Genomic DNA, 449138 nt, shown 5'->3' on the forward strand with positions numbered 1-449138 from the left:
GACGTCGATGTCGCGCTGCTGCGATGTCGAGCAGCGAAAGGACGCGACGATGCGTGCTCTGACCCGTTCCCGTGCTCTGACCCGATCCGTCGCCCTCGCCACGGGCGCTCTCCTCCTCGCAGGCCTGGCCGGCTGCTCCGCGAGCGGCGGCGACTCCGGCGGCAAGACCGAGATCACCTGGTTCAAGCTCACCGAGTCGGCCGACTCCGCGAACGCGACGATCAACGAGATCGTCAGCGACTTCGAGGAGGCGAACCCCGACATCACCGTCAAGGTCGAGCAGCGGGCGGTGGACGCGCACAAGGACGCGCTGCGCACCACGCTCGGCACGAGCGGCGCCCCCGACCTCTTCTTCTCCTGGGCCGGCCCCGGTCTCGGCGGCGAGTTCATCGACGCCGGCGCGAGCCTGGACCTGAAGGAGTACTACGACGAGTACGGCTGGGCCGACCGCTTCTCCGACACCACGATGTCCACCGTCACCCAGTACGGCGGCTACGACGGCGTGCCCTACACCCAGCGCACCGAGGCGGTCTTCTACAACAAGGACCTCTTCGAGCAGGCCGGCATCGACGCCGCGCCCACCTCCTACGACGAGCTCGTCGAGGACGCCGGGAAGCTCAAGGACGCGGGCATCACCCCGTTCGAGTTCGGCGGCACCGTCAACTGGCACGTGATGCGCCTGCTCGACAGCCTGCTCGAGACCGAGTGCGGCGCCGACGGCTACCAGGCCCTCGTCACCGGCGAGGCGAGCTGGGCCGACGAGTCCTGCGTCACCGACACCTTCACCGAGTTCGCCACCTGGACGTCGGACTACGTGAACGACGGCTTCATCTCGATCAACAACGACGAGTCGAGCTCGCTCTTCTTCGCCGGCAAGGCGGCCATGGCGATCGAGGGCGACTGGTTCAACCAGCAGATCCGCGACGCCGGGATGTCCGAGGACTCGGTCGGCATCTTCGCCTTCCCCACGGGCACCGACCGCATCTACGGCTTCAACGAGAACAACTACATCTCCGCGAACTCGGAGCACGCCGACGAGGCCGCGAAGTTCCTCGACTACCTGACCTCGCCCGAGGCGCAGGCGAAGTTCATCGCCACCTTCGGCAGCCGCTCGGTCAACGTCGACGTCACCCCCGAGGACCAGAGCGCCTTCGACGCCCTCTGGAACCCGATCACCGAGGCGGCGACCGGCGTCTACATGAACAACGACCAGAACCTCTCGCAGTCGCAGACCACCGAGTACTGGCGCATCCAGAACCTGGTCGCGACCGGCGACCTCGACCCGGCCGACGCCGGCGCCGAGTTCCAGAAGTTCATCGACCAGCAGTGACGCCCGGGGCGGAGGGGGCCGCGCGTCCCCTCCGCCCGAGCGCCGCCGTGCCCGAGCACCCCGTGTCCGAGACGTCCGAGAGGTCCGCCATGACGACATCCACCCCCGCCCGCCCGCGGCAGTCCGCGCCGGAGCAGCCGCGGAGGAAGCATCCGCGCCGCCGGGCCCTCGCCCGCTTCGGCGGCACCGGCTTCGTCGCGGCCCTGCCGTTCCTCGCGCCGGCGCTCGCCGCCTACCTCGTCTTCGTGGTCGGCCCCTCGCTCGAGTCGGTGCGGCTCAGCTTCTTCGAGTGGTCCGGCTTCCAGGGCGCCCCGCAGGTCTTCGTCGGACTGCAGAACTACGTCCGCATCTTCACCCAGGACCCGGTGTTCTGGACCGCGTTCTCGAACACCCTGATCTGGGTGGTGCTCTCGCTCTTCATCCCGGTCGGCCTCGGGCTGGTGATGGCGCTGGCGCTGAACCGCCCGCTGTTCGGCCGCAACGCCTTCCGCTCGCTCTTCTACATCCCGGGCGTGCTCGCCCCGATCGCCATCGCGAACATGTGGCGCTGGATGTACAACCCCAACTACGGCGTGGGCGTGAACCTCGCCCAGCTGTTCGACCTGCCGTGGCTGGCCGAGGTGCAGTGGCTCGGGGACAAGAACCTCGCGCTCTACTCGATCTTCGCGGCCTTCGTCTGGCAGATCGCGGGCACGAACATGGTGCTCTTCCTCGCGGGTCTGCAGAGCGTCTCGCCCGACCACGTCGAGGCGGCGCGGCTCGACGGCGCGAACGCCTGGCAGGTCTTCCGCAACGTGACGATCCCGGCGCTGCGGCCGACCACGGTCATCGTCGTCGTCCTCACGATCATCAACTCGATCAAGGTGTTCGACCTGATCGTCGGCATGACCGGCGGCGGCCCGGCGCAGCAGACGCAGGTGCTCGCGCTGTGGTCGTTCCAGCAGTCCTTCAACAACCACGAGTACGGCCAGGGCAACGCGATCGCCACGGTCCTGCTCGTGATCACCCTCGTCATCGTCGTCCCGTACATGGTGTGGACGGCTCGTCAGGAGAAGAACTCATGAGCGTCACGAGCATCCCGACCAGCGCACCCGGCCTGGTCGCGCCGCCCAAGCGCCCCCGCCGCCCGGTCGGCGGCCGCGACTACATCCGGATCGGCCTCTGGATCGCGCTGGTCTTCGCCGTCCTGATCTGGGCCGTCCCGCTGATCTTCATGGTCTTCACCTCGCTGAAGAGCGAGGCCGACATCTTCAGCACTCCGGCCTTCGTGCCGCCGTGGTCGCCCGACTTCGGCAACTACGTCGAGGCGCTCGACCGCGGCAACCTGCTCACCGCGGGCGGCAACAGCCTGATCATCGCGCTGTTCAAGGTGCCGATCGGCCTCTTCATCTCGGCGGCCGCCGCCTTCGCGCTGGCGCGGATGCGGTTCCGCCGGCAGCGCCTGCTGATGGGCGTGATCGCGCTCGGGGCGATGGTGCCGATCCAGGTCGCGATCGCGCCGCTCTTCCAGGTCATCAACGGGCTCGGCCTGTTGAGCAGCAATTTCGGCATCATCCTGCCGTACATCGCGTTCGGCCTGCCGTACCAGACCTTCATCCTCTACGGCTTCTTCCGGCAGATCCCCGAGGAGATCGACGAGAGCGCGCGGATCGACGGCGCCGGCAACTGGCGGCTGTTCCTGACGATCATCCTGCCGCTGGCCCGCCCGGCCCTCGCCGCGCTGTTCATCCTCGACTTCGTCTCCACCTGGAACGAGTACTCCATCGCGCTCGCCCTGCTGCAGAGCCAGGACTCCTGGACGATCCCGCTCGCGCTGCAGGGCTTCCAGTCGCAGTTCACCAGCTCGTACGGGCCGCTGAACGCCTTCACCATCATGTCCGTGTTCCCCGTGCTGATCGTCTACCTGATGTTCCAGCGCTACTTCGTCGAGGGCGCCTTCGCCGGCGCCGTGAAGGGCTGACCGTGCCGCACACCACCGACACCGCCGAGCGGTTCTCGCGAGAGACGCGCCTGTTCGAGGTCCTCCGCGACCCGCGCGGGCACGCCGTCGTCGAGCGCCGCCTCCCCGGGCTGGTGCACTCCTCGATCCTGCACACCCTGCACAGCTATCCGCTGGGGCTCGTCGTCGACACCGAGGAGTCGCTCGACGCGGCCGAGCGCGAGGCGCTGCTGGCCGAGGTCGCCGCGATCCCGACGGAGGAGCCGGCGCCGGTCCGCGAGCAGGAGCGGTACGTCGAGCCCTCCGGGGACTACGAGACCGCGGACGTCCCGCTGGCGTCGGCCGGCGTGTCCGCGCCGGCCGACGCCTCCGTCTTCGGGCGGTTCGAGATCGAGCTGCGCGGGCCCGCGCACGGCAACCCGTTCGTCGACGTCGCGCTGTCGGCGATCGTCGACGGGCCCGACGGGTCGGTGCGCGTGCCCGGCTTCTACGACGGCGACGGCGTGTACCGGCTGCGCTGGATGCCCGAGGCACCCGGCGAGTACGCCTGGACCACCTCGAGCAGTGCCCGCTCGCTCGACGGCGTCACCGGCTCCGTCTCGGTGACCGCGGCGGTGGCGGGGCAGCACGGCCCGGTACGGGTGGCCGACACCTTCCACTTCGCGCACGCTGACGGCACGCGGCACCGCCCGCTGGGCACCACCTCCTACGCCTGGACGCACCAGGGCGACGAGCTGGAGGAGCGGACGCTCGCCGCGCTCGCCACCGCTCCCTTCACCAAGATGCGGATGTGCGTCTTCCCGAAGTCGTACCTCTTCAACGAGAACGAGCCGGAGCTCTACCCGTTCGAGGGCTCGCCGGCGACGGGGTTCGACTGGCAGCGCTACGATCCGGCGTTCTGGGCGCACCTCGAGCGGCGGATCGAGCAGCTCGGCGAGCTCGGCATCGAGGCGGACTTGATCCTCTTCCACGCCTACGACCGCTGGGGCTTCTCGACGATGGACTCCGTCGCCGACGACCGCTACGTGCGCTACGCCGTGGCGCGGCTCGCCTCGTTCGCGAACGTCTGGTGGTCGCTTGCGAACGAGTACGACCTGCTGTTCGAGAAGACCGAGGAGGACTGGGAGCGCTTCGCCGGGATCGTGGGGGAGGACGACCCGTCGCGGCACCTGCTCTCGATCCACAACTGCCGCGAGTTCTACGACCACTCCCGGCCGTGGATCACGCACGCCAGCATCCAGCGGCAGGACGTCTACAAGACGGCCGAGATGACGACCGAGTGGCGCCGCTGGGGCAAGCCGGTCGTGATCGACGAGTGCGCCTACGAGGGCGACATCGACCAGGGCTGGGGCAACATCACCGGCGAGGAGCTGGTGCGGCGGTTCTGGGAGGGCGCGCTGCGCGGCGGCTACGTCGGGCACGGCGAGACCTACGTGCACCCGGACGACGTGCTCTGGTGGTCGAAGGGCGGCGAGCTGCGCGGGACGAGCCCGGCGCGGATCGCGTTCCTGGAGTCGGTGCTGGCCGAGGGTCCCGCTCGCGGCCTCGAGCCGATCCCGCTCGACTGGGACGTGCCGCGCGCCGGCGTCGAGGGCGAGTACTACCTCTACTACTTCGGCTTCGACCGCCCCACCTACCGCCGCTTCCTGCTCGAGCCCGACGTCTCGTACACGGTCGACGTCCTCGACACGTGGGCGATGACGATCGAGCGCCTGCCCGGCACCTACTCGGGCCGCTTCCGCATCGACCTGCCGGGCCGCGAGTACATCGCGGTGCGCCTGCAGCGCGCGGACTGACGCCAGGGCGTCCTGCTGATCGAGCAGCCCGCGAGGCGGGCCCCCGCATGCTGATCGAGTAGCCCGCGGAGCGGGCGTATCGAGATCCACCCTGCTCATGACGGTGGGTCTCGATACGCCCCTGCGGGGCTACTCGACCAGCATGGACGCGGGTCTATCCGAAGCGCGGACCCCTGTTTATCGAGCGCTCGAATCAATTCGACTAGGCTCGACGGCATGACCGAGAACACAGGCACGACCGAGATCCCGGGGGAGCTGCGCGTCGGCGTCGTCGGCCTCGGCTTCGCCGGCACCACCCACCTCGACGCCTTCCAGGCCCTCCCCGGTGCGCGCGTCGTCGCGCTCGCCGGCCAGGAGGAGGAGCGCCTGCGCGAGCTCGGCGCCACCCGCGGCGTCCCCGACCTCTACGCCGACTGGGAGGAGCTCGTCGCCCGCGACGACCTCGACGTCGTCTCGATCGGCGTGCCCAACCACCTGCACCACCCGATCGCCGTCGCCGCGCTCGCCTCCGGCAAGCACGTCTTCTGCGAGAAGCCGCTGGCCACCACCGCCGAGCTCGCCGCCGAGATGGTCGAGGCGGCCCGCGCGAACGACCGCGTCCTCGAGATCGCCTACAACCACCGCCGCCGCGCCGACGTCGCCTACCTGCGCACCTACCTCGACGACGCCCCGCTCGGCGAGATCTACCACGCCCGCGCGAGCTGGCAGCGGCGCACCGGCATCCCGGGCATCGGCTCCTGGTTCACCAGCAAGGAGCTCGCCGGCGGCGGACCGCTGATCGACCTCGGCTCGCACGTCCTCGACATCGCGCTGCACCTGCTCGGCGAACCGCGGGTGACCAGCGTCTCCGCCGTCGCCTACGGCGAGATCGGCCGCTCCGGTCGCGGCGGGCGCCCGCACGGCGTCGCCGCCACCGGCACGCACGCCTTCGAGGTCGAGGACTTCTCCAGCGCGCTGCTCCGCCTCGACAACGGCCGCAGCCTGCAGCTCGACGCCTCCTGGGCCAGCTACTCCAAGGTGCACGAGGACATCGAGGTCGAGCTGCTCGGCGCGGCCGGCGGCGCCCGCCTGCACGTCGCCGACTACGCGACGGAGGGGACGCTCACGTTCTACTCCGAGGTCGCCGGCGCGCCCACCGTCTCCCGCCCCGACGTCCCGGTGCCCGCCGGGCACCACCGCTCGGTGATCGCGGAGTTCCTGGCCGCCATCGCCTCGGGTGCCGACGCGCCCGCCGGCGGACCCCGCTACGCCGGCCACTACGGCGAGTACGCGCTGCACCGCAGCCGGGTGGTCGACGCGATCTACCGCTCCGCCGCCGAGAAGAAGGAGGTGGCGGTCGCATGAGCGCACCCCTCGAGGTCCTGGTCTGGAACGAGTTCCGCCACGAGACGCGCGGCGACGAGACCGTGATGCGGCACTACCCCGACGGCATCCACCGGGTGATCGCCGACGGCCTGACCGAGTCGCTCGGCGACGCCGTCTCGGTGCGCACCGCGACCCTCCCCGAGCCCGAGCACGGGCTGACCGAGGAGGCGCTGGCGAGGACCGACGTGCTGCTCTGGTGGGCGCACATCGCGCACCCGGAGGTGTCGGACGAGGTCGTGCAGCGGGTGCTGCGGCACGTGCAGGAGGGGATGGGCATCCTGATCCTGCACTCCGGCCACTACTCGAAGATCTTCCAGGCGCTGATGGGCACGACCTGCTCGCTGAAGTGGCGGAACGACCACGACCGCGAGCTGGTCTGGACGATCGCGCCGACCCATCCGATCGCCGAGGGCGTCCCGAGCCCGATCGTCATCCCCGAGCAGGAGATGTACGGCGAGTACTTCGACATCCCGGTGCCCGAGGAGACGGTGTTCCTCTCGACGTTCTCGGGCGGCGAGGTCTTCCGCTCCGGAGTGACCTACACCCGGGGCCTGGGCAAGGTGTTCTACTTCTCGCCCGGCGACCAGGACTACCCCGTCTACCACCACCCCGACATCAAGCGGGTGCTGGCCAACGCCGTGCAGTGGGCGCGCCCCACGCGCGAGCGCACCCCGCTGACGGCCGACCACCACCCCCGAGGCTGGTTCGAGTCCTGACCCCTCCCGCGAGATGCCACTTGTGCACGCCTTTCACGGCGTGTCGCGTGCACAAGTGGCATCTCGCGGAGGAGATCACGCCCGGCGGGCGTGCCAGGCGCGCAGGGCCGCGACGCCGAGGGCGGCGACGACGAGGGCCGTCGCGGGCGTGCGGAGCGAGACGGCCGGGAGCATCAGCGCGCTGGTGAAGACGGCCTGGGCGTAGTCGAGCATCTCGAGCGGATGGCGGGCCAGCACCCGCGAGCCGGCGGCGGCCGAGACGGCGGTGACCAGCACCGGCCCGACCCAGAGCACGGCGAGGCTCACGATCCACGCGATCACCCGGCCGACGGAGAGCACCCCGCACCAGGCGAGGGCGAGACCGGCCAGGATCCCCGGCAGCCACTGCACCGCGTTCAGCAGCGCGACTCCGGCGGCCGAGCCGTCGCGGCTGAGCGGCGCCACCACTCCGGTCAGCCACCCGCCGACGGCGACCGCCGCGAGCGAGATCGCCACGGCCGCCCCCGCCCGCGGTGCCCGGGCGATCACGAGCAGGAGCAGCGCTCCGACCGCGATCGCAGCGACGGTGCCGCCGACGATCGCGGCGAGGTAGAGGTCGGAGTCGCGGTCCGCCCGCAGCCCGGCGGACACGGTCAGCGCCGACTGCACCAGCGCGACGACCTGCACGCCGACCGCGCCGAGCGCCGCGCCGAGCGGGCCGATGCCGCGGCGCCGGCCGACGCGGGCCGCGAGTCCCGCGAGGGCCGACCCGATCACGATCACCGAGACGATCAGCGTCAGGAAGTACTGGCTGAACGGCAGCAGCGCGAGTGGCATCTCCTCGGGCAGCACGTCGGTCGCCCAGAGGTTCTGCAGCGGCAGCCGCAGCCCGGTGAGCAGCCACGGCAGCAGTCCGAGCACGCCGGCCGCGACGCCGACCCCGAGGCTCGGGAGCAGGCGCGGGCGACGGTGGACGGGCGCTGCGGAGGAGGTCACCCGACCATCCTCGCGCGAGTGCTGTCCCGCGGGGGCCCGCTCGTGCGACTGTGAGGAGTCCCCGCTCCTCCCCGCACCCGCGCCCCATACGAGAGGAGGGCCGCCGTGGCCCTCGACCAGACCGTCCGCTCCTCCGCGGCCGAGCTCGACCGCCTCGACCCGCTCGCCGGCTACCGCTCCCGCTTCGTCGGCGCGGACGACCCGGCGCTGCCCGCCTACGTCGACGGCAACTCGCTCGGCCGCCCGCTGAAGGTCCTGACCGAGCGCTACGCCGCGTTCGTCGAGCAGGAGTGGGGGACCCGCCTCATCCGCGGCTGGGACGACAGCTGGTTCCAGCTCCCGCTGACGCTCGGCGACCGCCTCGGCGCGTCGGTGCTCGGCGCGGCTGCCGGCCAGGTCGTCGTCGGCGACTCGACCACCGTCTCGCTCTACAAGCTGATCCGCACCGCGCTGACCGCCCGGCCCGGCCGCTCCGAGATCGTCATCGACCGCGGCAACTTCCCGACCGACCGCTTCGTCGTCGAGGGGATCGCCGCCGAGACCGGCGCGAGCATCCGCTGGATCGAGACCGAGTCGGGCTCCGGGGTCACGCCGGACGACGTCCGCGCGGTCGTCGGCTCCGACACGGCCGTGGTCGTGCTGAGCCAGGTCGCCTACCGCTCCGGCTACGCCGCCGACGTCCCGGCGATCACCGAGATCGTGCACGAGCACGGCGCGCTGGTGCTCTGGGACGTCTGCCACTCCGTCGGCGTGCTGCCGATCGAGCTCGATGCCTGGGGCGTGGACCTCGCGGCGGGCTGCACCTACAAGTACCTCAACGGCGGACCGGGCGCCCCCGCCTTCCTCTACGTCCGCCGCGAGCTGATCGCCGGCGCTCGGCAGCCGATCCAGGGCTGGATGGGCGTCAAGGACTCGTTCCGGATGGGCGAGGACTACGACCCCGCCGACGGCATCCGCCGCTTCCTCAGCGGGACGCCGCCGATTGTCGGGATGCTGGCGATGCAGGCGATGCTCGACTTGATCGAGGAGGCGGGCCTGCCCGCGATAAACGCGAAGTCGATCGCGCTGACCGCCTTCGCCGTCGAGCTGTTCGACGAGCACCTCGCCCCGCTCGGCGTCGAGCTGTCGACCACCCGCGAGCCCGCCCGCCGCGGCGGCCACATCACCGTCGACCACCCGGACTTCGCCGCGATGGTCCCCGTGCTCTGGGAGCGCGGGATCATCCCGGACTTCCGCACGCCCAGCGGCATCCGGCTCGGGCTCTCCCCGCTCTCCACGTCCTTCGCGGAGGTCGAGACCGTGGTGCTGGCGGTGCGCGACCTGCTCCTCGAGGGGGCGCGCGAGTCCCGAGAGGTGCACGGCGGCGCGTGAGCGGGGTCCTCGACCTCGCGGCGCGCGAGCCGGACGAGTTGCTGCGCTACGGGACCGCGCCTGAGCAGATCGCCGAGCTCTACCGCGGCTCGGGGCGGGGTCTCGTGCTGTTCGTGCACGGAGGCTTCTGGCGGGCGCGCTGGGACCGGAGCCACGCGCGTCCCCTGGCCGCCGCGCTCGCCGATGCCGGCTGGTCGGTGCTGCTGCTCGAGTACCGGCGCGTCGGCGACGCGGGCGGCGGATGGCCGGGAACCTTCGACGACGTCCTCGCGGCCGTCGAGGCGCTCCCTCCTCTGGTCCCCGTCGCGGAGCGGTCGCGCACCGTGCTGGTCGGCCACTCGGCCGGCGGCCACCTGGCGCTCTGGTCGCAGGCCGCGCACCCCTCACCGCACGTCGACGCCGTCGTCTCGCTGGCCGGAGTGACCGACCTGCGTGCCGCCGCGGACGAACGACTGGGCGACGGCGCCGTGGCGCAGCTGCTCGGCCCGGACGGCCCGCTCGACGACCTCGACCCGGTGCGGCTCCCCGCCCCGCCGATGCCGACCGTCCTGCTGCACGGCGCCCTCGACGACGAGGTCCCGATCGCGCACAGCCGCCGCTACTGCGTCGCGCACCCCTCCGCGCACTTCGTCGAACTTCCCGACGCCGACCACTACGCCCCGATCGACCCGCGCACTCCGGCGTTCGCCGCCCTCCTGGCCGTCCTCTCGACAGTGCCCCTGCACAACTGAGGCGGGATCTCCCGAATCGATCTGCTCTCCCGCCGATCGCGCTTCCCGGCCTTCGTTGTGCACCCGTTCGAGAGTCGACCCTCTCGTTAGACAGACCTCGCACGGCGTCGGTGCTGTCGCTCGGCGACACGGAGGCACGGCGGAGGGCTGGGCCGCCCCGTGCGATGCAGGCTGGTCGAGTAGCCCCGCAGGGGCGTATCGAGACCCGCCCAGCTTCAGCAGGGCGGCCTGCAGACTCGTCCTGCTGGGCGGGTGGATCTCGATACGCCCGCCCCGCGGGCTACTCGATCAGCATGGAAGGGGCCGCGCAAAGGCGGTGAGCGATCCGCGAGGCGGCCGCGCTCCGCCGCTACAGGGCGGGCGGGTAGAGGAAGAGGGGGACCTGCGCCGTGGGGAAGGTGCGGGTGACGTAGCTGTGGCGGCCGCCGTAGTTGTACTCCTCGAGGAGGACGGTGCCGTCGTCGTTGACCTGCTGCACGTAGGAGACGTGGTTGTAGGTCCACCAGGCGACGCAGCCGACGATCGGGACGGAGCTGGTGGCCCAGCCCTTCGCGGCCCAGTTGTCCGGCCACTCCCAGGCGCTGCCGCCCATCGGCGTGATGTTGCCCCAGGTGTACTTCCACGGGGCGGCGGTGGCGCCGGCGTCGCGGTTGAGGCGCCAGGCGACGAAGTCGACGCACTCGCGGTAGTAGTAGCCGAGCGGGGAGAGCCCGCCGCCGTTGTCGTCGATCGTCTCGTAGGGCCACGGGTAGTCGTCGCCGACGGCGCGGGTCTGCACGGTGCTGAAGCCGCCGCCGTTCGCGTTCTGCAGCACGGCCGCCTGGCGGCTGGCCTCGTCGAGCTGCGCCTGCGTCGGCGCGGCGAACGCGTCGCGGACGGCGGTCTGCCCGGCCGCCTCCGACGAGACGGTGAGGTTCTGCAGGCCCGCGCGGTTCGCGGCGGTGCCGGCCGCGGTGGCCGCAGTGCTGCGGGCGCCGTACGCGGGCAGCGCGGCGGTGGCGAAGAGGCCGCCGACGATCGAGAACGTGGCGAAGCCGAGGGTGCGCCGGCTGAGCCCACCGGAGCGAGCGGGCTGCGGTGCGGCGGGACTGCGCGGGGCGACCGTGGCGCGAGGAGTCGCGACGGGCACGGAGGCGACGGGCACAGAAGCGACGGCCGCGGCAGCGACGGGCGCAGAGGCGACGGCCGCGGCAGCGACAGGCACAGCGGCACCGGCCACCCGTGAAGCGGCGGCGGCCTCAGCGGCGCGGGCCTCGCGGCGGGTGCGGTGCACCGGCGCGGAGGGAGAGGTGTCGTGACACTCCTGCGGATCGGGAATGCCAGTGGTCGACACGCGTGCGCTCTCCTCGGGTGGGCGGACTGGGGTGGTGCAGGGGGGCCTGCGGGGTGGTGCGGGGCGCCGGCAGGGCCCGGCGACTCGTCACTCTAGCCCGCCGCCGTGCGGTAACGGAATGATCACGACGGAACTCGTCGCGCAGCGTCTCCTCCCGCTCCGGCCCCGGTGGGAGGATGGAAGGACCAGGGAAGGAGCCGTCCATGACCGAATCCACTCCCTCCGGACCCGTGCTCGTCGGCGTCGTCGACGGGCAGCGTCCCGAGGTCGTCCGCACCGCCGCGCAGCTCGCCTCCGGGCTCGGCGCGCCGCTGCTGCTGCTCACCGTGGTCGCCGATCCGTACCTCGTCGGCGAGTACGTCGACCCGATGACCGGCGGCATCCCGGTCGGCCTCGTGCCGCGCTCCGGCGGCACCGGCGCCGGCCCGACCGAGCCGCCCGGGCTCCGCGAGGAGATCGGCGCGGCCCTCGCCGGGACGGACGTCGACTGGACGCTGCGCACAGTCCAGGGCGAGCCGGCGCTGGTCCTGACCGACGTCGCCGAGGAGGTCGATGCGCGGATGATCGTGGTCGGCACCCGCGACGCCGGAGTGCTCGCGAGCATCGCCGAGTTCCTCAGCGGCAGCGTCGCGGTGCACCTCGCGCACCGTCAGCGCCGCCCCGTCCTCGTCGTGCCCCGCGCCGACGAGGGCACCCGCCGCCGCGTCCCGTGGGACACGGGGGAGTGACGCCGCCGCAGGCTTCGTCTCAGGATTCCGGGCCGTCCGCTGAGGGACCGCGCTCGCCCTGCCGCCGCTCGGCACCGTCCCGGTGGCGACGATCACGGTCGACCTCGTCGGCGGCCTCCTGCTCGGGCTGCTGCTCGCCGGCCTCGCCCGCCGCGGATGCTGCTCGAGCGGCGCTGGGCCGCCGGCCTCGGGATGTGGGCGGGGGCGCTCGCCGCGGCGGCCGGTGGGCTGGCGCTGACGGGGGCTCTGCTCGCGCGCTGAGACCGGATGTCTCATCGACCGGCCCGCAGGGCGCTCCGACAGTGGGACCGTGCCCCCCATTGACGGGGGTCAAGCGGCTCTGAGCACGATCTCCGCCGATCCCGCCCCCGGCGCCGGGACAAGATATGCGGTGTGACGTTCGGGGGCGGTCTGCGGGAGCTGCGGCTCGCCGTCGTCGACGACCAGCCGCTCTACCGGCAGATGCTCGCGTCGCTGCTGCGCGCGGTGCCCGGAGTCCGGAGCGTCGTCGAGGCGTCCTCGGCCGCCGAGGCGCGCGAGCGGCTGCGACCCGCCGAGCTCGACGTCGCCGTGATCGACATCGAGCTGGGCGACGGCGACGGGATCGAGCTCGGCCGCGAGCTGCGCGCCGGCGACCCCGAGCTCGCCGTCGTGCTGCTCTCGGCGGTCGACTCGATGCACCGCTTCCTCCGGCTCGGCCGCGACGAGGTGCGCGGCTGGAGCTACCTCTCGAAGAGCTCGTCGCTCTCGTCCCCCGCGCTGATGACCGCGATCCGGGCGACGCTCGACGGCCGGACCGTGCTCGACCCCGCCCTGGTCGCCGCGCGCACCGCCCGCCGGAGCTCGCCCGTCGACGCGCTCAGCCGCCGGCAGTACGAGGTGCTCGGCGCCCTCGCCTCGGGCCTCACCAACGCCGCGATCGCGGAGCGGCTCGGCATCGCGGTGCGCTCGGTCGACAATCACGTGAACGCCCTCTACGGAGCGCTCGGCCTGCGCTCCGACGGCTCGCGCAACCCCCGCGTGGAGGCGACCCTGCTGTTCCTGGAGCACACCCGGTGACCCTCCCCGACGACTCCCGGCCGCGCCGCGCGGACGACGCCGAGGACAACCGGATCCTGCGCGGGACCGTCGCGATCCTCGGCGGGGTGCTGGCCGTCCTCGCGGCGCTGCAGGCGGTCTTCGCGCTGGGCATGCTGTCGCAGACCGTGCGGGGGGTCGAGAGCGGGCCGGTCGTCGACGTCGTCGTGCGCGTGGTCGTCAACATCGCGTCGATCGGCCTCGCGGTCGCGCTCGTCGCGCTGCTGCGTCCCGAGCGCCGCGCGCGCACCGGGCGGCTGCTGGTCTCGGCGGGGATCGCGGCGGTCGTCGCCGTCGTCCGGGTCGGGCTGCAGCTCATCGTCGGGGTCTACCTGCCGACCGCGCTCGACGCACTCGTGGTCGAGCTCGTGGTGGGCGCGGTGGTCGTCGGCCTGATCGTCTCGTTCGGGTTCCTGCTCGTCGATGCGACCCGACGGGTGCGCGAGAAGGAGCGGGAGCGCGCCCGCGTGCTGCTCCAGGCCGTCGACGCGGTGCAGGCGCTCCAGCAGGAGGAGCTGCGCGTGCGCCGTGAGGTCGCGCAGGGCCTGCACGGCCGGCTGCAGAACACGCTCGTGGTGCTGGCCGCGGAGCTGCGCGGGCTGGCCGCGACTCCTCCCTCCGCCGCGACCGCCGAGCGCCTGAGCGGCATCGCGAGCCGGCTCGACGAGCTGCGGGAGCAGGAGGTCCGCGCGGTCAGCGGGGCGCTCTACCCGGTCGACATCGAGCACGGGCTGGTCGCCGCCGCCCGCGATCTGCTCTCGCGCCTGCCGCCGGAGATCGCCGTCGACCTGGACGTCCACGACGACTACCCGGGCCTCGAGGAGCGCGGTGTCCCGATCGAGCAGCGGGTGCTGCTGGTGCGGCTGATCGAGGAGGCGCTGACCAACGCGCTCAAGCACGGCGGCGCGCGGGCCGTGCGGCTGCAGCTCGACGTGGCGCGCGGGGAGAGGGAGCACGCCGTGGTGATCGGTCTCGACGACGACGGCGGCGGGCTCGCGGCCCCGCCGGTGCTCTCCGGGCTCGAGCGCCTCTCGCGCCAGTTCGCGGTCTACGGAGGCTCGATCGAGCTGGCCCCGTCGGCCGCCCTCGGCGGTGCGCGGCTCGCCGGCCGGCTGCCGCTGCGGCTGTCCTGAGCGGCCGAGCAGTCCTGAGCCGACGAGCCGTCCTGATACGACGAGCCGTCCTGACACGACGAGGGGGAGGCGGTTCCGTCCGCCTCCCCCTCGCTCCGCGCCGTCTCTCCGGCGCTCAGCCCGCCGTCAGCTCTGCGGCGGCGTGTAGAACTGGAGGTCGTTGCCCTCGGAGTCCTTGAAGGGGAGGATGCGACCCCACTCGTGGTCGCTGATCTCGCCCTCGATCGACGCGCCGCGCGCCTCCAGCCGCTCCAGCTCGTCCTCGATGCTGCCGTCGGGCTGGAACGAGATGACCGCTCCGCCGCTCTCCGCGACCGAGGCCGACTCGCGGGCGTTCAGCCCGATCATCAATCCGCCCGCGTCGAGCTCCGACCAGTCGCCCGAGGTGCTCTTCACGTCGAGGCCGAGGGTGTCGCGGTAGAACGCGACCGCCCGCTCCATGTCCTCGACCGGCACCCATACCGTCGCCACTCCTGCTGCCGCCATGATCCGGTCTCCTTCGATCGATGTTGCCGTCCGCTCACGGTAGGGCGGGGCCCGAGGTGCCGAGGGGCGTCCTCACCGTTCGTCCAGCCGGCGGCCCGGTGACTGACGGCCGGCGACGCGGAGATCCACAGCAACGCGGGCGGCCAAGGGGTTGCTTCTTCGCCGGGCGTATCGAGACCCACCTCCCTGCGAACGTCGGCCTCCTCCCCGCCCTGCGCCCGAACCTGACGCGCCCCCTCCGCTCGATACGCTGAGGGAGACCGCGGTCGATCGCGTCGGTGCCCGCCGCGCCGCTCGCCTCTCGCCGCTCGAAGGGACTCCCGTGACGACGCCCGCTCCGACTCCGCCCCGATCGACCGAGTCCCGCCCGGACCGCACCGAGCGCCTGCGCGTCGTGGCCGCCACGCCGATCAGCGACGAGCTGATCGCACGGGTGGTGGAGCTGGAGCCGCGGATCGACTTCGTCGCCGACCAGAGTCTGCTGCCGCCGATGCGGCACCCGGGCGATCACGGCGGCGATCCCGCGTTCGAGCGCACCGCGGAGCAGCAGGCCGCGTTCGAGGAGCTGGTCGACTCGGCCGAGGTGCTCTACGGGATCCCCGGCGAGGACCCGTCTGCGCTGGCTCGCACGGTCGCCGCGAACCCGGCGCTGCGCTGGGTGCAGACCATGCCCGCGGGCGGCGGCGCGCAGGTGAAGAAGGCCGGCCTGAGCGAGGAGCAGCTCGCGCGGGTCGCGTTCTCCACCTCCGCGGGCGTGCACTCCGATCCGCTGGCCGAGTTCTCCCTGTTCGGGCTGCTGGCGGGCGCGAAGACGCTGCCGAAGCTGCAGGCACTGCAGGGCGCCCGCGAGTGGGGCTCGCGCTGGACGATGAGCCTGCTCTCGGAGCAGACGATCCTGATCGTCGGGCTCGGCACCATCGGCCGGGCGACCGCGCAGAAGCTGTCGGCCCTCGGCGCCCGGGTGATCGGCACCAGCCGGCACGCCGACTCCGTGGAGCACGTGGACGAGATCGTGCCGCCGTCGGCGATCGCCGAGGTCGCCGGGCGGATCGACGGCGTCGTCGTCACCCTCCCCGGCACCGAGCAGACCGAGAAGCTCGTCGGCGCCGACTTCTTCGCCGCGCTGCGCCCCGGAGCGACGCTGGTCAGCGTCGGCCGCGGCACCGTCATCGACGAGGACGCGCTGCTCGCCGCGCTCGAGGACGGCCGGGTCGGCTTCGCCGCCCTCGACGTCGTCGCGGAGGAGCCGCTCGCCCAGGACAGCCCGCTCTGGAACCACCCGAGCGTCCTGCTCAGCCCGCACACCGCCGCACTGAACGCGGCCGAGGACCGCCTGATCGCCGAGCTCTTCGCCCGCAACGCCACCCGCTACCTCGACGGCGAAGAGCTGATCAACCGGGTCGACACCGTCGAGTTCTACTGACGCGAGGGCCCGCGCGGCCCCGCGAGACCCCTCCACAGCCGCCGATCCGGCGCGAATGCCCGCTCAGAGGCCGGATCTGCGCTCGCGCGCGCCTCCGACGGCCTACCGTTGCACTATGGCGTCCACCGATACACCCGAACCCGCCCCCCAGGCCGACGGCGCGACCGCGCCCGCCGCCGACAGCACCGCCCCGGCCGCGCCGGCAGACGAGACCGCCCCCTCGCTGGTCTTCTCGGACCTGGGTCTCAGCGACCCCGTCCTCAAGGCCCTCAAGGAGGTCGGCTACGAGACGCCCTCGGCGATCCAGGCCGCGACGATCCCCTCCCTCCTGTCCGGCCGCGACGTCCTCGGCGTCGCGCAGACCGGCACCGGCAAGACCGCGGCGTTCGCGCTGCCGATCCTCTCCCGCCTCGACGTCTCGCAGAAGACCCCGCAGGCGCTCGTCCTCGCGCCGACCCGCGAGCTCGCGCTCCAGGTCTGCGAGGCGTTCGAGCGCTACGCGTCCGGCCTGCGCGGCGTGCACGTGCTCCCCGTCTACGGCGGCCAGGGCTACGGCACCCAGCTCTCCGCGCTCCGCCGCGGCGTCCACGTCGTCGTCGGCACGCCCGGCCGCATCATGGACCACCTCGAGAAGGGCACCCTCGACCTCACGCACCTGAGGTACCTGGTGCTCGACGAGGCCGACGAGATGCTCAAGATGGGCTTCGCCGAGGACGTCGAGACGATCCTCGCCGACACCCCGGTCGAGAAGCAGATCGCGCTGTTCTCGGCGACCATGCCGTCGCAGATCCGCCGCATCTCGCAGAAGTACCTGAAGGACCCGGAGGAGATCACGGTCAAGGCGAAGACCACGACCTCCGCCAACACCACCCAGCGCTACCTGATGGTGTCGTACCCGCAGAAGGTCGATGCGCTGACCCGCATCCTCGAGGTCGAGAACTTCGAGGGCATGATCGTCTTCGTCCGCACCAAGAGCGAGACCGAGACGCTCGCCGAGAAGCTGCGCGCCCGCGGCTACACGGCCGCCGCGATCAGCGGCGACGTCGCGCAGGCTCAGCGCGAGCGCACCGTCGAGCAGCTGAAGTCGGGCAAGCTCGACATCCTCGTCGCGACCGACGTCGCGGCCCGCGGTCTCGACGTCGACCGGATCAGCCACGTCGTCAACTACGACATCCCGATCGACACCGAGTCCTACGTGCACCGCATCGGCCGCACCGGCCGGGCCGGCCGCAGCGGTGCCGCGATCAGCTTCGTGACCCCGCGCGAGCGCCGCCTCCTCTCCGCCATCGAGAAGGCGACCCGCCAGCCGCTGACCGAGATGCGCCTCCCGAGCGTCGAGGACGTCAACGTCACGCGCCTCTCCCGCTTCGACGACGCCATCACCACGGCGCTGGCCGACCGCGAGCGGCTCGACCGGTTCCGCGACATCATCGGCCACTACGTCGAGCACCACGACGTGGTCGAGTCCGACGTCGCCGCCGCGCTGGCGATCGTCGCCCAGGGCGACGAGCCGCTGCTGCTCTCGCCGGACGACCCTCGCTTCCGCCGCGAGGACAGCCGCGGCGACCGCCCCGAGCGCTCCGACCGGTCCTCGTACGACAACGACCGCGAGCGTCCCGAGCGCCGCCAGCGCTCGTCGAACAGCAACCTCGCGTCCTACCGGATCGAGGTGGGCCGCCGTCAGCGCGTCGAGCCCCGCCAGATCGTCGGCGCGCTCGCGAACGAGGGCGGTCTCAACCGCGGTGACTTCGGGCACATCGACATCCGCCCGGACTTCTCGATCGTGGAGCTGCCGGCCGACCTGCCCCAGGACGTGCTGGACCGCCTCGCCGGCACCCGCATCAGCGGCCAGCTGATCGAGCTCAAGCCGGACCGCCGCCCGAGCCGCGCCGGCGCCGACCGCGGCGCCCGCCCCTCGGGCCCGTCCCGCTCCTCGGAGCGTCCGGAGCGCAAGCCCCGCTACTGAGCCCAGCCCCCTCCCCTCCGCGAGATGCCACTTGTGCACGCCTTTCACGGCGTGTCGCGTACACAAGTGGCATCTCGCGGAGGTGGTTAAGGCGTCAGAGGATGTCGGCGTCGGCCAGGGCCTCGGGGCGGAGCAGCTTCCGCGCGCCGAGGATCTCGACGCCGATGAGGTGACCGGCGGCGTCGAAGTCGAGGATGATCTCGCCGAACCCGTGCGGGTCGGCGATGTCGCACACCTGCTCGACCGACTCGCCGGCCTCGGGCTCACGCCCGACGGGCAGGTAGGCGGCGTTCGCTTGCGGGTCGTATCGGATCCTCATGACACCCACCGTGCTGATCTCGCGGAGGGGGAGGGGACGCGCGGGTCAGCGGCGGAGGACTCGGCGGGCCAGGACGTTGCCGAGCAGCTGGACGAGCTGGACGATCACGATGATGACGAGCACGGCCGCCCAGGTGACAACGGGCTCGAACTGGCGGTAGCCGTACTGGATCGCGAAGGTGCCCAGGCCGCCGGCGCCGATGTAGCCGGCGACGGCCGACATGTCGATGATCGCGACGAAGACGAAGGTGTAGCCGAGAATCAGCGGTCCGAGCGCCTCGGGCAGCAGGACCGTGCGGACGATCCGGAAGCGGCTCGCGCCGACCGAGCGGGCGGCCTCGATCACGCCGGGCTGCACGGTCAGCAGATTCTGCTCGACGATGCGGCCGATGCCGAAGGCTGCGGCGAGCGAGAGTGTGAAGACGATCGCGTCGGTGCCGATGCCCGTGCCGACCACCAGGCGCGCGAGCGGCTGGGCCGCGGCGATGAAGATGATGAACGGGATCGGCCGGAAGACGTTGACGATCACGTTCAAGAGACCGAAGACGAAGCGGTTGGCGTAGAGCGCGCCGCCGCGGGTGACGGCGAGTCCGAGCCCGATCAGCAGGCCGCCGATCCCGCCGAAGAGCAGGCTGAGGGCCACGATGTAGAGGGTCTCGCCGGTCGCCTCGGCGAGCTGGGGCAGCAGGGGGATGAGCTCGTTCATCGGGGCACCTCCGTGAGGGCGACGCGGGCGCCGAGGCGGGCCAGCAGGGGGTCGATCACGGCGTCGGACGCGTCGAGGGCGACGGTGAGGTGGCCGAAGGCGCGGCCGCGGACGTCGGTGATGCCGCCGTAGACGAGCTCCAGCGGGACGCCGGCCTGCGCGATCTCGGCGAAGACGTCGCCCTGCGAGGCGGAGCCGTCCGAGAAGGACAGCGTGACGAGGCGGCCGGGGTGGCGCGCGCGCAGCACCGCCGCCTCCTCCCGCGAGGGCACCGTGCGCACGACCGTGGAGACGAAGCGGCGGGTGACCGCCTCCCGCGGGGCCGAGAAGACGTCGAAGACGGGGCCGCGCTCGACGATGCGGCCCGCCTCCATCACGGCGACCTTCGTCGCGAGCTGCTGGACGACGTCCATCTCGTGCGTGATGACGACGATGGTGACGCCGAGCTCCTCGTTGATCCGGCGCAGGAGCGCGAGCACCTCGCCGGTGGTGTCCGGGTCGAGGGCGCTGGTGGCCTCGTCGGCGAGGAGGATGCGCGGCGAGGCGGCGAGGGCGCGGGCGATGCCGACCCGCTGCTTCTGGCCGCCGGAGAGCTGCTCCGGGTGGCTGCGGGCCTTGTCCGAGAGGCCGACGAAGCGGAGCATCTCGTCGACGCGGGCGCGCAGCTCGGCACGCGGCGTGCCGGCGACCTGCAGCGGGTAGGCGACGTTCTGCTCGACGGTCTTGGAGCCGAAGAGGTTGAACTGCTGGAAGATCATGCCGATTCCGAGCCGCAGCCGGCGCAGCTCCCGCTCGGGCAGGCCGACGATCTCGCGGCCGTCGATCTCGATGCTGCCGCCGGTGGCGGGCTCGAGGGCGTTGATCAGGCGCGCGAGCGTGCTCTTGCCGGCGCCGGAGTAGCCGATCACGCCGTAGACGTCGCCGGCCTCGATGTCGAGGCTGAGGCCGTCCACGGCGGTCAGGGCGGACGCGCCGCGCGCGAGCGGCGGGTAGACCTTGCTCACGTCGGCGAGGCGGATGAGCGGCACGGCGCTTCCTTCACTGCTGGGGTCGGGCACTGCTGGGGTCGGGCACTGCCGGGTCGGGCGCTGCCGGGACGGGCGCCGCGAGGTCGTAGCGGGGGAGGGGCGGGTCAGCCCTGGGCGGCGGCGTCGGCCTCGACGGTGGCGAGCGTCGTCTGCAGCTCGGCGGCGGGGGTCGTCGCGAAGACGGCGGTGCCGCCCGACTGCTCGGAGACGCCGTCGAGCACGTCCTGCGAGGTCTGGTAGACGTCGACGAGCTTCAGGTAGGTCTCGTTCTCGGCGTCGTCCGCGCGGGCGGCGAACACGTTGACGTAGGGCACCGCGGTCGGGTCGCTCGGGTCGTCCTGGGCGAGGGCGTCGGTGGCCTCGAGGCCCGCGCCCGCGAGGTAGTCGTTGTTGACGACGGCGGCGGCGACGTCGGGGAGCGAGGTCGGCACGAGCGCCGCGTCGAGCGCGGTGACGGTGACCTTCGAGGCGCCGGTGTCGATGTCGTCGAGGCCGGAGAAGGCGGTGCCGCCGTCCGTCAGCTCGATCAGGCCGGCCGACTGGAGGACGAGGAGCGCGCGGGCCTGGTTGGTCACGTCGTTCGGGACGGCGACGCTCTCGCCCTCGGGGATGTCCTCGACGCTGTCGTACTGGGTCGAGTAGAGGCCGAGCGGGTAGATCGCGGTCGCGCCGATCGGCACGAGGTCGGCGCCGGCGGAGGTGTTGTACTGCGCCAGGTAGACGAGGTGCTGGAACTGGTTGAGGTCGATCTCGCCCTCGGTCAGCGCGGGGTTGAGCTGGTTGTAGTCGGTGAAGTCGACGATCTCGACGTCGATGCCCGCGTCCTCGGCGGCCTGCTCGTAGGTCGCCCAGTAGGGGTCGCCGGCGCCGACCACGCCGATGCGGACGGTGTCGTCGCTCGCGCCGGCGGCGGACGAGCAGCCGGCGAGGAGGAGGGCGGAGGCGGCGATCGCGGTGGTCGCGAGGAGAGTGCGGCGCAGGGACATGCGGTGGATCCTTCCGTGGAGAGGATCCGGGCGGCGTCCACGGGCGGTGCTGGTCACCGCCGGCGCTGCGACCGGCCTCCGGTCGCACGACGCCGCGACTGCGCGGATCCCGGAGACCACCGTACGCAGGGCGCCACCGGGCGCGCGAAACACGCCCGTAACACGGCGACTTCCGCGGGGGAGGGAGAGCGGGGGAGGAGGGTCAGCCGGCGAGGGCTTGGTCGCCCGACTCCGCCGCGAGGGCCTCGTGCTTGGCCAGGCGGGCGGCGATCGCGTCGCGCTCGGCCCGGAGGGAGGCGATGGTCGGCTGGTCCAGGCGCGGGTCGGCGAGGTCTGCGAACGGGCTCGAGGTGCCGGTGCGGGCCGAGACGAGCGCCGAGTAGGCCTTCGTCGCGGCGCGGAGCTCGGACGCGGCACGCGCGACCTTGCTCGGCTTCGACGACTTGTCGCCGACGAGGCCGGCGTGCTTGTCGAGGGCTGCTACCAGGGCGCGATGCGCCGCGTCAATCTTCTTGCTCATCCAGGAAGTATGGCGCAGGATCGCCTCACGAGGCGAAGCCCCCGAAGCGCCCCCGCCGACCCCCTCCGCGAGATGCCACTTGTGCGCGGATTCTGCGGCGTGTCGTGCTCACAAGTGGCATCTCGCGGAGGGCGACCGGGGGACCCGGCGCGCACGTCATGGGATCGGGGTCAGGGTCCAGGCGCCGTCGGTGCGGATCGCGACGACGCCGGGGAGGGTGGCGTCGACGACGCGGGCGAACGCGGTGGTGTCGCCGAAGGTCTGCCGGGTGCCGCCGGTGCCGAGGACGCGGCCGGAGAGCGAGTCCTCGCTGCTCGCCGGGCCGTAGGCGACGTCGAGGCTGTCGACGTCGTCCGAGAACGCGAGCACCGCGGATCCGCTGCCCGACTGCTCGCCGGAGACCTCGGGCAGGTCGTTCCAGCTCTGCAGAGTGAGCGTCCAGTGACCGGCGGTCCGCACGAGGAGCGACTGGTCGACGGGGTCGGTCGCGACGGTCTCGAGGAGCCACGACGACTCGGTTCCGGCCTCGGCCTCGCCCACCGGAGTGCTGCGCCCGGGCGCCGACACGGTGACGGTCCCGGAGCAGGCCGAGCAGTCGAGCGCGACGACCACCGCGAAGTCGCCCTGCCGCTGATAGGAGACGTCGACGGTCCCCGCGGCGGAGACGCTCGCCGAGGTGCCGTCCGCCACGCCACCGGCACCGACCGCCGCCGACCCGGACTCCGCCTCGACGCAGCCGCCGAGCAGCAGCGCGACGACCGCGACGGCCGCCGCAGAACTCCCTCGTCGGCGCATCGCCCCAGCCTGGCACTGCGCGGTGACTTCCGGCGTCAGACCGGGCCGGTGCCGCGCTGCACGGGGGTGGACTCGGAGCGGTTCGCGGCGCTCGTCGAGACGGCGGCGAGGACGCGCTGGACCTCGAGGGCGTCGGCGAAGGTCGGGGTGGCGGGGGTGCCGGCGGCGATCGCCTCGACGAGGTCGACGACCTGGTGGCTGAAGAGGTGCTCGTAGCCGATGCCGTGGCCGGCGGGCCACCAGGCCGACATGTACGGGTGCGAGGGCTCGGTGACCTGGATGGTGCGGAAGCCCTGGGCGTCCTCGGGGTCGCGGGCGTCGTAGTACTCGAGCTCGTTCATCCGCTCGAAGTCGAAGGCGATGCTGCCGGTCTCGCCGTTGATCTCGATGCGGTTGGCGTTCTTGCGGCCGGTGGCGACGCGGGTCGCCTCGAAGACGCCGAGGGCGCCGCCCTCGAAGGAGGCGGTGAAGGCGGCGGCATCGTCGACCGTGACCGGGCCGCGCTCGGCGCCCTCCTCCGCGCGGCCGCCGAGGCCCGACTGCGTCGCGAGCACGGGGCGCTCGGTGGTGAAGGTGCGCAGGACGGCAGAGACCGAGGCGATCGGAGTGCCGGTCAGCCACTGCGCGCTGTCGATGATGTGCGCGCCGATGTCGCCGAGCGCGCCCGAGCCGGCCTTCGCGGCGTCGAGGCGCCAGGTCAGCGGGGCCTCGGAGTCGCTGAGCCAGTCCTGCAGGTACTGGGCGCGGACGTGCCGGATCGCGCCGAGCCGACCTTCGTCGACGAAGCGCTTGGCCAGGGCCAGCGCGGGGGTGCGGCGGTAGCTGAAGCCGCACATCGCGACGCGGCCCGAGGCGGCGGCCGCGGCGACCATCCGCTCGGCCTCCTCGACGGAGTTGGCCAGCGGCTTCTCGCAGAGGACGTGCTTGCCGGCCTCGAGGGCGGCGATCGCGATCTCGGCGTGGGTGTCGCCGGGGGTGCAGATGTCGACGAGGTCGATGTCGTCGCGCGCGATCACCGCGCGCCAGTCGGTCGACGACTCGCTCCAGCCCAGGGTCTCGGCGCGCTCGGCGGTCCGCTGCGGGTCGGTGCCCACCAGGACGGCCAGCTCGGGGTGCAGCGGCAGCGGGAAGAAGCGGGGGGCGGTGCGCCAGGCGTGCGAGTGGGTGCGGCCCATGAAGGCGGTCCCCACCATCGCGACGCGCAGTGCTCGGTCGTTCGACATCGTCGTCCTTTCGTCGGCGGGTCGACCCTCCCATGCCCGCGCTCGGCTCCGCCAGCTCTTTCTGCTGAGCGGGAGGGCGGCGACGGCGGGCTCGGGAGGCCGCAGGTCACGATCCGGTTGCGGCCCGGGCCGGATTCATAGGGTCGGAGAGCGCTCTATGACGAGACTTCATGTCCAGACGCGCCGCACAACGCGCCGTCAGATGTCGCCTAAACCCGCGGATCCCAGGACTGGCGCGGGTGACGGAAGCGTTTCGACGCGCTGGGCGAAGGCCCGGATCTCCTTCGAAACGACTCAGAACTTTTGGTTGACCCGCGACTTAAGTCGCTGTAGCTTCGTCCGCATGGTCAACGCAGACCCCGGCGACACCGCCGCCCAGCCTCTTTCCCGCACCCAGGACACCGCGTCAGAACTGCTTCTGCAGATGCGCGGCATCGTCAAGATCTTCCCCGGAGCACGAGCCCTCGACGGCGTCGACCTCGACGTCCGCCCGGGCGAGGTGCACTGCCTCCTCGGCCAGAACGGGGCCGGCAAGTCGACGCTCATCAAGACGCTCGCCGGGGCCCACCAGCCCACCGAGGGCGAGATCCTCGTGGACGGGAAGGTCGTCACGATCCCCTCGCCGACGGCCGCGCTCGCGCTCGGCATCGCCACGATGTACCAGGAGCTGGACGTCGTCGACGGCCTCTCCGTCGCCGAGAACATCTACCTCGGCCACGAGCTCTCCCGCGGCGGCTTCACCGCCCGCTCCAAGGCCGCGAGGATCACCCGCGAGCTGATGCAGCGCCTCGGCCACCCCGAGATCGCCCCGCACCGCGAGGTCGGCAGCCTCTCCGCCGCCGGCAAGCAGATCGTGCAGATGGCGCGGGCCCTCTCGCACGATGCGCGGGTCATCATCATGGACGAGCCCTCCGCGGTGCTCGACTCCGAGGAGGTGGAGAACCTCTTCCACGTGGTCCGCCAGCTCACCGCCGACGGCGTCGCCATCGTCTACATCTCGCACCGCCTCGAGGAGATCCGCGCCATCGGCGATCGGATCACGGTCATCAAGGACGGCGCGACGGTCGCGAAGAACCTCGCCGTCGCCGACACCCCGACCTCGAAGCTGATCACGCTGATGACCGGCCGCGCGGTGGAGTACGTCTTCCCGGATCGCACCGAGCTCCCGACCGAGGCCGAGACGCTGCTGAAGGTGGAGAACCTGGGGCTGCGCGGCTCGTTCGCCGACGTCTCGCTCGAGATCCGCGCCGGCGAGGTCGTCGGCCTCGCGGGGCTGGTCGGCTCCGGCCGCTCCGAGATCCTGGAGACCATCTACGGGGCCCGCCGCGCCAGCACCGGCACGGTCAGCGTCGCGGGCAAGCGGCTGCGGGCCGGCTCGGTCACCTCCGCGGTCGACGCCGGCATCGGCCTCTGCCCGGAGGAGCGCAAGAGCCAGGGCCTGCTCCTGGACGAGCCGGTCTACCGCAACATCACCCTCTCGACCTTCGACCGCTTCGCCAAGCGCGGCTTCCTCGACGAGCGCTCCGAGCGCGCGGCGGCGGCCGAGCAGGCGGTGGCGCTCGACCTCCGCCCGCACGGCGTCGACCGCGACGCCCGCACGCTCTCCGGCGGCAACCAGCAGAAGGCGCTCCTCGCCCGCTGGCTGGTGCGCGGCTGCCGCGTGCTGCTGCTCGACGAGCCGACCCGCGGGGTCGACGTCGGAGCGCGGGCCGAGATCTACACCCTGATCCGGGACCTCGCGACCGACGGCGCCGCCGTGCTCGTGGTCTCCAGCGAGATCGGCGAGGTCCTCGGGCTCTCGGACCGAGTGCTCGTGATCTCCGACGGCGCCGTGGTCCACGAGGGCCCCGCCGATTCGATCGACGAGCACCGCGTGCTCGATCTCGTCATGGAAGGAAGTGCAGCGTGAGCGGACAGCTCGACACCGCGTCACCGTCGATCGGCGGTCCGCAGGAGGACGCCGGACGTCACGCCTCGGCCGCGACCGGAGGGCCGAGCGGCGGGACCCCGTCGAAGGACGCCCGCTCCGGGCTCGCCGGGATGATGGGCGGCTCGCTCGGCCGCAACATCGGCCTGGTGCTCGCGCTGGTCATCCTCTGCATCGTCGGGTTCGCCACCGCGGGGGAGCGCTTCGCCAGCGTCGACAACGTGCTGACGATCCTCCGCCTGGCCGCCGTGATCGGCGTGCTCAGCATCGGCATGACCTTCGTCATCACCTCGGGCGGCATCGACCTCTCGGTCGGCTCGGTGATGGGGCTCGCGACGGTCTGGGCGAGCACCGTGTCCACGCAGTACTACGCGGCGAACACCTCCTGGCTGGTCATCGTGCTGACCGCGGTGCTCGTGGGCCTGGTCTGCGGGCTGATCAACGGGGCGCTGATCGCCTACGGCCGCGTGGTCGCCTTCATGGCGACGCTGGCGATGCTCGTCGCGGCCCGCGGCTTCGCGGAGCTGATCTCCAACCGGCAGACGCAGATCGTCACCGTCGACCCGTTCCTCGACTTCTTCCGCGCCGACGTGCTCGGCATCCCGGTCCTCGTGCTGATCTTCGCGCTCGTCGCGGTGGCCGGCTGGATCCTGCTCAACCGCACCACCTTCGGCCGCCGCACCGTCGCGGTCGGCGGCAACCCGGAGGCGGCCCGCCTCGCCGGCATCAAGGTCCGCCGGCACACCATGTACGTCTACGGCCTCGCCGGCCTGACCGCGGGCATCGCCGCGGTGATGATGCTCGCCCGCACCACCGCCGGCTCGTCGACCAACGGAACGCTCTACGAGCTCGACGCCATCGCGGCGGTCGTGGTCGGCGGCACGCTGCTCGCCGGCGGCCGCGGCACGATCGTCGGCACCGTGTTCGGCGTCCTGATCTTCACGACCCTCACCAACGTCTTCACGCAGAACAACATGTCCACCTCGGCCCAGGCCGTGGCGAAGGGCGCGATCATCGTCGCCGCCGTCCTGCTGCAGCAGCGCTTCGCCGCCCGCGGCAAGTCCTGACCCGAGGGGCCGCCGGCCCCACCTCTTCCCGGGGCGCTCGCCCCGCTTCCCAGCACCAGCAGCATCCACCTCGACCACTCCGGTCACCCTCCGCAGGCACCGCTGTGCCCTGCGGCCCCTCATGGATCCATCGAAGGAGATCACTTCCATGTCCGTTCGCCACCCCTCCGGCACCCGCCTCGGCCGCACCGCCCGCCTGGGCACCGCCGGCTTCGCCTTCGGCGCCGTCGCGCTGATGCTCACCGGCTGCATCTCCAACGCCCCCGTCGAGACCGGGAACGCCTCCGGCGGCGGCACCACCGCCGCGGTCGCCGCCTCCGACAACGACGCTTCGGGCGACACCGTGGTGATCGGCTTCACCGCTCCCGCCGCCGACCACGGCTGGATGGGCGCCGTCAGCCGCGCGGCCATCGCCGAGGCCGAGAAGTACGACGACGTGGAGCTGCGCACCGCGGAGGGCACCAACGACGTCAACCTGCAGATCAGCCAGGTCGAGACCTTCATCAACGACGGCGTCGACGCGATCGTGCTGCTGCCGATCGACGGCGCGGCGCTGACCGAGGTCGCGACCGAGGCGATGGAGGCGGGCATCACCGTCATCAACGTCGACCGCGAGTTCTCCAGCCCGTTCGCCGCCCGCTCGACGGTGCTCGGCGACAACTACGGCATGGGCGTCAGCGCCGGCACCTACCTCTGCGAGCAGCTCGGCGACAACCCGGACGCGGTCGTGGCCGAGATCGCCGGCATCGACTCGCTGCCGCTGACCCAGGACCGCAGCCAGGGCTTCGCCGACGCGCTCTCGGGCTGCGGGCTCGACGTGGACAACCGCGTCGCCGCCGACTTCACCGTCCAGGGCGGCGAGCAGGCCGCGGCCAACCTCCTCCAGGCGGCGCCGCAGATCGACGCGATCTGGAACCACGACGACGACCAGGGCGTCGGCGTCCTCGCGGCGATCGACACCGCGGGCCGCGACGAGTTCATCCTCGTCGGCGGCGCCGGCTCGGCGAACGTGATGCGCTCGATCGAGGCCGACGACTCCGTGGTCAAGGCCACGGTCGTCTACCCCTCGACCCAGGCCGCGGACGGCATCAAGCTCGCCCGCCTCATCGAGCAGAACAAGTCGATGAGCGACACCACCTCGCTCGGCGTCCCGCGCCAGATCCAGCTCTTCGCGCCGGTCGTCACCAAGGACAACGTCGCCGAGTACCTGCCCTCGGCCTTCGAGTCCTGATCCGCTGATCCGGCCGGACCACTGATCCGACCGGACCACTGATCCGACCGGCCCACTGACCCGCCGGCGCGGGGGAGACCCCGCGCCGGCCCGGACCAGCCGGAACCGCTCCCTCTTATTAAGAGGAGCGACCGGCGCCACGACAGCATCCCGCGAGAGGAGGCGACGACGAAGACATCGGCCCGCGGGCCGACCAGAGGAGACCGGATCCGCACGTCGTGCGGACAGAGACGGATCCGGCCTCTGCGATGAACACCTCGTTGAAGGAATCACATCACGCATGAATGGTAAGCGATCCACGAAGAGAAGCATCAGGTCTCTCTTCGCCCTCGGCATCGCCGGGATGGTGACGGTCTCCGGACTCACCGCCCTCGGCCTGCCCGCCTCGGCCCACGACGGAGTGGACCACGGCTCGGAGCCGGGCGCGGAGTCCGCGCTCGACTGGAGCAACTACGAGAAGGTGCTGCTGACGAAGAACGTCGGCGAACCGATCGACCTCGCCGTCCTCCCGGACAAGTCGGTCCTCCACACGGCACGGAACGGCGAGATCCGCCACACCGATCCGAAGACCGGCACCACGCGCGTCGTGGCCACGATCCCCGTCTACCAGAACTCGGAGGACGGACTCCAGGGCGTCGGCGTCGACCCCGACTTCGCCGAGAACCAGTGGGTCTACCTGGTCTACGCGCCCCAGAGCGGCACGCCGACCGGTGCGGCCCCGAACATGCTCCCCGCGGGTGAGGACGAGAGCTACTGGGACCAGTGGAAGGGCGTCAACCGCCTCTCCCGGTTCAAGTGGACCGGCTCCGGACTCGACCTGGCGAGCGAGCAGAAGATCATCGAGGTCGAGGCGCAGCGCGGGCAGTGCTGCCACGTGGGCGCCGACTTCGACTGGGACGCCGACGGCAACCTGTACCTCTCGACCGGCGACAACACGCCGGCGAGCGCTCCGGGGGCCGCGGGCTTCGCGCCGAACAACGATGCGCCCGGCATGAACCCCGGCTTCGACTCGCGCCGCGGTGCGGGCAACACGAACGACCTGCGCGGCAAGATCCTCCGGATCACGGTCCAGGAGGACGGCTCGTACACGATCCCCGAGGGCAACCTCTTCCCGGAGGGCACCGAGAAGACCCGCCCCGAGATCTTCGTGATGGGCGTGCGCAACCCGTTCAAGATCGACGTCGACGCGGAGACGAACACCCTCTCCTGGGGCGACTACGGTCCCGACGCGACGAAGGCCGCCGCGGCCGACGGCGTGCGCGGCCCGATGGGTCTCGTCGAGTGGAACGCGACCGGTCTCGACCAGCCGCAGAACTCGGGCTGGCCCTACGTGCACGGCCCGAACCTGCCGTACAACGAGTGGAACTTCGAGACGGCGACGCCCCGCGGCTTCTTCGACCCGCAGAACCTGAAGAACAACTCGCGCTGGAACACCGGCCTCGTGGACATCCCGGCGGCCACGCCGGCGACCGTCTACTACGGCGACAACCCGGGCGACCAGCCGTTCGACGAGCTCGTGAACTTCGGGACGAGCACCGGCCAGGGCCCGATGGGCGGACCGGTGTACCACTTCGACGAGGAGAACACCTCGACGTCGAAGTTCCCGGCCTACTGGAACGAGAAGACCTTCTTCGGCGAGTTCTCGCAGGACTACATCGCGGCGTTCACGCTCGATGACGACCGCGCGGTCACGCACATCGAGGACTTCCTCCCCAACACGGCGCTGAGCTCGCGCAACCAGCCGATCCACGACAACCCCATGGACATGGAGTTCGGCCCCGACGGGTCGATGTACGTGCTCGAGTACGGCGACGGCTTCTTCCGCGCCAACCCCGACGCCGGCCTGTACCGGATCGACTACGCCGAGGGCAACAAGGCCCCCCAGGCGCGCTTCACCGCGACGCCGCTGTCCGCCTCCGAGACGCCGCTCGAGGTGACGTTCGACGCCACGGGATCCTCCGACCCCGAGGGCGACGCGCTCACCTACGACTGGGACTTCGACGGCAACGGCACCTTCGACGCCTCGGGCGTCACCGTGAAGAACACCTACACCGAGCTCGGCCAGTTCACGGCCCGCCTGCGCGTCACCGACGCCAAGGGCAAGTTCAGCCTCACCTCCCGGGTCATCTCGGTGGGCAACCAGGCGCCGCAGATCGAGATCACGACGCCCGGCAACGGCTCGTTCTTCGAGTGGGGCGACGCGATCCCCTACCGGGTGACCGGCCGTGACGCGGAGGACGGCGACCAGATCGTCGGCAGCCGCGTGGCGTGGACCTACGGTCTCGGCCACGACGAGCACGCCCACCCCGAGGTCACCGGCACCGGTGCCACGGGAGCGTTCCCGACGTCCGCCGACTCGCCCGAGCACGGCCCCGGCGCGCTGCTCTACGGCACCGTCGTCGTGACCTACACGGACGCCGGCTACAACGGACTGCCCCCGGCCGCGGCCGAGGCGACGCTGCGGCTGAACCCGAAGACGCAGGAGGCGGAGCACGCCGCCCGCGAGGGCGTCCTGCCCTACGCGGACACCACCGCCAGCGGCGGCAACGCGGTCAGCGGACTCGGTGCGGGATCCTTCCTGCGCTGGGACCCGGTGAACCTCGCGAACCTGACCGGCGTCGTGGTCCGCGCCACCGGTGAGGGCACCGTCGACCTCCGCTGGAACGCCGCCGACGCGGCGCCCTTCGGGACGGCGACCATCCCGGCCGGCGCCGGCTGGCAGGACGTCCTCGTGCCGTTCTCCGGCCAGCCCACCGGCACCGGCTCGCTCTACGTGACCTCGCCCTCCGGTCTGTCGCTGGACTCCCTCACCTTCCAGGGTGCCGGTGCTGGCGACACGACGGCGCCGACCGTCAGCGCGACCCTCGACCCCGCAGCGCCCACCGGCGTCGGCGGCGTCTACAACCGCGCGGTGAACCTGAACCTGGCGGCGACCGACAACGGCGCGCTCGCCAGCGTGCAGTACTCGGTCGACAACGGGACGACGTGGACCACGGTCCGCGCCGCGAACGGCGCCTACTCGGTGCCCTTCACCACCAACGGCGTCCGCACCGTGCAGTACCGTGCCACCGACACCGGCGGCAACGTCTCCGCGGTCGGCTCGGTGTCGTTCACGATCGACCTCGCCGCGGCGAACGCGCCGACCGTCGACTCGACCACGACCGTGGCGCTCGGTGCCCCTCGCGTGACCTTCGGCGCTCCCGGATCGGCGACGGTCACCGTCTCCGGCCAGGGCGGCACCCCCGGCGGCGAGGTCGTCCTCTACGAGGGCGACACCGAGATCGGCCGGAGCGCCCTCGAGGGCGGGAAGGCGACCATCGCCCTGCCGCAGACCCTCGGGGCCGGGACGCACACCTTCCGCGCGGCGTACGGAGCGGACGGGACCTTCAAGGCCTCGGCCGGCACCGCCCGCCTGATCGTGTCGAAGGCCGACTCCGTGCTCACCGCGACCGTCTCGCCGAACCCGGTCAAGCCGGGCGCCAGCGCGCAGGTCTCGGTCGAGTCGAAGACGTCCACCGGCGTCGCCGGGACCGGCCAGGTCACGGTGATGGTGAAGAGGAACCTCTCCACCGTCGCGATGCTCACCGGCACCCTCGACGAGAACGGGAAGGTCGTCGTGACCCTGCCGAAGCTCGCCGCGGGCAGCTACAAGCTGACCGTCACCCACACCGCCACGGCGAACACCAACGCCGCGTCCAGCCTGCTGAACCTCACCGTCCAGCAGTAGCCGCGGCGGGACCGGCCGGCTCGCGCACAGAGCCCGGGCCGGCCGGTCCCCCCCCCTGATCCATCTGCATGTTCCGTTTCGAAGGAGAGACAATGCACCACCACCACGGATCCATCACGGCGAAGCCGATGAGCCGACGCGCGCTGATGACGGCGCTCGCCGCCTCCACGGTCGCCGTCGGAGTCGGGGCCGGCGCGCTGGCGCCCGGCGCCCTCGCCGCTCCCGCCCCCTCGTCCGGCGCCAACCGGCTCGTCCCGATCAACCGGATCGGGATCCAGCTCTACAGCGTCCGCGACAAGGTCTCGTCGATCGGCTTCCGGGCCGTCTTCGAGGAGCTGGGCCGCATCGGCTACAGCGAGATCGAGTTCGCCGGCTACACCCAGGGCAACGTCGGCGCGATCACCCCCCAGGAGATCCGCCAGCTGCTCGACGACAACGGCCTGCGGGCCGTCGGCTCGCACGTCGGCACCAACCTGCTCCGCTCGGAGCTGGGGAAGCAGATCGAGATCGCGCAGATCCTCGGCACCCCGCACCTCGGCACCGGCAACGCGCCGACCAACGTCAACACCGTCGCGGGCTACCGTGCGGCCGCGGACGAGTGGAACGCCTGGGGCGCCCAGGTCACGGCCGCGGGCATGAAGCTCTACCAGCACAACCACGCGGGCGAGTTCGCCTTCGGCTCGGACGACCCGAAGACGCGCCTCTACGACGTGTTCTACGACAACACCGACCCCAAGCACGTCTACCTCGAGATGGACGTCTACTGGGCCTACGTGGGCAAGAAGCTCTACCCGGGCTTCGAGCCGCTCGACTACATCAAGCGCAATCCGCGCCGCTACCCGATCCTGCACCTCAAGGACGGCAAGACGAACAACGCGAACACCAACGGCTACGACATCGTCGAGTTCGGCGCGGGCAACCTGCCGTACCAGGCGTTCCTGTCGGAGCTGCGCGACCGAGGCCAGCGCTACGGCGTCTGGGAGCAGGACACGGCGCCCACCCAGGCCACGCCGCCGAACCCGGCGAACTCGCTGGGCAGCGCGGCCCGCAGCTACGACGCGATCGCGGCCCTCCGTGGCTGAGCGCGGGCGCACCGCCCCCTCCCTTCCCCGCACCACCACGCGCACCGGCGCACCGAGGAGAACCCCCATGAAGTGGAAGACGACCACGGCGGTCCTCGCGGCCGCCTCCCTCGCGATGGTCGCCGCGCCGTCCGCCTTCGCGGCGACGACCGACTGCACGACCGAGCTCGGCAACACCACGATCGCGGGCGACCTCACCGTCGGCGCCGGCGAGACCTGCGTGCTGGGCAACGTCGTCGTGCAGGGCTCGATCACCGTCGGCGACGATGCCTGGCTCGACGCCACTTCGGCGACGATCGAGGGCGACGTCATCGGCACGGACGCGTACGGCATCTCGATCGACGGCACCAGCGTCGGCGGCGACGTCGTGTCCTTCTCCGAGGGCTCGCGCGCCGGCTTCCTCTACCTCCGCGACCTCACCGTCGCGGGCATGGTCGAGGCGGGCGGCATCGACGTCGAGCTCAGCGACGTCTCGGTCGACGGCTCGGTCAGCACCGATGCGGCGAACTACGTCGACGTGGCGCGCACCAGCGTCGGCGGCGACGCGACCTTCGCCGGCAGCGACTTCGGCGTGAGCGTCGGCGGCGCGATCGTCGGCGGCTCGCTGACGGTCAGCGGTTCCTCTCGCGGCGTGCTCCTCGGCGCGAACGAGGACGGCTCCGCGGCCGCACTCGGCAACACCGTCGGCGGGAACCTCGTGCTCTCGGGCAACTCCGGCAACGTCCAGCTCGCGGGCTCGACGGTCGGCGGGCGGATCACGCTCGCGGAGAACGCTCCGGCGGTCAACTTCGGCGCAGGCAACACCGCCGCCGGAGTGGACGGGGACTTCACCGGCACGGCCGCCGGCGCTGCGGCGCAGGGCGACCAGGCCGTCGCGGTCATCGTGCCGGACGCGCGCGAGGGCGAGCTGACCTGGAGCCTCGAGGGCACCAGCAACCTGGTGAACCTCGGTGTCGCCGAGGAGCAGGGCGACCACTTCGCCGCGTCGGGCGAGCTCGTGCCGGTCCGCGTGACCGACTCGCGCCTGTCCGGACCGGAGTGGTCGGTGACCGCTCAGATCAGCGACTTCCGTGCCGGCGACCAGACGGTCTCGGGCAAGTACCTCGGCTGGACCCCGAAGGTCCTGGAGAACGAGGGCGGTGCCGTCGCCGGTGCCCCCGTCGTCTCCGGGTTCGTCTCGGGTGAGGGTCTCGCCACCGCCCGCGTCCTCGGCTCCGCCGCGGCCGGGCACCCGACCGGATCCTCGGTCCTCGGCGCCGACCTCGACCTGCAGCTCCCGCTGTCGGTCGGAACCGGCACCTACACGGCGACGCTGACGCTCACCGCGCTCGGCTAGCCCCCCTCGGCCGGCCGCCGGAGCCCCGGCGGCCGGCCCCCTCCTTCCTCCCCTCCGCGAGATGCCACTTGTGCACGCTTTTCACGGCGTGTCGCGTGCACAAGTGGCATCTCGCGGGGGGACCCACCCCCCTCGAAAGGCTGGACGATGATGTTCCGCTCCACACTCCGCTCGCTCGGTGTCCTGCTCGTCTTCGGGGTCGCGGGTGCCGTGCTGCCGGCGCAGGCCCTCGCGGAGCAGGCGAGCTCGGCCGTCACCTGGGGGGTGCGGCCCGCCGACACCGAGCAGGGCAGCGACCGGCCGAACTACGCCTACGCGCTCGAGCCGGGCGGGCAGCTGAGCGACGCGCTGATCGTCTCCAACTACGACGACGAGGAGCAGACCTTCCGCGTCTACGGCTCCGACGGCTTCATCACGGAGGCGGGGCAGCTGGATCTGCTGCCGGCCGCCGAGCCGTCCACCCAGCTGGGCAGCTGGATCTCCTTCGAGGCCCCGGACGTCGTCGTCCCCGCGGGCGAGAGCGTGCAGATCCCGTTCCAGCTCGAGGTGCCGGCCGACGCCGTGCCGGGCGACTACGCCGCCGGGGTCGTCTCCTCGATCCTCGTCCAGGGCGAGACCGGGGTCTCGGTCGACCGCCGCCTCGGCTCGCGGATGTACCTCCGCGTCGGCGGCGACCTCGCCCCGCGCCTCTCGGTCGACGGCCTCGCCGTCTCGTACCAGGGCGAGTGGAACCCCTTCGCCCCCGGCACGACCACCATCGACTACACCGTCACCAACGCGGGCAACACCCGCCTCGCCCCGGGCGCCGAGCTCGCGGTCTCCGGTCTCCTCGGCCTCGGCAGCGTCGCCGCGACCGATCCGGAGCCGCTGCCCGAGCTGCTCCCGGGCAGCTCGACCAGCCGGAGCGTCACCGTCGCCGGGGTCTGGCCGCTCTTCGTCGCGACCGCCCGGATCGCGCTGACCGGCACCGTCGTCACCGCCGACTTCGCGGGGCAGGCCGCCGATCCGGCCGCCGTGCCCGAGGTCGCCGCCGTCTCCTCCGAGGCCTCGACCGCGGCCGTGCCGTGGAGCGCGCTGCTGCTGCTGGCGCTGCTGATCGGGCTGATCGTGCTGGCGGTCGTGCGCCGCCGCCGCCGCGCCGCGGGCGAGCAGCAGCGGATCGACGCCGCCGTCGCCGTCGCGGTGGCCGGCGCCTCGACGACTCGGCGAGATGCCACTTATGACGAGGAATCGCGGCGTGTCGAGCTCACAAGTGGCATCTCGCGGGAGACGACCGACCCGTCCGCGACCGACCCGGCAGCGACCGACCCTTCCGCGACCGGCCGTGCGGGGGTGCGCTCCTGACCTCCGTCGTCGCCGGGGCGCCAGTGCTCGGCGAGGGCTCAGCGCTCGGCGAGGGCTCAGCGCTCGGCGAGGCTCTGCTCGCGGAGCTGCTCGAGGAACGCGTCGACGTTGCTCGGGCCGAGGAGGTGCTGCCGGAGCATCAGCGCCGCGCCGCGGACGCCGCCGCTGCCGCCGAGCTCGGCGGTCACCACGTGCAGGCGCTGGGTCGCCAGTGGCAGGGAGCGCCGGTCGACGACCTCGCGCACCCCGGCCAGGATCTCCGGGGCGGCGAGCGCGACGCTCCCGCCGAGCACGATCACCGACGGGTTCAGCAGGCTCACGCAGGTGGCGAGGACCTCGCCGATCTGCAGGCCCGCGAGGCGCGCCGCCTCGATCGCCTCCGGGTCGCGGTCGCGCAGGAGCGCCAGCAGATCGCGGACCGAGTGCACGTCGCGGCCCGCCTCGGCCAGTGCGCGCACCAGGGCCCCGCCGCTCGCGAGCGCCTCGAGGTCGCCGTCGCGGCCGTCCGCCGCCTCCGGAGCGGTGCGCGGCACCTGGACGTGACCGAGATCGCCGGCCGCGCCGAGCGCGCCGCGCTGCAGGACGCCGCCGGAGACGATGCCCGAGCCGATGCCGGTGCTGATCTTCACGAAGATCAGGTCCTGCGCGTGCGGGAAGCGCGAGGCGCGCTCGCCGAGGGCGAGCAGGTTCACGTCGTTGTCGACGAGCACGGTGGTGTCGACGCGGCGGCGGATGTAGCCCGGGATGTCGAAGCCGTCCCAGCCGGGCATGATCGGCGGGCGCACCGGGCGGCCGCTCGCGTGCTCGACCGGGCCGGGCACGCCGAGGCCGAAGCCGGCCAGCGCCTCGGGCGCCAGGTGCGCATCGGCGAGGATCTCGTCGCAGACGTCGAGCGCGTGGTCGAGCACCCGGATCGGGCCCTGCGCGATGTCGAGCTCCTCGCGCCGCTCGACCACGATGCGGCCGTCGAAGTCGGTCAGCGCGATCGTCGAGTGCGTCGCGCCGAGGTCGATGGTCAGGAACGCGCGGACCGACGGATCGAACACCAGCCGGGCCGACGGGCGGCCGCCGGTCGACGGCGCCCGGTCGAGGTGCGTGATCAGGCCGAGCTCGAAGAACAGGTCGAGCCGCGTCATCACCGCCGTCCGGGCGAGTCCCGTCTCCTCGACCAGCTCCGCGCGGGTGCGCGGACGGCCGTCGGCGAAGAGCCGCAGCAGGTCGCCGGTCTGCGAGCCGGCCCGCCCGCTCACGCTGAGCGCCCGCCCGCTCGGATGTCGCAGGCGACTGCTCGGGAGGACGGGTGGCGGCTCGGCACACCTGAGGAAAGCAGTCGCCGCGAGGTGACGCAATCTCGACGCGCAGGGAGACCCCGAATGACGTCCCCCCGAACGGCCTCCCCCCCGAACGACATGCCCCGAACGACCTCCCCACGAATGAAGTCCACAGACAGGAGAGAACGATGACCTCGTCCGACACCACCACCGGTACCATCCGCACCACCAGCGCCGACCGCGCCCCGCAGCAGGAGCGCATCGGCCTCTGGCTGATCGGAGCCCGGGGCAGCGTCGCCACCACGGCCGCCGTCGGCCTGCACGCCATCGCCTCGGGCGCGGCGCCCAGCAACGGCTGCGCCACCGCGACGCCCGCCTTCGAGGATGTGCCCCTCGCCGGCTTCGACGCGATCGTGATCGGCGGGCACGACGTCTCGTCGACCCCGCTGCTCGAGAAGGCGATGGGCCTGGCGGCCGGCGGGATGTTCCCGACCTCGGTCGTCGCCGAGGTCGCCGACCGGCTCGACGCGACCGACGGCGAGATCCGGCGCTCCTTCGGCGTGGAGGGCGGCTCGCAGCAGGACGAGATCGACCGTCAGGCGGCCGACATCGTCGAGTTCCGCGAGCGGCACGCGCTCGCCCGGGTCGTCGTGATCGACGTCGCCTCCACCGAGGTGCTGCCGCAGGACCGCCCCGAGTTCCACGACCTCGCCGCCCTGCGCGCCGCGCTCGCCCGGCCGGGCGAGACCGTGCTGCCGCCGAGCTCGATCAGCGCGCTCGCCGCGGTGACCGCCGGCTCGCCCTACGTCTGCTTCACCCCCTCCGCGGCGCTGGCGCTGCCCGCGCTCGAGGAGTGGGCCGCGGAGGCGGGGATCCCGATCGCGGGACAGGACGGCAAGACCGGCGAGACCCTGCTCCGCAGCGTGCTCGCGCCGATGTTCACGGCGCGCGGGATGCGCGTGCTGTCCTGGGCGGGCGCGAACCTGCTCGGCGGCGGCGACGGCCAGACCCTCGCCGACCCGGAGGCGGTGCGCTCGAAGCTGGTCTCGAAGAACCGCGGGCTGCGGAGCCTGCTCGGCGACGAGGTCGTCACTCCGCTGCACATCGACAACGTGCCGGACCTCGGCGACGTGAAGACGGCCTGGGACCACGTGCACGCGGAGGGGTTCCTCGGCTCGCGGATCACGGTGCAGACCATCTGGTCGGCCTACGACTCCGCGCTCGCCGCACCGCTGATCCTGGACCTGGCGCGCCTGATGTCGCTCGCCGACGCGGCCGGGATCGCGGGCCCGGTCGCCGAGCTGGGCTTCTTCTTCAAGGACCCGTGGGGGAGCGACGTGCACGGCTTCGCGGAGCAGACCGCCGAGCTGGTCGCCTGGTCGGCGCGCACCGGGGCGGCCGTCGTCCAGCGCTCGCTCGTGGCGGGCGGCGCGATCCGCCATGGCTGAGCTGCGCGACTGGCTCGAGCTCGTGCGCGCCAAGGCGGCGCTCTCGGTGCTCGGCGACACGGTGGCCGGAGCGGCGTGGGCCGGACGGGCGCCCGGGGTGCGCACGGTCGCGCTGCCGCTGGCGTCCGCGCTCCTCTACTCCGCGGGCATGGCGCTGAACGACTGCGCCGACGCGGAGCTCGACGCGGTGGAGCGGCCGGAGCGGCCGATCCCCTCGGGCCGGATCCGGCGCGGCGCCGCGCTCGGGCTGGCGGCCGGGCTGACCGGGGCGGGGATCGCGGTCGCGGCGCTCGTCGACGGGCGCCGCTCGCTCCTGCTGAGCGTGCCGCTCGCGGCGAGCGTCTGGTCGTACGACCTGCTGGCCAAGCCGACTCCGCTCGGGCCGGTCGTGATGGCGGCCTGCCGCGGGCTCGACGTGCTGCTCGGCGCCGGAGCGGGCGGCGTGCGCGCGGCGGCTCCCGCCTCCGCCGCCGTCGCGGCGCACACCCTCGGCGTCACCGTGCTCTCGCGCGGCGAGGTGCACGGTACCCGCCCGGCGGTCGCGGGAGCGGCGGCGACCGGCACGGCCGCGCTCGCGCTCGCGCTGGGGATCGGGGCGGTCCGGGCGAAAGGCGGCCCGGCGATCGGAGCGGTCGTCGCCGTCGCGATCGCGCGCTGGATCGCGCTCGTGCTGGTCCCGCAGCTGCGGGCCGCGCGGACGCCCGACGCGGCCTCGGCCCGGACGGCCACCCGCTCGGGCATCGCGGGGATGGTCCCGCTGCAGGCGGCGCTCGCCGGGCTGCGGCGGCCGGAGCTCGGCGCGGCCCTGCTGGGACTCGACGCGCTCGGCGCCGTCGTGCTGCGGCGCCCGAGGGTCTCGGCGGACATCACATGAGCGACCTGCACGCGACTGACGGCCCCGTCCTGGGCTACGGCACCAACGGCTTCGCGGACCACACCCTCGACGACGCCCTGACCGTGCTGCACGCCGCCGGCTACCGGGCGGTGGCGCTGACCCTCGGGACCCCGCACCTCGACCCGTTCGCCGACGACGTCCGCGAGCGCACCCTCGCCCTGCGCGCACGGCTCGACGAGCTGGGCTTCCGCGTGGTGATCGAGACCGGGGCGCGCTACCTCCTCGACCCGTTCGCCAAGCACCGGCCGACCCTGGTCGACGAGGAGGCCGGACCGCGCCTGGCCTTCCTGCACCGCGCGATCGAGATCGCCGCTCTGCTCGGCGCCGACGCCGTCTCGCTCTGGTCGGGCGTGCTGCCCGAGGGGATGGAGCGCGCCCGCGGCTGGCGGCTCCTGGTCGAGCGGATGCGCGGCGTCGTTGCCGAGGCGGAGCGCTACGGCGTCCGGCTGGGCTTCGAGCCGGAGCCCGGCATGCTCGTCGAGACGGTCGCGGACGCGCTGCTGCTGCGGCGCGAGCTCGGCGACCCGGAGGCGTTCGGTCTCACCGTGGACCTCGGCCACTGCGTGGTCGTCGAGCCGGACGGCGTCGTCGGCGCCCTCCGCAGCGCGGCCGGCCTGCTGGTGAACGTGCAGGTCGACGACATGCTGCCCGAGCGGCACGAGCACCTCGAGCTCGGCACCGGCGTGCTCGATCTCGCGGCCGCCTTCGCGACGCTCGAGGAGATCGGCTACCGCGGGATCGCCGCGGTCGAGCTGCCGCGGCACTCGCACGACGCGCCGCGCCTGGCCGTCGCGAGTCTCGCGGCGATGCGGGCGGCGATCCGGACCCGGGGGACCGGGGCGGAGTCGCCGCAGCACCCCTGGACCGCCGGCGCCTGCGCCGTCCTGCGCGAGCAGCCGCGGCGGATCGAGCGCTTCTTCCCGGCCGCCGGTCGGGAGGCCGGCCGCGCGCCGCTCCGCCCGGACACGGATCCGCAGGGCCTCGTGCACGGCACCGAGGACGACGCGGCGCGCTCGGCGCTGATCGCGGCCGCCGCCTCCGCCCTCGACGACGAGGACCTGGCCGCGCTGCTCCTCCGCCTCTACCGCGGCGGCGACGACGCCGAGCGCCGCGGCGTGCTGGTCGGGCTGCACGCGCTCACCGCCGCCGGCCGCGCGGGGGAGCCGGTTGCCGCGGCCGGCCGCGAGCTGGTCGCGGACGCCCTGCGCGCCAACGACACCCGGCTGGTCGCCGCGGCGATGGGCCGCTTCGCCGAGGAGCACCTCGACGCCCACGCCTGGCGGCACGGCGTGCTCAAACTCGTCTTCTGCGGCGTCCCGCTCGCGGCCGTCTCCGGTCTCGAGCGGCGGAGCGACCCGGAGCTCGCCGCGATGGCCGGCCGCTTCGCCGACGAGCGCCGCGCCGCCGGCCGCACGGTGCCGGACGACCTGGCGGTGCTCCTGCCGAGCTGAGACTCCGCCGCTCCGACGACACGACGCCGGTTCTGGCCAGAACCCCACGACCCCTCACGAGAAAGGCGCGACAATGCGCATCTTCGACCCGCACATCCACATGACCTCCCGCACCACCGACGACTACCAGGCGATGCACGACGCGGGAGTCCGCGCCGTCGTCGAGCCGTCGTTCTGGCTCGGCCAGCCGCGCACCAGCGTCGGCTCCTTCACCGACTACTTCGACGCCCTGATCGGCTGGGAGCGCTTCCGCGCCGCGCAGTACGGCATCCGCCACCACTGCACCATCGGGCTGAACCCCAAGGAGGCGAACGATCCGCGCTGCCGCGAGGTGCTGCCCGAGCTCGACCGCTACCTCGCCAAGGACGGCGTCGTCGCGGTCGGCGAGACCGGCTACGACTCGCTGACCGCGGAGGAGGACGCGGTGTTCCGCCACCAGCTCGAGCTGGCGAAGGACCACGGCCTGCCCGTGCTCGTGCACACCCCGCACCGCGACAAGGCGGCGGGCACGCAGCAGACGCTCGACGTCGTCGCCGAGTCCGGGATCGACGCCGGGCTCGTCGTCGTCGACCACCTCAACGAGACGACCGTCGACCTCGTCCTCGGCTCCGGCTGCTGGCTGGGCTTCTCGATCTACCCGGACACCAAGATGGACGAGACCCGGCTGGTGACCCTCGTCGAGCGGATCGGCCTGGACCGCGTGCTGGTCAACTCCGCCGCCGACTGGGGCCGCTCCGATCCGCTGACCACCGCGAAGACCGGGCACCTGCTGCTCGTCGCCGGCTTCAGCGCCGCCGAGGTCGACCGGCTGCTCTGGCAGAACCCGATCGACTTCTACGGGCAGAGCGGGCGGCTGAACCTCGACCCGATCCCGGGCTTCGACGCGGTCGACGCCATGGGGCGCAGCTTCGAGGGCAACTCGATCCTCCGGGGCGCGCCGCGCGTGGCGGAGGTCGTCTGATGCATCTCTCCTACTGCACCAACGTCCACCCGGCCGAGGACCTCGAGGGCGTCGTGCGCCAACTCGACGTCTACGCCGGTCCCGCCCGCGCCGCCGCGGGGCTCGACACCGTCGGCGTGGGGCTGTGGATCCCGCGCGACCTCGCCGCCCGGCTGGTCGCGAGCCGCGAGGACCGCGCCGTGCTGCGCGCCGCGCTCGAGCGCAACGGCCTCGAGGTGCGGACGCTCAACGCGTTCCCCTACGCCGCCTTCCACGCCGAGGTGGTGAAGCTCGACGTCTACCGGCCCGACTGGACCACCCCCGAGCGCCTCGCCTACACGATCGACTGCGCGCGGATCCTCGCGGATCTGCTGCCCGCGGGCGCCGACGGCAGCATCTCGACGCTGCCGCTCGGCTGGCGCGAGGGCTGGGGTGCCGAGCAGGACGCGGCGGCCGTCCGGCAGCTCGCGCTGCTGGTCGACGAGCTGCGCGAGCTGCGGCGCTCGACCGGGCACGCGATCCGCCTGGCGATCGAGCCCGAGCCGGGCTGCATCCTGGACACGGTCGAGGACGTCGTCGCCTGGCTGCACCCGCGGATCGGCCTGGTCGACCCGGCCTACGTCGGCGTCTGCCTCGACACCTGCCACCTCGCGGTGTCGTTCGCCGACCCCGCGGCGGCGGTCCGGCGGATCCGGGACGCGGGGCTCCGGGTCGTGAAGGTGCAGGCCTCGGCCGCGCTGCACGTCGCGGACCCGGCGGACCCGGCCGCGCGCGCCGCCGTCGGGGCGTTCGTGGAGAAGCGCTACCTGCACCAGACCCGCGAGAACGGCGCGGGCGGGGTGCTCCGCGTCGACGACCTGCCGGAGGCGCTCGACACGCTGCCCGGCGCCGGACCCTGGCGCGTGCACTTCCACGTGCCACTGCACCACCGGCCGGCCGCGCCGCTGTCGGCGACCACCGCGGTGCTCGCCGAGGCGGTCTCCGCGGTCGACGCCGCCTGGCCGTACGACGAGATCCACCTCGACGTCGAGACCTACACCTGGGCGGTGCTCGCGGACGCGCCGAGCGACCTCTCGGTCGGCATCGGGGCCGAACTGGCCTGGGCGGCGGAGCACCTGCTGACGCCCGCCGCGCGTGCCGCGGTGCTGGAGGCGGGTGCCGCAGTGCCGCCGGTCGCCGCAGTCCCGGTCGCCGCCCTCGTCGCCGAGGAGGTCGCGCTGTGACGCCGGTGCTGCTGCTCGACGTGGTCGGCCTCACCGCGACGGCGCTCGCCGACATGCCGCGGCTGTCCCGGCTCGCCCGCGCCGGCGGGCAGCTGCCGCTGGACACGATCCTGCCGGCCGTCACCTGCAGCGTGCAGTCCTCCATGCTCACCGGCACGATGCCCGCGCAGCACGGGATCGTCGGCAACGGCTGGTACTTCCGCGACCTCGGCGAGGTGCACCTCTGGCGCCAGCACAACCGCCTGGTGACGGGGGAGAAGGTCTGGGAGACGGCCCGCCGGCTGTCCGACGGCGAGCCCTACCGCGCCGCGAACATTGGCTGGTGGTACGCGATGGGAGCGACGACCGACGTCACGGTCACGCCGCGGCCGATCTACCACGCCGACGGCCGCAAGTCGCCGGACGCCTACGTCCGCCCGCCGGCGCTGCACGACGAGCTGGTCGGGAAGCTGGGCGCCTTCCCGCTGTTCCAGTACTGGGGGCCGACCGCGTCGCTGCGCTCCACGCAGTGGATGGTGGACGCGACCCGGCACGTGCTCGCCGGCGACGGGTCCGGCCCGCCGCAGCTGACCACGGCGTACCTGCCGCACCTCGACTACGACCTGCAGCGCTTCGGGCCGGACTCGCCCGAGGCGCGGCGGGCGGCGTCCGAGCTGGACGTGGTGCTCGCGCCGCTGCTCGACGACGCGGAGGCGCTCGGTGCGTCGGTCGTCGTGGTCGCGGAGTACGGGATCGCGGCGGCGGACACCCCCGTGGACGTCAACCGGGCGCTGCGGCGCGCGGGCCTGCTCGAGGTGTACGTGCAGGACGGCCGCGAGCAGCTGGACCCGTGGACCTCGCGGGCCTTCGCGGTGGCGGACCACCAGATCGCGCACGTCTACGTGCCGGATGCGGCGGACCTGCCGCGGGTGCGCTCGCTGCTCGAGGCGCTGGACGGGGTGGACGAGGTGCTCGACCGCGAGGGGCAGGCGCGGTACGGCCTCGACCACGAGCGCTCCGGCGAGCTCGTCGTGGTGGCGCGGCCGGGCGCGTGGTTCACCTACTACTACTGGCTCGACGACGACCGCGCGCCGGACTTCGCGCGCGGCGTCGACATCCACCGCAAGCCCGGCTACGACCCGGCGGAGCTGTTCTTCGACCCCGCCGACAAGCTCGTGAAGGCGAAGGCGGCCGGCAACCTCGCGAAGAAGGCCCTGGGCCTGCGCTACGCGATGAACCTCGTGCCGCTGGACGCGTCGCTGGTGCGCGGCACGCACGGCCGCCTGCCGGTGTCGGCGGCGGACACCCCGCTGGTGCTCACGTCGGACGCGGACCTGCTGCCGACCGGCGCCGTGTCGCTGCCGGTGACCTCGGTCCGTGACCTGGTGCTGGCGGCGCACGGCCCGGCGCTGGCGCGCGCGGCGGCGGCAGCTCGCGCCTGACGCGGGGCCGGGCCCGGGGCGGCTCCGAATGGACGCGAAACGGGCACTGGAGCCGCGACGCCGGTCGAGGAAGCGGATCGCGTTGCGGACCTGATCGCCTTCATTCGCCCGCAGCGGCGCGACGTCCCACCACGACTCCCGCCCCCGGTGCGCCATGAGTGCTCGGTGCATCGCATTGCGCACACCGACGTCGAGGGCGGAGCTCGCTCCGAGGATCGCAGCGCTCGCCTCGATGTTCCAGCTGTAGAGCCGGAGCGCGGCGGCCCGGTCGCCGGTGGAGGCGAGGTACGGGCCCAGGCGATCGCTCCCGATGACTGCGGGGAGGTTCGGCAGAGTCGCCGGGTCGACGGGCGTCAACCGGCGTCCGGGGCCGGAGTGGATCTCGGGATCCTGATACCGTTCTCCACGTATGCCCCGGACGGGACGCGAGAGCGTCGGCGCGCCGGGGCGATCACCGTTAACGGGGTGCGGGCGCTGCGCGTGCGATGACCGAGGGGCATCCGCCGATCCTCGAGGGCTGAGTTCGTCTCCTCAAGAAGATGGCGCTTCCGGGGTCGTTCGGCGGGTGGCGGTCAGTCGGCGCCGTCGAGGTCCGCGAGGTCGAGGACGAAGCGGTAGCGGACGTCGTTCGCGGCGAGACGCTCCAGTGCGGTGCCCACCTGCGCGGAGGGCAGCACCTCGACGTCGGCGGTGATGCCGTGCTCGCCGCAGAAGGCGAGCAGCTCGCGGGTGCTGCGGGTGCCGCCGCTGCCGCCGGAGGTGAGGCTCTTGCGGCCGATCAGCAGGTCGGTGACGTCGACGGTGACCGGCGCGAGCATGCCGAGCACGCTCAGTACGCCGTCGAGCGCGAGGACGTGCAGGTACGGCGCGAGGTCGTGCGCGGCCGAGACGGTGTCGAGGACGAGGTCGAGGCGTCCGCGCTGCGCGGCCATCGCCTCCTCGTCGCGGGAGACGACGACCCGCGTGGCGCCGAGCGCGAGGGCGTCGTTGGTCTTCGCCTCGGAGGTCGTGAAGACGGTCACCTCGGCGCCGAGGGCGCGGGCCAGCTTCACCGCGAGGTGGCCGAGACCGCCCAGGCCGACGACGCCGACGCGCGAGCCGCGGCCGACGGAGTGCGCGCGCAGCGGCTCCCAGACGGTGACCCCCGCGCAGAGGAGGGGAGCGACGGCCGCCGGGTCGAGGCCGGCCGGCAGGGGGTAGGCGAAGCGGTCGCGGACGACGCACTCGCGCGAGAACGCGCCGAGTGTGGTGCTGCCGTCGTGCCGGTCGGTGCCGCCGTAGGTGAGGGTCGGCAACTCGCGGCAGAAGTTCTCCTGCTCGGCCGTGCACATGTCGCACGCGCCGCAGGAGTCGACGATGTTGCCGACCGCGACGGGGTCGCCGGGGGAGAACGCCGTGACGGCGGCGCCGACGGCGAGCACCGTGCCGACGAACTCGTGACCCGGAACGAGCGGGCCGGCGTCGGCGGCGGAGTCGGCGGCGTGCGCGGCGTGGGTTCGGAGGGCGTGCAGATCGCTGTGGCAGACGCCGCAGAAGTCCACGCGGACGGCGAGGTCGTCGGGGCGGAGGGCGCGCCGCTCGACGGCGGCCGGCGCGAGGCCGCCCTCGGCGGTGGCCGCGTAGGCGGGGGTGCTGGTCATGGCGCGCTCGTTTCTACTAACTGGTTTGTTTTATCGACGCTAGCACTCGCGGGCGGCGGAGAACAGACCGGTCGGTAGTCTCGAGGGATGGGAGCGACACCGGCCACCGGCAAGGGCGAGGCGACGCGTGCGCGGATCATGGCGGCGGCCACCGCCGAGTTCGCCCGCTACGGCATCGCCGGCGCGCGGGTGGACCGGATCGCGGCCGAGGCCCGCAGCAACAAGGCGCAGCTGTACTCCTACTTCACCAGCAAGGAGCTGCTCTTCGATGCGGTCTTCGAGGCGTCGCTCGACCGGATCGTCGACGTCGTGCCGATCGACCCGTCCGACCTCGGCGACTGGGCGGTGCGGCTCTACGACGAGTACCTGCGCCGCCCCGACCTCATCCGCCTCGCGACCTGGGCGCGCCTCGAGCGCCGCCCGGCCGGACACCTCGTCGCCGACGACGAGGCGCGCGTGCGCGAGGAGGGCAAGCTCGAGGCGATCCGCGCCGCTCAGGCCGACGGCACGGTGGGCGTCGCGGCTGACCCGTTCGACGTGATGGCGCTCGTCATCGCGATGTCGATGGCGTGGTCGCCGGTGAGCAACGTCTACGCCGCTACGGCGGAGGAGGCCGCGTCGGAGCACGAGCGCCGGCGCACGCTGCTCCGCGCGGCGGTCGGGCGCGCGTTCCCGGCGGCCTGAGCGACGCGTGCGGTGTCAGGCCGCGGCGACGCGCGCGGTGCCGGTGCGACGGGCGGCGGTGAGGCGGAGCAGGAGCGTCGCCACGAGCACGACGGCCGCGGCGATCAGCGCGGCGGTGCCGGCGGGGATCGACACGAGCTCGCCGGAGAAGCGGCCGACCGCGACCCAGGCCAGGCCCCAGCAGAGCGACAGCATCGGAGCGATCCGGCCGCGACCGGTGGCGGCGATCAGCAGTCCGACCGCCGCGGCGACGAGCAGGACGACGATCGCCCAGGGTGCGGCGCCGGGTCCGTCGGCGCTGCCGATGCCCGCGCCGACGAGGCCGGCCGTCACGTTGGCGACCGTTGCGACGCAGACCCAGCCGAGGTAGAGGCCGAAGGTGCCGTCGGTGAGGACAGCGTCGACGACGCCGCCGGTGCGGGTGCTGCGCAGGAGCACGAAGATCCGCGCGAGCACAGCGAGGAGCAGCGCGATCACCAGGACGCTGAGCGCGAGCAGTCCGGCCTGCACGACCAGGATCCACGCGGCGTTCAGCAGCAGGCTGGCGGCGGCCCAGTAGCCGAGCCGGCGGTGGCGGGTGCGGGTGGTCTGCGACGGCAGGAACTGCCAGATCGCGTAGCCGAGGAGGCCGGCGTAGATGACGCTCCAGATCGCGAAGGCGGGTCCGTCGGGCGCGACCGGCGTCGAGGAGGCGGACAGCGCGCCGCCGGCGGCGTCCTGGATCTGCGTGCCGCCTGCTGCTCCCGAGCCGATGAACGAGCCGACCACCGCGAGCACGGCGCTGACGGCGACGGCCGACTGCCGGAGGCGGTCCGCGCGGGTGGGGGATGTCGTGGCGGTCATGTCGCTCCTCGATTAGTCAGCTGGCTGAGTAATGAGCGTAGCGTGCCGGACGGCGCCGGCGCACGCGGTTTCCGGGCGCCGGCCGAGCCGCTCGGTGAGTGGGCGCATCGAGGTCCACTGTCTGGAGGGGTCGGGTCTCGATACGCGCTGCGCGCTACTCGACCAGCATGAGGGGCGCATACCGACGCGCGCTGCAGGCGCTGCGGGCGCTGCAGGCTGATGCGCCATGTAGGCGCTGCATGCTGATCGAGTAGCCCGCCTCGCGGGCGTATCGAGATCCACCCACCGTCAGAACGGCGCGGGCACGGTGTCGAACCGAGGCCGCGGCGGCGGGTCCGGCGGCCGCCCGGGCAGTGGGGGCGGCCGATTGCTGATCCGTCGGCCGGTCGGGCTCGTCCAGACGATCGTCCCGTCGCCGCTCCCGATGTACGTCCACTGGTCGCCGTGCCGCAGATGGTGATGCGAGGTGCAGAGCGAGACGAGGTTCTCGAGGGAGGTCTCCCCGCCGTTGCGCCACTCGAGGGTGTGGTCGGCCTCGCTGGTGCTGGCGGGCCGGGTGCAGCCGGCGAAGCGGCAGGTCTGGTCCCGCAGCTGCAGGTGCAGGCGCATCTGCGGCGGCGGGACACGGTGGGTGCGGCCCACGGAGACGACGGCGCCGGTGTCCGGATCGGTCAGGACCCGGGTGAACGAAGGAGCCGTGCGGATCAGCTCGCGGGCGATCTCGGCGGGGATCGGGCCGTAGCCGTCGAGATCCGCGGGCGCGTCGTCCAGGCCCACGGCGGTGGAGGCGGCGAGGGTCAGCCGGATCTCGGCGCGGATGCCGGGGACGAAGGTCGGGTCGGGTCGGTGCTCGGCGTTCGGCGTCGTGCCGGTGATGTCGCCGTCGCAGAGGAGATCGACCGCCGCGTCCGCGCTCAACTGCTGGAGGGTGAGGGGGTCGCCGTCGTCGCGGAGGGTGCGGGCGATGCGGCGCAGCCGGTCGTAGGCACCGGAGACGACCGGTGCAGGAGCGTGGACGCAGAGCGTCGCCATCCCGTCGACATCTGGTGTGACCCAGACGGCGCGGTCCTGGCGGGCGCGGGCGTAACGCTCGGCGAGGGGCTGCTCGTGCAGCTCTTCCCGCCAGCGGCTCAGGGCGCGGCGCAGCTGCGTGGTCGTTGTCGTGAGCGCGGCGTCGGCCGCGCGCTCGTCGAGTGCCGCGCGGGAGGCCTCCGGGAGGGTGCTCGCGGTTCTGCAGATCGCCTCGCCGGCCTCCCAGAGGATCCGCGCGTCGCGGAGCAGGGCGCGGGTAAGGGGGAGGTGCTCCATCAGCATCTGCGCGGTCTCGAGCCGGCGGGAGACCTCCCGCTCGGACACGCCGAGCGTCACCGCGAGCTCGGCGCGGATCGAGCGCTCGACGAGATCTCGCGTCTCGCTGCGCGTCGCGCCGCGGGCGAACGCCTTTGGGACGGTGAGCGCGATGCGGTGGCCGCGGTGCATCCGTTCCGCGGCTCTGAGGCGCGTCGGCGAGGCGGCGCGCTCGGCGGCCGCGGAGTCGGTGAAGCAGTCGCGCACCTCCGCGAGTGCTGCCGCGTTCTCATCTTCTGACATACGCGTATTGAAGCAGGGGGCACCGACAGCCGGGTCGGAACCAGGGGCTGATCGGGGACAACGCCGTCGGATCGACGAGTGTGGAGGAGGCTTGCTCCCGGATCTCTCGGCGATGGTGGGTCTCGATACGCCGCCGGAGGCGGCTACTCGACCAGCATGCATGGGCCGCCGGAGGCGGCTACTCGGCCGGCATGGAGGGGCCACTGCTCGACCGGCGTGAACGCGCCCTGTCGAGCGCTCGGCCGGCACCACGCGCCGAGCCTCTAGCGTTGGCGTGTGCCCCTCCGTCCGCCGTGCCCCCGCCCGTGAGCGCGCTCGTCGCGCGGCTCGAGCGGCGGCAGGTCGCCGTGTACCTCGGCGCGATCGCCGCCGGCGCCGTGCTCGGGCTGCTGCTGCCCGCCGCGCGGCACCTGGAGGGCGCGATCGAGCCGGTGCTCGGGCTGCTGCTGTTCGCGACGTTCCTCGGCGTCCCGTTCGCGGCGCTCGGCCGCGCGCTGCGCGATGTCCGCTTCCTCGCCGCGGTCGGCGTCCTGAACTTCGTCGTCGTCCCGGTCGTCGCGTACGGGCTGTCCCGCTTCGTCGCCGAGAGCCCGGCGCTGCTCTTCGGGGTGCTGCTCGTGCTGCTGACGCCCTGCATCGACTACGTGATCGTCTTCGCCGGCCTCGCAGGCGGCGCGTCCGACCGGCTGCTCGCGGCGGCACCGCTGCTGATGCTCGCGCAGCTCCTGCTCCTCCCTCTCTACCTCCTCCTGTTCCTCGGGCCGGAGGGCGTCGCCGTGGTCGAGGTGGCCCCGTTCGCGCGGGCGCTCCTGCTGCTGATCGTGCTGCCGCTCACCGCCGCCGCGCTCGTGCAGGCGCTCGGCCGCCGGCATCGCGCGGGGCGGATCGTCGAATCGACGATGCTCGGCCTGATGGTGCCGCTGATGGCGGCGACCCTCCTCGTCGTCGTCGCCTCGCAGATCGGCGCCGTCGGTGCCGCCGCGGGCAGACTGCTCGTCCTCGTCCCCCTCTACGCCGCGTTCCTCGCGGTGATGGTCGCGGCCGGACTCGGCGTCGCCCGGCTCGTCCGCCTCGACGTCCCCTCGTCCCGCGCGCTGGTGTTCAGCGGCGCCACCCGCAACTCCCTCGTGGTGCTGCCGCTCGCACTCGCGCTCCCGGCGCCGCTGGCACTCGCGCCCGTGGTCGTCGTGACGCAGACGCTGGTCGAGCTGATCGGCATGGTCGTGCTGGTGCGGCTGGTCCCGCGCCTCGTCCCTCACCCCTCCACCCTCGACGCGCCCACCCCCGAGTAGGGCCCGGCGCCCGGATCCGCTTCCCCGGCGGCGCCGCACCGACTTACGCTCGGTCCTGCCCACCCGTGCCGAGAGGACCCGCCGTGCCCGACCTGACCGCTCCCCCCGCGCCGCTCGCGCGCCGCACCCTCGTCGGAGCGGCCTGGGCCGCTCCCGTGATCGCGCTCGCCGTCTCCGCACCGTCCGCCGCGGCGAGCGGCACGCTCCCTCCGCTCGGCGCTCGCGCCGAAGGTCCCGCGGAGGACGTCGCGTCGGCCTCGACGGCGTATCGCGTCTACGCGACCAACACCGGCTCCGCACCGCTCGAGGGCGGATCCGTGATCGTCGTCCTCCAGGATCCGGGAAGCGGCTACTCGTTCGCCGGCTTCAACGGACAGCAGTGGAGCTACGCCGACGGCTTCCCGGAGGGACGCATCGCCCTCCGCTACGACCCCGCGCTCGCGGCGGGCGAGGAGTCCGGCATCCTGCTGCTGCTGATCGCCAGCGACGATCGCACGCAGAGTCCGGTCCCCGTGGCGGACCTGGTCATCACCGCGCCGGGTTTCGACGTCGCGGTGCTGTCGCTCACGGTCCCGTACTGATCGGCCGCCGCACGTCCGACGTGTGAGCGCCCCGGGGCGACGATTGCCATCGATTGCACAAAATTAGGATTTTCTAATTCGGGGCTATCATTCCCTACGTGCAGCCCGATCAGAATCCCTACAGCCCGGGGTCGGGCCGTCGTCCTCCCGAACTCGTCGGCCGCGGCGGTGAGCTGGAAGCCTTCGAGACGCTCCATGCCCGCGTCGGCCACGGGCTCGGAGATCGAGGCATCGTCCTCACCGGGCTCCGCGGGGTCGGCAAGACGGTGCTCCTCAACGAGATGCACCGGCTGGCGGAGCAGTCCGAGTGGCTGACGGTCCGCATCGAGGCCCGACGGGACGAGGCGGGAGTGCATGCGGTACGTCGAGCGCTGGCTCGCGGCCTGGTGATGTCCGCCCGCAAGCTCTCCCGCACGAAGCTGTCGTCGCTGATGCGCGAGGCGCTCGGAACGATCTCCTCGTTCAACGCGAAGGTCGGCGCGACGGGAATCGAGCTGGGCGTCTCCCTGAGCCAGGGCCGCGCCGATTCCGGCGACGCCGAGGTCGACCTCCTCGAACTCGTCGAGGACGTCTCGACCGCGCTCGGCGAGCAGCGACGCGCCTTCGCTGTCTTCATCGATGAGATGCAGGATCTCGATGCCGAGACGATGGGGGCTCTCCTCGCGGCCCAGCACACCGCGAACCAGAGGGAGTGGCCCTTCTACGTCATCGCCGCCGGCCTCCCGGACCTGCCGCGCGTCCTCACCGAGACGCGGTCGTACGCCGAGCGGCTGTTCAACTACCGGCGGATCGGCACGCTCGCTCCGAGCGATGCGGCGCAGGCGCTCCGCGAACCCGCCGAGCGTCTCGGCGCCGAGTACGCGGCGGACGCCTTGGCGACGCTCCTCGAGGCGGCGGGCGGCTACCCGTACTTCCTCCAGGAGTACGGGCAGGCGGCGTGGAATCTCGCCGCGGACCGCCTGATCGACCGGTCCGACGCGACGGCCGCCGTCCAGTACGGGACGGAGCAGCTCGACGCCGGATTCTTCCGCTCCCGGTGGCAGCGAGCGACCAGATCGGAGCGGCGGATGCTGCTCGCCATGGCCGTCGACGGAGAGGGCCCGTGCTCGACGGCGCTCGTCGCCCAGCGGATGGGCGTGCAGACCAGCAGTGTCGGGCCCTATCGGGCCGCTCTGATCAGCAAGGGTCTGATCTACTCGCCCGAGCACGGACAGATCGCGTTCACCGTCCCCGGCATGGCGGGCTACGTCGAACGGCACCGCGACGAGCTCGACGACAGCCGCACGGCCGGGAACTGACGCGCCGGAGCCGCCGCTCGAAGCTCCGCATCCGTCAGTCGCCCGTGCCGTCAGTTGCCCGTGCAGAACACCCGGTCGGACCTGACCGACGCCGTGCTCTTCGCTCCGGTGCCGACGGTGCCCTCGGGGAGGGTCGTCGTCGCGTTCAGGGTGAAGGCGCTGGTGATCGAGAGGGTGGTGCGCAGGCCCATGGTGGAGCCCGCGGGCAGCGGACCGGTGAGGGTGACGAAGCGGGTGGTGCTGCTCGGGGAAGTGATCGTCGCGATGCTCGGGGTGGCCGTGAACACGCCGATGTTCGCGACGCCGCTGCCGACGATGGTGATCGTGGTCCCGACCGGCAGGTCGGCGGAGCCTGCGGTGAGCGTGAAGCCGGGGCCGAGGATCCCGGGACTGCCGCAGGTGCCGTTCAGGACGAAGGCTCCGACGTCGAGGCCGGACGCTGCGGCGGCGGGCGTGCCGACGGCGACGGCCACGACGGGCACGGTCCAGGCGGCGGCGGTGGTGACCGCCCGGCGGGAGACGCCGCGGGAGACGCCGCGGGGGGCGGGGCGGCCGGCGGGGCGGCTGGCGGGGGTGCGGACGTCGATCATGGCGGCCTCTCGTGCGGCGGGGGAGGGGCTTCCGGGGGAAGAAGGCCCACGAGGGATCCTGGCAGGCGGCACGCCCCGCTGCGCAGTGCCGGCGCGCCCCCCGAGTGGGGCGGCGACGACTCCGGCCCGGACTAGCGCGGCTCGGTCGTCGCGGACTCCGCGCCGAGAAGGACGCGGAACATCCGGTCCAGCGGCTCGCGGAGATCCTCGTCGGCGGCGGAGGCGATCGGCTCCACGGCGGCGGAGGTGCGCATCACGGTGACGCCCATCATCGTGGCGATGGCGAGCTGGGCTCGGACCAGCACCGGGGCGGTCCGCGGGTCGTCCGGGCGCCAGCCGGCGGCGACGGCGAGCCGGCGGGTGAACTCCTCGAGGGTCTCCCGGCGGATCCGGTCCGCGGTCGCGTCGCCCGAGGAGCGCAGCAGGAGGAGGAGCTGCAGCGGGTCGTCGTTGTTCGGCGCGCGGAGGACGTGGCCGATCAGCCGCTGGACGATCGCGTCGAGATCCGCGGGTCCGTCAGGGGTCTCGGACTCCAGCTCGTCCGAGGTGCGGCGCATGCATGCCTCGAAGAGACCGTCCTTGGAGACGAAGTAGCGGTTGATCAGGGCCACGTTCACTCCGGCGTCGGCGGCGATGTGCCGCACCGTGGTCGCGCGGTAGCCGTCGGTCGCGAACCGGCGCCGCGCGGCCCGGATCAGCGCGCGCTTCGTCGCCTCCGCGTCCCGGCCCGGGCGGACGAGCTCGTCGTCGGCGTCGCAGCCGGAGACCCCTGCGCCGATGTCCTCGCTGTCAGTGCTCATGTCCCACTCCCGTCGACCAACCTAGCCGAGGACAAGTAAACACGTGTTGACAGGCGTGCCGCGCTGGCTACACTCGACAAGTAAGCACCTGTTTACACGCCGCTCACACGCCGCACACCAGCCGAGGAGACGCATGTCCACCACCAGCCAGCCCGCCGCGACGGGCTCGGTGCCGACCGGAGTCCCGCGCGAGAGCGCTGCGCCGCAGCGGAAGCCGCGCGGCACCGCGATCGTGCTCTACCTCTCGCTCGGCGGTCTCTCGTTCGCCGTCCTGCAGTCGCTGGTCGCCCCCGCCCTGGGCACGATCGGGCAGGACCTCGGCGTGGCCACGAGCGACGCGAGCTGGGTGCTGACGGCCTATCTGCTCTCCGCCTCGGTGCTCACGCCGATCCTCGGTCGCCTCGGCGACATGGTCGGCAAGCGCAAGGTGCTGATCGTGGTGCTGTCGCTGCTGCTGGTCGGCACGGTCGTCGCCGCGATCGCGCCGAACCTCGGCGTCCTCATCGTCGGACGCGTCCTGCAGGGCGCGGCCGGTGCGGTGATGCCGCTGTCGATCGGCATCGTCCGCGACGAGCTTCCCCGGGAGCGCGTCAGCGTCACCATCGGGCTGCTGTCCGCCATCTTCGGCATCGGCGCCGGAGTCGGCATCGTCGCCGCCGGCCCGATCGTCGAGGCGCTCTCCTGGCACTGGCTGTTCTGGCTGCCCGCCGTGCTGGTCGCCGTCGCCCTCCTCGGAGCGGTCTTCGGGATGCCGGAGTCGCCCGTGCGCACGCCGGGCAAGCTGGACCTCGTCGGCACGACGATCCTCTCGATCGGCCTCGTCGCGCTCCTCCTCGCCATCAGCGAGGGCCAGAACTGGGGCTGGGGCGACGCGAAGACGATCGGTCTGCTCGTGCTCGGCGCGGTCGCCCTCGTCGCCTTCGTGCTGGTCGAGCTGCGCGTCTCCGAGCCGCTGATCGACGTCCGCCTCTTCCGGCACCGTGGGGTGTGGACCGCGCACATCGTCGCGCTCGCCTTCGGCTTCGCGATGTTCGGCACCTTCATCCTCGTGCCGACGCTGCTGCAGCTGCCCACGGTGCTGGGCTACGGCTTCGGCAAGTCGGTCAGCGAAGCGGGTCTGTTCCTGCTGCCGACGGTCGTCGCCATGGTCGTCTCCGGCGTCGTCGCGGGGGCGATGATCCGCCGCGTCGGACCGAAGATCCCGATGATCACCGGCGGCGTCGCCGTCGCGATCGCGTTCGTCCTCCCCGCGCTCGGCCACGGCGAGGAGTGGCAGATCCTCGTCTCAGGCGTTCTCACCGGCATCGGCATCGGCATGGCCCTCGCGGCCACCTCGAACGCGATCGTCGAGAGCGTGCCCGCTGCCCAGACCGGCGAGGCCATCAGTGCGAACACCGTCCTGCGCACCATCGGCAGCAGCATCGGCACCGCGGTCATCGCCGCGCTGATCTCCTCCAGCGTCACTCCGCAGGGTGCCCCGACGGACGAGGCGTTCACCGTCGGCTTCTGGGCCTCGGCCGGAGTCGGAGCGCTCGCGATCGTCGCCGCGCTGCTCGCGCCGTCCCTGCGCGCGCGACGCCGCGAGGCCGCGGCCGCCGGTGTGGACGACATCGAGGAGCTCGGGACCGCTTCCTGACCGGACCGCGGCCGCTCGGCGCGTCCGCCGGTGCTCGCTCGGGACGCCGGCGGCTGTCGCTGCCGTCCGGGATCTGCGAGGCTGCCCGGATGGCATCGGAGCAGAGCGGCCCGCCGGTCTTCGCGGACCCGCGACGGCTCGGCGCGGTCGTCGGCCTGGCCGGCGCCGTCGTCTTCGCGTTCTCGTACTCGCCCGCGGAGCCCGTCGCGATCATCGCACGGGTCCTGGTCGGCGCGACGGTCGCCGCCGCGCTCTGGCTCCTCTTCGTCCGTCCGCGCTCACTCGGGCCCTTCGCACCGCCGAGGCCCGCGCGGCTCGCCGTCTACGGCGCCTGCGTGGTCGCCGAGTTCGCGCTCATCGCGGTCGGCAGCCGGGTCCTCGAGTCGGCGGGCCGCGGCGAGCTGCGCCCGGCGCTCATCGCGCTCGTGGTCGGGCTGCACTTCCTCCCGTTCGCGTGGGCGTTCTCCGAGCGGATGTTCGCGCTGCTCGGCGGCGCGCTGGTCGTGCTCGGCGGGCTCGGCCTGCTCCTCGGCAGTGGCGCGGCGGCCGTGCTGGCGGCGGTGGCGTCCGGAGCCGTGATGGCGCTGCTCCTGCTCGCGTACGCCCTCGGCGCGTTCGCGCCGCCGAGCCGAGCGCCGCGGAGCTGAGCGCGCCGGAGCTGAGAGGGCCCTTGCCCTGCTGTCTGAGATCCTTCTCATAGACTCGACCGCAGTGCCCGGATGAACGTCTCGCTCCTCCGCTCCGTACCCCCTGTGACGGGCCGCCCGGCCGGTCGGGACAGGAGGCGCCGATGGCACTCGCGGCGCTGACGATGCCGGCGACGATCGGGCCGGCGACGGTAGGGCCGGCGACGATCGGCCCGACCGCTACCGGGCCGACGACGACGAGGCGACGAGGGGACCGCACCGCGATGACGCAGCCCGACCCTCGCCCGGCGCCCGTGCCCGCCGCCGGACCCGCCGCCCCGCCGCTCGATCCCACGCCCGGCGACCCCGCGCCCCTCGACCTCACCGCGGCGTTCGACGAGCACGGATCCGCCCTGCTCGGCTTCGCCGTCAACGCGCTGCGCGACCGCGGTCTCGCCGAGGACTGCGTGCAGGAGACGTTCCTCCGGGCCTGGCGCTCGCGCGAGCGCTACGTCGCGGAGCGCGCGAGCCCGCGCACCTGGCTGTTCGCGATCGCCCGCAACGTGATCGTCGACGCGCACCGCTCCCTGCATCGGCTGCCGCGGATCGTGCCGGCCGAGGTGCTCGACGACGTCCCCGGTGACGACGTCGATCCGCTCGAGCCGCTGATGATGGTCGAGGCGCTGGCCCGGCTCTCCCCCGAGCACCGGCAGGTGGTCGTCGCGATCCACCTCCGCGGCGAGAGCTACGCCGAGGTCTCCGCGGCGACCGGAGTCGCGGTCGCGACGCTCCGGACCCGCACGTTCTACGCTCTCAAGGCGCTCCGCACGCATCTCGCGGGGCCCGACCCGACTCCGGAGGACCGATCGTGACCAGCAGTGGCGGACCCGGCGACGGCGGCTCCGGCGACGGCGGCCCGGACGAGGGCGGGCGCCGGGAGGAGCTGATCGCCGCGGCCCTCGCCGGCGAGCTGTCCGCCGAGGAGGCCGCCGAGCTCGACCGGCTGCGGGGGGAGGATCCGAGCGTGGACGAGGAGCTGGCCTCCTTCGGCGCCGTGCTGTCCGGGCTGGGCGGCGTCGGCCGCTGGGAGGAGCCGGAGCCCTCGGTGGACCTGCGCACGCGGGTGGCGGCGCTCGCCGGCCCGGCGCTGACGGCGGTCCCGAGGGCCCGTGGCGAGGAGGCGCGGGGTGCGTCGGACCCGCGTGCGTCGGTGCGGCGTGGGTCGGCCCGTCCCGCGCGCGGTCGCCGGACGGCGCTCGCGGTGACCGCCGCGGCCGCCTGCGTCGCGCTCGGCGCCGTCGGCGGGCTCGCCCTGCAGGCGCTCGGCGACCGTCCCCCCGAGGGCGGACCGGGCACGCTCGGCGCCGTCGAGCCGATCGCGTTCGCCGAGGACCCGGCCCTCGACATCGACGCCGAGCTCGTCGCGCACACCTGGGGCACCGAGACGATCCTGCGCGGCAGCGGCTTCGCCGTCGGCGAGAGCTACGAGGTCGTCCTGGTCACAGCGACGGGCGTGCGGTTGCCCTCCGGCTCGTTCCTCGGCAGCACCGCCGAGCTCGACTGCGCCATGAACGCGGCCGTCCTGCGCGCCTCCGTCGCCTCGATCGAGATCACCGACGAGAGCGGCGGAGCCGTCGCGGTCGCCGAGCTGCCGGTCGTCGAGAGCTGACGATCCGCCCGAGCGTCCCGATGCCCACGGAGGCACGATCAGGCAGGCAGTGCCGCTCCCCGGTCAGCGGATGGAAGAGTTGACGCATCCAGAAGACGACGCCTCACGTGCGCCGGTTCTGCAGAGCGAGTGGAGACGACATGGTCGATGGGGCAGAGCCGATCACGGACCCGTACGAGACCTTCCCGAGCTTCCTGGAGTGGGAGGGACGCACCGCCGACGTCCACCTGGTGAGCGACTTCGGCGAGATGCTGGCGGCCGACCGTGCGGAGAGCTCTCCCGAGCTCTGGAGCCGGATGCTCGACATCACCAACAAGTGGGCGGCCGTGGACACCGGCGCGATCGAGAACCTCTACGAGGTGGACCGCGGATTCACCTACACCGTCGCCGCGACGACCGTGGCGTGGGCGAGGATCCCGCAGGAGAAGGGCGAGGCGGTCGCGCGGGTCATCGCTGACCAGCTCGCCGGCTACGAGCACGTCCTCGATGCCGCCACGGCGAACGTCCCGATCAGCGAGTACTGGATCCGAGGGCTGCACGAGGTGCTCTGCCGTTCGCAGGACACCTACCGGGTCCTCACCTCGGTCGGCTGGCAGGAGCGCCCACTGCAGACCGGCGCATACAAGAAGGATCCGAACAATCCGCTGAACCTCGCGTCGAACCGCATCCACAGCTACGCCTCGCCGGCGGACGTCGTCCCGGAGATGGAGCGATTCGTCGCCGAGTTGCGATCGGCGGAGTTCCTCGACGCTCCGGCTGTGATTCAGGCGGCCTACGCGCATTACGCCTTCGTCTGCATCCACCCCTTCCCGGACGGGAACGGGCGGGTGTCCCGCGCTCTCGCCTCCGTCTTCCTCTACCGGGCCTACGGGGTGCCGATCGTGATCTTCGCCGACCAGAAGGCGCGCTACCTCGACGCTCTCGAGGCGGCGGACGCGAAGCGCGGAGAGCAGTTCACCGCTTTCTTCCGCGACTGCGTCATCGACACGATCAACCTCATCCGAGCCGAGCTGGAGACGGCGCGCACCCCCGAGCTCGCGGATCAGCTCTCCGCCTTCGAGGTCCTGCTCACGGGGCGCGGCGGGCTGGAGCACGAGGTCCTCGACGAGGTGGCGGACCGGCTCACAGGCCTGGTGTCCGACGAGGTGCAGTCTGCGCGGGACTCGACAGTTCTGCGGTCGTCGCTCACGCTCTCCGCGGTCAATGGGACGCCATCCAGGCACGTGCGTGACGGCTACCGACAGAGCAGGCCGCAACTCACGCCGTCTCTGCGCCTCGAAAGCGCCCGGCCTGCGCTGGCACAGGCGGAGCGCGGCTTCTCCGTGCAGATCGCACGCCCCGACACCGACGGCGCCGACTTCATCGTCGTCGACGAGCGGGGCGGCCTCCTCCTGCACGTCTTCCTCCGCGAGGTCTACCCGGTCATCTCCGAAGGACTGAGGATCCGGGTGCGGGCGATGGTCGAGGCCGCACTCAGAAGACTGCTGGCGGAGGTCGCAGCCGCAGCGGAGCAGGCACTCCGGGACGCAGGATACGGCCGCTGAGAGAGGGAGGAGTGACGCGGCTCGGGATGACGTCGGCGGCTCAGCGCCGCGGCCCCGGCACCAGGCGGGTCAGTCGGCCGATCAGCCACTCCAGCGGTCCGATGCCGACGAAGCGCCACCACAGCACCGCGACCGCCCAGACTCCCAGCACCAGGAGGAGGGCGGCGCCGGGGGTGTCGGCGACGTAGCCGAGGCCCCGGGTCGCGAAGGCGGCGACGACCGCCACCTGCAGCACGTACACCGAGAGCGCGAGCGAGCCGACCGCCCGGAACGGCGTGAGCACCGCCGCGATCACCGTGCTCGCCGGCCGCCGCCGGACCGTCGCGAGCAGCACCACGACGACGTAGGCGGCGAGCACCAGGCCCAGGTCGTGCAGCGTGTCCGGGTGGCTGCCCGACACGGACTCGAGGCCGATCAGCCGCTCGAGCGCCGGCCGCACCGGGTACGCCAGCACGGCGACGACGGCCAGCACGGCCAGCAGCCGGTCGCGCCGGAAGCCGTGCCGCAGCAGCAGCCCGCCGAGCAGGAGGAAGGGGAGCAGATTCGTCAGCCGGTAGTGCGGATCGACGAAGCTCCACTGCAGCAGGAAGCCGACGGGCGTCCGCGCGTAGAGCACCGCCGGATCCACCGACGCCGCGACCAGCGCGTTCAGCGGAGCACCAGCCACGAGCACGACGGCGGCGACGACCGCGACCAGGCGGCTGCGCAGGAGCAGGATCGGCGTCCCGAGCGCGAGCGTGAGCCCGAGGTGCGGCAGCACGATCGCGATCCAGCTGCCCCAGCCGCCCAGCCAGACGCCGAGCGCGACCAGCACGGCACCGCGGATCAGGTTCTGCACGACGACCCGCCCGCCGGAGGCTCCGGGCCGCGCGAGGACCAGGGCCGCCGACATCCCCATCACCAGGGCGAACAGCGGCGACGCGAGGTCGTTGACGTTGCCCGCCGCGAAGCCGATCGCCCCGCCGCGCAGGCTCGGGACGAGCGGCATCGCGTGCGCGATCAGCATCGCCACGATGGCGACCCCGCGCAGGACGTCGGGCACGAGGACCCGGTCCGGCTGCAGCCGGGGGGCGGTCGGGGCGGCGCGCGAGACGGTCGTGGTCGCATCCATGGGGGAGAGGCTACGGCGTGGCCGCCCGCGCCCGCGCGCCGTCGCGCGCCGGGGCGCCCCCACCTCGCGCCACACGAAGCTCGCCGCGCGTCCCCGCCCGCGTCCGCGGCACCTCCGGCTCGTGAAACGCGGTCCGGCTCGCGGATCTCGGCGGTTACCGCGTGCCGAGAATGTTCTCGCGTGCCGGAGACGTCCGGCGGGCGCCGACTTCCGCGTCGGTCGCACCTCGGGCTCGCGAAACGCGGTGCGGCTCGTCGGATTCGGCGGTTTCCGCGTGCCGAGGATGTTCTCGCGTGCCGGAGCCGTCTGTCGGCCGAGCGTGTCCGCTCCCCGCACACCTTCGGCACGCGAATCGCGGCTCGGCTCGTCGGATCCGACGGTTCTCGCGTGCCGGAGACGGTTCCGCGTGCCGGAGGCGCCCCGGCCGGCCGGCACTGCGGCCGGGTCATGAGGTTCCTGCGAGCCCGGGCCGATCGCGCGCGCCCCGCGGGCGCGGGCGGCATGCTGGAGGGATGACCGACGCCACCACGCCCGCCGCGCCGTCCGAGCGCCGCGCCCGTCCGCCCCGCCCGCAGCTCGTGCTGACCGTGCTGCGCACCGAGCGGCTCACCGAGCACTTCGTGCGCGTGCACCTCGGCGGCGAGGGCTTCGACGCCTTCGTCGAGGCCGCGGATCCCGAGAGGCTCGCCGCCACCGACCGCTACGTCAAGCTGCTGCTCGCCCCGCCCGGCGTCGCGCTCGAGCCGCCGCACGACCTCGACGCCCTGCGCGCCCGCCTCGCCCCCGAGGAGCTCCCGGTGCGCCGGACCTACACGATCCGCTCCGTCGACCTCGAGGCGCGCAGCCTCGCGATCGACTTCGTCCTGCACGGCGACGAGGGAGTGGCCGGACCCTGGGCCGCCTCCGCGCGCCCCGGCGACCGCCTCGAGATGTCGGCCCCCGGCGGCGCCTGGGCGCCCCGCGCCGACGCCGCGAACCTCCTGCTCGGCGACGAGTCGGCGCTGCCGGCGATCGCGGCGGCCCTGGAGGCGATGCCCGCCCAGGCCCGCGGAACCGCGCTCATCGAGGTGCACGGCGCCGAGGACGAGCTGCCGCTGACCGTCCCCGCGGGCGTCGAGGTGCGCTGGCTGCACCGCGGCGACGAGGAGGCGGGGCACGCGCTGACCGCTGCCGTCGCGGAGCTGACCCGCCCGGACGGCGCCGTCGAGGTCTTCGCCCACGGCGAGCGGACGGCGATGAAGCGGCTCCGCGCGATCCTCCAGGACGACTGGGGCGTCGAGCGCGCGGCGCTCTCGCTCTCGGCCTACTGGGCGCTCGGCCGCGCCGAGGACCGCTTCCAGGCCGAGAAGCGCGAGCCGGTGGGCGCGATCTTCACCGACTGACGGCGAGTCCGACTGACGGCGACTCCGTCACCTGCGGACGACGAAGGGCCCCTGCACGGCGCAGGGGCCCTTCGACGTTCAGGCGGTCCTCACTCCGGGCGTCAGACCCGCTTCAGGAGGATCGGGGCGCTCGTCGTGGCGTTGCCCGCCGCGTCGACGGCCTTCGCCGTCACCGAGTAGGTGCCCTTCGGGAACACCGCGGTGTTGACCGTGAGGTACCAGTTGCCGTCCGACGCCTGCACGGCGTCGCCCAGCTTGGTGGTTCCGACCCAGTACGTGACTCCGGTCACGGCGGTGTCGTCCGCGGCGGTCGCCATCAGGCTGACGACTCCGGTGACCGACGAGCCGGAGCCCGGCGAGACGATCGCGACGGTCGGCGCCGTGCGGTCGACCGGGGCGGGCGTGGCCGTCGGGGTGGGAGTCGCGGTCGGCGTCGGCGTCGCGGTCGGCGTCGGCGTCGCGGTCGGCGTCGGCGTGGCGGTCGGCGTCGCGGTCGCGGTCGGGGTGGCCGTCGGGGTGGCTGTCGCCGTCGGCGTCGCCGTCGCGGTCGCGGTCGGCGTGGCCGTCGGAGTCGCGGTCGGCGTCGGAGCGGTCACCCCGCCGAACTGGTCGGCGCCGGCGGTGCGGGAGCCCATGACCTGGCCGTCGATGTCGGTGCGGGCCGACGTGGTCGACCCCCAGCCGGCGATCTGGGTCCCGGTCGCGGACAGCACGTGCAGGTCGCCGGTGGCCACCGAGGCGAGCGCCGGAGCGCCCTGGATGTTGCCCTGCTGGTTGAGCAGCGACGGCGTCTTGCAGAGCTTGGTGTTCCAGTTCTCGACGATGGTGTTCGTCATCGGGCTGGTGCAGGAGGAGAGATAGCTGACGATGTTGCGGTCGAAGACCGTGTTCTTCGCCCCGCCGACCCGCAGCGCGCCCGACTCGAAGGTGTTGTTGCGGATGTAGATGCCGTCGGCCGAGGCCTCGCGGAAGTCCGCGGACGAGCCGCCGCGGCAGTCGCTGGTGATCACGATGCAGCCGGAGACGAAGTTCGACTCCACGGTGATGTCGCTCATGCCGTCGCCGCCGCCGGGGGAGAAGATGATGCCCGCGTTGTAGCAGTTCATCAGCGTGTTCCCGCGGAGGGTGACGTCGTTGCTCTCGAACACCTGGATGCAGTCGGCGTGCAGGCCGTTGTCGATGTTCTGGTCGAAGTTGCGGACCAGGTTGTTCTCGATCAGCCCGTTGTCGGTGCCGCCGACCTGGATGCCGTCGATCGACGAGCCGTTCTCGAAGAGCGAGTCGCGGACGACGACGTTCGCGCTGCGCACGAAGATGCCGGCGCCGTCGATGTGCATCCGGTTCACCGTGATGCCGGAGCCGTAGGTGTAGAAGGTGCTCTTGGAGAAGATGTCGTTCCACACGGTGTTGGGCGTGTAGACCTTCGTCGAGCCGAGCACGGGCGAGGCGCCCGGGGCCGGCTGGACGACGACGGGAGCGGCGACGGTCGCCTTCCCGCCCTTGAGGGTGGTCGTCGGGTAGGTGCCGGCGGTGAGCAGCACGGTGTCGCCGGCGGCGGCGTTCTGGACAGCGGTGGTCAGGGCGCAGGGAGCGGCTGCGGAGCAGGCCGTTCCCGTGCCGTTGGGCGAGGCGTAGCGGTTCGCCGCCGCGAAGCTGGGCGCGGCCGCGAAGAACGCGGCGATCACGACCAGCAGAGCGGCGAGAGTCGCGCTGAGCGTTCGAGTCATGGGCGTGGTGTCCAATCGGGGAAGGTGTGAGCGGGGACTCGGGGCAGGGAGAGGAGGAGGGAGAAGACGAGGGGAGGCCGCACCGGGCCTCGGCGGTGCGCGCCGGGCGAACGGGGGACGACTCCGTACACTGGGCGCGGCGGGAGCGTCCCCGGCGGACGGGCAGCACCGCTGCCTCTGCCGCCGAGATCCCGCCCGGACGGACGGATGCGGCGACGGGCCGCCTCCGCCATCGATGAGCACGGCTCCGCGACGGGGCCGGGAACGGAATCGCTGTGAGCGGAGTAGGTTCGCGAGTCCGGACGGTGCTGGGCGGGCTGCGCAAGCGCACCGCCCCGCTGCTGAAGAGCCCGGCGGTGCTCTCGCTCGGCGCGCGCGGCGTCTTCCTCGACGCTCCGCGCCTGCGCAGCGCCCGCCGCTCCGGCGGGGCCCGCGGAGCCAGTGGTGCTCAGGGCCGCGCGATCCTGATCGCGCCCCCCGGCGCCGGCAACATCGGCGACGCCGCGCTGGTCGGCGCGTTCCTGGAGAACGTGGCCGGGCCGATCACCGTGATCACCCGCTACAAGGGCGACTTCCGCATCCCGGCCGAGCAGGCCGACCGCGTCGAGATCGTCTCGCTGGGCACCCTGCTCTACGGCGGACTGCCGAGCTTCGTCCGCGACCTGCGCCGCTTCCGGGCCATGCTGCCCGGTGCCGCGTCGGTCTCGATCGTCGGCGCCGACATCATGGACGGCGCCTACAACTTCCGCGCCTCGACGAGCCGCGCGCTCGTCGCCCGCAGTGCCGCGTCGGCCGGAGTGGACACCCGCGTCCTCGGCTTCAGCTGGAACGGCAAGGCGCACCCCGGTGCCCTCGCGCAGCTCCGCGACGCGGACCGCGCCGGCACGACCCTCTTCCTCCGCGACCCGCTCTCCGTCGAGCGCGCCCGCCGCGACGGCCTGGACGCGAAGGCCTCGGCGGACATCGTCTTCTCGGCGCGCTCCGTCGACCAGGGCCGCGCGAGCACCGAGCTCGCCGCGCTGGACACGACCGGCGGCATCGCGATCGTCAACGTCTCCGGCCTGATCGACACCGACCAGACCGGCGCCTACGTGGAGATCATCGGCGGCCTGCGCGCCCGCGGCCTCGCGGTCGTGCTGCTCCCGCACGTCATCAAGCACGGACCGGACGACCTCGCGGCCTGCCGCAAGGTCTACGCGGCCCTGCCGGACACCACGGGCGTCGCCTTCGTCGAGGACGTCCTCACCCCGGCGGAGGTGCGCGGCTTCACCGAGCGCGCGACCGTCACCGTCACCGGCCGGATGCACCTGGCGATCATGTCCCTGATGAAGGGCGTCCCGGCGATCACGCTCGCCACCCAGGGCAAGGTCGAGGGCCTGATGGCGATGTTCGAGCTGCCCTACCTCTGCGTCGAGCCGGGTGCCGGTCTCGCCGGCCGCGTGGGCGACGCCCTCGAGCGCGTCCTCTCCGACCGCGAGAGCGTCTCGGCCGCCATCCTCGCGAAGCTGCCCGCCGTGCAGGAGCTCAGCGCCGCGAACTTCGCCGGCCTGCCGCGCGCCTGAGCGGCGCGGGCGGGCTGTCGCGGGGGTCGTCGGCACGGGCGTCCTTCCGGGCGTCGAGGGCGGAGGAGCGGCTCATGCCCTGACCGCGGCACTGCGGTGGGGGGAGTCGCTCGAGAGGTCGGCCGGAGGAGTCCGGCGCGTCTGCTGCGACCCTAGGCGGGGCGTTCGAACGCCCGTTCGCAATGAACCTTCCTCCGGACGGGGGTTCCCGTTCAGGGGGCGCACTCCGGCTCGACGCGCCGCCGGTCCGTCCGATCCCGCCCCGGACGGGTGCCACGGGCCCCCGGTGCTGCCCCGAGCGCGAAGACGCGTTCGGCTCGCGGAACCGCATCGGGCTCGCGGAACTGTCCGGATCCGGCGTGCCGAGGCGGGTTCTGCGTGCCGGAGGGGGTTCCACGAGCCGGGGACGAGCGCCGTCGGTCCCGCCGCCGTCAGACCGAGCGCCGTCAGACCAGGCGCCTGCCGCTGAAGCGGTCGATCGGGGCGTCGCGGCGCATCGCCCGCTCGTACATCCGGTGGAACGGCTCGGTCAGTACGCCGTTGGAGCGGTCGAGGGCGTCCTGCCGGGCGACGATGTCGCCGAGCTGCGCCGCCAGGTCGGCCCGCAGCGCCGCCTCGTCCACGGTCGTCGACTCGCCGCCCGCGACGACGACCCGCCCGGCGACGATCACGGTGTCGATCGACGAGCCGTTCTCGGAGTAGACGAGCTGGTTCTCCAGGCGCTGGCGCGGGGTGAACGCGAGCGTCTCGAGGTCGAAGAGCACGAGGTCGGCCTGCTTGCCCACCTCGATGCTGCCGGTGACGTCGCCGAGCACAGCGCTGCGCGCACCGCCGATCGTGCCCGCGGTCAGCACCTCCGCCACCGTCGGCCACGTCGACAGGTCCGGATCGGTCACCTTGTGCAGCAGCGCCGCGGCCTTGATCACGTCGAGCATCCGCGGGGAGTCGCTGCTCGAGCAGCCGTCGGTGCCGAGCCCGAGGTTCACCCCCGCGTCGTGCAGCGCCCGCCACGGCGCGATGCCCGAGCCGAGCTTGAGGTTCGAGATCGGGTTGTGCGAGACGGAGGTGCCCGCCGCCGCGATCGACGCCATGTCGGAGTCGGTCAGCCAGATCCCGTGCGCGAAGGTCGTGTTCGCGGAGAGCGCGCAGATCCCGGCCATGTACTCGACCAGCGTCGAGCCGTGGAACTCCTCCCCGGTCACCAGCTGCGTCTTGGTCTCGAGGACGTGGATGTGGCACTCCGCGTCGTGCTCGAGCGCCAGCTCCGTCGCGCCGACCAGCAGGTCGGCGCCCACGCGCTGCGGGGCCGAGGGCGCGACCATGTAGCGCAGCCGTCCGCCGCCCCGCCCGTGCTGGGTGGCGAAGGCGGTGCGACTGAAGTCGAGGTAGCCCTCGGTGGTCGGCCGCGCCGCCCCGCGGGCCGAGTCGAGCAGCTCGGCCGGCAGGTGCTCCTCGAGGAACGGCATGGTCTCGAAGAAGGGCTTGCTGATCACGTGCCCGGAGATGTTCGCCCGGATGCCGATCTCGTCGTAGGCGTCGAACACCGCCGCCAGCTGTGCCGCGTCCTGGTCCGGGTTCTCGAGCACGTCGTCGACGAGCGTCGTGACGCCCGCCTTCAGCGACTCGAGTGCGAACAGCGACGAGCGCAGCCGGATCAGGTCCGGAGCGACGCGGCTGTCGCCGAGGATCGGATAGGACAGCAGCATCCACAGCTCGAGCGGCAGGTTGTCGTAGCGCCCCTTGTAGAGGTACTCCCACGAGTGGGTGTGCGCGTTGACGAAGCCCGGTGTCACGAGGCGGTCGCGCCCGTCGAGGATCTCGTCGCCCGGCTCGGGCTCGAGCCCCGGGCCGATCGCCGTGATCACGTCGTCGACGATCCGGATGCTCGCCGTGATCGGGACGGCGCCCGAGACGGCGTCCATGGTGATGACGGCGGCGTCGGTGATGAGGAGGGGCATGGCGGTTCCGTTCGTGATGCGGTGGTGCAGGAGCAGGGTGGTGCGGGAGCGGGTGGTGCGCGAGAAAGAGGAGCGGGCGGAGTGACGGGGCCGGCTACCCGAGGACGGGCTCGGACGCGCGCGCGGCCGGCTCCAGGGCCTCGCGCTTCCGCACCCAGGACGCGGCGTCGCCGCGGCCGAGCAGCAGATAGGCGAGCCCCGCCGAGACGCCGCCGGCGAGCCAGGAGACGTCGACGCCGCCGAGCGCGGTCGCGGCCGGTCCCTGCAGCGCGGGCACGGAGCCGTTCATGAACAGCCAGGTCAGGGTCGCGCCGATCGCGAAGGAGAGCAGCGCGCGCCAGCGCACGTCCGGCAGCAGCGGCGAGCCGACCGGAGCGAAGAGGTGCCCGAACGAGCGCACCCGCGGCTCGAACACCGTGTAGTGCACCAGCACGATCGCGCCCCACGGCGCGACCCAGCCGACGAGGCCCACCAGCCAGGCGTCCAGCGTCGTCGCCAGGTCGTCCTGGAAGACGAAGAAGACGGAGGCCGCGAAGGCGAGCACGCCGACGATCAGGCTGAGCGCGCGGCGGCCCAGGCGGATGTCGAGCGCCTGGGTGGCCATCCCGAACGAGTAGATGTTGAGCACGTTCGTCGCGATCGGCCCGTGCACCACGAGCAGCAGCACCGGGATCGCGAGGGCGCCGAAGTTCTCCACGATCAGCTGGCCGGGGTCGACCGAGCCGTTCTTCGTGGCGAGCGTCGCGCCGAGCACGCCCAGCCAGACGACGGGGACGAACTGGCCGAGCACGCTGGCGAAGTAGAGCTTCCTGCGCGAGGCGCGGGGGCTGACGAAGCGGGAGTAGTCGCCCGCGTAGGCGAGCCAGGTGAGGCCCCAGCCGATGCCGATCGCGGTCATCACGATCGACATGGCCGCGATCCGGTCGCCGCCGGTGAGGGCGCCCTCGGCCGGGCCGGCGTAGGACCAGTCGATGTCGAGGAAGAACCAGGCGACGATCGACATCACGGCCAGCACCAGGAGCGTCGGCGGCACGGTCCAGCGCTCGAACGCGGCGATGGCCCGGTAGCCGAGGAACGAGATCGCGACCTGGATCGCCATGATCACCGCGGCGACCGCGACCTTCCAGCCGATGTTGGCCGCCTCCGGGTCGACGAGGCCGACGGAGCCGAGCAGCGCGATCACCAGGTCGAGCACGATCCAGGTGTTGATCGCGCACCAGCCGATCACGACGACGGCCTGGATCACGGCGGGCGCGTAGTTGCCGCGCCGGCCGAAGACCGCACGGCCGACGAGCATCCCGGTCGCGCCGGTGCGCTGGCCGAGCAGTACGAAGAAGCCGAAGACGGCCATGCCGACGACGTTGCCGAGCACGAGGACGGTGATCGTGTCCCAGAGGCCGAGGCCCATGTTCACGCCCAGCGCGCCGAGGACCCAGTTGATCGGCGCGATGTTGGCGCCCGCCCAGATCCAGAACTGGCCGTCGAGTCGCGCGTTGCGACGGCTCTCGGGGAGCGGGGTCAGCGCGTCCTCGGTGTCGGTCGTGCCGTGCAGGGTGTCGGAGCTCATGGGTGGATCCTCTCGAAGCGTGAGGTGGAGCGGGGAGTCGGAGCGGGGAACGGTGGACGGCGCCGCGGCAGCGTGGGCTGTGGAGGAGCGCGGCGGGTCGGGCTCCACCCTCCCGGCGGGCGGTTTCGGCGGCCGCCTCGCCGTGTAAATTCGCCGTGACGCGAGAGGACGTTCTGCATGGTGATCCCGCTGTCCGAGGCGCTCCTCGACCCGCTGCTCGCGGCCGCCGGACCGGTCGTGGTCGCCGGCGGGGAGGCCGCCGCGCGGGTGCCGATCCGCTGGGCGCACGCCAGCGAGCAGCTCGACGTCGCGCCGCTGCTCCTGGGCGGCGAGCTGCTGCTGATGGAGGGCGTGAACCTCTCCTCGGACCAGGATCCCGAGGAGTGCCGTCGCTATGTGGAGTCCCTGGTCACGGCGGGGATCGGCGCCCTGGCCGTCGAGCTGTCCGAGCGGCTGCCGAGCGTCCCGGCCCCGCTCGTCGCCGCGGCCGACGATCTCGGGCTCGCCGTGCTCGCGCTGCCCCGGCGGGTGCCGTTCGTGCAGGTCTGCGAGAGCATCAACACCCGGCTCACCGAGCAGAAGTTCCGGAGCCTGCGGGTGGCGGACAGAGTGTCCGGACTTCTCGGCGAGGCGGCGGCCGCGGACGCCGGGATCGACGAGCTGCTAAAGGTCGTCGCGAGCGCCACGGGCGCCAGTGCCGCGCTCGTCTCGCCGGCGGGCGAGGAGATCGTGCGCGCCCATCCCGGCCGCGGCGTCGACACCGCGCGCACCGCGGGCGCCTCATCCGGGGTGCTGCGGGCCGGCGACTCCCTCCTGGGCACGCTCTACCTCCGCGCCCACGACGAGGCCGACCTGCACGGCGTGGCCGTCGCGCTCGACCGCGCGCCGGACGTGCTGGCGATCGCCCTGCTCCGGCGGCGGCCGCCGACCGCGCGCGAGCGGCTCACCGCCCAGCTCTTCGCGGTCGCGACGGCGCCGTCCGCGCGCCCCGACCCGAGCGCGGAGCTGCAGATCGACGCGCTCCTCGGCCGGCTCGGCGTCGGCGGGCGGGAGTGCTTCCTGGGCGTCTGGGCGGACGTCGGCGACGACGAGCGCACCCTCCGTGCGGTCCGCGCCGCGCTCGACCGTGCGGTGCGGGGGTCAGCGGACTCCGCGAGCGTGATCTGCGTCGCGGGCGGCGAGCTGCTCGCGCTGCTGGCCCTCCCGGACGCCGTAGCGCGGGAGCGGGCGAGGGCGCTGCTGCTCGGCGAGTGGCCGCCCGCGGCCGGGGCGTCCGCGCTGGTCTGCGTGGGCAGCGGCGCCGACGCGGTGGCGCGGGTGCCGCGCGAGCTCGCGGAGGTGCGCGGCGTGCGGGAGTGGACCCGCGCCGAGAGCGGCGTCGTCGACGCTCGGCTGCACCGGCTCGAGCGCTTCGCCAGCACGCTCCGCGACGACGCCGAGGCGGATGCTCTGGTGGAGGAGGTGCTCGGCCCGCTGCGCCGCGGCCGCCCGGAGCTGCTCGCGACCCTCGAGTCGTTCGCGTCGCACTGGGGGAGCAAGACCGCCACCGCCGCAGCCCTCGGCATCGGCCGGCAGACCCTCTACGACCGCCTCGCCCGCATCGAGTCCCTGATCGGCCCCCTCGACGCCTCCCCGGCCCGCACCCGCGTGCTGCTGACGGCCGTCTCCCTGCACCGCGCCCGCGCGGCCCTGCCCCCGGCCGCCCCGCGCTCGACCCGCCCGTTCCCGCCCCCGCCGGACCGCTGACGCGCCGCGGACGCCCGTCGCGGCGCCTTCTGAGACGCTGGACTGGAGGAGAGGGGGGAAGATGCGCACCAGCTCCGTGGATCCCCGTGATGTGGACGCCGAAGTGACCACGCCGGTGTACCGCGTCTACTTCGCCGAGACGGAGACGATGGTCGACGAGATCCGGATCACCGGCGCGCGGGACGTCCTCGAGGTCGTCGACTGGGCGGAGAGCGACGCCCGCGGAGTCCCGTTCACGGTCTACTGCGAGCACCCCAGCCCCTTCAACCCGGGCAGGGTGACTCTGCAGCTCCTCCTGTCGCGCTGAGCGAGGTCCTGTCGACCGAGGTCTCAGCGCGGCGGCAGCGCGGCGCCAGCGACGGCCGAGCTGCCGAGGTCGCTCTGAGGGAGGGGCTCGCGGGAGGCGAGGGCGTCGATCCAGGCCTCCGTGTCGGCGACGGCCGCGAAGTTCGAGTTCAGCAGGGCGAGCAGCGTGGTGTGCACGGTCTCGGCGTCCACGGAGCCCGCCGCGTTCGAGATCGCGATGGCGCCGGTCGCGTCGGAGAGCACCTCCGCCGTCAGTCCGTGCGTCTCGGCCTCGGCGGCCGAGGCGAGGATGCAGTTGTTGGTCATGTAGCCGACCAGGGTGATCGTGTTGACGTCGCGCTCGCGCAGCCAGGCGAGCAGGTCGGTGCCGGCGAAGACGGTGCCGAACCGCTTGGTGATCGACTTCCACTCATCACTGCGGCGGCCTTCGATCTCCGGGTGCAGCTCGAAGCCGGGGGTGCCCGGTGCGAAGACGGGGGCTCCCTCGCCGCTGCTGTGCTGGACGGCGGCGATCGGCAGACCGGCGGCCGTGGCGGCGTCGAGCGCGGCGGTGATGGCGGTCAGCGAGGTCGCGTGCGGCGGGTAGCGGATCTCGAGCGGCCCGGCGAAGTACTCCAGCTGGACGTCGACGAGGATCAGGGCGCGGCGGGGTGCGGTCATGGTGTCTCTCCTGGATCGGGGTGGTGCTGACCAGCCTGCCGTCTTCCGGGAGTCGAGGGACTCGCGGATCGACGGCGCGGCCGTCACGTCGTCGCGAGGGCGATCCCGAGCAGGAGGAGCGAACCACCTGAGGCGAGCACGCGCGCCGTGTTGGCGCGGACCCAGGCGCGCTCGAAGCCGCGCCGGGCGTCGGAGAGCGGACCGCCGGCGGCGCGGTCCAGTCGCAGGTTGAGCGGGATGCTGCGCCCGAAGGTGACGACGTACTGGAGGAGGGCGAGGGCGAGGGCCCCCGCGACCGCGCTGGTCGTCGCGGCACCGGCGCTGCCGACGAGCGCGGCGACCAGCGCGGCGGCGGAGGAGAGACCGCTGCCGACGAACGACACGGCGAACAGCGGGTTCTGCACGGCGGTGTTGATCGCGGTCATCGCGCTGACGAAAGCGTCGTCGTCGGTCCGGCTCAGGCCCGGCATCACCGCGCAGGCGAAGGCGTAGAAGAAGCCCGCCGCCAGGCCGTTGGTGACGAGCGCGGCGAGCAGGAGCGGCACGAGGAGAGCATCGGGCACGGCTGCCTCTCGGAGGGATTGGGCGGGTGAGCGGTGCGCGGCGGACGGCGGAATCGGCCCGCGCGACCGAGATCCCGGGTGATCGGGACGCCGCACCCAGCGGCCGCCCGGTCGGCGGCACCGCCTCCATGCTCGCCGAGCGTACCGCCGAGCGGGTGTCCGGCGATCCACCAGCGTCGGAACGGCGCGGGTGCATCGTCGACGCAGCGCTGCGGCGGCGGGACGGACGGGCGGCCGGGGAGTGCGGGCACTCGGGTGCCGACCGGCCTTCCGGTGCGGTCGTCCAGGTGATCGTTCCGTGGCCGTCGACGGGGGGCGAAGAGGAGGCTTGCCGGCAGGTGTCCCGGCGAAGGTGGGTCTCGATACGCCCTTCGGGCTACTCGACCAGCATGCAAGGACTGCCGGACGCGGCTGCTCGGCCAGCGTGCAAGGGCCGCCGGAGGCTGCTGCTCGAGGGGCAGGCGACATCATGCTGATCGAGTAGCCCGCGGAGTGGGCGTATCGAGATCCACCGGCGTCAGAGCAGGAGTCTGCAGACCGACCGAGCTGGTGACGTCGGGTCTCGATACGCCCCTCCGGGGCTACTCGACCAGCATGCAGTGCCCCGCGGGCTACTCAGCCTGCATGCAGTGCCCCGCGGGCTGCTCGACCGGCATCGCCGGCGCCGCCGTCACTCCGTCTCGGTGCGGGTCTCCGTCTCGTCGGAGGAGGTGATCTCGGTGTCGGTCTCGTCGGCGCGGTCGCGGAGCGCGTCGGCCATGGCGCCCGCGCCCTCGTCGCCGTGGTCGTGGTCGACCTGCTCGATCAGGCCGCCCAGCTTGTCGTCGTTGCTCGCGTCCTCGGCGCCGTCCATGACGGGGCCGTTCTGGGTGTCGCTCATGGCTGCCTCTCCGCGCGGACGGAGGTCGACCGCGCGCCTCCGACGCTACGGACCGCGCCACCGGAGCGCCCGCCCTTGACGTCGCGACCGCCCCGTGGGAAACGCGAACGGCCCGGCCCCTCCGAGGAGGGAGCCGGGCCGGTCAGGCGGAGCGGGTCAGTTCTTGATCACCAGGGTGATCGAGGCGCTGGAGCCCACGTTGCCCGCGGCGTCGGTGGCCCGGGCGACCACGGCGTAGGTCGCGTTCGGCCAGTTCTTGCTGTTCGCGGTGAGCGACCAGCTGCCGTCGGCCTGCTTGACGCCGTCGCCGAGCTTGGTCGAGCCGGACCAGAAGGCGAGGCTCGTGACCGCGACGTTGTCGCTCGCATTGGCGACGAGGGTCACGGTGCCGGTCACGGTCGTCTGGCTGGCGGGCGAGACGATCTTCGCCTGCGGCTTCACCGTGTCGGCGCCGGAGGTCGGCGTCGGGGTCGGCGTGGCGGTCGCGGTGGGCGTGGCGGTCGGCTTCGGCGTGGCGGTCGCGGTGGGCGTCGCGGTCGGGGTCGGCGTCGCGGTCGGAGTGGCCGTCGGCTTCGGCGTCGCGGTCGCCGTGGGCGTCGCGGTCGGCGTCGGCGTGGCGGTCGGAGTGGCGGTGGCCGTCGGCGTCGCGGTCGGCGTCGGGGTGACGACCGTGCCCACGGGGATCGTGCTCACGCCGTAGCCGTAGTAGCGGCCGGAGACGGGACGCGTCGGGTCGCCGGCGAAGGTGCGGCCGCGGTCGACGGTGGCCGACTTGGCCTGGGCGATCACCTGGGCGATGACCTGCGCGGGGCTCTTGCCCACGCAGGATCCGCCGGCCGCGAGGCAGTCGAGGACGACGCCGGACGCGGCGGCCGTCGACATGCTGGTGCCGGTCTGGATGTACGCGTAGGTGTTGCCCTTCTTCGTCGTGTAGGGGCAGGTGCCGGGCGCGGCGATGGTGTGACCGGCGTCCACGGGCGAGGCGAAGTTGCTGTTCAGCGTGTAGTTGTCGTCCTTGGTGGTCACGTTCGTGCACGGGACGGCGGCGAGCGAGCCCGGCTTGCCGTCGTAGTTCGCGAAGTTGGTGACGGCGAGGACCTCGTCGTAGGCGGCGGGGATGTACTTCGACAGGTCGGCGGCGGAGTTGCCGGCGGCCGAGACCACGGTCACGCCCTTCGCGACGAGGTCGCAGACCGCCTGGTGGATGGTGTCGCCGTCGGTGCGGCCGCAGTTGCCGTCGTCGGCGCCGTTCGTGGCGAGCGACATGTTGACGACCTTGATGTTGTAGGTCGCGGCGTTCTGCGACACCCAGTCGAGCGCGCACATCAGGGTCGAGATGTTGCCCTTGTTGTTCGCGTCGAGCGCGCGGACCGAGTAGATCGGCGCGCCGGGGGCGATGCCGACGGTGCCGGAGCCGTTGTCGAGCGCGGTCATGTAGCCGGAGACGCCGGTGCCGTGGCCGTTGGCGTCCTCGGCGGTGCCGGAGCCGAAGCAGTTGACCTGCTTGGCCAGGTTGTAGTCGGGGTGCGCGCTCACGCCGGAGTCGATGACCGCGACGGCGGGCCCGGTCCAGTTGGTGACGCCGTCGCCGGCGCTGACCGGGGCCTTGTCAGCCTCCGCGGTCAGGACGTGCGAGGGCATGGTCTGCGCCTGGCCCTCGACCACCTGGTCGGCGGGCGAGAGGCCGAGGACGCGGCTGTCCGCGGCGAGGATCGCGTGCTGACGCGCGGTCAGGGTCGCGGTGAAGCCGGAGACGCCTCCGCCGTAGGACGCGTCGAGCGAGAGGCCGAGGGCGCTCGCGAGCGTCGTCGAGACGGCCTTCGAGTCGACGGTGACGACGTAGCGGCCGGCACCGGTCTGCGTGGCATCGGCGGCCTGCGCCGGGAGCGCGGAGGCGCCGACGAGACCGGCGGTGACGACGGCAGCGGCGGCGGTGGCCGCGAGGAAGCGGCGCAGGCGGCCGGCGGGGCGGCGCGACGGGATGGAGCGAGGGATCACGAAGGTCCTGTGTTTCTGTGCGGCGGGCGGGGCGGGGGAACCGGAGGGCTCGCCGGGCAGCGGTGACCGACGACCGTCGGACGCTGGGAACGGCCGACGGAGGAGTGCAAGGGGGATCAGGAGCCAAAGCTAGCGGTCCCAGGTTCGGGATGCACTACTCTTCGTGATTTCTCAGTGCGCTGTTTCTGCGGGCGGGGCTGTGGAGGAGGGTGGATCTCGATACGCCCGCTGCGCGGGCTACTCGATCAGCATGCGTCGCCCGCTCTGCCGAAGTGCGGCTTGCTGACGGAGCATGTTGGTCGAGTAGCCCCGGAGGGGCGTATCGAGACCCGCCCCGCCCCGCTCAGCGGGGGCGCGGGGCCCGCAGCACGCGGCGGTAGACGTCGATGGTCGCGCGGGCGATCGCGTCCCACTCCAGCGCGGAGAGGTCGGCCGAGGCGTCGTCCGCCACCGTGCGCTCGTCGAGCCAGGCCAGCGCGCCGTCGAGGGCCGCGGAGTCGAAGGCGCCGTCGTAGAGCCGCACCCAGTCGGGGCCGACCAGCGCGGCCAGCTCGTGCATCGCACCGAGGTCGGGCACCAGCACCGGGCGGTCGGCCGAGACGGCGAGGATCGCCGAGCCGGAGTTCTGGATCGCCGAGTAGGGCAGCACGACCAGGTCGCTCGCGCGCAGCCAGAGCGCCATCCGCTCGTCGCTGAGGAAGGACAGCTCGAGCCGGATGCGCGCATCGCCCGCCGCCGCCTCCTCGATCACGCCGCGCAGCGGTCCGCGGGCCGGGTTGCCGGCGACCGCGAGCAGCGTGCCGTCGTCCTCGCGGTCGCGGAAGCGCTCGATCAGCGTCGGCACGTTCTTGTACGGCCGGATCTGGCCGACCGACACGACGAGCCGCGCGTCCGGGTCCAGACCGAGCTCCGCGCGCGCCTCGGCGCGACTCGCGGAGAAGTCGTAGTCCTGCCGGTAGTGCCCGTGCGGGGTGACGAAGGCGGGCACCGCCGCGAGCTCGGGGTAGGAGCGCCGCATCGCGGTCACGCCCTCCTCCGAGAGGCAGACGATCGCGTCGAGGTTCTCGGTCAGCAGCCGCCGGTACCAGTTGCGCAGGAACGGGGTGCCGCGCTCCTCATGCGAGGTGACGTTGTGCGCAGTCCAGATCAGCCGGGTGCCGCGCAGCCGCGCGACGCGCAGGAAGGCGAAGAAGAAGACCAGCCGAGCGACGATCCGGTAGCGGCGGACGCCGCTGAGGAAGGTCAGGTCCGGCCAGTGCAGGTGCACCACGTCGACCTTCGCGACGAGCAGGCGCAGCCAGGAGAGGTCGCGCACGAGCACGCCCTCCGCGGTCATCGCCGTGTAGAGCCGCGCGTTGTAGGGGTTCGCGTAGCGGGTGCGGAAGGCCGGCTCGGCCTCGACCCGCAGCCGGCGGCTCCGGGCGTCCTCGCCGGAGAGCAGTCCGCGCAGGCGCGTGCGCAGGCGGCCGCGCAGGGTGCGGGTCCCGCCGGCGATCATCGGGCGACCTCCGCCGCGCCGGTGCCGGGCACCCGGCCGAACAGCGTGCGCTCGGCCTCCGGGTAGCCCACACGCCAGTCGGCCCGGCGCTGCCAGACCTCGGTCCAGGCGCGGCGCTTGCGGCGGGTCGCGGTCTCGAGCACGGTGCGCACGAGCGCGCCGGCCTGGAGCAGCGCGATGCCGATCCGCGCGGGCAGCGGCTTCCACGAGAGACGGATCATCGTGGCCTTGCCGGCCATCACCATGCACATCTTGCGGCCGGAGTTCCCGGCGGTCGCCGCGTCGCGGGTGGAGGCGCCGACGTCGTGCACGATCACGGCGGTCGGCACGATCACCGGGCGCAGACCCGCGCGGCGGGCGCGGATCGAGAACTCGGCGTCCTCGCCGTAGAGGAAGAAGCGCTCGTCGAGCCGGCCGACCCGCTCGTACTCCTCGCGCGGCATCAGCAGCAGGCAGCCGGTGATGATCGGCACCTCGCGGACGCTGTCGCGCTGCCAGCCGCCGAGCGACTCCGGGTCGAGCAGCGGGTTGCCGCGGAAGGCGGTGGAGAGCATGGTCGCGTAGGTCAGCAGCGACCACAGGCTCGGGGCGCCCCAGCAGGACGAGGGGTCGACGGAGCCGTCCGGGCGCAGGGTGCGCCCGCCGTAGACGCCGTAGCGCGGGTTCGCTACGGCGAACTCCATCAGCGCGCGGAAGGAGCCCTCGAGCACCAGGGTGTCGGGGTTCAGCAGCAGCACGAAGCGCTCGGTCGCCACTGCGACGCCGCGGTTCACGCCGCGGGCGAAGCCGAGGTTGTCGCCCGCCTCGATCACGGTCGCCTCGGGGTGCGCGGCGCGGATCGCCTCGGCGCTGCCGTCCTCGGAGCCGTTGTCGACCACGATCACGTGCGGCGGGGTCGGCGCGTCCCCGAGCGGGATCGACGCTAGGCAGGCCAGCGTCTTCTCCCGGGTGTTGTAGCTGACGACGACGATCGCCAGGCTGGTGTCCACCGACTCAGGCACGATCGGCCTCCGGTCGCTGGCCGATGACCTTGGCGGGCACGCCGCCCGCGATGCAGTTCGCGGGCAGGTCCTTGGTGACCACGGCCCCCGCGCCGACGATCGCGCCGTCGCCGATGGTGACGCCGGCGACGACGACCACGTTCGCGCCGAGCCAGACGTCCCGGCCGATCACAATGTCCTTCTCGATCTTCGGCTGGTCCATCACGGGCGTGCCCTGGACGATGCCGTAGTTCGAGGCGGTGATCGTGACGTTCGGCGCCAGCAGGCACTTCGCGCCGAGGGTGATCCGGCCGGTGCTGTTGCCGGCCCAGAGCAGCGAGTTCTCGCCGATGTGGGTGCCGGCGCCGAGGGTGATCCGCTCGGCGTTCCGGAACGACACGTTCGGCGCGAACGAGACGTCGGCGCCGCGGGTGAGGCGCGGCACCTGGTCGGCGTGGCTGTACGCGTGGAAGTGCAGCAGGCGCACGGCCTGCAGGTAGGTGCGCACCTTCGTGAGGGTGCGCAGCGGTCCGCCGCCCTGGCTCATCGGCCGGCTCCGTTCGATTCGAGGTCGTCCGGCGATCCGGCGGGGGTCTGCTCGGCGAGCGGGTCGATGACCGGCGCGCCGATCTCGGTCAGCGAGGCCGCGATGGAGCCGATGAAGAGGTCCGCGTCGAGGTCCGAGCGCACCGAGATCGCGATGTCGAGCCGCTTGGTGAAGGAGCTCGCGAAGACCGCGGCCTCGTCGTCCGGCTCGGTCACCGGCCAGAGGGTCATCGAGGCCAGCTCGGCCCCGCCGAACCAGCGCGGGCGCAGGAAGACGGGGAGGTAGGACGCGTAGCCCTGCCAGTCCTTCCGGCCGCGGGTGATGCCGCTCTCGCCGGTCTCGACGGCGAGCTGCACCTGCTCGCGCACGCTCGCCACCGTCTCCGCGAGACCGAGCGACACCGGGACGGCGACCCGCACCATCGACACGTGGTTGCGCTTGACCTCGTTCTTGTCCCGGCGCGGCGACACGGGCACGAGCGTCGCGATCTCCGCGCGCTCGGGGTGCAGCGCGGCGAAGGCGTGCAGGGCCAGCGCGACGGTCAGGTCGGCGACCGAGCCGCCGGCCGCGCGGGCCGCCGCCTTCGCGGTCTTGAGGTCCGCGGTGAGGATCGCGGCGTCGCGCGGCTTGATGCTGCGCTCGAGCAGTCCCGAGCGGCGGATCCACCAGTCGCGGGCGGCGCGGATGTTGCGGCCGCCGACCCGGGTGATCCGCTTCTTCAGCGGCTTGCGCTTCCACTCGGTCCACTCGTCCGCGAGCGACGCGTGGGTCGACGCGATCTGCCGGCGGGCGGCGAGCGTGAGCGCGATCGGGCCGCGGGGCGGCCGCGGGTCGTCCGGGAAGCGCATCGGCGCGCGGCTGAACGGCGCGAACTCGATCGGCTCGCCCGAGGTGAACGCCTGGATCAGCACCAGCCCGAACATCCCGTCGCCGAGCGCGTGGTGGATGCGCACCGCGAAGCCCAGCTGCCCGGTCGAGAGCTCGATGACGAGGATGTCCCAGAGCGGGCCCTTCGGGTCCATCGGCCCGTTGAAGGCGCCGGTGAGCAGCTCGACGTGTCGCGGGTCCCACTCGACGACGCCCGGGTGGAAGCGCACGTGGTCGCGGACGTCGATCTCGTCGACCGACACCCAGGACGGCGTGAACAGCCCGAGCGGGGCGCGGGCGAGCCGCTGCCGCACCGAGGGGGAGGAGCGGATGAACGCCTCCCAGGCGGAGTAGACGAGGTCGCGGTCGAGCGAGCCGTCCGCGCGGCGGAACGGGGCGCCGTCGACGATCATCGAGCCGGTCGGCCGGGCGACCTCGTAGACGACGGCGTTCGAGACGAACTTCTCGTCGAGGGTGCGCAGAGGCTCGGCGTGCGGTCGCCCGGTGCGGCGAGGGGGTCGGGTCATGGCGGTGCTCCCTGGTCGGAGGCGGCGGAGGGGAGCGGTCAGCTCGGGGTGCCGGCGGGCCGCTGGTCGGCGGCCGGCAGGCGGATCGGCGTCGGCGGGTACTCGTCGACGAAGGTCGAGCCGGAGAGGCGGAGGTGGCGCGAGCGCAGGTAGCCGCGCAGGATCCCCTCGACCATCGCGAGCTCGTCCTTCGCACCGCGGCCGCGCCGCTTGGCCGAGCGCACCAGGCGCCGGCCGCTGCGGACGGCGAGGGTCGCGGTCAGCCGCGCGCCGACCTTGGGCGACAGCCGCCACCACTTGCCGACGAGCGCGCCGAGCCCGAGTCCGTAGCCGCGCATCAGGCGGCGGTAGGCGACGGGGTTGCGGGTGTTGACGTGCAGCACGACGCTGTCGGGCACGAAGACGGCGGTGCCGCCCGCGGCGAGGGCGCGGCAGAAGATGTCGAGGTCCTCGGCGCCGGCGAGGTAGCGGCCGGCCCCCAGGGTGTCGTCGAAGCCGCCCAGTGTCTGCAGCACGTCGCGGCGGAAGGCCATCACGGCGCCGTGACCCGCGTCGAGGCCGCGGACGGCGGAGCGGTAGACGATGCGGTCGGTCGGCGGCACGTCGGTGTCGACCAGGGTGTGATCGAGCATCCGCCCGGTCGCCACGGTGACCCGCTCCTCCTCGAAGGCGCGCAGCAGCGCCTCGATCCAGCCGGGCGTCGGCGAGCAGTCGTCGTCCGTGTAGACCACGATCGGCCGGTCGCTCGAGTCGAGCCCGAGGTTCCGCGCGATCGAGAGGCCCTTGGTGTCGGTGCGGACGTAGCGCACGCCCGCGGCGAGGGCGACCTCGCCAGTGCGGGAGTCGGTCGACGCGGAGTCGACGACGATCACCTCGACCTCGGGGTCGGTGCCGGCGGCGATCGCCGCGAGCGCCTCCCGGAGCATGTCGGGCCGCTCGCGGGTGCACAGGATGATCGAGACGTCACCCGGGGTGAGGACGGAGGGGTTCACGGCGTGTCTGTCCTCGGCTGGTCGGAGCGGTCGTCGGAGTCGGCGGCTGAGCCCGTGCCGGCTGAGCCCGTGCCCGCTGAGCCCGTTCCCGCCAGGTCCTCGCGGACGAGCACGATCGCGGCGCGGTAGGCGGCGACGAGGTCGATGCTCGCGCGCTCCCAGGTCAGGTTCGCCCGGTTGTCGAGTGCGGCCCGGCGCATCCGAGCGAGCAGGGCGCGGTCGGAGGAGACCAGGTCGATCTGCGCGGTCAGCGTCTCGACGTCGCGCGGCTCGTGCACGAGCCCCTGCACGCCGTCCTCGAGGTTGGCGCCGGCGGCGGAGGAGACCAGCGGCACGCAGCCGGCGGCCTGCGCCTCCGAGGTCACCAGGGCGCTGCCCTCCTCGATGGTCGGCAGGATCAGCACGTCGGCGCTCGCGAAGACCCCGGCGACGTCGCCCGTGAAGCCGCGCAGCTCGACGCTCGGCTGCTCGAGCAGTCCGGCGAGGCGCTCCTGGTAGCCCGGGGTGAAGTCGCCGTAGACCAGGAAGCGCCCGGTGCTGCTCGCCTTCGACTGCTGCCAGGCCTGCAGCGCGTAGAGCAGGCCCTTGCGCGGCTCGATCCGGCCGACGAAGACCGCGGTGAAGACGTGGTCCGGCTCGTCGCGCGGGTCGGGATCGAAGCTGCGGGTCGTGTCGACCAGGGCGCCGTAGCGGTGGCGGAGGAGCTTGCGCGGCGAGAAGCCCTTCTCGAGGAAGGTCTGCTCCACCGAGGCGGACGGCACGAGGATCGCGGTCGCGGACGCCCACTCGCGCTCCTCGCGGCGCAGGCGCACCGCGTTGTAGGTGTGCGGCGAGCCGACCGGGGGCGTGATGCCCAGGCGCTCGTACTCCTCGGCGACGACCTCGAAGGCGTGCGCGGTGTGCGTGTTCGGGGCCTCGCGGACCGCGGGCACGCCCTGGCGGGCGGCCTCGTCGAAGGTGCGGGCCGAGCCCCACGGCCAGCCGTGCACGACGTCGTAGTCGCCCTCGGCGAGGATCCGCGCGGTGACGCGGTCGTGGTGCGCGATCGAGCGGCTGCGGCCGAAGAGGCGGTGCGGGAGGCGGACGCCGCCGACCGTGAGGGTCGTCACGGCGCGGGCGACCGGGCCGAGCGGCTCGGTGATCGAGGCGGCGACGACGGTGACGCGGTGCCCCGCGGCGACGAGCGAGCGGACCTGCTGCAGCGCGGTCCAGCCGATTCCCGGCGAGCCGATGCCGTGCGGGAACGAGTACAGGATCGACAGCGGAGCTCCGGCGGGCGCGCCGGAGGCGACGCTCGTCAGCGGACGGGCGTCGCGGTCGGTGCGGTCGTGCTCGGGGTCGTCTCGGTGGTCGGGTGGGCCTGCGGCAGTGGTGGAGCACTGGTGCTCATCATCCATGCGTCTCCTGTCGTGAGGGCGGCGCGCTCAGGAATGAACGATAGCCACCATCCTCGACCACCTGAGAGGAACGCAAGTCCACTCCCGGCTCGGCGAGTCGTCGGTCCCGCAGACTTAACACAGCCGCAATACTTCCGGCATCCGCATGCCGTGGGTTATGGTCACAATGAGTGTGTCGGGGCACCGCACTCGCGGGGTCCCGGTTCTGTGCTCGTTCCGGCCCCATCGAGGCATGCCCGAAGGCCGGTGCGAAAGCAGCACCGCACCGCTCCGAAACCGCCCTTCGCACCAGGCTCCGTCGACACCTCGACAGCCGCAAAACCCGTTCCGCCATCACCGCCGTGATGGACGGAGGCGTTGCTCCAACGATTGCAGCAGCAATGCGACCTCCGAGCACGCGGCGCGTCGCCCCGAGGTCCCACACCTCGCCGTCTGGAAGTCGAGACCGAGATGTCCGTCCCCCTTTACCTTCGAGTGCTCTGGAGCTACAAATGGCTCCTCGCGGTCGGCCTCGTGGTCGCCGTCCTGGCCGCCATGGTCGCCGGCTACACCGTGAAGGACGGTGAGATCGTCTCGCGCGCCGAGTCGGCCTACCGCTCCGACACCACGATCCTTCTCGGCGGTGGCTCGCGGAACCCCCTCCAGGCCGTCGAGCCCGGTCAGGCCCTCACCGAGGGCACGTCCGAGGCCCAGCAGAACGACCTGACGAACACCGCGGTCATCTACGCGTACCTCGTCAGCGGCTCCGAGATCCGCACCCAGGTCGAGGCCGCCATCGGCGGATTCTCGCCGACCGAGGCCCTCAGCGCCGTGCGCCGCACGACCCAGCCGGCCGGCACCGAGCAGAACCCGGGCCGCTTCAGCCTCCCGATCCTCTCGATCGTCGGCGAGTCGACCGATCCGGCCCGCGCGGTCCTGATCTCGCAGACCGCGACCCAGATCTTCCAGACCTACATCACCTCGCAGCAGGAGGCCCAGGGCGTCGCCCCCGAGCTCCGCGTCACCCTCCAGGTCACCGACCAGGGTGCGGCCGTCGAGCAGGAGGGGTCGAACCCGATCATCCCGATCGCGATCACCGGTCTCGGCGTCTTCCTCGCGTTCATCGCGCTCGCCTTCATCCTCTACAACATCCGCATCTCGCGGGAGCGGGTCACCGCCAACCGCGGCAACCAGCGCCGCGGCGAGTCCTTCCGGCGCGGCCCGGCCCTGACCGGCACCGCGTCCGAGAACGGCCAGCGCCCCGCCGCCCTCGGCACCGCCCCCGAGAACACCGCCGGGCCGGGTGAGCTGGCCTCCTCCGGGAAGCGCAGCGCCACCTGAGGCGGTCGCAGCAGATGAGCACGCCGACGCTGAAGGGGACCCCGCTCGGGGTCCCCGGGAACGACGACCCCTACGCGGGTGAGATCCTCGTCCGCCGGACCTTCACGGTCCGCGCTGTCCTGTCGACCGTCCTGCTGGCGGCCGTGGCCGTCGCAGCGGTCTACTACCTCAATCCGCTGTACGCGGGGGCGATCCTCTTCGGGATCTCGTTCCTGTACCTGACGCGCAAGCTGGTCTTCAACTGGACCGGCGCGTTCATCGTCCTGCTCGGCGTGATCATGTTCATCCCGGTGCGCTACTACGCGCTGCCGATCCCGCTCGGCTTCGCTCTGGAGCCGTACCGGCTCGTCATCGTGCTGATGGTCGTCGCGGCGATCGTCGCGCTGATGATCGACCCGACCTTCGTCTGGCGTCCGGCCGCGTTCGGCTGGCCGCTGGGCATCTGGGTGGCCTCGAGCCTGCTCTCGATCGCCGCGAACGTGCAGTTCATCTCCGAGGGCGCCCTCGGCTCCGGTGTCGCCGGCGCGATCGTCAACGACCTGCTGATGCTCTCGGTCTACTTCGTCGCCCGGCTCGTGATGCGCAACGAGAAGCTCGTCGAGGCCTTCCTGACCTTCCTGGTCTGGTCGGCCGTCGTCGTCGCCTTCTTCGCGGTGATCGAGCGTGCGACGCAGCAGAACGTCTTCACGATGCTCGACAAGTTCCTGCCGCTCGAGCGCCTCGGCGCCGAGCAGGAGGCCTACCGGGCCGGCGGCTACCGCTCGTTCGGCTCGTCGCAGCACCCGATCGCGCTGGCCGTCATGTTCACCATGATGATCCCGATCGCGATCTACCTCTCGAAGTACGCCCGCTGGCCCTTCAACGAGATCAACCGCCGGATCATCTACTACGGCACGATCCTCGCCCTGCTGCTCGGCGTCGTCACCGCGGTCTCGCGCACGGCGATCGTCACGCTCGGCGTGATGTTCCTGCTGACCGTCATCCTGCGCCCGAAGATCGGCGGCTACCTGCTCCTGGGCATGGTCCCGGTGCTCGGCCTCGGCTTCGTGCTGATCCCGAAGATCCTCACGGACATGATCGGGTCGTTCCTCGACCCGGACGCGCTCATCGCCTCGCAGTACACCTCCGCGGGCATGGCGGGCGCGGGCCGCCTGGCCGACCTCGAGCCGGCCATGGCGATCGTGCGCGAGCACCCCTTCTTCGGAACGGGAGTCGGCAGCCGCATCGTGGTGGGCGAGGACAAGAACGCGTTCATCCTCGACAACCAGTGGCTGGGCACTCTGCTCGACGGCGGCGCCGTGGGCGTCATCGGCCTGGCCGTGCTGTTCCTCGTCCCGATCGTGATGCTGCTGCGCTACTCGTTCAAGAGCACCACGACACCGCAGTACGCGAGCCTCGCGTTCGCGATCGCGGTCCTGCTGCTCGGCTACACGATCGCCGCGTACTTCTACGACGCCTTCGGTTTCTTCCAGTCCTTCATGCTCTTCTGGATCCTCCTTGCCGTCGGGGCCTGGGTGCTCACGGAGGCACCACGGAAGTCGACCCGCCGGCGCCTGTCGCCGGAGGAGGCGGGGCACGTCTCCGCCTTCACCCGCGGGGGCCCCCACATCCCGGTCGGGCAGCCCGCCCTCGGCTCGCACGTCGGCGCTCACGTCGTCCGCAAGCCGACGCAGATCGAGTCGTGAGCGCACGCGTCAGCGTCGTCATCCCCGCGCACGACGAGGGGGCGGTGATCGCCCGGCTCCTCGGCGCCCTGGTGGCCGGGGACCCGGAGGGCCGGCTCGAGATCGTCGTCGGCGCGAACGGCTGCACCGACGACACCGCCGCGGTGGCGCGGGCCGTCGATCCGCGGATCCTGGTGGCGGAGACGCCCCGGGCCTCGAAGATCGCCGGCCTCAACGCGGCCGACGAGCTCGCCACGGTCCTCCCGAGGATCTACGTGGACGCGGACGTCTCGGTCTCGGCCGAGACGCTCCTGGCGCTCGGCGACGAGCTGGCCCGCCCCGGCGGACCGCTCGCCGCGGCGCCGGAGTTCCGCGTCGACACCCGCGGGGCCTCCTGGCCGGTCCGGGCGCACTACTCGATCTGGGAGCTCTCCGACTACCGGGCCCCGGGCCTGGTCGGCTCCGGGATCTACGGCCTGTCGGCCGAGGGACGGAGCCGGTTCGGCGCCTTCCCCGAGATCATCGCGGACGACCGCTTCGTCCAGCAGCTCTTCACCCCCGAGGAGCGGCTGACGCTCCCCGGCCGGTCCTTCTCCGTGAAGGCGCCGCGCCGGATGCGCAACCAGATCAAGCGCACCGTCCGCATCGCGATCGGCAACGCCCAGCTGGCGGCCTCCGGGCTCGTGCCCGAGCAGACCGGCGCCGGCGGCGGCGGCCCGGTCGCGCTGCTGAAGCGCGTCCTGCGCCGGCCCGCCCTGTGGCCGGCCTTCCCGATCTACTGCTACGGCTATCTGCGACCCCGCCTCGAGGCGCGGTCGATCATCGCTCGAGGAGGCGTACCCGAATGGAACCGCGACGAGACGACGCGCGCGTGACGGGGTCGACCCCCGCGGGCGGCTCCTCCACCCGCCACGGCACCACGGCGAGCGACGCCCAGATCGAGGCGGCGATCGACGACACCGCGCACACCACCGAGACGCTGGCGACCGACGCGATCGCGCAGTCGCCGACCGTGGGGGACGGGCCGAACCTGCCGCCGACGCGTCCCGGGTCCGATCTCGGGCACAAAGCCAGTCGCGGTGTCATCCAGACCCTGGGTGGGCTGTGGGGCAAGACCGGCATCCAGCTCATCTCCACTGTGGTGCTCGCACGACTGCTGTCGCCCAGCGACTTCGGTCTGCTCGCGGCCGTCACGGCCATCGTCGGCGTGGCCGACCTGGTCCGCGACTTCGGCCTCACCGGCGCGATCATCCAGTCGAAGAAGCTGAGCGAGACCGTCTGGCGGTCGGTGCTCTGGCTGTCGGTCGCCCTCGGCGTCGTCGGCACGATCGTCATCGCCGCCTCGGCCTGGCTCATCGCCGGGATCTACCAGAACGACGCACTGATCGTCCTCACGATCGCCGTCGCCCCCACGCTCCTCGTCAACAGCCTCTGCATGCCGCTCCAGGCGCGCGTGCAGAAGGAAATGAAGTTCGGCCTGATGGCGCAGATCGACGTGGTCTCGATGCTCGTCGGCGTCGTCGGCTCGATCATCGCCGGCCTGCTCGGCTGGGGCGTCTGGTCGCTCGTCGTGCTGCAGGGTGGCGCGCTGATCTACCGACTGATCGCCCTCTGGGTCGCGGCACGGCCGAAGTTCGGCCGCCCGCGGATCTCGCGCGAGGTCGTCCCGCTCGTCACGACCGGCGGCAGCATCTTCGGCGTCCAGCTGCTCAACTACCTCGCCCGCAACGTCGACAACGTGCTCGTCGGCTCGCAGCTCGGCGCGAACGCGCTCGGTCAGTACTCGAAGGCGTACTCGCTCTTCCTGCTGCCGCTCCAGCAGCTCAACGGCCCGCTCGGCCGCGTCGCGCTGCCGGTGCTCTCCTCGCTCCAGGACGACGGCGAGCGCTACCGCCGCTACGTCCGCGGGGCGCTGCTCGTGATCGGCTACCTCACGCTGCCGACCTTCGGTGTCCTCGCCGCCCTCTCCGGACCTCTGGTGGAGCTCCTGCTGGGCTCGCAGTGGACGTCGTCCGCGGTCATCCTGTCGCTGCTGTCCATCGCGGGCATCGCTCAGGGCATCGGCAACGTGCAGGGCTGGATCTACATCTCGCTCGGCCGCGTGCACCGCCAGCTGATCTACTACGTCGTCACCCGCCCGCTCGTCATCGGCTCGTTCTTCGTGGGCCTGTGGTGGAACGGCGTCGAGGGCCTCGCGCTGCTCTACGGCCTCACCACCCTGGCGCTGCTGGTGCCCGGCTTCTGGCTGGCGATCCGCGGCACCTTCGTGCGCGGCTCCGACGTGATCGTGCCCGTCCTGCGCCCCGCGCTCGTCGTGCCGTTCATGTTCGGCGCGGCCTGGGCCGTCGGCGCGTACACCGACCTGCCCGCGATCGTCCACCTGCTCGTCGGCGGACTCGCCTCGCTGGTGCCGCTGGCGCTCGCGATGGCGATCCCGGCCTACCGCCGCGACATGAACCAGATCCTCGCGTTCGTGAAGCAGGTCCGGAAGCCCAAGCCCAAGGGCCCGGCGACCCCCGCCGCGCCTGCGTCGCAGACCACTCCGGCCGCCGAGGGAGGCACCGCATGATCCGCTCCACCCGCTCCCGCCGCGCCGGCGTCCTCGCCGTCGTGGCCGTCGCCGCCGCGCTGCTGGCCGGCTGCACCTCCGCCCCGGCTCCCGCCGAGACGACCGAGCCCGCCGCCTCGGGCGAGCTGCCCTTCGCGGCCGGCTCGATCGCCGCGATGGGCGACTCGATCTCGGTCGGCGTGGCCGCCTGCGGGCAGAACAAGCCCTGCCCCAGCGCGTCGTGGACCACCGGCGAGGACGAGACGGTCGACTCGGTCGCCCGCCGCGCCGGCGAGTCGGTCGGCGCCGTGCCCGAGATCGAGAACGTCGCCTCCAAGGGCGCGACCTCGGCCGAGCTCCCGCGCCAGGCCGAGAAGGCGGTCGCCGCCGCGCCCGACCTGGTCACGATCCTGATCGGCGCGAACGACGTCTGCCGCAAGAACAGCGCCGACATCACCACGCCGGACGCCTTCCGCAGCAACATCACGACCGCGCTCTCGACGCTCTCCACCGGCGCTCCGGAGGCGACGATCTTCGTCTCCTCCGTGCCGAACCTGCTCGACTTCTTCGAGACGGAGCGCGGCGACGCCGAGGCCGTCTCGCGCTGGGCCGGCAGCTCCAACTGCAACTCGCTGCTCTACCAGCCCACCTCGGACGACGCGGACGCGCAGGCCCGCCGCGACAACGTCTCGACGACGATCGACGCCTACAACGACGTCCTCGCCGACGTCTGCGGCGCCACCGCGAACTGCGTCTACGACCAGGGCGCCCTGCACGACTTCGACGTCACCTCGGACGACATCTCCGACGTCGATCACTTCCACCCGTCGCTGGCGGGTCAGGCGAAGCTCGCGGACATCGCCTGGACGGCGCTGCTCGCGAACGCCTCCTGAGGCGCTGAGAGCGCCGCCTGCGCCCGCTGAGGGGGCAGGACGAGGGCGGGGGAGCTGCGGCTCCTCCGCCCTTCTGCGTGCGCGGGCGGCTTCTCGCGCGCGCCGGCGGCGGCGAGCTCGTCCGGCTCGCGATTCCTCCTCCGGCTCGCTGGAACCCGTGGATCAGGCGTGCCGAGCCGGTTCCCGCGTGCCGGAGGTCTCGACGGAGCCGGTTCGGCTCGCGATCCGGTGCCCGGCTCGCTGGACCGGGTGCTTCTGACGTGCCGGGGGTCTTCCCGCGTGCCGGAGGTGCCGGGGGTGAGGTCCGGCACGTGATTCCGGCTCGGGCTCGCGGGGTCCTGCGATCCCGGCGCGTGCCGGGCCGGCTTCCGCGTGCCGGAGGTCCCGGCGGCACCGGTTCGGCGCGCGATCTCGCGTCCGGCTCGCGCGAGCCGGTGCTTCTGACGTGCCGGGGGTCGTCCCGCGTGCCGGAGGTGCCGGGGGTGAGGTCCGGCACGTGATTCCGGCTCGGGCTCTCGGGCTCGCGGGGTCCGGCGATTCCGGCGTGCCGGGCCGGCTTCCGCGTGCCGGAGGTCCCGGCGGCTCCGGTTCGGCTCGCGATCTCGCGTCCGGCTCGCGCGAGCCGGTGCTTCTGACGTGCCGGGGGTCGTTCCGCGTGCCGGAGGCCGCCGAGGCGACGCTCGGCTCGTGGAGACGACTCCGGCTCGCGGAATCCCGGGGATCCGGCGTGCCGGAGGTCTTTCCGCGTGCCGGAGGTCGCCGAGGCGGCGCTCGGCACGTGGAGACGGCTCCGGCTCGCGGAATCGTGGGGATTCGGCGAGCCGGAGGTGGTGCGGCGTGCCGGAGGTGCTCCGGCGCGCGGAGGGCGCAGCGGCCCCCGCGTCAGGCGGTCTCGAAGCGGGTGTCGCCGCGCTCGGGGCGCCAGGAGGGGACGCTCGCGGAGGTGCGGCGGCGCGAGCGCGCGCGGGACGGGCTGAAGCGGAACGGCGGCACGGTGGGGGCCAGCGCGGCGGTGCGGCTCGCGGCGCGCAGCAGCAGCTCCTCCGTCAGCTCCTCCGGCGCGGCCGCGATGGCCAGGCCGCGCTGGTCGAGCTCGCGGGCGATCTGGATCTGGTGGTCGTCGATGTGCTCGCCGCGGGCGACGAGACGCGGGACCAGGATCGGGACCTTGCCGTTCTCGATGGCCGTGATGGCGGCGCCGGTGCCCGCGTGGGCGATGACGACGTCCGCCTCCTTCACGGCCTCCTGCAGCTCGTGGTGCGGCACGCTCGCGCGGCCCTCGATGCCGTAGGGGGAGACGTCGGCGAGGCCGGTCTGCCAGAGCACCTCGGCGTCCTTCAGCAGCGGCACCGACGCGGCGATCAGCCGGTCGAAGGGGTAGAGGTCCTGGGTGCCCACGGAGATCACCGCGCGGCGGATCGCGGAGACCGGCTCGTCGGGACCGGTCGTGTACGCGTCGAAGATCGAGCCGCCGAAGAGCCAGCGCTCGTCCGCCCACACCGGGTACTGCGTGTAAGTGTTCACGCCCGGGAGGCGGGCCATGATCTTGCCGGTGATCGAGGGGCCGTCGGCGCGCGCGGCGCTCTCGATGTAGTGGCACTCGATGCCGCGCAGCGAGGCCTCGGGCATGAACGACACGGCGGGGCTCGAGCCGGTGCTGAAGACGGCGGAGTAGTCGCCCTTGGCCAGGATCCGGTGCGCGATCAGCGCGTTCTCGGCGATCGGGCGGGCGTCGCGCGGAGCGGCGAAGCGGCTGTAGGTCACGCGGCGGCCCTCGAGGAGGGAGCGGCTGAGGCCGTTGTCGAAGGTCACCCAGTGCTGGTCGGCGGGGTCGATCCCGAAGCGGGAGGACAGGGTGAAGAGCTGTTTGAGATGCCCTCCACCGGAGCAGACGAACAGGAACTGTGACATGGCGACCCTTCTTGCGTCCGGGGGAGCTCTCGGGCTCTCCTCCGGCGGAAGCTGACTGAGGCGGTAGTGCAGGGCTGGGTGTTGTGGGGGGTGGGTGGTGCTGGTGGTGCTGGGGCGGCGCGGAGCCGGGTGGGAGCCCCGCTCTGCACTGGAGCGGCCCGGTGGGAGGGAGATCCGGCGGCGTCGTGACCGCGCTCTCCCCGGAGTGCGTCAGGACGTGGGGGCGTCCCGGGCATCGGCGGGTCGACGCCCAGGGGGACGCGCGCGGGGTGGGGCGGGGAGCCTGCGCTGCATCGTGGTCCTGGTCGGTCGGGTGGTTCTCGGGCGGGTGAGGATCGTGACGTCGGGTGCGACGCGGTGCCGGCGCGGCGTGATCCGCTCCTGCGCCTGGGCGAGTGCTCGCCGTCCGAGGACGAGGGCACAGCGGAACGGGCCGCGGTGCCACCCCCACGATAGTGAGGCGCCCGTTCCCTGGCTACTTCGGAGTCGGACCCCTGGGTGGATTGACCTAGCCCGCCTGCAGCGCCGACGCGGCGGGTCCGCCCGCGCGGGCGCGGCCGTCGTTCCGGTCGAGCAGGATGTCGAGCACCGTCTCGTGCCGGGCGGCCCAGGAGTTCGCGTGGATCCAGCCGAGGCGCTCGTCCTCGGTGGCCGGGCCGTCGGCGAGCGCGTCGTCGACGACCGCGGCGAACTCCGCCATGGTCGGCACGATGCGGATCCGGTCGCTGATGCCGTGGATCGGCGGCAGATCGACGGAGATCACCGGGCAGCCGCTCGCCACGTACTCGTAGAGCTTGAGCGGGCTCATCGCCTCGGTCAGCGGGGTGCGGCGGTGCGCGAGGAGGCAGAGCTCGACGTTGCGCATCGTCGCCACCAGCTCGCGGCGGCCGACGGAGTGGTGCAGGTGCACGTTCGCGAACGGGGCGAGCGGGGCGAGGTAGCCGGGGTCGGGCTGCGGGCCCATCAGCACGATCTGCAGCTCGGGGTGCGCGGTGGCGACCGCGACGATCCCCTCGACGTCGAGCCGGTCGTCGAGCGTGCCGACGTGCAGGGCGCGCGGGCCGGGGATGCGGCTGAGCCACTCGGGGGCGTCGGGCACGGGGCCGGCCCACTCCTCCGGGCTGACGCCGTTGGGGACGACGGCGTGCGGGCCGGTCGGCGCGATGCGGTCGATGATCTCCTGCGAGACGGCGGTGACGGAGCGGCCGCTGGTCGCGACGCGGCGGTAGGCCTCCTGGAAGGCGGGCCAGTGGCCCTTCCAGCGGGTCGAGGTCGTCCAGTCGTCGCGGGCGAAGAACATCACGTGCTCGGCCCACTCGAACGGCGAGAAGCCGGCCACGACGGGACTGGTCGTGACGACGACGGGGCGCACGAGCTCCATCTCGTCGGCGAGCTTCGCGATCCCCTGGTCGTAGGCGCGGTACTCCTTCTCCAGGCCGGCGATGTCGGTCGGGTCGGAGCGGCGCAGGCGCAGCGGGGTGTGCAGGACGCGCTGCGGTGTCGACGGGAACTCGACCTCGCGGCCCAGGGCCCCGCGCACGAGCGTCGTCGGCAGGAAGCGGAAGGGGTTCGCCACGATCAGGCGCCCGACCTGCGGGCTCTCCATCAGCGAGTGCAGGATCCGGTCCGGCGGGCGCATCATCCCGCGGCGGGCCGCGTCCGTGTAGGTCTCGTAGGAGAAGGTGAAGACGACGTCGCGGACGACGCCGTCCGCGGTCGGCTCGGGCGCCGTCCGGTCGGGCGCCGTCCGGTCGGGAACGGTCTGGTCGGGCACGGTCTGGTCGGGCACGGCGCTCCTCACGCGAAGGTCCGGATGACGCGCGCGGGCACGCCGACGGCGACGGAGTAGTCCGGCACGTCCTCGCGGACGACGGCGTTCGCGCCGATCACCGCGCCGCGGCCGACCGTCACACCGGGCATGATGACGGCGTTCTCGCCGAGCCACGCTCCGCGGCCGATGCGGACCGGGGCGATCCGGTCGACGCCCTGGTCGCGGATGAAGCGCGTCGGGTCCTTGAAGCCGTGCGAGTGGTCCGAGATGTAGACGCCGCGGGCGATGCCGACGCCCTCCTCGATGACCACGCTCTGCACAGCGCTGATCGCGGTCATGTTCATCCGCACGCGGTCGCCGATGATCAGGGCGGGCGTGGGCGCGTCGTCGGTCGGGACCATCAGCATGCAGTTCGCGCTGATCAGCACGTTCTCGCCGATGGAGATCCGCTTGCCCTGCCCGGGTCCGATCCGGAAGGGCAGGCAGATGCGGGAACCCTTGCCGAAGCGGTGGAAACCGCCGGCGACCAGCTTGCTGAAGGCCAGATCGCGTGCTCGCTGCGCGAGGATCGCGAGATCCAGTCCGTTCAAGGCATCAACTCCAGGGGATAGCGGCGGGCCGGACGGCGGGGGTGGTCGTCCTGGGCCTGGGGGGGTGTGGTGATCGCGCCCGGGTGAGGCGCGCGGGTCTGACCCACGATAGCGAGCGCCTCCTGTGCGCCACGAGTCCGTGCGGATCGGACCCCGGGTGTTTACGACTCGGAAACACGCTGTGCTCTCCGTGGCGCGCGCGGTGCGTGCTCAGAACGGGGGTGCTCACCTGCACGGTGGCCGAGCATCCCGGCGCTCGGGAGGCTCCCGGCGCCGGGAGCGCCCCGGGGAGCGTAAAATCGCAGGGTCCGCGGAGGCGGCCGCCCGCTCCCGGGCCGGCGCGTCCTCCGGATCGTGCGGGACACCGCACCGACGGACCCGGCGACGCCGCTCGGTCCCCGCCCTCGCGCGACCCCGACCCGCCCGCACCACCAGAGAGGCTCGACCGTGGCCGAAGCCGACACCGCCAGCCGACTGTGGACCCTCCACCTCGCGCGAGCCGCCGTCGCGGCCGTCGCCGGTGTGGTGATCACCTTCTCGCCCGACCACGGCCCCGCCTTCGGCTTCGCCGTCTTCGCCGGCTTCGCGCTCCTCAGCGGCGCCGTCGCCCTCGTGATCGGCCTGCGCGCCCTCGCCGGTCGCGGCCGCACGCTCGCCCTCGCCTCCGCCGGGGTCACCCTCGCCGCCGGCGTGCTCGCGCTGGTCGCGCTGCCGGTCGCGGCCCTCCTGCCCTTCATCGCGCTGATCGCCGGCTGGGCGCTCGTCTCCGGCTCCCTCGAGTTCTCCAGCGGCCGCCGCGGCACCGGCCTCGCCGCCCGCGACGCGGTGATCGTCGGCCTCGGCACGGCCCTGCTCGGAGCGGTCTTCGCCCTCCTCCCGCCGCACCCCGTCGTCTCGGTCGGACTCCTCGGCGCGTACGCCGTGATGCTCGCCGTGTTCCTCGCGATCGCCGCGTTCTCGCTCAAGTGGGCCGCCGGCGCCGATGCCGCCGCACCCTCCACCCCCACCACCGGAGGAGACCGATGACCGCCCCCGACCCCGCCTCCTCCGAGCCGTCGCCCTCCGACGACGACTTCGCGCCGCGCACCTTCCGCCCCACCCGCAAGGACCGCCTGCGTCCGCTCGAGCTCGTCGGCCTCTCCGCCGTGATGGCGGCCTTCGTCGGCGTCGTCGTGCTGATGTCGACCCGCGAGTTCGTCGTCGCCCTGATCGGCTTCGGCGTCGCCTTCATCGTCGTCCTCGTCGCCATCGCGATGTTCTCGCTGACCTTCAAGCCCGACGAGGCCGAGATCGCCGACCTCGACGAGCAGGACGGTGCTCATTAGGTCGGTGCGACTGCGTCGCTCCTCCCCGCGGTCGGCTTCCTGAGGCGGCCTGGTCCCGCAGAGCGTGTCGCGTCCGCTGCGCGGAATCGCTTGGGCTGTGGTTCTGGGGTCGGTGCGACTGCGTCGCCCCTTCCCGCGGTCGGCCGACAGGCTGGTCGGGTTCTGCAGAGCGTCCTGCTTCCGCTGCGCGGAATCGCTTGGCACGCGATTCCGCGGTGCGCTCGCACCTGCGGTGGAGCACTGCGGACGCGTCCGCGCCCATGCTGGTCGAGTAGCCCCGCAGGGGCGTATCGAGACCCGCCCTCGCCGGCAGTGCGGTTGCATGCCTCGGTCGCGAGGGGGAGGCAGGTGCATTGCACCGCCCCCGCCTCATGCTGGTCGAGTAGCCCCGGAGGGGCGTATCGAGACCCGCCGTCGTCAGCGGCGCGGCAGCACGCTCGCCTCGTCACCAGGCCGGTCTACGAGGAGACCTCGTCGCGGGCGGTCTCGCCGAGTGCGTACGCCAGGCTGCGGGCGTAGATCTCCTCGAGGCGGGACGCGACGATGCGGTACTGGACCGAGCGGCCGCGGCGCTGCTCGCGCGGGAGGTTGCCGAGGACCACTCCGGCGTCCTCCAGCTCGATGAGGTGCCGGTAGAGGCTCGTCGTCGTGGCGCGGCCGGTCGGCAGCTCCGGGCCGATCGCCTCCACCAGCTCGCCGAAGAGCAGGCCCTGCTCGGGACGCGCCGCGCGGGAGAGCGACCGCAGGATCCCCCGGTTGATCTCGCTGCCGACCACCCGCACGGCCAGGTCGGCCTCCTCCGGGGTCGCTCGGCTCCTCGTGGACGACGCGGATGAAGGCATGACGCCCATCCTCCCGCACGGGGCCCTTTCGGGATTCCACAGGCGTGTATTGCCACACCGTCTGGGTACCGGATGATTCGCGCCAGCGGAATCATGATTCCACGGAACGGTTACCTTGGTCTCCGTCGGCACGCCTCTCGCGTGCCGGTACGCGACCGCATCCGGCGCTCGCGTGAGGCGCGAGCCTCGACGTACGCAGGGGAGAGAGCGGCATGGATCGACGACGACGGGCGGGGGAGCCCGCGAGACGCACGGTGGGCGCGCAGCGTGACCGGAACCGAGCGGTGGTGTCGCCGAGCGGCGCCCACCGCGGCCGGATGCGGGTGGGGCGCCGACTGGCCGCAGGCCTCCTGGCGGCGGGACTGGTCGGCGGGGCGGGCACGTCACTGGCGGTGACCTCGTCGTTCCTCGCGCCGCTCTCGGCATCGGCGGCCACGCACGGCGCGGGCTACGACCTGGGGAGCGGGTTCCTCGGCGCGTACCGTCACCCGGACGGCACGCTGGCCTACTGCCTGCAGATCAGGGCGTCGATCCCGTACAGCCCGACGGCCGGTCCGTCGCTGAACAGCGACTGGAACTCCCTGTCGCCAGATCAGCTCGCACGGCTGAGCTACGTCATGGACGTCCACGGGAACACGGAGGACGCGAACACCGCGGCCGCCGTCGCGCTGTACGTGTGGGACGTGGCGGACAACGCGGCGTACAACGGCAACGGCATGCCGGGCGACCTCTACTACAGCGCCCGCGCCGGCGGGAATCGCGATGCCGTGCTCGGGCTGCTGAGGCAGTACCGGGCGGAGGCCGCCGGCGTGACGGCGGTGCGGCCGGGACGGACGTCCGGCTCGGCGTCGCTGAGTCTCGACATGCAGTCGAGCGCGAGCACCGGCCGGGTCACGGCTCGGACCGATCCGCCCGGGCAGACGGGGACGGTGCATCTGACGAACGCGGTGTTCGACGACACCGGATCCGGGCAGTCGACGATGAAGGACGGGGAGTCGCGGACGTTCCGCGTCGTCCCGGCCGCCGGCCCCGCCTTCGCCGTCGAGGCGCGGTCCGACGAGATCCGGGTGCCGGGTGCCTCCGGCTACGTCGGGAACATCCTGACCTGGGCTCCCGGCGTGACCTCCGAGCAGTGGACGGCGTCGAAGGGGCAGAAGATCGACGGCTCGTTCACGATCGCCGCCGCCACGGCCGCCTCCGCGCCGATCCCGACCCTGTTCTCGCCGATCGGATCGACGCAGGTCTCGACGCGGCGCGTGGAGGCCGGGACGCAGGCGACCGACACCGTCACGGCAGGCGTCGCGCCCGGGTCGGGGGAGTGGCGCACCCTCGACGGCGCGCCCGTGCCGGTGGTCTACCGCGGCACGCTCCACGGTCCGTACGCCGAGCAGCCGGTGCAGTCCGACGCGGTGCCGCCGGGCGCGCCCGTCGCCGGAAGCGTCGAGCTGACCGCGACCGGCCCGGGAACCTACACGTCCCCGGGAGTGACGGTCCCCTCGGCCGGCTTCTACACCTGGGTCTGGCGCGTCGAGGAGGCGTCGCAGCCGGACCGCGTGAAGCCGTTCCTGCCCGACGGCTACGCCTGGTCGGACGGGTTCGGGCTCGTCGCGGAGACGCACCTCTCGCCGACCAGGGTCGCCGCCGAGACGCAGGTCGCGGACGAGGAGATCCCCGTCACCGCGACCTCCACGGACACCCTCACGGTGAAGGACACCGGAGCGTGGCTGAAGAAGGACGGGACGAGCGTCCCCGTCACTTTCACGGGAACCGCGTACTGGGTGCCCGGCACGGGAGAGGTCCCGGCGACGAGGCCGGAGAACGCGACGGTCCTGACGATCTCGAGCGTCGTCGCCACGGGGCCCGGGACGTACACCTCGGACGCCGCGACCGCGCCGGCGGACTCGGCCGGCCACATCGTCTGGGTCTGGTCCGCCTCCGAGACGCTCTTCAGCACGGGCTGGGCGGACGGGTGGAACACGAAGGGCGAGGTCGTGCGCGTGACGACCCCGCAGGTCCGCACGAAGGCGACGCCCTCCGTGGCGCTGTCGGACACCGCGAAGGACGAGGCGGTCGTCGACGGCGAGGTGCCGGAGGGCGCCGTGATCACCTTCGAGGCGTACCGGCAGACCGGCGACCGGGCCTCTTGCACCGTCGAGTCCCGGGTCTACGACGGCTCGACGTCGCCCGTCGCGGTCGCCGCGGGGCGGAACGAGAAGAGGTCGTACTGGTCGAGTGAGGTCCGCTTCACGGAGCCCGGCGTCCATCACTGGGTGGAGACGCTGCGGACGAAGGACGGCCGGGTCCTGCACCGCGGTGAGTGCGGAGTGCCGGGGGAGACCACGAAGGTGACCGTGCCCGATGTGACGTCGAAGGCGCAGGCCGACAGCGCGGTGCACGACGGTGCGACCGACGACGCGATCGTCACCGGGGAGACGCCGAAGGGCGCCTACCTGGTGTGGAAGGCCTACCGGGCGGCGGCCGGCACGAGGTCCGCCGCTGACAGCGTGCCGCCGGTCTGCGACGCGTCCACGCTGGTGGCGGACACGACCGGCACCCCGGTCGTCGTCGAGAAGGCGGGCACCTACACCTCGCCCCCGGTCGTCTTCACCACCGCGGGCGCCGTGCACTGGGTGGAGGAGCTGCACTCCTACGACGGGAGGATCCTCGCCCAGGGTGCGTGCGGAGCGCCCGGCGAGACGACCACGGTGCACACCCCCGACGTCCACACCCGGGCCACCCCGGCAGTGCAGGTGGGCGATCCGGTGCGGGACGAGGCCGTCGTGAACGGCTGGGTCCCGGCCGACGCGGTGATCACGTTCGAGGCGTTCAGGAGGAGCGGCGACCAGGACACGTGCACGCCGGCGAACCGCGTCTTCGACGGATCGGGCAGCCCCGTCGCCACGACCCCCGGTCTGAACGAGAACGTCTCCTACTGGTCCGGTGAGACCCGGTTCACCGAGCCCGGCGACTACTACTGGGTCGAGACGCTCGCCACGGCGGACGGGACGGTCGTCCATCGCGGGGAGTGCGGCGCACCGGGCGAGACGACCGTCGTCTCGCCGACGCCGGTCGTCCCGAAGGTGAGCACGACCCTGGCCGACTCCGGAGCCGATCCCGGCCCGTGGTTCGCCGGCGGCCTGACCGCCCTCGTCCTCGGTCTCGCCGCCGCCCTGCTCGTCCGCCGACGCCGCCCCTCACCCGACGAGTAGCCCCGTGTGCCCGTCGAGCGGCGAAGCCGCTTCGCGTCGCGCGCCATGCCGGTCGAGTAGCCCCGCAGGCCCCTTCATGCTGGTCGAGTAGCCCCGCAGGGGCGTATCGAGACCCACCGTCCTCAGCACGACCGGTCTGCAGACTCCTGGCCCACGCCGCGGCGTCGGTGGTCCGGGTTAGCGTGCGGGGGTGGCGGAGGCGATCGGGCGGTGGTGGGAGCGGCGGCGGTTCTCGCGAGGGGTCGACGTCCCGTACCCGGTGGGGACCTACCGGGAGGCATGGGCGTCGTTCCCGGTGCTCGTGCTCCAGTACCGGCCCGAGTACAACGGGGGGATCGTCCTCAGCCAGATCCCGCCGGCGGCCGACGTCTATCTGTGCTGGCTGTGCGACGCGGGACACGTGTTCGTCGCGACTCCCGAGGAGCAGCGGCACCGTCCGGGCCGGGAGCGGCGGCGCTCGTCCTGGTGTCCCGACTGCGCGGCGCTCGCGAAGCCCCGGACGCCGCGGCCCGCGGTGGAGCCGGTGATCGAGCGCCCGTCGGCCCCGGTCCCCGAGTCCGCTGCTGCTCGGTCACCCCGTCCCGCCCGCACTCCGACGAGGTCGCGCCCGCCGCGGATCTGCTCGAAGACCCCGCAGCTCCCACCGGGAGAGCCCTTCGTCAGCGCCTGCGCGCCTCCGCCCGCGTCAGCGGTCGAGGCGCGGCTCCGCGCGCTGCTCGCCGAGCGGCTCGAGTTCGAGCCGGGTTTCACGGCGGTGCGGCTGAGCCGGCCGTTCTTCGAGCACCTGGAGGCGTGGCCGGACATCGTGCTGAGCGAGCTGCGGGTGGCGATCGAGTACGACTCCACGGGGCGGCACGGGCTCGAGCACGTGGGGCATCGCGAGGAGGCGGACCGACGGAAGGACCGCGCGCTGCGGGCCGTCGGCTGGGAGGTGGTGCGGGTGCGGACCGGGCGCCTGCCTCCGCTCGGGCCGCACGACGTCCTCGCGTCGGGCGTCTCGGCGAGGCTCGTGGACCGGCTGCTCGACGAGCTGCGCGAGATCCGCGGGTCGTTGCTCGTCGACGCCTGGACGCGCTGACCGGGCGCCTGGACGCGCTGACCGGTCGAAGGGGCGTGCCGGCCGACCGCGCGACCCCGCGGCGTCTCAGGTCCGCAGCGCGAGCGCCTCGCTGCACCAGCGTCGGTACAGGGCCCACGGGTCGGGCTCGCCCGCCCGCACCGTCTCGACGTGCCGGTCGAGCGCGGCGCTGCGGGTGAACCACTCCGTCCGCTCCAGCCGCTCGACGGCGAACTGCGCGTGGCGGTGCTGCTCCAGCGTCCGCCCGCCGCGCTCGAAGGCGAGCAGCTCCTCGTGCCGAAGCCGGTGCAGGCGCTGCCGGGGGTTCCCGCTGGTGCCGATCTTGATCCGCCCGGCGAAGCGGATGTAGTAGACGACCTCGACCCGCGGTGGCGGCAGCTCGCCGTCGGGCGCGTCGCCGAGCCGCCACTCGCAGGCCGCGCAGAGCCAGCCCGACGCGTGCCGGACGCCCAGCCGCGAGCCGCAGACGAGGCACGGCGAGGGGAGGACGTCGACGACGCCGTCCTCGCGCGCCACCCAGTCGTGCGCCAGCCCGAGGTGCGCGCTGCAGAGCGCCACCGGCGCGCCCGACTCGGCGGCCGTGCGGCAGCCGTCGAGGGCGCAGTCCGGGGGGACCGCATCGGGGGACATGCTCCGACCCTAGGCACGACCCCCGACATCCGCGCCGGAGCCCGTTGCCGTCGAGCTCGCTCGCGGTCGGGCTCGGTCGCGTCTCAGCTCAGGCGGTCGACCAGCTCGGAGGCCAGCCCGGTGTAGCCGGCGGGCGTCAGCGCGAGCAGACGGACCTTCGCGGCAGCGCCGATGTCGAGGCCGTCGACGAAGACCGCGAGGTCCTCGGCGCCGAGGCGCTTGCCGCGGGTGAGGTCCTTGAGCATCGCGTACGGGTCCGTGATCGAGGAGCGTCCCGCGACGACTTCGGCGCGGATGACGGTCTGGATCGCCTCCGCGAGCACCTCCCAGTTGGTGTCGAGGTCGGCGGCGAGGGCGCGCGGGTCGAGGTCGATCTCGAGCAGCCCGCGGGCGATGTTGTCGAGCGCGAGCAGCGAGTGGCCGAACGCGACGCCGATGTTGCGCTGGGTCGTCGAGTCGGTGAGGTCGCGCTGCAGCCGCGAGGTGACCAGGGTCTGCGCGAGCGAGTCGAGCAGCGCGCTGGAGAGCTCGAGGTTCGCCTCGGCGTTCTCGAACCGGATCGGGTTGATCTTGTGCGGCATCGTCGACGAGCCGGTCGCGCCGGCCTGCGGGATCTGCCGGAAGTAGCCGAGCGAGATGTAGGTCCAGACGTCGGTGCAGATGTTGTGCAGGATCCGGTTCGCGTGCGCGGCCTTGCCGTAGAGCTCGGCCTGCCAGTCGTGCGACTCGATCTGGGTGGTCAGCGGATTGAAGACGAGGCCGAGGGAGCCGACGAACTCCGCCGCGAGGGCCGCCCAGTCGGTGTCCGGATCCGCGGCGAGGTGCGCCGCGAAGGTGCCGGTCGCTCCGCTGAACTTGCCGAGGTACTCCGTGGCCTCGAGCTGCACGACGACCCGCTCGAGGCGGAACGCGTAGACGGCGAACTCCTTGCCCATCGTGGTCGGCGTGGCGGGCTGGCCGTGGGTGCGGCTGAGCATCGACTCGTCGCGGTAGCGGACGGCGAGCTCGCGCAGGGAGGCGACGACCGAGCGCAGCTTCGGCAGCCAGACGTCCTCGACCGCCCGGCGGACGACGAGCGCGTAGGAGAGGTTGTTGATGTCCTCGCTGGTCGCGGCGAAGTGGGTGAGCTCGGCGATGCGGTCCAGGCCCAGCTCGGCGAGCCACTGGCGCACGAGGTACTCGACGGCCTTCACGTCGTGGCGGGTGACGGCCTCGAGCTCGGCCAGGCGGTCGATCTCGGGCTGGCCGAAGTCGCGGGCGCGGCGGCGGAGCTCCTCGGCGGCGGCGGCCTCGACCGGTTCGGAGCCGAAGAGGCGGCGGTCGGTGAGGGCGAGCAGCCACTCCACCTCCACGTGCACGCGGGCGCGATTCAGCCCGGCCTCCGACAGGTGCTCGCCGAGGGCGGAGACGGCGGCGCTGTAGCGGCCGTCGAGCGGGCTGAGCGGCTGGGGAGGGAGCGAGGTCATGCGGTGGTGCCTTCCGGTTCTCGGGGGTCCCGCGTGCTCTGGAGGCTCGATCGCGGGTCGGTGCGGACCGTGCGGTTGCCGCGCAGTCCCGGTTCGATCTGGGCGAAGAGCGCCCGGCACGCGCGCTCGATCAGCGCGAGCACCGAGTCGAACGCCGCCGCATCGGAATAGTAGGGGTCGGGGACGTCGCCCTGCGCCGAGAGGCCCGGCTCGAAGGCGAGCAGGCGCCGGATCTTCTGCCGGTCGACGTCGGTGCGCGCCCAGGAGCGCAGTGCCCGCTCATGGCCGTGATCGAGGGCGACGACGAGGTCGAACTCCTCGAAGAGCGCGGGGTCGAAGAGCCGCGCGCGGTGCGGGGCGCCGTCGAGCCCGCGGCGATCGAGCGCCTCGAGGGCACGGTGGTCGGCGTGCTCGCCGAGGTGCCACTCGCCGGTGCCGGCGGAGGTGATCGTGATGACCGAGCCGAGCCCTGCCTGCTCGGCGAGGGAGCGCAGCACCACCTCCGCCATCGGCGACCGGCAGATGTTGCCGGTGCAGACGAAGCACACGGCGAACGCCGACGGCGCGGAAGAGGGGGTCACCCGCCCATCATGGCGCACCGGCGGTCCTCCACAGCGGGCGGATTCTCAACCTCTCCACCGTTCCGGGGAGCGCCCGCCCGCGGCCGACCGCGGTGCCCGAGGCTGGCCGCGGGCATCGAGAGAAGGGAGGTGGCGGATGGGCGTCGAGGCGGCTGCAGGGGCAGCGACGGGTGCGGCGGCGCCGTGGCCGAGCGCGGCGGTGGCGGCGCTCGCCGAGCGGATCGGGGTGCTCCGCGGGGAGGCGGGCGGACTCCTGCCCGACGCCGACTGGGAGGGGGCGGCGGCGCGGGAGTACGCCGAGCGGACGGCCGAGCTGCTGGCCGGGCTCGCGACGGCGGAGGCGGCGGCCCACGGGCTGGCCGTGGGGGCGGGCGGATGAGGGCGCCGTCCCCGGTGCGGGTGGAGACGGCCGAGCTCGACGAGCGCCGGCGGACGCTCGAGGGGCTCGCGGCGGGGCTGGCCGAGTGCGCGGTGCTCGGCGACGGGCTCGTCCCCGCGGTGATGCTCGCGGCGCCGGCCCGGGCGGGTGAGCCGGCGGCGCTCGGCGATCGGCTCCGCCTGCTCGAGGCCGACGCGGTGGCGCTCAGGGAGGCGCTCGCCGCGGCGGCGGCGGAGTACGAGCGGGCGGAGGAGGACGCGGTGCCGGGGATGCCGGGGATCCTCGGGCCTCAGACCGCCGTCGCGCTCTTCGAGCGACGTGCGGGCGAGTCCCTCGCGCGGCGGCTTCCCGGCGCCGTCGAGGACGCCGCGGTGCTGGTCCGGGCGGTGGCCGACGCGGCGTTCGGGTCGGTCTCGGCGGCGGCGCGAGCCCTCGCGGGGGACGAGGGTGCCGAGGCCGACCTGAAGGAGGAGGGGGAGGACCTCGTCCGGGCGCTGCTGGGCGACCCGCTCCTGATCGAGGGCCTGCGCGGGGTGATCTCCTCGATCGGCCTCGGCACCGAGATCGGGGTGCTGCTGCTCCCGCCGCCGCTGGCCGACGCGGTGGGGCGACCGACGTCCGAGCAGGTGATCGGGAACGGGGTGCAGTCGGCGGCGGGGGCGCTCGTCATTCTGGGGACGGTGTTCGGCGTGCTGCCGGCGCCGGGTGAGCGGGAGCCGCGGGTGGAGCGGGTGCCGCCGCCGGTGGACCCGCTCGCCGCGCCGGCGGGCTGGGGGGAGCTCGCGGCGCGGATCCCGCCGAGCGATCCCGACGGTCCGCAGGTGGTGATCGAGCGCTACGGCGGGGAGTGGCTCGTCACGCTCTCCGGCACCACCGACTGGAGCGCCGACCCGGAGCAGGCCTTCGGGGCTCCGTCGAACCTGCAGGCGATGGCGGGCGGGCGCGCCGCCTCCGTCGAGGGAGCGCTCGCGGCGATGGCGGCGGCCGGGATCCCCGCCGGGGCTCCCGTCACGATCGCCGCGCACTCGCAGGGCGGGCTGGTCGCCCTCCGGGTGGCGCAGTCGGGGCGCTACGACGTGCACGACGTCGTCACCTTCGGCAGTCCGGTGCGCGGGCTGGACCTGCCGGAGGGGACGCGCTCGCTCTCGATCGAGCACTCCGACGACCTGGTGCCGGCGCTCAGCGGCTTCAGCCGGACGGCGGCGGAGGAGCCGGGGGTCGTGCTGGTCGAGCGCGACTCCCCGGCGGGGATCGTGCGGGACACCCCGGTGCCCGCGCACGCCCTCGACGCCTACGTCGCGACCGGGCGCGCCCTCGATGCGGCGGCCGACCCCCGGCTCGCGGCGACAGGGGCCGCGCTGTTCCCGCTCTGGCGGGGAGCGCCGGACTCGCGCGTCGCCGCCCGGCTGACGACCGTGCCGGTCAGTCCCGGCGGCGGTCGCGAGCGAAGGGGCGAAGGAGCAGCCCGATGAACCAGTTGACGATCGCGAGCACCAGGGCGCCGAGGACGCCCCACCAGAAGCCGTCCACGACCAGGCCGAAGCCGAAGAGGCCGCTGATCCAGGCCGTCAGCAGCAGGAGCAGGCCGTTCACCAGGAAGGAGACGAGACCGAGCGTCAGCACGTACAGCGGGAAGGCCACGACGCGGACCACCCCGCCGACCACGGAGTTGACGACGCCGAAGATCACTGCGACGAGGAGGTACGTGAGCACCGCGGCGGTCGGCCCCTGCTCGTACGGATCGACGCGGACGCCCGCGACGACGAGCGTGGTCAGCCAGAGGGCGACGGCGTTGGTGGCGAGGCCGAGGAGGAGTCTGCGCATGCCTCCACTCTGGCGCAGCCCGCCTCCACCCGGGCGCACCGGCGGCGGGGAAGGGTGCCTCGCGCGGCTCGCCCGGCCGCCGCCCGAATAGCATGGTCCGGGTGACCGACCAGCAGGAGCCACCCGTCCGCCTCCGCCCCGAGATCCTCGCTCTGCCGGCCTACCGCCAGGGCCGCGCCGCCTCCGCGGACGCGTTCAAGCTCTCCTCCAACGAGAACCCGTTCGATCCGCTGCCCTCGGTGCTCGAGCGGGTGCAGGCGATCACCGACTTCAACCGCTACCCGGACGCCGCGGCCACGGCGCTCCGGACGGCGCTCGCCGAGAGCTACGGCGTCGGGATCGACGAGGTGATCGTCGGAGCGGGCTCCGTCGCCGTCATCGCCCAGCTGATCACCGCCGCCGCAGGGCCGGGCGACGAGGTCGTGCACGCCTGGCGCTCCTTCGAGGCCTACCCCTCCCTCATCACCACCGCCGGCGCCACCGGCGTGCGCATCCCCCTGCGCGCCGACGACACGCACGACCTCGACGCGATGGCGCAGGCGATCACCGAGCGCACCCGTCTGGTGATCGTCTGCAGCCCCAACAACCCCACCGGGACCGTCGCCACCGCGGACGACGTGGCGGCCTTCCTCGAGCAGGTGCCGGCCGACGTCCTCGTCCTGCTCGACGAGGCCTACGCCGAGTTCGTCGGCGACGAGCGCGCGGTGGACGGCGCGACCCTCCTCGGCCGCCACCCCAACCTCGTCGTCGCCCGCACCTTCTCCAAGGCCTACGGACTGGCGGGGCTGCGCGTCGGCTACGCGATCGGGCACCCGCGGATCCTCGACGCCGCCCGCTCGACCGCCATCCCCCTCTCGGTCACCCGCTTCGCGGAGACCGCGGCGGTCGCCTCGCTCGAGCACCGCGAGGAGCTGCTCGAGCGCGTCGGCCGCATCGCCCAGCTCCGCGACCACCTCTGGCAGGCGCTGCTCGACCAGGGCTGGACCATCCCGAAGTCCGAGGCGAACTTCCTCTGGTTCGACACCCGCGAGCAGACGGAGGCGGCCGCGGCGGTCTTCGAGCGGGCCGGCGTGGTCGTCCGCGCCTTCCCGCCCGAGGGCATCCGGGTGTCCGTCGGCGAGGCGAGTTCTGTCGACAAGCTCCTCACGGCAGCGGCGGAGATTGTCGGGACCCTCCCGAAGGGGCATCCCGCGAGGCGGATAGGTTAGTCGGGTGGCAGCCACCAGCGAGACGCCGACGGTCCAGTTCCTCACCGCGGACGGCCGGTTCGCACCGACCCCCGCGGCCGAGCAGTACGCCCCCCTCCTCGACGGGATCGACGAGGCGCAGCACCGCTCCTTCTACCGCGAGATGGCGGTCGTCCGCCGGTTCGACATCGAGGCGGCGAACCTGCAGCGTCAGGGTCAGCTCGGTCTCTGGGTGCCCAGCCACGGGCAGGAGGCGGCGCAGGTCGGCTCCGCGTTCGCGCTGCGCCCGCAGGACCACGTCTTCCCCTCCTACCGCGAGCACGTCGTCGCCAAGGTCCGCGGCGTCGACCTGCTCCGCGTCCTCGCGCTGCTGCGCGGCGTGACGCACGGCGGCTGGGACCCGGCCGACCCCGCGCACGGCAACTTCCACCTCTACACGCTGGTCCTCGGCTCGCAGGCCCTGCACGCGACCGGCTACGCGATGGGCCTCACCTTCGACGGCGCCACCGGAACGGGCGACCCCGAGAAGGACGCGGCGGTCATCGTCTACTTCGGCGACGGCGCCTCCAGCCAGGGCGACGTCAGCGAGGCCATGGTCTTCGCCGCGAGCTACCAGACGCCCGAGGTGTTCTTCCTGCAGAACAACCACTACGCGATCTCGGTCCCCGTCGCCACGCAGTCGCGCAGCCCGCTGTACCTCCGCTCCTCCGGCTTCGGCATCCCGGGCGTGCAGATCGACGGCAACGACGTGCTCGCCAGCTACGCCGTCACCGCGAAGCACCTCGCCGACGCCCGCTCCGGCGGCGGCCCCCAGTTCATCGAGGCGCTCACCTACCGCATCGGCGCGCACACCTCGAGCGACGACCCCACGAAGTACCGGACCGACGACGAGCTCGCCTCGTGGGTCGCGAAGGACCCGATCACCCGCTTCGCCGCGTACCTGCGCGGTCTCGGCGCCCCGCAGTCGTTCTTCGACGAGGTGGACGAGGAGGCGAAGGACTTCGCCGCCGACATCCGGCAGCGCCTGCTCGCGCTCGAGGCGCCGCCCGTCGACGTGATGTTCGACCACGTGTACTCGGAGCCGCACCAGCAGGTGGCGGAGCAGAAGGCGTGGCTCCAGGGCTACGAGGACGCGCTGGGAGGCGACCCGCGATGACGATCGACACGAGCACCACCGTCCAGCCGCCGCTGAGCGACACGCAGCTGGAGTCCATGTCGATGGCGAAGGCGCTGAACGCCGGGCTCCGCCGCGCCATGACCGAGAACGACCGCGTCCTGCTGATGGGCGAGGACATCGGCCCGCTCGGCGGCGTCTTCCGCATCACCGAGGGCCTGCACGCCGAGTTCGGGCCGCAGCGCGTGCTCGACACCCCGCTCGCCGAGTCCGGCATCGTCGGCACCGCGATCGGCCTCGCGATGCGCGGCTTCCGCCCGGTCTGCGAGATCCAGTTCGACGGCTTCATCTACCCGGCCTTCGACCAGATCACCTCGCAGCTCGCGAAGATGACCAACCGGCACGAGGGCTCGCTCACGATGCCCGTCGTCATCCGCGTGCCCTACGGCGGGCACATCGGAGCGGTGGAGCACCACCAGGAGAGCAACGAGGCCTACTTCGCGCACACCGCGGGCCTCCGCGCGGTCAGCCCGTCGACCCCGAACGACGCCTACTGGATGATCCAGGAGGCCATCGCCTCGGACGACCCGGTGATGTTCTTCGAGCCCAAGAGCCGCTACTGGCCCAAGGGCGACGTCGACCTCCGCGCGTCCGCCGCCCCGCTGCACGCGACCCGCGTCGTGCGCCAGGGCGACGAGGTCACGGTCGTGGGCTGGGGGCCGATGGTCTCCGTGCTGCTCCAGGCCGCCGAGCTCGCCGGCGAGGAGGGGACCAGCGTCGAGGTCGTCGACCTGCGCTCGCTCTCGCCGATCGACTGGGAGCCGCTGCTCGCCTCGGTCCGCAAGACCGGCCGGCTCGTGGTCGCCCAGGAGGCGTCCGCGAACGTGAGCCTCGGCTCCGAGATCGCCGCGACCGTCACCGAGAAGGCGTTCTACTCGCTCGAGGCGCCGGTGCTCCGCGTCGCGGGCTTCGACACGCCCTTCCCGCCCGCCAAGGTCGAGAAGCTCTTCCTCCCCGACGTCGACCGCGTGCTCGAGGCCGTCGACCGCTCGCTCGCGTACTGACGCACCGGCCGACGCCCCGGCGTCCCGACGCGCCCCCTTCCCTCATGCAGAACCGGCACAGCCAGGAGTCCCGACGATGACAGAGCACTTCCTCCTCCCCGACGTCGGCGAGGGCCTCACCGAGGCCGAGATCGTCTCCTGGCGGGTCAAGGTCGGCGACGAGGTGAGCGTCAACCAGGTCCTCGTCGAGATCGAGACCGCCAAGTCGCTCGTCGAGCTGCCCTCGCCGTTCAGCGGCACCGTCGTCGACGTGCTCGTCGACGAGGGCCAGACGGTCGACGTCGGCACGCCGATCATCACCGTGCAGGGCGCAGGCTCGGCCGGCTCCGAGATCCCGGCGATGCCCGCGCAGGCCGCGCCGCCCGCCGCCCCGCCCGCCCCCTCGACCACCGAGCCCGGCGAGGGCTCCGGCGCCGCGCTCGTCGGCTACGGCACCGCTGGCGGCCACGTCGCCACCCGCCGTCGCCGTCCGGCCGCGGGCGCCGCTCCGGAGAAGCCGGCCCGCCCGGCGTCGCCGCCGCGACCGACCTCGGTGCCCGCCTCGTCGGCGCTGCCCGTCATCGCGAAGCCGCCGATCCGCAAGCTCGCCAAGGACCTCGACGTCGACCTGCTCGAGGTGCAGGCCACCGGCCTCGCCGGCGAGGTCACCCGCGACGACGTCATCCGCCACGCCTCCCAGGCCAGCGTCTTCCGCAACATCCAGACCCCCGCCTGGGGCGACTCCCGCGAGGACCGCATCCCCGTCCGCGGCGTCCGCAAGGCCATCGCCTCGGCGATGTCGCGCAGCGCCTTCACCGCGCCGCACGTCAGCGTCTTCGTGGACGTCGACGCGACCCGCACGATGGAGTTCGTCAAGCGCCTGAAGAACTCGCCCGACTTCGCCGGCGTCAAGGTCTCGCCGCTGCTGATCATGGCCAAGGCCATCATCTGGGCGGTGCGTCGGAACCCGACGGTCAATTCCGCCTGGACCGACACGGACATCCTCGTCCGCCACTACGTCAACCTCGGCATCGCCGCGGCGACCCCGCGCGGCCTGCTCGTGCCCAACGTCAAGGACGCCCAGTCGATGAGCCTCCTCGAGCTCGCCCAGGCCCTCGAAAAGCTCACCCTCGACGCCCGCGACGGCAAGACCTCCGCCGCCGACATGCAGAACGGCACCATCACCATCACCAACATCGGCGTGTTCGGCATGGACACCGGCACCCCGATCCTCAACCCCGGCGAGGTCGCGATCATCGCCCTCGGCACCATCAAGCAGAAGCCCTGGGTCGTCGACGGCGAGGTCCGCCCCCGCTTCGTCACCACCGTCGGCGGCTCCTTCGACCACCGCGTCGTCGACGGCGACGTCGTCAGTCGGTTCGTCGCCGACGTCGCCAGCGTGCTGGAGGAGCCCGCGCTGCTGCTCGACTAGAGCGGATTCCTCCTTTGTCGTCATCCGCTCCGCGGTCGGCTCGGGTGGGTGGTCGCGTTCCGCAGAGCGTCCTGCGTACCGGTACGACGAATCGCTCGCACGCGATTCGCCGCGGTGCTGGTTCGAGCGGATTCCTCCTTCGTCGTCATCCGCTCCGCGGTCGGCTTGGGTGGGTGGTCGCGTTCCGCAGAGCGTCTCGCGGACCGGTACGACGAATCGCTGGCACGCGATTCGCCGGTGACCTCGGCCTTGCGCCGGGAGTGGCGGGGCTCGGACTTGTGGGCTCCGCTTCGCGGTCGCGGTTCTCGCGGAGCGGCCCACCCATGCTGGTCGAGTAGCCGCGGAGTGGCCCTTCCATACTGGTCGAGTAGCCGCGCAGCGGCCCTTCCATGCTGGTCGAGTAGCCGCGGAGCGGCGTATCGAGACCCGCGTGCTCCGTGCGGGCGGATCTCGATACGCGCCCTAGGGGCGCTACTCGATCAGCATGAAGGGCGTGCTCGTTCGGAGGGGGCTCCGCTTCGCGGTCGCGGGTCTTGCGGGGAGGACCGCCCCGCTGGTCTCGACCCACCGGAGCGGCTCCCCCTCATGCTGGTCGAGTAGCCGCGGAGCGGCGTATCGAGACCCACGCGATCTGCGCTGGCGGATACCGACCTGCGCCATCCGGGCGCTACTCGGTCAGCATCAGTGCGGGGGCGGGTCGAAGGAGTGCAGGGACAGGGCGGCGGACAGGAGGGTGCTGGCGGCGGCGCCGCGGACGCTGGTGCCCTGGGAGTCGAGGGGCGGGCTGACGACGGCGGCACCGAGGCGGCCGGGGGCGGAGAGGACGATGGCGCCGGAGACGCTGGACTTGGCGGGGACGCCGACGGCGCGCATCCAGCGGCCGGAGCCGTCGTAGACGCCGCAGGTGGCCATCACGGAGACGACGTCGCGGGCGACGCGGGCGGGCACCACGCGCTCGCCGGACACGGGATTCACGCCGCCGAGGGCGAGGGTCGCGCCCATCACCGCGAGGGCCTCCGCGTCGACGAGCACGGCGCAGGCGCGGGCGTAGGCGGCGACCGCGTCGTCGGCGCCGAGCTGCAGCGTCCCCTCCGCGCGCATGAGGTGCGCGAGGGCGTGGTTGCGGTCGCCGAGCAGGTGCTCGTTCGAGGCGACGCTCTCGTCGACCTCCAGCGAGCGGCCGGCGAAGGCGGAGAGGCCGCGGAGGATGCGCTCGCCGCGGCCCTCTGCATCGCCGCCGTCGACGAGGGCGGCGGTCAGCAGGGCGCCCGCGTTGACCATCGGGTTCGGCGGGCGGCCGGTGCCGCTCTCGAGCTTGAGGGCGTCGAACGCCTCGCCGGTCGGCTCGATGCCGACGCGGTCGAGCGCGTCACCGTCGGTGTCGAGCAGCGCGAGTGCGAAGAGGAACGGCTTCACCGCCGACTGGATGCTGAACGCGACGTCCGCCTGCGCGCTCGAGCGCACGGTGCCGTCCGGCAGCGCCAGCGCGATCCCGCAGAGCGCCGGGTCGGCCGCGGCCAGCTCGGGGATGCTGTCGTCCACCTCACCGCCGTCCTCCTCGAGGACGCGCACCCGCAGCTCGTCGAGGTCGAAGTCCCGGGGAGAAGTCATCCCTCCACCCTGCCACTCCGCCTGCCACCCCGCCTGGCCCCTCCGCGAGATGCCACTTGTGCACGCGACACGCCGTGAGAAGCGTGCACAAGTGGCATCTCGCGGAGGGGGAGAGGAGGGGAGGGTCAGCAGAGGATGCGGCGGACGGCCTCGCGGACGACGGCGTCGTCGGCGGGCTCCTCGTCGAGGGCGCGGTGGATGGTCAGGCCCTCCATCAGGGCGTCGAGCATGCGGGCGGTCATCGGGTCGACGTGGCGCTCGAGGGCGGCGCGGGAGCGGGCCATCCAGGTGTGCGTGATGCTGCGGTACTCCGGGCGTCGGGCGGCGAGGGCGTAGAGCTCGTGGGTGATCACGAGTTCGCGGCGGCTGCCGAAGATGTCGTGCAGGACGACGTCGACGACGGCCTCGCGCGCCTCGTCGGGGGTGCGGGCGTCGGTCATCCGCCGCAGGGTCTGCTCGGCGACGGAGTCGGCGAAGCGGGTGAACGCCTCGTGCAGCAGGTCGTCCATCCCGGCGAAGTGGTAGCTCATCGAGCCCAGCGGCACGTCGGCGGCGGCGGCGACGCGGCGGTGCGAGGTGCCGGCGACCCCCTCCTCCGCGATCACGTCGAGGCAGGCGTCGATGATGCGGTCGCGCCGGTGCGGGTCGGTGCGGCGCGGTGCCCGCGGGGCGGGCTCGTTCTCAGCGGTCCCGGTCACTCGGTGACGCTCCGGATCACGCGCGCCGGAGTGCCGACGGCGACGACGCCGGCCGGGATGTCGCGGGTGACGACGGCGCCCGCTCCGATCACGCTGTCGTCGCCGATGCTCACGCCGGGGCAGACGATCACGCCGCCGCCGAGCCAGACGTTGTCGCCGATCGTGATCGGCCGCGCGGCCTCGAGCTTGTCGCGGCGCGGACCGGGCTCCACCGGGTGCGTCGGGGTGAGCAGCTGGACGTTCGGGCCGATCTGGCAGTCGGCGCCGATGGTGATCGCCGCGACGTCGAGCGCGGTGAGGTGGTAGTTGACGAAGGTGCGCGGGCCGATCGTGATGTTCTCGCCGTAGTCGACGAACAGCGGCGGCTTCACGAACGCGCCCTCGCCGAGGGAGCCGAGCAGCTCCTCGAGCAGCGGGCGGGCGGCCGCCTCGTCGGCGAGCGCGGCGCGGTGGTAGGCGTCGGCGAGTCGCGCGGCGCGCTGCGCGAGGCGCGTGCTCTCCGGGTCGTCGGCGATGTAGAGGTCGCCGGCGAGCATCCGCTCGCGGTTGCTGCGCTCGTCCCCGGCGAAGTGGTCGGCGGCGACATGCTCGGCGGCGACGTGGTCGGTGCTGTCCATGTGCACGATCGTACACACTGCGTGTACGGTCGTACGCATGTCCACCGCCCTCGCGCCGCCGTCCACCGAGTCGCGCCGCGCCCGCACCGCCGTCGCCGCGCTCTTCCTCACCAACGGCGCGCTCTTCGCCAACCTCGTCCCGCGCTTCCCCGAGATCAAGGCCGACCTGGCGCTCGACAACGCGGCCTACGGAGTCGCGATCGCCGCGTTCCCGGCCGGCGCGGTCGTCGCCGGGCTCGCCGCGGCCGTCGTGATCCGGCGGCTCGGCAGTGGCCGGGCCGCGGTGCTCGGCACGATCCTCACCGCGGTCGGGACGGTGCTGGCCGGCTTCTCGCCCTCGCTGCTGGTCTTCGCCGGTGCGCTCGCCTTCGCCGGCGCGACCGATGCGATCACCGACGTCGCGCAGAACAGCCACGGTCTGCGGGTCCAGCGCCGCTACGGGCGCTCGATCATCAACTCCTTCCACGCGATCTGGTCGATCGGCGCGGTCCTCGGCGGCTCGATGGCGGCCGGGGCGATCGCGCTCGGCCTGCCCCGCGCGGTGCACCTGAGCATCTCGGGGGTGCTCTTCGCGGCGGTCGCGCTGACCGCGCTGCGCTTCCTCCTGCGGGGCCGCGACGACGAGACGGCCGCCGAGCCGGGGGCCGCGCCGGTGGTGCGGGCTCGCGTCCGCCCGCGGGTGGTGCTGCTGCTCGCGGCCCTGGTCGCGGTGGCGATCGCGGGCACCCTCGTCGAGGACGCGGCGTCGACCTGGGCCGCCGTCTACCTGGGCGGCTCGCTCGGGGCGACCGCGGCGGTGGCGGCGTACGGCTTCGTCGCGCTGGTCGGCGCGCAGTTCGTCGGGCGGATCCTCGGCGACCGGCTGGTCGACCGCTTCGGCCAGCGCACCGTGCTCCGGGTCGGCGGGGCGATCGCGGCGCTCGGGATGGGGGCGGCGCTGGCGTTCCCGTCCGTTCCGGGCACGATCGCCGGATTCGCGGCCGCCGGCTTCGGGCTCGCGACGACGGTCCCCGCGGCGATGCACGAGGCCGACGAGATCCGGGGGCTGCGCGCGGGCACCGGAGTCACGATCGTCTCGTGGCTGATGCGGCTCGGCTTCCTGCTCTCGCCGCCGATCGTCGGGCTGGTCGCCGACGGCGCGGGGCTGCGGGTGGGGCTCCTGGTGGTGCCGATCGCGGGGGTCGTGGCGGTGCTGCTCGCCGGGGTCCTCGGTCGGATCCGCACGGCGGGGGCCGCGTCGTGACCGGGCTCGAGGCAGTGCCCGGCCCGGAGAGCACGACCGGCCTGGAGGCGGTGCTCTGGGACATGGACGGCACGATCGTCGACTCGGAGCCCGCGTGGGTGCGGGCGCAGGAGGTGCTCGCCGGGCGCTTCGGCCGCGAGTGGACGCGTGCCGATGCGCTCGCACTGATCGGCAGCACGACGGAGCAGACGGTGCGGGCGCTGCAGGCCGCCGGGGTCGAGCTGCCGGACGCCGAGGTGGAGGCGGCGCTCGAGCGCGACGTGCTCGCGGAGATGCACCGCGGGCTGGTGTGGCGGCCGGGGGCGCGCGAGCTGCTTCGCGATGTGCACCGGACGGGAGTGCGGCAGGCGATCGTGACCACGTCCTCGCGCGTGATGGCGCAGGTCGTCGTCGACGCGCTGGCGGCGGAGGTGCCGCTCGCCGCGCTCGTCACCGGCGACGACGTGTCGCGGGGCAAGCCGGATCCGGAGCCGTACCTGCTGGCGGCCGCGACGCTCGGCGTCGACATCGCGCACTGCGTCGCGATCGAGGACTCGCCGACCGGGCTCGCGGCGGCCGTGGCGTCCGGGGCGTGCGCGGTCGGGGTGCCGCACGATGCGGAGCTCGCGCCGGGCGCGGACCGCACGCTCTGGCCGACGCTCGCCGGGCGCAGTGTCGCGGACCTCGAGGCGCTGCTGGGCTGAGGGCGTCGGCGGTGGGGGATCTCGATACGCCCGCGGTGCGGGCTACTCGATCAGCATGGAACGGTCCGCGTCCGCGGGCTGCGCCATCAGTGGCGAACATGCTGGTCGAGTAGCCGCGGAGCGGCGTATCGAGACCCGCCGTGCTCAGCAGGCCGGGTCTGCAGGCCTCCGTGCTGACGTGGGTGGATCTCGATACGCCCGCTGCGCGGCTACTCGATCAGCATGGAGCGCCCGCGCCCGCGCGTGGCCCCCGCTCTCCGCGTCCGCGAATGCACGGCCGCGGAGAGCGCAGCTCGCCTTCCATGCTGGTCGAGTAGCGGGCTGCAGGCCCGCGTATCGAGACCCACCCGGTCCGTCCGCTACGCAGTCAGGGAGACGGCGGTCCAGGAGACCGGGGGCAGCGTCAGCGTCAGCACGCCGTCCGCCAGGTCGGCGTCGACGGGCTTGAGGCCGACGCGGTTCTGGTCGTCCTTGGTGTTCTTCGCGTAGACGTCCTCGTCGAAGATCCCGACGGCCTCAGCGACGGTCGTGACGCCGAGGCCGCTGACGTCGACGGTCACCTCGAGCGCCTCCGTCGTCGAGCGGTTCACCAGGAACACGGCCGCGCGGCCGTCGTCGAGGGTGGCGACGGAGTCGACCAGCGGCGCGTCGCCGTGGCGCGCGGTGGAGTACGAGCCGACCTCGATCCGGGGCCGCAGCACCGAGCCCGAGGCGAGGCGCGCGGTGGTGGAGAACGGGAAGAACGTGGTCTGGCGCCACGCGGCTCCGCCCGGCTCGGTCATGATCGGCGCGATGACGTTGACGAGCTGCGCGAGCGACGCCGAGGTGACCCGGTCGGAGTTCTTCAGCAGCGTGATCATCAGGTTGCCGAGCACGACGGCGTCGGCGACGGAGTAGACGTCCTCGAGCAGGCGCGGCGCGTAGGCCCACTCGCGGGTGCTCTGGTCGCCCTCGGCGTCCGCCTTCTCCTTCTCGGTCCATTCCTGGAGGTACCAGACGTTCCACTCGTCGAAGGAGAGCTTGATGTCCTTGGTCTTGCGGAGCTTGTGCTTGACGTGGTCGACGGTGGCCGCGACGGTCGCGATGAAGTACTCCATCTCGACGGAGGAGGCGAGGAAAGACCCGAGGTCGCCGTCGTACTCCTGGTAGTAGGCGTGGCAGGAGACGTACTCGACGTCGTCGTACGCGTGCTCGAGGACCACCCGCTCCCATTCGCCGAAGGTCGGCATCGACGAGCCGGACGAGCCGCAGATCACGAGCTCGAGGGACGGGTCGGCGATCTTGAGGGCCTTGGCGGTGCGGGAGGCGAGCTTGCCGTAGTCGTCGGCGTTCATGTGGCCGACCTGCCAGGGGCCGTCCATCTCGTTGCCCAGGCACCACATGCGGATATCGTGCGGCTCCGGCGACCCGTTCGCGATCCGCTGGTCCGCGAGGAACGTGCCGGCCTTCCCGTTGGCGTACTCGAGGACGTCCAGGGCCTCGAGGACCCCGCGGGTGCCGAGGTTGACGGCGTACATGATCTCGCTGCCGGTGAGCTTGGCCCACTTCGCGAAATCGTCCAGGCCCACCTCGTTGGTCTCGAGGGAGTGCCAGGCCAGGTCGCGGCGACGCGGGCGGTCCTCGCGGGGTCCGACGCCGTCCTCCCAGCGGTAGCCGGAGACGAAGTTCCCGCCCGGGTAGCGGACCGTGGTCGAGCCGAGCTCCTTGACCAGCTCGACGACGTCCAGGCGGAAGCCGTCCTCGTTCGCGGTCGGGTGCCCGGGCTCGTAGATCCCGTCGTACACGCAGCGGCCCAGGTGCTCGACGAACGAGCCGAACAGCCGCGGATTCACGGGAGCGACGACCGCGGCCGGGTCGAGGAAGACGCGCGCGGTCGCGGCGGCGGGGGAGGAGGTGGCGGAGGAGTCGGTCATTCGGGGCCCTTCCGAGGCGTCGGCGGGCTCCGGCCGGGCCGGACGGGGTGATCGTCGGCGATCGCCGCCCGCTGTTTCTAACGTTGTACCGTCGATGGTGCTGGCGCGAGCCGCGGGTGTCAAGGCCGCTGCTCCCCGCCGCCGCCCAGTCGTGCTGTGCTCCACTAGGCGGGTGCCCGCCTCCGACGCCTGCTCCGCCCTCGCCGACCGCGTCGACGCCCTCGCCGCCACCTCGCCCCGCCCCCGCGTCCTGATCGCCGCGGTCGCGCGCGAGGTCGCCGGAATCCGGCCCTGGCCGCTCGGGCTGATCGACCTCGCCTCCGGCGGCAGCAACCGGATCCGCGGCCGCGGCTTCGCCCAGCCCTACGACGACGACACCCGCGGCCAGGCCCGGCACTTCGCCGGGGTGGCCGGCGCGACGCTGCGCCTCGGCGGCCCGATCGCGCACCTCCTGATGCGCACGGCCGGCGGCGATCACCGCGGCACCGCGGACGACCGCCTGACCGGGCGCGCGGTCGAGTGGAGCCGGCTGCTGCGGCGCGGCGAGCTGCCGGTCGCCGAGGCCGGCGACTGGATCCGTCGGGAGATCTGCGCCTGCTGACGCGGCGCGGGCGACCTCGCGCCTCGTGAGCGCCCCCGTTCCTCCCTGCATCCCCCGTCCCTCCTCCCAGCGCCGCGCACCCGGGGCCGTCGGCGCCCCCGTGCCAGGCTGGTGACGACGAGAGGGGACGCGATGGACGCGCGCGAGCACGAGGTCCGCCGGCGGATGGACGCCCACGAGCTGTACGTCGACGCCGGCGAGGGCCTCGAGGCGCTCGAGGAGGAGCGGATCCGCGGCAAGGAGCTCGCCCACGCCTACAACGCGACCGGCCCCCGCGAGGTCGACGAGCGCCGGCGCCTGCTGCACGAGCTGTTCGAGGCGGTCGGCGAGGGCGCCTGGGTCGAGCCGCCGCTGCACGTCGCCTACGGCAACCGGGTCCGCCTGGGTGCGGACGTCTACGTGAACTTCGGGCTGACGCTGGTCGACGACGTCGAGGTCGTCATCGGCGACCGGGTGATGATCGCGCCGAACGTCACGATCAGCACCACCGGGCACCCCGTGCATCCGGAGCTGCGCCGCGACGGCACGCAGTTCTCGGCGCCGGTCGTGATCGAGGACGACGTCTGGATCGGCGCGGGCGCGATCCTGCTGCCCGGCGTGGTGATCGGCGCGGGCTCCGTGGTGGCGGCCGGCGCGGTCGTCACGGCGAGCGTGCCGCCCATGGTGGTCGCGGGCGGCGTCCCGGCGCGGGTGCTGCGGCCGATCGGCGACGAGGACCGCTCCTGGGAGTGGCGGGCGCCGCGCACGCTCGGCTGATCCCGGGACGCGGGCCGACCGGCGAGGGCGTCGGACCCGGCCGGTAGGCTCCGCGGGTGACACGCACCCGACTGGTCCTGCTCGACGTCGACGGCACGCTCCTGGACGAGGGGGTCGTCGCGCCGTCGGTGCGCGAGGCGATCACCGGCGCCCGGAGCAACGGCCATCTCGTCCTCGTCGCGACCGGCCGCTCGCGCCCCGAGATCCCGCAGCAGGTCCTCGACCTCGGCTTCGACGGGGTCGTCTCGGCGGCCGGCGGCTTCGTCGAGCTCGACGGCGTCCTGCTCGAGTCGCGGACGATGGCGCCCGAGGACGTCGAGGCGATCGCCGGCTTCTTCGAGGCGCACCGGATCGCCTACTCGCTGCAGTCGTACGACGACGTCTTCACGAGCGGCGGGGTGGGCGGCGGCTACGGCACCGTCCCGACCGAGGGCATCGCCAAGGCGACCTTCTTCGGCGAGGACGGCACCGCCTTCGCCCTCGTCCGCGAGGGCCTCGGCGACCGCTTCCACGTGATCACCGGGACGATCCCGTCCCTCGGCGACGCCGGCGGCGAGGTCAGCGTCCGCGGCGTCGACAAGGGCAGTGCGCTGGTGCGCCTGGCCGAGCGCCTCGGCCACCCGCTGGCCGACACGATGGCGATCGGCGACAGCTCGAACGACGTCGAGATGCTGGCCGCAGCGGGCCTGGGCATCGCGATGGGGAACGCCTCCGCCGCGGCCCTCGCCGCCGCCGACGAGGTCACCGCCTCCGTGCGCGAGGACGGCGTCCTGGCGGCGTTCCGGCGGCACGGCCTGCTCTGACGCCGTCCGCGCCGCCGCCGCGGATCAGGTGTACCAGCTCGGCTCCGGCACCTCGTTGAGCAGCGTGTAGACGCCGACCTCGCGGCGCTTGTACGGCAGCGGATCGTGCAGCGAGTGCGTCCGCAGATTGCGCCAGTAGAGGTCGAGGCCGACCGAGCTCGAGGAGGCCCGTGCGCCGGTCAGCTCGAAGACGCGGGTGGCCGCGGCGAGGCCGTCCTCGACGATCCGCGCCTTCGCCGCCGCGATCCGCACGGCGATCTCGCCGCGGCGGCGCGGGGTCAGCTCCTCGCGCGGCGCGTGCAGCGCGGCCGAGAGGGCGGCGCCGGTCGCGTCGATCAGCGCCTCGTCGGCCCAGAGGCGCGACTGCAGGTCGCCGTAGCCCTCGAGGATGTACCACTCCTCGCTCGCGCGGGCCTTGTCGTCGCCGCCGTACGGCCACGCCCGCGTCGACTCGCGGGTGTACTGCGCCGCCCGCTCGAGTGCGCCCTGCGCGATGCCGAGGTAGAACTCGGCGAACACCTGCTGGATCGTCGGCACGTTGAGGGTGTTGTAGACCAGCGGCTGGAACACCCGGTCGACGAAGCCCGCCGCCGCGGCCCACGGCACCCGCACGCCGCGGATCTCGACCGAGCCCGACTCGGTGAGGCGCTGCCCGAGGCTGTTCCAGTCGCGGCCGAAGACGATGCCGTCCTGCGCGGTCGGCACGATCGCGAAGACGTGGGTGTCCGTCCCCTCGAGGACGCCCTCGAGCACGGTCAGGTCGCTGACGACTCCGCCGGTCGAGAACGACTTCCGGCCGGTGAAGACCAGCTCGTCGCCCTCCTCGCGGACCGTGAGATCGGAGTCGCGCGGGTTCACCGCGCCGCCGTAGAGGAGGTTCCCCTCGGTCGCCTGCTGCTCGACGGCCGCGATCTGCTCGGGCGTGCCGACCAGCCGGGCCGCCCAGGCCCAGAGGTAGTGGTAGCCGAGCAGCTGGCCGATCGAGCCGTCGGCGCGAGCGATCGTGCGGATCACGCGGAGGGCGACGCTCCACTCCTGGCCGCCGCCGCCGTGCTCGAGCGGGCCGAGCAGGGTGACCAGGCCCGCGCTCTTCAGCAGGGCGACCTCGGCGACGGGCGCGGCGCCGGCGCGGTCGCGCTCGAGCGCGTCGACGGCGAGGACCGCGGCGGTCTCCTCGGCGCGGGCGAGCCACTCACCAGGAGTGGCGGGGCGCGGGGAGCGGGCCCAGCGATCGGTCGGGGGCGGGCTGTCGAGCGGGAGTCGGCTGTCGAGCGTCGGGGTCGAGACGGTGCTGCTCACGGTGGTTCCTTCCGGTGCGGGCGATCGCGGCGGAGGCGGCGATCGCGGGGTGCTGCGGCGACTGTGGCACCCGCAGCGGGTGCCCTGCCGGAATGCGACGACCCGTGACCGCGTGTGACTCCGCGCGACGCGACCCGGGCGACTCCTCGCGACGCAGGTACTCCGCAGTGACTTTGACAATCGTTATCAATAGTCGCTACCGTGTCAGCATCCCGACCGCCCCGCTCCAGACCCAGATCGGCTCACCCGTGAAGACCCGCTCCCTCGCCCTCGTCGCGCTGCTCGGCAGCACCGCGCTCGCCCTCTCGGCGTGCTCCGGCACGGCCTCCTCGACCGGCGCCTCCGCCGACAGCGGGAAGGTCGCCGTCGTCGCGTCGACCGACGTCTACGGCGACCTGGTCCGCAGCATCGGCGGCGACCTGGTCGATGTCACGAGCATCATCGACAGCCCGGACAAGGACCCGCACGAGTACGAGGCGACGGCCCGCGACCAGCTCGCCCTCTCGAACGCGGCGCTCGTGATCGAGAACGGCGGCGGCTACGACTCCTTCGTCGACACCATGATCGACGCGTCCGGCTCCACCGCCCCCGTGATCACCGCCACCGTCGTCGCCGGGCTCGAGGAGGAGCACGACCACGAGGACGAGGCCGCCGACGCCGGTCACGACGAGGCCGGGCACGAGCACGCCGAGTACAACGAGCACGTCTGGTACGACCTGTCCGCGGTCCGGGAGACGGTCACGTCGATCGCCGACGAGCTGTCCACGATCGACGCGGACAACGCCGCGACCTACGCCGCGAACGCCGAGACCCTCGGCGGCTCCCTCGACGCCCTGATCGACCGCGAGGCGGAGCTGAAGGGCACGCTCAGCGGCCGCTCGATCGCCATCACCGAGCCCGTCCCGCTCTACCTGACCGACGCGCTCGGGCTCGTCAACGCGACTCCGGAGGCGTTCAGCGAGGCGGTCGAGGAGGGCACCGACGTCCCCGCGACCACCCTGCAGGAGACGCTCGCCCTCTTCTCCGACGGCACCGTCGACGCGCTCGTCTTCAACGAGCAGACCGAGAGCTCGCAGACCCAGGCCGTGCTCGACGCGGCGGAGGCGGCCGGCGTCGCGACCGTCGGCGTCACCGAGACGCTGCCCGAGGGCGACGATTACGTCGGCTGGATGACCGCCAACCTCGACGCCCTCGAGGGAGCTCTCTCGTCGTGACGCCACCCTCCTCGACCCCACCCGGTCCGTCGTCAGCGCCCGCCTCCTCGGAGGCGGGCCTTTCGGCGTCCGTGCTGCAGCTGCGCGGCGCCGGTCTGCGCTTCGGCGACCGCGAGCTCTGGGGCGGCGTCGACCTCGACGTGCGGGCCGGCGAGTTCGTCGCGGTGCTCGGCGCCAACGGCTCCGGCAAGACCAGCCTCCTCCGCGCGGTCCTCGGCCAGCAGCCGCTCAGCAGCGGCGAGCTGCGCGTCCTCGGCGAGCCGGTGCACCGCGGCAACCGCCGCATCGGCTACATCCCGCAGCAGAAGCTCGCCGACGAGGGGACCCCGCTGCGCGCCCGCGACCTGATCGGCCTCGGCATCGACGGCCACCGCTTCGGCCTGCCGCTGCCCTCGCGCTCGCGTCGCGCGCAGGTCGACGCCCTGCTCGCCTCCGTCGGCGCCACCGACTACGCCGACGCGCCGATCGGCAGCCTCTCCGGCGGCGAGCAGCAGCGCGCCCGGGTCGGCCAGGCCCTCGCCGGCGACCCGGCCCTGCTGCTCTGCGACGAGCCGCTGATCGCCCTCGACCTCGCGCACCAGCGCGCCGTGAGCGAGCTGATCGACCGGCACCGGCGCGAGCGGAACCTCGGAGTGCTCTTCGTCACCCACGACGTGAACCCGGTGCTCGGGATGGTCGACCGGGTGCTCTACCTGGCCGGCGGCCGCTTCCGGATCGGCACCCCCGACGAGGTGCTGCGCTCCGAGGTGCTCAGCGAGCTCTACGACGCGCCGGTCGACGTGATCCGCGCGCGCGGCCGCGTCATCGTGGTCGGCGCCCCCGACCACTCGCACGTGCACGAGCACGAGGAGGAGCGCGCATGACCGACGACGTCTGGTCGCAGATCTTCGACTTCTCCGACTACGGCGCGCTGCTCGCGCTGCTGCTGAACTCCGTGATCGCGGGCGCCGTGCTCGGCGTCGTCGGCGGGCTGATCGGCGTCTTCGTGATGTCGCGGGACATGGCCTTCGCCGTGCACGGGATCAGCGAGCTGTCCTTCGCGGGCGCCTCGGCCGGGCTGCTGCTCGGCGTCGGCGTCGTGCAGGGCTCGATCGTCGGCTCGCTGGTCGCGGCGCTCCTGATCGGGCTGCTCGGCTCGCGCGCGCGCGACCGCAACTCGATCATCGCCGTGCTGATGCCGTTCGGCCTGGGCCTCGGGATCCTCTGCCTCGCGCTCTACCCGGGACGCAGCGCCAACAAGTTCGGCCTGCTCACCGGGCAGATCGTCGCGGTCGACGACCCGCAGCTGGGCTGGCTGATCGCCATCTCGATCGTCGTCGTGATCGGGCTCGCGCTGATCTGGCGCCCGCTGACCTTCGCGAGCGTCGACGCCGACGTGGCGGCCGCGCGCGGCATCCCGACCCGGGCGCTCTCGATCGTGTTCATGCTGCTGCTCGGCCTCGCCGTGGCGGTGTCGGTGCAGATCGTCGGCTCGCTGCTGGTGCTCGCGATCCTGGTCACCCCCGCGGCGGCAGCGCTGCGGATCTCCGCGTCGCCGGTGCTCGTGCCGCTGCTCAGTGTGCTCTTCGCGGTCGGTGCGCTGGTGGGCGGGATCCTGCTCGCGCTCGGCGGATCGGTGCCGATCAGCCCGTATGTGACCACGATCTCGTTCACGATCTACGTCGTCTGCCGGATCATCGGCCGCAAGGGCGTGCGGCGGCCCTCGCGCCGGCACGCGCCGGCCGCGGTCGGGGCGGGGGTATAGCGTGGCGCGGGTCGTGAAACGGGAAGGCGGACCGGTGGTCAAGCGGAACACGTGGCAGCGCGAGGCCGTGCGCGAGGCGCTCACCCAGCGCGAGGACTTCGTCAGCGCCCAGGGGCTGCACAGCGCCCTGCACGCCTCGGGCTCGCCGATCGGCCTGGCGACGGTCTACCGCGCCCTGTCCGACCTCGCGGTCGAGGGCGAGGCCGACTCGCTGCAGTCGCCGGACGGCGAGAGCCTCTACCGCGCCTGCACGCCGGGCACGCACCACCACCACCTGATCTGCCGGCGCTGCGGGCTGACCGTCGAGATCGCGGCTGACGCGGTGGAGACCTGGGCGCACAGCGTCGCGGCGCAGAACGGCTTCACCGATGCGCACCACGTCGTGGACGTCTTCGGGCTGTGCGCGGAATGCACGCGGGCGGTCGCGGCGGCGGAGTGACGGCCGCGGGCCGCGTGCTCGAAGGCTCGGGTGCGGCTCAGGCCGGCAGGAAGATCCCGGCCGCCCGGTCCTTGACGACGGCGCCGGCCGGCAGCACCCGCCCGCTCATCGCGAGGTAGACGCCCGGCGGCAGCAGCTGCACCGCCGCGACGGCCGCGCCGAGGTTGAAGGCGGCGTCGCTGTCGCGCATCCGCGCGGGCTGCATCGCGCCGGTCAGCACGACGACCCGGTCGCGGACGGCGCCGAGCGCCTCGGCCGTCAGGGTCATCGTGTCGGTGCCGTGGGTGAGGACGATGCGGTCCTCCTCGGCCGAGAGCACGCGCTCGCGGATCAGCGCGCGATCGGCGTCGTCGAGGTCGAGGCTGTCCTTCCGCAGGACCTCCTCGACACGGAACTCGAGCGTCGACAGCACGGGCTCGAGCAGGCGCGGGATCGTCGGCGCCCCGATCTCGAGCTCGCCCGCGAGCGAGTACTCCTTGTCGATGGTTCCGCCGGTGGTGAGGACGAGGATGCGGTCTGACACCCGATCAGACTAGGCCGGGCCTCCGACACGGCACATCCGTGCGGTTCGGGCGCTGCCGGGCACTCCGGCCCGCTCGATCGGGAACGATGGGGGGATGGCCTCCTCCACCCCGTCCCTGATCCGCACCGGCGCCAAGGTCCTCCTCGGCTCCGCCCTCGTCTTCGCCGGCGTCAGCCACCTGACCCGCGCGCGCGAGGAGTTCCAGGCGCAGGTGCCGGAGTGGGTGCCGCTGGACAAGGACACGGTCGTGCTCGCGTCCGGTGTCGTGGAGATCGGCCTCGGGGCCTCGCTGGTGCTCGCGCGCCGCCGGTCGCCGCTGGTCGGCGCGGCGGCGGCCGCCTTCTTCACCGCGATCTTCCCGGGCAACGTCTCGCAGTACGTCACGAAGACCAGCGCGTTCGGCCTCGATACCGACCGCAAGCGCGCCGTCCGGCTGGTCTTCCAGCCGCTGCTGGTGGCCTGGGCGCTCTGGTCCACGCGCCGGCCGCAGCGCTGATCGGCGCTGATCCTGCAGAACATCGGCTGAGAGCACGTCTCATCGCCGATGGCCGATGACGCGGCCTCTCAGCTGATGTTCTGCTCGCCGTCCGGCTCCAGCAGCGGCGCCAGCAGCTCCTCGATCGCTCGCCGGGCCCCGTCCGCGTCGCCCGCGGCGATCGACTCGACCAGCAGCGCGTGCTCGCGGGCGTGCCGGTCCTCCTCGCCCACGACGTCGTCCTGCAGCACCGTCTCGAAGAGGCCCGTCAGCCCGTCGTAGAGCTCGAGGAAGAGCGCGTTGTGGGTGGCGGCGACGACCGCGCGGTGGAGCGCGGTGTCGGTCGCGGTCCGCTCGGCGAGGTCGCCGCCCGTCCAGGAGCGGGTGCGGGCGGCGAGCAGCGCCTGCAGCGCCTCGACGTCCTCCGCGGTCCGCCGCTCGGCCGCGAGGGCCGCGGTCGCCCCGTCGATCGCGAAGCGCAGCTCCAGGCCGTCCCGCCGTTCGGCGCTGGGCAGTCGCCTCCGGAGCGACGTGGTGAGCTGCGAGCGCGCGATCACGAAGGTGCCGCGCCCCTGCTCCCGCCGCACCAGCCCCGACTGCACGAGCGTCTGCACGGCCTCGCGCACGGAGTTCCGCCCCGCGCCGCTCCAGCGCACCAGCTCCGGCTCCGTCGGGATCCGCGCGCCGACGGCCCAGCGGCCGGAGCGGATCTCCTCGTGGAAGAGCGCCGTGACGTGGTCGATGACGCTCTCGCGGCGGAACGGCTCCGGTGCGCGGAGGTCGACCGATCGGGGCTCCGGCGCGCTAGGCTCGGCGGGATTCATCCCATCATCCTACCCAGGGCAGGCCGCCATGACGTCCACCGTCGTCACCCCGCAGAGGACCGCGCTCCTCGCACTCGCCGCGATCGTGATGACGGCGCTCAACCTCCGGACGGCCGTCACCGGCTTCAGCCCGCTGCTCGAGACGATCGGCGCCGACCTCGGCTTCGGCCCCTCGCTCTACGGCGCGTTCGGCACCGTCGTCACCGCCTCCTTCGCGGTCTTCGGAGTCGTCGCCGCCGGGGCCGCGCGCCGCTTCGGCCTCGAGCGCACCCTCGCCGTCGCCACGCTGGTGACCACCGCGGGCGTCGTGCTCCGTGCGCTCAGCCCGAGCCCGCTCGCGCTGGTGCTCTCCTCCGTCGTCGCCTTCGCCGGAGTGGGCACCTCGAACGTCCTGATCGTCCCGATCGTGAAGCGCTACTTCGCCGACCGGCTGAAGACCATCAGCTCGCTCTACCTCGCGCTGCTCCAGACCGGCCAGTTCGTCGCCCCGCTGGTCGCCGTCCCGCTCGCCTCGGCCCTCGACTGGCGCTTCGCCGTCGGCGTCTGGGCGGCGCTGACCGCCGTCGCCTGCCTGCTCTGGGCGGCGCTCGCCCGGCGCGGCGAGGCCGGCGCCGCCGCGGCCGCCGCGCCCACCCGGCTCGCCGGCGCCTGGCGCACCCGCCTGCTCTGGGCGATGGTGCTGATGCTCGGGATGACTGCGCTGAACACCTACGCGATCATCACCTGGCTCCCGACGATCCTCGTCGACGCCGGCGCGGACCCGGCCCAGGGCGGAGCGCTGCTCGCCCTCTTCTCGATCTTCGGCCTCGGCGCGGCCTTCGTCGTCCCGCCGCTGACCCTCGGGATGCGGAACCCCTCGATCGTGGTCGTCGTCTGCGTCGCGCTGCTCGCCGTCGGCTACGTCGGCCTGATGATCGCGCCGCTGGCCGGCGCCGTCGCCTGGGTGGTCTGCCTGGGCCTGGGTGTCAGCACCTTCCCGATGACGCTCACCCTCGTGAACGCCAGGACCCGCAGCACGGCCGGCTCCTCGGTGCTCTCCGGAGCCACGCAGGGCCTCGGCTACGCGCTCGCCTGCGCCGGGCCACTGCTGATCGGCCTGCTCTACGAGGCCCAGGGGAGCTGGACCGGCTCGTACGTCTTCCTGCTGGCGAGCCTCGTGGTGCTGCTGCTCAGCGGACTCGCGGCGAGCCGGCCGCGCTTCCTCGAGGACGAGGCCGCGGCGCGCTGACCTCCGCGAGCTCCACCTCCGCCGGCTCGACCTCCACCAGCTCCAGCGCCGTGATCACCCGGCTCAGCCCGAAGCGCCAGGCGCTCTCGACGTCCCCGCCGAGGGTGAACGCCCCGTTGATCTCCATCCCGATGAAGCCGGTGCTCCATGCGGTGAGGGTGCGCGCGGCCTCGAGCGCGTGCTTCTCGCCCGCGAGCCGGGCGGCGACGCGGAGGACGGAGGCGCTCGCCGCGTCCCGGAACTCCTGCCGGGCCACCGGCGTCCCGGGTGCCGGCGCCATCACCAGGAGGAAGGCGGCGGGCCGCTCGCGGCCGAACGCGCGGAAGGCGCCGGCGAGCTCGGCGGCGTCCTCGATCGGCTCGACGCGCGCGGCGAGCTCGCCCAGCGTCGCCTCGGCGACCAGGCGCAGCAGGGGGTCGCGGCCCTCGACCCGCTTGTAGAGGGAGGGGGCGCGCACGCCGACGCGCTGCGCGACGGCCTGCATCGTCACGCCGGCGAGCCCCTCCTCCTCCAGGATCTCGGCGGCGGCGCGGACGATCGCGTCGAGAGAGGTGCGCTCGGGAGTAGGCATGCCTCCACTATAGCTATTGACAGTAGCCATGATGGCTAGCTACCGTAGCCATCATGGAACTCGCCCCCCACCTCCGCCGCATCGGCTCGGACATCGTCGCCGCCTACCTCGTCCACACGCCCGAGGGCGTGACCCTCATCGACGCCGGCCTGCCCCGGCTCTGGCCCGAGCTGCTCGCCGAGCTGGCGGCGATCGGCTGCTCCGTCGACGACGTCAAGGGAGTCGTGCTCACCCACGGCGACTCCGACCACATCGGCTTCGCCGAGCGGCTCCGGCGCAAGCACGGCGTGCCCGTCTTCGTGCACGAGGCCGACGCCGAGCGTGCGAAGGGCGGGAAGAAGCCCGCGAACGGGAAGCAGTCGATGAAGTTCGGTGCTCTCGTCGGCTTCCTCGGCTACTTCCTGCGCAAGGGCGGCGCGCGCGTGCCCCCGCTGACCGAGGTCGTGACGGTGCGGGACGGCGAGACGCTCGACCTCCCGGGTGCTCCGCGGATCATCGGGCTGCCCGGCCATTCCGCCGGCAGCATCGCGGTGCACGTGCCGATCGCGGACGCCGTGTTCGTCGGCGACGGCCTCACGACGCGCCACGTGCTGACCGGCGCGACCGGGCCGGCTCCCGCGCCCTTCACCGACGAGCCGGAGCAGGCGCTCGCCTCGCTGCAGCGCCTGCTGCCGACCGGCGCCACCTGGGTGCTGCCCGGCCACGGCGCGCCGTGGGGCGGGGGAGTGGCGGCCGCGGTCGCGGCCGCGACCCGCGCCTAAGCGGAGCGCGCGGGGGAGTCCTGCGCCTCCTGCGGCTCCTGCGCCTCGCGGTCGAAGCGGCTCCGGCTGAAGACCTGGTCCGCGGTGGTGAGCGCGAGGCCGATGACGCCGGCGAGCTCGCCGAGGTCGGAGGTGTGGATGGTGAGGGAGCGCGTCGCCAGCGGGTGCGTGCGCAGGTAGACGCGCTCGCGCAGGCCCGACATCAGCACCTCGCCGCAGTCGCCGAGCTGGCCGGACACGACGATGGTGCGCGGGTTGAGGATGTTGACGAGGTCGGCGACCGCCTCGCCGAGGACCCGTCCGGCCCGGTGCACCGCCTGGGTCGCCCGCATGTCGCCGCGGAGGACGCGCGCGGTCACGTCGGCGACGTGGGTGATCGACGGGTCGTGCACCGAGAGGTCGCGCACGAGCGCCCAGCCGCTCGCGTAGGCCTCCACGCAGCCGGAGTTGCCGCACCGGCAGGGCAGCGGGTCGTCGTCGACGGTGTCGGCGACCGCGCGGGTGTGGCCGATGTCCCCGGCCGCGCCGACGGCGCCGCGGATCGTCGCGCCGTTGAAGACGAGACCCGCCCCGATGCCGGTGCCGAGCTTGAGGCTGATCAGATTGTCGGAGCCGTGGTGCCGGGACTCGGCCAGCGCACGCGCGTTCGCGTCGTTCTCGATGACGACCTGGACCCCGCCGTAGGGCTGGGCGAAGAAGCCGGCGATGTCGAAGTCGTCCCAGCCGGTCATGATCGGCGGGTTGCGCACCCGCCCGGCGGCGAACTCCACCGGCCCGGGGACCCCGATGCCGATGCCGGCGACCGCGTCGCCGAGGCGGAGGCGCTCGAAGGCCTCGAGGACCTGTGCGAGGACCTTCTCGGGCCCCTCCCACACGTCGATGACCGCGCTCTCGTGCCGCAGCGGCGTCCCGCGCAGGTCGCACGCGGCGACGACGAAGCCGCTCGCGCCGATGTCGGCGGTGAGGAGGACGGTGCCGCGCAGATTCACCGCGAACATGCTCGAGGGCCGACCGCCCGTCGACTCCCCGCCCGAGGTCGGGACGATCAGGCCGAGCTCGACGAGGGTGGCGAGACGCTGGTTGACGGTCGACCGGGAGAGGCCGGTCTGCTCCATCACCGCGTTGCGCGAGATCTCGCCCTGCTCGCGGAACAGGGCGAGGACGTCCGCCACGTGCGATCCCGTCTCACCGGTCGGATATGCCGTCATCCCGCCCCCATCGTCAGGGTCAGCGTACATCGCCGTCGATGGAAAGCAGGAAGTCGGCTGACTTTCGTGTTGCGGTAAAGCGAAAGGGGCGCTAGTTTTCACACATCGGCACGCAGTGGTGCCCTGATCTTCAAGGATGACGATGTCTTCAAAGATGAACCGCTCGACGGCCGCCCGCCGACTCCTCCCCGTCCTCGCACCGGTCGGCGCCCTCGCTCTCCTGCTCACCGGCTGCGCCTCCTCCGGCTCCGGGGACGCCGCCTCCGGCGGCGGCTCGGCCAAGGTCGCCGCAGTGATCAAGGGCCTCGACAACCCCTTCTTCCAGGCGATGGAGAACGGGATCGAGGCCACCGCGAAGGACGACGGCGTGGACGTCTCGGTCCAGGCCGCCGCCGACATCGGCGACACCACCGGTCAGGCGGACAAGCTGACCACCGTGGCCGGCCAGGACTTCGGCTGCATCATCGTCAACCCGATCAGCGGCACCAACCTCGTGCAGGCCCTCGCCTCGGCGACCGGCAAGACGATCGTCAACATCGACAGCCCGCTCGACCCGGACGCCGTGAAGGCGGCGAACCTCGACGTCACCACCTACATCGGCACCGACAACGAGGCCGCGGGCGGCAAGGCCGGCGACCTCCTCGTCGACCAGCTGCCGGCCGGCTCGAAGGTCGCCGTCATCGGCGGCATCTCCGGCGACGTCACCAGCGCCGCCCGCGTCGACGGCTTCACCGCCGCCATCGGCTCGGACCTCACCGTCGTGCAGGAGGCCGCCGCCGACTGGAAGCGCGAGATCGCGCTGACCAAGGCGACCGACATCCTCGCCGCGAACCCCGACGTCACGGCGTTCTTCGCCGCGAACGACGACATGGGCCTCGGCATCGTCAAGGCCGTGGAGAACGCGGGCCTCACCGGCACCGTGAAGGTCGTCAGCGTCGACGGGAACGAGGACGCCCTGCAGTCCGTGAAGGACGGCGGGCTGACCGCGACGGTGGCGCAGTACCCCTACGCGATCGGCCAGCTCGGCGTGCAGGCGTGCGAGGCGGTGCAGGGCGGCGAGAGCATCCCCGCCGAGATCGAGTCGCCCACCGCGCTCGTCACCTCCGACACCGCCGACCAGGCGCTCGCGGCGTTCCCCGCCCCGTTCGAGGAGTTCGACAACCCGCTGGCCGACCTCGTCCCCAGCGACTAGCCCGACGCGCACCAGCCCGACGCCACCCAGCCCGACGCCACCCGGCCCGACGCGCCCTCCGCGACCCAGGAAGCGACCATGACCACAGTCCCCGCCCGTTCCCCCAGCCCGATCAGCGCTGCGCCGCTGCTCGCGAACCTCCGCCAGCTCAGCTTCTGGGCCGAGAACGCCGCTCCCATCGGGCTCGTCGCCCTGGTGATCGTGTTCTCGATCGCGACGCCGACCTTCCTCAGCCTCGGCAACATCAAGGCGATGCTCGTCGCCGCGGCGATCCTGGTGATCCTGTCGATCGGCCAGTCGTTCGTCATCACGACCGGCGGCATCGACCTGTCGATCTCGGCGACGATGACGGTCGGCGCGGTCGGCTTCGGCCTCGCCTGGAGCGGGGGCTGGGGCTTCTGGCTCTCGGCGCTGGCGGCCCTGCTCTTCGCCGGCGTGATCGGCGTGATCAACGGCCTCCTCATCGCCCGTGGCAAGGTCACCGACTTCATCGCGACCCTCGGCACGCTGTCGGTGGCGACGGGACTCGCGCTCATCGCCTCCGACGGCAAGCCGATCACCGTCGGCAGCCCCGAGCTGCTGACGCTGACCACCGGCTCGATCGGGATCATCGGCTACCCGATCATCCTCGCCGCGGTCATCGGAGTCGTGGCCTGGGTGGTCATGTTCCGCACCCGCTTCGGCCTGCACGTGCAGGCGGTCGGCGGCAACGAGGAGAGCGCTGTCGCGAACGGCATCAAGGCCGGCCGGGTGCGCATCGCGGTGTACATCATCGCGGCGGTCCTCGCCGGCATCGGCTCGCTGCTCCTGGTCGCCCGCGTCGGCGCCGCGGAGCCCGCGATCAACACGCAGTACCTGCTCAACTCGATCGCGGCCGTCGTGCTCGGCGGCGTGAGCCTCACCGGAGGCAAGGCCAAGATCGTCGGCCCGATCATCGGTGCGTTCCTGCTCACCGCGCTGACGAACGGCCTGACCCTGCTCGGCGTCTCGCAGTTCTACCAGCCCCTCGCCGTCGGCCTGGTCGTCGTGCTCGCCGCCCTCATCACCCGCTACCAGAAGAAGTGAGCCCCGCCATGACCAGCGACCTCCTGCTCGAGGCGACCGACATCAAGAAGTCCTTCGGCGGCGTCCACGCGCTCAAGGGCGCGTCGATCTCGATGCGCCGCGGCGAGATCACCGCCCTGATCGGCGACAACGGCGCCGGCAAGTCGACGCTCGTCCGCTGCCTCTCCGGCGTGCACCCCGCCGACTCCGGCACCATCGTGCTCGACGGCGACGTCGTCCACTTCACCTCGCCGCTCGGCGCTCGCGACGGCGGGATCGAGACGGTGCACCAGACCCTCGCGCTCGTGGAGGACCTGGCCGTCTGGCAGAACTTCTTCCTCGGCCGCGAGCTCACCAAGGGCGTGCCCGGCCTGCGGTTCCTCGATCGGGCGCAGATGAAGCGGACCGCCCAGGAGCTGCTCGGCGATCTGGCCGTCAACGTCCCGCCGGTGACCAGCAAGGTCCGCCGCCTCTCCGGCGGCCAGCGCCAGGCCGTCGCCATCGCCCGCGCCGCCGGGTGGGGCAGCAAGATCGTGATCATGGACGAGCCGACCGCGGCGCTCGGCGTGCAGGAGACGGCCCGGGTCGAGAAGATCATCCTCAAGCTCCGCGACGCCGGCGTCGCCGTGCTGCTCATCAGCCACAACTTCGACCAGGTCATGCGGCTCAGCGACCAGGTCTGGGTGATGCGCGCGGGTCTGGCGGTCGCCGGGCGCCGCACCGCCGAGACCAGCGGCGACGAGCTCGTCTCGCTGATCACCGGCGCGAAGGCCGCCTGATGCGGCCCTCGCTCGTGCACCGCGGGAGCCCGGCGCACTCCTCGCCGCTGGGCGTGCACGCCGGCCTGCTGACCGGTGACTGGACCAGGGAGTCGGGCCGGCGCGCGATCGCCGCGGCCGCCGCGATCGGCTTCGACCTGATCGAGATCCCCGCGCCCGGCGACCCCGCCGCCGCCGCGTGGACCGAGGCTCTGCTCGACGAGCACGGGATCGACGCCGTCGTCTCGCTGGCGCTCGACGCCGACTCCGACATCACCGCCGCCGACGCGGCGGTCTCCGCCCGCGGCGAGGAGCGCCTCCTCGACGCCGTGCGCTTCGCGGAGGCGATCGGCGCCCGGTACGTCGGCGGCGTCACGTACTCGGCCATGCGCAAGTACGAGCACGCGGCCGACGCCGCGGCGCGGGAGCGCTCGCTCGCGGTGCTGCGGAGGGTCGCCGCGGCGGCCGCGCCGTCGGGCATCGCGCTCGGAGCGGAGTACGTGAACCGCTACGAGAGCAATCTGCTGAACACGGCGGCGCAGACGGTCGCCTTCCTCGACGAGCTCGGCGCTCCGAACGTGCTGCTGCACCTCGACACCTTCCACGCGCACGTCGAGGAGGTCGACCTGGCGAGCGCGGTCCGGGACGCGGGCGGCGCCCTCGGCTACTTGCACGCCTCCGAGAACCACCGCGGCGAGCTGGGCACCGGCAGCACCGACTGGACCGGACTCGTCGCCGCGCTCACCGCCTCCGGGTACCGCGGCCCGCTCACGCTCGAGAGCTTCTCGCCGCGGATCCAGCCGACCGCGTCCGCCGAGGCGATGGGCCTCTGGCGCGAGCTCTGGCACGACCCGGTCGCCCTCGCGACCTCGGGCCACGCGTTCCTCGCTGGCCTGCTCGACACCTCGCGGTCCGCCGCGGCCTGACGCCGCGACCCGACCCCCCGACCTCTCGATCCCGACCTCTCGATCTCGACCTCTCGATCTCGACCTCTCGACCCTTCGACCGAACCAGGAGTACCACCATGCCCACGAACCCCCTCGGAGTGCACGCCCTCGTCTTCGCCGGCGGCACCACGCCCGCCGAAGTGACGAGCACGATCGAGCAGACGAAGGCCGCCGGATTCGACCTGCTGGAGCTCTCGCTGCACGACGTCGAGAACCTCGACACCGCCTCCGCCCGCGCCGCCCTCGAGGCGAACGACCTCGGCATCGTCTGCTCGCGCGGCCTCGCGTTCTCGGCCGACGTCTCCAGCGACGACCCGGAGGTGGTGGCCCGCGGCGCGAAGCTGCTCGCCGACTCTCTCGAGACCACCCACGCGCTCGGGGGCACGCACTTCACCGGCGCGCTCTACAGTGCGCTCGGCAAGTACAGCGCGCCGCTGTCGACCGCGGGCCGCGCCAATGTGGTCTCGGTGCTGACGGACCTCGCCGCGGAGGCCGCAGGCAAGGGCATGACCCTCGGTCTCGAGATCTGCAACCGCTACGAGACCAACGTCATCAACACCGCCGCCGAGGCGCTGCGGCTCGCCGACGACATCGGCGCCGACAACGTCCTGATCCACCTCGACACGTACCACATGAACATCGAGGAGGACGACTTCTTCCGCCCGGTGCTGCTCGTCGGCGACCGCCTCGGCTACGTGCACATCGGCGAGAACCACCGCGGCTACCTCGGCAGCGGGCACCTCGACTTCACCAGCTTCTTCCACGCCCTGGCGGCCATCGACTACCGCGGGCCGATCACCTTCGAGTCCTTCTCCTCGGCCGTCGTCTCGCCGACGCTCTCGAACGACCTCGCCGTCTGGCGGAACCTCTGGAACGACGGCCCCGCCCTCGCCCGGCACGCGCACGCGTTCCTCGTCAACGCGCTCGAGGGCACCCGTGGCGACGCCTGACCTCGACGAGCTGGCCCGCCGGGCGCTCGCGCTCCGCAGGTCCGGCCGGCGAGCGGTCCTCGCCCTCGCGGGCAGCCCTGGCGCGGGCAAGACCACTCTCGCCCGGGCCGTGGTCGCCCGCGCGAACGAGCTGGCGGGGGAGGGGACCGCGGCCTTCGTGCCGATGGACGGCTTCCACCTGGCGAACGCGATGCTCGACCAGCTGGGCCGGCACGGGCGCAAGGGTGCCGTCGACACCTTCGACGGCTGGGGCTTCCTCGCCCTGGTGCGGCGGCTGCGCGCCGAGACCGACCACGTGGTCTACGCGCCGGCGTTCGAGCGCACGGTCGACGAGGGCGTGGCGGGCTCGCTCGCCGTCCGGCCCGAGGCGACGCTGGTGGTGGTCGAGGGCAACTACCTGCTGGTGGACGACGGGCCCTGGGCGCTGCTGCGCGCGGAGTTCGACGAGGCCTGGTTCTGCGCGACCCCCGAGTCGGAGCGCTTCGAGCGGCTGGTCGACCGGCACGTGTCCTTCGGCCGCGCTCCGGAGGCGGCGTCGGCCTGGGCGGCGGACGTCGACGGCGCGAACGCCGTCCTGATCGAGGCGACCCGCGATCGGGCGGATCTCGTCGTCTCGGGCACGGCGGCGGGGGTGCTGCCGGCGGTCCCGAGCGCCTAGGACGCCGGCACCAGGTTCCAGCGCGCCGTCAGCAGCTCGACGCCCTTGTCGAACGTCGTCGACCACGCCGTCGCGTCGTGCGCGCTGTCCGGCACCTCGAGGTAGGTGGTGTCCATCCCGGCGGCCTGCGCGGCGGCGTGCAGGGTCTGCACTCCGGCGAGGAACGAGGTGTCGTTCGCGCCGACGCCGAAGACCGCGAACGAGTCCTTGTAGGGCGCGTTCTTCGCGAGGATCGCCGCGGGCTTGGCCGCCTCGTACGCCGCCGCGTCGCCGCCGAAGCCCTGCTGGATGGTGGTCGCGTCGTCGCCGAGCGTCGGGGCGAGCTCGCCGGACGCGTCGACGATGTTGCCGAAGAGCTGCGGGTAGCCGGCGCCGAGCTGGATCGCGCAGGTGCCGCCCTGCGAGAGGCCGCCGATCGCCCAGTCGTGCGCGTCGCCGAGGACCGGCAGGTTGGCGCGGATCCAGTTCGGCACGTCGACGGTGAGGTAGGTCGCGGACTTCCCGAGCGGCGAGTCGACGCACATCGGGTTCGCCGTCGGGTCGCCGAGCTGGTCGGGCGAGACCACGATCGGCGCGAGCCCGGCGTGCGCGGCCGCGTAGGTGTCCAGGGTCTGCTGCAGGTGCTCGACGGCGAGCGGGTCGGACGGCGAGCCCGGCTGGCCGGAGAGCATCACCATCACGGGCAGCAGCGGCGGGTTCTCGGTCAGCGCGGCCGGCGGGAGGTAGACGACGGCGTCGCGAGCGGGGAAGCCGGACTGCGTCGCGGGGATCGCCACGTTCGTGACGCTGCCCGCGGTCGGCATGCCCGCCGGGGCGGTCCAGGTGTCGAGCGAGGCGTGGTCGCCGGCGGGTGTCGCGATCGGCTCGGCCACCGTCGGGTAGGCGCTGATGCCGAGGAGGCTGCGGACGGTGGGGTACTGGCCGAAGTCGATGTTGACGGTCATCGCCGCGGTCGCCACGACGAGGACCCCGACGAGCGCCGAGGCCAGCACCCGCCGTCTGCGCCGGTGCGCGAGGGCGTGGCCGAGGGCGAGCAGCGCCACGGCGAGTCCGCCCAGGCCGAGCCCGATCCAGACGCGGGTGACGGGCGTGAAGTCGACGCCGAAGGGGCCGCCGGTGCCGCCGAGCAGACCGCCGAGCGCCCAGCCGACCAGCAGGCCGAGGAGCAGGACGGCCGCTGCGAGCGCCAGGCGGCGGCGGCGGCCGCGGCGGGCCGAGCGCGCGAAGGCGAGGACCAGCAGGAGCAGCGCGAGACCCGAGACCGCGTAGACGGCGATCACCACCGGACCGGAGACGAGGCTGAGCCCGAGGAGTGTGTTCATGGGGTCGATCCGGTCGTCGAGGGGCGGGGTCGCGCGGGGCGCGGCGGCGGTCAGTCTGGCGCCGACGTCTGGGTGCGGTCTGGATGATCGCTGGACGGATCGAGAGGCGGGCGGGGCTCCTCCCCAGGCGCTCGTTCTGCGATGCTCCCACCGACCGGGCGCAACCCCGCGCGGCGCGCCTCCGCTGCCGCCTACCGTGGAGTTGCAGCAAGCCGCCTCCGGCGCCCTCACGAAGGAGCTCGACCATGACGCAGAACCCCCGCACCCCCGCCTCCGGAGCCCGCGCATGAGCCGCGGCGTCGCCGTCGTCACCGGTGGCACCGCCGGTCTCGGCCGCGCCACCGTCCGCGAGCTGGCCTCGCGCGGCTGGGACGTCGCCGTGCTCGCCCGCGGCGAGGACGGACTCGCGGCCACGCTGGCCGAGATCGAGCAGGCCGGCCGCCGCGGTCTGACCATCCCGACCGACGTCGCCGACCGCGAGGCGGTCGAGTCGGCGGCCGACCGCATCGAGGCCGAGCTCGGGCCGATCGAGCTCTGGGTCAACGACGCGATGGTCGGCGTCTTCGGCGAATTCCTCTCGACCGACCCGGCCGACTTCGAGCGCGCCGTCGCGGTCAACTTCTTCGGCTTCGTCAACGGCACCCGCGCGGCGCTCTCGCGGATGACCCCGCGCGGCCGCGGCCACGTCATCCAGGTCGGCTCCGCGCTCGCGCACCGCGGCATTCCGCTCCAGGCCGCGTACTGCGCCTCGAAGTTCGGCGCCCGCGGCTTCACCGAGGCGGTCACCGCCGAGCTCCTGCACTCCAAGAGCAGGATCAAGCTGTCCGAGGTCGACATGCCCGCGCTCAACACCATCCAGTTCAACTGGGTGAAGTCGCAGCTGCCGCACCACCCGCAGCCGGTGCCGCCGATCTACGAGCCCGAGGTCGGCGCGATCGCGATCGCCGACGTCGCCGACAAGCCGCGCCGCCGCACCTGGGTCGGCGAGCCGACGGCCGGCACCATCCTTGGCGACCGCTTCGCCGGCGCCTTCATGGACTGGTACCTGGCCCGCAGCGCCTTCGACGGACAGCAGGCGCCGGACAAGAAGGAGCCGATGCTGCCGAACAACGTCTACGAGCCGGTCCCCGGCGACCACGGCGCCCGCGGCCTCTTCAGCGACCGCGCGCACACGATGACGCCGCAGATCTGGATGATCCGCCACCGCGCGGCGAGCTACGCCGGTGCGGCCGTGCTCGGCGCGGCCGGCCTGGTCGGCGCGGTCGCGGCCCTGCGGAGGAAGTGACGTGGTCGACGTCGTCGTCGTCGGGTCCGGCCCCAACGGGCTCTCCGCCGCGGTCACCCTCGCCCGTGCCGGGCTCTCTGTCGCGGTCTACGAGCGCAACGAGACCCTGGGCGGCGGCGCCCGGACCGCCGAGCTGACGCTGCCCGGCTTCCACCACGACATCGGCTCGGCCGTGCACCCGATGGCGCTCGCCTCCGGGTTCTTCCGCCGGTTCCAGCTCGACCGGCGGATCGACCTGCGGCTGCCCGAGATCTCCTACGCGCACCCGCTCGACGGCGGCCGCTCGGGCATCGCCTACCGCGACCTCGAGCGGACCGCCGCGGCGCTGGGGCGCGACGGTGCGGCGTGGCGCTCCCTGATGGGTCCGCTCGCGGAGCGCGCCGACCGCGTCGCGGGCTTCACGAACGACGCCCTGCTGAAGATCCCGACCGACCCCTCGGTGCTGCTCCGCTTCGGCCTGCGCGTGCTCGAGCAGGGGTCGCCGCTCTGGAACGCGCGGTTCCGCGAGGAGGTCGCGCCCGCCATGTTCGCGGGGGTCGCCGCGCACGCCATCCGGCCGATGCCGAGTCTGTCCACGGCCGCCGCGGCGCTCGCGCTCGGCTCCTACGCGCACGCGCGCGGCTGGCCGGTGCCGGTCGGCGGCAGCCAGGCGATCGTCGACGCGATGGCGGACGACCTGCGCGCCCACGGCGGCACGATCGAGACCGGAGTGGAGATCACCTCGCTCTCGCAGCTGCCGAGCGCACGCGCCGTGCTGCTCGATCTCACGCCGAGGGCGCTCCTCGCGCTCGCCGGCGACCGCCTGCCCGGCCCGTACGCGTCGGCGCTGGCGATGTTCCGCTACGGCAACGGCGTCGCCAAGGTCGACTTCGCGCTCGACGGACCCGTGCCCTGGACGGACCCGGAGCTCGCCGGGGCCGGCACCCTGCACGTCGGCGGCACCCGCGCCGAGATCGCCGCGGCCGAGCGCGACGTCGTCCAGGGCCGGCACAGCGAGAACCCGTACGTGCTGGTCTCGCAGCCCTCCGTGCTGGACCCGACCCGCGCGCCGGAGGGCAAGCAGGTCCTCTGGGCGTACACGCACGTGCCGCGCGACTCGCCGGCGCACCAGCGCGAGGCGATCACCGCGCAGATCGAGCGCTTCGCCCCGGGCTTCCGCGACCGCGTCCTCGCCGTGTCCTCGATGACGGCCCGCGACATGCAGGCCTGGAATCCCAACTACATCGGCGGCGACATCGCGGCCGGAGCGGCGAGCGTCGCGCAGCTGCTCTCGCGGCCGATCCCCTCCTCCGACCCGTGGCGCACGCCCGCGAAGGGGCTCTACCTCTGCTCGTCCTCGACGCCGCCCGGCCCGGGCGTGCACGGGATGGCCGGCTGGCACGCCGCCCGCAGCGCGCTCCGGCACGAGTTCGGGATCCGGCGGGCGCCCGATCTGTCGCCCTCACCCGATCGGACCCGCTCGTCCGATCTGGCACCCTGAGGGTCGGGCGGCACGACCCGCCCGACCCCGCCCTCACGACTAGGAGCCCGCGATGTCCCGCAACACCCGCGTCTTCCACTGCCCGCCCGAGTCCGTCTTCGCCGTCTTCGCGTCCGGCTGTCTCTTCCCCTCGTGGGTCGTCGGCTCGTCCCGGATGCGCCGGGTCGGCCGCGACTGGCCGCACGTCGGCTCGAAGCTGCACCACTCCTTCGGCGTCTGGCCGCTGGTGATCGACGACGAGACGACGGTCCTGGAGTGGGACCCGTCGAGCCGCTTCATCATCCAGGCGGCCGGCTGGCCGATGGGCGAGGCGCGCGTCCGCCTCGAGGTGGAGCCGCACCGCGACGGCTGCAGGGTCCGCATCCACGAGACGGCGGTGAAGGGCCCGGGCACGCTCATCCCGAAGCCGCTGCTGCACTCGTTCCTCTGGGTGCGCAACATCGAGACCCTGCGCCGGCTCGCGCACATGGCGGAGGCGGGCGCCAACGGCCGCACCCTGCCGCCGGCGGCGCTGGCCTCGCCGAAGGACCGCGCGGGGCTCGACTCGCCGAAGCACGTCCTGCCGCGGCTGCTCGGAACCGTCGCCTCGATCGCCGTCGGCTCCCTCGCCCTGCGGGCTGCCCTGGCCGTCGCGCGCCGCGCCCGGAGCTAGCGAGAGGCACCGGCATCATGATTCTCCGACCTTCGCGGAGTGCCGCTCCACCGCCGGACCTCCGAGCCGCTCAGCCGCGCTCACCGTGTCGAAGGCTCACTGCGCACGGTGGTATTCCGGTGGTTTTCAGGGGGCCTCATGAGTAGGCTTGCCTGCATGGAGATCCTCACCCCCGCTGCTCAGCACGGTCGCACCCTGCGCATGGACATCCATGACATCGCACGCGAGCTCACTGCGGCCCTGGGCCCGACGCTCGTGGCAGGCCTGGCGGGAACGAAGGATCGCAAGCTGCCCCTCCGCTGGGCCAAGGCCGACGGACCGGAGCCGCGCTCGGAGGCCGCCAACCGGCTGATCTTCGCGCATCGTCAGTGGACGCTTCTCTCCGCTGCCGACGGCGACCACGTCGCACGGCAGTGGTTCATCGGAGGGAACCCGCACCTCGGTGAGAGCACGCCGATCACCGCGATCCGCGAGGGGCGCCACAGCGATGTCGCCGCGGCCGTCGAGTCCTTCATCGCCGGAACCGCCGACGCGTGACGGTCGCTCGTACCTGCTCGGTCACCGGACTCCGACTCGTCTCGGACCCGGGAGCCCAGGGGTGCCACGTCGGCAAGAGGGTCCACCCGCCGCTGTCGGGGGCTCCTCGTGACGCCGCGGCGCGATCCCGTCACGAGTGGGGACGCTACGACGTACTCGGCCAGACGTTCTACCTCGCCGAGACTCGGACGGCGGCGTACGCCGAGGTGCTCTCCGGTTTCAAGCGGGCCAACGGCATCGACGACGCACTCGCTCGAGACGCCGACTACGCCGGGGTCACGCTCGAGGAGTACGTCGAGGAGATCGCGCGCGAGTGGTCCGAGCGAGACTTCATGGGCCTCGGAGCGGTCCCCGCGGGTTGGCGCTACGACCGGGCGATGGTCCTCGCCGCGCTCCCGGACTCGGGATGGCTCGTCGACGTCGAGCACCCCGACTCGCTCGCGTCGATCGAGCGCGCGATCGGCACACTCCTCGCCCAACTGCAGGTCCCGCACCTCACCACCGGCACACTGCGCTGCGAGGATCGCGCCGTCACGACCCGGATCGCCGAGCATCTGCATGGACTGACACTCGACACCGGCGGGACACCGCTCGGCGTCCACTTCGGCAGCAAGCACGGCGCCGCATGGTGCAGAGCGCTCTGGCTCGACCACCCCGACGCGCACCGTGTGCTCGTGCGTGCCGTCGAGCCCGTCCTCGTCACCGATGACGACCTCAGGACAGTTGCGGATCGCTTCCGCATCCGGATCTTCTGACGAGGAGCCGCCCCGCCCCGCTCAGACGATGCGCTCGACGAGCCGGACGTGGTGGACGGCCACGCGGGTCGGCTCGCAGGCGAAGGCGGCCTCGCGCTCGGGGGAGGCGAGGTAGGCCTTCTCGATCTCGGCGAACGCCTCCGCGTCGCCCGGGGTGCTGACGGCCCAGACGAACTCGTTCACCTCGCGGTCGGCGTAGGCGAACTCGATCGTGAAGCCGTGCGCGGCGCGGGCGGGGACGATCTTCGCGCGGTACCAGGCCAGGAAGTCGTCCATCACCCCGTCGACGAGCTCGTAGCGGCGGAGCTGGACGGTGCGGTTCTCGGAGGCGCTCATGCCCTCGACGGTACCGGGCCGAGTCGTGCCGGGCCGCGCGCTACGCTCGCCCTTGTCGTCCCGGCGCCCGCCCCGCCGCACCCGTCCCCGCAGGAGGCCGCCCTGGATCCCCGCCGTCAGCGCGCGATCGCCCTCCTCGTCGCGGGCTGCTTCTTCATGGAGAACCTGGACGCGACGATCGTCACCACCGCGGCGCCCGCGATCGGCGCCGACCTGGGCGTCGACTCCGCCGCCGTCGCGATCACCGTCACCGCGTTCCTGCTCACCGTCGCGGTGCTGATCCCCGCCTCCGGCTGGCTGAGCGAGCGCTTCGGCGTGCGCCGGGTCTTCACGACCGCGATCGCGGTGTTCACGCTCGCGTCGCTGCTCTGCGCGCTCAGCCCGACCCTGCCGCTGCTCGTGGCGGCCCGCGTGCTGCAGGGCGTCGGCGGCGCGCTGATGGTGCCGGTCGGCCGGCTCGCGGTGCTGCGGGTCACGCCGCGGGAGGGGATCATCCGCGCCATCGCGATCCTGGTCTGGCCGGGCCTGGTCGCGCCTATCCTCGCGCCGTTCCTCGGCGGGCTGCTGACGACCTACGCCTCCTGGCACTGGATCTTCCTGATCAACCTGCCGCTGGGCGTCGTCGCCTTCGTGATCGCGCGGCGGATCATCCCGGCCGGCGTCGAGGCCTCACCGCCTCCGCTGGACGTCGTCGGCCTGCTCCTGGTCGCGGTCGGACTCGGCGCGCTGGTCGGCGCGACCGGCTTCGTGACCGGCAGCGGCTCAAACACCGTCGCGCTCGGCCTGGCCGTGACCGGCGCCCTCGTCACCGCCGTCGCGGTCCGGCACCTGCGCCGCACGCCGCACCCGCTCGTGCCGCTGGACGCCTTCCGCTTCTCGACGTTCCGGGTCGCGAACGCGAGCGGCTCGCTCTACCGGGCGACGATCAACGCGGTGCCGTTCCTGCTGCCGCTGCTCTTCCAGGACGCCTTCGGCTGGAACGCGGTGCAGGCCGGCTCGATCGTGCTCGCGCTCTTCGTCGGCAATCTGGCGATCAAGCCGGCAACGACCTGGCTCCTGCACACGGTCGGCTTCCGCGGGGTGCTCGTCGCGGCGAACGTCGTCGGCATCGCCTGCATGGTCGCGATGGCGTTCCTCGATCCTGGTGTGCCCGTCCCGCTGATCGTGGCGCTGCTGGTGCTCAGCGGTGTCGCGCGCTCGGCCGGCTTCACCGCCTACAACACGGTCACCTTCGCCGAGGTGGCGCCCGAGGGGATGTCGGGCGCGAACACCCTCAGCGCGACGACCCAGCAGATCGCCGCGGGCTTCGGCGTCGCCGCCGGCGGCATCGCGCTGGCCGCGGGTGCCGCGTTCGGCCCCGGCCTCGTCCCCTACCGCTTCGCCTTCCTGACGCTCGCCGTCCTGACCCTCGTCCCCCTGATCGCCGCCGCCCGCCTCCCCCACGACTCCGGCAGCACCCTCACGCGCTGACCCCTCCCGCGAGATGCCACTTGTGTGCTCGTTCTGCGGCGTGTCGCGCTCATAAGTGGCATCTCGCGGAGGGGATCAGAGGTGCAGAGGGGTCAGAGGTGCAGGGCCAGGCCGTCGAGGATGTCGTGGGCCGTCGTCGTGACCGACGTCACGGCGGGGGAGGCCTCCTGGACGGCGCGGAGGACCTCGGACCAGATCGCGGCGCCGGCGCCGAGGACGTCCTCGCGGCCGGCGCGGACGTAGGGGAGGGCGGCGGTCGCGGCAGGGGAGAGCGCGGCGAGCTCGTCGCAGGCGGCCAGGACGTCGCGGATCGGCAGGGTCGCCTCGAGCGCGTCGCGGTCGTAGGCCTCGAGGCGGAGGACGTGCGCGGTCACCGTCAGGACCGTCGCCGCGACGCCGACGACACTGCGCGCGGCCGAGAGGTCGACGGGGGAGGCGGCCAGCGCCCGGCGGACGTCGGCGCGGATCGCGCTTCGCTGCTCCGCGGTCGGTGCACCCCCGCCGGCGCGGTGGCGCTCGGTGAGCCGGACGCTGCCGACGTCCATCGAGTGCGCCTGCTCCGGAACCGTGCTCCCGACGACCAGCTCCGTCGAGCCGCCCCCGAGGTCCACGACGAGGACGGGCCGGGGCGCGTCGACGGCCGAGAGCGCGCCGCGGAAGGAGAGGGCCGCCTCCTCCTCGCCGCTGATCGTCTCGGGGCGGACGCCGATGATCCGCTCGACCGCGCCGAGGAAGTCCTCGCGGTCCGCCGCGTCGCGGGTCGCGGAGGTGGCGACGAAGCGCACGCGCTCGGCCCCGGCCTCGCGGACCAGCTCGGCGTACTCGCGGGTCACGGCGAGGGTCCGCTCGAGCGCCTCGGGGTCGAAGCGGCCGGTGCGGTCCACGCCGTGGCCGAGCCGGACGAGCTCGGTGCGGCGGAGGACGTCGACGAGGCGGCCGTCCTCGACGTCCGCGATCAGGAGCCGGAGGGAGTTGGTGCCGCAGTCGAACGCGGCCACGCGGGTGGCGGTCATGCCGACAGTCTGCCCGGCGGCCCCGCCGCTAGATTGGCAGGGACGAGCCGAAGGAGCCCCCGTGCACGAACACCACGTCCGCGTCCACCGCAGCGACGAGGACCTCCCGCGCCACGGGCAGCTCGCCCACGCCCTGGCCCAGGTCGCCGCCGATCCCGTCGAGGTCGAGGCCGAGGTCGCCGAGATGGTCGTCAACCGCGTCATCGACAACGCGGCCGTCGCCGCCGCGTCGCTGGTGCGCCGCCCCGTGGTCGCCGCGCGCTCGCAGGCGCTCGCCCACCCCGCCTCCATCGGCGGCGAGGGCGCGACGGTGTTCGGCGTCGACCCGGGCCGCCGCGTCTCGCCCGAGTGGGCCGCGTGGGCGAACGGCGTCGCCGTCCGCGAGCTCGACTACCACGACACCTTCCTCGCGGCCGAGTACTCGCATCCCGGGGACAACATCCCGCCGCTGGTCGCCGTCGCCCAGCACGCGGGCATCGACGGCGCCCGGCTGGTCCGCGGCATCGTCACCGGCTACGAGGTCCAGGTCGACCTCGTCCGCGCGATCAGCCTGCACCGGCACAAGATCGACCACGTCGCGCACCTCGGCCCCTCGGCTGCGGCCGGACTCGGCACGATGCTCGGCCTCGACGTCGCCGTCATCGAGCAGGCGATCGCTCAGGCGCTGCACACAACGACCGCCACCCGCCAGTCGCGCAAGGGCGAGATCTCGAGCTGGAAGGCGTACGCCCCCGCCTTCGCCGGCAAGGCCGCCATCGAGGCCGTCGACCGGGCGATGCGCGGCGAGACCAGCCCGTCGCCGATCTACGAGGGCGAGGACGGCGTGATCGCCTGGCTGCTCGACGGCCCCGACGCCTCCTACGACGTGCCGCTGCCCGACGCGGGCGAAGCCAAGCGCGCCATCCTCGACACCTACACGAAGGAGCACTCGGCCGAGTACCAGGCGCAGGCGCTGATCGACCTGGCCCGCCGCCTGCATCACGCGCACCCCGAGGCCGCCGATCCCGAGCGCGTCGAGCGGATCGTCCTGCACACCTCGCACCACACCCACTACGTGATCGGCTCGGGCGCGAACGACCCGCAGAAGTACGACCCGACGGCGTCGCGCGAGACGCTCGACCACTCCGTGCCGTACATCTTCGCGGTCGCGCTGCAGGACGGCGCCTGGCACCACGAGCGCAGCTACGCCCCCGAGCGCGCCGCCCGCCCCGACACCGTCGCGCTCTGGCAGCGCACGACGACGGAGGAGGACGCGGAGTGGACGCGCCGCTACCACTCGACGGACCCGGCCGAGAAGGCGTTCGGCGCCCGCGTCGAGATCCTGCTCACCGACGGCACGACGATCGTGGACGAGATCGCGGTGGCGGACGCGCACCCGCTCGGCGCGCACCCGTTCACCCGGGAGCAGTACGTCGCGAAGTTCCGCACCCTCGCCGCCGACGTCCTCGAGGAGCCCGAGATCGAGCGCTTCCTCGACCTCGCGCAGCGCCTGCCTGAGCTGACCGCCGACGAGGTCGCCCGCCTGACGATCGTCGCGGCCCCCGGCGTCCTCGCCTCCGTGGAGTCCCCCCGCGGCCTCTTCTGACGCAGCTCGACCATCCGCGAGATGCCACTTGTGCGCGCGACACGCCGTGAAAAGCGTGCACAAGTGGCATCTCGCGGAAGAGGTCAGAGCAGGGCGTCCGTCAGGTGGTCCGGGGTGCCGAAGCGGTGGGCGGTGATCGAGACGGCCTGCTCGCGGAGGAACGGGAGCAGCTCGAGGCGGCCGGACTCGGTCGCCTCGTTCGCGTAGACCGCGAGGTCGGGGCGGCCGCCGGTGATGGGCGTCACCGAGGAGGCGTCGGCGCCCAGCAGGCGCACCCGGCCGGCGCCGTGCTCGCGGACGCGCGCTGCGAAGGCGGCCTCGTCCTCGACGGCGACCGCCGAGGCTCCCGACGCGATGGCGGAGACGAGCTGCGGCGGCAGCTCCGTCGCGCTCGAGACCGCCACCCGGGTGCCCGCGGTCGCCGCGGCGACGACGACCTGCGCGAGCGAGCCGACCGGCTCGCCGTCCGCGAGGCGGATCAGCACCGGGGCGTCGTACGGCAGGTGCCGGAACACGTTGCGCTCGGCGGCCAGCCCGGTGACGTCGCGGGCGGCACCCGCTGCCAGAGCCTGCGCCGCACTGCGGGCCATCCGCTCGACGGCGTCCGCCTCCGCGGGCGACAGCTCCGCGCGGGCGGCGGCCACGAGCCGGCCGACGCGCGGGTCCTCGACCGCGGCGGTGGCCGTCGACGGTGCCGAGGTCCACGACCCCAGCCCGAGCAGGTAGTCCGGTCCGCCGGCCTTGGTGCCCGGTCCGACCGCCGACTTCTTCCAGCCGCCGAACGGCTGGCGCTCGACGATCGCGCCGGTGATGCCGCGGTTGACGTAGAGGTTGCCGGCCTGGATCCCGCCCAGCCAGGTGCCGATCTCGGCCGGGTCGAGCGCGTGCAGCCCGGAGGTGAGGCCGTAGTCGACCTCGTTGACGAGCGCGATCGCGTCCTCGAGCGTCGCCGCGGTCATGATGCCGAGGATCGGGCCGAAGTACTCGGTGCGGTGGTACTCGGAGCCGCGGCGCACGCCGTCGCGGACGCCCGGGCTCCACAGCAGCCCGCTGTCGTCGAGCGCGCGCGGCTGCAGCAGCCAGCGCTCGCCCTCACCGAGGGTCGTGAGGCCGCGCAGCAGCTTGCCCGCGGCGGGCTCGATCACCGGCCCCATCCGGGTCGCGGGATCGGTCGGCAGGCCGACGGTGAGCGAGTCGACCGCGTCGAGCAGCTGCGCGCGGAAGCGCTTGGAGCGCGCGACCGAGCCGACCAGCACGACGAGCGACGCGGCCGAGCACTTCTGGCCGGCGTGGCCGAAGGCGCTCGCGACGACGTCCTTCACGGCGAGATCGAGGTCGGCGGAGGGCGTGACGATGATCGCGTTCTTGCCACTGGTCTCGGCGAGCAGCGGCAGGTCGTGCCGGAAGGAGCGGAACAGCTCGGCGGTCTCGTATGCGCCGGTGAGGATCACCCGGTCCACCGAGCGATGCGCGACGAGGTCGGCGCCCAGCTCCTCCTCCGGCAGACGGAGCAGCAGGAGTGCCTCGCGGGGCACACCCGCGGCCCAGAGCGCCTCGGCCAGCACGGCGCCGCAGCGCGCGGTCGGCCCGGCGGGCTTCAGCACCGCGGCCGAGCCGGCGGCCAGCGCGGCGAGCGCACCGCCCGCGGGGATCGCGACCGGGAAGTTCCACGGCGGAGCGACGAGCGTCAGCTGCGCGGGGTGGAAGACCGCGCCGTCCACCGAGTCGAGCTCACGGGCCTGCTCGGCGTAGTAGTGCGCGAAGTCGATCGCCTCGGACACCTCCGGATCGCCCTGGTCGATCGTCTTGCCGGCCTCGGCGGCCATCACCTCGAGCAGCTCGCCGCGGCGCGCCTCGAGCTCGTCGCCGGCGCGGTGCAGGATGCGCGCCCGCTCGTCGGCGGGCAGGGCCCCCCACGCGGAGCCGGCGGCGCGGGTCGCGGCGAGGGCCGCCTCCAGCTCCTCGCGGGTGGCGATCGTCGCGGCCTCGATCGCGTCGATCCCGGCGCGGGAGGAGGGCACGCGGGCGAGGATCTCCTCGGCCCAGGCGCGGTTCGCCGCGACGGACGGGTCGGTGTCCGGGGTGCTGCGGAAGTCGCCGAAGCCGGGGCGGCCGGTCGCGGCGAAGCGGTCGGCGACCCGGTGCGCGGGCGGCACCGCTCCGTCGAGCGCGCTGACGGAGGCGCGGAAGCGGGCCTCCTCACGGGCGAACAGCGCGGGCTGCGCCTCGAGCTCGAAGACGGCCGACATGAAGTTGTCGCTCGACGCGCCCTCCTCGAGCCGGCGGATCAGGTAGGCGATCGCGACGTCGAACTCGGCGGGCGAGACGACCGGCGTGTAGAGCAGCAGCGAGCCGACCGTGCGGCGCACCGCCTCCGCCTGGCCCTGCGCCATGCCGAGCAGCATCTCGTACTCGATCCCCTCGCGGACACCGCGCTCGCCGGCCAGCAGCCAGGAGTACGCGACGTCGAAGAGGTTGTGGCCGGCGACGCCGACCCGCACGTTCCGGATCCGGTCAGGGTGCAGCGCGTAGTCGATCACGCGCTTGTAGTGGGTGTCCGAGTCCTGCTTCGTCGACCAGGTCGCCAGCGGCCAGCCGTGCACCGACGCCTCGACCTGCTCCATCGGCAGGTTCGCGCCCTTGACCAGGCGCACCTTGATGCCGGCGCCGCCGCGGGACCGGCGCGCGGCACTCCACTCCTGCAGCCGGATCATCGCGGAGAGCGCGTCGGGCAGGTAGGCCTGCAGCACGATGCCCGCCTCGAGGCCGAGGAACTCGGGCCGGTCGAGCAGGCGGGTGAAGACCGCGATGGTGAGATCGAGGTCCTTGTACTCCTCCATGTCGAGGTTCACGAACTTCTGCGGCGTCGCGGCCGCGGCGCGGGTGAAGAGCGGAGCGAGCTCCTCGACGATGTCGTCGACCGCGGCGTCGAACGCCCACGGGTTGTGCGGGGCGACGGTGGAGGAGACCTTGATCGAGACGTAGTCGACGTCGTCGCGCGCGAGCAGGCGGTGGGTGCCCTCGAGGCGGCGCTGCGCCTCCTTGCGGCCGAGGACCGCCTCGCCGAGCAGATTCATGTTCAGCCGGACGCCGTCGCGGCGGATCTTCGCGATCGCCGGGCCGAGGCGCGAGTCGGTCGCGTCGATGATGAGGTGGCCGACCATCTGCCGCAGCACCCGGCGCGCGATCGGCACGACGACGTCCGGGAGCAGCGGGGCCACCGCGCCGCCGAGGGCGACCGCACCGCGCATCGGGGCGGGCAGGAAGCGCGGGACGCCGCCGGCGATGGAGCGCAGCGCCGCGGCGGCGACCTTCGTGTCCTCGGGGCGGACGACGCCGTCGACGAAGCCGACGGTGAAGTCGAGGCCGGTCGGGTCCTTCAGCACGCCGGCGAGCTGGGCGCCGGAGGCGTCGACCGGGATGTCGGCGGCGTCGCGCAGCCACTGGCGCACCAGCGCGACGCTCGCGTCGACGAGGCCGGGGTCGACGCTGTCCGCGGCGGGACCGGCGTGGCCGGCGTGACCGGCGGCGGGCCCGGCGGCGTCGTCGGAGGAGGGACCGGTGGAGCGGGCAGGAGCGGCGAGATCCGTCATGACGTCAGTATCCGACCGGGGTACCGTTGAGCAGAAGCGACCGTTCCTTACCGGTACCGGTCACTCCTCCTTACTGATTCGCTCTGCCGTAGAGAGGTCGCCCGTGCTCGACGTCCGTCGCCTGGTGCTGCTGCGCGAGGTCGCCATCCGTGGCACCCTGGCCGCCGCCGCGGAGGCCCTCGCCTACAGTCCCTCCGCGGTGTCGCAGCAGCTCACCGTGCTGGAGCGCGAGACCGGTGTCGAGCTGCTGCGCAAGGTCGGGCGGCGGGTGCAGCTCACCCCGCAGGCCGAGATCCTGGTCGCGGCGGCCGGCGAGGTGCTGGCGCTGCTCGAGCGGGCAGAGGCGGCGCTCGCCGCGTCGGGGGAGTCGGTCACCGGGCGGGTGCGGGTCGCGGTGTTCCAGTCCGCGGCCCTGGCGCTGATGCCGGGCGCGCTGCACTCGATCGCCGAGCGGGCGCCCGAGGTGCGGGTCGAGATGGTGCAGCGCGAGCCGGAGGGGGCGCTGCACGAGACCTCCTGGGCGCGCGAGTTCGACCTGGTCGTCGCCGAGCAGTACCCGGGCCACTCGGTGTCCTGGCTGCCGGGCCTGGTGCGCAGCGACCTCACGACCGATGCGATCCGGCTCGCGGTCCGCCACGACTCCGCGGTTCGCGACCTGCAGAGCGCGCGCGACGCCGCCTGGGTGATGGAGCCGCGCGGCACCGCGAGCCGGCACTTCGCCGAGCAGACCTGCCGGGTCGCCGGCTTCGAGCCCGACGTGCGCTTCGAGACCGCCGACCTGCAGGCGCAGATCCGTCTCGCCGCGTCGGGCAACGCGGTCGCGCTGATGCCCGACCTGGTCTGGGCCGGCGGCGAGCCCGACTGCCGCCTGCTCGAGCTGCCCGGCCGCCCGCGCCGCACCATCTTCACGGCCCAGCGCGAGGCTCAGCTCGCCTCGCCCGCCGTCCGCGTCTTCCGCGAGTGCCTCGCCGAGGTCGCCGCCCACTACGCCTGACCCACTTGCGGCAAGTCGTTGGGTAACCGAAGCTGTTCGAGTCAACTTTCAAATAAATCCTTTGGTGCAAGATTTGATCGGGTGGTAATCGAATGAAGAACCTTTTCCGTGGCTACTACCAACCAAATATAGAAGAATTAGATCAGATTTGGAATGAGGGCCTGATTGTCCTAGACACGAACGCTCTGCTTAATCTGTTTCGGTACACCCGGCGGACACGAGACGAGTTCATCGAGGTCTTGCAGCGAGTGGCACTTAGTCTTTGGATTCCGCATCAAGTCGGTTTAGAGTTTCAGAAACGCAGACTTGACGTTATCCAGGATCAGGGTAGAGCTTACGCGGACCTCGAGAAGGCTGTTGATTCTGCGGATTCTCAGGTACACAAAGCGCTCGACGGCTTTCGGCTTCATCCGTTTATTAGCAAGGTCCAAATAGTAGACACGCTTACTCAAGGCCTCGATGAAGTCCGCTCGATCATTACAAATTCGAAAAATGAGTACGAAAAAACACTTCTCGGCCAAGATGAGAATGACAGAATATTCTCGATTATCTCGACGCTTTACGAGTCAAGAGTAGGAGCGCAACTGTCAGAAGAGGACTTGGCGCAAGTCTTTAGTGATGGGGAGAAACGATATTCAGCCAAGGTGCCACCGGGGTACCGTGACAAGGATAAGCCGGAGCCGGACCGCTATGGGGATTTGGTGCTATGGATTCAATTGCTGCGGGAAGCCGCGGTTCGTAAAAGTCCAGCTCTATTTATCACGGACGACGAGAAGGAGGACTGGTGGTGGCGAGTTAATGGTAGAACTCAAGGAGCCCGCGTCGAACTCGTTGACGAGTATTTTGCCGCGAGCGGGTCGCGCGTCCATTTCTACACACCAGAACGATTCCTTGCCTTCGCGAAAAAGAAATTCGACATCGCCGTTAGCGAGGATGCTCTATCGGAGGTGGAGGAGGTGTCCCGCGAGCATCTGTCCCGCGATACGAACCTGCTCTTCGCACAACGCGCAAACCTGCAGGAGCAGCGGGTAAGCCTGCAACTGCAGATTGACAGCTTATTGTCCTATGGAGTCAATTCGCCGCGATCCTTAGCGCTGATGCAATTCGTGACACGTTCAAACGAAAGAATAGGAATTCTCGACAGAGAGCTTCACGACTTGCGTCGACGGATGATTGATTCAAGTGATCCAATCGCGCAAACAATAATGATAAGTGAAATCCAGTTGCTGAGCGAAGAAAGGGATCGTCTCGAGGATGCGTCGAAGAGTGCATTCGACGACGCTGAAGTGGCGTCACGATTAGGTGTTACAGAACAAGCTGATCCTTCTCGATTAGCGCACCTTCGTGAGCAATTGAAGAGTGCCGAAAAGTTCATCAGAAATATCGACGAGCAAATTGATGAAGGCCGGTCATGGCCCTCGGGCCCTCGCTGAATTATCCTTCTTCGATCGGCTGTTTTGATTCAGCGTATACCTGAGTTGCAGGCTGGGCTGATCGCGCAATTTCAATGGTGGAGACAAAAGCGGCTCGCGTCATTTTTCGACAAGGTCTCGACGGGGTTCGAAAGTCACCGATTTTGGCACACAGAACGAAGAATACCCGGTTGCATGGTTGGAACTGGTCGACGTGGGTATGGTTCCGTCATGCCAGCAAGCGGGTCCATGCGGCGTCGTTTATCGCGCGAAGTACATCTGTGCTCAAGTTGTATTTTCGAGGATCGCGGTTGGCCGTGTTTTGCGGAGTGGTGAAGATTTCTGTGCTCGCCGAACCGCGTATCGCTTCGAGCCCGACGTGCGCTTCGAGACCGCGGACCTCCAGGCGCAGATCCGCCTCGCCGCCTCGGGCAACGCGGTCGCGCTGATGCCCGACCTGGTCTGGGCCGGCGGCGAGCCCGACTGCCGCCTGCTCGAGCTGCCCGGCCGCCCCCGCCGCACCATCTTCACGGCGCAGCGCGAGGCTCAGCTCGCCTCGCCCGCCGTCCGCGTCGTCCGCGAGTGCCTCGCCGAGGTCGCCGCCCACTACGCCTGACCCGCGCCCCCTCCCTCCCTCCCGCGAGATGCCACTTGTGCACGCTTCTCACGGCGTGTCGCGTGCACAAGTGGCATCTCGCGGAGGTGCTCACCGGGGGGTGTGGCGCGGACGGGGGACTGCTCGCGGCGGAGGGGGTGCGCTTGGCTGGCCGCACAGCGCCATGACAGCGCTACCACTCCGCCGGATCGAGGCGCACTCCGCCTCCTGATCGAAAGGACCGCCGTGTCCTCGTCCTCCACCCCCACGCCCGGACCGTCCCGCCGAACCGTGAGCGCAGCGGCGGTGTGGAGCGCTCCGGTCGCCGCCGCGGTGATCGCGGCGCCTCTCGCTGCCGCCTCCACCGCCGCCCTCTGCGACAGCGCGGTCGCCTTCAGGCGGACCAGCAACACCGGCGGCGACACCGCGGTGCTCCTGGCGCCCAGCTCCTCCGGTGCGGTGTCCACCGTGCGGATCACCTCGGTGCTCGCTCCCGGCACCACGACGACGACGCAGGGTCAGAGCTTCAACCTGACTCAGAGCGGAACCGGATGGGGCGCGGTGACCGGGGAGACCGACCTCGAGAGCACCGAGGTGCAGTACTCGGGCACCGCGCCGAGAAGAGCGCTGGTCCTGAATCAGCGGCGCGAGGGTCCGGCCACGACCCTCCCCAGTCCGGGATCCGACTCGCAGACCCTGACCTTCCAGTTCTTCGATCCGCAGGGGCGGCTGTTCGATCCAGTCGACCTCCGGTTCGAGTTCTACGACTTCACCTCGCAGGACCGGCAGGCCTGGCAGCCGGATCACTGGGACGCGATGGGCTTCAGTGTCACGCCGACGACGATCGTCCAGGACGGCCTCTTCGCGGGGACCGGTGCCGGCACGCTCGCCGACCCGTACCGTCGCGTCGAGGGAGACGTCTCGACCATCGCGTACTTCAAGAACGACGTCTTCGTCTTCGACGTCTTCCCCTCCGGGAGCACGCTCACCTACACCCAGCACGAGGGCAGACAGGGCTGGCACGGGGTCTTCCTCACCGACCTCCGGTTCCGCTCCGCCGTCTGCTGACCCTCCGCGAGATGCCACTTGTGCACGCTTTCCTCGGCGTGTCGCGTGCACAAGTGGCATCTCGCGGGGAGCGATGGGAGCGTGCGAGGGTGGGGGCGTGAGTGCGGACGAGGCGCGGATGGTCGAGACGACGGCGGCGGATGCGGTGGCGGGGCGGCTGTTCGCCGTGCAGGAGGCCGAGATCATGAGGCGCTACGGCGGCGACGACCCCGGGCCGCGGCCGCCCGTGGACGCGCCGACGCTGCTGCTGCAGGTCGGGCCCGAGGTCGTCGGCTGCGTCGCGCTCGCCGCCGAGGGCGCGGTCGGCGAGATCAAGCGGATGTTCGTGACCGAGTCGGCGCGCGGCCGCGGCTACAGCCGCCTCCTCCTCGCGGGAGTCGAGGAGCTGGCCGTCCGCCACGGCGTCACGCTGCTCCGCCTGGTCACCGGCATCGAGCAGCCCGAGGCGATGGCGCTCTACAGCAGCTCGGGCTACGACCCGATCCCCGGCTTCGGCTACTGGGGCGACGAGCCGGCGACCCGCTGCTACGCGAAGCGGCTCGGTCCCGCCGCGGTCATGGGCTGAGCCCGGGCCCTCAGAGCTTGGCGAGCTTCGCGCGGGCGATCAGGAAGGCGCCGTACATCACGAGGCCGGCGCCGATCGCGGTCAGCGCGATGGTGCCGTAGGGCGGGACGTCGAGGAAGCGCAGGGCGCCGTCGAGCCCGGTCGCCCGCCGGGCGTCGCCGGTGATCGCCGCGACGACGAAGAGACCGCCGGCGATGCCGAGGGCGATCCCCTTCGAGACGTAGCCGGCGGCGCCCAGGATCAGCACGGCCAGGCCGCGGCGCCCTGCCGGGATGCGCACCAGCTTGCGGAAGCCGCGCCGCACGCCGATGGCGAGGAAGCCGATCCCGCTGCCGAGGACGATCCCGCCGACGATCGTCAGCACGATCGACCCCGCCGGGCGGGCCAGCAGGTCGGTGCTGATCGCGCGGATGGTCGCGGAGGAGCTCGTCGACCCGCCGAGCGCGAACACCAGCGTCGTCCCGGCCAGCGCGAGCGAGGCGAAGCCCTTGCCCGACTCGACGATCCGCCGCCCCCAGCGCTTCGCGCGGCTCGGATCGCTCGAGCGGCTCTGGAAGGTGAACTGCCACAGACCGAGGGCGACGAGCGCGACCAGTGCCGCCCAGACGACGACGAGGCCGGCCGGCGACTCGGCCAGGCGCGCGATCGCACCGGACGGATCCGCCTCCTGCGTCGTCTCGTCGCCGAACGCCACCCGCAGCGAGAGGCCGCCGATCAGCAGGTGCACGACGCCGTTGACGGCGAAGCCGAGGCGCGCGAGGCGCCGGAATCGCCGCGTCCGCACCCCCGAGCGCGGCGTCGGCACGCTCACTGTGGACACCGGACCACCCTCTCACGCGTCCAGCCGTGATCCGCGTCCACCCCTGTCCCGGGGAGCCCGGGCGGCGGTGGAATGGAGTCCGGCTCGCGCCGTCCGCGGGCACCTCGAGGAAGAAGGACCGCCATGACCACCTGGCTCATCACCGGCTGCTCCACCGGACTCGGCCGCGCGCTCGCGACCGCCGTCCTCGCCCACGGCGACCGCGTCGTCGTCACGGCGCGCGACGCCGACTCCGTGCGCGACATCGTCGAGGCGCACCCCGACTCCGCGCTCGCCCTCGCGCTCGACGTCACCGACGATGCGCAGGTCGCCGCCGCGGTCCACGCCGCCGAGGAGCGCTTCGGCGGGATCGACGTGCTCGTCAACAACGCGGGCTACGGCTACCGCGCGGCCGTCGAGGAGGGCGAGGAGGCGGCGGTGCAGCAGCTCTTCGACACCCACCTCTTCGGCACCGTCCGCACGATCAAGGCGGTCCTGCCCGGGATGCGCGAGCGCCGCTCCGGGGTGATCGTCAACCTGTCCTCGATCGGCGCCCGGATCTCGCCCGAGGGCTCCGGCTACTACGCGGCGGTCAAGGCCGCGATCGAGGCGCTGACCGAGTCGCTGCGCAAGGAGGTCGCGCCGCTGGGCATCCGCGCCTTCTCGGTCGAGCCCGGCGGCTTCCGCACCGACTTCGCCGGCCGCTCGCTCACCCAGTCGTCGCAGCCGATCGCCGACTACGCCGAGACGGCGGGCAAGCGCCGGAAGGAGCACGACACCGTGCACGGCACCCAGAAGGGCGACCCGGCGAAGGCGGCGATCGCCCTGATCGAGGCCGTGGAGTCGGACGCGCCGCCGTCGATCCTGCTGCTGGGCAACGACGCCTCGGACGCCTTCCGCGCGGCGCTCGACGCCCTCCGCTCCGACGTCGACGCGTGGGAGCCGCTCAGCCGCAGCACGGACTTCGCCGACGGGGAGTGAGGGGCGGGGGCGGCGATGGGGCGGGGTCTCGTCTTCACGTTCCGCACCTTCCCGTCGGGGAGCACGCTCACCTCCAGCCGGTACGCAGGGCAGCCCCGGCGCGAGATCACCTCGTACGTCTGCGGAGAATCATGCTGATCGAGTAGCCCGCGGAGCGGGCGTATCGAGATCCACCCCGGTCAGGACACCGGCCCGCCGATCATCCGCTCGCGCACGCCGGGTCTCGAGACTCCCGTGCCGGCCGCCACCACGGCCGTGTGCCGGCCCGGCCCGAGGGCGCGCGGCTCCGCGCCCTCGAGGTCGAGCACCGCGGTGGCCCCCACGGGCACCTCGACCTCGACGCGCAGCTCGCCGTCGGCGAGGGTCCAGGCGATGGAGGCGCGGCCGTACGGCGTCAGGTGGGCGGCGCTCGCCGAGGTGAGCCCGCCGCCCGGGCGCGGCCGGAACAGGATCGAGCGGTAGCCCGGCTCCGCCGGCGCGAGACCCGCGACCACCCGGTGCAGCCAGTCGGCGACCGCCCCGAGCGCGTAGTGGTTGAACGAGGTCATCGTCCCCGGATTCACCGTGCCGTCGGGGAGCTGGCTGTCCCAGCGCTCCCAGATCGTCGTCGCGCCCTGGGTCACCGGGTACAGCCAGGACGGGCACTCGCGCTCGAGCAGCAGTGCGTAGGCGCGGTCGATCCCGCCGGTGCCCGAGAGCGCGTCCGAGACGATCGGCGTGCCGACGAAGCCGGTCGAGATGCGGTTGCCGGCGGACGCGACCAGCTCGGCCAGGCGGGCCCCCGCGGCGGTTCGCAGTGACTCCGGCAGCAGCTCGAACTCGAGGGCGAGCGCGTACGCGGTCTGCGCGTCGCTGGCCATCCGTCCGTCCGGCTCGACGTAGTGCTCGACGAAGGCGGCCCGGACCTCGGCGGCCAGCGCGAGGAAGCGGTCGGCGTCCTGCTCGCGGCCGAGCACGCGGGCGGTCTGCCCGAGCCGCCGGGCGGACTGCGCGAAGTAGGCCGTGGCGACCAGGTAGCGGTCGGTCTTCGCGTCCGCCGGGTCCTGGGGAGGAGCGTCCGGATCGAGCCAGTCGCCCAGCTGGAAGCCCTCGTCCCAGAGCCGCGACGGCCCGGCGAGCCGCTCGACGAGCTCGACCCAGGCCTTCGCACTGTCGTACTGCACCGCCAGCACCCCGGCGTCGCCGAAGCGCTCGTACAGCGTCCACGGCACGAGGACCGCCGCGTCGCCCCAGGCCGCGCCCGGGCGGATCGGCGTCCACATCGCGTGCGCGGGGATCACCGGGACGTACCAGGGCACCGTGCCGTCGGGCAGCTGCTCGGCCGCCACGTCGCGGAGCCAGGACGAGAGCATCCCGGAGACGTCGAAGAGGAACGACGCGGTCGGCGCGAAGACCTGGATGTCCCCGGTCCAGCCGACCCGCTCGTCGCGCTGCGGGCAGTCGGTGGGGATGTCCACCATGTTGCCGCGCATGCTCCACAGCACGTTCTCGTGCAGCCGCTCGACCAGCGGGTCGGAGCAGGCGAACCAGCCGGTGCGCTCGAAATCGGTGTGCAGGACGCGCGCGACGACGTCCCCCGCGGCCACCGCCGCCTCGAGGTCTCCCGGCCAGCCCTCGACCTCGACGAAGCGGAAGCCGTGGAAGGTGAAGCGCGGCTCCCACTCCTCCCGGGCGCGCCCCGCCAGCGTGTAGACGTCGGTGGAGCGGGCGTCGCGCAGCGGCCGGGTGTAGAGCTCGCCCTCCTGCATGATCTCGGCGGTACGGAGGGTGACGGTCGCCCCGCGCGGCCCGCTCAGCCGGATCCGCATCCGGCCGACGAGGTTCTGCCCGAGGTCGAGCACGCTCCGGCCGCTCGGGGTGCGCAGCACGGCGACGGGGCGCACCTCCTCGGTGCAGCGCACCGGCGGGCCCTGCGGCGCGACGAGGGTCGCCGGATCGCGCTCCGCCACCGCGACCGGCGTCCAGCCGGCGTCGTCGAAGCCGGGGGAGGACCAGCCGTCCCGCTCCTCGCGCGCGTCGTGCACCTCGCCGTCGTAGTTGCCGGAGAAGAGGATCGGGCCGGGCGCGGCGCGCCAGGACGGGTCGGTCGCGACGGTCTCGCGCCGGCCGTCGGCGTAGACGATCTCGAGCTGCGCGATCAGGGAGAGGTCGGTGCCGTAGAGGTTCCGGAAGCCGCCGCGCCAGCCCAGCCGGCCGCGGTACCAGCCGTCGCCGAGCCAGGAGCCGAGCGCGTTCTCGCCGGGGACGAGGGCGTCGGTGACGTCGTGGGTGGCGTAGCGGAGGCGGTCGGCGTAGGCCGTCCAGCCGGGCGCGAGGGTGTCGTCGCCGACGCGGGCGCCGTTGAGCTCGACCTCGTACAGGCCGTGCGCGCTGAGGTACAGGCGCGCGGAGGCGACCTCGCCGTCGACCGTGAAGGAGCGGCGCACCAGCGGCGGCCGCCGGTCGGACTCCGGGTCCTCCGGCCAGGCGGCGCCGACGGGCACCGCGCTCCAGTCCTGCGGCTCGAGCAGGCCGGCCTCGACGGCCGTCGGACGGCTCCAGGGGGCGTCGTCCTCGCCTCGGCCGAAGACGCGCACCCGGACCTCGACCCGCTCCCGGCTCGTCAGAGGAGCGAACGGCCACGGCACGAGGACCGACTCGGCGGAGCCGACGCGTCGGCGCTGCACGTCGCCAGCGGCGTCGACGCGCTCGAGCTCGTACGACTCCTGACGCCAGTCGTCGCCGGCGAGGCTCGTCCAGGAGAGGCGGGGTCGGCGCTCGCCGATGCCGAGCGCCGCACGGTGGTGCTCGATGCGGGGGGAGGAGGGGATGGCCACCGGGGTGCCTCGTTCCTGCTGGGCGAGCACTCCTCTGCGTGAGCGTCTCGACTCTGACACGTTTCAATCGAGCGCCAGCATAGCCCTGGAAATGTTGTTTGACACGTTTCAAAATGCGAGTCATCATGGGGGCAGCTGCTGGGCGGGCCCGGCGCACCACGACGACGTGGACCGGAGCGATCCGGCCAGGAGGAGGAGAGCCGCGATGACGCCAGCACCCCCAGGACCGGCACCCCGGACACTGGCACCCCGGGTGGCCCTCGTGGGCACCCTCGACACCAAGGGCGCCGAGTACGCCTGGACGGCCGCCCGTCTGCGCGACCTCGGCGTCGACGTGCTGCTCGTCGACGTGGGCGTCGGCGCGCACTCCGGAGCGGCCGCCGCTCCCGACGTCACCGCCGCCGAGACGGCCCGCGCCGCGGGCGCCGAGCTCGAGGAGCTGCGCTCGCGCGGCGACCGCGGAGCCGCGATGACCGCGATGGGAGAGGGCGCCGCCGTGGTCCTCGAGCGCCTCCGGAGCGACGGCGGTCTCGACGGCGTCCTGGCCCTCGCCGGCAGCGGCGGCTCGTCCATCGCCGCCCGCGCCGTGCGCGACCTGCCCGTCGGGCTGCCGAAGATGCTCGTCTCGACGATGGCGTCGGGCGACGTCGCCCCTTATGTCGGCGCGAGCGACGTGACGATGACCTACAGCGTCGTCGACATCGCCGGCATCAACAGCCTCTCCCGCGAGGTCCTCGACAACGCCGCCGGCGGCATCGCGGGGATGGCCGCCGCGCACGCCGCCCGGCGCGAGCAGCCCGCGGAGGAGTCCGGCCGTCCGCTCGTCGCGGCCACCATGTTCGGAGTGACGACCGCCGCCGTCGACGTCGCCCGCGCCCGCCTCGACGAGCTCGGCTACGAGGTCCTCGTCTTCCACGCCACCGGCTCCGGCGGCCGGGCCGTCGAGGCCCTGGCCCGTTCTGGGCACCTCGCGGGGGTGCTCGACCTCACCACCACCGAGCTCGCGGACGAGCTGGTCGGCGGCGTGCTCACGGCCGGCCCCGACCGGCTCGAGGCGGCCGGGCGCGCAGGCGTCCCGCAGGTCGTCAGCCTCGGAGCGCTGGACATGGTCAACTTCGGCCCGCGGGACGGCGTCCCGGAGCGCTTCGCGCAGCGGCGGTTCTTCGTGCACAACCCGACGGTGACGCTGATGCGCACCACCGCCGACGAGAGCACCGAGCTGGGCGGCCTGATCGGCCGGAAGCTCGCCACGGCCGAGGGGCCGACCGTGCTGGCCGTGCCGAGGGGCGGGCTCTCGGCGATCGGCGTGCCGTGCGCCGTCTTCGCCGACGCCGAGGCCGATGCCGCGCTGGTCGACGCGGTGCTCGCCGCGGTCGCCGGCTCCGCGGTCGAGGTCCTCGACTCCCCGCTCGACGTCAACGATCCGGAGTTCGCCCGCGCCGCCGCGGATGCGCTCGACCGGCTGATCCGCCACGCCGCCGACCACTCCGCCGACCACTCCGCGGCCCACGCCACCGACCAGGACAGGAGCTGACATGGACCGCACGACCGCACTCGCCCGCCTCCGCCGCACCATCGCCGCGGGGCGGCCCGTCATCGGCGCGGGAGCCGGCACCGGCATCTCGGCGAAGGCCGCCGAGGCCGGCGGAGCCGACCTGCTGATCATCTACAACTCCGGCCGCTTCCGGATGGCGGGCCGCGGCTCGCTCTCGGGCCTGCTGCCCTACGGCGACGCCAATCAGATCGTCGTCGAGATGAGCCGCGAGGTGCTGCCGATCATCCGCGACACCCCGGTGCTCGCCGGGGTCTGCGGCACCGATCCGTTCCGGCGGATGGAGGTCTTCCTCGATGAGCTGGCGCGGCTCGGCTTCACGGGGGTGCAGAACTTCCCGACGGTCGGGCTCTTCGACGGCGTCTTCCGGCAGAACCTCGAGGAGACCGGCATGGGCTTCGACCTCGAGGTCGAGATGATCCGGCTCGCCGCCGAGCGCGACCTGCTCACCGCCCCCTACGTGTTCGACGTCGCGTCGACCGTGGCGATGACGGAGGCCGGCGCCGACGTCCTCGTCCCGCACATGGGCCTCACCACCAGCGGCAGCATCGGCGCGCAGACGGCGCTCTCGCTCGAGGAGTCGGCCGCGCGCGTGCAGGAGCTGCGCGACGCGGCGGTCGCCGTGAATCCGGACGTCATCGTGCTCTGCCACGGCGGCCCGATCGCCGAGCCCGCCGACGCGGCGTACGTCCTCCAGCACACGACGGGGGTCGCCGGCTTCTTCGGAGCCTCCTCCGTCGAGCGCCTGCCGACCGAGCGGGCGATCCGCCAGCAGCTCGTCGACTTCACCAGCATCCCGCTCACCTCGAAGGAGACCCCGTGACCACGACACCGCCCGCCACCCCGTCCGCGCAGGCCACTCAGTCCGCGCCGTCCGTCCCGTCCGCGCAGTCCGGCCGCCGCCCCGACGACGTGCCCACCCGCGTCTTCGACTGGGGCACCATCAAGTGGCTCGTCACCCCGCACCTCGACGGACCCGTCGGCCTGACCACCGGCGAGGTGATCATCTACCCCGGTCAGGGCCACGACCCGCACAGCCACCCCGGCGAGGAGGAGGTCATCTACGTCGTCTCGGGCGAGGGCGAGCAGACCGTCGGCGACGGCCCGGCCTTCGCGATCCGGGAGGGCGACGCCCTGCACATCCCGCGCGACACGGTGCACTCCACCTACAACACCACCTGGCGGCCGCTGCGGCTCCTCGTCGTCTACACGCCCGGCGGCGCCGAGACCGGCCTCGACGAGCTGCCCGGCGCGCGGATCCTCGAGCCCGGCACCGCTCCGCGCTGGGCGCAGGCCTGATGCCGGTCTACGAGCCCGGCACCTGGCTGCATCCCGGCGACCGGCCGGAGTGGTGCGCCGTCGGCACCCTCGGCCGCTTCGCCGTGCCGCTGGAGGGCGGGCGGTTCGACCGGCACCACCACGACGACCACGAGGTGTGGTTCTTCGCGGAGGGGAAGGGCCGGATCCTCGTCGACGGCGCCGAGCGCTACGTCCAGGCCGGCGACATCGTGCTCACCCGGGCGGGCGACGTGCACGACATCGTCGCGGTCTACGAGCCGCTCCGCGGGTTCTTCACCGAGACCGGCCTGCCGGCGGGCGGGCGCACCGGGCACCTGCACGCCGACGAGTCGGCCGCCGCCGGGCATGAGGTCCCGGCCCTCCCGCTGCCCGCGGACTTCCCCGTACGCTGACGCCCGACCCCGCCCCCGCTCGACCCCCGCCCGACCCCGCGAGAGGACCCCCATGCGCATCGCCGTCACCGGCTGCTCCGGCACGCTCGGCACCGCGACCCTGGAGCGGCTGCTCGCCGACGGCCACGAGCCGATCGGCCTCGACCTGACGCCGCCGACGGTCGCGGTGCCCTTCACCCGCGTCGACTTCACCGACTACGGCCAGGCGCTCGACGCCGTGCTCGGCATCACCGCGCGGCACAGCGGAGTCGACGCGATCGTCCACCTCGCGGCGATCCCGGTGAACGGCCTGGTCCCGGACGCGGCGACCTTCCACGCCAACATGACCGTCTCCTTCAACCTGTTCCACTCCGCGCTGCGGGCCGGAGTAAAGCGGATCGTGCACGCCTCCAGCATCACCGCGATGGGCTTCCCCTTCGCCGAGCCGCCCGCCTCCCTCCCGCTCACGGAGGAGGACGGCGACCGCGCGAACAACACCTACGGCCTGGTCAAGGTCCTCGAGGAGGCGATGGCCCGGCAGCTCGTCCGCTGGGACCGGGACTGCTCGATCACCGCGCTGCGCTTCACCAACATCACCCGGGCCGGCGAGTACTCCCGCTTCGTCGAGCGCGCCGGCGACCCGGCCTACCGCCGCGAACTGCTGTGGAGCTACGTCGACGCCCGCGACGGCGCGAGCGCGATCGCGCGTGCCCTGGAGGTCGGCGAGCCCGGCTTCGCCGTCTACGACATCGCCGCCTCCGACACCGGCCTGACGATCCCCTCGGCCGAGCTGGTCGCCGGAGCCTTCCCGGACGTGCCGCTGACCCGCCCCCTCGAGGGCTTCGAGACGGTCGTCTCGATCGACCGCGCCCGCGAGGCCCTCGGCTGGGAGCCCGCGCACCTCTGGCGCGCCGAGGTGGAGCTCGAGCGCCGCGCCTGAGCATCACCCGCCTCAGCGGACACGGCCCTGTCGGATCAGCGCGAAGCGAGCGACCGGATCCTTCGCTCGCCCGACATCAGGGTCGGCTCGCGCGGACGGGCACCTCGGGGAGTTCGATCGGGGTGACGGATGTCATCCCGCTGGCGTACGCGCGGGCCGTCTCCTCCCACTCACGCTGCGCCCGGAGCAGGAGGTCGAACGTGCCGAGCTCGCCGGCGCCGTAGACGAGCTTCTCGATCTCCGCCGCGTACGCCGTGAGCTCGCCCTGGTCGAACTCGCTCGTCCAAGCGAACAGGTCCGTGAGGCCCGCGGCGACGTCGCCGCGACGGCGGCCGATGGCGCGCAGCAACCGGCTCAAGAGCGCGATGCCGTCCTTCAGGGCAGCGAGATCGCGACCACGGAGGATGACGAGGTCGTCGCCGTCGCGACGGGTGATCCGGACCTGGCCCTCGTCGATGTGCGCGAGGACGTCCTCCGGCGTGCGGAGGAGTTCGGTGAAGGTCGCGGTGCTCATCGGGAGAGTCTGCTTCAGATGATCAGCTGATATCAGCCGGCGCGGAAGGTCAGCTCCAGGGACGCGTCCTCGAGTGGGACGCGGTAGCGCTCCGGGAGGGCCGGGCCGCAGGAGGCGCTGCCGACGCCCTGCTGGCGGACGTCGAGGTCGAGCACGACGTGGCCGGAGTCGCGCAGCTCGTGGGGATGCGCGGCGACGGCGAGGGCCTCGCTCGTCCAGCGGCGGGCGGTGAAGTCGAAGCCGTCGCCGGTGACGACGAGCGGTGACAGTCCCGGCCCGGTCAGGGTCAGCCGCCGGGTGCCGACGTGGTTGCCGTTCTCCTGCGGCACGACGTACGGCGTCTGCAGAGCGTCGATGCTCGCGGCGAAGCGGCCGAAGCGGACGGCGTCGAGGGTGTCGGCGTAGGACTCGCCGGGGCCGCGGCCGAGCCAGTCGGCGTCCGCGAAGCCGCCCGGGAGCGTCAGGCGGAGGCCGAGGCGCGGCGGGGTCACCGAGTGGTGGCCGTGCGGGGTGTCCTGCCAGGCGCCGGTGAACGCGAACCGCGCGGCGAGGTGCAGCGCGCCCTCCTCCGCCGTCCAGACCAGGCGGCTGAGCACGGCGAGCGTCTGGGTCGCCGGTCCGCTCCGGGTGGTCGCGGTGACGGAGTGCTCGTCGCGCTCGACCGAGACGGTGCGGTGCAGGACGCGGTCGAGGCCGACGGCCGACCAGCTCGCGGCGAGCGCGTTCAGCGTCCCCTGCCCGCGGTCGTTCTCGGTCGGCGCGCGCCACAGGTCGACGAGGGGACCGTCGACGGGCACGCCGCCGAGGGAGAGGAGCCGCCCGGTGCGCGGGTCGAGCAGGGCGTCGCCGAGGCGCAGCACGCCGTCCTCGTCGGCGACCCGTGCTGAGCGGCGGCGGACGGCGGGGGTCGGCGCGTCGATCCGCTGCCCCCACGCCACCTCGTGGCCGGCGGGCGCCCAGGGCGCCGCCTCGGCCAGCTCGGCCGAGACGGTGAGGACACCCGCGACCGGTGCCGTGAACGGCACGACGACGCTCCCGCGGGCCGGCACGGCGGGGACGTCGAGCAGGCCCTCCGCGAGCAGCGCCCCGTCGTCCTCGACCCGCCAGCGCCAGCGCAGTGCCGCGGTGTCGACGACGTCCTGCCGGCTGCGGATCGCGATCGCCCCCTCCGCCACGTCGATCACCACGGGTGCGATCGCCCGCGCGAGCGACGCGAGGCCGGGCGAGGGCGTGCGGTCGGGGAAGAGCAGCCCGTCGATGCAGTAGCTGCCGCCGTTCGGCTGGAAGTCGATGTCGCCGCCGTGCCGGAAGTGCTCCGACCCGTCGGCGGTGGTCGCGCGGAAGCCGTGGTCGATCCACTCCCAGACGAAGCCGCCGGCCATCCGGTCGGACGACTCGAGGATCCGCTGGTACTCGTCGAGCGAGCCTGGGCCGTTGCCCATCGCGTGCCCGTACTCGCAGAGCACGAAGGGCAGGCGCCGGCGGCGCGCGTCGTCGGGCGAGCCGGCCACCACGCCCTCGGGGGTCGGCTCCCGCCGCTCGGCGATCGCCTCGAGCTCCTCCAGCGCGGGGTACATCGCCGAGGAGAAGTCGGAGTTGCGGAAGCTCGGATCGCGCTCGTAGTGGATCGGCCGGCTCGGATCGAGCCGGCGCACGACCCGCTCGAGCACGTCGAACGACTCGCCGACCATGCTCTCGTTCGCGAGCGACCAGATGACGATGCTCGGGTGGCTGCGGTCGCGCGCGACCATCCGGGTGATGCGGTCGACGAGGGCCTCGCGCCACTGCGGCTCGGTCGGCGGGTTGCCCTGCCAGCCCGCGTAGATGAAGCCGTGCGTCTCGATGTCGCACTCCTCCAGCACCCAGAGTCCGAGCTCGTCGCAGAGGCGGAGGAAGGCGGGGTGCGGCGGATAGTGCGAGGTGCGCACCGCGGTGACGTTCGCCCGCTTCATCAGCTCGATGTCCAGGCGCATGGTCGCCTCGTCGAGGGCGCGGCCGCGATCGGGGTCGTGCTCGTGCCGGTTCACGCCGCGCAGGCGGACGGGGGAGCCGTTGACGGTGAAGACGCCGTCGCGGATCCGCACCGTGCGGAAGCCGACGGCGAGCTCGATCCGCTCGCCGGCGACCTCGAGCGTGCCGCGGTACAGGCGCGGCGACTCGGCGCTCCACGGCTCGACCGGCAGCCGGACGCTCTCGCCCGCCGGGGCCTCGAGGCCGAGCTCGGGCAGCCGGACCACGCCGGGCAGCTCGCCGCCCGCCTCGTCCAGCGCGCGCACCAGCAGGGTGCCCGTGCCGTCCTCGTAGTCGGCGGTGACGAGCACGTCGTCGGCCGCGCCGTCCGGTCGCCAGAGCAGCTCGACCTCGCGGAAGATGCCGGGCAGCCACCACATGTCCTGGTCCTCGAGGTAGCTCCCCGCCGACCAGCGCTGCACGCGGACGGCGAGCAGGTTCTCGCCGCGCCGCAGCGGCCCGGTGACGTCGAACTCGAAGGGCAGCCGGCTGCCCGTCGACCAGCCGAGCGGCTCGCCGTTCAGCCAGGCGGCGCCGCAGGAGTCGACACCCTGGAAGCGCAGCACGGTCCGGCCGTCCTCCGGCCAGCCGGCGGGCAGCTCGAAGCGCAGGCGGTGGTCGCCGGTCGGGTTCTCCTCCGGCAGGTGCGGGGGATCGAGCGGGAAGGGGAACGCGGTGTTCGTGTAGAGCGGGTCGCCGTGGCCCTCGAGCACCCAGTGCGACGGGATGCGCAGCAGGTCCCAGTCCGCATCGTCGAGCAGCGGATCCGCGAACCCCGGCCCGGTCCCGTGCGCGGTCGGCGCGAGCCGGAAGCGCCAGTCCCCGTCGAGCCGCAGCCGCGGCGCGTCGCTGAGCACGTCCGCCCGCGGCCGCCGCCGCCCCTCACCCGGCCGGGGATCCTCCCAGTACGCCTCCTCCGCGAGATGCCACTTGTGCACGGCTTTCACGGCGTGTCGCCCGCACAGGTGGCATCTCGCGGGAGAGGGGAGGGGGAGGGGGAGGGCGCGCGCATCCGTCAGCCCTTCACGGAGCCGGCGGCGAGGCCGGCCATGATCTGCTTGTTGAGGAAGAGGTAGAGCACGAGCATCCCGAGGATGTTGATGCTGATCGAGGCGAACAGCGGTCCGTACTGCGTCGAGCCGTACTCGTCGCTGAAGTTCAGCAGCCCGACCTGCACCGTGGCCAGCTCGTCGTTCGTCGTGAAGGTCAGCGCGATCAGCAGGTCGTTCCAGACCGCGAAGAACTCGACCAGCGCGATCGTGATGATCGCGTTGCGCATCATCGGCACGCCGACCCGCCAGAAGGCGGTGATCATGCTCGCGCCATCGATCGCGGCGGCCTCGAAGATCTCGCGGGGGATCGCGCGGAAGTAGGCCGTCATCAGGAACACCGTCAGCGGCAGCCCCATCACCGTGTAGGTGATGATCAGCGGCCAGAGCGAGTTCGTCAGCCCGGTGCGGAAGTACACCGTGAAGAGCGGGACCAGGATCATCTGGCCGGGGATCATGATGCCCGCGATGAACAGCAGCAGCACCGTGTTGCGGCCGCGCCAGACCAGGACCTCGAGCGCGAACGCGGCGGCGACGCCGAGCACGATCATCAGGGCGAGCGAGGGGACGGTGACCAGGACGCTGTTGCGCAGGTTCGTCGCCAGGTCGCCCTCCGTCAGCGCCGAGACGTAGTTCGAGAAGTCCAGGCTCTGCGGCAGCGCCCAGGTCGGGTTCGCGAAGAACTCGTTCTGCGTCTTGAACGAGCCCATCACGATCCAGAAGATCGGGTACGCCTCGACGACGACGAGCAGGCCGATCAGGACGCGGCCGATCCAGCGCCGGGTGCCGCGGCCGAGGCTGCGGACCCGGCGGTGCGGGCCGGCCGGCACCGAGGGGCGGGTGCGGGGCGCGGGGCGGGAGAGGGTTCCGGTGGACACCTCAGGCCTCCTTCGTGTTGTCGCGGCGCGACGAGCGGAAGATGAAGAGGGTGACGAGGAAGCACATGATCGTCAGCACCAGCGCGATCGTCGAGCCGTAGCCGTAGTCCGAGTAGCTGAAGACGGTGCGGTACATGTAGAGCGTCAGCGGTGTCGTCGAGCTGCCCGGCCCGCCGTTGTTCAGCGCGAGCAGGGTGTCGAAGACCTTGAGCGTGCTGTTGAAGCTGAAGATCACCGACGACAGCAGCACCGGCAGCGACAGCGGCAGCACGATCGAGGAGACCAGGCGCCAGCCGGTCGCCCCGTCGAGGCGGGCCGACTCAAGCGTCTCCTCCGGGATGTCGACGAGACCGGCGTAGAGCAGGATCGCGAAGAAGCCCATCGAGCGCCAGAGCTCCATGATCACGGCGACGGCGAAGGTGCCCTCGGCGGTCGCGAACCAGTCGATGCTGCCGAGACCGAGGAAGCCCAGGCCGGCGTTGACCGGGCCCTCCTGGCCGCCGACGGCGAACATGCTCTTGAAGAGCAGCGCGACGGCGACCGTGGGCAGCACGGTCGGGAAGAACACCACGGTGCGGACGAAGGAGGACGCGTTCTTCAGCACGAAGACGTAGAGCAGTGCGAGCGCGTAGCCGAGCACGACCTGCCCCGCAGTGATCACGAGGGAGTAGCGGACGGTGAACCAGAGGGCCTCGAGCGCCTGCGGATCCTGCAGGAAGCGCAGGAAGTTCTCGCCGCCGGAGAACTCGAAGCCGCTGAGCGGATTGCCGGTGAAGAAGGTGAGTCCGAGCGACCAGAGCACCGGGACGAGCTTGATGAGCGTGTAGACGGCGAGGGCCGGTCCGAGAAGGATCAGGATCGCCTTCTTGTCTCCGAGGACGCTGTTCACGGAAGCGCTGTCCTTTCGACGTGCGCGCAGGGCGTGCACGCGGGGGAGGAGGAAGAGGAGGGACGCGGGCCGGCGGCGGGAGGAGCCGCCGGCCCGCTCGGGATCACTGCGCCTGGTCGAGATCGGCCTGGAGGGCCGCCATGTAGTCCTCGGCGCTCATGCCGCCCGAGACCAGCAGCGAGACGTTGGTCTGCGCGTCCGAGGTGGTCTTCGCGTCGAAGAGGGCCTCGAACCAGAGCACGGTCTCGTCCGCCTCGTTCACGTACTCCTGGACCGTGGTGGTCAGCGGCGGGACGTCGGTGACCTCCTCGTTCAGCGCGAAGCCCGAGATGACGCCCTGGTTCTGCAGCACGCTCGAGCCGTAGTTCTCGGCGATGCAGGTCAGCCAGTCGCCGACCCCGTCGTCGTAGGCCTTCGTCGAGGTCGCGGTCGCCGCTCCGGCGTTGGCCGGCCACTGGCTGCTGTCGCCCGCGCCGCCCGTGACGTTCGGGAACGGCAGGAAGCCGACGTTCTCCTCGCCGATCTGGTTCTGAGCGGGGTCGTTGAGATTCGCCAGGAACCAGGAGCCGTTGTAGGTCATCGCGGCCTCGCCGGTGAGGAACTGGGCGTTCGCGGTGTCGGTGTCGCGCGAGGTGACGCCCTCGCCGAACAGGCCCGCGCTGCCGAGATCGGCGACGGCCTGAGCGCCCTCGATGTACTCGGCGTCGGTGAGCTTCGCATCGCCGGACTGGATGTCCTTCATGGCGTCCGGGCCGATCGAGCGGAAGAGGTAGTTGCCGATCAGGCGGGTGAGCGGCCAGCCCTGGCTGCCGGCCTCGGTGAGCGGGACGACTCCGGCGGCCTTCAGCGTCTCGAGGGCGGCGACGAGCTCGTCCCAGGTCTGCGGCTCGGCGATGCCGTTCGCCGCCAGGATCTGCTTGTTGTACCAGATGCCCTCGACGTTGTACTGGAACGGCAGCGAGACCATGCCGCCGTAGACCGAGGTGATCGTCGAGCGGGCGGCGGGGAGGACGTCGTCCCAGACGCCGAGCTCGGTGAGCTTCTCCTCGTAGTCGACGATGAGGTCGTTCTTGCCGAGGTCGCCGTCGGGGCGGACCTGCGCGGTGCCGGCGACGAAGCTGGTGGGCAGCGCGTCCTGGCTCGCGAGCAGCGTGATCTTCTGCACCACGTCGGCCTGGGCGACCGTCTGGCTGTCGAGCGGCATCGCCTCGTTCTCGGCGGAGCAGGCGCCCTCGCCGAGGGTGGCGAGCTCGTCGCGGATGATCGAGTTCTCGGCCGGGGTGAGGACCGAGAAGGAGCCGGCGGCGCCGGACTCGGACGAGCCGCCGCCGTCGCCCGAGGCGCAGCCGGTGAGCAGCAGCACGGCGGCTCCGGTGCCGGCGACGAGCCCGGTGAGGGCCGAGCGGGAGCGACGTCCGCGGGATTCTGCAGAGCGGGACACATTTCCTCCTTGAAAGGTGCAACGGCGTTTCGAACGGGCCATGCCGAGCGGGCATTGTTTGAAACGTTACAATTCAGGAGGCTAGCGACGGGTGTGCGAGCTGTCAAGACTGTCTTGACACGTTTCAAAAGCTGCGGAACGATGAAGCCGTCGTCCGGGCGCTGGAGCCCGATGGCCGCTCAGCGGCGCACGACGAGGATCGGAGAGACATCGCATGGAACTCGACGGGCAGCGCGCCCTGGTCACCGGTGGCGCGGGAGCGCTCGGACGGGTCGTCTGCCGCGAGCTCGCCCGCGCGGGAGCCGACGTGGTCGTCGTCGATCTCGACGCGGCGGGAGCGGAGGAGGTCGCCCGGAGCGTGCGCGAGGAGGGCAGGGCCGCTCGCGCCGTCGCGGTCGACCTGACCGACTTCGACGCCGTGCAGCGCGCCCTCGGCGCCGTGATCGAGGAGGACGGCGCGATCGACGTGCTGGTCAACGGCGCCGGCGGCGGCGCGGTCTCGTTCTTCCACGAGATGACGGAGCAGACCTGGCGCACCCAGATGTCGCGGAACCTCGACACCGTCTTCGCGGTCACCCGCGCCGTGCTGCCCGCCATGCTCGAGCGGCGCTCCGGCCGGATCGTGAACATCGCCTCGGTCGCGGCCGTCGCCGGGGGGCGGCTCGTCCGCGGGGCGACCGCCTACGCTGCCGCCAAGGCCGGGGTCGTCGGCCTCACCAAGGCGCTCGCGATCGAGGTCGCCGACCAGGGCGTCACCGTCAACGCGCTCGCGCCCGGCGCGCAGCGCACGCCCGGCCGGGACAACGACACCCCCGAGCGGCGCGCGGCGCTGCTCGACCAGATCCCGTCGCGCCTGCTCGGCGAGCCCGAGCACCTCGCCCGGACGATCGTGTTCCTGGCGTCGCCGGCGGCCGTCAACATCACCGGAGTGATCCTGCCGCTCGACGGCGGGCACTCGATCTAGTGATCCCAGGAGACTCCGACATGACCCAGCCCACTGCCGACCCCGAGCGCCTCGCCCGCGGCCGAGCCGCCTTCGACGCCGTGTACGGCGAGGGCAAGGCCGACGGCCTGATCGCGCTGCAGCGCGGCCGCGCCCAGGACCTCGCCCGCTACGGCCTCGAGTTCAACTTCGGCGACGTCAACTCGCGGCCGGGTCTCACCCTGCGCGAGCGCGAGCTGATCACCCTCGGCGTCCTCACGGCGCTCGGCGGGGTGGACGCGCAGCTCCGGGGGCACACCCGCGCGGCCGTCAACACCGGGGCGACGGCGGAGGAGATCGTCGAGGCGGTCATCCACACGGTGCAGTACGTCGGCTTCCCCCGCGCGCTCAACGCGGTGAAGGTGGTGTCGGAGGCGCTGGAGGCGCACGGCGTCGCGCTGCCGGAGCCGCTGCTGCCGGAGTCGCCGGCGGAGTCGCCGCTCCGCGAGTAGGGAGCGGCGCGTGAGAGCATCGAAGCCCGTCCGACGCCCCGTCGCGGCGCCCGCCAGCACGAGGAGACAGCGATGACCAGGGTCGGCATCCGCGACGTCGCCGCCGCCGCCGGCGTCTCGATGGGGACGGTCTCGCACTTCCTCAACCACCCCGCGCGCGTCTCCGACACCAAGGCGAAGCGGATCCAGGAGGCGATCGAGGCGCTGGGCTTCGTGCGCAACAACGCGGGCCGTCAGCTCCGGCTGGGGCAGAGCTCCACCATCGCCTACATCGCTCCCGACGTGTCCAACCCCTTCTTCGCGATGATCGCGGAGGGCGCGGAGCGGCGCGCGGCCGAGCTCGGGCTGTCGCTGTTCCTGGCGAACTCCGGCGGCGAGACCTCCCGCGAGGACGCCTACCTCGAGCTGTTCGAGGAGCACGGAGTGCGCGGGATGCTGGTCGCGTCGCACGGCTCGATCGAGGACCGCCTCGCCTCGGTCCGCTCGCGCGGGACGCCGACCGTGCTCGTCGGCCGGCACGCGGCCGCCGAGACCCAGCCCTCGGTCTCGATCGATGAGGTGCTCGGCGGGCGGCTCGCGGCCGAGCACCTGCTCGCGCTCGGCCGCCGCCGCCTGGCCTTCGTCGGCGGCCCGCTGTCGATCCAGCAGGTCGGCGAGCGCCTGTCGGGCGCCAGCCGCGCGGTCGCCGCGGTGCCCGGCGCGACCCTCGAGATGATCGACGTGCAGCACCGCGTGATCGCGGAGGGGCACGAGGTCGGCGAGGCGATCGCCGACCGGGAGCCCGCCGCGCGCCCCGATGCGATCTTCGCCGTCAACGACCTGCTGGCCATCGGCCTCGAGCAGGTCCTGATCGGCCGGGGGATCCGCGTGCCCGAGGACATCGCCCTCATCGGCTACGACGACATCGAGTACGCGGAGGCCTCGATCGTGCCGCTGAGCTCGATCCGGGCGCCGCAGGAGTCGTTCGGCGCGTCGGCGGTCGACCTGCTTCAGGAGGTCGTGTCCGCCGAGGGCGACGGCGTCGTCGACCGGCGCCGGGTCTTCGCGCCGGAGCTCGTCGAGCGCGCGTCCACGCGCGGTCGCTGAGCCACGGGGTCGGGCGCGCCCGTGCCCGCCGCCCGGGAGGGGGCCCGGCGTCCTCGGGGTGGGCGGGTCTCGATACGCCCCTGCGGGACTACTCGACCAGCATGCAGGCTCCCCTGCGGGGCTGCTCGACCAGCATGCCGATCGCCCTGCTCGCGGCTGCGAGCCGGCCGCCGGCGCTCGATCATGCTGATCGAGTAGCCCACGGAGTGGGCGTATCGAGATCCTCGCGGGCAGCCCCGTGCGCACTCGGCGCGGCGCCGGCTCGTCGACCAGCGTGCTGATCGCCCTGCTCGAACCGACGTCCCGCGCCAGAAGTGAGGCAGTTTCGCCTTCTCGAGTCGACGGGCCTAAGCTGCCGTGTCGGTCAGCCGCTCCTCGCCGGTTCGTGCCCTCGCTGAACGGATCCGCCGGGTCCTCTCCCGGGTTTCCCGGAGCGGTGGGGGGCGGCGCCGGACGCGCGTGGCGCGGACGGGGGGCGTGCGCCGGGCGGTGCGACTGCGATTCACTGAGGCTTCCTGCAGTGATGACAGCGTTACCACCGTGCGCCTGTCTCGACTCCCGACGAGTCGCTCCAGCTCGTCCTCACCCTCTCTCAGAACGGATCCGCCATGTCCACTCACCCCTCCGATTCCTCCGGTCCCTCGCGCCGCTCCGTGACCGCGAGCGCGATGTGGAGCATCCCCGTCGTCGGTGCGGCGGTCGCTGCCCCGCTCGCCGCGGCCTCGACGCTGCCCTGCACCAGCACGACGCTGTTCACGCAGTCGAGCATGTCGTTGAATCCGCTGACCCTCACCGCGACCTCGCCCACCGGCACGTCGACCTCGGTCCGCATCACCTCGGTCCTGGCGGCGGACACCACGACCACGCCCACGACCGACCCCAGGAGCTTCAACCTGACCCAGGACGGCACCGCGTGGTACGCCGGTGGAACATTCCAGTTCGCGAACGAGGTGCCGCTGAGCTTCTACGAGCCCGGGCTGCTCCTCCTGAACCAGCGTCGCGCCGGGCGGGTCTCGACGACGACCGAGAACGTTCCGGAGGTGCCGACGCCGGGATCGGACTCGCAGACGCTGATCTTCGAGTTCTTCGACGCCGACGGGAACTCGTTCGACCCGACGGACGTCCAGCTCACCGTCCTGAACATCTCGTCGGACGCGACCAGCCTGGGGCTCTACTGGGCGCTGAAGTCCTGGTCGACCGTCGGCTTCAGCGTCGCGCCCACGTCGATCTCCTCGCGCGGCGGCGCGGCGGGAGTCGGCGCCGGCACGATCGCCGATCCCTTCCGGCGCGCCACCGCCGGGGAGCGGGCTGTACCGCTCGCGCCGCGCTACGACACCTTCACGTTCCGCTCCTTCCCGTCCGGCAGCTCGCTCGTCTACAGCCAGTTCGGCGGCTTCCAGGGCTGGCACAGCAGCGCGATCACGGGCCTCGGCTTCCGCTCCAGCGACTGCTGAGCGCTCGTTCCACGCCAGCGGGGAGGGGAACGCCGCACTCGGGCGACCGCTGCTCCTACGCTGCCGGGGTGCCCGGTCGGATTCCGGCCGCACTCCTGGTCTCACGGAACGGATCCCGCATGTCGCAGCGCCGCCCCGACCCGCACGGCCCCACCCGGCGCAGCGTCGCCGCGAGCGCCGTGTGGGGCGTCCCCGTCGTCAGCGCGGCGGTGGCCGCCCCGCTCGCCGCCGCCTCGCCCGCCCCGTGCTTCAGCACGACGGTGTTCCCGCCGGCGAGCGTCGCGAGCGACCCCACCGTGCTCACCGCGATCTCGCCGGGGGGAGCGGTGTCGACGGTGCGGATCACGTCCGTCCTCGCGCCGGGCACCACGACCGAGTCGCAGGGCCGGAGCTTCGATCTGACCGGGGAGGGCTCCGTGTGGATCGGGGAGGAGACCGGTCCGCCGCCGAGCGAGACGGTCGCGCGCGCCGGGGAGCCCGGCGCGTTCGGTCCCGGGACGCTCCTGCTGAACCAGCGTCGTGCCGGGGCACTCACGCAGACCCCGTCGCCCGGGTCCGACTCGCAGACGCTGACCTTCCACTTCTTCGGAGCGGACGGGCGGCCGTTCGACCCGCTCGACGTCCGGCTCACCTTCCAGAACATCACGTCGCTCTCGGACCCCTCGCTGCCCTGGGTGGCGGGCTGGTGGACCACCGTCGGCTTCAGCCTCGCGCCGACCTCGATCTCCGCCCAGGGCTCCGACCCGGGAGTCGGCACGGGCACGGTCGCCGACCCGTTCCGGCGCAGCACCTCCTTCGAGCCCGTCCTCGTCAACGACCCCCGCTTCGACACCTTCGCGTTCGACGTCCTCCCCTCGGGGAGCACGCTGACCCTGAGCCAGCACGACGGTCAGCAGGGCTGGCACTCGACAGCGCTGACCGCGCTGCGCTTCCGCGCCGGCGACTGCTGAGCACCGCGGCGTCAGCGGAGGCGGGCCACTCCCCGCGGGCGCCCCTCCCGGCTCAGGGAGCAGCCGTCAGCCGACCGCGGCCGCCTCGGGATCGGGGATCGCCGTGAGCAGCGCCCGCGTGTACGGATGCTGCGGCGCCTCGAAGATCTGCGCGGGCGTGCCCGACTCGACGATCCGGCCCTTCTGCATCACGTGCACGGTGTGCGCGAGCATCCGCACCACGGCGAGGTCGTGGCTGATGAAGAGGTAGCTCAGCCCGAGCTCGCGCTGCAGCTCGGCCAGGAGCGCGAGGATCTGCTCCTGCACGAGGACGTCGAGCGCCGACACCGCCTCGTCGAGCACGACCAGCTCGGGCGAGAGGGCGAGCGCGCGGGCGATCGCCACCCGCTGGAGCTGCCCGCCCGAGAGCTCGCGCGGCAGCTTCTCCGCCACCTCGGGCGGCAGGGCGACCTGCGCGAGCAGCTCGGCGACCCGCCGCCGCCGGCTCTCACCGTCGCCGACCCGGTGCAGCAGCAGCGGCTCCTCGATGCTGCGGGCCACGGTGTAGCGCGCGTCGAACGAGCTGTACGGGTTCTGGAACACCGGCTGCACGTGCCGGCGGAAGTCCATCAGCTCCTTCCCGCGCAGGTGCGCGACGCTCCGGCCGCGGAACTCGATCGCGCCGGTCGTCGGCTCCTCGAGTCGCAGCACGAGCTTCGCCGTCGTCGACTTGCCCGAGCCGGACTCGCCGACGACCGCGACGGTCCGGCCGCGCGGGATGTCGAACGAGGAGGACTCGACGGCGGTGAACGGCGCCCTGCGGCCGAGGCCCGAGCGCACCGGGTACTGCTTCCCGACCTCGCGGAGCCGCACCAGCGGCTCGACGCCCTCGGACGCGGGCGCGTCCTCGACCAGCCGGGTCGACGACAGGGTCGGCGCCGCGGCCAGCAGCCGCCGGGTGTACTCGTGCTGCGGAGCGCGCAGGACGGCCGCCGCCTCGCCCTGCTCGACCACCTCGCCGCGGAACAGCACCAGCACGCGGTCGGCGCGCTCGGCGGCGAGGGCGAGGTCGTGCGTGATCAGGATCACCGCGGTCCCCATCTCGGCGGTGAGGCGGGCGAGCTGATCGAGGATCCCGCGCTGCACGGTGACGTCCAGCGCGCTGGTCGGCTCGTCGGCGATGAGCAGCCGCGGGCGGCAGGCGAGGCCGATCGCGATCAGCACTCGCTGACGCATGCCGCCGGACAGCTCGTGCGGGTACTGCCGCGCGCGCCGGGCCGGCTCGGGGATGCCCACCATCTCGAGCAGCTCGACGACCCGGTCGCGCGCGGCGGCACCCCGGAGGCGCCCGTGCACGAGCAGCGCCTCCGCGATCTGCGCGCCCACCCGCTGCAGCGGATTCAGATTCGACATCGGATCCTGAGGCACCAGCCCGATGCCGGCGCCGCGGATCGCGGTCATCCGCTTCTCCGTCGCCTGCGCGAGGTCCTCGCCCTCGAAGAGGATCGTGCCGGAGGAGATCCGGCCGTTCTCCGGGAGCAGCCGGTTGATGCTCGCGGCGGTCGTCGACTTCCCCGAGCCCGACTCGCCGACGACGGCGATCGTCTCACCCGCGCGCAGATCCAGGTCGAGGTGGCGCACCGCCTCGATCTCGCCGACCGGAGTGGCGAACGAGATCGAGACGTCGCGGAGGGAGAGCAGCGGATCGGTCACGGGAGCGGCCTCAGACCGCGGCGGTCTCGAGCGCGGAAGCCTCGGTCGCGGAAGCCTCAGTCGCGGGCGCCTCGAGCGACCAGGACGCCTCGATCTCGGCCAGGTCGACGACCTCGCCGAACGACCAGGCGATCCCGAACAGCGCGAAGTGGTTCCGCTCGGCCGTGAACTCGGCGACGGCGTCGCGCACCACGTAGGTGCCGTAGTCGCGCTGGCCCGCGTCCCTCGCGGTCGACTCGACGCAGATGTTGGTCGTCACTCCGCAGATCACCACGTTGCGGACGCCCATGCCGTTCAGCACCGGCTCGAGGCGGGTGCCGTAGAACGCACTCGGCCGGGACTTGTCGATCACGATCTCGTCGGGCCGCGCCTCCAGCTCCGGGATCAGCTCGATCTCGTCGGTGCCGGCGCCGAGCGAGTTGGAGGCGATCCGCTCGGCCGCCTTCGCGCCGCGGACGGGGCCGAAGTCGACCATGCCGGGCATGTAGACGTAGCGGGTGAAGATGACCGGCACGCCGGCGGCGCGGGCGTCGCGCACCAGGCGGAGGGTGCCCGGAATGGCGTCGCGCAGCGGCGTGACGTCGATGCCCGAGCGGCCGAGCGAGTCGTCGTTGTCGAAGAAGGCGCGCTGCATGTCGACGACGATGAGCGCGGTGTTCTCGCGGGGGATGGTGGTCATGGCGGTGCTCCTGATCGGTAGAGGTGGAGAGAGAGCGGTTCAGTTGAAGACGAGCATCCCGTCGGGTCGCGGGCTCCAGTCCAGGCCCTGCGCGACGCCGTAGGTGTAGGTGTCGGTGAAGAGCGGGGCGTAGTAGGTGTTCTCGGCGACGAGCGCCGAGATCTGCGCGAAGTCGTCGGCGCGCGCGGTCTCGTCGGCCTCGCCGGTCTCGGCGGCGAGCAGCTCGTCGATCGCGGGGTCGGAGACGTAGCCCTGACCGCCGGTCTTGAGCAGCATCGTCAGCGGCAGGTCGGCGTCCATCACCGAGGGGGCGAAGGCGTAGAGGTAGAGGCCGGGCAGCGAGGCCGAGAACCAGCTGCCGCTGAAGGTGTTCGCCTCCTGGCCGTCGAGCTCGATCGTGAGCCCGACCTCCTCGAGCTGGCTCGCGACCGCCTGCGCGATCTGGTCGATCTGCGGCAGACCGTTCGTCGGGTAGGAGAGCGTGATCGGGCTACCGTCGTAGCCGGAGGCCGTGATCAGCTCGCGGGCCGCGTCGGCGTCGGTCTCGGTCGCGGGGAGCGCCTCGTCGTAGCCGAAGGAGACGGGGGCGATCAGCTGGCCGGTCGGGGTGACCGCTCCGCCCAGCAGGTCGTCGCTGATCGCGGTGCGGTCGATCGCGAGGTCGACGGCTTCGCGCACCGAGGGGTCGGAGAGCCAGGGGGCCGTCGCGTTGAAGCCGGTGTAGAGCACGCGGTTCGACTCCTGCTCGACGACGTCGACCGTGCCGGAGCCCTCGACCGCCGCGACGTTCGAGGGGCCGAGCAGCGCCAGGTCGAGATCACCGGACTGGACCGAGTTGGCGCGGGTCGTCTCGTCGGGCACCGGCTGGAAGACGACCTCCTCGTAGGCGCCCTTCTCGCCCCAGTAGTCGTCGTTGCGCTCGAGCGTGATCGAGTCGCCGTTCACCCAGGAGGCGACGGAGTACGGGCCCGAGCCGACCGGCGCCTTCGCGAACGCGGCCGGTCCTTCGGCCTCGTAGACCGCCCGGGGGATGATCGGGACGAGCGTGACCTGGCGGTCGAAGGGGGCGAACGGCGTGTTCAGCGTGAAGGTGACCTCGTCCTCGCCGGTCGCCACGACCGACTCGACCGCCGAGAGGTAGCCGCCGAGGTTCGACGCCGGATCGCTCATGGCCGTCTCGTAGGTGAAGACCACGTCCTCGGCCGTGACGTCGGTGCCGTCCTGCCAGGACGCGTCGTCGCGCAGGGTGAAGACCCAGCTGGTCAGCGAGTCGTCGTGGGTCCAGCCCGAGGCGAGCCGCGGCGAGACGCTGCCGTCGGCGTCCACCTGGGCGAGCTGGTCGAAGACGTTGTAGAAGATGTTCAGCGCCGGCAGCTGGGTGTCGTAGAGCGGATCGAGCGAGGACGGCTCGCCGGTCAGCGCGACGGTGATGCTCGTGGTGTCGGCGGCCGAGGCGGAGCCGTCGTCGAAGCTCGCGCAGCCGCCGAGGGCGAGGGTCGCAGCGCCGACGAGCGCGACGGCGCCGACGGCGCGACGGCCGGGGCGGGATCGGCCGGGGCGGCGGGAGGAGGAAGGGGTCACGGGGAGGCCTTTCGGGAGGGGGGGAAGCGGGGGGAGAGGGGGAGCGGGCGCTCAGCGGCGCGGGCGCGCGCCCTGGGAGACGAACTGGATCCCGCCGATGACGAAGAGGATCATCAGCGCGGGCAGGAGGGTGAGCGCGGCGTCGGTCTGCAGGTACTTCTGGCCCTCGTTGATCATCAGACCGAGGCTCGGCGTGGGCGGCTGGATGCCCAGGCCGAGGAAGCTCAGCGACGACTCGATGGTGATCACCACGCCGATCTCGAACGCCGCGAGGATCAGCACCTGCGGCAGCACGTTCGGCAGCAGGTGCTTGCGCACGATCCACCAGCCGCTGCCGCCCGCGGCCGTCACCGACGAGACGAACTCCCGCTCGCGCAGCGACACCGTGAGGGAGCGGGTCACCCGTCCGTAGCCGACCCAGTTGGTCAGGCCCAGGAGGGTCACCAGCAGCAGCGGACTCGAGCCGAGCGCCGCGACGAGGACGATCAGCAGCAGCACGACGGGGATCGCCAGCTGCACATCGCCGACGGCCATCAGGAAGCCGTCGAGGCGGCCGCGCCGCCAGCCGGCCAGCAGCCCGACCGAGAGACCGACGGCCGCGCTGATCGCGACGGCCCCGAGCGCGACCAGCAGCGAGACGCGCGTCGCGACCGCCAGGCGGCTGAGGGTGTCGCGGCCGAGCGCGTCGGTCCCGAGCAGGTGCGCCGGGTCGGCGAACGGCGCGGCGAGGCTGCCCGCGAGATCCTGCGAGTACGGGTCGAAGGCGGGGAGGAAGGGCACCACGATCACGACGAGCGCCACGACGGCGAGCATCACGACGGCGACGGCGACCGAGGGCCCCGGCAGACGGGCGGCGGCGAGCTGCCACCGGGTGCGGGTGCGGATGATCTCGGTGGTCACGACAGTGCTCCCTTCACGACAGTGCCCTTCACGACGCCGCGGTTCGCGACGATGCAACTGACGGCGGCGCCCCTCACGACAGCCGCACTCTCGGGTCGAGCACGGCGTAGAGCAGATCGACGACCAGGTTGATCACGATGAAGAGCAGGGCGATGACGACGACCCCCGCCTGGACGATCGGATAGTCGCGCTGGGTGACCCCCTGCACGATCAGACGGCCGAGACCCGGCCAGTTGAAGACCGTCTCCAGCACGACCAGCCCGCCGACGAGCACGCCGAGGTTGATGCCGGCGACCGTGATGATCGGCAGCATCGCGTTCGGGAGCATGTGCCGGAGCACGATCCGCGACCGCGGCACGCCCTTCGCCCGCGCGGTGCGGACGAAGTCGAGCGAGCGGCTCTCGTCGAAGGAGGCGTTGAAGAGGCGGAGGTAGAGCGCCACCTCGAAGGTCGCGATGGTGATCACCGGGATGACGTAGCTCGCGTAGGAGGTGCGGCCGAGGGCGGGCAGCAGCCCGAGCCCGACCGAGAAGACCAGGATCATCAGGATCCCGAACAGGTACGGCGGGATCGCCTGCCGGAGCGTCGCCGCCCAGAGCATCACGGTGCGCAGGCGGCGGTCGCCTGTGACCTCGGCGAACACGGCGAGCCCGGTCGCCAGCACGATCCCGATCACGAACGAGGTGATCGCGAGCTCGAGCGTCGCCGGCAGCCGGTCGAGCACCAGGGCGAGGGCGGGCTGCCCCTGCCGGATCGACTCGCCCAGATCGCCGCGCACCACGTCGCCGAGGAAGCCGAAGTACTGCGCGAGCAGCGGCCGGTCGAGTCCGAGGGCCCGCCGCACGTCCGCGACGTCCTCGGCGGTCGCCTGGTCGGGCAGCATCAGCCGCACCGGGTCGCCGGTCATCCGGGCCAGGACGAACGCGAACGTCAGCACCGCGAGCACCGTCACGACCGCCCGGAACGCGCGCCGGCCGAGGAAGCGGACCATGCCGTCACCCCCTGTCCTCCTGCTCAGCCCGGATGGATCGCCGGTGAGTCAGGAGCGTAGGAGCCGCTCCGGTCCGCGCTGATTGCGGGGGCGTGAAGCTTGGATTGCGCGACCGCCGCCCGCGCCACCGCAAGGATCGGCGCCCTGTCCGCCACTCGCCGTACCCCTCCCGCGAGGTGCCACTTGTGCACGCGACACGCCGGTGGAAGCGAGCACAAGTGGCATCTCGCGGAGGGGGAGGAGTGGCGGAATGCGGGGCGGATCGGCGTCGGTGCGCGGATCGGGATCGGGTCGACCGGCGCAATCGGGATTCAACAATCGGCTGTCAGGATCGTGCCTCGACGGCGGGTCTCCGCCCTGCCCGCTCCCTCCGGAAGGACACCCGCGCCATGACCCTCGAGACCTACTCGCCGGACCCGCAGCTGCTCCGGCAGGCCTTCTCGCACTTCCCCTCCGGCGTCGCCGCCTTCGCCGCGGAGGTGAACGGCACGCTCGAGGGCATGGTCGCCTCCTCGTTCAGCGTCGGCGTCTCGATGGACCCGCCGCTGGTGATGTTCGCCATCCAGAACTCGTCGACCACCTGGCCGGTGCTGCGCGGGGCCGGCCGCATCGGCGTCTCGGTGATGGGAGCCGGTCACAGTGTCGCCGCGCGCCAGCTCGCCTCCCGCAACAAGGCCGGCCGCTTCGAGGGCCTCGAGATCGAGCGGAGCGAGGCCGGAGCCGTCTTCGTGCACGGCTCACCGCTCTGGCTCGAGTGCTCGATCCACGGCGAGATCCCCGCCGGCGACCACCACGTCGTCCTGCTCGAGGTCACCGCCCTGCACAACGACGCGACGATCGAGCCGCTGGTCTTCCACGGCTCGGCCTTCCGGCACCTCCGCTCGGTCGCCTGACCGGGGCCGGGAGCGGTCGGGCTCAGACGCCCCAGTTCACGAACGGTGCGCGCAGGCTCGAGACGGTGACCTGATCCTCCGCGAGCGCCGCCACCCAGTTGGTCAGCTCGAAGTCCTCGGTGGTGCCGACGGTCGTCGTGTCGAAGAAGAAACTGCTGAGCGAGCCGTCGGTCGTGCTCTCCGGGTGCTCGGCCGCGACCTCCGCGGCGGCGTCGCCGACCGCGACTCCGCCCAGCGTGCTGATCGCGACACCGTCGACGGCGGGCGCGGTCGCCTCGAGCAGGATGTCCGGCTCGGGGTAGGTGAGCTCCGGCCCGCCGGCGTCGTAGACGTCGGTGTCCCGGAGGACGAAGCCCGGCCAGGTGTAGGCGCGGCTGCGGTAGCCCTCGTAGGGGATGTCGTCGGACTCGGTCGGCTCGCTGCCGAACGCCTCGGTGAGCGCCGCGACCGCGCCGGTGCCGTCGCGGTAGTCCCAGCTGCCCAGCTGCGTTCCGGAGGCGTCCACCAGCGAGAACGAGGTCGGCCCGATCAGCAGGCTCGCGGCGGCCGCGGGCGTCGCGGGCGTCGCGGGCGTCGCGGTCGGCGCGGGGGTCGAGGCGGGGGCCGGCGTCGCGGTGACCGTCGCGGTGGCGGTCACCGTCGCGGCCGGCTGGGCGACGGGCTCGTCGGAGGAGACGCAGCCGCTCAGGACCGTCCCGACGCCGAGGGCGAGGGCGGTGCCGGCGACAGCGGTGCGCAGGAGCGAGCGGGACGGGACGGGCATGGCGGACCCCCGGAGAAGCGGACGACGGGGGTCGCGGATCGTCCCCCACCGCCCATCCTCCCGCGCGGGAGCCGGCGACCGGGTAACGATGCGCTCTCCTGCGCCGGAGCTAGCAGGCGACGGTGTCCGAGAGCGGCTGCGCGTCCGCGTCGACACGCTCGAACTCGACGCGCTGGATGCGGTTCACCGCGACCACGCTGTACTGCTCGGGCCCGCGCGCGACCGGCAGGAACTGCCGCGTCTCCAGGTCGTGGGCGAGCTTGTGGCGATCACCGTGGAACGTGCAGGCGTGCGCCCTCTGCTCGGGATCGTCGACCAGGTAGAGCACCAGCTGGAGAACGGGCATCGCTTCCCTTCGGGATGACGTGAACGGAGCCTGTGCCCAGCGTGCCAGGACCGGTCACACCCCTGCGCCCGTTCTCAGCGATCCGCGGACCCCCCTTCTGCGGGAACAGTCGGGACGGTCACCCGCCTGGGTGGGCTCGCCATCGGCGGCCGCGGATCTCAGGGTCGAGCGGAGAGTGCGGACGGCACCCTGCTCCGCTCATGGATCCAGTTCCGCAGCTCGGGGTCGATGTAGCCGGTCACGTCGATGAGATCGTCGTACCGCGCCGGAAGGTCCAGCGACCAGATCCGGTGGTGGTGCCCGATGCGATTGCGGAGGCCGCGCAGTCGAGCGACCGGCCCGCGAACAGTCGCTTGACTCCGATTCGGCGCGGAGGGGAAGGCAGCAGCGAGGTCGGGCCACAGCGCGATGCGGGCCTTGGACACCATCTGGTGCCAGAACCCGAAGGACACCTCGGAGATGACCTGGCCTGGGTCGATGGGCTTGCCATTTCGTCGAACGCGACCGATGGCGATGCTGACATCGGTGTAGGGCTGGCGGTGGTATCCGGGTCCGCTTGCGTCTCGCCCGAGCTCTCGCGCATCGTCGAAGACCCAGTGGCCGGTCCGATCTCTTCGGCGGTGGAGGAGGGCCATCCGTGCATCGATCCCGATGCGCAGCCCGACCTCGAGGTGCCCCAGCGATTCCCAGAACGCGGCCGAGGTGGTCACGTTCCACTCGTACAGTGCGCGAGCCCGATCGAGATCCCCCTCGGTCTCGGCCAGGTAGTGCCGGAGTCTGGCGGAGGAGAAGTGCTGCTCGTAGAAGGGCCACTCGCTTGCGTTGACCGGGATCACCTCGCCCTCTACACTCTTACCGAACACCCCGGAGCCGTCCCTGTAGCTCTCCCCGGAGAGCCGATCACACGAACGGGGTTCTGCCGTTAACGGGGTTCTGCCGTTGACGGGTCTGTGCCGTTAACGGGTCTGTGCCGCTAGCGGGTCTGTGCCGCTAGCGGATCCGTGCCGCTGACCGGTCTGAGCCGCTGCAGGGTCTGCGCCATCAGCGGGTTCGAGCCGTCGGCAGATCCACCGGCAAGAGATCCTGTCAGGGGGCGGCGGGCTCCTCGGCGTCGGCGCGGAACGTCGGGCTCACCCCGCCGGGCGGAGTCGCACGGCGGGCAGCGCGGACAGTGCGCCGACCGCCGCCGCGCAGGCCGCCGCCGAGAGGGCGAAGACCAGCGGCAGGGCGAGCGCGTACGCCTCCGCCTCCGCCGCGCCGGCCGAGACGAGTGCCGTGAGCCGCGCGGACAGCGCCGCGCCGTAGCCCACCAGCCCGACGGTGCCGCCGAGGGTGAAGAAGAAGACGATCGCGGCGCTCAGCGAGCCGGTCCGGCCGGCGGGCGCGACGGTCTGCGCCGCGAGCACGAGGTTCTGCAGCGTGATGCCGAGGCCGGCCGAGAGCAGCAGAGCCCCCGTGAGCGCGAGCGGCAGCGGGGCGAGCGGCGCGAGGGCGAGGGCGACGTTGCCGAGCAGCATCGCGCCCGCGGCCAGCAGCAGCACGCCCTTCACCCGGCCGCGGCGTGTGACGGCGCGGCCGGCGGTGAACGACGCGATCACCGCGCCGACCGCCATCGGAGCGAGCAGCAGACCGGCGGGCGCGGGATCCATCCCGAGCCCGAGCTGCAGGTACTGGGTGACGAAGACCGAGCCGCCGAAGAGCGTCGAGCCGAGCAGGAAGGCGGCGACAGCGCAGACCAGGGGGACCCGCGCCGCGAGCAGTCGCAGCGGGATGATCGGAGCGGCCACCTGCAGCTCGACGAGCACGAGCGCGACCAGCGCGAGCGCGCCGAAGCCGCCGAAGCCCAGCAGCGCGACCGCCCTCGAGCCCCCGCCGCCCGATCCCTCGCCCAGCAGCGTCAGCGCGATCAGCGCCGCGGGGACTCCGGTCGCGATCAGCAGCGCACCCGCGTAGTCCGTGCGCCCGCCGCGCGGCGCGACCGGCAGCCGCACGTGCAGCGAGGCGGTCAGCACCACGAACGAGGCGACGGCCAACGGCAGCGCCACCACGAAGCACCAGCGCCAGCCGAGGGCCTGCACGACGACCCCGCCGACGATCGGGCCGAGGATGGTCGCCGAGGTCTGCAGGGCCTGGAGCGAGCCGTTCACCCGGCCCCGCTCGCGCAGCGGCACCAGCAGGGCGACGGCGGCCATCGACACCGCGGCGGTCCCGCCGAGGCCGACGCCCTGCAGCGCCCGCGCGGCGAGCAGCACCGCCGTCGAGGGGGCGAGCGCGGCGAGGACCGAGCCGGCGACGAAGACGCCGATCGCGGCCTGGAGGATCCGCTTCGGCGCGACGAGATCCGCGAGCCGGCCCCAGAGCGGAGTGGTCGCGGTGTTGCCGAGGATCGTGGCCGCGACCAGCCAGGTCGACAGCCCGGCCGCGCCCTCCAGCGAGCGCATCACGGTGGGGACGCTCGTGGCGACGATGGTCGCGGAGAGCCCGGCGACGAACTGCGACAGCATCAGGCCGGTCAGCGGCCAGCGGACACCGCCCGTCACGACCTCACGCCGGTCACGCCGGTCACGCCGTCACGCCGGCACCGGAGCGCCCGCCGCGGCGAGCACGGCCGCGGTGAACTCCCGAGGCGCCCGCGCCGGGAACTGCCCGCTCACCGGCATCTCGACGACCCGGGTCCCCGGCATCCGGCTGAACTCGATCGGCACGTCGAGCGTCATCCGCGCCCACGGCGGCTGCAGCACGGTGAGCTCGACGCCCGCCTCGACCAGCGCCAGGTTGTCCGCCCACGTCTTCGCGCGGCCGCGGAACACCGCCGGGTAGATCGAGTTGTAGCGCTCGAGGTTGCCGAGGGTGTCCGCGACGCAACCGGCCAGCGCGCGCGGGTCGTCGGTGCCGTAGAGGCCGACGTTCTTGTCCCAGAGGTAGCGCAGCACGGCGCCGTCGGCCGTGACCGGCAGCTCGGGCGCCCAGTTCTGCGCCCAGTGCTCCATCGCCGCGGGCTCCGGCTCCTCGAGGGCGTAGAGCACCGCCCGCCGGACCCGGCCGGTGCCGAGCAGCGCGATCGCGATCGCCGTCGCGAGCGAGCTGCCCGTCTTCATCCCGACGGGGACGAACTCGCCGACCCCCAGCGCATCCAGGCCCTGCACCAGGATCCGGGCGTACTCGGCGAGCGGCTGGTCGGCGGGCGCCGAGTCGCTCTGGCCGAAGCCGGGGGTGTCGAAGGCGATCGTCGTGGCGTGCGCGCCGAGCGCGTCCAGCACCGGCTCGTAGACGGCGGAGGTGCGCGGCGACTCGTGCAGCAGCACGATCGCCGGCCCGCCCGAGCCGCTCCTGCGGTAGTGCAGCTGACCCCAGTCGGTGTCGACGTATCCGCGCATGGTGGTTCTCCTCGAGGTAGAGGCGGGAAAGGGAGGTGGGACGGCGGGGCGGGGCTTCAGAACTCGAGCAGGTTGTCGCGCAGCTGGTCGAACGAGTACTCGCGCCGGGTCAGCCCGCGGCGCTGCAGCTCGGGCACCAGGCCGTCGCAGATCTCGGCGATGAAGCGCCGGGTGACGCCGCTGGTCGAGATCAGGAAGCCGTCGCCGCCGGCGACGCGCATCATCTCCTCGAGCTGATCGGCGACCGACTCGGGGGTGCCCGCGATCACCGGCCCGTTGCCGACCCCGCGCGAGACGACCGCCTCGCGGAGCGTCCGCGTCGCGTTGCGGGTGACGAAATCGGTGAGCTGCTGCGTGCCGTTGGTGCGCAGATCGAGCGAGCCGAGCGGCACGTCCAGCGGCACCTGCGCGAAGTCGATGTCGGTCGACTTCGCCATCGCGGCCAGGTGCACCTCGATGTTCTCGGCGATGTCGTCGCGGCGCAGGCGCACCCGCTCCTGCGCCTCCGCCTCGGTCGACCCGACGATCGGCCCGACCCCGAAGAGCACCTTGATGTCGTCCGGGTCCCGCCCGAAGGAGAGCGCCGCGGCGCGCACCTTGTCGCGGTAGGCCTTCATGCCCTCGGCCGTCGCGTGGATCGCGACGATGGTGTCGGCGTACTTCGCGGCGAAGGCGATGCCGCGGGGCGAGCCGCCGGCCTGCGAGATCACCGGACGGCCCTGCGGCAGCGGGCCGGTGTTCAGCGGTCCGCGGGTCGAGTAGTGGCTGCCGCGGTAGTCCGCCCGGCGGACCTTGGTGTGATCGGCCCAGTAGCCGGTGGCGGGATCGGCGACCACGGCGTCCGGCTCCCAGGTGTCCCAGAGCGCGATCGCGGCCTTCAGGAAGTCCTCGGCCACGTCGTAGCGGGAGTCGTGCTCGCCCATCCCGTCGAAGCCGTAGTTCTGCAGTGCGCGGTCGGAGGTTCCGGTCACCACGTTCACGCCCATCCGCCCGCCCGAGATCTGGTCGATCGAGGCCGTCAGCCGGGCGAGCATGTAGGGGTGGTAGGCGAAGGTGCCGGCCGTCGCGATGATCCCGAGCTTCTCGGTGGCCTGCGCGAGCAGGGTCGCGGTGACCATCGGATCCTGCCGCGGAGTTTGGAAGGCGTGCTTGAGGTAGAGCTCCATCGAGTCGCCGTAGCGGTCGCCGACGAAGGTGTTGTCCTCGATCAGGACGTAGTCGAAGCGGGCGCGCTCCATCGCCCGCGCGAGGTCGACGAAGATCTCGGCCTGCTGCCACTGCGTGCCGATCGCGCCGGAGAACTCCTGTCCCCAGGCGGGGACGGAGGTGCCGTTGAGGAACCAGCCGAGGTGGAACGGCGCGACCATCAGAACGCCGCCAGGTTCGCCTTGAAGGTGGGCTCGTCGTACGAGGTGCGGATGAGGCCGCGGCGGCGCAGAGCCGGCGCGAGTCCGCTCGCGATCTCGTCGATGTAGCGGCGCGAGTGCGTGCGCACCGGCTCGCCGCGCACCAGGAACCCGTCGCCGCCGACCGCGTCGACGACCTCCTCCATCTGCTCGGCGACCGAGTCGGGCGTGCCGACGAGCTTCACCGACTCCGAGGACTGGCCGGTGAGCGCCTCGCGGATCGTCTTGCCCGCCGCGCGCTTCTTGAACGCCGCGAGCCCGGACTGGTGGCCGTTGGTCGACACGTCGTCGGGCAGCGGCTGGTCGAGGTCGAACTGCTTGAAGTCGACCTCGGTGGTGATCGACATGATGCCCAGCAGGGTCTCGATCTGGTCCTGGGACAGCTCGTAGCGGCGGCGGGCCAGCTCCTCGGCGTCGGCCTGCGTCTCGCCGAGGACCGGCTGGATGATGTACATCACCTTCACGTCGTCCGGATTCCGGCCGTGCCCGGCGGCGCGGGCGCGGATGTCGTCGCGGTACTCCTTCATCCCGTCGACGCCACTGGGCTGGGAGAGCAGCACGTTCGAGTGCTTGGCGGCGAAGTCGCGGCCGGCGGGGGAGCCGCCCGCCTGGCAGAGCACCGGGTGGCCCTGCGGGCCGGCCGGCAGGTTCAGCGGGCCGCGGACCTTGAAGTACTTCCCCTCGTGGTGGATGGGGTGGACCTTGGTGTGGTCCGCGAGCACGCCGGTCTCGCGGTCGGCGATGATCGCGCCGGGCTCCCACGAGTCCCACAGCGCCTTGACGACGGTGACGTACTCCTCGGCCATCGCGTAGCGCTCGTCGTGCGGCAGCAGGTGGTCGAGGCCGTAGTTCTGCCCGGCGAGGTCCTCGGAGGAGGTGACCACGTTCCAGCCGACGCGGCCGCGGGTGAGGTGGTCCATCGTCGCCATCGTGCGGGCGAGGATGAAGGGCGGGTAGAAGCTGGTCGACATCGTCGCGATGAAGCCCATCTTCGAGGTGTGCTGCGCGAGCACTGGCAGCAGCGGCACCGGGTCGCCCTTGGGCGAGTGCAGGCCGTGCTTGAGGTCGTTCTCGGTCGAGCCGCCGTAGGTGTCCGAGACGAGCGTCGAGTCCTCGAACATCATGAAGTCGAAGCCGGCCCGCTCGAGCTGGCGCGCCATGTCGATGTAGTAGTCGCCGTTCAGCCATGTCATCGGGGTGTCGGCCGCCCACGGGCTCTTCCACGCGGGCGTCTTGAACGGGGTGAACCAGGCGAGGTGGAACGGTGTGACCATCGGGCGGTCTCCTTCGAGGTCGTGGGTGGATGCGGTGCTGCCGGAGTGCCGCGGTGCTGGGGTTCTGGGGTTCTGGGGTACTGACGTTCTGGGCTTCTGCCGTCAGTCCACAGGGCGGAGATTTCGCCGCGGGAGCGGCGGGGTGCCGATCTGATTGCGCGCGGCTCCGGGCTCGCGATCGGGCTCTGATCAGGGCTTCTCGCTGTCGGCTGCCGCCAATACGCGGGCTCGGGCCTCGCCGTCGGAGGCGCTCGCGCGGCCCTCGCAGCCCTATCCGCCGCCCCGCCCCGCGCGTCGCCCGGATCGATCCGTCACGAACGGCTGCCCGGGGAGTGGGCGGACGACCGTTCCTGACCGATCGATCCGGGGGAAGGGGTGCAGGGGAGTGTGGGCGCTCAGACGGCGGCGGCGGCCTGCTCGGTGGACCAGGCGGCCGCCGCCGCGAGCTCGTCGGGGTCGACGGGCGCGGCCGCGGCGCCGCCGGGCTGGGCGGCGAGCCACTCCGAGGTCGCGACCGGCACCGGGTGCTTGTAGTCGCTCGTCACGGTCGTGTAGAGCGAGCCGCCGAGGCGGGCGACCGGCCGGTACTTCGCCACGTCGATCCGCCCGCGCTCGTCGAGGACCGAGTCGTCCGCGTGCACGGCGAGCACCTGACCGAAGACCACGTGCGCGTCGTAGACCTCGGTCTCGCGCAGCAGCACGCACTCGAGCGCGACCTTCGCCATCGCCAGGCGCTTCGGCGCGATCCGCACCGAGTCGACGAGCTCCAGGCCCAGCAGCGCCGCCTCGTCGACGGACGGCGGAGTGATCGCCGCCGTCGCGGTCTGCACCTCCGCCTGGCCCTCGGTGACCAGGTTGACCACGAACTCGCCGGTGGCGCGGATGTTCTCGTGCGAGTCCTTCTCCCCGGTGAACGAGATCATCAGCGTCGGCGGGTCCATCGTCACGAGGGTGAAGTACGAGAACGGGGCGAGGTTGCCGACGCCGTCCGCGCTCTCCGTGCCGATCCAGGCGATCGGCCGCGGCACCACCGCGTTCTTGACCATCCAGGTGAAGTCGTGGCTGCTGCCGGTGTCGTCGGCGAGGTACATGCGGGCTCCTCTTCCCTGCTCGTCTCTCGGATCGGCCGACGGCTACTGCCAGCTCGCCTCGCGCCAGTCGACGTGGCCGTCGGCGCGCGGGGTCCAGTCCAGGCCCGGGGCGACCCCGTAGGTGCCGACGGTGTAGTCGATGTTCGCGAGGTGGGTCCGCTCGGCGTTCAGCGCCCAGATCTCGGCGATGACGGCGTTGCGGGCGTCGACGTCGACCGTCGCGTTGGCCTCGACGATCAGCGCGTCGACGTCCGGGTCGGAGAAGATCGCGTAGCCGGTCGGGCCGTAGAGGTAGTTCAGCGTGGTGGAGGCGTCCATCATCGACGGCGAGAACTGGGTGATGTACATCCCCGGGTGCGACTTCGACGAGGTCAGCAGAACGTAGGAGGAGTACTCCACGCCCTCCAGCTCGACCGTGATGCCCACCTCCGCGAGCTGCGAGGCGATGGCCTGCGCGACCTCGGCCGAGTTGGGCACGTTGCCGCCGGTCGGGTACTGGAAGGTGATCGCGCTGCCGTCGTAGCCGGAGGACGCGACGAGCTCCTCCGCCGCCGCCGGGTCGTAGGCGAGATCGGGCAGCTCGGCGTCGAAGCCGTTGACGTTCGGAGCGACGGAGGACGCGTTCGCGACCGTCGCGTAGCCGTCGTGGATCGTCTCGATGATCGTCTCGCGGTCGATCGCGAGGCTGATGGCGCTGCGCAGATCGGCGTCCGCGAGCGGCCCGCCGGAGGTCTCGTTGAAGCCGACGTAGACGAGCTGGTTCGACTGGCCCTCGGCCACGGTGTAGCCCGAGCCCTCGACCGAGGCGACCTGCGCGGGGGTGATCGCGGTGAGGTCGATGTCGCCGGAGAGCAGGCCGTTCAGCCGCGCGTCGGCGTCGGCGATCGGCTCGACGGTGACGTTCGCGATCGCCGGCTCGCCGCCCCAGTAGTCCGGGTACGCGGCGAGCACGGTCGAGACGCCCGGGGTCCAGCTCTCGAAGGTGTACGGGCCGGAGCCGATCGGCGCCTCGGCGAAGCCGGCCGAGCCGACCGAGGTGTAGTACTCCTCCGGCACGATCGAGATGTAGTAGACCCGGCGGGTGAAGGCGGCGTCGCCGGCGGTCAGCTCGAAGGTGAGGTGGGTGTCGTCGACCACCGTCATGCTCGCGATGTTGTTCGTGTAGATCTTGTTCAGCGAATCCGGAGCGTCGATGACCGCCTGGAAGCTGAAGCGCACGTCCTCGGCGGTGACCGGGGTGCCGTCGCTGAAGGTCGCGTCGTCGCGGAGGGTGAACGTCCAGGTCGTCGCGTCCTCGCTCGCGGTCCACTCCGTCGCGAGGCGCGGCTGGAGCGCGCCCTCGCCGTCGACGCTCGTCAGCTGGTCGTAGACGGCGTGGAAGATGTTCGTCGAGTAGAGGCCGTTGTCGATCACGGGGTCGGCGTTCGCGAGGTCGCTGGGCTGGGCGACGACGATCGAGTCCTTCGCCGCGCCGGCGTCGCTCGAGGAGGCCGGGCCGCTGCAGGCGCTGAGCAGCAGGGCGAGCGCGGCGGCGGGGGCCGCGGCGGCGACGAGCCGGCGGCGGGCGCTGCGGCGGCGGGTGCGGCGGGGCTGCGTGCTTCGGGGCATGGGGGAGGGCCTTTCGTCGGAGGGCTGCGGCGCTGCGGAGGCGCAGGCGTGCAGTGCGGCGGTGCGGGCGGAGCGACGGTGCGGGCGGTGCTGGCTGGTGGGACGGTGCGGTGGGACGGCGCTGGCCGGTGGGGCGGTGCGCTGCGGACGAGCGGCGGTGCCGGCCGGTGCGTCAGGCGGCGGCGGGCAGGGAGCGCCGCCGGCGGGTCGGGTCGGGCACGGGGGCGGAGGCGAGCAGCGAGCGGGTGTAGGCGTGCTGCGGATCGTCGAAGACCGCGGCGGTCGGCCCGGTCTCGACGAGCAGGCCGCGGTGCATCACCGCGACGTCGTCCGCGAGCGCCCGGACGACCGACAGGTCGTGCGAGACGAAGAGGTAGGCCAGCCCGAGCTCGGACTGCAGCTCGGTGAGCAGCGCCATCACCTGCGCCTGGATCGAGACGTCGAGCGCCGAGGTTGGCTCGTCGAGCACGAGCACGTCGGGCTTGAGCGCCAGGGCGCGGGCGATGCCCACCCGCTGGCGCTGGCCGCCGGAGAAGTCGGCCGGCCGCCGTGAGGCCGATTCGCGGGTCAGCCCCACCTGCTCGAGCACCTCGGCGACGCGGGCGGCCGAGTAGACCCGGTTGATCCGCAGCGGCTCGGCGACGATCTCGTGCACGGTCAGCCGCGGATCCAGCGACGAGTACGGGTCCTGGAAGACGGCCTGGATCGAGGCCCGCAGCGGTCGGCGGGCCCGGTCGCTCAGCTCGGAGACGACGGTGCCGCGGTAGGAGACCGAGCCGGAGGTCGGCTTCTGCATGCCCAGGATCGTGCGCACGAGGGTCGACTTCCCGCAGCCGGACTCGCCGACCAGCCCGAGCGTGCGGCCCGCCTCGAGGCGGAAGGAGACGCCGTCGACCGCGCGGAACGGCTCGGCCGCGCGGCCCCAGGCGCCGCGCTGCGGGAAGTGCACGCGGACGTCCGACACCTCGACGACCGGCTCGGCGTGCGGGTGCTCCACGGCGTGCACGACCGGCTCGACGGCGCGCGCCTCGCGGCCGGTGACCGGCAGGATGCTCGCGAGCAGCCGCTTGGTGTAGTCGTCCTGCGGGTCGCGGAAGACGTCGAGGGTCGTGCCGCTCTCCACGATCCGGCCCTGGTGCATCACCAGCACCCGGTCGGCGTTCTCGGCGACCAGGCCGAGGTCGTGGGTGACCAGGACGAGCGAGGAGCTCAGCCGCTCGCGCACCTCCTGCAGCACGCTCATCACCTGCGCCTGCACGGTCACGTCGAGCGCCGTCGTCGGCTCGTCGGCGATCAGCATCCCCGGCTCGTGGGCGATCGCCATCGCGATCATCACCCGCTGGCGCTGGCCGCCCGAGAGCTCGTGCGGGTAGGCGCGCAGCCGGCGCTCCGGGTCGGGCAGGTGGACCAGCTCGAGCAGGCGGAGCGCCTTGTCGCGGACCTGCGCTCGGGTCAGCCCCTTCTCGTGCAGCGTGATCATCTCGGCGATCTGCGTGCCGATCCGCATCACCGGGTTCAGCGAGGTCATCGGGTCCTGGAAGATCATCGACAGCGAGCGGCCGCGGATCGAGCGCAGCGCCGCCTGGTCGATCGTGCGCAGGTCGACGCCGCCGAGCAGGATCTCGCCGCCGGCGACCCGGACGCCCCGGGGCAGCAGCCCCATGGTCGAGAGCATCGTCATCGACTTGCCCGAGCCGGACTCGCCGACGATCGCGACCACCTCGCCAGGCAGCACGTCGAAGCCGATGCCGTCGACCAGGCGCACGGGCGCCTCCTTCGGGCCGGCCTCGATCACGAGGTCGCGGACGCTGAGGACGGGGGCGCCGGGGTTGCCGGGGATGCCGGGGAGGGTGCTGGTCATGGTCTACTCCGCCTTCTGCGACTGGACGCCGGTGAGGCGCTGGCTCATGAACTGGAGCCCGGCCACGAGCATGAAGAGCATCAGGCCGGGGAGGATCGTGATCATCGGGCTGTCGCGGAGGTAGGTCTGGCCCTCCTCGATCATCCCGCCCCAGCTCGGGGTGGGCGCCTGGATGCCCAGGCCCAGGAACGACAGCGCCGCCTCCAGCAGCACGATCACGCCGAGGTCGAACGGCACCAGCACCGCGAGGGCCGGGATCACGTTCGGAACGAGGTGCTTGCGCAGGATCCAGCCGTGCGTGGCCCCGTGGGTCTTCGGCGCCCAGATGAACTCGCGCTCGCGCAGCGACCAGGCCGTGGCGCGGGCGACGCGGGCGTAGCCGACCCAGTTGGCGACGCCGATCACCACGATCAGCGTCAGCACGCTCGGGCCGATCGCCGAGACGATCGCGATCAGCAGCAGCATGATCGGGATGGCGAGCTGGATGTCCGAGAGCGCCGAGATGACGTTGTCGAGCCTCCCGCCGAAGTAGCCCGCGATCAGCCCGAGCGTCACCCCGATCAGCAGGTTGAGGGCCACGGCCGGCACCGCGATCGACAGCGAGACGCGGCCGGCGACGGCCAGGCGGGAGAGCATGTCGCGGCCCAGCGCGTCGGTGCCCAGCAGGTGCGCCGGGTCGGCGAGCGGCAGGAGGAAGCGGGCGCGCAGGTCCTGCGTGTCCGGGTCGAAGAACGGCAGCAGCGGCACCAGCACGATGGTCAGCACCACGATCACGACCAGTCCGGTCGCGACGAAGAACGAGGCGCTGAGCGGTGCGCGACCGCCGGTGCCCGGCTGCGGCCGCCGGAACAGCCGGCGCACCCGCTGGATCGCGAGGATCTGGGTCGGCGTGACGGTGGTGGCGGGAGTCGTGACGGGCCTCGTGTCGGGCCTGCTGGCGGGGGCGGGGCTCACTGGAGTCTCACTCTCGGGTCGAGGGCGGCGTAGACGAGATCGACGAGGACGTTGACGACCACGAAGAAGAGCGCGATGACGAGGATCGCCGACTGCACCACGGTGTAGTCGCGGTTCGAGATCGACTGCATCAGCAGCTGCCCGACGCCCGGCCAGTTGAAGACCAGCTCCACGACGACCGTGCCGCCCAGCAGCGCGCCGAGGTTGAGCCCGGCGACGGTGATCACGGGCAGCAGCGCGTTGGGCAGCATGTGACGGAGGATCACGACGCTGCGACGCTGGCCCTTGGCGTAGGCGGTGCGGACGTAGTCCATCCGGTACTGCTCGGCGAAGCCGGTGTCGAGCAGGCGGATGTAGAGGGCCAACTCGAGGGTCGCGATGGTCACCGCGGGCAGGACGATCGACAGCGGCGAGTTGTTGCCGAGCGCCGGCAGCAGCCCGAGGCTCACCGCGAACACCATCACCAGCAGGATGCCGAACCAGAAGGACGGGATCGCCTGGCGGGCGCTGGCGAACCAGAGCACCGTGTTGCGCAGCCGCGACGAGTCGGACAGCTGCAGGATCAGCACCACGACGAAGGCGAGCACGAGCCCCAGCACGAAGCTGGTCAGCGCGAGCTGGAGCGTCGCGGGGAGGCGCTGCAGGACCAGCTCGAGCGAGGGCGTGCCCTGGCGCAGCGAGTCGCCGAAGTCGCCGGTGAGGGCGCCGGCGAGGAAGCCGGTGTACTGGAACAGCAGCGGCTGGTCGAAGCCGAGCGAGGCCGAGAGCCGCGCGACGTCCGCCTGGGAGGCCTCCGGGCCCAGCAGCAGCGCCGCCGGGTTCCCGGAGAGGCGGACGAGGAAGAAGGCGACCGTCACGACTCCGAAGACCGTGACGAGGCCCTGCACGAGGCGGCGCGAGACGAAGCGGAGCATGCGGTCTCCTTTCCGGGAGGGGTGATCACGGGGTCGACCTCAGTACAGCGGGCCGGTATTTCGGCACGGCGTCGTCACCGTCAACACTGCATTGCGCGTCGGTCCGGCGCGGGGGAAACGTGAGCTGACCGGCTCTTCTCCGAACGAGGGTCGTCAATTCGCCGGTGCCGGCGCGGCGGTGAAGCGCATCGCCGCCACCTCCGGGTCCTCGGCCCAGAGCGCCACGCGGTCGCCGCGGTAGTGGCCGTAGGCGAGGAACTGCGGGACCCCGGCGGCGTCGCGCACGAGGGTCTCGCGGGTGAGGATCGCCGCGCCCTCCTTCAGGCCCAGGATGCGGGCGGTGCGCTCGTCGGCGTTGACCGCCTCCACGGTGGCCTCGACCTGGTTGCCGGGGGAGGAGCGGACAGTGTCGATGAACACGCGGACGGCCTCGTCCAGCGCCTCCCGGTCCGAGCGCGGTCCCGTCGCGTCGGCGATCGGGTGGTAGCCGACGATGATGCCGGCCGGCACACCCTCGATCGAGACCAGCTGCTCGGCCATCACCACCCGGTCGCCGTCGAGCTCGAGGCGCTCGCGGATGTGCCGGTGCGCGATCACCTCGCTGACGTCGGTCACCTCGCAGACCATCTCGAGGCCGCCCGGGTGCTGCACCGAGTCGGCGCCCATCGCCCAGCCGCCGGTGGGCAGCAGCGAGAGCAGCGGCAGCTCCCAGATGCTGCCGACGACGTTGGTGCCGATCCGCTGTCGGCGGCGGATCAGGCCCTCGGAGCCGAGCTGCTGCAGGGCGCTGCGGATGGAGTTGCGGCTCATCATCATCGACATCACGAGGTCGTGCTCCTCGACGAGGTCCTTCTCGGTGATCAGGCCGCGGCGGATGCTCGCGCGCAGCAGCGCGTGCGCCCGGCGCGGGCTGCTCTGCAGGAGCTCGCGGATGCGGCGCTGGCTGCCTTCGCGAGCGCGTCCCAGGGCCTCTGCGAGCTCGAAGTCGTCGTCCACGGCGTGCCTCCTCAGGGGGCCGGAGTGCCCCGAATTCCCACCGTAGGTCGGCTTTCGCACGGGCCGTCACGCGGGGGTTAAACCTGGGTTACAAGCGCGGGACCGAGGAGGCGGCGGCCAGGAGGTCCTGCGTGGTCGGGTACGCCCAGCGGAGGTAGGCCACCGGGATCCGGCTGCGCTCGGCGACCAGCTCGTGCGTCGTCTCCCGCTCGGCGCCGCTCTCGAGCAGCTCGCCGACCGAGCGCGCCAGGGCGGCGAGCCGGAGCGACTCGCGCTCCGCCTGCCGGCGCTCGAGATCGCGGGAGTCGAGGACCCGACGCGCGCGCACCGGGAGCCGGCGGCCGCGGTGCGGGGGAGCAGTGTCGCGCTCCCGCGCCCAGGTCCGCGTCGCCGCGACGTCGCGCCGCAGCTGCTCGACCAGCGCCTCGGCCCCGCGGTAGCGGCGCTGCGGCCGGAGCTTGGCGTGCAGCTCCACCCGGATCTCGTGCCCGTAGAGATCGCCGGCGTAGTCGAGCAGGTGCGCCTCGAGCAGGCGCTCGCCGTCGCGGCCGTAGAAGCTCGTGCGGCGGCCGACCGAGACGGCGGCGAGGTGCGTCGAGCCGTCCGTCTCGTCGATCACGGTGCCGGCGTAGACGCCGTCGGAGAGGCCGCCGACGTCCAGCGGGAGGTTCGCCGTCGGGAAGCCGAGCAGGCGGCCGCGCTGGTCGCCGGGGACGACCACGCCGGTGACGACGATCGGGGAGTCGGGGTGCGCTGCGCTCATGCCCCCAGTCAAGCGGCCGCCCGTTTCACCGCGATGACCCCCGCGTTCCCGTCCGATTGCGCTGGCCCGATCCTCGCCGTTCCGGGCGGAGGAGCCCATTGCGCGGTGCCGCGAGATGCCACTTGTGCACGCGACACGCCGACGAAAGCGTGCACAAGTGGCATCTCGCGGGGGAGCGAGGACGTCAGTCGAGGTCGAGGCTCCCGAAGTAGGCGGCGAGGAGGACGCCCATGGCGCCCGCGCCGACGATCGCGGCGCGCCTCGACCTGCGGCGCGGCAAGGCGGCCAGCCCGGCGACGAGATTCGCCGCGCTCCAGCCCGCGTTCACGAGCGGCGACGACAGCCCGCGCCCCGGCGGCGTGGCGAACGGCGAGGGGAACCTCCGCCCCTGCAGCGCCGCGACACCGTGCGGCACCGCGTTGACGAGCAGCACCCCGGCGAGGGCGCTCCTGGCGATCCGGCCTGCGCGATCGGTGCTGGTCACGACGACTCCTCCTTCAGACGGTCCCCGAAGCCTCCCCCGTCCCCCTCCGCGAGATGCCACTTGTGCACGCGACACGCCGAGGAAAGCGTGCACAAGTGGCATCTCGCGGCGCAGCGTCAGGCCGGCGCGTGCACCAGGGCGGAGATGCGGCGCTTGCAGGCGTTGAAGTCCGGGGACGTCACGTCGCGCTCGCCGGGCAGGTCGACCGTCACGATCTCGCTGATGTGCCCGGGCACGCCGTGCGAGGCGCCGCCGGTCATCACCACGACGCGGTCGGCGAGGTAGACCGCCTCCTCGATCGAGTGCGTCACGAACAGCACGGTGGTGCCCGTCTCGCGGTGGATCCGCTTGAGTTCGACCTGCAGATCGGAGCGGGTGAGCGCGTCGAGCGCGCCGAACGGCTCGTCCATCAGCAGCACCGACGGCTCGTTCGCCAGCACCCGCGCGATCGCGACCCGCTGCTGCATGCCGCCGGACAGCTCGCCCGGGAAGCGGTCGGCGAAGCGGGTGAGCCCCACCGCCTCGATGAAGCGGTCGGTCACCTCGGCGGCCGCGGCCTTCGGCAGCTTCTTGCGCCGCGGACCGTACGCGACGTTCTCGCGCACGCTCAGCCACGGGAACAACCCGTAGTCCTGGAACACGACGCCGCGGTCCGGGCCGGGCGCCGAGACGGCCCGGCCGCCGACCTCGACGACGCCCTCCGTCGCCTCCTCGAAGCCGGCGAGGATGCGCAGCAGCGTCGACTTGCCGCAGCCGCTCGCGCCGACCACGGCGACGAACTCGCCCGAGCGGACGTCGAGCGAGACGTCGGCCATGGCGAGCACGCCGCCGCCGGCGGTGTCGTAGCGCTTCGCCAGATCGAGCACGTGGACGTCCGCGGTGCGGGCGGGAGCAGAGGTGCCCGGAGCGGAGGGGCCGGCGGCGGGGCCGGGGGCGGCAGCGGAGAGCGTCATCGGGTCCTCACTTGACGAGCGGCCGGCGGCCGAAGAGCACGCGGAACAGGAGCAGGAGCAGCCGGTCGGAGGCGAATCCCGCGATCGCGATGCAGATCATCCCGACCACGATCAGGTCGGTGCGCACCACGTCGCGCGCGAGGAAGATCGTCGAGCCGAGGCCCGTGCTCACGCCCGTCGTCTCGCTGAGCACCAGCACGACCCAGGCGAGGCCGAGGCCGATGCGCATGCCGTTCACGATGGCGGCGGCGGAGGCCGGCAGCACCACCCGGACGAGCACGCCCGCCCGCGACGTGCCCAGCATCCGCGCCGCCTCGATCAGCCGCGGCGGCACCTGGCGCGCCCCGCTGATCGTGCCGAGCACGATCGGGAAGAACGCCGACAGCGTGATCAGGAAGATCGACGCCTGGTCGCCGTAGCCGATCAGCAGCGCGACCAGCGGCACCCAGGCCGTCGCCGGCACCGGCCGGAACAGGTTGATGAACGGATCGAACAGCGAGTTGATCGCGTAGTACCGGCCCATCAGCACGCCGAGCGGCACCGCGAGCACCGTGGCGAGCGCGAAGCCGCCGAAGACGCGGCCGGCGCTCGCCGCCAGGTCGGTCCAGAGCAGCCCGCTGAAGGCGTCGTCCCGCAAGCCCGCGACGGCGTAGTCGATCAGCGAGACCAGCACGTCGCCCGGGTAGGGCAGGAACGCCATCCGGATGCCGAACGGCAGCTCCCACTCGCCCGCCCGCCCGAACTGCCAGAGCAGCAGGAAGAGGATCGGGACGGGCAGGCCCAGCAGGAAGGTCGTCCAGCCGCTGCGCCCGGGGCGGCGCCGGCGCCGGACGGTCGACAGCCGCTCGGTGGCGGTCGCCGCCTCGGCGGGGCGCGTCGTGGTGGTCATCGGCCGACCGCTCAGGCCTCGGGCGCGAACGAGGTGTCGACGACGTCCTCGATCGCGGGCGCGGAGTCGATGAAGCCGAGCTCCTGCATCTGCGTCGCGAGCGCGCCGAGCTGGCCCTGGTACTCCTCGCTCAGGTCGGAGCGGAGCCAGAAGTTCTCCAAGGCCGACTCGAGCACCTCCTGGTCGCCGCCGAACTCGGCGATCATGTCCGGCAGCCACTCGTCGACGCTCTCGGCCATGTAGGCGGTCGTCGCGGCGTGGGTGTCGACGACCTTCTGCACGACCTCCGGCTGCTCCTCGATCATCGCGCCGGTGGTGACCAGGCCGATGTTCACCCGGCCGATCGGCGTCGCGTACGGGTCGGCGATCTCGGTGCCGCCGGCCGCCTCCGCGATCGAGACGCCGATCTCCACGCCGAAGAACGCGTCGATCGAGCCGCTGGTGAACGCGGACGCCATCTCGGGCACCGGGATCGTGATCAGCTCGAGGTCGTCGTCGGTGAGCTCCGCCTGGTCGAGGTAGTAGCGCAGCGCGACCTCCTGGGCGCTGCCCTGGATGTAGCCGACCTTCTTGCCGGCCAGGTCCTCGACGGAGGAGATGCCCTCACCGCCGAGGAAGCCCGAGCCGCCGTCCGCGGCGGACGCGACGATCTTCAGGTCCCGGTCCTGCGCGATCGAGGCGATCGTCGGGGTGACGCCCGAGATCGCGAAGTCGATCGTCCCGGCGACCAGCGCGTCGCTGAGCGCGGGCGTGGTGTCGAGGGTGATCACCTCGAACTCGACGCCCTCCTCGGCGAACTGCTCGTAGAGGAACGGCTGGTAGAAGTGCGGCTGGCCGCGGAGGGTGCCGACGGTGACGGGGACCGTGTCGCCGCCGTCTCCGGAGGCGGCGTCGCTCGCTCCGGAGCAGGCGACGAGCGAGAGGGTGGCGGCGAGTGCCGCGCCGAGGGCGAGGCGTGTGGACGGCCGGGACAGGGGCATGCGGGCTCCATCGGGTGAGGGGTGTTCTCCCACTCAACCGCCCCCAGATGCTGTGCGATTTCTGAGAAGTTTCCGACGTGTAAATCCCTCGTTCCCCCTCGCGAGATGCCACTTGTGCACGCGACACGCCGACGAAAGCGTGCACAAGTGGCATCTCGCGGGAGGCGCCCGCCCGCTTACGCCGCGAGGAAGCGGTCCGCCGTGCGGAGCGCGAGCGCGACCGTCAGCAGCGCCGGGTTCGCGATGATCGCGCTCGGGAAGACCGAGTTGTCGCAGACGAACAGGTTCGGCACGTCGAAGCTGCGCCCGTCGCCGTCGACGACCGCGTCGCCCGGGTCGGTGCCCATCCGGCAGGTGCCGAGCGTGTGCGCCGTGCGGGCGATCACCCGGGTGCTGCGCGCGCCCGCCGCCTCGACGATCGCGGTCATCGTCTGGATCGCGTGCTGGTCGATCGCCTCCTCGTTCGAGCCCGGCGAGAAGGTGATCCGCGCCTTCGGAACCCCGTGCTCGTCGAGCTCATCGGTCAGCACGAGCCGGTTGTCGTCCGAGGGCAGGCACTCCGCATTGATGCCGACGCCCGCCATGAAGCGGTAGTCGTCGAGGGCCTGCATCAGCGACGGCCCCCACAGTCCGGCGCCGCGGACGAACGAGGTCGCCTGGGTGAGCGGCATCGTGCCGAGGCTCTGGATCAGGTACCCGCCGGCGAAGTCCGCGTCGGCCGGGCGCACGGTGTCCTCGGTGATGACGGAGGAGGGGTAGCCGCGGTAGCCGCGCATCTCCTCGTCGAAGGTGCCCCAGACCTGGGTGGCGCCGTGCGCGAGGAAGTTGCGGCCGACCAGCCCGCTGCTGTTCGCGACGCCGGTGTGCAGGAGCAGCCGCGGCGTCTCGACCCCGCCCGCGCAGAGGAAGAGGGCGGAGCAGCGCTGCCGGTGCTCGACCCCGTCTGCGGTGTAGAGGACGGCGCTGACCTTCCCGGCCGCGTCGAGCTCGATCCCGTGCACGAAGGACTCCGCACGGATCTCGGCACCGTCGCGCACCGCGAGCGGCAGGTAGGAGGTGTCCATGCTCCCCTTGGCGCCGGTGCGGCAGCCCTGGTGGCACTGCCCGCAGTTGCGGCAGGAGGCGCGCTCGCCGTGCGCCTCCTGATCGCGCCCGGCGCTGAGGACGGCGGCCGGTGCGTCGGTGGCGCGGATCCCGAGGGCCGCGCAGCCGCGCAGCATCATCTCGGCGGAGGCGTTGCGGTCCACCGGCGCCTGCAGGTAGCGGCGCGAGGGGTCCCACGGGTAGTCCGCCGGCCCGGAGACGCCGATGGTCGCCTCCGCCCGCTCCAGGTAGGGCACGAGTTCGGCGTGCGTGACGGGCCAGTCGCGGCCGAGGCCCGACTCGGTCCGCAGCAGCAGGTCGCGCGGGTCGGGGCGCGGGGTGAAGGCGCCCCAGTGCAGGGTCGAGCCGCCCACGCCGCGACCGCTGTTGTTGGGGCCGAAGGCGGTGGGCGTGCTGCCGCCGCTGAGGCGCTCCTCCATCCAGTTGATCTCGGTCGCCTCGGTCTCGTCGGCCGTGAAGGTCAGCGGATCGAAGTGCGGTCCGGCCTCGAGCGCGACGACACGGAGGCCTCGCGCGGCGAGGGTCGCGAGGATCGGCGCACCCCCGGCGCCGGTGCCGATCACGACGGCGTCGACGACCTCGTCGGGGGAGTAGCGGCGCATGCCGGTGGTGTTCATCGGAGGTTCCTCGTGCTGTTCTGCGGAGTGCCGGGTTCGCCGGTGCTGTGCTCGCGGGTGCCGGGCTCCCGTGTCCCGGGCTCCCAGGTGTCGTGCGCGTCGGCGCCGAGGGCGGTGAAGCCCAGGAGCGGGAGGGCGTCGCCGCCCGTGGCGTAGCCGTCGAAGCCGATGCGCGCCAGGCTCGCGGGGTGCGCGAGCCACTGCCGGACCAGGTCGTTGCGGCAGTCCTCGAACCAGGCCTTCGCCTGCTCCGCGCTGAACGCGCCGAGCGGCTCCGTGCCGAGCGCCTCGAGCCGCGCGTCCTGCTCCTCGGGGGAGAGGCCGTCGACTCCGGCGAGCGCGTCGAGGCCGAGGCGGTAGGCCTCGGGGTCGCTCGGCAGGTCGGCGTTGCGCCAGCCGTCGCCGCGGCCGGCCGCGAGCTGGGCGTCGACGCGGGCGGCGAGGTCGATCCGGCCGGGGGCGGCGCTGTCGCCGCTGTCCTGCGGCACCACCCGGTCCGCGACGGCGCGCAGCGTCGTCAGCTGGGCGGGAGTGAGCGCCTTCGGCGCGTACGCCGGGTCGTCCGCGAGCAGGCGCTCGGCGAAGAGCGCGCGGATCCGGGAGGTGGTGCGGCTGGAGCGGATCGTCTCCGCGACGTCGGCGGGCACGGCCGGTCCGGTGCCGGCCTCGTCGGTCCAGAAGGCGCGGATCGCCGCGGCGACCTCGACCGGCCGCTCGATCGGCAGCAGATGGCCGGCGCCGGGCAGCTCGACCAGGCGGGCGCGCGGGTAGCTGCGGGCGTTGGTCGCGCGCTGGCCGTCGGCGCCGAGGTCGCCGTCCTCGCCGCCCGCGATCAGCAGCGCGGGCAGGGCGGAGAGCAGATCGGCGACGTCCGTGCGGTCCTCGAGGCTGCCGGTCTCCAGCCAGTCGCGCCAGGCGGCGGGGGAGGAGCGGAGCAGATCGGCGAGCGCCTGCCGGTCCTCGGCGGCAGGGAGGTCACCGCCGATGTTCTGCTCGAGGAAGGTGCGCGCGTGCTCCGCGTCGAGGGGGCCGTCGGCGACCCAGCCGAGCATCTCGCTCCGCTTCTCCTCGGGCATCGGCTCGGGCGAGAGCGGCGAGCCGGCCAGCAGCACGACGCCCGCGAGCCCGAAGAGTCCGGAGCGGCCCGACAGCGTGCGCGCGGCGACCAGCGAGGCGACCTTCCCGCCCATGCTGTGACCGACGAGCAGCCAGCGCGAGGCGCCGTGCTCGCGGATCGTGCGGATCACGGCGGTCGTCATCGCCTCGAGCGAGACGTCCTCGGCGTCGCGCGCGTCGCCGTAGCCGGGCAGATCGATCGCCACGACGTCCGCCGCGTCGGCGAGCTCGCGGGCGAGCGGATCGAAGAGGCGGCCGCTGAGGCCGAGCCCGTGCAGGGCGAAGATCGTCGGCCGGCTCGCGGTCGTGGGCATGCAGGTCCTGTCGCATCGGGGAGGCGCCCGAGCGGCGGCATCCGGCCTCCATGCGACCACAGCGCGGGAACCCGCGTTGCCACTTGCGGGCGACCCGCGTTCGTGCCACGCGGCTTCCGTCCGCGCGGCGGCACCTGCTGATCGAGTGGCCGGTTCACCGGGCGGCTCATGCTGATCGAGTAGCCCGCGGAGCGGGCGTATCGAGATCGACCAGCGTCAGAAGGACGAGTCTGCAGCTCAGCCCTTCTGAGGGGGGTGGGTCTCGATACGCCCCTGGCGGGGCTACTCGACCAGCATGGCGGAGTACCTTCGCGTCCTCGCGCTCACGCGCTCTCGCCGAGCGGGAACACCAGCAGCGTCGACGTGGCCGTCGCGACCAGGCGCCCCTGCGCGTCCGTCACCCTCGCCTCGGCGAACGCCACGCGGCGGCCCGGCTTGACGACCGTGCCGACGGCGAGCAGCTCGCCGCTGTCCTGGTGCAGCCCGCGGAGGTAGCTGACGGTGAGGTCGAGCGAGGTGTAGCCGACGCCGATCGGCAGCGTCGACTGCACCGCGCAGCCCGCCGCCGAGTCGAGCACCGTGCAGACGAAGCCGCCGTGCACCCGCCCGATCGGGTTGTAGTGCGATTCGTCCGGCGAGCAGCGGAACTCCACCCGGCCCTCGTCGACCGCGCCGAGCTCCATGTTCATCAGCGTGATGATCGGCGGCGGCGGGATCGTCCCGTCCTGCATCGCCCGCAGGTAGTCCAGCCCGCTCATCCGCATCGCCGCGGCCGCCCCGGCCATCGGATCGTGCCAGGTCACCGTCTTGCTGCGCAGCTCGCTCATGCCCACTCCCTCGTGCTCACTCGCTCGCACCCTACGCGCGTCGGTCCTCGGCGCGTCGGCGCAGCGTCTCGAGGAGGGCGGCCGGGGTCTCCGGGTCGCTGAGGCTGATCGCGAACTCGCTGCCGTGGGTGGTCGTCACGACGAGCCCCGGGCCGGCGCGGAGGATGAGGGCCGAGCGGCCCGGGGACATCCGGTAGCCCCAGCCGCCCCACTCCGACGGGCGAAGCGCCGCGGTGGTCACCGACGCCATCGACGCCAGCGGGATCCGCCGCAGCGGGATGCCGAGCGCCCGGGACACCACGCGCAGCCCGCGACGGTCGGCCGTGACGCGCAGGCGGGTGAAGCCGAGCATCACGACCGCGCTCGCTCCGAGCACGATCGCCATCGCGATCGCCGGTCCCGTGTCGCCCGTGGCGAGCAGCCCCGGGACGGCGGCCGCCGCGATGAGCAGCAGCACCACTCCCGTGACGGCGAACACCCGGCCGGTGACGGTGTGCGACCAAGCACCGGTCTCCTCGCGGCCGAGCGGCAGCCGGTCGACGGCGACCCGCGGTGCGTGCCGGGTGGGCGGCGCGATCAGCGCCGGCACCACGGCGAACAGCCCACCGCCGAGGAGTGCGAGAAGCCAGGCGCCGAGCACGGCCTCCTCCGCCGACCCCGCGGCCAGCGTCGTGCCGACCGAGGTCGCCCAGGCGCCGGCACCGAGACCGGCGACGAGGCCGAGTCCGCCGAGCAGGAGGCGCGGGGCGCGGCCGAGTGCCGCGGCGACGAGTCCGGCGACGGCGGGGACGCCCGCCAGCAGCAGTGCCAGCCGGAGGAGGACCGCGACGGGCTGCGACTCGTCCGCGGCGCCGGTGCTCGACCAGTGCGAGGCGAGCACGGGCGGGAGCCGCTCGCCGAGGACGGCCAGTGAGACGAGGACCGCCGCGGCGGGGAGCAGGAGCGACGCGGCGGCGACGAGCGTGCGCGGGCTGCGGTCGGTGGTGGTGCCGGTGGTGGTCACGGTGCGGTCCTCTCGAGAAGGCGGATGACGTCGGCGCGGCTGATGCCGCTGCGGCGGGCCTCGGCGACGAGCTGCTCGACGAGGGCGGTGACGCGCACGAGGCCGGGGCCGGCCGACTCCGCGATCCAGGCACCGCGGCCCCGTCGCATCTGCAGGATCCCGTCGTCGCGGAGCGCGGCGTACGCGCGCAGCACGGTGTGCATGTTGATGCCGAGGGAGTCGGCCAGCTCCCGCGCCGGCGGCAGGCGGTCGCCCGCCGAGAGCTCGCCCGCCGCCACAGCGGCGCGGACCTGCGCCTCGAGCTGATCGGCCAGCGAGCGCGGCGAGGAGTGGTCGACACGCAGCAACATGTTCGCAATATTAGTAGAACAATGAGCGAGGAGTCGAGCGCGCTAGCGTGGAGGGTCCAGCACGGGAGAGGGGACCCCGATGACGACTCCGGTCACCGGTGCGCCGTCCGCGGCCCGGCGCGCGGCCACCCTGCGCCTCGCCGGCCTCTTCGTCGCGGCCGCCGGCCTGCTGGACGTCGTGTTCCTGTTCGCCCCGACCGGCTCCGGCTCCCTGCTCGCGGCGCGCGCCGTCGTCCTCCTCGGGGCGGCCCTGCTCGCGGCCGCCGCCTCGGTCCTCGCGCGCGGCGCCGACTCGAAGGGCGGGCTCGTCGGCCCGACCGGAGCGACGGCGCTGATCGTCTTCGCGGTCCTGATCGTGCTGCGGCCCATCGTGTCCTGGTCCTCGCCGAGCACGACGGGCTCGACGTCCACGCCCGAGATGATCGCCGCTTCGACGCTCGTGCTCACCCTGGCCGTGCTCACCGCGGCCGCCGGAGTGGTGGGGCTCGTCGCGCTCGGGCGCTCGCGCACCGTCCCGCGGCGGGTGGTGGTGATCGCCGCGGTCGCCGTGGCCGTGAACGCCGCCGGAGGATTCGCGACGACCGTCCCGCTGCTGGTCACGGCGACGCCTTCGCAGGGGCTGCTGATCGGGATCTCGATCGTGGCCTCGATCGCCGGGTCGCTCGCGATCCTCGCCACCGGAGCCGTCTGGCTGCTCGCCGCCCGCTCGATGGTCCGCGCGGGCTGACCGGCGCGCCTTCGCTCAGGACGACCGCTCAGGACGACAGCGCCAGCGACACCGCCAGCACGACCATTACGACCGCGACCGCGCCGTCGAGCACCCGCCAGGCCGTCCGGCTGCGGAACAGCGGGCGCAGCGCCCGCGCCCCGAAGCCCAGCGCCGTGAACCACAGCACGCTGCCCAGCGCCGCCCCCGCGCCGAACCACCAGCGCTCGTCGCCGTGGGTGTTCGCGACGGAGCCGAGCAGCACCACCGTGTCGAGGTACACGTGCGGGTTGAGCAGCGTCAGGGCGAGGCAGGTGCCGATCGCCGTCCGCAGCGACGTGGAGGCGCCGGCCGGGTCGCCCTCCAGCGTCCCGGGGCGCAGTGCGCGCCGCGCGGCGAGCACCGCGTAGGCGAGGAGGAAGGCGATCCCGCCCCAGCGGATGACCACCAGCAGCCATGGCGCCGACTCGAGCACAGCGCCGATCCCGGCGATGCCGAGGATGATCAGCGCCGCATCCGCCAGCGCGCAGATCGCGACGACGGCGAGCACGTGCTCGCGGCGGAGCCCCTGCCGCAGGACGAACGCGTTCTGGGCGCCGATGGCGATGATGAGCGAGAGGCCGAAGCCGAGGCCGGACACGGCGGCGAGGAGGGGGGACACGACTCCGACGCTAGGGGTGACCGAACCTGTAGACCAGCTCACGCTCCTTCAGTACCGTAAGCAAAACTGATGGGGAGCCCGATGTTGACCGACGACCTCGACCTCGCCCGCCTCCGCGCCCTCGCCGCCGCGGTGCGCTTCGGCTCGTTCGACGCCGCCGCGCGCGAGCTGCACGTCACGCCCTCGGCGCTCAGCCAGCGGATCAAGGCGCTCGAGTCCGCCGCCGGCCGGGTGCTGCTGGTGCGCTCGCGCCCCGTCGTCGCGACCGAGGCGGGCGCCGGCCTCCTCCGTCTCGCCCGCCAGATCGAGCTGCTCACCGAGGACGCCGTCCGCGCGCTCGACGGCGGTGCGCGCGAGGGCCGTGGACCGGTGACCGTGCCGATGGCCGTCAACGCGGACTCGCTCGCGACCTGGGTCCTGCCCGCGCTCGCGACCGTCCCCGAGGTCGTCGTCGAGCTGCACCGCGAGGACCAGGAGCACACCACCGCGTTCCTGCGCGACGGCACCGTCCTCGCCGCGGTGACGGCCGAGGCGGAGGCGGTGCTCGGCTGCACCGTCGCCCCGCTCGGCGTGATGCGCTACCGCGCGATGGCCGCCCCCGCCTTCGCCGAGCGCTGGTTCCCGGAGGGTCCGGACGCGGCGGCGCTCGCCGTCGCCCCCGTGGTCGTCTTCGACGAGAAGGACCGCCTGCAGGCCCGGTTCCTCGCCGCGGCGGGGGTCGAGGCGCGCCCGCCGCAGCACCGCGTGCCCGGCTCGGCCGACTTCGAGCAGGCCGTGCGCCTGGGTCTCGGCTGGGGCATGCTCCCCGAGCTGCAGGCCCCCGTCGGCGCGCCGGGCCTCGTCCCCCTCGGCGGCGCCCCCGTCGACGTCCCCCTCTACTGGCAGCAGTGGTCCCTGCACACCCCGAGCCTCGACGCGGTGGCCGCCGCGATCACCGCCGCCGCCCGCGCGACCCTGCGCGTCTGATCCCCGCCGCGAGATGCCACTTGTGCGCGCGACACGCCGCGAAGAGCGTGCACAAGTGGCATCTCGCGGAGCCGGCGGGGCGGGGGTCAGACGGCGAAGACGTCGCGGAGGGTGACCGTCTCGAGGGAGCGGGCGCGGAGGAGGTCGACCAGCTGCGCGTAGACCATCGTCACCGGGTCGAAGTTCGCGTGCCCGATCACGATGCGCTGCGGCCGGAACCACTCGTCCGCGAAGCCGAGCAGCTGCTCCGGCGTGATCCGCCCCGAGTCCGAGAGCGAGCCGTACCAGAGCGTCGTCGCCGTGTAGCCGACGGCCGCCGCGGCCGCCCGGCTGCGCGCGTCGGTGTAGCCGAACGGCGGGCGGTAGAACGGTGCCGCCTCCACCCCGTAGGTGGTGCGGATGAAGTCGCCGTTGCGGCCGAGCTCCTCCTGGATCCCGTCGTCCGAGAGCGAGGTCAGGTCGGCGTGCGACCAGGTGTGGTTCGCGAGCTGCACCTGCCCGCTCGCGACGAGCGGCGCGAGTGCCGGCGCGTTCACGGTCCAGGAGTCGTACTTCCCGTTGAGGAAGAAGGTGAGCCGGGTGCCGGTGTCCTTCGCGAACTGCGCGTAGGCGGCGACGACGTCGGTGTCGGCGCCGTCGTCGACCGTCCACGCCATCAGGTTCCCGTCGCCGGGCAGCTCGGTGATCGTGCCCTCCGGGAGCGGGAAGCGCGCGCGGATCGGCACGGGCGTCGCCGTCGCGGTCGGCACGGGGCGCGGCGGGGGAGCGGGGGTGGGAGTAGGAGTCGTGGTCGCGGCCACCGGCGTCGCGGTCGGCGTGAGCCGCCCGGTGCTCGTGCACCCGGCCAGACCGGCGGCGGCGGAGGCGATCCCCAGCAGCAGCGCACGGCGCCGCAGTGCATCCGGCCTCGAGCCGTTCATGATTCCCCCCGCGGCGACCCGGACCCCCCGGTGCACCGGAGCGACCGTAGCACCGGCGAGTCTTGCAGGGTGCGCGCGTGTCGCCTAAGCTACTCGGGTTGCGTGCATCTGCACGCTCTTGCGCGCTGCCCTCCGGGCGGGACCCCGGTCCTCCTCGACAGGCGGGCGGTGCGCCGACAAGTGACCTTGGGTGGGTCGGGCGAGGCCTCGTGCCGCGCGTGGCCCACGGTACCCACACATGGAGGAAACCATGGCAGCAGTCTGCCAGGTGACCGGAGCCGTTCCCGGCTTCGGACACGCCATCTCGCACTCGCACCGGCGCACCAAGCGCCGCTTCGACCCGAACGTGCAGAAGAAGACGTACTACGTCCCGTCCCTGCGCCGTAACGTCACGCTGACGCTGTCGGCCAAGGGCATCAAGGTCATCGACGCCCGTGGCATCGAGTCCGTCGTGAAGGATGTTCTCGCTCGTGGGGTGAAGATCTAATGGCCAAGCAGCAGGACGTCCGTCCGATCATCAAGCTCCGCTCGACGGCCGGAACCGGTTACACCTACGTGACCAAGAAGAACCGCCGCAACGACCCCGACCGTCTCGTGCTCAAGAAGTACGACCCCGTAGTGCGCAAGCACGTCGACTTCCGCGAGGAGCGCTAAGTATGGCCAAGAAGAGCAAGATCGCCCGCAATGAGCAGCGCAAGGTGGTCGTCGACCGCTACGCCGCCAAGCGCCTCGAGCTGAAGAAGGCCCTCGTCGACCCCGCCGGGACCGACGAGTCCCGCGAGGCCGCCCGCACGGGCCTCCAGAAGCTCCCCCGCAACGCCTCGCCCGTCCGCGTCCGCTCGCGCGACGCCGTCGACGGCCGCCCCCGCGGCAACCTCTCGAAGTTCGGCATCTCGCGTGTCCGCTTCCGTGACATGGCCCACCGCGGCGAGCTGCCCGGCATCACCAAGAGCAGCTGGTAAGCGCCGCGCAGCGCCGCTCACCAGCGTGCTAGCTGCGCTCACGCCGAAGGCCCCCCGATCTCGCGATCGGGGGGCCTTCGGCGTTCCCGGGTCGGGGCGTCCCTGCCGCCCCTCCCGCAGTCGGCTACCTGAGGTGGTCGGTTCTTGTAGAGCGTCCTGCGTACGCTGCGCTCAATCGCTTGGCACGCGATTGCGCGATGCGCTCGCGGTTCCCGCTGGCGCTCCTCGTTCCGGACGGTGATCCGTCGCGAACGGCTCCTTCGTTCGCTCTCAGGCAGCCGTTCGTGACGGATGGGCGATGCCTCGCACAGGCTGGATGGCCCTCAGCATGCTGATCGAGTAGGCCGCGGAGCGGGCGTATCGAGATCCGTCCCGCCGAGGCGCCGCGTCGTGCCGCGTAAAATGGGGGCATGACAAGCAGCCTTCCGACCGTCGCCGAGATCGCGGCGCTCATCGACCACGCGATCCTCAAGCCCGAGCTGACCCGGACCGAGGTCGACGCGCAGCTCGACGAGGCCCGCGCGGCCGGCGTCTTCAGCGTCTGCGTGCGCCCCTCCGACATCGCGCACGCCGTCCGCCGGCTCGAGGGCTCGGGCGTCCTCGTCGGGACGGTCATCGGCTTCCCGCACGGCACGACCTCCACCGCGGCGAAGGTCGCGGAGTCGACGCAGGCCCTCGCCGACGGCGCCGTCGAGCTCGACATGGTCGTCAACATCGGCCGCCTGCGCAGTGGACTCCTCGACGACGTCGAGGCCGACATCCGCGCGGTCGTCGAGGCCGCCGAGGGCCACGTCGTCAAGGTGATCCTCGAGACCAGCTACCTCGACGACGAGCAGATCGTCGCCGGCAGCGAGGCCGCCGAGCGTGCGGGCGCCGACTTCGTCAAGACCGCGACCGGCTTCGGCGGCGGCGGCGCGAACGAGCACGACCTGCGCCTGATGCGCGGGGCCGTCTCCGACGCCGTCCAGGTCAAGGCCTCGGGAGGCGTCCGCGACCTCGACACGCTCCTCGCCTTCCGCGAGCTCGGCGTCACCCGCTTCGGCACCAGCGGCTCGGCCGTCATCCTCGGCGACCTGACCGCGCGCCAGGCGGGCGACGCCTCCGCCGCCCGCGTCGACGCCGCGTCGTACTGAGCGCCGTGCGCGGGGGAGGGCCGTCCGGTCGGCGCGCCGCGGCGGAGGGCGGGTCCCTCGACGTCGTCGCCAAGGCGCTCAAGGAGCGGGTCTACGCCGCCTTCACCGGGCTCGCCGTCGTGATGATCTACGCCGTCGACGAGCAGGCCGACTCCGCGCACGCCCTCCGCAGCCTCGTCATCGCGATCGTCGGCATCTCGGCCGCCGGCTTCGTCGCCGACGTCATCGCCCACCAGGTCGCCCACGCCGCGACCCCGACCGCGGCCGAAGCTCGCGTCATGCTCCGGATCGCCGGCGGCGCCCTCGCCTCCGCCTCGCTCCCCGTCCTGGTGCTGATCGCCTCGGCGCTCGGCTGGATCGACGACGTGGTCGCGCTGCGGATCGGCGTCGGCGTGTACGTCGCGACCCTCGCCGGCATCGCCCTGATCGCGGTCGTCCGGGCCGGCCTCGGCGTCGGGCAGAGCATCATCGGCCTGCTCGGCCTCGTCGGACTGGGAGCCGCCGTCGTCGGCGTGCTCGCCCTGTCGCACTGAGGGGCCGGCGATCGTGACCGGCACCCGCACCCGCGTCGAGCTCGGCCGCCGGGAGGACCTCGGCGCCGACTGCGCGAACTGCTTCGGCCTCTGCTGCGTGGCCCTCGCGTTCACCCGCTCCGCCGACTTCCCCGTCGACAAGCCGGCCGGCGAGCCGTGCACGAACCTCGACACCGAGGACGCCTGCACGATCCACCGGCGGCTGCGCCCCGAGGGCTTCGCCGGCTGCACCGTCTTCGACTGCTTCGGCGCCGGCCAGAAGGTGTCGATGCAGACGTTCGGCGGCGTCTCCTGGCGCAGCGACGCGGAGGTGCGCGCGCGGATGTTCGCGGTCTTCCCGCTGATGCGCCGCCTGCACGAGCTGCTCTGGTACCTCGACGTCGCCCTCGGCCTGCGCGAGGTCGACGCCGCCCTGCGGGACGCGGTGCGCGTCCGCTTCGACGCGGTGCACGCCCTGACACTCGCCGACGCCGACGCGATCCTCGCCGCCGACGTCGACGCGGAGTACGGCGCCGCCCGACCGCTGCTGATCGCGGCGAGCGCGGCCGCGCGGCACGACGGCCCACGGCGGCGGCGGCACGGCCGGCTGCGCCTGCAGCCCGGCGCCGACCTCGTGGCGGCCGCCCTCGCGGGCGCCGATCTGCGGGGTGCCGACCTGCGCGGCTCCATGCTGATCGCCGCGGACCTCCGGGGCGCGGATCTCCGCGGCTGCGACGTCCTCGGCGCCGATCTGCGGGACGCCGACGTGGCGGGGGCCGATCTCTCGACGGCCATCTACCTCACGCAGGCGCAGGTCAGCAGCACTCGCGGCGACGCGCGGACCGCGCTGCCGCCGGACTTCGAGCGCCCGTCGCACTGGGCGGCGAGCACCGGATCGTGAGCGCTGGGCCTCGAGCGCCGGAGGGTCAGCCCTCGACGGTGCCGGCGGCCGAGCCGTCGTCGTCGAGGCCGAGGCCGCCGAGGACCTCGCGGTGGAGCAGGTGCGACCCGTTCCAGTTCTCGATCACGCACTGCGGGAAGGCCTCGAGGTCGAGGGCGTCGAGCCAGCTGGCGGCGGCTTCGCGTGCCCAGGACTCGGTGGAGTAGACGCCGAGGATCTCGGTCTCGTCCGCGAACGGCCCGGTGGTCGAGAGCACGTAGTGTCCGACGCTCATGGCTGCTCCTTCATCGTCGCGCAGTGGCGCGCGATGACAAGCCTGTCACAAACACGCTCTTGCGGAGAGCCGATGTCGGCGGCTAGGAGATGCTGTCGCGAAGTCGCGCGTTCAGGGCCGCGAGGGCGGCGGCGATCTCGGACTCGTCGGCACCGGGGAGGACCGCGCCACCCTGCGCGAGGCTGTGCCGGAGGGAGTCGAGCTCGGGGGTGCCGAGGCGGCCGGCGGAGGTGAGCACCTCGAGGGTGGTGAGGACTCCGATGAGCGCGACGGCGTCGTCGACGTCGAGGGGTCGGGCGCAGTTGTTCTCCATGCGCATCTCCAGGGGTTCGGTGCCGCGCGGGGGACGCGGTCGGGGGGCGGGTGGGGCGGGTGAGGGGGCGCTGCCGGCTCCGGGGCCGGACGCACCGAGACGCCCCGCGGCCGGATCGACCGCGGGGCGTCAGGGGTGGTGCGGGGTGATCAGGCGACGCGCGGCTCGGCCTCGGGGGCGTCGTCCTCGGGGATGTGGACGTCCTGCACGGTGACGTTGATCTCGGCGACGTCCATGCCGACGATCTCGCGGATCGCACGGCCGACGGCGGAGCGCACGCCCTCCGCCACGTCCTGCAGCGCGGCCGGGTACTCGGCGACGATCGTGACGTCGGCGGCGACCTGGCGCTCGCCGACCTCGACCTTGACGCCCTGGGCGCGGTCGTCGTTGCCGAGCGCGCCGCGGATGGCGCCGAGGGCGCGGGCGGCGCCGTTGCCGAGGGCGTGCACGCCGGGCACCTCGCGGGCCGCGATGCCGGCCACCTTCGCGATGACGCCGTCGTCGATGACCGTGCGTCCGGTCCCGTTCGTCGTCGTGGTGTTCGCGGTGCTCTCGGCCATGATCTCCTCTTTCGTCTCGGTGCCCGGTCGGTCGATCGGGCGGTTCAGAGGTAGGACGGAGCGTGCACGGTGAACGTCACGGTGGAGTCCCGGCTGCCCAGGGGACTGCCAGGGTCGGGAGGGAGGCGGGCCTCATCGCGCCGTCTGCTGCGCCAGGAACGCGAGGGTCCGCTCCAGCGCCTCGCGCGCCTCCGGCAGCTCGAGGTGGAACTGGTACTCGTGGCCGAGCTCGCTCTCGTGCCCGTCGCCCCAGAGCAGCGCCGTGACCGGGACGCCGAGCGAGCGCAGCTGCGCCGCGAACGGGCGCGACTGCTGCGCGGTGAGCGGGTCGGCGTTGCCGCCGCTGAGGAACGTCGGCGGGAACCGCGGCGTGACGTGCTCGATCGTCGACATCCACCGGGCGGCGTCGGAGGTCCACCAGGCCCGTCGGCCGGTGTACGCCCAGAGGGCGGCGCGCAGCCCGCGGCCGGCGAGACCGGTGGCGCGGGCGAGGGCGGCGAGGTCGAAGACTCCGCAGTGCAGGATCACCGCCCGCACGGCGTCGACGGGCAGGGTCGTCGTGAGCCCGGCCGCGCGGGCGTAGGAGGGGTTCGTGATCGCGGTGGCGAGCTGACTCGCGAGCTGCGCGCCCGCGGAGTCGCCGGCCAGGACGAGGCGGTCCCGGGCGATCCCGAGGCGGCCGGCGCTGCGGCGCAGGTGCTCGAGTGCGGCGAGGAGCTGCCGCGGCGCGGTCGGGTGCACCGCCTCGGGCCCGCGGCTGTAGTCGAGCGAGACGACGGTGTAGCCGGCCTCGGCGAGCAGACGCAGGTAGGGGTCCACGTCGCGCCGGTGGCCGGAGACCCAGCCGCCGCCGTGGATCCAGACCACGGTCGGGCGCGAGCCGGCGCCCGCGGAGCGGAGGACGTCGGCCGTCGTGGCCGGAGCGTCCGGACGCGCCGGGATCGGCTCGGCGACCCGCTGGATCCCCTCCGGAGCGAACGGCAGCATCGCCGCGGCCGTCCGCCGCGCCTCGCGCTCGAAGACCGCGCGGACCGCCAGGGCAGCCGGCCAGGACGCGGCCCGGATCGGCGTCGCACGCACGGTGCCCCCTCCTCGCGTCGATCGCCCGGCCCCCACCGGCGACGCATCACGAAGGGTACGCACCGCATGTTTCCGCCGTGCGACGGCGCAGGTGGCAGGCTGAGCGGGTGACGGACGAGACGAGCGCGCAGGCCGCCCCGGAGACGGCGGCGAGCGCACCGGCGACCCGCCCGAAGGCCCTCCGCGCGAGGGCGATGCTCGTGCTGGCGCTGATCGGCGCGATCGGCGGGGTGCTCTCGGGCGCGTTCGGCGTCGGCGGCGGCATCGTGATGGTGCCGATGCTGATCGCCTGGGCCGGGATGGACCAGCGCCGAGCGTCCGCGACCTCGCTGCTCGCGATCGCGCCGACCGCGGTGGCCGGTGCCTTCGGCTACGCGCTGGGCGGTCAGGTCGCCTGGGTCCCCGCCGCGGTGATCGCCGCGGCCGCGATGATCGGCGCGATCCTCGGCTCCTGGCTGCTCGCGAGGCTTCCGCTCAGCGTGCTCCGCTGGCTGTTCGTCGCCCTGCTGGTCGCGGCGGCCGTGCGGATGGCGGTGTTCGGCTCGAACGAGACCGGCGACGTCGCGGAGGGCTGGGGCGTCTGGCCCGGCTTCGGCGGGCTGGGCCTGGCGATGGGAGTGGCCTCGGGGCTCTTCGGGATCGGCGGCGGCGCGATCGCCGTGCCCGTTCTCGTCGGCGCCTTCGGCCTCGCCGATCTGCTCGCCAAGGGCACCTCGCTCGCCGCGATGATCCCGACGGCGATCAGCGGCTCGATCGCGAACGCGCGCCGCGGACTGCTCGACGTCCGGGCCGGGCTCGTGGTCGGGCTCTGCGCGACGGGGTTCTCCTTCGCCGGCGTCGCGCTGTCGTTCCTCCTGCCCGCGCGGATCTCGGGCGTGCTGTTCGCCGCGCTGCTGCTCCTCGCGGCGCTGCAGCTCGCACTGAAGGGGCGGCGGAAGCGGTCCTGATCCGGGACCCGCACCGGTCGCCTCTTGACATCGCGCCGTTGTAAGTGTTTGATCAGTCACATGCCGACCACGACCCCCCGCTCCACCGCAGAGGCCCAGCGCGAGCGGATCACTGCGGCCGCCGTGCACGTCTTCGCCCGCACCGGCTACTCCGCGACCCCGATCACCGAGGTCGCGTCGGAGGCGGGGGTCTCGCCCGCCTACGTCTTCCGGCTCTTCCCCGGCAAGCTCGGCGTCTTCGTCGCCGCGGTCGACCGCTGCTACGAGCTGGTGGCGTCGACGCTCGCCGCGGCGGGGGAGGCCTCGGTCTCGTCGGACCCGGCCGACCGGCTGGAGGCGATGACCCTCGCCTACATCGACCTGATCGCCGACCGCGACCTGATCATGCTGCAGTCGCAGGCGCAGAGCGCGAGCGGGGTGCCCGAGATCCGCGAGGCGGTGCGCCGCGGCATCTCGACGGTCGTCCGCACGGTGAGCGTCGTCTCCGGCGCCGACGGCCCGGCCGTGCAGCGCTTCGTCGCCTACGGCCAGCTCTGCCACCTGATCGTGCAGACCGACCTCGGCGGTGTCGACTCCGAGTGGGCGCGCATCGTCTCCGCGGGCATCCGGCACCACGACTGAGCGTCGGCGAGCCGCCACCTGCTGGTCGACGCGTGTTGGTCGACCCATGCTGGTCGAGTAGCCCCGCAGGGGCGTATCGAGACCCACCGTCCCCAGCAGGGCGGACCTGCAGACTCGGCCTCTGGCGCTGGTGGATCTCGATACGCCCGCGGCGCGGGCTACTCGATCAGCATGGGGGCCCGACACCGCATGACCGACTTCTCCATCTCCATAGAAGTGACTGTCCAGTCACTCACACCCACCCCCCACCCCCAAGGAGCCCCCCATGACCACCGCCCTCCCGCTCACCACCACCCGCGTCGTCCTCCCCGGGCTCGTCGAGCCGTCCGGACTGCTCCTCGAGCAGGCTCCGGTCGAGTCGCCCGCGGCCGGCGAGCTGCTCGTCGCCGTCGAGGCCACCGGCATCTCCTTCGCCGAGCAGTCCATGCGCCGCGGCCGCTACTTCGCCCAGCCGCCCTTCCCCTTCACGCCCGGCTATGACCTCGTCGGCCGGGTGCTCGCCGTCGGGCCCGGCGGCGACGCGTCCCTCGAGGGCCGCCGAGTCGCCGCCCTGACCAAGACCGGCGGCTGGACCGGCCACGCCCGGGTCGCCGCGCGCGACTGCGTCCTCGTCCCCGAGGGCGTCGCGCCCGAGGACGCCGAGGCCGTGGTGGTGAACGGAGTGACGGCCTGGCAGATGCTGCACCGCTCGGCCCGGCTCTCCCGCGGCGACACGATCCTCCTGTTCGGAGCGAACGGCGGCGTCGGCGGCCTCGTGCACCGGCTGGCCTCGCTCGAGGGCATCCGGGTGATCGGCGCCGCCTCGCCGCGGCACCACGACGCCCTCCGCGCGGCGGGCGTCGAGCCGGTCGACTACGCCGACCCGGAGCTCGCCGCCCGCGTCCGCGAGCTCGCACCGGGCGGCGTGAACGCCGTCTTCGACAACATCGGCGGGGAGACCACCCGCCTGGCCTGGTCGCTGCTCGCCCCCGGCGGCACCCTCGTCGCCTATGCGATCGTCAGCGCGAGCACCGGCAGCATCTGGCCGCCGTTCCTGAAGCAGCTCGCCCGGGTGCAGGCGTACCAGCTGGCGCCGAACGGGAAGCGCGCCGTCTTCTACGACCTCTGGTCCGGGCACTCGCTCCGGCCCGCCCGGTTCCGCGCGCGGCTCGAGGAGGACCTGGGCCGCGTGCTCGCGCTGCTCGCGGACGGCTCGCTCACCGCCAACATCGCGGCGCGCTTCCCGCTCACGGAGATCGTGGCGGCGATGGAGCTCGCCGAGTCGCGGACGCTCGACGGCAAGGTGATCCTGCTGCCCTGATCGCCGCGGCCGGGGAGCGGGTCCTCGAGAGCGTGGAAAAATGGGAGGCGATGTCCTCCCGAACCGCATGAGCGCCGCCACCTACCTGACCGCCTCGATCCCCCTGCGCCTCGCGAGCGCGGGGATGGTCGTCGCCCTGCCCGTCCTCGCCGTCGAGCGCCTCGACGACGTCGCGCTCGGCGGGCTGCTGACCGGCGCCGCCCTGTTCCCGAGCGTGATCGCCGCTCCGCTCGTCGGCACCGTGCTCGACCGGGTGCGCGCGCCGCGGCGGCTGCTGGTCGGCGCGGCGCTCGCCACCGCCGCCTCGTTCGCGCTCGCGTCCTTCCTCGGCGACGTGCCGACAGTGCTGATCGCGCTGCTCCTGGTGATCGCGGGACTCGCCACTCCGGTCTACATGGGCGGGATGTCGAGCTTCGTGACCAGCGCGATCGCCGACCCGCGCCGGGCCTACGCCCAGGACTCGCTGTCCTACACCGTCGCCTCGATCGGCGGCCCCGCGATCGCCGGGCTGGTGATCGCCGTCGCGTCGGCTCGCTTCGCGATGCTCGCGATGGCCGCCCTCGCGCTCGTCGGCGTCCTCGGCTCGCTCGCCCTGCGGATGGAGGCGCGGCCCACCCCCACCGTCGGCGTCCGGCGCACCATCGCGGCCGGTGTCACCCACCTCGTGCGGCACCGGCCGATCGCGATCGTCACCCTCTCCGGGACGATCAGCCAGATCGGCGGCGGCGCGGCCGGCGTCGCGGCGATCGGCCTGTCGCTCGAGCGGGTGGGCAGCACCGCGGCGGCGGCCGGGCTGCTCACCGCGTTCGCCGTCGGCGGGCTGCTCGGCGCGATCGCGGTCGCCGTGCGGCGCTGGACGCACCGCCCGCCGGCCTGGGTGATGGGCGCGGGCTTCGCGGCGACCGGCGTCGCCCTGCTCGCCGCCGCGCCCGACTTCGGGATCGTCGTGGCCCTCGTCGCGTTCGCCGTCGCCGGAGTCTTCACCGCGCCCGCGAACGCCGCGATGCTCCTGCTGCGCGATCAGGAGAGCCCGGCCGCCGTCCGCTCCCAGGTCTTCACCATCGGCGCGGGCCTGCGCGCCGCCGCCGCCGCGGTCGGCGCCGCCCTGGCCGGAGCCGCGTCCTCTCTCGACGCCGGCTGGCTCATCCTCGGCATCGCCGCCGTCTGGATAGCCTCGGGCCTGCTCCTGACCCTCTTCCCCCGCCCCGCGGCCACGCGCGAGAGCTGATCCCCGCCGCGAGATGCCACTTATGAGCGCGACACGCCGTGAAAAGCGTGCACAAGTGGCATCTCGCGGGGTGGGTCAGAGGGTCAGGCGGCGGCGCCCGAGAGGGTGCCGGTGCTGGGGCCCGCGGGGTCGGTGATCAGGCAGTTGATGACGCGGTCGCCGCCGTCCCAGCTCTCCTGGGTCGGGTAGTAGTAGCTGAAGTCGTACTGCGACTCCTCGTAGCTGAGGCCGACGAAGCCCTCGAACGCGGCCTGGCACTCGGAGTCGGCCTGCTCGGTGGTCGCCGTCTCGCCGGGGTACTCGTCCGCGTCGGCCATCGTGATGTTCTGGAAGACCTCGTAGCTGTGCGCGTCGGAGCACGGCACGGTCGGGACGTCGGTGACCTCGGTCGCGGTCTCGCTCAGCTCGTCGTTCAGGCAGTCGCCGACGCGGAGCTGGAAGACGTCGGTCGTGCCGCCGTCGACGATCTCGCCGGAGGTGTCGTCGCGGGTCTCGCCGCCCATCATGCTGTTGATCCCCGAGCAGCCGGTGAGGCCGAGGGCGAGGGCCGCGGCGGCGGCGAGGACGAGGGCGGAACGGCGGCGGTTCATCGGAGGCTCCAGACGGCGGTGACGGGGTCGGCTCCAGGGTAGGGGCGGCGGGGCCCGCCGGGGCACCCCCCTGTGCGGTGCGGCCCGCTACTCCGATCGTCGCCGCCCGGCAAGGCCCCGCGAGGGGCAGGCGAAGTCCAGCCGGGTGGAGTCGAATGGGGGCATGGCTCAGAAGACCGTCGCAGACCAGCTCATCGCCCAGCTCATCGACGCCGGGGTCGCCCGGATCTACGGGATCGTCGGGGACTCGCTCAATCCGATCGTCGACGCGGTGCGCCGCAGCGGCGGCTCGGCGAAGGGCGGGATCGACTGGATCCACGTCCGCAACGAGGAGGCCGCCGCTTTCGCGGCCGGCGCGGAGGCGCAGATCACCGGGAAGCTGGCGGTCTGCGCCGGGAGCTGCGGCCCCGGCAACCTGCACCTGATCAACGGCCTGTACGACGCGCACCGCTCGGGTGCGCCCGTGCTCGCCATCGCGAGCCACATCCCGAGCGGCGAGATCGGCTCCGGCTACTTCCAGGAGACGCACCCCGACCGCCTCTTCGTCGAGTGCTCGCACTACCGCGAGCTGGTCTCCACCGCGGCGCAGGCCCCGCGGGTCGTCAACGCGGCGATGCGCAGTGCCGTCGCCCTCCGCGGCGTGGCCGTGGTCACCCTCCCGGGCGACGTCGCCGAGTTCGACGCGGAGGGCGACTTCCCGTCCTTCGTGCTGCCGGAGCGGCCGGCCCTGGTGCCCGCCGCGGCCGACGTCCGCGCGCTCGCGCAGGCGATCGACGAGGCGAAGACGGTCGCGATCTTCGCCGGCGCGGGCGTGCGGGGCGCGCACGATGAGGTCGTCGCGTTCGCCGAGCTCGTCGGAGCACCGATCGGGCACAGCCTGCGCGGCAAGGAGTGGATCCAGTACGACAACCCCTACGACGTCGGCATGACCGGGCTGCTCGGCTACGGCGCCGCCCACGCGGGCATGCACGACGCCGACCTCCTGATCCTCCTCGGCACCGACTTCCCCTACGAGCAGTTCCTGCCGGACGCGTCGAAGGTCGTCATCGCGCAGGTCGACAGCGACGCCTCCAAGCTCGGCCGCCGGGTGAGCGTCGCGCATCCCGTGCACGGCGACGTCGCGGCGACCCTCGACGCGCTGACGCCGCTGGTGAAGCGCAAGGACCACCGCTTCCTCGACAAGCTCCTGAAGAAGCACGAGAAGCTCGTCACGGGAGTGGTCGGCAAGTACACCGAGGTCGCCACCAAGCAGCCGATCCACCCCGAGCTGGTCGCCTCGACGCTGGACGCACTGCTCGCCGACGACGCGATCGTGACCGCCGACACCGGCATGGGCAACGTCTGGCAGGCGCGCTACGTCACGCCGAACGGACGCCGTCGACTGCTCGGCTCGTACTCGCACGGCTCGATGGCGAACGCGCTGCCGCAGGCCGTGGGCGCCCAGCTCGCGCAGCCCGGCCGCCAAGTCGTCTCGCTGAGCGGCGACGGCGGGCTCTCGATGCTGATGGGCGAGCTGGTGACGGTCGCGGCCTACAAGCTACCGGTGACCATCGTCGTCTTTAACAACTCGACGCTCGGGCTGGTGAAGGTGGAGATGCTCGTCGACGGCTTCCCGGACTTCGCGGTGGACGTGCCGATGGTCGACTACGCGCAGGTCGCGACGGCGGTCGGCATCCGCGGGATCCGGGTCGAGGACCCGCGCGAGGTGGAGTCCGCGCTGCGCGAGGCGCTCGCCGACCCGGGGCCCGTGCTCGTGGACGTGGTCACCGATCCGCTCGCGCTGTCGCTGCCGCCGACGGTCACCGGTGCCCAGGTGAAGGGCTTCGCGCTGGCGATGTCGAAGATGGTGATGAACGGCGGCGCGGGCGAGGCGATCGCGCTGGCCCGCTCCAACGTGAAGCACGCGCTGCCGTGATCGACGCTCCCGCGATCGACCGCGCTGCGCTGGCGACCGGCACCTGGTTCGTGCGCGGCTCGAGCCTGCCGCTCTGGCGGGGGCGCGAGGGGGTGGCGATCACCTACGCGCCCCTGCCCGGCGGCGAGGTCGGCGACGTGGTCAGCTGGCGCGGCCGCCGCTCGACGCGCTACGTGGTCGGGATCGACGCCCCCGATCCGGCGGATCCCGACGGCTTCCGCTGGCGGGGTGTCGAGCCGCTGACGCTGCTGGCCCGCAGCCGCTGGTCGTTCGTCGCCGCCGACGAGGAGGCCGGCTGGGCGCTGACCCGCTTCGCCCGCACGCCGTTCACCCCGGCGGGCGTCGACGTGTACGTCCGCGAGGCGCGCCCGGCCGCCGGTGTCCTGGCCGCCGCCCTCGCGGCCTGCGCCGCGGACCCGCGCACGGCGCCCCTGCGCCCCCGGATGTTCGAGGTCGCGCCCTGACGGCTCAGGCCTGGACGACGGTGGATCTCGATACGCCCGCTGCGCGGGCTACTCGATCAGCATGAACGGGGCTGCACGGCCCGGCGGATCGGCATGCAGGGGCCGTCGCTGCATGCTGGTCGAGTAGCCCCGGAGGGGCGTATCGAGACCCACCCGCAGACGGCTCAGGCTCGGACGGTGGTGGATCTCGATACGCCCGCTGCGCGGGCTACTCGATCAGCATGGATGGCGCCGGACGGACGCTTCATGCTGGTCGAGTAGCCCCGGAGGGGCGTATCGAGACCGACGCGCTCAGAGGCTCTCGCCCACCGCGATCGACTGCGCCTCGACGGCGGCGCTCTCCGCCCCGTGCGCGTCCGCGCGCGCCAGCGTCCGCCGCCCGAGGAACACGATCAGCGAGGCGATCAGCACCGCGCCCGCCGCCGCGTACATCGGGAAGGCCGGCGAGATCGCCGCGGCCAGCGCCGAGGCGGCCGGCGGGGCGATCGCGCCGCCGAGGAAGCGGACGCCCGAGTAGGAGGACGAGGCGACGGAGCGCGGCAGGTCGGTCGCCTCCATCACGCACTCGGTCAGCACGGTGTTGACGACGCCCAGCAGCAGGCCGCCGACGATGATGCAGACGATCAGGCCGACCCGCGAGGAGATCAGCAGGCCGCCGGCGACGAGGTCGAGCGCGAGCAGCACCAGCACCGAGCGGAGCACGACGGTGCGCGGCAGCCGCGCGGTCAGCAGCGGAGCGACGAAGACCGAGGTGATCGCGACGCCGAGGCCCCAGCCGAAGAAGGTGAAGCCGAGCCCCATCTCGTCGAGTCCGAGCGGGTACGGCGTGTAGGCCAGAAGCACGAAGAAGCCGATGTTGTAGAACAGTGCGGCACCGGCGAGGGTGCGGATCGCGGGCACGGCCAGCGCCTTGAACGGCGCGGAGAGCGGCGTCGGGGTCGGCCGCGGGCCGTCCTCGCGCAGCAGGGTCGCGATGGCGATGAAGCCGACGGCCATCAGCACGGCCGTGCCGAAGAACGGTCCGCGCCAGGAGACAGACCCGAGCAGGCCGCCGAGCAGTGGGCCGATCGCGATGCCGACGCCGAGCGCGGCCTCGTAGAGCACGATCGCCGCGGAGGAGCCTCCGCTGGCCGCGCCGACGATCGTCGAGAGCGCGGTCGAGATGAAGAGCGCGTTGCCGAAGCCCCAGCCGGCGCGGAAGCCGATGACGCCCTCGACGCTGCCGGCCGTGCCGGCGAGCGCGGCGAAGACGACGATCAGCACCAGGCCGATCATCAGCGTCTTCTTCGCGCCGATGCGGCTGGAGAGCCAGCTGGTGAAGAACATCACGACGCCGGTGATCACGAGGTAGCTGGTGAACAGCAGCGAGGTCTCGGTCGGCGTCGCCTCGAGGCTCTCGGCGATGGCCGGGAGGATCGGGTCGACGAGGCCGATGCCCATGAAGGCGATGACGGCGGCGAAGGCGACGGCCCAGACGGCGAGCGGCTGCCGGAGGATCGAGCCGCCCGCGGCGGGGGAGTGGGGAGTGGACACGGAGGGGCCTTTCGGGGGAGGGGTCGTGCGGGGAAGGGGAGTCAGTTGGCGGGGCTGCCGGCGACGCGCAGGACACGCTCCTCGACGAGGGCCGCGGCGCGCTCGAGGGCGCGGCGGTCGTCGTCGTCGAGGTCGTCGAACAGCGGGGCGAGGGCGGTGTCGAGGCGGAGGCGGTGCTCGGTGAGCGCCGCGGCTCCCGCCTTTGTGCCCTCGATCAGCCAGGCGCGACCGTCGCTCTCGTCGTGCACGCGGCGGATCCAGCCGGCCTCGTCGAGGCGCGCGATGATGCCGGTCATCGTCGGCTGGGTGACCCGGACGCGCTCGGCGAGCTCGCCGAGGCGGATCGGGGAGGCGGTGCGCAGCTCGGCGAGCGTCGACCAGACGGCACCGGACTGCGCGCCGAGCCCGGTGGCGCCGCTGGAGCGGCCGGCGTACCGCGCGAGCGCGGTGGCGGCGGAGGCGAGGCGGACAGGGGCGGAGGGTTCGAGCACGTGCTTAAACATAGCACGCCTATGTATCGCGGGAAACACCGATCCGTCACGTCCCGCACTGCCCTTCTCCACCGTTGCTGTGCCAGAATTGTTCGCAATCCCTCGTCGAAAGCGGGGATCACCGACGGAAAGAGTTGTCATGCACAGCGTGGTGGAGTCCAGCGCGACCGCCCTCGAATCCGATCTCGACTGCGACGTGGTCGTGATCGGCGCCGGCGCCACCGGCCTGACCGCCGCCCTCCGGTTGCAGGAGCAGGGCCGCCGCGTCGTCGTCCTCGAGGCGCGCGAGCGCGTCGGCGGCCGCCTCGAGACCCGCGTGGTCGACGGCCAGATGTTCGAGCTCGGCGGCCAGTGGGTCTCGCCGGATCAGACCGCCCTGCTCGAGACGCTCGACGAGCTGGGCCTGGACACCTACTCCCGCTACCGCGAGGGCGAGAGTGTCTACATCGGCGCCGACGGCGGAGCCCGGCGCTTCACCGGCGACATCTTCCCCGGCGGCGCGGACACCGAGGCCGAGATCGAGCGCCTGATCGGGATCCTCGACGGCCTCGTCGCCGAGACCGACCCGTCCGCGCCGTGGTCGCACCCGCGGGCGCACGACTACGACCGGATCAGCTTCAGCGCCTGGCTGGAGGCGCAGAGCGACGACGCCGAGGCCCGCGCGAACATCGCGCTCTTCATCGCCGACGCCATGCTCACCAAGCCCGCGCACTCCTTCTCGCTGCTGCAGGCGCTGCTGATGGCGGCGAGTGCGGGCAGCTTCGGCAACCTCGTCGACGCCGACTTCATCCTCGACAAGCGCGTCCTCGGCGGCCTGCAGCAGGTCCCGGAGCGGCTCGCCGAGCGCGTGGGCGCCGAGCGCGTGCTGCTCGGCCGGCCGGTCCGCTCCGTCGAGTACGGCGACGACGGCGTGACCGTCCGCGCCGACGGCGTCACCGTGCGGGCCCGCCGCGCGATCGTCGCCGTGCCGCCGAACCTCGTCAACCGGATCACCTTCGACCCGCCGCTGCCCCGGCTCCGCCAGCAGGCGCTCCAGCACCAGTCCCTCGGCCTCGTGATCAAGGTCCACGCGACCTACGCGACCCCGTTCTGGCGCGCCGACGGCCTCTCCGGCACCGCGTTCAGCCCGCACGCCCTCGTGCACGAGGCCTACGACAACTCCAACGCGGGGGAGGAGCGCGGCACCCTCGTCGGCTTCGTCTCGGATGAGAAGGCCGACCGCGTGCTCGCGCTGCCCGAGGCCGAGCGGAAGGCCGCGATCCTCGACTCGCTCGCCGCCTACTACGGCCCGGCCGCGCTCGACCCCGTCGTCTACTACGAGAGCGACTGGGCGGCGGAGGAGTGGACGCAGGGCGCGTACGCCGCGAGCTTCGACCTCGGCGGACTGACCCGCTACGGCGCGCTGCAGCTCGAGCCGGTGGGCCCGCTCCGCTTCGGTTCGAGCGACCTCGCGGCCGAGGGCTACCAGCACGTCGACGGCGCGATCCGCGTCGGCCGGCGCCTGGCGCAGGAGATCCTCGACGAGGACTCCGCTGACGCCGAGACACAGCACGACACCGCCGACGCGACCGCGCCGGCCCGCGACCGTGAAGGAGCACTCCCCGCATGAGCAGCAGCAGCTACGCCGTCATCGACCCGGCCTCGGGCGAGACGCTGAGCGAGTACCCCGGCATCACCGACGCCGAGCTCGCCGACGCGATCGCCTCGGCCCACGACGCGTACTCCACCTGGTCGCGCACCGTGCCCGTCGCCACCCGCGCCGCGCTGATCGCCCGCGTCGCGGACCTGCACGTCGAGCGCGCCGACGCCCTCGCCGAGATCATCGTCCGCGAGATGGGCAAGCCGCTCGACCAGGCGCAGGGCGAGGTCGGCTTCGCGGCCGACATCTACCGCTACTACGCGGAGAACGGCGAGGAGTTCCTGAAGGACGAGCCGATCGCGCTGGCCGACGGCACCGGCTCGGCGTTCGTCCGCCGCTCGGGCCTGGGCGTGCTGCTGGGCATCATGCCCTGGAACTTCCCCTACTACCAGGTCGCCCGCTTCGCCGGCCCGAACGTGGTGAACGGCAACACGATCCTGCTCAAGCACGCGCCGCAGTGCCCGGAGTCGGCCGCCGCGATCGCCGACATCTTCCGCACGGCCGCCGAGGAGCTCGGCGCCCCCGCCGGCGTCTACGTCAACCTCTACGCGAGCAACGACCAGGCGGCGACCGTCATCGCCGACCCGCGGGTGCAGGGCGTCTCCGTCACCGGCTCCGAGCGCGCGGGAGCGGCCGTCGCCGAGATCGCCGGCCGCAACCTCAAGAAGGTCGTGCTCGAGCTGGGCGGCTCCGACCCGTTCGTGCTGCTCTCCACCGACGACCTCGACAAGGCCGTCGAGGACGCGGTCGCCGCCCGCCTCGACAACAACGGCCAGTCCTGCAACGCCGCCAAGCGCTTCATCGTCATCGACGCGCTCTACGACACGTTCGCGGAGAAGTTCACCGCGGCCTTCACCGCCGCCCGCCCCGCGGATCCCTTCGCCGAGGGGACCCTGCTCGGCCCGCTCTCCTCCGCCGCCGCGACCGAGCGCCTCGAGCAGCAACTCGCCGTCGCCCGCGAGCAGGGCGCGACCGTGCGCGCCAGCGGCGAGGTCACCGGCAACTTCTTCCCGCCGGCCGTCCTCGAGGACGTCACCCCCGAGATGAACGCCTACCGCGAGGAGTTCTTCGGCCCCGTCGCCGCGCTCTACCGCGTGCACGACGAGGACGAGGCGATCGCGCTCGCCAACGACACCCCGTACGGCCTGGGCTCCTACCTCTACACGACCGACTCGGAGCAGGCCCTCCGCCTGGCCGACCGCATCGACGCCGGCATGGTCTGGATCAACCTCGTTCTGGGCGACGCGGCCGAGCTCCCCTTCGGCGGCGTCAAGCGCTCGGGCACCGGCCGAGAGATGGGCCGCAGCGCCCTCGAGGAGTTCGTCAACAAGAAGCTGATCCGCATCGCCTAGGTCTCAGTCGCCCGGCGGGGCCGTGCCAGCGCGACGGCGACGTTGCGCTCCACGGTCTCTTTCAGAAGCGTCGCCTGATCGTCGTCGAGAGTCGTCCACGCGGTGTCGTTCCTCGCCGCGACGCCGCGCGCCATCTCTTCCACGAGAGTGACGACCTCCTCCTCGTCGATCCCCGTGCTCCTCGCGAGCTTCCGCCAGTGGTTCTGCGTCACCGCCTGCGGGAATCGCGCGCCGGCGATGCGCATCGCCAGCTCCTGATCGAACGCCGGGAACAGGCCGGTCGGAACCGTGTCGTAGATCGGGGCCAGGAGGACGGTGTCGGGGCGGAGAAGGACGGAGTAGTTCTTGGCGTGCGCGTCAGCGTTGCCGATGAGGATGTTGAAGGCCAGCTGCCGGAGGAAGGCGCGCACCACCCCGCCGGTCGCGTCGACCGACCGGAGCTTCTCCACGATCTGCGCGGCCGTCACGGAGTACTTCCGTGCAACGTCGATGCCCAGCGCCTGAGCGAGATCCTCGGCATGAATCCGTCGCGCGAAGACGCTCTCATCGTCGAGAATCCGGTCGAAGCGCTCCACGACGAAGGCCGTCTGATCCTTCGTGTGCAGGACAGCCGCCCGGGGAGCATGGAGGCCGACGTCCGCAGCCAGCGTCAGCGCGGCCGCTTCCGCCGCCTCGAGACCGAGGTGCTCCGGGCGCGCGGGCTTGACGATATGGGTCGACGGCACGGCGGCGTTCGACCAGTACCAGTTCCGGTCCACTCGAGCCAGGGCGAACTTCCCCTGCGTTCCCGCCAGGGAGAAGCGCGCGGGAGTCTGTCTCGGCACCCAGGCGTCCGGATCGAGCTTGATGCTGTTGATGCGATCGGCCACGTCCCGATCGAGAGCGGGATTCAGCTGCGCCGGTCCCGTCGACGGTGCCTCGCCGTCCGGGAGGAGCACCAGGCCGCCGGCGACGTCACCGCCGACCGTGCGCAGGAGCTCGAACGTCCCCGTGCTCGCGACCCCGTACGCCTGTGCCATCCGGCGTCGCGTGTGCTCCTGGTCGGGCAGCAGGTTGTCGAGGAACCTCGCCGCCGCCGTGCGCGTCGTCGTGCCCTCGCGCGGCAGCGACAGGGAGATCGGCGTCGACGGTGCGTCGTCGGAGTAGGTGAAGCCGATCGTGCCGTCGGCGTCTCGGGTGAACCGCCCGGCATGTCTGCCTTCGAGCCACGCTTCGAGTCGTTCCGTCATCGCAGCACCAGGTCGGGAAGTGCGGTCGGCTCGACGCCCAGGGCGTCCAGTACACGTCGCGTGGTCGAGGGCCGCGACACAGGCAGCCCGCGTTCGAGGCGTCGGACGTCGGAGACCTCCACGTCCGCGGTTCGCGCGAGGTCGTCGATGGAGAGTCCCATGATGCGTCGCTCCGAGCTCACGGTATCCGCCAGGTCTTCCAGGTGTCGCAGGTACTCGCGTCGCGGTCGGTGCAGAGCCTCCCGCACGTAGTCGGGATCACCGTGGAGCGCGTGCTGCACGAGATTGGTGCCGAAGTCGACGAGCCCGGACTCCACCTCTCCGCCCCACCAGTCCGCCAGCAACCCTGCGGGGTCCTGCGACGCGCGGAGCCGGCGGATGCGCGCGGCGGTCCTGGCGCGCTCCTGCCCCTCGAGGCCCGACAGGGTCCGCTCGTGCAGGGCGTGCGCCAGTGACTGCCGCGACCTGACGGAGAGCGGACGGCGCGAACGTGCGCCGGGCACCTCCGTGACCTCCCAGCGGCGGCCGACCTTCGTCGCCTCGATCCGGCCGGCGGCGATCAGCGCCACCACGCGGCGCGGAGTCACCCCGAGGCGCTCAGCGGCCTGCTTGACGTCCATGACACAACCGTACCGCTCGGCGGTCTAGCATCCTCGGCTCGGGTCGCTCCCCGTTCGGTGAGGAGCGCGTCCTGCGCCCGGCCCACCGTCTCCACGCAGGCGAGGTCTGGAGAGACGCCGTTCGCGGTGACGTGGCCTGGCGCACGATCACTGCCTCGCTGAGATCGCCCGTGATACTCGTCCGGTCACGTCGAGCAGGTGCTCGCGGCGACCGAGAAGGGGAAGGGGGGCGACCATGACCGACGCGGAGCGCTGCACCTATCGGGTCCAGTGGTCGCAGGAGGACGAGCAGTTCCTCGGCACCGTGGCGGAGTTCCCCTCGCTCTCCTGGGCAGCGGACTCATCGGCGGAGGCGTTCTCGGGGATCCGGCTCATCGTCGCCGATGTCCTCGCCGACATGGCCGGCGCCGGCGCAGGCGAGAACTCGAGGCTCGTCGGGCCTGAAGGCGGGTAAACTCGCCCGTCATGCGCGTCTTCGGCTGTCCGCACTGCGAGGCGCGGGTGGAGTTCGAGGACGCGCGGTGCCTGCGCTGCGGCACGGCGCTCGCGTACGACGTCGACGCGGACGAGCTCGTCGAGGCCGAAGGGCGCGCGCTCTGCGTGTACCGCGGCACGATCGACTGCACCTGGCTCGCGGCGGAGGGCACCGGCGGCGCCTGCGCCTCCTGCGCGCTGACGAGCGCCCGGCCGCCGGTGTACGACTCGGCGACGCTGAGCCAGCTGACGGTCGCCGAGTTCGCCAAGCGGCGGCTGCTGCGCCAGCTGCGGCACCTCGACCTGCCGGTGCACCGCGGTCGGCGGCTGTCCTTCGAGCTGCTCTCCTCCGCGCAGGGCTCCGTGACGACCGGGCATGCCGACGGCGTGATCACCGTCGATCTCGCCGAGGGGAACGACGCGCACCGCGAGGCGCTGAAGGCCCGCCTCGGCGAGCCTTACCGGACGATGCTCGGTCACTTCCGGCACGAGATCGGCCATTACTACTGGCAGCTGCTCGTCGACGGCACGTCGCTCCTGCCCGCGTTCCGAGCGCTGTTCGGCGACGAGCGGGCCGACTACGGCGCCGCGCTCGACGCGCACTACGGCGGCGCATCGACCGAGGACTGGGCCCGCGACCACATCTCGCAGTACGCGACGACGCACCCGTGGGAGGACTTCGCCGAGACCTTCGCGCACTACCTGCACATCGCCGACGCGCTGGAGACGACCGCCACGGTCGGCCTGACCGTCGCGGGGCCCTGGGGCCGCCTCCCCGAGTCGCTCGTCGGCGGCGTGCAGGCGACCGGAGCGGAGCGGGTCTCCGGCCTGGAGATGCCCGAGATCCTCGCCCGCTGGCACGGCTTCTCGCTCGCCCTCAACAGCGTGAACCGCTCGATGGGCAAGGACGACCTCTACCCCTTCGTCATCACGCCCGCGATCGCCGAGAAGCTCGCCTGGGTGCACGAGCTGGTGCGCCGAGGCGCATAAGGATCACGTCGCCGAGGCGCACAAGGATCACGTCGCCGAGGCGCCTGAGACTCACCCCTCGCCGTCGAGCAGCCGGCGCGGCGCCCTCGCGGCCCACGCCTCGCGCAGCAGCTCGCCGAGCTCGTCCGCGCCGATCTTCTCCAGCCGCACGAGCACGCTCGGATGCCCGTCGTAGTGGCTCGTCGTGAAGTACGTCTCCGGGTCGCTCTGCAGCAGCGCCTCGCGCTCGCCGAGATCGGCCCGCCAGACGAGCAGGACACCCGGCCGCTGGTGCAGGCGGGCGAACATCCTCGGGCCGGCGTAGAAGGCCGGGGTGCCGTAGGCGGTCCGCTCCTCGGTGCCGGGGAGCAGGAGCGCCAGTCGGCGCACGTCGTCGTCGTCGCTCATGCTCCCCAGTGTGCGCCGCTACTTCTTCTTGAGCGAGGACTCCTTGTGGGCGGCCTTCGCGTCGGTCTTGTCGCTCTGCACGATCCAGTAGGGCTCGTCGTCCGAGGCGTTGAACTTCTGCCCCTCGAACTGGAACTCCTTCGTCTTCTTCTCGACCAGCTCGCCGTGGGTCTCGCCCTGCGAGGTGTTCCAGCTGATCTTGTCGCCCTTCTTCATGAGGCGCTCCCTCTCTCTCGTGCCGCACCGGGGGTCCGGGGCAGCGTGATGGTGGTGGTGACGTCGACGATCGCCGGCGTGGCCGGTGCCGACGAGAAGCCGAAGCGGACCGGCGGCGACAGCGGGCCGAGCGCGCCGAGGTCCGCGCCGTCGAGCGAGGCGGTGACCCCGAGGATCGAGCGGATCGCGCGGACGCCGTAGTACTCGCGCCGACCGTGGCCGGCCGAGCCGGCGGTGCTGACGCCCCGCACCAGCACGGAGGCGACCGGGGAGATCGCGGTCAGCCAGGCCGGGTGCTCGGCGAGCGGCCGCGGCACGATGCGCAGCAGGCGGCCCAGCAGAGTGAGCCCGCCGAGGCGCAGCGCGAGCGAGAGCGGGCCGGCCGTGGCCTCGATCCCGCCGGCGACGCGGTGCCAGGCGACCGGTGCGAGCCGCACCTCGTCGAACGAGTAGGTCGACCCGATGAACTCCGCGACCTCGTCCGTCGGCGCGATCAGGAGCCGGTGCCCGTCCGCCCGCTCGACCATGGCGTCGGCGAACGCGCCGAACGGCGTGCTCTCCCACAGCCCGAGCACGATCCGGGTGCCGGAGGCCGTGCCGAACCCCGCGATGCGCCCGCTGAAGCGCAGGCGCCGCGAGGTCCGGCCCGGCCCGGTCATCAGGAGGCGGCGGAGCGAAGCAGCGTGAAGGACGCGTCGCGCACGATCAGCGTGGTGACCTCGCCCTCGACGACCTGCTCCGGGTCGCTCGAGGCGGCCAGCTGCCACTCGGCGCCGGGTGCGTCCGGCACCGTGAACTCGACGCCGTTCTCCGCCGAGTTCAGCAGCAGCGCGAAGCTGGCGCTGCCCTCGGAGCGGAAGACGAACGTGATCGAGCGGGCGTCCGGGTTGTCCCAGTCCTCGTCGGCGAAGCCGGCGGCGTCCGAGCGCAGGATGTCGACGGTCTCGGGACCGTCGCCGGGGGCGCGGCGGAACCACTTCGGCCGCAGGGCCGGCTCGGCCTTGCGCAGCGCGATCAGCTCGCGGGTGAAGGCGAGCAGATTGAGGTCCGCGTTCTCCCAGTCGAACCACGAGATCTCGTCGTCCTGGCAGTAGGCGTTGTTGTTGCCGCCCTGGGTGCGCGCGATCTCGTCGCCGCCGAGGATCATCGGGACACCGGCCGAGAGCAGCAGCGTCGCGAGGAAGTTGCGGCGCATCCGGGCCCGGCGCTCGTTGACGGCGCCGTTGTCGGTCGCGCCCTCCGCGCCGTTGTTCGAGGAGCGGTTGTCGCTCTCGCCGTCGTTGTTGTCCTCGCCGTTGGCCGCGTTGTGCTTGCGCGAGTAGGCGGTGAGGTCGGCGAGGGTGAAGCCGTCGTGCGCGGTGACGAAGTTGACGCTCGAGACGGGGGAGCGCTTGTCGGCCTCGTAGACGTCCGGCGAGCCGAGGATCCGCTGCGCGGTGGTGCCGAGCACCGAGTCGGCGCCGTGCCAGAAGTCGCGCACGTCGTCGCGGAACTTCCCGTTCCACTCCGACCAGTCGGCGGGGAAGCCGCCCACCTGGTAGCCGGCGGTGTCCCACGGCTCGGCGATCATCTTGACGGGCGCGAGCACCGGGTCCTGCGCGATCAGGTCGAGGAAGGCGCTGTGCACCTCGGCCTCGCCGGTCTGGCGGGTGAGCGTGGTGGCGAGGTCGAAGCGGAAGCCGTCGACGTGCATCTCGGTCACCCAGTAGCGCAGCGAGTCCATGATCAGGCCCAGCGCCGCGGGGTGCGCGACGTTGAGGCTGTTGCCGGTGCCGGTGGTGTCGAAGTAGTTGGCGCGGTCGTCCTCGACGAGGCGGTAGTACGAGCCGTTGTCGATGCCCTTGAAGGACAGCGTCGGTCCCTTGTCGTTGCCCTCGGCGGTGTGGTTGTAGACCACGTCGAGGATGACCTCGAGGCCCGCCTCGTGGAACGCCTTGACCATGGCCTTGAACTCGTCGACCTGCGAGCCGTCGTCGCCGGCGTGCGAGTACTCGTTGTGCGGTGCGAAGAAGCCGAGCGAGTTGTAGCCCCAGTAGTTGCGCAGGCCCTTCTCGACGAGGTGCGAGTCCTGCACGAACTGGTGCACCGGCAGCAGCTCGACCGAGGTCACGCCGAGGTCGGTGAAGTGCTTGATCGACGCGGGGTGCGCGAGGCCGCGGTAGGTGCCGCGGACGTTCTCGGGCACGTCCGGGTGCAGCTGGGTGAAGCCCTTCACGTGCACCTCGTAGACGACGGTCTCGTCCAGCGGGATGCGCGGGGCCTCGTCGCCGGTCCAGTCGAAGGAGTCGGGGTCGGTGACGACGCAGCGCGGCACGGCGGCCGCGTCGTCGGCGTCGTTGCGGGTGTCGGCGTCCTCGTAGAACTGGCCGAAGACGTCCTCGCTCCAGTCGTAGCCGCCCTCGATCGCGGTGGCGTGCGGGTCGAGCAGGAGCTTCGCGGCGTTGTGGCGGAGGCCGTTGGCGGGGTCCCAGGGGCCGTCGACGCGCAGACCGTAGCGGGTGCCGACCGTCATCTCGGGGACGATGCCGTGGAAGACGTGTCCGGTGCGCTCGGTGAGGGTGACACGGGTCTCGGCTCCGGAGGAGTCGAAGAGGCAGACCTCGACGCTGTCCGCGGTCTCGGAGTAGACGGCGACGTTCGCGCCGGCGTCGCCGCGCAGGGAGACGCCGAGGGGATAGGGGAAGGAACGGGGAGATGCGGGCATGCGACCATCCTGACGAACGCCCCTGAGCGGTTCTCGCCCTTGTTCGGCGGGGCACGGGCCGGTACTGTTCCGGACCCCTCTCCACGCGCCACCCTGGCGCGAGCGGCCCGCCGAGGCATATAGTCAGCTGGCTTACTAATGGAGCTCCGGACCGGTTCCGGGGCGGAGGAGGACGGCATCATGGCTCTCGCAGCAGCTCGGCGCCGCTGGATCGGACTGATCGTGATCAGCCTCGGCGTCGCGACGATCATCGTCGACTCGACGATCGTGAACGTGGCGATCCCGTCGATCGTCGCGGACCTCGGCATCACCTCGACCCAGGTGCAGTGGGTGCAGGAGTCGTACACGCTCGTCTTCGCGGCGCTCCTGCTCGCCTTCGGCACGCTCGCCGACCGCTGGGGGCGGCGCCGGATGCTCGTCGTCGGCATCGCGCTGTTCGCGCTCTCGTCCGTGGCCGCCTCGCTCGCGGCCACCGGCGACCTGCTGATCCTGTCCCGGGTCGTGCAGGGCGTGGGCGGCGCGATGGTGCTGCCGTCGACGCTGTCGCTGATCAACGCGACGTTCCGCGGCAAGGAGCGGGCGATCGCGTTCGCCGTCTGGGGCTCGACGATCGGCGGGATGACCGCCGTCGGCCCGCTGCTCGGCGGCTGGCTCACCACCGACTTCTCCTGGCGCTGGGCGTTCGGGATCAACATCCCGCTCGGGATCGTCATCGTCGTCGGCGCGCTGCTCTTCGTCGACGAGTCGAAGCAGCCGGACGCGGGCCGCGTCGACCTGGTCGGCGCGCTGCTCTCGGTCGTCGCCTCGGCCGGCCTGGTCTTCGGGCTGATCGAGGGCCGGAGCCTGGGCTGGTGGCTGCCCTCGCCGGTGCCGGTCGCCTTCGTCGTCGCGGTCCTCGCGACGATCGCGTTCGTGCTCTGGGGCCGGGCCCGCGAGCGCGCGGGCCGCTCGGCGATGCTCTCGCTGAGGCTCTTCCGGCTGGCCTCGTTCCGCAACGGCAGCATCGCCGCGATGATCGTCTCGCTCGGCGAGTTCGGCATCATCCTCGCCCTGCCGATCTGGCTGCAGAACGTGCTCGGCTACACCGCCGTGCAGACCGGGCTCGTGCTGATCGCCCTCGCGCTCGGCTCGTTCGTCGCCTCCGGCTTCGCGGGCGCCTTCGGCAACCGCGTCTCGGCCGTGCTGATCGTCCGGGTGGGGCTCGCGGCCGAGATCGTGGGCGTCGTCGGCATCGGCGCCGTCGTCTCCGACACGACGCCGTGGTGGGCGCTCGTGCCCTTCCTCGCCGTCTACGGCTTCGGTGTCGGCCTCGCCACCGCGCAGCTGACCGGAGTGGTCCTCCGCGACGTGCCCGTCGAGCTCAGCGGCCAGGGCTCCGGCACCCAGTCGACCGCCCGGCAGATCGGCTCGGCGCTCGGCATCGCGGTGCTGGGCACCATCCTCTACACCTCGACCGCGGGCGTGCTCACCTCGTCGCTGGAGGAGCAGGGGCTGCCGGCCGCGCAGGTCAGCAGCACGGTGGACGCCGTCGTCGACTCCTCGGGAGCGGCCATCGCCGGACTCGCGGCCGACCCGGGCACGGCGGACGTCGCCCGCGCGGCCGGGGAGGCGCTGTCGGACGGCACGCGCTTCGCCGCCTTCGCCGCGGCGGGCTTCCTCGCCGTCGGCTTCGCGGCGACCCTCTCCCTCGGCGGCGCGGCGCCGCGCGAGGAGAAGGGCGAGTCCGCCGAGCCGGTCGGCTCGGGTCCGGTCAGCTCAGCGGAGCCGCGTCGTCGGCGGTGAAGACGATCTTGCCGATCGTCCGGTCGGTGCCCTGCGCCCGCCGCGAGAGCACGGCGATGACGTCCTCGAGCGGATGCACGGCGCCGGCCGCGGGGACGAGCTCGCCCGAGACGGCCAGCGAGACGGCCCGGCCGATGCGCTCGGCGCTCGCCGTCACGATCAGGTTGCTCACCTTCGGGCGGCCGCGCCGGACGAGGCTCGCCGCCTGGGCGCCGAGGTCCGGGCCGCTCGGCACGAGGGTGGCGTAGCGGCCGCCGTCGGCGAGGAGGAGCGCGGCGTCCCTCGCCGGCAGGTGCCCGGAGACGTCGAGCACGGCGTCGAAGCGGCCGCCGAGCACGCCGAGGTCGAGCAGGCGGTAGTCGTGCGGCTCGGCGCCGAGCGCGCGCAGGGTGTCGGCGGACGCGGCCGAGCCGGTCGCGGCGACGGTGCAGCCCGCGCGGAGCAGCAGCTGCACGACGAGGTTCCCGATCGCGCCGGAGCCGCCGCCCACCAGGATCTGCTCGCCGGCCCGCACCCGCAGGGCGTCGACCGTGCCGATCGCGGTGCCGCCGGACATCGCCAGCGTCACCCCCTGCACGTCGTCGAGGGCGTCGGGCAGCGGGACCAGCGAGCGGCCGCGGACGATCGCCGCGTCGGCGAAGGCGTCGCCGTCGCGGGTCATGCCGACGACGCGGTCGCCGATCGAGACGGAGTGGTCGCCGGGGCCGAGCGCCTCGACCGTGCCGGCGATGTCGAGTCCGAAGCCGTAGGGGCGCTTCCGGCCGACCGCCATGATCCGGGCGGCGCCGGAGAGGATCTTCTCGTCGGTCGCGTTGATGCTCGCGGCGCGCGTGCGCACCAGCACCTCGCCGCGTCCGGGCATCGGCACCGGGGCCTCCCGCCAGGACAGCACGTCCGGTCCGCCGAACCGCTCGTAGCCGAGTCGTCGCAATTCCCGCTCCCGTCGTCGCGCCGCCGAGGCGGTCGTCCTCCGAGCCTAGGCGCTGGCCGCCCGGTGCTACCGTGGCGGCCATGAGCGCAGACGACAGCCCCGAGTTCGCCGGATTCACCAGCGGAGGCTCGGCGAACGTCGAGCACCCGGACGACGTGCAGCCGGCCGACGCCGACAACGAGGAGAGCACGACTCCCGAGGAGAGCGCCGACCCCGACCACCCCTACGACTCGATGGCCGAGAGCGGCACCGAGAACGCCCCGGAGGACGAGGTCGGCTCGCGCGAGGACGAGGAGGGGCTGCTCGCCCCCGGCAGCACGGCCGAGGGTGCGGGCACCTCGCTCGGGGCCGTCCCGGTCGAGGCGCGGCGCGAGGCCGAGCCGCTCGGCGCGCACGACGGCGAGGCAGGCTCTGGCCAGCTCGCCGACGAGCGCTGGCGGCAGAACGGCGTCGATCCGCTCGGCTGACGCCCTCCCCCGCGGGGCACCGCGTCCAGGAACTACTCCGGTTGCTCGGAGGAGCCCCCCTGGCGGGCCCCGTACGGTTCCGGAGGACGCGGCAGGCCCGCCGCGTGGACGGAGAGTCTCATGTCGTTGCTGTTCAACCGCACCCGGGAGCTCCGCTGGACCCCGGACGAGCGGAAGGCCCTCGCGGAGGCCGTGGCCGAGGACCGCGCCCAGCTGTGGCGCAGTGTCGGCGACCTGGACCGCACGGTCGTCGTCTCGACCGAGGACCCGGGCGTCCGCGGAGGCGCCCGCTGGCCCACCGATCACCGGGCCTTCCTCCGCGTCGAGCGCGGCCCCTCCGTGGTGCTGGCCACCGACGGCCTGAGCGATCCCTTCGACCGCCTCGCCCGCCCCGGCACCGGCCTCGGGCTCGAGCTGTGCCTCGAGACCTCGGCGCTGCGCGGCATCCCCGCGGCCGACCTCTGGAACCACTGGCAGTTCCGCGTCCTCTACGAGGCGGCGCGGCTCGCCGCGCTGCAGGGCGTGTGCTGCCGCACGGGCGTCGACACGGCCACCCTGCCGGGCGCGGCCGCACCGGCTGCCTGGGCGGACGAGCGCGGCTCGGTCGGCGTGCTGCTGGGCCTGCGCGGCGGCGGACTCCCCGAGCGCCTCGAGCTGGCGACGGGCGACGTCGAGCTGGTGACCGTCACCCCGCTCTGGCCGGAGGAGTACGCCTGGGCCTCGGTCGACACCACCGCCCGCGAGGAGATCGCGTCCCGCCTGCGCGCCCTGCCCCACGACGAGCTCGTGCACACCGCCCGCCCCCGCGTGGTCTGAGCCCCGCGCCTCGCGCGCGACGGTGTGCGCACCTCTCTGTTGGTCGAGTAGCCCCGGAGGGGCGTATCGAGACCCGGCGTCCTCAACAGGCTCGTCGTCCGGCGGGTGTGGATCTCGATACGCCCGCTGCGCGGGCTACTCGATCAGCATGAGGCCGAGGATCAGTGCATCGAGATCGGGAGTCACGGATACTCGGGGGGCTCCTCCGTGAGCACGAGCTCGCCGGTGCTGTTGGCGTGGGCGATCAGCTCGTCGATCCAGGCGCGGTTGAGCGCCGGGCGCCGGCCGCCGTGGAAGCGGAAGTGCAGCGGCGTGGTCGGGTGGATCCAGACGGAGCTGCGGCCGTAGCCGCTCGACTCCGGCTCGGTCCAGGAGAGGCTGAACGACTCGTTCCGCCGCATCTTCGCGAACATCGCCACCTTGAGGTGGGCGAGCAGTCGATCGTCGAAGTCGATCTCGAGTGACTGCGGCCCGTAGATCAGTCGTCCCATGCTGGCGAGGATACCGCCGCAGCGCGCTCCGGGTGGATCGGACCGGGAACGGCGAACGCCCCGCCCAGCGGATCCGAGGATCGCGGTGGACGGGGCGTTCAGAGGTCGTTGCGACCCGGAGGCCGTGTGACGCCAGGGTCGGTGATTACTCGCCGACGCCGCGGATGTTCGCGGCCTGCGGGCCCTTGCGGCCCTGCTCGACGTCGTACTCGACGTGCTGGTTCTCGACGAGCTCGCGGTAGCCCTCCTTGGCGATGGCGGAGAAGTGCGCGAACACGTCGGCGCCTCCGTCGTCGGGAGCGATGAAGCCGAAGCCCTTTTCGGAGTTGAACCACTTAACGGTGCCAGTAGGCATTTCTTTTCCTTACGTGATGGTGACGCCCGCGTGAGCGGCCGTCGTTAGATTTCGCACAGCTGTGCGGTACCCGGTCCGCTCGTCCGCCGCGGGTGAAACACGCGTCGGCCGGTCGATCCGGGTCGTCTGGGGGCGGAGAGCGCGGCTCCTCGTGGGGAGTGCGACTGCGCGGGGGAGAACGTCCCGCTCACCGAGAGTGTCGGAGGAGCGGGGGTCGAACGAGGAACGGCGCGGCTTCCGCGGCGTCCTGTGAAGGGCGGTACCCACGGGTGAGGCGGGCGTTCGAACCGGCGGATCGAGGGCGATGCACTCGATCGTTGCGGTCTCTATCAGGGGCTGAGTCTCTTCGTCGTCGTGCGACTTCTCAGCCGTGGAATTCGGGCGATCGCCCAGGAGATGTCTCCACTCTACGGGAGAGGAGCGCCCGAGCGCGACCGTCGGGTCCAGACCGGCTCCTCGCGCGGCCCGCGCCTGTGTCACGATGCAACTCCGGGTGCGGCTCGCGCACCCCTCACGGCGAGGTGTCGATGCAGCTCACGAGTGCCGGGCTCCCGAGCGCCGAGGCCGCCGTCGCGGATGCGCTCGAGCTCCGCCGCGAGCAGAGCGAGGTCGGCGTCGCCTGCGCGCGCCGGGCCGGGGGAGTGTTCGCGGGCGCGTCCGCGCTCCACCTGGTGATGCTCGTGCCGACCGAGCTGCCCGCCGTGCTGCCGAGCGCCCTCCTGCTCGTGGTCAGCGCCGCGATCCAGCTCTCCTCGCGCCGCGCCGGTCCGAGCGGCGCTCGGGCCGTGATCGCGGGCCTCGTGCTCGGCGTCGTCGCGCTCGCGGCGTTCCTCGGCCCGGGTGTCCCGGACGGCGACCGCACCGTGCTCAGCTGCGTGACGATGCTCGCCTCGATGGCGCTCCCGGCTCCGCTGCTCGCGATCGGCTCGTCCGCGCGGCTCGGCTGGGCGGCCGTCCTCGGCGGCGTCCCGGCGCTGGCCCTCGGGATGGCGGCGACGAGCGGCTCGGGACGGGCGCTGTTCGTCGGACTCTCGGTCGTCGTCTGCTGGATCGTCGCCGTCATCGGCGCCCGTTGGCTCGCCTCGAGCGTCGAGCGCGCCCACGCCGGCACCACCCGCCTGCGCACGGCGCACGCCGCCGAGCGCCGCTCGAGCGAGAGCGAGGCGCAGCGCCGTCGCGAGGCGCGCCTGATGCACGACACCATCCTCGCCACCCTCACCCTGCTCGCCCACCGCGGCGAGGGCGTCCCCGCCGCGACGCTGCGCTCGCAGGCGGCGGCGGACCTCGCGCTGCTGCGCCGGCTCGACCGCGCCGATCCCGCCCCCGCCGACTCCGCGGAGGGGAGCCCGGCGCCGACCGACGACGCGGGCAGCGCGCCCTCGGTGCTCGCCGAGGTCGGCCGCCGCGCGGAGGCGCTGGGCGTGCAGGTGCGCTGGCACTCCGGCACGGCCGCGCCCGACGCGCCGCCCCTGCCCGGCGCGGCGCTCGACGCCCTCGCGCGCGCGGCGGGGGAGTGCCTCGAGAACGTGCGGCGCCACTCCGGTGCGGCGACGGCCCACGTCACGCTCGACGAGGGGGCGGACTCGGTCCGCGTGACCGTCGCCGACGCCGGGCGCGGCTTCGACCCCGCGGCCGTCCCCGCGTCGCGGCTCGGCCTCGCGCAGTCGGTCGTCGGGCGGATCGAGGCCGTCGGCGGCACGGTGCGGATCTTCTCCGCGGTCGGCGCCGGCACCACCGTCCTGCTGAGCGTGCCGCGATGACCGCGCCGATCGGGGCCGGCGACCACGCCGACCGCTCCGCCGGAGCCGACCGCTCCGACCCCGCCGACCGCGCCGGAGAGGGCACGCTCGTCGAGCTGGTCCGCGCGGCCGGCGAGGGGCCGAGGACGCTCGACTCGGTCCGCCAGAGAATCACCCGCACCCATCGCCTGACCGCGAGCTACCTCAGCGCCGGCTTCCTCGCGATCACCGTGGCACTGGTGGTCCGCGGGCTGGCGTCCTTCCTCTGGGCGCTCAACGACCGGTCGGCGACCGGGCTGTCCGGTCTGTCCTGGGCGCTCGTGCTCGCCGCGCTCGCGGTGGGGATCGTCGTCGTGGTGACGCGGCACGGCGAGCTGCCCCGGCCGGTCTTCGCCGGGGTGCTCGCCGTCGACGCGGTGGCGATGGTGCTGGAGTTCGCCGACTACGCGCTGCCGGTGCCGGCGCCGCTCTACTATCCGACGGTCTGCATCGGGGTCGGCGCGACGGTGATCGCGCTGCTCGGCTTCCAGCCGCCGTCGCGGAGCACCGCGGCGATCATCGTGCTCGTCGGGCTGAGCCTGCTCGGGCTGCTCGCCCACGCGCTGATCTCCGGCGAGGGGTCGAGCATCGCGGTCGGCAACGTGCTGCTGGCGACGACCCCCGTGGCGGTCTACGCCTCGCTGCTCACCGCGCTCGACCGCCACGTGCACCGCGGGCTCGACCGCACCCTGGCGGACAGCGTGGTCGACGGGCCGGGCACCGGTCCGGGCAGTCTCGCGGCCGTGGAGCTCGCGCGCGTCGACGCGGAGATCGCGGAGCTGCTCGAGGAGGTGGTCGCCCGGGGCGCCGCGCCCGACGCCGACCTCGGCGAGCGGGCCAGGGTGCTCGGCGACCGGCTCCGCGAGGTGCTGGCGCGCAGCCACGACCGCACCTGGCTCGTGATCGCCGTGGAGGAGTCCGCGCTGCTCTCCGGGGCGGTGCTCGTCCGCGACCCGCGGGGGGTCGCCGCGGCTCTGGCGCCGCCGGACCGCTCGCGCCTGCTCTCCGTCCTCTGGCTGCTCACCGCGCAGGCCGCCGCGGGCCGGCCCGCCCTCGAGCTGGTGCTCGCGCAGCGCGAGGACGCGGCGGTGCCGGTGCGGATCGTCCTGCGCGCGCCGGGTCTGCGGCCGCGGGACGTCGACCCGGCGGTCTGGGGGATCCTCGGCGAGATCGGCGCGCACCGGTCGTCTCCCGAGGGCACGGGCACGACGATCGAGCTGGACCACCGCCCGCCGGGGCGGCCGGCGTGAGCGCGGACGCCGGGACGGCGACCGGCGAGCAGCCCGGGATCGCCCTCGCGATCCTCGACGACCACCCGATCCTGCTCAGCGCGCTCACCGAGTGGATCAACCGCTCCGGGGCCGAGATCCGCGTCGTCGCGACGGCCTCGAGCTGGACCGGTCTGCTGGCGCATCCGCGCTTCCCCACCGACGTCGTGCTGCTCGACATCGACCTCGGCGACGACCTCGACCTCGCGATGAAGATCCGCACGATCATCGCCGCCGGCGCGGCCCCGGTCATCATCAGCACCCACTCCCAGGCGGAGACCGTCGCGGGGGCGCTGGAGGCCGGAGCGCGCGGCTACCTGGTGAAGAGCGAGCGGACGGAGGTGATCCTCGAGGCGATCCGCACCGCGGCGCGCGGGGAGTGCTTCCTCACCCCGCAGACCCGGGCGCTGCTGGGCGGCGGCGGCACGGGCCCGCTGACGGCCCGCGAGCGCCGGATCGTCGGGCTCTTCGTCGAGGGGCTCTCGCTCAAGCAGGTCGCGACCGAGCTCGGGATCACCCAGGACGCGGCGCGCAGCTCACTGCGGAACGCCCGGGCGAAGTACCGCGCCGAGGGCGTGGGCGTGAGCACCAAGATCGCCCTGCGCCGCCAGGCCCTGCGCGACGGGATCATCGGGCGCGCGCCGTAGCGGCGCGGCCGGCGATCGCGTCGGCGTCGACGTCGCGGTCGGCGACCGGCTCGGGTCAGACGGACTCGTCGCGCTTCTGCCGGGCCGGCTCGGCCGGGCGGTCGGGGCCGTTCCAGACCGAGACGATGCCCCAGGCGACCGCGGCGATCGGCACGGCGAGCACGGCGCCGACGATGCCGGCGAGCACGGTGCCGATGGTCAGGGCGATCAGCACGATCAGCGGGTGCAGCTTGAGCGAGCGGGCCATCACGACCGGCTGCAGGAAGTTGCCCTCGAGCTGGTTGACGGCGATGACGACGATGATCACGATCAGCGCGGCCAGCGGGCCGTTCGCGACGAGGGCGACGAGCGCGGCGAGGATGCCGGCGGCGGTCGCTCCGACGATCGGGATGAAGGCGGTGAGGAAGACGATCACGGCGAGCGGGAGGGCCAGCGGCACCTGCAGGATCGCGAGGGCGACGCCGATGCCGATCGCGTCGACCGCAGCGACCGTGGCCGTGCCGCGGATGTAGCCGCCGAGGACGTCGACGGTCTTGCCGCCGACGCGCTTGGCGCGGTCGTAGCTCGAGCCGGTGAAGGGGCGGAGCAGGAACTCCCAGATCTTCGGGCCGTCCTTCATGAAGAAGAACAGGACGACGATCATCAGCACCAGGCCGGTGACGAAGTTCGCCGCGGCCGCCGCGCCGGCGAGGGCGCCGGAGCCGAAGGAGCTCGAGGTGAGGAAGTCGACGACGCTCTGGCGGGCGTCCTCGATCTGCTGCTCGTCGATCTGGAACGGCAGGTGCTGCACGTAGTCCTGCAGCGAGGCGATGCCGTCGGAGGCGCTGCTGACCAGCTCGTCCCACTGGTTGCGGACGGCGACGGTGATCAGCCAGCCGATGGCGCCGAGGATCGCGAGCAGTCCGATCAGGGCGATCCAGGTGGCGAGGATCGACGGCACGCCCTTGCGGCGCATCCAGGCCAGGACGGGGTGGATCGCGGACGCGAGGATGATCGCGATCAGCACGGGGATCAGCACCAGCGTCAGCTGGGTCATCGCGAGGACGAGGACCGCCGCGAGCGCCAGGACGACGAGCACCTGGAGGCAGCGCAGCGCGAAGCGCCCGAGTCCGTCGGTCCACACCGTCGGCCGCCGCTCGGCGGGGGGAGTGGCCGGCGAGGCGGCCGGGGAGGCGGCCGGGGGGACGGTGCGGTCGAAGAAGCCCATGGGGGGAACCGTAGTGGAGGGACGGGGCGCGGTTCTCCCGCTTGACGACCGCGCGGTCGCCCAGGAGACGGAGTTTGCCGGGCGGCGGCCGGATCGAGCGTGGAGTGCGGAATCGGTTGCGTCCGGCGGCCTCCACTGAGCAGAATCGCCTGTTCTGTGGCGAAATGGCGCGCAGAGGTGCGGAATCCATTGCTTCGACGACGGAATGCGCACTAGGGTCGCCGTGTCCATGCAAGCGCATGGGGTGCGGGACCCGAACCCGCGCCGCAGTCGCTCGCCGGTGCCCGCCGCCTGCCGATCAGGCGGCGGGTCCGCGCTCGTCCGGGACGGCCGCGCTACGCGGCGGGGACCCGGACGGTCAGTCCGCCCGGCTCGATCCAGGTGCGGAACGCCGACGTCGTCCCGAACGGGTCGCCGTCCAGCTCGATCTCCTGCGGCTTCTCCAGGCGCACCACGAGCTCGTGGCCCTTCACGTAGCGCAGCGCCGAGACCTCCTTCGTGAGGCCCATCAGCTTCGTGCCGACCACGCCGCTGCGGCGCAGCACGCCGTTCTCCCAGACCACCTTGAAGATGATCTGCACCCAGCCGAAGAAGCCCTCCGGGCGCAGCAGCACGATGTCGAACTCGCCGTCGTCGACCGCGGCGTCCGGCAGCAGCAGGATGTTCGCCGGCAGGGCGCCGCAGTTGCCCACGATGATCGTGTGCGCGCGCACCTTGCGCGTCTTCGCGCCGTTCAGGGAGTAGCGGAACTCGAGCTGGTTCTTGTCGAGCAGGGCCTTCCGCAGCGCGTCGACGTAGGCGAGCCAGCCGGCCCGCTTCTTCAGGTCGTCGTCGGTGTTCGCGAGCATCTTCGCGTCGATCCCGAGACCGGCCATCACGACGTAGGAGCGCCGGTCGCGCCCCTTCGACGTCTCGATGTCGATCACGCCGATGTCGATGGCGCGGTCCTCACCCGAGAAGGCGACGGTCAGCGAGTTGTCGACGTCGTCGAGCGTGAGGTTCAGATTGCGGGCGAGCAGGTTGCCGGTGCCGGAGGGCAGCAGCGCGAGCGACGCCTTCGAGTCCTGCAGCGCCTCGGCCACCACGCGCACGGTGCCGTCGCCGCCGGCCGCGATCACCATGTCGACGCCCTGCTCGAGCGCCTCCCTGGTCTGGCCGGCTCCCGGGTCCTCGACGGAGGTCTCGAACCAGAGGGTCTCGTCCCAGCCGGCGGCCTCCTGGGCGCGCGCGACGGCGGCCTTCACGGCCTCGAGGTCGACCTTGACGGGGTTGTAGACGATCGCGGCGCGGCGGAGCTCAGACATCGGCGCCGTCCTCGTCCTCGTCGAGCTCGTTCCCGTCGGCGTCGACCCGGCCCGGGCGCACGGCGGCGTCGTCGCGGATGTCGATGCGGGTGTCGCCCGCGGGGGTGGTCGTCACGTCGATGCGCGGGGCCGCGTCGGCCTCCGTCGCCTTCGGTGCGCTGGTCAGCTGGTCTCGGCGATCATCCGCCTTCTGGTCGCTCATGCCTGGACGGTAGCAGCGCGATCGCGAGCGCCGCTCGGGGTTGCGTCGGCCTCGGCGGCCGCTCTCAGCGCGGGGTCGAGCGGGCGGCCTGCAGCCCCCAGAGCACCAGCGGGATCTGCAGCGGCAGGCGCAGCAGCGTGATCGCCCGGGTCCGCGGGCGGCGGGCGTCGAGGGCCATCTGCACGTTGGCGGGGAAGACCCCCGCCATCAGGGCGGCGGAGGCGAGACCGCCGACAGCGCGGGTCGGCGGCCAGAGCGTCGTCGCGGCGCAGGCGAGCTCAGCGACCCCCGAGACGAGAACCCAGCCTCGGGCGGAGCCGGGCATCGCCCGCGGGACGGCGCGCTCGAAGACGGCGGGGCGCACGAGGTGGATCACTCCGGACACCGCCATCGCGCCGACGAGCGCGAGCGGTCCGGCGCCGAGGCCGATTCCGCTCCGGCGACGGATGCGGCGGCTCATCGTCCCTGCGCCCCGCGCTCGAGCGGAGCGACGTGGTCGAGGATCCGGCGCCACTCGCGCACCAGCGCCAGCCGCCCGGTGCCGTCGACGGTCGCGGAGCGCGCGTCGGCGAGCCGTGAGCGGAACCAGCGCGCGTCCTCCGAGCCGGCGACCGGGTCCGCGTCGCCGTTCACGATCAGGACCTCGGCCGTGACCCGGTCGAGCTCGTCCGCCCAGGAGCCGTCGCGGAGCGCGACCAGGTCGGTCGCGGCGCCGCCGGGGCCCTGGCGCCAGCCCTCGCCGAGCATCCGCTCGAGCCGGTTGCGCAGCCCGCCGTGGCTCTCGAGGACCGGGTCGCCGGGGTCGACGCCGAGCGAGTCGAGGCCGGGCACGTCGGCGGGGAGCGTCGCGGCGATCCCCGCGGCGTCCTCGCCGGGCAGGGTCTGCCGCCGCTCCCACGCCGTCGTCGGGTGCACGAGAGCGCCGGCCTGCGGGGGAGCGGGGGTGCCGACGATCGCGATGCGGTCGACGAGGTCCGGGTGCCGTGCGGCGAGCGAGAGCGCGAAGGCGCCTCCGGAGCCCCAGCCGACCACGCCGACGCTGCCGAAGCGGGCGCCGTCGACGTCGCGGGCGGTGCGCTCGGAGCGGCGGAGGTACTCCGCGAGGTCGTCGGCGCGGTCCTGGACGCGGCCGTGCTGCGCGTCGACGGGATCGGAGGCGCCGTAGCCGGGGCGGTCGAGGATCAGCAGGTGCAGGCCCCACGGCCCGGTGACCAGCGGGTCGGGGTCGAAGCCGCCCGCGCCGGGAGTGGGGTGGCAGAAGACGACCAGCCGGTCCGCGATCGGGTCGCCGGCGGCCGAGACGCCCATCCCGCGTCCGGACCGCAGCTCGAATCGGTGGTTCGCCATGTCTCCTCCAGAGTGCCGCCGTCGGATGGCGGAGCGACCCCAGTCAACCGGAGGCGCGGGGTGCGCCGCTGGGGATTTTGCGGTGCGTGGGCATCGTGGCCTCCCCGGGCCGCCCGCCGCCACCCCCTGGCGCGGTCCGTGCGGCGCGGAGGAGAGTGGGCGTTCCGGCAGAGCGCCGGGCGAAGGGAGAGCGGCGATGAGCAGCGACAGCAGCAACGGCACCGAGGACGAGAAGACCGAGAAGACCGAGGACATCCCCGACGGCACCGGCACCGACACCTCCAGCGGCGGCGGCGACACGGACACCGTCTCGGGCGGCGAGCCGGACGACGAGTAGTCGCCGCGGCACGCTCGGCGACGAGAAGAGGGGCGCCACCGGTGATGCCGGTGACGCCCCTCTCGTCGTTCTCCGAGGTCAGACGACGGGGCCGTTGCCCTCGCTGGTGCGGCGGGTGACCTGCTCGCCGCTGGCGGGGTCGACCGCCGAGCGGGTGGTCGAGACGGCCTGGCGGCGGCGGGTCATCAGGACGAGGCCGAGGATGAGGCCCACGGCTCCGGCGGCCATCAGGATGTAGCCGACCAGCTTGAGGTCGACTCCCGACACCTGGACATCCACGGCGAACGCGAGGACCGCGCCGACGACGAGGAGGAAGATCCCTGCTCCGATGCTCATACGTGCTCCTTCTGCGTGCGCCGGCGTGCGCGGGAGGCGCGATGGGCACCGGCGGGCGACGCCCCACCGTAGTGCCGCGGAGGCCCGCGGCCGAAGCCCTATCCGCCACCGGCGGCCGGGGTGTAGGCGGGACGTCCCTGCTGATCGAGCAGCCCGCGGAGCGGGCGTCTCGATCGGGGAGGACCGGCGGTGGGGACGTCCCCTGCTGATCGAGCAGCCCGCGGAGCGGGCGTCTCGAGATCCACCACCGTCAGGACCTGAGTCTGCAGACCCGCCCTGCTGGGGACGGCCGGTCTCGATACGCCCCTGCGGGGCTACTCGACCAGCATGAAGGGCTGCTGCCGCGTCCTTTCCCTCACCGACTCCAGGCGGGCGACCGTCGGGAAACTGCTGCTGCGCCCTGCGAGGCTTCAACCCTGGACACGGCGCCGTATCGCAGCGATCGCCTCGTCCCCCGTCAGCTCACGGCGCGCGGCCCGCCGATGATGGCGCGCGGCGCCGGATCCTCGACCTCGTGGCCTCCCAGAGCGAGAGCGGCTTCAGCGAACAGCAGATGCCGATCGATTTCGGCTCGACCCGGCGTGACCGCCCCGACCGGACGCGTCATTCGGACCTTTTTCGTCGGCATTCGTTGTCTTCTTGCAGCCCGGACGCGCGCCTCAGGGCGCCTTCGATCTCGTCTCGTCCATGACTTCGGTCGCGATCCGGGTGAGCGTCTCCTCCGCCGGCAGCGTCGCCTGGTCGGCTGGCGACAGCTCATACCGGCTCACGGCGACCGCCTGCGTCGAGCCGGCGAGGGAGTACTTGACCACCGTCTCGTTCTTGTCCGTCACGAGCAGGATCCCCACGGTGGGCGCATGGAGTTCGGGGATGCGCATCGTGTCGTCGACGAGTGCGACGTAGAAGCCGAGCTGGCCGGCATCGCGCGGATCGAATCTGCGGGTCTTGAGTTCGACGACGACGAACCGCACCTGCTGCCAGTTGAAGAACAGCAGGTCGACGAAGAAGTCGTCGCCGTCGACATCGAAGTGAACCTGACGTCCGACGAAGGAGAACCCTGCGCCGAGCTCGCGCAGAGTGTCGACCACCTGGAGGGTGAGTCGCTCCTCCAGTTCGCGCTCGCCGGCGTCGGAGTCGATCGCGAGGAAGTCGAGTGCGTACGGGTCCTTGGTGAGCTGCTGAGCGAGCTCCGAGTCACGGCGCTCCAGCGCGGACGAGAAGTTGGACGGAGCGGCTCCCGTTCGCTCGTGCAGTCGAGTCGCGATCTGGTGCTGCAGGACTGCTCGGCTCCACCCGTGCTCGACGTCCTGCGCGGCGTACCAGTCGCGGAGGCGCTGGTCGTCGAGCTTGTCCAGCAGCTGGATCGTGTGGCCCCACGGCAATTCGCCAACAGGCTGTTGGCGAATTAGATCCTCGGACGGCCACGCCTCTGCGAACCGCCGCGCGTAGCGCAGGTTCGACTCCGAGAAGCCCTTCATCGTCGGGAACTCAGCGCGGAGATCCGCCGCCAGCCGGGCGAGCACACCGCTTCCCCACGGCTCCGCCCGCTGCCGCTCGACGAGCGTGTGGCCGATGAACCACCACAGCGCGACGACCTCCGTGTTCGCGGTCCGCTGCACCGCGAACCGCGCCTCGTGCGCTCGACGGACGAGAAGCTCGAGTGTCTGCGCGTAGCCGTCCGGGAGCACCTGGGTCATCCCTCCAGTCTCGAACGGCGATCGCTGGAGTGCGGGGGATGGCGCCTGACGGTGGTGCGGCGACGCTCTGCGCGGCGGCGGCCCCCGGCTCAGCGGTCCGCGATGCGGAGCATCACGCGGGTGCGGTCGCCGCGGGAGACGATCCGCTCGATCACCATGAAGACGCGGTACTCGAGGCGGTACTTGCGGAGGAAGACGCGGCCGAGGCGCTCGACGGTGTCGGTGTCGGAGACGATGTGCGCCTCCGCCTCGAGGGCGGTCGCGCCGTCGGCGACGCGGCCGCGGCGGTCGCAGGGGACGAGGGTCACCCGCGGGTCGTTGCGCAGGCGCTTGACCTTGCCGCTCTTGCGGGGAGTCGTGACGATCAGGTCCGCGCCGTCCCGGGCGATCCACACCGGCGTCGACACTCCGACGCCCGTCTTCCGGAAGGTCGTGAGCGAGACGAACGAGGCGTCGGAGAGGGCCGCGAGAGCGGGCGAGAGGGTCATCCTCGAAGAGTAGGGGTGCGCGGCAGCGACTCCGCAAGCCTCCCTGGCAGCTCCGATCGCCGCCGTAGGGTGGAGTCATGACCGACCCGTCCCCCCTGATCGGTCCGATCCCGGCGCCCGAGCTCCACGTCATGACGTACAACATCCGCCGCCGCATGCCCCGTCTGACCGCCCGCGCGGTCGACCAGTGGGAGCGCCGGAAGCCCCTGGTGCGCCGGCTGCTGCAGGAGGAGAGCCCGTCGATCCTCGCGGTGCAGGAGGCGCTGCCCGATCAGGCGCAGTGGGTGCACGAGTCGCTCGGCGCCTCGTTCGAGGGCATGGGCTTCGGCCGCGACGCCGACCGCGGCGGTGAGCGGGTGATGCTCTTCGTCGACCGGAGCCGCTTCGCGGTGCGCGACTGGTCGCAGATCGCGCTGTCCGCGACTCCGGACGTCGCCGGCTCGCGCAGCTGGGGCAACCGGATCCCGCGCACCGCGGTGATCGCCGAGCTGACCGACCACGCGACGAACCGCGAGTTCACCGTCGTCGCGACGCACTTCGACCACCTCTCGCGGCGCTCGCGACTGCGCTCGGCCGAGCTGGTCGCCGAGCGGATCACCGACCTCGGCCGGCCCGCGATCGTGATGGGCGACACCAACACCGACGTCGGCACCGAGCCGTACCGGGCGCTGCTGGACGAGGGCGGGCTCGCGGACTCCTGGGTCGTCGCCGGCACGCACCTCACCCCGCACTGGGGCACCTACTCCAACTACCGCCCGCCGAAGGCCGGCCGCCGGATCGACTGGCTCACGGTCAGCGCCGGGGCCTTCGAGGTCGTCTCGGCGGCGATCAACGCGACCCGCTACGGCACGGCGCCGGGCTCGGACCACGAGGCGGTCCAGGCCGTCCTCCGCTTCACGAAGCCGTGACCCGACCCGCCGTGAGAGCCCGCCCCGAGAACGAGCCCGTCCTGATCTCGACCTTCATGGAGCCCCCGCGCACCCGGGGCGAGTGGTTCGCCGACGCGGTCCGCGCCCTCGGCGCCGTGAGCATCGTCGCCGCGGTGATCGGCTGGGACCTCGTCGACGTCGCCGTGCTCGCCCTCGCCGCGATCGGGCTGGTGCTGCCGCGGTTCCTCGGGATCCGGCCGGCGCTGGACGCCGCGTTCGGCCTGGCGCTGCTGGTCGCGTCCTGGAGCAGCGTGCTCGGGCTCTACCAGGCCTGGGCGTCGTGGGACCTCGTGGTGCACTTCGTGCTGAACGGGCTGGTCGCGGCCGTCGCCTACATCATCGCCGCGCGCGCCGGCGTGGTGCCGACGGTCGCCGGCGACCGCGGGCCGCTCGCCCCGGCGATCGTGCTCTGCGCCTGCTTCGGCCTGTCGATGGGCGTGGTCTGGGAGTGGGGCGAGTGGGCCGGGCACCGCTTCGTCGACCCGTCGATCTTCGTCGGCTACGAGGACACGCTGGGCGACCTCGCGGCCGGCGCGGCCGGCTCGATCGCGGCCGGTGCGCTGATGCGCTTCTGGTCGGCGAAGAGCCGCGTCGTCGGCGGCCGGCGGTGACCCGCCGGCACAGCCTCCTCGCCCTCCTCGTCGTGCTGCTCTGGGGGCTGAACTTCGTCGTGATCGACGTGGGGTTGGCGGACGTGCCGCCGCTGCTGTTCCTGGCGATGCGGTTCACGGTGGTCGCGGTGCCGGCCGTGTTCCTCGTGCCGCGGCCGCAGGCGCCGCTGCGGACGGTCGCGACCATCGGCGCGTTCATGAGCCTCGGGCAGTTCGCGCTGCTCTACCTGGCGCTGGCGCTGGGGATGCCCGCGGGTCTCGCGTCGCTGGTGGTGCAGGCGCAGATCGTGCTGACGGTGCTGATCGCCGCGGTGCTGCTGAAGGAGCGGCCGACGCGGCGGCAGAGCATCGGACTGGTCGTCGGCGTCGCCGGGCTCGTGATCGTCGCCCTCTCGCACGGGGCCGTCGCGCCGTGGCTGCCGTTCGTGGTCTGCCTCGGCGGCGCGCTCTCCTGGGCGATCGGCAACGTGCTGACCCGGCGCGCGAAGGGCGCCTCGGGGCTCTCGCTGGTGGTCTGGTCGGCGCTGGTCGTGCCGATCCCGGCGCTGCTGCTCTCGCTGCTCGTCGACGGCGGGCCCGCGATCGCCGATGCGATCCAGGGGCTCTCGCTCGCTGCGATCCTCAGCACTCTGTACACGGCGGTGTTCGCGTCGCTGATCGGCTACGGCATCTGGAACTCGCTGCTCGCCCGCTACCCGGCCGCGTCGGTGGTGCCGTTCACGCTGCTGGTGCCGGTGGTCGGCGTGCTGTCGGCGTGGGTGCTGCTGGGCGAGGTGCCGTCGGTCGGCGTGCTGATCGGCGGCGCGGTGATGGTCGCGGGGCTCGCGGTCGCGACGATCCGCCGAGGCCGGCGCGATCCCGTCCTCGCCGCTGTCGGTGGTCCGGCGTAGGGTCGGCCGCATGTGCGGACGCTTCGCTATGGATTCCGAGACCGACGCCCTGATCGCGGAGTTCGTGGCGGCCGGCGGCCGGGCGGCCGACTGGGCGCCCGACTTCAGCGTCGCGCCCACCGACGCCGCGCCGATCGTGCGCGAGCACCGGCACGAGGAGTCGCTGGAGCGCGAGATCGAGCTCGCCTCGTGGGGCTTCCGGCCGTCCTGGGCGAAGGGGAAGGGGCCGTCGCCGATCAACGCGCGGCTCGAGACGGTCGCCTCGAACGGGCTGTTCCGCGGGGCCTTCGCCAAGCAGCGCGCCATCGTGCCGATGCGCGGCTACTACGAGTGGGAGGCGCGCGCCGACGGCAAGCAGCCGTGGTTCCTGCACGGCGAGGAGCCGATCCTCGCCGCGGCGGGTCTCTACGCGGTCCGCAAGGAGGGCGACGAGTGGCGGGTCTCCTTCACGATCATCACCCGCGAGGCCCGAGACGCGTCCGGCGAGGTGCACGACCGGATGCCCGTCTTCCTCACCCCCGACGTCCGCGACGCCTGGCTGAGCCCGGACCCGCTCACCTCCAGCGAGGAGATGCTCGCGACCCTCGACCGCGCGTCGGTCGCGGTCGCCTCGACCATCACCGCCTACCCGGTCGACCGCCGCGTGAACAACGCGCGGACGGTCGACCGCCACGACCCGGGCCTGCTCGACCCGGTCGCGTAGGACCTCCCGCTCGACAAGCCCGGGACGATTCTCGGATCGCGCGCCACCCAGGGCTCCTCTCCGACGCTCAGCGCCTGGGGCGAGTAGCCTTGATGAATGGTCTTCGCACGCGTCTCCCCGGGTGTCCCGACGTCCGATGCGCCTGTCGTGCCCGGCCGAGTCGACCTGCCCGCGTCGATCGACGAGATCATGGCGGAGATCACCAAGGGCCAGCAGCTCGCCGGCCATTTCCCTTCGGAGGAGACGCTCGAGCGCGGTCGCCAGGTTCTGACCGGCGAGCGCTCGATCGAGGATGCTCGGCGGGAGTTGCGCGCGAAGTACGCCGTGTGAACGGTGACGACCACTACACCTACCCGGGCTCCGGAGGCGTCCTGGTCAATCTGCTCGGTCTCCGCAGCAGTGCGGACCTCGACGAGGCGCTCAACGACTTCGCCACGATCGAGTGGGCGGCACTTCGGCGGGAGCCGCTTCCGGACCGGCTCGACTTCGCGCAGTTGCAATACGTCCACCGGCGTCTGTTCGCGGCGGTGTACCCCTTCGCCGGTGAGCTTCGCGACGTGGACGTCCAGGCAGGCGGAACCGGGATCGCGTACTGCCGGCCGGAGTTCCTCGTCGAGCAGATCGAGAAGGAGTTCCAGCGCCTCGAGGACGACGACTGGCTCTACGGGAGGGACCTGCGCGATCTCGCCGAGGGGCTGGCGGACCACTGGGGCGAGATCACCGCTCTGCATCCCTTCCGGGACGGCAACACTCGAAGCCAGAGCGCCTTCGTCACCATGCTCGCGAATCGTGCCGGCTTCACACTCCGGTGGAGCGAGATGGACGTCGACACGCTCCGATCCCTCCGATTGGAAGCGGTTGCGCATTCGTCGAGGAGATTGACTGAGTATCTCGAGTCACACCTCCGGCCGAGCGCAGCGCCAGAAGAGTCGGAGACACGCCCGTTCCGGTTCGGGCGGCCCGAGAGGAGCTGAGCGCCCCCGGGACGATGCGCGTTCAGCGCCCTGGGAGAGATCACCGAGTACACGGGGAAGCCAATGCTGATCGAGTAGCCCGCGGCGCGGGCGTATCGAGATCCACTCGCGTCGGAAGACGAGTCTGCAGACCGCCCTGTCGGGGACGGCGGGTCTCGATACGCCCCTGCGGGGCTACTCGACCAGCATGAGTGGACGCCGCGCGTCCTTCTCCTCACCACCGAGATGTGAAGCGGCTTAGCCGCTCGTTAGGACGTGCGGAGCGGCTACTTCGTTCCGGCGTGCCCCGGGAACGGCTTGCCGTTCAGGCTGACCTCGTCGGGGTCGACCTCGACGGTGCCGACGTCGTCGGCGCCGCCGGTGCCGGGGACGGAGACGACCTCGGCCGAGCCGGAGACCTCCGTCCGGCTGGTGGTGGGGTCCTGCTCCTGGCGGACCTCGGTCTCGCGCTCGCTGCCGGGGGATTCGGCGCGGTCCTTCTCGACCTGCTCGCTGCTGGTCCGCGTCGCCGGAGCCGCGCCGTCCGTCGCGCCGATCGTCGATCCCTGCTCGTGCTCGTCCATGTGCCTCTGCCTTTCGTCGGGACCAGCCACGCTACGCGCGGCCTCTCGGGCGAGCACCCGCTTGACAGCTCGTGAGCCCCCCGTCGAGCCCTGCGGCTCGGAAGACGGACGTACTACCCTGGGGAGACGGTCGCACCGGGGGGCGCGGCGTTGCCGCAGCATCCGCCCGAGGAGGAACCGTGTCATCCCACCGAACGGGCGAGAACCGCGTCGTCGGCACGACGATCGGCGGTCGCTACACGATCGAGGAGCTGATCGGACGGGGCGGGATGGCGACCGTGTACCGGGCGCGCGACGGGATCCTCGGCCGCTCGGTGGCGCTGAAGATGTTCGCGCCGGGCATCGACGACGCGCAGGACCTCCAGCGCAAGTCGTCCGAGATCCGGCTGCTCGCGGCCCTCAACCACCCCGCGCTGGTGACCCTCTACGACGCCGACGACGGCGGCGACGACACCGGCGGCCAGGCCTACATGGTGATGGAGCTCGCCGAGGGACCGAGTCTCGCGGAGCGGCTGGCCAGCGGGCCCGTCCTGCCCAACGACGTCGCGTCGATGGCCGCCGACCTCGGCGAGGCCCTGCACACCGTGCACGCGGCCGGAGTGGTGCACCGCGACGTGAAGCCCTCCAACGTGCTGCTCGTGCCGAGCCCGCTGACGAGCCGCGAGTTCCGCCCCAAGCTCGCCGACTTCGGCATCGCCTACCTGATCGACGCGACCCGCATCACCTCGCCGGGCACGCTGATCGGCACCGCCGCCTACCTCAGCCCCGAGCAGGCGCACGGCGACGTGCTGACCTCGGCGAGCGACGTCTACTCCCTCGGCCTGGTGCTGCTCGAATCGCTGACCGGGCGCCGCCCCTTCACCGGATCGGCGATCGAGGTCACCCTCGCGCGCCTGCTGCGCGACCCGGAGGTGTCGGACTCGCTCGGCGGCGGCTGGTCGGCGCTGCTGAACGCGATGACGCGGCGCGAGCCGGCCGAGCGGCCCACGGCGATCGAGGTCGCGGAGTCGGCGCGCGCGCTGATCGATCCGCGCCGCGACGGACCGCCGACGGCGATCGTCGTCCCCGACGTGCCGGTCCGGGAGCCCGCCGGGCCGCCGCCGACCGAGCGCATGCCCGCGACCGAGCGCTTCGCTCCGACGTCCGCGGCGACCGAGCTGCTCGACGCCACGTCGGTGCTGCCGGTCGGTGCGACCGAGCTGCTGCCGGGGACGGCGCCCGCGACCGCGACGACCACGCGGGTCGCGCCGAGCGCAGGGGTCACGCCGCCCGCCGCCGTCGCCCGGCGCCGCACCGGGCCGAGCCCGTGGCTGATCGTCGTGGTGCTCGCGCTGGTCGCCGTGGCGGTCGGCCTCGTGATCGTGCTGTTCGACGGTCCGCAGTCGCCGCTGCCCGCCGTCGACGGGGAGCTCGGCGAGCACCTCCGTCAGCTGCGCGAGAGCATCCGCTCGTGAGGGGGCCGGGCCGACGGGGCGTGAGCCGGCGGGGCCTTCGACTGCGGGCCGGGGGTGCGGTGCTCGCCGCCGTCCTCGTGCTGTCGGGCTGCTCCGCCGCGGATCCGTCGATCGACGACGGCACCGCGCAGGCCCTCGACGACGCGGTCGTGGCGGTCGCCGAGAAGGCGTCGGCCGACGACTGGGCCGGAGCGCTCACCGAGCTCGACGCGCTCCAGGCGACGCTCGACGCGGCGATCGCCGGCGGGAACGTCCGGGAGGACCGGGCCACGTCGATCCGGGCTCAGGCCGACCTCGTGCGCGCCGACCTCGCCGCGCTGATCGCCGCCGAGCCGGCGCCCGAGGAGTCGACCGAGCCCGAGCCGGAGGAGACCACTCCCTCCGAGGAGGAGCCGCCGGCCGAGGAGACCCCGGAGGAGGAGACGCCGGCCCCGGTCGAGACTCCCGAGGAGGAGCCGTCGCCGACGCCCGAGGAGACCGAGCCGGCCGAACCCGTCGAGCCGACCGAGCCGCCCGAGGAGGAGTCGCCGGCGCCTGCCGCCACGACGCCGGCCGCCGGTGCGCCCGCCGTGCAGGCGCCCGCGACGCAGGCTCCGGTCGAGGAGCCGGTCGAGGGACCGGGGAACTCCGGCGGGAACGGCGGCGGAAACGGCAACGGCCGCAGCCCGGAGAGCGGCCAGAACCCCGGCAACGGGAACGGCCCGGGGAAGGGCTGAGCCCCTCCGCTCCCGCGACCTACTCCTCCGTGCGGACGACCGCGTAGGACGCGTCGAGGTCGACGTCCACGTCCGTGCCGTCGGCGCGGGTGACCTCGACGTCGAAGGTGTGATCGGCGTCGTCGCTGCGCTCGGCCTCGGTGACCGTGCCGCCGCCGACCGCGGCGATCGCGGCCTCGCTCGCGCGGGTCAGCTCCTCGCCGACGAGGTCGTCGGGGTCGACCGCGCCGGTGACGCCGGTGGTGCTGTCCTCGGTGGAGCCGGTCGTGCCGTCGTCCGTGCCGTCGTTCGTGCTGCCGCCGGTGCCGCGCACCGCGTCGTCGTCCGGGTCGACGACCAGCACGCCGAAGGAGTCGTCGAGCCGCACGTCGTACTCGAGGCCGTCGTCGCCGCGCAGCTCGAGCTCGTAGCCCGGCGTGCCGTCGTCGTCGCGCTCGGCCGAGGTGACGGTCCCGCCGCCGATCTCGGCGATCGCGACCTCGCTGGCGCGGTCGAGGTCGGCGCCGGTCAGCGCGTCCGAGCGCTCGAAGCCGTCGGTCGCGGCGAAGGCGATGCCCGTGCCGGCTCCGACGAGCACGATCGCGCCCGCGACTCCGACGATGATCCCGGTCTTCTTCTTCATGATCCGCTCCGTCTCCGGCGCCGTTCCTCGACGCCGCAGCCACTGTCCCGCGGCGCCGCTGAAGCCAGCCTGAAGCGGAGCGGACCCGGCGCCGGTCAGCGCAGCGGCACCCGCAGCGTCACTCGCGCGCCGCCCCACGGCGACTCCTCGATCGCGACGCTCCCGCTGTGCGCCGCCGCGATCTCGGCGACGATCGCGAGCCCGAGACCCGAGCCGCCGGCGTCGCGGGCGCGCCCCTCGTCCAGCCGCACGAAGCGCTCCAGCACCCGCTCGCGGTCGGCCGCGGGGACCCCCGGCCCGTCGTCGTCGACAACGAGCACGGCCGAGTCGCCTTCGCCGCGGGTCGCGATCGCCAGCCGCGCCGCGCGGTGCCGCACCGCGTTGTCGACGAGGTTCCGCAGCGCCCGCCCGAGCAGCGCCTCGTCCGCCACCGCCTGCACCGGCGAGACCCCCGAGGCGTCCACGGCGATCCCGGAGTCGCGCAGCCGCCGCACCTCGCGCAGCGCCAGGTCGTCGAGGTCGACCGGGGCCGCGAGCACCGCCAGCCGCGCCTCGTCGGCGCGCGCGAGCAGCAGCAGGCCCTCGATCAGCCCGCCCATCCGCACCGACTCCTCGGCCACCGTCGTCGCCAGCCGGCCCGCGTCGAGCCGGTCGGGGTGCGCGAGCGCGACCTCGGCGCTCTGCCGCAGTGCCGCGACCGGCGAGCGCAGCTCGTGCGAGGCGTCCGAGACGAACCGGCGCTGCCGCTCCTGACCGTCCTCGAGGCGCCCGAGCATCCGATTGAGGGTCTGCGCGAGCCGGTCGATCTCGTCGCCCGAGCCGGGCTCCGCGACGCGGCGGTCGAGGGCCGCGGCGGTCACCGCGTCCGCCTCCGCGCGCATCCGGTCCACCGGCCGCAGGGCGCGGCCGACGACGATCCAGCAGACGATCGCGACGAAGGCGACCAGCAGCGGGACGGCGACCGCGAGCAGACCCGCGGTCGTCGCGAGCGCCTCCGCACGGCCCTCGTCGGGCACGCCGACGACGACGAGTGAGCCGTCGTCGAGCTCCTGCGTCGCGACGACCAGCGGATCCTCGTCCGCGAGCGTCGTCGTGAACGTCTCGTCGCGCTCCTCGGTCGCGAGCGCCGGCAGGTCGTCGGCGTCCTCGCCCGCGGCGGCCACGCGCCCGTCGACGACCAGCTGGACGACGCCCTCCGAGGCCCGGACCGCGTCCGCGCCGCCGCGCTCGACCAGCGTCGCGACCCGCTCGGCCTCGGTCTCGGCGGCCGTCGCGGCGCTTCCGGCGAGCACGGAGGAGAGCACCAGCAGGAAGCCGGCCGCACCGAGCACCGCCGCGAGGGCGACCACGGCGGTCGCCGCGAGCGTGATCCGGGAGCGCAGGGAGCGCCGCCGCGTCGTCCCGCCGGTCCGGGCCGTCACGGCAGCACCGAGTAGCCCGCGCCGCGTTGGGTGCGGATCGTCTCCCGGCCGAACGGCCGGTCGATCTTGTTGCGGAGCGTCCGGATGTAGACCTCGACGATGTTGGGATCGCCGTCGAAGTCGAAGTCCCAGACCGCGCCGAGCACGTCGCGCTTGGAGACGACGTCGCCCGCCCGCGAGACGAGGTACTCCAGCACGCTGAACTCGCGGGCCGTGAGCGGGATCGCGACGCCGCCCCGCTCCACCCGGCGCGCGGCCGGATCGAGCACGAGGTCGCCGACGGTCAGCACGGTGGGCCGCTCGGCGGCGCCGCGGCGGATCAGCGCCCGCAGCCGCGCGACCAGCACGGGGAAGGAGAACGGCTTGGTCAGGTGGTCGTCCGCGCCGGTGTCGAGCGCCTCGACCTGGTCGAGGTCGCCGTCCTTCGCGGTGAGCATCAGGATCGGCGTCCAGTCCTCGGCCGCGCGCAGCCGCTCGCAGACGCGGAAGCCGCTGATGTCGGGGAGCATCAGGTCGAGCACGATCGCCGCGTACTCCGCCTCCTGCGCGAGCCAGAGCGCGTCGGTGCCGTTCGTCGCGGTGTCGACCGCGAAGCCCTCGCCCTGCAGCCCCGCCTCGAGCGCGCCCAGCAGGTTGATCTCGTCGTCGACGATGAGGATGCGGATGGGAGCCTCCCGGTCTCGGCGCGGACGCCCAGGTTAACCCGCGCGTTCCCCGCGTGCGCTAAGACGGTCCGGTGACAGCCGACGCCTCCCTCGCCCGCCGCCTCGGCACCCGCGACGCCGTTGTGATCGGGCTCGGCTCGATGATCGGCGCCGGGCTCTTCTCGGCCTTCGCGCCCGCCGCCGCGGCGGCCGGGCCGTGGCTGCTGGTCGGCCTCGCGCTGGCCGCGATCGTCGCCTGGGCGAACGCCTCCTCCACAGCGCAGCTCGCCGCGCAGTACCCGCGCTCGGGCGGCGCCTACCTCTCCGGCCGGGAGCGCCTCGGCGAGTGGCCCGGCTTCCTGGCCGGCTGGAGCTTCGTCGTCGGCAAGACCGCGAGCTGCGCCGCGATGGCGCTGACCGTCGCCGCCTACGCCGCGCCCGCGGGGTGGGAGCGACCGGTCGCGGTGGCCGCGGTCGTGGCGCTCGTGGCGGTGAACGTCCTCGGGGTGACCCGCACGGCGCTCGCGACGCGGATCCTGCTCTCGATCGTGCTCGTGGTGCTCGTCGTCGCGATGGCGGCGGCAGCGGCGTCCGGACCGGCGTCCGTCACCGGCGCCGCCCGGCCCTTCGACGCCTACGGCGTGCTGCAGTCGGCCGGCCTGCTGTTCTTCGCCTTCGCCGGCTACGCCCGCCTCGCGACGATGGGGGAGGAGGTGCGCGACCCCGCCCGCACGATCCCTCGCGCGATCCTCGGCGCGCTCCTGCTCGCGGTCCTGCTCTACACGGTCGTCGGCGCCGGGCTGCTCGCGGCGCTCGGCCCGGAGCGGCTCGCCGCCTCGACGCAGCCGCTCGTCGACGCGGCCGCCGCCTGGCCGTGGACCGCGGTGCCGATCCGGGTGGGCGCCGCGGCGGCGAGCCTCGGCGCGCTGCTCGCGCTGATCGCCGGGATCGGCCGCACGAGCCTGGCGATGGCGCGGAACGGCGACCTGCCGCGGGCGCTCGCCGTGATCGACCCGGTCCGCAGCGTCCCGCGCCGCGCCGAGATCGCCGTCGGCCTGGTCGTCGTCGTCCTGGTGCTGGTGGCCGACCTCCGCTCGGCGATCGGCTTCTCCTCGTTCGGCGTGCTGCTCTACTATCTGGTCGCGAACGTCGCGGCGCTGACCCAGGAGGCCCCGCACCGCCGCTACCCGCGCCCGCTGGCGGTGGTCGGCGTCACCGGCTGCCTCCTGCTCGTGGCGACCCTCCCACCCGCCTCGATCGCGGGCGGCTTTGCGGTGCTGGCCGTGGGCGCGGCCTATCGGGCTGTCGCTCAGTCGCGTGCGCGGCCCGACGGGAGCGCGACCGAGCCGGTCAGGGTCGCTCCGCGAGAGTAGCTGTCACGTCTTCCAGCGCCTGGACCCAACGGGCTGTCGCGGCGGATCTGATCCTGCAGAGGTCGATCATCTTCGCGAGGTCGTCTGCAAGATCGCGGGCGAAGATCGGCTCGTGATGCGCGATCCGGTTGCGGAGGCGTCGAATCGTCTCCAGGTCGTCGTAGATCCTCGCGCGGAGCTGCTGCGGACTGTCGGTGTCGGCGTGCGGGAAGACTGCACCGATCTGCCGATTCCAGAGGCGCTGATCGTGACGTGCGGTGAACATCGCCTGCCAGAACATGAACTTCAGCTCCGCGATGACCTTCCCGGTCGAGCGCTCGACGGCTCTCACGCTCCTCAGGTTCCGCCGTGCGTTGAAGGCGGGCCCGCCACCGTCCGGCAGACTCTGCTCGAAGGTGGCGTTCCACGGCCATCGTGGGCCGTACTTGGTGGTCAGCGCGTCATCGACCGCGTTCCGCGTCGAGACCTCGGCGAAGTGCGCGGGAAGGATCAGTGCTGACGAGATCCGGGCGTTCCAGCCGTACAGCTCGACCGCCCTCGCCTGGTCGCCGGCCGCTGCCACCAGGTACGTTCCCATGCGGGGTGCGCTGAGCGCCGCGCAGATCGCCGGGACGTTCTGAGGCATGGCGAGCGGCATGGAGCGAGGGTACAATCGCTCCCAAGAGCTGCGAGACTTGCTGGCTTCGGCCTCCCCTTGCAGACGATCGAATCGGAAGAGGGATCCCCGCGGGGGTCCCTCTTCTCGTTTCTGCGCCACCGGCGCAGCCGTGTCGCTCAGTCGCGGGTGCGGCGGAGCAGCCAGACGAAGTAGGGCGCGCCGACCAGCGCGATCATCAGCCCCGCGGGCAGCTGCGACGGCGCGATCAGGGTGCGGCCGAGGGTGTCCGCGACGAGGACGAGCAGGCCGCCGAGCAGAATCGCGACCGGGACGATGCGCCCGTGCCGCGCGCCGACCAGCGTCCGGGCCAGGTGCGGCGCGACCAGGCCGACGAAGCCGACCGTGCCGACGGCGACGACGGCCAGCGAGGCGAGCACGGCGGCGAGGGCGAGCACGCCCAGGCGGGTGCGCTCGGGCCGGACGCCGAGGATCCGCGGGGTGTCCTCGTCGATCGCCAGCAGGTCGAGGCGGCGGCGCAGCCCGAGGAGCACCGGCAGCAGCACCAGGATCCCGAGCGCGACCGGCAGCACATCCGGGAGCGAGCGGCCGTAGGTCGTGCCGGAGAGCCAGGTGAGGATCCGCGGGGTCCGCCACGGGTCGGAGCTCAGCAGCAGGAAGGCGGTCACGGCGCTCAGCGCGTAGCCGGCACCGATGCCGACGAGTACGAAGCGGTCCGGCTGCAGCCCGCCGCGCCAGGAGAGCAGCGCGATCGCGCCGAAGGTCGCGAGCCCCGCGGCGATCGCCATCGCGATCAGCACCGGCCGGCCGCCGCCGCCCAGCCCGGTGGTGACGACGATCACGGCACCGAGCCCGGCGCCGGCCGTGATCCCGAGCAGCCCCGGCTCGGCCAGCGGATTGCGCACGGTGCCCTGCACGGCGGTGCCGGCGAGAGCGAGCGCCCCGCCCGCGAGCACGGCCGCGGCGATGCGCGGCGCCCGCTCGTCGAGGGCGCGGGCGACGAGGTCCGGTGCCGCGCTCTGCAGCCAGAGGACGACGTCGCCGAGCCGCAGCTGCAGGCTCCCCGCGAGCAGGGCGAGCACGATCGTCACGGCGAGCAGGACGGCGACGACCCCGAGCACGACCCGGAACCGCCGCGCCGTCCGCAGCGTCGAGCGGACCGTGCGCGCCGACCGCGCCGCGCCGGCGTCGCGCATCCGCAGAGCGAGGACCACGATGACGAGCCCGCCGAGCACCGCGGTCGGGATGCCCGTCGGGATGGCCGTGGCTCCCTCCGGGCTGAGGATCGCGCGCAGCAGCGCGTCGGCGAGCACGATCAGCGCGGCGCCGATCAGCGCCGACGCGGGCACCAGGAAGACGTGGCGGCGCAGCGCCGGCACCCGCGCGGCCAGGAGCCGGGTGAGGACGGGGGCGCCGAGACCGACGAAGGCGATCGGCCCGGCCAGCGTCACCGAGGTGCTGGTGAGCAGGACCGCGCAGAGCACGGCGAGCGCCCGCGTCGAGCGGACCGGGACGCCCAGTGAGGCGGCGCCGTCCTCGCCGAGGCCGAGCACGTCGAGGCGGCGCGAGAGCAGCAGCGCGAGCGCGAGGACGACGACGATCAGCGGAGCGGCGCGCGCCGACGCGTCGATGTTGAGCTGCCCGAGCGAGCCGCTGCCCCAGGCGAAGAGCCCGGTGGTGTTCTCCCGGAAGAGGATCAGCAGCATCGCGGTGCCGGAGTCGAGCGCCATCGCGATGGCCGAGCCGGCCAGGATCAGCCGGGTGCTGGAGGTGCCCGCGGCCCGCCCGGTGAGCGCCAGCACCAGCGCCGCCGCGGCGAGACCGCCGAGGAAGGCGACCCCGCTGGACGCCCAGAGCGGCACGGTCAGCGAGAAGGCGGCCACCGCGGTCAGGGCGAAGTAGGCGCCCGCGGTCACCGCGAGCGTGTCGGGGGAGGCGAGCGCGTTGCGCGAGATCGACTGCAGCAGCGCGCCGGCGGCGCCGAGAGCCAGGCCCACGGCGATGCCCGCGGACAGGCGCGGCAGCCGCGAGCCGGCGAAGACGTCGCCCGCCGAGACTCCGCCGACCGACACGTCCTCGCCGAGCAGGGCGCGCAGCAGCCCGTCCGCGCCGATGCCCGAGGTGCCCTGGGTCAGGTGCCAGAGCCCGATGAGCCCGACCGCGAGGGCGAGGGCCGCGAGCACGCCGACGCCGCCGAGCGCCGCGCGCCGCCCGGAGGGGGCGGTCGCGCGGCGCTCGGCGGCAATCGGCGTCGTCGTCACTCGCCGACGATGACGTCCACGAAGGCGTCGATGGCCTGCTCGCCCGACTTCGGTCCGCCCGCGCCCCAGACGCCGGGCGGGAACTCGAAGGCACGGCCCTGCTGCACCGCGGGCAGCGCGGACCAGACCGGGCTCTTGGCGAGCTCGGTGACGTAGCTGTCGGGCGTGCCGTCGTTGGAGTAGACGAGGTTCGCCTCGCCGACCGCGGTCAGCCCCTCGATGTCGGTCTGCGCGAGTCCGTAGGAGGGGTCGACGCCGCCGCTGCCGTAGGAGTCGTTGATCTCGTCGGTCCAGGCGCCCTCCAGGCCGAGCTCCTCGCCGAGCTCGGTGAACAGCGCGCCCTTCCCGTAGGGGCGGATGACGACGTTGCCGCTCTCGATCCAGCCGTCGAAGAACACGAACTCCGGCGTCGCGAGCGCCGCCTCGGCGACCTCGCTCTTGGCGTCGGCGAGGTGCTGGTCGAACTCCGCGAGCACCGCGTCGGCGCGCTCGGTCCGGCCGGTGGCCTCGCCCAGGAGCGAGAACACCTCCTTCATGTTGTCGATCTGGCCGCTCGCGTCCGCGCCGATGGTGGCGAGCACGGGCACGTCGCGCTCCTCGAGCTGGGCGAGCAGCTCGTCGTCGGCGCTGTAGGCCTCCATCACGATCAGGTCGGGGTCGAGGCCGTAGAGGGTGTCGAGGTCCGGCTCGCCGCGCTCGCCCACGTCCGCGGTGCTCGCGGGCAGCGTCTCGGCGCTGACGTAGGTGGCGTAGTCCTCGGTCGAGGCGGCGCCGACCGGGGCGACGCAGAGCGTCAGCAGGTCCTCGGTCTGCTGCCACTCCAGCACGACGATCCGCTCGGCGGGCGCGTCGAGCTCGACGGTGCGGCCGAGGCTGTCGGTGAGCGAGACGGCGCCGGTGGCGGTCGCGGTGTCGTCGGCGGCGCAGTCGGCGGAGTCGACGGTGCCGGCCGCTTCGGCGCTCTCGACGGCGGTGGTGCCGCAGCCGGTGAGCAGGAGCACTCCGACGGCGGCCGCGGCCAGGGCGGCGGGGAGGAGGGGGGCTCGGGTCATTCTTCGGTGTCCTCTCGGGAACGGGCGGGAATCGGGTGGAGCGGGTCGTGCAGGCGGCTGCTGTGCTTCGAGACGCTGTGCCGGCTGACGGGGTCGATGCGCAGGTGTCCGGTCCGCTCGTCCACGGCGACCTCGACCCGCAGTCCGTAGGCCGCCTCGATGTGCTCGGCGGTGAGCACGGCGAGCGGGTCGCCCTCGGCGAGGACGCGCCCGTCGCTCAGCAGCAGCAGTCGGTCGGCCACGCGCGCCGCGTGGTCGAGGTCGTGCAGCACGACGCCGACGGCCGCTCCGTGCACCTCGGCGAGATCGCGGATCAGATCGAGCGTCTCCACCTGGTAGCGGAGGTCGAGGTGGTTGGTCGGCTCGTCGAGCAGCACCACGCCGGTCTCCTGCGCGAGGCAGGCCGCGAGCCAGACCCGCTGCAGCTCGCCGCCGCTGAGCTCGCCGGCCGCGCGCTCCGCCATCGACAGCACCCCGGTGGTGGCCATCGCCTGCTCCACCGCCTCGCGGTCGCGGGCGGACGGCCCGGCGAAGGCCCGGCGGTGCGGGTGGCGGCCGAAGGCGACGACCTCGCGGACGCTGAGGCCCTGCGGGGCGGTGCGGCTCTGCGCGAAGAGGGTCACCTCGCGGGCGAAGTCGCGGCTGCTCAGCGCGGTCGCGGGCCGGTCGCCGGCGAGGGTGACGGCGCCGCCGCTCGGGGCGTGCAGCCGCGCGAGCGCGCGCAGCAGCGTCGACTTGCCCGAGCCGTTCGGCCCGACGAGCGCGGTCACCCGGCCGGGCTCGAGCTCCACCGAGACGCCGTCGACGACGGTGCGCCGGCCGAAGCCGAGCACGAGGTCGGTGCCGGCGAGGCGCGAGGGCGCGCGCGCGGGCTCGGGGGAGGGAGGCATGGGAGGAGCGGATTCCTGCGTCGGAGGGGGAAGCGGGAGGGGATCCGCTGGGTAAGGGTTGGCTTACCTTCCTCAGGCTAGGCGGCCGCCCCACCGTCCGCAATCGACTGCCGACGACACCGGATAGAGCGTTCCGGCCAGGTGCGGCCGCAACCGGTCAGGAAGCGGCCGTGCGCTGATCCTGCGCGAAGGCGCCGGGAGTGGTCCCCATCACCCGCTTGAACGCCGCGATGAACGTGCTCGGATGCGTGTGGCCCATCAGCTCCGAGACGTCCTGCACGCTGCGCCCCTCCGCCAGCAGCGCGAGCGCCCGGTGCGCCCGCAGCGCCTGGCGCCACTGCAGGAACGACAGCCCGGTCTGCGCACGGAGGACCCGCGAGAGGGTCCGCTCGCCGACGCCGAGGTGCTCCGCCCAGTCGGCGAGCGTCCGCCGGTCGGTCGGGTCGTCGAGGAGGGCCGCGACCAGGGGCGCGAGCCGCTCGCCCTGCGGCACGGTGACGGAGTACTGCTCCGCCGACGGCGCGATGACGTCGAAGACCACCGCCTCCGCCCGCAGTCGCGCCGCCGCCTCGAGGTCGGTCCGCGCGAGCCGGGTGAGCAGCGCGGCGAGCACTGGGGTGATCTCGACGAGGACCGGCGACGTGATCGGCACGGGCGAGCGCTCCGGATCGAACAGCGCGTCGCAGAGCGCGGTGCGGGCGGTCGTCCGCCCGGCGTGCTCCGTGCCGGCCGGGATCCAGACGCCGAAGCCGTCCGGCACGGTCAGGATCCGGTGCTCGAGCCGGACGGTCATGGTGCCGCCGCGGACCCAGACCAGCTCGTGCAGCGCGTGCCGGTGCGGCGCGAACTCGTGCGGCGCCTCGAGCCGGACGCTGCCGGCCGCGATCGCGAACGGCTCGGCGATGCGCGTCGGCGCACCGGTGTCCGCGACGACGACGGTGCTCGGCTCGCGCCGCCAGGTGCCCCGCGCGCTGTCCTCGTCCATGCCCACGATCTTAGGAAGCGTCCGCGCCGGGCAGACTGTCCCGGTGACCGCAGCGCAGATCTTCCGCGACCGCCTCGTCGAGCACATCGACGCCGTCGGCTTCGGTGCGCACGGCCTGCACGTGCTGATCGGCGACGACACGGCCGAGCACCGCTGGACGCCGGACGTCCGCGAGGACGTGCACTCCGTCGCCAAGGGCGTCTGCGTGCTGGCCACGGGCCTGGCCGTCGACGAGGGCCTGATCTCCCTCGACGAGCCGCTGGGATCCCTGACCGCTGATGTCACTGCGGACCTGGGCGAGGGAGTCGCCGAGCTCACGCTGCGCCGGCTGCTCAGCATGACCAGCGGCATCGACCTGCCCTGGTCGCCGACCCTGATGACGGACTGGCCCGACCTCGCCGTCGAGTTCCTCCGCCGGCCCTCCGCCGGGCCCGTCTTCCAGTACTCCAACGCCAGCAGCTACACCGCGATGCGGCTCCTGGAGACGCGGGTCGGCGACGTGGGCGAGTACGTCGACCGCCGCCTGCTGCGACCGCTCGGGATCGAGGGTGCGGAGTGGGAGCGCTGCCCGAACGGCCGCATCGTCGCCGGCAGCGGACTGGCGCTCCGCACGGAGGAGACCGCCCGGATCGGCCGGCTGATCCGCGATCGCGGCGTCTGGCGGGGCGAGCGCATCCTCGCTCCCGAGTGGAGCGACCTGATGCACTCCGAGTGGGTCGCCGCGGGCACCGGCCCGGGCTACCGGCACTACGCCCTCGCCGGCTGGGACGGCCCCGGCGCGAGCTGGCGCCTGCACGGCGCCTACGGCCAGCTGCTCGTCTTCGCGGGCGACGCGGTGGTGACGATCAGCGCCGACGATCATCCGGGCGCCGACGCGATCGCCGCGTTCATCGCGGCGGAGCGGGCGGCCGCCCAGCACTGACGGCCGACCCGCACCCTCGGACTACTCGTCGCGGTCGGTGTACTCGCCCTCGCCGGTGGAGTCGGGGCCGGAGCCCTCGGTGTCGACGTAGCTGCCCTTCTCGGTGCTCGACTCCTCGTGCGAGGAAGTATCGACGTAGCTGCCCTCCCGCTCGCCGTCGGTGTGCGAGACGCCGTCGGTCTCGGTGTACTCGCCCTCGGCCGAGGTGTCGGTGCTGTGTCCGTCGGTGCTGTGTTCGTGGGTGCCGTGTCCGTCGGTGCCGTGGCCGCCCGCGCCGTGGCCGTCCGCGTCGCCGTCCGCGAGGTGGCGGCCGCGTCGGGTCGTCTCCTCGGTCGTGCCGCCGCTCTCGGTGGTCGTGGTGGTCTCGAACTCGTCGTCGTGTGCCATGGCGGGGCTCCTCGCCTCATCGCGTCGGGTGGATGCAGTCGACGATCCTGCACCCGGTCCGCCGGTGCAAGCCGTCGCGGCTGCACATCCGCGCACCTTGACATCCGGCGCACGTCCGCGTCCCGGGCACTTCGCCGTTCCCCGCCCCGAGCGCAACTCCTGTCGTGACCCGTCCGCCGCCGCCTAGCCTCCGAGCATGACTGCACGGACTGCACGCACCCGCTGGAGCGTCATCGGCCAGCTCGGCCCCCTCTTCGACGACGGCGGCCCGATGCTGCTCGTCGAGGCCCGCTCGGCCTTCGGGCGGCGGCCGATGCACCGCGCGAAGGCGCAGCTGCTGCTCTCGGCCCTGCGCCACCGCGGTCGCGAGCTCGGTGACCGCGTCGAGTACGTCCGCGCCGAGACCTTCGCCGAGGGGCTCGCGGGCCGCGACGACCTCGAGGTGATCGACCCGCCGACCCGCGGCGGCCGCCGCCTCGCCCGCCGGCTGGGCATGAGCGTCCTGCCCAGCCGCGGCTTCGTCACGGAGGAGGAGGACTTCCGCGAGTGGGCGCTCGCGAAGTCCGGCAAGCGACTCCTCCTCGAGGACTTCTACCGCTGGAGTCGCGAGCGCACCGGGGTGCTGATGCGCGGCGACCAGCCGGAGGGCGGCCGCTGGAACTACGACCACGACAACCGCAACCCGCCGCCCAAGGGCGCCTCGCGGCTCGGCCTGCCCGATCCGTGGTGGCCGGAGGAGGACGACATCGACGAGGAGGTGCGCGCCGATCTCGCCCGCTGGGAGCGCGAGGGCGCGATCCGGCTCGTCGGCGAGGACGGCCCGCGCCGGTTCGCGGCGACCCCTGCGGAGGCGGAGGCGGCGCTCGCCGACTTCGTCTCGTCGCGGCTCGGCGACTTCGGCACCTACGAGGACGCGATGCTCTCCGGCGACTGGACGATGGCGCACTCGCTGCTGAGCGCCCCGCTCAACCTCGGCCTGCTCGATCCGCGCGCCGTCATCGACGCCGCCGCGGCCGAGCACGCCTCCGGCGGCGCCCCGCTCGCGAGCGTCGAGGGCTTCGTCCGGCAGATCCTCGGCTGGCGCGACTACGTCTGGCACCTCTACTGGCACCTCGGCCCGGACTACCGCGAGCGCAGCAACGCGCTCGGCGCGAAGGCCCCGCTGCCGCAGCAGCTGCTCGACCTCGATCCGGCCGGCATCGAGGCGAACTGCCTGCGCGAGACCCTCGACGACGTGCGCCGCCACGGCTGGGCGCACCACATCCAGCGGCTGATGGTGCTCGGCAACTGGGGCCTGCAGCGCGGCTGGGACCCGGCCGAGCTGAACGACTGGTTCGTCGACGTCTTCGTCGACGGCACGGAGTGGGTGATGCCCGCGAACGTGATCGGCATGTCGCAGCACGCGGACGGCGGCGTCGTCGCGACCAAGCCGTACTCCTCCGGCGGCGCGTACATCAACAAGATGTCCGACTACTGCGGCGGCTGCCGCTTCAACCCGAAGGTGCGCCTGGGCGAGAACGCCTGCCCCGTCACCGCCGGCTACTGGGCCTTCCTCGACCGCACCGAGCCCGTCCTCCGCGGCAACCACCGGATGGCCCAGCCCCTCGCAGGCCTGCGCGCCCTCTCCGACCGCGCCGCCGTCGTCGACCAGGAGCGCCACCGCGAGAGCTACTGACCCGACGCCTGCAGGAGCCGGGTCTCGATACGCCCTGCGGGCTACTCGACCAGCATGAGCTGACCCGCGTCGACGCGCTGTGGGCGCACTGCATGCTGATCGAGTAGCCCGCGCAGCGGGCGTATCGAGATCGAGCCCGTCGGAACGCCCCCGCGACGCGAGCGTCTCCGGCTCCGCCTAGCCCGCGCGGTACACCGACACGGTCACCGCGACGGTCACCGTCGTCGTCGCCTCGCGGCCCGCCAGCAGCGCATCCACCGCCGCCGCGTCGACGTGGTGCGCGCTCGGCCCCATGAGCACCTCGGCCCGCAGCTCGCCGGGCGTCATCGCGACCGCGTAGTCCAGCTCCTCGCGCGCCACCCGGTCGAAGCCCTGCAGCTGCTCGTCCAGCCGCTCGGCCTTACCCGCGTCGATGCCGAGCATCCCGAACACCGGCCGGATCTCGCCGAGGTGCCGCTCGCGCGGCGTCACGACGATCGCGACGCCGCCCGCCCGCAGCACCCGCCGCATCTCCGGCGCGTTCCGCGGCGCGAACACCGTCAGCAGCGCGTCCGCGCACTCGTCCGCGAGCGGCAGCGGCTGCCACAGGTCCGCCGTCGCCACCGCGGCTCGCGGATGCGCGCGCGCGGCCCGCCTCGCGGCCGCCGCCGACAGGTCCAGCCCCAGCCCGCTCGCCGCCGGCCGCGCCTCGAGGACCGCCGCGAGGTACGCGCCGGTCCCGCAGCCGAGGTCCACGACGAGCCGCGCGTCCGCCGGCACCGCGGCGGCGACCTCGACCTGGATCGGCCGGTAGTGCCCGGAGCCCAGCAGCTCCTCGCGTGCCTGCACCATCGCCGCGGTGTCGCCCGAGGTGGCGTGCCTGCCGCGCAGCAGCGAGACGTAGCCCTGGCGCGCCACGTCCGCGCTGTGTCCGAGCGGGCAGCGCAGCAGCGTCGGCCGCGGCAGCGCGTCCGGCGCGAGCGGCGCCCCGCAGATCGGGCAGGCGAGCGCGGGCAGGACCGCCGACCCGGGGACGCCCGCCGGGTCGAAGGGGTGCCGGCTCACGCGGGGCGCTCCGTCGAGAGCGGCTCCGCAGCGAGCTGCTCCGGATCGTGCCGCATCGCCGTGATCGCCGAATTCAGCGTCGCGATCACCGGCACCGCGAACAGCGCGCCGGCCAGTCCCGCCACCTCGAGCCCGGTCGCGACGCCCAGCACCACGGCGAGCGGGTGCACCTTGACCGCCGAGCCGAGGATCAGCGGCTGGAGCACGTGCCCCTCCACCAGGTGCACGACGACGACCACGCCGATCATCACCAGCGCCGCCACCGGTCCGCTGAACAGCAGCGCGACGATCGCCGCGAGCGCCCCCGTCACGATCGCACCGAGGAACGGCACGAAGGAGCCGAGGAACACCACGATCGCGATCGGCACGACCAGCGGAAGCTGCAGAGCGAGCGCGCCGATCCCGATGCCGATCGCGTTGATCGCCGCCACCCCGAGCTGGGCCCGGACGAACTGGCTCAGCGTCCGCCAGCCGGCCGCGGCCCCCGTCTCCAGCGGCAGGCGCGCGGCGCGCGGCATCAGGCGGAGGAACCAGGTCCAGATCCGCCGGCCGTCCAGGAGCAGGAAGATCAGCGAGAACAGGGTGAGCAGCGCGCCCGCGAACACCTCGGCCACCTGCGAGCCGACGGCGAGGGCCCCTGAGGCGATCGTCGACGCCTGGGTGTCGGCCCAGTCGATCGCCTTCTGCGCCCAGTCGCCGAGCTGCACGTCGGAGAAGCCGAGCGGCGGGCCCTGCAGCCAGGCCTCCACGTCGTCGACCGCGTCGAGCGCCCGCTGCCCGACGCCGCCGAAGCCCGCGCGGGACTGGACGACGACGAGCCCGATCAGGCCGACCAGCGCGAGCAGGAGCGCCAGGATCGAGACGAGCACGGCCAGCGGGCGCGGCAGCCGCCAGCGCTCGAGCCGGTCGCGCAGCGGAGTGAGCAGCGCGGTGACCAGGATCGCGATCAGCACCGGCACCACGACGACCGGCACCAGCGCGACGAGCTTCACGATGAGCCAGAGCAGCGCCGCGACGGCCAGCACCCGCCAGCCCCAGGCGGCGGCGATGCGCATGCCGGGGGAGACGTCGTGCTGCTCGTCGGCCGCAGGGATCGGGGGAGTCGCGGCCGGAGTCGCGGCCGGAGGGGTCGCCGCGGCGTCGCGTCCCCCGTCGCGCGGTCGGCGTCCTCGCATGTCCCCTCCGATTTCCCTCGCAGTGTACGACCGCGGCGGACGATCCGCCCGGGAGCGCTGCGCCGGAACGACGGATCCGGTTGCGAAACGACGGGAGAACTGACGTAATGGAGGCACTATGGCCCTCACGAGCACGGTTTTCGAACGATCCGCCCCCGATCCCACCGTCGTCGACGCCGCCCTGGCCGGCACGCGGCGCGGGGTGTTCTGGCTCGAGGACCCCGATGCCCCGCGTCCGGCCCTCACCGGCGCCGTCCGCGCCGACCTGGTGGTCGTCGGCGGCGGCTACACCGGCCTGTGGAGCGCCCTGCGCGCGAAGGAGCGCGATCCGAGCCGCCGCGTGGTGCTGCTCGAGGCCCGCTCGCTCGGCTGGGCCGCCTCCGGTCGGAACGGCGGCTTCGTCGAGTCGAGCCTCACCCACGGCCGCGAGAACGGCCTCGCGCGCTGGCCCGCCGAGGCCGCCCGCCTCGAGGAGCTGGGCGTGCGGAACCTCGACGACATCGAGGCGACCGTCGCCCGCTACGGCATGGACTGCGACTTCGAGCGCACCGGCTCGCTCGCCGTGGCGGTGGAGGAGTACCAGGTCGGCCCGCTCGCGGACGGCGACGGCGTCGCGGGCGGCCGCTTCCTCGACACCGCCGAGGTGCAGGCCCTGGTCGACTCGCCGACCTTCCTGGCCGGCCTGGCCGCGCCCGCGGAGCAGTGCGCCCTGGTGCACCCCGGCAAGCTCGTCCGCGAGCTCGCGCGGGTCGCGGAGGGGCTCGGCGTCGAGATCCACGAGGACAGCCGCGTGCTCGGCCTCGAGCGCGCCGGCGCCGGCGTGCTCGTCCGCACCGCGGGCGGCTCCGTGGCGGCGGATCAGGCGATCCTCGGCACCAGCGCCTTCCCCTCGCTGCTCGCGCGCACCCGGCTGATGACCGTGCCGGTCTACGACCACGTCCTGATGACCGAGCCGCTCGACGCCGCCCAGCTGGCCTCGATCGGCTGGACCGGCCGCGAGGGCCTCAGCGACGTCGCCAACCAGTTCCACTACTACCGCCGCACCGCCGACGACCGCATCCTCTGGGGCGGATACGACGCCGTCTACCACCCCGGCGGCCGGATCCGCTCGGCCTACGAGGACCGCCCGGAGACCGACCGCGCGCTCGCCGCGCACTTCCTGACCACCTTCCCGCAGCTCGAGGGCCTCCGCTTCAGCCACCGCTGGGCCGGGGTGATCGACACCAGCACCCGCTTCGCCGCCTTCTACGGCACCGCACTCGCCGGTCGCGTCGCCTATGCGGCCGGCTACACCGGCCTCGGCGTCGGGACGACCGCCTTCGCGGCCGACGTGCTCCTCGACCTCCTGGCCGGCGAGCCGACCGAGCGGACCGAGCTGGAGATGGTCCGCAAGCGCCCGCTGCCGTTCCCGCCCGAGCCGTTCGCGACCGCGGGCATCCAGGCCACCCGCTGGTCGCTCGACCGCGCCGACCACGACGGCGGCCGGCGGAACCCGCTGCTGCGGACCCTCGACGCGCTCGGGCTGGGCTTCGACTCCTGACGGCACCCTCCGCCCGGTAGCGTGCTCTGCGAGGGCACCGTCGGGTGCGGGAGGGACACGGATGCTCGCGTCAGCGCTCGAGGTCCTGCTCGCGGTCGCAGGGGCCGCCGCCGGTGCCGTCCTCGTCGTCAGCGGCGTGCTGAAGCTCGGGCGGACGGAGCGGTTCCGCGCGAGCCTCGCCGCGCTCGGTCTGCCCGCCCGGCTCTCCGCGGGTCCGCTCTTCGCCCGCGCCTTCCCCGTCGTCGAGATCGCGCTCGGCCTGGCGATCCTGCTCGCCCCCGCGCCGCTGCACCGGGGCGCGCTGCTCGGCGCGGTCGCGGTCGACGTCGTCTTCCTCGTCGTCGCGATCCGGGCGGTCCGCGCCCCGGAGCCGGTCGAGTGCGAGTGCTTCGGCGGCCTCGGCGACGCCCGGATGACCGGCCGCACGGTCGCCCGGAACGCCGTCCTGCTCGCGCTGGCGCTCGCCGGGCTCGTCGGGGCCGCCGCGCCGGCGGAGCTGCTCGTCCCGGGGGTCCCGGCGCTGATCGCCGTGCTGCTCGCTCTCGCCCTCGTCCCGGTCCGCGACCGGCTCGCCGCGCGAGCACCCGCCGCCTCGACGCCCGCGGCGGCATCCGCGTCCCCGAGCGACGTCGGCGACCTCGCCTTCCTCACCGCCGCCGGCGAGCCGATCGCCCTCGCCGAGTGGGCGGACCCGCCGACGCACCTCGTCTTCTTCTCGCCGTCCTGCATCTCCTGCCACGAGCTGGTCGAGCGCTTCCGCTGGTGGCCGAACGGCCTGCGCGAGGGCGAGGAGCTGATGCCCGTCTTCCTCGGCGCCCCCGCCGACTTCGCCGCCCACGAGGTGTTCGCCCCGCTCGTCGAGCACGCGCTCTACGACCCCGATCGGTCGATCGCCGCCGCCCTCGGTCGTGGCGCCACCCCGGGCCACGTGCTGCTGGACCCCGAGCACCCCCTCGGCGACGGCTGGACCAGCGGCGCGTTCGAGATCGAGAGGCGGGTGCTCCGCCCCGACTTCTTCGAGGACGTCCGCCGCGGCGCGGTCGGACCCGTCCCCGACGCCGCCGGGCACGCATGACCCCGCTCCTGGTGGTGCTGGTCCTCGCGCTGGTCGTGATCGCCGGCGCCGCCGTCGTCGGCCCGCGCCTCGGCGTCGCCTCGCCGCTCGTGCTGGTCGGGATCGGGGTGGCCGCGAGCTTCCTGCCCGTCGTCGGTCCGATCGAGATCGAGCCGGAGTGGATCCTGGCCGGGGTGCTCCCGCCGCTGCTCTACTCGTCCGCGGTGTCGATGCCGGCGATGAACTTCCGCCGCGAGTTCGGTGCGATCAGCGGACTCTCGGTGCTGCTGGTCGTCGGCACCTCGCTCGTGCTCGGCCTGTTCTTCCAGCTTGTCCTGCCGGATCTCGGCTTCGCCTGGGGCGTCGCTCTCGGCGCGATCGTCAGCCCCACGGACGCAGTGGCGACGTCGATCGTCAAGGGCACTTCCGTCTCGCGGCGGGTCGTCGCGATGCTCGACGGCGAGAGCCTGCTCAACGACGCCACGGCCCTGGTGCTGCTGCGCACCGCGATCGCGGCCGCCGCGGCGAGCTTCTCCTTCTGGGGCGCACTGGGCTCGTTCGGCTACTCCGTGCTGATCGCGGGGATCGTCGGCGGTCTGGTCGGCTGGCTGAACCTCGCGGTGCGCCGCCGGGTCCAGGACCCGACGGTCAACACGATCCTGTCCTTCACCGTGCCCTTCCTCGCCTCCGTCCCGGCCGAGCTCCTCGGCGCCTCGGGACTGGTCGCGGCGGTCGTCGCCGGTGTCGTCACGGGCATCCGCGCGCCGCGCGAGCTCTCGCCGCAGAACCGCCTGTCCGACTCGCAGAACTGGCGGACGGTCGAGCTGGTGCTCGAGGGCACGGTGTTCCTCACGATGGGCCTGCAGGTCCGGGCGATCGTGACGAGCGTCGAGGAGGACCACGCCGGCGTCGGCCCGGCCGTGCTGATCGCGGCGGGCGCGCTCCTGCTGACGATCCTGGTGCGCGCGGCCTACGTCGCCCCGCTGCTCGGCGTGCTCAGGAGCCGCGGCCGGCTGCGCGAGCGGATGCGCCCGCGCGTCGAGGGCCTGCAGGAGCAGATGGGCACCGAGGAGGGCCGCGAGGAGAGCCTGAAGCGGATCAGCCGCGGGCGCCGGTCGCCGACCGCCCGCGATCTCGAGCGCTTCGGCACCCGGCTGACCCGGATGCTCGCCGACATGGAGTACTTCGTCCGCGCGCCGCTCGGCTGGCGCGAGGGCACGGCGGTGGTCTGGGCCGGGATGCGCGGCGCCGTCACGGTCGCCGCCGCGCAGACCCTGCCCGAGGACACCCCGCAGCGCTCGGTCCTCGTGCTGATCGCGTTCGCGGTGGCCGCGCTGTCGCTGCTGCTGCAGGGCGGCACGGTCGGGCCGCTGCTGCGCGCCATCGCCCCGGACGTCGACGAGGCGGCCGAGGAGAGGGCCCGGGAGGAGGAGCGCACCCGCGTCTTCGCCCTCCTGCGCACCAGCGCCGAGGCCGTCCAGGAGCCGCCGCCCGCGCCGGACGCGCCGCGGACCGAGGCCTTCCTCCAGGCCCAGCGGCACCGGCTCGCCGTCATCGCCGCTCAGCGCGCGGACCTCCTCGACGCCCGCGACAACGGCACCTTCGACGCCGACGTCCTCGCCTCGGTGCTCGCCGCGCTCGACGCCTCGCAGATCGACCTCGAGATCCGCGCGCGCACCGCCCGCTGATCCACCGTCCTGCGCGCCGCCTGCGGCCACCCGGTAGCCGCCCGAAACATGAGGGTCGTACGGTGAGCGCATGCGCGCAGAACTGACCCTCGGTGCGGAGGAGGAGCTCCACCTCATCGATCTCGAGTCGAGGCAGCTCTCCCCCCACGCCCCCCAGGTGCTCGCCCGGCTGCCGAAGGAGAGCTTCTCGGCCGAGCTGCAGCGGACCACGGTCGAGACGAACACCGCGGTGGTCGACTCGCTCGACGGGCTCCGGGAGCAGCTGATCTCGCTCCGGCGCGCGGTGATCGACGCCGCGGCGCCCGACGGCATCGGCATCGCGGCCGTCGGCACCGCGCCGCGCTCCGAGCACGGCGACTTCGAGCTCACCAGCACCGGCCGCTACGGCCGCATGCAGGAGCAGTACCGGATGCTCGTGGACGAGCAGCTGATCTGCGGCACCCAGATCCACGTCGGCGTCTCCGACCGCGAGCTCGCCGTGCAGATCGCCCAGCGGATCGCCCGCGACCTGCCGGTGCTGCTCTCCGCCAGCGCGAGCAGCCCCTACTGGAACGGCCAGGACACCGGCTACGCCAGCATCCGCACGATCATCTGGCAGCGCTGGCCGAGCGCCGGCGCGACCGGGCCGCTGGAGTCCGCGGCCGAGTACGACCGCCTCCTCGACGACCTGATCGCCACCGGCGTCATCGCCGACTCGAAGATGGCCTACTTCGACGTCCGGCCGTCCTCGCACGCGCCGACCCTCGAGCTGCGGGTCTGCGACGCGATGCCGATCGTCGACGACGCGGTGCTGATCGCCGGGCTCTTCCGCGGTCTCGTCCGCAGCGCCGAGCTCGACATCGAGGCGGGCCGCCCGTTCCGGCACACGCCGCCGCCGATCCAGCGCGCCGCCACCTGGCAGGCCGCCCGCGGCGGGCTCTCGGGGCCGCTGCTCGACCACACCGAGCACCCCCGCCCCGTCCCCGCCGCCGAGGCGCTGCGCAGCCTGATCGCCCGCCTCCAGCCCGCACTGGACGAGCTCGGCGACCTGGAGCAGGTGCGCGCGCTCGCCGAGGCGCTGATCGCGCGCGGCAACTCCGCCGACCGCCAGCGCGCCGTCCTCGCCGAGCGCGGCACCCTCGACGCCGTGGTCGACGCCGTCGTCGCTGAGACGCACGGCCCGGCGAGCGGCCCGATCCTGCCCGCCCCGAGCCTGCGCACCTACCGCGTGCGCGCCGGCGACGAGGCCGTCGCGACCGGCGGCCGCGCGAAGAGCGCCTACCAGCCGATCCTCGAGCACTTCCGCGGCCTCGGCCCCGAGCGCCTCGCCGGCCTGCACGAGTCCCGCGACCGGCTCGTCGAGCAGGCCGGGCTCACCTTCCGCGTCGGCGAGGAGGACCGGCCGTTCCCGGTCGACCTCGTCCCGCGCGTGCTGCAGGCCCACGAGTGGAGCGAGCTCGCCGCCGGGCTCGAGCAGCGCGCCCGCGCCCTCGAGTGCTTCCTGCAGGACGTCTACGGCGAGGGCCGGGCGGTGCGGGCCGGCGTGGTCCGCGATCTGCGCGGCGCCCCGGGCTGGAGCGAGGACGCGGCCCGGCTGCCCGCCGGGACGGTCCGCGGCGCCGTGATGGGCTTCGACCTGGTCCGCAACGAGTTCGGCGGCTGGCGGGTGCTGGAGGACAACCTCCGGAACCCCAGCGGCCTGGCCTACGCCCTGGGCATCCGCGCGCTGCTCGACGACGTGCTGCCCGATCTGCCGCGACCCGCGGGCCTGCTCGACGCGTCGACGGCGCTCGCCGGACTGCGCGCGACGCTCGCCCACGGGACGAAGCGCGCCGACCCGGTGCTCGGGCTGCTCTCCAGCGGAGCGTCGAGCTCGGCCTGGTTCGAGCACCGCCGGCTGGCCGAGGGCGCGGGACTCCTGCTGCTCGAGGCGGGCGACGTCACGGTCGAGGGCGGCCGCGTCCTGGCCGGCGGCACGGTCGTCGACGCGCTCTACCTGCGGCTCGACGTCGAGCTGGCAGACCTCGTCGCCGGCGACCGCCCGATCGGCCGCGAGATCCTCGAGGTCGCGGCGGCCGGCGACGTCTACCTGGCGAACGCGCCCGGCAACGGCGTCGCGGACGACAAGGCCCTCTACTGCGCGGTCCCCGAGCTGATCGGCTACTACCTCGACGAGCGCCCGCTGCTCGAGTCCGTGCCGACCTACCGCCCCGAGGACGAGGCCGAGCGCCGGATCGTGCTCGAGCGGGTCGGCGAGCTGGTCACCAAGCCGGTCGACGGCTACGGCGGCCGGGGAGTGATGATCGGCCCGTCGGCCCCCGCGGCGCGGGTCGCCGAGCGGCGCGCCGAGATCGCGGCGGACCCGGGCGCCTGGGTCGCTCAGGAGGTGGTCCGGCTCTCCTCGCTGCCCGCGTTCTCGGGCACCGACCTGCAGCCGCGGCACATCGACCTCCGCGCCTTCGTCTTCGTCACCGGCACCGGTCCCGGCGACGTCCGCCTCGCCGACCTCGCGCTCACCCGCGTCGCGGCGGAGGGCAGCATGATCGTCAACTCCTCGCGCGGCGGCGGCGCGAAGGACACCTGGATCGTCGGAGGCTGAGATGTGCGGCATCGCGGGCGAGATCCGGTTCGACGGCGCGCGCGCCGACATCGGCGCCGTCGACCGGATGACCGGCTGCCTCGTGCACCGCGGCCCGGACGGCGACGGGCTCTGGGCGGCGGGCCGTGTGGCGCTCGGGCACCGGCGGCTGGCGATCATCGACCTCTCCGCGGCCGGCGCCCAGCCGATGGTCGACGCCGCACTCGGCCTGACGATCGTCTTCAACGGCTGCATCTACAACCACCGGGAGCTGCGCGCCGAGCTGGAGGGGAAGGGGCACCGCTTCTTCTCGCACTCCGACACCGAGGTGATCGGCAAGGCGTACGCCCAGTGGGGCGAGGACTGCGTCGACCACCTGCTCGGCATGTTCGCCTTCGCGATCGTCGAGTGCGAGTCCGGCCGCGTGGTGCTGGCGCGCGACCGCCTCGGCATCAAGCCGCTCTACCTCGACGAGACCCGCGAGCGGATCCGCTTCGCCTCGACCGTGCAGTCCCTGCTCGCGGCCGGCGGCGTGGACACCTCGATCGACCGCACGGCGCTGATGCTCTACCTGAGCTTCCACTCGGTCGTGCCCGCCCCGCGCACGATCCTCGCCGGAGTCACCAAGCTGCCGCCGGCGACCGTCCGCGTGATCGAGCCCGACGGCACGAGCCGCGAGCGCGTCTACTGGGAGCCGGTCTTCGCCCGCGATCCCGACCGCGCCGCCTGGACCGAGCGCGACTGGCAGGAGGCGCTGCTCGCGTCGTTCCGCACCGCTGTCTCGCGCCGGATGGTCGCGGACGTGCCGGTCGGCGTGCTGCTCTCCGGCGGCATCGACTCCAGCCTGATCGTGGCGCTGCTCGCCGAGGCCGGCCAGACCGGGCTGCAGACCTTCTCGATCGGCTTCGCAGCGGCGGGCGGCGAGTCCGGCGACGAGTTCGAGTACTCCAGCCTGGTCGCGGAGCGCTTCGGCACCGACCACCACCGCCTGCCGATCGACTCCGCGCGGCTGCTGCCCGGGATCGACGCGGCGGTCGGCGCGATGAGCGAGCCGATGGTCTCGCACGACGCCGTCGCCTTCCACCTGCTCAGCGAGGACGTCTCGCAGCACGTGAAGGTCGTGCAGTCGGGTCAGGGCGCCGACGAGGTGCTCGGCGGCTACGACTGGTACCCGCCCCTGGCGCGGGTGCCGCGCGAGCGCGCCGTCGAGGCCTACGCGGACGTCTTCGTCGACCGCCCCTTCTCCGCGCTGCAGGCGCTGCTGGCGCCGGCCTGGCGCGGAGACCCCGATGCGGCGACCGCCTTCCTCGCCGAGCGCTTCGCCCGCCCCGGCGCCGACACGGCCGTGGACGCGGCGCTGCGCAACGACACCGCGGTCATGCTCGTCGACGACCCCGTGAAGCGGGTCGACAACATGACCATGGCCTGGGGCCTGGAGGCGCGCGTGCCGTTCCTCGACCACGAGTTCGTCGAGCTCGTCGGCACGATCCCGCCGGAGCTCAAGCTCGCCGACGGCGGCAAGGGGATCCTCAAGCGGGCCGTCCGCGGCATCGTCCCGGACGAGGTGATCGACCGCACCAAGGGATCCTTCCCGGTGCCGGCGATCCGCCAGCTGGAGGGGCCCTACCTGGAGCGGGTGCGGGCGGCGCTGACCGACCCCGCCGCGCGGCGCCGCGGCGTCTTCGATCCCGCGACAGTCGACGCGCTGCTGGCCGACCCGAACGCGACCCGCACCCGCCTGGGCTCGAACGAGCTCTGGCAGCTCGCCCTGCTCGAGATGTGGCTCCAGGAGCACGGCGTCGGCTGAGCGGTGCCGGAGGATGGAGGCATGACGCCTCCTCTCATCGTTTCGCCGCAGGCCGACCGCGTGGCCGCCGCCGAGGAGCTCGCGCTCGGACTCGTGCACGCCTGGGGCAGCTGGGGTCCGACGATGACCCCGGACGCCGCCCGCGTCGCCTTCCTCAGTGATCGCGGCGGGTCGCCGGAGGTCTGGGTGCAGGACGTCGTCGTCGGGGCCGAGCCGAGCGAGGCGCGCCGCATCGCCCTCACCGAGGATCCGGTGCTCGAGGTCTCCTGGTCCGCCGACTCCGCCTGGCTGGCCTGCCTCGTCGCGACCGACGGCGGGGTGCGCAGTCAGGTCTGGGTGGTCCGCCCCGACGGCTCGGACGCCCGCCGCATCGCCGGCTCCCGCGACGCCCACGCCGAGCTCGGGCCGTGGACCCGCAGCGGCCACCACGTCGTCGTCACGATCCCGTCGGCCGAGCCGGAGCAGCCGACCCGCTCCTTCCTGGTCGACCCGGTGACGGGCGAGCGGAAGCCGCTCGTCGACGGCGACCTCATCTCGGTGCTCGACCTCTCGGTGGAGGAGCGTCTCGTCGTGGTCCGCGACGGCCAGCGCGGCCAGCAGTACTGCGTGGTCGTCGACCGGCTGACGAACGAGAACCACGCGCTCCTGCCCGACTCGGGCACCGGATCCACGGACGTCGCGCTGCTGCGCCCGTCGCCGCTGCACGACACCGAGAGCCCGATGGTCGCCTACCTCGCGACGGACGTCGACCTGCCGCGGCGCCAGCTCGTCGCGATGCCGCTCGGCCCGGACGGCTGGCGCGGCCGGATCCGCCGCCTCGCGGCCCGCGACGACGCCGAGCTCGAGGGCCTGGACGCCGACGACGCCGGACGGATGCTGATGCTGGTCTGGAACGTCGCCGGCTCGAGCGAGATCGAGCTGCTGGACACCACCACCGGCGCCCGGGTCCCGGTCGCCGGGCTCCCGGGACTGGTCGCGACGACGCCGGTGCTCTCCCGCGACGGTGGCGCGGTGATCCTCGGCGTCGAGGGCCCGGAGCGCCCCCGCGAGCTGTGGCGGCTGGACACGGCGACCCACGAGTGGTCCCGGATCACCGGGGTGCCGACGCTCGATGCGCCGCCGCTGATCGTGCCGACCCTCGAGCGCTTCACGGGCCGCGACGGTCTCGCGCTCTCCGGCTGGCTCTACCGCGCGCCCGGGTCGACCGGGCCCGGAGCGGCCATGCTCAGCCTGCACGGCGGTCCGGAGTCGCAGGAGCGCCCCACCTTCTCCGCCCAGCACCAGGCGGTCGCCGCCGCGGGGATCACCGTCTTCGCGCCGAACGTGCGCGGCTCCTCGGGCTTCGGCCGCGACTTCGTGCACGCCGACGACGTGGAGAAGCGCCGCGGCGCCTTCGACGACGTCCTCGCCGCCGCCGCGCACCTCGTCGACGCCGGCATCGCCGACCCGGCGCGGATCGCCGTCACCGGCCGCTCCTACGGCGGCTACCTGACGCTCGCGTCGCTCGCCTTCTCGCCCGGCGTCTTCGCCGCAGGCGTCGACATCTGCGGGATGTCGCACCTGCAGACCTTCTACCGCGACACCGAGCCGTGGATCGCCTCGGCCGCCGTCACCAAGTACGGACACCCCGAGCACGACGCGGAGCTGCTCGAGGAGCTGTCGCCGCTGAACGCGGCCGCCGCGATCGACGTGCCGCTGCTCGTCGTGCACGGCGAGCTCGACACCAACGTCCCGATCGGCGAGGCCCGGCAGATCGTCGCGGCGCTCGAGGAGCTCGGCCGCCCGGTCCGCTACCTCCAGCTGGACGGCGAGGGCCACGAGTACCGCCGTGCCGACTCGAAGGAGACGCTGCTGCGCGAGCTCCTGCACTTCCTCACGGAGACCCTCGGCGCCCCCTGACCAGCGCGTCCCGGCGGTGAGGAAGAGGACGCGGCGGCGCCCCCTGCATGCTGGTCGAGCAGCCCCGCAGGGGCCCTGCATGCTGGTCGAGTAGCCCCGCAGGGGCGTATCGAGACCCGCCGCTCAGCGCGACTCGAACTCCTGGCGGAGCGTCCCGTGGATCGGGTGCGCCGGGTCGTCGCCGACCGCGCGCGCCGGGTCGTCGATCTCGACGGCGCGTCCCGGTGCGAGGTCCGCGTCACCGCCGACCATCTCCGAGACGCCGTCGAGCAGATCCTCGGCGATCCGGCTCGAGAGCCCGCTGCGCTCGCCCGGCCCGGGATCGGTGAGCTCGTCGACCGGAGCGGCCAGCGCCGCCTCCAGTCCCGTCCGCTCGACGCCGGCCTCCGGCTCGTGCTCGATCCGCCGCGCCTGCTCGTGCTGTGACTCCGACCCCTGGGGCATCGTCGCTCCTCGTCCGTCTCCTCGCGGCAGCGTCGTCCCGGATGGGGGCCGTGCGCTCCCGCCGCTGCCCCGAGCGTAGATCACGGCGGGTCCGATCGCGGCTCAGTCGAGCAGCAGCCAGGAGTGCGCCTCGACCCGCACGCCGCCGACGGTCGCCGCCTCGTCTCCGAGGTTGAGCGCGAGCCGGGCGCTCTCGCCGGCCGGCCCCTCGGCGACCAGCAGCACGGCGGTGTTCGACAGGTCGACGCTCCCGGTCCGCGCGGCGACCAGCCACGGGTGCCGGCGGCGGAAGGCGATGACCTCCTGGTGCACGCGGTAGGCGTCGTTCCGCGGCCACTCGGCCGGCTCCGCCGGGAACTCCGGCCGGATCGCGTCGTCGCCGCCCGCGCGCTCCTCCTTGACGCCCTCGAGCCCGCGCTCGTCGCCCGAGTAGATGCTCGGCACGCCGCCGACGAAGCCGAGGATCGCGACGGCGTGCCCGTGGTGGCGCGGGTCGCTGATCGCGCTGGCGAGCCGGGTCACGTCGTGATTGCCGACGAAGGTCAGCGGCACGAACGTCTCGAGGAACTCCGCGTGCCGCTGCAGCGTCCAGTCGAGCTCGAAGAGGTTGCCCTCCTCGATCGAGCTGCGCACCGACTTCCAGAGCTCGTACTGCGTGACGGAGTCCAGGCCCGACTCCCGCACGTAGCCGGCGTAGTCGCCGTGGATGACCTCGCCGACGAACCACGCCTCCGGGAAGCGCTCGCGCACCGGGTCGATCGCGGCGCGCCAGGAGGAGGGGTCCACCGCGTACGCGGCGTCGAGCCGCCAGCCGTCGATCCCGCGCTCGAGCCAGTGGCTCAGCACGGCGGAGACGTGCGCGGCGACCTCGGGGTTGGCGGTGTCGAGCTCGACGAGCGCCTCGTGCCCCTCGAAGACGTCGACCGGCAGGCCGTCGACCTCGCGCGCCGAGTCGGTCCGCCGGAAGCGCGCGGCGGCGGGGGAGCCCTCGCCCGCCGCGACGGCCTCGCGCCACCACGGGTGCTCGCGGCCGACGTGGTTGAAGACGCCGTCGAAGACCAGGCGGATCCCGCGCTCGCGGCAGGCCGCGATCAGCTCGTCCAGGTCGCGCTCGTCGCCCAGGCGCGGGTCGACCCGGAAGTGGTCGACGGTGTCGTAGCCGTGCGTCATCGAGGCGAACACCGGCCCGAGCAGCAGGCCGTTGCAGCCGAGCGCGAGCAGGTCGTCGAGCCAGGGCAGGATCCGGCGCAGGCGGTGCTGCGGCTCGTCACCGGGCTGCGGCCCGTCGGCCGAGGTCGCCTCGGCCCCGAGGAACGCCAGCGGGTGGATCTGCCACCAGATCGCCGTCGAGATCCAGCCGTCCGTCGTCGTCTCCGCCACTGCGGCCGCCTCTCCCGGCGGGCTCGGGTGCGCGCCGTCGGCGAGTGTAGCGACGGCCCCTGACATCGCCTCCCAGCCGCTCCCGACGGCTCCGCGGGCTGCCGATCGGCGTGTTTCCGGGGATTCCGTCGCGCGAATCGCCGCCAATCCGGGATCGGGCTGGTAGGTTACGGACGGTCCGACCGGTCGACGGGGTCCGTCCCCGGCCGTTGGACGACACACAACCACCAGCTGTTCTCAACAGCGCGAACGTCCTGGGAGGACACTCCAATGGCTGACAAGTCGCTCAACCGCACCGAGCTCGTCGCGAAGATCGCCGCCGACTCCGGCCAGAGCCAGGCCGCCGTCAACGGCGTCCTCGACTCGCTCTTCTCGACCCTCGCCGACTCCGTCTCCAACGACGTGAAGGTCACCATCCCCGGCTGGATCGCCGTCGAGCGCACGTCCCGCGCCGCGCGCACCGGCCGCAACCCGCAGACCGGCGAGACCATCCAGATCGCCGCCGGCCACTCGGTCAAGGTCTCGGCCGGCACCAAGCTCAAGGCCGCCGCCAAGTAGTCGCGGTCCGCGCCCTCACGGCGCAGCAGTTCCACTCGAAGACCCCGGCCCTCCGCCGGGGTCTTCGTCGTCCTGCCGCCCCTCAGCCGCGAGAACGTAGGCTTGCCGGGTGAATCGAACCGTCCGGATCGCGGGCCCGGCGCTCCTGCTCGTGGTCGCCGCCCTCGTCGCGCTCCTGGCGGCGCTCGCGTTCGGCGGCGGTTCGGCCGCACCGCTCCTGAACGACCCGGGGCCCGTCGTCCGCTTCGGCCTCCCGGTCGCCAAGCTCGCGGTCAACCTCGGCGCCGCCGGCATGATCGGCTCGCTCGTCCTGACGCTGTTCGCGCTGAGCCCTCGCGCGATCGCGAAGCGCACCGGCGCCCCCGCCGAGGCGGAGCCGCGCACCGAGTACACGATCGCGCTCGACGTCGCCGCCGCGAGCGCCGCGTTCTTCGCCGCCGCCTCCGCGCTGACCGGCTTCTTCACCTTCCTCAACGTCACCCAGACGCCGCTGAGCCTCGACCGCGACTTCGGCACGAAGCTCAGCTACTTCATCGGCAGCATCCCGGTCGGCCAGGCCTGGCTGATCACCACCCTCCTCGCCGCCGTCGTCACCGTGCTCTGCTTCGCCGTGCGCAACCAGACCGCCCTCGTCTTCGTGACGGCGATCGCGCTCCTGACGCTGCTGCCGATGGCGCAGCAGGGCCACGCGGCCGGAGCGAGCGGCCACGACGCCGCCGTCACCGCCCTCGGCCTGCACCTGGTCTTCGCCGCGATCTGGCTGGGCGGGCTGGTCACGATCATCGTGCTGCGACCGCTGCTCGGCGGCGCGCGCCTGCTGCCCGTGATCGGGCGCTACTCGAGCCTCGCGCTCGTGAGCTTCATCGTGGTCGCCGCCTCGGGCTACATCAGCGCCGAGCTGCGGCTCGCGACGCTCGGCAACCTGCTCACCGGCTACGGCGTGCTGGTGCTCGTGAAGGTCGCGGCGCTGACCGCGCTCGGCGTCTTCGGCCTCGTCCAGCGCCGCTTCCTGATCGCGCGGATGCGCAGCGCCGGCGGAGCGGGCGGCCGCAGCTTCTGGTGGCTCGTCGCCGCGGAGATCGCCTTCATGGGCATCGCCTCCGGCGTCGCCGCCGCCCTCGCCCGCACCGCGACGCCGGTGGACCAGGTCGCCGCCACCGAGCTGACGAACCCGACCCCCGCGGAGCTGCTCACCGGCGAGCCGCTGCCGCCGGCGCCGTCCGCCCTGAACTTCCTCACCCTCTGGAACGTCGACCTGGTCTGGCTGCTGGTCTGCGGCTTCGGCATCGCGTTCTACGTCGCCGGCGTCGTGCGCCTGCACCGCCGCGGCGACCGCTGGCCCGTGCACCGCACCGTGCTCTGGATCGCGGGCATGCTGCTGCTGGCGTACATCACCAACGGCGGCGTCAACGCCTACGAGAAGTACCTGTTCAGCGCGCACATGCTCGCGCACATGGTCCTGACCATGGCCGTCCCGGTGCTGCTGGTCCCGGCCGCGCCGGTCACGCTGATCGCGCGCGCCGCGGCCCGGCGCACTGACGGCTCCCGCGGCGGCCGCGAGTGGGTCCTGCTCGCCGTGCACTCCCGCTTCGCCACCGCGATCTCGCACCCGATCGTCGCGGCGCTGCTGTTCGTCGGCTCGCTCTGGGGCTTCTACTACTCGCCGCTCTTCCGCTGGGCGACGACCGACCACATCGGCCACGAGTGGATGATCGTCCACTTCCTGATCACCGGCTACCTCTTCGTGAGCGTCCTGATCGGCGTCGACCCGAGCGTGCACCGCGTGCCCTACCCGATGCGCCTGCTGCTGCTGCTGGGCACGATGGCGTTCCACGCCTTCTTCGGCCTGGCGCTGATGACGGGGGAGGGCCTCCTGCTCGCCGACTGGTACGGCGCGATGGGCTGGGGCACGAACGCCCTCGACGACCAGCAGGCGGCCGGCGGCATCGCCTGGAGCATCGGCGAGATCCCCACGCTCGCCCTCGCGATCATCGTCGCGGTGATGTGGAGCCGCTCGGACGCGCGCGACTCCAAGCGGCTCGACCGCCAGGCCGACCGCACCGGCGAGGCCGAGCTCACCGCGTACAACGACCGCCTGGCCGCCCTGCAGAAGCGCGGCTGAGCCGGGCCCTGCACGATCCGGACCGTCCCCGATCGAGTCGTCCCCGGTCGAGTCGTCCCCTGTCGACGGACGTCCCGCGACAGCCCCGAGCGGGCTCCGCGGGCGCTTCCTAGGCTGGCCGCTGCTGTCCGACCTCGCCCGCGTCCCGCGGGCTCGAGGCGCAGCGCTGCGAGAAGGGGAGCGCATGATCGAGGCACGAGGCCTGACCAAGAGGTACGGAGCGAAGACCGCGGTCGACGGGATCGACTTCACCGTGGCGCCGGGGAGGGTGACCGGGTTCCTCGGGCCCAACGGCGCCGGTAAGTCGACGACGATGCGGATGATCGTCGGTCTCGACCGGCCGTCCGCCGGCTCGGTGCTGGTCAACGGCCGGCCCTATCGCGAGCACGCCGCGCCGCTCGCCGAGGTCGGCGCCCTGCTCGACGCGAAGGCGACGCACCGCGGCCGGACCCTCCGCGACCACCTGCGCGTGATCGCCGCGACGCACCGCATCCCGCGCTCCCGGGTGGAGGAGGTCATCGAGGTCGTCGGCCTCGGCAGCGTCGCGCGCAAGCGCGTCGGCGGCTTCTCGCTCGGCATGGGCCAGCGGGTGGGCATCGCGACCGCGCTGCTCGGCGACCCGCGGACCCTCCTGCTCGACGAGCCGGTCAACGGCCTCGATCCGGAGGGGGTCCGCTGGGTCCGCGACTTCGTCCGCGCGAAGGCGGCGGAGGGCTGCTGCGTGCTGCTCTCCTCGCACCTGATGAGCGAGATGGCGCAGACCGCCGACCACATCATCGTCCTCGGCCGGGGCCGGATCCTCGCCGACGCCCCGCTGGACGACTTCCTCGCCGAGGCGCGGCCGCGCGTGCGCGTCGAGAGCCCGGACTCGGTGCGGCTCGCCGCGCTCCTCGCCGCCCGCGGTGCTGCGGTCGCCGTCACGGGCGGCGGGCTCGAGATCGAGGGGCTCGAGGCGCCGGTGATCGGCGCGCTCGCCCACGAGGCCGGAGCGGTGCTGCACGCGCTCACCGCGCTGACCCGCTCGCTCGAGGAGGCCTACGTCGCGATGACGGCCGACGCCGTCGAGTACACCGCCGCCCGTCCCCACGGATCCCAGCCCCTCGAAGGAGCCACCCGATGACCGCGACCGCCCCGAGACCCGTCCGCGACGCCTCGAGCGGGGTGAGGCTCCGCCTCGACGGGGTCGTCCTCTCCGAGCTGCTCAAGCTCGTCACCGTCCGCTCCACGTGGTGGTCGATCGTCGTCTCGGTGCTCCTCGCGCTCGCTCTGGCCCTGGCCCTGGGTGCCGTCGTCGAGCCGCCGAAGGAGGGCTCCGTCTCCGCGTTCGTCGCGGGCGGCGCGACCCTGCACCTGCAGTTCGTCGGCCTGGTGATCGCCGTCCTCGGGGCGCTGTCGCTCGGCGGCGAGTACTCCACCGGGATGATCCGCTCGACCTACACCGCCGTGCCGCGCCGGGTCCCGTCCCTCCTCGCCCGCGGGGTCGTCGTGGCGGTCGCGTCCTTCGTGGTGGCCGTGCTCACCTGCGTCGGCTCGTTCGCCGTCATCGGCGGGATGCTCGCGGCGAAGGGCACGCCCACGTCGCTGCTCGACGACGGCGTGCTCGGCAGTCTGCTCGGCGGCGGCCTCTTCCTGGCGGTCATCGGGGCGTTCTCGGTCGCCGTGGCGGCGCTGCTGCGCAGCACGGCGGCCGCCATCGGCCTCTCGGTCGGCGTGCTCTTCGTGCTGCCGCTGCTCGCGAGCATCGCGGGCGGTCTGCTGCAGGCCCAGTGGATCATCGACGTCAGCCCCTATCTGCTCTCGAACCTCGGGCTGGCGCTGTCCAGCGTCCCGAGCGAGGGCTCGGGCGTGGAGCAGATCAGCACGACGTCCGCGCTGCTCGCCAGCGCCGGGTGGCTCCTCGCCGTCTGGGTCCCGGCGCTGACGGCGACCCGCGTCCGCGACGTCTGACCGCGGCGCCGGGGTGCGGGGGTCGGCTGGGTACAGTGGAGCGGTGACCCAGCCGACCCTCTCCGACGAGCAGCAGCGGGTGTTCGACCTCATCGAGAACACCCGCGAGCACCTGTTCGTGACGGGCCGCGCCGGCACCGGCAAGTCGACCCTGCTCAACCACCTGAGCTGGAACACCGACAAGCAGATCGTCATCTGCGCACCGACCGGTGTCGCCGCGCTGAACGTCGGCGGGCAGACGATCCACTCGCTCTTCCGGCTCCCGATCGGGGTCATCGCCGACTCCGACCTCGATCAGCCGCCCGAGCTGCGCAAGCTGCTGAACACCATCGACACCCTCGTCATCGACGAGATCTCGATGGTCAACGCCGATCTCCTCGACGGCATCGACCGCAGCCTCCGCCAGGCGCGGCAGCGCCGGTCCGAGCCGTTCGGCGGCGTCCAGGTCGTCCTCTTCGGCGACCCGTTCCAGCTCGCGCCCGTCCCGGGCGATCCGGAGGAGCGCGCCTACTTCGCCGACCGCTACCGCTCGCTCTGGTTCTTCGACGCGCTGGTCTGGCAGGAGGCGCCGCTGCGGATCATCGAGCTCGGGAGGATCCACCGTCAGAGCGACGAGCGCTTCAAGTGGATGCTCAACGCCGTGCGCTTCGGCATGGTGACCAAGGAGATCGCGGACGTCCTCAACGCCGCCGGCGCACGCACGCCGCCCGAGAACGACGCGATCACCCTCGCGACCCGCAACGACACCGTCAACCGGATCAACCAGACCGCCCTCGCGCGGCTCAAGGGCCCGGTCAAGACCGCCTCGGCCGAGATCAGCGGCGATTTCGGCGGCCGCGCGTACCCGGCCGATCAGAACCTCGAGCTGAAGATCGGGGCGCACGTGATGTTCCTGCGCAACGACGCCGAGCAGCGCTGGGTGAACGGCACGATCGGCCGCGTGACCAAGGTCGCCGGCACGGTCTGGGTCGAGGTGGACGGCGAGGTGCACGAGGTCGAGCCCGCGACCTGGGAGCGCTACCGCTACTCCTACTCCGCCGCGACCAAGAAGCTGACCCGCGAGATCGTCGCCGAGTTCGCGCAGTTCCCGCTGCGCCTGGCCTGGGCCGTCACGATCCACAAGTCGCAGGGCAAGACCTACGACTCCGCCGTGGTCGACCTCGGGCAGCGCGCGTTCGCCCCCGGTCAGACCTACGTCGCGCTCAGCCGCATCACGAGCCTCGAGGGGCTCTACCTCACCCGGCCGCTCCGGCCGAGCGACATCATCGTCGACAAGGACGTGCTGCGCTTCATGTCCGAGCGCCGGGCCGAGCCCGCGGCCGTCGCGGAGCCGGAGTCCGCGTCCTCCTGAGCGCCTGAGCGCCGGAGCGGCACGTCAGGCCGCGGCGCGCGAGCCGGCCAGGTCGCGGAACACCGCGGTGGTCAGCCGGTACGCCTCCGCCACCTCGGCGATGACGCGCTCGCGCTCGTCCTCGTCCCAGCCGGCGGCGTCGAGCTGCTCGCGGTAGACCGCGCGGAAGGCGGACGGCGTCGCGATCTCGCCGTAGAGGTAGAAGCCGACGCCGTTGGTCTCGAAGCCGAAGCGCCGCTGGAGCAGCGTGCGGACGATCGAGCAGCCGGACAGGTCGCCGAGGTAGCGGGTGTAGTGGTGGGCGACGAAGCCGCCGCTCCAGCCGCTCGCGACGGTGCGGATCCGCTCGACGTAGGCCGCCGTCGAGGGGAGCGGGGCGATGCGCGAGCGCCAGTCCTCGCCGACCAGGAAGCGCAGGTCCTCCGCGATCGCCGGCAGGCGGGTGAGCTTGGGCGAGATGAAGGGTGCGGCGACCGGGTCGCCCGCCATCGCCTCCGCCACGGCCTCGAGCGCCTCGTAGACGAAGTAGTGCTGCGCGATCATCGCGACGTAGTCGTCGCGGCTGCCGGACCCGGTCATCAGCGCGGTCATGAAGGCCGAGACCTCGTCGTCCGCGCCGGACGTAGCCAGGCGCGTGCGGAGGGCCTGCGAGAACGAGGTGACGTTCGAGACGTTCGGCACGGCGGCCTCCTTCGGCGTCTTAGGTTGCCCTTACCTTAGCTCGAAGGCACCGCGGTCGCCAGGGCGGGTCTCAGTGCGAGTGCCCGCTGTCGGTGACCGTCGTCATCATCCCGCCCATGTCGTGGGAGCCCTCGGAGGAGGCGGACAGCGCCGGCGTCGCGAGGGCGGAGACGAGGAGCGCGCCCGCGAAGAGGCCGAGGACCGCGCGCGGGGCCGAGACGGGCCGCTCCACCGTGCGCTGCGAGCGGAGGGTGGCGGCGACGACGGCCGCGGCCACGAGCTGCAGGGCGCCCGCCGCGAGAGCCGGCAGGGGATCGCGCAGCAGACCGGCGGCGATCGCGAGCACGAAGCCGGCGACGGTGACGCCGGTGACGGCGAGCGCGGTCCGCGGGAGGACTATCCGGCCGCGGGCGAGGACGACGACGCCCCAGGCCAGCTCCGCGACGCCGAGGGCGGCGAGCGGGAGGGTCCCCGCGTCGAGCTGCCCGGCGGCGAGGGAGAGGTGCACGAGACCGGCGCCGATCCCGGCGAAGGCGGCGTTTCCGCGGGCGACGGTGCTCATCGCGGTCTCCGATCGTGGTGGAGGTGCAAGAAGAAGAGGCCCCGGATCGACACACCGCATCGTGTCGTCCGGGGCCGTTCGGTCCGTCCGCCGCGGAAAACGGCGGGCCCACGGCGGACGGAGTCTAGGGGGAGCGGACGGATCCGCTGCGGGTCAGGCGGTCGCGGTGCGCGCCCGGGCGCCCTTGTCGGCGGTGAGCCCGACTCCGAGGAGGACGAGCGCGCTGGCGAGGTGCAGGAAGTGGTCGGCGGTGTTCAGCGCGAGCACGTTGAGGGCGGTGTTGACCAGGAAGAAGCCGACGACTCCGAGCAGCAGGTACACCGCGCCGACGGTCGTGTTGACCGTCTTGGCCGCCGAGGTGGTGGAGAGGCCGGCGATCAGCAGTGCGCCGCCGATGAGCAGGTGCGCGATGTTGTGCAGCGGATTGACCTCGAAGATCCCGAGAAGCAGTCCGCCCTCCGTCGCGAGGAACTGGACGCCGCCGGTGACGACGAAGCCGAGCAGTCCGACGACCACGTAGACCGCGCCGAAGAGCGTGGCGAGCAGCCGGTTCGGTGATGTGCGCATGATTCCTCTTCTCCTTCCGGGCAACGCCTCCGCGTCGCTTGTCCCTTCTTCGTAGCAGCCGCTCAGATGGTTTGGAAAAGGGGTGGCCGGATCCGGATCCGCGTGGTCGCGGGTCACGGTCGGGACACGAAAGCCCCCGCGCACGGCCCCCGCCCCGTGCTGCGCGAGACCGCGCCCGTACAGTGGAGGAGTTCCAGCACGCGTCTTCGGGGGGAGTCGAACGGCATGATCGGTGGCCGCAGGCCGACCCGGGTCGGAGCTCTCGTCGTGCCCGCCCTGGTCCTCGCCCTCACCGGCTGCACCGGCGGTGCCGACTCCGTCGTCCCCGATGCGCTGCCCGGGCCCGTGCCCGACGACCTGGCCATCGCCCTCTCCGGCTTCCTCGTCGAGGCGCAGAGCGTCGCCGGGGCTTCCGGCGTGGTCGCGGGGGTCTGGTCGCCCTGGGCCGGCGGCTGGGAGACGGCGATCGGCACGATCGGCGACGAGGCGAACACCCCGGTGACCACCGACGCGCACGTGCGGCTCGGCACCGGCGGCACCGAGGCGATGACCTGCGACGTCGTCGTCGCGCTCGCCGAGAAGGGCACCCTCGACCTCGACGCGGACGTCGGCGACGCGCTCACCTCCCTCCCCGGCATCGAGGGGATGACCCTCCGCCAGCTCTGCTCGCACACCTCCGGCCTCGCCGATTTCCGCTCCGTCCTCTGGCCGACCGTCGTGCAGAACCCCGCCCGCGAGTGGCCCACCCTCGAGCTGATCTCGGCCGCGCAGGTCAGCGCGCCGATCGCCGAGCCGGGCGCCGCCTGGTCCGAGTCCTCCACCGGCCCGCTCCTCGCGGGCGTGGTGGCGACGCAGGCCACCGGTCGCAGCATGCAGTCGCTCTACGACGAGTACGTCGTGCCCCGCTACGGCCTGAGCAGCACCAGCCTTCCCGGCGACTCGGAGCTCGAGCTGCCCGCCCCGGCGATGCTCGGCTTCTCCGCCGCCCTCGATCCGCGCTCCGGCGCCGTCCAGTGCGAGGTCCGCCGCGACCTCTCCGCGGCGTCGCCCTCCTCGCTCGGCGCGGCCGGCGGCGCCGTCACCGATCTCGACGATCTGCGACGCCTCGCGCAGGGACTCGCGACCGAGCCCGCGGGCGACGCGATGTGGGCCGATCCCGTCCCGCAGGGGCAGGGGCGCGCGGAGTGGCTGCTCGCCGGTCTCGGCGGCCACGAGGCCGGCCCGCTCCGCGGCTTCTCCGGCATCGCGCCGGGCTTCCTCACCGCCGCCTACTCCGACCCGGAGTCGGGGCTGACGGTCGCGGTCGCCTTCAACAGCTCGACCGCCGGCGAGGGCTTCGCCGCCACGACTGCGCGCGCCCTCGCGGCGATCGCGGTCGAGCAGGGGGCGGCGACCGGCGCCGCCGGGCTGCCGCAGCTGCCCTGGACGGCCGACGGCGAGCGCGGCGCGGTGCAGGGCGCGCAGCCGCGCTGCTGAGCCGTCCTACCCTGGGTCCATGCCCATCACTCCCGATACCAAGGACTGGACCTGGGTGCTCGAGCGCCCCTGCCTCGAGTGCGGCTTCGACGCCTCGCTCGTGGAGTCCGACGCCGTCCCCGCGCTGATCCGCCAGAACGCCGCCGCCTGGCCGTACGTCCTCGAGCGCGAGGACGCCGCGGGCCGTCCCGACGACGAGACCTGGTCGCCGCTGGAGTACGCCGCGCACGTGCGCGACGTGCACCGCATCTACCGGCTGCGCCTCGGGCTGATGCTCGAGGGCGACGACCCGCTCTTCCCCAACTGGGACCAGGACGTGGCGGCCACGGAGGAGCGCTACGACCAGCAGGACCCCGCGGCGGTCGGCCGCGAGCTCGTCGAGGAGGCGGCCCGCATCAGCGACGTCTTCGAGGGGGTCGACGGCCGGCAGTGGCAGCGACCGGGTCGCCGCAGCGACGGCGCGTCCTTCACGGTCGAGACGATCGCGAAGTACTACCTGCACGACGTCCAGCACCACCTGCACGACGTCCAGGGCTGAGCACCCCGGGCCGGGCTCGTCGCGGGGCCGTCAGCAGTCGATCAGCTGCGGGTTGAGGAACGACAGCGTCCGCGCGTAGGCGAGCGCGGCGGCGGACGGGCTGACCGACTCCCGCAGGGTGGCGTTCGCGAAGTGCCGCCCGGTGTCCGGGTAGGTGTGCGCGGTGACGGGCGTGCCCGCCTCCTTCAGCCGGCCGACGAACGACTCCGGGTCGTCGCCCTCGGGCCACTCGTCGCTCTGCGCGTAGTGCAGCAGCGTCGGGCAGGGCACCAGCGCGTGCTCCTCCCGGCCGAGGGTCGCGTAGTAGGCGACCACGGCGTCGACGAGACCGGTGGCGGCGACGAGCAGCGCCAGCCGCCCGCCGAAGCCGAAGCCGATGAGGGCGGAGCGGGCCGCGCCGGCGGCCGATCCGGTGCGCACCGCGTCGGCGACCGAGGCGAGGGCGCGGTCCTGCGCGGCCATCGCGGCGAGGTCCCGCGCGTCCTCGGCTGCGAGCGTGGCCCAGCCGTCGTAGAGGTCGGGGACGAGCACGTGGTAGCCGTGCTTCGAGACGGCCTCGGCGAACGGCTCCAGCCAGGGCAGCCGGCCGAACACGTCGTGCAGGATCACCACGACGGGGCGGCCGGGGTGCCCGTACTCGAGGGCGATGCCCGGAGACGGGATCTGGACGAGCTCGCTCACCCCTCCACCCTGCACCGCGGGACGGCCCGATCGGCCTGTCGGCGCCGATCCCGTCGGCGTGTCGCGGTCCGGACTCACCGCTCGACGGTGAAACCCTGCTCGGCGCCGTACTCCTCCAGCTCGGCCTGCCAGTCGAGCAGCCCCGCCTGGAGGGTCGTCTCGCCGGTGTAGGCCGTGCCGACGGAGTCGTTGAACACCGCGGCCGCGTAGACCTGGTAGGGGAGGAAGCGGACGTCGTCGGGGGCGTTCTCCGACGCGGTCGCGTACTCCCGGTTGACGGCCTGCCCGCCGAAGTACTCGCTCGGCCGGTCGAGGAACGCGGGCGACGCGGTCGCGGCCCGGTACGCGGGCCAGAGCCCGGAGTCCCGGATGACGTCCACTCCGTCGCCCGCGGTGGCGAAGGCCAGGAAGTCGACGGCGAGCTCCTTGCTCCCGCTGCTCTCGAGCACCGAGAAGCCGCCGCCGCCGTGCTCGGCGGCCACGCTGCCGCCCGGCTCCCACTGCGGCAGCTGCGCCACGCGCCAGTCGCCGGCGGCGTCGGGGGCGCTCTGGGTCAGGGCGGAGGCCATCCAGCTGCCGGCCGGGAGTGTCGCGATCCGGCCCGCCGCGAGCATCTTCCGCCACTCGTCGCTCCAGTCGGCGACCGGGGCGAGCAGCCCGCCGTCGAGCAGGCGCTGCCAGTTCTCGGCGTACCGCGCGGTGCCGGGGTCGGCGAGATCGATGGCGACGGCGGTGCCGTCCACGGAGAAGGGCCGGCCGCCGGCCTGCTGGATGAGGCTGGTGGCGAGTCCGGGATTGCCGACGTCGTTGAGGATGTAGACCTCCGGGTCCGCCGCGTGCAGCTGCTCCGCGGCGCCGAGGTACTCCTCCCAGGTGCCGGGCACCGCCACGCCGAGCCGCTCGAAGACGGCGCGGTTGTAGAACAGCACCATCGGCCCGGAGGCCCACGGCAGTCCGTAGACGGTGCCGTCCACCTGGGACGCCGCCCACGGCCCCGGCGCGAACTCCTCGGAGAGCTCGTCGGCGCCGAGCGGCCCGAGGTCGGCGAGGGCGCCCGAGAGGGCGAACTGGGGGAGCGCGGTCGAGTCGAGGAAGGCGATGTCGGGACGTCCCGATCCGGCGGCGATCACGTTCTGCAGGGCGGTGTACTGCTCGTCGCCCGTGCCCACGTCGACCACGTCGATCTCGACCCCCGGATGCTCCTCCTCGTAGAGCTCCGCGACCTCGGGCAGCTGCTCGTCCCAGCTCCACACGAGCAGGGAGTCGTCCTCCGCCTCCGTGCGGTCGGCGCAGCCCGTGAGCGCGGCCGCGAGGGCGGCGACGGCGAGTGCCGCCGCCGGGCGGGAGTGGTGTCGCAGAGACATCGTCGTCCTTCGCTCGATCGTGGTGCCGTCCCGGAAGGGGGAGGCCGTCGCCGATCCTACGAGACGCGGGGCCGAGATGGTTGCCTTACCATGCCTTTCATGTCCGCAGACGACGCGCTCGAGGCGATCCCCCCGCCGGACTTCCTCGACGAGCTCCTGGACGAGCTGAGGCTCCGGAGGAGCCACTATGGGGAGATGACCGACGTTCCGCGCCGCCCCTCACTGGCTGACGTGGCACGCCTCGCGGGCGTCGCGCCCGTCACGGCCTCGCGAGTCGCGAACGGGCAGACGAACGTCGTCCCCGCGACGCGGCAGGCCGTCCTGGAGGCGATGCGCACCCTCGGCTACCGGCCGAACAGCGCCGCGCGCGCCCTGAAGAGCGGCTCGTTCCGCACCCTCGGCGTCGCGGTCTTCAGCCTGGACACCCTCGGGATGATGCGGACCGTGGACTCGATCGCCACTGCAGCGGCGGAGGCGGGCTACGCGATCACGCTGGTGCCGGTCTCGGCACCGAGCCAGACCGGGCTCAACGGCGCCTTCACGCGCTTCGGCGAGCTGGCGGTGGACGGCCTGATCGTGGTCGTGGAGACCTATCTGCGGGACACGGCGGAGCTGGTCCTCCCCGAGATCCCCCGCGTGCTCGTCAATGCGGCCGCCGGCGCCCAGGGGCCCGTGGTCGACGCCGACCAGGCGGGCGGCGTCCGGGCCGCGGTCGAGCACCTGCTCGGGCTCGGGCACCGCACGGTGCACCACATCGCGGGCCCCCGCGGCTCCTTCGCCGCCGAGCGCCGGGAGACGGCGTGGCGGGAGGCGCTCCTCGCGGCGGGCGCGCCCGTGCCGCCGAACCGCTACAGCAACTGGCGCTCGGACGGCGGCTATCTCCAGGGCGCGGCCCTGGCCGAGGCGGGCGACTGCACGGCCGTGCTGGTCTCCAGTGACGAGGCGGCGCTCGGGGTCTACCGCGCCTTCGCGGAGCACGGCCTGCGGATCCCCGAGGACGTCAGCGTGGTGGGCTTCAACGACATCCCGGAGGCGCAGGACTTCTCCCCGCCGCTGACGACCGTCCGGCAGGACTACCGGGCGGTCGGGGCGAAGTGCGTCGAGCTGCTGCTCGACCAGCTCGCGAACGGCGTCAGCGACGACCCCGTCCTCGAGCTGGTGCCGACCTCGCTGATCGTCCGGGCGAGCACCGCGCCGCCCGCGACCCGCTAGGCCGTCGAGCGTGGCCGGCCTCGCCGCGGTGATCGCCGCGCTGGAGCTGACATGGCCCGGCAACAGGGCGGTGAACCTCGTCTTCCACGGGCACAGCGTTCCCGCGGGCTACTTCGCGACGCCCCTGATCGATCGGCGAGCGTCCTACCCGCACGTGGTCGCCGGCCGGCTCGCCGAGCGCCACCAGCACGCCGTCCTCAACGCGATCGTCACCGCTGTCGGCGGGGAGCACTCGGAGTCGGGCGCTCGCCGGATGGGCGAGGTGCTCGGCCACCGCCCCGACGTCGTGGTCCTCGACTACGCGCTGAACGACCGGGTGATCGGGCTCGACCGGGCCGGCCGCGCGTGGGAGTCGATGATCGACTCCGTGCTCGGGGCCGGCGCCGTCCCCGTGCTGGTCACGCCCTCGCCGGACCTGACCGCCGATCCGACCGACCCCGCCGACGAGCTCGTGCGGCACGCCGAGCAGATCCGCGGACTCGCCGAGCGGGACGGTGTGCTGCTCGCGGACCCGTTCCGCGTCTTCCTCGGCCTGCACGAGCGCGGCGAGCCCCTGGCCGGGCTGATGTCGCAGGTGAACCACCCGAACGGGCGCGGCCACGCGATCATCGCGGCGGAGATCCTCGCGCTGTTCGCCGAGACGGAGCCGGCGGGGGAGGGGAGTCGGAGCGAGTGACGGGAATCGAACCCGCGCCATCTGCTTGGGAAGCAGAAGTTCTACCATTGAACTACACTCGCGCGGCGCCGCTCGGGCGCACCGCCCCATGGTAGCAAGCCCCGCGCCCTAAGCTCGCCTCGTGCTGCTCTCCGATCGCGACATCAAGCTCGAACTCTCCTCCGGCCGCGTCGGGCTCTCGCCCCACGACCCCGCGATGATCCAGCCGTCGTCGGTCGACGTGCGGCTCGACCGCTTCTTCCGGCTGTTCGACAACCACCGCTACCCCTACATCGACCCGGCGGAGGACCAGCCCGAGCTGACGCGCCTGGTCGAGACCCCGGCGGGCGAGGCGTTCATCCTGCACCCCGGCGAGTTCGTGCTCGGCTCGACCTACGAGGAGGTCTCGCTCCCCGACGACATCGCCGCGCGGCTCGAGGGCAAGAGCTCGCTCGGGCGGCTGGGGCTGCTCACCCACTCGACCGCGGGGTTCATCGATCCGGGCTTCACCGGTCACGTGACGCTCGAGCTGAGCAACGTCGCGACGCTGCCGATCATGCTCTGGCCCGGGATGAAGATCGGCCAGATGTGCTTCTTCCGCCTGAGCTCGCCCGCCGAGCAGCCCTACGGCTCGGCCGCCTACCTCTCGCGCTACCAGGGCCAGCGCGGCCCCACCGCCTCCCGCTCGTCCCTGAATTTCCACCGCACCGACGTCTACAACGACTGACCCCCTCCGCGAGATGCCACTTGTGCACGCGACACGCCGTGAAAGGCGTGCACAAGTGGCATCTCGCGGACGGGAAGCGGTCAGCCGAGCAGGCGGGGGAGCTGCAGCACGAGCCAGGGGGAGAAGGCCCAGGGGGTCGCTCGGACGGCGGCGAGCGTCGCCTCGGGGTCGACCCACTCGACGTCCATGACCTCGTCGGCGCGCGGGCTCAGCGCATCGCGGCTCGACACGGTCGCGGTGTAGACGGGGCAGATCTCGTTCTCGACGATCCCGGAGGCGTCGACCGCGCGGTAGCGGAAGTCCGGCAGCGCGACCTCGAGCGTCTCGAGGCGGGCACCGAGCTCGCGCTCCGCACGGCGCACCACCGCGTCCTCGATCCGCTCGCCGGGAGCGGGGTGCCCGCAGAACGAGTTGGTCCACACGCCGGGCCAGGTGCGCTTGCCGAGCGCGCGCCGGGTGACCAGCAGCGCGCCGTCGGGGGCGAAGACGTGGCAGGAGAACGCGAGGTGCAGGCGGGTCTGCGTGTCGTGCACGGTCGCCTTGTCCGCCACGCCGACGGCGGCCCCGGACTCGTCCAGGAGGACCACCTCCTCGAGGAGATCCAGCTGCTCGAGCTCGTCGGTGCGCACGGCGATTCCTTCCGAAGTCATGACCGTAAGTCAAGCACGACGGCGGAACTCAGCCGGCTTATTGCTAGAGAAGCGAGTTTGTTAGCCTCGACCCCGTGGATACGCGCGACCCCGTGGTTCTCTCCCGAAGGCGGCAGGAGCACGTCGATGCTGTCCTCGATCGGTTCTTCTCGCTGGCGCGCTCGCGCGCGACCCGGCTCGGACCCCGCTACCTGACCCTCTGGCAGACCATCGAGGCGAACACCCGCGGCGGCAAGCGCTTCCGCCCGCTGATGGTGATCTCGGCCTACGAGGCGCACGGCGGCCAGGACCCGGAGGCGTCCGCCCACCTGGGCGCGGCCTTCGAGCTGCTGCACACCGCGCTGATCGTGCACGACGACGTGATCGACCGCGACTTCGTCCGCCGCGGCGGCCCCAACGTCTCCGGCAGCTACCGCGACGAGGCGACGACCGCCGGCCTCTCGATCCCGATCGCCGAGCACCGCGGCACCTCCGTCGCCGTCATCGCGGGCGACCTCGCGCTCACCGGCGCGCACCGCCTGGTCGAGGGCGTCGGCGCCTCCGACGGCGTCCGCGCCCGCCTGCTCACCCTGCTGGACGAGGCCGTCTTCGCCTCCGCCGCGGGCGAGCTGGCCGACGTCGACTTCTCGCTGATGCCCGGCATGCCCTCCGTCGACGAGGTGCTCGAGATGGAGCGGATGAAGACCGCGGTCTACTCGTTCGAGGCACCGCTGCAGGCCGGCGCGATCCTGGCCGGCGCCGACGACGCGGCGGTCGAGGCGCTCGGCGAGTTCGGCCGCGGCATCGGCATCGCCTACCAGATCGTCGACGACCTGCTCGGCGTCTTCGGCTCCGAGGGGCAGACCGGCAAGACCACGCTCGGCGATCTCCGCGAGGGCAAGCGCACGGTGCTGATCGCGCACGCGGCCGGCACCGACCGCTGGCCGGAGATCGAGGGGCTGATCGGCGACGAGCACCTCGACCCGGACACGGCGGAGCGGGTGCGCTGCATCCTCGAGGAGTGCGGCTCGCGCGGCTACGCGGAGGCGCTCGCGAGCGACTTCGCGAACCGGGCCTGGGACGCGCTGCACACCCCCGCGGTGACGGAGGCGTTCCGCACCGAGATGCGGCCCCTCGTCTCCAGCGTCCTCGGGCGCACCCGATGACCGCCGGACGCGCCGCCTCGCAGCCGACGGCCGCCCGCCACGCGCGGATCGCGGCCCCGATGCTTCTCGACCCCCGCGCGCGCCGTACGGTGGCACGATGAGCCGGCAGAGCGAACTGTACGACCGCGTCGCCCACGAGGCGTCCGCGCAGGTGATCCGGCGCTACTCCACCTCCTTCGGCCTGGCGACCCGCCTGCTCGGCGCCGGTGTCCGCGAGCGCGTCGAGGACGTCTACGCGCTGGTGCGCGTGGCCGACGAGATCGTGGACGGGGTCGCCGAGGAGGCGCACCTCGATCGCGCCGCCGTCGAGGAGTCGCTCGACGCCTTCGAGGCCGAGACCGAGCGCGCCCTCGCCAGCGGCTACAGCGCGAACCTCGTGATCCACGCCTTCGCCCGCACCGCGCGGGCGACCGGCTTTGGCACCGAGCTGACGGGTCCGTTCTTCGCCTCGATGCGGGCGGACCTCCGCGAGACCGTGCACACCCCCGAGTCGTTCGAGAGCTACGTCTACGGCTCCGCCGAGGTCGTCGGGCTGATGTGCCTGCACGTCTTCCTCGCCGCACCCGACGCGGGGCTCGTCTCGCCCGCCGCGCGCGACCGCCTCGTCGCCGGCGCCCGTCGCCTGGGCTCCGCGTTCCAGAAGGTCAACTTCCTCCGCGACCTGGCCGCCGACGTCGACGGCCTCGGCCGCAGCTACTTCCCGGGCGTCGACCCGCGGGCGTTCTCGGAGACCGACAAGGCGGCCCTGCTCGCCGACCTCGACGACGACCTCGCCGCCGCCGGCGCGATCGTGCCGGAGCTGCCGCGCTCGAGCCGCCGCGCCGTGCTGCTCGCGCACTCCCTCTTCGCCGCCCTCGCCGACCGGATCCGCGCCACCCCGGCGGAGGAGCTCCTCCGAGCTCGAGTCAGCGTGCCGACCGCGACGAAGGCGGCGCTCGCCGCCCGGGCCGCGGTCTCGACGTTCGGCCCGCGCCTGGGCACCGGCCCCGCCCGCGCCTCGCGCTCGGCGAGCGGCCCGCACCGCGCCGTCGTGATCGGCGGCGGCATCGGCGGACTCGCCTCCGCCGGCCTGCTCGCCCGCGACGGCTGGGACGTCACGCTGCTCGAGCAGCGCGAGGTCGTCGGCGGCCGCGCCGGCTCCTGGGAGCGCGACGGCTTCCGCTTCGACACCGGCCCCTCCTGGTACCTGATGCCCGAGGTGTTCGACCACTTCTTCCGCCTGATGGGCACGAGCGCCGCCGAGCGCCTCGACCTCCAGCGCCTCGACCCGGGCTACCGGGTCTACAGCCAGGGCATCGAGGAGCCGATCGACGTGCTCGCCGATCTCGAGTCGAACCTCGCCCTGTTCGAGAGCATCGAGCCCGGCGCGGGGGCCCGGATGCGGGTCTACCTCGAGTCGGCCCGCGACACCTACGAGGTCGCCAAGCGCCGCTTCCTCTATACGAGCTTCGCGTCCTTCCTCCCGCTGCTGCGCCGCGACGTGCTCAGCCGCACCGGCCGGCTCGGCCGCCTCCTGCTCACCCCGCTCGACACCTTCGCGGCGAGGGCGGTCACCGACAACCGGCTCCGGCAGATCCTCGGCTACCCGGCCGTCTTCCTCGGCTCCTCGCCGTTCGCGGCGCCGAGCATGTACCACCTGATGAGCCACCTCGACCTGGCCGACGGCGTGCTCTACCCGATGGGCGGCTTCACCCGCCTGATCGCGGCGGTCGCCGAGGTGGCGGAGGAGGCGGGCGTCACCGTCCGCACCTCCTCGCCCGCCACCCGCATCCTCACGACCCGCGCCCCGCGCGGCAGCCGTCGCGGCGCCGAGGTCGTCGGCGTCGAGTACGAGGGGCCGGAGGGGACGAGACGGCTCCCGGCCGAGCTCGTCGTCAACGCCTCGGACCTCTTCACCACCGAGCAGTCGCTGCTGCCCGACGAGCTGCGCAGCTACCCGCCCGAGTACTGGGAGAACCGCGAGCCCGGCCCGAGCGCCGTGCTGGTGCTGCTCGGCGTCCGCGGCGCGCTGCCGCAGCTCGAGCACCACACGCTGCTGTTCACGAGCGACTGGCGCGAGAACTTCGGCCGGATCTTCGGCGAGAACCCCTCCGTCCCCGACCCCGCGTCTATCTACGTCTGCCGCCCGAGCGCGACCGACCCCGGCGTCGCTCCCGAGGGCCACGAGAACCTCTTCGTGCTCGTGCCGATCCCGGCCGACACCTCGATCGGCCACGGTGGCGTCGACGGCGCCGGCGACGCGCAGGTCGAGGCGATCGCGGACGCCGCGATCCGCCAGATCGCGAACTGGACCGGTGCCGAGGACCTCGCCGAGCGGATCGTGGTGCGCCGCACCATCGGCCCGGCCGACTTCGAGAGCGACCTCGGCGCCTGGCGCGGCTCGATGCTCGGACCGGCGCACATCCTCTCGCAGAGCGCGTTCTTCCGCTCCGGCAACGCCAGCGCGCACGTCGACGGGCTGCTCTTCGCGGGCAGCTCGACCATCCCGGGCATCGGCCTGCCGATGTGCGTGATCAGCGCCGAGGTGATGCTCAAGCGCGTGCGCGGCGACGTGTCGACCGAGCCGCTGCCGGTGCGCGAGGCGCCCTCGGCGCCGGTCGCTCCGAGCGTGGCTCCCGAGCCCGAGCCCGTGGCCGAGCCCGAGCCCGTGCCCGAGCCGGTCGTCGCGGTCGCGGGGGAGTAGCGCGTGGGGGTCCTCTACCTGCTCGCGCTCGTCGTCTCGATCACCGGGATGGTCGTGCTCGACCGGCGCTTCGGCCTGTTCTTCTGGGCGGACGCCCGCCGTGCCGCGATCGTGCTCCCGGTCGGCGTCGTGTTCTTCCTGCTCTGGGACCTCGCCGGGATCGGCCTCGGCGTCTTCTTCCGTGGTGAGACGCCGTACATGACCGGGCTGCAGATCGCGCCGGAGCTGCCGATCGAGGAGGTCCTCTTCCTCACGCTGCTCTGCTACCTGTCCATGGACGTGCACGGGTTCCTCGCGAAGCGGGCGGAGGCGCGCGCGTGACCTACCTGCTCCTGAACGCGGTGTTCCTCGCGGTGGTCGCGGTGCTGCTCGTGGTCGCGCTCCGCCGCGGCCGGCTCCGGCTGCCCGCGTTGCTCGGCACTCTCGCGGTGCTGCTCGTGATGACCGCCGTCTTCGACAACATCATGATCGGCGTCGGGCTCCTCGTCGCCTACGACGACGACCTGATCTCCGGCATCCGGATCGGCGTCGCGCCGATCGAGGACTTCGCCTACGCGATCGCCGCCGCGCTCGCCCTGCCGGCGCTCTGGACCCTCCTGCCCGCCCGGCGCCGGAGCGCCCCGTGAAGCGGCTGCGCGCGCTGTTCGTCTCGAGCCGCCCGTTGAGCTGGGTCAACACCGCGTACCCGTTCGCCGCGGCCTACCTGCTGACCACCCGCGAGATCGACCTCGCCTTCGTGCTCGGCACCCTCTACTTCCTGATCCCCTACAACCTGGCGATGTACGGGATCAACGACGTCTTCGACTACGAGTCCGATCTGCGGAACCCCCGGAAGGGCGGCGTCGAGGGCGCGGTCCTGGATCGCAGCGAGCACCGCGCGACGCTCGTCGCGGCGGTGGCGACCAACGTCCCGTTCCTGATCGCGCTCGTGCTGCTCGGCTCGCCGCTCTCCTGGCTGGTGCTGGCGATCAGCGTCTTCGCCGTCATCGCCTACAGCGCGCCCGGACTGCGCTTCAAGGAGCGACCCTTCGTCGACTCGCTCACCTCGGCGACGCACTTCGTCAGCCCCGCGGTCTACGGCCTCGCGCTCGCGGGCACGACGGCGACGCCGGGTCTGTGGGCCCTCCTGGTCGCGTTCTTCCTCTGGGGGATCGCCAGCCACGCCTTCGGTGCGGTGCAGGACATCCTCGCCGACCGGGCCGGCGGCATCGGCTCGATCGCCACGGTGATCGGCGCGAAGGCGACGGTGCGCTTCGCGATCGGCGCGTACGTCGCCAGCGGGCTGCTCCTGCTGCTGCTGCCCTGGCCGGGAACCCTCGCCGCGCTGCTGGCGATCCCCTACGCGCTGAGCGTCTGGCCGTACCGCTCGCTGTCCGACGAGCAGGCCGAGCGGGCGAACGCGGGCTGGAAGCGCTTCCTCGCTCTGAACTTCCTCACCGGGTTCCTGGTGACGCTGCTCCTGATCCTGTTCTGGCTCGCGACCTGATCGGAGCTCGCGGGCTGACACGAGTTCGCGAGCAGATCAGTCGCTCGTCCGGGCGGCGGCGGCCGGCGTCTTGACCGGCAGCAGCAGCGCGAGCCCCGCGGCCAGCACGACGACCAGCCCGAGGATGCCCCAGTACTGCACGTCGGCGTCGTCGGAGACGCCCGCGGCGATCGAGACGGCCGCGGCGAAGGCGGCCGGCGCGAGGAACGACGCGGCACGACCGGTCGTGGCGTAGAGACCGAAGATCTCGCCCTCGCGCCCCTCCGGGATCAGCCGGGAGAGGTAGCTGCGGCTCGCCGACTGCGCGGGGCCGACGAACAGGCACAGCAGCAGGCCGAAGACCCAGAACGCGGTCGCGCCGGCGTCGTGCAGGAGGAAGACGGCGCCGCCGCAGACGATCAGCCCGATCAGCGAGGCGACGATGACGGACTTGGGCCCGAGGCGGTCGTCGAGGGCGCCGACGGCGATCGTCGCGACCCCGGCGACGATGTTCGCGGCGATCGCGAAGAGGATGACCTGGCCCGCGCTGAAGCCGAAGGTGCCCTGCGCCAGGACGCCGCCGAAGGTGAAGACGCCGGTCAGGCCGTCGCGGAAGACGGCGCTCGCGAGCAGGAAGGCGAGTGTCGTCGGGCTCTCGCGGCGGAGCGCCCCGATCTGGCGGAAGAGCGCGCGGTAGGACTCGAGCACGCTCACCCGCTCCCCGCCGCCGACCCGTCCCGGGAGCTCCGGCACCGCGAACAGCACCGGCAGTGCGAAGACGGCGAACCAGACGCCGGCGAGGAGGATCGAGACGCGGACGTCGAGGCCGTCCTCGCCCGTGACGCCGAAGAGCCCGACCTCGGGGGAGATGAAGCCGAAGTAGAGGATCAGCAGGAGCGCGATGCCGCCGACGTAGCCCATGCCCCAGCCGAAGCCCGACACACGACCGACGCTCGCCCGGGTGGAGACCTGGCTGAGCATCGCGTTGTAGTTGACGCTCGCGAACTCGAAGAAGACCGTGCCGACGGCGAGCAGGCCGAGCCCGAGCCAGAGGTAGGCCGGGTCGGGGCGGACGAGGAACATCAGCAGGATGCAGGCGACGACGACCGCGGAGTGCAGGCCGAGCCAGCGGCGCCGGCTCCCGCCGAGGTCGGCGCGGCGACCGGTGACCGGGGCGATCACCGCGACGACGACACCGGCGCCCGCGAGGGTCCACCCGAGCGCGGCCGAGACACCGCTCGGCGTGCCGAAGAGGCCGTCGGTGGTGAGGTAGACGGTGAAGACGAAGGTCGTGACGACGGCGTTGAAGGCGGCGCTGCCCCAGTCCCACAGCCCCCAGGCGAGGACGGGCCAGCGGCCGGTGCGGGGGCGGGGGGCGGTTCCGGCGGTCATGGACTCACCGTAGGGGGAGCCGGAGAACGGAAGGTAGCGTGACGTTTTCTGCAGCCTGAGAGTTGAGTCGATGCGACTCAGGTTCTCGGCTCTCGACTTGACTCCCCGCGACCCATGCGTAAACTTGAGCGTGCGGGGCTCAACTCCCGCGAACGACTTTCCCGCAGAAGATCCACCAGTGAGGGGCGGCCCGACGGCCGCCCGCGAAGGAGAAACACGCATATGTCCCGTGCCGTAGGCATCGACCTGGGAACCACCAACTCGGTCGTGGCCGTCCTCGAAGGTGGCGAGCCCACCGTCATCGCCAACGCCGAGGGCTTCCGCACCACCCCGTCCGTCGTCGCGTTCACCAAGGACGGCGAGGTGCTCGTCGGCGAGACCGCGAAGCGCCAGGCCGTGACGAACGTCGACCGCACCCTCGCCTCCGTCAAGCGCCACATGGGCACCGACTGGACCTTCGCCGTCGAGGACAAGAAGTACACGCCGCAGGAGATCTCGGCGCGCATCCTCGGCAAGCTCAAGCGCGACGCCGAGCAGTACCTGGGCGAGAAGGTGACCGACGCGGTCATCACCGTCCCGGCCTACTTCAACGACGCCGAGCGCCAGGCCACGAAGGACGCCGGCGAGATCGCCGGCCTGAACGTGCTCCGCATCATCAACGAGCCGACCGCCGCGGCGCTCGCCTACGGCCTCGACAAGGGCAAGGAGGACGAGCTCATCCTCGTCTTCGACCTCGGTGGCGGAACCTTCGACGTCTCCCTCCTCGAGGTGGGCAAGGACGACGACTTCTCCACCATCCAGGTCCGCGCGACCTCGGGTGACAACCGCCTCGGCGGCGACGACTGGGACCAGCGCGTCGTCGACTACCTGGTCAAGCGCTTCAAGGACTCGACCGGCGTCGACGTCTCGAAGGACAAGATCGCACGCCAGCGCCTCAAGGAGGCGGCGGAGCAGGCCAAGAAGGAGCTCTCCTCGAGCACCTCGACCAGCATCCAGCTGCCGTACCTCTCGCTCACCGAGAACGGCCCCGCGAACCTCGACGAGACGCTCACCCGCGCCAAGTTCGAGGAGCTCACGAACGACCTGATCGAGCGCACCCGCAAGCCGTTCACCGACGTCATCGCGGAGGCCGGTGTCAAGGTCGACGACATCGCGCACGTCGTCCTCGTCGGCGGCTCGACCCGCATGCCGGCCGTGGCCGAGCTGGTCAAGAAGCTCACCGGCGGCAAGGAGCCCAACAAGGGCGTCAACCCGGACGAGGTCGTCGCCGTCGGCGCCGCCCTGCAGGCCGGCGTCCTCAAGGGCGAGCGCAAGGACGTCCTGCTCATCGACGTCACCCCGCTCTCGCTCGGCATCGAGACCAAGGGAGGGATCATGACCAAGCTCATCGAGCGCAACACGGCCATCCCGACCAAGCGCTCCGAGACCTTCACCACGGCCGACGACAACCAGCCGTCCGTCGCGATCCAGGTCTTCCAGGGCGAGCGCGAGTTCACCCGCGACAACAAGAACCTGGGCACCTTCGAGCTGACCGGCATCGCGCCGGCGCCGCGCGGCATCCCGCAGGTCGAGGTCACCTTCGACATCGACGCGAACGGCATCGTGCACGTGTCCGCCAAGGACAAGGGCACCGGCAAGGAGCAGTCGATGACGATCACCGGCGGCTCGTCGCTGCCCAAGGACGACATCGACCGCATGGTGCGCGAGGCCGAGGAGCACGCCTCCGAGGACAAGGCCCGCCGTGAGGCCGCCGAGGTCCGCAACAACGCCGAGACCCTCGCCTACTCGATCGACAAGCTGATCAAGGAGAACGAGGACAAGCTGCCCGAGGACGTCAAGACCGAGGTCCAGGGCGACGTCGACGCGCTGAAGACCGCGCTCGCCGGCGACGACGACGCGGCCGTCAAGACCGCGTTCGACGCCCTCAACGCCTCGCAGACCAAGATCGGCCAGGCCATCTACTCGCAGGACCAGGCCGCGCAGAGCGCCCCGCAGGACGCGCCGGCCGAGGACGAGAAGAAGGACGACGAGGACATCGTCGACGCCGAGGTCATCGACGAGGACGAGCCGAAGGACACGAAGTAGCGATGGGGAAGCACAACCAGGAGCCGGACAACGGCGTGCCCGAGGACGAGCCGACCAGCGGAGCCGAGGCGGCCGAGTCCGCCCAGGACACCGAGGGCCTGATCGAGGCCGAGGGTCCCGACGTCGAGACGACGCTCTCCGACGCCGACCTCTCGTTCCTCTCCGGTCAGTCCGACGCCGAGACGCTCGCGGCCGAGCACCTCGCCGACCTCCAGCGGGTCACCGCGGAGTACGCGAACTACCGCAAGCGCACCGAGTCGAACCGCCAGGTCGACAAGGAGCGGGCGATCGGCGACGCGGTGAAGGTCATCCTCCCCGTGCTCGACGACATCGACCGCGCCGAGAAGCACGGCGACCTCGCCGAGGGCGGCCCGTTCACCGCCATCGCGCAGAAGCTGCGGGGCGGCATCGAGAAGCTCGGGCTGGTGAAGACGGGCGCCGTGGGCGACCTGTTCGACCCGAATATCCACGAGGCGATCTTCCAGCAGCCCACTCCCGGCGCGGAGACCTCCACGGTCGCGGACGTCGTCGAGTCGGGCTACTACCTCGGCGGCTCGCTGCTGCGCGCCGCCAAGGTGGTCGTCGCGGTCCCCGCCGACTGACCCGCCTCCCGCACCACTGCGGAGTCTCCGCTCCCGAGCAGGGGCCGTCCCGAGCACGGGCGGCCCCTGCCGGGCGGCGGGGGCCGCACACCACGACGCAGGCCGCACGACGGCACCGGGCCCCACGACGACCCGGGCCGCAGGACGGCACAGGCCGCACTACCGAGAAGAAAGAGGCGCATGGCCAGCCAGGATTGGTTCGACAAGGACTTCTACAAGATCCTCGGTGTCTCGAAGGACGTCTCCGCGGCGGACCTGAAGAAGACCTACCGCAAGCTCGCCCGGCAGTTCCACCCCGACTCCAACCCGGGGGACGCGAAGGCCGAGGCGCGCTTCAAGGAGATCAGCGAGGCGTACACCGTCCTCTCCGACGCCGAGCACCGCAAGGAGTACGACCAGATCCGCGCCATGGGCTCCGGCGCGCGCTTCACGGCCGGCGGTCAGCCGGGCGGCTTCGACGACGTCTTCGGCAACGTCTTCAACCAGGGCGGCGGCGGCCGCACCTCGTACAGCACCCAGCAGGGTCCGCCCGCCGGCTTCGAGGACATCCTCGGCGGCATGTTCGGCAACGCGGGGGGCGGCCGCTTCGGCCAGCCCAGCGGCGGGTTCCGCGGCTTCGGCGGCCCGCAGAAGGGCGCCGACGTCACCGCCAGCACCACCATCGACTTCCGCACCGCCACCCAGGGCGACACCGTGCAGCTGCAGACCGGCGAGGGCCGCGCGCTCTCGGTCCGCATCCCGGCCGGCGTCGCCGACCAGCAGAAGATCCGCGTCCGCGGCAAGGGCCGCCCGAGCCCCGACGGGGGCGAGCCCGGCGACCTCGTGCTCACCGTCGCAGTGCGCAAGCACCCGGTCTTCGAGCGCGACGGCCTGAATCTGCGCGTCACCGTCCCCGTCACCTTCGTCGAGGCCGTCTTCGGCGCGACGATCGAGGTGCCGACCCTCGGCGGCGACCCGGTCAAGCTCCGCGTCGCGCCCGGGACCCCGAGCGGCCGCGTGCTGCGGGTCAAGGGCCGCGGGGTCGCGACCGGCAAGGGGACGGGCGATCTGCTGGCCGAGATCCAGGTCGCGGTGCCCGATCACCTGTCCGGCGCGGCGCGCGACGCCCTCGAGGCCTACGCGGCAGCCGAGCCGTCGGACAACCCGCGGGACGACATCCTGGAGAAGGCCCGCTACTAGCGCGGCATCGGCACGAGGGCGGTCCGGCCCGTCCGGGCCGGCCGGAGAGGAGGAGACGTGGACGAGAGCACCCCGGTGTTCGCGATCGCGGTCGCCGCCGACCTCGCCGGCATGCATCCGCAGACCCTGCGGCAGTACGACCGGCTGGGCCTCGTGCGGCCGACCCGGACGGCCGGCAAGTCGCGGCGGTACTCGATGCGCGACGTCGTGCAGCTGCGCGAGGTCGCCCGGCTCTCCTCCGAGGGTGTCTCGCTCGAGGGCATCGCGCGCATCCTCCAGCTCGAGAACCAGGTGCTCTCGCTGTCGCAGCGGGTGCGCGAGCTGGAGTCCGCGCTGGCCGACGAGCTGCTCAACCGTCCCGGCCGGCGGGTCTTCGCCGCGGGCCTCGAGGGCGACGTCGTCACCCTCCGGCACGGCACGCGCGCGCAGCGGCGGACCGAGCTCGTGGTCTGGCGGCCGCTTCCGCGCGGTGCCGACGGGGATGCCGACACCCCCTGAACAGGGCTAGCCTGACGGGGTGCTCGGAACGGACCGGGCCGCTGAGAGGGCACCATGACTCAGGACGACCGCGGCGACGACGCCGCGACGCCGGACGCCGAGACTTCCGACTACAGCCGCGAGGACTACGCGATCCATGCGACCCGGAGCGAGCTGCCGCTCTTCGCGGACGCGGTCGCCGACCGGCGCAACGACTCCGACTGGCTCTCCTCGCTCTCGGGCGTCCTCGGCGGCACCGAGAAGGACACCGCCGCGGCCGCCGCGCAGGCGGCGCTCGAGCGCCGCGCGCGCAGGACCGACGGCACCTGACCACCCTGCTGCGGCCGGCGGGTCTCGATACGCCCCTGCGGGGCTACTCGACCAGCATGATGTGCATGGTGATCGATTAGCCCGCGGAGCGGGCGTATCGAGATCCACCATCGTCGGAAGTCGAGTCTGCAGACCCGCCCTGCTGAGGACGGTGGGTCTCGATACGCCCCTGCGGGGCTACTCGACCAGCATGTGAAGGCGAGGGCCGCCGGCTACTTGCGGGCCGGGATGCGCAGGGGTGCCGGGGCGCCGAGGCGGCCGCCGCTGAGGCGCTGCAGGATCTCGGAGCCGAAGGGCACGGCGCCGACGAGACGGCGCGCGTCGACGTGCTCCTCGTCGGAGTAGCTCACGAGCACGTAGACGCCGACGACGACGATCGCGGCGATGGTGGCGACGCGGACCGGGATCTGGTCGACCGCGCCGCCTCCGCCGTCGACCGGCTCGGCGAGCGTGACGCACATCAGGAAGACCGTGGCGTAGACCGCCAGGTGCCGGTGGGTGCTGCGCCAGGGCCGTGAGAGCGCGGCGATCGGCAGGATCCACAGCGCGTACCACGGGTGGATGGCGGTCGACGCGGTGACGAAGGCCAGCAGCGCGCCGGTCAGGCGGGCGAGCGGGTCGATCGCCCGTCGCGACAGCATCAGTGCGCCGGCGATCAGCCCGGCGGCGAGCAGGGCGAGCATCTTGACCACGGCGATCGCCGTCGCCGGGTCGTGGCCGGTCATCTGCACGGCAGTGGAGACCGCGACGACGACGGCGGACATCGGCGCGTACCAGTGCAGGATCGAGCCGGGCACGATCATCGCGCCGATCCAGCCCACGCCGACGCCCGCGGCGAGGCCGATCGCGACCACGACGGCGAGCGCGCCGGCGCCGCTCCAGCCCCAGGCGCGGATCCGCTCGCGCAGCGTCGCGTCGTGGCGGAGCCAGAGCAGCGCGAGCACCGGCAGTGCGATGACCGCCACCGGCTTGACCGCGATCGCCGCTCCCATCAGCAGCACCGCCGCCACCCGGCGGTCGGTGTGCCCGTAGTAGAGCGAGGCGAGGATCAGCGCGATCATCACCGAGTCGTTGTGCCCGGCGACGACGAAGAGGACGAGGGTGAGCGGGTTGGCGACGAGGCTCCAGGCGGTGAGCGGGACGGACAGCCCGCGCAGCCGGGCGAGCCGGAGCGCGTAGACGGCGCTGACGGCGACTCCGGCGACCGAGAGCGCGCGGAGCATCGCGATCGAGAGCTCGGGGAAGGTCCAGCCGGCGACGTGCACGGCGGTCTGCTCGGCGAGCAGGTAGAGCGGGCCGTAGGGCGTCGGGGTGTCGGCCCAGCGCGGATCGACGCCGAGGGCGAACCAGCCGGGGAGGGTGGCGACCCCGCTGGAGTACGGGTTCACGCCGGCCGTCATCAGCCGGCCCTGCGCGACGTAGGAGAACATGTCGCGGCTGAACAGCGGGACGGCGAGCAGCAGGGGAGCGGCCCAGGCCAGAGCGGCGACCAGGATCGCCCGGACCGAGCCGGGCCGGTCGTCCAGCGCGACCGCGCGCAGGCGCAGCCAGGCGACGAGCAGCAGGATCCCGCCGCCGACGACGGCGACGACGCCGAGCTCGGTGGCGCCGGCGGAGGCGCGCAGTGCCGCGATCAGCGGCCAGCTCCGGATCGGCGAGTCGAGCGGCAGGTAGCCGACCGCGAGGGAGCCCGCGAGGATCGCGAGCGAGCCGATCAGCCCGACCGCCAGGGGCGCCGCTGTCGACAGCAGCGGCGCGCGCAGGCGGATGCCCTGCGTTTGGACCTCGTCCGGTCGTCGTGTCGTCCCCCGAGTCACCATCCCGGCCACGCTAGGGGACTCGAATCGGAAAGCGGTGGACAGGCGGTGAACGGTTGACCAGCGGACTCTCAGGCGTTAGCGGAGTCCGGCGCGGCCTCGGCGAAGCGGATCTGGTTGCCGAACGGATCGATGAGATCGAGCGCGAAGCCGAACGGCGACCGGGTGATCCGCGGATTGAGGTACGGGTACTCCTTCGAGTCGAGCTCGGCGTGCAGCTCGCGCACCCCGCGCAGGGCCACGTGCACCGCCGCTCCGGGACTCCCGTCGCGGTGGTGCTCGCTGAGGTGCAGCCGCAGACCGGACCGGGAGACCTGCAGGTAGAGCGGTGCGTCGCGCGAGGCGCGGTGCTCCCAGTCGACCGTGAAGCCGAGGTAGTCGACGTAGAACTCGCCCGCCTTCGCGACGGAGAAGATCCTCAGGATCGGCACAGCCGCCTCCAGCCGGACCGCTTCCAGGCGCGGAACGTCGCCTCCGGTCGGATGGTCTCTGGCGCGTCGTCTCGTCTCCACGCCACGAGGCTAGCCGCCTGCGCGAGGGCCGCTCGCCAGCGTCGTCGGCCGACGCCGCTCCGCTCAGTCGAGGAGGCCCCACTCAGTCGATGAGGTCCAGGGCGCGCAGCCGCGCGAGCGTGTCGACCCCGGCGGGCGGGCAGCGGTGCGCGTCGGCGCCGGTGATCCAGTGCAGCGCGTCGATCTCGCCGCTCGCGCGCGGCTCGCCGGCGAGCTCCGCGGCGAAGACGGTCATGTGCACCTCCCGCCCCTCCGGCTCGCCGTGCGCCTGGGTGCGGACGGTGAAGAGCTCGCGCAGGGCGGTGGGCGCGGTGCCGAGCTCCTCCTCCGTCTCGCGCGCCGCCGCCTCGGCGCTCGTCTCGCCCGGGTCGACCTTGCCGCCGGGCAGGTAGACGACGTCGCGCCCGCGCGCGGTCACCATCAGCACGCGGCGCTCGCGCAGGACGGCGACCGCGGAGACGACCAGGGGAGGGAGGCTGCTCATCCCGCCATCATGCCCGCGGACGGACCCCGCTCGCGGTCGGCCGCCGGGCCCGCGGCTACCATGGACGCACACCAGAAGGACGCGCGCAGCCGGCGCGCGCCAGGGCCCCGTGCGCCCGAACAGCTAGGAGCTCCCCGTGGCAGAACCCACCACCCTCGACAAGGTCGTCACCCTCGCCCAGCACCGGGGGTTCGTCTTCCCCTCGGGCGAGATCTACGGAGGCACCCGCTCCGCCTGGGACTACGGCCCCCTCGGCGTCGAGCTCAAGGAGAACATCAAGCGCCAGTGGTGGAAGGCGTTCGTGCAGGGCCGCGGCGACGTCGTCGGCCTCGACTCGGCCGTGATCCTGCCGACCGCGATCTGGAGCGCCTCCGGTCACGTCGGGGTCTTCTCCGACCCGCTGACCGAGTCGCTGATCACGCACAAGCGCTACCGCGCCGACCACCTCTTCGAGAAGTACGAGGAGGTCAACGGGCACGCGCCCGAGAACGGCCTCGCCGACATCCCGGACCCGGAGCACCCCGACAGGATCGGCCAGTGGACCGAGATCAAGCAGTTCTCCGGGCTGATGAAGACCTACCTCGGCGTCGTCGACGACGAGTCCGGGCTGCACTACCTCCGCCCCGAGACCGCGCAGGGCATCTTCACCAACTTCGCCAACGTGCTGCAGAGCGCGCGGAAGAAGCCGCCGTTCGGCATCGGCCAGATCGGCAAGGCGTTCCGCAACGAGATCACCCCCGGCAACTTCATCTTCCGCACCCGCGAGTTCGAGCAGATGGAGCTCGAGTTCTTCGTCGAGCCCGGCACGGACGAGGAGTGGCAGGAGACCTGGATGCAGCTGGCCTGGGACTGGTTCGTCGACCTCGGGATCTCGCCGGAGAACATCCGCCAGTTCGAGCACCCGAAGGACAAGCTCTCCCACTACTCCAAGCGCACCGTCGACATCGAGTACCGCTTCAGCTTCGCGTCGGGCGAGTGGGGCGAGCTGATGGGGGTCGCGAACCGCACGGACTTCGACCTCAAGACGCACATGGAGCACTCCGGCAAGGACCTCTCCTTCTTCGACCAGACGAAGAACGAGCGCTTCGTGCCGTTCGTGATCGAGCCGTCCTTCGGCCTGACCCGCGCGCTGATGGCGTTCCTCGTCGACGCGTACGAGGAGCAGGAGCTGCCGCCGAACGCGAAGGGCAAGGTCGAGACGCGCACCGTGCTGCACCTCGACCCGCGTCTCGCGCCGGTGAAGGTCGCCGTGCTGCCGCTCTCGCGCAACGAGGCGCTCTCGCCGCTCGCCCGCGAGGTCGCCGACCGGCTCCGCGCGCTCTGGAACGTCGACTTCGACGACTCCGGCGCGATCGGTCGACGCTACCGCCGCCAGGACGAGATCGGCACGCCCTACTGCGTGACCATCGACTTCGACTCGCTCGAGGACAACGCGGTGACCGTGCGCGACCGCGACACCATGAAGCAGGAGCGCATCCCGCTCGACCAGCTGGAGACCCACCTCTTCACGGGCCTGCGCGGCGCCTGACCCTTCCTGGATCTCGATACGCCCGCTCCGCGGGCTACTCGATCAGCGGAGGATCGTGCTGGTCGAGTAGCCCCGCAGGGGCGTATCGAGACCCGGAGGGCGTCAGCGCTCGCGGGCGAGGAGGGCGTAGACGAGGGTCGAGGTCCACTCGCCCTTGCAGAACTCGTCGTCGAGGTGGTGCGCCTCGAGGCGCAGGCCGAGCCGCTCGCAGAGGCGGGCGGAGGCGGTGTTGCGCGCGTCGAGCTGTGCGACGACCCGGTGGGCGCCGAGCCGGTCGAACGACAGGTCGATCAGGGCGCGGGCGGCCTCCGTCGCGAAGCCCCGACCCTGCGCCTCCGGGTGCAGGACCCAGCCGATCTCGACGCCGGCCTGCTCGACGGAGGACGCGATCAGGGTCAGGTCGCCGACGACCCGGCCGGCGAACGGCCCCGACCGCGGCACGATCGCCAGCACGACGACGTCGCCGTCGGCCGCGAGCCGGTCCGACGGCAGCCGGACGGCCAGGTGCGCGCGCGACTCCTCGGGGGTCCGCACCGGCCAGCGCAGATAGCGGACGGCCTCCGGATCGCCCTGGTAGCGGGCGTGGTCCTCGGCGTCGTCGAGCGAGAGCGGACGCAGCAGCAGCCGCTCCGTCTCGATCGGCTCCGCCTCGTACGGGAGCCGGAGCGGCGTCACGCCGAGGCCGCGGACGCGTCGCCGGCCTCGAGCGGGCGGGCGGCGGTGCGCTCGGCCGGCACCTCGATGCCGAACAGCGCCTCGAGGCCGGTGAGGTACGCCTCCTGCTCGCCGGCGCGGGCGTAGTCCCGGGCGCGGACGCTCGGGGTATGCAGCAGCACGCCGGCCAGGTGCCGCAGCGCCTGCTCGGTGCGGCCGTCCTCGTCGCCGCGCGAACGGGCGCGCTCGATCTCGGCGTCGAGCGCATCGAAGACGTGGGCGCGGAGGGCGACCACGGCGGGGGTGAGGCTCTTCTCGTCGGCGACGTCGGAGAACTTGCGGACGGCCTTGTCGACCAGGGCGCGCGCCTGGGTCGACGCGTCGAGCACGTCGAGCGGGGCGTGCAGGCTGATCGTCTCGAGGTCGAGCAGCTCGACGCCGGTCACGGTGGTGACGTCGGCGGCGACGTTGCGGGGGAGGCCGAGGTCGATGACCAGCTGGCGCTCGCGGGAGAAGCCGCGCAGGCGTCCCTCCGCGAGGATCGCCGCGTCGAGGACGGGCTCCTGGGTGGTGGTGCAGGTGATGACGACGTCGGCGGCCACGGCCTCGGTCGCCAGCTCGGCGCCGTCGATCGGGCGGAGCGCGCGGCGGGCCGCGAAGCCCTCGGCGCGGCCGGAGGGGGAGTGGACGGCGATCTCGAGCACGCCGCGGTCGCGCAGCGCGGCGACGGTCGCGCGGGCGTAGCTGCCGGTGCCGATCAGCAGCACCCGGGCGGCGCGCCAGTCGGTGATGCGGCTGGAGGCGAGGTCGAGGGCGAGGCGCACGATCGAGCGGCCGGCGCTGCCGAGGCCGGTGCGGTTCTTGATCCCGCGCGAGGTCTGCGAGGCGCGCTGGAAGAGGCGCTCGAGCTCGGAGGAGGTGGTGCCGAGGCGGCGGGCCTCCTCGAGCGAGCGGCGGACCTGGCCGGCGATCTCGCCCTCGCCGACGACGACGGACTCGAGCCCGCTGGAGACGGCGAAGAGGTGCTCGGCGACGCGGTCGCCCGAGACGACGGTGACCGAGCTGCGCAGCTCGTCCTGCTCGACGCCGGTCGCGGCGCTCACCGCGGCGGTGGCGGCCTCGACGGTCACGGCCTGCGCGGCGGTGAGCGGCTCGTCGATGTCGAGGTAGGCCTCGAAGCGGTTGCAGGTCGCGACGACCACGGCACCCGAGACGAAGTCGATGCCGTCCGAGAGCGCCGACGCGACGGCGGAGGAGTCGACGGAGAGCTTCTCGAGGAGATCGAAGCTGGCGTTCTTGTGCGACGCCGTCAGACACAGAAGCACCCGGGCAGTCTACCCGGGGCGTCCGGGGGTCGGCCGCGGTCCTGGGGAAGACTGCACGAATGCTCCCGGATCAGCGGGGCCTGGAATAATGCCGCGGTGACCTCCCCCATCGCCGGCCTGCTCGATCCGCTGCACCCGCTCGCCTCCGGGCGCACGGCCGACTCCTCTCTCCTGCGGGCCTACCGCTCCGATCGACCGGAGTCGACGCCCGTCTGGTTCATGCGCCAGGCCGGTCGCAGCCTGCCCGAGTACCGGGCGCTGCGCACCGACACCCAGATGCTCGACGCCTGCCTCGACCCGGCGCTCGCGAGCGAGATCACCCTGCAGCCGATCCGGCGTCACGGCGTGGACGCGGCGATCTTCTTCAGCGACATCGTCATCCCGCTGCGCCTCGCGGGCGTCGCGGTCGACATCGTCCCCGGGCGCGGACCCGTTCTCGAGAAGGCGGTGCGCACCGCCGCGGACGTCGACGAGCTGGTCGCGCTCGATCCGGCCCTGCTCGACGAGACGCTCGAGCCGATCCGCGAGGGCGTCCGCCGCACGGTCGAGGGTCTGCGGGAGATCGGCGAGGGCGGGACACCGCTGATCGGCTTCGCCGGCGCCCCCTTCACGCTCGCGGCCTACCTCGTGGAGGGCGGGCCGTCCAAGGACCACATCCGCGCCCGCACCCTGATGCACGCCGACCCCGAGGCCTGGGCCCGGCTGATGGAGTGGACCGCCGAGGTGACCGGCCGCTTCCTCCGCGCACAGGTGCTGGCCGGGGCGAGCGCCGCGCAGCTGTTCGACTCCTGGGCCGGCGCGCTGTCCCTCGCCGACTACACCGCGCACGTGGCTCCCGCCTCCTCGCGGGCGCTGACCCACGTGCGCGACCTGGCCTACGATCACGGCGAGACCCGCCGGAACGTGCCGATCGTGCACTTCGGCGTCGGCACCGGCGAGCTGCTCGGCGCGATGCACGGGATCGGCGCGGACGTCGTCGGCGTCGACTACCGCATCCCGCTCGACGAGGCGAACCACCGGCTCGGCGGCTTCGTGCCGGTGCAGGGCAACGTCGACCCGGCGCTGCTCTCCGCCCCGTGGGAGGTGCTGGCCGCGCACGTCGACGACGTCCTCCGCCGCGGCACCAGCGCGCCGGCCCACGTGCTCAACCTGGGCCACGGCGTGCCGCCCGAGACCGACCCCGACGTGCTGACGCGCCTGGTCGCGCACGTGCACGCCTGGCGGCCATGACCGAGGGGACCAGCACCGAGGGGACCAGCACCGAGGAGCACGGCAGCGGGGCCGGCGCCGACTACGACGTCGCGGTCGTCGGCGGGGGAGTGGCGGGGCTCGCCGCCGCCGCCGAGTGCCTGCGGATCGGCCTGCGCGTGGTGGTGCTCGAGGCGGGCGACGCGGTCGGCGGCTCGGTCGCCCCCCTCGAGATCGCCGGAGCCGTCCTCGACGCCGGCGCCGAGAGCTTCGCCACCCGCGGCGGTCACGTCGAGAAGGCGCTCGCCGCGCTCACCCTCGACGGCCGTCCGCTCGCCGAGTCGATCGTCGAGCCGCGGACCGGCGGATCCTGGCTGCACCTCGCGGGCGGGCGCTCCGTCCCCTCGCCGCGCGCCGGGATCCTCGGCATCCCCGGCACCCCGCTCGCACCCGACGTCGTCCGCGCGATCGGCCGCCGCGGCGCCGCGCGCGCCTGGCTCGACGCCGTGATGCCGGTGCTGCGGATCGGCCGGGCCCACTCCCTCGCCGAGCTGGTGCGCACCCGGATGGGGCAGCGGGTCCTGGACGATCTCGTGGCGCCCGTCGTCTCCGGCGTCTACTCCAGCCGCCCCGAGGACATCGACGTCGACGCGGCGGCTCCGGGGCTGAACGGGGCGATCACCCGGGCGGGCTCCCTGGCGGGCGCGGTCGCCGCCCTGCGTGCGAACCTCCCGGCCGGCGTGGCCGTCCGCGGGATCGACGGCGGGATGCACCGGCTGGTCGCCGCGCTCGTCGAGCTGATCGACTACCTCTCCGGCGAGATCCGGGTGCGGACCGGCGTGACCCGGCTCGAGGGCGACGGCGAGCCGTTCCTGCTCACCCTCGGCGACGGCGCGGTGCTCAGCGCCCGCGCCGTCATCGTCTCGACGCCGGAGCGCGACGCGCGCGAGCTGCTCGCCGGGATCGTCCCCGCCGTGCGCGACGAGGCGGCCGAGGTGCTGCACGACTCCGTCGAGCTGGTCACCCTCGTCGTCGACGACGCCCGCCTGGACGCCGCCCCGCGCGGCTCCGGCGTGCTCGTCGCGCCGACCGCCCGGGACGTCACGGCGAAGGCGATCACCCACGCCACCGCGAAGTGGGCCTGGCTTGCGGCCGGCCTGCCCGCGGGACGGCACGTCCTCCGCCTCTCCTACGGGCGCCCGGGCGAGCATCCGCCGCTGGAGGGCGCGAGCGACGCCGAGGCGGCCGCGACCGCCCTGCGCGACGCGTCGATCCTGCTGGGGATCGAGCTCGACCCGGCGACCCTCGTCGACTCGGCCCGCGTGCGCTGGGCGAACGTCCGCCCGGCCGCGGCGCTCGGCCGCCGCGCGCACCTGGAGGCCTTCCGCGCGGCGCTCGCCCCGGTCGCCGGGATCGCCGTCACCGGCACCTGGCTCGCGGGGACCGGGCTGGCCTCGGTGCTCCCGCACGCCGCCGAGACCGCCGCTCTTATCCGCCGCCGACTGGTGCGTCAAGGCGTCGGCATACCGCGCGAAGAATATGACGGCGACGGCTACTCTGGGTCGGAGGCTCCCGCATGACTGCGGCGTGCCCCGACACGAGTGGTCATCGACCGCGTGAACGAGCCGCGAGAGCGGCCCAGGACGAGGAGTAGGCGTGAAGGGCAAGATTCTTTTCGTGGCAGGAGCCGCAGCCGGCTACGTGCTGGGAGCGCGTGCCGGTCGCAAGCGGTACGAGCAGATCGCCTCGGCGGCGAACAAGTTCTGGAAGACGCAGCCCGTGCAGGACGTCGCGGGCGCCGTCGGCGGAGCGGCGAAGACGCAGCTCAGCACCGTCTCGGACAAGGCCTACGAGCTCGTCCGCACCGTCGTGGTGAAGGCGGTGTCCGGCGGCAAGAAGGCCCAGGGCGCCTCCTCGGCCGAGGCGACCGCCGCGGCCCGCTCGGCCGCGTCGAAGGTCGACGAGGCCGCTGCCGCGGCCGGCTCCGGAGGATCGACGTCGTCGTCCTCCACCAGCAAGGCGTAGTCCTCATCCCTCCGGGCCGTCCGTTCGGCCGAGGCCCGGCACGACCACCCTCCGAGGAGCCCCCGTGGTGAACGAACGCAATCCGAAGAACGCCCGATCGCTGGGCGAGCTGGTCAGCGACCTCCCCGGTCTCGTGATCGAGCTCGTCAAGGCCGAGATCGCGTCCCTCAAGAACGAGCTGTCCGGCAAGGCGAAGAGCGCCGGACTCGCGGTCGCGCTGTTCGCGGTCGCGGCCTTCTTCCTCCTCACCGCGTGGGCGACCCTCGTCACCTTCGCGATCATCGGCATCGCCTCCTGGCTCCCCGCCTGGCTGTCGGCGCTGATCGTGACCGTGTTCTTCCTGCTGGTGGCGGTCGTGCTGATCCTGGTCGGCGTCAAGTCGATCAAGAAGGCCGTCCCGCCCGTTCCGCAGGACTCGATCGAGAGCATCAAGAAGGACGTCCAGGCGTTCAAGGGAGTCGGCAGCTATGACAACTGATCGCGCTGTATCCAGCACCACGCCCCGCTTCGTCGACCCGGCGGAGCTCCAGCCGAGCCAGCTGAAGGCCGACATCGAGCGCGCGCGCACCGAGCTCGCCGCGACGCTCGACGCGATCGAGTACAAGGTGAACGTCCCGCGCAAGGTGCGGAACGTCCAGCGGACGCTCGAGCGCAAGGTCTCCGTCGTGCGCAAGCACCACCCCGAGGCCCTGATCGCCGGTGCCGCCGGCGCGGCCGCCGCGGTCGGCCTCGTCGTCTGGGGCATCGTCCGCGCCGTCGTCGAGGACTGACTGCACCCGCGTCACCTCCTGGCGCGGAGGGGTCCGGATCGCTAGCGCTCCGGACCCCTCGGCGCCAGAGCCCCTCCCGCTTTTGTGCATCCGCACGAGCGGAGGGATGATGGATCAATGACCGATCAGACCGCCGACACGGCGGGTCCCGTTCAGTCCGCCCCCGACACGAGCGCCGCTCCGGCGCCGCAGCCCCCCGCCGATCAGGATCACTCCGATCAGGCCCTGGGATACACGCTCTGGGCGGTTCTCCGCAGGGATCCCTCACGTCCGTTCACCCTCTCCGCCGACGAGGCCGCCCAGGCGGCCGCCGACTACGAGGACACCGTCGCGCGGCTCGCGGGCGAGGGCGTCACGGTGCGCGGCACCTACGACGTCTCGGCCCTGCGCGCCGACGCCGACATCATGCTCTGGCTCACCGGAGCCGCGCCCGAGGAGCTGCAGCGCGCCTACCGCGAGCTGCGCCGCACCGAGCTGCTCTGCGCGCTGCTGCCCACCTGGAACGCGATGGGCGTGCACCGCGACGCCGAGTTCAGCGCGAACCACCTCCCCGCCTACATGCGCGGGAAGGCGCCCGCCCGCTGGCTGACGGTCTACCCGTTCGTCCGCTCCTACGAGTGGTACATCCTCCCCGAGGAGGAGCGCCGCACGATGCTCGCCCAGCACGGCCGTCAGGGCTCGCGCTTCCGCTCCGTGCTGACCAACACGGTGGCCTCGTTCTCGCTCGGCGACTACGAGTGGATCCTCGCGCTCGAGGACGAGGAGCTGGTCAACCTGGTCGACCTCATGCGCGATCTGCGAGCCACCGAGGCCCGCCGCCACGTGCGCGAGGAAGTCCCCTTCTACACCGGTCGGCGCATCGAGGCCGACCAGATCGCCGAGGTCCTCCGATGAGCAGCACGGTCCCCGCCCCCGAGGCGCGCGACTTCGCCGAACCCGTCCCCGAGGTCGCCGAGGGCGTCCTCGTCCGCGGTGCCACGCCGGCGGCGGCGTCCGGCCCCGAGCACGTCACCGAGCCGGTCGCCTACGACGCGATCCTGCTCGCCGGCTTCGGCGGCCCCGAGGGCCAGGACGACGTCATCCCGTTCCTGCGCAACGTCACCCGCGGCCGCGGCATCCCGGAGGAGCGCCTCGAGGAGGTCGCCCACCACTACCGCCACTTCGGCGGCGTCAGCCCGATCAACGCGCAGAACCGCGCGCTGAAGTCCGCCCTCGAGGCCGAGCTCGCGAACCGCGGCATCGACCTCCCGGTGCTCTGGGGCAACCGCAACTGGGCGCCGTACATGAGCGAGGCGGTGACGGAGGCGAAGGAGCGCGGCTTCTCGAACCTGATCGCCATCGCGACCAGCGCCTACTCCTCCTTCTCCTCCTGCCGGCAGTACCGCGAGGACTTCGCGGCCGCCCTCGACGCGACCGGCCTCGAGGGCGAGCTGCGGATCGACAAGGTCCGCCAGTTCTTCGACCACCCCGGCTTCGTCATGCCGTTCGTGAAGGCCGTCCACGACGGGCTCGACGAGCTGCGCTCGCGCCTGCCCGGGCTGGACGTGGCGACTGAGGTCGAGGTGCTTTTCGCGACGCACTCGATCCCCTCCACCGACGCCGCGCGCAGCGGCCCGCACGAGCGGCACGAGGACGGCACGGTCGTCGACGTCCACCAGTTCGGCGACGGCGGCGCCTACGAGGCGCAGCACCTCGCGGTCGCGGAGGTCGTGATGGCGGCCGCCGGCGCGGAGGACGTGCCGTGGCAGCTCGTCTACCAGTCGCGCTCCGGCCCGCCCACCCAGCCGTGGCTCGAGCCCGACATCAACGACGCGATCGCCGAGCTGCCCGCCAAGGGCCGCAGGGCGCTGGTGATCGTTCCGCTCGGCTTCGTCTCGGACCACATGGAGGTCATGTGGGACCTCGACAACGAGGCGCTCGAGACCTCGGGGGAGCACGGCCTCGTCGCCGTCCGCGTCGCGACGCCGGGCACCGACCCGGTCTACGTCTCCGGTCTCGTCGACCTGGTGATGGAGCGGGTCAACGGCACGCCCGTGGAGGACCGTCCGTCGATGACGGCGCTCGGCCCCTGGTACGACGTCTGCCGTCCCGGCTGCTGCGAGAACGTGCGCGCGGGCTTCAAGCCGGCGCTGGCGGGGATCGCGCCGTGACGGGCGGGGTCGCCCTGTGACGGGGAGCAGCGCCCCGTGAGCATCCGAGTCGGCACCCGCGCGAGCGCGCTCGCGGTGGCGCAGACCCGGATGACCGCCGATCGCATGGCGCAGGCCGCCGGCGTGCCCGTCGAGCTGGTGCGCATCGAGTCCGACGGCGACCGGATGCGCGGCTCGCTCGCCTCCCTCGGCGGCACCGGGGTCTTCGTGAGCGCGCTGCGCGACGCGCTGCTGGCCGGGCGCTGCGACGCGATCGTGCACTCGCTCAAGGATCTGCCGACGGCACCGGTCGAGGGCCTCGTCCTCGGCGCGGTGCCCGAGCGAGAGGATCCGCGCGACGCGCTCTGCGCCCGCGACGGGGCGACCCTCGCGACGCTGCCCCGCGGTGCGCGGGTCGGCACCGGGTCTCCGCGGCGTCGCGCGGCACTGCTCGCGGCGCGCCCCGACCTCGAGATCGTGGACATCCGCGGGAACATCGACACCCGGCTCGGCCGGGTGGCCGACGGGAGCTCGTCGCCGCTGGACGCGATCGTGCTCGCCCTGTCGGGGCTGCGGCGCCTCGGGCGCACCGACGCCGTCACCGAGGTGCTCGACTTCGGCGTCTCACCGCACGCGCCCGGTCAGGGTGCGCTGGCGATCGAGGTCCGGGACGAGGAGCCGTCCGACGATCTGCGCGCGGCCCTCGCGGCCGTCGAGCACGCTCCCACCCGGGCGGCGATCACCGCCGAGCGGGCGCTGCTCGCCGTGCTCGAGGCGGGCTGCGCGGCGCCGATCGGCGCGAGCGCGACGGTCGAGGCCGGCCGTGTGGTGACGCGCGGCGTGGTCTTCGCGGTGGACGGCTCGGCGTCCCTCTCTCGGGAGGTGGCGGAGCCGATCGATAACGGTTCGGTCGACGGACCTCGACACCTGGCGGTTTCGCAGTATGGTGGTCGCGAACTGCCCGTCGTCGAAGCCGCGTTCCGTTGCGGCTCTCTGCTCGCTGACGCGCTTCTCGGTGCGGGTGCCGCCCAACTCGCACCTCTGGGAGCCTCTTCGTGATCGTGCCCGCCGCCTACTCCCAGTGGGAGAAGCCGTTGCAGGGCTGGCGTGTCCTCGTCCCCCGCGGAGGTCCGTGGGGCGACGGCGTCGCCGGTGCCCTGCGCGCGAAGGGAGCGTCGCCCGTCGTCGCTCCCATGATCAACTTCGCGCCGACCGACGACTTCCCGGCGCTCGAGCAGGCCCTGGCCGACCTCGAGGCCGGCGCCTTCGACTGGATGACGGTGACCAGCGCGACCACGGTCGACGTGCTCTCGCTACTCCGCACCACCGTGCCCGCGAGCACGAAGGTCGCCGCCGTTGGAGAGACCACGGCCGCGGCGCTCGTGGCGGCCGGCTACTCCGTCGATCTGGTCCCGTCCGAGGACAACTCGGCGAAGGGCCTGCTCGCCGAGTGGGAGCAGGCGACCGGCGGGCAGCACCCGCTCCGGGTGCTCACGCTGCGCTCCGAGATCGCGAAGCCGCTGCTGACCGAGGGCTTGAAGCGCATCGGCCACGACGTCCGCTCGGTGGTCGCCTACCGCACCGTCGGCGTGCAGGTCGAGGACCGCGTCGTCGCCGATGTCGCGAGCGGCGCCGTCCACGCCATCCTGATCACCTCGGGGAGCGTGGCCGAGCAGGTGCAGAAGCAGCTCGGCCCGGTGCCCGAGTCGACGCTGGTCGCCGCCATCGGCCCGCAGACCGCCAAGGACGCGCGCGCGTTCGGCCTGCGCGTCGACGTCGTCGCCGACGAGCGCTCCGCCTCCTCCCTGATCGAGGCCGTCGCCGGCGTCGCCGCGGAGCGCGCGCCCCGCTGACCGGCGCTCTTCGCGCACAACATCAGCTGAGACGGGTGGGCCTCCGCTGACAGAGGAGGGACCCCCTTCTCAGCTGATGTTGTGCGGCCGTCGCTGGTCGAGGTGGACGCTCACCGGTGTTCGAGTGCCCGGCGCCTGCGCTGCGCTGCAGTCCACATGTGCTCGTTCCGGCGGATCATCTCGAAGAGGGCCGCTTCGGTGCGGGGCCAGTCGTCCATGATCTGGTGATTGTCGAGCCGGATGCAGAGGTACTCCTGGCGGGCGAGTTCGAGGTCGCGCCGCCGGTCCTCGTGGAACTGCTCGATGCTGGAGTGGTAGCGGTAGCCGTCGGTCTCGAGGACCATCCGCTCGCCGATCACCTCGTCCACACGGCCGACACGCGGGACGAGGACCTGCGGGCGGACCGGCACGTTGCGGCGGCGCATGCTCAAGCGGGTCTTCGTCTCGAGGCCGGACTGACTGCGGCCGTCGACGCGGGCGAAGACCTCCCGCTTCCCCGCCGGAGCGAGCGCGCGGAGCGTCGGCAGGTCGTCCTCGGCGAGCAGGCCCAGGTTGAGAGCCGAGTCGATCGTCACGACGGCGTCGTCCTCACCGATGCAGGTGATGAGATTCAGGACCGCCGCACCGATCCCGTCCTGCGAGAACGAGCGACGGCCCTGACCCGGCCATCGCCGCCAGTGGCCGACCGCCCCCGGACGCAGGGTATGGACGAAGGAGTCGCCGAGCGCGATGTGCAGGCCTGGCCGCTCGGTGGTCCAGAGCCCGAGAGCGTGCAGCAGAGAGACGCACGTGAGGACTCCGCCCGCACGCACGGCGGCCAGTTCGGCCTCGGGCGCTCCTGCCATCGCGTACCAGCCGCGCCGCACGCGGCCGATCTCGCCCGTCGACAGGGCGCGCTCGACCGCGGACCGGTCCACGCCGGCGGCGCGAAAGGCGCTCGCGGGAGCGAACCCGCCGCCCGAGGCGAGGAGAGAGCCGACTCCGTCCATGGTGTCGACGGTGGCGGAACACCGCCTCGGGTGCGGGCGCTCGTCGGTGATCTGTACAGGAAGGACGACGAGACGATCCTGTGGAGGAGTGGATGTCGACGGTCAGGGGGCGCGACGCGAGCCCGGCTTAGGCTGGAGGCATGACCGCGATCCGCCCGCGGCGCCTCCGCACGACCCCGGCCCTGCGCCGGCTCGTGCGGGAGACGCGCGTCCACCCCGCCCAGCTCGTCCTCCCGCTCTTCGTCGCCGAGGGCATCACGGAACCTCAGCCGATCGGCTCGATGCCGGGGGTGTCGCACCACTCGCTGGACAGCGTCCGCCGCGCGGTGACCGAGGCGGCCGAGGCGGGGCTCGGCGGCGTCATGCTGTTCGGCGTGCCGAGCACCCGCGACGCGGTGGGCTCCGGAGCGACCGACCCCGACGGCGTGCTCAACGCCGCCGCGCGGGTCGTCGTCGAGGAGGTCGGCGACGCGCTCGTCGTGCAGACCGACCTCTGCCTCGACGAGTTCACCGACCACGGGCACTGCGGCGTGCTCGACGCGCACGGCCGGGTCGACAACGACGCGACGCTGCTCCGCTACGAGCAGATGGCGCTCGCGCAGGCCGAGGCCGGCTCGCACCTGCTCGGCCTCTCCGGGATGATGGACGGCCAGGTCGGCGCGATCCGCGCGGCCCTCGACGGCGCCGGCCACCTCGACACCGCGATCCTCGCCTACTCCGCGAAGTACGCCTCCAGCTTCTACGGCCCCTTCCGCGAGGCCGTGCAGTCGACGCTCGAGGGCGACCGCCGCACCTACCAGCAGGACCCGGCGAACCGCCGCGAGGGGCTGCGCGAGGCGACGCTCGACCTCGCCGAGGGCGCGGACGTCGTGATGGTGAAGCCGGCGATGTCCTACCTCGACGTGCTCTCGGACGTCGCCGCGATCTCCGACGTGCCGGTCTGGGCGTACCAGGTGTCCGGCGAGTACGCGATGATCGAGGCCGCCGCTGCGAACGGCTGGATCGACCGCGAGGCCGCGATCGTGGAGTCGGTCACCGGCATCGTCCGCGCCGGCGCCGACGCCGTGCTCACCTACTGGGCCGTCGAGCTGGCGAACGATCTGCTGAAGTAGGCACATCCTCCGTGAAGGGTCCGCGCCGTATCGTGGTCGGGTGACTCCCACCGCGAACGACACCCTGTACGAGCGTGCCCGGCACGCGATCCCCGGCGGCGTGAACTCGCCGGTCCGCGCCTTCCGCTCGGTCGGCGGGACCCCGAGGTTCATGGTGTCGGCGACCGGCCCGTTCATCACCGACGCCGACGGCCGCGAGTACGTCGACCTGGTCTGCTCCTGGGGTCCGGCCGTCCTCGGCCACGCCCACCCCGAGGTCGTCGCCGCCGTGCAGGAGGCGGCGGCCCGCGGGCTCTCCTTCGGCGCGTCGACCCCGGCCGAGACCGAGCTCGCCGAGCTGGTGGAGGCGCGGATCACGGCCGGCGGGGTCTCGCCGATCGAGAAGCTGCGCCTGGTCTCGACGGGCACCGAGGCGACGATGACCGCGATCCGCCTGGCCCGCGGGGTCACCGGCCGCGACCTGCTGATCAAGTTCTCCGGCCACTACCACGGCCACTCCGACGGCCTGCTCGCGGACGCGGGCTCCGGTCTCGCGACGCTCGCCCTGCCCGCCTCGGCCGGCGTCACCGCGGCCACCGCGGCGCAGACGATCGTGCTGCCCTACAACGACCTCGACGCGGTGCGCGCCGTCCTCGCCGAGCGCGGCTCCGAGATCGCCGCGGTGATCACCGAGGCGGCCGCCGCGAACATGGGCGTCGTGCCGCCCGCGCCGGGCTTCAACGCGGCGCTGGCCGAGCTCGTGCACGCCAACGGCTCGCTGCTGATCATGGACGAGGTGCTGACCGGCTTCCGCGTGAGCGCCGGCGGCTGGTGGGGACTGGAGAACGCGGGCGCCGGTGCCGATGGCGCCGAGGCGCCGTACGTCGCCGACCTCTACACCTTCGGCAAGGTCATCGGCGGCGGGATGCCGGTCGCCGCGCTCGGCGGCCGCGCGGACGTGATGGACCACCTGGCCCCGCTCGGGCCGGTGTACCAGGCGGGCACGCTCTCGGGGAACCCGGTCGCCGTGGCCGCCGGCATCCGCACCCTGCAGCTCGCCGACGACGCCGTCTACGCCTCGCTCGACCGCACCGCCGTGACGCTGCAGCGCGAGGTCTCGGCCGCGCTCTCGGCCGAGGGCGTCGTGCACACGGTGCAGAGCGCGGGCAGCCTCTTCAGCTTCATGTTCACCGACACCGGCGGACCGGTGCGCGACTACGCCCAGGTCCAGGCGCAGGAGTCGTTCCGCTACCCGGCCTTCTTCCACGCGATGCTCGATGCGGGCGTCTCGCTGCCGCCGTCGGTGTTCGAGGCGTGGTTCGTCTCGGCCGCGCACGACGACGCGGCGATCGGCCGGATCGTCGACGCGCTGCCGGCCGCCGCGAAGGCCGCGGCGGCAGCGCGCCCGCAGGAGTAGCCGGTCGCGCCGGGGTCAGCCCCGGCGCGACACCGACTTCGGCAGCACGAAGACGAGCGCGAAGGCGGCGATCGCCATCAGCGCGCTGACCAGCATCGCCGGGGCCGCGGCGTCGAGGAAGCCCGAGGCGACGGTGTCCGGGCCGGTGATGACCAGGCCGCCGAAGAGGATGCTGCCGATCGCGGCGATGCCGACCGCCGAGCCGATCCGCTGGATCGCGGAGATGACGCCACTGGCCGCGCCCGCGTCCTGCGGGTCGACCGTCGAGACGATGAACTGCACGTTCGGCGCGATGAAGAAGCCGTTGCCGACGCCGGCGATGAACAGCGGCGCGAGCAGCTGCCAGTTGGTGATCGAGTCCGGCGTCGCGGTCAGCAGCACCAGCCACACCCAGATCAGGCCGACGGCGAGCAGTCCGCTGCCGAGCACCAGGACGTTGCGGCCGAGCTTCGCGGTGAGGCGGTTGCTCTGCGAGGAGCTGACGATGCTGCCGATCGCGAAGGGGATCGAGACGAGGCCCGACTCCAGCGCCGTGTGGCCGAGGCCGGACTGCCAGAGCAGCGAGATGGTGAAGAAGATGCTCGTGAAGGCCGCGAAGTAGACCAGCGCCAGGATCACTCCGCCGGTGAAGGCGGGGTGGCGGAACAGGGTCGGCGGCACCAGCGGCGCGCGGCCGCGGCGGGTGTACGCGACCTCCCAGGCGCCGAACGCGGCGAGGAGGATCACGCCGCCGGCGATCGAGAGGAAGGTCCAGAGCGGCCACCCCTCGTCCTCGCCCTGGATCAGCGGCACGAGCAGGGCGACGAGTCCGCCCGAGACGAGGATCAGCCCGAGCCAGTCGACGCCGCCGCTCGGGGCGCGGTCGCCGTCCTGGAGCTCGCGGCGGGTCGGCAGCAGCATCGCGGCGGCGATGAGCGTCGCGACGCCGATCGGCAGGTTGACCCAGAAGACCAGGCGCCAGCCGTTCTCGTCGCCGAAGGCCTGGATGATCAGACCGCCGATGATCGGGCCGAGCGCCGACGAGACGCCGAGGACGGCGCCCATCACCGCGAACGCCTTGCCGCGGGCGGGGCCGCGGAAGAGGATCTGGATGTAGGCGTTGACCGCCGGGACGAAGATGCCGCCCGCGAGGCCCTGCACGACGCGCGCGACGACGAGCTGGACGTCGTCGGCGGCCAGGCCGCAGGCGAAGCTCGCGACGGTGAACAGCGCGACGCCGCTGACGAAGACCCACTTGTGCCCGAAGCGGTCGCCGAGGCGGCCGGCCGGGATCAGCGCGAGGCCGAAGGCGAGCGCGTAGCCCGAGATGATCCAGGAGAGCGTCGACTCGGAGGCGTCGAGGGTGGTGCGGATCGTCGGCAGCGCGACGTTGACGATGGTGGTGTCGAGCAGGGCGATGAACATGCCCGCCAGGAGGACCACGAGGGAGCGCCAGGCGCGGCGGTCGGGGGCCGGCGGGGCGCCGGTCACGCGGTCGGACGACGTCTCGGTCATGCGGAGGGAGGCCTTTCGAGAGGCGGGAGAAAGGGGGAGGGGGAGCGGGACCACCCATCGGGGGTACGACCGCATGTGAACTCTCGCAGGAGCACCCGGGTTTCTGCACGCCTTGACCTGTGGGGGCCTTCAGGTGCGGGCGTGGACAGCGCCGTCAGCGGTGGCGGGACTCGGCGGCGCGGGCGCAGGCGATGCAGAGGTCGGCGGTGGGGCGGGCCTCGAGGCGGGCGGCGCCGATGGGGAGGCCGCAGCGGGCGCAGTCGCCGTAGTCGCCGGCGGCGAGGCGCGCGCGGGCGGCGGCGAGATCGCGCTCGGTGCGTGCGAGGGCGTCGCGCACCCCGGCCATCCGCGACCACTCCGCGGAGAGCGGGGTGCCCTCCGGATCGTGCTCGTCGTCGGCGGTGCCGTCGGCGCGGTCGAGGAGGAGCTCGCGGAGGGACTCGTCGAGTGCCGCGGCCTCGCGCCGAGCCTCGGCCTGCCGCTCGGCGAGGCGCGCGTCGAGGAGGCGCCGCTCGTCCGGATCCGTGGCCATCCCTCCATGCTGCCACCGCGACCCCCGGGCGCCGAGTGCGATGGGCGGGGCAGACTAGGGGCATGCCCGTCGTGACCGTGCTCCCCGACCGCCTCGAACTCCGCCTGACCCGCGCCGAACGGCTGCTCGCCCTGCACCGCGGCGACGTCGTCGTCGAGCGCTCGAGCATCCGCTCGGCGACCGTCACCGAGGATCCGTGGATCTGGGTGCGCGGGATCCGGGCGCCGGGGACCGCGGTGCCGCTGACCCTCGCAGCCGGCACTTGGAAGTTCCACGGCGGCAAGGACTTCCTGCTGATCAAGCGGACGGCCGCTGCGGTGGTGATCGACCTCGTCGACGAGGAGTACTCGCGACTGATCGTCAGCACGAAGCACGCCCCCGAGCTGATCGCGGCGCTGCAGCTGGGGACCGCGACCTCGGCGATCCCCGTCATCGACACCGACGATCTCGTCGTCGTGCCGGCCGTCGCCGAGCAGGCCGCCGAGCGCCTGGCCGCGGCGCAGGCGGAGGCGGAGCGCAGGGACGAGCAGACGCCTGCGGAGGAGACGCCTGCCGAGAAGGAGACCGTCGCGAAGAAGCCCGCGGCGAAGAAGGCGCCCGCGAAGAAGCCGGCGCCCGAGAAGCCGGCGCCCGAGAAGCCGGCGCCCGAGAAGCCGGCGCCCGAAAAGCCGGTCGCCGAGAAGCCCGGCACCGAGGCGCCGGCGCCTGAGAAGCCCGCCGCCGAGTTGCCTGCGCCCGAGAAGCCCGCAGCGAAGAAGCCCACCCCGAAGAAGCCCGCCGCGAAGCCGCGCCCCGACTCCTCCGTCGGTCACGCCTCCGCCGAGCCCAGCGGCGCGACCGAGGCCGCCGAGTAGCTCGGACCGCCGCGCGACCCGAGCTCCGGAGCGTCAGCCCCGGACGTCGACCAGCGTGCGCCCGTGCGCGCGACCTTCCAGCAGGTCGGCCGCGGCGTCGATCGCGCCCGCGAGCGGCACCGCCGTGGTCAGCCCGTCGAGCAGCTCCAGGTCGAGGTCGTGGGCCAGCCGGCGCCAGGCCTCCTCGCGGAGCTTCCTCGGTGCCTCCACCGAGTTGATGCCCGCCAGCGTCACTCCGCGCAGGATGAACGGCATCACCGTCGCGGGCAGGTCGCCGCCCTGCGCGAGACCGCAGGCGGCGACGGTCCCACCCCAGCGGGTCTGCGCGAGCGCGTTGGCGAGGGTGTGCGAGCCGGCGGAGTCGATCGCGCCGGCCCAGCGCTCCGACTGCAGCGGCTTGCCCTTCTCGGACAGCTCGGCCCGGTCGAGGACCTCCGTCGCGCCCAGGCGCTGGAGCAGCTCGCCGTGCTCGTCCGCGCGCCCGGTCGAGGCGACCACCTCGTGGCCGAGCTTCGCGAGCAGCGCGACGGCGAGGGAGCCCACGCCGCCCGAGGCGCCGGTGACCAGCACCGGTCCGTCGCCGGGGCGGACGCCGTGCCGCTCGAGGGCGAGGACGGCGAGCATCGCGGTGAAGCCGGCGGTGCCGATCGCGCCGGCGCGGGCGGAGGAGATCGCGCCGGGGATGCGCAGCAGCGACGCGGAGTCGACGCGGGCCCGCTCGGTGAAGCCGCCGTCGAAGCGCTCGCCGAGGCCGGCGCCGTTGAGCACCACGCGGTCGCCGGAGTCGAAGCGCTCGGCCGCGGCGCCGTCCGCGTACTCGACCGTGCCGACGACGTCGATGCCCGCGATCAGCGGGGTGCGGCGCACGACACCCGGCCGGCCGGCGAGAGCGAGGGCGTCCTTGTAGTTCACGCTCGAGTACTCGACGGCGAGGGTCACGTCCCCGTGCGAGCGGTCGGGATCGTCCCGCTCGGTCAGTCGTGCGCGATTCGGGGTCTCGGTGTCGGAGGAGGAGTGCTGCTCGACGACGACGGCTCGGAACATGAGCCCACGCTACGCCCGAGCGCGCGGAACGCGCCCGGGCGGCGGGGTCAGTTCAGCGGCCGGGTGCCCTCGGGCAGCGCGCCGCCGGCGTAGAGGGCGGTCGCCGCGTCCTGCAGGGCGGTCAGCGCGACGCGCTGCGTCCACGGTCCGTAGGAGACGCGGGCGAGGCCGAGCTCCTCGAGGCTTTCGGGCGACTGCGAGCCGGGGACGCCGATCACGCTGACCCGCTGGCGGCCGAGCTCGGCCACGAGGGCCTCGAGCTCCGCGTCCTGGAGCAGGCCGGGGACGAAGAAGCAGGTCGCCCCCGCGTCGAGATAGGCGCGTCCGCGCTCGATCGCGTCGGCGAGCACCTCGCCGCGGTCGCGGTCGCCGGCGCGGAGGAAGACGTCGGTGCGGGCGTTGAGGGCGAAGGGCACGGCCTCCTCCTCGGCGGCGGCGACCGCCTTCTCGACTGAGCGCAGCGCCTCGGCGAGCGGCTTCGCCTGGTCCTCGAGGTTCGCGCCGACGACGCCGACCTCGATGGCGCGGCGGACGGTCTCGCCGGCGTCGCCGTAGCCGGCCTCGAGGTCCGCCGAGACGGGGACGTCGACCGCGGCGACGATCCGCTCGATCATGCTGAGGTGCAGGTCGAGCGGGATCCGCTCGCCGTCCTCGTAGCCGAAGGTGGCGGCGATCGAGTGGCTCGCCGTCGCGAGCGCCCGGGTCTCGGGGAGGGCGGTGATCGTGGTCGCCGAGACCACGTCCCAGACGTTCACCACGCTCAGCAGCTCGGGGGCGGTGTGGAGGTCGACGAGGGTGCGGCCGCGCGCTTCGATGCTCATCCGAGCACCGTAGCCCGCTCCGCGAGGTCCCCGCCGTGCGCCGCGCAGGACGCGCTCCCGCAGCCCTCGCAGACGACGAGCTGCTCGCGGCAGGCGGGATCGGTGCAGTTGCGCATCCGGCTGGTCGGCTCCGCGCAGACGGCGCAGCGGCCGAGCACCTCGGCGTCCGGGGAGAAGGTCAGCGAGCCGCGCCCGTCGAAGACGTAGAGCGCACCGCGCCAGAGCCCCGTGTCGCGGCGGGCCTCCTGGTAGCGGACGATGCCGCCGTCGAGCTGGTACACCTCGCCGAAGCCGCGGGCGAGCATCAGGCTCGAGAGCACCTCGCAGCGGATCCCGCCGGTGCAGTAGGTGACGACCGGCCGGCCCTTGAGGTGGTCGTAGGCGCCGGAGTCGAGCTGCTCGACGAACTCGCGGGTGCTCGCGACGCCGGGCACGACCGCGCCGTCGAAGCGGCCGATCTCGGCCTCGAAGGCGTTGCGGCCGTCGAAGAACACCACGTCCTCGCGCTCGGCGACCAGGGCGTCGACCTCGTCGGGCGCGAGCCGGACGCCGGTGCCGACGACGCCGGACTCGTCCACGCGCAGCTCCTCGGGCGCTCCGAACGACACGATCTCCTCGCGCACCTTCACCGAGAGCCCGGGGAAGTCGACGCTGCGGCCCTCGTCGTCCAGGCCCGTGCCGTCGCTCCACTTCACCTCGAGACCGCGGAAGGCGGAGTGCTCGCGGGTGCGGCGGACCCAGCGCTTGAGCGCACCCATCTCGCCGCCGAGGGTGCCGTTGACACCGTCCTTCGAGAGCAGGACCCGGCCGCGCAGGCCGAGGTGCTCGGCGAGCTCGCGCTGCCAGAGCAGGACGGACTCGGGGTCGGCGAGCGGCACGAAGCGGTAGAACAGCAGGATCTTCGGCAGCACCGGGTCATCCTACGAGGGCCGGGCCGGGTCGGCCGAAACGCTCCGGCAACGCGGGTGTGACAGCATCTCCCGGTGACCGACGCTCCTCTCCCCGTGCCGCACAGCCGCTTCGAGGACGTCTTCGGCCTCGTGACCGGTGCGTTCGTCGTCTCGCTCGGCCTGTTCCTGCTCCGCGCGAGCGAGGCGGTGACCGGCGGGACCGCGGGGCTCGCGCTGCTGCTGGGCTACGCGGCGCCGATCCCGTTCGGCGTGATCCTCGTCGTGGTGAACCTGCCGTTCCTGGCGCTCTCGCTGTGGAAGAAGGGCTGGCGGTTCACTCTGCGCACGATGTCCTCGATCCTGCTGGTGTCGGTGCTCGCCGGGCTGCACCCGCTCGCCTTCGGGACGATCCGCATCGACCCGGTCTACGGGGTGCTCACCGGCGACGTGCTCGCGGGGATCGGACTGCTCATCCTGTTCCGGCACGGCTCGAGCCTGGGCGGCTTCAGCATCCTGGCCCTCCTCGCGCAGGAGCGACTGGGCTGGCGGGCGGGCTACGTGATGATGGCGCTCGATGCCTGCGTGGTCGTCGCGGCGCTGCTGGTGGTGCCGCCGCTGAACGTGCTGATCTCGGCCGCGGGCGTCGTGGTGCTGAATCTGGTGCTCGCCTTCAACCACCGGCCGGGCCGCTACCTCGGTTCCTGAGCGGCGCAAGCCCTCGACCTGCGGCCGTCGCTTCCTAGGCTGGACCCAGGCGCGCGACTGCCGCGCCCGAACGGAGAACCGGATGTCCGACTGGAACTACGACCCCTACGCCCGCCTCGGCGAGGTGCCGACCTTCACCCTCGAGAGCGACGACATCAGCGACGGCGCAGCGCTCGCCCCGCGCCACTACGGCGAGGACTCGGGCGGCGAGGACGTCTCGCCGCAGCTGCGCTGGTCGGGAGCGCCCGCCGAGACCAAGAGCTTCGCGGTGACCGTGTTCGACCCGGACGCGCCGACCGGCTCGGGCTTCTGGCACTGGGCGGTCTACAACCTGCCGGCCGACACCACCGAGCTGCCGACCGGCGCCGGGGCGGCCGGATTCGAGTTGCTGCCCGCGGGCGCGCAGACCCTGCCGAACGAGATGCGGCTGCGCCAGTTCATCGGAGCGGCGCCGCCGGACCGCGAGCACCGCTACTTCTTCGTCGTGCACGCCCTCGACGTCGAGGAGCTCGAGCTCGACCCGGAGTCGACGCCGGCGATCCTCGGCTTCAACGCGCACTTCCACACGCTCGCGCGAGCGGTGCTGGTCGCGACGGCGACCCCGGACGGCGCGAAGGGCTGACGACGGCGGGTCTCGATACGCCGCTGCGCGGCTACTCGACCAGCATGCTTGCATGCTGATCGAGTAGCCCGCGGAGCGGGCGTATCGAGATCCACCGCCGTCAGGAGCGAGGTCTGCAGACCCGCCCTGCTGATGACGGCGGGTCTCGATACGCCGCTGCGCGGCTACTCGACCAGCATGCAGCGCGCTACCCGAAGAGGGTGCGCGCCTCCTCGTAGCGGGAGTCGGGCACGGTCTTCAGGGTGCCGAGGGCCTCGGCGAAGTCGACGTGGTAGATGTCGGTGCCGCGCAGGGCGACCATGCGGCCCCAGTGCTCGGCGACGACGGAGTCGGCCGCGGCCATGCCGAGGCGGGTGGCGAGGACGCGGTCGAAGGCGCTGGGGGTGCCGCCGCGCTGGATGTGGCCGAGCGTGGTGGCGCGGGTCTCGATGCCGGTGCGGTCCTCGATCATCGGGGCGAGCATCTCGCCGATGCCGCCCAGGCGCGGGCGGCCGAAGGCGTCGAGGCCGCGCTCGGAGTGCGCGTCGTCCATCGAGTCGAGCGAGAACCCCTCGGCGACGACGACGAGCGGGGCGCGCCCGCGGTCCTGGGCGCTCTGCACCCACTCGACGATCTGCTCGATCGAGGTCTTCTTCTCCGGGATGAGGATGACGTGCGCGCCGGCGGCCATGCCCGAGTGCAGGGCGATCCAGCCGACGTGGCGGCCCATGACCTCGGCGACCATGCAGCGGCCGTGCGAGTCGCCGGTGGTGCGCAGGCGGTCCATCGCGTCGGTGGCGATGCCGACGGCGGTGTCGAAGCCGAAGGTGTAGTCGGTGGCGCCGAGGTCGTTGTCGATCGTCTTGGGGACGCCGACGATCTTGAGGCCCGCGTCGGTGAGGCGCTTCGCCGCGGCCAGGGTGCCCTCGCCGCCGATCGCGATGATCGAGTCGATGCCGTTGCGGTCCATCATCTCGGCGATCTTCTCGGGGCCGCCGTTGTCGCCCTCGAAGGGGTTCGTCCGGCTCGTGCCGAGGATCGTGCCGCCCTGCTTGGCGATGCCCTGGATCTCGGGCCGCCCGAGGGGGAGGAGGTCGCCGTCGACCACTCCGCGCCACCCGTTGCGGAAGCCCACGAATTCTTGGTCGTACACCTTGATGCCCTTGTACACGGCACCGCGGATGACGGCGTTCAGCCCGGGGCAGTCGCCCCCGGAGGTCAGGATCCCGATCTTCACCCGCTCAGAGTAGAGGACGCGGGCACGGGGTCGGGTCGCCCGCTCCGGCCGGATACGACGAAGGGCCCCTCCTCGCCGCCTCGAGGAAGGGCCCTTCGTCGTTCAGGGACTAGAGAGTGTCAGTGACTAGTTGGCCTGGCTGGTGTTGACGACGCCGTTGACACCGGCGGGGAAGAATCCACCGGAGGTCGCGGCCTTGCTGTTCAGGTAGACGACGTTGAGGACCTGGCCGGGGTTGCGGCTGAAGGCGATGCCGTTGGCGTCGGTGGGCTGGATGTTGGCCTGCCCGTCGACCTTGACGCCCTGGTCGTCGTCGGTGGGGCCGTCGAGGCTGTCGCGCGCGTCGGACAGCTTGCCCGCCTGCACGTCGAGACCGGCGCCGTAGATCGCCGAGCGGATGGCACCGGCGTGGTACGCCTCCACCGCGAGGATGCCGGCGGCCGCCTCCAGGTAGAGCTTCGACTGGATGAGGGGGGCAGCGCCCTTGTAGGCGGTGACTCCGACGTCCTCGAAGACGAAGGCGCCGAGCAGGAAGTTCTGCTCGTTGAGGAACGGGTCGAACGTGCCGCCCGCGGGGATGAGGCCGGCCGCGGCTGCCGCCGCGTTGAAGCTGGCCTCGAGGTTGATGGAGGGGCGGGCGACGGCGGCAGCGCCGAGCTGGCCGCGGAGGAACTTGACGTGCGCCTTCTCGTCGTTGGCGACCTCGCGGGCGAAGGACTTCAGCCACGGGGTCTTGAACGGGACGGCGCGGCCGCCCTTGACGCCGCCGAGCTTGCCGGTGCCGCCGGTGTCGCTGCTCGCGAGGCCGGAGCCGGTGACGGCGCGGAGGTAGAACTCGGCCTCGAGGTACTCGAGGTTGAGCGCGAAGTTGAGGACGGCGGCGTCGCCGGGGCCCTCAGCGGCGACCTCTTCGGCCGAGGCGGCGGGGGCGGAGGCCAGGGCCGCCGCTCCGATGCCGAGTCCGGCGACGCCGGTGGCCTCGAAGAAGCGGCGACGGTCGAGAGCCGTCTCCGAGCTCCTGACGATCGCGTTGCGGATGAATGTGGTGTCGAACATGTGCGCATCTCCAGTGATAGGCGGTTGGCCGGGCTGACGGACTGTGCCGCGACAGCGCGAAACTACGCCCGGTATCGGGGCACTGCCTAGCGGAATCGGGGGATCCAGATTGCGCATGTGTTCTTCCGGGTTGAACCAATCCGGGCGGGGCGCCGCTCCGAACACGTCGTGGATGGCAGTTCTGCGGGATACCTGATCAGGGCGGGGATCGACCGCTCCCGGCGGGTGTCGGCGGCCGCGGCTACCATCGCAGCGTGTCGTCCGCCCTCCCCGCTCCCGTGCCGTTCCTGGCCACGGTCTACTCGCCGTCCGTGCCGGTGAGCCTCGCGCTCACGCTCCGCACACTGCTGCGCGGCTCGGGCGACCCGACGATGCTGATCGACGCGACCGGCTTCTGGCGCGCGTTCCGCACGCCGCTCGGCCCCGGCACGCTGCACCTGCGGCAGGCGGCCGACGGTGCCGTGCACGCGCGGGCCTGGGGCGAGGGCGCGGAGTGGCTGATCGATCACGTGCCCGAGCTGCTCGGCCACGGCGACGACTGGAGCGCGCTCGATCTCTCCGCGCACGGTCCGCTGGCCGAGGTGCTGCGCCGCTCGGCGGGGCTGCGGCTGACCCGGGCCAACCTCGTCTTCGAGATGCTGGCGCCGTCGATCCTGGAGCAGAAGGTCACCAGCACGGAGGCGTGGCGCGCCTACCGCGCGCTGGTCCGGCTGCACGGCGAGCCGGCTCCCGGTCCGGTGGCGCTGCACGTGGCGCCGTCGGCCGAGCAGTGGCGCCGCGTCCCGTCCTGGGACTGGCACCGGGCGGGCGTCGATCCGCGGCGCTCGCGCACCGTGCTGACGGCGGCGCTGGTGGCGAAGGGGCTCGAGCGCACGCTGGCGCTCGGCCGCGGCGGCGAGGTGGTGGCGCAGCGCCTGCAGTCGGTGCCCGGCATCGGGCCGTGGACGGCGTCCGAGGTGATGATGCGGGCCCACGGCGACCCGGACGCGGTGAGCGTGGGCGACTACCACCTGGCCGCGGCGGTCGGCTTCGCGCTGACCGGGCGCCTCGGGGTCGACGACGACGGGATGCTCGAGCTGCTCGAGCCATGGCGCGGGCACCGGCAGCGGATCATCCGCCTGATCGGGACGAGCGGCGCGCGCAAGCCGCGGCACGGCCCGCGGATGACGATCCAGGACCACCGGTGGCACTGATCCGCCGAGTGCACTGATCCGCCGAGTGCACTGAGGCGGTCCCGGTCTCAGGCGCCGAGCGCCTCCAGCACCGCCATCGCCGCGTTGTGGCCGCCGATCCCCGAGACGCCGCCGCCGCGGCGCGCGCCCGCGCCGCAGAGCAGCACCCGCGGGTGCTCGGTGGCCACGCCCCAGCGCTGGGCGGGGGTGTCCAGCGGCTCGTCGTCCTCCGCGAACGGCCAGGACAGCGGTCCGTGGAAGATGTGGCCGCCGGGCAGGCCGAGGCTCTCCTCCAGGTCGCGGGTCGTGCGCGTCTCGATGCAGGGGTTCCCGTCGGCGTCCAGGAGCAGCAGCTCGCGGATCGGCTCGGCGAGCACGGAGTCGATCGAGTCGAGGATCGCGGTCTCGAGCTGCTCGCGCGTCGGAGCGTCGTCGCCGGTCAGCAGCCGGTCGGGGACGTGCAGGGCGAAGACGGTGAGCGTGTGCGCGCCGCTCGCGGCGAGTTCCGGGGAGAGGATCGTCGGATCGGTCAGCGAGTGGCAGTAGATCTCGCAGGGGATCGGCGAGGGCACGCGGCCCTGCTCCGCGGCGCGGTGGGCCTCGTCGAGCTGGCGGTAGCCCTCGTTGACGTGGAAGGTGCCGCCGAAGGCCGCCTCCGGGGCGGCGCTCTCGTCGCGCAGGCGTGGCAGGCGGCGCAGCACCAGGTTCACCTTCACCTGGGCGCCCTCGGGGCGCGGGACTCCCGGGCGCAGGGCCTCGCCGTCGCCCAGCAGCCTGTCGAGGACGAACGGGGCGACGTTGGAGAGCACGAAGCGCGTCCGCACCCGGCGGCTGCGCGGTCCGCGGCGGTAGACGACCTCGCCGGCCGGATCCACGCTCGTCACCTCGGCGCCGGTGAGGATCCGGGCGCCGGCGTTCCGGGCCGCCCGCTCCAGCGCGCCCGAGACGGCGCCCATGCCGCCGACCGGGACGTCCCAGTCGCCGGTGCCGCCGCCGATCACGTGGTAGAGCAGGCAGCGGTTCTGCGCGAGGTCGGCGTCGCCGGCCCCGGCGAAGGTGCCGATCAGCGCGTCGGTGAGCAGGACGCCGCGCGCCGCGTCGCCCGCGATGTTGTGCTCGATCACCTCGCCGATCGGCCGCTCGATCATCGCCCGCCAGATCGCGTCCTCGCCGACGAGTCGCCGCGCCTCCTCCCGGCGCAGCAGCGGCTGGGTGAGGGTCGGCCAGAGGGCGCGCGCCAGCCGCGAGGTGTGCCCGGAGAAGTCGGCGAAGGTCTCGGCGTCCTCGGGAGTGCCCATCCGCGCGAAGGAGTCCGCGGTCGCCAGGGCGTCGCCGGTGTCGACGAGCAGCCCGCGCGTCGGATCGGCGGGGTCGGGCGTGTAGGAGGAGTAGCGGCGGCGCACGAGCGGCACGTCGACCCGCAGATCGGCGAGGATCGACGGCGGCAGGAGGCTGACGAGGTAGGAGTAGCGGCTGAGCCGCGCCTCGACGCCGCGGAACGGGTACTCCGAGACGGTCGCGCCGCCCGCGCGCGCGCCGCGCTCGAGGACGAGGACGTCGAGTCCGGCTTGGGCGAGGTAGGCCGCCGCGACCAGGCCGTTGTGACCGGCGCCGACGATCACGACGTCGACCGAGGGATCGACCGCGGCGGGGGTGTCGGAGCGCAGCGGGCCGGGCGCGGTGCCGCTGCGCTCGGAGAGGTCTCGGGTGCGGTGCTTGTCGCGTCGGGCCATGGTTCCCAGTCTGGCGCGCGGCGGTCAGGGCTCGTCGCTGCGCAGCGCCTCCGTGACGAACTCGCGCAGGGAGAAGAGGATCTCCTCGCTCGAGCGGCCGCTCGCCTCGACGAGGCGGCCGGTCAGCCAGGTGAGGCAGATGACCGCGGCGCCGGCGACGTCCGAGGAGGTGGGCACGACGACGCCGTCCTCGTCCAGCACGCCGTTCTCGATCGGGCTCAGCGCGCGCTCGAGGACGGCGCGGTTGACGGTGCCGGTCGCCTCGCCGTCGTAGGACGCGGAGCTGTCGATCAGGGCCTGCGCGGCGATCATCGCGGCGCGGGGGATGGGCAGCGGATCCATCGGGGTCTCCGATCGGGAGCGGGAGTGTCGGGTGCGCCCATGGTGCTCCTCCGCCGGGCTCGCGTCCATCGCCCCTCGACGGCGTCGTCCACAGCGGCAGTTCTCCGTCGAGTGTCCACAGACGGGGCGACACGACCGGCCGTCGCACCGGCTCGGGCATAGCCTCGGGGGATGGAGAAGTCGACGCCCTCAGCCGTGCCCGGGAACGACCCGGAGCAGGACGAGACGATCGACCCGCAGGACCGGACGGACGAGCCGGACGAGCCGACCGAGCACGACGAGCCGACCGAGCACGACGAGAAGATCGACCGCCACGCCCTGAGCGACACCGGCCAGTACCAGACCGGCATGGCGCTGCGGCTGCCCCGGCAGAAGCCCGAGTTCGACGTCGAGGCGCCGATCCTGTCCCGCGTCGAGGCGCTGGTGCGCCGCTGGCTGGTGCGCAGCCGGGCGTTCCCGGTCGACCCCGCGGCGCAGCGCCTCGCCGGTGTCCTGCAGGATCCGAACGGTCTCGACTTCACGGTCGGCTTCGTCGACGGGGTCGCCCGCCCGGAGGACCCGGTGGTCGCGGCCGAGAACCTCGCCGCGCTGACCGCGAAGACCCCCGCGTTCCTCCCCTCCTACCTGCGCGCCGCGGTCGCGACCGGCGGCGCCGTCGGCCCGGTGCTGCCGTGGGTCGTCGTCCCGGCGGCCCGCCAGGTGCTGCGCCGGATGGTGGGCCACCTCGTCGTCGACGCCTCCGACGCCCGGCTCGGCTCGGCGATCCGCCGGCTGCGCGAGGGCGGCGACCGCCTCAACCTCAACCTGCTCGGCGAGGCCGTGCTCGGCGAGCGCGAAGCCGACCGGCGCCTCGAGGGCACCCGGCGGCTGCTCGAGCGCGACGACGTCGACTACGTGAGCATCAAGGTCTCCAGCATCGCCAGCCAGCTCTCGATGTGGGCGTTCGACGAGGCCGTCGACCGCGTCGTGCAGCGGCTGACCCCGCTCTACCAGTTCGCCGCGGCGAGCCCGGAGCCCAAGTTCATCAACCTCGACATGGAGGAGTACAAGGACCTCGACCTCACAGTCGCGGTGTTCCGCCGTCTCCTCGAGCAGCCGGGGATGCAGCAGCTCGAGGCCGGCATCGTGCTGCAGGCGTACCTCCCCGACGCCCTCGGCGTGCTGGCCTCGCTGACGGAGTGGGCGACCGAGCGCCGGCGGCTCGGCGGAGCGCCGATCAAGGTCCGCGTGGTGAAGGGCGCGAACCTCGCGATGGAGCGGGTGGACGCGGCGATCCACGACTGGCCGCTCGCGACGGTCGGCAGCAAGGCCGAGGCCGACACGAACTACAAGCGGCTGCTCGACTACGCGCTGCGGCCCGAGCGGACGGACGCGGTCCGGATCGGCGTGGCCGGTCACAACCTCTTCGACATCGCCTGGGCTTGGATCACCGCGAACGAGCGCGGCGTCGCCGACGCGGTCGACATCGAGATGCTGCTCGGGATGGCGACCGGTCAGGCGCGCGCCGTCCGCGAGGACGTCGGCCGGCTCCTGCTCTACACGCCGGTCGTGCACCCGCGCGAATTCGACGTCGCGATCTCGTACCTGATCCGCCGCTTGGAGGAGAACTCCAGCCCGGAGAACTTCCTCTCGGCCGTCTTCGAGCTCGAGGACGAGAGCGTGCTGCAGCGCGAGCTCGGCCGCTTCCGCGCCTCGCTCGAGGCGCTCGACGACACGGTGCCGACCCCGAATCGCACCCAGGACCGCCTCCGCGAGTGGTCGTCCGGCTCCGGCCTCCGCCTCGTGCGCGAGCACGCCGGCGCCGGCGCGCGCGTGCAGGACCCCGCCGCCGAGGGGCTCACCGAGGCGGTGCTGGGGCTGCGCCGCGGCTCCGGGGCGAGCGCGGCGACCAGCGCCTTCCGCAACGAGCCCGACACCGACCCGGCGCTCCCGGGCAACCGCCGCTGGGCCCGGCTGATCACGGATCGCATCGCGCGATCGACCATCGGCACCCTCGCGGCCGACCGCGCCCGGATCACCGACGCGGCGGAGCTGCAGGAGCTGCTGCGCCGGGTCGCGCTCCGGGCGGAGCGCTGGGGCGAGCGCCTCGGCTACGACCGCGCCGCGATCCTCGACCGCGCGGGCCTCGCCCTCGCCGCCAACCGCGACCGGCTGATCGAGGTGATGGCCTCCGAGACCGGCAAGACGGTCGCCGAGGCCGACCCCGAGGTGTCCGAGGCGATCGACTTCGCCCACTACTACGCCACCCGCGCCCGCGAGCTGGACGCCGTCGGCGGCGCCACCTTCGTGCCCGAGCGGGTCACCGTGGTCGCGCCGCCGTGGAACTTCCCCGTCGCGATCCCGGCCGGCTCGATCCTCGCGGCGCTCGCCGCGGGCTCCGGAGTCGTCGTCACGCCGGCCCCGCAGGCCCGGCGCTCGGCCGCGGTGCTCGTGGAGGCGCTCTGGGACGCCGGGATCCCGCAGGACCTCGTCGCGCTCGTCGACCTCGACGAGGAGACGCTCGGCCGCGCCCTGATCACCGACCCGCTGGTCGACCGGGTGCTGCTCACCGGCTCCTACGAGACGGCGAAGCTCTTCCGCTCCTGGCGCCCCGACCTGCCGCTGCTCGCCGAGACCAGCGGCAAGAACGCGATCGTCGTCACACCGCACGCGGACTACGACCTCGCCGTCGCCGACATCGTGCGGAGCGCCTTCGGGCACGCCGGGCAGAAGTGCTCGGCCGCCTCCCTGGTGATCCTCGTCGGCTCGGTCGCCCGCTCGAAGCGGTTCCGCGCGCAGCTGGTCGACGCCGTCACGTCCCTCCGCGTCGGCTGGCCGAGCGACCCGGCCGCCGCGATGGGCCCGCTGATCGAGAAGCCGACCGGCAAGCTCGCGCACGCGCTGACCACCCTCGGCGCGGGGGAGTCCTGGCTCGTCGAGCCGAAGCGCCTCGACGACACCGGGCGGCTGTGGTCGCCGGGTGTGCGCGAGGGCGTCACCGAGAACAGCTATGCCCACCTCACCGAGTTCTTCGGCCCGGTGCTCGGCATCATGCACGCCGCGACCCTCGAGGACGCGATCCGCCTGCAGAACGCCACGGACTACGGCCTCACCGCCGGGCTGCACTCGCTGCACTCGGACGAGCTCGCGCTCTGGCTCGACTCGGTCGAGGCCGGCAACCTCTACGTCAACCGCGGCATCACCGGGGCGATCGTCCGCCGCCAGCCGTTCGGCGGCTGGAAGCGCTCCTCGGTCGGCGGCGGGGCCAAGGCCGGCGGCCCGAACCACCTGATCGGGCTCGGCTCGTGGAAGCCCTCGCCGGCCCGCCCGTCGACGACCCTGCACCTCCGGGGCCTCGACGACCGCGCCCGGCAGTTCATCGAGGCCGCGCAGTCCTCGCTGCAGTTCGAGCAGTTCGACCTGCTGCGCCGCTCGGCGCTCTCGGACCAGCTCGCCTGGGCGACCGAGTTCGGCGTCGTCACCGACATCTCGAAGGTCGGAGTGGAGCGCAACCTGTTCCGCTACCTCCGGGTGCCGGTCGCCGTGCGGCTGGCCGACGGCGGCGACCTCGGCGAGCTCCTCCGCGTCATCGCTGCGGCGCTGCTCGTGCGGGCGCGCCTGGACGTCTCGACGTCGATCCCGCTGCCGCCCAAGGTCGCCGGGATGCTCGCCGGCGACGAGCTGCTCGAGATGGCGGGCCTGGCGCCGAAGGTGGTCGTGGAGTCGGACGCGCAGTGGCTCGCCCGCGCCGCGGCCGGCCGGATCACCGCCTCGCGGATCCGGATCGTCGGCGACATCGTCTCGGACCGGGTCGACGAGTTCGGCGGACCCCAGGGCGGCACCGCGCCGTCGCTCGGCCCGGACTCCTCGATCGAGGCGCTGCAGAGCGTCCGCGACTCCACCCGCTCCTTCACCGACGTGGTCAGCGGGATGACCCGCGGCAGCACCGGCAAGCCCGTCCCGCTCGTGCGCGCGGACGGCTCGCGGGTGCCGCTGTCGACGGCGCTCGCCGAGGCGCTCGGCGGCTCGCCCGACGTCGCGATCTACGCCGACCCCGTCACTCCGGCCGGCCGCGTGGAGCTGCTGCCCTTCCTCCGGGAGCAGTCGATCTCGATCACCAACCACCGCTTCGGAGCGTCGATCGATCTGTCCGACGACGTCGTCTGAGTTGTCTTCCGAGCCGCCCCCTGTGCGGCTCGGCGCGGTCGGCTCGCGAGGCGGGCGCGTTCCAGGGAGCGGGGTGCGTTCGGCTTCGTGGATTCGCTGGCACGCGAATCCGCGGATCGCCTCGTGCGTGGTCGTCGATTCGGAGGTTTCCTGTCACGGGCGTTCGCTCGCTCCGCTTACTTGTCGCGGCAACAAAGCTGTAGGGTGGGGGGATGGATGACGGGGGAGCGGCGGGTGCGGCGGGTACGCGCTGGCTCACGCAGGAGCAGCTGGCGGCGTGGCTGCGGTTCGTCGCGGTGGTCGAGCTGCTGCCCGGCGCGCTCGACACCCAGTTGCAGCGCGACGCGGGGCTGACGCACTTCGAGTACATGACGCTCGCGATGCTGTCGGAGGCGCCCGACCGCGCCCTGCGGATGACGACGCTCGCGGCCCGCACGAACGCCACCCTCCCGCGGCTCTCGCACGTCGTCACGCGCCTCGTCGCCCGCGGCTACCTGGAGCGCCGGCCGTGCCCGACCGACGGGCGCGCGACCAACGCGGTGCTCACGGATGCCGGGCTGCAGAAGATCGTCGACACCGCCCCGGGTCACGTCGCGACGGTGCTCGCGGACGTCATCGACCCGCTCGACGCGGAGCAGATCCCGCAGCTCGCCGACATCATGACGCGGATGCTCACCCGCCTCGATCCGGAGGGCCGGATGACCGTCGACGCCGTGCGCTCGGCGCTCGGCGATCCCGGCCGGCAGGACGGCGAGGACCCGGCCGACCGCGACTGCTGAGCCCCTGGCGGGCATCCCCACCGCGTGCCATCCTCGTCCTGTGCGCTACACGACGACGCTCTTCCAGATCGGCAACAACACCGGCATCGAGGTTCCGTCCGAGGTGCTCGACGCCCTCGGCGGCGGCAAGCGGCCCGCGGTGAGCGTCGTCGTCAACGGCTACGCCTTCCGAGGCACGGTCGGTGCGATGGGCGGCCGTGCGCTGATCTCCTTCTCGTCGGAGAAGCGCGCCGCGTCGGGTCTTGCCGGCGGGGACGCGATCGAGGTCGACCTCGAGCTCGACTCCGCCCCGCGCACGGTCGCCGTGCCGGAGGACCTCGCCGCCGCGCTGAGCGCGGCCGGGGCCACCGCCGCCTTCGACGCCCTCTCGCCGAGTGCGCGGAAGGCCCACGTCACCGCCGTCGAGGGCGCGAAGGCCGCCGAGACGCGGGCGCGCCGCGTCGCCGCGGTCGTCGCGAAGCTCGACGCCTGAGGCGCACCATTGCTGGTCGAGTAGCCCCGGAGGGGCGTATCGAGACCCGCCGTCCTCAACAGGGCGGGTCTGCAGACTCGACTTCTGACGCCGGTGGATCTCGATACGCCCGCTGGGCGGGCTACTCGATCAGCATGAGTGCCGCTGGGTGGGCTCCTGCATCATGACGGCGGAGGGGCGGGGCGCCCGCCCCCGGAGTAGTCACAGCGGCTGACGCGCGGTGCGTCACGCGGTCGATAGGCTGCCGAGCGGCACGCCACGGGGGAGTGCCGCAGGGCGCACGGGCGCCGGAGTCGGGGGACAGACATGGGTGCGGTTCGACGATGGGTGTTCCCGATCCTCTGGCTGGTGGTCATCGGGGCCGTCGCGGTCGCGCTGGTCAAGATCGCGTTCTTCCCGGACGGGTCCGCCGAGGCCGACCCGACCGTCCCCACCGGTGAGCTGACCGAGCCGACCGTCGTCGTCGGCCGCGGTACCGTCACCAACGACCTCACGCTGCAGGGCACCGTCGCCGCCGACCCGGCCGTGCCGGTCAAGGCGACCGCCGTCGGCACCGTCGACGACGTCTACATCACCCAGGGCGCCACCGTCGCCTCGGGCGACCTGATCTACGACATCCGCGTCGAGACCGTGCGCGAGCCGGTCGAGACCACCGGCCCCGACGGCCTGGTCACCGTCACCCAGCCGCCGCCCTCCGTCCGCTTCGAGCGCGTCTACGCGCCGGCCGCCGGCGTGCTCAGCGCCCTCGGCGTCATCCACGACCAGGCCGTCGCGGTCGGCGAGGTCACCGGCCAGGTCGCCCCGCCGACCTACGCCGTCACCGGCTCGATCGACGCCGAGCAGCTCTACCGGATCCAGAACCGGCCGACCGAGGCGCAGATCGCCGTCACCGGCGGGCCGGCCGCCTTCACCTGCACCGGACTCACCATCACCACCCCGCTCGCCGGCGAGGGCGAGACGCCCGCGGGCGAGACCGGCGGCACGGGCGCGACCGGCGGATCCGGCACCAGCTTCCGCTGCCAGGTCCCGGGCGAGGTGACCGTGTTCCCCGGCCTCGCCGCCACCGTCACCCTCGCGGGCGGCCTCGCGGAGAACGTGCTCGTCGTGCCGACCACCGCCGTCGAGGGCACCGCCGAGTCGGGCGTCGTCTACCGCCTCGCCGAGGACGGCTCGACCGAGGAGGTCCCGGTCACCCTCGGCCTCACCGACGGGATCAGCATCGAGGTCACCGGCGGCGTGGACGAGGGCGCCGAGATCCTGCAGTTCGTGCCGGGCGCCGCCGCGGGCGAGGGCGAGCAGCTCGAGGGGAACTGCGTGCAGAACGCCGACGGCTCGGTGTACTGCTCGTGACGGACGGGCTCGTGACCGACGGGAAGCGCACGATCCTGCGGCTCGAGGGGATCCGCAAGGTCGTCCCCCTGCCCGACGCACCCCCGCTGACGATCCTCGACGGCGTCGACCTGGAGGTCGGCGAGGGCGACCACGTCTCGGTCGTCGGCCGCAGCGGGTCCGGCAAGTCGACGCTCCTGAACATCCTCGGCCTGATCGACGAGCCGACCGAGGGGCGGATGCTGCTCGAGGGGAAGCCCACCGAGTCGCTCTCCTCGCGGGCCCGCGCGCGGATCCGCGGCGGCAGCATCGGCTTCATCTTCCAGCAGTTCAATCTGCTCGAGGGCCGCACCGCCCGCGAGAACGTGATGACGCCGCTGCTCTACGCGACCGGCACCGAGTTCTGGCGGCGGGCGTCGCTGGCCGCCGAGATGCTGGAGCGGGTCGGGCTGGGGCACCGGGTCGACTCGATGCCCGGCCGGATGTCCGGCGGCGAGCAGCAGCGGATCGCCATCGCGCGCGCTCTCGTCCGCCGTCCGCGGCTGATCCTCGCCGACGAGCCGACCGGCGCGCTCGATACCGACACCGGCGAGAGCGTGATGAGCCTGCTCGACGAGATCGCCCAGGAGTCCGGCTCGGCCCTGGTCACCATCACCCACGACCCGGCGATCGCGGCCCGCGCCGAGCGGCACTACCGGCTCGACCACGGCAGGCTCAGCGCCTCGACGTCCGCGACCGCCGCCCCCGCGACGAGCTCGGGGCGGCACTGATGGGCGGCCTCACCGGCGTCGTCGGCGCGATCGTCGAGGCGTGGACCGAGCTGCGGATCCACCGCGGCCGCGTGCTGCTCTCGCTGATCGGCGTGGCGGTGGCCGTCGCGGCGCTCACCGGTGTCGTCGCCGCGGGCGGGATCGCCCGGCAGGCGAACATCGAGGTCTCGGAGCGCAGCGGCGGCCGGCCCGCGAGCCTGTACATCAGCGCCTACACGACCGGCCCCGAGGGCGTCGTCGACCCGGTCGTGATGCAGAACGCCTGGGAGAAGGTGCTCGAGCGCTACCGCATCGACTACGCGAGCCGCACGACCTACGGCGGCACCCGCGTCCAGTTCACCGACGGCGCGGTCGACGTCGGGATCACCGCGGTCGACCAGCCCTATGCGGAGATGCACCGGGTGGAGCTGACGAGCGGCAGCTGGTTCGCCGAGGGCGACGAGCGGCGGCTCGCTCCCGCTCTCGTGATCAACGAGGTCTTCTGGGACCGCCTCGGGCGCCCGGACCTGCGGACCCACCCGACCGCGACCCTCCTCGGCGGCGAGCACGACACGACCGCGGTCGTGATCGGGGTGACGCCCTCGAACCAGTACGACACCACTCCGAGCGCGATGATGCTCGTCGACGCCTACTCGGCAATCGCGCCCGAGGCGGACCCCGCGTTCGGCGGGCCGCAGCTGCCGAACTACGAGATGTGGGTGCCGCTCGAGATCGCGGACCCGCTGATCGAGGCCGTCAAGCGCGACGTCACCGCGGCGCTCGGCCCGGGCTTCGAGGCGGACGTCTACCGGCAGGACTACCTCAGCTACGACTCCGACCCGTTCGCGGTGCTCACCTGGGTGATCGGCGGTGTCGCCGGCCTCGTGCTGGCGCTCGGCGCGCTCGGACTGCTCAACATCGCGCTCGTCACCGTGCGGCAGCGGATCCGCGAGATCGGCATCCGGCGCAGCTTCGGCGCCTCCTCGGGGCGGATCTTCTTCTCGATCATGATGGAGAGCGTCGTCGCGACGGTCGTCGCCGGCGTGGTCGGCGTGACGATCGCGGTGATCCTGGTGACGAACCCGTGGACGGTCGCGCTCGTCAAGGAGAACGGGATCAGCGACATCCCGCCTTTCCCGGTCGAGGCGGCGCTGCTGGGGCTGGGGGCGGCGACGCTCGTGGGCGCGCTGGCCGGGCTCGTGCCCGCGATCGTGGCGGTCCGGGTGAAGGTGATCGACGCGATCCGGTACTGAGCGCCGGAGGCGCGTGCCGGCTCAGGGCAGGGTGAGCACCAGCTCGTCGCCGTCGCGCTCGACGCCCGCGTCGGAGTAGTGCGGGATCCGCGGGAGCCCGCGGGTGGTCTCGGACTCGTGCGCGCCGACGACGACGACGCGCATGCCGGCGGCGAGACCCGCGAGGATCCCGGCCTCGGCGTCCTCGAAGACGATCGCGTCGGCCGGGTCGACCCCGAGGAGTCCGGCGGCGGCGAGGTAGCCGTCGGGGGCGGGCTTGCCGTGCACGACGTCGTCCGCGGTGACGACGGCGGCGGGGGAGGGGACGCCGGCGGCGGCGAGCCGGCCGGCGGCCAGCGCGGGGCTCGCCGAGGTGACCAGCGCGACGCGGTCGCGGGGGAGCGCGGCGAGGAAGGCGACGGCGCCGGGGATCTCGACCGTGCCCTCGGTGTGCTCGAGCTCGTAGGCGTTCAGCTCGTCGACGATCCCGGCGACGTCGCTGCCCGCGGGGGCGAAGCGGCGGACGCTGTCCTCCGCGCGGACCCCGTGCACGGCGCCCAGGACGACGGCGGGGTCGAGGGCGAAGCGCTCTGCGAAGGAGCGCCAGATCGTCTCCACGATCGCGGTGGAGTCGACGAGGGTGCCGTCCATGTCGAAGAGCAGGGCGCGGGCGCGGAGGAGGTGCGGCATCCGTCCATCCTGGCGGAGGTGGGCGCACGGCGTCCGCTCAGGCGCGGCAGAGGCCGCGGCAAGGCCGCGTCCAGGTGCGACCGGGGATCGCGGCGATACGCTCGTCTCCGATGGCGGGCAGAGCGCCCGAAGGGGAGCGGAGGACGCGATGACGGACGACCAGGGCGGCAACGAGCACGGCGACGACCGGAACGGCGAGCAGGAGCGGGGCGCTGCCTCGGCCTCCGGACCGCGCGCCGGCTGGTACCCGGATCCCGCGGGCTCACCGCGCCAGCGCTGGTGGGACGGCCAGGGCTGGACCGATTCGCTGCGCGACGCCCCTGCCGCGGCTCCCGCCGCCCCGACCCCTCCCGCTGCGCCAACCCCTCCCGCTGCGCAGGGCGCGCCGCAGCCGCCCGCGGCGCCGCAGGCGCCGATCGTGCCGCCCGTCTCCGGGCCCGCGTACGGCGAGACCTCGAGCGGCCAGGCCACGAGCTACGGCCAGTCGGCGTCCGGTCAGTCCGCGCCCGAGCGCGAGATCCCGCAGCAGCCGCGGTACGGCGAGCAGACGCCGCAACAGCCGTACGCTCAGCAGCCGCAGTACAGCCAGCAGCCCCAGTACGGCCAGCAGCCGCCGCAGGAGTACAGCCAGCAGTACCCGCAGCAGTACGGCCAGCAGTACGGCCAGCAGCCCGCCTACGCCGGCCGCCCCGCGCCGCAGCCGCGCGACCCGAGCATCGTCACCAGCACCCCGTGGATCTGGGTCGTCGTGCTCCTGCCGCTGCTGTCGGCGCTGTCGATCTTCCTGCTCTCGCCGGGGGCCATCGCCGACTCGGCGGTCTCGTCGACCTACGGACCGCGAGCCTCGATGGGGATGTCGACCGCCTACCTCGTCGGGCTCGGCGCCGTCCAGGTCGTCGGCTTCCTGATCTACGCGGCCGAGGTCGTCTTCGCGTTCCTCGACTACCGGCAGCTGAAGAAGGCCGGCGTGCAGCGCCCGTTCCACTGGGCCTGGGCGTTCCTCGCCGCTCCGTACGTCTACGTGATCGGGCGCAGCGTCGTCGTGAAGCGCGTGACCGGCGGGGGCCTGCTGCCGCTGTGGATCTTCCTCGGCGTGGTGGCGGTCTCCTTCATCATCGCGATCGGCTGGACCGCGGCGCTGTTCTCGGAGATGATGCAGACGTTCCCGAGCTCGGGACTCTGATCCTTCGCGGGACTCTCGCCCGCTGAGATCCGCGAGACCGGGGGAGGCCCACTGTGATCAACGGCGACGTGTCGTTCTGGTGGGCCTCCCTCGGTCGTTCCACGCCCCGGGCCGCGCTCCCCGGTCCGCTCGACGTCGACGTCTGCATCGTCGGCGCCGGCTACACCGGCCTGTGGACCGCGTACTCGCTCGCGAAGGCCGACCCGTCGCTGCGGATCGCGATCCTCGAGCAGCGCTTCGCCGGCTTCGGCGCCTCCGGTCGCAACGGCGGCTGGCTGACCAACGAGATCACCGGCGGCGTCGCCTCCTACGCCCGCTCGCACGGGGCGCAGGCGGTCGACCGCTTCCAGCTCGCGATGAACGAGGCGGTCGACGAGGTGATCGAGGCCGCGGCCGCCGAGGGGATCGACGCCGACATCGTCAAGGGCGGCGAGTTCCAGGTGGCGCGCGGCGAGGCGCAGCGGGCCCGGCTCCTGGCCACTGCGGCGGCGGCCCGTGCCCGCGCGCACACCGACGTCGAGCTGCTCGACGAGCGGGAGACGGCCGCGCGGATCGCGGTCAGCGGCGCGTCGGCCGGCCTCTGGCATCCGCACTGCGCGCGCCTGCACCCCGCGAAGCTCGCGGCCGGGCTCGCCCGCACGGTCGAGGCGCTCGGCGTGCGGATCTTCGAGGACACCCGGGTGGAGGAGATCCGCCCCGGCGCGGCCGTCACACCCCGCGGGCTCGTCCGCGCGCCGATCGTGCTGCGCGCGACCGAGGGCTTCACCGCCGGGCTCTCCGGGCACCACCGCGAGTGGCTGCCGATGAACTCGTCGCTGATCGCGACCGAGCCGCTCGCGCCCGAGGTCTGGGACGAGATCGGCTGGGCCGGCCGCGAGACGCTCGGCGACGCGGCGCACGCCTACATGTACGCGCAGCGGACGGCCGACGACCGCATCGCGATCGGCGGGCGGGGCGTGCCCTACCGCTTCGGCTCCCGGATCGACCGCGACGGGGCGACCGACCCGCGCACGGTCGGCCGGCTGCGCGAGATCCTCGAGCGGTTCTTCCCGGTGCTGCGCGGCGTCGGGATCGAGCACGTCTGGTCCGGCGTGCTCGGTGTCCCGCGCGACTGGCATGCGACCGTCGGGCTCGACCGCGCCACCGGCCTCGGCTGGGCGGGCGGCTTCGTCGGCACCGGGGTCACGGCGACGAATCTCGCCGGGCGCACGCTGCGCGACCTCGTGCTCGGCGAGAGCACGCCGCTCACCGAGCTGCCGTGGGTGGGCCACCGGGTGCGGCCGTGGGAGCCGGAGCCGCTGCGCTGGCTGGCGGTCACGTCGCTCTACCGCGCCTACGGCCTGGCCGACGCGGCGGAGGCGCGGGGCCGGGCGACGACGTCACCGCTCGCGATGCTCGCCGACGTGGTCGCGGGCCGCTCGCACTGAGGCGGGAGCGCTCCCGCTACGCCTCGCCGCGCTGGATCAGGCGGGAGAGCACGATCGCGGAGCGGGTGTGGTCGACGTTCGGCGCGATGCGCACCTTCTCGAGGGCGAGCTCGAGGCTCGGGATGTCGCGCGAGCGGATGTGCACGATCGCGTCGGCCGAGCCGGTGACCGTGCCCGCGTCGACGACCTCGGGGACGGCCGAGAGGATGCGGCGCAGCTCGTCGGGGGCGACCGTGCCGCGGCAGAACAGCTCGACGTAGGCCTCGGTGGCCATGCCGTCGACGGCGGGGTCGACCTTGATCGTGAAGCCGCGGATGACACCGTCGGCCACCAGCCGGTCGACGCGGCGCTTCACGGCCGACGCGGACAGCCCCACGACACCGCCGATGTCGCCGTAGCCCGCGCGGGCGTTCTGGCGCAGCAGATCGAGGATCTTCCGATCGATGTTGTCCATGCGTCGAGCCTAGGGGCGGGGTCGGAGCCGCGCCGGGCATCCGCGCGATCACGGCGGGTCCGCGCCTGATGGCGGCAGGTCTCGATGCGCCCATGCGGGGCTGCTCGACCAGCATGCAGGCGGGTGTCTCTTCCCCATGGATCCGCGGTGGTCGGGAAGGGGCGCCTCCGTGAGGGGAGGGCGTTGCATGCTGATCGAGTAGCCCGCATCGCGGGCGTATCGAGATCCGCCACCGTCAGAACGGCGGCGGTGCGTCGACGAAGCGCGGTCGGCGGGGCGGGTCCGGCGGCCGCCCCGGCAGCGGGGGCGGTCGGTTGACGACACGCCGACCGGTCGGCGTCGTCCACACGATCGTCCCGCCGTCACCTTTCGTGTACGTCCATCGGTCGCCGTGTCGGAGGTGATGGTGCGCCGTGCAGAGCGAGACGAGGTTCTCGAGGGAGGTCTCGCCGCCGTTGCGCCACTCGATCGTGTGGTCGGCTTCGCTGCGGGCGGAGGTGCGCAGGCAGCCCGCGAAGCGGCAGGTCTGGTCCCGCAGCTGCAGATGCAGGCGCATCCGCGACGGAGGGACGCGCTGGGTGCGGCCGACAGAGACGACGGCACCGGTGTCCCGATCAGTGAGGACGCGGGTGAAGGAGGCCGCCGTCCGGATCAGCTCTCGCGCGACATTGGCGGGGACGGGGCCGCAGCCGTCCAGCTCCGCGGGCTCGTCGTCCAGGTCCACGGCCGTGGACGCGGCGAGCGTCAGGCGCACCTCCGCGCGCACGCCGGGCACGAATGACGGGTCGGGGCGATCCTCCGCGTCGGGGGTCGTGCCGATGATGTCGCCGTCACAGAGCAGATCCACGGCGACGTCCGCGCGCAGCTGCGAGAGGGTGCGCACATCGCCCGCGTCGCGCAGGGCGCGCGCCATCCGATCGGCGCGGTCGTAGGCGCCCATCACGGCCGGCGCCGGGCCGTAGACGCAGAGCGTCGCCATCCCGTCCACGTCCGGCGTGACCCAGACGGCGCGGTCCGCTCGGGCGCGGGCGTGACGCGCGGCGAGCGACTCTTCGTGCAGCTCTTCCCGCCAGCGGCGCAGAGCGCGGCGCAGCTGCGTGAGCGTCATCGACGGTGCCGCTTCTGCGACGCGCTCATCGAGGGCCGCGCGGGAGGACTCGGGCAGGCTGCCCGCGGTGGCGCAGATCGCCTCACCCTCCTCCCAGTGAAGGCGCGCCTGTGCGAGGAGGGCGCGGGTGAGCGGCAGGTGCTCGAAGAGCAGGTGCGCGTTCTCGAGGCGCCGGGCGATCACCTGCTCCGGCAGACCCTCGGCGACGGCGAGCTCTGCGCGGATGGAGCGCTCGACGAGGTCGCGGGTCTCGCCGGGGGTCGCGCCGCGGGCGAAGGCGTCGGGGTGGGAGAGGGCGGTGCGGTGGAAGTCGTAGAGGTACCGGGCCTCGGCGAGACGCGGCTGGGCTGCGGCGCGGGCGTTCGCGGCGGCGCGGTCGCTGAGCACGCGCAGGTGCTTCAGCACCTCTTCCATCGATCCGAACTCCGTCATACGAGTATTGAACCAGGGACCACCGACACCGGGGCATGGATGCGAGCGGCTCGGGGACAGTGCGGAAGGATCGGAGGTTGTGGAGGAGGCTCGCTCCCGGGTGTCCGACGACGGTGGGTCTCGACACGCCGCCGGAGGCGGCTACTCGACCAGCATGCAGGAGCGGCCGAGGGCAGCTGGTCGACCAGCATGGAGGGGGCGCCTCGGGAGAGGGTCAGCACTCCATGCTGATCGAGTAGGCCGCGCAGCGGGCGTATCGAGATCCACCCGCGTCAGACGGACGAGTCTGCAGACCCGCCCTGCTGATGACGGCGGGTCTCGATGCGCCCCTGCGGGGCTGCTCGACCAGCATGACTCGGCGCGGGGGAGGGAAGGGTAGCCTTGCCTTCTGCCGAGCGAGGAGAGGGAGGCGCCGCATGCCCGCCTTCCTGGACGAGCTGGGGTTCGTGGAACTGCTCGCGGCGCTGTTCGTCATCGTGCTGGTGCGGGCGCAGGCGACGTACTGGGTCGCGCGGGCGGTCGTCACCGGGGCGGCCTCGCGGCGGTGGGGGCAGCGGCTGGAGTCCCCGGCGCTGAAGCGCGCGTCGGCACTGCTCGCCCGCTACGGGGCGCCCGCGGTCACCGTGAGCTTCCTCACCGTCGGTCTCCAGACGATGATCAACGCGGCGGCCGGAGCGGCCCGCATGCGCTTCGGCGTCTACCTGCTCGCGATGCTGCCGGGCTGCGCGGCCTGGGCGCTGATCTACGCGACGGTCGGCTTCGCCGTGCTCTGGGCGGTGATCGGCGCCGCGGCCGGCTCGCCGCTCGGCGTCGCGGTCCTCGTCGCGCTCGCGGCCGCGGTCGTGACGGCGATCGTGCTCCTCCGCCGGCGCGGCATCGCCCGCTGACAGCCCCGCGAAAGCACCTCGGCACGGCACTGGCCAAAACACCTCGCTCGGCTATATAGTTGCACTCGGTCAATAGTTGACCGCCGTCAACTAGTACCGCCGCATCGCCACCGGTGCCGCACGTGAACAAGGAGCCGTATGTCCCGCGCAGAGCGCACGCGCACTCGAGAAGAGCGCACCACCCCCACCGGCCCCGACGGGGCCATGTCGCACCGCCAGGTGCTCGAATCCCTCAGCGGACTGCTGCTGGGCATGTTCGTCTCGATCCTCGCGGGCACGGTCGTGTCGACCTCGCTGCCGCTGATCATCTCCGACCTCAAGGGCGACCAGAACGCCTACACCTGGGTCGTCACCGCGACGCTGCTCGCGACCACCGTCTCCACCCCGCTCTGGGGCAAGTTCGCCGACCTCTTCAACCGCAAGCTGCTGATCCAGCTCGCGCTCGCGATCTTCGTGATCGGCTCGGCCGCGGCCGGGTTCTCGCAGGACACGAACATGCTGATCGTGTTCCGCGTCTTCCAGGGCCTCGGCGCCGGCGGACTCGCCGCGCTGAGCCAGATCATCATGGCCGACATCATCAGCCCCCGGGAGCGCGGCAAGTACGCCGGCCTCTTCGGCGGCGTGATGGCCATCGGCACCGTCGGCGGACCGCTGCTCGGCGGCGTCGTCACCGACGCGTTCGGCTGGCGCTGGAACTTCTTCATCGCGCTGCCCGTCGCGATCGTCGCGATCATCCTGCTCCAGGTGACGCTGCGCCTCCCCGCGCACCCCAAGCGCACCGTCAAGATCGACTACCTCGGCGCGGTCCTCATCGCCGGCGGCGTCTCGCTGCTGCTGATCTGGGTCTCGCTGGCCGGCAAGAACTTCGAGTGGGCCTCGTGGGAGACCGCGGTCATGGTCGGCGGCTCCGTCGTGCTGCTGGTCGCCGCGGTGATCACCGAGCTCACCGTCGCTGAGCCGATCATCCCGATGGGGATGTTCAAGAACCGCACCTTCAGCCTCGCCGTCGTGGCGAGCATCTCGGTCGGCGTCTCGATGTTCGGCGTCGCGGTGTTCCTCGCGCAGTACATGCAGCTCTCGCGCGGTGCCACGCCGACCCAGTCGGGACTGCTGACGATCCCGATGATGGCCGGACTGCTGATCGCGTCCACCATCTTCGGCGGGATCATCTCGCGCACCGGCAAGTGGAAGGCGATCATGGTGACCGGCGGCGTGCTCGCGGTCGTCGGCACCTTCCTCCTCAGCACCCTGCGCTACGACACGAACCTCGTGCTGGTGGGTGTCTTCATGGCGATCCTCGGCGCGGGCCTGGGCATGCTGATGCAGAACCTGGTGCTCGTCGTGCAGAACTCGATCGACATCAAGAACCTCGGCGTCGCGACCAGCGCGGTCACCTTCTTCCGCAGCCTCGGCGGCACCGTGGGCGTCTCGGTGCTGGGCTCGATGCTCGGCACGGTGATCGCCAATCACATCAAGACCGGTATCGCCGGCCTCGCGCCGGCCGACCAGGCGATCGCCGCCCAGGCGCTCGGCAGCGGCACGATCCCGCAGGTCAACACGCTCCCGGACGCCGTGCGCGTCGTGGTCGAGAGCGCCTACGGCATCGGCGTCGGCGACGTCTTCCTCTACAGCATCCCGCTCGCGGTCATCACGCTGATCGCGGTCCTGCTGCTGCCGAACGCGCCGCTCGGCACGATGAACGCCGTGCAGCGCAAGACGGAGCCCTCGGTCGTCGTCGCCGGCGCGGAGGACGCGCTGATCGCCGCCTCCGACGGCCAGGCGGGCCTGCGCCCGGTCGGGCAGCGCGTCCGGAGCGACAGCGCGGTGCACGCGGAGGACGCCGTCCACGACGACAGCGCGCACGGCCGCCACGCGGCTCCCGTCGCCCACGCCCGGCACGCCGCGACCACCACCGGCGCGATCGACGTGGCCGAGCGCCCCTGATGACCGCCGCACCGGCCGTCCCGACCGCCGCCCCGGCGAGCGCGCTGCTCCAGGTCGAGGAGCAGATCACCGCGCTCGCCGTGCAAGTCCGGACGGCCGTGCGCGACGCGGCGGCGAGCATCGACCCCGGGCTCCCGCCGTTCGGGCTGCGGCTGCTCCGGATGCTGGAGCGCTGCGGTCCCGTGCACTCGAGCGTCGCGGCCGAGCGCCTCGGCGTGGACCGCAGCGTGATCAGCCGGCAGATCCGCCAGCTCTGCGCGCTGGAGCTGGTCGGGACCGCCCCCGACCCGGCCGACGGCCGCGCCCGCTTCCTCACGCTCACCGAGCACGGCCGCGAGCGGATGGGCGACCTGGGTGGGCAGCAGCGCCAGCGGATGCAGGAGGCCCTGAGCAGCTGGCCCGAGGCCGATCTGCTCGCCTTCGCCGGCTACCTCGAGCGGCTCACGACCGCGGACTGACCCCGGTCGGCCCGTCGGCCGGCGACCCCACCAGCGCCGCCACGTGCACGACGAAGGCGCGGCGGCGCTCGCGGGTGCCGTCGCCCCCGCGCTGCGCGAACGGCGTCAGGTGCCAGATCTCGCAGAGCCCGAGCAGGGCGATGAAGAGGTCCTCCGCCGACCAGCTCGCGTCGACGATCCCGGCCTGCTGCCACTCGAGCACGCGGGCCTCCGGCGCGGGGCGGCTGCCGAGGCGCTCGCCCGCCTCCTCCCAGACGCCGCCGCCCTCGAGTCGTGCCCAGGTGAGCAGGCGGAGGAACTCGGGGCGGTCCCAGACGTGGTCGAACATCCGGCCGGCGAGGTCCGGCAGGTCGGCCGCCTCGGCGAGCAGCGTCGCGTCGAGCGCCTCCAGGGCGCCGACCACGGTCGAGACGAACAGGCCGCGCTTGCCGCCGTAGTAGGCGTACAGCCGCTCCTTGTTGAGGCCGGCCGCCGCGGCGACCCGGTCGACGCGGGCGCCGGCGAACCCGTGCTCGGCGAACTCGGCCGTCGCGGCGCGGAGGATGCGCTCGCGGGCGGGGACCGCCGCATCGTGCTCGATCTTCTTCTCGCTCACGCTCACACCTCCGGGCGCTCGAACTGTACACTCGTCGATGCCCAACCAACCAGTTGGGGTGGTTCAGCCCCAGAGACGCGGCTCGGATCCGGACCCGCCGGTCCCGCTCCCTCCGCTTCGAAAGGCTCAGCAATGCCCGCGCCCTCCTCCTCCCGCCGCTGGTGGGTCCTCGTGATCCTCGCGATGACCCAGCTCGTCGTCGTCCTCGACGGCACGATCGTCACCATCGCCCTGCCCGCCGCGCAGGCCGACCTCGGCCTGACCGACGTCGAGCGCCAGTGGGTCGTCACCGCCTACGCGCTCGCCTTCGGCGCCCTCCTCCTGCTCGGCGGCCGCATCGCCGACTACACGGGCCGCAAGCGCACCTACCTCATCGGCATGGTCGGCTTCGGTGCGGCCTCGGCCTGGGGCGGCGTCGCCTCCTCCGGCACCGAGCTGATCGCCGCCCGCGGTCTGCAGGGCGCCTTCGCCGCGCTGCTCGCCCCGGCCGCCCTCGCGCTGCTCACCGTCTCCTTCCCGGGCGGGCGCGAGCGCAACACCGCCTTCGCGGTCTTCGGCGCGGTCGCCGGAGCGGGCGCCGCGGTCGGCCTCGTCCTCGGCGGTCTGCTCACCGAGTTCGCCGACTGGCGCTGGTGCCTCCTGGTCAACGTCCCCGTCGTGCTGATCGGCGTCGTCGCCGGCGCCCTGCTGGTGACCGAGAGCCGTGCCGAGGGCCGCAACCGCTTCGACATCGCCGGCACGATCACCGTCGCGCTCGGCCTCGCGAGCCTCGTCTACGGCTTCACGCTCGCCGAGCAGGGCTGGCTCCGCGTCGACACCCTCGGCTTCCTGCTCGCCGGTGTCCTGCTGCTCGCGGTCTTCGTCCGCATCCAGGCCCGCTCCGACCACCCCCTGCTCCCGCTGCGCATCGTCACCGACCGCATCCGCGGCGGCGCGTTCCTGATCCAGGCGATCGTCGGCAGCGTCATGATCGGCTCGACCCTCTACCTGACGCTGCACCTGCAGCTCGTGCTCGGCCTCGCGCCGCTCGAGGCCGGCCTCGCCAATCTCCCGATGACCGTCACGATCATGATCGTCGCGGGCATCGCCACCAAGCTGCTGCCGACCGTCGGCCCGCGCCTGCTGATGATCGTCGGCCCGCTGATCGCGGCCGCCGGCCTGCTCTACCTCAGCCGCATCACCGCGGACGGCTCCTACCTCGTGCAGGTGCTGCCCGGCCTGATCCTGCTCGGCGTCGGCATGGCGATGATCTTCGTGCCCGTGCAGAACGTGGCGCTGACCGGGATCGCCGGCCACGACGCCGGTGCCGCGGGCGCGACCGCCAACGCCGCGATGCAGATCGGCGGCTCGATCGGCCTCTCCGTCTTCACCACGATCTACGCCGGAGTCGCGGGGGAGCAGTACTCGCCGGTCGCCTTCGTCGACGGCTACTCCGCGGTGTTCGTCGCGGCGGCCGTCGGGCTGGTGCTCGCCGCGGTCATCGCGTTCACGATGATCCGGATCAAGAGGGAGCAGTTCCTCGCGCAGGCTCCGCGGGAGGCCGTCGCGCACCTCGGCTGATTAGGCTGGAGAGGACATGCGCGCCCTCACCGACCAGCAGATCCGCGACTCCTTCGTGAACGCCTCACGCAAGGAGGTCGCGGATCTCTCGCTCCCCGCCGGCTTCGACGACCTCGACTGGGAGTCGTTCGACCATCTCGGCTGGCGCGACAGGAAGATCGGCCGCCGCGCCTACGTCGTCGTGCCGCTCGAGGACCGGCTGGTGGGCGTCCTGCTCCGCCAGGCCGACGCGAACCCGCGCTCGCGGGCGCAGTGCTCCTGGTGCCGCGACATCCGGCTGCCCAACGACGTGGTCTTCTTCGGCGCGAAGAAGGCCGGCCCGGCCGGGCGCGCGGGCGACACCCTCGGCACGCTGGTCTGCGCGGACTTCCAGTGCTCGGCCAACGTCCGCACCCGGCCCTCGGTCGCCTACGTCGGCTTCGACGTCGAGGCGGCGAAGGCCGAGCGGATCGCGATGCTGCGCGTGAAGACGACCGGCTTCGTCCGCGAGGTGCTCGGCGAGGGCTGAGCGGCCCCCGCCGTCCCAGTGCCGCCGGCTCAGCGCCGCGTCGACGCGCGGACGTGCATCCGCTCGCCCTGGCGCCCGAACAGGCTGAGGAACTCGACCTGCTGCTCGTCGGCCCGGCCGAACCAGTGCGGCACCCGGGTGTCGAACTCGGCGGCCTCGCCCGCGGGCAGGACGATGTCGTGCTCGCCCAGGCGCAGCCGGAGCCGGCCGCTCAGCACGTAGAGCCACTCGAAGCCCTCGTGGGTGCGCTGCTGCTCCGGCGCCGGGATCGGGCCGGCGGGGATCGTGGTCTTGAAGGCCTGCAGGGCGCCCGCGTCGCGGCTGAGCGGCTGGATCCGCATCCCGTGCCGGGTGAACGGCCGCCCGTGCACGCGCGGGTCCTCGGGCGCGGCGCCGACCAGCTCGTCGAGGGGCGTGCCGAGCGCGCGGGCGATCGGGAGCAGCAGCTCGAGCGTCGCGCGCCGGCCGCCGCTCTCCAGCCGGGAGAGGGTGCTCGCGGAGATGCCGGTCTCCGCGGCGAGCGAGGCGATCGTGCGGTCGCGGCGCAGGCGGAGGCGCTTGAGCCGCGGCCCGACGGCGGCGACGATCTCGTCGTCGGAGGGAGCGTCGGAGGGGGTGTCGTGCTCGGAGTGCTCGGGCATGCCCCGATCCTGGCACGCGGGCTGCGCGATCGTGCCGGAACGGCACGGATCCTCGACGGAGCGCCGCCGCCACCGGATGCTCGGGACATGACCGCTTCAGACCTCCCCGACGTCCTCATCGTCGGCGCCTCCTTCGCCGGACTCGCCGCCGCCACCGCCCTCGGCCGCAGCCTCCGCGACGTGCTCGTCGTCGACGGCGGGCCGCCCCGCAACGCGCCCTCGCCCGGCGCTCACAACGTGCTCACCCGCGACGGCACCGCGCCCGTCGAGCTCGCCCGCCTCGCCCGGATCGAGGCCGAGGGCTACGGAGCACGCGTCGTCCCGGGTCGGATCGTCAGCGCCTCGGCCGCCGACCTCGGCGTCACGGCCACCCTCGCCGACGGCACCGTGCTCCGCGCGCGCCGCCTGCTGCTCGCCAGCGGCTCCACCGATCGGCTGCCCGAGATCCCGGGGCTCGCCGAGCGCTGGGGCCGCGACGTGCTGCACTGCCCCTACTGCCACGGCTTCGAGGTGCGCGGGCGCCGGATCGCGGTGCTCGGCAGCGGCTTCTCCGGCCACCAGGCGCAGATGTTCCGCCAGCTCAGCGACTCGGTGTCGATCCTCACGAACGGCGTCTTCCAGCCCGGGGAGGAGGAGGCCGAGGGTCTCGCCGCCCGCGGTATCGAGCTGATCGACGGCGCCGTCACCGAGGTCCTCGTCGAGGACGACCGCCTGGTCGGCGTCGTCGTCGACGGCCGCCGGCTCGAGCTCGACGCGCTGGTCGTCGGCCCGCGCGTCGAGGGGAACCTGCCGGACGGCCTCGGCCTCGAGCTCGTCGACAACCCCTCCGGCGCCGCCCGGCACCTCACCGTCGACCCGATGGGCCGCACCACCGCGCCGCGGGTGTTCGCCGCCGGCTCGCTGGTGGAGCCGATGTCGCAGGTGATGGCGGCCGCAGCCGACGGCCTCCGGGTCGCCGCCGCGATCAACTACGACCTCATCGAGGAGGAGATCGCCGCCGCGGTCCGCGCCACGAGGGGCTGACCGGCGTTCGGGGTCGTCGCCCGGTGAATACTGGACCGATGACCCCGCCGCGCCCCCTCGAGCAGTCCTCCAAGCTCCGCAACGTCCTCTACGAGATCCGCGGCAAGGCACTCGTGGAGGCGTCGCGGCTGGAGAGCGAGGGGCACCGCATCCTCAAGCTGAACACCGGCAACCCGGCCGGCTTCGACTTCGAGGCGCCGCACCAGATCGTCCGCGACATGATCGCCGCGATGCCCAGCGCGCACGGCTACAGCGACAGCCGCGGGATCCTGTCGGCCCGCCTCGCGGTGACCTACCGCTACGAGGAGGTCCCCGGCTTCCCGCCGGTGGACCCCGAGTGGGTGTTCCTCGGCAACGGGGTGTCCGAGCTGATCACGATGACGCTGCAGGCGCTGCTCGACGACGGCGACGAGGTGCTCATCCCGGCGCCCGACTACCCGCTCTGGACGGCGATGACGAGCCTCGCCGGCGGGACCGCGGTCCACTACCGCTGCGCGGAGGACGACGGCTGGCAGCCCGATCTCGAGGACATCCGCTCGAAGATCACGGCGCGGACGAAGGCGATCGTCGTGATCAACCCCAACAACCCCACCGGCGCCGTCTACACCCGCGAGGTGCTCGAGGGGATCGTGGCGCTCGCCGAGGAGCACTCGCTGCTGCTGCTCGCCGACGAGATCTACGACCGGATCCTCTACGACGACGCGCAGCACATCCCGCTGGCGTCGCTCGCGCCGGACCAGCTCTGCCTCACCTTCAACGGCCTGTCCAAGACCTACCGCGTCGCGGGCTACCGCTCCGGCTGGCTCGCGATCACCGGGCCGCGCGAGCACGCCGCGGGGTTCCTCGAGGGGATCACCCTGCTCGCCTCGACCCGGCTCTGCCCCAACGTGCCGGGGCAGTACGCGGTGCAGGCGGCGCTCTCGGGCGTGCAGTCGATCGAGGCGCTGATCGCGCCGGGCGGGCGGCTGCGGCGCCAGCGCGACGCCGCCTGGAAGGGGCTGCAGGCGATCCCCGGCGTCTCCTGCGAGCTGCCGATGGGCGCGCTCTACGCGTTCCCGCGGCTCGATCCGGAGGTGCACGAGATCCGCGACGACGGGCGGCTCGTCTACGACCTGCTGCTCGCGGAGCACATCCTGCTGGTGCCCGGCACCGGCTTCAACTGGCCGACGCCCGACCACCTGCGGATCGTGACGCTGCCGGAGGAGCGGGTGATCTCGGAGGCGATCGAGCGGCTGGGGAACTTCCTGTCGTCGTACACGCAGTAGGCCGCCCGCCGCTCGGACCCCGCCGCTCGGCCCCTGCCGCTCAGACCCTGCGGTACTCCAGCTCCGGCCGCCCCGGCGAGCCGTAGCGCGGGGCGCGCTCGGCGACTCCGGAGTCGGCGAGGTGCTCGAGGTAGCGCCGCGCGGTGACCCGCGAGACGTCGAGCCGGGCGGCGAGCTCGCCCGCGGACAGGCCGACCGGGCCGAGCAGCGCGGTCACCGCGTCGAGCGTCTCGGCGGAGAGTCCCTTCGCCAGACCCGGAGCGTTGGACGTCCGCAGCGCCGCGAACGCGCCGTCGACCTCGTGCTGGCTGGCGACGTCGGCGCCGTGCATCCGCTCGCGGTACTGGCGGTAGCTGGCGAGCTTCGCCGCGAAGACGCTGAAGACGAACGGCTTGATCAGGTACTGCACGATCCCGGCGGCGACGGAGGCGCGCACCACCGCCGCGTCGCGCACGGCGGTGATCGCGATCACGTCGACGTCCAGGCCCGCGGTGCGCACGGCGCGGCAGAGGTGGAGCCCGCCCATGTCGGGCAGGTTCATGTCGAGCAGGATGAGCGCGATCGCGGGGTCGGCGCGAAGGGCGCGGATCGCCTCCGCCCCGCTGCCGGCGACGGCCGCGACCTCGAAGCCCTCGACGCGGCGGACGTAGTCGGCGTGCGCGCTCGCGGTCAGCGGCTCGTCCTCGACGACGAGGACGCGGATCGGCGCGGCGGGCGCCGGCGTGCTCATCGGGCGGCCCCGGCCGGGTCCCGCAGCGGCAGCTGCACCGTGAACACCGCGCCGACGTGGCGGGTCACCTCGATGCTCCCGCCGAGCCGCTGCACCACCTGCTGCACCAGCGCGAGGCCGATGCCGCGGCCGAACGCGTCCGACTCCTTCGTCGAGTAGCCGCGCGCGAAGACGTCGGCCGCCTCCGCGACGCCGGGTCCGCTGTCGGAGACCTGCAGCACCAGCTCGGCGCCCTCGGCTCCCGACGCCTCGGCCAGGCCGAGGTAGACCTCGACCCACGGCTCGCGGTCGGCGGCGGAGGAGGCGGCCGCGTCGAGCGCGTTGTCGATCAGGTTGCCGAGCACGGTCACCAGGTCGCCGGGCTCGAAGCCCTGCGCGCCCGGCTCGAGGTGCGTCTCGAGGTGCAGCTCGACCCCGCGCTCGCGGGCCTGAGCGGCCTTGCCGAGCAGCAGCGCGGCGATCACCGGCTCCTGCACCGAGCCGAGCACCCGGTCGGCGAGCCGCTGGCTGAGGTTCAGCTCGCCGGCCGCGAAGGCGAGCGCCTCCTCCGGCCGGCCGAGCTCGATCAGCGAGGCGATGGTGTGCAGGCGGTTGGAGAACTCGTGGGTCTGCGAGCGCAGCGCGTCCGAGAGGGTGCGCATCGACTCCAGCTCGCCGGACACCCGCTGCAGCTCGGTGCGGTCGCGGAGCGTCGTGACGGTGCCGAGCGGCCGGGCACCGGGGGAGGCGGCCGGTCGCTCGTTGACCACGAGGATCCGCTCGTGCGCCACGACCAGGCGGTCGGCGACCGGCTCGTCGGCCAGCAGCACGGCGCGCAGGGCGTCGGGGAGGTCGAGCTCGGCGACGGGCACCGGGATCGACACGCCCTCGAGCCCGAGCAGCTCGAGCGCGTGGTCGTTCGCGAGCACCAGCCGGCCGCGGTCGTCGACGAGGAGCAGCCCCTCGCGCACCGAGTGCAGCACCGACTCGTAGTAGGCGAAGACCTGGCTCATCTGCTCGGGCCCGCGGCCGCCCGTGACCCGGCGGAGGTAGCGGGCGAGCAGCCAGGAGCCGATGCCGCCGAGGGCCACCGCGCCGAGGACGCCGCCGGCCACGACCTGGAGCCGGGGGAGGAAGGAGGCGTCCACGCGGCTGAGGGTCACGCCGGCCGAGACCAGCGCGACGACGGTGCCGTCGGCGCTCTCGATCGGGGCGACGGCGCGCACCGAGGGGCCGAGGGTGCCGGTGTAGGTCTCGGTGAAGGTGCGGCCCTCGATCGCCGGCGCGATGGTGCCGATGAACGGCAGGCCGATCTGCGCGCGGTCGCGGTGGGTGTAGCGGGTGCGGTCGGGGTTCATGATCGTGAGGAAGTCGACGCCGGTGTCGGCCATGATCTCCTCCGCGTAGGGCTGGAGCGAGGCGGACGGGTCCGCGCCCTGCGCCGCGTCGAGGACGAACGGGTTGTCGGCGACCGTGCGCGCGACCACCAGGCTCCGCTGGGCCGCGTCGTCGCCGGCGCGCCCGCGGGCGTCGAACGCGAGGACCAGCACCGCGATCGCGCCGATCACGAGGATGCAGATCAGCTGCACGGCGAACAGCCGCGCGGCGATGCTGCCGCGGGGGCTCGTTCCGGGCATCCGACCTCCTCGTCCGCGACCTGGACCGCGATGTCCGTGAACAGCTCGGTGTCCGTGAACAGCTCGGTGTCCGTGAACAGTATGAACGCAACATCGGCCGGGCGGACCGCGGGGGCGAGCATCGTCTCACCCCCTCCCAGCTCGACGAAGAGACAGGACACGCGCATGGCGAAGACGCCCGGCGGCCCCGACCGGCCCCGCACCGACAGGCTCAGCCCCTCCCTCACCCCCGTGAAGACCCGCCGGCGGATCGACCGCAACCACTGGCTCTACATCGCCGTGATCATCGCGGTCGTCGCCGGCGTGATCGTCGGCCTCGTCGCCCCCGCGTTCGCCGCGACGCTCGAGCCCGTCGGCAAGGCGTTCGTGGGCCTCATCAAGATGATGATCGCGCCGATCATCTTCTGCACCATCGTGATCGGCATCGGCTCGATCGCCAAGGCCGCGACGGTCGGCAAGGTCGGCGGCCTCGCGCTCGGCTACTTCATCGTGATGTCGACCTTCGCGCTGGCCATCGGCCTGGTCGTCGGCAACATCCTGCACCCGGGCGAGGGCCTCGACATCTCGAGCGCCACCTACGACACCACCGACCTCAAGGCGGAGTCGACCAGCGACTTCATCCTCGGGATCATCCCGGTCTCGCTGTTCTCCTCGCTCGTGGACGGCAGCATCCTGCAGACGCTCTTCGTCGCCCTCCTGGTCGGCTTCGCGCTGCAGAAGATGGGCGCCAAGGGCCAGCCGATCCTCGGCGCGATCAAGCAGCTGCAGGTGCTGGTCTTCCGCATCCTCTCGATGGTGCTCTGGGTCGCCCCGATCGGCGCGTTCGGCGCGATCGCCGCGGTGGTCGGCAAGACCGGCTGGGGCGCGGTCGTCGCCCTCGCCACCCTGATGATCGGCTTCTACCTCACCTGCGCGATCTTCGTGGTCGTCGTCCTCGGCCTGCTGCTGCGCCTGGTCACCGGCGTCAGCATCTTCTCGCTGATGAAGTACCTGGCCCGCGAGTACCTGCTCATCGTCGGCACCTCCTCCTCCGAGGCCGCTCTGCCCCGCCTGATCGCCAAGATGGAGCACCTGGGCGTCTCCAAGCCCGTCGTCGGCATCACCGTCCCGACCGGCTACTCCTTCAACCTCGACGGCACCGCGATCTACCTGACGATGGCCTCGCTCTTCATCGCCTCGGCGACGGGCGCCCCGATGTCGATCCCGGAGCAGATCGGGCTCCTGCTCTTCATGATGGTCGCGTCCAAGGGCGCCGCGGGCGTCACCGGCGCCGGCCTCGCCACCCTGGCCGGCGGTCTGCAGTCCTTCCGTCCCGACCTGGTCAACGGCGTCGGCGTCATCGTCGGCATCGACCGCTTCATGTCGGAGGCCCGCGCGGTCACCAACTTCACCGGCAACGCGGTCGCCACCCTCCTCGTCGGCACCTGGACCAAGCAGATCGACATGGTGCAGGTCCGCGAGGTGCTCGGCGGCCGCGCCCCCTTCGACGAGGCCACCCTCGGCGCGGACGAGCACGAGGCCCCCGCCTCGGGCACCTCGATCACCGAGGGCATCGCCTCCATCCAGGACTCGGACGAGGCCGAGCGCACCCGCGCGGAGCTGAGCGCGAAGCGCTAGCCGGAGCGGCCACATGCTGGTCGAGCAGCCGCGGAGCGGCCCCCTCCTGCTGGTCGAGTAGCCCCGCAGGGGCGTATCGAGACCCACCGTCTGCACCACGGTGGATCTCGATACGCCCGCTTCGCGGGCTACTCGATCAGCATGAGGGGGCCCGCTGCGCGGGCGGCTCAGCATGAAGGGGCCCGCTGCGCGGGCGGCTCAGCATGAAGGTGGACCCGCTGCGCGGGCGGCTCGACGGCGGGGCGCCGCACAACATCAGCTGAGAAGGGTGGGCCTCCGCTGTCAGGGGATGCCCCCTCGTCTCAGCTGATGTTGTGCGGCCACATGCTGGTCGAGCAGCCGCGGAGCGGCGTATCGAGACCCGCCGTCCTCAGCAGGGCGGTCTGCAGACTCGTCCTGCTGGCGGTGGTGGATCTCGATGCGCCCGCTTCGCGGGCTACTCGATCAGCATGAAGGGGCCCGCTGCGCGTACGTCCACATGCTGGTCGGGGAGCCCCGGAGCGGCATGAGCGGTCAGCTGCGGCGGACGCCCAGCAGTGGCAGGGTCACCGCGCAGAGGGGGCCGATCAGCAGGGCGAAGGCGAGGGTGCCGAGGCCGACGTCGCCGCCGAGGGCCCAGCCGATCAGGAGCACGGTGAGCTCGACGCCGCCGCGGGCCGCCCAGATCGGCAGCCCGAGGCGGTTGTGCAGGCCGGTCATCAGCCCGTCGCGCGGGCCGGCGCCGAGGCGGGCGCCGATGTAGATCCCGCTCGCGACGGCCAGCAGCAGCAGGCCGCCGGCGAACAGCAGTGCCTTGCCCCACCACTCCGCGGGGACGGCGAGCAGCTCGATCCCGACGCCGATCGTCGTGCCGACCACCAGCACGTTCAGCACGGTGCCGAGGCCGGGTCGCTGCCGCAGCGGGATCCAGAGCAGCAGGACGAGCAGTCCGATCACGTTGGTGAGCAGTCCGATCCCCAGTCCGGTCTGGCGGGCGACGCCGAGGGCGAAGACGGTCCACGGGTCCACGCCGATCGACGCGCGGATCATCATCGCGTCGGCGAAGCCGTAGAGCACGAGCCCGACCAGCAGCCGCGGCACGGGTCGCAGCCGCCACTGGCTCGCCGGGGGAGCGGGGACGGCGAGGGGCGCGGTGATCGTCATGCCGAGAATCCCATCGCAGGAGTGGCCTTCTTCGCGCGGTCCAATCCGGCTATCTTGGACGCATGGCTGATGTCCACTTCGGCGTACGCGCCCTGCAGACCCTCCTCGGCGACTGGCGCGAGCAGCGCGGCACCCGCCCCGCGTACCTCGCCCTCGCCGACCGCATCCGCCTGCTCAGCATCGACGGCCGCATCCCGACGGACAGCCGGCTCCCCGCCGAGCGCGAGCTGTCGGCGCGGCTCGGCGTGAGCCGCACCACCGTGGCCGCCGCCTACCGCGAGCTGCGCGACAGCGGCTACCTCGTCAGCGTCCGCGGCTCCGGCAGCGCGACCCGCCTCCCCGGCGCCGCGGTGCACGCCGTGCCGACCCTCGCGCCCGACTTCGTCGACTTCACCAAGGCGGCGCTGCCCGCGGTGCCCGAGCTCGCCGAGGCCTACGCCCGTGCCGCGCGCCTCGCGCCGGAGTACTTCGAGGACGGCTCCTACGACACCGTCGGCCTGCCGCTGCTGCGCCGCGCGATCGCCGAGCGCTACACCCGCCGCGGCCTGCGCACGGAGCCCGGCCAGATCATGGTGACGATCGGCGCTCAGCACGCGATCGCGCTCGTCGCGCGCACCCTGCTCGCCCGCGGCGACCGCGCCCTGATCGAGGCGCCGACCTACCCGCACGCCTACGAGGCGCTCCGGCTCGCCGGCGCCCGGCTGGTGCCGGTCAACGTGGACGGCGCCGACGGCTGGGACGGCGAGGGCCTGATCGCGGCGATCCGCGGCACCAGCCCGACGCTCGCCTACCTGATGCCCGACTTCCACAACCCGACCGGCCGCTCGATGGCCGTCGACCTGCGCGAGCGCGCGATCGCGGCCGCCGCGCGCCAGGGCACGCTGATCATCGCCGACGAGACCACCGCCGAGCTCGACATCGACCGGCGGATGTCGCCGCTGCCGTTCGCGTCCTACGGTCCCGAGGGCACGGTGATCTCGATCGGCTCGGTCGGCAAGACGCTCTGGGGCGGCATCCGGATCGGCTGGATCCGCGCCGAGCGGAGCGTCATCCGCAAGCTCGTCGCCGCGCGCTCGGCCGGCGACCTCGGCAGCCCGATCGTCGAGCAGCTCCTGGTCGCCGACATGCTCGGCCGGATGGACGGCGTGCTGGAGCTGCGCCGCGAGCAGCTGCGGGCCGGCCGCGACCACCTCGAGGCGGCGCTCGCCCGCGCGATCCCGGAGTGGAGCGTGCCGCGGGTCTCCGGCGGCCTCTCCACCTGGGTCGGCCTCGGCCGCCCGGCCAGCTCGCAGCTGGCGCTCGCTGCCCGCACCTCGGGCCTGCTGATCACCGCCGGCCCGCGCTTCGGGATCGACGGCGCCTTCGAGCGCTTCCTGCGCATCCCGATCGGCTACTCGCCGGAGATCACCGATCGGGCCGTGGACGCGCTCGCCGTCGCCTGGAGCCAAGTCGCGCGCCACCCGGCGGCCGACACCGGCTACCTCGCCGACGTCGTCTGATCCTCCAGGTCCTCCCGGAGGGGGACGAATACTCAGCCAGCTGATGGAAGACTCACGGCGTGCATCTCCTCGCGGTCCTCAGCATGAAGAACCGGGCGCTCATCGCGCTCGTCACGGTCGTCATCGCCGTCTTCGGCGGCGTCGCCCTCACCGGGCTGAAGCAGGAGCTCGCGCCGTCGATCTCCTTCCCGCAGCTGGCGGTGATCTCGAGCTACCCGGGTGCCGCTCCGGAGGTGGTCAACGACGACGTCTCGACGCCGATCGAGACCGCCATCCAGGGCGTTCCCGGGCTCGAGACGACCAGCGCGACCTCGTCCACGAACTCGTCGCTGATCTCCGCCTCCTTCGCCTACGGCACCGATCTGGCGACCGCCGAGCAGAAGATCCTGCAGGCGATCAACCGGATCAAGAGCACGCTCCCGGACGGCGTCGACCCGCAGGTGGTGACCGGCTCGTTCGACGACCTGCCGGTGCTGCAGCTCGCCGTCTCCAGCGACGGCGACGCGAAGGCGCTCGCCGACCGCCTGCGCACGAGCGTCATCCCGGACCTGGAGAAGGTGGACGGCGTCCGCGAGGTCGCGCTGGTCGGCGAGAGCGCCCAGCGCGTCACGATCACCCCGGACGACGCGGCGCTCAACGCCGCCGGCCTCTCGACCGCCGACATCCGCACCGCGCTGCAGCAGAACGGCGTGCTGGTCGCCGGCGGCGAGATCACCCAGGACGGCAGCACCTTCTCGGTGCAGTCCGGCGTCAAGCTCGACTCGACCGACGCGATCGCGGCGCTGCCGCTGATCCCGTCCGCGAGCGCCGCGGCCCTCGCTCCCACGGCGCCCGCCACCGCCCCCACCCTCGGCTCCGTCGCCACCGTCGCCGTCACCGACGCCCCGATCACCTCGATCTCGCGGGTGAACGGCCAGCCGGCGCTGACCCTCTCGATCACCAAGCTCCCCGCGGCGAACACCGTCGAGGTCTCCACCGGCGTCACGGCGCTGCTGCCGGATCTCGAGGCGTCCCTCGGCGAGAACGCGACCTTCACCTCGGTCTTCGACCAGGCCCCCTACATCCAGGACTCGATCGAGTCGCTCGCGCAGGAGGGGGCGCTCGGCCTCGTCTTCGCGGTGCTCGTGATCCTGCTGTTCCTGCTCTCGGTGCGCTCGACGCTGGTCACCGCGATCTCGATCCCGACCTCGGTCCTGATCACCTTCATCGGCCTGCAGACCGCGGGCTACACGCTCAACATCCTCACCCTGGGCGCGCTGACGATCGCGATCGGCCGCGTGGTCGACGACTCCATCGTCGTGATCGAGAACATCAAGCGGCACCTCGACGCGGGGGAGGAGCGCGCGGCGACCATCGCGGTCGCGGTGCGCGAGGTCGCGGGCGCGATCACCGCCTCGACGATCACCACGGTCGCCGTGTTCCTGCCGATCTCGTTCGTCGGCGGCACGACCGGCGAGCTGTTCCGGCCGTTCGCGCTGACGGTGTCGATCGCGCTGCTCGCCTCGCTGCTCGTCGCGCTGACGATCGTGCCGGTGCTGGCGTACTGGTTCCTCCGGCCCTCGAAGCGCCCCGGTGTCCGCGAGGCGGCCCAGGCGGCGCTCGCCGAGGAGCGCGGCGCAGCGGGCGAGACGGTGGCTGCGGTTCCCGAGGCCGAGCCCGAGCACGCCCGCCACAGCGCCCGCTCCACTCCCCGCCGCGCGGCCGGCCTGCAGCGGGTCTACGGCCCCGTGATCGCCTGGACCCTCCAGCACTCCGTCGCGACCGTCCTGCTCGCGCTGCTGGTGCTCGTCGGCACCGGCGCGCTCTACCCGCTGATGAAGACGAACTTCCTCGGCGCGAGCGGTCAGAACACCTTCACCGTCACCCAGACCGTGCCCGACGGCCAGAGCCTGGACGCGCAGGACGCGACCGCGCAGCAGGCCAGCGCGGCGATCCTCGAGGTCGGCGGCGTGCAGACCGTGCAGCTCTCGATCGGCTCGGCGGGCGGCGGGCTGCAGAGCGCGTTCGGCGGCGGAGGCGGCGGCACCTCGATCCGCTACGCCGTCACCACCGACGAGTCGGCCGACCAGGAGACCGTGCAGGCCGACGTCCGCACGGCGCTCGGCTCGGTCGCCTCGGCCGACGACATCAGCGTCGCCGCCTCGTCCGGCTTCGGCGCCTCCTCGAACATCGAGGTCGACCTCTCCACCGCCTCGCAGAGCGACCTGCAGAGCGCGAACGACGCGCTGCTCACGGCGCTGCGCGGCACCGACGGGATCAGCCAGGCCGAGAGCAACCTCTCCTCCTCGCTGCCCTACATCGCGGTGCGGGTCGACCGCGCCGCGGCCGCCGACGCCGGGCTCACCGAGGTCGCGGTCGGCACGCTGGTCAGCCAGGCGCTGCAGCCGACGCAGACGGGCAGCGTCGTGATCGACGACCGCACGCTCTCCGTCTACCTCGCCGACGCGCAGCCGCCGGCCACCCTCGACGAGCTGTCGGCCCTCGAGATCCCGACGCGCACCGGCACGGTGCCGCTCTCCTCGCTCGCCGTCGTCGAGCAGACCGACGGGCCCGCGAGCATCACCACCGAGCGCGGGCAGCGCACCGCCACCATCACGGTGACCCCGGAGGGCGACGATCTCGCCTCGGCGAACGTCGCGGTGCAGAGCGCGATCGACGACACGGAGCTGCCGGCCGGCGTCACCGCCTCGCTCGGCGGCGTCACGGCCGACCAGAGCGACGCCTTCTCGCAGCTCGGGATCGCGCTGCTGGTGGCGATCCTGATCGTCTACGTCGTGATGGTCGCCACGTTCCGCTCGCTCCTGCAGCCGCTGCTGCTGCTGGTGTCGGTGCCGTTCGCGGCGACCGGCGCGATCCTGCTGCAGGTGCTCACCGGCGTGCCGCTCGGCGTGCCCTCGCTGATCGGCGTGCTGATGCTGATCGGCATCGTGGTCACCAACGCGATCGTGCTGATCGACCTGGTGAACCAGTACCGCGAGCGGGGGATGCCCGTGCGCGAGGCGCTGCTGCACGGCACCGAGCGGCGGCTCCGGCCGATCCTGATGACGGCGCTCGCGACGATCTTCGCGCTGCTGCCGATGGCGCTCGGCATCACCGGCCACGGCGGCTTCATCTCGCAGCCGCTCGCGATCGTCGTGATCGGCGGCCTGGTGTCCTCGACGGTGCTCACGCTGGTGGTGCTGCCGGTCGTCTACAACCTGGTCGAGGGGTATCGTGAGCGGCGGCGTGCCGCCCGCGCCGGAGAGGCGTCGGCATGAGCGACACAGGATTCAGCACCCCGGCAGTGGAGACCACGGCCGCGGAGGTCGTCGCCGCGGCCCCCGAGACGATCGGCTCCCGCTGGACGAGCGGCCCGGACCGCGCCGCCCGCGCGATCGCCGAGGTCGGCCCCGAGCGCTTCGTCGCCGCGGACCACCGGCCCGGGATCATTCGACACATCGTGCTGTTCCGCTTCCGCCCGACGGCGCTCGTCGCCGAGGTGGACGGCGTGATCGCAGCGTTCCTCGCCCTCGGCGAGGAGTGCCTGCGCGACGGCCGCCCGTACATCGTCTCGATCGAGAACGGTCCGCAGCTCAGCACCGAGGGCGCGGGCGAGGGCTTCGACCGCGCGTTCCTGCTGACCTTCGCGTCCGAGGGCGACCTCAACTACTACATCGGCCGCCCGGCGGTCGACGGCCCCGGCCTGTTCGATCCCGCGCACGACGCCTTCAAGGGCCTCGTCGGCCCGCTGCTCGACACGGCCGGGGTGGTCGCCTTCGACTTCCGTCCCGAGCCGTTCGACGCCGGCGCGCTCGCGGGCTAGGCGCGGGAGCGCGCGCGATGGCGACCCCCGACTTCGTCCTCCGGCTCCGCGAGCAGGTGGGCACCGAGCTGCTCTGGCTGACCGGCGTCACCGCGGTGATCGTCCGCGAGGAGCCGGTCCGCCAGGTCCTCCTGGTCCGGCGCGCCGACACCGGCGCCTGGACCGCGGTCACCGGCATCATCGACCCCGGCGAGACGGTCGCCGGCACCGCGCGGCGCGAGGCGCTGGAGGAGGCGGGCGTCGAGATCGAGGTCGAGCGCGTCGTCTGGCTGCACACCCTGCCGCCGATGGAGTACTCCAACGGCGACCGCGCTCAGTACCTCGACCACGTGCTGCGCGCCCGCTACCTCTCGGGCGAGGCGCACGTCGCCGACGACGAGTCGAGCGAGGTCGGCTGGTTCGCGCCGGACGCGCTGCCGCCGATGAGCGCCGATCACCGCGAGCGGATCAGCCGCGCGCTGTCCGACGAGACGGCCTGCGCCTTCGACTGAGCGCGAGCGCCTTCGACTGAGCGCCGGCGCCTTCTCAGACCTGCTCCGAGACGAGCACGGCGCTCGTCCCGGGCTCGAGGGCGTCGAAGACGTGCGGCTCGTCGCCCGGGTAGGACAGGCAGTCGCCGGGCGCGAGCTCGACCGGGGCGTCGGCCGGACCGACCAGGGCGCGTCCGGTGGCGAGGATCAGGTGCTCCACGGTGCCGCGGGCGTGCGGCTCCGAGTTCCGCGCGGCTCCGGGCTCGGCGGTGAGGCGGTACACGTCGCGGCGGGCTCCCGGCGGGCAGGCGCTGAGCAGGGTGGCCGCGGAGTCCGTCGTCGCCGAGGCGCTGCGCGGGCCGTCGCCGGCGCGGATCAGCTGCACGGCGCGGCGCGGCGGCTCGACCAGGTGCGAGAACGGCACGCCGAGCGCGCCGCCGAGCGCCCAGAGCGTCTCGAGGCTCGGGTTCCCCTCGCCGGCCTCGAGCTGCGAGAGCGTCGACTTGGCGATCCCGGCGCGGCGGGCGATCTCGGAGATGCTCAGGCCGAGGCGGCCGCGCTCACGGCGCAGAGCGGAGGCGACCAGGTCGCGCGGTGAGACGGCGTCGGTCATCGCACCGAGCGCGCGAAGCAGACGCCCGAGTCGTCGCCCACGTGCGCGCCGAAGCCGTCGATCTCGGTGAAGCCGAGCGCGCGGGCGGCGGCGAGGGCCGCCTCCGCCTGGACCGGCACGCGGAAGCGGAGCGTGCGGATGCGCTGCACGCTCGCGTAGGAGAGCGCCGCGGCGACGAGCCGGCGGGCGACTCCGCTCCGCCGCGACTCCGGGGCCACCTCGAGGGCGAGCAGCTCGGCGAAGTCGTCGGGACCGGGCGTCAGCGCCAGCACGCCGATCGGCTGCTGCGCGTCGCCGTCGCGGGCGACGAGGAGCCGGGCGTGCGGTGGAAGCTCGGCGGTGAGCAGCGAGGCGAGCGCTGCCGGCTCCGGCCGCTCCAGCCGGACGACGACCCCGGCGGTCACGACGACGGCGCCGCGGCCGGCTCGGTCTGCGCGGCGGGCTCGAGCGAGAGCGTCTGCTCGGCCGGCGCGTCGAGCTGCTCGTGCAGGAAGTCGACGACGGTGCGGCGGAGCGAGTCGTCGAGCATCGCGATCGAGTGCCGGGTGCCGGGCACGAGGACGAAGTCGACGCTCGCGCCGGCCGCGTCCAGCGCTTCGGCGAAGTCCTGCGACTGGCTGAGCGCCACGCGCTCGCCGGCCGAGTGGGCGATGAGGAAGGGCGGCTCGGAGCCGTCGACGTGCGTGATCGGCGAGGCCTCCTCGGCGGCGGCGCAGCCGTCGAGGTCGGCGCAGTCGAGGTAGCCGCGGACCGCCGCGCCGACTCCGACGATCGGGTCGTCGTCCGCCAGGCCCGCCGCTGTGAGATCCGCGGGGCCGCTGAGGTCGACGACCGCGGCGAGGCGCGAGGTGCCGGCGTCGTCGGCCGTCAGTGCGTCGTCGGTGCCGAGCAGCGAGACGAGGTTGCCGCCGGCCGAGCCGCCGAACGCGGCGACCCGGGACGGATCGATCCCGAAGCGCTCGGTCTGCACCGGCTCGAGGATCCAGTCGAGGGCGGCCGAGACGTCCTCGATCTGCGCGGGGAAGACGTCGGCCGGGGCGAGGCGGTAGTTCACCGAGACGGCGACGAAGCCCTCGGACGCGAGCCACTGACAGAGCGGGCGCCAGTTGGGGTCGGCCTTGTCGCCGCGGGTCCAGCTGCCGCCGTGCACGACGAGCACCGCGGGGAGGGCGGCTCCGGCCGCCGCATCGACGGGCGAGCAGACGTCGAGCGCCTGGCCGGTCGCCTCGTCGTAGACGAGCCCGGCGGTGACGGGGACGTCGTCGTACGCGGTGACCGCGGCGACGCCGGCCGCCTGCGCGATCGGCTGCGAGACGGGGGCGCTCGAGCAGCCGGCGAGGCCGACCGCGAGCAGCGTCAGGATCGCCGACGAGAGGGCGATCGGTCGCGTGGGTCGGCTGGGCTCGCGCATGGGTGAGGCGAGCATAAGGGAGAAGGCGGCGCCCGCCTAGAGCGACCCCGCGATCAGGGGGTGGACAGCGGGACCGGTGGCCGTTCGTCCGACTCCAGCGGCTCCGGTGCGACGGCACTAGGCGCCTCCGCCTGCAGCCGCACCAGCACCACGCCGACCAGGATCAGCGCCCCGCCGCCGAACTGGATCGGCGCCGGGAGCTCGCCGAGCAGGGCCCACGCGGCGACGATCGAGAACAGCACCTCGGTCAGCCCGACGAACGAGGCGATCCGGGTGCCGAGCCGCGAGCCGCCCTCGATCCCGAGCAGGTAGGCGAGCACCGTGGACATGCCGAGGATGACCACCGCGGGCAGGAACCAGGGCACGTCGTTCCCGACGAAGACGACGTCGCCGAAGGTCGCCCGCAGCGGCACGAGCCCGGTGACGCCGAGGATCAGCAGGAGCCCCGCGCCGACCGTCATCGCGCCCGCGGTGAGCGCGATCGGCGGCAGCTCCGGGTCGATCCGGCCGGCGATCACGTAGTAGACGCAGAGGCCGAGCGACGCTGTCAGCGCCCAGGCGACGCCGACGAGCTCGGGAGTGGATTCGCCCGAGAGGTCGAGCACGAGCACGAGACCGGCCAGTGCCAGCGCCGAGCCGGCGAGCGTGAAGCGCCCGGGGTGGCGGCGGGTGCGCGCCCAGGCGAAGAGGACGAGGAACACCGGAGCGAGGTACTCGATCAGGAGCGCGACGCCGACCGACATGTGCTCGATCGCGCTGTAGAAGCAGAGTTGCGCGGCGATCACGGCGAAGACGCCGTAGAGGCCGACCGTGCCGAGGTTGCGGCGCAGCACGTGCCAGCGACCGCGGAGCGACAGTGCGGCCGGGATCGCGAGGATCAGCGCCGCACCGCCGGCCCGCCAGAGCACGGCGGCGGAGGGGCTCCAGCCCGCCTCGAGCAGCGGCTTCACGAACGGCCCGCCCAGGCCGAAGGCCGCGGCGGCCGAGAGGGCCAGGACGAACCCAGAGCCGAGCTGCCGCGGTGGCGCAGTGGGAGTCACGTCAGCCTCTTTCAGGAGTCAAAGTCGTTATGCTCGTGACAGTACTGAGCGAACGTGTCAGGAGTCAACATGGTCTTCGCCTATGACGTGGAAGCGGCCCTCACCTCGACGGCCGTCCTGGTCAACACCCTCCCCGAGCTGTCGCAGTCCGGCGAGGACGAGATGGCGTCGATCGAGCAGCTGGACGAGTTCCTGCTGGAGAACCGCTACACCGGCAGCCGCGACGGCTCGACCGCCGAGCTGGAGGCGGTGCGCTCGGTGCGCGTGCCGCTCCGCTCGCTCTGGCGCAGTCGCGCCGAGGAGGACCTGGTCGCCGTCGTCAACGGGATGCTCGAGGACGGCCGGGCCCTCCCGCAGCTGGTGCGGCACGGCATCTTCGGCTGGCACCTGCACGCGACCCGCGACGAGAGCCCGCTGGCCACCCGCATCGTGGTGGAGGCGGCGATGGGCTTCGTCGACGTGATCCGCGGCGACGAGCGCGACCGCATCCGGATCTGCGCGGCGGACGACTGCGAGGCGGTGCTCGTCGACTTCTCCCGCAATCGCTCGAAGCGCTACTGCGACACCGGCAACTGCGGCAACCGTGCGAACGTCGCGGCGTACCGGGCGCGGCGGGCGTCGAGCTGACTGCGCTGCGGCCAGGCGGTGCCCTAGCCAGCGCCCGGGGTCGCGTGTAAACTCCCTGGGTCGGCTCTTGACTCCGTGCGTCGCCGCGCGGATGGGTTTGTCAGTCAAGCGGGCCGGATCTCCGACAGTCGTCGCGAGATGAATCACATGTGTGAATCGGCCCCGGTCAGCGTCTCAGAGCAGCGACTCACCCGGGTTCCCGCAGCGCCCTGTCCGTTCGCACCCCACGAGGGTGATCGATCGGCGTGTGCCTGCTCGCGCAAGACCTGAACCCAGGAAGCAGCCATGCCCAAGAACAAGAAGCCCGCCGGCGGACGCCCCGCCAAGAACTTCGAGCCCAACCGCTTCGGCGCCTCGAGCGGCAAGTCCCAGCTCGGCGGCCGCCCGCGCTTCGCCGCGCCGAAGACCGGCTCGCGCAGCGAGGGCCACCGCGGCTACCGCCCCGTCGACGAGAACGCGCCCAAGAAGGCGCGCTGGAACGCCGAGGAGCGCGCCGCCAAGCTGACCGAGCGCGGAGAGAACCGCGGCGAGTCCCGCGGCAACGACCGCGGCGAGTCCCGCCCGGCCCGCAGCTACGACCGCGACGACCGTCCGGCCCGCTCGTACGACCGGACGGACCGCCCCGCGCGCTCGAACGACCGCGACGACCGTCCGGCGCGTTCTTACGACCGCAGCGACCGCCCGGCGCGCAGCTTCGACCGCGACGCGCGTCCGGCCCGCTCCTACGACCGGACCGACCGTCCGGCCCGCTCGAACGACCGCGACGACCGTCCGGCGCGTTCCTACGACCGCACCGACCGCCCCGCGCGCAGCTTCGACCGCACGGACCGCCCGGCCCGCTCGTTCGACCGCGACGCGCGTCCGGCCCGCTCGAACGACCGCGACGACCGTCCGGCCCGTTCCTACGACCGCACCGACCGCTCCGACCGCCCCGCGCGCAGCTTCGACCGCACGGACCGCCCGGCGCGCTCCTTCGATCGCGACGCCCGTCCGGCCCGCTCGAACGACCGCGACGCCCGCCCGGCCCGCTCGTTCGACCGCACGGACCGCCCCGCCCGCTCCTCCGACCGCACCGAGCGCCCGGCGCGCGGCTTCGACCGCGGCACCGAGCGCCCCGCCCGCGGCGGCTACGACCGGAACGACCGCGGCCCGCGCCGCGACTCGGGCTCGGACTTCTACCCCAAGCGCGACGGCCGCGCCTCGCACCAGGCCGACGACGTCGTGCTCGAGCGCCTCGAGGCGACCGCCACGCTCGCCGTCGACGTCGAGGGCGTCAGCTTCGGCGACCTCGGTCTCGGCGCGAACATCGTCCGCCAGCTGACCCAGATGGGCGCGGCCTCGCCGTTCCCGATCCAGGCCGCGACGATCCCCGAGGTCCTCGCCGGCAAGGACGTCCTCGGCCGCGGCAAGACGGGCTCGGGCAAGACGATCGCGTTCGGCGCCCCCGTCGTCGAGCGCCTGATGGAGAACGACGGAGCCAAGGGCCGCAAGCCCGGCCGCGCCCCGCGCGCCCTCATCCTCGCGCCGACCCGCGAGCTGGCGATGCAGATCGACCGCACCATCCAGCCGATCGCCCGCTCCGTGGGCCTGTTCACCGCGACGATCTTCGGCGGCGTGCCGCAGTACAAGCAGGTCGGCGCCCTCCAGCGCGGCGTGGACATCATCATCGCCACGCCCGGCCGCCTCGAGGACCTGATCGAGCAGGGTCGCCTCGACCTCTCGACCATCACGGTGACCGTCCTCGACGAGGCCGACCACATGTGCGACCTCGGCTTCCTCGAGCCGGTGCAGCGCATCCTCCGCCAGACCGAGCGCGGCGGCCAGCGCCTGCTGTTCTCGGCCACCCTGGACAAGGGCGTCGCGACGCTCGTCGACGAGTTCCTGGTCGAGCCGAGCGTGCACGAGGTCGCGGGCGAGGACCAGGCGTCCTCGAGCATCGACCACCGCGTCCTGCTGATCGAGCACCGCGACAAGGGCGCGATCATCGAGGAGCTCGCGGCGCGTGCCGGCAAGACGCTGATCTTCGCCCGCACCCGCGCGTTCGCGGAGCAGCTCGCCGAGCAGCTCGAGCACGCCGACATCCCGGCGACCAGCCTGCACGGCGACCTCAACCAGTCCCGCCGCACGCGCAACCTCGCGCTGCTGACCAGCGGCCGGGTCGACGTCCTCGTCGCGACCGACGTCGCCGCGCGCGGCATCCACGTCGACGACATCGACCTGGTCATCCAGGCCGACGCCCCCGACGAGTACAAGACCTACCTGCACCGCTCCGGCCGCACCGGCCGCGCGGGCAAGAAGGGCACGGTCGTCACGCTGATCACGCGCAACCGCCGCCACCGCATGGAGGAGCTGCTCGAGCGCGCCGAGATCCGCGCCGACATGATCCAGGCCTACCCGGGCGACCGGGTGCTGGCCGAGATCAGCGCCGGCGAGTAGTGGCCGTCTCCCTGCTCGCGCAGGAACGCCGAAGGGCGGACACCCGGTGGGTGCCCGCCCTTCGGCGTTTCAGGGGTGCGATCCGAGGATCGCGCCGGCTCAGGAGGCCGGGGGGGTCAGAACGGTGTCGATGAGGTAGACGGTCGCGTTGGCGGTCTGGACGCCGCCGCAGATGACCTTCGAGTCGTTGACCATGATGTTGTCGCCGGAACCGGTGACGGTGACGTCGCCGCCCTGGACGGTGGCGTGCGTGCCGTCGATGTCGTCAGGGGCGATCTGGCCGGGGACGACGTGGTAGGTCAGGATCGAGGAGAGCGTGGCCGCTCCCTCGGGGGTCTTCAGCGTCTCGAGCGTGGCGGCGTCGAGCTTGGCGAACGCGTCGTCGACGGGGGCGAAGACGGTGAACTCGGCGCTGTTCAGCGTGTCGACGAGGTTGACGTCGGGGTTGAGCTGACCCGAGACCGCAGCGGTCAGGGTGGTCAGCAGCGGGTTGTTCGACGCGGCGGTGGCCACCGGGTCGAGCGCCATTCCGCCGACCGAGCCGGCGCCGTCCGGGACCTGCTCGGCGTACGCGGCGCAGCCGGAGCCGACGAGGTTGGCGGCCGGGTCCATGGTCGCCATGGGGGTGGCGGACTCGGTCATCATCGGGGTCGACATCTCGGAAGCGGTGTCGCTGGCGGCGTCGGTGGTGCCGGCGCCGGACGAGCAGGCGGTGAGGCCGAGGGCGGCGGTGCCGAGCAGGGCGAACGCGGCGAGGGTGGTGCGCTTGGTGGATCGCATGGGGATGCTCCTTCGTGATACGGCCCCCACGGGATGCGGAGGACCTGGCTGTGTGTGGACCGTTTCGCGGCCGTTGAACAGTCTTCGGAGCCCTCCCCGAGGGGGTTTGGAATCGATCGGAGCAATCGGGTCACGGGTTCATAACGGCGGAGGCAGGGCGATTACCCTGGATGTCGGTCCGCGCACGCTGTGCGGCACGAGAGACCAGCGACACGAGAGACCAGGAGTCGAGCAGGTGCAGACGCGCAGGGCACGGACGGCACGCGGAGTCGTCGCCGCCGTCGCCGCGACCGCGACCGCCGCCGCCTCGCACACCCTCGCCGGCGCCGAGGCCCCCGCTCCGGCGATCCTCGCGCTCGCCACCGCCTTCGCGGCCGTCGTCTGCGTCCTGCTCGCCGGTCGCACGCTCTCGCTCGCGCGCCTCGCAGCGGCGGTGCTGCTCAGCCAGCTGGCCTACCACTCCCTCTTCCTGGTGACCGGCGGTGGCGGCGACGTCAGCGTCGTGGGCGCCACCGCCGGCGGCCACTTCCACGGCGGCGGCACGGTCGAGCTGATCGCGGGGGCGTCGGGTCACGCCGCGCACACCCCGCTGATGCTCCTCTCGCACCTGGTGGCCGCCGTCGTCACCGTCGCGGCGCTCCGCCACGGCGAGCGCGTCTTCTGGACCCTCGGCACCGCCGTGCTGCGCGTCGTCGTGCGGCTGGTCGCGCGAGCGTCCGCCCTGCTGGCACCGCTCGGCGCCTCGGTGGCCGTCCTCGGCGCCGTCGAGCCGAGCGCGCCCCGCGCCCTCGACGCGGTCCTGCGGGTCCTGCGGCACCGCGGCCCGCCCGCGCGCGCCCTGCTCGCCGTCTGACGTCCTGCCCGCTCGAGTGGGCCGTGCCGGCCGGTGAGCCCGCGCGCACCGCGATCCCGCGCTGCGCCCTCACCCTTCTCAGTGCCGCCCTCTCGCGGCTGCGCCGACTCCCGCTAGGACTCCTCACGATCATGACCACCACCCGCACCTCCTCTTCCTCCTCTGCCTCCGCCTTCTCCTCCCGCGTCCGCCTCGTCGGCGGCGGTGCGCTCGTCGCCGCGGGCTCCGTCGCCCTCGCGCTGGCCGCTCCGACGGCCGCGAGCGCGCACGTCACCGCCGCGGCGTCGAGCACGGCCGCCGGCTCGTACACGGTCGTCACCTTCTCGCTCGCCCACGGCTGCGAGGGCTCGCCGACGACCGGGCTCAGCATCACCATCCCCGAGGGGATCAACTCGGTCAGCCCGACCGTGAACCCCAACTGGGACGTCGTGAAGAACGAGGTCGAGATCGCCGACCCGGTGACCGACTCGCACGGCAACACCGCGACCCAGCGCGTCTCCGACGTCGTCTACACCGCGAAGACCGCGCTCGCGGACGGCTACCGCGACACCGTCTCGCTGCAGCTGCAGCTGCCGGAGGACGCGGCCGGCTCGACCCTCGAGTTCCCGGTGCTGCAGACCTGCGAGACCGGCTCGACCGCCTGGGACCAGCCCACCGTCGAGGGCGAGGACGAGCCGGAGCTGCCGGCGCCGACCGTCGCCGTGACCGCGGCGATGGAGGGCTCCGGCCACCACGACGACGACGGCGACGGTGACGACGCGGTCGCGACCACCGCCTCCGCCACCACCGCGGCCGGCCAGAGCGACGACGTGCTCGCGCGCGTCCTCGGCGTCGGCGGACTCGTCCTGGGTGCCGTCGGCGTCGCCTTCGGTCTCGCCTCGCGTCGCCGCAGCCCGAAGGCGTCCGCGTGACGGTCGCTCACCGGAAGGGCGGACGCCTCGTCCTCGCCGCCGCTGCGATCGGGCTGATCGGCTCGGTCGCGGTGGCGGCGCCCGCCAGCGCCCACAACTACCTCGTCTCGACGACGCCCGCCGTCGATTCGACGGTGACCGAGCAGCCCGGCACGCTCGCTCTGACGACCAATGACGACCTGCTGGTCCTCGGCAACGACGGCGCCGCGGCGGCCCTCCGCGTCGTCGGGCCTGACGGCCTCTACTACGGCGACGGCTGCGTCAGCGTCGTCGGACCGGAGGCGTCGATGCCGCTCGAGCTGGGCGCGGCCGGTGCCTATGAGGTGACCTGGCAGGTCGTCTCGACCGACGGGCACCCCGTCTCCGGGCAGTACGGCTTCGACTGGCAGCCGGGAGCGGACGTCGCCCTCGCCGAGGGCTCGGAGTCGGTCCCCGACTGCAACGGCACCGTCGCGGTGTCCGACGCCTCGGCGCCGTCCGCCGACGAGGCCGAGGCGGCGACGGGGTCGGACCCGGCGCTGCTGGGCGACGTGCTCTGGATCGGCGGGGCGCTGGTCGCCGTCGTCGCGGCGATCGGCATCACGCTGCTCGTGCTGCGGAGGCGTCCGCAGAGCTGACCGCGGGGCGGGCCCCCTGCTCTCCTCCCGGGGTCAGCGCAGGAGGCTCGCCAGCGGTCCGCCCTCGAGATCCGCGAGGATCGCCGCGGCGTCCTCGTAGACCGCGATGGCGCCGGCCTCGCGCAGCTCGTGCTCGCCGGTGCCGCCGGACTGCACCGCGACCGTCGCGAGGCCGGCCCGCTCGGCGGCGAGGACGTCCCAGGTCGCGTCGCCGATCATGATCGCGCGGTCGGTCGAGACGCCGGCGCGCTCGAGCGCGATGCTGATCACATCGGGCGACGGCTTCGCGGTCTCGACGTCCTCACCGCTCGTCACCGCGTGCACCGCGTCGCCGAGGTCGAGGACGTCGAGCAGGACGTCCAGCTCGTTCTGCGGCGCGGACGTCGCCAGCACGATGCGGACGCCCCGCCCGGCGAGCGCCCGGATCAGCTCGCGCGCGCCGGGCAGGAGCGCGATCCGGGCGGACGCCTCGGCGTAGTTCTTCGCATGCAGGCCCTTCACCAGGGTGCGCGCGTCGTCGTCGACGTCGTCCTCGAGGAGCAGGTCGAGCAGCTCCGACGAGTCGGCGCCGATCGCCCGCTGGATCCGCCAGGTCGCGACGTCGAGGTCGGCCTGCCAGAAGGCGCGCGACCAGGCCTCCACGTGCAGGAAGTTGGTGTCGGCGAGCGTGCCGTCGATGTCGAAGAGCACGGCGGTCGGTGTCGTGGGCATGTGGGTCGTCCTCTGCTGGTCGTGGAAGCCGAGTGCGGGAGCCGAGTGTCTCACCAGGCCGAAGTGGGAACCCTACGCCTGCGCGCGGGCATCAGCAGGACCCCTTGACTCGTGATCGGCGGGTCCTGACGGGCGACGCCGCGGGCGACCTCGTCGGCGATGACCTCGAGCCGGGCGGCGCCCTCGAGATCGCCGGGCAGGATCACGCGGTCATCGCCGAGGTTCACGACGAGGTGCTCGGGCCCGAGTGCCCAGTGCAGTTCGCCGGCGCCCGCGGTGTGCGGGACGATGCTCGCCTTCCTGCCGCGCTCGATGGAGCGGATGCCGACCCGGCCGCGCCAGGTGCCGTGGAGACGGACGAGCAGCGCGTGCAGAGCGGCGACGACCTCCGGGTCCGGCATCCGAGTATCGGGGGTGGACTCCGGCGGCTCCCACGGCGGCGGGAGCTCGGCGTCCGCGTCGATCTCGAGGGCGACGCGGAGGGTCGCGCCGCCGGTGGAGCGGTCCCAGGACGCGAGTCGCTGCAGCCTCCGCCGGGCGGGGTCGGGGACCAAGACGCCCTCGCCGATCGCCGGGATCGCGCCGAGCACCGTCTCGTCGACGATCCCGCGCACGACCCCGGTCACCGTGAGTGCGTTGGGCAGGTCCTGGTGGTGCTCCTCCGCGTAGCGGGCCGGACCCGTCGGTCGGGCCGGAGAGGCGAGAAGCGACCAGGCGACCCGATCCCCGACCGCGAACGGCGCGCCGCAGCAGTCCATCTCCCAGCCCTCGCGGACGACCTCGATCAGGCGCGTCGAAGAAGCGATCATCTGTGCCCCCGATCCCGTTCTCTCGCTGAAGACGTCCCCCTTTCGATCCTCGCACCGACACCCTCCCGACCTCAGAACGGCGGTGGCTCGTCCTTCACGGCGTCCGGTTCTCTGCCCGGTGCCGCACGGCCTCTCGGCGGCCCGGTGCGCGCGGGACGGGTGACGTGCCGCCTGCCGGTCGGGCTCATCCAGTGCAGGACTCCGGCGGCCCGGTGCTCGACCTGCCAGGTGCTGGTGTGCCGGAGCCGGTGGTGGTGGCGGCAGAGGTGGGCGAGGTTGTCGGCGTCGGTGCGGCCGCCGTGCTGCCACTCGACGCCGTGGTCGACGTCGCCCGCGGAGGCCGCGCGCGTGCAGCCGGGGAAGCGGCAGGTCTCGTCGCGGTGCAGCAGGTGGCGCCGCAGATCGGCGGGCACCCGGTACGAGGTGCGTCCCACGGAGAGCACCGCGCCGGTCTCCGGATGGGTGAGGATCCGCGTGAAGGAGGGCGCATCGGCCGCGAGCCGGCGCGCGGTCTCGGGGTCGATCGGCCCGTAGCCCTCGAGGGTGCCGGGCTCGTCGGAGCGGCCGAGGAGCGTGAGGACGGGGACGGTGACGGCGACCCGCGGCCGGATCCCGACGGGGACGGCGGTGCCGGTCGAGCGCCGCTCCGCGCCGTCGGTCTCGCCGTCGATCAGGAGCGCCGCTCCGACGTCGGCCCGCAGCTGCCCGATCGTTCGCTTCTCGCCGGGCAGCTCGCGCAGGGAGCGCGCCACGCGGTCGATGCGGTCGAAGGCGCCCTGCGCCTGGGGAGCGGGAAGGTGCATGAGCAGGGTGGCCATGCCGTCGCTCCCGTCGTCGAGCCAGACCGCGCGCCGCGCGGCGCAGCGCCGGTGGCGCTCGCGGAGCGACTCGGGATGCAGTCGCTCCCGCAGGGTCCGGAGGCGACGCTGCAGCTGCGGGGGAGTGCGGTCGGCCGCGACCACGGCGGCCTCCTCGTCGAGGCGCCCGCGCACCTCGGGCGGCAGCTCGGCGGCGGCGCGGAGGATCACCCGCGCGTGCTCGGGCGAGATCCGACCCTCACGGAGTGCGGCGAGGGTGAGCGGGAGCTCGTTGACGAGCAGCCGGCTCTCCTCGATCAGCCCGCAGACGTGCGCTTCCGACATCCGCAGCGCGGTGGCGAGCTCGGCGACGAGCGCCCGCTGCGCCGCCTCCCGCCGCTCCGCGCGGCTGCGCACCAGCGGATCGACAAGCACGTCGTACGAGGCCGCCGCCGCGAGCCGGGCGCGCTCGACCAGCTCGGCACGCTGCGCCTCCGCTTGCGCCCGGAGCGGATCGGCCGCGCACACCGCATCGACCGCCGAGGCGAGCGCAGCCTCCGCGCCTGAGCGCCCCTCGTGGGGTCGCTCCCCGTCCTCGTTCTGAACCATACGAGAATGGTTCCAGAGACCACCGACGCGCGGTCGCCTCCTCCGACGGATCGTCGGAGAACTCGCCGAAGTCGATCCTGTGGAGGAGCGCCGCACCACTCCGGAGCCGTCGTCACCCGCCGATCGCGACCCGGAAGCCCCCGATCGGGCTCGCGCAGCTCGCGCCGTCGGAGCACGCCGAGAAGTCCCACGCGTCGATCCCTGCGAAGGCCTCGCCGACGGGGAAGTCCTCCGGAATCCGCACCTCGGCCGAGAACCCCTCCGAGAGCCGACCGTCGACGCCCACCCGGACCCGGTCCTCCTCACCCGGCCCCACCGGCGCCGCGACCACGACCCAGCCGCCGTCCGGAGCGTCCCGATCGCAATCGTCGTTCACCACCACCGTCACCGTCCCGCCCGGAGCGACGACCGCCGGCTCGACCCGCACGAGCGGCACGCAGGCCGCGGTCCCGACAGGGCCCGGCGACCCACCGGTCGTGCAGCCGCCCAGCGTCAGCAGCGCAGCGAGCGCGCCGATCAGGCGGAGCGGAACGGTCGCGGACGGATGCATGCCGTCAGGGTACGGGCGCCCGCCTCAGACCCGCCGCGGCACCGTGAACACCGTCTCCACTCCCGGGGAGTACAGCACCGAGTCCGGAGCCCGCGTCGCCAGCCCCGGGAAGCCGGCGACCTCGAGGAGCCCGTCGTCGAGCGCGAGCAGCTCCGCGCGCTGCAGCGGCCACGGCCGGTGCAGGTTGCGGCCGTACCAGGTCGAGCCCAGGTGGCGCTCGTGGTAGGCCCAGCGCGAGGTCAGGAAGCCGGCGAGCGGGTCCTCGGACGCGTCGGTGGCCGGGGTCGGCCGCACCACGATCCGCGAGCGCGCGGCGGGGTCGCCGATCCGCTCGGTCGTGTAGATGACCGCGCCGTGGCGGTGCTCGATCCCCATCCGCGCCCAGCGGTAGGGCAGTCCGAAGACGGCCTGCGCGGTCAGCACCGGGAGCAGGTGCGAGGCCTCGAGCGAGACGAAGACGACTCCGCGTCGCCCGTGCCGGTCGATCGAGTAGAGCCGCACGTTCACCTCGGGGAAGGTGCCCAGCCACGGCACGCGCGGCCCGCCGAGGAACGCCGTCCGCGACAGCCGGAACGGGATGAGGCCCACCCAGGAGGCGCCGTCGTGCTCGTCCGGGCGCACTCCGGGCGGCAGGTGCGGGGCGACCAGCGCCGGGTCGACGCGCCAGTGCAGGAAGGCGGCCTCGGTCCAGCGCTGGCGGAGGATGCGCGGCCCGCCGAGCGCGGGCGCGGAGCGGGTCACGGATTCGACGGAGGTCACGCGGCCATCGTGCTCCCCGCTGCTGCGAACCGGCCTGTGCAGCGCAGTATCGGCGCGCCCCGCGGCATCCGCGGCGCGATTCACCGCCCGGAGCCGGCTCCTGCGAGCTCGACCAGCGCCGCGACCGCGACGCGCACCGGCGCGGACGACGCCACCGACCCGCGCACCACCGCGTGGATCGACCGCAGCGGGCGCGGCCGCACCAGCGGCACCGCCACGAGCCCGGCCGGGAGGGGCTGGGCGGCCAGCGCCGGCAGCACCGTGAGCCCCATCCCCGCCGCCACGAAGGCGACCGCCGTCACGTGATCGTTCGCCTGCACGCGGAAGCGCGGTGTGAAGCCCGCCGCCGCGCACGCGTCGACGAGGGTCCGGCGGCACCAGCCCGTCGGCAGGTCGTTGTCGATCCACCGGTCGCCCGCGATCTCGGCCAGCTCGATCTCGGCGCGCCCGGCGAGCGGGTGCGACCGGCTCAGCACGGCGAGATACGGGTCGTCGATCAGATGGTGCGCCGTGAAGCCGGGGGAGTCCGCCGACCCACCCGGCTCCGCGACCAGCAGCTGGACGTCCGGCCGCTCCGCCGGGTCCTCCGCCACCTCCTCGCCCAGACGCAGATCGAGCGCCAGCTGCGGGAAGCCGGCGATCAGCCGCCGCGCCACCTCGGGCATCCAGGCGCTGCCGACGGAGGCGAAGTAGGTCATCGAGAGCCGCCCGGCCCGGCCCGCGCGCAGGTCGGCGACGACCGCCTCCGCCTCGCCGAGCCGCTCCAGCACCCGGTCGGCCTGCTCGGCGAGGGTGCGGCCCGCGGCGGTCGGCCGGACCCCGCGACCGACCCGCTCGAGCAGGGTCAGCCCGGTCTCGCGCTGCAGCGCGGCGAGGTGCTGACTGATCGCCGAGGGCGTGTAGCCGAGCGACGACGCGGCTCCGACGATCGAACCGGCCGCGACGACGGCGCGGAGGATGCGGAGGCGCTGGACGTCGAGCATGAGCCGACCCTAGCGATCATGAAGCCGCACTGCACGATCCGGTAGAACCGTGGACTGGTGCTGACGCCCGCCGTCCCGCCACGATGAGTCCATGACGAGCACCGCGCCCTCCCGCACCACCGCCGCCCCGAGCCGCCGCGACGCGGTCCTGCTCTGGTCGGCGATCGCGGTGACGGTGCTGCTCTGGGCCTCGGCCTTCGTCGGGATCCGCTTCGCCGCGGACGACTTCGGCCCCGGCGCCCTCACCCTCGGCCGGATCGTCGTCGGCTCGATCGCGCTGACGGTGGTGCGCCTGGTGATCACGGCGCGCCGCCGCGGCGTCCGGCCGGAGCGCAGCCGGGTGCCGCGCGGCCGGATCCTCCTGCTCGTGCTCGTCTGGGGCGTCGCCTGGTTCGGCGTCTACAACCTCGCGCTCAACGCGGCCGAGCGGCACGTCGACGCCGGCACCGCGGCGCTCCTGGTCAACATCGCGCCGATGATCACCGCGGTCCTCGCGGGCCTCCTCCTCGGCGAGGGCTTCCCGCGGCGGCTGCTCGGCGGCATGGCGGTGGCGCTCGCCGGAGTCGCGGTCATCGCGTTCTCGACCTCCTCGGGGCAGTTCGACGTGATCGGCGTCGTCCTCGGCCTCGCCGCCGCGGTCCTCTACGGCAGCGCCGCGACGCTGCAGAAGCGCCTGCTCGGGCACGTCGACGCGATGACGATGACCTGGATCGGCTGCCTGGCCGCCACCGTCGCCTGCCTGCCGTTCGCCCCGGAGCTGCTCGCCTCGCTGCAGGCCGCGCCCGCCTCCTCGATCGCCGCCGTCGTCTACCTCGGCGTCTTCCCGACGGCCGTCGCCTTCACCACCTGGGGCTACGTCCTCTCCCGCTCCAGCGCCGGCCGCACGGCCGCCACCACCTACGCGGTCCCGGCCGTCGTGGTGCTGCTGTCCTGGCTCCTGCTCGCCGAGACCCCGCCGGCCGCCGCGCTGATCGGCGGCGCGATCGCGCTGGGCGGAGTCGCGGTCGCCACGCTCCGGCGGCGGCCCGCGGGAGTCTGAGGGAGCGCTCACTCCCCGGCGATATGCTGGGGCCACGTTCGTCCAGTCGGCGCCGAGCGCCGGTCACGGTGCGCGCCCGTTACGGTGAGGATCCCCCGATGACCGAGGCCCTGCAGCCGCCCCAGAACGCTCTCTCGCTCACGCCGCCCGAGCCCGTCGCCGCCGTCGCGACCACCTCGGCGCCGTCGATCGCGCCGAAGGTGCCCGAGCAGGCGCTGCCCGGGCTCGAGGCGAAGGTCGACGGCTACCTCGCGTCGCTGATGTCCGCGGAGGCGCGCAGCCCCGAGTTCGCGGCGAAGGCCAACGACATCCGCACGATGGGCGACGCCGACATCCGCTCGGCCGCCGACTCCTCGAACCGACTGCTGAAGACGCCCGTCCGGGCGCTGCAGGAGGGCGGGCTCTCCGAGGGCTCGAACATCGGCAAGACACTGCTGGAGCTGCGCCGCACGGTCGAGGACCTCGACCCCTCCGAGGACAACATCCAGAAGAAGATCCTCGGCTTCATCCCCTTCGGCAACAAGATCACCGACTACTTCCGCCGCTACGAAAGCGCGCAGTCGCACCTCAACGCGATCATCCAGGCGCTCTACGACGGCCAGGACGAGCTCCGGAAGGACAACGCGGCGCTGAACCTGGAGAAGCAGAACCTCTGGGACACGATGACGCGCCTCAACGAGTACATCTACGTCGCCGAGCGGCTCGACGTGAAGCTGTCCGCGAAGATCGCCGAGCTCGACGCGACCGACCCGGACCGCGCCCGGGCGCTGCGCGAGGACGTCCTCTTCTACGCGCGGCAGAAGCACCAGGACCTGCTGACCCAGCTGGCCGTCTCGATCCAGGGCTACCTGGCGATCGACGTCGTGATCAAGAACAACGTCGAGCTGATCAAGGGCGTCGACCGCGCGACCACGACGACCGTGTCGGCGCTGCGCACGGCGGTCATCGTCGCGCAGGCGCTCGCCAACCAGCGGCTCGTGCTCGACCAGATCACCGCGCTCAACACGACGACCTCGAACATGATCGAGGCGACGTCGCGGATGCTCGCCGAGCAGTCCGCGAGCATCCAGTCGCAGGCGGCGTCGGCGACGGTCGGGCTCCCGCAGCTGCAGGCCGCGTTCGCGAACATCTACCAGACCATGGACTCGATCTCGGACTTCAAGATCAAGGCGCTCGACAGCATGGCGCAGACCGTCGGCGTCCTCCAGGTCGAGACCGCGAAGGCCGGCGAGTACGTCGAGCGGGCCCGGCGCAGCAACTCCGACATCGACGCGGCCTCCTCGCTCGATCTCGGCCGCTAGCCGATGGGCTGGCTCTCCCGCCTGTTCGGCGGCACCGATCCGGTGCCGGAGGAGACCGCGCCCGCACTCCCGCGCGTGCCGTCCAGCGACGACATCCTCGCGGCGCTCGACCGGGTCGCGGCGGAGACCGCGGGCAAGGTCCCGGCGATCGTCGCGGCCCGCATCCGCCGGGTCGACGAGACGGTGCGTGAGATGGTGCCGCGCCTGGACCGCCTCGGCGGGATGAGCCGGCAGGGCCACACCGTCGTCGCGACGGCCACCAGCTATCTGCCCGAGGCGGTCGAGGGCTACCTGCGACTGCCGCGCGACTTCGCCGACCGCCGCGCCGTCTACAAGGGGAAGACCTCGCTGATGATCCTCTGCGACCAGCTCGACCTGCTCGGGGGCACCCTCGACCGGATCTCCGACGCCGTCTCGCGGCAGGACGCCTCGGCGCTGATCGCGCACGGGCAGTTCCTCGCCGAGAAGTTCACGGAGTCGTCGCTGTCGAGCGGGCTCGACGCGCCGCCCGCGTCCTCGAGCCCCGCCGCCCCCGGCTCGCTGACCCCGCCGAGCGCCTCGTGAGCACGCTGCCGGCGTCGCTCGACGCGCTCGTCCTGGTCGGAGCCGCCGCCGGGCTCGACGGCGCCGCCGTGCGCGCCGAGGGCGCCCGGCTCGCGGCGGCGGTCGCGGAGTCGATCACCGGGGCGGGGCAGGACTGGCTCGCCGAGACCGGGACCACCGGCGGACTCGAGGCGTTCTTCGCCGCGGCGTCGAGCGCGCGGCGCTGGCGCAGCTCGCCGACCGATCTGCTCGCCGGGCTGGTCGCGGCGCGCTCGGAGCAGGCCGGGGCGTATGCGCGGGCGCTGACCGAGGTCGTATCCGCGGCGAGCTCGCTCGGGCAGCCGGGCATCGGCGGGATCGCGGCGGCGTCGGCGACGGCGGCGGCGCAGCGGGGGGCGGTGCAGGGAGCGGCGGCTTCGCCGGCCGGGTCCTCCGCGCCCGAACTCCGGCGCGATCTTCCTGCCGGAGTGCCGGGGGTCGACGAGATCCTCGCGCGGCTGCGGCGGACCGAGCACGACGGGCCGCAGGACGAGCCGGGGGCGCCGACCGCCTCGGCTCCGCCAGCGGTTGTTGCGCCGGAGCCCGAGCCCGAGCCGCTCGAGCCGCCGGAGGCGATCGAGGACCTGCTCGCCGAGCTCGACGCGCTGATCGGCCTCGACCGGGTGAAGAGCGAGATCAAGCGGCAGACCCAGCTGCTTCGGATCGACACGCTGCGCCAGGCCGCGGGGCTGACCACGCCGACGCTCACCCGGCACCTCGTCTTCACCGGCAACCCGGGCACCGGCAAGACCACCGTCGCCCGCCTCGTCTCGCGGATCTACCGCTCGCTCGGCATCCTCTCGAAGGGCGTGCTCGTCGAGGTCGACCGCTCCGAGCTGGTGGCCGGCTACCTCGGCCAGACCTCGATGAAGACCGCCGAGGTGATCGCCTCGGCCCGCGGAGGCGTGCTCTTCATCGACGAGGCCTACGCGCTCGCGCTCGACCAGTACGGCGCGGAGGCGGTGACCACCCTGGTCAAGGACATGGAGGACCACCGCGGCGACCTGGTCGTCATCGTGGCGGGCTACTCCGGGCCGATGCAGGGCTTCCTCGACACCAACCCCGGGCTCGCGAGCCGCTTCTCCACCACCATCGACTTCGCGGACTACAGCGACGAGGAGCTCTCCGCGATCTTCGCGCGCCTCGCCGCCGCCGCCGACTTCACCCCGACGGAGGAGGCGGTCGCCGCCTTCGCCGACGTCGCCGCCGCGCAGGAGCGCACCGAGGCGTTCGGCAACGGGCGCTGGGTGCGCAACGTGCTCGACGCGGCCATCGCGCGTCACGCCTGGCGCCTGCGCGACACCGAGGAGCCGACGCTCGACGAGCTGCGGACCCTGGAGGCGGAGGACGTCGTGGAGGCGGAGCTGCCGGACGCGGAGTCCCCGGCAGCGGAGTCCGAGACCGACGCATCGACCGAGGAGATCGCATGAGCATCGCCACTGCCGCGCCGCCGGCTCCGCCCGCACCCGCGCAGACTGCGTCTGCCGCTCGGCGACCGACCCTCCTCGCCCGCGCGACCTCGACCACTCCGCGCACCCTCCGCCTGCTGCTGGTGCTGACGGCGCTCGCCGCCGTGCTGTTCGGTGTCTTCGCCCAGCAGGCCGCGTCGCTGCAGGCGCGCGCCGCGCAGGAGGCCCGCGAGCAGGCCGCCCAGCTGATCGGCGTGCAGGACGTGCGGAACCTGCTCGTCGACGCCAACGCGATCGCGGCGAACACCTTCCTGGTCGGCGGTCTCGAGCCCGCGGAGCAGCGCCAGACCTACGTGGACAACCTCGCCGGCGCGTCCTCGCGGATCGCCCGGCTCGCCGCGACGCAGCCCGACGACGCCGAGACCCTCGCGAAGGTCGCCACCAAGCTGACCACCTACAGCGGACTGATCGAGCAGGCCCGCGCCAACAACCGGCAGGGCTTCCCGGTCGGCTCGGCGTACCTCGACCAGGCCTCGGCGCAGCTGACCGATGCCGAGAAGGGGATCCTCACGGATCTCAACGGGCTGGTCACCCGCGGGGCGGACCGCGTCGCCGCCGCCTACGACACCGTGCGCTTCAGCGTGCTGCTGCTGATCGGCTCGCTCGCGATGCTGCTCCTGCTCGTCGCGGCGCAGGTCTGGCTGGCGCGCAGGACGCACCGCTACCTCAACCGGCCGCTCGCGACCGCCACCGGACTGCTGCTGCTGGTCGGGATCGGCGGCACGATCCTGCTCGGCTCGATCGGCGGGCGCGCGGCGGCGGTGCGCGCCGACTCCTACCAGGCGACCCTCGTCGTCTCGCAGGCGCTCACGGCGGCGAGCGACGCGAAGTCGCTGGAGAGCTTCACGCTGATCAAGCGCGGCTCGGGAGCGGCGCTCGAGGCGGAGTTCCAGGCGGCGGCGAAGGACGCGGGCGACCGTCTGCAGGCCGGAGTCGACGACGGCATCGTCGACGGGGCGCTGCTGACGGAGCTGAACGCGTGGCTCGATCTGCACGCGGCGATCCGCGATCAGGACGACGGCGGGAACTGGGACGAGGCGGTGAAGCTCGCCACCGCCACCGGGGACGGCACCGCCAACGGCGCGTTCACCGCCTTCGCGAACGATGCGCGCACGGCGATCGTCGACGACACGAACGCGACCCGCACCGAACTCGACGACGGGAGCGCGACCGCCTCGATCGCCTCCTGGATACTGCTCGCCGCCGGCCTGGTGGGCGCCCTGCTCGCCTGGCGCGGCGTCGCGCAGCGACTGGAGGAGTACCGATGACCCGCCTCAGCACCCTGCGCACGGGCGCCGTCGCGCTCCTGCTCGGCACCGTGCTCGCCGTCTCCGGCTGCACCAGCGGCGCGAGCGACCTCGGCAGCATCACCGAGGCGACCACGCCGACCCCCACGGCGTCCGCGCCGTCGACCGCCGCTCCGGCCACGGCCGAGTGCTCGCCCTCGGCGGTCACCTCCTACGCGCCCACCGGCGTCACCGACAGCCCCCGCCTCGCGCAGATCCGGGACAACGGGAAGCTCCGCGTCGGCGTCTCGGCCGACACCCTGCTGATGTCCTCCCGCAACCCGCTGACCGGCACGATCGAGGGCTTCGACATCGACATCGCCCGCGAGATCGCCGGCGCGATCCTCGGCGATCCGACCGCGATCGAGTTCGTGGTGATCACCTCGGCGCAGCGCCTGCCCGCCCTCAGCGGCGACGCCGCGACCCCGCAGGTCGACCTGGTCGCCCGCACGCTGACGATGACCTGCGACCGCTGGGACAGCATCGCGTTCTCCTCCGAGTACTACGCCGCGGGGCTGAAGGTGCTCGTCTCGAAGAGCAACGAGGCGGACAGCATCGACAAGATCGCCGGCGCGAGGGTCTGCGCGCCGCGGAGCACCACCACGCTCAGCCGGCTCGAGAGCGCTTACCCCGACGTGGAGGCGGTCGCCGCGGACACGCACACCGAGTGCCTCGCGGAGTTCCAGGAGGGATCGGTCGACGCGATCGCCGGCGACGACACGATCCTCGCCGGCTTCGTCGCGCAGGACCCGTACGCCAAGGTCATCGGCGACCAGCTCAGCTCCGAGCCCTACGGCCTGGGGATGCCGGCCGGCGACGCCGACTACGTGCGCTTCGTGAACGCGGCGCTCGAGAGCATCCGCGCCGACGGCCGCTGGCAGAGCATCTACCAGCGCTGGCTCGGCGATCTCGGCACGGCGACGCCGCCCGCCGCGGTGTACGGGCGCTGATGGTGGCAGTGACGGGAGCGGGGGCGGGCGTCTCGGAGGGGACGCCCGTCGCTCCGGGGCGCCTGGGCGAGGCGATCCCGCAGCGTGCGCTCTTCGACTACCTCGCGCAGCTCGGCCGCTGGCTGGAGCGGACGACCCGCGAGCTCTCGCGGCTGGACGCCGCCGCGCTCGCCTCGCCGCAGGCGGACAGCTACACCGCCGACGTCGTCCTCGCGCAGTCGCTGCGCGAGTCCGTCACCCGGCGGCTCGCCGAGCTCGAGGTCGTCTGGGACTCCGGCCGCGTGGACACCGTGGCCCGCGAGCGGATGTCGCAGCTGATCTGGGGGCGCCTCGACTCCTCCGGCTCGGGCGGCAGCGCTGCCGTCTCGCTGGTCGAGGCCGTCCGGCTCTGCGACGCCGTCATCGGCCAGCTGAAGTCGCGCCTGGAGCTCGACCCGAGCGGCACCGACGTCGCCGGCCGGATCGTCGGGGTGCGCGCCGAGATCGAGCGCTGCCGCGACCTCACCCGCGATGCACGCGGCACCGTCGATGAGGCCGCCGCCCAGCGCGTCGCCGTGCTCCGCTCGCGGCTCGACGCCCTCGCCGAGAAGGCCGGCCGCGGCGCTGACGTCTCCGGCCCGCTCGGCCAGCTCGAGAGCGACTCCGCCCGGCTGGAGCGCGACCTGATCATCGCCGCCTCCGAGCGCCGCGGACTCGAGCACGACCGGGTCCGCGCCCGCGAGCTGGCCGCCGCCGCGGAGCTGCGCGAGGCGCCGCTGCGCGAGCTGGTCGCCCGCTGCCGCCGCGAGATCGCGGATCCGCCCCGCCTCGCGGTGCCCGACGTCTCGCGCCTCGGCGAGCCGCCGACCGGCCGGGAGGCGCTCGACGCGCACCTCGCCCGCCTCACCGCCGTCGGCCGGGCGTTCGACGCCGTCGAGGCCGCCTACACCTCGCCGCTGCGCGAGCGGGCCGCCCTCGGCTTCCGGCTGCGGGCCCTGCGCGAGCGCGCCGCCGCCAACGGCCGGGCCGCCTCCGCCGTCGGCGTCGCGGCCGACGCCGAGGTCCGCGCCGCGCTCGACGCGGTGCCCTGCTCGGTGCCGCTCGCCCGCCACCTGGTCGAGCAGTACGACGTGATCACCCGCGATCTGCCGACCGCCTCCTCTCCCTCGCACCACCGGAAGGCCAGCTCATGAACGGCGACCCCTGCACCTCGACCCCGGGCTGCACCGGCGTCATCGAGGACGGCTACTGCAACGTCTGCGGGCTGCCGGCGGAGGCGCCGGCGGCCGCGGTGTCCGCTCCCACCGCGCGCCGCCCCGCTCCCGCGGCCGGCCCCACTCCCGCCACCGCCTCCGCCGCCTTCGGCACCGGCTTCGCCGAGGGCGCGCCGAACGCGCAGGCTCCGGTCGGATCGAGCACCGAGGAGGCGGCGACCGCCCGCAGCGGCCGCACCTCCTCCGCCCGCCTCGCGACCGCCGCGCTCGGCTCCGCCCGCACCGCGCAGACCGGCTCGAAGACCACCCGCCGCGTCGGCACCACCTCGACCCGCCTGCGCGGCCCGCGGCTCGGCGCCGGACTGACGACCGTCCCCTCGCGCCCCGCCGCCGACCCGATGGCCGCGCTGATGAAGGAGGCGGTGCTCCCCGAGCGCAAGCGCTTCTGCTCCAACTGCGGCACCGCGGTCGGCCGAGGCCGCGACGGCAAGCCCGGCCGCACCGAGGGCTTCTGCCCGAACTGCCGCACTCCGTTCAGCTTCACGCCGCAGCTCGCGAAGGGTGACGTCGTCGGCGGCCAGTACGAGGTCGTCGGCTGCCTCGCCTACGGCGGGCTCGGCTGGATCTACCTCGCCCGCGACCGCAACGTCTCCGGCCGCTGGGTCGTGCTCAAGGGCCTGCTGAACTCCGGCGACCCGGACGCGTACGCCGCGGCGGTGACGGAGCGGCAGTACCTCGCCGAGGTCGAGCACCCGCTGATCGTCGAGATCTACAACTTCGTCCTGCACGAGGGCGCCGGCTACATCGTGATGGAGTACGTCGGCGGACCGAGCCTCAAGCAGATCCTCCAGGAGCGCCGCGACGCGAACGGCGGCTCCGCGGATCCGCTGCCCGTCGACCAGGCGCTCGCCTTCGTCCTCGAGGTGATGCCCGCCTTCGCCTACCTGCACGACCACGGACTGCTCTACTGCGACTTCAAGCCGGACAACATGATCCAGGTCGGCGACCAGGTCAAGCTGATCGACCTGGGCGGCGTGCGCCGCGCCGACGACGAGGAGTCGGCGATCTACGGCACCGTCGGCTACCAGGCGCCCGAGGTGCCCGAGCTCGGGCCGTCGATCGCCTCCGACGTCTACACGATCGGGCGGACGATCGCCTCGCTCGTCCTCGACTTCCGCGGCAACCAGACGACCTACGTGGCCTCGCTGCCGCCGGTGTCCGAGACGCCGCTGTTCCAGAAGTACGACTCGTTCTACCGCCTGGTCGCGAAGGCCTGCGCGCCCGACCCGCAGGACCGCTTCGCCACCGTCGACGAGATGCGCGGGCAGCTGCTCGGCGTGCTGCGCGAGGTCGTCGCGACCGACCGCGGGCCGGGGCACCCCGCACTGCACTCGACCGAGTCGGCGCTCTTCGAGGCGCCCGTCGCCGACGTGGTCGACCGTCCGCTGCCCTGGGACGCGCTGCCCGGGCTCAAGACCGACGAGTCCGACCCGGCGCGCGCCTGGCTCGCGGGCGTCAACGTCGCCGATCCGATCGTGCGGCTGCGCGCGCTCGCGCTCGCGCCGACCGTCACCGTCGAGGTGCGGCTCGCCCGCGCCCGCGCGGCGATCGAGGCCGAGCGCTGGGAGGACGTCGCCCGCGCGACCGGGGAGATCCTCACCGAGGACCCGTGGGAGTGGCGCGCGGTGTGGATGAGCGGGCTGGCCCAGCTCGCCCGCCACGACGACATCGGCGCCCGCGCCTCGTTCAACACCGTCTACGGCCAGGTGCCCGGCGAGCTCGCGCCCAAGCTCGCGCTCGCCGCGGCCTGCGAGTCGAGCGGCGAGCCCGAGGTGGCGGAGTCGCTCTACGTGATCTGCGCGCGTGCCGACGCCAACTACACCGCGCCGGCCGCCTTCGGTCTCGCCCGGGTCCGGCAGCACCGGGCCGACCTCGACGGCGCGCTCGACGCGCTCGACATCGTCACGCCGACCCGCTCCTCCTACGTCGACGCCCGCCGTCGCCGCGCCGAGCTGCTGGCCGGCTCCGGCCGCGGACTGCCGGCGCTCTCCGCCGCGCTCGCCAGTGTCGACACGGTGGCGATCGACTCGCGCACCCGGCTCGAGCTGACGACGGGGGTGCTGGAGTCGGCGCTCGAGCTGGTCCGCCGCGACGGCCCCGCCGAGGGCGCGACGATCGGCGGGATCGACGCCACCGAGCCCGCCCTCCGGGACGGCCTCGAGACCTCCTACCGCTCGCTCGCGGCCGCCACCCGCGAGAAGGAGGAGCGCCTGCGCCTCGTCGACCGGGCGAACGCCGTGCGCCGCTGGACGCTGACGTGAGCGGGGAGAGCGACGTGAGCGGGGAGAGTTCCGTGAGCGCCGAGCTGTCGACGCCCTGCCCGAACTGCGGCGAGCCGGTCTCGACCGGCGATGCCTTCTGCGAGGCCTGCGGGACGACGCTGATCGTCCCGGCCGCCGCGGCCGCCCCGCCCGCCGCCGGCTCGGAGGGCCCGACCGCCTGCCTGCACTGCGGGGGAGCGATCGCCGACGACGGCTACTGCGAGCAGTGCGGGCAGCGCGCGCCGACCGAGCGCGAGCACTGGGCGGAGGCGCCGCACCCGCTGGTCGGCGGCGTCTGCGACCGCGGGATCCGGCACGCGGCCAACGAGGACGCGATGGCGCTCGGCGCGACGGCCGGCGAGGACGGCGGCCTGCGGACGGCGCTTCTGGTGGTCTGCGACGGCGTCTCCTCGACCCCCGACTCCGACACCGCCTCGCTCGCCGCCGCCCGCGCCGCGCTGAGCGCGCTGCGGTCCGAGGTCGGCGGGGAGGTGCACGGCGCCGAGCGCTGGGGCGCGCTGCTGCAGATGGCGGTCGCGCGGGCCTCCGGGGCGATCGACGCCGCGGTGCCCGAGAAGCGCGACAACCCGCCCTCCTGCACCTTCACCGCCGCGATCCTCGACGGCGCGCTGCTGGTCACCGGCAACGTCGGCGACAGCCGCAGCTACTGGGTCCCCGACGCCGGCCCCGCCCGGCAGCTCACCGTCGACGACTCCTGGGCGCAGGAGCAGATCGCCTCGGGCGTGCCCCGCGCCGAGGCCGAGTCCGCGCCCGACGCGCACGCCATCACCAAGTGGCTGGGTGCTGACGCCCATGACGAGTCGCCGACCCTCGCCTCCACCGTGCTCGACGAGCCCGGCTGGGTGCTCGTCTGCTCCGACGGCCTCTGGAACTACGCCTCGCCCGCCGACGAGCTCGCGACCGTGCTGCACGACGCCGTCGCCCGCGTCGGCGACGACCCCGTCGCGCTGGCGGAGGCGCTCGTCGCCTGGGCCAACGAGCGCGGCGGCCAGGACAACATCACGGCGGCCCTGGCGCGCTTCGCGCCGGCGGCGGAGGCCGCGCCGCCCCCTTCCCTGCTGGTCGAGTAGGCCGCGGAGCGGCCGTATCGAGATCCACCGTTCTGCAGAGGGCCGGGTCTCGATACGCCGCTGCGCGGCTACTCGACCAGCATGTGCGCGCGACCACGCTCGCTGATGGGGCAGGTCTCGATCCGCCGCTGCGCGGCTACTCGACCAGCATGTCCGCGCTCCCTGTTGATCGTGGAGGCAGCGCCGCCCCCTTTCATGCTGATCGAGTGGGCCGCGGAGCGGCCGTATCGAGATCCCCCCGCCGTGCCGCTCCGTCCATCCGAGGTGCCGGTGCCTGGACACATCCGCTCCCCGCGTCCGCGCCGTCCCCGCCTACCCTCGACCCCATGAGCATCGCCGAGTCGCCCGCCACCTCGCTGTCCACCGTCGGCCACTGGATCGACGGCGCAGCCTCACCCTCGTCGTCCGGCCGAACCGCGCCGGTCTACGACCCCGCGCTCGGCGTCGCGACGAAGGAGGTCGCGCTGGCCGACGCCGCCGAGATCGACGCGGCCGTCGCCTCCGCCAAGGCCGCGTTCCCCGCCTGGCGCGACACCTCGCTCGCCAAGCGCCAGCAGATCGTCTTCAAGTTCCGCGAGCTGCTCGAGGCGAAGAAGGGCGAGCTGGCCGAGATCATCACCTCCGAGCACGGCAAGGTCCTCTCCGACGCGATGGGCGAGATCACCCGCGGCCAGGAGGTCGTCGAGTTCGCGACCGGCCTCGCGCACCACCTCAAGGGCGAGTACTCGGAGCAGGTCTCCACCGGCGTCGACGTCTACTCCGTGAAGCAGCCGCTCGGCGTCGTCGGCATCATCAGCCCCTTCAACTTCCCCGCGATGGTGCCGATGTGGTTCTTCCCCATCGCCATCGCCGCCGGCAACACCGTCGTCGTGAAGCCGTCCGAGAAGGACCCGTCGTCGGCGATCTGGCTCGGTGCGCTCTGGAAGGAGGCCGGTCTCCCCGACGGCGTCTTCACCGTCCTGAACGGCGACAAGGTCGCCGTCGACGGCCTCCTCGAGCACCCCGACGTCAAGTCGATCTCCTTCGTCGGCTCCACCCCGATCGCGCAGTACGTCTACGAGACCGGCACCCGCCACGGCAAGCGCGTCCAGGCCCTCGGCGGGGCGAAGAACCACATGCTCGTGCTGCCGGACGCGGACCTCGACCTCGTCGCCGACTCCGCCATCAACGCGGGCTTCGGCTCGGCGGGGGAGCGCTGCATGGCGATCTCGGTCGTCGTCGCGGTCGAGCCGGTCGCGGACGAGCTGATCGCGAAGATCCAGGAGCGCGCCGCGACCCTGCGCATCGGCGACGGCCGTCGCGGCTGCGACATGGGCCCGCTGGTGACCGAGGCGCACCGCGACAAGGTCGCCTCCTACATCGCGATCGCGGAGGAGGACGGCGCGAAGGTCGTCGTCGACGGCCGCGGCATCGAGGTCGACGGCGACGAGAACGGCTTCTGGCTCGGGCCGACCCTGCTGGACGACGTCCCGATCACCTCGAAGGCCTACACCGAGGAGATCTTCGGACCCGTCCTCTCCATTGTGCGGGTGCAGTCCTACGAGGAGGGCGTCGCCCTGATCAACAACGGCGCCTTCGGCAACGGGACCGCGATCTTCACCAACGACGGCGGGGCGGCCCGCCGCTTCCAGAACGAGGTCGAGGTCGGGATGATCGGCATCAACGTGCCGATCCCCGTGCCGGTGGCGACGTTCTCGTTCGGCGGCTGGAAGTCGTCCCTCTTCGGCGACACCAAGGCCCACGGCGCGGAGGGCGTCCGCTTCTTCACGCAGCAGAAGGCGATCACGTCGCGGTGGCTCGACCCGTCGCACGGCGGCATCAACCTCGGTTTCCCTCAAAACTGAGCCGGGCCGCGAGATGCCACTTATGAGCGACTTCTACGGCGTGTCCTGCTCATAAGTGGCATCTCGCGGGGCCACCGCACACCGACCATCGCAAGGTCGAGCGCAACCGGCGAATCGCGTGTCAGCGATTCGTCGTGGGCGGACGTGCGTCGCTCTGTGGGGCGTCCCCCTCTCGCTCGGCCGACCGCGGCCGATCGACGACGGAGGAGGAGACCGGCGCCGAGAAGCACAGCGCCAGCCACAGCTCGGTGCGTGCGTCCACGTCGTCCAGGTCGACACCCAGCGCCCGCTCGACCGCCGTGATGCGGTTCCGCAGCGTGTGCCGGTGCACGCCGAGCTCGCGGGCGGCCGGCTCCCAGGCGCCGTTGCAGCGGAGCCAGACGCGGGCGCTCTCGAGCAGCACGCCGCCCTCGGGCGTGAGCAGCGGCGCGAGCAGCCGCCGCGCGAGCGGCTCGGCACCCGCAGCCGTGAGCAGGCCGCGCATCCCCTGCGCCGACACGTCCTCGAAGCGGAGCAGCGGATGCTCCGCCGTCGCCCGGTCGGCCGCGCGTCGCGCCTCCACCAGCCCCCGCTCCAGCTCCGACCAGGCGATCGGCGCCGAGGACCCCGCCTGCGCACCGTGCCGCTCCAGCACCCCCGCGATCAGCGCCAGATCCTCCGCACCCGTGATCACCACGAGGGCCCCGTCGCGCTCGGCGAAGAACAGCCGCGCCCCGTTCTCCTCCGCGAACACCTCCAGCTCGTCGAGCAGCGAGTCGCCGCGCACCGGCTCGCTCAGCACGCTCACGCGGACCGGCTCGGCGGGCAGCGTGCCCCAGAGCTGCCGTGCCGTGCGGGCCGCGACGTCGAAGGCCCCGGCGACGAGCAGCTCGAGCAGACCCGAGCGCAGCTGCCGCCGCGAGGTGTCGAGGGCGCGCCGCTGCTCGAGGGCGATGCTCGCGAGCCCGATGACGCTCGCCACCAGGTCGTTGCCGGCCGGATCCAGGGGAGTGCCGGTTCCGACCGCGAGCACCCCGCGCAGGTGGTCGCGCTGCCCGAGCGTCTGCAGGGTGACGCCGCCGCCGTCGTCGAGCCGGAGCCCCGCGCGGCTGCCCCGGGCGAGCGCCTGGCGCACGGCCGCCGCGACCGAGCGCTCCGCCGCCTCCGGCACGTCGAGCCGGGTCGGCAGGTGCACCCTCTGGCCGACCGCGTCGTAGAGCGCGACCCAGCAGTCCAGCTGGCGCTCCAGCTCCGAGAGGATCGCCGCGAGGCCGTCCGGTCGCAGCGCCGCCCGCGCGACCCGGCGCTGCGCCTCCAGCGACCACTCCAGTCGCTCGCGCTGCTCGCGCGAGATGACGTCCGCGACGAAGCGGATGATCCCCATGAACGGCGTCAGATCGGCGACCTCGAGCAGCGGCAGCCCCTGCCGGGCGCAGGCCGCGACGAGGGGAGCGGGCACCTCGTCGTGCACGATGCCGGTCGCGAAGCCGAGGGCGCGGATGCCCCGGCCGCGCAGGCGCGCGACGTACGCCTCCGAGAAGTCGGCGCCCTGCGTCCCGGGAGCCTGCTTGAAGTGCACCCCGTCGGTGAGCAGCAGCTGCCCCGACTCGAGCCACGGCGTCGGATCGACGAGGTCGGAGGAGTGCGCCCAGACCAGTGGAGCGTCGAGGGCCGCCTCGTCGTGCACGCCCGCGAGGACGTGGAGGCGGAAGGCCGGCTCGGCGAGCAGATCGCGGACGGTCGCGGGCACGGGCGGCTCCCTCGGATTCGACGTTCTGTCCATCGTAGGGCTGACGCTTCGACAAAGCGGGCCGCCCGCGACGGGCCCGCGCGCGGCACGATGGAGGCATGACGCTCTCGGACACGACACCCTCGGACACGACTCCCACCGGCAGCACCAACGCCTCCGTCACCGCCGCCGACCGCTCGCGGGTCTTCCACTCCTGGTCCGCGCAGGGCGCGCTGAACCCGCTGCCGATCGCCGGCGGCCTCGGCGCCGAGGTCTGGGACGTCGACGGCACCCGCTACCTCGACTTCTCCAGCCAGCTCGTGAACGTCAACATCGGCTACCAGCACCCCAAGGTCGTCGCCGCGATCCAGGCGCAGGCGGCGGTGCTCACCACCGTCGGCCCGGCCTTCGCGAACGAGACCCGGGCCGAGGCGGCACGTCTGATCACCGAGCGTGCGCCCGAGGGCTTCGAGAAGGTCTTCTTCACCAACGGCGGCGCGGACGCCAACGAGAACGCGATCCGGATGGCGCGCCTCTACACCGGTCGCGACAAGATCGTCTCCTTCTACCGCTCGTACCACGGCAACACCGGCGCCGCGATCGTCTCCACCGGCGACTGGCGCCGCATCCCCAACGAGTACGCCCGCGGGCACGTGCACGCCTTCGGCCCGTACCTCTACCGCTCCGAGTTCTGGGCCGAGACGCCCGAGCAGGAGTGCGAGCGCGCGCTGCACCACCTCGAGCGCGTCGTGCAGGCCGAGGGCCCCGAGTCGATCGCGGCGCTGCTGCTCGAGACCATCCCCGGCACGGCCGGCATCCTCACGCCGCCGCCCGGCTACCTCGCCGGCGTGCGGGCGCTCGCCGACCGCTACGGCATCCTGCTGATCCTCGACGAGGTGATGGCCGGCTTCGGCCGCACCGGCGAGTGGTTCGCGTTCGACGCCTTCGACGTCCGGCCCGACCTGATCACCTTCGCCAAGGGCGTCAACTCGGGCTACGTGCCGATCGGCGGCGTCCTGATCGACGACCCGATCGCGCACCACTTCGACGAGCGCGTCTTCCCCGGCGGGCTGACCTACTCCGGCCACCCGCTCGCCGCGGCGAGCGTCGTCGCGACCCTCGAGGCCATGGCGGAGGAGGGCATCGTCGACAACGCGAAGACCATCGGCTCCGAGCACCTCGCCCCCGGCCTGGCCGCCCTCGAGGCGAAGCACGACCTGATCGGCGAGGTCCGCGGCTCCGGCGTCTTCTGGGCGCTCGAGCTGGTCACCGACCGCGCCACCCGCGAGCCGCTGCCCGCCGCCGCCGTCGGCCGCCTGAAGGCCGACCTGCTCTCCCGCGGCCTCCTGCCCTTCACCGCCGACAACCGCATCCACGTCGTCCCGCCCGCCGTGGTCACCCCCGCCGAGGTCGCCCGCGGCCTCGCGATCCTCGACGACGCCCTGACGTCCTTCAGCGGCTGACGTGCTTCCCCTGCTGATCGAGCGACCCGTGGAGTGGGCGCCTCACATGCTGATCGAGTAGCCCGCGGAGCGGGCGTATCGAGATCCACCGTCCTGCTGACGCCGGGTCTCGATACGCCGCTGCGCGGCTACTCGACCAGCATGCTGCGGTCGTGCTGATCACCAGCACGGGTGGGACATGCTGATCGAGCCGCCCGCGCGGCGGGCCTCCCCCTGCTGATCGAGTAGCCCGCGGAGCGGGCGTATCGAGATCCACCGCTCTGCAGAGGCCGGGTCTCGATACGCCCCTCCGGGGCTACTCGACCACCATGCTGCGATCGTCCTGATCAGCAGCGCGGGCGGGACATGCTGATCGAGCCGCACGCGCGGCGGGCCTCCCCATGCTGATCGAGTAGCCCGCGGAGCGGGCGTATCGAGATCCACCGCTCTGCAGAGGCCGGGTCTCGATACGCCCCTCCGGGGCTACTCGACCAGCATGCTTCTCTCCCCGACCATCGGCCGGCGGTCCTCCGAACCACCCGGCCACGCACGAGCCGTATCCGGGAATCCGCGTCCCAGCGGATTCCCGTCGGCGCACGCACCGGGCTCTGCGAAACACCCCCCGCGCTCTGCCGACCGCAGGACGCCGCCCCGCGGAGTCCTCAAGAAAAACTGTGCAGCGCGAACGCCGTCACGAACCCGAGGACGGCGTACAGCCCCGTCAGCACGTCGTCCCGATCGAACGCCTCCGGGATCATCGTGTTCGAGATCATCGCGAGGATCGCGCCGGCCGCGACCGTCGTCACGAACGCCACGACCGCTCCCGGTGCGCTCGCGAAGACGAGGAAGCCGACGAGCGCGGCGATCGCGGAGAGCGCCGCGATGCCGCCCCAGACGGTGAAGATGTAGCGGGCGGAGCGTCCGTCGGCCTTCATGCCGACGGTCGAGGAGAGCCCCTCCGGCAGGTTCGAGATCGCCACGGCGGCCACGATCGGCACGCTGATCGCCGCTCCCGCGCCGCCCTGCGCCACCGAGAGGCCGAGCACGATCGACTCCGGGATCCCGTCGATCAGCGCGCCCGCGGCGATCGCGGTGCCGCCGCCCGCGGAGCCGGAGCCCTTCGCGCTCTTGCGGTTCCCTGCGCCGGCACGGGTGAGCAGCGCGTCCGCCCCGACGAAGACCACGGCACCGGCGAGCGTGCCGAGGATCGTCGGCAGCAGTCCGCCGTCATCGGCCGCCTCCTGCACCAGCTCGTAGGCGAGCGCCGAGATGAGCACGCCTGCACCGAACGCCGAGATCGCCGCGGTCAGCTTGGGCGGGACACGGACGAACCAGGCGAGCGCCGCTCCGACGAGGAGGGTCGCGCCGCCGATGGCGCCGCTGAGCAGCGCGAGGGACCAGGAAGGCACGGCGCCCAGCCTGCCAGGCGGACGCGGGCTGCAGACCAGGGTTGACGGAGCTCGGGCACGCGCGACTGAGCGCGCTCATGCTGGTCGAGTAGCCCCGGAGGGGCGTATCGAGACCCACCGTCGCCAGCACGGTGGGTCCAGGGACTCGTCCTCCGACATGGCCTCCTCAGCACCGCTCCGAGACGTACCCCTCGTCGCCGGGCGTGAGAAGGTCGCGGTCGCGCAGCAGCACGCCGATCCCGTCGCCGCGTGCGCACGCCCGCGCGAACACCGCGTCCGCATCGTCGACGTCCGTGTACTCCACCTCGTACACGCGCTCGCCGTAGACGTCCGTGTAGGCGTCGCACTCGGTGAACACCTCGCACTCCTCCGTGATCGCGAAGTCGAAGCCGAGCCCGCGCATCTCCGCCGCCCGCTCCGCGGCGTTCTTCTGGCCGATCGCGAGCCCGGCCCGGTGCGCGGCGTCGACGAGCTCGCGGGCGAACGCGGCGGTGTCGGAGTCGGTCAGCAGCCCCTCGGAGCGGGTGGCGGAGTCGAGGTTGTCCGCCTCGACGGCGTCGAAGCCGCTCTCGGCGCAGCCCTCGAGCCACGGCGCGACCACCTCGACCAGCGCCTCCCTCTTCGTCTCCGTCGACACGTCGAGGAGCGTCTCGTCCGGCCAGTCCGGATCCGTGATCGGCTCGCCCGCGGCGTCCCGCAGCAGCAGCTCGGGGCGCGACGCCCACTCCGCCTCCTCGCCGGGCTGCGTCTGGAACGCGTTGACGTAGCAGACCGAGTACACGCCGGGCGCGGGCTCGGCCTCGCGGTCGCGGACGACGAGCTCGACGCCGTCGGCCGGCGGGTAGCTGCCGCCGAGCTGGTAGTCGAAGCCCGCGCCCGCCGGGGGAGGGGTCGGCTGTCCGACGGTTGCTGCGCATCCGGCGAGGAGGAGGGCCGTCGCGGCCAGGCAGCACAATAAACTGGCCGAATGGCGGAGTTCAGCGCGAGTGTCTTTCAGAACGAGTTCCTCTCGGACGGCGCGACGGATGTGCACGCGATCGTGACGGTGACCGCCTCGGGCACCGGCGCGGCCGGCAGCGACGGAGCGGCCGCCGAGATCATCATCGTCGACTGCTCGGGGTCGATGACCGGCGAGAACATGACCGCGGCCAAGCGCGCCGCCGCCGTGGCGGTCGACCAGATCCTCGACGGCACCTTCTTCGCCGTCGTCGCCGGCTCCGAGCGCGCCGACCGCGCCTTCCCGTACCCCAACGCCTCCGTCTCGATGGTGCGGATGGAGCCCGGCGCCCGCGCGGCCGCGAAGGAGGCCATCGGCTTCCTCCAGGCCGACGGCGGCACCGCGATGGGCACCTGGCTGACCCTCGCCCGCCAGCTCTTCTCCAGCGTCCCCGAGGCGAAGCAGCGGCACGCCATCCTGCTCACCGACGGCAAGAACGAGCACGAGTCGCGGATGCAGCTCGACGCGGCGATCCGCGCGGCCGGCGGCGTCTTCCAGTGCGACGTCCGCGGCGTCGGCTCCCGCTGGGTCGTCGAGGAGGCGCGCACCATCGCCAGCGCGCTGCTGGGCACCGTGGGCCTGATCGCGAACCCGGCCGACATGGCCGCCGACTTCGAGCAGCTGATCCAGGCGTCGATGGGCCGCGGTGTCGCCGACGGCGAGCTGCGCGTCTGGACCCCGCAGGGCTCGCAGCTGCTCTTCGTCCGCCAGGTCGCACCGAACCTCGAGGACCTGAGCTCGCGTCGCACCGCGGTCAACCCGCTGACCGGCTCCTACCCGACCGGCGCCTGGGGCGACGAGTCGCGGGAGTACCACGTGGCCGTGCGCGTCGCCTCGAAGCCGGTCGGCGCCGAGCAGCTCGCCGCCCGCGTGCAGCTCAGCGTGCGCGACGAGGTCGTCGCCTCCGCGCTGGTGAAGGCCCGCTGGACCGACGACTCGGCGCTCACCGCCCGGATCGATCCCGCCGTCGCGCACTACACCGGCCAGACCGAGCTCGCCTCCGCGATCCAGGACGGCCTCGCCGCGAAGGCCGTCGGCGACGACGCCACCGCGACCGTCAAGCTCGGCCGCGCGGTGCAGCTCGCCGCCGCGACCGGCAACGACGAGGCGACCGCGAAGCTGCGCAAGGTCGTCGAGATCGACGACCCGAACGAGGGGACGGTCCGTCTGAAGCGCGGTGTCGCCCGCCTGGACGAGATGGCGCTCGACACCGCCTCGACGAAGACCACCCGGGTGCGCAAGTGAGCTACCGCTGCCCCGAGGGGCACACCTCCCAGTCCGGCGACTACTGCGACGTCTGCGGTGCGCCGATCGCGCCCGCCGCGCCGTCCGCTCCCGCGCCGCGCGCCGCCGACCCGACCACGGCGATCCCGACCGGTCCCGCCGTCTGCCCGAACTGCTCGTACCCCAACGAGGCCGGCGCGCTGTTCTGCGAGAACTGCGGCTACGACTTCACCACCGGCTCGCTGCCCGAGGCCGACCCCTTCACCGAGTCCGGCGCTGTCCGCGCACCCGGCGAGGTCGGCGGCTCCGCCTCGGCGGCCGGCGACCCCGCCGCCCACCTGGGCGAGGCGCCCGCGTCGGCCGCTCCCGGTGCGCCGCCCGAACTCGTTCCGGAGGAGGCGGCCGGCTTCGACGTGCCCATCGCGACCGCACCGCCCGCCGCGCCTGCCACGGAGGTCCTCGCCGAGGTCACCGGGAGCACGCCGACGGCCGCGCCCGCCGTGCCCGCGGCCCCGGAGGAGGGCGACCCCTGGATCGCCGAGATCTGGGTCGACCCCGACTGGTACACGGAGCAGCGCGCCGAGGACCCGATGCCCTCGGCCGGCCCGCCGACGATCGTCGTGCTGCGCGAGCGCTCGGTGCTCGTCGGCCGACCCTCCGTCTCGCGCGGCATCTCGCCGCAGATCGACTGCGGCACCGACTCCGGCGTCTCCCGCCGCCACTGCCAGCTCAACACCGACGGCTACCGCTGGTGGGTCGAGGACCTGCAGTCCGCGAACGGCACCTACCTCGCCGCGGCCGGCGCCTCGCTCCCGCAGACCCCGATCCCCACCGGCCAGCGCCGCGAGATCGAGGAGGGCGACCGCGTCTACGTCGGCGCCTGGACCCGCATCGTCCTCCGCCAGGCCCTCCCGGGCGAGGCCTGACCCGCTTGCATGCTGATCGAGTAGCCCGCGCAGCGGGCGTATCGAGATCCACCGTCCCCGAGAGCTGAGCCGTCGGGCCTGCGTTCTGAAGTCGGTGGGTCTCGATACGCCGCTGCGCGGCTACTCGACCAGCATGTCTGCGGGCGCCTCTTCCCAGTAATCCACCGTCACCGAGACCTGAGCCGCCGGGCTCACGTCAGGGAGGGGCGGGTCTCGATACGCCGCTGCGCGGCTACTCGACCAGCATGCAAGGCGGCCGCTGCGCGGCTGCTCGACCAGCGTGTGCGGTGACCGCTGCTCGGCCGGCGAGCTTCCGGCTCAGCGGCCGGCGAGCATCCCGAGCATCCAGGAGAGGGCGGCGACGGCGCCGACGCCGACGACGCTCGAGCCGATGATGACGGCGCGGCGGAGGCGGACGGCGCGGCCGTCGGGAGCCGATGCCGCATCCAGCCCGGAGGCGGTCGACGCGGTCATCCCCGCGCGCAGCCGGTGGGCGACCTGGTCGGCCGTGGGCCGCTTCGCCGGGTCGCGCTCGGTCATCGAGGTGAGCAGCGCGCGCCAGGGTGCGGGCAGCGTCGCCGGGACGACGGGGGAGCGGTTGAGGCGCGCGATCGCGGCCTCGAGGACGGTGCCGGAGTACTCGCGGTGCCCGGTGATCGCCTCGAGCAGCACGAGGCCGAGCGAGAAGACGTCGCTGGCGCCGCTGATCGGCTCGCCGGCGACCTGCTCGGGGCTGACGAAGCTGGCGGTGCCGATCACGATGCCGTCGCTGGTGAGGCGCGAGCCGTCCATGAAGTGGGCGACGCCGAAGTCGGTGAGCTTGGCGGTGCGGGCGTAGCCGCTGGAGGCCACCTCGCTGACCAGGATGTTCGCGGGCTTCACGTCGCGGTGCACGACGCCCCGCTCGTGCAGGTAGGCGAGCGCCTCGGCCAGCTGCGTGCCGATCGCGGCGACCTCGTCCGGCGCCATCGGGCCGGGCTCGAGCCGCGCCTCGAGGGTCGGGTCGGCGACGAGCTCCATCACGACGTAGCGGCGCACCTCGCCGCCGAAGTTGTGCAGGCCGGCGTCGAAGAGGTTGACGATCCCGGGGTGCGCGAAGGAGCTGAGCATCCGCACCTCGCGCTCCTGGCGGGCGACGTCCTCGGGGTTGGAGGCCTCGGCGCGGAAGACCTTCACGGCCACTTCGCGCTGCACGGTCTCGTCGCGGGCCCGGTACACCGAGCCCATCCCGCCGGAGCCGATCCGCTCGATCAGGTAGTAGCGACCGGCCACCCGCTGCTGGGCGGCATTGGCGGCGATGGTGCTCACGACGACCCGCCTTCCGCTGGAGCGGAGTGCTCCGTGGCGCTCAGGACGAGCACCTGGGTAGACGGTACCGCGGTGCCGCGACAACGGGGAGCGCAATAGCCGGGATTGACATACGGCCGTGATAGAAGCAGTCGATCCGTCGCCGAGCGGGACCGCTCAGCGCAGCCCGCTGCGGGCGAAGCCCTGCACGAAGTAGCGCTGGAAGATCAGGAACAGCACGACCATCGGCAGCACGTTCACCAGCGCGAAGGCCATCGTTCCGCCGTAGTCGCTGCCGAACTGCCCCTGCAGGTAGAGCAGCCCGATCGGGAGGGTGAAGAGGACGTTCTCCTTGAGGGCGATCAGCGGCCAGGCGAAGTCGTTCCAGGAGCCGAGGAGCGACATGAAGAACAGCACCGCGATCAGCGGCTTCGAGAGCGGGAGCACGATCCGGGTGAAGACGCGGAAGTGGCCGGCCCCGTCGATCCGGGCCGCCTCGATCAGGTCGCGAGGGATCGCGAGGATGAACTGCCGCGCGAGGAACAGCCCGAAGGCCGAGGCCGCCGTCGGCAGGATCACCGCCCAGTAGCTGCCGTAGAGGCCGAGATCGGTGACGAGCCGGAAGAGCGACACCATGATCACCTGCACGGGGAGCGTCAGCGTCGACAGGGCCAGCAGGAAGAGCACGCCGGAGCCGCGGAAGCGCAGCTGCGCGAAGGCGTAGCCGCCGAGCAGGTTGATCGCCACGGTGATCAGCGCGGTGGTGAGGCTGATCGCGAGCGAGTTGCCGAACCAGGTCGCGACCGGGAACGAGTCGAAGACGCGCTCGAAGTTGGCCAGGGTGAACTCGCGCGGCCAGAGCCGCAGTGTGCCGCCGAGCAGCTCGGCGCGCGAGGAGAAGGCGACGACGAGCATCCAGTAGAGCGGGAAGAGGATGACGAGGGAGACGAGGATCGCGAGGACGAGCCGGAGCGCGGTCGTCGAGCGGGAGACGCGGTTCATTCGACGAGGTCCCTCGAGCGGTTCGTGCGCCACTGCACGGCGGTGAAGATCATCGTCAGGATCAGCAGCACGATGCCGATCGCCGCCGCGTAGCCCTGGTCGCGGGTGACGAAGCCGGTGTCGTAGGCGTAGGTCACCAGCACCGAGGTGGAGTTCTGCGGCCCGCCGCCGGTGAGGACGAAGACGATGTCGAAGACCTGGAACGAGTAAATGACGTTGAGGATGAGCAGGAAGAACGTCGACGGGCCGACCAGCGGCACCGTCACGTGCCGGAACTGCTGCCAGCCGTTCGCGCCGTCCAGCCGCGCCGCCTCGTAGAGCGCGGGGTTCACGCCCTGCAGCCCTGCCAGGTAGATCAGCATGTTGAAGCCGACCCGCCACCACAGGGTGACGAGGATCACGGAGGCGAAGGCCGCGGCTCCGCCGGACTGCCAGGCGATGCGCGGCAGTCCGATCGTCTGCAGCAGCCCGTCGAGCACGCCGCTGTTCTCGTCGAAGATCAGCACGCCCATCAGCGCCGTCGCGACGCCCGAGACCGCCATCGGCAGGATCAGGATCGAGCGGAAGACGGGCCGGGCCGGCAGCACCGAGTTCAGCAGCACCGCGGCGCCCAGCCCGAGCGCCATCGAGAGCGGCGTGACGATCAGCGTGAACAGCGCGGTGTTGAGGGTCGAGCGCCAGAACAGCGGGTCGCTGAGCAGCCGGCCGTAGTTGTCCAGGCCGATGAAGACGCCGTCGCCGAAGCCGTTGGTGCGCTGGAAGCTGAGCAGGAACGCGCCGACCAGCGGCACGAAGACGAACAGCGCCAGCATCAGCAGGTTCGGCGCGAGGAACCCGTAGGCCGCGACGGTCTCGCGGGCGGCGGGCGCCCGGGAGGAGCGGCGCGGTCGCGCCGTCACCTCCTCGGGCGCGGGGAGGGTGCGGGTCACCGGATCCTGCCGCTCACTGCACGGCGGTGGCGATGCCGGAGCTGAGCTTCGCGATCGTGTCCTCGGTGCTCTGGCCGCCGACGAACGCCTGCTCCAGCTGGTCCTTCAGCACCGCGATGATCGCGGCCATGTCCGGCGAGGCCACCTGCGCCGCGTCGGACGCCTGCACGGTGCCCGCCTGCCCGAGGAAGACCTCCGCGAGCTCGGGGCGCACATCGAACTCGATGCCAGACTCGGTCAGGTCGCGGCGGGTGGGCAGCAGCGAGGCGCCGGCGCAGAAGTCGCGCATCGACTCCTCCTCGGTCACGAAGGCGAGGAACGCCGCCGCGAGCTCGGGGTTCGCGGTCGCCTTGGTCGCGACGAGGGCGTTGCCGCCGAAGTCGCCGCCGCCGCGCACGTTCCGCGGCGAGTAGGTCGCGCCCCACTCGAAGTCGAGCGTCGACTCCGCGTCCGGGATGAGGAACGCCCCGCCGAAGGTCATCGCGGTCGTCTGCGAGTACCAGAGGTCGCTCGCGTAGGTCGTCGCCTGGATCGAGCTGCTCGGCGGCACGAGGCCGTCGGTGAAGAAGCTGCGGCTGAAGTCGATCGCCGCGCGACCCGCATCCGAGTCGATGGCGGGAGCGGAGAGGTCCTCGGTCAGGAAGCGGCCGTCGGCCTGGAAGAGCAGGCTCAGCCAGCGGGTGACGCCGTTGCCCTGCCAGTTGTAGGCGAAGGGGTAGCGCTCGGCGGGGAGCGAGGCGCGCAGCGTGCGGCCGACCTCGGTGAACTCCTCCCAGGTCCACGCCTCCTCCGGCGAGGCCGGGAAGTCGGTGATGCCCGCGGTGGCGAGCGCCTCCGTGTTGTAGAGGATCAGTGAGGTGTCGGTGTGGTGCGGCACGCCGAAGGGGCTGCCATTGCTCTGCACCGCGGCCCAGGCCGGGTCGGTGAAGCGGTCGGCCACGTCCGCCTCGAGGTGCGGGGTGAGGTCGAGCAGCTGGTCGCGACCGGCGTAGCTGCCGAAGGTGTAGTACGGCACGCGGAAGACGTCCGGCGGGTTCCCCGCCTGCAGCTGCGCGTCGATGTTGGTGAACATCTGCTCGTACGGCACCGAGTTCAGCGCCACGGTCGAGCCGGGGTTCGCCTCCTGGAAGCGGTCGATCGCCCGCTGGAAGCCGGCCAGCTCGGCGTCCGTGCCCCAGGTGGTGAAGGTCAGCGTGCCGCTGTCGGCGCTCGCCGCCGGGCGGGCCGGCGCGAAGCCGCAGCCCGCGAGCACCGGGACCGAGGCGGCGACGCCCAGGGCGCTGAGGAAGCGGCGGCGGTCCAGCATCGCGCGGTCGAAGACGCTCGTGCCGAGCGCGGTCCTGTCCAGAGCCATCATGGCCTCCCCTCGGGGGCCACGGGCGGGCTCCCCGAGGGAGGCTAACCCCGCGCAACGGCAGCGCGGACCTACTGGACGGATCGCCGATCCTGTGAGACGGCCCGCTCAGCTGCGGCGGCCGAGCATCCCCTCGAACGAGCCGTCGAGCGCCCACGGGTCCGCGGGAGCGCGCGAGGTGCGCGCCGCCTCGGTCGCGAGCTCGCGGCCCGCCCGCTCGATCCGCGAGGGCAGCGCGCGGCCGTCCTCGGTGGCTCCGCCCCAGTCCTCGGTCGCGGCGAAGACCGTCGTCGACAGGGGAGCGGCGTGCAGGTAGCTGAAGAGCGGGCGCATGGCGTAGTCGACCGCGAGCGAGTGGCGGGGCGAGCCGCCGGTCGCCGCGAGCAGGACGGGCAGGCCGCGGAGCGCCTCGGTGTCGAGCACGTCGACGAACGACTTGAAGAGCCCGCTGTAGCTCGTCGTGAAGATCGGCGTCACGGCGATCAGGCCGTCCGCGCCGGCCACCGCGTCGAGCGCGGTCTGCAGCGCCGGGCTCGCGAAGCCGGTGAGCAGATTGTTCGTGACGTCGTGCGCGAGGTCGCGCAGCTCGACGACGCTGCGCTCGACGGCGAAGCCCTGCTCGGTGAGCGAGGCCTCGGCCGCGTCGGCCAGGCGGTCGGCGAGCAGGCGGGTGGAGGACGGCGTGCTGAGGCCGGCCGAGAGGACGGTGATCCTGCGGGTGTCCATGGGCGGGGCCTCCTAGGCGCTGACGGGGACGGGGCTGACGGGGACGGGCTGCTCGGCGCGGGCGGCGACGAGCGAGGAGTGGGTGGGCGCGTCCGGCACGTGTGCCGGGCGGCCCTCGGCGAAGCCGGCGCGCAGAGCGGGCAGAATCTCGCCGAGCATGTCCATCTGCTCGAGGACGGTCTTCAGCGGCAGGCCCGCGTGGTCCATCAGGAACAGCTGGCGCTGGTAGTCGCCGACGTACTCGCGGAAGCCGAGGGTGCGGTCGATGATCTCCTGCGGCGAGCCCACGGTGAGCGGGGTCTGCTCCGTGAAGTCCTCGAGCGAGGGGCCGTGGCCGTAGACCGGGGCGTTGTCGAAGTAGGGGCGGAACTGCGAGACCGCGTCCTGCGAGTTCTTCGCGAGGAAGATCTGGCCGCCGAGTCCGACGATCGCCTGGTCGGCGCTGCCGTGGCCGTAGTGCTCGAAGCGCTGGCGGTAGAGCTGCACCATCTTCGCGGTGTGCGAGGCGGGCCAGAAGATGTGGTTCGCGAAGAAGCCGTCGCCGTAGTACGCGGCCTGCTCGGCGATCTGCGGCGAGCGGATCGAGCCGTGCCAGACGAACGGGGCGACGCCGTCGAGCGGGCGCGGGGTCGACTGGAAGCCCTGGAGCGGCGTGCGGAACTGGCCCTCCCAGTCGACGAACTCCTCGGTCCACAGGCGGTGCAGCAGGTCGTAGTTCTCGATGGTGAGCTCGATGCCGCGGCGGATGTCCTTGCCGAACCACGGGTAGACCGGGCCGGTGTTGCCGCGGCCGAGCATCAGGTCGACGCGGCCGCCCGCGAGGTGCTGGAGCATCGCGTAGTCCTCGGCGAGCTTCACCGGGTCGTTCGTGGTGATCAGGGCCATCGCGGTGCTGAGCTGCAGCCGCTCGGTCTTCGCCGCGATGTAGGCGAGGGTCGTCGTGGGGGAGGAGGACCAGAACGGCGGGTTGTGGTGCTCGCCGAGCGCGAAGACGTCGAGGCCGATCTCCTCCGCCTTCTGGGCGATCGCGAGCGTGGCCGCGATCTTCTCGGACTCGGTCGGGGTGCGGCCGGTCGTGGGGTCGGTGGTGATGTCGCTGACCGTGAAGATGCCGAACTGCATCGGGCGCTCCTTCTCTCCGTGGCCCCGTGCTGGCGAGACCTGATTCATGCGTTCGCATGTACATCCTCATCCAACCACGTGCGGGCGAATTCATTCCCGCCACCTGCTCGACCGCTCAGGAGCGCGTCAGGGAAGGGATGCGAGCCACCCCGTCCACGACCTCCTGGGCGAAGCTCGTCGTGTCGTCATCGAGAGCCACGAGGGAGTCTCGGGCGTTCTCGAAGGCTCCCACCAGATCGCGGCGAAGCCGACGGATCTCGTCGACGGCTCGACCGCCGTCCACCCCGAGCTTCTTCGCTTCTTTCGCGAAGCCTGCTTCGGACATCGCGTCGAAGCGGTATTCACCGTCGATCGACATCGCTGCCTGTGGCGCTTCGCCCCTGGCGCCGAATCGCGACCGATCGTCGAGATAGGGGGCGATGGTGTTCAGGTCGTAAAAGGGCGCGAGCCGCGAGTGGGCGCCGTCGAGCATCATCGAGTAGTTCTTGATGTGAGCGTCGGTGCAGTAAGCGACGCTGTTGAAGGCGACTCCGCGGAAGAACTCCCATCCGATCCGCACTCTCTGGCTGTCGCTGAGTGCAAGAGCGCGGATGAGGGTCGCGACGGCGCCGATCCCCGGGCCCCCGTCCCGTCGCTGGTACTTCTTCGCAGGATCCGTCGACAGGGCCTGCCCGAAATCTTCCTGATGCAACCGTCGGATGATTCCGTCTGCTCCCGGCTCGCGGTCGTAGCGTTTCGAGACGAAGACTCGGTGCGGCCCGATCTGCTGGATCCAGAACTCGGCGGTCGCGAGACCGAGCGTGTTCGCCGCGGTCAGCGTCACGTATTCGACGACGTCGACGCGCCTGAACCCGTCCGGCGCGACGGGCTTGAGGATGTGTGTCGTCGGCGTCGCGCGCAGCGCACGTGCCCATCCGCGTCGGTCGTGAACGAGCGCGATCTTGGGTTGCGCTCCGGGCAGAGAGAAGCGCTGATCGAGGCGCGCGTCCGCAGTCCCGTCTCGGTACTCGTCGATGACGAGGCGGAGCTGTTCGGCGACGTCCTCGTCGGCCAGTGTCTCGACCGCGGTTCGGTCGCTGTCCGCATCAGTGGATTCTTCGCCAGGAGGAAGGAGCTGAACGGCGCCGGGGGCGTCCGACCCTGTGTGTTCGAGGATGGCGAAGGGATTCTTGGGATTGACGTCGAAGCGTTGAGCGATGGCGCTTCGCGCTGCGTCGTTGTCGGGGAGGAGCCCGTTGAGCCAGGGCAGGACCTGCCGCTTGCTGTGGCGCTCCACTGCTTTGCTCATCGAGAGCGAGAGGGGCGTGCTCAGCGGATCGCGTCTGTACTCGTCGTCATAGACGAAGACGGTGTTGCCCGTGTTCTCCTGGAGGAAAGTTCCGGCTCTTCTGCCGTCGAGGTACGCGACGAGCTCACGTGCGGCGGCCATCGAGCGCCCTTTCCTCGAGCCCGTAACCCAGCGCTCGGAGTACGTCGAGTACCGCACCGATGCGGGCGTTGGGGTTGCCGCGCTCGAACTCGTTCACCCACTTCCTGGAGAGTCCCGCACGCTGGGCGAGCTCGGCCTGGCTGAGGCCCGCGTTCTCGCGCAGCGAGACCACCAGCTGCCTGAGATCGTTCACTCCACTGAACATCGCTCGCCTCCTCCGCGGTGTAACCGCACGGCTACATATAGAAGTGTAACCCTTCAGGTACTGCCTGCGATGTAACCGCTCGCGCCTAGGCGGTGACGATCCCAGAGGTCGAAGGGCTTCTTCGGCATGGCCGGTGGAAGATCGACTGAAAGCTATAGATGCCATGAAGCACTGAAGTGAACGTTGTAGAGCTCAGGAGTCTTCGCATGGTCGCACGACGGTCGCCTCGCCGCTCCCTGCAGCTGGCCGAGATCGGCGCCAACATCCGCCGCTGGCGAGCGGTGAACGGGATGACCGCGTCCTCGCTCGCCGAGCGGGCGGGCGTCACCCGCGAGACGCTGCGCCGGCTCGAGGCGGGAGACGGCTCGGCCCGGCTCGACTCCGTCGTCGCGGTCCTCGGGGCGCTCGGCATCGCGGACTCCCTCGTCCAGGCGACCGACCCCTACCGCAGCGAGACGGCACGGGCCCGCATCGACGCGATCCTCGGCGCCGGCGGCTCCCTGTGACCGCCGGGCCGGCGGGCGCTCACTCTCGAGTGACGGGCGGCCTCCTCGCCCTCCGGCCGCCCGAAACATCCCCGCAATCTGCCCCGCACTAGAGTCGTGCCATGGGTGACCTCTTCGACGGATACGGGTCCCAGAAGGTCGAGCGGCCCCGCACGGGCGCCTCACCCTGGGACGAGATGTTCGCCGATGTCGCGGCGACGAGCGGCCCCGCCGGCGTCCGTGACTCGTACCGCGACATCTACTCCTCGCTCGCGCGGATGACGCAGGAGGAGCTGCGCGGTCGCACCGATGCGCTCGCCTCCTCCTACCTCGCGCAGGGCGTGACCTTCGACTTCGCGGGCGAGGAGCGGCCCTTCCCGCTCGACGCCGTCCCGCGCGTGATCGAGAGCGCCGAGTGGAACGAGGTGCAGAGCGGCATCAAGCAGCGCGTCCGCGCGCTCGAGGCCTTCCTCGCCGACGTCTACGGCCCGCAGAACGCGGTGAAGGACGGCGTGATCCCCGCCGCCCTGCTCTCCAGCTCCAGCCACTTCCACCGCCAGGCCGCCGGGATCGAGCCGGCCAACGGCGTGCGGATCCAGGTGTCCGGCATCGACCTCATCCGCGACGAGGTCGGCGACTGGCGGGTCCTCGAGGACAACGTCCGCGTGCCCTCCGGTGTCTCCTACGTCATCTCGAACCGCCGGGTGATGGCGCAGACGCTGCCCGAGCTGTTCGTGTCGATGCGGGTGCGCCCGGTCGGCGACTACCCCAACCGCCTGCTCCAGGCCCTGCGCGCCTCCGCTCCGGAGGGCGTCGACGACCCCACCGTCGTCGTGCTCACGCCGGGCGTCTACAACTCGGCCTACTTCGAGCACACCCTGCTCGCCCGGCTGATGGGCGTCGAGCTGGTCGAGGGGCGCGACCTCTTCTGCACCGGCGGCAAGGTGTTCATGCGCACCACCTCCGGGCCCACCCGCGTCGACGTGATCTACCGCCGCGTCGACGACGAGTTCCTCGACCCGCTGCAGTTCCGCGCCGACTCGATGCTCGGCTCGCCCGGACTGATGCTCGCCGCGCGCCTGGGCAACGTCACGATCGCGAACGCGGTCGGCAACGGCGTCGCCGACGACAAGCTCGTCTACACCTACCTGCCCGACCTGATCCGCTACTACCTCTCGGAGGAGCCGGTGATCAAGAACGTCGACACCTGGCGCCTGGAGGATCCGGGCGCGCTCGAGGAGGTGCTCGACCGCCTCGACGAGCTCGTCGTGAAGCCGGTCGACGGCTCCGGCGGCAAGGGCCTCGTCGTCGGGCCGGCCGCCTCGGCGAAGGAGCTGGCCGAGCTGCGCTCCCGGCTGCAGGCCGACCCGCGCGGCTGGATCGCCCAGCCGGTGGTGCAGCTCTCGACGATCCCGACCCTGGTCGACGACGGCATGCGGCCCCGGCACGCGGACCTCCGTCCCTTCGCGGTCAACGACGGCAAGGACATCTGGGTGCTGCCCGGCGGTCTCACCCGGGTCGCACTGCCCGAGGGCCAGCTCGTCGTCAACTCGTCGCAGGGCGGCGGCTCGAAGGACACCTGGGTCGTCGGCCTCGAGGGCGCGCCGCTCACCGAGCCGGACGCCCACGACATCTCCGGGCTCGTCGAGGACCAGGCGGCCGTGACCAGCTCGATCCCGATCGTCTACCCGCTGAACCACACGCCCGACCAGTCGCCGCAGGACGCGGCCAACCACGACCAGGACCAGCAGCAGCAGCAGACGCTCGCCGCGGGGGAGGACGCCTGATGCTCTCCCGGATCGCCGAGTCGCTGTTCTGGATCGGCCGCTACATCGAGCGGTCCGACGGCACCGCCCGCATCCTCGACGTCCACCTGCAGCTCCTGCTCGAGGACCCGTGGATCGACGAGGACACCGCCTGCCGCTCGCTGCTGTCGGTGATGGGGTCCACCGCGCCGGACGACATGAAGGAGGTCACCCGCGCCGACGTGCTGACCATCCTCGCGATCGACCGCACGAACCCCGCCTCGATCGCGTACTCGCTCGGCGCCGCCCGCGAGAACGCCCGGCGCGCGCGGGAGATCGTCTCGACCGAGCTGTGGGAGTGCCTCAACACCACGCGCACCCGGATGCCCCGCCGGGTCACGGGGGAGCGGGTGTCGGAGTTCTTCGGCTGGGTGCGCGAGCGCTCGGCGCTCGCCGTCGGCATCATCGAGTCGGCCACCTCGCGCGACGAGGCCTGGCAGTTCTTCACGCTCGGCCGCTCGATCGAGCGCGCCGACATGACGGCCCGCCTGCTGGCCACGCGGTCGCTGACCGAGGCGAGCGGCCCGTCCTGGACGACGATCCTGCGCTCCTGCGGGGCGTACGAGGCGTACCTCCGCACCTACCGCGGCGTGCCGAGCGCGCGCAACGCGGCGGAGTTCCTGCTGCTCGACCGCCTCTTCCCGCGCTCGATCCTCTTCTCGGTCTCGCGTGCCGAGATGTGCATGCGCGACATCGAGCCGCGCACCGGTCGCGTCGGGCACACCGGCGACGCCCAGCGGGTGCTCGGCCAGATCCGCAGCGAGCTGGAGTACCGGCCGATCGCCGAGATCCTCGAGGACCTGCCCCGGCACATGGACAGCGTGCAGGAGGCGACCTCGTCGGCCTCCGAGGCGATCCGCCAGCGCTACTTCCCCACCAATGTCATGCCGAGCTGGATCGGGGAGGCGCTGTGAGCAGGCTGCGCATCACGCACACGACGGGGTTCACCTACCGGGGCGACGTCGTCGCCTCCTACAACGAGGCGAGGATGCTCCCGGCGTCCTCGGACGGGCAGCTCGTGCTCTCCTCGAACCTCGTCATCCGCCCGGTCACCTCCGCGCACACCTACACCGACTACTGGGGCACCCGGGTCTCGTCGTTCGACGTGCTCGACCCGCACCAGGAGCTCTCGCTCACGGCGACCTCGCTCGTCGAGATCCGGCCGAAGGCGCACCCCGACCACCCGGTCGGCTGGGAGCAGCTCGCGGACCAGGTCGAGACGCTCACCGAGTACGTGGAGCAGCTCAAGCAGACCAACCGCACCGCCCCGCCGGAGGACCTGGTCGAGCTCGCCCGCCGGCTGGCCGACGCCGCGGAAGGCCCGTGCGACGCGGCCCTGTCGATCGCCGAGACGATCGGCCGCGAGATGACCTACCGCCAGGGCGTCACCGGCGTGCACTCGACGGCGACCGAGTCGTGGACCGCCCGCGAGGGCGTCTGCCAGGACATCACCCACATCGTCCTGGGCGCGCTGCGCTCGACGGGCATTCCCGCGCGCTACGTCTCCGGCTATCTGCACCCCAAGCCGAACGCGGCGATCGGCGAGACCGTCGTCGGCGAGTCGCACGCCTGGGTCGAGTGGTTCTGCGGCGGTGCCTGGCGCGGCTACGACCCCACCAACCTGATCGACATCGGCGACCGCCACGTGATCGTCGGCCGCGGCCGCGACTACAACGACATCGCCCCGCTGCGCGGCGTCTACGCCGGTCCGCACTCCTCGAAGCTGTTCGTCCGGGTGGAGATCACGCGCGAGGCGTGAGGGAGGCGATGTTCTGCGTCGTGATCGCTTGCGGCGCGACTCGGCTCAGCTCGCCCTCCGACGAGTGCCGCGTGCACGGATGACGTGCTTCGCGCCAGAACGGCCTGCATGAACTGACGTTTGCGCGATGTGATGGCGAACGTCACAGACGAGTGGTAGCGTTGCGGCCGGTAGCAGGGGATGAAAGAGTTCCTCGGAGCGCCAATTCGAGAAGCCCACGCCATGTGCGTGGGCTTCTGCGTTAACGCCAGGATGGTCGCATGCTTTTGGCGTACATCGATGAGATAGGCGAGACCGGCGCGTTCGTGTCGAAAGCCGACGCGCGATTCCGAACGAGTCCGGCGTTCGGATATGCCGGCTTCGTCGTGCCTGATCGGAACGCCCGCCGCTTCGGTCAGCTGTTCGATCGGGAGAAGCGGATCATCTTCGCGCCGGAGATCGCTGATGCGGAGCATCCGGGTCGATGGGAGAAGAAGGGGTCCGTGATCTTCCACTCCTTCACAGCACAGAACTACCCCGATCAGATCCGCGTCTTCACCGGTCTGGTGCGGATTCTCCAGGAGAAGCTCGGCGGCACGCTGTTCTACTACGCCGACGAGAAACCGATCGGCACTCCTAAGCAGACCCGGCTCGACAAGGACGAGCGAGAGGCGCTTGCGATGAGGGAGGCACTGAATCGCCTCTGCACCTTCGCTGAGCGGAAGAACGAGCAACTCCTCGTGATGATCGACCAGATCAACGAGAAGGATCGAGCGAAGCGGCTTCCCCGCATGTACAGCCACATACTGGGGCGCGCTATCGATCACGCGGAGATGAGAAGAATCGTGGAGCCTCCGATGCACGTGGACAGTCTGCTCAGCGCGAACATCCAATTCGCGGACTGGGTGGCGGCAGCGGTCACTCGTGGTATCGAGCGCCAGCTACTGGTGACGGAGGTGGATCGGAACGAGTGGGTTCCGAGAATCCTGTCGCAACCACTCCGGCGCGCATTCACTAGAGAGTCGAAACTTCACCTTCACAATAGATCCCACCTCGAAATCCACGGTGCGGCCGCATTCTCGGCCGTACGGCCACTCGCTGGAAGGGACCATGCTCGCCGGATAGGGGACTCCGTTTCGCCGGAGCAGTACCAGCTGATGAAGGAAGCGGCGGAGCGCGCCGCACAGCGCGGGAGTTCGTAGGCGCGATCCGCACTCCGTGCAGGAGCTGGGCCGGGTGGAGATCACGCGCGAGGCGTGAGGGCGGGGGTCGTCACGAGGGCGACCTCCTCCTGGGCGGCGGGCTCGCCGGCGCGGGCGCGGCGGCGGGTGCGCAGGTACCAGCCGAGGCCGACGCCGGCGGCGAGCGCTCCGGAGGCGGCGCCGACGAGCATCGCCCAGCGCGGGCCGTAGGCGTTGGCGACCCAGCCGATCAGCGGGGCGCCGATCGGGGTACCGCCCATGAAGATCGCCATGTAGAGCGCCATCACCCGGCCGCGCATCTCCGGCGTGGTCGAGAGCTGGACGTAGCCGTTGGCCGAGGTCATCAGGGTCTGCGCGGCGATGCCGACGAAGGGCAGCAGGATCGCGAAGGCCCAGACGGTCGGCATCAGGCCGGCGAGGGCGAGCGCGACGCCGAAGGCCGCGGCGGCGCCGACGATCAGGCGCAGTCGCGGGCGGTCGCGACGGGCCGAGAGCAGGGCGCCGACCACCGAGCCGACGGCGATGGCGGAGGAGAGCAGGCCGAACTCGCTCGCTCCCATGTCGAACTCGACCGTCGCCATCGTCGAGGCGAAGATCGGGAAGTTGAGGCCGAAGGTGCCGATCAGGAAGACGATCGAGAGCACGACCAGGATGTCCGGCCGCCGGGAGACGTAGCGGAAGCCCTCGAGCAGCGCACCGGGGCCGCGGGTCGCGCGCGGGGCGGAGCGCAGCTGCTCCCGGTGCAGGAAGCGCAGCGAGACCAGCACCGCGAGGAAGCTCGCCGCATTGAGGAGGAAGACCCAGCCGGAGCCGACGGCCGCGATCAGCACGCCCGCGAGGGCCGGGCCGATCATCCGCGCGGAGTTGAAGGAGGCCGAGTTCAGCGACACCGCGTTGGAGAGGTCGCGCTCCTCGACCAGCGCGGAGACGAAGGTCTGGCGCACCGGAGCATCGATCGCGGCGGCGAAGCCCAGGAGCAGCGCGAAGACGTAGACCATCCAGAGCTGGACGATCCCGGTCACGACGATCAGGCCGAGCGCGAGGCCGAGGACGGCCATCGCGGCCTGCGTCGCCATCAGGAGCTTCCGGCGGTCGAAGCGGTCGGCGATGAAGCCGGAGAAGGGGACCATCAGCAGCTGCGGGCCGAACTGCAGCGCCATCGTCACGCCGAGCGCGGTCGCGTCGTGGTCGGTCAGATCGTTGATGACGATCCAGTCCTGGGCCGTGCGCTGCATCCAGGTGCCGATGTTGGAGACCATCGCACCGGCGAACCAGATGCGGTAGTTCGGCACCGCGAGCGAGCGGAACATCGCGCTCATCGGTCCGCCACCTCGCGCAGGAGCGCGGCGGCGTCGTGCAGCAGCCGGCGCTGGTCGGGGTCGAGCTCGCGGAGGCGGGCGATGAGCCAGGCGTCGCGGCTGCGCCGGACGTCGAGGACCAGCTCGGAGCCGCGCGCGGTCGCGCGGATGCGGGTGACGCGGCCGTCGGCCGGATCGGCGAGGCGCTCGACGAGTCCGTCGTCGGCGAGGCAGCCGACGGTGCGGGTCATCGAGGGCGGACGGACGCGCTCCGCCTCGGCGAGCTCGCCGAGGGTCCGCGGTCCCTCCCGGTGCAGGAGGGCGAGGACGCCGAACTGCGCGTCGCTCAGCTCGTGCTCCGCCTTCTCCTGGCGCAGGCGGCGGCCGAGCCGGCCCACGGCGATGCGCGTCTCGCCGGCGAGGGCGGGGAGATCGGTGTCGGCAGGAGTCACATAGTTAGCCTAACAAAAGAGTTGGCCCGCTGCATGCTGATCGAGTGGCCCGCGCAGCGGGCGCCCCCATGCTGATCGAGTGGACCGCGCAGCGGCGTATCGAGACCCCGGGTCCGCCGATCCCCCCCCCGTTGTGGCCACGCCGATCGCGACAGCTTGGCGTGGTGGGCGGCGCTCAGTACGGTCGGAGGCAGACCAGGCCGGGGACACAACGCGTACGGTGACCTGGTCCGATCGGCCGCCCGACCCGAAAGGGCGGCTCCCGCGCCCCGGCCTGGCCTCCGCCTCCCGTCGTTCCGCGACGGCAGCGGGACGGGCGGGTCAGGTCCGACGGGCGGTGCGCACCGCGCCGACACTCGCCGCCACGACGAGGGCGATGCCGACCGCCTCGATCGCGGTCAGCCGCTGGCCCAGTACCAGGAACCCCGAGAGCGCGGCGGCGCCGGGGGCCAGCGCCATCAGGATCGAGAAGGTCGACGAGCGCAGGCGCCGCAGCGCCAGCAGCTCCAGTGCGTAGGGCAGCGCGGACGACAGCACGGCGACCGCGAGTCCGAGCAGCAGCACCGGCGGCAGCACGAGGGCGGGCCCGGCCGTGGCGATGCCGAACGGCAGCGACACGATCGCGCCGGCGGTCAGCGCGAGCGCGAGGCCGTCGAGCCGCGGGAAGCGCCCGCCGGTGCGCCCGGCGAAGACGATGTAGGTGGCCCAGAGCGCCGCCGCGCCGAGCGCGAAGGCGACGCCGACGGGATCGAGCGAGGAGAAGCCGCCCTGCGAGAGCACGACCACGCCGCCGAGGGCGAGCGCCGCCCAGAGCAGGCTGACGAGGCTCCGCCCGGCGATCACCGACAGCACCAGCGGACCGAGCACCTCGAGCGTCACCGCCGCGCCCTGCGGGATCCGGGCGATCGCCTCGTAGTAGCAGGCGTTCATCCCGCCGAGGGCGAGGCCGTAGGCGCCGACGGTGGCCCAGTCCGAGCGCGAGTAGCCGCGGATCCGCGGCCGGCAGACGACGAGCAGCACCAGCGCGGAGAAGACCAGGCGCAGGGTCACCGTGCCGATCGGCCCGGCGGCGGGGAAGAGCAGAACGGCGAAGGACGCGCCGAGCTGCACGCTCGCGATCGAGCCGAGCACGAGTCCGATCGACCCCGCGCTCGCCCGGGCGGGCGGGACGGCGTTCAGCTCGAGCGCCGCTGCTTCTGCACGGGAGGGACGTTGTAGCCGAGCAGGCCGACACCGGTCTCGTCCCAGAGCAGGGTCGTCAGCGAGACGTTGTCGACCGACGGGAAGGTGTGCCGGTAGGTCTCGGGATTGATGCCGAGGTAGGCGCAGAGCAGCAGCCGGATGAGGGTGCCGTGCGCGACGACGAGCACACGGCCGTCCGGGTGGTCGCGGTGGATGCGGGCGAGCGCCGTGTTGGCGCGGGCGACGGCGTCGAGGCCGGACTCGCCGCCGGGCATCGGCTGGATCGCGGGCGCGGCGACCCAGGCGCGGTACTCGTCGGGGAAGCGCTTCTCCATCTCGGCGTTCGTCAGCCCCTCGCCCTGGCCGAAGTCGACCTCGACGAGGGCCGGGTCGAGCTGCACCTCGAGGTGCGCGGCCCGGGCGGCGGGGACGGCGGTGCGCACGGCGCGGACCAGGGTGGAGGAGTACACCGCGTCGAGCTCGGCATCGACGGCCCAGGAGGCGAGCGTCGCCGCCTGGTCCTGGCCGAGCGGGGTCAGCGCGATGTCGGAGGAGCCCGCGTAGCGGTTCTCGGCGTGCCAGACGGTCTCTCCGTGCCGGGCGAGGATCAGGGTCGTCACTCGACGAGCCTACCGAGGCTGCCCCTGGGAGCCCGACCGCAGCGAGGAACCCGGCCGCTCATGCGGCGCGCACGTCGTAGTGCGCGTCGACCAGCACCGGGAGGTGGTCGGAGACGCCCTGCGGCAGGGTCGAGACCCGCTCGATCCGCACCGAGTCGCTGATCGCGAAGTCGAAGTGCCCGCTGAAGTAGCGGTAGCGCGCATAGGTCGGGGAATCACTGCGCGACACGAGGTAGCCGTTCCGCGTCATCTTGCGGTCGAGTCCGCGGAAGAACCAGGGGTAGTTGTAGTCGCCGACCATCAGCGACGGGGTGTCCGGGGCGTAGTCGCGGAGGCGGTCGAGCGCCTCGCCGATCTGCTTCCGGCGCAGCGCGTTGCCGGCCGAGAGCGGAGCCGCGTGGAAGGACGAGACGGCGATCGATCCGCCCTCGCGGTCCTCGAGCCGGACGGCGAGCAGGCGCTCGTGAGCGGGGGACATCACCCGGTCGTGCATCGACTTGCTGAGCTCGAACGCGGCGCTGCCGAGGAGCTCGAAGCGGGCGTGCGAGTAGTAGACGGCGAGCCCGAGGCGGTTGCGCGCGGTCACCGAGGCGAGCCGCAGATCGCCGAGCTCCTGGGGGAGCTTGGTGGTGTCGCACTCCTGGAGGCAGAGGACGTCGACGTCGTGCCGGGCGGCGAGAGGGGCGATCTCGCCGTGCGCCCGGTGCTCCCGGAGGTTGTAGGAGATCACGCGGAGAGCGCGTTCGTTCGGCTGCATTGCGCCAGTGTAGGGCCGTCGGCGGGGCCCTCCGGCGACGTTCCGGCGAACACGGAGGGACGGCGCAGGGCCCCCGCGCTTCCCGGCCGGCGCGGTGCCGGAGGGGAGGTGCGAGGGCCCTGCGGAGGGGCGGTCAGTGACCGGCGGTGCCCGACGCGTCGGTGCCGTCGGCGGTCTCCGCGTCGGTGCCGTGGACGCCGTCGGTGGGTCCCCAGTCGGGCAGGGGCGGGTTCTGCTCCTCGCCCGCGGCGTCGACGCCGTCGGGTCCATCGGGGGACGGGCTGCCCACCTCGTCGAGTCCGGCGGGGTTCCCGGTGCCGGCGCTGCCGGTGGTCTCCTCGGGGTCGACGGGGGTGGTCTCGATGTCGTTCTCGGAGCTGCTCATAGGGCAACGCTAGGACGCCTCCTCCGCGCCCGGAAGCCCCTTGCGTCTCGCCCGGAAGCGGCTGCCGACCGGACGCCGTCCCACTGACGGGGGACAGGCTCCCCGCGCTGGCGTCGGCCTGCGCCTCTCGCGAGCATCGAGCCGGACCACCCGTCACCGTCGCCGGTGTGGCGCCGAACGCCCGCGCACCTCGACCGGAAGGCCACACCGTGACCCACGACTCCTCGCCCCGCCCCGATTCCGACCGCCTGGTCACCCGCCGCTCCGTCACCGCGGCCGCCGCGTGGACCGTGCCGGTCGTCGCCGTCGCCGTCGCCACCCCGTCCGCTGCGGCGTCGATCGTCGATCTCGGCGCCTACGCGCTCCGCGGCACCTGCGGCACCCTCGGCCTGATCGGTCCCGGCTTCCTGCTGCAGGCGGGCCCCACGGAGCCGCTGCCGACCGGCACGACCGTCCTCATCACCGGCTCCGGGGTCGCCAACATCGGCGTCTTCTCGGTCTCGGGAGGCACGGCCACCGTGAACGTGCTGAGCAACACGTCCCGTCAGATCACGCTGACCGCCCCGCTGGCAGCGGGAGCGACCATCGCCCTCCGCACGACGCTCTCGATCAGCGTCGCCTTCCAGCTGAACGCCGTCTCGACGCTGCCCTCCGGCTACAGCGGGACCGGCTCGAAGACCGCGGCAAACGTGTCGAGCACGCTCATCCTCTGCTCCGCGAACTGACGAGCGGAACGGCGAAGGCCCTCCTCCTCCTTCTCGGAGGGGAGGGCCTTCGCCGTTCGTGCGGTGCGGAGCGGCGGCTCAGCGCCCGTAGGCGCCCGCGGCGGGGCAGTCGAACGGGTCGCCGCCGGCCGAGAGGCCCACGCGGTTGAGGTAGCGGACGACGATGCCGTACGACTCGAGCAGCGAGGTCTCGGTGTAGGGGATCTGGTGCGTCGCGCAGTACTCCTTCGCGATGACCTGGGCCTCGCGCAGGGCGGGGCGGGGCATGTTCGGGAAGAGGTGGTGCTCGACCTGGTAGTTCAGGCCGCCCATGAAGTAGTCGTTGAACCAGTTGCCGCGGATGCTGCGCGAGGTGAGGACCTGGCGGCGCAGGAAGTCGACGCGCGCCTCCTTGGGCAGGATCGGCATGCCCTTGTGGTTCGGGGCGAACGAGGCGCCCATGTAGAGGCCGAAGACGGCCATCTGCACGCCGACGAAGGCGAAGGCCATGCCGAGCGGCAGCGCCCAGAAGACGACGGCGAGGTACAGGCCGACGCGGGCGACGAGCATCGAGATCTCGACCCAGCGCTTGTCGACCTTGCCCTTGCCGAACACGGTGCGGAAGCCGTGCAGGTGCAGGTTGATGCCCTCGAGCAGCAGCAGCGGGAAGAAGGCGTAGCCCTGACGGCGGGTGAGCCAGGCGTAGGCGCCGCGCGAGCGGGCCGCGTCCTCCGGAGTGAACGACACGACGTCGCGGACGATGTCCGGGTCCTTGCCGAGCACGTTCGGGTTGGCGTGGTGGCGGCTGTGCTTGTTCATCCACCAGGAGTAGCTGATGCCGACGACGAGGTTCGCGAGCGTGCGGCCGGCGACGTCGTTGGCCTTGCCGGACTCGAACACCTGACGGTGCGAGGCCTCGTGCGCGAGGAAGGCGAACTGGGTGAGGACGATGCCCAGCGCGGCGGCGAGCAGCAGCTGGAACCAGGAGTCGCCCAGCAGGACGAAGCCGGTGACGATGCCGCCGAGGGCGAGCGTCAGCACGGAGAAGAGGATGTAGTAGAAGCCGCGGCGGCGGCGGAGGAGCCCGGCGTCGCGGACGGTGCTCAGCAGACCGGAGTACTCGGTCGTCGGATTCGTGTTGCCCTCGCCGCGGGGGCGGGTGCGGATCACGCGGGGGGAGGCCTGGACCCGGGGGGAGGTCTCGACCCGGGGGGCGGTGGGGACGTTTCCGTCGGACAGTGCGGTGGGGGTGCTCATCGGCGCCTCGCTCGTTCGGGGTGGCCGTCCTCGTCGACGGCCGCTCGGTGAGCGATCCCCGGGAGGTCCGGGTCCGCTCATGGTGTTCACCGCGTCGGTAGGGGCCGGACGAGGCTGCGGCCAACCGGGTTCCGGGGCGACCGAGGTCAACACTATGGGGTGCCGCGCGGCCCCGCATCAGGGCGATTGCCAGTCTTCGAGAGGCATGCCGGAGGGGGAATGCGATGAGGAGAACTCCGGGCCGACCAGGCGTTCGTCGGCCCGGAGCTCCCCGCGCGGTCAGGAGCCGATCGAGTCCTGCGGACGGCCCGACTTGAGGGCGGCCAGGCGCGCCTCGACCTCGGTCACCTCGCCGAGGTCCTCGAGCGACTCGAACTGCGCGTCGAGGCTCGAGGACGCGAGCTCCTCGGCGCCGCGCACGCGGGCCTCCTCGCGGCGGATCTTCTGCTCGAACCGGCTGACCTCGCTGGTCGGGTCCATGATGTCGATGCTCTTGATCGCGTCCTGGACCTGCGACTGCGCCTCGACGGTCTTCGAGCGCGCGATCAGCTCGTCTCGCTTGGAAGAGAGCTGGTGGAGCTTCTCGCGCATCTGGTTGAGACCCGACTTGAGCTTGTCGACGACCTCGGTCTGCGAGGCGATGGTCGGCTCGGCGTCCTTCGCCTCCTTCTCGGACTGGATCTGGCGGGTCAGGGCGACCTTGGCGAGCGCGTCGAACTTGTCGGCGTCGCCGGCGTTTCCGGAGGTGCGGAGCTCGTCGGCCTTGCGGCTCGCGGCGAGGGCCTTGCCGCCCCACTCGTCGGCGTTCTGGACGTCCTCGCGGTAGTCGTCCTCGAGCAGGCGCAGGTTGCCGATGGTCTGCGCGATGGCGGCCTCGGCGTCGCGGATGCTGTCGGTGTAGTCGCGGACCATCTGATCGAGCATCTTCTGCGGGTCCTCGGCCTGATCGAGGAGCGCGTTGATGTTGGCCTTCGCGAGCTGCGCGATGCGGCCGAAGATCGACTGTTTCTGGGCCATGCTGTCTCTCCTTGGGTGAGGTGCTTGCGGGCGGGGGCCGAGCGGATGCGGGCCCGGGGTCTGTGAGCGGGGTCGTCGGATCGAGCGGGTGGTCCGGAGCGGATCAGAAGCGTCCGCCGCCGCCGCGACGGCCTCCGCCGCCACCGCCGCCGAAGCCGCCCCCGGAGGAGCGACGGGAGCCGCCGCCGCCGAAGCCGCCACCGCCCCCGAAGCCGCCGCCGCCGAAGCCGCCGGAGCGGTAGCCGGAGCGCCGGCCGCCGCCGCCGAGGAGCGACTCGACGAGGATGCCGCCGAGGAAGGCGCCGGTGGTGTTGCCGCCGTAGCCGCCGCCGAGGCCGGGGGCGGAGTAGGCGCTCGCGTCGGAGCGGGCGGCCTGGAGCGCCTGCTGCGCGAGGGCGGAGGCGCGCTGGGCGGAGGCGAGCGCCTCGCCCGGGTCGGTGGCCGCGATCTGCGCGGCGTACTCCGCCGAGCGCGCGGCCTCGGCGACGCGGGTGCGCGCCTGCGAGCCGACGGCTCCGCGCCGGGCGGCGATGAAGTCCTCCGCGGCGAAGACGCGGCTGCGGGCGGCGCCGATCTCGGCGGCGAGGGCGGCCCGCTGGCGCTCGCGCTGCGCCTGGGCGTCGCGGTAGCCGCCGACTGCGGCGTCGATGGTGGCGTCGGCTGCGGTGAGGCGCTCCAGGAGCGCGAGCGGGTCGCGAGGGCTCGCGGCGGCGTCGCGCTCCACGGCGTCGAGGGCGGCGTCCGTCGTGGCGACCGCGGACTGCACGTTCGCGACGAGGGGTGCGCTCGCGGCGTCGGCGGAGTCGCCCGCCGCGACGATCGCGCGGCCCTGGGCGACGTCGGTGCGGATCTCGGCGACCCGCCCCGCGAGGGTGCGCTCGGCCTCCTGCAGATCGGTGGAGCGGGTGGCGACGGCGTCGAGGAGGCCCGAGGCCTGCTCGGCCGCCTGCTGGCCGGCGCGCAGGAGCACGGCCGCGCGGCCCGAGTCGCCGGCGGTGAGCGCCGTCCGCGCCTCGGTCACCTGGTCGTCGGCGAAGCGGAGGCGGTCCTCGGCCTGGTCGGCGTCGTCCTCCACGTCGTCGATCGCGGTCGGGGCGTAGCGGGTGGAGAGGTCGGCGAGCAGGGCGCGGGTGGGGGAGAGGCGGGCCCGGACCTCCGCGGTGCGCGCGGTGAGGCGGGCGGCCACCTCCGGGGCGTTCTTCTCGAGGGCGCGGAGCTCCTCGAAGGCCTCGGCCTTCTCGTCCAGCACCTGCTCGGCGTCGGCGCAGAGCTGCAGGATCCGGCCGTAGCCGTCGCGGCGCTCCTGGTCGGTCTCCGGCTCCGCGTCGTCGAGCCGCTGCTGGAGGGCGAAGGCCTCGCCGAGCAGTCGCTTCGCGGTCGTGAGCGCCTCGCGGAAGGGGCCGGTCGCGTCCGAGCCGAACTGCGCCTCCGCGAAGCCGACCTCCTGCTCGCTGGTGCGCACCGCGTCGTCCGCGTGCACGAGGGCGGAGCCGGCGCGGGTGGCGAGCTCGTCGATCGACGCCTCGACCGCCTCGGCGGCCTTCCGGCGGCGCGCGCGGCGGACGAGGAGCCAGACGATCACGCCGACGACGACCAGCCCGGCGAGCACGGCGAGGACGATCAGGAGGCCGGAGCCGAGCGCCTGGCCCGCGCTCGGGGCGTCGAGGCGGGTGCCGATGCCCTGGGCGGCGGCGACCGCGGCGCCCGCCCAGTCGCCGTCGACGAGCTGCGGCTCGATGTCGTCGGTCTCCAGCGCGGAGACCTGGCCGGCGTCGAGGACGAAGCCGTTGTCGACGGACACCTGGTACTGCCGCGACTCGACCGCGACGGCGAGGAGGACGTCGTTCGTGCCGAGTCCGTTGAGCTCGGCGGTCGCGTCCGACCAGCGCTCGTCGCCGGTGGTGGCGGTGAAGGTGTCGACGTAGGCGACGAAGAGCTGGACGCTGTGCTCCTGGTAGAGCTGGGCGGAGGCGGCCTCGATGTCGCTGATCTCCGCGGAGCTGAGGACTCCGGCCGAGTCGAGGACGACGGAGGAGCCGAGCGTCGCGGGCGGCTCGGCCGCGGCGCCGGCGGCGGGGACGAGCGCGAGTCCGGCGGCGGCGAGCAGGGCGAGGAGCGCTGCGATCGGCGATCGGCGGGCGCCCCGGCGGGCCGCGGCCCTCGTCGGGGATGAATCGTTCGGCATCGCGCACTCCCTCGTCGTTCGCCTCCCGAGTGTAGACAGCCCGGGTGTCACCCGAGCGAGGGCTGTCCGAGGGGGGAGAGCGGAGAGGTGGGCAGTGCGCACCGGTGTCCGGAGTCTTCAGAGCCGGGCCGGTCGACGATGCGTGATCGAGTGGTCAGTCGCGGGAGTCGTCGTTCTCAGTGTCTGCAGCGGCGATCAGAATCGACCTCCGCCACCACGGCGGCCGATTCCTGAGTACGAGCAGTGCCGTTTGTAGTGTCCTTCCGGCACGAGACTGTCCACATCCTTTGAAGCGCTCGACCTCGCGGACGCCTCGGTGTTCCCCTCGCCGTAGCCCTCGATGTAGCCGATCGTCTCGTTGGGCAGGTTGCGGACGAGCTGGCACTTCGCATTCGCCGTGTAGATGTGAGCTTCCACCGAAGTCTGGAACTCGGAGCGCTCGAGAGCGTTCATCACAGTGGGAACGGCTGCTCCACCCACGACGACCAGCGCCGCGGCGAGACAGAGAGCGGTCGATCGTTTCATTGCACGACTCCTCGTTGATCTGGTGCAGAGAACGGCGCAACCGTAGGTCGACCGGCTCGCCGAGGAGCCGTCTGGCGTGGAGTGCTGTCGCGCGACGCCCGGCCGGCCCGCGCACCGCGGGTGGGAGAACGCCGGGAGGCGGAATGCGCGAGCGCTGGGCGCCGTTGCCTCCGGGGTGCGTCCCGGGAACGGTGACGCGCCCTCCCCCCGCTCTCCGATCGAAAGGCGATCCGTGGATCCCTTCTCCCCCCTCACCGCCGGCGACCTCGAACTGCCGAACCGCCTCGTGATGGCGCCGATGACGCGCCTGCGCGCCGACGAGCAGGGCGTCCCCGGCGACCTCATCGCCGAGCACTACGCCCAGCGCGCCTCCCTCGGTCTGATCATCAGCGAGGGCGTCTTCCCGAGCGCCGAGTCGAAGGCGTACCCGGGCCAGCCCGGCATCGTCACCGCCGAGCAGGCCGAGGGCTGGAAGGGCGTCGCCGACGCCGTGCACGCCGCCGGCGGCCGCATCGTGATGCAGGTCATGAACGGCGGGCGCGTCACGCACACCGACGTCACCGGCACCGACCGCATCGTCGCGCCGAGCGCCGTCGCGATCGACGGCGAGGTCCGCGTCCCGAGCGGCGAGAAGAAGCCGTTCCCGGTCCCGCACGCGCTGACCACCGAGGAGCTCGCCACCGTCCGCGACGAGTTCGTCGCCGGCGCCCGCCGCGCCGTCGACGCCGGCTTCGACGGCGTCGAGGTGCACGGAGCCAACGGCTACCTGCTGCACGAGTTCCTCTCGCCGGTGTCCAACGTCCGCACCGACGCCTACGGCGGAAGCCCCGCCGCCCGTGCCGCGTTCGTGGTCGAGGTCACCCGCGCGGTCGCCGAGGAGATCGGCGCCGGCCGCGTCGGCATCCGCCTCTCGCCGGCGCACAACATCCAGGACGTCGTCGAGACCGACGAGGCCGATGTGCGCGCCACCTACGAGGCGGTCGTCGACGGCCTCGCGCCGCTGGGCCTCGCCTACCTCAGCGTCCTGCACGCCGAGCCCGCCGGCGAGCTGGTCCAGGACCTGCGCACCCGCTTCGGCGGCGTCTTCGTCGCGAACAGCGGCTTCGGCAGCCCGACCTCCCGCGAGGAGGCGACGTCGCTGATCACCGAGGGCCACGCCGACGCCGTCGCGGTGGGCCGCCCGGTCATGGCCAACCCCGACCTCGTCGAGCGCTGGCAGGGCGGCCACCCCGAGAACGAGCTCGTCCAGGAGACCGTCTACGGCGGCGGCGCCGAGGGCTACACCGACTACGAGCGCCTCTCGGCGTAGTCACCCGAGCACGCAAGAAGGCCCGCTCCCTCAACGGGGGAGCGGGCCTTCCGCATGTCACTGACGGTCAGTCGAGGTCGAGGCCGCCCTTGAGCTCCTGCTCGACCTGCTCGACGGTCTGCGGGTCGCCGTGCTCGACGTCCGACTCGTCGGCGGCGTCGCCGCGGCGGCCCTCGCCGACGGCGCGGATCGAGGCCAGCTCGTCGGCGAGCGCCGGGTCCACGGCTCGGCCGGTGTCGCCGTCGTCGGCACTCACGACTCGATCTCTCCCGCGGAGACGGCCTCGGCGTACTTGCGGAGGTCCGGGCCGGGCTCGAAGTCGATGAACTGATCTTTCAGTCGTGCGTTGAGCTCGGCGAAGACGTCCTCCCAGGGCTCGCCCTTCTTGGTCTTCGCGAGGTCGAGCACCGCCTCGCGGAGGACCCTGTCCGAGTCCTCGAGGATCTTGTCGCGGGCTTCGTCGTTCCAGCGGATGTCCTGTGCGTCCATGCCTCAACCGTAGGCGGGCGGCCCGCCCCGACGCAGGGACTTGCGGACCGCGCGAGCGAGGCGTAGGCGCGGTGCCGATCCGTCGGGAAAGGTCGTCTCGCCCGTGTGGCGTGAGCCGTTCGCGACGGATCGACGGCGCGGGTCAGGCCAGGTGCGGGACGACGTCGCGCTCGAAGAGCTCGAGGCCGGAGCGGTCGTAGGCGGCGTCCGGGAAGTACGTGATCGCGTAGTCCATGCCGCGGTCGCGCATGTCGCCGAGGCGGTCGACGATCTGCGCGGGGGTGCCGACCGCGAGGGCGTCGGGGCTGCGGTACTCCGCCACGAACGCCGCGGCCGCCTCGGCGCCGAGGGCGGGGGTGACGCGCTCCTCCAGGCGCTGCAGGCCCTTCTCGACCTCCGCCTCCGACTCGGCGATCATCACGTTGTAGTTGGAGCTGCGGGTGATCGCGGAGTAGTCGGTGCGGAGTCGCTCGCAGTGGCCGCGGAGGACGGCGCTCTTGTGGTCGAACGCCTCCGGGGCGCCCGCGAAGTTGGTGTACTGCGCGTACTGCGCCGCGATGCGCAGCGTCACCTTCTCGCCGCCGCCGGCCACCCACAGCGGGATCCCGCCGTCCTGCAGGGGGAGCGGGCGGTTCACCGCGCCGTCCACCTGGTAGTAGCGGCCGTCGAGGGTCGAGACGCCCTCGGTCCAGGCCTGGCGCATGATCTGCACTCCCTCGTCGAGGCGGCCGAGGCGCTCGGCGATCGGCGGGAAGCCGTAGCCGTAGGCGCGCCACTCGTGCTCGTACCAGCCGCCGCCGATCCCCATCTCCACCCGGCCGCCGGAGACGATGTCGACGGTGGTGGCGATCTTGGCGAGGTGCGCGGGGTTGCGGTAGCTCATGCAGGTGCACATCTGGCCGAGCCGCACCCGCGAGGTGGCGGCGGCGAACGCGGCCATCAGGGTCCAGGCCTCGTGGGTGGCCTCCTCCGTCACCACCGGGACGGTGTGGAAGTGGTCGTAGACCCACACCGACTCCCACGGGCCGGCGTCGGCGTGCTGGGCGAGGTCGCGCATGGTGCGCCACTGGTCGGCGGGATCGATGCCGACGAGGTCGTGGCGCCAGCCCTGGGGGATGAAGAGTCCGAATCGCATGCCGCCGACCCTAGGGTGGCGCGATGCCCGGGTCGAGGGGGTGGCGGCGGCCGGATACGCTTCCGACCGATGCTGACGTTCACCGAGGACCTCGCCCTCCCCGTCATCCTGCTGATGATCCTGGCCGCGTTCGCCGCAGGCTGGATCGACGCGGTGGTGGGCGGCGGCGGCCTGCTCCAACTCCCCGCCCTGCTGCTCGTGCCGGGCATCTCGCCCGTGCAGGCGCTCGCGACCAACAAGCTCGCCTCGATCTTCGGGACCACGACGAGCGCGATCACCTTCTACCGGCGCGCGAGGCCGGACCTGCGGACGGCGCTGCCGATGGCGGCGGTGGCGCTGGCCGGCAGCTACGGGGGAGCGAACCTCGCGGGGCTGCTGCCCGCCTCGGTGTTCAAGCCGATCATCGTCGTCGCGCTGATCGTCGTGGCCGTGGTGACGATCGCGCGGCCGGCGATGGGCGCTGTCACCGCGCTCAAGCACGCCGGGCGCCGGCACCTGGTGACCGCGGGGGTGCTCGGGCTCGTCATCGGCTTCTACGACGGGCTGATCGGGCCGGGGACCGGGACGTTCCTGATCATCGCGCTGATCACGGCGCTGGGCTACGACTTCCTGCTCGCGAGCGCGAAGGCGAAGATCGTCAACGTCGCGACGAACCTCGGTGCGCTGCTGTACTTCGTGCCGGGCGGCCACGTGATCTGGGTGCTCGGGCTGTTCATGGGGCTCGCGAACGTGGCGGGCGCCTACCTCGGCTCGCGGATGGCCGTGGCGAAGGGCAGCCGGTTCATCCGGATCGCGTTCCTCGTGGTCGTCGGCGCGCTGATCGTGAAGCTCGGCTTCGACGTCTGGACGGAGAACCTGGCGCCGCTGCTGGGCTGACGGCGGGCGGTGGCGACAGAACATCAGCCAGGAAGGGGTGTCATCGCTGATCGCGGATGACGGCCCTTCCTGGCTGATGTCCTGCATTCAGGAGGCGGCGGATCAGCCGAACGGGATCGCTCCGACCAGGACCCCGACCGCGAGCATCACCAGCGACACGATCACCGCGCGCCAGAGGACCTTGCGGTGGTGGTCGCCGAGGTTGACCGCGGCGAGCGAGACCAGCAGCAGGATCGCCGGCACGAGCGGGCTCTGCAGGTGGACGGGCTGGCCGGTGATCGACGCGCGGGCCATCTCGACCGGGTCGATGCCGTACTGCGCGGCGCTCTCGGAGAGCACCGGGAGGATGCCGTAGTAGAAGGCGTCGTTCGACATGAAGAAGGTCATCGGGATGCTCAGCACGCCCGTGATCACGGCGAGGAACGGGCCGAGCGCGGGCGGGATGACGTCGACGACCCACTCGGCCATCGCGTCGACCATGCCGGTGCCGTTGAGGACGCCGATCAGCACGCCGGCCGCGAGGACCATCGAGACGACGCCGACGATGCTCGGCGCGTGCTTGACGATCTCGGACGCCTGGTCCTTCATCTTCGGGAAGTTGATCAGAAGCGCGACCGCGGAGCCGACCATGAAGACGTAGGGGAGCGGGAGGACGTCGGCGACGAGGAGGGTCATCACGGCGAGGGTCAGCACGAGGTTGACCCAGATCAGCTTCGGGCGGAGCGTCTCGCGCTCGGGGTCGAGCATGGTGTCGGCCATCGCGGTGTCGGCGTCGTCGGCCTGGACGCGGGCGGCGACGGCGACCTGGGCGCCGCGCAGCGACTCCGGGCCGCGCAGGAAGGAGAAGCGCTCGCGGGCGACGGTGCGGATGCCGCCGGTGAGGGCGGCGAGGCCGCCGGTGCGCGAGGAGCCGGAGCGAGCCGAGCCGCCGCGGGACGAGCCGGCGCCGACGAGCTCCTGCTCGAGCATCGGCTCGGCGAGGGCGAGCGAGCCGAGGCGGCGGCGCTCGCCGAGTCCGAGGAACCAGGCGAAGACCAGCGTGACGGCGAGGCCGACGGCGAGCGAGGGCAGCATCGGCACGAAGATCTCGCTCGGCGAGACCTGCAGCGCCGCGGCGGCGCGCACCGTGGGGCCGCCCCAGGGGACGATGTTGAGCGTGCCGTTGGCGAGGCCGGCGACGCAGGTGAGGACGACGGGGTTCATCCCGAGGCGGAGGTAGATCGGCAGCATCGCGGCGGTGGTCACGATGAAGGTGGTCGAGCCGTCACCGTCGAGCGAGACCGCGCCGGCGAGCAGTGCGGTGCCGAGGACGACCTTGGCCGGGTCGTCGCCGAGCGCGCGGACGATGAAGCGGATCAGCGGGTCGAAGAGGCCGACGTCGATCATGATGCCGAAGTACATGATCGCGAACATCAGCAGGGCGGCCGTGGGGGCGAGGCTGCCGATGGCCTCGAGCACCATGTCGCCGATGCCGAGACCGGCGCCGGCGAAGAGCCCGAAGATCGTCGGGACGACGATCAGGGCGACCATCGGCGTGAGCCGCTTGGTCATGATCAGGGCCATGAAGGCCAGGATCATCGTGAATCCGAGTACTACCAACACTGCTGACTCCTTCGTCGTCGTGCGTCCGGGATCCCGCGGCGGGCTCTCCAGGTCGTGGACACACTAGGCAGCCCCGGGCGCCCGGGCCGGGTATCGCTCATTAGCGCGCGATCTGCGCATAGTGTGGGTTCTGCGCATTCTGCGCATCCCGACCGGCCCGACCGGCCCGACCGTCCCGACCGGCCCGGCCGTCTCGACGACGAGGAGTTCGATGCGCTTCGCGACCCACGTGCTCGTGCTGCAGCTCGCGACCGTCGCCGCGGCCGTCCTGGTCTGCGCGGGGCTCGTCACCGCGCTGAGCGTGCAGCAGCTGCAGGGCGAGGCGGAGGAGACGGCGCTCGCCATCGCCCGCACCGTCGCCGAGGACGCCGACGTGCGCGACGCGGTCGCGGCGTCCTCCGCCGACCCGGCCGTGCCCTCGCGGACCGAGCTGGAGGGCGGGACGCTCGAGACCGCCGCCGAGGCGATCGAGGAGCGCACCGGCGCCCTCTTCGTCGTGATCACCGACGACCGCGGCATCCGGCTGGCGCACCCCGACCCCGAGCGGCTCGGCGAGGTGGTCTCGACGAGTGCGGAGGAGGCGCTCGCCGGCCGGGAGTCGGTGTCCTGGGGCACCGGCACGCTCGGCGAGTCCGCGCGGGCGAAGGTGCCGGTCTACGGGCCGGACGGCGCGCGCGTGGTCGGCGAGGTGAGCATCGGCTTCGCCCGCTCCAGCGTCTTCGACGACCTGCCGACCGCGCTGCTGGGCGTGCTCGCGGCGGCGCTCGCCGGCCTGGTGCTCGCGGCCGTCGCCTCCGTCTTCATCCGGCGCCGGCTGCTGCGGCTGACGCTCGGCCTCGCGCCGGAGGAGCTCACCGCGCTGGTGCAGGACCAGGCCGCGGTGCTCGACGGAGTCGACGAGGGGGTGCTCGCCCTCGACCGCGACGGACGGGTCGGCGTCTGCAACGCCCGCGCCGCGGCGATCCTCGGCTCGGAGGATCCGACCGGTCGCGCCCTGCACGGCCGCGCGCTCGCCGACCTCGGGCTGCCGCAGCCGCTCGCCGACGCGATCGCCGCGGCCCTCGCCTCGACGGAGCCCTCCCGCGGCACCGGCGAGGAGGGCTTCGTCGTGCGCTCCCGCATCGTCTACGTCGACATCCGGCGGGTCACCCGCGGCGACCGCGATCTCGGCGTCGTGGTGGTGCTGCGCGATCGGACGGCGCTCGCCGCGCTCAGTCGGCGCCTCGACGCCGTCGGCGCGATGACCAACGCGCTGCGGGTGCAGCGGCACGAGTTCGCCAACCGGCTGCACGTGGTCGCCGGGCTGCTCGACGCCGGCCGGATCGGCTCGGCGCGCGAGTACCTCGACGAGGTGCTGACCCGCGGGCCGCTGAAGTATCCGGTGCAGCACGCCGACCGGCTGCAGGAGCCGTACCTCCAGGCGCTGGTCGGCGCGAAGGGGATCGAGGCGGCCGAGCGCGGCGTGCTGCTGACGCTGGGGGAGGAGACGCTGGTGCGCGGGACGGTGATCGAGCCGGAGGACGTCGCGACGGTGGTCGGCAACCTCGTCGACAACGCAGTGCGCGCGGCGGTCGAGGGGAGCCGGGACGTCCGGTTCGTCGAGATCGAGCTGCTCGACGACGGGGACGCGCTGTTCGTGACGGTCGCGGACTCGGGAGACGGCGTCGCCGATCCGGAGTCGCTCTTCGCGCGCGGGCCGGGCGCGGTGGACGAGGACGACGACCGCGTGCACGGCCGCGGCTTCGGGCTGCCGCTCTGCCGCGAGGTCGCGGCGCGGCGCGGCGGCGAGGTCTGGCTGGCGGACGCCGGTGGCGAGTCCTCCGGGGCGGTGCTCTGCGCGCGGCTGCCGGGCGCGGTGCGGCCGCCGGAGGAGCTGCCCGACGAGTCGCCGCTCGAGGAGGAGGACCGATGACACCGGATCAGCAGGAGCGCACCGTGCTCGTCGTCGACGACGACTTCCGGGTGGCGCAGCTGCACGCCGACCTGGTCGACACCCGGCAGGGCCTGCGGGCGCTGCCGCCGGTGCACACCGCCCGGGCGGCGCGGGCGGCGGTGCTCGAGCACGCGCCGGACCTGCTGCTGCTCGACGTGCACCTGCCGGACCAGAGCGGGATCGCGCTGCTGCGCGAGCTGGAGACGGACGCGTTCGTGGTGAGCGCCGCCTCGGACGGGGCGACGGTGCGGAAGGCCCTGCACGCGGGGGCCCTCGGCTACCTGATCAAGCCGTTCGACGCGCGCCTGCTCGGCGAGCGCCTCGACGCCTACGTGCGCTTCCGCAACGTGCTGCGCGAGGACCGGGTCGCCGACCAGGAGGCGGTGGAGCGGGCACTGCGCATCCTGCACTCGGGCGACGCGGCGGCGACCCAGCCGTCCCGCTCGGCGACGGAGCAGCTGGTGCTGGCGCGCCTGTCCGAGTCCGGCGCCGAGCTCTCGGCCCTGGAGGTCGCTGAGCGCGCCGGCATCTCGCGCGCGACCGCTCAGCGCTACCTCTCGGGCCTCGCGGGCCGCGGCCTGGTGGAGATGACCCTGAGCTACGGCACCACCGGCCGCCCCGAGCACCGGTACCGAGCGAAGTAGCCGCAGAACGAAGGCTGGGACGCACGATCCGGGGCATTTCCTCCCCGGATCGGCGTCCCAGTCTCAGTTCTGCAGGTCAGTGCCCGGCTTCGACATCCGCTCCCGCTGCTGCGGCCACGCGCTTGCGCTCCGCGGCCTCGGCGGCCATGCGGCGGCCCTTCGGGCTGACCAGCGAGGCGATGACGGTGACGGCCAGCACTCCGATGATCACGGTGAGCGAGAGGCCGGTGCCGATCTCGAAGACCTCGACGTGCTCGCCGCCGTTGATGAACGGCAGGTTGTTCTCGTGCAGCGCGTGCAGGATCAGCTTCACGCCGATGAAGGCGAGGATCGCGGCGAGGCCGTAGCTGAGGTAGACGAGGCGGTCGAGCAGTCCGTCGATCAGGAAGTAGAGCTGGCGCAGGCCCAGCAGCGAGAACGCCGTGGCGGTGAAGACCAGGAAGACGTCGCTGGTGAGGCCGAAGATCGCGGGGACGCTGTCGAGGGCGAACAGGATGTCCGTGCCGCCGATCGCCGCCATCACCAGGATCATCGGCGTGAGGACCTTCTTGCCGTCGATGTGCGTGTAGAACTTGTCGCCGTCGTACTGGTCGCTCGTCTTGAAGACGCGCTTGGCGAGGCGGACCATCACGTTGTCGCCGGCGTGCTCGTCGCCGGGCTTCACCAGATTGAAGGCGGTCAGCAGCAGGATCAGGCCGAAGAGGTAGAAGATCCAGGCGAAGGAGTTGATCAGCGCGGCGCCGAGGAAGATGAAGCCGGTGCGGGCGATCAGCGCGAAGACGATGCCGAAGAGCAGCACCTTCTGCTGGTCGGCGCGCGGCACCTTGAAGCTCGCCATGATGATGAGGAAGACGAAGAGGTTGTCGACCGACAGCGCCTTCTCCGTGATGTAGCCGGCGAAGTACTCGGAGCCCGGGGTCGGTCCGCCGAAGACGAGGACGCCGACGCCGAAGAGCACGGCGATGCCGACGTAGAGGGCCGACCAGAGCGCCGACTCCTTGAGGGTCGGCTCGTGCGCCTTGCGCACGTGGAAGAAGAAGTCGAAGAGCAGGAGCAGGACGATGAAGACGATCGTCAGGGTCCAGATCAGGGGCGACACGGTCATGTGGGGGCTGGCCTCGCTCGAGATGGGGGATGGGGACGGTCGTGGGGGCTCCGCACGGCGGTAGAACGCTAGCGATCAGGCGGGCGGGCGGGACCGTTGTCCGACGGATCGTGAGTATCTTCTCAGTTGGCGCGCGCTTCTTCGCGCTCCGCGGCCCGAGGGCCACACTGGTCTCATGCCCGGCACCGCGGTCGACAGGACCTTCCAGGACGCCTACGGCGTGACGATCCACTGGCGCTGGTGGTCGCACCCGCGCCCGAGGGCGATCGTGCAGATCGCGCACGGCGTCGGCGAGCACTCCGGCCGCTACGTCGAGCTCGCCGAGGCGCTGGTCGCGGCGGGCTACGCCGTCGCCGCCGACGACCACCGCGGGCACGGGCGGACCGGCCTCGAGCAGCACGGCGGCGACGTCGCGGAGCTCGGCCGGCTCGGGCCGGGCGGTCTGCGCGCGGCCGAGGAGGCGATCAACCGGCTCACCCGCGAGCTCGCCGGGGAGAACTGCGGCGTCCCGATCGTCCTGCTCGGCCACTCCTGGGGCTCGCTGATGGCGCAGCGGATCGTCGACCACCGCTCCGCCGACTACGCGGCCCTGATCCTCAGCGGCACGGCCTACCGGCTGCCCGGCTACATGAACGCGGGCGATCTGGCCCGCCGGCACCGGGTGCCCGGCGGGCTCGGGCTCGAGTGGCTCTCTCGCGACCCGGCGGTCTGGCAGCTCTTCCACGACGACCCGCTGACCTTCACCACTCCGCTCGCGAAGCGGATCGGGCTGCGCGAGACGCTCCGGCTGATCGGCCGGCCCGCCCGGCGGCCCGAGCACCCGCTGCCGCTGCTGCTGGTGGTCGGCGCCGACGACACGCTCGGCGGCGAGCGCTCGGTGCGGGCGCTGGCGCAGGCCTACCGGCGTCGCGCCGGCTACACGGACGTCAGTGTGCGGGTGTACCCGGAGGCACGGCACGAGCTGTTCCAGGAGCTCAACCGCGTCGAGGTCACGGCCGACCTGGTCGGCTGGCTCGACGAGCGGTTCCCGGTCGCCGGGGAGGACGTCGCTCCTCCGGCCTAGGCTGACGTCATGCATGGCGAGTACAAGGTCCCCGGTGGAAAGCTCGTGGTCGTCGACCTCGACGTCGTCGACGGGAGGTTCGCCGGCTTCCGGCTCGCGGGCGACTTCTTCCTCGAGCCCGACACGGCGCTCGACGACATCGACCGCGCGGTCGTGGGGCTCCCCGCCGAGAGCGACGCGAAGACGATCGCCGCGGCCATCCGGCAGGCGCTCCCCGCTGACGCGGTGCTGCTCGGCTTCACGCCCGAGGCCGTCGCGGTCGCGATCCGGCGCTCGCTGCAAAAGGCGACCAGCTGGCGCGACTACGACTGGCGGATCGTGCACGCGAAGGCGGTCTCGCCGTCGATGCACCTCGCGCTCGACGAGGTGCTCACCGCCGCCGTCGGCGAGGGGCGCCGCGAGCCGACGCTGCGGATCTGGGAGTGGGACCAGCCCGCCGTGGTGATCGGCAGCTTCCAGTCGCTGCGCAACGAGGTCGACCTCGAGAACGCGGAGAAGTACGGCGTCGAGGTCGTCCGCCGCATCTCCGGCGGCGGCGCGATGTTCATGGAGGCGGGCAGCGTCGTCACCTACTCGCTCTACGTGCCCGGCGACCTGGTGCAGGGGCTCACCTTCGCCGACTCCTACGCCTTCCTCGACGAGTGGGCCGTCAGCGCGCTGCAGTCGCTCGGCATCGACGCGGTCTACCAGCCGCTCAACGACATCACCTCGCCCTCCGGCAAGATCGGCGGGGCGGCGCAGAAGCGGCTCGGCTCCGGCGCCGTCCTGCACCACGTGACGATGAGCTACGACATCGACGCCGAGAAGATGGTGCAGGTGCTGCGGATCGGGCGCGAGAAGCTCTCCGACAAGGGCATCGCCTCCGCGGTCAAGCGCGTCGATCCGCTGCGCAGCCAGACCGGGCTCAGCCGCGCCGAGATCATCGAGCGGATGAAGGCGACGTTCGTCCAGCTGCACGGCGGGACCGCGGGCGACCTGACGGCCGAGGAGTACGCGGAGGCCGAGGAGCTCGTGACGTCGAAGTACTCGACGCCGGAGTGGCTGCGCCGGGTGCCGTGAGGCGGGGCGCCCTCCGCGGCGCCGGCTCCGGCTCCGCTCGGCTCAGCTCGCGAGGAGCTCCTGGTAGTCCGGGTGCTCGGCGATGAAGTCGGCGACGAACGGGCAGAGCGGGACGACGTGCGCTCCCCGCTCGTGGGCGTCGTCCAGGGCTGCCTCAACCAGACGGTCGCCGAGGCCCTCGTGCCGGTGCTCGGGCGCGATCTCGGTGTGCAGGAAGACCACGTCCGCGCCGCGGAGCGCGTAGTCGGCGAGGCCGACGTTCTCGCCGTCGACCCACAGCGTGTACTGGGACCGGTCCTCGTCGTGGCGCACCTCGGAGATCATCGCGTCACTCTACGCCGGGGCCCGCGGCGGCCCGGGCACCCGCCCGCCGAGGCGTGTCGGAGGGGCCCGGGCCGTGTCGGAGGGGCCGCCGCCCCCGTGACACCATTGCGGAGTGCCCAGGACGATCCAGATCGCGGACGGCGTTCCGGAGACCCGGAGCGCGGTGATCCACGCCGAGAACCTCGAGGTCCTGCCGCTGCTCGCGGACGGGTCCTTCACCGTGGTGTACCTCGATCCGCCCTTCAACACCGGCCGCGCGCAGGTGCGGACATCGACCACCTCCGTCCGCTCGGCGACCGGGACCATCTCCGGCTTCAAGGGCCGCAGCTACGAGCGGATCCGCGGCGACCTCCTCCGCTACGACGACCGCTTCGACGACTACTGGTCCTTCCTCGAGCCGCGCCTCGCCGAGGCCTGGCGCCTGCTCGCCGACGACGGCACCCTCTACCTGCACCTCGACTACCGCGAAGCGCACTACGCCAAGGTGCTGCTGGACGCTCTGTTCGGCCGCGAGTGCTTCCTCAACGAGATCATCTGGGCCTACGACTACGGCGCCAAGGCCACCAAGCGCTGGCCGACCAAGCACGACACGATCCTCGTCTACGTCAAGGACCCGCGCGGCTACCACTTCGACTCCGCCGCCGTGGACCGCGAGCCGTACATGGCGCCCGGCCTCGTCACCCCCGAGAAGGCCGAGCGCGGCAAGCGCCCCACCGACGTCTGGTGGCACACCATCGTCTCGCCCACCGGCCGGGAGAAGACCGGCTACCCCACCCAGAAGCCCGAGGGCGTGCTCCGTCGCATCGTCCAGGCCTCCAGTCGCGAGGGCGACGCCGTCCTCGACTTCTTCGCCGGCTCCGGCACCACCGGCGCCGTCGCCCACGCCCTCGGCCGCCGCTTCGTCCTCGTCGACGAGCACGCCGACGCCATCGCCGTGATGCGCCGCCGCTTCGCCGCCCACGACCCGGAGCCGCTGTACCTCTGACGCCCGCCGCCCCCTCTCCAAAAGTTGTCGTACTCGCGTACCCCCTACGACAACTTCTGCGGACCTGATGGCCACCTCGTCGGCGTGCGGATCCGCTCTCCAGAAGTTGTCGTAGAGGAGCGCCCAGTACGACAACTTTTGAGGAGAGGTCGGGGCGGTAGTCCTCCACAGGGGCGGCCGGAGGGAGTTGTCCGTCGGTCGGAGGGAACGGAGCCATGGCGTCGGCTCGGGTGCAGCACGATCGGCGCATGACGGACATCGATCTCGGAGCGTTCACCCGCCGTGCGGCCCTGCGCGAAGGCGCGACGGACGGCGAACTGCGGTCGCCGCGACTGGCGAGCCCGTTCCACGGAGTGAGGACACGCGTCATGCCGGTGACGCACGTCGAGCGTGCTCTGGCCTACCGGCCAAGACTGCGTCCGGGGCAGTTCTTCTCGCATCTGACGGCGGCCGAGCTCTGGTCGGTGCCGCTTCCCTTCCGACGGCCGGAGGACGATCCGATCCACGTCGCTACGTTCTCCCCGCGGCGACCGCCGCGGACTCGGGGCGTCGTCGGGCACGTCCTTCTGCCGCAGAACGTCGCCGTGTCCACGAGGTTCGGACTGCCGGTGGCCGATGCGGCGTCGACATGGGTCTCGCTCGGGATGCTCCTTCCCGACCGCGACCTCCTGGCCGCCGCCGATCACCTCCTCCTCGTGCCTCGCTACCCGGACGAGGTCGATCCGCGTCCGTACGCGGGACTCTCCGACCTGCAGGACCGAGTGAACGGGTACCACGGGCCCGGACGAAGACGGCTCGAGAGCGTGCTGCGGCTCGTCTCGACCGCGGCCGCCTCCTGCAGGGAGACGGCCCTGCGATCGCTGGTTCGCGAGGCAGGACTCCCCGCCCCGGAGGTCAACGTCGAGATCACGGTCGGCGGCCGGCTCATCGCGATCGGCGACCTCGTCTTCCGCCGGTGGAAGGTGCTCGCGGAGTACGACGGCCGTCAGCACCAGACGAACGATGCGCAGTATGCGCGCGATCGCGAGCGCTCCCTGGCGCTCCAGCTGGCGGGTTGGATCCAGGTCGTGGTCCGCGCCGACGGCCTCGAGCGGGACCGCGCGCGCACCGTCGCCGAGATCCGGGCCGCCCTGATGGCGCACGGCTGGCGGCCATGACCCGCCCTGCCTTCACCGAGAGCTCACTCACTCCGCCGGGTCCTCGAAAGTTGTCGTACTCGGCCATCGAATACGACAACTTCTGGAGAGTGGCGAGGAGGAGGGGAGGAGAGCGGGCGCGGTCAGGAGCTCGCGCGGACGATCAGCTCGGTGGGCATCAGGGTGCGGTGCTCGACGTCGGCGCCTTCGATGCGGGCGGTCAGCAGCTCGGCCATGCGGGCGCCGAGCTCGACGGGGACCTGGCGGACGGTGCTGAGGGCGGGCACCGCGGAGCGGGCGAAGATGTCGTCGTCGAAGCCCACGACGGCGACGTCCTCGGGGACGCGGCGGCCGGCCTCGCGCAGCGCGGCGTAGGCGCCGACGGCCATCTGGTCGTTGGCGGCGAAGAGCCCGTCGATGGCGGGGTCGCGCTCGAGGAGGCGGCGCATCGCCTCCGTGCCGCTCTCGGGCGAGAAGTCGCCCCACTCGACGAGCGAGTCGTCGAGCCCCGCGTCGGTGAGGGCGCTGCGCCAGCCGATCAGCCGGTCGACGCCCGGCGGCATGTCGGCAGGGCCGGCGATGGTCGCGATGCGGCGGCAGCCGCCCGCGATCAGGTGCGCGGTCGCGACGGCGGCCCCGTCGGCGTTGTCGACGTCGACGAAGTAGGAGTCGCGCTCGTCCGGCGAGAGCGGCCGGCCGCCGAAGACGATCGGCAGCGAGTTCGACAGCGCGGCGTAGGAGTGGTCGCCGGAGTGGTGCGAGACGACCAGGGCGCCGTCGACGTTGCCGCCGAGGAGATAGCGCCGGGTCTTCTCGCCGCTGGTCTCCGAGGCGATCAGCATCGAGAGCGTGTAGTCGGTGTCGGCGAGGCGCATCGCGGCGCCCTGCACGATCGCGGCGAAGAACGGGTCGGCGAAGACGCGCGCGGTCGACTCCGGCACGATCAGCGCGATGGACTGCGTGCGGCGGGAGGCGAGCATCCGCGCGGCCCGGTTGGGCACGTAGTCGAGCTCGGCGATGGCCTTCTGCACGGCGGCGACGATCTCGGCGGCGACCTGCGGCGCGTTGTTGACGACCCGCGAGACCGTGGCGCGGGAGACGCCTGCCCGCGCGGCGACGGCCTCGAGCGTCGGCGAGCGCCCGCCTCCCCTGATCCCCTCGGACACGGTCTAGTCCAGCGCCTCGGCCGCGGCGCCGCCGATGAGGCGCGAGTAGACGAGTCCCGAGTCCTTGATCAGCCGCTCCTGGCTGGAGTAGTCGACGCGGACGATGCCGAAGCGCTTCTCGTAGCCCCAGGCCCACTCGTAGTTGTCGAGCAGCGACCAGACGAAGTAGCCGCGGACGTCGGCGCCCTGGTCGATCGCGTCGGCGACCTTCTCGACGTGGTCGAGCACGTACTGCGTGCGGTCGACGTCGTGCACGCGGCCGTCCTCGACGACGTCGTCGTACGCGGCGCCGTTCTCGGTGACGTAGAGCGGCGGCAGGTTCTCGTACTCCAGGCCCAGCCGGGTGAGCAGGTAGCGCAGCCCGTCGGGGTGCACCTCCCAGTCCATCGCGGTCCGGGGGAGGCCGCGCGAGGGGAAGGTGATCGACTCCGAGCCGACCCACGGCGAGCCGACCTCGCGCTCGGTGGCCTGGGCGAAGTCCTCCGCGCCGGCCGGCAGCGGGTGCCCGGAGACGTTGTCGTCGTGGTAGTGGTTCACGCCGAGGAAGTCGAGCGGCTGTGCGATCGTCGCCAGGTCGCCGTCCTGGATCAGCTCGTCCAGGCCCAGGCCCGCGACGTCCTCGAGCAGGTCCTCGGGGTACTCGCCGAGCAGCAGCGGGTCGAGGAAGATGCGGTTCTGCAGCGCGTCGAAGCGGCGGGCGGCGTCGAGGTCGACCTCGTCCTCCGGGTCGTCGGGGACGGCGTTGGAGAGGTTGAGCGTGATGCCGAGGTTCTGTGCGCCGAGCTCGCGCAGGGCCGAGACGGCGAGCCCGTGCGCGAGGTGGGTGTGGTGCACGGCGGCGAGAGCGGCCTGCTGCGAGATCACGCCGGGCGCGTGGATCCCGGCGCCGTAGGAGAGCAGGGTCGAGCAGAACGGCTCGTTGAAGGTGGTCCAGTGCGCCACGCGGTCGCCGAGGCGCGCGTGCACGGCCTCCGCGTAGTCCCGGAAGCGCTGGGCGGTGTCGCGGTTCGTCCAGCCGCCCGTCTCCTCGAGGGCCTGCGGGAGGTCCCAGTGGTAGAGGGTCAGCCAGGGCAGGACGCCGGCGCCGAGCAGCTCGTCGACGAGGCGGGAGTAGAAGTCGAGTCCCTCGGTGTTGACGGCGCGGTCGCCGGGCTTCACCCGCGACCAGCTGACCGAGAAGCGGTAGGAGTCGAGGCCGAGGCGCTTCATCAGCTGCACGTCGGCGGGCATGCGGTGGTAGTGGTCCACGGCGACCTCGGGGGTGTCGCCGTTCGCGACGGCACCGGGGACGCGGGAGAAGGCGTCCCAGATGCTGTCCTCCTTGCCGCCCTCGTGGCCGGCGCCCTCGATCTGCGCGGCGGCGGTGGCGGAGCCCCAGAGGAAGCCGGCGGGCCAGTCGCGCGCGGCGAGGCGCTCGGCCAGGGCGATCTGCTCCGGCAGGGTCGGCGAGGCGGGGGAGGGGGGAACGGTCACTGCGGACTCCTTCGGCGGCTGTCCCGTCATCCTACGACCATCCCGGTGGAGCGCTCTCTCACCGCGCTGGCGGGGTGGGCGGTGGGCCGGGCCGCACAGCGGGCGGTGGCGTGGCTCCGGGAACGCCGACGGCCCGGCACGCCGAGGCGTCCGGGCCGTCAGGGGTGGCTGCCGAGGCAGTCGGAGGGTTCAGGCCCGCCGGTCGCCGTCCTCCGTGCGCCGGGGCGCCGTGGCGACGGAGTCGGTCCGCACGTCGGGCTCGATGCTCCCGGCGGCGAGATCGGCACCGGCGCGGGCGGCCATCTGCGGGTCGGTGCGGCGCAGCTCGGCCGCGGCGTCCTCGTTCGCGAGGTCGTGAGCCTCCTGCATGGCCGACTTCGCCCGCAGCGGCGGGGTCTTCAGGAACCAGGAGAGCACGAAGGCGAGCAGGACCACGCCGAGCGCGACCTGGAACACGGTCACCGTCGCGTCGTTGAAGCCGGTGAGGAACGGCGCCGAGAGCGCGTCGTTCGCCGTGTTCAGGAACGAGGTGTCGCCGTCGAGTGCGGAGCCGATCGCCGACGAGTCCTGCGACTGCAGCAGCTTCAGGATGCCGGCGTTGGCCGGGTCGGCCGCGATGGTCGGGTCCGAGGCGGCGGCCTGCAGGTTCGCAGCGATCGTCGGGTTCTTGAACGCCGCGGCGATCGTCTCCGGGATGCGGCTGAACAGCACCGAGAAGATGACCGCGGTGCCCAGCGTGCCGCCGATCTGGCGGAAGAACGTCGAGGCGCTGGTCGCGACGCCCATGTTCGCCGTGTCGACCGAGTTCTGCGAGGCGAGGGTCAGCGTCTGCATCATCTGGCCGAGGCCGAGGCCGAGCAGCAGCATGCCGCCCATCACGAAGATCACCGGCTTGTCGATCGAGACGAAGGACAGGTAGAAGAACGCCGCCGACATCAGGAAGGTGCCGAGGATGGGGAAGGCGCGGTAGCGGCCGGTGCGCGAGATGATCTGGCCCGAGACGATCGAGGCGATCATCAGGCCGAGGATCATCGGCAGCATCAGGAAGCCGGACTCGGTCGGCGTCGCGCCGTTGACGAGCTGCAGGTAGAGCGGGAGCGCCATCATGCCGCCGAACATGCCGAAGCCGACGAGCACGCCCAGGACGGTCGCCATCGAGAAGGTCGGCGAGCGGAAGAGCTTGAGCGGGATCAGCGCGTCGTCGCCCATCATCCGCTCCGCGGCGATGAAGCCGACGATGCCGAGCACGCCGACGACGTAGCAGACCCAGGCGATCGGCGAGCCCCAGCCCCACTCGCGGCCCTGCTCGGCGACCAGGAGGAGCGGGACGGCGGCGACGATGACGAGCGCGGCGCCCCACCAGTCGATCCGCACGGAGCGGCGGGCGGCGGGCTTGGGCAGGTGCAGGAAGCGCACCACGATGAAGAGCGCGACGGCGCCGATCGGCAGGTTGATCAGGAAGACCCAGCGCCAGCCGGTGATGAAGAGGATCTCGGGGGTGCCGGCGAGGAGCCCGCCGATCAGCGGACCGACGACGCTCGAGATGCCGAAGACGGCGAGGAAGTAGCCCTGGTACTTGGCGCGCTCGCGCGGCGGGAGGATGTCGCCCATCACGGTGAGGGCGAGCGACATCAGTCCGCCGGCGCCGAGGCCCTGCACCGCGCGGAAGCCGGCGAGGCCGAGCATCGAGGTCGCGAAGCCGGCCAGGAGGGAGCCGATCAGGAACAGGACGATCGCGATCAGGTAGAGCGGGCGGCGGCCGAAGATGTCGGAGAGCTTGCCGTAGATCGGCGTCGCGATCGTCGAGACGATCAGGTACGCGGTGGTGACCCAGGCCTGCTGCGAGAGGCCGTCGAGGTCGTCGGCGATGGTGCGCATCGACGTGCCGACGATGGTCTGGTCGAGCGAGGACAGGAACATCCCCGCCATCAGGCCGAAGATCACGAAGAGGATCTGGCGGTGCGTCATGATCGCGCCCGACGGGGAGGCGGCGGTCGCGGGCGGGCGGGCGGAATCGGTCACGGGGGTCCCCTTGTCTGGCGGACGCCGCCAGGGCACGGCGGACCGCCGCAAACGTTGCGTGCTGCGCAAAGTTACACCGCGTGCGAGCTCACCGGCACTGCTTCCGGCGAGCCTGTGGAGGATCTCAGAGGGGACCGCCCGATCCGCGGTCCGAGGCCGTCGATCAGGGTCCGGGAGTGCCGCCGATCAAGGGTCCGAAGCGCCGGCGGTCGAGGGCCCGGAGCGCCGGCGATCGAGGGCCCGGAGCGCCGGCGATCGAGGGCCCGGAGCGCCGGCGATCAGCTGTGCGCCGGCACCCCCGCCTCGGCCCAGCCGGCCTCGCGGAGCGCCGCCCGCGCCTCCGCTCGCGCCGAGTACGGCGTCCGCACGCCCTCGATATCGCGGTAGTTCTGGTGCCCGGGTCCCGCCCAGAGGATCGAGTCGCCCTCGTGCGCCAGCGACACCGCGACGCGGATCGCCCGCTTGGGGTCGTCGACCTCGTGGATCTCGCCGTCGGGACGCGCCGCCCGAGCCGCCGCCAGCAGCGTGGCTCGGATCGACGCCGGATCCTCGAAGCGCGGGTGGTGGTCGGTGATCACCAGCACGTCGCTGCCCGAGACCGCCGCCTCGGCCATCGCGGGCCGCTTCAGCGCGTCGCGGTCGCCGTCGGCGCCGAAGACCATGATCACGCGGCCGGGGGTGACCTCGCGGACCGCCTCGAGCGTGCGAGCGAAGGCGTCGGCGCTGTGACCGAAGTCGACGTAGACGGTGGGGCCGCGCTCGCCCGAGACGCGCTCGGTGCGGCCGGGGAGCGAGACGTCGAGGCCGCCGTCGCGGTGCAGGGCGGCGCGGATCTCGCCGATCGGCCGGCCCGCCTCGATCAGCATCACGATCGCCAGGGCGGCGTTGGCCGCCATGTGCGAGCCGATGATCGGGACGGAGGTGGTGATCGCCCGGTTCTCCCGGTTCTCGACGCGGAAGTGGGTGCGGCCGAACTCCTGCTCGAGGATGCTCACCCGCCAGTCGGCGTCGACGTCGGGGAGCGAGGTGATCGTGGTGACGGGCACGCCCGCCTCCGCCACGACCCGCTGCCCGGCGGGCGAGTCGAGCGAGACGACCGCGCGGCGGGAGCGGTCGGGCTGGAACAGCTGCACCTTCTGGGCGAAGTAGGTGTCCATGTCGCCGTAGTCGTCGAGGTGGTCGTGGCTC

The 449138-nt window shown here is 73.0% G+C and carries 425 protein-coding genes, 1 tRNA gene and 1 pseudogene (1 of these 427 running past the window's edge); 226 read left to right on the forward strand and 201 right to left on the reverse strand.

What is annotated here, in order from left to right; translation table 11 throughout:
- Positions 1-49: 49 nt before the first annotated feature.
- The 6 genes from EDF45_RS01270 (at position 50) to EDF45_RS01295 (ending at position 7146) form a co-directional block, all read left to right on the forward strand.
- Positions 50-1330, forward strand: coding sequence for an ABC transporter substrate-binding protein (locus EDF45_RS01270; RefSeq protein WP_123735536.1), 1281 nt, complete (start codon positions 50-52; stop codon positions 1328-1330).
- Between the two features lie 89 nt (positions 1331-1419).
- Positions 1420-2394: a carbohydrate ABC transporter permease gene (locus tag EDF45_RS01275; RefSeq protein ID WP_123705725.1), complete on the forward strand. Its 975-nt coding sequence runs from the start codon at positions 1420-1422 to the stop codon at positions 2392-2394.
- A complete protein-coding gene (locus EDF45_RS01280; RefSeq protein WP_123734670.1) occupies positions 2391-3290 on the forward strand; it encodes a carbohydrate ABC transporter permease in 900 nt (299 codons plus the stop codon). Before EDF45_RS01275 ends, EDF45_RS01280 begins: the two co-directional genes overlap by 4 nt.
- 2 nt (positions 3291-3292) lie before the next feature.
- Positions 3293-5065: a DUF5605 domain-containing protein gene (locus EDF45_RS01285; protein WP_260311728.1), complete on the forward strand. Its 1773-nt coding sequence runs from the start codon at positions 3293-3295 to the stop codon at positions 5063-5065.
- 216 nt (positions 5066-5281) lie between these two features.
- Positions 5282-6409 carry a Gfo/Idh/MocA family protein gene (locus tag EDF45_RS01290; protein WP_123734671.1) on the forward strand — a complete coding sequence of 376 codons (1128 nt, stop codon included), beginning with the start codon at positions 5282-5284 and terminating at the stop codon, positions 6407-6409.
- Entirely contained in the window at positions 6406-7146 is a 741-nt protein-coding gene (locus tag EDF45_RS01295; protein WP_123734672.1) for a ThuA domain-containing protein, read from the forward strand. Before EDF45_RS01290 ends, EDF45_RS01295 begins: the two co-directional genes overlap by 4 nt.
- 75 nt (positions 7147-7221) lie before the next feature.
- Here the strand turns inward: EDF45_RS01295 and EDF45_RS01300 are convergent, their stop codons facing one another.
- On the reverse strand, positions 7222-8121 hold the full coding sequence (locus tag EDF45_RS01300; protein WP_123734673.1) for a hypothetical protein: 900 nt from the start codon (positions 8119-8121) through the stop codon (positions 7222-7224).
- Between the two features lie 105 nt (positions 8122-8226).
- Between EDF45_RS01300 and EDF45_RS01305 the strand changes: the two genes are divergently transcribed.
- Together EDF45_RS01305 and EDF45_RS01310 are read left to right on the forward strand one after the other, a co-directional pair.
- Entirely contained in the window at positions 8227-9492 is a 1266-nt protein-coding gene (locus EDF45_RS01305; RefSeq protein WP_123734674.1) for a kynureninase, read from the forward strand.
- A complete protein-coding gene (locus tag EDF45_RS01310; RefSeq protein ID WP_123734675.1) occupies positions 9489-10223 on the forward strand; it encodes a S9 family peptidase in 735 nt (244 codons plus the stop codon). The genes EDF45_RS01305 and EDF45_RS01310 overlap by 4 nt, the downstream gene beginning before the upstream one ends.
- Positions 10224-10572: 349 nt before the next feature.
- On the opposite strand, the gene EDF45_RS01315 is transcribed toward EDF45_RS01310, so the two are convergent.
- Positions 10573-11427 (reverse strand): CHAP domain-containing protein, encoded by an 855-nt coding sequence (locus EDF45_RS01315; RefSeq protein ID WP_185020058.1) that lies wholly within the window; start codon positions 11425-11427, stop codon positions 10573-10575.
- A gap of 332 nt (positions 11428-11759) precedes the next feature.
- Here EDF45_RS01315 and EDF45_RS01320 point away from each other — a divergent pair, with 332 nt between their 5' ends.
- The 3 genes from EDF45_RS01320 (at position 11760) to EDF45_RS01330 (ending at position 14494) form a co-directional block, all read left to right on the forward strand.
- A complete protein-coding gene (locus EDF45_RS01320; RefSeq protein WP_159423666.1) occupies positions 11760-12284 on the forward strand; it encodes a universal stress protein in 525 nt (174 codons plus the stop codon).
- A 393-nt stretch (positions 12285-12677) separates the two neighbouring features.
- The gene (locus tag EDF45_RS01325) at positions 12678-13343 is read left to right on the forward strand and encodes a response regulator transcription factor (protein ID WP_243581109.1); all 666 of its coding nucleotides are present in this window, start codon (positions 12678-12680) and stop codon (positions 13341-13343) included.
- Entirely contained in the window at positions 13340-14494 is a 1155-nt protein-coding gene (locus EDF45_RS01330) for a sensor histidine kinase (protein WP_123734678.1), read from the forward strand. Before EDF45_RS01325 ends, EDF45_RS01330 begins: the two co-directional genes overlap by 4 nt.
- Positions 14495-14620: 126 nt before the next feature.
- On the opposite strand, the gene EDF45_RS01335 is transcribed toward EDF45_RS01330, so the two are convergent.
- Complete coding sequence (locus EDF45_RS01335) at positions 14621-14980, reverse strand: VOC family protein (RefSeq protein ID WP_123734679.1); 360 nt, start codon at positions 14978-14980, stop codon at positions 14621-14623.
- 322 nt (positions 14981-15302) lie between these two features.
- On the opposite strand from EDF45_RS01335, the gene EDF45_RS01340 reads away from it, so the two are divergent.
- Positions 15303-16403, forward strand: coding sequence for a D-2-hydroxyacid dehydrogenase (locus EDF45_RS01340; RefSeq protein WP_221181070.1), 1101 nt, complete (start codon positions 15303-15305; stop codon positions 16401-16403).
- Between the two features lie 115 nt (positions 16404-16518).
- Positions 16519-18369, forward strand: coding sequence for a DEAD/DEAH box helicase (locus EDF45_RS01345; protein WP_123734680.1), 1851 nt, complete (start codon positions 16519-16521; stop codon positions 18367-18369).
- Between the two features lie 94 nt (positions 18370-18463).
- Here the strand turns inward: EDF45_RS01345 and EDF45_RS01350 are convergent, their stop codons facing one another.
- From EDF45_RS01350 to EDF45_RS01380, 7 genes are all read right to left on the reverse strand, one after another.
- Entirely contained in the window at positions 18464-18688 is a 225-nt protein-coding gene (locus tag EDF45_RS01350) for a DUF2283 domain-containing protein (RefSeq protein ID WP_123705712.1), read from the reverse strand.
- A 45-nt stretch (positions 18689-18733) separates the two neighbouring features.
- Entirely contained in the window at positions 18734-19393 is a 660-nt protein-coding gene (locus tag EDF45_RS01355; protein ID WP_123734681.1) for a methionine ABC transporter permease, read from the reverse strand.
- Complete coding sequence (locus EDF45_RS01360) at positions 19390-20421, reverse strand: methionine ABC transporter ATP-binding protein (RefSeq protein ID WP_123734682.1); 1032 nt, start codon at positions 20419-20421, stop codon at positions 19390-19392. The genes EDF45_RS01355 and EDF45_RS01360 overlap by 4 nt, the downstream gene beginning before the upstream one ends.
- A 104-nt stretch (positions 20422-20525) precedes the next feature.
- A complete protein-coding gene (locus EDF45_RS01365) occupies positions 20526-21407 on the reverse strand; it encodes a MetQ/NlpA family ABC transporter substrate-binding protein (protein WP_123734683.1) in 882 nt (293 codons plus the stop codon).
- 202 nt (positions 21408-21609) lie between these two features.
- Positions 21610-21927, reverse strand: a complete 318-nt coding sequence (locus tag EDF45_RS01370; protein ID WP_123444613.1) for a hypothetical protein — start codon at positions 21925-21927, stop codon at positions 21610-21612.
- A gap of 156 nt (positions 21928-22083) precedes the next feature.
- The gene (locus EDF45_RS01375) at positions 22084-22722 is read right to left on the reverse strand and encodes a hypothetical protein (protein ID WP_123734684.1); all 639 of its coding nucleotides are present in this window, start codon (positions 22720-22722) and stop codon (positions 22084-22086) included.
- 35 nt (positions 22723-22757) lie between these two features.
- Positions 22758-23945, reverse strand: coding sequence for a Gfo/Idh/MocA family protein (locus EDF45_RS01380; protein ID WP_123734685.1), 1188 nt, complete (start codon positions 23943-23945; stop codon positions 22758-22760).
- A gap of 424 nt (positions 23946-24369) precedes the next feature.
- Between EDF45_RS01380 and EDF45_RS01385 the strand changes: the two genes are divergently transcribed.
- The 7 genes from EDF45_RS01385 (at position 24370) to EDF45_RS01415 (ending at position 35659) form a co-directional block, all read left to right on the forward strand.
- A complete protein-coding gene (locus tag EDF45_RS01385) occupies positions 24370-25854 on the forward strand; it encodes a sugar ABC transporter ATP-binding protein (protein ID WP_123734686.1) in 1485 nt (494 codons plus the stop codon).
- A 131-nt stretch (positions 25855-25985) separates the two neighbouring features.
- The gene (locus EDF45_RS01390; RefSeq protein WP_123445318.1) at positions 25986-26939 is read left to right on the forward strand and encodes an ABC transporter permease; all 954 of its coding nucleotides are present in this window, start codon (positions 25986-25988) and stop codon (positions 26937-26939) included.
- Between the two features lie 148 nt (positions 26940-27087).
- A complete protein-coding gene (locus EDF45_RS01395) occupies positions 27088-28170 on the forward strand; it encodes a substrate-binding domain-containing protein (RefSeq protein ID WP_123734687.1) in 1083 nt (360 codons plus the stop codon).
- A 280-nt stretch (positions 28171-28450) separates the two neighbouring features.
- Positions 28451-31897: a PQQ-dependent sugar dehydrogenase gene (locus EDF45_RS01400; protein ID WP_123734688.1), complete on the forward strand. Its 3447-nt coding sequence runs from the start codon at positions 28451-28453 to the stop codon at positions 31895-31897.
- A gap of 92 nt (positions 31898-31989) precedes the next feature.
- Entirely contained in the window at positions 31990-32979 is a 990-nt protein-coding gene (locus EDF45_RS01405; RefSeq protein ID WP_260311729.1) for a sugar phosphate isomerase/epimerase, read from the forward strand.
- Positions 32980-33046: 67 nt separating this feature from the next.
- Entirely contained in the window at positions 33047-34315 is a 1269-nt protein-coding gene (locus tag EDF45_RS01410) for a hypothetical protein (RefSeq protein ID WP_123734689.1), read from the forward strand.
- Positions 34316-34465: 150 nt separating this feature from the next.
- Entirely contained in the window at positions 34466-35659 is a 1194-nt protein-coding gene (locus EDF45_RS01415) for a hypothetical protein (protein WP_148070803.1), read from the forward strand.
- Between the two features lie 56 nt (positions 35660-35715).
- Here the strand turns inward: EDF45_RS01415 and EDF45_RS01420 are convergent, their stop codons facing one another.
- Positions 35716-36909 carry an ROK family protein gene (locus tag EDF45_RS01420; protein ID WP_243599774.1) on the reverse strand — a complete coding sequence of 398 codons (1194 nt, stop codon included), beginning with the start codon at positions 36907-36909 and terminating at the stop codon, positions 35716-35718.
- A gap of 209 nt (positions 36910-37118) precedes the next feature.
- On the opposite strand from EDF45_RS01420, the gene EDF45_RS01425 reads away from it, so the two are divergent.
- The 6 genes from EDF45_RS01425 (at position 37119) to EDF45_RS01450 (ending at position 44308) form a co-directional block, all read left to right on the forward strand.
- Entirely contained in the window at positions 37119-38378 is a 1260-nt protein-coding gene (locus EDF45_RS01425) for an inositol-3-phosphate synthase (RefSeq protein ID WP_123734691.1), read from the forward strand.
- Complete coding sequence (locus EDF45_RS01430) at positions 38371-39252, forward strand: SCO3242 family prenyltransferase (protein ID WP_185020059.1); 882 nt, start codon at positions 38371-38373, stop codon at positions 39250-39252. The genes EDF45_RS01425 and EDF45_RS01430 overlap by 8 nt, the downstream gene beginning before the upstream one ends.
- Entirely contained in the window at positions 39249-40724 is a 1476-nt protein-coding gene (locus EDF45_RS21670) for an EboA domain-containing protein (protein ID WP_123734692.1), read from the forward strand. Before EDF45_RS01430 ends, EDF45_RS21670 begins: the two co-directional genes overlap by 4 nt.
- A 73-nt stretch (positions 40725-40797) precedes the next feature.
- Positions 40798-41685: a TatD family hydrolase gene (locus EDF45_RS01440; RefSeq protein ID WP_123444625.1), complete on the forward strand. Its 888-nt coding sequence runs from the start codon at positions 40798-40800 to the stop codon at positions 41683-41685.
- Positions 41685-42887, forward strand: coding sequence for a metabolite traffic protein EboE (eboE, locus tag EDF45_RS01445; RefSeq protein WP_123734693.1), 1203 nt, complete (start codon positions 41685-41687; stop codon positions 42885-42887). The genes EDF45_RS01440 and eboE overlap by 1 nt, the downstream gene beginning before the upstream one ends.
- Positions 42884-44308, forward strand: coding sequence for an alkaline phosphatase family protein (locus EDF45_RS01450; RefSeq protein WP_123734694.1), 1425 nt, complete (start codon positions 42884-42886; stop codon positions 44306-44308). Before eboE ends, EDF45_RS01450 begins: the two co-directional genes overlap by 4 nt.
- Positions 44309-44880: 572 nt before the next feature.
- On the opposite strand, the gene EDF45_RS01455 is transcribed toward EDF45_RS01450, so the two are convergent.
- Positions 44881-45948, reverse strand: a complete 1068-nt coding sequence (locus tag EDF45_RS01455; RefSeq protein WP_123734695.1) for an NAD(P)-dependent alcohol dehydrogenase — start codon at positions 45946-45948, stop codon at positions 44881-44883.
- Between the two features lie 87 nt (positions 45949-46035).
- Between EDF45_RS01455 and EDF45_RS01460 the strand changes: the two genes are divergently transcribed.
- A complete protein-coding gene (locus tag EDF45_RS01460; protein ID WP_123734696.1) occupies positions 46036-46632 on the forward strand; it encodes a TetR family transcriptional regulator in 597 nt (198 codons plus the stop codon).
- A gap of 15 nt (positions 46633-46647) precedes the next feature.
- On the opposite strand, the gene EDF45_RS01465 is transcribed toward EDF45_RS01460, so the two are convergent.
- Both EDF45_RS01465 and EDF45_RS01470 read right to left on the reverse strand, forming a co-directional pair.
- Positions 46648-47475, reverse strand: a complete 828-nt coding sequence (locus EDF45_RS01465; RefSeq protein ID WP_123734697.1) for a tryptophan-rich sensory protein — start codon at positions 47473-47475, stop codon at positions 46648-46650.
- 288 nt (positions 47476-47763) lie between these two features.
- The gene (locus EDF45_RS01470; protein WP_185020060.1) at positions 47764-49065 is read right to left on the reverse strand and encodes an HNH endonuclease signature motif containing protein; all 1302 of its coding nucleotides are present in this window, start codon (positions 49063-49065) and stop codon (positions 47764-47766) included.
- A 305-nt stretch (positions 49066-49370) separates the two neighbouring features.
- Here EDF45_RS01470 and EDF45_RS01475 point away from each other — a divergent pair, with 305 nt between their 5' ends.
- The 3 genes from EDF45_RS01475 (at position 49371) to EDF45_RS01485 (ending at position 52236) form a co-directional block, all read left to right on the forward strand.
- Positions 49371-50357, forward strand: coding sequence for a bile acid:sodium symporter (locus EDF45_RS01475; protein ID WP_243581102.1), 987 nt, complete (start codon positions 49371-49373; stop codon positions 50355-50357).
- An 83-nt stretch (positions 50358-50440) separates the two neighbouring features.
- Positions 50441-50938, forward strand: coding sequence for a hypothetical protein (locus EDF45_RS01480; RefSeq protein ID WP_123734700.1), 498 nt, complete (start codon positions 50441-50443; stop codon positions 50936-50938).
- 98 nt (positions 50939-51036) lie between these two features.
- A complete protein-coding gene (locus EDF45_RS01485; RefSeq protein WP_123734701.1) occupies positions 51037-52236 on the forward strand; it encodes an ATP-binding protein in 1200 nt (399 codons plus the stop codon).
- A gap of 50 nt (positions 52237-52286) precedes the next feature.
- On the opposite strand, the gene EDF45_RS01490 is transcribed toward EDF45_RS01485, so the two are convergent.
- Together EDF45_RS01490 and EDF45_RS01495 are read right to left on the reverse strand one after the other, a co-directional pair.
- Positions 52287-52826 carry a hypothetical protein gene (locus tag EDF45_RS01490; RefSeq protein ID WP_123734702.1) on the reverse strand — a complete coding sequence of 180 codons (540 nt, stop codon included), beginning with the start codon at positions 52824-52826 and terminating at the stop codon, positions 52287-52289.
- Positions 52827-52957: 131 nt separating this feature from the next.
- Entirely contained in the window at positions 52958-53626 is a 669-nt protein-coding gene (locus EDF45_RS01495; protein WP_123734703.1) for a TetR/AcrR family transcriptional regulator, read from the reverse strand.
- A 133-nt stretch (positions 53627-53759) separates the two neighbouring features.
- Between EDF45_RS01495 and EDF45_RS01500 the strand changes: the two genes are divergently transcribed.
- The 5 genes from EDF45_RS01500 (at position 53760) to EDF45_RS01520 (ending at position 59101) form a co-directional block, all read left to right on the forward strand.
- Entirely contained in the window at positions 53760-55262 is a 1503-nt protein-coding gene (locus tag EDF45_RS01500; protein ID WP_123734704.1) for an MFS transporter, read from the forward strand.
- A gap of 89 nt (positions 55263-55351) precedes the next feature.
- Positions 55352-55909: a DUF7010 family protein gene (locus EDF45_RS01505; RefSeq protein ID WP_123734705.1), complete on the forward strand. Its 558-nt coding sequence runs from the start codon at positions 55352-55354 to the stop codon at positions 55907-55909.
- Between the two features lie 143 nt (positions 55910-56052).
- Positions 56053-56760, forward strand: coding sequence for a sigma-70 family RNA polymerase sigma factor (locus tag EDF45_RS01510; protein ID WP_260311730.1), 708 nt, complete (start codon positions 56053-56055; stop codon positions 56758-56760).
- Positions 56757-57557, forward strand: coding sequence for a hypothetical protein (locus EDF45_RS01515; RefSeq protein ID WP_123734706.1), 801 nt, complete (start codon positions 56757-56759; stop codon positions 57555-57557). The genes EDF45_RS01510 and EDF45_RS01515 overlap by 4 nt, the downstream gene beginning before the upstream one ends.
- A gap of 140 nt (positions 57558-57697) precedes the next feature.
- Complete coding sequence (locus EDF45_RS01520) at positions 57698-59101, forward strand: Fic family protein (RefSeq protein ID WP_123734707.1); 1404 nt, start codon at positions 57698-57700, stop codon at positions 59099-59101.
- Positions 59102-59141: 40 nt separating this feature from the next.
- Here the strand turns inward: EDF45_RS01520 and EDF45_RS01525 are convergent, their stop codons facing one another.
- Positions 59142-60212, reverse strand: coding sequence for a DUF418 domain-containing protein (locus tag EDF45_RS01525; RefSeq protein ID WP_123734708.1), 1071 nt, complete (start codon positions 60210-60212; stop codon positions 59142-59144).
- Between the two features lie 512 nt (positions 60213-60724).
- On the opposite strand from EDF45_RS01525, the gene EDF45_RS01530 reads away from it, so the two are divergent.
- Positions 60725-61594: a siderophore-interacting protein gene (locus EDF45_RS01530; protein WP_123734709.1), complete on the forward strand. Its 870-nt coding sequence runs from the start codon at positions 60725-60727 to the stop codon at positions 61592-61594.
- 101 nt (positions 61595-61695) lie between these two features.
- On the opposite strand, the gene EDF45_RS01535 is transcribed toward EDF45_RS01530, so the two are convergent.
- Complete coding sequence (locus EDF45_RS01535; protein WP_123734710.1) at positions 61696-63321, reverse strand: Ig-like domain-containing protein; 1626 nt, start codon at positions 63319-63321, stop codon at positions 61696-61698.
- A gap of 275 nt (positions 63322-63596) precedes the next feature.
- Here EDF45_RS01535 and EDF45_RS01540 point away from each other — a divergent pair, with 275 nt between their 5' ends.
- Complete coding sequence (locus EDF45_RS01540) at positions 63597-64883, forward strand: polysaccharide pyruvyl transferase family protein (protein ID WP_148059207.1); 1287 nt, start codon at positions 63597-63599, stop codon at positions 64881-64883.
- Positions 64884-65329: 446 nt separating this feature from the next.
- Here the strand turns inward: EDF45_RS01540 and EDF45_RS01545 are convergent, their stop codons facing one another.
- Both EDF45_RS01545 and EDF45_RS01550 read right to left on the reverse strand, forming a co-directional pair.
- Entirely contained in the window at positions 65330-66841 is a 1512-nt protein-coding gene (locus tag EDF45_RS01545; RefSeq protein ID WP_123734711.1) for an amidohydrolase family protein, read from the reverse strand.
- A 94-nt stretch (positions 66842-66935) separates the two neighbouring features.
- A complete protein-coding gene (locus tag EDF45_RS01550; RefSeq protein WP_123734712.1) occupies positions 66936-68408 on the reverse strand; it encodes a cytosine permease in 1473 nt (490 codons plus the stop codon).
- 177 nt (positions 68409-68585) lie between these two features.
- Here EDF45_RS01550 and EDF45_RS01555 point away from each other — a divergent pair, with 177 nt between their 5' ends.
- Positions 68586-70154, forward strand: a complete 1569-nt coding sequence (locus EDF45_RS01555) for a PucR family transcriptional regulator (protein WP_123734713.1) — start codon at positions 68586-68588, stop codon at positions 70152-70154.
- A gap of 61 nt (positions 70155-70215) precedes the next feature.
- Positions 70216-70461, forward strand: coding sequence for a hypothetical protein (locus EDF45_RS01560; RefSeq protein ID WP_132435113.1), 246 nt, complete (start codon positions 70216-70218; stop codon positions 70459-70461).
- Positions 70462-70484: 23 nt separating this feature from the next.
- Here EDF45_RS01560 and EDF45_RS01565 read toward each other — a convergent pair whose 3' ends face one another.
- The 10 genes from EDF45_RS01565 to EDF45_RS01610 all read right to left on the reverse strand — a co-directional run bounded on the left by EDF45_RS01565 (position 70485) and on the right by EDF45_RS01610 (position 81369).
- On the reverse strand, positions 70485-71120 hold the full coding sequence (locus tag EDF45_RS01565) for an isochorismatase family protein (protein ID WP_123734714.1): 636 nt from the start codon (positions 71118-71120) through the stop codon (positions 70485-70487).
- 83 nt (positions 71121-71203) lie between these two features.
- Positions 71204-71683, reverse strand: a complete 480-nt coding sequence (locus tag EDF45_RS21530; RefSeq protein WP_221181071.1) for an anthrone oxygenase family protein — start codon at positions 71681-71683, stop codon at positions 71204-71206.
- 670 nt (positions 71684-72353) lie between these two features.
- Positions 72354-72563 (reverse strand): hypothetical protein, encoded by a 210-nt coding sequence (locus EDF45_RS01575; protein WP_123734716.1) that lies wholly within the window; start codon positions 72561-72563, stop codon positions 72354-72356.
- Between the two features lie 156 nt (positions 72564-72719).
- Positions 72720-74561: an Ig-like domain-containing protein gene (locus EDF45_RS21130; protein ID WP_185020061.1), complete on the reverse strand. Its 1842-nt coding sequence runs from the start codon at positions 74559-74561 to the stop codon at positions 72720-72722.
- Positions 74562-74904: 343 nt separating this feature from the next.
- Positions 74905-76059, reverse strand: coding sequence for a glycosyltransferase family 4 protein (locus EDF45_RS01585; RefSeq protein WP_123734717.1), 1155 nt, complete (start codon positions 76057-76059; stop codon positions 74905-74907).
- The gene (locus EDF45_RS01590) at positions 76056-77048 is read right to left on the reverse strand and encodes a glycosyltransferase family 2 protein (protein ID WP_185020062.1); all 993 of its coding nucleotides are present in this window, start codon (positions 77046-77048) and stop codon (positions 76056-76058) included. Before EDF45_RS01590 ends, EDF45_RS01585 begins: the two co-directional genes overlap by 4 nt.
- A 4-nt stretch (positions 77049-77052) precedes the next feature.
- Positions 77053-77586, reverse strand: coding sequence for a DapH/DapD/GlmU-related protein (locus tag EDF45_RS01595; RefSeq protein ID WP_123705671.1), 534 nt, complete (start codon positions 77584-77586; stop codon positions 77053-77055).
- Positions 77583-78980 carry a wax ester/triacylglycerol synthase domain-containing protein gene (locus tag EDF45_RS01600; protein ID WP_123734719.1) on the reverse strand — a complete coding sequence of 466 codons (1398 nt, stop codon included), beginning with the start codon at positions 78978-78980 and terminating at the stop codon, positions 77583-77585. The genes EDF45_RS01595 and EDF45_RS01600 overlap by 4 nt, the downstream gene beginning before the upstream one ends.
- Before the next feature lie 38 nt (positions 78981-79018).
- A complete protein-coding gene (locus EDF45_RS01605) occupies positions 79019-79972 on the reverse strand; it encodes a glycosyltransferase family 2 protein (RefSeq protein WP_123734720.1) in 954 nt (317 codons plus the stop codon).
- Positions 79969-81369, reverse strand: a complete 1401-nt coding sequence (locus EDF45_RS01610; RefSeq protein WP_123734721.1) for a glycosyltransferase family 4 protein — start codon at positions 81367-81369, stop codon at positions 79969-79971. The genes EDF45_RS01605 and EDF45_RS01610 overlap by 4 nt, the downstream gene beginning before the upstream one ends.
- Before the next feature lie 450 nt (positions 81370-81819).
- Here EDF45_RS01610 and EDF45_RS01615 point away from each other — a divergent pair, with 450 nt between their 5' ends.
- From EDF45_RS01615 to EDF45_RS01635, 5 genes are read left to right on the forward strand one after another with little or no spacing between them, the layout of a single operon-like run.
- The gene (locus EDF45_RS01615) at positions 81820-82689 is read left to right on the forward strand and encodes a hypothetical protein (RefSeq protein ID WP_132435094.1); all 870 of its coding nucleotides are present in this window, start codon (positions 81820-81822) and stop codon (positions 82687-82689) included.
- 14 nt (positions 82690-82703) lie between these two features.
- A complete protein-coding gene (locus tag EDF45_RS01620; protein WP_123734723.1) occupies positions 82704-84374 on the forward strand; it encodes an O-antigen ligase in 1671 nt (556 codons plus the stop codon).
- On the forward strand, positions 84371-85228 hold the full coding sequence (locus EDF45_RS21135) for a glycosyltransferase family 2 protein (RefSeq protein WP_185020063.1): 858 nt from the start codon (positions 84371-84373) through the stop codon (positions 85226-85228). The genes EDF45_RS01620 and EDF45_RS21135 overlap by 4 nt, the downstream gene beginning before the upstream one ends.
- Positions 85225-86922 (forward strand): lipopolysaccharide biosynthesis protein, encoded by a 1698-nt coding sequence (locus EDF45_RS01630; protein ID WP_185020064.1) that lies wholly within the window; start codon positions 85225-85227, stop codon positions 86920-86922. Before EDF45_RS21135 ends, EDF45_RS01630 begins: the two co-directional genes overlap by 4 nt.
- On the forward strand, positions 86919-87794 hold the full coding sequence (locus EDF45_RS01635; RefSeq protein ID WP_123734726.1) for a GDSL-type esterase/lipase family protein: 876 nt from the start codon (positions 86919-86921) through the stop codon (positions 87792-87794). The genes EDF45_RS01630 and EDF45_RS01635 overlap by 4 nt, the downstream gene beginning before the upstream one ends.
- An 882-nt stretch (positions 87795-88676) precedes the next feature.
- On the opposite strand, the gene EDF45_RS01640 is transcribed toward EDF45_RS01635, so the two are convergent.
- The 3 genes from EDF45_RS01640 to EDF45_RS21890 form a co-directional block, all read right to left on the reverse strand.
- Entirely contained in the window at positions 88677-89705 is a 1029-nt protein-coding gene (locus EDF45_RS01640; RefSeq protein WP_123734727.1) for a glycosyltransferase, read from the reverse strand.
- Between the two features lie 508 nt (positions 89706-90213).
- Positions 90214-91494: a hypothetical protein gene (locus EDF45_RS01645; RefSeq protein WP_123734728.1), complete on the reverse strand. Its 1281-nt coding sequence runs from the start codon at positions 91492-91494 to the stop codon at positions 90214-90216.
- A gap of 8 nt (positions 91495-91502) precedes the next feature.
- The gene (locus tag EDF45_RS21890; RefSeq protein WP_123734729.1) at positions 91503-92066 is read right to left on the reverse strand and encodes a DapH/DapD/GlmU-related protein; all 564 of its coding nucleotides are present in this window, start codon (positions 92064-92066) and stop codon (positions 91503-91505) included.
- 447 nt (positions 92067-92513) lie between these two features.
- Here EDF45_RS21890 and EDF45_RS01655 point away from each other — a divergent pair, with 447 nt between their 5' ends.
- The gene (locus EDF45_RS01655; protein WP_132435084.1) at positions 92514-93092 is read left to right on the forward strand and encodes a hypothetical protein; all 579 of its coding nucleotides are present in this window, start codon (positions 92514-92516) and stop codon (positions 93090-93092) included.
- On the forward strand, positions 93089-93391 hold the full coding sequence (locus tag EDF45_RS01660) for a hypothetical protein (protein WP_243581097.1): 303 nt from the start codon (positions 93089-93091) through the stop codon (positions 93389-93391). The genes EDF45_RS01655 and EDF45_RS01660 overlap by 4 nt, the downstream gene beginning before the upstream one ends.
- 458 nt (positions 93392-93849) lie before the next feature.
- Here the strand turns inward: EDF45_RS01660 and EDF45_RS01665 are convergent, their stop codons facing one another.
- Positions 93850-94233, reverse strand: a complete 384-nt coding sequence (locus EDF45_RS01665; RefSeq protein WP_148060200.1) for a hypothetical protein — start codon at positions 94231-94233, stop codon at positions 93850-93852.
- Positions 94234-94517: 284 nt separating this feature from the next.
- On the opposite strand from EDF45_RS01665, the gene EDF45_RS01670 reads away from it, so the two are divergent.
- Positions 94518-97442: a hypothetical protein gene (locus tag EDF45_RS01670; RefSeq protein WP_123734732.1), complete on the forward strand. Its 2925-nt coding sequence runs from the start codon at positions 94518-94520 to the stop codon at positions 97440-97442.
- Between the two features lie 190 nt (positions 97443-97632).
- The gene (locus EDF45_RS01675) at positions 97633-98520 is read left to right on the forward strand and encodes a hypothetical protein (protein ID WP_260311731.1); all 888 of its coding nucleotides are present in this window, start codon (positions 97633-97635) and stop codon (positions 98518-98520) included.
- Positions 98521-98586: 66 nt separating this feature from the next.
- On the opposite strand, the gene EDF45_RS01680 is transcribed toward EDF45_RS01675, so the two are convergent.
- The 3 genes from EDF45_RS01680 to EDF45_RS01690 form a co-directional block, all read right to left on the reverse strand.
- Positions 98587-99150 carry a GIY-YIG nuclease family protein gene (locus tag EDF45_RS01680; protein ID WP_123734733.1) on the reverse strand — a complete coding sequence of 188 codons (564 nt, stop codon included), beginning with the start codon at positions 99148-99150 and terminating at the stop codon, positions 98587-98589.
- An 83-nt stretch (positions 99151-99233) separates the two neighbouring features.
- A complete protein-coding gene (purB, locus tag EDF45_RS01685) occupies positions 99234-100616 on the reverse strand; it encodes an adenylosuccinate lyase (protein WP_123734734.1) in 1383 nt (460 codons plus the stop codon).
- Entirely contained in the window at positions 100613-101197 is a 585-nt protein-coding gene (locus EDF45_RS01690; protein WP_260311732.1) for a low molecular weight protein-tyrosine-phosphatase, read from the reverse strand. Before EDF45_RS01690 ends, purB begins: the two co-directional genes overlap by 4 nt.
- Positions 101198-101333: 136 nt before the next feature.
- On the opposite strand from EDF45_RS01690, the gene EDF45_RS01695 reads away from it, so the two are divergent.
- Positions 101334-101576 carry a hypothetical protein gene (locus tag EDF45_RS01695; protein ID WP_123734735.1) on the forward strand — a complete coding sequence of 81 codons (243 nt, stop codon included), beginning with the start codon at positions 101334-101336 and terminating at the stop codon, positions 101574-101576.
- A complete protein-coding gene (locus tag EDF45_RS01700) occupies positions 101573-103048 on the forward strand; it encodes a hypothetical protein (RefSeq protein ID WP_148060201.1) in 1476 nt (491 codons plus the stop codon). Before EDF45_RS01695 ends, EDF45_RS01700 begins: the two co-directional genes overlap by 4 nt.
- On the opposite strand, the gene EDF45_RS01705 is transcribed toward EDF45_RS01700, so the two are convergent.
- Entirely contained in the window at positions 102999-103400 is a 402-nt protein-coding gene (locus EDF45_RS01705; RefSeq protein ID WP_123705656.1) for a phage holin family protein, read from the reverse strand. The two genes, EDF45_RS01700 and EDF45_RS01705, sit on opposite strands and share 50 nt — an antisense overlap.
- A gap of 92 nt (positions 103401-103492) precedes the next feature.
- On the opposite strand from EDF45_RS01705, the gene hisC reads away from it, so the two are divergent.
- From hisC to EDF45_RS01725, 4 genes are all read left to right on the forward strand, one after another.
- Positions 103493-104608, forward strand: coding sequence for a histidinol-phosphate transaminase (gene hisC, locus EDF45_RS01710; RefSeq protein ID WP_123705655.1), 1116 nt, complete (start codon positions 103493-103495; stop codon positions 104606-104608).
- A 4-nt stretch (positions 104609-104612) separates the two neighbouring features.
- Positions 104613-105743 carry a thiamine pyrophosphate-dependent dehydrogenase E1 component subunit alpha gene (locus tag EDF45_RS01715; protein WP_123734737.1) on the forward strand — a complete coding sequence of 377 codons (1131 nt, stop codon included), beginning with the start codon at positions 104613-104615 and terminating at the stop codon, positions 105741-105743.
- 56 nt (positions 105744-105799) lie between these two features.
- A complete protein-coding gene (locus EDF45_RS01720; protein WP_374204667.1) occupies positions 105800-106765 on the forward strand; it encodes an alpha-ketoacid dehydrogenase subunit beta in 966 nt (321 codons plus the stop codon).
- A 76-nt stretch (positions 106766-106841) separates the two neighbouring features.
- Positions 106842-108176 carry a dihydrolipoamide acetyltransferase family protein gene (locus tag EDF45_RS01725; protein WP_123734739.1) on the forward strand — a complete coding sequence of 445 codons (1335 nt, stop codon included), beginning with the start codon at positions 106842-106844 and terminating at the stop codon, positions 108174-108176.
- Positions 108177-108857: 681 nt separating this feature from the next.
- Here the strand turns inward: EDF45_RS01725 and glsA are convergent.
- From glsA to EDF45_RS01745, 3 genes are all read right to left on the reverse strand, one after another.
- A complete protein-coding gene (gene glsA, locus EDF45_RS01735) occupies positions 108858-109787 on the reverse strand; it encodes a glutaminase A (RefSeq protein ID WP_123734741.1) in 930 nt (309 codons plus the stop codon).
- Between the two features lie 125 nt (positions 109788-109912).
- A complete protein-coding gene (locus EDF45_RS01740; protein WP_123734742.1) occupies positions 109913-110485 on the reverse strand; it encodes a TetR/AcrR family transcriptional regulator in 573 nt (190 codons plus the stop codon).
- Positions 110482-111102 (reverse strand): sugar O-acetyltransferase, encoded by a 621-nt coding sequence (locus tag EDF45_RS01745; RefSeq protein ID WP_123734743.1) that lies wholly within the window; start codon positions 111100-111102, stop codon positions 110482-110484. The genes EDF45_RS01740 and EDF45_RS01745 overlap by 4 nt, the downstream gene beginning before the upstream one ends.
- A gap of 37 nt (positions 111103-111139) precedes the next feature.
- On the opposite strand from EDF45_RS01745, the gene EDF45_RS01750 reads away from it, so the two are divergent.
- Both EDF45_RS01750 and EDF45_RS01755 read left to right on the forward strand, forming a co-directional pair.
- Positions 111140-112345 carry an MFS transporter gene (locus tag EDF45_RS01750; protein WP_123734744.1) on the forward strand — a complete coding sequence of 402 codons (1206 nt, stop codon included), beginning with the start codon at positions 111140-111142 and terminating at the stop codon, positions 112343-112345.
- Positions 112342-113028, forward strand: a complete 687-nt coding sequence (locus EDF45_RS01755; protein ID WP_260311733.1) for an HAD family phosphatase — start codon at positions 112342-112344, stop codon at positions 113026-113028. Before EDF45_RS01750 ends, EDF45_RS01755 begins: the two co-directional genes overlap by 4 nt.
- 359 nt (positions 113029-113387) lie before the next feature.
- Here EDF45_RS01755 and EDF45_RS01760 read toward each other — a convergent pair whose 3' ends face one another.
- Complete coding sequence (locus EDF45_RS01760; RefSeq protein ID WP_123734745.1) at positions 113388-114941, reverse strand: alpha-N-arabinofuranosidase; 1554 nt, start codon at positions 114939-114941, stop codon at positions 113388-113390.
- Positions 114942-115113: 172 nt separating this feature from the next.
- On the opposite strand from EDF45_RS01760, the gene EDF45_RS01765 reads away from it, so the two are divergent.
- From EDF45_RS01765 to EDF45_RS01775, 3 genes are all read left to right on the forward strand, one after another.
- Positions 115114-115542: a hypothetical protein gene (locus EDF45_RS01765; protein ID WP_123734746.1), complete on the forward strand. Its 429-nt coding sequence runs from the start codon at positions 115114-115116 to the stop codon at positions 115540-115542.
- Positions 115543-115674: 132 nt separating this feature from the next.
- Entirely contained in the window at positions 115675-116298 is a 624-nt protein-coding gene (locus EDF45_RS01770) for a DapH/DapD/GlmU-related protein (protein WP_123734747.1), read from the forward strand.
- Positions 116299-116354: 56 nt separating this feature from the next.
- Positions 116355-117101: an HAD hydrolase family protein gene (locus EDF45_RS01775; protein WP_123701422.1), complete on the forward strand. Its 747-nt coding sequence runs from the start codon at positions 116355-116357 to the stop codon at positions 117099-117101.
- A gap of 24 nt (positions 117102-117125) precedes the next feature.
- Here the strand turns inward: EDF45_RS01775 and EDF45_RS01780 are convergent, their stop codons facing one another.
- Positions 117126-118400: an acyl-CoA dehydrogenase family protein gene (locus EDF45_RS01780; protein WP_123734748.1), complete on the reverse strand. Its 1275-nt coding sequence runs from the start codon at positions 118398-118400 to the stop codon at positions 117126-117128.
- 248 nt (positions 118401-118648) lie between these two features.
- On the opposite strand from EDF45_RS01780, the gene EDF45_RS01785 reads away from it, so the two are divergent.
- The 4 genes from EDF45_RS01785 to EDF45_RS01800 all read left to right on the forward strand — a co-directional run bounded on the left by EDF45_RS01785 (position 118649) and on the right by EDF45_RS01800 (position 121797).
- On the forward strand, positions 118649-119614 hold the full coding sequence (locus EDF45_RS01785; protein WP_260311734.1) for a metal ABC transporter solute-binding protein, Zn/Mn family: 966 nt from the start codon (positions 118649-118651) through the stop codon (positions 119612-119614).
- A gap of 71 nt (positions 119615-119685) precedes the next feature.
- Complete coding sequence (locus EDF45_RS01790; protein WP_260311938.1) at positions 119686-120477, forward strand: metal ABC transporter ATP-binding protein; 792 nt, start codon at positions 119686-119688, stop codon at positions 120475-120477.
- Positions 120474-121358 (forward strand): metal ABC transporter permease, encoded by an 885-nt coding sequence (locus EDF45_RS01795; RefSeq protein ID WP_123734751.1) that lies wholly within the window; start codon positions 120474-120476, stop codon positions 121356-121358. The genes EDF45_RS01790 and EDF45_RS01795 overlap by 4 nt, the downstream gene beginning before the upstream one ends.
- A 34-nt stretch (positions 121359-121392) precedes the next feature.
- Positions 121393-121797 carry a Fur family transcriptional regulator gene (locus EDF45_RS01800; RefSeq protein WP_123734752.1) on the forward strand — a complete coding sequence of 135 codons (405 nt, stop codon included), beginning with the start codon at positions 121393-121395 and terminating at the stop codon, positions 121795-121797.
- Positions 121798-121834: 37 nt separating this feature from the next.
- On the opposite strand, the gene EDF45_RS01805 is transcribed toward EDF45_RS01800, so the two are convergent.
- Positions 121835-122320, reverse strand: coding sequence for an asparaginase domain-containing protein (locus EDF45_RS01805; protein WP_123444686.1), 486 nt, complete (start codon positions 122318-122320; stop codon positions 121835-121837).
- 94 nt (positions 122321-122414) lie between these two features.
- On the opposite strand from EDF45_RS01805, the gene EDF45_RS01810 reads away from it, so the two are divergent.
- Positions 122415-122816 (forward strand): hypothetical protein, encoded by a 402-nt coding sequence (locus tag EDF45_RS01810; protein WP_123734753.1) that lies wholly within the window; start codon positions 122415-122417, stop codon positions 122814-122816.
- A 68-nt stretch (positions 122817-122884) separates the two neighbouring features.
- Here EDF45_RS01810 and EDF45_RS01815 read toward each other — a convergent pair whose 3' ends face one another.
- Positions 122885-123619, reverse strand: coding sequence for a FadR/GntR family transcriptional regulator (locus EDF45_RS01815; RefSeq protein ID WP_123734754.1), 735 nt, complete (start codon positions 123617-123619; stop codon positions 122885-122887).
- A gap of 28 nt (positions 123620-123647) precedes the next feature.
- Between EDF45_RS01815 and EDF45_RS01820 the strand changes: the two genes are divergently transcribed.
- Complete coding sequence (locus tag EDF45_RS01820) at positions 123648-124847, forward strand: MFS transporter (protein WP_123734755.1); 1200 nt, start codon at positions 123648-123650, stop codon at positions 124845-124847.
- Here the strand turns inward: EDF45_RS01820 and EDF45_RS01825 are convergent.
- A complete protein-coding gene (locus tag EDF45_RS01825; RefSeq protein ID WP_123734756.1) occupies positions 124789-125418 on the reverse strand; it encodes a TetR/AcrR family transcriptional regulator in 630 nt (209 codons plus the stop codon). The two genes, EDF45_RS01820 and EDF45_RS01825, sit on opposite strands and share 59 nt — an antisense overlap.
- A gap of 53 nt (positions 125419-125471) precedes the next feature.
- Between EDF45_RS01825 and EDF45_RS01830 the strand changes: the two genes are divergently transcribed.
- The gene (locus EDF45_RS01830; protein ID WP_123734757.1) at positions 125472-126179 is read left to right on the forward strand and encodes an MBL fold metallo-hydrolase; all 708 of its coding nucleotides are present in this window, start codon (positions 125472-125474) and stop codon (positions 126177-126179) included.
- Here the strand turns inward: EDF45_RS01830 and EDF45_RS01835 are convergent.
- Positions 126176-127387 carry an ROK family transcriptional regulator gene (locus tag EDF45_RS01835; protein ID WP_165908974.1) on the reverse strand — a complete coding sequence of 404 codons (1212 nt, stop codon included), beginning with the start codon at positions 127385-127387 and terminating at the stop codon, positions 126176-126178. The genes EDF45_RS01830 and EDF45_RS01835 overlap by 4 nt on opposite strands.
- A gap of 142 nt (positions 127388-127529) precedes the next feature.
- On the opposite strand from EDF45_RS01835, the gene EDF45_RS01840 reads away from it, so the two are divergent.
- The 6 genes from EDF45_RS01840 to EDF45_RS01865 all read left to right on the forward strand — a co-directional run bounded on the left by EDF45_RS01840 (position 127530) and on the right by EDF45_RS01865 (position 132936).
- Positions 127530-128579, forward strand: a complete 1050-nt coding sequence (locus tag EDF45_RS01840) for a substrate-binding domain-containing protein (protein ID WP_221181072.1) — start codon at positions 127530-127532, stop codon at positions 128577-128579.
- A gap of 78 nt (positions 128580-128657) precedes the next feature.
- Positions 128658-129644 (forward strand): ABC transporter permease, encoded by a 987-nt coding sequence (locus EDF45_RS01845; protein WP_123701444.1) that lies wholly within the window; start codon positions 128658-128660, stop codon positions 129642-129644.
- Between the two features lie 8 nt (positions 129645-129652).
- Positions 129653-130402, forward strand: a complete 750-nt coding sequence (locus EDF45_RS01850) for an ATP-binding cassette domain-containing protein (protein ID WP_123701445.1) — start codon at positions 129653-129655, stop codon at positions 130400-130402.
- On the forward strand, positions 130402-131307 hold the full coding sequence (locus EDF45_RS01855) for a sugar phosphate isomerase/epimerase (protein ID WP_123734759.1): 906 nt from the start codon (positions 130402-130404) through the stop codon (positions 131305-131307). Before EDF45_RS01850 ends, EDF45_RS01855 begins: the two co-directional genes overlap by 1 nt.
- A gap of 98 nt (positions 131308-131405) precedes the next feature.
- A complete protein-coding gene (locus EDF45_RS01860) occupies positions 131406-132278 on the forward strand; it encodes a sugar phosphate isomerase/epimerase (RefSeq protein ID WP_123701449.1) in 873 nt (290 codons plus the stop codon).
- On the forward strand, positions 132265-132936 hold the full coding sequence (locus tag EDF45_RS01865) for a nucleoside/nucleotide kinase family protein (RefSeq protein ID WP_123734760.1): 672 nt from the start codon (positions 132265-132267) through the stop codon (positions 132934-132936). The genes EDF45_RS01860 and EDF45_RS01865 overlap by 14 nt, the downstream gene beginning before the upstream one ends.
- On the opposite strand, the gene EDF45_RS01870 is transcribed toward EDF45_RS01865, so the two are convergent.
- On the reverse strand, positions 132933-134258 hold the full coding sequence (locus EDF45_RS01870; RefSeq protein ID WP_123734761.1) for an esterase family protein: 1326 nt from the start codon (positions 134256-134258) through the stop codon (positions 132933-132935). The genes EDF45_RS01865 and EDF45_RS01870 overlap by 4 nt on opposite strands.
- A gap of 286 nt (positions 134259-134544) precedes the next feature.
- On the opposite strand from EDF45_RS01870, the gene EDF45_RS01875 reads away from it, so the two are divergent.
- From EDF45_RS01875 to EDF45_RS01895, 5 genes are all read left to right on the forward strand, one after another.
- Positions 134545-135543 (forward strand): SDR family oxidoreductase, encoded by a 999-nt coding sequence (locus EDF45_RS01875; RefSeq protein WP_123734762.1) that lies wholly within the window; start codon positions 134545-134547, stop codon positions 135541-135543.
- A 1-nt stretch (position 135544) separates the two neighbouring features.
- A complete protein-coding gene (locus EDF45_RS01880) occupies positions 135545-137023 on the forward strand; it encodes an NAD(P)/FAD-dependent oxidoreductase (RefSeq protein ID WP_123734763.1) in 1479 nt (492 codons plus the stop codon).
- A 52-nt stretch (positions 137024-137075) separates the two neighbouring features.
- A complete protein-coding gene (locus EDF45_RS01885; protein WP_123734764.1) occupies positions 137076-137675 on the forward strand; it encodes an SRPBCC family protein in 600 nt (199 codons plus the stop codon).
- A 156-nt stretch (positions 137676-137831) separates the two neighbouring features.
- Positions 137832-138212, forward strand: coding sequence for a hypothetical protein (locus tag EDF45_RS01890; protein ID WP_123701458.1), 381 nt, complete (start codon positions 137832-137834; stop codon positions 138210-138212).
- Positions 138209-138967 (forward strand): hypothetical protein, encoded by a 759-nt coding sequence (locus tag EDF45_RS01895; protein ID WP_123734765.1) that lies wholly within the window; start codon positions 138209-138211, stop codon positions 138965-138967. The genes EDF45_RS01890 and EDF45_RS01895 overlap by 4 nt, the downstream gene beginning before the upstream one ends.
- Before the next feature lie 21 nt (positions 138968-138988).
- Here the strand turns inward: EDF45_RS01895 and EDF45_RS01900 are convergent, their stop codons facing one another.
- Complete coding sequence (locus EDF45_RS01900) at positions 138989-139303, reverse strand: NIPSNAP family protein (RefSeq protein WP_123734766.1); 315 nt, start codon at positions 139301-139303, stop codon at positions 138989-138991.
- A gap of 126 nt (positions 139304-139429) precedes the next feature.
- On the opposite strand from EDF45_RS01900, the gene EDF45_RS01905 reads away from it, so the two are divergent.
- Positions 139430-140773 carry an MFS transporter gene (locus EDF45_RS01905; RefSeq protein WP_260311940.1) on the forward strand — a complete coding sequence of 448 codons (1344 nt, stop codon included), beginning with the start codon at positions 139430-139432 and terminating at the stop codon, positions 140771-140773.
- Positions 140774-140865: 92 nt separating this feature from the next.
- Here EDF45_RS01905 and EDF45_RS01910 read toward each other — a convergent pair whose 3' ends face one another.
- Complete coding sequence (locus EDF45_RS01910) at positions 140866-141786, reverse strand: exopolyphosphatase (protein WP_123734768.1); 921 nt, start codon at positions 141784-141786, stop codon at positions 140866-140868.
- 61 nt (positions 141787-141847) lie between these two features.
- On the opposite strand from EDF45_RS01910, the gene EDF45_RS01915 reads away from it, so the two are divergent.
- On the forward strand, positions 141848-143371 hold the full coding sequence (locus EDF45_RS01915) for an MmgE/PrpD family protein (protein ID WP_260311735.1): 1524 nt from the start codon (positions 141848-141850) through the stop codon (positions 143369-143371).
- Positions 143372-143454: 83 nt separating this feature from the next.
- On the opposite strand, the gene EDF45_RS01920 is transcribed toward EDF45_RS01915, so the two are convergent.
- A complete protein-coding gene (locus tag EDF45_RS01920; protein ID WP_123734769.1) occupies positions 143455-146964 on the reverse strand; it encodes a bifunctional proline dehydrogenase/L-glutamate gamma-semialdehyde dehydrogenase in 3510 nt (1169 codons plus the stop codon).
- Positions 146965-147067: 103 nt separating this feature from the next.
- Between EDF45_RS01920 and EDF45_RS01925 the strand changes: the two genes are divergently transcribed.
- The 5 genes from EDF45_RS01925 (at position 147068) to EDF45_RS01940 (ending at position 151598) form a co-directional block, all read left to right on the forward strand.
- On the forward strand, positions 147068-147958 hold the full coding sequence (locus EDF45_RS01925) for a LysR family transcriptional regulator (protein WP_123734770.1): 891 nt from the start codon (positions 147068-147070) through the stop codon (positions 147956-147958).
- A 92-nt stretch (positions 147959-148050) separates the two neighbouring features.
- Positions 148051-149391, forward strand: coding sequence for a PIN-like domain-containing protein (locus tag EDF45_RS20955; protein WP_148060202.1), 1341 nt, complete (start codon positions 148051-148053; stop codon positions 149389-149391).
- A 199-nt stretch (positions 149392-149590) separates the two neighbouring features.
- Entirely contained in the window at positions 149591-149986 is a 396-nt protein-coding gene (locus EDF45_RS01930) for a LysR substrate-binding domain-containing protein (protein ID WP_123734771.1), read from the forward strand.
- Positions 149987-150211: 225 nt separating this feature from the next.
- Positions 150212-151033, forward strand: a complete 822-nt coding sequence (locus EDF45_RS01935) for a hypothetical protein (protein ID WP_148060203.1) — start codon at positions 150212-150214, stop codon at positions 151031-151033.
- 97 nt (positions 151034-151130) lie between these two features.
- On the forward strand, positions 151131-151598 hold the full coding sequence (locus tag EDF45_RS01940; protein WP_185020065.1) for a GNAT family N-acetyltransferase: 468 nt from the start codon (positions 151131-151133) through the stop codon (positions 151596-151598).
- A 10-nt stretch (positions 151599-151608) separates the two neighbouring features.
- Here the strand turns inward: EDF45_RS01940 and EDF45_RS01945 are convergent, their stop codons facing one another.
- Complete coding sequence (locus tag EDF45_RS01945) at positions 151609-152418, reverse strand: DUF1206 domain-containing protein (RefSeq protein WP_123701506.1); 810 nt, start codon at positions 152416-152418, stop codon at positions 151609-151611.
- Positions 152419-152541: 123 nt separating this feature from the next.
- Between EDF45_RS01945 and EDF45_RS01950 the strand changes: the two genes are divergently transcribed.
- A complete protein-coding gene (locus EDF45_RS01950; RefSeq protein ID WP_123734774.1) occupies positions 152542-153378 on the forward strand; it encodes an oxidoreductase in 837 nt (278 codons plus the stop codon).
- Between the two features lie 179 nt (positions 153379-153557).
- Here EDF45_RS01950 and EDF45_RS01955 read toward each other — a convergent pair whose 3' ends face one another.
- A complete protein-coding gene (locus tag EDF45_RS01955; protein ID WP_123734775.1) occupies positions 153558-156194 on the reverse strand; it encodes an alpha-L-rhamnosidase in 2637 nt (878 codons plus the stop codon).
- Between the two features lie 205 nt (positions 156195-156399).
- Here EDF45_RS01955 and EDF45_RS01960 point away from each other — a divergent pair, with 205 nt between their 5' ends.
- Genes EDF45_RS01960 through EDF45_RS01980 form a run of 5 tightly spaced genes read left to right on the forward strand, consistent with a single transcriptional unit; the run spans position 156400 to position 160356 of the window.
- On the forward strand, positions 156400-157728 hold the full coding sequence (locus tag EDF45_RS01960; protein WP_123734776.1) for a Tm-1-like ATP-binding domain-containing protein: 1329 nt from the start codon (positions 156400-156402) through the stop codon (positions 157726-157728).
- A 1-nt stretch (position 157729) separates the two neighbouring features.
- Positions 157730-158569 (forward strand): phosphoenolpyruvate hydrolase family protein, encoded by an 840-nt coding sequence (locus EDF45_RS01965; protein ID WP_123734777.1) that lies wholly within the window; start codon positions 157730-157732, stop codon positions 158567-158569.
- Positions 158566-159045 (forward strand): cupin domain-containing protein, encoded by a 480-nt coding sequence (locus tag EDF45_RS01970; RefSeq protein ID WP_123734778.1) that lies wholly within the window; start codon positions 158566-158568, stop codon positions 159043-159045. Before EDF45_RS01965 ends, EDF45_RS01970 begins: the two co-directional genes overlap by 4 nt.
- Positions 159045-159437, forward strand: a complete 393-nt coding sequence (locus EDF45_RS01975) for an AraC family ligand binding domain-containing protein (protein ID WP_123734779.1) — start codon at positions 159045-159047, stop codon at positions 159435-159437. Before EDF45_RS01970 ends, EDF45_RS01975 begins: the two co-directional genes overlap by 1 nt.
- A 52-nt stretch (positions 159438-159489) precedes the next feature.
- Positions 159490-160356 (forward strand): NAD(P)-dependent oxidoreductase, encoded by an 867-nt coding sequence (locus EDF45_RS01980; RefSeq protein WP_123734780.1) that lies wholly within the window; start codon positions 159490-159492, stop codon positions 160354-160356.
- A gap of 76 nt (positions 160357-160432) precedes the next feature.
- Here the strand turns inward: EDF45_RS01980 and EDF45_RS01985 are convergent, their stop codons facing one another.
- The 5 genes from EDF45_RS01985 to EDF45_RS02005 all read right to left on the reverse strand — a co-directional run bounded on the left by EDF45_RS01985 (position 160433) and on the right by EDF45_RS02005 (position 167137).
- The gene (locus EDF45_RS01985) at positions 160433-160870 is read right to left on the reverse strand and encodes a hypothetical protein (protein WP_123734781.1); all 438 of its coding nucleotides are present in this window, start codon (positions 160868-160870) and stop codon (positions 160433-160435) included.
- 32 nt (positions 160871-160902) lie between these two features.
- On the reverse strand, positions 160903-163827 hold the full coding sequence (locus tag EDF45_RS01990; RefSeq protein WP_260311737.1) for a glycoside hydrolase family 2 TIM barrel-domain containing protein: 2925 nt from the start codon (positions 163825-163827) through the stop codon (positions 160903-160905).
- 68 nt (positions 163828-163895) lie between these two features.
- Positions 163896-164807, reverse strand: coding sequence for a carbohydrate ABC transporter permease (locus EDF45_RS01995; RefSeq protein WP_243581075.1), 912 nt, complete (start codon positions 164805-164807; stop codon positions 163896-163898).
- A gap of 1 nt (position 164808) precedes the next feature.
- Positions 164809-165696 (reverse strand): carbohydrate ABC transporter permease, encoded by an 888-nt coding sequence (locus EDF45_RS02000; protein WP_123444732.1) that lies wholly within the window; start codon positions 165694-165696, stop codon positions 164809-164811.
- Between the two features lie 103 nt (positions 165697-165799).
- Positions 165800-167137: an ABC transporter substrate-binding protein gene (locus EDF45_RS02005; protein WP_260311738.1), complete on the reverse strand. Its 1338-nt coding sequence runs from the start codon at positions 167135-167137 to the stop codon at positions 165800-165802.
- Between the two features lie 214 nt (positions 167138-167351).
- Between EDF45_RS02005 and EDF45_RS02010 the strand changes: the two genes are divergently transcribed.
- The 5 genes from EDF45_RS02010 (at position 167352) to EDF45_RS02030 (ending at position 172061) form a co-directional block, all read left to right on the forward strand.
- Positions 167352-168101, forward strand: a complete 750-nt coding sequence (locus EDF45_RS02010; protein ID WP_123701526.1) for an SDR family NAD(P)-dependent oxidoreductase — start codon at positions 167352-167354, stop codon at positions 168099-168101.
- A gap of 20 nt (positions 168102-168121) precedes the next feature.
- The gene (locus EDF45_RS02015) at positions 168122-168571 is read left to right on the forward strand and encodes a carboxymuconolactone decarboxylase family protein (protein WP_123734784.1); all 450 of its coding nucleotides are present in this window, start codon (positions 168122-168124) and stop codon (positions 168569-168571) included.
- Between the two features lie 72 nt (positions 168572-168643).
- Entirely contained in the window at positions 168644-169657 is a 1014-nt protein-coding gene (locus EDF45_RS02020; protein ID WP_123731891.1) for a LacI family DNA-binding transcriptional regulator, read from the forward strand.
- A 608-nt stretch (positions 169658-170265) separates the two neighbouring features.
- Positions 170266-171111 carry a hypothetical protein gene (locus EDF45_RS02025; protein ID WP_123734785.1) on the forward strand — a complete coding sequence of 282 codons (846 nt, stop codon included), beginning with the start codon at positions 170266-170268 and terminating at the stop codon, positions 171109-171111.
- Between the two features lie 119 nt (positions 171112-171230).
- Positions 171231-172061: a hypothetical protein gene (locus EDF45_RS02030; protein WP_123734786.1), complete on the forward strand. Its 831-nt coding sequence runs from the start codon at positions 171231-171233 to the stop codon at positions 172059-172061.
- A gap of 66 nt (positions 172062-172127) precedes the next feature.
- Here the strand turns inward: EDF45_RS02030 and EDF45_RS02035 are convergent, their stop codons facing one another.
- The 5 genes from EDF45_RS02035 to EDF45_RS02055 all read right to left on the reverse strand — a co-directional run bounded on the left by EDF45_RS02035 (position 172128) and on the right by EDF45_RS02055 (position 177904).
- Complete coding sequence (locus EDF45_RS02035; RefSeq protein WP_123734787.1) at positions 172128-173753, reverse strand: ABC transporter ATP-binding protein; 1626 nt, start codon at positions 173751-173753, stop codon at positions 172128-172130.
- Positions 173754-173763: 10 nt separating this feature from the next.
- Positions 173764-174432, reverse strand: a complete 669-nt coding sequence (locus EDF45_RS02040) for a cysteine hydrolase family protein (RefSeq protein WP_123734788.1) — start codon at positions 174430-174432, stop codon at positions 173764-173766.
- Between the two features lie 39 nt (positions 174433-174471).
- Complete coding sequence (locus EDF45_RS02045) at positions 174472-176013, reverse strand: ABC transporter substrate-binding protein (protein WP_123734789.1); 1542 nt, start codon at positions 176011-176013, stop codon at positions 174472-174474.
- 51 nt (positions 176014-176064) lie between these two features.
- Positions 176065-176913 (reverse strand): ABC transporter permease, encoded by an 849-nt coding sequence (locus EDF45_RS02050; RefSeq protein WP_123444743.1) that lies wholly within the window; start codon positions 176911-176913, stop codon positions 176065-176067.
- A gap of 73 nt (positions 176914-176986) precedes the next feature.
- On the reverse strand, positions 176987-177904 hold the full coding sequence (locus EDF45_RS02055; protein ID WP_123734790.1) for an ABC transporter permease: 918 nt from the start codon (positions 177902-177904) through the stop codon (positions 176987-176989).
- Between the two features lie 389 nt (positions 177905-178293).
- On the opposite strand from EDF45_RS02055, the gene EDF45_RS02060 reads away from it, so the two are divergent.
- On the forward strand, positions 178294-178797 hold the full coding sequence (locus EDF45_RS02060) for a flavin reductase family protein (protein WP_123734791.1): 504 nt from the start codon (positions 178294-178296) through the stop codon (positions 178795-178797).
- A gap of 22 nt (positions 178798-178819) precedes the next feature.
- On the opposite strand, the gene EDF45_RS02065 is transcribed toward EDF45_RS02060, so the two are convergent.
- The 23 genes from EDF45_RS02065 to EDF45_RS02180 all read right to left on the reverse strand — a co-directional run bounded on the left by EDF45_RS02065 (position 178820) and on the right by EDF45_RS02180 (position 202787).
- A complete protein-coding gene (locus EDF45_RS02065) occupies positions 178820-179560 on the reverse strand; it encodes a hypothetical protein (protein WP_123734792.1) in 741 nt (246 codons plus the stop codon).
- Between the two features lie 109 nt (positions 179561-179669).
- Positions 179670-179906, reverse strand: coding sequence for a hypothetical protein (locus EDF45_RS02070; RefSeq protein ID WP_123444746.1), 237 nt, complete (start codon positions 179904-179906; stop codon positions 179670-179672).
- 158 nt (positions 179907-180064) lie between these two features.
- Positions 180065-180742, reverse strand: coding sequence for a hypothetical protein (locus EDF45_RS02075; protein ID WP_148060204.1), 678 nt, complete (start codon positions 180740-180742; stop codon positions 180065-180067).
- A gap of 294 nt (positions 180743-181036) precedes the next feature.
- The gene (locus EDF45_RS02080; RefSeq protein WP_123741010.1) at positions 181037-182446 is read right to left on the reverse strand and encodes an MFS transporter; all 1410 of its coding nucleotides are present in this window, start codon (positions 182444-182446) and stop codon (positions 181037-181039) included.
- 30 nt (positions 182447-182476) lie between these two features.
- Complete coding sequence (locus tag EDF45_RS02085; protein WP_123701553.1) at positions 182477-183283, reverse strand: alpha/beta fold hydrolase; 807 nt, start codon at positions 183281-183283, stop codon at positions 182477-182479.
- Positions 183284-183339: 56 nt separating this feature from the next.
- The gene (locus EDF45_RS02090; protein WP_123734795.1) at positions 183340-184650 is read right to left on the reverse strand and encodes an NtaA/DmoA family FMN-dependent monooxygenase; all 1311 of its coding nucleotides are present in this window, start codon (positions 184648-184650) and stop codon (positions 183340-183342) included.
- Positions 184650-185963 (reverse strand): NtaA/DmoA family FMN-dependent monooxygenase, encoded by a 1314-nt coding sequence (locus EDF45_RS02095; protein ID WP_123734796.1) that lies wholly within the window; start codon positions 185961-185963, stop codon positions 184650-184652. The genes EDF45_RS02090 and EDF45_RS02095 overlap by 1 nt, the downstream gene beginning before the upstream one ends.
- A gap of 395 nt (positions 185964-186358) precedes the next feature.
- Positions 186359-187054: a flavin reductase family protein gene (locus tag EDF45_RS02100; protein WP_123444754.1), complete on the reverse strand. Its 696-nt coding sequence runs from the start codon at positions 187052-187054 to the stop codon at positions 186359-186361.
- A gap of 42 nt (positions 187055-187096) precedes the next feature.
- Complete coding sequence (locus EDF45_RS02105; protein WP_123734797.1) at positions 187097-188662, reverse strand: ABC transporter substrate-binding protein; 1566 nt, start codon at positions 188660-188662, stop codon at positions 187097-187099.
- A 172-nt stretch (positions 188663-188834) separates the two neighbouring features.
- On the reverse strand, positions 188835-190523 hold the full coding sequence (locus EDF45_RS02110; RefSeq protein WP_123734798.1) for an ABC transporter ATP-binding protein: 1689 nt from the start codon (positions 190521-190523) through the stop codon (positions 188835-188837).
- A gap of 3 nt (positions 190524-190526) precedes the next feature.
- Positions 190527-191477, reverse strand: a complete 951-nt coding sequence (locus tag EDF45_RS02115) for an ABC transporter permease (RefSeq protein WP_166649570.1) — start codon at positions 191475-191477, stop codon at positions 190527-190529.
- Positions 191474-192391: an ABC transporter permease gene (locus EDF45_RS02125; protein ID WP_123734800.1), complete on the reverse strand. Its 918-nt coding sequence runs from the start codon at positions 192389-192391 to the stop codon at positions 191474-191476. Before EDF45_RS02125 ends, EDF45_RS02115 begins: the two co-directional genes overlap by 4 nt.
- Before the next feature lie 153 nt (positions 192392-192544).
- Positions 192545-193387: a GntR family transcriptional regulator gene (locus tag EDF45_RS02130; RefSeq protein WP_123701565.1), complete on the reverse strand. Its 843-nt coding sequence runs from the start codon at positions 193385-193387 to the stop codon at positions 192545-192547.
- Positions 193388-193475: 88 nt separating this feature from the next.
- Positions 193476-194150 carry a riboflavin kinase gene (locus EDF45_RS02135; protein WP_221181073.1) on the reverse strand — a complete coding sequence of 225 codons (675 nt, stop codon included), beginning with the start codon at positions 194148-194150 and terminating at the stop codon, positions 193476-193478.
- A gap of 184 nt (positions 194151-194334) precedes the next feature.
- Positions 194335-194634 (reverse strand): hypothetical protein, encoded by a 300-nt coding sequence (locus EDF45_RS02140; RefSeq protein WP_207901598.1) that lies wholly within the window; start codon positions 194632-194634, stop codon positions 194335-194337.
- 116 nt (positions 194635-194750) lie between these two features.
- Positions 194751-195587: an ABC transporter ATP-binding protein gene (locus EDF45_RS02145; protein ID WP_123734803.1), complete on the reverse strand. Its 837-nt coding sequence runs from the start codon at positions 195585-195587 to the stop codon at positions 194751-194753.
- Positions 195588-195594: 7 nt separating this feature from the next.
- Positions 195595-196476 (reverse strand): ABC transporter permease, encoded by an 882-nt coding sequence (locus EDF45_RS02150; RefSeq protein WP_123734804.1) that lies wholly within the window; start codon positions 196474-196476, stop codon positions 195595-195597.
- Between the two features lie 11 nt (positions 196477-196487).
- Positions 196488-197456: an ABC transporter substrate-binding protein gene (locus EDF45_RS02155; protein ID WP_123734805.1), complete on the reverse strand. Its 969-nt coding sequence runs from the start codon at positions 197454-197456 to the stop codon at positions 196488-196490.
- A gap of 176 nt (positions 197457-197632) precedes the next feature.
- A complete protein-coding gene (locus EDF45_RS02160; protein WP_123734806.1) occupies positions 197633-199177 on the reverse strand; it encodes a GMC family oxidoreductase in 1545 nt (514 codons plus the stop codon).
- The gene (locus EDF45_RS02165) at positions 199174-200607 is read right to left on the reverse strand and encodes an alpha/beta hydrolase (RefSeq protein ID WP_123734807.1); all 1434 of its coding nucleotides are present in this window, start codon (positions 200605-200607) and stop codon (positions 199174-199176) included. The genes EDF45_RS02160 and EDF45_RS02165 overlap by 4 nt, the downstream gene beginning before the upstream one ends.
- A 323-nt stretch (positions 200608-200930) precedes the next feature.
- On the reverse strand, positions 200931-201434 hold the full coding sequence (locus EDF45_RS02170) for a PaaI family thioesterase (protein WP_123734808.1): 504 nt from the start codon (positions 201432-201434) through the stop codon (positions 200931-200933).
- A 31-nt stretch (positions 201435-201465) separates the two neighbouring features.
- Complete coding sequence (locus tag EDF45_RS02175; RefSeq protein ID WP_123734809.1) at positions 201466-202437, reverse strand: hypothetical protein; 972 nt, start codon at positions 202435-202437, stop codon at positions 201466-201468.
- Positions 202434-202787, reverse strand: a complete 354-nt coding sequence (locus tag EDF45_RS02180; protein WP_123734810.1) for a GntR family transcriptional regulator — start codon at positions 202785-202787, stop codon at positions 202434-202436. The genes EDF45_RS02175 and EDF45_RS02180 overlap by 4 nt, the downstream gene beginning before the upstream one ends.
- Positions 202788-202866: 79 nt before the next feature.
- Between EDF45_RS02180 and EDF45_RS02185 the strand changes: the two genes are divergently transcribed.
- The gene (locus EDF45_RS02185) at positions 202867-203514 is read left to right on the forward strand and encodes a hypothetical protein (RefSeq protein WP_123734811.1); all 648 of its coding nucleotides are present in this window, start codon (positions 202867-202869) and stop codon (positions 203512-203514) included.
- Between the two features lie 28 nt (positions 203515-203542).
- Here EDF45_RS02185 and EDF45_RS02190 read toward each other — a convergent pair whose 3' ends face one another.
- A complete protein-coding gene (locus EDF45_RS02190; RefSeq protein ID WP_208323005.1) occupies positions 203543-204154 on the reverse strand; it encodes a LysE/ArgO family amino acid transporter in 612 nt (203 codons plus the stop codon).
- 81 nt (positions 204155-204235) lie between these two features.
- Between EDF45_RS02190 and EDF45_RS02195 the strand changes: the two genes are divergently transcribed.
- On the forward strand, positions 204236-205120 hold the full coding sequence (locus tag EDF45_RS02195) for an ArgP/LysG family DNA-binding transcriptional regulator (protein ID WP_123734813.1): 885 nt from the start codon (positions 204236-204238) through the stop codon (positions 205118-205120).
- Between the two features lie 86 nt (positions 205121-205206).
- On the opposite strand, the gene EDF45_RS02200 is transcribed toward EDF45_RS02195, so the two are convergent.
- Positions 205207-206040 carry a polysaccharide deacetylase family protein gene (locus EDF45_RS02200; protein ID WP_123734814.1) on the reverse strand — a complete coding sequence of 278 codons (834 nt, stop codon included), beginning with the start codon at positions 206038-206040 and terminating at the stop codon, positions 205207-205209.
- A 250-nt stretch (positions 206041-206290) separates the two neighbouring features.
- On the opposite strand from EDF45_RS02200, the gene rpmB reads away from it, so the two are divergent.
- From rpmB to EDF45_RS02230, 6 genes are all read left to right on the forward strand, one after another.
- Positions 206291-206527, forward strand: coding sequence for a 50S ribosomal protein L28 (gene rpmB / locus EDF45_RS02205; protein WP_056038148.1), 237 nt, complete (start codon positions 206291-206293; stop codon positions 206525-206527).
- Positions 206527-206694 carry a 50S ribosomal protein L33 gene (rpmG, locus tag EDF45_RS02210; protein ID WP_027692168.1) on the forward strand — a complete coding sequence of 56 codons (168 nt, stop codon included), beginning with the start codon at positions 206527-206529 and terminating at the stop codon, positions 206692-206694. Before rpmB ends, rpmG begins: the two co-directional genes overlap by 1 nt.
- Positions 206695-206696: 2 nt before the next feature.
- The gene (gene rpsN, locus EDF45_RS02215; RefSeq protein WP_123444774.1) at positions 206697-207002 is read left to right on the forward strand and encodes a 30S ribosomal protein S14; all 306 of its coding nucleotides are present in this window, start codon (positions 206697-206699) and stop codon (positions 207000-207002) included.
- 410 nt (positions 207003-207412) lie between these two features.
- On the forward strand, positions 207413-208135 hold the full coding sequence (gene deoC / locus EDF45_RS02220; RefSeq protein WP_123734815.1) for a deoxyribose-phosphate aldolase: 723 nt from the start codon (positions 207413-207415) through the stop codon (positions 208133-208135).
- Between the two features lie 5 nt (positions 208136-208140).
- Positions 208141-208668, forward strand: coding sequence for a hypothetical protein (locus EDF45_RS02225; RefSeq protein ID WP_123734816.1), 528 nt, complete (start codon positions 208141-208143; stop codon positions 208666-208668).
- A 13-nt stretch (positions 208669-208681) separates the two neighbouring features.
- A complete protein-coding gene (locus EDF45_RS02230; protein WP_123734817.1) occupies positions 208682-209548 on the forward strand; it encodes a pentapeptide repeat-containing protein in 867 nt (288 codons plus the stop codon).
- Between the two features lie 25 nt (positions 209549-209573).
- On the opposite strand, the gene EDF45_RS02235 is transcribed toward EDF45_RS02230, so the two are convergent.
- The 4 genes from EDF45_RS02235 to EDF45_RS02250 all read right to left on the reverse strand — a co-directional run bounded on the left by EDF45_RS02235 (position 209574) and on the right by EDF45_RS02250 (position 211775).
- Positions 209574-209822: a hypothetical protein gene (locus tag EDF45_RS02235; RefSeq protein WP_123444778.1), complete on the reverse strand. Its 249-nt coding sequence runs from the start codon at positions 209820-209822 to the stop codon at positions 209574-209576.
- An 82-nt stretch (positions 209823-209904) separates the two neighbouring features.
- A complete protein-coding gene (locus EDF45_RS02240; RefSeq protein ID WP_123444779.1) occupies positions 209905-210135 on the reverse strand; it encodes a hypothetical protein in 231 nt (76 codons plus the stop codon).
- Positions 210136-210284: 149 nt separating this feature from the next.
- Positions 210285-210695 (reverse strand): Asp23/Gls24 family envelope stress response protein, encoded by a 411-nt coding sequence (locus EDF45_RS02245; RefSeq protein ID WP_123734818.1) that lies wholly within the window; start codon positions 210693-210695, stop codon positions 210285-210287.
- Positions 210696-210827: 132 nt separating this feature from the next.
- Complete coding sequence (locus EDF45_RS02250; RefSeq protein WP_123701600.1) at positions 210828-211775, reverse strand: alpha/beta hydrolase; 948 nt, start codon at positions 211773-211775, stop codon at positions 210828-210830.
- A 107-nt stretch (positions 211776-211882) separates the two neighbouring features.
- Between EDF45_RS02250 and EDF45_RS02255 the strand changes: the two genes are divergently transcribed.
- The 4 genes from EDF45_RS02255 (at position 211883) to EDF45_RS21140 (ending at position 215871) form a co-directional block, all read left to right on the forward strand.
- On the forward strand, positions 211883-212722 hold the full coding sequence (locus tag EDF45_RS02255; RefSeq protein ID WP_123734819.1) for a sulfite exporter TauE/SafE family protein: 840 nt from the start codon (positions 211883-211885) through the stop codon (positions 212720-212722).
- Between the two features lie 60 nt (positions 212723-212782).
- Positions 212783-213343, forward strand: coding sequence for a TetR/AcrR family transcriptional regulator (locus tag EDF45_RS02260; protein ID WP_123734820.1), 561 nt, complete (start codon positions 212783-212785; stop codon positions 213341-213343).
- A gap of 265 nt (positions 213344-213608) precedes the next feature.
- Positions 213609-214643, forward strand: coding sequence for a medium chain dehydrogenase/reductase family protein (locus EDF45_RS02265; protein WP_123734821.1), 1035 nt, complete (start codon positions 213609-213611; stop codon positions 214641-214643).
- A 40-nt stretch (positions 214644-214683) separates the two neighbouring features.
- A complete protein-coding gene (locus EDF45_RS21140; protein ID WP_185020066.1) occupies positions 214684-215871 on the forward strand; it encodes an MFS transporter in 1188 nt (395 codons plus the stop codon).
- 83 nt (positions 215872-215954) lie between these two features.
- Here the strand turns inward: EDF45_RS21140 and EDF45_RS02275 are convergent, their stop codons facing one another.
- Positions 215955-216461: a septum formation family protein gene (locus EDF45_RS02275; RefSeq protein WP_123444786.1), complete on the reverse strand. Its 507-nt coding sequence runs from the start codon at positions 216459-216461 to the stop codon at positions 215955-215957.
- Positions 216462-216624: 163 nt separating this feature from the next.
- Here EDF45_RS02275 and EDF45_RS02280 point away from each other — a divergent pair, with 163 nt between their 5' ends.
- On the forward strand, positions 216625-218376 hold the full coding sequence (locus tag EDF45_RS02280; RefSeq protein WP_123734822.1) for a pyruvate dehydrogenase: 1752 nt from the start codon (positions 216625-216627) through the stop codon (positions 218374-218376).
- On the forward strand, positions 218373-218840 hold the full coding sequence (locus EDF45_RS02285) for a hypothetical protein (RefSeq protein ID WP_123734823.1): 468 nt from the start codon (positions 218373-218375) through the stop codon (positions 218838-218840). Before EDF45_RS02280 ends, EDF45_RS02285 begins: the two co-directional genes overlap by 4 nt.
- Before the next feature lie 291 nt (positions 218841-219131).
- Here EDF45_RS02285 and EDF45_RS02290 read toward each other — a convergent pair whose 3' ends face one another.
- Positions 219132-220373: an MFS transporter gene (locus tag EDF45_RS02290; protein ID WP_123444789.1), complete on the reverse strand. Its 1242-nt coding sequence runs from the start codon at positions 220371-220373 to the stop codon at positions 219132-219134.
- 41 nt (positions 220374-220414) lie between these two features.
- A complete protein-coding gene (locus EDF45_RS02295; RefSeq protein WP_123734824.1) occupies positions 220415-220876 on the reverse strand; it encodes a MarR family transcriptional regulator in 462 nt (153 codons plus the stop codon).
- A gap of 127 nt (positions 220877-221003) precedes the next feature.
- Here EDF45_RS02295 and EDF45_RS02300 point away from each other — a divergent pair, with 127 nt between their 5' ends.
- On the forward strand, positions 221004-222473 hold the full coding sequence (locus tag EDF45_RS02300) for an NAD(P)/FAD-dependent oxidoreductase (RefSeq protein ID WP_123734825.1): 1470 nt from the start codon (positions 221004-221006) through the stop codon (positions 222471-222473).
- Positions 222470-223855 carry an NAD-dependent succinate-semialdehyde dehydrogenase gene (locus EDF45_RS02305; protein WP_123734826.1) on the forward strand — a complete coding sequence of 462 codons (1386 nt, stop codon included), beginning with the start codon at positions 222470-222472 and terminating at the stop codon, positions 223853-223855. Before EDF45_RS02300 ends, EDF45_RS02305 begins: the two co-directional genes overlap by 4 nt.
- On the opposite strand, the gene EDF45_RS02310 is transcribed toward EDF45_RS02305, so the two are convergent.
- The 3 genes and pseudogenes from EDF45_RS02310 to EDF45_RS02315 form a co-directional block, all read right to left on the reverse strand.
- Positions 223852-224724: a HipA domain-containing protein gene (locus tag EDF45_RS02310; protein ID WP_260311739.1), complete on the reverse strand. Its 873-nt coding sequence runs from the start codon at positions 224722-224724 to the stop codon at positions 223852-223854. The genes EDF45_RS02305 and EDF45_RS02310 overlap by 4 nt on opposite strands.
- 78 nt (positions 224725-224802) lie before the next feature.
- Positions 224803-225084, reverse strand: a pseudogene (locus tag EDF45_RS21935) (HipA N-terminal domain-containing protein); the annotation flags it as partial.
- Positions 225081-225704 carry an excisionase family DNA-binding protein gene (locus EDF45_RS02315; protein ID WP_123734828.1) on the reverse strand — a complete coding sequence of 208 codons (624 nt, stop codon included), beginning with the start codon at positions 225702-225704 and terminating at the stop codon, positions 225081-225083. The pseudogene EDF45_RS21935 and the gene EDF45_RS02315, both read right to left, overlap by 4 nt.
- A gap of 235 nt (positions 225705-225939) precedes the next feature.
- Here EDF45_RS02315 and EDF45_RS02320 point away from each other — a divergent pair, with 235 nt between their 5' ends.
- Together EDF45_RS02320 and EDF45_RS02325 are read left to right on the forward strand one after the other, a co-directional pair.
- A complete protein-coding gene (locus EDF45_RS02320; RefSeq protein ID WP_123701621.1) occupies positions 225940-226158 on the forward strand; it encodes a hypothetical protein in 219 nt (72 codons plus the stop codon).
- Positions 226159-226169: 11 nt separating this feature from the next.
- On the forward strand, positions 226170-227168 hold the full coding sequence (locus tag EDF45_RS02325; protein ID WP_123734829.1) for a putative zinc-binding metallopeptidase: 999 nt from the start codon (positions 226170-226172) through the stop codon (positions 227166-227168).
- 51 nt (positions 227169-227219) lie between these two features.
- Here EDF45_RS02325 and EDF45_RS02330 read toward each other — a convergent pair whose 3' ends face one another.
- Genes EDF45_RS02330 through glgX form a run of 4 tightly spaced genes read right to left on the reverse strand, consistent with a single transcriptional unit; the run spans position 227220 to position 230475 of the window.
- Positions 227220-227555: an MmcQ/YjbR family DNA-binding protein gene (locus EDF45_RS02330; protein ID WP_123734830.1), complete on the reverse strand. Its 336-nt coding sequence runs from the start codon at positions 227553-227555 to the stop codon at positions 227220-227222.
- Positions 227556-227573: 18 nt separating this feature from the next.
- On the reverse strand, positions 227574-227771 hold the full coding sequence (locus tag EDF45_RS02335; RefSeq protein WP_123701627.1) for a DUF2945 domain-containing protein: 198 nt from the start codon (positions 227769-227771) through the stop codon (positions 227574-227576).
- Positions 227768-228430: a hypothetical protein gene (locus EDF45_RS02340; protein WP_123734831.1), complete on the reverse strand. Its 663-nt coding sequence runs from the start codon at positions 228428-228430 to the stop codon at positions 227768-227770. Before EDF45_RS02340 ends, EDF45_RS02335 begins: the two co-directional genes overlap by 4 nt.
- A complete protein-coding gene (gene glgX, locus EDF45_RS02345) occupies positions 228430-230475 on the reverse strand; it encodes a glycogen debranching protein GlgX (RefSeq protein WP_123734832.1) in 2046 nt (681 codons plus the stop codon). The genes EDF45_RS02340 and glgX overlap by 1 nt, the downstream gene beginning before the upstream one ends.
- Before the next feature lie 180 nt (positions 230476-230655).
- Here glgX and EDF45_RS02350 point away from each other — a divergent pair, with 180 nt between their 5' ends.
- Positions 230656-232257 carry a DHA2 family efflux MFS transporter permease subunit gene (locus tag EDF45_RS02350; RefSeq protein WP_123735549.1) on the forward strand — a complete coding sequence of 534 codons (1602 nt, stop codon included), beginning with the start codon at positions 230656-230658 and terminating at the stop codon, positions 232255-232257.
- Here EDF45_RS02350 and EDF45_RS02355 read toward each other — a convergent pair.
- A complete protein-coding gene (locus EDF45_RS02355; RefSeq protein WP_123734833.1) occupies positions 232226-233188 on the reverse strand; it encodes an NADP-dependent oxidoreductase in 963 nt (320 codons plus the stop codon). The genes EDF45_RS02350 and EDF45_RS02355 overlap by 32 nt on opposite strands.
- Positions 233189-233268: 80 nt before the next feature.
- Between EDF45_RS02355 and EDF45_RS02360 the strand changes: the two genes are divergently transcribed.
- Together EDF45_RS02360 and EDF45_RS02365 are read left to right on the forward strand one after the other, a co-directional pair.
- On the forward strand, positions 233269-233655 hold the full coding sequence (locus tag EDF45_RS02360) for a hypothetical protein (RefSeq protein WP_132434935.1): 387 nt from the start codon (positions 233269-233271) through the stop codon (positions 233653-233655).
- Positions 233656-233775: 120 nt separating this feature from the next.
- Entirely contained in the window at positions 233776-234471 is a 696-nt protein-coding gene (locus tag EDF45_RS02365; RefSeq protein ID WP_123444801.1) for a suppressor of fused domain protein, read from the forward strand.
- 182 nt (positions 234472-234653) lie between these two features.
- Here the strand turns inward: EDF45_RS02365 and EDF45_RS02370 are convergent, their stop codons facing one another.
- Together EDF45_RS02370 and EDF45_RS02375 are read right to left on the reverse strand one after the other, a co-directional pair.
- On the reverse strand, positions 234654-234962 hold the full coding sequence (locus EDF45_RS02370) for a hypothetical protein (RefSeq protein ID WP_123734834.1): 309 nt from the start codon (positions 234960-234962) through the stop codon (positions 234654-234656).
- 145 nt (positions 234963-235107) lie between these two features.
- Positions 235108-235317 carry a cold-shock protein gene (locus EDF45_RS02375; protein WP_123444803.1) on the reverse strand — a complete coding sequence of 70 codons (210 nt, stop codon included), beginning with the start codon at positions 235315-235317 and terminating at the stop codon, positions 235108-235110.
- 527 nt (positions 235318-235844) lie between these two features.
- Between EDF45_RS02375 and EDF45_RS02380 the strand changes: the two genes are divergently transcribed.
- Genes EDF45_RS02380 through EDF45_RS02390 form a run of 3 tightly spaced genes read left to right on the forward strand, consistent with a single transcriptional unit; the run spans position 235845 to position 239010 of the window.
- The gene (locus EDF45_RS02380; RefSeq protein ID WP_123734835.1) at positions 235845-237077 is read left to right on the forward strand and encodes a sensor histidine kinase; all 1233 of its coding nucleotides are present in this window, start codon (positions 235845-235847) and stop codon (positions 237075-237077) included.
- Positions 237074-238345: a hypothetical protein gene (locus tag EDF45_RS02385; RefSeq protein WP_123734836.1), complete on the forward strand. Its 1272-nt coding sequence runs from the start codon at positions 237074-237076 to the stop codon at positions 238343-238345. Before EDF45_RS02380 ends, EDF45_RS02385 begins: the two co-directional genes overlap by 4 nt.
- The gene (locus tag EDF45_RS02390; protein ID WP_123734837.1) at positions 238342-239010 is read left to right on the forward strand and encodes a response regulator transcription factor; all 669 of its coding nucleotides are present in this window, start codon (positions 238342-238344) and stop codon (positions 239008-239010) included. Before EDF45_RS02385 ends, EDF45_RS02390 begins: the two co-directional genes overlap by 4 nt.
- 55 nt (positions 239011-239065) lie before the next feature.
- On the opposite strand, the gene EDF45_RS02395 is transcribed toward EDF45_RS02390, so the two are convergent.
- From EDF45_RS02395 to EDF45_RS02415, 5 genes are all read right to left on the reverse strand, one after another.
- Positions 239066-240217: an AI-2E family transporter gene (locus EDF45_RS02395; protein ID WP_123734838.1), complete on the reverse strand. Its 1152-nt coding sequence runs from the start codon at positions 240215-240217 to the stop codon at positions 239066-239068.
- 335 nt (positions 240218-240552) lie between these two features.
- Positions 240553-241521, reverse strand: a complete 969-nt coding sequence (locus tag EDF45_RS02400; RefSeq protein WP_123734839.1) for a diacylglycerol kinase family protein — start codon at positions 241519-241521, stop codon at positions 240553-240555.
- Positions 241514-241723 carry a multidrug transporter gene (locus EDF45_RS02405; protein WP_123444809.1) on the reverse strand — a complete coding sequence of 70 codons (210 nt, stop codon included), beginning with the start codon at positions 241721-241723 and terminating at the stop codon, positions 241514-241516. The genes EDF45_RS02400 and EDF45_RS02405 overlap by 8 nt, the downstream gene beginning before the upstream one ends.
- A gap of 64 nt (positions 241724-241787) precedes the next feature.
- Positions 241788-242183 carry a hypothetical protein gene (locus EDF45_RS02410; RefSeq protein ID WP_221181074.1) on the reverse strand — a complete coding sequence of 132 codons (396 nt, stop codon included), beginning with the start codon at positions 242181-242183 and terminating at the stop codon, positions 241788-241790.
- Positions 242180-243070: an alpha/beta fold hydrolase gene (locus tag EDF45_RS02415; RefSeq protein WP_185020067.1), complete on the reverse strand. Its 891-nt coding sequence runs from the start codon at positions 243068-243070 to the stop codon at positions 242180-242182. Before EDF45_RS02415 ends, EDF45_RS02410 begins: the two co-directional genes overlap by 4 nt.
- Positions 243071-243266: 196 nt before the next feature.
- Here EDF45_RS02415 and EDF45_RS21145 point away from each other — a divergent pair, with 196 nt between their 5' ends.
- On the forward strand, positions 243267-243407 hold the full coding sequence (locus EDF45_RS21145; RefSeq protein ID WP_185020068.1) for a hypothetical protein: 141 nt from the start codon (positions 243267-243269) through the stop codon (positions 243405-243407).
- A 78-nt stretch (positions 243408-243485) separates the two neighbouring features.
- Here the strand turns inward: EDF45_RS21145 and EDF45_RS02420 are convergent, their stop codons facing one another.
- The 4 genes from EDF45_RS02420 to EDF45_RS02435 all read right to left on the reverse strand — a co-directional run bounded on the left by EDF45_RS02420 (position 243486) and on the right by EDF45_RS02435 (position 245928).
- A complete protein-coding gene (locus EDF45_RS02420) occupies positions 243486-243743 on the reverse strand; it encodes a DUF6458 family protein (RefSeq protein ID WP_123444811.1) in 258 nt (85 codons plus the stop codon).
- Positions 243744-244200: 457 nt separating this feature from the next.
- Complete coding sequence (locus EDF45_RS02425) at positions 244201-244371, reverse strand: hypothetical protein (protein ID WP_260311740.1); 171 nt, start codon at positions 244369-244371, stop codon at positions 244201-244203.
- Positions 244372-244402: 31 nt separating this feature from the next.
- On the reverse strand, positions 244403-245440 hold the full coding sequence (locus EDF45_RS02430; protein WP_123734841.1) for a YhcG family protein: 1038 nt from the start codon (positions 245438-245440) through the stop codon (positions 244403-244405).
- A gap of 89 nt (positions 245441-245529) precedes the next feature.
- Positions 245530-245928 (reverse strand): PPOX class F420-dependent oxidoreductase, encoded by a 399-nt coding sequence (locus EDF45_RS02435; protein ID WP_123734842.1) that lies wholly within the window; start codon positions 245926-245928, stop codon positions 245530-245532.
- 77 nt (positions 245929-246005) lie between these two features.
- Between EDF45_RS02435 and EDF45_RS02440 the strand changes: the two genes are divergently transcribed.
- From EDF45_RS02440 to EDF45_RS02465, 6 genes are all read left to right on the forward strand, one after another.
- The gene (locus EDF45_RS02440; protein ID WP_123734401.1) at positions 246006-246836 is read left to right on the forward strand and encodes an endonuclease/exonuclease/phosphatase family protein; all 831 of its coding nucleotides are present in this window, start codon (positions 246006-246008) and stop codon (positions 246834-246836) included.
- A gap of 11 nt (positions 246837-246847) precedes the next feature.
- Complete coding sequence (locus tag EDF45_RS02445) at positions 246848-247468, forward strand: hypothetical protein (RefSeq protein ID WP_148070805.1); 621 nt, start codon at positions 246848-246850, stop codon at positions 247466-247468.
- A complete protein-coding gene (locus tag EDF45_RS02450; RefSeq protein ID WP_123734844.1) occupies positions 247465-248358 on the forward strand; it encodes an EamA family transporter in 894 nt (297 codons plus the stop codon). Before EDF45_RS02445 ends, EDF45_RS02450 begins: the two co-directional genes overlap by 4 nt.
- A gap of 10 nt (positions 248359-248368) precedes the next feature.
- The gene (locus tag EDF45_RS02455; RefSeq protein WP_123734845.1) at positions 248369-249061 is read left to right on the forward strand and encodes an SOS response-associated peptidase; all 693 of its coding nucleotides are present in this window, start codon (positions 248369-248371) and stop codon (positions 249059-249061) included.
- 96 nt (positions 249062-249157) lie between these two features.
- On the forward strand, positions 249158-249391 hold the full coding sequence (locus EDF45_RS02460; RefSeq protein ID WP_132434910.1) for an antitoxin VbhA family protein: 234 nt from the start codon (positions 249158-249160) through the stop codon (positions 249389-249391).
- A complete protein-coding gene (locus tag EDF45_RS02465; protein ID WP_123734847.1) occupies positions 249388-250035 on the forward strand; it encodes a Fic family protein in 648 nt (215 codons plus the stop codon). The genes EDF45_RS02460 and EDF45_RS02465 overlap by 4 nt, the downstream gene beginning before the upstream one ends.
- Positions 250036-250301: 266 nt before the next feature.
- On the opposite strand, the gene EDF45_RS02470 is transcribed toward EDF45_RS02465, so the two are convergent.
- The gene (locus EDF45_RS02470) at positions 250302-250598 is read right to left on the reverse strand and encodes a hypothetical protein (RefSeq protein WP_123734848.1); all 297 of its coding nucleotides are present in this window, start codon (positions 250596-250598) and stop codon (positions 250302-250304) included.
- A 179-nt stretch (positions 250599-250777) separates the two neighbouring features.
- On the opposite strand from EDF45_RS02470, the gene EDF45_RS02475 reads away from it, so the two are divergent.
- Together EDF45_RS02475 and EDF45_RS02480 are read left to right on the forward strand one after the other, a co-directional pair.
- The gene (locus EDF45_RS02475) at positions 250778-252052 is read left to right on the forward strand and encodes a serine/threonine-protein kinase (protein WP_123734849.1); all 1275 of its coding nucleotides are present in this window, start codon (positions 250778-250780) and stop codon (positions 252050-252052) included.
- A gap of 59 nt (positions 252053-252111) precedes the next feature.
- On the forward strand, positions 252112-252768 hold the full coding sequence (locus tag EDF45_RS02480; protein WP_123734850.1) for a hypothetical protein: 657 nt from the start codon (positions 252112-252114) through the stop codon (positions 252766-252768).
- 19 nt (positions 252769-252787) lie between these two features.
- On the opposite strand, the gene EDF45_RS02485 is transcribed toward EDF45_RS02480, so the two are convergent.
- The 3 genes from EDF45_RS02485 to EDF45_RS02495 form a co-directional block, all read right to left on the reverse strand.
- On the reverse strand, positions 252788-253390 hold the full coding sequence (locus EDF45_RS02485; protein WP_123734851.1) for a PepSY domain-containing protein: 603 nt from the start codon (positions 253388-253390) through the stop codon (positions 252788-252790).
- Positions 253391-253485: 95 nt separating this feature from the next.
- Complete coding sequence (locus EDF45_RS02490) at positions 253486-254811, reverse strand: cell wall metabolism sensor histidine kinase WalK (RefSeq protein WP_123734852.1); 1326 nt, start codon at positions 254809-254811, stop codon at positions 253486-253488.
- Positions 254808-255476, reverse strand: coding sequence for a response regulator transcription factor (locus tag EDF45_RS02495; RefSeq protein WP_123734853.1), 669 nt, complete (start codon positions 255474-255476; stop codon positions 254808-254810). The genes EDF45_RS02490 and EDF45_RS02495 overlap by 4 nt, the downstream gene beginning before the upstream one ends.
- 71 nt (positions 255477-255547) lie before the next feature.
- Here EDF45_RS02495 and EDF45_RS02500 point away from each other — a divergent pair, with 71 nt between their 5' ends.
- Positions 255548-256828, forward strand: coding sequence for an APC family permease (locus tag EDF45_RS02500; RefSeq protein WP_123734854.1), 1281 nt, complete (start codon positions 255548-255550; stop codon positions 256826-256828).
- Here EDF45_RS02500 and EDF45_RS02505 read toward each other — a convergent pair.
- The 5 genes from EDF45_RS02505 to EDF45_RS02525 form a co-directional block, all read right to left on the reverse strand.
- Positions 256806-257465: a hypothetical protein gene (locus EDF45_RS02505; protein WP_221181075.1), complete on the reverse strand. Its 660-nt coding sequence runs from the start codon at positions 257463-257465 to the stop codon at positions 256806-256808. The two genes, EDF45_RS02500 and EDF45_RS02505, sit on opposite strands and share 23 nt — an antisense overlap.
- 137 nt (positions 257466-257602) lie before the next feature.
- Positions 257603-259705, reverse strand: a complete 2103-nt coding sequence (locus tag EDF45_RS02510; RefSeq protein WP_260311741.1) for an iron ABC transporter permease — start codon at positions 259703-259705, stop codon at positions 257603-257605.
- A complete protein-coding gene (locus EDF45_RS02515) occupies positions 259702-260757 on the reverse strand; it encodes an ABC transporter substrate-binding protein (protein WP_123734855.1) in 1056 nt (351 codons plus the stop codon). Before EDF45_RS02515 ends, EDF45_RS02510 begins: the two co-directional genes overlap by 4 nt.
- Positions 260754-261647, reverse strand: coding sequence for an ABC transporter ATP-binding protein (locus EDF45_RS02520; protein ID WP_123734856.1), 894 nt, complete (start codon positions 261645-261647; stop codon positions 260754-260756). Before EDF45_RS02520 ends, EDF45_RS02515 begins: the two co-directional genes overlap by 4 nt.
- 157 nt (positions 261648-261804) lie before the next feature.
- Positions 261805-262632, reverse strand: coding sequence for a helix-turn-helix domain-containing protein (locus tag EDF45_RS02525; protein WP_123701697.1), 828 nt, complete (start codon positions 262630-262632; stop codon positions 261805-261807).
- A 43-nt stretch (positions 262633-262675) separates the two neighbouring features.
- Between EDF45_RS02525 and EDF45_RS02530 the strand changes: the two genes are divergently transcribed.
- A complete protein-coding gene (locus EDF45_RS02530) occupies positions 262676-263554 on the forward strand; it encodes a serine hydrolase (RefSeq protein ID WP_123734857.1) in 879 nt (292 codons plus the stop codon).
- Positions 263555-263575: 21 nt separating this feature from the next.
- Here the strand turns inward: EDF45_RS02530 and EDF45_RS02535 are convergent, their stop codons facing one another.
- A complete protein-coding gene (locus EDF45_RS02535; protein ID WP_123734858.1) occupies positions 263576-263941 on the reverse strand; it encodes a hypothetical protein in 366 nt (121 codons plus the stop codon).
- 196 nt (positions 263942-264137) lie between these two features.
- Between EDF45_RS02535 and EDF45_RS02540 the strand changes: the two genes are divergently transcribed.
- Positions 264138-265616 (forward strand): cryptochrome/photolyase family protein, encoded by a 1479-nt coding sequence (locus tag EDF45_RS02540; protein WP_123734859.1) that lies wholly within the window; start codon positions 264138-264140, stop codon positions 265614-265616.
- 177 nt (positions 265617-265793) lie between these two features.
- On the opposite strand, the gene EDF45_RS02545 is transcribed toward EDF45_RS02540, so the two are convergent.
- Both EDF45_RS02545 and EDF45_RS02550 read right to left on the reverse strand, forming a co-directional pair.
- Entirely contained in the window at positions 265794-266660 is an 867-nt protein-coding gene (locus EDF45_RS02545; protein ID WP_123734860.1) for a methyltransferase domain-containing protein, read from the reverse strand.
- Entirely contained in the window at positions 266657-267835 is a 1179-nt protein-coding gene (locus EDF45_RS02550) for an AI-2E family transporter (protein ID WP_123734861.1), read from the reverse strand. Before EDF45_RS02550 ends, EDF45_RS02545 begins: the two co-directional genes overlap by 4 nt.
- A gap of 118 nt (positions 267836-267953) precedes the next feature.
- Between EDF45_RS02550 and EDF45_RS02555 the strand changes: the two genes are divergently transcribed.
- The 6 genes from EDF45_RS02555 to EDF45_RS02580 all read left to right on the forward strand — a co-directional run bounded on the left by EDF45_RS02555 (position 267954) and on the right by EDF45_RS02580 (position 278380).
- Entirely contained in the window at positions 267954-269375 is a 1422-nt protein-coding gene (locus EDF45_RS02555) for an FAD-binding oxidoreductase (protein WP_123734862.1), read from the forward strand.
- Positions 269376-269436: 61 nt separating this feature from the next.
- Complete coding sequence (locus EDF45_RS02560; protein WP_123734863.1) at positions 269437-270450, forward strand: MauE/DoxX family redox-associated membrane protein; 1014 nt, start codon at positions 269437-269439, stop codon at positions 270448-270450.
- Positions 270447-272117 (forward strand): sodium:proton antiporter, encoded by a 1671-nt coding sequence (locus EDF45_RS02565; RefSeq protein ID WP_123734864.1) that lies wholly within the window; start codon positions 270447-270449, stop codon positions 272115-272117. Before EDF45_RS02560 ends, EDF45_RS02565 begins: the two co-directional genes overlap by 4 nt.
- Positions 272118-272187: 70 nt before the next feature.
- The gene (locus EDF45_RS02570; protein ID WP_123734865.1) at positions 272188-274695 is read left to right on the forward strand and encodes a glutamate--cysteine ligase; all 2508 of its coding nucleotides are present in this window, start codon (positions 272188-272190) and stop codon (positions 274693-274695) included.
- A 1-nt stretch (position 274696) separates the two neighbouring features.
- The gene (locus tag EDF45_RS02575) at positions 274697-276481 is read left to right on the forward strand and encodes an N-acetylglutaminylglutamine amidotransferase (protein WP_123734866.1); all 1785 of its coding nucleotides are present in this window, start codon (positions 274697-274699) and stop codon (positions 276479-276481) included.
- Positions 276482-276502: 21 nt separating this feature from the next.
- Positions 276503-278380 carry a S9 family peptidase gene (locus tag EDF45_RS02580; RefSeq protein ID WP_123734867.1) on the forward strand — a complete coding sequence of 626 codons (1878 nt, stop codon included), beginning with the start codon at positions 276503-276505 and terminating at the stop codon, positions 278378-278380.
- A gap of 123 nt (positions 278381-278503) precedes the next feature.
- Here EDF45_RS02580 and EDF45_RS02585 read toward each other — a convergent pair whose 3' ends face one another.
- Both EDF45_RS02585 and EDF45_RS02590 read right to left on the reverse strand, forming a co-directional pair.
- Positions 278504-278824 carry a hypothetical protein gene (locus tag EDF45_RS02585; RefSeq protein WP_123734868.1) on the reverse strand — a complete coding sequence of 107 codons (321 nt, stop codon included), beginning with the start codon at positions 278822-278824 and terminating at the stop codon, positions 278504-278506.
- A gap of 102 nt (positions 278825-278926) precedes the next feature.
- Entirely contained in the window at positions 278927-280204 is a 1278-nt protein-coding gene (locus EDF45_RS02590) for an alpha-amylase family glycosyl hydrolase (protein WP_260311742.1), read from the reverse strand.
- Between the two features lie 270 nt (positions 280205-280474).
- Between EDF45_RS02590 and EDF45_RS02595 the strand changes: the two genes are divergently transcribed.
- From EDF45_RS02595 to EDF45_RS02615, 5 genes are all read left to right on the forward strand, one after another.
- Positions 280475-280762 carry an HU family DNA-binding protein gene (locus EDF45_RS02595; RefSeq protein WP_055786347.1) on the forward strand — a complete coding sequence of 96 codons (288 nt, stop codon included), beginning with the start codon at positions 280475-280477 and terminating at the stop codon, positions 280760-280762.
- Positions 280763-280871: 109 nt separating this feature from the next.
- Positions 280872-282884 (forward strand): cytochrome c oxidase assembly protein, encoded by a 2013-nt coding sequence (locus tag EDF45_RS02600; RefSeq protein WP_208323003.1) that lies wholly within the window; start codon positions 280872-280874, stop codon positions 282882-282884.
- A 184-nt stretch (positions 282885-283068) separates the two neighbouring features.
- The gene (locus tag EDF45_RS02605) at positions 283069-284004 is read left to right on the forward strand and encodes an ABC transporter ATP-binding protein (protein ID WP_123734870.1); all 936 of its coding nucleotides are present in this window, start codon (positions 283069-283071) and stop codon (positions 284002-284004) included.
- On the forward strand, positions 284001-284831 hold the full coding sequence (locus tag EDF45_RS02610) for an ABC transporter permease (protein WP_123734871.1): 831 nt from the start codon (positions 284001-284003) through the stop codon (positions 284829-284831). The genes EDF45_RS02605 and EDF45_RS02610 overlap by 4 nt, the downstream gene beginning before the upstream one ends.
- 43 nt (positions 284832-284874) lie before the next feature.
- A complete protein-coding gene (locus tag EDF45_RS02615) occupies positions 284875-286182 on the forward strand; it encodes an ATP-dependent RecD-like DNA helicase (RefSeq protein WP_123734872.1) in 1308 nt (435 codons plus the stop codon).
- A gap of 24 nt (positions 286183-286206) precedes the next feature.
- Here the strand turns inward: EDF45_RS02615 and EDF45_RS02620 are convergent, their stop codons facing one another.
- The 3 genes from EDF45_RS02620 to EDF45_RS02630 form a co-directional block, all read right to left on the reverse strand.
- The gene (locus EDF45_RS02620; RefSeq protein ID WP_123734873.1) at positions 286207-286863 is read right to left on the reverse strand and encodes a heme oxygenase (biliverdin-producing); all 657 of its coding nucleotides are present in this window, start codon (positions 286861-286863) and stop codon (positions 286207-286209) included.
- A 70-nt stretch (positions 286864-286933) separates the two neighbouring features.
- On the reverse strand, positions 286934-287425 hold the full coding sequence (locus EDF45_RS02625) for a hypothetical protein (protein WP_123734874.1): 492 nt from the start codon (positions 287423-287425) through the stop codon (positions 286934-286936).
- A 153-nt stretch (positions 287426-287578) separates the two neighbouring features.
- Positions 287579-287992 carry a DUF4383 domain-containing protein gene (locus tag EDF45_RS02630; protein ID WP_123734875.1) on the reverse strand — a complete coding sequence of 138 codons (414 nt, stop codon included), beginning with the start codon at positions 287990-287992 and terminating at the stop codon, positions 287579-287581.
- 267 nt (positions 287993-288259) lie between these two features.
- Here EDF45_RS02630 and EDF45_RS02635 point away from each other — a divergent pair, with 267 nt between their 5' ends.
- Together EDF45_RS02635 and EDF45_RS02640 are read left to right on the forward strand one after the other, a co-directional pair.
- Positions 288260-289468 (forward strand): serine hydrolase, encoded by a 1209-nt coding sequence (locus EDF45_RS02635; RefSeq protein WP_165908968.1) that lies wholly within the window; start codon positions 288260-288262, stop codon positions 289466-289468.
- Positions 289469-289487: 19 nt separating this feature from the next.
- Positions 289488-290006, forward strand: a complete 519-nt coding sequence (locus tag EDF45_RS02640) for a DinB family protein (protein ID WP_123734877.1) — start codon at positions 289488-289490, stop codon at positions 290004-290006.
- A 30-nt stretch (positions 290007-290036) separates the two neighbouring features.
- Here the strand turns inward: EDF45_RS02640 and EDF45_RS02645 are convergent, their stop codons facing one another.
- Together EDF45_RS02645 and EDF45_RS02650 are read right to left on the reverse strand one after the other, a co-directional pair.
- A complete protein-coding gene (locus EDF45_RS02645; protein ID WP_123734878.1) occupies positions 290037-290687 on the reverse strand; it encodes a dienelactone hydrolase family protein in 651 nt (216 codons plus the stop codon).
- 74 nt (positions 290688-290761) lie between these two features.
- Positions 290762-292051: a sugar ABC transporter substrate-binding protein gene (locus EDF45_RS02650; protein WP_123734879.1), complete on the reverse strand. Its 1290-nt coding sequence runs from the start codon at positions 292049-292051 to the stop codon at positions 290762-290764.
- A gap of 99 nt (positions 292052-292150) precedes the next feature.
- On the opposite strand from EDF45_RS02650, the gene EDF45_RS02655 reads away from it, so the two are divergent.
- On the forward strand, positions 292151-293263 hold the full coding sequence (locus EDF45_RS02655) for a LacI family DNA-binding transcriptional regulator (protein WP_260311743.1): 1113 nt from the start codon (positions 292151-292153) through the stop codon (positions 293261-293263).
- A 10-nt stretch (positions 293264-293273) separates the two neighbouring features.
- Positions 293274-293939, forward strand: coding sequence for an SGNH/GDSL hydrolase family protein (locus EDF45_RS02660; protein ID WP_123734880.1), 666 nt, complete (start codon positions 293274-293276; stop codon positions 293937-293939).
- Here EDF45_RS02660 and EDF45_RS02665 read toward each other — a convergent pair.
- Positions 293931-294001: transfer RNA gene (locus EDF45_RS02665), tRNA-Gly, on the reverse strand. The two genes, EDF45_RS02660 and EDF45_RS02665, sit on opposite strands and share 9 nt — an antisense overlap.
- 59 nt (positions 294002-294060) lie before the next feature.
- Here EDF45_RS02665 and dcd point away from each other — a divergent pair.
- Positions 294061-294645, forward strand: a complete 585-nt coding sequence (dcd, locus tag EDF45_RS02670) for a dCTP deaminase (protein ID WP_123734881.1) — start codon at positions 294061-294063, stop codon at positions 294643-294645.
- Between the two features lie 80 nt (positions 294646-294725).
- Here the strand turns inward: dcd and idi are convergent, their stop codons facing one another.
- Positions 294726-295295 carry an isopentenyl-diphosphate Delta-isomerase gene (gene idi, locus EDF45_RS02675; protein WP_123734882.1) on the reverse strand — a complete coding sequence of 190 codons (570 nt, stop codon included), beginning with the start codon at positions 295293-295295 and terminating at the stop codon, positions 294726-294728.
- A gap of 92 nt (positions 295296-295387) precedes the next feature.
- On the opposite strand from idi, the gene EDF45_RS02680 reads away from it, so the two are divergent.
- The 5 genes from EDF45_RS02680 to EDF45_RS02700 all read left to right on the forward strand — a co-directional run bounded on the left by EDF45_RS02680 (position 295388) and on the right by EDF45_RS02700 (position 300609).
- The gene (locus tag EDF45_RS02680) at positions 295388-296440 is read left to right on the forward strand and encodes a polyprenyl synthetase family protein (RefSeq protein ID WP_123734883.1); all 1053 of its coding nucleotides are present in this window, start codon (positions 295388-295390) and stop codon (positions 296438-296440) included.
- A 97-nt stretch (positions 296441-296537) separates the two neighbouring features.
- Positions 296538-299123: a phytoene desaturase family protein gene (gene crtI / locus EDF45_RS02685; RefSeq protein ID WP_123734884.1), complete on the forward strand. Its 2586-nt coding sequence runs from the start codon at positions 296538-296540 to the stop codon at positions 299121-299123.
- Positions 299124-299126: 3 nt separating this feature from the next.
- On the forward strand, positions 299127-299444 hold the full coding sequence (locus tag EDF45_RS02690) for a lycopene cyclase domain-containing protein (RefSeq protein WP_123734885.1): 318 nt from the start codon (positions 299127-299129) through the stop codon (positions 299442-299444).
- The gene (locus tag EDF45_RS02695) at positions 299441-299749 is read left to right on the forward strand and encodes a lycopene cyclase domain-containing protein (RefSeq protein ID WP_123701769.1); all 309 of its coding nucleotides are present in this window, start codon (positions 299441-299443) and stop codon (positions 299747-299749) included. The genes EDF45_RS02690 and EDF45_RS02695 overlap by 4 nt, the downstream gene beginning before the upstream one ends.
- Positions 299746-300609, forward strand: coding sequence for a prenyltransferase (locus EDF45_RS02700; RefSeq protein WP_123733374.1), 864 nt, complete (start codon positions 299746-299748; stop codon positions 300607-300609). Before EDF45_RS02695 ends, EDF45_RS02700 begins: the two co-directional genes overlap by 4 nt.
- A 36-nt stretch (positions 300610-300645) precedes the next feature.
- Here EDF45_RS02700 and EDF45_RS02705 read toward each other — a convergent pair whose 3' ends face one another.
- Complete coding sequence (locus EDF45_RS02705) at positions 300646-301980, reverse strand: MFS transporter (protein ID WP_123734886.1); 1335 nt, start codon at positions 301978-301980, stop codon at positions 300646-300648.
- A 222-nt stretch (positions 301981-302202) separates the two neighbouring features.
- On the opposite strand from EDF45_RS02705, the gene dnaK reads away from it, so the two are divergent.
- The 5 genes from dnaK (at position 302203) to EDF45_RS02730 (ending at position 306653) form a co-directional block, all read left to right on the forward strand.
- Entirely contained in the window at positions 302203-304065 is a 1863-nt protein-coding gene (gene dnaK / locus EDF45_RS02710) for a molecular chaperone DnaK (RefSeq protein WP_123444861.1), read from the forward strand.
- Between the two features lie 2 nt (positions 304066-304067).
- Positions 304068-304667, forward strand: a complete 600-nt coding sequence (locus EDF45_RS02715) for a nucleotide exchange factor GrpE (RefSeq protein WP_123444862.1) — start codon at positions 304068-304070, stop codon at positions 304665-304667.
- 180 nt (positions 304668-304847) lie between these two features.
- Complete coding sequence (locus EDF45_RS02720) at positions 304848-305846, forward strand: DnaJ C-terminal domain-containing protein (RefSeq protein ID WP_123444863.1); 999 nt, start codon at positions 304848-304850, stop codon at positions 305844-305846.
- A gap of 57 nt (positions 305847-305903) precedes the next feature.
- A complete protein-coding gene (locus EDF45_RS02725; protein WP_123734887.1) occupies positions 305904-306344 on the forward strand; it encodes a heat shock protein transcriptional repressor HspR in 441 nt (146 codons plus the stop codon).
- 54 nt (positions 306345-306398) lie between these two features.
- Positions 306399-306653, forward strand: a complete 255-nt coding sequence (locus EDF45_RS02730) for a hypothetical protein (RefSeq protein WP_123734888.1) — start codon at positions 306399-306401, stop codon at positions 306651-306653.
- Positions 306654-306865: 212 nt separating this feature from the next.
- Here the strand turns inward: EDF45_RS02730 and mptB are convergent, their stop codons facing one another.
- From mptB to EDF45_RS02745, 3 genes are all read right to left on the reverse strand, one after another.
- A complete protein-coding gene (mptB, locus tag EDF45_RS02735) occupies positions 306866-308473 on the reverse strand; it encodes a polyprenol phosphomannose-dependent alpha 1,6 mannosyltransferase MptB (protein WP_148060206.1) in 1608 nt (535 codons plus the stop codon).
- 68 nt (positions 308474-308541) lie between these two features.
- Positions 308542-308982 carry a glyoxalase superfamily protein gene (locus EDF45_RS02740; protein ID WP_260311744.1) on the reverse strand — a complete coding sequence of 147 codons (441 nt, stop codon included), beginning with the start codon at positions 308980-308982 and terminating at the stop codon, positions 308542-308544.
- Positions 308983-309064: 82 nt separating this feature from the next.
- Positions 309065-309466 carry an NUDIX domain-containing protein gene (locus tag EDF45_RS02745; RefSeq protein WP_123734890.1) on the reverse strand — a complete coding sequence of 134 codons (402 nt, stop codon included), beginning with the start codon at positions 309464-309466 and terminating at the stop codon, positions 309065-309067.
- A 136-nt stretch (positions 309467-309602) separates the two neighbouring features.
- Here EDF45_RS02745 and EDF45_RS02750 point away from each other — a divergent pair, with 136 nt between their 5' ends.
- Positions 309603-310994 carry a glycine--tRNA ligase gene (locus tag EDF45_RS02750; protein ID WP_123734891.1) on the forward strand — a complete coding sequence of 464 codons (1392 nt, stop codon included), beginning with the start codon at positions 309603-309605 and terminating at the stop codon, positions 310992-310994.
- A gap of 102 nt (positions 310995-311096) precedes the next feature.
- On the opposite strand, the gene EDF45_RS02755 is transcribed toward EDF45_RS02750, so the two are convergent.
- Together EDF45_RS02755 and EDF45_RS21535 are read right to left on the reverse strand one after the other, a co-directional pair.
- A complete protein-coding gene (locus EDF45_RS02755; protein WP_260311745.1) occupies positions 311097-311669 on the reverse strand; it encodes a GNAT family N-acetyltransferase in 573 nt (190 codons plus the stop codon).
- Positions 311666-312973, reverse strand: a complete 1308-nt coding sequence (locus EDF45_RS21535) for a glutamyl-tRNA reductase (RefSeq protein WP_221181077.1) — start codon at positions 312971-312973, stop codon at positions 311666-311668. Before EDF45_RS21535 ends, EDF45_RS02755 begins: the two co-directional genes overlap by 4 nt.
- Positions 312974-313069: 96 nt before the next feature.
- Here EDF45_RS21535 and hemE point away from each other — a divergent pair, with 96 nt between their 5' ends.
- The 9 genes from hemE to EDF45_RS02800 all read left to right on the forward strand — a co-directional run bounded on the left by hemE (position 313070) and on the right by EDF45_RS02800 (position 320938).
- The gene (gene hemE, locus EDF45_RS21540; RefSeq protein ID WP_243581005.1) at positions 313070-314203 is read left to right on the forward strand and encodes a uroporphyrinogen decarboxylase; all 1134 of its coding nucleotides are present in this window, start codon (positions 313070-313072) and stop codon (positions 314201-314203) included.
- Positions 314200-315741, forward strand: coding sequence for an NAD(P)/FAD-dependent oxidoreductase (locus tag EDF45_RS02765; RefSeq protein ID WP_123734893.1), 1542 nt, complete (start codon positions 314200-314202; stop codon positions 315739-315741). Before hemE ends, EDF45_RS02765 begins: the two co-directional genes overlap by 4 nt.
- 97 nt (positions 315742-315838) lie before the next feature.
- Positions 315839-316186 (forward strand): YtxH domain-containing protein, encoded by a 348-nt coding sequence (locus EDF45_RS02770; RefSeq protein ID WP_185020070.1) that lies wholly within the window; start codon positions 315839-315841, stop codon positions 316184-316186.
- A gap of 64 nt (positions 316187-316250) precedes the next feature.
- Complete coding sequence (locus tag EDF45_RS02775; protein WP_123733381.1) at positions 316251-316664, forward strand: phage holin family protein; 414 nt, start codon at positions 316251-316253, stop codon at positions 316662-316664.
- On the forward strand, positions 316654-316956 hold the full coding sequence (locus tag EDF45_RS02780; protein ID WP_123444872.1) for a DUF3618 domain-containing protein: 303 nt from the start codon (positions 316654-316656) through the stop codon (positions 316954-316956). Before EDF45_RS02775 ends, EDF45_RS02780 begins: the two co-directional genes overlap by 11 nt.
- A gap of 117 nt (positions 316957-317073) precedes the next feature.
- Positions 317074-317850 carry a hydrogen peroxide-dependent heme synthase gene (gene hemQ, locus EDF45_RS02785; RefSeq protein ID WP_123734894.1) on the forward strand — a complete coding sequence of 259 codons (777 nt, stop codon included), beginning with the start codon at positions 317074-317076 and terminating at the stop codon, positions 317848-317850.
- Entirely contained in the window at positions 317847-319106 is a 1260-nt protein-coding gene (locus EDF45_RS02790) for a ferrochelatase (protein ID WP_123734895.1), read from the forward strand. The genes hemQ and EDF45_RS02790 overlap by 4 nt, the downstream gene beginning before the upstream one ends.
- A 90-nt stretch (positions 319107-319196) precedes the next feature.
- Positions 319197-320144 (forward strand): hydroxymethylbilane synthase, encoded by a 948-nt coding sequence (gene hemC / locus EDF45_RS02795; RefSeq protein ID WP_243581134.1) that lies wholly within the window; start codon positions 319197-319199, stop codon positions 320142-320144.
- On the forward strand, positions 320144-320938 hold the full coding sequence (locus tag EDF45_RS02800) for a uroporphyrinogen-III synthase (protein WP_123735557.1): 795 nt from the start codon (positions 320144-320146) through the stop codon (positions 320936-320938). Before hemC ends, EDF45_RS02800 begins: the two co-directional genes overlap by 1 nt.
- 110 nt (positions 320939-321048) lie before the next feature.
- Here EDF45_RS02800 and EDF45_RS02805 read toward each other — a convergent pair whose 3' ends face one another.
- Positions 321049-321927: an endonuclease domain-containing protein gene (locus EDF45_RS02805; RefSeq protein WP_123734897.1), complete on the reverse strand. Its 879-nt coding sequence runs from the start codon at positions 321925-321927 to the stop codon at positions 321049-321051.
- 140 nt (positions 321928-322067) lie between these two features.
- Between EDF45_RS02805 and hemB the strand changes: the two genes are divergently transcribed.
- Together hemB and hemL are read left to right on the forward strand one after the other, a co-directional pair.
- Positions 322068-323039, forward strand: coding sequence for a porphobilinogen synthase (gene hemB / locus EDF45_RS02810; RefSeq protein WP_123734898.1), 972 nt, complete (start codon positions 322068-322070; stop codon positions 323037-323039).
- A gap of 40 nt (positions 323040-323079) precedes the next feature.
- Positions 323080-324435 carry a glutamate-1-semialdehyde 2,1-aminomutase gene (hemL, locus tag EDF45_RS02815; protein WP_185020071.1) on the forward strand — a complete coding sequence of 452 codons (1356 nt, stop codon included), beginning with the start codon at positions 323080-323082 and terminating at the stop codon, positions 324433-324435.
- 15 nt (positions 324436-324450) lie between these two features.
- On the opposite strand, the gene EDF45_RS02820 is transcribed toward hemL, so the two are convergent.
- Together EDF45_RS02820 and EDF45_RS02825 are read right to left on the reverse strand one after the other, a co-directional pair.
- On the reverse strand, positions 324451-325929 hold the full coding sequence (locus EDF45_RS02820; RefSeq protein ID WP_123734899.1) for an MFS transporter: 1479 nt from the start codon (positions 325927-325929) through the stop codon (positions 324451-324453).
- A gap of 154 nt (positions 325930-326083) precedes the next feature.
- Complete coding sequence (locus EDF45_RS02825; RefSeq protein ID WP_123733386.1) at positions 326084-326461, reverse strand: TraR/DksA C4-type zinc finger protein; 378 nt, start codon at positions 326459-326461, stop codon at positions 326084-326086.
- Positions 326462-326523: 62 nt separating this feature from the next.
- Between EDF45_RS02825 and EDF45_RS21685 the strand changes: the two genes are divergently transcribed.
- Complete coding sequence (locus tag EDF45_RS21685) at positions 326524-327315, forward strand: hypothetical protein (RefSeq protein ID WP_243580997.1); 792 nt, start codon at positions 326524-326526, stop codon at positions 327313-327315.
- A 33-nt stretch (positions 327316-327348) separates the two neighbouring features.
- On the opposite strand, the gene EDF45_RS02835 is transcribed toward EDF45_RS21685, so the two are convergent.
- From EDF45_RS02835 to EDF45_RS02845, 3 genes are read right to left on the reverse strand one after another with little or no spacing between them, the layout of a single operon-like run.
- Entirely contained in the window at positions 327349-328359 is a 1011-nt protein-coding gene (locus EDF45_RS02835) for an MDR family oxidoreductase (RefSeq protein WP_123444879.1), read from the reverse strand.
- Between the two features lie 47 nt (positions 328360-328406).
- Positions 328407-329180, reverse strand: a complete 774-nt coding sequence (locus EDF45_RS02840) for an isocitrate lyase/phosphoenolpyruvate mutase family protein (RefSeq protein WP_123734900.1) — start codon at positions 329178-329180, stop codon at positions 328407-328409.
- Complete coding sequence (locus EDF45_RS02845; protein ID WP_260311746.1) at positions 329177-330091, reverse strand: rhodanese-related sulfurtransferase; 915 nt, start codon at positions 330089-330091, stop codon at positions 329177-329179. The genes EDF45_RS02840 and EDF45_RS02845 overlap by 4 nt, the downstream gene beginning before the upstream one ends.
- 72 nt (positions 330092-330163) lie before the next feature.
- On the opposite strand from EDF45_RS02845, the gene EDF45_RS02850 reads away from it, so the two are divergent.
- The gene (locus tag EDF45_RS02850) at positions 330164-330775 is read left to right on the forward strand and encodes a YitT family protein (RefSeq protein WP_123734901.1); all 612 of its coding nucleotides are present in this window, start codon (positions 330164-330166) and stop codon (positions 330773-330775) included.
- An 82-nt stretch (positions 330776-330857) separates the two neighbouring features.
- A complete protein-coding gene (locus tag EDF45_RS02855; protein ID WP_123734902.1) occupies positions 330858-331397 on the forward strand; it encodes a YbhB/YbcL family Raf kinase inhibitor-like protein in 540 nt (179 codons plus the stop codon).
- Positions 331398-331584: 187 nt separating this feature from the next.
- On the opposite strand, the gene EDF45_RS02860 is transcribed toward EDF45_RS02855, so the two are convergent.
- Together EDF45_RS02860 and EDF45_RS02865 are read right to left on the reverse strand one after the other, a co-directional pair.
- A complete protein-coding gene (locus tag EDF45_RS02860) occupies positions 331585-332613 on the reverse strand; it encodes a 6-phosphofructokinase (protein ID WP_123701816.1) in 1029 nt (342 codons plus the stop codon).
- Between the two features lie 126 nt (positions 332614-332739).
- Entirely contained in the window at positions 332740-333669 is a 930-nt protein-coding gene (locus tag EDF45_RS02865; RefSeq protein ID WP_123444885.1) for a ferritin-like domain-containing protein, read from the reverse strand.
- Positions 333670-333923: 254 nt separating this feature from the next.
- Between EDF45_RS02865 and EDF45_RS02870 the strand changes: the two genes are divergently transcribed.
- Entirely contained in the window at positions 333924-334862 is a 939-nt protein-coding gene (locus EDF45_RS02870) for a DNA-3-methyladenine glycosylase (RefSeq protein ID WP_123734903.1), read from the forward strand.
- Positions 334863-334909: 47 nt separating this feature from the next.
- Here EDF45_RS02870 and EDF45_RS02875 read toward each other — a convergent pair whose 3' ends face one another.
- Both EDF45_RS02875 and EDF45_RS02880 read right to left on the reverse strand, forming a co-directional pair.
- A complete protein-coding gene (locus EDF45_RS02875; protein WP_185020072.1) occupies positions 334910-336574 on the reverse strand; it encodes an NAD(P)/FAD-dependent oxidoreductase in 1665 nt (554 codons plus the stop codon).
- Between the two features lie 24 nt (positions 336575-336598).
- On the reverse strand, positions 336599-336916 hold the full coding sequence (locus EDF45_RS02880; protein ID WP_123701821.1) for a hypothetical protein: 318 nt from the start codon (positions 336914-336916) through the stop codon (positions 336599-336601).
- 348 nt (positions 336917-337264) lie between these two features.
- On the opposite strand from EDF45_RS02880, the gene EDF45_RS02885 reads away from it, so the two are divergent.
- From EDF45_RS02885 to EDF45_RS02910, 6 genes are all read left to right on the forward strand, one after another.
- Positions 337265-341062 (forward strand): bifunctional proline dehydrogenase/L-glutamate gamma-semialdehyde dehydrogenase, encoded by a 3798-nt coding sequence (locus EDF45_RS02885; RefSeq protein WP_123735561.1) that lies wholly within the window; start codon positions 337265-337267, stop codon positions 341060-341062.
- 212 nt (positions 341063-341274) lie between these two features.
- On the forward strand, positions 341275-341841 hold the full coding sequence (locus EDF45_RS02890; protein ID WP_123734904.1) for a MarR family winged helix-turn-helix transcriptional regulator: 567 nt from the start codon (positions 341275-341277) through the stop codon (positions 341839-341841).
- Between the two features lie 40 nt (positions 341842-341881).
- Entirely contained in the window at positions 341882-342313 is a 432-nt protein-coding gene (locus EDF45_RS02895) for a DUF1905 domain-containing protein (protein WP_123734905.1), read from the forward strand.
- Between the two features lie 327 nt (positions 342314-342640).
- Positions 342641-343663 carry an efflux RND transporter periplasmic adaptor subunit gene (locus EDF45_RS02900; protein ID WP_123734906.1) on the forward strand — a complete coding sequence of 341 codons (1023 nt, stop codon included), beginning with the start codon at positions 342641-342643 and terminating at the stop codon, positions 343661-343663.
- A gap of 11 nt (positions 343664-343674) precedes the next feature.
- Entirely contained in the window at positions 343675-344412 is a 738-nt protein-coding gene (locus EDF45_RS02905) for an ABC transporter ATP-binding protein (protein ID WP_123735562.1), read from the forward strand.
- The gene (locus EDF45_RS02910; protein WP_123734907.1) at positions 344412-345644 is read left to right on the forward strand and encodes an ABC transporter permease; all 1233 of its coding nucleotides are present in this window, start codon (positions 344412-344414) and stop codon (positions 345642-345644) included. Before EDF45_RS02905 ends, EDF45_RS02910 begins: the two co-directional genes overlap by 1 nt.
- Positions 345645-345665: 21 nt before the next feature.
- On the opposite strand, the gene EDF45_RS02915 is transcribed toward EDF45_RS02910, so the two are convergent.
- A complete protein-coding gene (locus EDF45_RS02915) occupies positions 345666-346313 on the reverse strand; it encodes an HAD-IA family hydrolase (RefSeq protein ID WP_123734908.1) in 648 nt (215 codons plus the stop codon).
- Positions 346314-346461: 148 nt separating this feature from the next.
- Here EDF45_RS02915 and EDF45_RS02920 point away from each other — a divergent pair, with 148 nt between their 5' ends.
- Both EDF45_RS02920 and EDF45_RS02925 read left to right on the forward strand, forming a co-directional pair.
- A complete protein-coding gene (locus tag EDF45_RS02920; protein ID WP_123734909.1) occupies positions 346462-347496 on the forward strand; it encodes a DUF2510 domain-containing protein in 1035 nt (344 codons plus the stop codon).
- 53 nt (positions 347497-347549) lie between these two features.
- Positions 347550-348923: an FAD-binding oxidoreductase gene (locus EDF45_RS02925; RefSeq protein WP_123734910.1), complete on the forward strand. Its 1374-nt coding sequence runs from the start codon at positions 347550-347552 to the stop codon at positions 348921-348923.
- 16 nt (positions 348924-348939) lie between these two features.
- On the opposite strand, the gene EDF45_RS02930 is transcribed toward EDF45_RS02925, so the two are convergent.
- Both EDF45_RS02930 and EDF45_RS02935 read right to left on the reverse strand, forming a co-directional pair.
- On the reverse strand, positions 348940-349377 hold the full coding sequence (locus tag EDF45_RS02930) for an Lrp/AsnC family transcriptional regulator (RefSeq protein ID WP_055786568.1): 438 nt from the start codon (positions 349375-349377) through the stop codon (positions 348940-348942).
- Positions 349378-349612: 235 nt separating this feature from the next.
- A complete protein-coding gene (locus tag EDF45_RS02935; protein ID WP_123734911.1) occupies positions 349613-350917 on the reverse strand; it encodes an HNH endonuclease signature motif containing protein in 1305 nt (434 codons plus the stop codon).
- A gap of 416 nt (positions 350918-351333) precedes the next feature.
- Here EDF45_RS02935 and EDF45_RS02940 point away from each other — a divergent pair, with 416 nt between their 5' ends.
- The 3 genes from EDF45_RS02940 (at position 351334) to EDF45_RS02950 (ending at position 354206) form a co-directional block, all read left to right on the forward strand.
- Positions 351334-351804: a DedA family protein gene (locus EDF45_RS02940; RefSeq protein WP_123734912.1), complete on the forward strand. Its 471-nt coding sequence runs from the start codon at positions 351334-351336 to the stop codon at positions 351802-351804.
- Between the two features lie 204 nt (positions 351805-352008).
- Positions 352009-353748 (forward strand): MDR family MFS transporter, encoded by a 1740-nt coding sequence (locus EDF45_RS02945; RefSeq protein ID WP_123734913.1) that lies wholly within the window; start codon positions 352009-352011, stop codon positions 353746-353748.
- Positions 353748-354206, forward strand: coding sequence for a MarR family winged helix-turn-helix transcriptional regulator (locus EDF45_RS02950; protein WP_123444897.1), 459 nt, complete (start codon positions 353748-353750; stop codon positions 354204-354206). The genes EDF45_RS02945 and EDF45_RS02950 overlap by 1 nt, the downstream gene beginning before the upstream one ends.
- Here EDF45_RS02950 and EDF45_RS02955 read toward each other — a convergent pair.
- Positions 354190-354801, reverse strand: a complete 612-nt coding sequence (locus EDF45_RS02955) for a TetR family transcriptional regulator (protein ID WP_185020073.1) — start codon at positions 354799-354801, stop codon at positions 354190-354192. The genes EDF45_RS02950 and EDF45_RS02955 overlap by 17 nt on opposite strands.
- Positions 354802-354933: 132 nt before the next feature.
- Here EDF45_RS02955 and EDF45_RS02960 point away from each other — a divergent pair, with 132 nt between their 5' ends.
- Both EDF45_RS02960 and EDF45_RS02965 read left to right on the forward strand, forming a co-directional pair.
- Positions 354934-356361, forward strand: a complete 1428-nt coding sequence (locus tag EDF45_RS02960) for an MFS transporter (RefSeq protein WP_123734915.1) — start codon at positions 354934-354936, stop codon at positions 356359-356361.
- A 16-nt stretch (positions 356362-356377) separates the two neighbouring features.
- Positions 356378-356869: an FBP domain-containing protein gene (locus EDF45_RS02965; RefSeq protein WP_123734916.1), complete on the forward strand. Its 492-nt coding sequence runs from the start codon at positions 356378-356380 to the stop codon at positions 356867-356869.
- A gap of 29 nt (positions 356870-356898) precedes the next feature.
- Here the strand turns inward: EDF45_RS02965 and EDF45_RS02970 are convergent, their stop codons facing one another.
- Positions 356899-357510, reverse strand: a complete 612-nt coding sequence (locus tag EDF45_RS02970; protein ID WP_123734917.1) for a helix-turn-helix domain-containing protein — start codon at positions 357508-357510, stop codon at positions 356899-356901.
- Positions 357511-357597: 87 nt separating this feature from the next.
- Here EDF45_RS02970 and EDF45_RS02975 point away from each other — a divergent pair, with 87 nt between their 5' ends.
- Positions 357598-358533: an NAD(P)/FAD-dependent oxidoreductase gene (locus tag EDF45_RS02975; protein WP_123734918.1), complete on the forward strand. Its 936-nt coding sequence runs from the start codon at positions 357598-357600 to the stop codon at positions 358531-358533.
- A gap of 38 nt (positions 358534-358571) precedes the next feature.
- The gene (locus EDF45_RS02980; protein WP_123733405.1) at positions 358572-359798 is read left to right on the forward strand and encodes a pyridoxal phosphate-dependent aminotransferase; all 1227 of its coding nucleotides are present in this window, start codon (positions 358572-358574) and stop codon (positions 359796-359798) included.
- A 40-nt stretch (positions 359799-359838) separates the two neighbouring features.
- Here EDF45_RS02980 and EDF45_RS02985 read toward each other — a convergent pair whose 3' ends face one another.
- Positions 359839-360528, reverse strand: coding sequence for a response regulator (locus tag EDF45_RS02985; RefSeq protein WP_123734919.1), 690 nt, complete (start codon positions 360526-360528; stop codon positions 359839-359841).
- Entirely contained in the window at positions 360525-362144 is a 1620-nt protein-coding gene (locus tag EDF45_RS02990) for a sensor histidine kinase (RefSeq protein ID WP_123734920.1), read from the reverse strand. Before EDF45_RS02990 ends, EDF45_RS02985 begins: the two co-directional genes overlap by 4 nt.
- A 165-nt stretch (positions 362145-362309) precedes the next feature.
- Here EDF45_RS02990 and EDF45_RS03000 point away from each other — a divergent pair, with 165 nt between their 5' ends.
- Positions 362310-363761 (forward strand): cation:dicarboxylate symporter family transporter, encoded by a 1452-nt coding sequence (locus EDF45_RS03000; protein ID WP_123734922.1) that lies wholly within the window; start codon positions 362310-362312, stop codon positions 363759-363761.
- A gap of 513 nt (positions 363762-364274) precedes the next feature.
- Here the strand turns inward: EDF45_RS03000 and EDF45_RS03005 are convergent.
- Positions 364275-364904, reverse strand: coding sequence for a YitT family protein (locus EDF45_RS03005; RefSeq protein WP_308197687.1), 630 nt, complete (start codon positions 364902-364904; stop codon positions 364275-364277).
- A gap of 62 nt (positions 364905-364966) precedes the next feature.
- On the opposite strand from EDF45_RS03005, the gene EDF45_RS03010 reads away from it, so the two are divergent.
- The 4 genes from EDF45_RS03010 to EDF45_RS03025 are packed head-to-tail and all read left to right on the forward strand — an operon-like array spanning position 364967 to position 370696.
- Positions 364967-366403 carry a PLP-dependent aminotransferase family protein gene (locus EDF45_RS03010; RefSeq protein ID WP_123734923.1) on the forward strand — a complete coding sequence of 479 codons (1437 nt, stop codon included), beginning with the start codon at positions 364967-364969 and terminating at the stop codon, positions 366401-366403.
- Between the two features lie 59 nt (positions 366404-366462).
- Positions 366463-369660: an efflux RND transporter permease subunit gene (locus EDF45_RS03015; RefSeq protein WP_123734924.1), complete on the forward strand. Its 3198-nt coding sequence runs from the start codon at positions 366463-366465 to the stop codon at positions 369658-369660.
- Positions 369657-370205, forward strand: coding sequence for a Dabb family protein (locus EDF45_RS03020; RefSeq protein ID WP_123734925.1), 549 nt, complete (start codon positions 369657-369659; stop codon positions 370203-370205). The genes EDF45_RS03015 and EDF45_RS03020 overlap by 4 nt, the downstream gene beginning before the upstream one ends.
- Before the next feature lie 17 nt (positions 370206-370222).
- On the forward strand, positions 370223-370696 hold the full coding sequence (locus EDF45_RS03025; RefSeq protein WP_123734926.1) for an NUDIX domain-containing protein: 474 nt from the start codon (positions 370223-370225) through the stop codon (positions 370694-370696).
- Between the two features lie 34 nt (positions 370697-370730).
- On the opposite strand, the gene EDF45_RS03030 is transcribed toward EDF45_RS03025, so the two are convergent.
- From EDF45_RS03030 to EDF45_RS03045, 4 genes are read right to left on the reverse strand one after another with little or no spacing between them, the layout of a single operon-like run.
- Positions 370731-371288 (reverse strand): helix-turn-helix domain-containing protein, encoded by a 558-nt coding sequence (locus EDF45_RS03030; RefSeq protein ID WP_123734927.1) that lies wholly within the window; start codon positions 371286-371288, stop codon positions 370731-370733.
- Positions 371285-371692, reverse strand: a complete 408-nt coding sequence (locus tag EDF45_RS03035; protein ID WP_123734928.1) for a GNAT family N-acetyltransferase — start codon at positions 371690-371692, stop codon at positions 371285-371287. Before EDF45_RS03035 ends, EDF45_RS03030 begins: the two co-directional genes overlap by 4 nt.
- Complete coding sequence (locus EDF45_RS03040; protein ID WP_185020074.1) at positions 371689-372699, reverse strand: alpha/beta hydrolase; 1011 nt, start codon at positions 372697-372699, stop codon at positions 371689-371691. The genes EDF45_RS03035 and EDF45_RS03040 overlap by 4 nt, the downstream gene beginning before the upstream one ends.
- Before the next feature lie 53 nt (positions 372700-372752).
- Positions 372753-373739, reverse strand: coding sequence for a DMT family transporter (locus EDF45_RS03045; RefSeq protein ID WP_123734930.1), 987 nt, complete (start codon positions 373737-373739; stop codon positions 372753-372755).
- A gap of 69 nt (positions 373740-373808) precedes the next feature.
- Between EDF45_RS03045 and EDF45_RS03050 the strand changes: the two genes are divergently transcribed.
- Together EDF45_RS03050 and EDF45_RS03055 are read left to right on the forward strand one after the other, a co-directional pair.
- Positions 373809-374366 (forward strand): CGNR zinc finger domain-containing protein, encoded by a 558-nt coding sequence (locus tag EDF45_RS03050; protein WP_123734931.1) that lies wholly within the window; start codon positions 373809-373811, stop codon positions 374364-374366.
- Between the two features lie 285 nt (positions 374367-374651).
- A complete protein-coding gene (locus EDF45_RS03055) occupies positions 374652-376802 on the forward strand; it encodes a DEAD/DEAH box helicase (protein WP_123734932.1) in 2151 nt (716 codons plus the stop codon).
- 99 nt (positions 376803-376901) lie between these two features.
- Here the strand turns inward: EDF45_RS03055 and EDF45_RS03060 are convergent, their stop codons facing one another.
- On the reverse strand, positions 376902-377582 hold the full coding sequence (locus EDF45_RS03060) for a fasciclin domain-containing protein (RefSeq protein WP_123701880.1): 681 nt from the start codon (positions 377580-377582) through the stop codon (positions 376902-376904).
- A 235-nt stretch (positions 377583-377817) separates the two neighbouring features.
- Here EDF45_RS03060 and EDF45_RS03065 point away from each other — a divergent pair, with 235 nt between their 5' ends.
- The 3 genes from EDF45_RS03065 (at position 377818) to EDF45_RS03075 (ending at position 379963) form a co-directional block, all read left to right on the forward strand.
- Complete coding sequence (locus tag EDF45_RS03065; protein ID WP_123734933.1) at positions 377818-378435, forward strand: hypothetical protein; 618 nt, start codon at positions 377818-377820, stop codon at positions 378433-378435.
- Between the two features lie 131 nt (positions 378436-378566).
- Positions 378567-379346 carry a YcnI family protein gene (locus EDF45_RS03070; protein WP_148060207.1) on the forward strand — a complete coding sequence of 260 codons (780 nt, stop codon included), beginning with the start codon at positions 378567-378569 and terminating at the stop codon, positions 379344-379346.
- The gene (locus EDF45_RS03075; protein ID WP_123734935.1) at positions 379343-379963 is read left to right on the forward strand and encodes a copper resistance CopC family protein; all 621 of its coding nucleotides are present in this window, start codon (positions 379343-379345) and stop codon (positions 379961-379963) included. Before EDF45_RS03070 ends, EDF45_RS03075 begins: the two co-directional genes overlap by 4 nt.
- 33 nt (positions 379964-379996) lie before the next feature.
- Here EDF45_RS03075 and EDF45_RS03080 read toward each other — a convergent pair whose 3' ends face one another.
- From EDF45_RS03080 to EDF45_RS03105, 6 genes are all read right to left on the reverse strand, one after another.
- Positions 379997-380674, reverse strand: coding sequence for an HAD family hydrolase (locus EDF45_RS03080; RefSeq protein ID WP_123734936.1), 678 nt, complete (start codon positions 380672-380674; stop codon positions 379997-379999).
- A gap of 50 nt (positions 380675-380724) precedes the next feature.
- Positions 380725-381483 carry a DUF6578 domain-containing protein gene (locus EDF45_RS03085; protein ID WP_123734937.1) on the reverse strand — a complete coding sequence of 253 codons (759 nt, stop codon included), beginning with the start codon at positions 381481-381483 and terminating at the stop codon, positions 380725-380727.
- A 71-nt stretch (positions 381484-381554) separates the two neighbouring features.
- On the reverse strand, positions 381555-382889 hold the full coding sequence (locus EDF45_RS03090; RefSeq protein ID WP_123734938.1) for an HNH endonuclease signature motif containing protein: 1335 nt from the start codon (positions 382887-382889) through the stop codon (positions 381555-381557).
- A gap of 112 nt (positions 382890-383001) precedes the next feature.
- Positions 383002-383439 (reverse strand): hypothetical protein, encoded by a 438-nt coding sequence (locus tag EDF45_RS03095; protein ID WP_123734939.1) that lies wholly within the window; start codon positions 383437-383439, stop codon positions 383002-383004.
- Between the two features lie 24 nt (positions 383440-383463).
- Complete coding sequence (locus EDF45_RS03100) at positions 383464-384198, reverse strand: YqjF family protein (protein WP_221181079.1); 735 nt, start codon at positions 384196-384198, stop codon at positions 383464-383466.
- An 80-nt stretch (positions 384199-384278) separates the two neighbouring features.
- Positions 384279-385181 (reverse strand): LysR family transcriptional regulator, encoded by a 903-nt coding sequence (locus EDF45_RS03105; RefSeq protein ID WP_123734940.1) that lies wholly within the window; start codon positions 385179-385181, stop codon positions 384279-384281.
- Between the two features lie 91 nt (positions 385182-385272).
- Here EDF45_RS03105 and EDF45_RS03110 point away from each other — a divergent pair, with 91 nt between their 5' ends.
- The 10 genes from EDF45_RS03110 (at position 385273) to EDF45_RS03155 (ending at position 398257) form a co-directional block, all read left to right on the forward strand.
- On the forward strand, positions 385273-386220 hold the full coding sequence (locus EDF45_RS03110) for a DMT family transporter (protein WP_123734941.1): 948 nt from the start codon (positions 385273-385275) through the stop codon (positions 386218-386220).
- A 98-nt stretch (positions 386221-386318) separates the two neighbouring features.
- Positions 386319-387521: a toxic anion resistance protein gene (locus tag EDF45_RS03115; RefSeq protein ID WP_123701898.1), complete on the forward strand. Its 1203-nt coding sequence runs from the start codon at positions 386319-386321 to the stop codon at positions 387519-387521.
- 3 nt (positions 387522-387524) lie between these two features.
- Positions 387525-388085, forward strand: coding sequence for a hypothetical protein (locus EDF45_RS03120; protein ID WP_185020075.1), 561 nt, complete (start codon positions 387525-387527; stop codon positions 388083-388085).
- Positions 388082-389533 carry an AAA family ATPase gene (locus EDF45_RS03125; protein ID WP_123734942.1) on the forward strand — a complete coding sequence of 484 codons (1452 nt, stop codon included), beginning with the start codon at positions 388082-388084 and terminating at the stop codon, positions 389531-389533. Before EDF45_RS03120 ends, EDF45_RS03125 begins: the two co-directional genes overlap by 4 nt.
- Positions 389530-390840 carry a hypothetical protein gene (locus tag EDF45_RS03130; RefSeq protein ID WP_123734943.1) on the forward strand — a complete coding sequence of 437 codons (1311 nt, stop codon included), beginning with the start codon at positions 389530-389532 and terminating at the stop codon, positions 390838-390840. The genes EDF45_RS03125 and EDF45_RS03130 overlap by 4 nt, the downstream gene beginning before the upstream one ends.
- The gene (locus tag EDF45_RS03135) at positions 390837-391808 is read left to right on the forward strand and encodes a glutamate ABC transporter substrate-binding protein (protein ID WP_123734944.1); all 972 of its coding nucleotides are present in this window, start codon (positions 390837-390839) and stop codon (positions 391806-391808) included. The genes EDF45_RS03130 and EDF45_RS03135 overlap by 4 nt, the downstream gene beginning before the upstream one ends.
- Positions 391808-392980: a hypothetical protein gene (locus EDF45_RS03140; protein ID WP_123734945.1), complete on the forward strand. Its 1173-nt coding sequence runs from the start codon at positions 391808-391810 to the stop codon at positions 392978-392980. Before EDF45_RS03135 ends, EDF45_RS03140 begins: the two co-directional genes overlap by 1 nt.
- Entirely contained in the window at positions 392977-395322 is a 2346-nt protein-coding gene (locus EDF45_RS03145) for a serine/threonine-protein kinase (protein ID WP_123734946.1), read from the forward strand. Before EDF45_RS03140 ends, EDF45_RS03145 begins: the two co-directional genes overlap by 4 nt.
- Before the next feature lie 32 nt (positions 395323-395354).
- Positions 395355-396413 (forward strand): PP2C family serine/threonine-protein phosphatase, encoded by a 1059-nt coding sequence (locus EDF45_RS03150; protein WP_260311748.1) that lies wholly within the window; start codon positions 395355-395357, stop codon positions 396411-396413.
- Positions 396414-396739: 326 nt separating this feature from the next.
- Positions 396740-398257 (forward strand): CoA-acylating methylmalonate-semialdehyde dehydrogenase, encoded by a 1518-nt coding sequence (locus tag EDF45_RS03155; protein ID WP_123444932.1) that lies wholly within the window; start codon positions 396740-396742, stop codon positions 398255-398257.
- Between the two features lie 121 nt (positions 398258-398378).
- On the opposite strand, the gene EDF45_RS03160 is transcribed toward EDF45_RS03155, so the two are convergent.
- Entirely contained in the window at positions 398379-399986 is a 1608-nt protein-coding gene (locus EDF45_RS03160) for a PucR family transcriptional regulator (protein WP_185020076.1), read from the reverse strand.
- Positions 399987-400084: 98 nt separating this feature from the next.
- Between EDF45_RS03160 and EDF45_RS03165 the strand changes: the two genes are divergently transcribed.
- Complete coding sequence (locus EDF45_RS03165; protein ID WP_123734948.1) at positions 400085-401428, forward strand: aspartate aminotransferase family protein; 1344 nt, start codon at positions 400085-400087, stop codon at positions 401426-401428.
- 641 nt (positions 401429-402069) lie between these two features.
- On the opposite strand, the gene EDF45_RS03170 is transcribed toward EDF45_RS03165, so the two are convergent.
- Together EDF45_RS03170 and EDF45_RS03175 are read right to left on the reverse strand one after the other, a co-directional pair.
- The gene (locus EDF45_RS03170) at positions 402070-402816 is read right to left on the reverse strand and encodes a ZIP family metal transporter (protein ID WP_123734949.1); all 747 of its coding nucleotides are present in this window, start codon (positions 402814-402816) and stop codon (positions 402070-402072) included.
- 166 nt (positions 402817-402982) lie between these two features.
- Positions 402983-403771: an endo alpha-1,4 polygalactosaminidase gene (locus EDF45_RS03175; RefSeq protein WP_221181080.1), complete on the reverse strand. Its 789-nt coding sequence runs from the start codon at positions 403769-403771 to the stop codon at positions 402983-402985.
- 12 nt (positions 403772-403783) lie between these two features.
- Here EDF45_RS03175 and EDF45_RS03180 point away from each other — a divergent pair, with 12 nt between their 5' ends.
- The gene (locus tag EDF45_RS03180; protein ID WP_123734950.1) at positions 403784-405058 is read left to right on the forward strand and encodes a VWA domain-containing protein; all 1275 of its coding nucleotides are present in this window, start codon (positions 403784-403786) and stop codon (positions 405056-405058) included.
- Complete coding sequence (locus EDF45_RS03185) at positions 405055-405963, forward strand: FHA domain-containing protein (RefSeq protein WP_123734951.1); 909 nt, start codon at positions 405055-405057, stop codon at positions 405961-405963. Before EDF45_RS03180 ends, EDF45_RS03185 begins: the two co-directional genes overlap by 4 nt.
- A 318-nt stretch (positions 405964-406281) precedes the next feature.
- Here EDF45_RS03185 and EDF45_RS03190 read toward each other — a convergent pair whose 3' ends face one another.
- The 8 genes from EDF45_RS03190 to EDF45_RS03225 all read right to left on the reverse strand — a co-directional run bounded on the left by EDF45_RS03190 (position 406282) and on the right by EDF45_RS03225 (position 414017).
- Complete coding sequence (locus EDF45_RS03190; RefSeq protein WP_123734952.1) at positions 406282-407271, reverse strand: serine/threonine-protein kinase; 990 nt, start codon at positions 407269-407271, stop codon at positions 406282-406284.
- Positions 407272-407427: 156 nt separating this feature from the next.
- A complete protein-coding gene (locus EDF45_RS03195) occupies positions 407428-408252 on the reverse strand; it encodes a carbohydrate ABC transporter permease (protein WP_123701944.1) in 825 nt (274 codons plus the stop codon).
- Positions 408249-409181 (reverse strand): carbohydrate ABC transporter permease, encoded by a 933-nt coding sequence (locus tag EDF45_RS03200; protein ID WP_260311749.1) that lies wholly within the window; start codon positions 409179-409181, stop codon positions 408249-408251. The genes EDF45_RS03195 and EDF45_RS03200 overlap by 4 nt, the downstream gene beginning before the upstream one ends.
- Before the next feature lie 13 nt (positions 409182-409194).
- Entirely contained in the window at positions 409195-410535 is a 1341-nt protein-coding gene (locus EDF45_RS03205) for a sugar ABC transporter substrate-binding protein (RefSeq protein WP_260311750.1), read from the reverse strand.
- Between the two features lie 108 nt (positions 410536-410643).
- Positions 410644-411261 (reverse strand): FMN reductase, encoded by a 618-nt coding sequence (locus EDF45_RS03210; RefSeq protein ID WP_123734953.1) that lies wholly within the window; start codon positions 411259-411261, stop codon positions 410644-410646.
- Positions 411262-411273: 12 nt separating this feature from the next.
- The gene (locus tag EDF45_RS03215; protein ID WP_123734954.1) at positions 411274-412383 is read right to left on the reverse strand and encodes an LLM class flavin-dependent oxidoreductase; all 1110 of its coding nucleotides are present in this window, start codon (positions 412381-412383) and stop codon (positions 411274-411276) included.
- 115 nt (positions 412384-412498) lie between these two features.
- Positions 412499-413812, reverse strand: coding sequence for a HipA domain-containing protein (locus EDF45_RS03220; protein WP_123734955.1), 1314 nt, complete (start codon positions 413810-413812; stop codon positions 412499-412501).
- Entirely contained in the window at positions 413796-414017 is a 222-nt protein-coding gene (locus tag EDF45_RS03225; RefSeq protein WP_123734956.1) for a helix-turn-helix domain-containing protein, read from the reverse strand. The genes EDF45_RS03220 and EDF45_RS03225 overlap by 17 nt, the downstream gene beginning before the upstream one ends.
- Before the next feature lie 206 nt (positions 414018-414223).
- Here EDF45_RS03225 and EDF45_RS03230 point away from each other — a divergent pair, with 206 nt between their 5' ends.
- The 5 genes from EDF45_RS03230 (at position 414224) to EDF45_RS03250 (ending at position 419247) form a co-directional block, all read left to right on the forward strand.
- The gene (locus tag EDF45_RS03230) at positions 414224-414523 is read left to right on the forward strand and encodes a helix-turn-helix domain-containing protein (protein WP_123444948.1); all 300 of its coding nucleotides are present in this window, start codon (positions 414224-414226) and stop codon (positions 414521-414523) included.
- Positions 414524-414624: 101 nt separating this feature from the next.
- Positions 414625-416289, forward strand: a complete 1665-nt coding sequence (locus EDF45_RS03235; RefSeq protein ID WP_123734957.1) for a circularly permuted type 2 ATP-grasp protein — start codon at positions 414625-414627, stop codon at positions 416287-416289.
- The gene (locus EDF45_RS03240; protein WP_123444951.1) at positions 416289-417221 is read left to right on the forward strand and encodes an alpha-E domain-containing protein; all 933 of its coding nucleotides are present in this window, start codon (positions 416289-416291) and stop codon (positions 417219-417221) included. The genes EDF45_RS03235 and EDF45_RS03240 overlap by 1 nt, the downstream gene beginning before the upstream one ends.
- On the forward strand, positions 417218-418066 hold the full coding sequence (locus tag EDF45_RS03245) for a transglutaminase family protein (protein WP_123734958.1): 849 nt from the start codon (positions 417218-417220) through the stop codon (positions 418064-418066). Before EDF45_RS03240 ends, EDF45_RS03245 begins: the two co-directional genes overlap by 4 nt.
- 260 nt (positions 418067-418326) lie before the next feature.
- Positions 418327-419247: a DUF3800 domain-containing protein gene (locus tag EDF45_RS03250; RefSeq protein ID WP_123734959.1), complete on the forward strand. Its 921-nt coding sequence runs from the start codon at positions 418327-418329 to the stop codon at positions 419245-419247.
- 41 nt (positions 419248-419288) lie between these two features.
- Here EDF45_RS03250 and EDF45_RS03255 read toward each other — a convergent pair whose 3' ends face one another.
- The 6 genes from EDF45_RS03255 to EDF45_RS03280 all read right to left on the reverse strand — a co-directional run bounded on the left by EDF45_RS03255 (position 419289) and on the right by EDF45_RS03280 (position 423941).
- The gene (locus EDF45_RS03255; RefSeq protein ID WP_123734960.1) at positions 419289-420566 is read right to left on the reverse strand and encodes an MFS transporter; all 1278 of its coding nucleotides are present in this window, start codon (positions 420564-420566) and stop codon (positions 419289-419291) included.
- Positions 420563-420997 carry a MarR family winged helix-turn-helix transcriptional regulator gene (locus EDF45_RS03260; RefSeq protein WP_123734961.1) on the reverse strand — a complete coding sequence of 145 codons (435 nt, stop codon included), beginning with the start codon at positions 420995-420997 and terminating at the stop codon, positions 420563-420565. Before EDF45_RS03260 ends, EDF45_RS03255 begins: the two co-directional genes overlap by 4 nt.
- Before the next feature lie 321 nt (positions 420998-421318).
- The gene (locus EDF45_RS03265; protein WP_243580972.1) at positions 421319-422128 is read right to left on the reverse strand and encodes a DMT family transporter; all 810 of its coding nucleotides are present in this window, start codon (positions 422126-422128) and stop codon (positions 421319-421321) included.
- A gap of 44 nt (positions 422129-422172) precedes the next feature.
- Positions 422173-422799, reverse strand: coding sequence for a histidine phosphatase family protein (locus tag EDF45_RS03270; RefSeq protein ID WP_123444957.1), 627 nt, complete (start codon positions 422797-422799; stop codon positions 422173-422175).
- 58 nt (positions 422800-422857) lie between these two features.
- Positions 422858-423556, reverse strand: a complete 699-nt coding sequence (locus EDF45_RS03275; RefSeq protein ID WP_123444958.1) for an endonuclease/exonuclease/phosphatase family protein — start codon at positions 423554-423556, stop codon at positions 422858-422860.
- A gap of 133 nt (positions 423557-423689) precedes the next feature.
- Entirely contained in the window at positions 423690-423941 is a 252-nt protein-coding gene (locus tag EDF45_RS03280) for a hypothetical protein (RefSeq protein ID WP_123701963.1), read from the reverse strand.
- Positions 423942-424150: 209 nt separating this feature from the next.
- On the opposite strand from EDF45_RS03280, the gene EDF45_RS03285 reads away from it, so the two are divergent.
- On the forward strand, positions 424151-424666 hold the full coding sequence (locus EDF45_RS03285) for a hypothetical protein (protein WP_148060208.1): 516 nt from the start codon (positions 424151-424153) through the stop codon (positions 424664-424666).
- Positions 424667-424744: 78 nt separating this feature from the next.
- Here EDF45_RS03285 and EDF45_RS03290 read toward each other — a convergent pair whose 3' ends face one another.
- From EDF45_RS03290 to EDF45_RS03305, 4 genes are all read right to left on the reverse strand, one after another.
- On the reverse strand, positions 424745-425902 hold the full coding sequence (locus EDF45_RS03290) for an acyl-CoA desaturase (protein WP_123734962.1): 1158 nt from the start codon (positions 425900-425902) through the stop codon (positions 424745-424747).
- 279 nt (positions 425903-426181) lie between these two features.
- Positions 426182-426919, reverse strand: coding sequence for a PspA/IM30 family protein (locus tag EDF45_RS03295; protein WP_123734963.1), 738 nt, complete (start codon positions 426917-426919; stop codon positions 426182-426184).
- A 103-nt stretch (positions 426920-427022) separates the two neighbouring features.
- Complete coding sequence (locus EDF45_RS03300) at positions 427023-429104, reverse strand: TPM domain-containing protein (RefSeq protein WP_123734964.1); 2082 nt, start codon at positions 429102-429104, stop codon at positions 427023-427025.
- Between the two features lie 195 nt (positions 429105-429299).
- Complete coding sequence (locus EDF45_RS03305) at positions 429300-429629, reverse strand: hypothetical protein (protein ID WP_148060209.1); 330 nt, start codon at positions 429627-429629, stop codon at positions 429300-429302.
- A 232-nt stretch (positions 429630-429861) separates the two neighbouring features.
- Here EDF45_RS03305 and EDF45_RS03310 point away from each other — a divergent pair, with 232 nt between their 5' ends.
- On the forward strand, positions 429862-430938 hold the full coding sequence (locus EDF45_RS03310) for an alkene reductase (RefSeq protein WP_123734966.1): 1077 nt from the start codon (positions 429862-429864) through the stop codon (positions 430936-430938).
- Between the two features lie 67 nt (positions 430939-431005).
- Here EDF45_RS03310 and EDF45_RS03315 read toward each other — a convergent pair whose 3' ends face one another.
- The 3 genes from EDF45_RS03315 to EDF45_RS03325 form a co-directional block, all read right to left on the reverse strand.
- On the reverse strand, positions 431006-431194 hold the full coding sequence (locus tag EDF45_RS03315) for a hypothetical protein (RefSeq protein ID WP_123444966.1): 189 nt from the start codon (positions 431192-431194) through the stop codon (positions 431006-431008).
- Complete coding sequence (locus tag EDF45_RS03320) at positions 431191-431427, reverse strand: hypothetical protein (protein ID WP_123444967.1); 237 nt, start codon at positions 431425-431427, stop codon at positions 431191-431193. Before EDF45_RS03320 ends, EDF45_RS03315 begins: the two co-directional genes overlap by 4 nt.
- Positions 431428-431569: 142 nt before the next feature.
- Positions 431570-432562: an LLM class F420-dependent oxidoreductase gene (locus EDF45_RS03325; RefSeq protein WP_123734967.1), complete on the reverse strand. Its 993-nt coding sequence runs from the start codon at positions 432560-432562 to the stop codon at positions 431570-431572.
- A 69-nt stretch (positions 432563-432631) separates the two neighbouring features.
- Between EDF45_RS03325 and EDF45_RS03330 the strand changes: the two genes are divergently transcribed.
- Positions 432632-433438 carry a TSUP family transporter gene (locus EDF45_RS03330; RefSeq protein ID WP_123444970.1) on the forward strand — a complete coding sequence of 269 codons (807 nt, stop codon included), beginning with the start codon at positions 432632-432634 and terminating at the stop codon, positions 433436-433438.
- Positions 433439-433540: 102 nt separating this feature from the next.
- On the opposite strand, the gene EDF45_RS03335 is transcribed toward EDF45_RS03330, so the two are convergent.
- The gene (locus tag EDF45_RS03335; RefSeq protein WP_123734968.1) at positions 433541-435016 is read right to left on the reverse strand and encodes a CitMHS family transporter; all 1476 of its coding nucleotides are present in this window, start codon (positions 435014-435016) and stop codon (positions 433541-433543) included.
- Between the two features lie 235 nt (positions 435017-435251).
- Here EDF45_RS03335 and EDF45_RS03340 point away from each other — a divergent pair, with 235 nt between their 5' ends.
- A complete protein-coding gene (locus EDF45_RS03340) occupies positions 435252-436952 on the forward strand; it encodes a sensor histidine kinase (protein WP_123734969.1) in 1701 nt (566 codons plus the stop codon).
- Complete coding sequence (locus EDF45_RS03345; protein WP_123444973.1) at positions 436949-437617, forward strand: response regulator; 669 nt, start codon at positions 436949-436951, stop codon at positions 437615-437617. The genes EDF45_RS03340 and EDF45_RS03345 overlap by 4 nt, the downstream gene beginning before the upstream one ends.
- Positions 437618-437693: 76 nt before the next feature.
- Here EDF45_RS03345 and EDF45_RS03350 read toward each other — a convergent pair whose 3' ends face one another.
- Positions 437694-438722, reverse strand: coding sequence for a TerC family protein (locus tag EDF45_RS03350; RefSeq protein ID WP_123734970.1), 1029 nt, complete (start codon positions 438720-438722; stop codon positions 437694-437696).
- A gap of 175 nt (positions 438723-438897) precedes the next feature.
- Between EDF45_RS03350 and EDF45_RS03355 the strand changes: the two genes are divergently transcribed.
- Together EDF45_RS03355 and EDF45_RS03360 are read left to right on the forward strand one after the other, a co-directional pair.
- Positions 438898-439785 (forward strand): alpha/beta fold hydrolase, encoded by an 888-nt coding sequence (locus EDF45_RS03355; protein WP_123734971.1) that lies wholly within the window; start codon positions 438898-438900, stop codon positions 439783-439785.
- A 9-nt stretch (positions 439786-439794) separates the two neighbouring features.
- Positions 439795-440844 (forward strand): biotin/lipoate A/B protein ligase family protein, encoded by a 1050-nt coding sequence (locus tag EDF45_RS03360; RefSeq protein WP_123734972.1) that lies wholly within the window; start codon positions 439795-439797, stop codon positions 440842-440844.
- Between the two features lie 42 nt (positions 440845-440886).
- Here EDF45_RS03360 and EDF45_RS03365 read toward each other — a convergent pair whose 3' ends face one another.
- The gene (locus tag EDF45_RS03365; RefSeq protein ID WP_123734973.1) at positions 440887-441168 is read right to left on the reverse strand and encodes a GNAT family N-acetyltransferase; all 282 of its coding nucleotides are present in this window, start codon (positions 441166-441168) and stop codon (positions 440887-440889) included.
- 112 nt (positions 441169-441280) lie between these two features.
- On the opposite strand from EDF45_RS03365, the gene EDF45_RS03370 reads away from it, so the two are divergent.
- Positions 441281-442153 carry a site-specific DNA-methyltransferase gene (locus EDF45_RS03370; protein WP_123444978.1) on the forward strand — a complete coding sequence of 291 codons (873 nt, stop codon included), beginning with the start codon at positions 441281-441283 and terminating at the stop codon, positions 442151-442153.
- Positions 442154-442401: 248 nt separating this feature from the next.
- Positions 442402-443310 carry a DUF559 domain-containing protein gene (locus EDF45_RS03375; protein ID WP_165908963.1) on the forward strand — a complete coding sequence of 303 codons (909 nt, stop codon included), beginning with the start codon at positions 442402-442404 and terminating at the stop codon, positions 443308-443310.
- Between the two features lie 122 nt (positions 443311-443432).
- Here EDF45_RS03375 and EDF45_RS03380 read toward each other — a convergent pair whose 3' ends face one another.
- From EDF45_RS03380 to EDF45_RS03395, 4 genes are all read right to left on the reverse strand, one after another.
- Positions 443433-444455: a LacI family DNA-binding transcriptional regulator gene (locus tag EDF45_RS03380; RefSeq protein ID WP_123734975.1), complete on the reverse strand. Its 1023-nt coding sequence runs from the start codon at positions 444453-444455 to the stop codon at positions 443433-443435.
- A 3-nt stretch (positions 444456-444458) separates the two neighbouring features.
- On the reverse strand, positions 444459-445958 hold the full coding sequence (locus tag EDF45_RS03385; protein WP_123734976.1) for a GH1 family beta-glucosidase: 1500 nt from the start codon (positions 445956-445958) through the stop codon (positions 444459-444461).
- Between the two features lie 159 nt (positions 445959-446117).
- Positions 446118-447896: an MDR family MFS transporter gene (locus EDF45_RS03390; RefSeq protein ID WP_123735569.1), complete on the reverse strand. Its 1779-nt coding sequence runs from the start codon at positions 447894-447896 to the stop codon at positions 446118-446120.
- 332 nt (positions 447897-448228) lie between these two features.
- A protein-coding gene (locus EDF45_RS03395; protein ID WP_123734977.1) for a Mur ligase family protein crosses the window boundary here: on the reverse strand, positions 448229-449138 show its 3' portion. It continues 635 nt past the right edge of the window; 910 of the gene's 1545 nt are visible here — the last part of the coding sequence; its start codon lies off the right edge, out of view; it ends in the stop codon at positions 448229-448231.

The sequence above is a fragment of the Rathayibacter sp. PhB186 genome, assembly GCF_003751825.1.
GTDB classification, from domain to species: domain Bacteria; phylum Actinomycetota; class Actinomycetes; order Actinomycetales; family Microbacteriaceae; genus Rathayibacter; species Rathayibacter festucae.

Coding starts and splice junctions, on each gene's coding strand:
- EDF45_RS01415 (WP_148070803.1), top strand. CDS start 34,466: ATGTTCCGCTCCACACTCCGCTCGCTCGGTGTCCTGCTCGTCTTCGGG.
- EDF45_RS01975 (WP_123734779.1), top strand. CDS start 159,045: ATGCCGGTCTACGAGCCCGGCACCTGGCTGCATCCCGGCGACCGGCCG.
- EDF45_RS01985 (WP_123734781.1), bottom strand. CDS start 160,870: ATGAGCACCGCGACCTTCACCGAACTCCTCCGCACGCCGGAGGACGTC.
- EDF45_RS03005 (WP_308197687.1), bottom strand. CDS start 364,904: ATGACGATCACCGCGCCCCTCGCCGTCCCCGCTCCCCCGGCGAGCCAG.
- EDF45_RS01960 (WP_123734776.1), top strand. CDS start 156,400: ATGACGCCAGCACCCCCAGGACCGGCACCCCGGACACTGGCACCCCGG.
- EDF45_RS02910 (WP_123734907.1), top strand. CDS start 344,412: ATGGGCGGCCTCACCGGCGTCGTCGGCGCGATCGTCGAGGCGTGGACC.
- EDF45_RS01460 (WP_123734696.1), top strand. CDS start 46,036: ATGGGAGCGACACCGGCCACCGGCAAGGGCGAGGCGACGCGTGCGCGG.
- hemB (WP_123734898.1), top strand. CDS start 322,068: ATGACCGCGATCCGCCCGCGGCGCCTCCGCACGACCCCGGCCCTGCGC.
- EDF45_RS01345 (WP_123734680.1), top strand. CDS start 16,519: ATGGCGTCCACCGATACACCCGAACCCGCCCCCCAGGCCGACGGCGCG.
- EDF45_RS01535 (WP_123734710.1), bottom strand. CDS start 63,321: ATGACTCGAACGCTCAGCGCGACTCTCGCCGCTCTGCTGGTCGTGATC.
- EDF45_RS01610 (WP_123734721.1), bottom strand. CDS start 81,369: ATGGATGATGAGCACCAGTGCTCCACCACTGCCGCAGGCCCACCCGAC.
- EDF45_RS01290 (WP_123734671.1), top strand. CDS start 5,282: ATGACCGAGAACACAGGCACGACCGAGATCCCGGGGGAGCTGCGCGTC.
- EDF45_RS03215 (WP_123734954.1), bottom strand. CDS start 412,383: ATGCAGTTCGGCATCTTCACGGTCAGCGACATCACCACCGACCCCACG.
- EDF45_RS01665 (WP_148060200.1), bottom strand. CDS start 94,233: ATGCCTTCATCCGCGTCGTCCACGAGGAGCCGAGCGACCCCGGAGGAG.
- EDF45_RS21140 (WP_185020066.1), top strand. CDS start 214,684: ATGGGAGGCGATGTCCTCCCGAACCGCATGAGCGCCGCCACCTACCTG.
- EDF45_RS03110 (WP_123734941.1), top strand. CDS start 385,273: ATGACGAGCACCGCGCCCTCCCGCACCACCGCCGCCCCGAGCCGCCGC.
- EDF45_RS01395 (WP_123734687.1), top strand. CDS start 27,088: ATGTCCGTTCGCCACCCCTCCGGCACCCGCCTCGGCCGCACCGCCCGC.
- EDF45_RS01720 (WP_374204667.1), top strand. CDS start 105,800: ATGTCGATGGCGAAGGCGCTGAACGCCGGGCTCCGCCGCGCCATGACC.
- EDF45_RS02170 (WP_123734808.1), bottom strand. CDS start 201,434: ATGAGCGAGCTGCGCAGCAAGACGGTGACCTGGCACGATCCGATGGCC.
- EDF45_RS01875 (WP_123734762.1), top strand. CDS start 134,545: ATGAGCCGCGGCGTCGCCGTCGTCACCGGTGGCACCGCCGGTCTCGGC.
- EDF45_RS03375 (WP_165908963.1), top strand. CDS start 442,402: ATGACGGACATCGATCTCGGAGCGTTCACCCGCCGTGCGGCCCTGCGC.
- EDF45_RS01750 (WP_123734744.1), top strand. CDS start 111,140: ATGTCCACCGCCCTCGCGCCGCCGTCCACCGAGTCGCGCCGCGCCCGC.
- EDF45_RS02370 (WP_123734834.1), bottom strand. CDS start 234,962: ATGGGACGACTGATCTACGGGCCGCAGTCACTCGAGATCGACTTCGAC.
- EDF45_RS01280 (WP_123734670.1), top strand. CDS start 2,391: ATGAGCGTCACGAGCATCCCGACCAGCGCACCCGGCCTGGTCGCGCCG.
- EDF45_RS03025 (WP_123734926.1), top strand. CDS start 370,223: ATGGCGACCCCCGACTTCGTCCTCCGGCTCCGCGAGCAGGTGGGCACC.
- EDF45_RS01770 (WP_123734747.1), top strand. CDS start 115,675: ATGGACGCGCGCGAGCACGAGGTCCGCCGGCGGATGGACGCCCACGAG.
- EDF45_RS02640 (WP_123734877.1), top strand. CDS start 289,488: ATGCCCATCACTCCCGATACCAAGGACTGGACCTGGGTGCTCGAGCGC.
- EDF45_RS03020 (WP_123734925.1), top strand. CDS start 369,657: ATGAGCGACACAGGATTCAGCACCCCGGCAGTGGAGACCACGGCCGCG.
- EDF45_RS02300 (WP_123734825.1), top strand. CDS start 221,004: ATGCACAGCGTGGTGGAGTCCAGCGCGACCGCCCTCGAATCCGATCTC.
- EDF45_RS03085 (WP_123734937.1), bottom strand. CDS start 381,483: ATGATCGCTTCTTCGACGCGCCTGATCGAGGTCGTCCGCGAGGGCTGG.
- EDF45_RS01885 (WP_123734764.1), top strand. CDS start 137,076: ATGTCCCGCAACACCCGCGTCTTCCACTGCCCGCCCGAGTCCGTCTTC.
- EDF45_RS01370 (WP_123444613.1), bottom strand. CDS start 21,927: ATGAGCAAGAAGATTGACGCGGCGCATCGCGCCCTGGTAGCAGCCCTC.
- EDF45_RS01695 (WP_123734735.1), top strand. CDS start 101,334: ATGGGCGTCGAGGCGGCTGCAGGGGCAGCGACGGGTGCGGCGGCGCCG.
- EDF45_RS03365 (WP_123734973.1), bottom strand. CDS start 441,168: ATGATCTCCGAGGTGCGCCACGACGAGGACCGGTCCCAGTACACGCTG.
- EDF45_RS01560 (WP_132435113.1), top strand. CDS start 70,216: ATGCGCACCAGCTCCGTGGATCCCCGTGATGTGGACGCCGAAGTGACC.
- EDF45_RS20955 (WP_148060202.1), top strand. CDS start 148,051: ATGAAGAACCTTTTCCGTGGCTACTACCAACCAAATATAGAAGAATTA.
- EDF45_RS02625 (WP_123734874.1), bottom strand. CDS start 287,425: ATGAGCACCGTCGCCCGCGGAAACGCCGCCTTCGCCGGGATCGGCGCC.
- EDF45_RS01825 (WP_123734756.1), bottom strand. CDS start 125,418: ATGCCTACTCCCGAGCGCACCTCTCTCGACGCGATCGTCCGCGCCGCC.
- EDF45_RS02990 (WP_123734920.1), bottom strand. CDS start 362,144: ATGCCCGGAACGAGCCCCCGCGGCAGCATCGCCGCGCGGCTGTTCGCC.
- EDF45_RS02745 (WP_123734890.1), bottom strand. CDS start 309,466: ATGAGCAGCCTCCCTCCCCTGGTCGTCTCCGCGGTCGCCGTCCTGCGC.
- EDF45_RS01505 (WP_123734705.1), top strand. CDS start 55,352: ATGGCATCGGAGCAGAGCGGCCCGCCGGTCTTCGCGGACCCGCGACGG.
- EDF45_RS02090 (WP_123734795.1), bottom strand. CDS start 184,650: ATGGTCGCGCCGTTCCACCTCGGCTGGTTCCTCAACGGCACCTCCGTC.
- EDF45_RS02415 (WP_185020067.1), bottom strand. CDS start 243,070: ATGGCGAACCACCGATTCGAGCTGCGGTCCGGACGCGGGATGGGCGTC.
- EDF45_RS03140 (WP_123734945.1), top strand. CDS start 391,808: ATGGTGGCAGTGACGGGAGCGGGGGCGGGCGTCTCGGAGGGGACGCCC.
- EDF45_RS02485 (WP_123734851.1), bottom strand. CDS start 253,390: ATGAAGAAGAAGACCGGGATCATCGTCGGAGTCGCGGGCGCGATCGTG.
- EDF45_RS01615 (WP_132435094.1), top strand. CDS start 81,820: ATGTCCGTCCCCCTTTACCTTCGAGTGCTCTGGAGCTACAAATGGCTC.
- EDF45_RS02420 (WP_123444811.1), bottom strand. CDS start 243,743: ATGAGCATCGGAGCAGGGATCTTCCTCCTCGTCGTCGGCGCGGTCCTC.
- EDF45_RS01660 (WP_243581097.1), top strand. CDS start 93,089: ATGACCGCCCCCGACCCCGCCTCCTCCGAGCCGTCGCCCTCCGACGAC.
- EDF45_RS02100 (WP_123444754.1), bottom strand. CDS start 187,054: ATGTACCTCGCCGACGACACCGGCAGCAGCCACGACTTCACCTGGATG.
- EDF45_RS01635 (WP_123734726.1), top strand. CDS start 86,919: ATGATCCGCTCCACCCGCTCCCGCCGCGCCGGCGTCCTCGCCGTCGTG.
- EDF45_RS01490 (WP_123734702.1), bottom strand. CDS start 52,826: ATGATCGACGTCCGCACCCCCGCCAGCCGCCCCGCCGGCCGCCCCGCC.
- EDF45_RS01760 (WP_123734745.1), bottom strand. CDS start 114,941: ATGACCGACTCCTCCGCCACCTCCTCCCCCGCCGCCGCGACCGCGCGC.
- EDF45_RS03240 (WP_123444951.1), top strand. CDS start 416,289: ATGCTCTCCCGGATCGCCGAGTCGCTGTTCTGGATCGGCCGCTACATC.
- EDF45_RS02965 (WP_123734916.1), top strand. CDS start 356,378: ATGCGCGCCCTCACCGACCAGCAGATCCGCGACTCCTTCGTGAACGCC.
- EDF45_RS03235 (WP_123734957.1), top strand. CDS start 414,625: ATGGGTGACCTCTTCGACGGATACGGGTCCCAGAAGGTCGAGCGGCCC.
- EDF45_RS01840 (WP_221181072.1), top strand. CDS start 127,530: ATGTCTTCAAAGATGAACCGCTCGACGGCCGCCCGCCGACTCCTCCCC.
- EDF45_RS03070 (WP_148060207.1), top strand. CDS start 378,567: ATGACCACCACCCGCACCTCCTCTTCCTCCTCTGCCTCCGCCTTCTCC.
- EDF45_RS03220 (WP_123734955.1), bottom strand. CDS start 413,812: ATGGCCGCCGCACGTGAGCTCGTCGCGTACCTCGACGGCAGAAGAGCC.
- EDF45_RS01600 (WP_123734719.1), bottom strand. CDS start 78,980: ATGACCCGACCCCCTCGCCGCACCGGGCGACCGCACGCCGAGCCTCTG.
- rpmG (WP_027692168.1), top strand. CDS start 206,527: ATGGCCAAGCAGCAGGACGTCCGTCCGATCATCAAGCTCCGCTCGACG.
- EDF45_RS01835 (WP_165908974.1), bottom strand. CDS start 127,387: ATGACGGCATATCCGACCGGTGAGACGGGATCGCACGTGGCGGACGTC.
- EDF45_RS01980 (WP_123734780.1), top strand. CDS start 159,490: ATGCGCATCGCCGTCACCGGCTGCTCCGGCACGCTCGGCACCGCGACC.
- EDF45_RS01850 (WP_123701445.1), top strand. CDS start 129,653: ATGACCAGCGACCTCCTGCTCGAGGCGACCGACATCAAGAAGTCCTTC.
- EDF45_RS01680 (WP_123734733.1), bottom strand. CDS start 99,150: ATGTCCCCCGATGCGGTCCCCCCGGACTGCGCCCTCGACGGCTGCCGC.
- EDF45_RS03040 (WP_185020074.1), bottom strand. CDS start 372,699: ATGCGCGAGCCCAGCCGACCCACGCGACCGATCGCCCTCTCGTCGGCG.
- EDF45_RS01380 (WP_123734685.1), bottom strand. CDS start 23,945: ATGTCGAACGACCGAGCACTGCGCGTCGCGATGGTGGGGACCGCCTTC.
- EDF45_RS01525 (WP_123734708.1), bottom strand. CDS start 60,212: ATGGATGCGACCACGACCGTCTCGCGCGCCGCCCCGACCGCCCCCCGG.
- EDF45_RS01270 (WP_123735536.1), top strand. CDS start 50: ATGCGTGCTCTGACCCGTTCCCGTGCTCTGACCCGATCCGTCGCCCTC.
- EDF45_RS02325 (WP_123734829.1), top strand. CDS start 226,170: ATGCGCGTCTTCGGCTGTCCGCACTGCGAGGCGCGGGTGGAGTTCGAG.
- EDF45_RS03060 (WP_123701880.1), bottom strand. CDS start 377,582: ATGCGATCCACCAAGCGCACCACCCTCGCCGCGTTCGCCCTGCTCGGC.
- EDF45_RS01620 (WP_123734723.1), top strand. CDS start 82,704: ATGAGCACGCCGACGCTGAAGGGGACCCCGCTCGGGGTCCCCGGGAAC.
- EDF45_RS01725 (WP_123734739.1), top strand. CDS start 106,842: ATGACAGAGCACTTCCTCCTCCCCGACGTCGGCGAGGGCCTCACCGAG.
- EDF45_RS02890 (WP_123734904.1), top strand. CDS start 341,275: ATGGATGACGGGGGAGCGGCGGGTGCGGCGGGTACGCGCTGGCTCACG.
- EDF45_RS01845 (WP_123701444.1), top strand. CDS start 128,658: ATGACCACAGTCCCCGCCCGTTCCCCCAGCCCGATCAGCGCTGCGCCG.
- EDF45_RS01965 (WP_123734777.1), top strand. CDS start 157,730: ATGGACCGCACGACCGCACTCGCCCGCCTCCGCCGCACCATCGCCGCG.
- EDF45_RS02580 (WP_123734867.1), top strand. CDS start 276,503: ATGACGCCTCCTCTCATCGTTTCGCCGCAGGCCGACCGCGTGGCCGCC.
- EDF45_RS02950 (WP_123444897.1), top strand. CDS start 353,748: ATGACCGCCGCACCGGCCGTCCCGACCGCCGCCCCGGCGAGCGCGCTG.
- EDF45_RS01705 (WP_123705656.1), bottom strand. CDS start 103,400: ATGCGCAGACTCCTCCTCGGCCTCGCCACCAACGCCGTCGCCCTCTGG.
- EDF45_RS02335 (WP_123701627.1), bottom strand. CDS start 227,771: ATGAAGAAGGGCGACAAGATCAGCTGGAACACCTCGCAGGGCGAGACC.
- EDF45_RS01795 (WP_123734751.1), top strand. CDS start 120,474: ATGACCGACGACGTCTGGTCGCAGATCTTCGACTTCTCCGACTACGGC.
- EDF45_RS01385 (WP_123734686.1), top strand. CDS start 24,370: ATGCGCGGCATCGTCAAGATCTTCCCCGGAGCACGAGCCCTCGACGGC.
- EDF45_RS03120 (WP_185020075.1), top strand. CDS start 387,525: ATGGGCTGGCTCTCCCGCCTGTTCGGCGGCACCGATCCGGTGCCGGAG.
- EDF45_RS02245 (WP_123734818.1), bottom strand. CDS start 210,695: ATGGCCGAGAGCACCGCGAACACCACGACGACGAACGGGACCGGACGC.
- EDF45_RS01405 (WP_260311729.1), top strand. CDS start 31,990: ATGCACCACCACCACGGATCCATCACGGCGAAGCCGATGAGCCGACGC.
- EDF45_RS02715 (WP_123444862.1), top strand. CDS start 304,068: ATGGGGAAGCACAACCAGGAGCCGGACAACGGCGTGCCCGAGGACGAG.
- EDF45_RS03230 (WP_123444948.1), top strand. CDS start 414,224: ATGGTCGCACGACGGTCGCCTCGCCGCTCCCTGCAGCTGGCCGAGATC.
- EDF45_RS03360 (WP_123734972.1), top strand. CDS start 439,795: ATGCATGGCGAGTACAAGGTCCCCGGTGGAAAGCTCGTGGTCGTCGAC.
- EDF45_RS01920 (WP_123734769.1), bottom strand. CDS start 146,964: ATGACGGATCTCGCCGCTCCTGCCCGCTCCACCGGTCCCTCCTCCGAC.
- EDF45_RS02980 (WP_123733405.1), top strand. CDS start 358,572: ATGACCCCGCCGCGCCCCCTCGAGCAGTCCTCCAAGCTCCGCAACGTC.
- EDF45_RS02585 (WP_123734868.1), bottom strand. CDS start 278,824: ATGCCCCAGGGGTCGGAGTCACAGCACGAGCAGGCGCGGCGGATCGAG.
- EDF45_RS02455 (WP_123734845.1), top strand. CDS start 248,369: ATGTGCGGACGCTTCGCTATGGATTCCGAGACCGACGCCCTGATCGCG.
- EDF45_RS02790 (WP_123734895.1), top strand. CDS start 317,847: ATGAGCAGCACGGTCCCCGCCCCCGAGGCGCGCGACTTCGCCGAACCC.
- EDF45_RS01910 (WP_123734768.1), bottom strand. CDS start 141,786: ATGACCGCCACCCGCGTGGCCGCGTTCGACTGCGGCACCAACTCCCTC.
- EDF45_RS02765 (WP_123734893.1), top strand. CDS start 314,200: ATGACCGAGGGGACCAGCACCGAGGGGACCAGCACCGAGGAGCACGGC.
- EDF45_RS02960 (WP_123734915.1), top strand. CDS start 354,934: ATGCCCGCGCCCTCCTCCTCCCGCCGCTGGTGGGTCCTCGTGATCCTC.
- EDF45_RS02125 (WP_123734800.1), bottom strand. CDS start 192,391: ATGCTCCGCTTCGTCTCGCGCCGCCTCGTGCAGGGCCTCGTCACGGTC.
- EDF45_RS01375 (WP_123734684.1), bottom strand. CDS start 22,722: ATGCGCCGACGAGGGAGTTCTGCGGCGGCCGTCGCGGTCGTCGCGCTG.
- EDF45_RS02655 (WP_260311743.1), top strand. CDS start 292,151: ATGTCCGCAGACGACGCGCTCGAGGCGATCCCCCCGCCGGACTTCCTC.
- EDF45_RS02165 (WP_123734807.1), bottom strand. CDS start 200,607: ATGCCCACGACCGCGAGCCGGCCGACGATCTTCGCCCTGCACGGGCTC.
- EDF45_RS02055 (WP_123734790.1), bottom strand. CDS start 177,904: ATGGTCCGCTTCCTCGGCCGGCGCGCGTTCCGGGCGGTCGTGACGGTG.
- EDF45_RS02145 (WP_123734803.1), bottom strand. CDS start 195,587: ATGACGCTCTCCGCTGCCGCCCCCGGCCCCGCCGCCGGCCCCTCCGCT.
- EDF45_RS02375 (WP_123444803.1), bottom strand. CDS start 235,317: ATGCCTACTGGCACCGTTAAGTGGTTCAACTCCGAAAAGGGCTTCGGC.
- EDF45_RS02855 (WP_123734902.1), top strand. CDS start 330,858: ATGTCCGACTGGAACTACGACCCCTACGCCCGCCTCGGCGAGGTGCCG.
- EDF45_RS02110 (WP_123734798.1), bottom strand. CDS start 190,523: ATGACCAGCACCCTCCCCGGCATCCCCGGCAACCCCGGCGCCCCCGTC.
- EDF45_RS03210 (WP_123734953.1), bottom strand. CDS start 411,261: ATGGACACCCGCAGGATCACCGTCCTCTCGGCCGGCCTCAGCACGCCG.
- EDF45_RS02525 (WP_123701697.1), bottom strand. CDS start 262,632: ATGGACGAGGACAGCGCGCGGGGCACCTGGCGGCGCGAGCCGAGCACC.
- EDF45_RS03275 (WP_123444958.1), bottom strand. CDS start 423,556: ATGCAGCCGAACGAACGCGCTCTCCGCGTGATCTCCTACAACCTCCGG.
- EDF45_RS02060 (WP_123734791.1), top strand. CDS start 178,294: ATGACCCTCGAGACCTACTCGCCGGACCCGCAGCTGCTCCGGCAGGCC.
- EDF45_RS02705 (WP_123734886.1), bottom strand. CDS start 301,980: ATGACCGCCGGAACCGCCCCCCGCCCCCGCACCGGCCGCTGGCCCGTC.
- EDF45_RS02565 (WP_123734864.1), top strand. CDS start 270,447: ATGACCCCGCTCCTGGTGGTGCTGGTCCTCGCGCTGGTCGTGATCGCC.
- EDF45_RS02425 (WP_260311740.1), bottom strand. CDS start 244,371: ATGCCGACGAAAAAGGTCCGAATGACGCGTCCGGTCGGGGCGGTCACG.
- EDF45_RS02650 (WP_123734879.1), bottom strand. CDS start 292,051: ATGTCTCTGCGACACCACTCCCGCCCGGCGGCGGCACTCGCCGTCGCC.
- EDF45_RS02840 (WP_123734900.1), bottom strand. CDS start 329,180: ATGAGCATCGAAGCGCGCGGCCGCACCCTCGTCGACCTCCACACCGCC.
- EDF45_RS01510 (WP_260311730.1), top strand. CDS start 56,053: ATGGCACTCGCGGCGCTGACGATGCCGGCGACGATCGGGCCGGCGACG.
- EDF45_RS02825 (WP_123733386.1), bottom strand. CDS start 326,461: ATGGCCACGGATCCGGACGAGCGGCGCCTCCTCGACGCGCGCCTCGCC.
- EDF45_RS02430 (WP_123734841.1), bottom strand. CDS start 245,440: ATGACCCAGGTGCTCCCGGACGGCTACGCGCAGACACTCGAGCTTCTC.
- deoC (WP_123734815.1), top strand. CDS start 207,413: ATGACAAGCAGCCTTCCGACCGTCGCCGAGATCGCGGCGCTCATCGAC.
- EDF45_RS02025 (WP_123734785.1), top strand. CDS start 170,266: ATGTCCACTCACCCCTCCGATTCCTCCGGTCCCTCGCGCCGCTCCGTG.
- EDF45_RS02315 (WP_123734828.1), bottom strand. CDS start 225,704: ATGGACGTCAAGCAGGCCGCTGAGCGCCTCGGGGTGACTCCGCGCCGC.
- EDF45_RS02040 (WP_123734788.1), bottom strand. CDS start 174,432: ATGACCACCATCCCCCGCGAGAACACCGCGCTCATCGTCGTCGACATG.
- EDF45_RS01855 (WP_123734759.1), top strand. CDS start 130,402: ATGCGGCCCTCGCTCGTGCACCGCGGGAGCCCGGCGCACTCCTCGCCG.
- EDF45_RS02195 (WP_123734813.1), top strand. CDS start 204,236: ATGTTGACCGACGACCTCGACCTCGCCCGCCTCCGCGCCCTCGCCGCC.
- EDF45_RS02970 (WP_123734917.1), bottom strand. CDS start 357,510: ATGCCCGAGCACTCCGAGCACGACACCCCCTCCGACGCTCCCTCCGAC.
- EDF45_RS03180 (WP_123734950.1), top strand. CDS start 403,784: ATGGCGGAGTTCAGCGCGAGTGTCTTTCAGAACGAGTTCCTCTCGGAC.
- EDF45_RS01820 (WP_123734755.1), top strand. CDS start 123,648: ATGACGTCCACCGTCGTCACCCCGCAGAGGACCGCGCTCCTCGCACTC.
- EDF45_RS03385 (WP_123734976.1), bottom strand. CDS start 445,958: ATGACGGGACAGCCGCCGAAGGAGTCCGCAGTGACCGTTCCCCCCTCC.
- crtI (WP_123734884.1), top strand. CDS start 296,538: ATGAGCCGGCAGAGCGAACTGTACGACCGCGTCGCCCACGAGGCGTCC.
- EDF45_RS01700 (WP_148060201.1), top strand. CDS start 101,573: ATGAGGGCGCCGTCCCCGGTGCGGGTGGAGACGGCCGAGCTCGACGAG.
- EDF45_RS02595 (WP_055786347.1), top strand. CDS start 280,475: ATGGCTGACAAGTCGCTCAACCGCACCGAGCTCGTCGCGAAGATCGCC.
- EDF45_RS01495 (WP_123734703.1), bottom strand. CDS start 53,626: ATGAGCACTGACAGCGAGGACATCGGCGCAGGGGTCTCCGGCTGCGAC.
- EDF45_RS02720 (WP_123444863.1), top strand. CDS start 304,848: ATGGCCAGCCAGGATTGGTTCGACAAGGACTTCTACAAGATCCTCGGT.
- EDF45_RS01530 (WP_123734709.1), top strand. CDS start 60,725: ATGACCGACGCCACCACGCCCGCCGCGCCGTCCGAGCGCCGCGCCCGT.
- EDF45_RS03225 (WP_123734956.1), bottom strand. CDS start 414,017: ATGTTCAGTGGAGTGAACGATCTCAGGCAGCTGGTGGTCTCGCTGCGC.
- EDF45_RS03330 (WP_123444970.1), top strand. CDS start 432,632: ATGCTGACGTTCACCGAGGACCTCGCCCTCCCCGTCATCCTGCTGATG.
- EDF45_RS03355 (WP_123734971.1), top strand. CDS start 438,898: ATGCCCGGCACCGCGGTCGACAGGACCTTCCAGGACGCCTACGGCGTG.
- EDF45_RS03165 (WP_123734948.1), top strand. CDS start 400,085: ATGACGCTCTCGGACACGACACCCTCGGACACGACTCCCACCGGCAGC.
- EDF45_RS03115 (WP_123701898.1), top strand. CDS start 386,319: ATGACCGAGGCCCTGCAGCCGCCCCAGAACGCTCTCTCGCTCACGCCG.
- EDF45_RS02535 (WP_123734858.1), bottom strand. CDS start 263,941: ATGGCACACGACGACGAGTTCGAGACCACCACGACCACCGAGAGCGGC.
- EDF45_RS02295 (WP_123734824.1), bottom strand. CDS start 220,876: ATGTTTAAGCACGTGCTCGAACCCTCCGCCCCTGTCCGCCTCGCCTCC.
- EDF45_RS01275 (WP_123705725.1), top strand. CDS start 1,420: ATGACGACATCCACCCCCGCCCGCCCGCGGCAGTCCGCGCCGGAGCAG.
- EDF45_RS01465 (WP_123734697.1), bottom strand. CDS start 47,475: ATGACCGCCACGACATCCCCCACCCGCGCGGACCGCCTCCGGCAGTCG.
- purB (WP_123734734.1), bottom strand. CDS start 100,616: ATGACCTCGCTCCCTCCCCAGCCGCTCAGCCCGCTCGACGGCCGCTAC.
- EDF45_RS02575 (WP_123734866.1), top strand. CDS start 274,697: ATGTGCGGCATCGCGGGCGAGATCCGGTTCGACGGCGCGCGCGCCGAC.
- EDF45_RS02085 (WP_123701553.1), bottom strand. CDS start 183,283: ATGCGCGGATACGTCGACACCGACTGGGGTCAGCTGCACTACCGCAGG.
- EDF45_RS01425 (WP_123734691.1), top strand. CDS start 37,119: ATGACCTCGTCCGACACCACCACCGGTACCATCCGCACCACCAGCGCC.
- EDF45_RS02885 (WP_123735561.1), top strand. CDS start 337,265: ATGGCGCTGCGGCTGCCCCGGCAGAAGCCCGAGTTCGACGTCGAGGCG.
- EDF45_RS02160 (WP_123734806.1), bottom strand. CDS start 199,177: ATGAACACCACCGGCATGCGCCGCTACTCCCCCGACGAGGTCGTCGAC.
- EDF45_RS02820 (WP_123734899.1), bottom strand. CDS start 325,929: ATGACCGAGACGTCGTCCGACCGCGTGACCGGCGCCCCGCCGGCCCCC.
- EDF45_RS02975 (WP_123734918.1), top strand. CDS start 357,598: ATGACCGCTTCAGACCTCCCCGACGTCCTCATCGTCGGCGCCTCCTTC.
- EDF45_RS01545 (WP_123734711.1), bottom strand. CDS start 66,841: ATGCCCCTCCTCATCACCGACGCCGCCGTCATCACCATGGACGCCGTC.
- rpmB (WP_056038148.1), top strand. CDS start 206,291: ATGGCAGCAGTCTGCCAGGTGACCGGAGCCGTTCCCGGCTTCGGACAC.
- EDF45_RS01520 (WP_123734707.1), top strand. CDS start 57,698: ATGGTCGATGGGGCAGAGCCGATCACGGACCCGTACGAGACCTTCCCG.
- EDF45_RS03295 (WP_123734963.1), bottom strand. CDS start 426,919: ATGGCCCAGAAACAGTCGATCTTCGGCCGCATCGCGCAGCTCGCGAAG.
- EDF45_RS03345 (WP_123444973.1), top strand. CDS start 436,949: ATGACACCGGATCAGCAGGAGCGCACCGTGCTCGTCGTCGACGACGAC.
- EDF45_RS02240 (WP_123444779.1), bottom strand. CDS start 210,135: ATGGAGAACAACTGCGCCCGACCCCTCGACGTCGACGACGCCGTCGCG.
- EDF45_RS03255 (WP_123734960.1), bottom strand. CDS start 420,566: ATGAGCGCGATGTTCCGCTCGCTCGCGGTGCCGAACTACCGCATCTGG.
- EDF45_RS01745 (WP_123734743.1), bottom strand. CDS start 111,102: ATGGACAGCACCGACCACGTCGCCGCCGAGCATGTCGCCGCCGACCAC.
- EDF45_RS01815 (WP_123734754.1), bottom strand. CDS start 123,619: ATGAATCCCGCCGAGCCTAGCGCGCCGGAGCCCCGATCGGTCGACCTC.
- EDF45_RS02320 (WP_123701621.1), top strand. CDS start 225,940: ATGACCGACGCGGAGCGCTGCACCTATCGGGTCCAGTGGTCGCAGGAG.
- EDF45_RS01455 (WP_123734695.1), bottom strand. CDS start 45,948: ATGACCAGCACCCCCGCCTACGCGGCCACCGCCGAGGGCGGCCTCGCG.
- EDF45_RS01950 (WP_123734774.1), top strand. CDS start 152,542: ATGACCACCTGGCTCATCACCGGCTGCTCCACCGGACTCGGCCGCGCG.
- EDF45_RS02360 (WP_132434935.1), top strand. CDS start 233,269: ATGAGCGCAGACGACAGCCCCGAGTTCGCCGGATTCACCAGCGGAGGC.
- EDF45_RS02105 (WP_123734797.1), bottom strand. CDS start 188,662: ATGCCCCGAAGCACGCAGCCCCGCCGCACCCGCCGCCGCAGCGCCCGC.
- EDF45_RS02915 (WP_123734908.1), bottom strand. CDS start 346,313: ATGCCGCACCTCCTCCGCGCCCGCGCCCTGCTCTTCGACATGGACGGC.
- EDF45_RS02185 (WP_123734811.1), top strand. CDS start 202,867: ATGACGACTCCGGTCACCGGTGCGCCGTCCGCGGCCCGGCGCGCGGCC.
- EDF45_RS02880 (WP_123701821.1), bottom strand. CDS start 336,916: ATGGATCCGCTGCCCATCCCCCGCGCCGCGATGATCGCCGCGCAGGCC.
- EDF45_RS01365 (WP_123734683.1), bottom strand. CDS start 21,407: ATGTCCCTGCGCCGCACTCTCCTCGCGACCACCGCGATCGCCGCCTCC.
- EDF45_RS21685 (WP_243580997.1), top strand. CDS start 326,524: ATGCCCGTCGTGACCGTGCTCCCCGACCGCCTCGAACTCCGCCTGACC.
- EDF45_RS03080 (WP_123734936.1), bottom strand. CDS start 380,674: ATGCCCACGACACCGACCGCCGTGCTCTTCGACATCGACGGCACGCTC.
- EDF45_RS01575 (WP_123734716.1), bottom strand. CDS start 72,563: ATGAGCGACACCCAGAACGGCCCCGTCATGGACGGCGCCGAGGACGCG.
- EDF45_RS03390 (WP_123735569.1), bottom strand. CDS start 447,896: ATGACGCACCGCCAGATCCTCTTCGTGATCTTCGGCCTGATGGCGGGG.
- EDF45_RS02070 (WP_123444746.1), bottom strand. CDS start 179,906: ATGCCCGTTCTCCAGCTGGTGCTCTACCTGGTCGACGATCCCGAGCAG.
- EDF45_RS03095 (WP_123734939.1), bottom strand. CDS start 383,439: ATGCATCCGTCCGCGACCGTTCCGCTCCGCCTGATCGGCGCGCTCGCT.
- EDF45_RS21670 (WP_123734692.1), top strand. CDS start 39,249: ATGAGCGACCTGCACGCGACTGACGGCCCCGTCCTGGGCTACGGCACC.
- EDF45_RS02135 (WP_221181073.1), bottom strand. CDS start 194,150: ATGAGCGCAGCGCACCCCGACTCCCCGATCGTCGTCACCGGCGTGGTC.
- EDF45_RS02550 (WP_123734861.1), bottom strand. CDS start 267,835: ATGCGAGGACGCCGACCGCGCGACGGGGGACGCGACGCCGCGGCGACC.
- EDF45_RS02920 (WP_123734909.1), top strand. CDS start 346,462: ATGACGGACGACCAGGGCGGCAACGAGCACGGCGACGACCGGAACGGC.
- EDF45_RS03130 (WP_123734943.1), top strand. CDS start 389,530: ATGAGCATCGCCACTGCCGCGCCGCCGGCTCCGCCCGCACCCGCGCAG.
- EDF45_RS02805 (WP_123734897.1), bottom strand. CDS start 321,927: ATGGACGGAGTCGGCTCTCTCCTCGCCTCGGGCGGCGGGTTCGCTCCC.
- EDF45_RS03350 (WP_123734970.1), bottom strand. CDS start 438,722: ATGACCGTGTCGCCCCTGATCTGGACCCTGACGATCGTCTTCATCGTC.
- EDF45_RS01595 (WP_123705671.1), bottom strand. CDS start 77,586: ATGAGCCAGGGCGGCGGACCGCTGCGCACCCTCACGAAGGTGCGCACC.
- EDF45_RS01565 (WP_123734714.1), bottom strand. CDS start 71,120: ATGACCGCACCCCGCCGCGCCCTGATCCTCGTCGACGTCCAGCTGGAG.
- EDF45_RS02405 (WP_123444809.1), bottom strand. CDS start 241,723: ATGAGCGACCAGAAGGCGGATGATCGCCGAGACCAGCTGACCAGCGCA.
- hemC (WP_243581134.1), top strand. CDS start 319,197: ATGACCGCCGATCGCATGGCGCAGGCCGCCGGCGTGCCCGTCGAGCTG.
- EDF45_RS02560 (WP_123734863.1), top strand. CDS start 269,437: ATGCTCGCGTCAGCGCTCGAGGTCCTGCTCGCGGTCGCAGGGGCCGCC.
- EDF45_RS02410 (WP_221181074.1), bottom strand. CDS start 242,183: ATGAGCCGCCGCATCCGTCGCCGGAGCGGAATCGGCCTCGGCGCCGGA.
- EDF45_RS02865 (WP_123444885.1), bottom strand. CDS start 333,669: ATGTTCGACACCACATTCATCCGCAACGCGATCGTCAGGAGCTCGGAG.
- EDF45_RS02945 (WP_123734913.1), top strand. CDS start 352,009: ATGTCGCACCGCCAGGTGCTCGAATCCCTCAGCGGACTGCTGCTGGGC.
- EDF45_RS03320 (WP_123444967.1), bottom strand. CDS start 431,427: ATGGACGCACAGGACATCCGCTGGAACGACGAAGCCCGCGACAAGATC.
- EDF45_RS01555 (WP_123734713.1), top strand. CDS start 68,586: ATGGTGATCCCGCTGTCCGAGGCGCTCCTCGACCCGCTGCTCGCGGCC.
- EDF45_RS02200 (WP_123734814.1), bottom strand. CDS start 206,040: ATGAACGGCTCGAGGCCGGATGCACTGCGGCGCCGTGCGCTGCTGCTG.
- EDF45_RS01550 (WP_123734712.1), bottom strand. CDS start 68,408: ATGAGCTCCGACACCCTGCACGGCACGACCGACACCGAGGACGCGCTG.
- EDF45_RS03280 (WP_123701963.1), bottom strand. CDS start 423,941: ATGAGCAGCTCCGAGAACGACATCGAGACCACCCCCGTCGACCCCGAG.
- EDF45_RS02330 (WP_123734830.1), bottom strand. CDS start 227,555: ATGAGCGACGACGACGACGTGCGCCGACTGGCGCTCCTGCTCCCCGGC.
- EDF45_RS01870 (WP_123734761.1), bottom strand. CDS start 134,258: ATGAACACACTCCTCGGGCTCAGCCTCGTCTCCGGTCCGGTGGTGATC.
- EDF45_RS03250 (WP_123734959.1), top strand. CDS start 418,327: ATGCTTTTGGCGTACATCGATGAGATAGGCGAGACCGGCGCGTTCGTG.
- EDF45_RS01400 (WP_123734688.1), top strand. CDS start 28,451: ATGAATGGTAAGCGATCCACGAAGAGAAGCATCAGGTCTCTCTTCGCC.
- EDF45_RS03000 (WP_123734922.1), top strand. CDS start 362,310: ATGGCGAAGACGCCCGGCGGCCCCGACCGGCCCCGCACCGACAGGCTC.
- EDF45_RS03325 (WP_123734967.1), bottom strand. CDS start 432,562: ATGCGATTCGGACTCTTCATCCCCCAGGGCTGGCGCCACGACCTCGTC.
- EDF45_RS02935 (WP_123734911.1), bottom strand. CDS start 350,917: ATGACGGAGTTCGGATCGATGGAAGAGGTGCTGAAGCACCTGCGCGTG.
- EDF45_RS01350 (WP_123705712.1), bottom strand. CDS start 18,688: ATGAGGATCCGATACGACCCGCAAGCGAACGCCGCCTACCTGCCCGTC.
- hemQ (WP_123734894.1), top strand. CDS start 317,074: ATGACCGATCAGACCGCCGACACGGCGGGTCCCGTTCAGTCCGCCCCC.
- EDF45_RS02520 (WP_123734856.1), bottom strand. CDS start 261,647: ATGCCTCCCTCCCCCGAGCCCGCGCGCGCGCCCTCGCGCCTCGCCGGC.
- EDF45_RS02610 (WP_123734871.1), top strand. CDS start 284,001: ATGACCGCGACCGCCCCGAGACCCGTCCGCGACGCCTCGAGCGGGGTG.
- EDF45_RS02540 (WP_123734859.1), top strand. CDS start 264,138: ATGACTGCACGGACTGCACGCACCCGCTGGAGCGTCATCGGCCAGCTC.
- EDF45_RS02780 (WP_123444872.1), top strand. CDS start 316,654: ATGACAACTGATCGCGCTGTATCCAGCACCACGCCCCGCTTCGTCGAC.
- EDF45_RS02460 (WP_132434910.1), top strand. CDS start 249,158: ATGGTCTTCGCACGCGTCTCCCCGGGTGTCCCGACGTCCGATGCGCCT.
- EDF45_RS02470 (WP_123734848.1), bottom strand. CDS start 250,598: ATGGACGAGCACGAGCAGGGATCGACGATCGGCGCGACGGACGGCGCG.
- EDF45_RS02515 (WP_123734855.1), bottom strand. CDS start 260,757: ATGACCCGAGCCCCCCTCCTCCCCGCCGCCCTGGCCGCGGCCGCCGTC.
- EDF45_RS02985 (WP_123734919.1), bottom strand. CDS start 360,528: ATGAGCACGCCGGCGCCCGCCGCGCCGATCCGCGTCCTCGTCGTCGAG.
- eboE (WP_123734693.1), top strand. CDS start 41,685: ATGCATCTCTCCTACTGCACCAACGTCCACCCGGCCGAGGACCTCGAG.
- EDF45_RS02365 (WP_123444801.1), top strand. CDS start 233,776: ATGTCGTTGCTGTTCAACCGCACCCGGGAGCTCCGCTGGACCCCGGAC.
- EDF45_RS02630 (WP_123734875.1), bottom strand. CDS start 287,992: ATGCGCACATCACCGAACCGGCTGCTCGCCACGCTCTTCGGCGCGGTC.
- EDF45_RS02835 (WP_123444879.1), bottom strand. CDS start 328,359: ATGTTCCGAGCCGTCGTCGTCGAGCAGCACTCCTCCTCCGACACCGAG.
- EDF45_RS01355 (WP_123734681.1), bottom strand. CDS start 19,393: ATGAACGAGCTCATCCCCCTGCTGCCCCAGCTCGCCGAGGCGACCGGC.
- EDF45_RS02275 (WP_123444786.1), bottom strand. CDS start 216,461: ATGAACCGCCGCCGTTCCGCCCTCGTCCTCGCCGCCGCCGCGGCCCTC.
- EDF45_RS01900 (WP_123734766.1), bottom strand. CDS start 139,303: ATGAGCGCCTCCGAGAACCGCACCGTCCAGCTCCGCCGCTACGAGCTC.
- EDF45_RS03135 (WP_123734944.1), top strand. CDS start 390,837: ATGACCCGCCTCAGCACCCTGCGCACGGGCGCCGTCGCGCTCCTGCTC.
- EDF45_RS03300 (WP_123734964.1), bottom strand. CDS start 429,104: ATGCCGAACGATTCATCCCCGACGAGGGCCGCGGCCCGCCGGGGCGCC.
- EDF45_RS03155 (WP_123444932.1), top strand. CDS start 396,740: ATGAGCATCGCCGAGTCGCCCGCCACCTCGCTGTCCACCGTCGGCCAC.
- EDF45_RS02340 (WP_123734831.1), bottom strand. CDS start 228,430: ATGACCGGGCCGGGCCGGACCTCGCGGCGCCTGCGCTTCAGCGGGCGC.
- dnaK (WP_123444861.1), top strand. CDS start 302,203: ATGTCCCGTGCCGTAGGCATCGACCTGGGAACCACCAACTCGGTCGTG.
- EDF45_RS01440 (WP_123444625.1), top strand. CDS start 40,798: ATGCGCATCTTCGACCCGCACATCCACATGACCTCCCGCACCACCGAC.
- EDF45_RS01470 (WP_185020060.1), bottom strand. CDS start 49,065: ATGTCAGAAGATGAGAACGCGGCAGCACTCGCGGAGGTGCGCGACTGC.
- EDF45_RS03090 (WP_123734938.1), bottom strand. CDS start 382,889: ATGGTTCAGAACGAGGACGGGGAGCGACCCCACGAGGGGCGCTCAGGC.
- EDF45_RS01320 (WP_159423666.1), top strand. CDS start 11,760: ATGACCGAATCCACTCCCTCCGGACCCGTGCTCGTCGGCGTCGTCGAC.
- EDF45_RS02155 (WP_123734805.1), bottom strand. CDS start 197,456: ATGCCCCTGTCCCGGCCGTCCACACGCCTCGCCCTCGGCGCGGCACTC.
- EDF45_RS02150 (WP_123734804.1), bottom strand. CDS start 196,476: ATGACCACCACGACGCGCCCCGCCGAGGCGGCGACCGCCACCGAGCGG.
- EDF45_RS01295 (WP_123734672.1), top strand. CDS start 6,406: ATGAGCGCACCCCTCGAGGTCCTGGTCTGGAACGAGTTCCGCCACGAG.
- EDF45_RS02265 (WP_123734821.1), top strand. CDS start 213,609: ATGACCACCGCCCTCCCGCTCACCACCACCCGCGTCGTCCTCCCCGGG.
- hisC (WP_123705655.1), top strand. CDS start 103,493: ATGGTCCGGGTGACCGACCAGCAGGAGCCACCCGTCCGCCTCCGCCCC.
- EDF45_RS01930 (WP_123734771.1), top strand. CDS start 149,591: ATGGTTCCGTCATGCCAGCAAGCGGGTCCATGCGGCGTCGTTTATCGC.
- EDF45_RS03340 (WP_123734969.1), top strand. CDS start 435,252: ATGCGCTTCGCGACCCACGTGCTCGTGCTGCAGCTCGCGACCGTCGCC.
- mptB (WP_148060206.1), bottom strand. CDS start 308,473: ATGGTGACTCGGGGGACGACACGACGACCGGACGAGGTCCAAACGCAG.
- EDF45_RS02280 (WP_123734822.1), top strand. CDS start 216,625: ATGGCTCAGAAGACCGTCGCAGACCAGCTCATCGCCCAGCTCATCGAC.
- EDF45_RS02440 (WP_123734401.1), top strand. CDS start 246,006: ATGACCGACCCGTCCCCCCTGATCGGTCCGATCCCGGCGCCCGAGCTC.
- EDF45_RS01335 (WP_123734679.1), bottom strand. CDS start 14,980: ATGGCGGCAGCAGGAGTGGCGACGGTATGGGTGCCGGTCGAGGACATG.
- EDF45_RS03055 (WP_123734932.1), top strand. CDS start 374,652: ATGCCCAAGAACAAGAAGCCCGCCGGCGGACGCCCCGCCAAGAACTTC.
- glgX (WP_123734832.1), bottom strand. CDS start 230,475: ATGCCCGCATCTCCCCGTTCCTTCCCCTATCCCCTCGGCGTCTCCCTG.
- EDF45_RS02065 (WP_123734792.1), bottom strand. CDS start 179,560: ATGCCCGTCCCGTCCCGCTCGCTCCTGCGCACCGCTGTCGCCGGCACC.
- EDF45_RS01860 (WP_123701449.1), top strand. CDS start 131,406: ATGCCCACGAACCCCCTCGGAGTGCACGCCCTCGTCTTCGCCGGCGGC.
- EDF45_RS02010 (WP_123701526.1), top strand. CDS start 167,352: ATGGAACTCGACGGGCAGCGCGCCCTGGTCACCGGTGGCGCGGGAGCG.
- EDF45_RS03195 (WP_123701944.1), bottom strand. CDS start 408,252: ATGAACCGCGTCTCCCGCTCGACGACCGCGCTCCGGCTCGTCCTCGCG.
- EDF45_RS21145 (WP_185020068.1), top strand. CDS start 243,267: ATGAGCAGCGACAGCAGCAACGGCACCGAGGACGAGAAGACCGAGAAG.
- EDF45_RS01500 (WP_123734704.1), top strand. CDS start 53,760: ATGTCCACCACCAGCCAGCCCGCCGCGACGGGCTCGGTGCCGACCGGA.
- EDF45_RS02555 (WP_123734862.1), top strand. CDS start 267,954: ATGGCCCTCACGAGCACGGTTTTCGAACGATCCGCCCCCGATCCCACC.
- EDF45_RS01890 (WP_123701458.1), top strand. CDS start 137,832: ATGGAGATCCTCACCCCCGCTGCTCAGCACGGTCGCACCCTGCGCATG.
- EDF45_RS01390 (WP_123445318.1), top strand. CDS start 25,986: ATGATGGGCGGCTCGCTCGGCCGCAACATCGGCCTGGTGCTCGCGCTG.
- EDF45_RS01430 (WP_185020059.1), top strand. CDS start 38,371: ATGGCTGAGCTGCGCGACTGGCTCGAGCTCGTGCGCGCCAAGGCGGCG.
- EDF45_RS01410 (WP_123734689.1), top strand. CDS start 33,047: ATGAAGTGGAAGACGACCACGGCGGTCCTCGCGGCCGCCTCCCTCGCG.
- EDF45_RS03205 (WP_260311750.1), bottom strand. CDS start 410,535: ATGGCTCTGGACAGGACCGCGCTCGGCACGAGCGTCTTCGACCGCGCG.
- EDF45_RS03050 (WP_123734931.1), top strand. CDS start 373,809: ATGGTCTTCGCCTATGACGTGGAAGCGGCCCTCACCTCGACGGCCGTC.
- EDF45_RS03145 (WP_123734946.1), top strand. CDS start 392,977: ATGAACGGCGACCCCTGCACCTCGACCCCGGGCTGCACCGGCGTCATC.
- idi (WP_123734882.1), bottom strand. CDS start 295,295: ATGACTTCGGAAGGAATCGCCGTGCGCACCGACGAGCTCGAGCAGCTG.
- EDF45_RS02095 (WP_123734796.1), bottom strand. CDS start 185,963: ATGGTCACACCGTTCCACCTCGCCTGGTTCACCCCGTTCAAGACGCCC.
- EDF45_RS02940 (WP_123734912.1), top strand. CDS start 351,334: ATGCCCGCCTTCCTGGACGAGCTGGGGTTCGTGGAACTGCTCGCGGCG.
- EDF45_RS02180 (WP_123734810.1), bottom strand. CDS start 202,787: ATGTTGCTGCGTGTCGACCACTCCTCGCCGCGCTCGCTGGCCGATCAG.
- EDF45_RS01585 (WP_123734717.1), bottom strand. CDS start 76,059: ATGATCGCCGGCGGGACCCGCACCCTGCGCGGCCGCCTGCGCACGCGC.
- EDF45_RS03030 (WP_123734927.1), bottom strand. CDS start 371,288: ATGACCGACGCCGTCTCACCGCGCGACCTGGTCGCCTCCGCTCTGCGC.
- EDF45_RS02930 (WP_055786568.1), bottom strand. CDS start 349,377: ATGGACAACATCGATCGGAAGATCCTCGATCTGCTGCGCCAGAACGCC.
- EDF45_RS03305 (WP_148060209.1), bottom strand. CDS start 429,629: ATGAAACGATCGACCGCTCTCTGTCTCGCCGCGGCGCTGGTCGTCGTG.
- EDF45_RS02505 (WP_221181075.1), bottom strand. CDS start 257,465: ATGCCGCTCGCCATGCCTCAGAACGTCCCGGCGATCTGCGCGGCGCTC.
- rpsN (WP_123444774.1), top strand. CDS start 206,697: ATGGCCAAGAAGAGCAAGATCGCCCGCAATGAGCAGCGCAAGGTGGTC.
- EDF45_RS02605 (WP_123734870.1), top strand. CDS start 283,069: ATGATCGAGGCACGAGGCCTGACCAAGAGGTACGGAGCGAAGACCGCG.
- EDF45_RS02015 (WP_123734784.1), top strand. CDS start 168,122: ATGACCCAGCCCACTGCCGACCCCGAGCGCCTCGCCCGCGGCCGAGCC.
- EDF45_RS02395 (WP_123734838.1), bottom strand. CDS start 240,217: ATGGGCTTCTTCGACCGCACCGTCCCCCCGGCCGCCTCCCCGGCCGCC.
- EDF45_RS01810 (WP_123734753.1), top strand. CDS start 122,415: ATGGCCTCCTCCACCCCGTCCCTGATCCGCACCGGCGCCAAGGTCCTC.
- EDF45_RS02400 (WP_123734839.1), bottom strand. CDS start 241,521: ATGTCTGAGCTCCGCCGCGCCGCGATCGTCTACAACCCCGTCAAGGTC.
- EDF45_RS02030 (WP_123734786.1), top strand. CDS start 171,231: ATGTCGCAGCGCCGCCCCGACCCGCACGGCCCCACCCGGCGCAGCGTC.
- EDF45_RS03290 (WP_123734962.1), bottom strand. CDS start 425,902: ATGAGCACCCCCACCGCACTGTCCGACGGAAACGTCCCCACCGCCCCC.
- EDF45_RS03105 (WP_123734940.1), bottom strand. CDS start 385,181: ATGCTCGACGTCCAGCGCCTCCGCATCCTCCGCGCCGTCGTCGCGGCC.
- EDF45_RS02350 (WP_123735549.1), top strand. CDS start 230,656: ATGGCTCTCGCAGCAGCTCGGCGCCGCTGGATCGGACTGATCGTGATC.
- glsA (WP_123734741.1), bottom strand. CDS start 109,787: ATGACTTCTCCCCGGGACTTCGACCTCGACGAGCTGCGGGTGCGCGTC.
- EDF45_RS01640 (WP_123734727.1), bottom strand. CDS start 89,705: ATGTCACAGTTCCTGTTCGTCTGCTCCGGTGGAGGGCATCTCAAACAG.
- EDF45_RS02385 (WP_123734836.1), top strand. CDS start 237,074: ATGACCGCGCCGATCGGGGCCGGCGACCACGCCGACCGCTCCGCCGGA.
- EDF45_RS02730 (WP_123734888.1), top strand. CDS start 306,399: ATGACTCAGGACGACCGCGGCGACGACGCCGCGACGCCGGACGCCGAG.
- EDF45_RS02875 (WP_185020072.1), bottom strand. CDS start 336,574: ATGGCCCGACGCGACAAGCACCGCACCCGAGACCTCTCCGAGCGCAGC.
- EDF45_RS02570 (WP_123734865.1), top strand. CDS start 272,188: ATGCGCGCAGAACTGACCCTCGGTGCGGAGGAGGAGCTCCACCTCATC.
- EDF45_RS02435 (WP_123734842.1), bottom strand. CDS start 245,928: ATGACCCTCTCGCCCGCTCTCGCGGCCCTCTCCGACGCCTCGTTCGTC.
- EDF45_RS01830 (WP_123734757.1), top strand. CDS start 125,472: ATGGAACTCGCCCCCCACCTCCGCCGCATCGGCTCGGACATCGTCGCC.
- EDF45_RS02305 (WP_123734826.1), top strand. CDS start 222,470: ATGAGCAGCAGCAGCTACGCCGTCATCGACCCGGCCTCGGGCGAGACG.
- EDF45_RS02020 (WP_123731891.1), top strand. CDS start 168,644: ATGACCAGGGTCGGCATCCGCGACGTCGCCGCCGCCGCCGGCGTCTCG.
- EDF45_RS03335 (WP_123734968.1), bottom strand. CDS start 435,016: ATGATCCTGGCCTTCATGGCCCTGATCATGACCAAGCGGCTCACGCCG.
- EDF45_RS02260 (WP_123734820.1), top strand. CDS start 212,783: ATGCCGACCACGACCCCCCGCTCCACCGCAGAGGCCCAGCGCGAGCGG.
- EDF45_RS03010 (WP_123734923.1), top strand. CDS start 364,967: ATGGCTGATGTCCACTTCGGCGTACGCGCCCTGCAGACCCTCCTCGGC.
- EDF45_RS02235 (WP_123444778.1), bottom strand. CDS start 209,822: ATGAGCGTCGGACACTACGTGCTCTCGACCACCGGGCCGTTCGCGGAC.
- EDF45_RS02380 (WP_123734835.1), top strand. CDS start 235,845: ATGCAGCTCACGAGTGCCGGGCTCCCGAGCGCCGAGGCCGCCGTCGCG.